The organism is Sphingobacterium sp. BN32, from assembly GCF_030503615.1.
Taxonomy (GTDB): domain Bacteria; phylum Bacteroidota; class Bacteroidia; order Sphingobacteriales; family Sphingobacteriaceae; genus Sphingobacterium.
Map to the genome: position 1 here is coordinate 1,326,447 of NZ_CP129963.1, position 461,373 is coordinate 1,787,819.

Below are 461,373 nucleotides of genomic sequence, written 5' to 3' on the forward strand. Positions count from 1 at the left end.
TCATACTTTTCTTTTACAGACTTAATATACTCTCCATTGTTCGTTTGCTTTTTCTCATCTCCTATTTGTGGAGGATTAAATGGAGGATTCCCGATGACCAATGAAAAATCATTAGGTGGATTATCCGTTATAAATTCAAAGAAGTCTTTAGTGATAATATTATCACTCATATCGGGGAACTTCAATTTTCCCCATGTAGGTGGATCTAAGTTAACTTCATCCAAAATGGCTAAAGCCAAACTAAAAACAGATAGTCGTATAGCATCTTGTTGAATGTCTATACCATGAATGCTTTTTAGTAATAAATCTTTTAGAACAGCAAGGGACGGTTTTTCTAACTTCCCTGTTTTTTGCCATTGTTCATAACGCCACCATTGGACAATTCGTTTGTATGCTTTGACTAAAAAAATACCCGAACCGCAACTTACATCAATCAGCTTAAAGTCTTTTTGAGGAACTTTAAGTGGCATACACTCATCTACTAGAGTAGAGACGATCATCTCAGGGGTATAGACAATATCTTTGCTGTCAGTTAGCAATTCTTCATATACAGAACTGATAACCTCTACAGGTAAATGCGAAAACGAATATAGTCTCCAAATAACAAGCTGACCATTATCATTATTTCCGTCCAAATAATCAGCTAACCTTTGTACTTCACCCTTTTGAATAGCTTCTCTCGCATCAGCTTCATCCTCTTTATCCCATTCAAATATTTTTCCGTTAAAATCTTCTGCTAATTTGTCTAACAAAAGAAGTAATTTCCCTTTGCGGATAACATCACAGAAATCAGTACATTGAAAATTATTCTTAAAGTATGTTCCTGCAAAATAGCCACTTTTAGAATCTTCATCACGCTCCTCCAAATATTTAATCAAAAGGCTCTGTACTAAAAGTTTTAAAGCGACATGTTTATTAAGTTTGGATTCTTTTTGAAATCCCTCATACACATTTTTAAGCCCTCGTATCAAATCTCGGGTAGCTGATTGCTCAAACTGGAAACGTTTTTTATTATTCTCCTCTTCCCAAAATAATCCATCATCAAAACTATGAGCATTGAATGATTTTATCGCATCACCTGTTTTTCTGATGATTTCCTCTGCATAGTGTTCTTTATCTTCTTTAGGCTTTTCCCTTGCGTCAAAAACACTAACAATCGATTTTTCAATAATAATGTACGCAGGAACCTGATAACCATTCCAGATATTTCTGTGAATACGGTTTCGGTCTTCTGTACTTAAAGACTTTTGTGTATAATCAAAAATATATAACTGCGGAACAGCAGCCCTCCCATCTTGGAAGTAACGAAAATAAACAGCATCCGCTTCAAACTTACATGCTGTTTCTAATGCAAATAGAATATCCGGACTGGCGATTGCCTCGTTAAGTTTTTCGTAGTTCGCAGTTAACAACACACCACTTGTCCCTCTATCAGAAATAAAGGAAAAGTTAAGCTCCTGAATATGTTTTTCAAAAACCGCTGTTGGCATATTGTAATATAAAAACGTTATTTGTTTACAGGGTAAAGATACAATTTATAAAAGTTCTATTTAAGCCACAATGAAATAATATCTACCTTTTTTATCAAATCAAATTTGATCCATCTGAAGATCTTTCGCCCTCTTGATTTATAGCTTGACCACGTCTAATTTGTTGAATTGTATCTTCCTTTTCTTGTACCTTATTTTCTAAATCCTTTATCTTGTTTTGTAATTGTTCAAAAGTTTTGGCTCCATCTTTCCTAAAAGAAGGTGTTTTCAGTTTTTTCACAACTGCAATAGCTTTTATCAATTCTGCTTCAAACGTTGGCTTATTTAAGTCGTGGTGACTAAACGGATTCATTACAGTCCCACGACAAGTCTCTACCTCGTTTATAAGGAGTTCATCTATAGTTGTCTGTAGTTTAATTGCATTCCAAAAATCATCACTTTTAAGCTCTTTAGATTTAATCTTATACTTGACAAATAAATTATTCTTGTCACAAAAATTATTAACTAGCTTTTCAAATTCGCTACGAACATATACTGCAGAAGCTTTATAATCCTTCTCATCTAAATAAAATTGAGCTTTCTCTATATAATCCGTATTCTGTTTAATAATAGGCATCTCAAAGTCGTCATCTGCTAATTTCTTCGAATATATGTCTATGTAATTCCATTTAGTTATACCAAAATAATTGTTAACTAACTCAAACCATATTTTATCATATGTAGTCATTATGATTTGATAATCGTCTTGAAAAAATTCTTTTAAAATATCCAATAATGGCAGACGGTTACTCATATCTAAACCAATGAGCAAATCATCTAATACCAAAATTTTCAAAACTCCTTCTGATGGGTTTGATTTAATAGTTGCCAAATACAAGCTAATAGCTAATGCCGATAATTTAGCTTCATTGAGAAAATGTTGATGTTTAGGGATAGGTTTTGAGAAAAAATCTATTTTAATGCCTACATTTTGATTATGAATATCTCTTCGTCCATAATATTCAACTCCATCAAAAGAAAGTTTGATCTTAATGCTATATCCAAATCTTTGGATAAAAGTATTAGTATCATCCTCGATTGACTGTATTTTTTCTTTAAGTCCCTTATTAAAATTTTCTATTTTCTCTTTTATAGATTTCACAACCCATTGACCTTGTTTCAATTCATGACTTTCATAAATGATTTCTTGCCATTCGTTACCTAAAGTTTTATTTGTAAACCGATTTTCTTGCTCAGATAGAATTTCTTCAATAAGTAACCGAAAGATATTTACGTCATCCGTATCAACTAAATGAGTTCTAAGCAGGCTTTTATAATCAAAAAATCCTTTTATTTTATTAGCATCGGCTATTAAAAGCTTGTCATTACCTGTAATGGTATTATTTACAACATCAACCTTAATTACCGTTTCAGAGGATGAACGTTCGTTTTGTTTGATTTTAAACTGAAGATATGCAGTGTCTTTTTGACTTTCAGGAATAAAAATATTCTCAAACCCTCGTATATCGACATTACGCATTGATGCTTCAAAAAAGGTTTTCAAAGCTAAGAAAAAGGAACTTTTACCACTGCCATTTTCCCCATATACCATAAGGTTTTTTCCGTCTTTACCTAAACTTATCGTATGCTTGCCATAGAAAGCTCTGAAATTATTAATTTCAATTTCTGTAATACGCATATACTATTGATTTATTCCCTCTATAAGGGCAATTTCTTTTATATTTTTCATAAAGAATAAATTATTCCGAACAGGATGCGTTTTATCGTTGAGGCGATTAAATACTGTCTCAACAACGTTCATTTTTTCTGATTCTTCTTTTAAATGAGTTAATGAAGGAAGTTCTCCAGCATGTTCAACAATTGTCCGTTGATGCTGTTGTAATAGCTCTGGAAAATAAAGTTCATAAACAATCCCATCTATAACTTGTTCAAAATAAGATATTTTTAGACTATGACCTAAATCTTCTTTTTCTAAAGAATTTAAAAACAATAAATATTCTACAATTTTTTGAATCAAACTTTGTGTGGCAAAATCGGACAAGGGAATAGGGATTTGTTTTACAGAGCGAGCTTGTATTTCAGAGAAAACTTTCTTTGTCGATTTATACCGAAGATTATAGTAATAATTAGCTAACTTAGAATTTAATATTCCGAGCAAATATTTAAGGTTAGTCTCCTTACTTTTGGCATTTAGCACTACTATAGTATTTAGGGCGAAATATTGTTGATTGTCGTATGTGAAAATCAATTTAGAAGATACACGTCGAAACATTAGTTTCTCATCACTTTCAAAAATATCTTTTGTTTTACAAGAATGTATTCGATCTAAATCATAATCCAAATAAACCCCATCCCAATCAATTCTATATTTCTTTATATTTCTACCATCTAATAACTTATAATAATTGCCCTCTGGATTAGAATCCTTAAGCGAAAGAGATTTATCTCCCTTTAAGGCTATTGCTTGGTTAACCAAGCAATAATCATCTATCTTTTGAAGGTGGCTATTCTCGATAATCTCAATAATATCGTTACTATTGAAATTAAATGAGTAATTTTTATTTTGCAGAAAATCTAAACTATTTTTTTTTGCAACTATCCTACGATCTTTCAGATCATCTTCAAATGAAACTATATCATAAGATTTTGCCTCGTTACTATTCTCAATTAGAAGGGTTACGTTTTCTACTACAGCATTCGCAAATGGCATATTAACGTAGTTGACAACCTGTTTGAGCGTATGTTTTTTTAAGATATGCTCACGTGTGTAAGAATAATAATCTTGAGTTAGAATTGTATTAGGAATTATATATGTCAATATCGCTTCTGAATTTAGAAGTGACAAACCTTTGTGAATAAAAAAGATAAATGTGTTAAGACGTCCACCCGAAGTTTTATACTCATTTTTCAGGTAATCTTTATACTCCTTTGTAATGTTTTCAGCTTTTGATAATTGTATATACGGAGGGTTTCCTATTATGACATCAAATTTTTCGACACCAAACATCCATTTAGGATCAAACCAATCCGATTTATCGTTATTGAATGGATTCCAGTTGCTAATCTTGTGATAGCGATTATTCTCTATTTCTCCAAATAGCCCTTGTTGGTCAAATAGTTGTTTTTGTGTGTCCTGAAATTTTTGTTTTAGTATTTTTTTATCTTCACCAAAACTCTGAATATATTCCTGTCGCAATTCATTCAACTCATGTTCTAATTCAGCAGATGATTTCTTGCCTCTTTTATTAAGTTCAGATTGTCCTTGTGTTTCAGGCAACCTCATTAAAGTATCGGCAGTAACAAATTTGAATTCCAAATTAGGTAAAGCCTCTATTCCACGATTTGGTTTATCTTCATCAATATTTTCATCTACTACAAGCGATAGAAAACACCGTAATTTGGATATCTCAGCAGCGATAGGTTGAATATCGACACCATACAATGATTTCTGAATAATTCCAAATTTTCTCGCGTATTCGGGGCTATCTGATAGTTTACTCCTTACAGCCTGTCTCGCACTTGGGTGTGTATTATAATTAACTTGCCTATTTATCCACCATATTGCTTCTGGATCTAATTTCTGTAATGCCTGCACTATTTTTTGTAATACCCCCATAGGGAATGCTCCCGAACCACAAGCAGGATCTAATATTTTGATTTTGTCAAGTGCATCTAAAATGTTGTCTTTTTCAGTTTCTGTAAATTCAGGGTCGGCAGTTTCCAACATTTTAAAAATCGAACGGAGTTTCTCTTGTTCAATGCCTGTTTGGTTATGTAGATATTGTACTAAACTTTCGGTAGCCATATAATCCACAATCTCCCGTGGCGTGTAAAAACTACCTGTTGCCTTTCGTGCCGTTTCTCCGCTGTTAGGGTCAATTTCTGCCAAGAGGTTTTCAAAAATACGCCCTAACATTTCGGGATCGACACTTACCTCGATTTCGGTAACCGAATTTTCGTCAATGGTAAAGTTGTACTTCTCCAATTCTCCAAAGAATCTCAAAAACCAATCGTTACTTATACCAAAATGGTTTTGATTGTTCCCTTGGCTATCTGGTTTATAATAATCTTCTATATTAGGTTCAAACAAACCACCGTTCAGAAAAGGAATTGTATCTGCACCTTCTGGTAAGTTGCTTAAGCGTTCGCCCATTGGCGTATTCAGCGTTTGGAAAAACAAGCGTTCTAAAATAGTGTGGTAATAATTGTTGTAGTGTTTTACGGCATCTGATGAAAGCAAATTTTCGGGTAACAATGCAATTTCATCATCCGATTTCTTCATTTTCAAAAACCAACAAAATACCGTTCTACCGATTAAACGAACAGCAAATTCCTGTCGAACATTACGGTCAGTATGGGGCAATTGTAAAATGCCATTCCCATATTCTGTAATTTTTTTGCCTTTGCCTATTTTTCCTCCGACCAGTTCATAGAAAAACGACTGAACAATCTTATAAAACTCTTCGTTCAGAGCCTCGACGCTAAAGGCGTTCAGCATATCTTGTAAGGATATGGTTTTACCTGTCAGCTTACTTAAGCGATCAGATGGCGTTCTTACTTTTTCGTCTTTACCTAATAGATAGGTATATCTCTTTGGTTCTGTAGCCTGTTTGATAATTTCACCCTCGTCGTTGAGTACTTTTATCTCCGAAATAAATGATAACCTCCACTTTTCATCCTGAACAAAAACAACGATAGCACCGTCTACATCATAATTGTAAACGTTCCTAAGCAATTCACGAAGACTAACTTTATTTCGTTCTAACCATACATCAGATTTAACGTTGATACGATATAAACCGATAATCCGATCGTCAGAAGTAGTAAAACTTCCCAATTCAAAAGCTTCTGTTGCACGCTCATTATTGGGTAGTAGAATAGGTTTGGGTTGTGCATACAATTGTCTTGCGCCAAAAACAGATTGTAGCACTTCTATCCAATTTTGGTGATTATATGCTTTTTCAAAAAGCTTATGTAAGGTTGCTCTATCCATTAGTCAATAAATGTTTCAGTGATTACTATTTCAGGAGTGATGTTCAAATCTATATCGTTGGTGGAAGATTGATCGTCTTCACCATCATTAAACACATCATATTTTTTTGCAAGGGCAATAATCAAATTATCGGCTTGTCCGTAAGATGTTTCCTTCTTATCTAATCTTCGTTTCAATTTTCTTATTTCATTAGGCAAGGGGGTAAATGTCCCTTTATCTATTAGATCAGCCAGTACTTCACAAGCTCTTTTAGTATCAGCTTTTCTTGTAATTGATTTAAAATCACGCAAAAATTTCTTTGCCTGTGCTGAAATAGCATCGGCTTTATCCGTTGTGGTAACTGTATCTGTTGTGGCTCCTAAGAAATCCTTATCAAATTCTTCTAATGCTGCCTGTACATTATCATAGTGACTTGCAGGAACACTGTAACCTTGTTCGTTTACTTTTGCCTCGAACCTTTCGGCAGCTTCCAAAAAGGTCAAAGGCGTTACCTCATTGTCTTTAGTAACCGCATAAAACTCCATTTTATAGGGCGATTTCAGGAAAATAAGGGTAGCATCTTTTGTTTCTTCTGCTATGGTACTTTCGTGTTTTCGGGCAGTACGTGCTTTTAGCGGAAAGTTTTTTATACGCTTAAATTCTCGTGGATTAGCGTCTTTAAACTCCCTGATAAATCTTAAATAAAGTAATCGTTTATCCTCTTCGTCCGGCATCCCTTCTTTGAAAAGTTCAAATTGTTCGACCAATTCTTCATGTGTAAACACCTGTGCATCCTCACCAAAAGCTGAATGAAATCCTTGTAACTTTAATAATGCATTTTTATACAACTTAATCTCCTCATCTCCTTGCTGTGACGGATAAAATATATAGTTATATACCACGCCAGCAACACTTCCAATTCGGTTAATCCTTCCGATTCGTTGCATCAATCTTGTTGCATTCCAAGGGGTGTCATAATTAACTAAAACATTCGCTCGATGTAAATTTACACCTTCTGCTAACACATCGGTTGTTATCAGAATCTGATATTCATCCTTTCTTTTGCCTATATAATTAGCGTCAAAATTCTCCTGAATGGTTTCAAATATTTTATTTCTGTTAGCCGAAGAAACCTTTAATACGCCTTTCCCGATACGCTTTTCTAATTTTTTCGCCAGATAATCTGCCGTGTCATTACTTTCTGTAAATAAAATAAGTTGTCTTGTCGGATTTCTATCTTTGTTTAATAACTCATTTTCAAGTGCTTGGAATAGTTCTTCAATCTTGGGATCTTCTTCTACTTTAGCCCATTCATTACTAAGCTCTTGTAATAAGATTTCGTCTTTTCTTAAGCCAGCTAATAATTCAGGTTCGAAATCTTCTGCTTTGAAAATGTTGTTTTTAGGTTTTTCTATACTCAATTCTACAATAAGACTTTCTATATCTTCCATAGAAAACCCTTTCTCAATCAATTCATTGATATTAAGATCGGGAGCAATCAAGACCTTATCGCTCTCAAACATTTTAATCATTCTTTGAGTAGATACTAAAAGATTGTTGAGCGTGATTTGGAATGCATGGAAACTACTTTCCAATCGCTTAACCATTAATGTTTTCATAATTCCAGCCAAGGATTTAGAAATCAAAACAGCTTGATCATAATAAGCATCCTGTAAATCTTCTCTCAAAAAACGAATAGCCTGATAGCGATAATAATTAATCTTATCATCATCAGTCAAATAGAATATCGTGTGATAAAAAAGTTTACTCAACTTAGCATTTAGGCTATAGCCCACAGTACGCAAAGGTGCTATTTCAGGAAAAACAATACCTTGTTCTTTTAAATCGTCAAGATATTTTGGGTAATTTGCTAAATCTCTTCTTGTTCTTCTAACCGTAATTTGAGAAATGACTTTTTCGCGAATTGTATTGTACAGCTCACGAATTTTTTCCACATTGGGCTCGTCCTCTCGCATCACGTCTTTATACTCCCGAATGATAGGACCAAAGAACGATTGGAGATTAGTAACGGGAAGCGTACTTCTTCTCGCATCTTGGAACAACAATAATTGGTAATAGAGATCCTGAGGTCTGTTGTTAAGCGGAGTAGCAGAAATTAATATAACCTTTTTATTCTTTCCTGTCACTAATCCTTCGCCATTTCGTGGAGCTTTGCAAATACGTTGCAAGAGTCCGAAAGCTTGCGAAGTATGATTTCTATATTTATGTGCCTCATCAACCAATATCAAATCATAGTCTTCTTTAGCCCAATAATTCATATCCTCTCCATTGACTATTTTCTCCAAACGTCCATTAGTAACGAATTTGGTATGTCTGTCAATTCCAAACATTCTAAATGTGGACTTCCAGTTTTTTTCTAATGCAGGAGGATAAACTACCAATATTTTGGTGTTTAAAGAACCGTTGGCAACCAGAAACCGCTTAGCAATCATAGAAGCAATTATGGTCTTTCCGAGACCAACAACATCAGCTAAAAAGAAACCATTATGATCCATTAACATCTGGAATCCCTGATTAACGGCATCTACCTGATAACTTAATTTTTTATAGCTCTTGGGCAAATCTCCTACAGTATCTGGATCATAAACAATGTTGTTCCCAAAATATTCGATTAATAATTTAAGATAAATTTCAAATGGAGTAAAGACTTGTCCGATATGGGTTTTCTTCTTATACTCCAAAATATCAGCTGGCAAAATAGTTGTTGATTGTTGCCAAAGTTTTTGAAACTCTATTTTGGTAAATTCAACATCATCAAAATCCTTTAGTGCGATATTCAATTCGTAATTCGGAGACTTTTTAATACCTAAACCTGCTTCTGTAAGATTAGAAGATCCCATAATCACCCAACCGTCTGAATGTTGGGAATGCAGTTCGGGTAAAAAAAGGTAAAATTTGGCATGAATTGCCTTTGAGTTGTGTGCTCGTACTTCTATTCTACCATCAATAATATCTTGGATAAACTGTAAAATACCTTCTTCTACTTCTTTGGAATATTTAGCTTCCTTCAAATCCTGTATAAACCAGTTTAAAAATTCTTCTTTCGTCTTTTGTTCATCTCCAAAGTATAACAGACCTTTTTTCTGAGCATCTGCAAACATTTGATCTACATTTATACCAACCAGTATTTTTATATCCTTGATATTATTTAAATAAGGCTGTAATGCAAAATACCCTGAAGAACGAAAATAACCTACCACAGCATGAAAGGCAAAGACATCTTTCATATTTTCAAGTATGCCTTTGAATTTATGGAAAACTGTATTTTCTTCTGTATTTGTGAAAAACTTTGTGCTCATCAATTAATTATTTTCGTCTTTAATTTCAATCAACAATTCTTTTACTGGGACATCCAATATTTTTGCAATGTCATATAGTACTTCTAAACGAGGTTGCTGTCTATTCTGTACATAGCCGTTAACAATGTTATAACTCTTTCCGAGTTGCTCTGCAAGCCACGTTTGTTTAATGCCCTTTTGTTCCAATATCTCTTTGATTCTATTCATACTTAAGTCATTATAAATAGTTTACATCTTTTTAGAATAAAAGTTGTAAAGGTTGCAATATACTGTATTTCGGTGTAATAAAGCACTGTTTTTTGTGCAAATTAACGCAAGTGATTTTACACAAAAAATTAACCATCCTAATTAACAACAAAACCCCTGACCCAATTAAGGATCAGGGGTGCGGGGGGCTGGTTCAGATTAGCCCGTTTGTAAAGGAATGGTAGAACGTTTCAAATGGTGCTTTGGGTTTATGGGTTCTGATACCTGCACGTATGCCGGACAATCTTTCAAAACGGTTTAATGAAAAACTACCGACCGGAATACGGTATCTCTTTTTGTTGCAATAAAATTCGCCATGTTCATCAACAAGACTAAACCTTGCACTCTTACCGATCTGCCACGTAGCCACTTTACAATCGGCTACACGGCCACTTATTCCCCCGTCAAATACCGTGTGTATTTTGGCATTGGTGAAAAGGGATTTTAGCCAAGTAAACTGCTCTTTGGTCGGCAACAACCCCAATGAAGCAAATGCACTCGGACGGTGTGGAATAATCCAATTGGGGTAATAATGGCAGAAGCACATTATATCACCAGCCGAATGACCGATAAAAAGGTCGGTGACCGATAAAGGCAAGGTGTCCGTCGCCAGCCAAGCACCTTTGCTTACCGGAATACGAACGCCGTTTTCGTTCCAACTTTCATGATCTACGATCTGATTTCCGAATTTATAAGGAAACATAATTTTATCTTCGACCATATCCATATAGGGAGCAAAGAAGTTCCGCACTTCGGCTTTTAATTGAAGAAATATCATTACCTCGCAACGGTACGGGTATAGCCCCTGTTCTCTTGCTTATCCTGAAGATTTTGCGCAAGGTCTTGAACGGTTTTCTCGTTCCCTTTTTCCCGTAGCTTTTTGTCGGCCATCATCAAGTCGGCCAACGCACGGTTATACCCCTCGCTGTATCCCTCATTTTGTGGTTCCAGCCTACCTCTTAGGTTATTGATACCACGGAATACCAAGTATGAGATACCGCCGTCCAATAGCACGGATAGGATAAGCCGTTTACTGTCTGAACGAATCCCCTTATTGTCCGTTGCCGAGTGCTGTATTTTCGTTCCGTCTTTGAGTTCCACCACTTCACCGTTACGGAAAGCCTCTTGTTGATTTTCGGAAAGTTCTTCACCATTTACTCTTATGGGGGGCTGCACTTCTTCGGGTTCATACGCCACAAACTCCCTTGTCAGGTCGTCGTATTCAATGATGACTTTTTTCTTTTTGTTTCCACCGATCTCCTGTTCTTTACTCACTACGTGTCTTTCTCCGGCAATCAATGCTTTTTCCTCGTCATCGCTCAATAGCGGGTGCCATTGCGGTTCACGATAAATCGGATGTATGTTAAGCTGGACGGTACCGTCCTCACCTCGGCTAAGGGATAGCTTTGCATCCAGTTGACGGATGGCAAATCCATCGATATTCAGATTGGCCATGCTCAACATATCGGTTCTTCTCCCTGCAAGCAGGGCATCGATATTCTCCGGGCTTATGCTAAATCCACCGTCTTTGTAAAGCCCTAATTTTTCAAGTTCGTTTAGGGGCATTTCATGTTCGTTGATAGGGTATTTCATGATGTAATTTTTTTTTGGGGTTTTAATAATTTTATCTTTTGATACCGTAGGCGGCGACAACTTCCATTTCCGTATGCGCCGGGCGGCTTAGGTCTTCACCCACCTTGACAGCTTTTGGATGCTGTTTGGCTTGGAGCAGGGAATTATATAGCCGGTCTGTCTTGGAGAGTGAAAATACATATCCGGTTGTCAGGTCTTCCACACGCATACGTCCACGTTTCAGATGGCCTTGCACTTTGTACACCGTATTGTTATAGGCGATTTCATCACCCATAGAAAGGGCAGCTTCTTTCGCCTTTTGTGGTTGTGTTACGGTGTGTTCTTCGACCGCCACATCGGCGGCGGCCTTGATTTCCCTTTTTTGTTCAAAAGCCAACAGGTAATTGAATATTTTTTCGGCATCAGCGGCGGCGGCGTGTATTTCAAAAGGTGTATCGCGCAATAGCTGAATCCAATTGTCCACGTAGGCAACGTGTTGGCCGGGATCGTGGCCAATGTGGAGTTCTTGACCTATGAGCATGGATGCAATTTCGGCGCGGAGTTCCTCGCGGGCATACCCCTCTGTTCCAAACTTGTTTATAAGGCTTCTGTCCAGACGGTTTTCGTGTCCTGTCCAATGGCCGAGCTCATGGAGCACGGTGGCATAGTATTTATCCGGTGCATCGAATTGTTCACGGAACGGCATGGTAATACTGTCACGGAGTGGGCTATAAAATGCTTTGTCGCCCGCTCTGTGGGTTATGCTAGCTCCCGAAGCCTGAATGAGATTTTCTGCCCTTTCGATAGGATTCCATTGGAATTGTTTTACATCGGGTTTAACCAAAGGTTCGATACCGTTGATCTGCTCCGCATTGAACACCCAAGCGGTCGTAATGATCGGTCTGTCCAACCTTACCTGAACTTTAACAGGTTTTCCTTTTTCGTCCAAAATCGGTTTGCCCTGCTCGTCTTTCTTGGGCACCAATTGGTGTAGTTTGACATACTGGATAAGGGAAGCCTTTTCACCTTTCCGCACTTGTAAGCCTTTTTCCGATGCTTGCTTAAAGGTCATCCATCGGGGATCGTCACGATCAGCCATCAAGAGGGAAAAAATATTTATCCCTTTATAGCGGTTTCCCGTTGTGGCATTGTATGGGATTTCAAAAGCCGGGCCGTTGTCATTCCACGGTTTTTGCCACGGTGCCGTACCCTCTTCGAGTTTCTTGATGATATTTGCGGCTACTATTTCATGCAGGGATTTTGAATTTTTACTGCTCATATTCATCCACCTCCGGGGATTCGTCATCCGGCCATTCGTCGGCGTATTCCACGCCATAAATGGCGGCTTCCTGTGGGGTTAGGCCAATATCCTCACCACTGGCCAGAATACTTAGTTTTTGTTGTAGTGATCTTAAATGATAGTCCATATTATTCGATGTTTAAAGGATTATTCGATTGTTCTCTAAGGCTGTGCAGGAATTTCAAAGGGTCAAGGTATTTCCCTTTGAATTTCACAGAGAAGTGCAAATGCTCGCCCGTCACCTTGCCCGTTGCTCCTGTAATGCCAATGGGTTGCCCCACCGTTACCGTATCACCGGGCGAAACGAGTATTCGGGAAAGATGTCCGTAAATGGTTTCCACGTCTCCGTGAAGTACCCGTACATATTTGCCAAGTGCTTTATGCTTTCCGGTTGCTTTGACCCGACCGTCAAGCACATTGAATACAGGGTCGGAACGGGCGGCAAAATCGGCACCGTTATGGTGCGATGCCTTACCTTTGATCGGGTGGATACGGTAGCCGAACGGTGATGTAACCTTTAGCTTGTCCAATGGCGGACTGTAATCGATGCCCTGCCCATAAAGCATAAAGGGTACAAGTAGCAACCACCCGAAAACAAGGCTGGGGATAGTTAATATGTTCCGCTGATAGGCAGAACGTTCTGTGTTGTTCATGATGTTTTGGTTTCGGTTGGAGTGGGAATTTAAGGTGTGTCCTGTGTCGGCATTAACTGCTCGACCATCTCCTGTACTTCGCTGTTGATACGGAAAAAATTATCCAATAGGATTTCTTCTTTTCGATCTCCGAAGTCGTAATAGGTCGGCAGTTCCCGGTAATTCGCTTCTTCCTTTTTTATGGCTTCCATGTCCAGATTGACACGGCAGTTAACCGCCGTAGTCTCGTATTTTCCCGTATAGGTTTCCATCGTATCACGGGCAACGATACCCACGATTTCACCCGCTTTTAACGATGCTATCTTTCCGGCAGGAATCAGCGGTTCGAGTTTTTCGTTCAAGGAAAGCGAGGTTCTTGTACGGTCGATGCTTAGGCTTTCACCCGTTTGCTTGACCTTACCAAATAGGCGTTCCAGCCACTCCAACGTTTCTTTGCTCCTGACGGCACCGGATAGTACATTACCCATAATGGACGTGATGGTTTCCGCTGTTTCCTTACCGTACTGTTGGCGTAACATAGGCAACTCCTGAAGCCCCAAAACCACGGCCGATAAATTGGATCTGGCCTGTGCCACCAATACGTCCACTCGATGAATATATAAGCTGGGGGCCTCATCCACTACTAAACCTATGGGTAGGTTAGCCTTAGTGTTAATGAGTTTCGTAACCCGATTAAGCACCACCGATAAACACGTGGAATTAATACTTTGCGTGCTTGGGTCGTTGGCGAGCACCAAAATACCGGGGTGCTTGGGGTTACTGATCTGGAGTTCGAAATCATCGGCACCGAAAACCCAAAACGTTTCTTTAGTGGCCATTCGGCTAATAAAGATTTTGAGGGTACCAACTTGCCCCTCCAATTGGTCAAATGCCTTTGCCTTGTAGGCAGACATGAACGGCGACAAAAGGGAAACAAGCTCCCTGTTACTGAACAGCACCGTAAAAATCTGTTCATACGAAAGATTTAGAAAGGCAAGTACGTGGGGCAGGCTGGAATAACGCCCATCTTCGTACCTACTGAAAAAGAAGATACAGGCAGCGAGGAAATTGACGGCGGACTGCGTAAAGAATTGGTCACTACCACTGGATTTATCACCTTTTTTCAAAGCTTCGACAAGTGCTTCGGCCGTTTCCGAAGCATCGGCAAGCGTACCCAGATACTCCCGTTTTAAAGGGTTGATCCGTCTGCTTCGCGCAGGGTCGTTGAGATTGATGACATGGAAACGGTAGTCTTTGCACCGACCGTCCTGTTTAGCCAGTAGGTAGTGATAATAGGCGACCTTGCCAAGATCGGGGTATTTCAAATCGTACAGGCACATGGTAAACGAATTGGCAATCATTTGGCGTATGATCGGCATAATGACCCCAAATGATTTCCCACTTCCGGGTACCCCGCAAATAAGACACCCCCTAAATAAATTTTCCAACGGTATAAATCCCTTGCGGACTTTACGCCTGTAATAAAATAATGTAGGGATATTCACCGAGTATGGGGTTATTACGGATTTGGTCGGCTGCATAAAGGATTCTTCTTCGATGTTCCAACGATCCTTTCCCAAATTGGAGCTGATGATCTTGGACACGTTGTCCATTGCAACGTGTATCAAAACTGCTCCCGCAAACGCACTCGTGACATAGGCCAGGTCATACCAATTCACTTGCCCCCATATCGGAACCGCTCCACGTCCTTGCAACCACAAGCCCGAAAAAAGAATGAGCACCCCCAATGCCAAAGGGTAACCGATCTGGGTCTTGGGATTGAGGTCTTTTTTCTTTCGGCTTAACGTTCCGATGGAGACCAGACAGATCAGTACGAGCGTAAGGAGTTTGCTGTTTATCAATTCGGCATAGAACGGCACCCTCGAAAGTCTCTCCGCAAAGAGTAGCAAACTGTTATTTGCTACCCCTGTCAAGAGGAATCTATCTACATAGAAAAACAAAAAGACTTCGAGGACAACGGATAAGTATATGCCAAATTGCAGGGAGCGGTAAAGCCCCTGTTGCTCTTTGGTTTCTTCCATAAATGTTTGTCTTTGTAAGGTTGGAAGTCTTCCGCCAATTGGCGGAGGTCTTCCATGATAATTGATTTTCAAAGGTTGGGTAAAGCCGATTTAAAAGGTGTCGGCTTTCAGAATATCTCCGTACTTTATCTTTAGGTTGACCGTACGGCCGGAAATCTGCTTTTCGGTGAGCGTTACCCGAAGTACCTTGCTGCCGGGAAAGGTAGCCTTTTTCAGTACGAACACATTGCGGTGTCTTTTCTTAAATTCCGTCAATGGTTGGTATTGCCACAGGGGTTTGATTTCCACGGTCTGCACGTTCGTTGCTTTGGTGATCTTTTTGTCCTCAATGAAAAACCGGAGTTCATCTACATTGTAGGAAAGGTTTGATGTGTTGGTAAACGACACATCAAGGAAAATATAATCACCTATCGTACTGATGCCATTCAATGCGATACCCACACCGTAATCCCTCGTATTTCGTACCGCACGGTAAACACTTTTTGTAAGCAGGCCAAGTGCAAGGTTTTTCATCTGGCTTCGGCTCAATCCGATTTCCGATATTTCCAACGGCCGGGTGTGTTCCGGTTTGATCTCCAGCATGGCCGGAATACTCGTATCGTTCATCCACAATGGAGCCGTCAGGCGGTATTGTGCCACGAAGTTATCACCAACAATGGTAACTGTTCCAAGTTCATAGTCGAGGTGTTCTATCTGCGTGGTATCTTCATTTAATTTGATACGCAATACGTTTTCAAGGGGCAGGTCACCCGATACATGGTGCGAAGCGATGTCAACGTACCTAATGGGTTCGGGTGAAAGGATATGCATCGTATGGCCACGGTGCAGGCTTAATTCGGGAAGTGTTCCCAACCGGGTTTCCGTAGCCTGTTGGCTGTGGGCGGAATAACCTACAAAACATAAAAGGAAAAGGATTAGAAAATGATGTTTCTTTTTCATGGTGAAATCTTAAAATGGTTTTACTGTTTGTAATTCTGTTGGCTTTGGCGGAGTGTCTGGGGATCGATGAGGTACACCATCGTGTTATATTTCAGTTTGGCCCTGTTCTTCCGTATATGCTTTGATACGGCGGTCGTTGTGGATTGGAACATCCGCTGAATGGCGCTCATGACCAACTGGCTATTGTTTTCCGCTTGTTGTTGCATGGTAATTCCCTGCGTGGTGTTACCGCCGAGCTCTCGGCTAAACTCCCTGAATGCCGAAGCGGGCACGTACAGTCCGGGGGAACCGTCATTGTCGTACACTTCCAACCGGACGGGCAGTATGTTGTTTCCGTGCATGATGGAAGTGACGGTAAGCAGCACACGCTGTCCCGAAAAACCGGAAATTTTTGCGAATACGTGGGTACCTTTCTTGACTATATTGTTGCCAACCAATAGGTCATCCATGAGCCGAATACGTAAACGTGAATCGGCATATCCTGTCATGTTTTCGTCGATAATAGCCTGTATGAACGTGTTGTCACTCTCGGCACGAATGGTGTTGAACGCTCCTTGATTTGTAGCGTATTTGGAAACGGATAAGAGGGGTTGGTTCTCGAGTTCCCATTTCGCTTCTTCGATACGTTTACGTTCCCTGCGGGCTGCCTGTTCGTCTGGATCGTTAGCCCTTGCCATACTGTCCGCATAGGCCATCTGCATACGGAAAAGTTCCATTGGGTCGATTTTCCCCGGTTCTTCCCTTATCGGTTCGGGTCTTCGCTGTAATGAGGAAAGGGCCTGTTGCAAGGCTTTGTCCGCGTCGTCATTTTCCGAATCTCCATTGTTGGAAAACGACCTTTGGTTTTTGAGCGCCCGCTCGATGGAATCAAGTCTGCGTTTTTCTTCTTCGTTGTACATTTCATCGAAACGGAATTGTTCGGCCCGTTCCTCCTGTAACTGGCCTATTGCCGTATAACCGTCTCCACGGCGGTACTGCTCACGGTAGGCGGCAAGTTTATCGGAAAGCGCACGGTTCTTCACGTCCTCCGATACATCGGCAATCTGCCCCTGCAAGGGATCGCCCTCTGGCCTAGGTGCTTCTTCCTTAGCAAAACCCATCTGGTACACATAAAAGAAAAGGCATAGAAAGGGCAACACTATTAGGGGCAGCACATAGCGTGGTTGTCTGAAATTGATTTTCATATTGTTGAATTGTATTAGGGTGAATTGTGGGGTTTGTTGGCTTCGGACAATCGCTTTTCGAGTATCTGAATCCTGTCGATGGCGTTCTCCATCAGTAGGCTATCGGAGCTGTCCAAACTGTCTTTTTCTATTAGGCCATCAAGAACGGTGCGAATTTCCAACAACTCCTTTAAGGTCGAAACGGTAGTGACGATACCGCCCATTCCATCCATTAAGGGTTGTTGTACGAAAAGATTTGGACTGTCTTTCTTGGATTTTTCCTTTGGGAGAAAAAGAAAACATCCAATGGAAACGAGGATGCTTAGTACCATTACGATAAATACCGTACGTGGCCGGGTTTCAAGGAACCGTTTGGTACCTGTGATACTCCCATCGATGTACTTGCCAAACTCCTTGTAAAAAGCTGCCCATACCGTAGTGTCGGGTGGTCGGTTAGAAGTGATTTTTTTGAACATAGGATATATCTTTGTTTTCGAGTGTTTTCCATCGCGTAATCAGTACACCGTGGCCATTGTTCTCCGTGCGCATTTCAAGGTCGCGGAGATACCCCTCCGTGACCAATGTGCGTACGACTGTCGAGCTGCGCCGATCTATGGTCTGTTTGCCGTAGTAGCGGAAATATTTGTTCACCGCATCGAGATGGATTGAATCCGTCTGGATGGTGAGCACGGAGCTGGACGATAGTACGGAGTTGAAAAACCCTTTTTCCCGTAGGTTATTGTACTGCAATGCACCGGATTCATCGATCAGGTACATGGCTTTTTTCATTTGGTATTCGATAAATTTATCGTCGGGTGCAAGGGTGAAAAACAGCGAATGGAATAGGTTGATATGTGTACGGTACTCGACTGGTCTGTTCACCTCCACGTCTGTCTGTCGTGCAGACATCGGTACATTGTTGGCATCGAGTATATATACCGATTTACGTGCATTGCCGACCTGTTTGTAGGCAAAAAAAGATACCGCCACTACTATGAGCAGGGCGGCGGTCAGGCTTGCCCCCGCAATAAAGGTGGCAAGCCTGATCTTGGTCTCGATATTTTTTATTATCATGAAAACAGATGCTTAAAAGGTTCTAAAATTTGGCGATCATCCTCCTTGCCATGCGGGTCGCATTGGTTGCGCCACGCCCCATTGTGCTTGCGGCCGAGGTGATACCGCTTGTCGATACGATCCATGTGCTTATGCTCGGTACGGTCAACATGGTCAGCCCTCCGATCAGGAACGTCACGATGACGATGCCGAAACTCAAAAGTCCGTTACCAGCAAATACAGCCATCTTCTCCATTGTGTCGCCCGTGCTATCAACGAGTTGCTGATACCTTGTGATCTCGGCCTCCATTGCATATTGTTGGAACAGGCTGGCTATGTGCATGACCAGATAGGCAATTCCCGAATACAGGTTTACGCTGACAAACCGGGCTATCCATGTACCAAAGGAATCCCTAAAGGCAGGTAGAATTGATACGGCGACACTAAACGGACCTAATATGATAAGGATGGTCGAATAGATGATCTGGATAATGAATATGATATAAACGCAGATGCGCAATACCCAGACGGCCAATGTTTCGAGTGTATAGGTCGCCAATAGCTGTAACCCGACTTGCATTCTGTTTTTAAGTTCAACTATCGGATTCCATACGGCGGTAAATCCCTCTTTTACGGTTGAGGTGACCGCATCCCACGCTCGACCGTACCATGTATCCGCTTCTTTTTCGGCGATCTCGGTTTCGGCCTGTATAGTGGTGAGCTGATCGGCAACGTCCACCATGAGTTTTGCCCGTTGCAATCGTAGGTTGTTTACCTCGATCTGTCCGCTGTCAAACAGGCTTTCCGTCTTGGCGGCTACGATGTCCGTGGGATATGCAAGTACGCGGGTAAACGTACCCCACCAGATAATTACCATTACCAGCCCGAACGGTCGTAACAAAGGCATAATTTCCATCTTCTTGTCGCCCGCCATCATTTCGTATGATTTGATGGCAAAGAATATGAGCATGAAGATGGCAGCGAGAGCCTGCGCATCGGTTATGAATGTGTCGAAGTGTGTCCATACCGTGTTTTTCATTCCTTTGAGAAAGTGCATGACACCCTCTTCATAGACACCGTTCCCCTGCAAAAAGTTGAACGTTTCCTTAAAGGAATCGGGCACGTTTACAGGGTTTCCCTGCAATAAAAAACGGGGCATTAACCCCGTCATGTTGATAAAGTCCATAAAGTAATCTGATTTTGGTTATTGCGTTCTTTTTAGGATGTCCTCCGCAATCTGTACGTCGGAGCGATTGCCCGAAAACTCCGGATGGTCTGGATTGTCACTACGTAGGCGGTCACGGTTCCCCGCCAATAAAAGGAATTTGGCGGCATAGTTCTTTTTGGCTTCCCATGCGGAGAGTAGTTTCCTGTGTTCTCCAAGTAAACGGTGATAGGCCATGATACGGCTGCCACGGTCAAGCGTGGTCGTTCGGGCCGCTTCCAACCGTTCACCCAGTTCTGCACGTTCTTCGCTGTACCATTCCAATAGACCTTTGCTCCTCAAATAATCCCCGACGTCCGGTGAAAGTCCGGCAAGTGGGTCGGTGTCCGTGTCGCCTGTCAGACTTCCAAATTCATTGCGGTAATACAGAAGCCACAAGGGGTCGGCATCCGTGACCAGACCGGAATAATTGAGGCCTTCCGTGACCGCTACCTTTCGGATGGTGTCCGTATGCTTTTTATAGGCTTCGTCCGTTTGTTGCATGGCCAGTACCATACCCATGCGCAAGGTTTGCGGGCCTGTACCGCTCAACGGTCGGCGGTCGGTCTTGGGGTAATTGGGGTGCCACGCCCAAGTGAGCCAATATTGATAGTTGAGACCGAGAAAGCCACTTGTCGGGGTAAACTTCTTGCGATCCCATTGCTTGTGAACCATACGTTCCTGTTGATGCACGATGTGTTTATCGGTCTGTCGCTTCACGTTCTGCGCCAGTGTTCCCGTGATGGAAAACAGGCACAACAGTAGTGCTGTGATGTATTTTGTTTTCATGTTCAGTCTTTAAGTAGATAATAGTTTCGTATGATCTCGTCCGCTTTGCGCTTGTCCATATTGATAAAGTTTCGGTATGGGTTCGCCGTTTTCAGTACGCCGTTGATCTTCGCCCAATACATAGACCTTTCCATGCTGAACACCAATGCCCGTATCACTTTCAGTTCAAGAATGATCTTGCGCATGAGGTGGTTTCTTTTTTCGTAATCCATGAGTACGTTTTTCCCTTCTTGGAGAACAAACTCTGAGACTTCGGCAGCAAGGTTTATTCCCCTGTCTTTGAGCTGACGGGCAACGTCCTCGGCAAAGAGCAGTAACCACGGTTCACCTTTGGCGGTTTCGAGCATTTTTGTGCTGTGGTTGGCTATGTCCTGAACAAGCCTTGAAATATGGAGTGCAGAACGGCCGGACTTCAATGCCCGATCCACTTCGGTCAGTGATCGGTGTATCATATTCTGCACCAGTACCACGGAAGAAAGGTTGACGTTAATATCGTCGATCCGTCCACGGATGTTACCAAGCATATTGTTGTGAGCTTGTTCGGAAACCAACCTGACCGCACCATTCTCGTTTACGATGGCAAGATGCTTGGCATCGTAGATAATCGTCACATAGCTTTGTCCGAAAACCCATGTTGAAAGACACATAAACAGTAGGGTTATGAGTTGTGTTTTCATGGTTTAAATTCCTCCAATTGCCTTAAAATATTATCGACTATGCGCTTGTCCTCGTTGATGTAGGCCGAAAACGGATTGAGGGAATCGAGCAGTTTTTTCCGTGTCGAATAGTACATGGTAACTGCAAGCCCCCTTGATGATCCGGCGATTGCCCGAAGCTCCTGCAGGACGTGTCCGTACAGTATTCTCCTGTCGCTCGCTTTCATCTGGTTGAGGTCGCCGATACTGATAAAAAGTCCGGTCAGGTAACGGGCCAACTGCACGGCTTTTTCTGCCATATCTTTTTCTGCATCGATAGCAAGCAACAGAAATTCGGGATGTGTGGAAACAATGCCTATAATCCTTTTCTGTTGGTTTATGATCTCGGTTACGATTGGCGCGGATTCCAACCCCATACTAAGCCCCTGCAAAGCCGTTCCCAAAACCTGAAAACGGCTATGCAGTTCTCGGTAACGGGTTTTGAGTTTTGAGGTTTCCTCTCGGTTCACTTCCTCGTTGGCCGAGGTAATGGTCTGTCTGTTTCTTGCGGTGATCTGGCGGTCGTATTCATCTTTGCTGTGTTCGACCAATTGGTGGAGCAGTTCCACATTGAGCTGTGCATTTGCTCTGGTCAAGGCGATGACCAAAAGCAATAGGGTTAGGATTACGTATCTCATCGTTTGAGCAATCTTGAATTACGGATAATGTCATCGGCAATCTGTTTGTCGATATTGATAAAACCAGCGTATGGGTTGAGGGAGTTAAGAATACCGCGTTGCTTTGCCCAGTACATACTTCGGTGCATCCCAAAGGCCACACCTCGCAAAATGGTCAACTCCGTTCTTATACGGCCCAGCAGTTTTGCCCGCTCTCCCGAATCCATTAGGTTGTCCTTTCCACCTTTTAGCACAAAAGCGCTAACCTCGGCAGACAGGTTGGTCGCCCGTGTCTTAAATTCCATTGCGCCCGCTTCGGCGAACAGTAGGAGTGCCGGATTTCCCTTTGCGATGTTCATTGCCTTTTCCACGTCGTTAACGATGTCAAGGGAAATATTGGCAATGTCCTTTACGGTGAGCAGGGAGCGAACAACGCCGGAAACTTCACTTAATCCTTTGTAAATTTTATCCTGCAAATCGTTCACGATAAGGAGCTGGCCGGTGACAGCAAGCTGTCCACGTTGGATTAGTGTTAGATTGTCGTTTACGTTGTTGAGCTGGCTGTTCATTACTCCGGCATGGACACCCGTTGCGGCCGCCACAGCGGGGTCGATATAGATCTGGCCTCTCGCATAAAATACGGCAAAGGACAGGATCGCTATTGCAATAAATCGTTTCATGTAAAATCTGGTTTAAAGTATTCTCTTGCTATTTCAATCGGTGCATTTGTCTGGTTTACCCGCCGAACAAAAGTGTCCAACGCAAGCCCACTTTTCCCCAAATCGGAAACAAATGCTTCCAATCCCGATTGGTAATTCCCAAAGTGTTTTGCATAGGTTTCCACGGCACTCTTTTCGGGCTTTTCGGTGGTAAATGCGAGATATTGGAAAATGCTTACTTCCACGCCGAACACTTCCCCGGTCGAGCCACGTCGGATATAAACCTCTTTGAACCGGGAACGGTCAGCGGTATTGTCCAATTTGCCGATTGTGAAGATTTTCTTCCGTTCCGTTTCGGTTATAGCAAGAAGTTTGGCGATTTCGGTATAGTTCTCCATAAACTTGCTCTGGTCAAGGAGACACACGGTATCGGAATTATTTAGGATACTGTCCTTGACCACGGCATTGCCGATGATGTCGCCTAGTTCCTGCGTGACCACGATGGCCTCACCCCAAAACTTCCGTACCGTTTTATAGAGATACAGGATATAGGAACCCATTAAAGGAGAAGCTATAGCTTTCCATGCTTCCTCGATAATCAACGCTTTCCTCTGATCTTTCCTGTGGCGCATCTTTTGGATGAAAACATCCATAATCACCAGTGTCACAATGGGGAATAATATTCGATTTTCCTTGACCGCATCGATTTCAAACACAATGAACCGTTCTGAAAAGAGTGACGAATCGGCGGCTTCGTTCAATATGGCATCAAACTCTCCACCGCGGTAGAATTTTTTCAGCACATAGCGGAACTCGTCGAGGTCGAACGGTATCCTTTCCTCACTTTTTATCTGCGGTATCTTGTGCAGGGCAAATTCATAGAACGAATTGAAATCCAGTTTATCGATATTGTTTGTTTTCTCGCCAAAACAGTCAGCATAATAGGCTGAAATAACATTGGAGATCACGTCACGTTCTACGGGTGAGACCGTTCCGTCCGCACCTTTCCAGAGCAGGCACACCAACGTGACCAAAAAATCCTTTTTCTCGATATTGTATTCGTCTTCTCCAATGGCAAAAGGGTTCATGGTGATCGGTTTTGTGTCCGACCAAGTAATGTACCTGCCCCCAAAGTAGGCACATAAGCCTGAATAGGAATGCCCCGTATCAACGATGACCACATCCATGTTGTACAGCATGTATTGCTGTACGAGGGCATTCATAAAAAAACTCTTGCCCGAACCGGATGGGCCCAATACAAACTTGTTCCGGTTATTGATACGGTTGGTACGCATCGGCAGGTCGGCAGGATCAATGCCTACGGGTATGCCCTGCCTGTCCGTGAACCGGATCAGAAAATCCGATTTTTCGTCACTTGGCAGTGTTTCCCTAAAAAAGAAACAAAGAGCGGCATCGGCGGTGGTCAGGAACCAATCGTATTTTTTCAGTTCCACGCCATTGCCCGGCAAAGCGCATCGGAACAGTTCCAATTGGTTGTAGGCATTGCGTGAGGGAATAATTCCCTGCTGGAAAAGTGCGGCTTCGATAAAATTGGCCGTTTTGTCGATCTTGTCCATATCGGCACATACGATCATGGAATAATGGGCATTTACCAATAGCTGGTTGTCACGGGCCACGTCCACCAATAAACGGTCGATGTCCTCCACGCACATGAGGTTTGCCGGATCGGGTACGCTCGAATGCCTTTTGCGCTTAACTTCAAGTTTTCCCAATGTGATCTGTTGGTTTGGAATTTCCAATAGCTGGTTATAGATAATGGTCTTATAACCGGGAACTTGGTGCAGGAAAAATAGGTTGTCCACCGGGAAATCCCGCATCCCACTCGTTTCTGTCCGGGAAGTAAATGCCCCGACCTTTTCTGGCAGGTCAACCGAATCGGTGTTGATGATACTGATACACCGGATTGCCCTTTCACCTATCAGCAACTCACGTTCTCCGCAGCGAAGATTGTCCAATGCGATATTAGGGTTCTCAAACTCCATTCCGAGCACCCTGTTTACAAAGCGGTTTATTTCGGCTTCCGTAAGGTATGAGGGCGAAAGTCCTGCACCCGTGAGCAGGTCGAACACTTTGGCCATGTTCTGTCCGAAATTCACAAGTACTCGTCTGTCGTATGTATAGAAAGCACCCTTTTTGATTTGGCGGGTGATGGTCAGGTAGGTTCTGATCTCGGTGTACTCCCGTCCGTCAAAGTGTTCCTGGTATTTCTGTTGCAGAAATTCGGATGCGGGTTCGGCCCTGTACTTTCGCCTGATAAATACATCCTGTTTTTGGATGATATGCCCCTCGCCAAGTATTTTGACGGCACCGAGCAATACCTGCTGGAAAACGGTGTAGGCTTCGGGATCGGCATCATACTGTAAGACGGGATTGGTCAGCCGCATAACGACTGAAAAATCACCACGGTCACCGTACAGTATGGGCACCCCCTGATAATGGTCTATGCCCACATAGGGCATTTCAAAGGCTGTCTTTCTCTCTGTTTTCATAGCTGATCGATAAATGGATAGGATGTATGAACACGCCACGGTGGCGGGTTTTGTCATGGAGACCGTTACCTTGTTTCATGAATGTGTAGGCAAGTCCTGCACCCATCAGGGCAAGGGTTGCGAAACCGCCCAGGAACAGGTTGGACAATGCACCGATAAGTCCACCGATGGCCAGACCACCGATAAGGGAGCCTATGCCCCAATAGATAAACTTGCCTTTGAAACCACGGTAGATAAGGGGCTTTTGCAGCCCCTTATAGATCGGATAACGCTCTTGTGTCATACGCCGAAAAAGGCTTTTATGACCACACTTACCAAGACAAGGAACAGGCAGGAACCTCCCCACGACATCAACTCCTTGTTGATGTCCTGATCTCCGCTGTTCCACTTGATGTACACCCGTATTCCCCCGATCAGCCCGACGACCGCGCCGATAGCCAGAATGAGCGTCGAAATGGGGTCTACGTAGCTGGTTAGTGAAGATGTGGCGGCATCGATACCTACGGTACCGCCCTGTGCGAATGTTGATTTGGCTCCGGAAAGGCAAAGCGCAGCCATTGCAAACAGTTTTTTAGTGTTTACTGTCATAGAGAAAATGGATAAAAAGTGAATGAAAAATGATTGGGTTGTTAGTGTACCCCGAAAAGCGCCTTTAGTGCGGCACCGACAAGCGACAGGAACAGGCAGGAAAAGAACCAACCCATGACCTGCGCATCAATATGGTGTTTGCCAGACTGCCAATTGCTGTACACCCGCAATCCACCGAGCAGCCCGCATACGGCACCGATGACAAGTGCAAGGTCGGAGAAACTGAAATAAAAGCGGTTGACTTCTCCACTGACCTTATAAAACTCGTCAAGGCCGGGCTGGGCGGTGGCGCAAAGGGCAAAAAAAATGACAGCAAAGAATACTGTCACAAAACGGATTGATCTCATGATGGATTTAGTAAGGAATGGCTTTGCTGTACTCGACCACGTCGTTTTGCATGAGCGATACGAGTTGCTTTAGGTTTATGCCTCCCGTGGATTGCAGTGGACCGGACGAGATAACGGCCTTTCCCTCTTTTGCCGTGGGTTCATGTTCTTTTTGGGTTGGCTTGGGAATGACCCTTTCGGGCGGCGAATCTTCATCAAATGTCAATTCGTTTCCTCCATCGGCTGCCTGTGGGGCGCGGCTGTGGATAAACAGGTCATACAGTACGTTTAGGGCATAATAAATGCCATAGATGGCGGCAACGCCGAGCAGGAATTGTGTCCAGTTCATAGATCAAGGGTTTTAATGTGTTCTTTGATGTATCGGGTAAGTTCGGGATGGCTTTTTAGGAACAGGTGCAGACTGTAAGATATGATCTTGTTCATGTCGATACCTTTGGCAACTTTTAGTTGTTTCAGCAGGAAAAGAGTCTTGTCGTCCAAACGGATCAGCAACTTTTCACGTCCGGTCAGTTCATGGTTTAGTACATTTTCAAACAGGCGTTCCAGCGTTTCCGTTTTTTTCTTTGGTGTGTCCTTTGTTTGCTCTGCAGGGGGAATTTCTTTTGCCTGTGGTGGTTTCCCTTTCCGCATGGAATCCCGAAGCTCGTCGGCAAGGCTTTTTATTCCGCTCATGATGGTTCCTCCTTAGCAATATATTGTTCATAGATCAGGTCTAAGAGTGGCAGGATAACGGGATATAATATGATCGGTGTCTGGAACGTATTTACCCGTTGGAAGTCGATGCGATCCGGTAGACCGGGTGCGACCGTACCGAAACCGCGAAGTACCCTTTCGACTTCTGTTCGGGTTTCGTACTTGACGGTATTCTTGATACGGTTCGGCACGAAAATCAGGGGCGCCCGCTTGTTGATCCTGCCGATGACCATTGCAAACAGCAATGTGGAATCCACGGAAAATTCGTCAAAGGCAAACGGACAGATTACCGTATCGGCAGCGGCAAATATGGGAATCAGCCCGTCGTCGTCCATCTTGCCGGGCAGGTCTATCAGTACGATTTCATTCCGTGATTTCCCTAACTTCCGTTGCATTGCCGGAAAATGGCTGAGGTCGGCAGGTACGATTTCGTAAAGCGGTTCATTTTCCAGAATCTTTCCTTTCTCCGCTTTGGCGGAAAGTGATTGCTGATAGTCCATATCGAGTACCGTAACCCGCCGTTCTTGTTGCTGGGTCAGGTAGTTGGCGAGCAGCAGGGTGAGTGTGCTTTTCCCTGCTCCGCCCTTTTGGTTTCCTATTAATATGAGCATAGTGCATTGGGTTTAATGGTGTTGTTGATAAAGGGGTGTCAACGGGTATTCGTCCGTGCCTTGCGCTTACGTCTCCGGTTACGCCCGTGGATGGCCTCGTCGTCGATGTCATCGGCAATGTCGATCTGGATATTTGGCATCCATTGCTCCGATGTTCCCTGTAGATGATCGGTATAGGTGGCGGTTTCTTCGTATAGCGGTTTCCGTTCTTTTTCGGTCGGTTCAGTTCTGTCCGCTTTGGCTGATATTTCGGGTGTGTCTTGCGATGGTGCGATAAATTCCACCAATGGCATGAGGTCTTTGCCTTTATAGACCATTTTCCTCGAATGGTCAATGAGCGTATAACCGTATGGCGGTTTTCCATCCTTGCCGTGGAATATGATCTGTACCCCGAATTTCTCCGAAAGCATCTGTGCCATTGACGACGTATAGCCGGATGGTGCGGACGGCCTACTACCGGGAAGTGGGGCAGGAACATGGATGACCGCCGGATCGTACTGGTTACGGTACTTGACAAAAACTGCCCGGAGCTGTGCTAACCGATCGATGTCTTTGTCAAAAGTGCCGATTTTGGCGTCCACCTGTTCCAAAGAGACCGTGCCTCGTCTTTTGCCATAACGGCTGATCTGATATACCCCATCGGACAGTTTAAGGGAATATCCTCGTGCTTCAAGGAGCATCATAAATTGGGCGCGTGTGGAGAAACCATATCTCAATGCTTTTTCGATATTCTTGTCGATTTCTTGTTTTTCGTCCACGCCGACGATACGGTTCACTACTTCATAGGCACGGATTTTCTCGAAGCTGTCGTTTATCTTTTTGCCGTCTCGGTCGACCCGTGTAGAAACGATATGGATATGGTTGTTCGCTGTGTCCTTATGGAATACCAAGAGGTAAGGTTGCTGACCGTAACCCATACCGTTCAACCATTGTTCGGCAATGGCTGTAAGTTCCTGCTTGCTATGGGAGCGCCCTTTGCAGGAAATGACCGCATGGAGCTGCGGGTACTTCGTCCTGCTGCTGGCTGCGGATTGGGCTTCGAGATAATTGACGTAATCCTTTGGGCGGAGATTTTGCAGGGCCTGCAAGGCACCGAAATTTGCCACTTTCATCAGTTCGCCCTTGTCTTTGTCCACTTTGTTCGTATTGTAACGCACCCCCTTGAACGTGGCGGACGGTTTCAGTATCTTGACGATCATGTCTGCCCCCTTATAAGTCTGATGAGCTGCCGGATAGACTGTTCCAACTTCCGTTGCAATCCGATGTATTCGGTAAGCAATGGGGTAAGGTCACGGATCAGGTTGGAGTGTAGCATTCCCTGTTGTTGCAAGGTATTGGCGTGCTTCGCCAATTGGTTGATATTGTTGCCCGACCGGCCGATCTCCGCACCGATACTGTCCAACAGTTTCATGATTTCGGTGGTATTGACCAGCATCTTTTTGGAATGTTGGAGCACACGGACACGCACGATGTCCGCACGGCTCAGGCCAAGTGCGTTTTCAAGATCAAGAAACTGCGCACGTTCCGCTTCGCTCAACCGGAGTTCAAAGCGTCGGGTACGCTGTTCATGAGCGACGGTTTTTAGATTTCCTTTTCTATTCTTCATGGTGCTTTATGGTTCAAGGTGACAGATTGTATTGCCCTAAAAATTTCAAGGGCAACCTGCGGAACGATGGCGTTGCCGTAGGCTTTTATGCTTTCGGCTCGCCACGTCGGAAAGGTAACTCCGTCCAGTCTTTCGGAAAGCCCATCATCTCTGCTACAAAACGGGGGTTCACTTGGCCATCCCGCCCATAGGGGAATATCGTTCCATCGATCTGCTCCGCTGTCGGCAGCACTTTCAGCAAACGTTTCTGTATTTCGTTGGGCATCCGCTCGGCTATTTCCTCGGTCGGTGTCCAGAGGGAGATCAGTGTATGGTACACCAGAAAATCCGTTAGGGAGACTTGGCCGCCGTTGCCCCGCTCGTTCTTCCTGTCCTTTAGGCGTCGCCTGTCCTGTGCCTGTTCCATCGTTGTTTTTATGTTGCTTATCTCGGTGGCGGTCGGTGTGGGCAACAAACCAAACCCGATCCCGTTGGTGTGGAGCGCCAACGGCAGCAGCCGGAATACACAGAATGACTGGTGTGCCGTCTTCGAGTTTCGGAAGTACATATCCTGCTGACCCAATTTCTGAAATGATGTTTCCGATGACCCGTCGCTGGAGTCGGATAATGGTACTTGTTGCAGGTTGTTCACCGTCCTGACAAAAAAGCTCAATCGCTTTGATTTCCATTTCAGAAAGACTATCGGGTTCGAGAATGGTGAACAGTCCAGTAACGTTTTCAAGAACGATCCACTCAGGCCGTGCTTCCTTAATAATTCGGATAGTCTCCGGGAAGAGGTAACGGTCATCTTTCGCCCCCTTTCTCCGTCCGGATTGGCTGAACGGCTGGCAGGGGAACCCGCCGCTGATGATGTCGATGTGTCCTCGAAAGTGAGTTGCCTGAAAGTTGTAGATGTCTTCATAGTGTGTTGTATTTGGCCAGTAATGTTTGAGGACGGTTCGGCAGAACGGGTCTTTCTTGCAGGAGAAAACGTTTTGCCATCCCATCCATGAGGCGGCGATGTCAAACCCGCCGATGCCACTGAATAGGCTACCGTGTCTTAACATGGTGATGTTTTTTAAGGGTTCATGGATGTTCCGCCTCTTCGTGGCGGCTATGGTTCGCTTTGCAGGAGAAAAAGGGAGTTGCGACCTTTTTCCTACCTGGATGCTTCCCGTTCCCGCAGGGATTGGGTGGCTTCCGGGCAAGTTCGGTTTTTGTGGGTACGGGGTCGAGGTACGAGAGCCGTACGTACAAAAACACAACTTGCACAATACAAAACAAAAAACAGGGGTTATACCGCAAGGGGCAAAAAAGTGGGTTTTGGGGATGTTTTTCACATATAGATTTGGGGATGGCCGATTGATAAACATCGTTTAGATCGGTCATATATCCATATATACAGCTATCGGGATAGCTATATATTTGGATAGCTGTATATCGGCATGTGCAGTTATCTGAATTCTATATATATGGATATGTGGATATACATATATCCATATCGCTACCTATCAGGATATACCTATATCGCGATATATGTATATCTATATGTATTGCTATCTGCATAGCTGTCTGTCGAAATATCGGGATATATGAATATCTGTATATCGGTATGGCTATATAGATAGCTATCGGTATATACCAATATCCAGTTATCTATATAGCTGAATAACCGATTTCGACCCCCTCAAAAAATTAACGCTTGGGGCCCGCCCGTTGGTCCTGTAATTCCTGCTCATTTAGGGCTGCCCTTAGCATATCGTTGTAATCCTTGTATCCCTGATAAACACCCGAACGGTCTTTGGCCTGTGGTACGGCTTCGATCAGTCTTTGGGTACAGCTGCGGCCGGGATCGTCATTGTCGAAATACACGTCCACAACGGGAATGCCCTTGACCCGTTCGATGGCATTCTTCAATTGGACAATGGAATTTAGGACAATGGCGGTAGGAGTAGGATCTGGACGGTTCACGTTAAGCCAGCTTAGGTAGTCCATATAACCCTCAAAGAGAACGGCCCGGTCTGGATTGCCAGGGATCACGGATATACCTTTCTTGCCGATACTGCTCTTGAAACCTTTGGCATTGGTAAACTCCCAATTGTCCTGATCGTTCTTCCAGCCAATGGCGTAGAAAATGCTTTTATTTTCGTTGTCAAGACGGTTTCTGTAATAGATTTCGTGCAGGTGTCCATGTGCAACGTCCAATATCCCACGTTCTTCAAGATATTTGGTCAGGACAAAATTTCTGCCGACTGGCTGTGTACGCACGAGTTCAAAGGTGTATCCTTTCTGCTCTTGTTCCGTTGGTGGTTTGACAGGTTTATAAGCGGGTATCGTGGAGACCTGCATATCGCAGGTCTCCTTTATCTTGTTCAGTACCTCGACAAAGGAAAATTGGGGCCAATATGCAAGGCCGAGCTGGACGATACTACCGCCCTGTATGCCCGTCGAGTTCGGGCCACCCCGGTCGATCCATTTTCCTCCCTCATCCCATACCGTGAGGGATGGCGTATCTTGCTTGGTTTCCCGTAGCATACTGTGGTAAAAGAGTTCCTTGCCGGATTTCCGCACCGGATGGTGGCCGAGCCGGGCCAGGAAGTCCGAGATCGGGATTTCCCGCAGATCGTCCACGTTTACATATTTTGACATAAGCAGGGGTTGGAAACTAAAGGGGTATAACTTCTGTGTTTGGTAGTTTTTGGGTGAATGCTTCCGTCGCCAATTGGTACCCGTCTCTCGTTTCATCGATATAGAGCAGTACCTTTTCAAAATGGCTGGCACGTTTCAGCGCGGCGGACACAAATTCGGGATGGTTCATTATCAGTACCGATGCGTAGTGCAGGTGTTGGTCGTTCCGTCTTTTCAGATAGTCCACATATTCGGGGAATATGGTAAGCGCGGTTTCACTTGCCGAAATAAAGGTCATTCCCTTTGTACCGATACAGCCCGTATAATTTTGGGCGCGTACTTCCCAACCGCCATTTTCGTTCATCCAACCTGCGGCACAAAAATCTTTGCGGTTGCCCTTTTGGTCGGTTACATAATAATAGACTTCTCGGATGTTCAGATCGGCAAGTTCCCAAAGGCCGCTTTCCATCAGAAAATCGGTAATCTCATTATTGTAGCCCAATGGGCCGGTACGGTCGACCTGATAATGGGGTATCTTGGTCGCTTTGCGCTTCCGCAGGGGTCTATCTTTTTTAGCTGATTGGTGTTGCATGCGCCGAAGTTTTTCTTCGATCTGTTCGGCGGATAGATCGGGCCAATAGGTACGGGCAAAGTCCATAAGGTTACCACCTTTGCCAAGTAGTCCAAGTGAGCTGTCAAACCAAGTATTCAATTGGTTATTGACCGTCAGGACTATTTTGTTGTTGGTTCTGTTTCCGAATACGCTTGCGCACTGAAATTCATCGTCACCCGTTGATACGGGTTCATGCCCTAATGCTTTGAGCAGGGTGACGATGGTCAACGGCTCATCGTGCGGTGTGTTGCTTTTGTAAGATGTCATGAGAAAAATGTTTTTGATGTGGTGGATAGGTTTTTACAGGTAGCGCATGGCTTCACGGGATTTGCTCACGGCTTCGATCTCCATGCGGTCGATGCGCCAAGCGGCGGAATAGTCGCCGTCCTTGCGCGGGGAAATCAGCCCCAGACCGATCCAATGCTCAACGTTCTTTCGTCCGTACCGCTTGAATGCTTCTGATTTTTTGAGGTATGGCCGGATGTGTCCGGTTTTGGACAGGGCCAGTTTTGCGCCCATTTCGGCGGCATAAGAAAGCAATGTCTGCAATTGCAGCGGTGTCAATAGTATGTGCATAGCTTCTTGGGGTTTGATGGTTTACTGATAAAGGGAGTTTGGAGTTACTCCATTGGAACCGACAACAGGTAACGAGCCTGTAATGATCCGCTCTTGTCGGCTGGTCGGTCTATCTGTCCGTTACGGGCAGGTAGGTAATTCGGTTGCTTGAACCCGAAACGGTTTCAAGTTCCGATCTGTCAAGGAAAGTCTGGGAGCTGTCATCTGTATGAGTGGAGATCAGCCCCTCCCGTAACCATCTGTCAACATTGCTTCGACCGTAAAGACGGTAAGCTGTGGCTTTGGTCAGTTTATCGGGGATAGGTTGTTCTTTTTTTATGGCATTATCAGCCCCCTCTTGGACTGCATTTTTTAACAGTGTCGCCAGTTCCTTGCTCGAAAGGTTGTTTGTCCGTGTTGGCATAATTTTATGGTACTGGTTTCTGAATGGTCGTTTGTAAAATAAGAGGGGACATTTTGCCCCCTCCGTATATTATATTTCTTGGTCAATGAATGTCTTTCATTTTGCTGTAAAGTCAATAACGTATCACTACGCGAGCGGACACTCGATATATTACTGCTGTTCGGGAATACTCACGTGGGTACCTACATACCCGCCGAAACCGGCTGCCTATGGTTCATCGGAGCGGTACTCCCTGCATACACGTATGCGGCGATAATACTGCCCGACTGCACAATAATTTCCGGTTCTTCACCGGAAATGCTTCTTCCCCCAATGTCAAAGAACTTGTCCTTACTGGGGTCAAAATTGGCGAGTGGGCAGACGGAGCTTTCCCAATATGGGCGCATTGGTATCGATTTTTTTCGGTGGGATTTTTTACGTTTTGTAAGGGGGATTTTAGGTAGGTAATTGGGGTTAGGACGGGGGATTATCTGTGGATTGGGGTATAAATAGCGTATTTTGTCCGCTATATGGATTTTATGGGGTTTTCGGGATGGCATGGGTCAAACCCTTTAACAAGATGGGTATATTGGTAAAGATTATTTTTTTCTTTGGATATAATGGATATTCGGTTGATCGCTCAATTTTTTGGGCGTCTTTTTTGGGGTTTGTATTTCAAGGATTCTTCGATATGTCTATGAATGGCACCGCGCATCTCATCGAGATATTTGGTGTGACTAATGGTCTTGCGGCGGGTTATATCGACAAACATACGGTAAGCCTGTGCCAAATCTTCGTTAAAACTTTCTTCCAACCATGCGATTATATCCGAAATATCGGCCTTTCCTCCATTGACACGTCGCGTAAAATAGATACCATAGGCAAATTCCACCAGCTCCATTTTGGTACCCGACCACCATCGTTTTCGGTCTTGCATTATTTCTCTCATGAATACATTATCGGGTTCTTGGTATAATAGCCGGATTCGCCCTATTAAAAAGTCTCGGAGCATCTCATATGCTCGGAACACGCCGAAAAGATGATCGAGATCGGTGGAAAATTCGGGGTTGTCGGGCAGGAGCTCCCGCCCTGGGGGAAATAACGATCTGTTACGGCGAAGAAAAAATTGTTTGTCTTTGCTGTGTTCGTCCGTAACATAGTATTGATAATGAAAAGCATGCAAACGAAAGAAGCGGTTCACTACGCCGATTTCCTCCATATAATAATCCCTTACCATCTGGTCGGTACCGACGGGAACCGAGCACAGGATCTTGTGCAACTCCACGACATAGGTTTGCCACGCGGAGAAACGGGGCTTGGTATATTTGAAAAAGTTGATTTCGTCCGTTTCATCCTCGAATGGGTGGCGCCTTATACGCTCCCTTAATTCGTTGATCGTGTCGGCGATACAGGAAAGTGATTCATTGAGGTTCTGTACGGATTCCCTGATCGATCCATTGATATATCCCAATTGCTCCAACATACCGGAATAAAGATTTTCGATTGACGCCTCTTTCATAACCACAAAGTCTATAATTCCACATAGTGCTATCCATCTAAAAATTTGTATAGTAGTACGAAAGTCGGGTGAAACAAAGGCTGTTACAAGGACGGATTATCCGTTCCTTTCCGTTCCCGTGGCTGTTTGGCTATTTTTAATCCGAATTTGGAGCAGGGATTAAGGCTTGGGTTGTTTAGGCTAATATTCTCTGATCCTCTGTATGATCCGTTCCAACGTTTCGATGGCGATCTGTCTGTCTCTTTCTTCGGGGTTATATGACTTGCTTCTCATTGCTTCATGAGAAATATCCTCTTTATAGGGGGTGGATAGATGTGGTGCTATGGTTCTGAAAACCTCGGTAAGTGATTTAGCGTGGATAATCCTTAGGTCATCCGTTGCTCGTAGTATCAACGCCATTTGATCGGTCGAAAGTACACAAAGGACTTTTTGTATTGGTGTCGTTCTGTTATTCGATGTCATGTGTGTATTACCCTGCAATGGTATCACGGTCAATCTCAACTTCTTTTCCAGATAAACTATCTCCTGCGAAAACCAGTTGTTGATTACCGTGTCCAAATCCCGATATTTAGGATTTAGTTTCGTGTCCGGTTTGCGGTGCAATTGGTTATAAGCCTTATAAAAGTACAATAGTTTATCCATTCTTTCTACAGGCTGTTCATAGCGATTGACTTCTTTTGCAAGACGGTCGGTAAGTATGTTCATGAATTTTTTGCTGTTGAAATTCATGTATATCAGTAATTGTTCCAATTGGGAAAAATCCTCTCTGTCATTGCGTATCCAGTCGATTTCTTCCAGTCCGTTTATTAGTTCACGCAAATACAATACAACTCTAAAAGTCAATTCATAAGGGTATGTGGATGCCGTTACAAAATGTGTCAACCTTTTGAGCAATAGTTTCGCAACCTGATTATCTTCTGCGTACTTCCACAACCTATCCACTTTAATTTTCAGCTCGTGCTTGGTTACGTCAAAATACGTAGCAGGCACCCGCTCGTCGAGACTGATATATTTTGAAAAACGTGTTTCCAAAAAGGAGAAAAGCTCGTCCAGATTTGCAAGGATTGCTTTGTTTAAATTCTGAATTAATTTTTTTTTATGTGCTGTTAGTCGCTGGTTCTTGATAGTCTGGTCAAGTAAAGCGATTAGAGAAGCATGGTATTGTTTTATGAGCAGGTCTATTTCGTTTTCTTTATTAATGGAAAACACTTGACCTTTTATAAGCGACTGCAAACGCAAGATTTCTTCCTTCAAATGGCTTTCGATATGCTCTGCCTGTTCTTGGGTTATGACAGAAACATCCGTATTTGACGGATTGAGGGTAACTGTTATTAATAAATCTAACCATTCTAATGGGTATTTGTTATATTCCATATAGATGCCCGTATTGAGAGGTGTATTTAATAAGAATTTCACCTCTTTTGTATTATCTAAATATTATAATAAGCCTAACGTGATGCAGTGGTAGCAAATCGTTAATGTATTGTGTATCGTTTTAACTTATACTTGCCATTAACCAATGAAAAAGTCAACAAGATTTGTTAACCTATCTCTAACTTTTGTAATCGTCGTGGCATTAGCTTAAAAATTAGTCGACAGGTTATTTTTTAAAAGGATACCCCTTGATTGACATTAAATATCGAACGCATCTTTTGTTCTGTTTCTTTGTTATCCTGTGATAGTAAAAATTTATTCCTTAAATCAAGGGGTAACACCAATGTCCATATTTGCCAAAAGTCCAGTCCGATATAGGTCATCATATTTTTGTCCGTTTCGTAATACTTGGATGAAATGTTAGCAAAAAGTATATCTTCTTTTTTTTGTATTTTCTTGTTAAAGTCTTTGAACTGCTTCGTCACTCTGACACTTCGCTTAAAATATGATTCCAGCACCTTATTTTTCAATATAAAATCCTTTCGACGATGAACCATTGTAATAAAAAGCTCTGCAAAACCTAAATTATTGGGCAAACTGTTCAAAATCTCTGTTTTCATCTGAAGGAAAAGATGTTCGATTACAATATCCAATATGCCTAATCTGTTCCCGAAATAATTATAGATATGACTTTTGGAATAACCCGTAACGTAGCTTACATTACTTAGTTTTAAATATTCCAGTCCATTGCTCTCTACAATCCGAATAGATGTTTCAATTATCTTTGCAATAAAATCTGATTTATCTGACGTTAGACTTTCCTTTGTTTTCATTTGCATATCTGGATGGTAAGCCTTCCAAGGGGAAATCCCATTTCCTTATTTCCGACCAATTTTTCCAATTCCTCAATATCTTTAAGAATAATTACGTCTTTTCCCTCGTTTTCTATCAGGATTGCCAATTGGTTTATTCTCTCCAAATCATTATCAACCAAGATAAACTTTGAATAATGCCATAATTTTATGTCATTGAATAGTCTTTCAGGTTTGTCATCCGACTGATTAACCAACATCAATACTGGTGTGTTAGATTGACTTTCCATTTTTAATTATTTGTATGTTTACAATGTTGCATGAGAATGACCAGCCATTACCTTTTGGATAAGGCTGGTCAATCAAAATAATTCTTACTGCCAGCCGCCGCCAACGGCACGGTACAATGCGGTAATCGCATTCAGCCGAAGTGTTTTGACGGTAGCCAAATCCAGTTCTGCCTGTAATTTGTTCGACTGCGCCAAAATAACATCGAGATAGGTCGCTTCGCCGAATTGATATAGTTTCAATGAATTAGTTACGACGACATCGGCCTTTTCTACCAATCCGATTGCTATTGTTTCTTGTTCTTCCAACTTATCAATTTGAACCAATGCATCCGAAACTTCGCCAAAAGCCAGCAATACAGATTGTTTGAAATTAAGCTCTGCTTGTTCCGATGCAATTTTTGCCTGTTCGTACCTTGTTTTTAACTGGCGACTTTGCAAGATTGGTTGAGCTATTGTTCCAGTAGCAAGGCCGAAAAGAGATCCCGGTACATTGAACCAATTTGTCGCTTTTAGAGCGTTCAAACCACCCTGTGCCGTTATGTTTAAAGCAGGGTACATACTGACTTTTGCTACGTGAATGCTTGCTATACTTTTCCGCAAGGCTAATTCCTGTTTTTTTACATCAGGTCGATAACTTAATATTTCGGCAGGTATTCCTGTTGAAATATTTTCAGGGGTAGATACATTATCCAAATTTGCTTGTCTTACAATTTTATCAGGAAGTGAACCGGCAAGAATGCTTAGTGCATTTTCCTGTACAGTGATAGACGCTTCAATCGGCGGAATATTCTTTAATATTTGCTCCCTTGCAATTTGTTGCTGTTCGACCGCAAGCGAGTTAATTATACCGAGTTCAAACTGTTTATTCAAAATAGTTAATGTACTATCAGCAAAAGCCAAGTTGCTTTTACTAATCGCTAACTGCTTATCAAGCATCAAAAGGTTATAGTAGCCTTGCACTACTTCGGCAATTAACCTTGTCTGAACGGCTTTAGCAGCTTCCTGTGTTTGCAGATAGTCAGCTAATGCTTCTTCTTTTGCACCTTTTATCTTGCCCCAAATATCTGCTTCCCAAGAAAGATTGATAGCGGTAGTATAATCCGTCAGATAATTCTGTCCAAGAAAATAACCCAATGACTGTCCGTTCATACTATTTTGAGACGGACGGTTGATATTGGCGCTTGCAGCCTGTGCATCAACCACTGGTGCATATCCCCATTTAGATTGTTTGTACCCTAATGATGCAAACTCTATCTGTTTCAAAGCCACCTGTAAATCATTGTTCTGTTCTAAGGATTTATCAATAAGATTTACCAATATCGGGTCTTTAAAGAAATCCCTGTAACCAATATGTGCAATGTTCAAAGTATCATCGGAAAGCTCTAATTCCGTCCTGTAAGTGTCAGGAAGCCTAAGCTCCGGTTGCTGGTACTTCTGCACAGAACAGGAAGTCACAGACACTGCAATAAACAGAGAACCGCCTAATAAATATGTTATGTTTTTTACTGAACCCATTTTAAAAAATTTTAAGATTAATATTCCCAATCTGCGTCTGTTACGGTTTTACCGCTTATTTTCTCGTGGAGATATTGGAAGACAACAAATAGAACAGGTGTGATAAACAGTCCTAAAATGGTTCCGAAAAGCATCCCTGAAATAGCAGCCCAGCCAATAGAGTGGTTACCCATTGCTGACGGACCGACAACGAACAGCAAAGGGATCAATCCCGTGATAAATGCCAGTGAAGTCATCAGGATAGGGCGCAGACGGGCCTTGGCACCTTCAATGGCAGATGCAAGCAGGCTTTTACCTGCCCGTCTGCGTTGAATGGCAAATTCCACGATCAGGATACCGTTCTTCGCCAACAGACCGATCAGCATCACCAGCGCAATCTGTACATAGATATTGTTGGATATACCGGCAAAGGTGATTCCGATAAATACCCCGCTTAGACCTATCGGAATAGCTAACAGCACCGATAAGGGCAGTACATAACTTTCGTATTGTGCTGCAAGCAGGAAGTAAACAAAGATGATACACAAGGCAAAAATCAAGGTCGATTGCGCACCTGACTTGCTTTCCTCGCGGCTCATTCCTTTATAGTCATAGGTATATCCCGGAGGCAATACCTGCTTGCTCACTTCTTCGATAGCCGTCATAGCCTGTCCCGTACTATATCCCCAGCCGGGCATCACCGTTAGGTTGGAAGAGTTGAAAAGATTGAACCTGTCCACGACTTCGGCGCCCGTTGTTCTTTTTAACGTAACCAACGTGTTTATAGGTACCATTTCTCCACTGCTATTTTTTACAAAAACACCGTTCAATGAGGCTTCGTCCTTACGTGTTTCGGGAGTTGCTTGTACCAATACTCTGTAATATTTACCAAAGCGGTTAAAGTCTGAAGATTGGATACTACCGTAATATCCCTGCATGACGCCCATAACTTCAGCAACAGTTACACCCAATTGGGCAGCTTTAGATTCATCCACGACCACTTCATATTGCGGATAGGAAACATCAAAAGTGGTATAGGCAACCATAATTTCCGGTCTTTGCATCAAAGCTCCCATCATTGCATAGGAAGCATTCCCAAGGTTGTGCAGCTCACCATTGGTCCTGTCCTGCAAGACCAATTCTATACCACTCGTGTTACCAAAACCATCCACCGTAGGCGTGTTCACAACAAGGAAGTTTGCCCTCTTATCCTGCGATAGGATGCCCGTCAATTGTCCGATTACTTCATCTATGTTATGTACATCCCCGCGTTCTTTAGGTTTTTTCAGCTTCACAAAGAAGGTCGCTGCATTAGAGGCATTGGCACCGCTGAATAGACCCAATCCCGTTACGGACATCACATTATCGGTCGCCGGATGGTGGACAAGAACATCTTCCGCTTTATTGACAACATCTGCTGTACGGTCAATGGAAGCTCCCGGAGGAAGATTTACCGTTGCAATAATAAAATTCTGATCTTCATCAGGAATAAATCCTGTTGGCGTTACCATCGACATCCACGCAAACAATCCACCAAATACTGCCATGATAGAAAATGCTACCCATTTTCTCTTGATAAGGAACAGGATTGATTTTCCATATCTGTTGGTCATTTTATTGAATGAGGCATTGAAACCTGCAAAGAAACGATCTTTAAAACCGAGCTTTTTATGTTCACCATCTTCCGTATGATGTTGCTTTAAAAACAACGCGCACAATGCAGGGCTTAATGTCAAGGCATTAATAGCCGAAATGACAATCGCTATGGCCAAGGTTAGGGCAAACTGCTGATAGAACAGCCCGGTCGAACCCTCCATAAAGGACACCGGAATAAACACGGCAGACATCACCAGTGTAATGGAAACAATCGCTCCCGATATTTCACTCATCGCAGAGACTGTAGCAGCCCTTGCATTGAGTTTTTTCTTCTCCATCTTGGCGTGTACGGCTTCGACCACCACAATCGCATCATCCACGACTATACCGATCGCCAGCACGAGTGCAAACAAAGTGAGTATATTTATCGAAAAGCCAAAGAGGTTCATAAAGAAAAAGGTACCTACAATGGAAACCGGCACTGCAATAGCAGGTATCAACGTAGAACGGAAATCCTGAAGGAAGATAAATACCACTAAAAATACCAGAACAAAAGCCTCAATCAAAGTCATTATAACCTGATCGATGGATTGGTCAAGCGAATCTTTGGTAGCAAAAGGTATCTGATAGATCATTTTATCTGGAAATGATCTGGACAGCTCTTTCATTTTTTCCATCACCTCTATCTGCACCTCGTTGGCATTGGAACCGGCCATCTGGAAAACAGCCATAGAAACGGACTGTTTCTTATCCGATTTGGAAGATATGGCATAATTATATGCCGCAAATTCTACGGTTGCCACATCTTTCAGCCGTAATACGGAACCATCGTTTAAAGCCCGTACTACAATATTTTCATATTGTTCGGGTTCTGTAAATTTACCTCTGTATCGCATGACATACTCCATCGCTTCATCCGTGCGCTCACCGAAACGACCGGGGGCGGCTTCGAGGTTTTGGGATTGGATAGCATTGGAAACCTCAAATGGCGTTAGATTATAAGCATTCAGCTTGGCGGGGTCTAACCACACACGCATAGAATAATCCTTGTTGCCCCATGCCATTGCATCACCCACACCCTTGATCCTTTTCAGCTCGGGTAGGATATTGATCTTGGCATAGTTCTCTATAAAAAGATCGTCCAACGAACCGTCTTCACTGGTCAAACTTATAATCGCTATCTGGCTGTTCTGTCTTTTTATCGTAGTAATACCGGTCTGTACGACTTCTACAGGCAATTGATTCGTGACCTGTGCCACACGGTTCTGTACATTGATAGCCGCTTGATCGGGGTCAGTTCCCAATTTGAAAATAACGGTAATCTGTAATGTTCCGTCATTACTGGCAACCGAACTGATATAATCCATATTTTCCACACCGTTGATTGCATTCTCCAATGGAGGTGCTACAGAACGGGAAATTGCTTCGGCATTGGCTCCGGGATAGGTTGCGATGACCATTACCGTAGGCGGGGCAATGTCAGGGAACTTGGTAATAGGAAGGCTGACCATCCCTACGATCCCCAATATCACCAATAGAACAGAAATAACTGTCGCCAATACGGGTTTTTTTATAATACTTTTTAGCATAATATCTCTGAAATGTATTTAATTAGTTATGGGAATTTTTATGTTCTTCAGGAACTGATTTTTGTTCTACCACTGCATCGCCGGACTGTAACCTTTCAAAGCCTGAAACAATGTATTTATCGCCGGGTTTGATTCCGTCCGTTACGATGAAATTTTGTCCTGATTTTCCTGAAACCTGAATGGGAAGTTGGACTACCTTGCTTTCTTGATCAACGGAATAAGCAAATATCCTGTCCTGAATGCTCATTGTGGAAGAAATCGGGAACAGTATAGCATTGTCATGGTTTTGCCCCAGTACAATTCTTCCTGTATTACCACTTCTGAGTAACAGTTTCGGATTGCTGAATTTTGCCCGCATCGTAATGGAACCTGTGGTTCTGCTGAATTGACCATCAATGGCATCTATTTTTCCCTGTAGCTCATATTTACTCCCGTTTGAAATCAACAGGTCAACGGCAGGTGCATTATTCAGTTTGCCGTCATATCTTTGCTGGAAATCCACGAAATCATTTTCGCTCATACTGAAATAGACATACACTTCCCGTATATCCGAAAGTACCGTGATCGATTCTACGTTTGTAGGAGAAAGCAAACTTCCCAGACGGTAATTCAATCTTCCGATATATCCGCTTACCGGTGCTTTAATAGTGCTGAAATTAACGTTAATCCGTGACGATTCTATTGCCGATTCGGCTTGTGCAACAGCTCCCTGCGCTCCATCATATGTTGCTTGCGCTTCCTGTATCTGAATATCGGTAACAACTTTACTGCTGACCAATTCCTTTTTTCTGTCCAAATTGATTTTTGCAGTTAAAAGGTTGGCTTTAGCAGTGGTAAGAGCCGCCTGTGCAGTCCGTAACTGTTCCTGATAGACACGGTCATCTATCTTAAATAACGGCTGACCTGCTTTGACGTACTCACCCTCATCTACATAGACTTTACTTAGATAGCCGGATACCTGAGGACGGATCTCCACATTAGCAATACCTTCTATACTTGCTGAATATTCTTTTTCAATGGCAACGTTTTGCTGTTGCACCACAGCGAATGGAAGTTCGGGAGCTCCCTGATTCCATCCACCTTCCTGATTATTCTGCCCGCAACCTGTCATTAAAAATATAGACAAGAGCAAGCCCGGCGAACCCATCTGAAAAAATCTGTTTTTAAGTGGTTTAACAGGATTGACAGGATCGTTTAATAAAATTGAACGAATTGATTTTGACATGATTATGATATATATATATTAGAAAACAATGCAAGTTGAAAAGGCCGGATACAGGAATTGTACCGACTAATGACATTTGATTTGACGGGACTATTTTAATAAAGTACGAACCAGAAGGCAACCAATGCGGCGACCTGCGGCAATGTTGGGGTTAAATTCATGATGTGCATCCGAAAAGTTCAGGTAGAAAGGTACTATCCGAAGAAGAAAGAGAATAGCAGTGAATAATGCTTACAGCAGACACCCGTAACGCTTTAAAACGTACGTTAATATCCCAATTATTGTTTACAGCATCTAAATTGTTATCCATATTATCCTTGTTCAGAAGTCGTTTTTTTGTCTAAACGACATGCAAATGTAGAATTTTTTTTGAAACAAACCAATCGTTCGGTATCTTTGAAAAAAATTTTTTTATGAGAGAGAGCAATCAATATACAAGAAAGAAAGAACCGGAATTGAACAGGCAATCAATTATAGATGCTGCTACAGATATTGGCTCTGAAACCGACTGGAGCCAAGTTACTTTTCAAGCCATTGCTGATCGTATTGGATTGAGTAAAGGGGGAATCATTCATCATTTCTGGAATAAGGAAGAGCTTTTGGACGAGTTGATGAGTGAAAGTTTAGCGGAACTGACAAACTGGATAGAGCGATATAAGAAAGAGCATCCTGATAAGGAAGGGGCAACGGCATATTTGGATTTTGTATTGAACGAAAGAAAAGATGAAAGTTATAAAAAAACAATGCGAATAGTTCTACAGGCTATTTTGGTAAATCCTAAATACAGAACAGAATGGAACAAATGGTACAATAAACATATTATACCTCCCGAAGGTGAAATGAGCGCCAAAAGTTTGGCTATTTATCTAATTGCAGATGGTATTTGGTATGGCGAAAATATGAATTCACATACCTATTCTGAAAAAGATAAAAAACGGATTATGAACTATGTCAAAACCCTATAAGTAATGAAATATTTGTATTTAGCATTAGCTATAATTTTTGAAGTTGTCGGTTCATCTTTTATAAAAGCGTCAGATGGATTTTCTAAATGGCTCCCTACTACCATTGTTGCCATAGCTTATATGATTTGTTTCTATTTTTTGGCACAAGCTTTAAGGTACATTCCATTGGGAGTTGCTTATGCTATTTGGGGCGGATTGGGAATTGTCCTAACAGCGACAATTTCAGTGTTGGTATTCAAGCAAAAGTTAGATATACCTGCCATCATAGGGATTGTGCTTATCGTATCAGGCGTATTTGTAATGAATTTTTTCTCGAAAAGTTTAAGTCACTAATATCAATTGAAACTAAAAAACAAATGGAAGAAACAGTTGTTCACACCAACAAAACATTTTCAGGTATTGATTATTCAGAAAAAAAATTAAGAAACAGAGAGTTCGTACAATGTGAATTTGTAAGTTGTGATTTTACCAAGAGCGATTTAAAGGGAAATGATTTTGAGGATTGCACATTTAGACAATGTAATTTTTCAATGGTTGACGTGGATGAAACCGGATTTAGAAATGCAAAGTTCATTGGCTGTAAAATGCTTGGTGTGGATTTTACAAGGTGTAGCAAGTTCGCATTTTCCTTTTCGTTTACCGACTGCCATTTAGATTACAGTAATTTCTTTGGAACAAAGTTGAAAAAGACCATCTTTAAAAATTGTACATTGAAAGACGTGGAGTTTACCGAAGCCGACCTGACTGCTTCAGAATTTTTGGCTTGCGATCTTACTTCTGCGAGGTTTTCCAATACCAATCTTGAAAAAGCAGATTTTAGAACAGCCATAAATTTTGCTATAGATCCTGATGATAACAAGCTTAAAAAGGCAAAATTCTCCGCATTAAATTTGGATGGTTTATTATACAAACACAATCTGGACATTGATTATAACAACTAATATTCAATCCTTTAGAATTACAATGCAAAATAGTAAATAGTTTTTAGGGTGAGAGTGGTTTATTATTTTGATATAGAGTAGCAAGAATAATGTTTTATACCATTTTTCTTAGCGTTATAGTTTATCTCTTGATATGGAGGGAACAATATCAAAACAGTATCACATTTCGAATCAAAAGTTATTATCGATTTGAAAACTAAAACAGTTTTTAAAATGGCTTTGTACTTCGTATTAAAACATTTTTCGGTCAATCTTACAATCGATACTATAACCTGACGAAAGGCTTTCTATTTCAAATTACCCGTCTAAACAATATCTTATCGAATTGCTTTCGGTCGCCATTTTCTTTTCCTCCTATGGCGGTTTAACCACTGATGATATTACCTTTCACTAAAACAGAGTTAATTATTATCTTTGCGTAAAGATATTCTTGAAGCGTTTTGCTTTGAGTCCGGCACTGAAACTTAGGAACTTTCAAAACAGCAGGACAACAAGTGTAAAACGCTCATGCTATGGCGTGGGCGCACTTATTGTTGTTGGGTTTCCTAAGACCTCAGTGCTGTAAGTTGTTGCCTACGCTTTTTTTTAAAGACGGCAGCATGATGATTTGAAATCAATTCTTTACAAAATGGCAGCCTCGATATACTTTCCAAATTTTGAATATTCCGCATCGGAAGTTTTAAAGTATATGTATATTCTTAAAGATTTCACCTTAATGCTGAATGATGGGGATATTGTAAAATTTACTCCTGATGACGAGGATGCTTTTAAAAAATGGTTGGATGATAATGGAGTACAGAATATCAGAGAGGAAAGTAATTGGGTGGTGAAATAGTAAACCATATCACCACCTATATATTAGCGTCTCCGTCTTCTCGGTTTTGTCGTTGTCCATATAAAAATCGCCCAGACACCAAAAGCCACCGCGTAACCCGGCCACGGGTTTTGCATACTCAAAGCTGCGAAATATCCGAATGTTGCAATGATGCAGGTTATGAAAAATAAAATTATAGTCCTCATTGTATTTCAAATTTACGTTTTTAAATCAAAAAGAATTACACGGGGTTAATCCCCATGTAATTCGGTTATGTTCATTAGGCAGCGATGTGCTCCTTTTTTTCTCTTTTTGTATTTTCTTCATCACCTTGATTTCAACTTTTCTAAGCTGCGCAATGACTTTCCGCTGTACGTCGTCCACAATCTTCCAATCTTTGGCGATATAGATGTCCGTAGTACGATTGCCTTCGTCAACGTGATTGAGTGCAAGAGCTACGTCGTCTTTGCTCATACGACAATCATTCCTTGCTGTGTTCGCAAATGTGTGTCTTGCCCAATACAAAGTAAGTTCGGGTATGCCAGTCAACTTTCGTAGTTGCTCCATGCCTTTACATAATGCCCAATTAAGGGCGTTGACACTTGAATAGCGCTCACGTAATTTCCCTAAATATTTTTCCAACAAAGGCTTGGCTTCATCGACAATCTTAATACTGATAAAGGCATTGTCCTTACGTTTTCCCTGTGTCTTGGAACGGTTATAGTCTAAACGTCCGTTTCTAACATCACGTTCCGTTATTTGATACAGGTCTACGGCATTTATGCCACAGAGGTAGAACGAAAGCATATAAAGTTCCTTTGCCAATTCCGCACGGCTTCCAGGGGTGGTTACACAATCCCGAATAGTCAATACTTGTTCAAGTGTATTGTTCCTTTTCTTGGTGAGGGGTGGGGAACCAACCTTGTATTTCTTGAATGGATAATGCTTGATGCGGTATATTCCGATGTCTTCGTTGTTATAATGTTCCCTTGCGGCATTGAACAAAGTACGCAGGTCACGCATCTGGTTGTGCAGACCGCTATCGGATAATCCTTTTTCTTTCGTGGTGACCTCATTTCCTAATTGATTTATCCGGGTCATTGTCCTTTCTGATCGCATGTAACGTTCGTATGTCATCAGCATATTGGAATTAATTTCCTTGATGGATACGGCCGATCGGTTGAAATAATCGACCAAACTGTTGCGGATTTTCCGGTGGTTGTTTGCGGTTCCGGTTCGGCCCTCTTTTCTTGTACGTTCGATGTATTGGTCACAAAACTTAATGAAGTCAATGTCCTCATCCTTATCACGTAGGTAATCACGTAGGGATTCAGCAGTAAAATAATCCAGTCGGTCGTCGAGTTCGCTGATCATCTTTCGATAATCCCTTAGCTGCTTCTCGATCTTTTCAGCGATAAACGGATCTTTGACTTTAAAGTCTTTGCTTAATTGTTTCCTGACAACGAAATGAGTCGTGTCAAGATACTTTCTCAATCTTTTGTGTTGCACACAAATTTTCACATTGTAGGTGCCATCGGCTTTTTTGTGATGCTCGAACACCTTTGCACTAACGGTTGCCATAGTTCTTTCGAAATTGGCACGTAAAAGGGCTGTAACACATTTGTAACACTTTTACGTGAAGTTCAACAAAAATCTATGCAAGTCACGCCGTTTCGGGGTATCCGATTCGGCGTAGGACAGATGTCCCTAAAGTGCCCTAAGAAACGAAAAAAGCCGTTTTCCGTGAAGGAAAACGACTTTTTCGATTTGTGCGCCCACCTGGGCTCGAACCAGGGACCAAAAGATTATGAGTCTTCTACTCTAACCGACTGAGCTATAGGCGCAGTTTTTGTTATCAAAAAAGAGAACGATAATTCCGGTTTTGACGATGCAATTATCGATATTTGAGACGAGAAAACAAAATTTTTGTATGCAAAATATTAAAAATGTTATCCTGGATTATGGGAATGTCATCTTCATGATTGACTTCAAAAAAGTAAGCGAATCCTTTAGTGCGCTGGGTATCACCAATGTGAACGACTTTTTCGGACATCGCGGACAAGACAGTCTATTCGACGAATTCGATAAAGGAGAAATCTCCGCTGCTAAGTTTAGGGAAGGGGTGAGGGAAAAAGCCAATCGCCCGGATTTAACAGATCAACAGATAGACGAGGCGTGGAATTCTTTATTGATTGGCGTTCCGGAGGGAAAACATGAGTTATTGACGGAGTTGAAGAAGAACAACCGCATGTTCCTTTTGAGTAATAATAACGAATTACACTATGCATACTGTATGCAGCATATTAAAGATCGCTACGGAGTAGACAGCAACGATCAGTTTTTTGAGAAAACCTACTATTCGCACTTAGCAGGGCTTAGAAAACCAGATATTGCCATCTTTGAACTCGTATTGAAAGAAAACAATCTAGACCCTGCAGAGACATTGTTCATCGACGATAGCCCACAACACTTAGAGGCTGCAAAATCTTTAGGTATTCAGACAGCTTTATGCACTGCTGAGCATCCATTAGAAGCAATTGTCGAGGAATACAAGCTGCTCGAAAATTAATTTGCGAAACCGACTTGTTTTGTTTACTTTTGCACACCAAGAATTTTACGACGAAAGGAGGTATATAAAAGCTATGATTATTGTAAATGTTAAAGAAGGTGAATCTTTAGATAGAGCATTAAAACGTTTCAAGAAGAAATTCGAGAAGACTGGTGTTTTAAGAGAACTTCGTTCTCGTCAGGCTTATGAGAAGAAATCTGTAGCTCGTCGTATCCAAGTTAAGAAAGCTATCTACAAGCAATCTTTAAACCAAGACAACGCGTAATTGAACGGCGCCTAAGAACGCCTTCTACAAGATATCAGCCCCATCACAGCATTGTGATGGGGCTTTTCTTTTATACCAAGTGATGAATGTCATAAAAAAACTGCCCAAACTTCTGTAATTTGCTATTGAAAAGAGTTAATTACTCCAATTCAAGGTTCCTAGCGGATTCAAATCAACAAGTTTTCGTAACTTATCAACTAATAAAATGAAAAAGGCAAGAAGACCTACGAAATCATCTTGTTAGCATACCTAATCTATCTGAAAAACTACATCAATGACCAATTATAATATACCGAAGCATCTTAAAGGGCTCTCGGAAGCAGAAGTAAATTCGTCGCGCGAAAAGTATGGCATTAATAAAATAGAACCGGAACGTAGCGGCGCTTGGGCGATACTATGGGAAATTCTCGAAGAGCCTATGCTGTTCTTGCTATTCGCTATTTCTATCATCTATGTTATCGTTGGAGACTACGGCGAGGCTTTATTTATGTTCGTTGCTATCGTCGCAGTGTCGGGAATATCCTTCTATCAAGATAATCGGAGCAAGAAAGCTTTAGAGGAACTTGAAAAACTGAATGAACCCTTGAGCACTGTTATCAGGAATTCGAAAGTCGAGAAGATTACAAGTCATGAAATCGTTGTTGGTGATTTGTGCATCACAGAGGAGGGGAAGATGATCAATGCCGATGGTCGTATTGTCCATAGCAATGATTACTCAGTCAACGAATCCTCTTTAACGGGCGAAAGCTTCTCGGTGTTCAAGAGTGCTGATTCGGAAGATAAGTATATCTATAGCGGAACAATTTCCGTATCCGGATTGGCGGTTTTTGAAGTCGAAGCGATCGGGAAAAATACAAAGATCGGTAAGATTGGGGAGTCCATTGCAAGCATTCAACAAGAAAGTTCACCATTGCAGATACAAATTCGTCAGTTCGTTAAATGGATGGCAATCGCTGGTATTTTTATTTTTTTACTAGTCTGGGCATACAGTTACCTACAATCTAAGAGTTTCGTTGATAGTTTATTAAATGGACTTACGATGGCGATGTCTGTCCTGCCGGAAGAGATTCCCGTGGCCTTCACGACCTTTATGGCTTTGGGAGCTTGGAAATTGATGCGAGAAGGTGTGATCATCAAAAGGAGCAGTGTCGTTGAAACCTTAGGGAGTACTACCGTAATCTGCACGGATAAGACCGGTACCATAACAGAGAACAGTATGCATCTTAGCAAGTTGTATGATTATCGATCGGACAAAATCTACGATGATACTGACTTCGAAGATCCTAAGCTTACAAAATTGATCGATTACGCGATGTGGAGCAGCGAGCCAGTGCCATTTGATCCCATGGAAAAGACATTGCACCAGATCTACGAAAAGACGACCAGAGACGATCAACGAAAGCAATACGAACTCTTCCATGAATACCCATTGGAAGGCAAGCCGCCTATGATGACGCATCTTTTTCGCAATGATGCGGGCAATCGTATCATAGCGGCAAAAGGAGCTCCAGAAGCGATCCTCGCAGTGTCCTCGCTCGATGAGGCCGAAAAAGAAAAGCTACGAGCATTATACAAGGCTTTCGGAAAAGAAGGCTTTCGAGTATTGGGCGTTGCAAAATCTGTTTTCCCGACGAATGACTTCCCTGAAAAACAACAGGACTTTGAATTTGATTTCCTAGGCTTTGTGGTGTTTTATGACCCGCCAAAGAAAGGCATCGAAAATGTGTTCAAGAAGATATACGACGCAGGCATCCAAGTCAAGGTGATTACGGGCGACAATGCAGACACTACCGCTAGTATTGCTGCCCAAGCAGGGATCGTCAATACAAGTGAGGGGTTGAATGGAAGCGACCTGGCCACCTATTCGGAAGATCAATTAATGTCGGTTGCAGAACGGACGGTGTTGTTTACCCGCATGTTTCCAGAAGCGAAACTCGCCGTCATCAATGCCCTCAAGAAAAAAGGGGAGGTGGTGGCTATGCTGGGCGACGGTGTCAACGATGGGCCGGCCCTAAAAGCCGCCCATATTGGTGTCGCCATGGGAAACAAAGGGACGGAGATTGCGAAGGCTGCAGCGGCTTTAGTGATTACCAATGATGATTTGGATAAGCTTGTGCTCGGAATTGCCGCAGGACGCCGCATTTATGCTAATATCAAGAAAGCAATACAATATATTATATCGATTCACATTCCCATCATATTGACCGTATCATTGCCCTTGTTTCTGGGCTGGCTCTATCCGCAAATCTTCAGTCCGGTGCATGTAATCTTTATGGAGTTGGTTATGGGGCCAACATGCTCTATTGTTTATGAGAGCGAACCTATGGAAAAGAATACCATGCAGAAGCCGCCAAGGTCTTTAGGGGATACATTTTTAAATATAAAAGAGCTTGCGATCAGTATTATACAAGGACTGGCAATTACCGCTGGCGTCTTATTCGCTTATCAATGGGCTGTTCAAAATGGAGGTTCCGAAGAGAATACTAGAACAATGGTCTTCACGACGCTTATTTTTGCTAATATCTTGTTAAGTTTGGTCAACCGCTCTTTCTATTACAGTGTAATCGAAAGCTTTAAATACAAGAATATATTATTCCCGATTGTAATTGGAGTGACGTTAATTCTACTCTTTTCTATTTTATATGTCCAACCCTTCGCCCGTTTCTTTGACGTTACGGCATTGGATGCTTCCGAATTAGGAATGTCTATCGCGATAGCTAGTGTTTCTGTACTGTGGTTTGAGTTGTATAAATTTGTTAAAAGAAAGACTTTAACGCGTAGAAAATAAAAAAGCTCATCGAAAGATGAGCTTTTTTCCAAGTACCTAGGGCGGGAATCGAACCCGCACTCCCTTAACGGGAACAGGATTTTAAGTCCTGCGTGTCTACCAGTTCCACCACCTAGGCAACTGAGCGAAAGACGAGATTCGAACTCGCGACCCCAACCTTGGCAAGGTTGTGCTCTACCAACTGAGCTACTTTCGCTTGACGTGCTGCAAATATAGAGAGAAAACAGAAACTGCAAAAATATTTCTTAGCCTTTTATCGCAACAGGCTTAAAATGTGCGTAATAATTTTATCACGAATAGGGAAATCGATGTTAAAACTCGTTTCTAGATGGAAAATTCGCTATTTTTGTCCATTATTATTGCCTTATGCGACTTAAAATAATTCCTATTCTTCTGTTCTGTTTGTTTGGATTGAACGCAAATGCAGAAACATATCCGGAGGTGGTGTTTGATAATAGCCTGGTAAAGGGCACATATGCCCGAAGCCTGGTAGATTATAGTGGGAAAAGCTGGGTTGAGAATGTAAATAAACATCTGCTCGTATCGGATACCCTTTTCTTTACACCTGGTAACGCACTATCATTACGCTATCTTTCCCATCCCCAAGGAGATTGGAATGTCACGATTCGCTACAGCCGTCAGAAATTCCATTATCGACTTTCGAACGACGATGTCCTTAGTTTCAAACTCTATGTAGGCTCTGCGAGTACCAAAGCTGAACATTTGCCGTCCATTTCCATCAAGCAGCGGAACAACCAATCGGTAAGTTTAGCAATTGGAAATTATATTCAGGGATTTAAAAAGGATGCCTGGCTGGATGTTCGCATACCTGTCAAAGAGTTTGCAGGATTAAACGTCGAGGAACATATCTCTGGGATTATCCTGAGACAGCTCAACGATTCTAAAAGCACGCATCAGCTCTTTCTCGATCAAATCGAATTCCTTCCGGCAAACTATTCTAAAGTTCCTTTGACATCTGCAGCGGTATTAGCGAAAGCTACAGCCTACGGCAACCATGTCGATTTGCAATGGCAAGTACCCTTGACACAGAGTATTCGCTATGTGAAGATCTACAGGTCGGAGAACAACAAAGATTTCGAACCGATTTCCATACGTCCTACCTACATGCAACGCTGCCTGGATTACGTTCCGGTATTGGATAAAAAGTATTACTACAAAATCGCTTGGCTCGACTTCAATTACAAAGAATCTCCATTATCCGCAGTGCAGGAAGTGTTGCCAAAAAATATTAGCGATGATGAACTATTTTCCCTTATTCAGATTGCCCATATCAATTACTTCGTGGAGAACTATGACATCAACACAGGCATGCACATGCCATTTAGAATGAAAGAAAAAGCGATCGTATCGGTAAAGGAAACAGGAGGGGCAATCCTTAGTTTAATGGTAGGGGTAGAAAAGAATTTCATTTCTCGCCCACTATTTATCAGCCGCGTTAAGCGTATCGTGAAGTTCTTAGCGACGGCGCAGAATAAACATGGTTTCTTTTCATCTTATTATGACGGACGCAAAGGCATACCCGAATATTTCGATCGTCGACCACAATATGATGTGGAATCATCTGCTGCCATCATGGAAGCATTGCTCGTTGTTCGACAATACCTGAAAGGTGATGATGAAGCGGAGAAAGAGATTAGAAGAGGGATCAGCGATATTTGGGAACGCATGGATTGGAAAGCCGTGACCATGCCATATGATCCGCAAACGTTACGCTCCAACTTAGATATGTTGGATGAATATCACGTTTCAGAGCCTATCGTCGGTATCAACCAAGGGCTTAATGCCTATATGTTAGCGATGGCATCCACACGCTCCAACATTCCTATCGCCTCCTTTGCCAATGCAATAGAAAGCAAATATGTTTCCCGAGCGGAAGTATCTTCAAGTTTACTTCCAGATACGACTTTTAGCGATTCAGTGCGACAAAATTATTTGTTTCCTGATGGTGTAGATCGCAGAGAGCAGGATTCATTATATCATATTTCGGCTTTGCAAGATACGACTATGTATGGCGTACAATTACCTTTCGGAGCACCAGAGGGCAACTTACTAGAGATGTATAGACCTTTCGTCACAATTAATCCCAAATTAGCGAAATTAAAGGATTATAATCTCGCAGAGGTTGTAGGTAGTTATGCACGAGTTGTAAAACGTAGAGATAACGAAATAGGAGTAGGGACGAGCAACTCCGATATCTGGGGCTTTCAACAGCGCAACGATAGCATCGGAACATTCCGAATAAATCCTGCAATTTCTGTCGCGAGTATCTTCTTAGACAATCAACGATCAATCAAATCATTAAATGCACTGTATCACGAGTTCGGAGCATTCCTGTTTTCCGAATACGGGTTCCGCTCCTGGGTTGACTTACGTAGCAATGATGTCTCCGACGAGTATGTTGCTAGCAATCAAGCCAACGTCGCCCTGCTATTAGAGAACGCAAAGACTGGATTTATCTGGAAACTGTATCAGCAGATTCCTGAGATTCAAGCGGTTGAACAAAGGCTTTTTAAGAAGTAAGATTATTAGGGATAAAATATTATATTTACAACAACAACAAAGCAACGATACACATGAAACGCATCAATTTAGTAGCACTAATTTTAATTTCAAGCATAACATTTTTTTCTTGTAAGCAGCAATCTATGGTTGTAAATCCTGGCGCGGTTGTTAGCAAGGACGGAACCGACGATGGTCTGAAAAATGTAAAACGCGAGTTTAGGGATGTAAAACAAACTGACGAAGGAATATTAGTATCCATTTCCTCAGACTTATTATTCCCAACGAATTCCTCTTACCTGTCAGACAACGCAAAACAAGAGCTAAGCAAATTGGTGAAAGTCTTAAAAGACCAAAAAGCAAAAGTACGCGTAGATGGACATACCGATGCGACCGGAACAGCAGAATATAACCAATGGTTATCCGATAAACGCGCAGCATCAGTGAAGAAATTCTTAGTGGATGCCGGAATCGCTGACGCAAGAATCTCAACAAAAGGCCTAGGTCAATCAAAACCGATAGCAGACAATAAAACGCCGGAAGGCCGCCAAAAAAATAGACGAGTAGAGGTGGTAATCCTCAAATAACTGGTCGTTTAAATAAAAAGAGCTGTCTTGAAAAAGACAGCTCTTTTTATTTAAACGACAGTATTTAGTATTTAGTAGTTAGTATTAAGACCTAGGGCTGTCTAGACATTAGATATTAGACATAAGACATCAGACCCGATCCTACTAACCCTAAAATCCTTTTTTTCAGACTAGATATTAGACAGTAGATTTTGTCTTGAACCAGGAAAGGAAGGATGCAGGGATTAACAGGATCCTGTCAATCTTCTCATCGTTCCTTTCCTGGTTCAAGACAAAACATCATATTATACTAGATGTAAGACAGTAGACATAAGACATCAGACCCGATCCTGCCCATCCTCTCATCCTTTTTTTCCTGGTTCAAAGACAATCGTCTTCCTTGCACCCTTCCTTTCTACTCCGAACGCCATACTCTAATATCTCACGTCTAATATCTTATATCTAACTTCTAATATCTTACATCTAACTTCTAATATCAAAAATCTAGACAGCCCTAGGTCTAAATACTAACTACTACCTACTAAATACTATCCAAACCCAATGTATAACCCTTTCATACCCCTTTCCAAACGGGTTTGAAAGGGCTTTGAAAGGGTTATGAAAGGGCTTTGAAAGGGTTGTGACTTATCGAAGTGTCCTGCTTGCTTCCTAATTCCTTAGTATTTATTGCGTTAACAATAATGATATTGATGTTACCTAGGCTATGGAGTATTATTGATTTTATTGAGTATTTTTGTTAGTTCAAGAGGGGATAAACTATGTATATAATTTTCGATACAGAAACGACGGGATTGCCGAAGAGATGGGATGCGCCGATAACAGATACGGATAACTGGCCGAGGTGTATTCAGATTGCTTGGCAGCTCCACGATGAGATGGGAAGGATGATCGAACATCAGGATTATCTAATCAAACCTGATGGGTTTAACATTCCTTATGATTCCGAAAAGATACACGGTATTTCAACAGCCTTAGCCGAAGAGCAAGGTATTCCATTGACCGATGTTTTAGTAAAATTTAATGAGGCATTAGCGAAAGCTAAGTTCGTTGTTGGGCAGAACATCGGCTTTGATATCAACGTGATGGGTTGTGAGTTCCATCGCTATTCGGTGGATAGTCCGATGGCGTCCATGCCGATATTGGATACCTGTACGGAGGTGACTGCAGAGCTGTTGAAACTTCCTGGCGGTCGTGGGGGAAGATTCAAACTCCCTAACCTGACCGAATTACATAGCTATTTATTCGGAGTACCCTTTGCGGAGGCGCACAATGCGACTGCCGACGTTGAAGCAACCACACGCTGTTTCTTCGAGCTTGTTCGAAGAAATGTGTTTAAAGCTGAAGAGCTACAAGTCGATACAGGCTATTTCGTAGAATTCAAACAACAGCACCCAACGCTAGTTGAATCTGTAGGATTAAAGCACGTCAATTTAAAAGCTGCCTCAGACGCTATTCGTGAGAAAACAGAGCCGGCACCGACAGTAGTAAAAATCGATGCGGATACGTTGGAAGCGCTGGCTAATGCCAATTTTGCGCATTTACATAATCATACGCAGTTTTCGGTATTGCAGTCTACAATCTCGATTGATAGTTTGGTGCAGGCCGCTGCCAAGCAGAAAATGCCAGCTGTCGCGATGACCGATCATGGTAACATGATGGGGGCATTCCACTTTGTGAATAAAGTATTGAGCTATAACAAAGATTTAGAAGCAAAGCAGAAGGAGGCTGAAGAGAAAGGCGAAGCCTTTGATGGCGTTCCAATCAAGCCTATTGTAGGTTGCGAATTCTATATCTGTGAAAATAGAAAAGACAAATCTAGAAAGGACAACGGTTATCAAGTTGTTTTTCTGGCAAAAAATAAAAACGGTTATCATAACCTCGCGAAGATGGCATCTGCCGCTTATACCGAGGGATTCTATTATGTACCCCGTATCGATAGAGAAATCGTTGAAAAGTATAAAGAGGATCTGATTGTCCTTTCCGGAAACCTACAGGGTGAGGTGCCGAGTAAATTACTGAACATTGGTGAGGTGCAGGCTGAAGAAGCGCTGTTATGGTGGAAGGAACGCTTTGGCGAAGACTTCTATATTGAAGTTATGCGCCATGGACAAGAAGATGAAGATCGGGTTAATGAAGCGATCATTCAATTAGCGCGCAAGCATGAAGTCAAACTCATTGCCACGAACAATACATACTACGTCAATAAAGTGGATGCCCATGCACACGATATTTTACTTTGTGTAAAGGATGGCGAGAAGCTATCGACGCCGAAAGGAAGAGGTAGGGGGTTCCGCTTCGGGTTGCCAAATCAGGAATACTATTTCAAGTCTGCTGAAGAGATGAAGAAAGTATTCGAAGATTTACCGGAAGCCATCATCAATATTGACGAAATCTTAAATAAGGTAGAAACTTACGTTCTTGCGCGTGAGGTCCTGCTTCCGAAGTTCGAGATTCCTGAAGAGTTTCAACACGAAGAAGATGAAGTCGATGGTGGCAAGCGAGGCGAGAATGCTTATCTGAAGGATCTAACTTACAAAGGAGCGGCGAAGCGATATCCTGAGATTACCGACGATATCCGCGAGCGCTTAGACTTTGAATTGGCAACGATCGAAAAAACCGGTTACCCAGGTTATTTCTTAATTGTACAAGACTTTATCGCTGAGGCAAGGAATATGGGGGTTTCGGTAGGTCCCGGGCGTGGTTCGGCAGCAGGTTCAGCCGTTGCCTATTGCCTTGGAATTACAAATATCGACCCCATCAAATACGACTTACTATTCGAGCGTTTCTTAAATCCCGACCGTGTATCCATGCCCGACATCGATATCGACTTTGATGACGAAGGGCGTGGACGCGTAATGCAATATGTAATTGATAAGTATGGTTCTTCTCAAGTTGCTCAAATTATCACCTATGGTACGATGGCTGCAAAGTCCTCCATCAAGGATACCGCACGTGTGCTGGATCTTCCTTTGGCGGATGCCAACGAGATTGCCAAGTTGATTCCAAACTTAAAACTGAGCAAGATCTTCAATATGGAAGATAAAGCACTAAAAGAAGTGCTTCGAAGTGAAGAATTAGAGGCGGTCAACCGATTGAAAGGCTTAGCGGATGGGGCAGGATTAGAGGCCGAAACCATTAAGCAGGCTAGAGTCCTGGAAGGCTCCATGCGGAATACAGGTATTCACGCCTGTGGGGTTATTATTACGCCGGATGATATTACCAACTTCGTTCCAGTTTCATTGGCGAAAGATTCCGATCTCTACGTCACCCAGTATGATAACTCGGTGGTAGAGAGTGCAGGTCTGTTAAAGATGGACTTCTTAGGCTTAAAGACCCTGACCTTGATCAAAGATACCGTGCAGAATGTCAAGTTGCGCCATGGTATCGATCTGGATCCGGAAGCTTTTGATATTGAAGACACGTTGACCTATGAGCTTTTCCAACGTGGTGAAACCATTGGTATCTTCCAATACGAGTCGCCGGGTATGCAGAAATACATGAAGGAACTGAAGCCCACCGTCTTTGCCGATTTAATCGCCATGAACGCATTATATCGTCCGGGACCGATGGAATATATTCCTTCCTTTATTAAGCGTAAGCATGGTATAGAGCCGATCACTTACGATGTGGATGCCTGCGAGGAATACTTAGCGGAAACCTATGGTATTACCGTATATCAAGAGCAGGTAATGCTTCTGTCGCAGAAATTAGCCGGTTTCTCGAAAGGTGATGCCGACGTTTTGCGTAAGGCGATGGGTAAGAAACAAAAGGCTGTCTTGGACAAGATGAAGCCTAAGTTCATCGATCAGGCAGCAGAAAAAGGACATAACCCGAAAGTGCTGGAGAAGATATGGACCGACTGGGAAGCCTTCGCCTCCTACGCCTTCAATAAATCGCACTCAACTTGTTATGCATGGATCGCCTATCAAACGGCCTTTTTAAAAGCGCATTATCCGGCTGAATATATGGCTGCAGTATTATCGAACAACATGAACGATATTAAGCAGGTCACTTTCTTTATGGAAGAATGTAGAAGAATGGGCTTAACGGTTTTAGGACCAGATGTCAATGAGTCGCACTATAAGTTTACAGTAAACGAAGAGGGAGCTATTCGCTTCGGGATGGGCGCAGTAAAAGGTGTTGGTGCAGGCGCCGTAGAGACGATTGTGCAGAGCAGACAGGGCGAGCCTTATAAGTCGATCTTTGATTTGGCGAAGCGTGTCGATTTGCGAATGATCAATAAGAAGGCCTTCGAAAGTCTGGCATACGGAGGAGGGTTTGACTCGTTCTCCGATACCCATCGTGCACAATACTTTTACTCCGACTCGGACAACCCTAGCGGTATAGAGAAGGCATTGAAATTTGCCCATAAATTCAGGGAGAATGAGAATTCGGCACAAGTAAGCCTGTTTGGAGCAGGAGGAGCGGTCGAATTACCGGAGCCTAGTCTAACGCCCTGTCCGCAATGGGGTTTGATTGAGAAATTGAAATACGAAAAGGATGTGATCGGTATTTATCTGACCAGTCATCCTTTAGATAATTATAAGTTTGAACTGAAGCATTTTTGTCCAAACAATGTGACCGACTTGCAGTTAATAAATAAGGTGAAAGCTTCCGAAGTGGATCAGGAGGTCCTGTTAGATTTCAACAGAATCAAGAATAAAGAGGTCGTTTTAGGAGGAATCATCGCGTTGGCAAATCATCGGGTTGCGAAATCCGGGAAGCCTTTCGGCTCGTTTATCATCGAGGACTACTGGGATTCCTATGAGATTATGGTTTTCGGTGAAGATTATGTGAAGTTCAAAGGCTATCTTCAGGAAGGATATTTCGTACAGATCCGTGGGCTTGTTCAAGAACGCTTTAAGCAAGTGGGTAACTGGGGCTTTGAGCTGAAGAATATTCAGCTACTGTCGGATCTTCGCGAAAAGATGGCGAAGAGCTTTACGATTCAATTTCCGCTTCATGTTTTGGACACGGAGTTTATGAGCACCTTAAATCAATTAATTTCCTGCACGCAGGTAGAAGGACAGGAGGCTAATTGTCAGTTAAAGTTCAAAATCATGGACGAACAGGATAAACTTTCAATTGAAATGCCGGTGAAAAAGCGTAAAATCTTTATCACAAATGAGTTTTTAGATGGCATTGAAGCGCTGGAAGGCGTGAATTATAGATTAAATTGATAGGCGATAGAAAAAATGTTAACACAGAACAAATAGCAATACAAGGGTATTCATTATCTTTGTTTATATTTAGAACTATAAAACATAAATTAATTAAATAAATATGGCATTAGAAATTACAGACAGCAACTTCGAAGAGGTTGTGTTAAAATCAGATAAACCAGTGCTTATCGATTTTTGGGCTGAATGGTGTGGTCCATGTCGTATGGTTGGTCCATTAGTGGACGAGATTGCTACTGAATACGAAGGAAAAGCAGTAGTAGGTAAAGTAAATGTGGATAATAACCCGGATATTTCCGTACGTTACGGAATCCGTAATATCCCTGCATTATTGTTCTTCAAGAACGGTGAGATTGTTGACAAACAAATCGGTGCAGTACCTAAATCAGTTCTAGCAGAGAAATTAGACAAACAATTATAATCATTATCATTGTTTTGATGCATAGAAAAGGGGATCCAAACGATCCCCTTTTTTATTACAGTTCCTAACGCTGAACCCATTGATATCTTAGTCCCAAATTGGCCCATCTCGTAGGCATAGGTACAGCCCCCACTTCAATGTACTTTTCATCAAAGATATTCTGTATATCTGCAAAAATTGAAATATTCTTCTTGGCGTATGCTAATCTCAAATCCGAAACAAAGTAGGAGTTTGACGAGCTGCGTTCAAGCCATCGATTTGCCGACGTAATAGACCAACCTCTGAAGGCGTAACTCAGCGTTGCCTGCACTTGATGCTTCAAGCTCTCAATTCCATATTTTATTATGGTATTCTTATAATCGTTGATGATGGATGGGTTTAAATAGGTGTATGCTAGGTTAAACATCATATGCTGATCTGTTGCAATTGCTGTTTTATAGCCTAGGTTGGAATAAATACCATGTGTTTTATTATTGCCTAAGTTCTGCGCTTGATAGGGTACATCGATACTCGCTCTTTGCCAGTCGATAAATCGGCTGATATCTCGATAGAAGTATCCTGTTTGAAATGTGAACTTATTGCGGCTGTATTGCAGACCAATCTCATTCTGCCAAGCGGACTCGCTTTTCAGATCAGCGTTTCCGATGTTTCCGGGACGCTGATTGAGATATAAATCCGTAAAGGTTGGAATTCGCTGGCTGGTTCCGCTGTTCACAGTTAGGCGCAGATTCTCCGTTGCTTGGAAGCCGATGTCAATACCCGGGAATACTTCCCAATTATAATCGCTATTGTAGTTTAAATAGGCGCCGACATTGATATCAAACCTATCGAATTTCGTTGTTCTAAATTCCGTAAAGAATCCATAATTCTCCCTGCTGTGCTTGCCGATATTGGAACTGCTGATATCTTCAAATCGCGCCTCAGCTCCGATTCCTAAATCGCCTAAAGATGTTTGGTAGCGCGCGTGCAATTCCGTACTTAAGGTCTGGGTATAATGCTTGCTGCGGCCTTTGCTCAGATCGTTGCGAAAATATCGGTAATCGTCTTCATTATAACGATGGCTGATCCGAGGACTTAGATACCATTTATTTAATTGATGATGTGATGAAATACTTGAGATCACAGTCTCTACCAGTTCCTCAGACTCCTTATCGCCGGGTGCTGCATAATATCCACTAGCACCAAATTCGTTATTGATATATCCGGCCATCATCTGAATCCGATGATCGGGGGCAATGTTGATCTGATTTTGATAGTACAGTTTTTCATTGTCGGCAGCACTGTTATAACGCTGCCCGTTGCTATGCTCTTTCCCAAAATAGAGTTGATGTTGATGTGCCTTTCTGACAATAGATCCGCCAACTTGGATGCCATTCGCGTAGTAGATACCATCTTTTCCAGCTTCCTCTTCAACTTTCTTGAAGGAACTGCCGCCATTGACCTGCACGAACACACTGTTGGCTTCGGCTTGTTTCGTTACGATATTAACTGCGCCTGTTAGTCCATTGATTCCGTAAATACGCGATACGGGGCCTCTCAATACTTCAATTCGCTGAATTTCGGATAGTGGAACCGGCAAGTTGAGCATATGGTGTCCGGTCTGTGGATCCGACAGTTTAACGCCATTAATTAATATTAGAGTTTGATCGAAGCTGCCTCCGTCGATTCCGATATCGGCCTGCGTGCCGAAGGGGCCCCGCTGGCGAATATCAACGCCCGCTGCATAGCGCAATACTTCGTTGATGCTTGTGCTAGGCAAGGCCTGGATTTCCTCCAGACTGATGATTTGGATATTTCTATTGCGTTGATCAAAAGGAATTAATAGTCTGTTCTCTTGAATAATGACTTCTTTTAATTGGGTTGTGTCATTCTGTTGGGCTAATAAGAAGTTTGGTGCAATACTAAAGAATAGTAAAAGTCTCTTCGATAACATAGAAAAAAAATTTCTCAAAGGTAAATAAAAACTGGGTATCGCAAAGCGTTAATGCCACTCTTCTCGGCCTTTCGGCATAAGTCGCTGATACGGAATGGGATCCTTGTTCTCTGGAACAAAGGCTTCCAGTTTGCTCAAGTTAGGCTGTCCCGCGTCAATCCATGCCGAATACCAGAGCGACGCGGTCGCATGTATCGCCTTACGTATTCTCCGCTCGACCATACCATTCATGGCTCGATGATACCGTTCGCAAAACTCATCACTATAGTTCAACATTAACCGATTATTCCTTAAGACATAGCTTGTCCGGTGCTGTAGAGGAATACTATTGCTCACTTTCCGCTCTAATTCAAAAACGGAATCTAACAGCGCATGACTTTCATGTACGGCATTCCAAGCGAATTCGACCACATTATCAATATAGATGGGTTTTCCAACATAAAGCTGATAGGAGTCCATAAAATGTTCTGGCAAACGTGTCTCCCAAAGGGCGTGTATTCCAACTTGCCCACTTAGTTGTCCATTATAATTGCTTGTGGTATGCAGCGGGACGTGTGCATCGGAGGCATAATGCCCCAAATCCGCCGCATGTCGAATAATAGCATGCGTATTTTTCTGATGGAAAGCTTTTAGAAGCTTTCTGTAAGTCAAATCGATTTGCCAGGGGATAATCCCTCGCTTTAGTAGATCGTGCTGTTGAAGCCGTTTATTTAGTTTGAACCAGGGTAACTCTAATGAGTCAGACAAATCTTCATACCGATCCAAGTCAATAAAGTGTCGGGTCGATTCTGCACTGTCTATATATACCCGCTTGTCGGCGTTGATGGATTTTTCAGTGATGGCATAGCGGTGTTTTTTGAAGAATGGCGCCAGGTCTGCGGGCAGAGAATACGTAGCATGCTTATTTATAGTACGATGCGCAAAAAAGCCCCAGGATTGCAAGGACGTCGCGAAAAGAATTAATAGAACTGCTGGAAATAGCATTTTCATTGTTCGAACATCTAGCTATCGAAATATAACGATGTTTAATAAAAGAATAATGAATTTAATGATAAGTTATTAATCGTTTTTCGTTACTTTGAGGTTCAATCAAGCTGTAGATGAAAATTTTGTATGCTGTACAGGGTACAGGAAATGGACATTTAACAAGGGCAATTGACGTTATTCCCTGCCTGCAAGCCCACGGACAAGTGGATGTCTTGGTAAGTGGTATCCAAGCGGATATTCAACTACCTTTCGAAGTCAAATATCGATACCATGGTTTAAGCTTTATCTTCGGTAAATCCGGGGGAGTCGATTTATGGAAGACTTTTATGGCGTCGACGGTTCGTAAATTTGTCAAAGAGGTCAATTCAGTTCCGGTTGAGGACTATGACTTGGTGATTAATGATTTCGAGCCGATTTCAGCTTGGAGCTGTTATTTCAAGGAAAAGCCCTGCATTGGACTTAGCCATCAAATTGGCGCATTCGATCCGGCAAGCCCGAAGCCCGAAGAAACCGATATGTTAGGAAAGTTCATTATGAAAAATTATGCGCCTTCTAGCCATTCCTACGGCTTTCATTTCAAATCCTATGCTAGCCATATCTTTACGCCGGTGATCCGACAATCGGTACGGCAATTGGATCCGGTCGATAATGGACATTATACCGTCTATTTGCCTTCTTACGATGATGCTCATTTGATCAAACAATTGACACGTTTTCCTGATATTAAGTGGGAAGTGTATTCTAAGCATAATAAAAGACCTTTCAAGCAAAAAAATGTTTCTATAAACCCCATCAATAGCGATGCTTTTGTGCAAAGTATGGCGAGTGCATCGGGTATTTTATGTGGTGCAGGCTTTGAAACCCCGGCCGAAGCCTTATATTTGGGTAAGAAATTATTGGTTATACCTATGAAGAACCAATATGAGCAGCATTTGAATGCCGCCTCATTAGAGGAAATCGGCGTTCCGGTCATCAAGTCTTTAAAGAAGAAATACGAGTATGATATGGAGGCATGGCTAAATGCCAAGTCTAGAGTTACTGTCGATTACCCAGACTGTACTGCTGATATTGTGGAGAAGATCATAAAAAAACACAGCTAAGAATGAGATTAATACTTGGATTTTTATCCATCTGTTTCGCACTAAACAGTTCCGCACAATCTTTAAAAACTGCAAATGATTCATTGAGCTATGCTTTGGGCTTGGATGTCGGCAGGAATTTAAAACAACTGGATTTCAATATCAATCAAGACGTGTTGGCAAAAGCGATAAAGCAAGCACTAGAAAAAAAGGATCAACGATTTACGGAGTCTCAAACAAATGATATTATACGATCTGGTCTTAATCGAATTGCTGAGGAAAAGATTGCTAAAACCAAAGCGGCTTCACAAGCATATTTAGATCAGAACAAAAAGAAGCCCGGCGTCATTACGACCGAGGAGGGCTTGCAATATCAGGTCATTCAAGAAGGAACCGGCTTACATCCCAAACCAAATGATATGGTTGTTGTTCATTATAAAGGGACACTTGTGGATGGTACTGTTTTCGATAATAGCTATGAACGCAAGGAACCCTTGGATATTGAGATTGGCAGAACGATACCCGGTTGGATTATCGGAATTCCAACGATGAAAGTAGGAGGGAAGACTCGTTTCGTCATTCCTTATGATTTGGGTTATGGTGAACGCAGTAGCGGACCTATTCCTGCTTACAGCACTTTAATATTCGAAGTTGAATTATTAAAAATTATAAGCGAGGAACCTCATGAATCAATCTAATCTTAGGCATACCGACATACAAATTCCGGAACTATCCTTAGGTGCTATGTCTTTGGATTTCAAAGACAAGAAATTGGCCAGTACTATATTGGATCAGGCACTCGAGCTTGGCATCAACTATATAGATACGGCGGACATGTATGACAAGGGCGAGAATGAGAAGTTGATTGGAGAGATTACCAAGAAGAACCGTTCCGCTTGGACTATTGCGTCGAAGGTCGGCAATAAATGGCGCGCGGATGGATCAGGTTGGGATTGGGCTCCTTCGAAATCGTATATATTGGGTGCTGTTGAAGTGAGCCTTCGCAATCTGCAGACAGATTACATTGATAACTACCAATTACATGGCGGGACCATTGACGATCCTTTTGACGAAATTGTTGAAGCTTTTGAGCTCTTGAAAGAACAAGGGAAGATTAAAGCCTACGGCATATCTTCCATACGCCCCAATGTATTTTTAAAATATGCGGAGGATACAAACATATCCTCGAACTTGATGCAGTATTCTTTGTTGGATAGACGTCCTGAGGAGTATTTAAATCGCTTAAATGAAGCGCAAGTTGCAGTTTTTGTGCGTGGTGCTTTGGCGCAAGGCCTGTTGATCGACAAACCAGTTAAGAAATATTTGGAGTTTACTGCAGCGGAGGTGAAAGCAGCACAAGATGGGGTAAATGCATTAGCAAAGGAATTAGCCGTGCCGGCATTAGCTATTGCACTTAAGTATCCATTGTTGCAAGAGGCGGTGAAGAGTGTCGTGGTAGGGATTCGTACCGAGGCACAGTTCTCAGAATTGAAAGAAGCAATACCTGCTATGGATAAGCTTACCCTTTCAAACTATGAGCGTCTTTTGAATTTATTGCCTACCATCCGATATACAGATCATAGGCAATAAGCTCTACACATTAAAATATTTTCTTTTTATAGCTTCTAAATCTTCCGGGGTATCAATCGCATCATTGACGTGGTGAGATATTGCCGTTTGGATTTTATATCCATTGTCTATCCAGCGGAGTTGTTCTAGTGATTCAATACGCTCAAGGTTTGATACTGGAAGCTTCGTAAGTTCTTTTAAAACATTTGCGCGATAGCCATAGATACCAATATGGTTGAAATATTCCGCGTCGCTCAGCCAGTTCTTTATCTCTTTCCCACGGAAATAGGGAATAGGCTGTCTGGAAAAGTAAATTGCTTCGTTTTTCTTGTTCAAAACAACCTTGGGTTTATTGACGTTTTCCAAATCAGCAAATTCTGTTATTTTTCGAATTAATGTGGCAATCTGAACATCCTGATCTGCAAAGCATGACACCAATAAGTCGATTTGCTGCGGGTCGATGAATGGCTCATCACCCTGAATGTTGATTACTGTGTCGAAACCTGAGATGTTTTGTATCACTTCGGCACAGCGGTCAGTTCCGGACTGATGATCCCTACTCGTCATGACGACATTACCTGCGAAGCTTTTCACATGGTCATATATACGCTGGTCATCTGTTGCGACCACCACTTCACTTAGACTGCCTGCATGATTAACTTGATTATAAACTCGTTCAATCATGGTCATTCCAGCAATATCCACTAATGGTTTCCCCGGGAATCGGGTGGAATCGTAGCGTGCTGGTATTACTCCAATAACTTTCATACCCAAAAATAGATATTAGATATTGTATTTTTAAAAACATACCCGGTTTTCTTTTTCAGAAAAAAAGCCAGAACGATGGTTCTGGCTTTTATGTTTATTTCTTAAGATGTAGTTAGGCGTTTTTGTTAAAACAGTCCAAACAATTCCGCTTCGATTTTTTGGATTATTTTACCTAGATCTTCCTGGTTATTGGCGAAGTCTAAGTTGTCTTTATCCAACACCAAAAGTTTTCCTTCTTTGTAGTTTCCGATCCACTTTTCGTATTTATCGTTCAGTTTCGATAGATAGTCAAGGCGGATGCCCGATTCGTAGTCTCTACCGCGTTTTTGGATATTGTTTACTAGGGTAGGGACAGAAGCTTTCAAATAAACCAACAAATCCGGTGGTTTGATGTAATGGATGATGGATTGGAAAATGTCGCTATAGTTTTCAAAGTCTCTAGCACTCATCAATCCCATATCGTATAAGTTCTCTGCGAAGATATACGCATCTTCATATATCGTTCTATCCTGGATCATGTTGATCTGGCGATTTTGAAGATCCACGATATGACGGAATCTGCTATTTAAGAAGAAGATCTGTAGGTTGAAGGCCCAGCGTTTCATGTCGCTGTAAAAGTCTTCCAGATAAGGGTTATTTTCTACCGCTTCGTATTGAGGTTCGAAGTTTAAGTGTTTGGCAAGTTTTTCTGTTAAAGTAGTTTTACCGGCACCAATATTTCCAACAATTGCTATATGCATAATTTCTATTAAAACAGTTTTTTAAGACCTATGATTTCACGAACTTCTTTGATGGTTTTTTGCGCACTTGCAGCTGCTTTTTCAGCACCTAGCTTAACCACTTTTTTAATGTACTCATCGTCCTGACCAATGCTTTCGATTCTTGAACGGACGTCTGCCGTTGCCAACACCATGTCTTCGGCTAATTGCTTTTTGAAGTCGCCGTAACGGATTTCGCATTTGTTGTACAATTCATCGAAATGCTCTACCGTGTCAGCTGTGGATACAACTTTCATTAGATCAAAGAGGTTTTGAACCGCTTCTGGTTTTGTTTGGTTCAACTCGGTAGGACCATTGTCCGTCACTGCGCGCATAATCTTTTTACGGATTGCTTGTTCCGTATCGGATAAATAGATACAGTCTGCATCGCCGTTTGATTTACCCATTTTCCCTTGACCCGATAAGCCCGGTACTTTGACCAACTTGTCGGTATAAGCAAAAGCAAAGGCTTCTTGGAAATAATCAACATTGTAAAGTCTGTTGAAACGATTACCAAAAGTTCTCGTCATTTCCAAGTGCTGCTCCTGGTCTTTTCCAACCGGAACTTTAACACCATGATGGATTAATATATCACAAGCCATCAACACTGGATAGGTCAATAAGCCAGCATTTACGTTATTTGGATTTGCGCGAACCTTGTCTTTGAAAGATGTCGCTCTTTCTAGCTCACCAAGGTAAGCGTTCATATTCATGTATAAATAAAGCTCTGCTACTTCAGGTACGTCTGATTGTACATAAATGGTAGATTTTTCAGGGTCTAACCCTGCAGCTAAATATTCAACCACTACGTTGCGGACCATGCTATTTAAGTCTTGTGGCGTAGGGTGAGTCGTCAAAGAGTGTAAGTCGGCAATAAAAAAGAAACAGTTATATTCATCCTGCATCTTCACAAAATTGCTCAGCGCTCCATAGTAATTTCCTAAGTGTAATTTTCCGGTACTTCTAATACCACTAACAACAGTTTCCATATGGGTGCAAAGTTACGGAAAAAAATGCTAGTTTTTCTTAGGCGTTATCGCAGAAAAAGCAGTGATATCAACTTTTATGTTCAGTTTTTCGCTATGGATTTAGCGCATTGATTAGTAGATGTGTGGGTTTTCCAGGAGATCACAAACATAACCTAGAACCTCCGCTTCCGAGGCCCCGTCTTCAAGCATCGAGAAGGTGAGGTAGGCGGCGTATATCTCCGGACTAAATACAATATGTTTGTCGGAGATAATAGTGTCAATAATCCCTTCGCGTACATCAATCCCTAGATGATCTAGTTCGTTGTGTAAGTTGGTGGAAATAGACTCGTGATCTTCACCCGATGCAAACCCTACGATGATGTGTAGAACGAGTTTGTCGAAGAGTTCGGGCTGCATATTTTTAAACTTATTCGCATAGAGCTCCGCGTCGAAACGACTTTTTGCACTTGAGACAATTTTGTCCCAAATTAGATATTCTGTTTTCGTTTGCATGGTTTGAAGTTTATAAATTGTTAAGGTAAATCTAATTAATATTCTGTTAATTTCCAACCATTAACGGTTGTATTTCTTACTAAATAATATAAAACAATACATGGTATTTGGGGGTTCTATTCTTAGTATTCAATGAAAAAACAAAACATGATGGAAGAGAAAAAGAATAAAAAGAATGTTGAAGGGGAGAACGCAGATTTCGAACCAAGGGATTTGGCGTATAACGAAGAAGATGCGAGCTATGAATTGGATGTAAACGACAAGGACCCGGATTGGGATCATCCGGCAAATTACGATACGCTAAGCGAGGGTGCTGAGAATGATGATTCGACTTACGATTCGTCCAACCCTTATGTTGGAGATGAATATGCAGATTTAGACGAGCTTCGGGAGGATAATCTGGAAGATAATAATATGCGGATCACGGATGCTTCGAATTTGCGGGTATCGAAAAAGGATGAGGAATTGGCGAGAGATGAAGAGGATAACCGAGATGATCTGGACGCCGAGGGATATCCGAAGAACGATATGGAATAATCTAATTTTCGTACTTCTTTATTGCAGGATTGGCTTTTTAAAGGCTATATTTATTGCAAAGAAGATTAATCAGGATGCATATAGATTTAAAAGGTAAGACGGCTTTGGTTGGCGGCGCTTCAGCTGGTATTGGAAAAGCCATTGCGCAGGAACTCGCGAAATGCGGAGCTACTGTTTTTATTATGGCTAGGAATGAAGAAAAGCTTAAGCGGGTCGTTGCTGAGCTGGATAAAAAGGAAGGACAAGCGCATGGCTATGTAGTTTCGGATTTTATGAACTACGAGCAGCATAAAATAACCATTGCTGGCTTTTTTAAATCACATCAGATTGATATTCTGGTTAATAATACAAACGGTCCGGCGGCAGGCACTGTACTGTCTAAAGAGGAGGAAGATTATCAGAGCGCTTTCGAGCTCTTGTTTCAAACCGCGGTTTATACCAGTAATCTTGCTTTACAGCACATGAAGCAGCAGGGATATGGAAGGATTATTAATGTTTCTTCCATGACGGTGAAAGAGCCACAAGATAGCTTGGTGCTGTCTAATACGATGCGCACAGCCTTGGTCAGTTGGAGCAAGTCTTTAGCGAATGCGGTAGGGAAGGATGGTATTACAGTGAATTCGGTATTGACGGGTTATTTTGCGACCGATAGGCTTTATAGCTTGATGGAAAAACAGGCCGAGCAAGAAGGGCTTGATATTGCGGTTATCGAGAAGCGCAGAAGGGATAGCATTCCTGTGAAGCGATTAGGGAAGCCCGAGGAGTATGGGTATTTGGTTGCATTCTTAGCTTCGCCCTATGCTTCTTTCCTAACGGGTGCTTCCATTCCACTAGATGGAGGTATTTCTAACTTAGTATTCTAAAACACAATTGGAAGCTTATTCGGCTTCCAATTGTTCTTTATATTTTCTTTTATGTTCTTCGACTTCAGGTTCCATCTCCGGATATTGTATATCCTGATAGGTCGATAAGACTTCATAAATAATCTGCGCGACAAGAAACCGGCTCACAGGTTTGCTGTCTGACGGGATGATATACCATGGCGCATCTTTTTTACTGGTGTTTCTGATCGCGTCTTCATAACATTCCATGTATTTGTCCCATAATTTTCTTTCCTCTAAGTCGCCGGGAGAAAACTTCCAATTCTTTTCTTCTTCTTCCAATCGGCTTAAGAGCCTGTCTTTCTGCTCATCCTTGCTCAGGTTGAGGAAGAACTTAAATACGATGGTCCCATTTTCTACAATGCGTTTCTCGAAGTTGTTGATCTGTTCGAATCGCATTTTCCAGAAGTCCTTTGGAAGATCTTTCGGATTGTTGATGTGGGGGATTCGTTCGTTTAATAGATATTCGGGATGCACTCTGGTGACCAGTACATTTTCATAGTGCGTTCTGTTGAACACCACGAATTTCCCTTTCTCCGGAAGCTTGATCTCGTGACGCCATAAATAGTCGTGTTCCAATTCTTGTGAATTCGGCGTCTTGAAACTCTCCACGACAACCCCACGAACGTTAAAGTCTTTAAAAACCTCCCTAATCAGCGAGTCTTTTCCTGAGGTATCCATTCCCTGCAAGCAAATCAGCACGCTGTATTTATCGTGGGCATACATTTTATCCTGTAACTCGGCTATTTTCTTGCGAAGTTTTTTTAGTTCCGCTTTAGCATCGTCAGGATTGATTTCATCACGAATATCGGTGGGGTGTTCTTTTATTTTGAAGCTGCTTTTCGCAGTCAATAGCTTCGAATAGTTCGTCATAGTTTATAGTTTAATCTTAGCAATTTACTAAATATTATGTTTCATTTACTTGCAGAGATAACGATTGTTAAGGAGGTTTTGTTTTGTATTTGACTCAATTTAGTCAAATATCAAATTATGACTTATTTTAATCATATTTTGAATTATGACTTATTTTAATCATATTTGAGATTATGACTTATATGAGTCATAATTTGATATTTGATTAAATTTGGTCATATGATGGATTTGCTTATCTTTAGGCAATTAAAGCCTTGATAGCATCTACCAGCGATAAACGAAATAATTATGAAATTTCATTTAGTAATTACTGGCGACATTATTCATTCTCGCAAATATGATAGTAGCGAATGGCTTCCGCAATTGGAAAAAGCCCTCAAACGCTATAGTACAGATTTTGATGTGTTCCGAGGCGACAGCTTCCAGGCGGAGCTTCCTCTGTCCAATCTGTTTTCGAGCATATTTTACCTAAAGTCTGTTATTCGACAGAAAGAGGGAATGGATGTTCGTATGGGAATCGGCGTAGGAGAGATCAGCTACCGTGATTCAAGCATCAAAAAGACTAGCGGCGAGGCTTTTGTGAATTCGGGCAAAGCGTTGGACTCATTGAACAAAGAAAGCCTAGCTTTTATCTCGCCATGGGATGATTTGAACGAACAAATGAATTTGATCTTAACCTTAAGTACGCGATTGGTAGATCAGTGGACTGCAAACATGGCGGAAGCCGTGCAGATGGTAATGGATCATCCTGATAAAAGTCAGTTGGAAATTACGCAGTTGCTGAAGCGAACGCATCAGAGCCAAGTGAGCCGAGAGCTCAATAAAGCAAATTACACAAAACTGGATCAAGTGATCCAATACTGCACCAAACAACTCGCAAGCTATGTTGACAAGTCTGCTTAAGATGTTTATTGCCCATCTGATTGGGGATTTTGTTTTGCAACCTAAGTCCTGGGTACAGAAGCGGAACGCGCATATACAATACTTATTTTATCATGTTGCGGTGCATGGCGCCCTGTTATTGCTGTTTTTTCTCAACGATTTAGCTAACAATTGGCAGAACATCGTGTTCCTATTAGCATCACATCTAGCGATTGACAGCATTAAAATTGGGATAGAAAACCGTTGGAAAGTAAATCCAATTCGACTGTTTGTCATCGATCAAATCCTCCATATCGCAAGTATTGTCGCTATCTACTTCTATTGGACGCCTTCTGCCTGGACAGAGCTAATGGAACAGATAAATTGGAATAAGTTGTGGCTATTGCTGATTGCCCTAATCCTAATTGTATTTGCTATTCCCATCGTTATCCGGGTGTTCTTTAGCAAATGGCAAAAGGAAGCTGATTTTAATAGTAAGCGCAGCGAGACCTTATTCGATGCCGGCACGGTTATCGGTGTCATGGAGCGATTAATGATCCTGGGCTTTGTATTGTTAGGATTGAATGAAGGTATTGGATTTCTACTGGCTGCAAAATCAATCTTCCGTTTTGGAGATCTAACGAACGCACGCGACACCAAGTTTACAGAATACGTGATGATCGGTACACTGCTTAGTTTCGGACTGGGAATGCTGGTTGCATTCGGGCTGAAGTACTGCCTCACACTCGTATAAATATAACCATACATGAAGAACATCTATCAAATTACAAAGAAAGTTGCCTTTGCCTGCGTAGGCTTAATTATCAGTAGCCAAGTCTTCGCACAATCTGCGGGCTTCGAACAAAAATTAAAAGACGTAGCGAATAAATATGAAGCCGTTGGATTAGCGGTCGTGGTCGTGAAAGACGGCAAATCGGTATACAACCATGCGCTGGGCTATAAGAATCTGGAGAATAAAGAGGCTTTGACGACAGACAACCTATTCCGTATCGCTTCTATCTCCAAGTCTTTCAGCGCCACAGCGATTATGCAATTAGTAGAACAAGGGCGTATCTCCTTGTCCGATGATTTTAGTGATTTGGTGGGCTTCAAAGTTAGAAATCCAAAATATCCAGACACAAAGATTACGTTGGAAATGGTCTTGTCGCACCGCTCCAGTATTAATGATAGCAACGGATATTTCGAACTCGATGTCATTAATCCGGATAAGAATCCCAACTGGGCGAAGTCTTACAATGATTATAAACCGGGAACAGATTACGAATACTGTAACTTGAATTTTAATATGGTAGGAGCGGTTCTCGAACGCCTGAGCAATGTTCGCTTTGATAATTACATCAAGCAACAGATCTTAAGTCCTTTGGGTTTGAATGCGGGCTATTGTATAGATTCATTGGATCGCTCAAGATTTGCGACACTATATGTTAAAGAGGATGGAGCTTTTAAAGCTCAGCCTTCTGCTTATAATCCAAGGTCCGAAGAGGTTCGGAATTACAGCATGGGAGTTTCTACGCCTGTATTTTCGCCAACCGGAGGGATGAAAATTTCTGCAAATGATCTAGCCAAGTATATGACGATGCATATGAATTACGGCCAAGCTGGCGGGGTAAAAATTATCAGCAAGAAAAGCTCGAAGCGTATGCAGAAGGGCTTATCTGCAAAAGAACATTATGGTCTGGCGCTTTTAGAAACCGATAAACTTATTCCAGGCGAACATATGATTGGGCATACAGGTTCTGCATATGGCTTATACAGCAATATGTTTTTTGAACCAAAGAAGAAATTTGGGTTTATTGTGATAACGAATGGCTGCATCCCTACGCAGGATAGAGATGAGGATATTATGTTGTCTAAAGACGTTATCCGTTTGTTATACAGTGAATTCGTGAAAAAATAAGTAAACTTGAAGCAGGTTTTCGCAACTAATCGCAAGGATATCCCTTTAACGATGTGCTTTAAAAAAGAAAGTAGAGGGATGTTTCCTTGAAAATTTAACTACTTTTGTAACTAATTATTCAACTTTGAAAGATTAAATAAAGATGATTATTCAACCAAGAACAAGAGGATTTATTTGTTTGACAGCGCATCCTGAAGGTGCTGCACAACATATTAAAAATCAAATCGAGTATGTAAAATCTAAAGGCAAGATTGCTGATGGTCCTAAAAAGGTATTAGTAATCGGTGCTTCTACGGGATTTGGTATTGCCTCTCGTATATCTGCTGCCTTTGGCTCTGATGCTGCAACCATTGGTGTATTTTTTGAAAAACCAGCATCTGAGGGTAAACTAGGTACTGCAGGTTGGTATAACTCCGCTGCTTTTGAAAAAGAAGCACATGCTGCCGGATTATACGCAAAGAGTATCAATGGTGATGCTTTCTCGGACGAGATCAAACAGCAAACTATTGAGTTAATTAAAAAGGATTTAGGACAAGTTGATCTTGTCGTTTACTCATTGGCATCTCCACGTCGTACGCATCCTAAAACAGGTGTGGCACATGCATCAGTATTGAAACCTATCGATCAGCCATTTACAGATAAAACAGTTGACTTCCATACGGGCGTCGTTTCTGATATTACGATCAATCCGGTTGAGAATCCAGAAGATATCGACAATACAGTCGCTGTGATGGGTGGTGAAGACTGGAAGTTCTGGATTGAAGAATTAAAGGCTGCAGGCGTTTTAGCAGAAGGCGTGAAGACTGTAGCATACTCGTACATCGGCCCTGAGATTACTTATCCGATTTATCGTAATGGTACAATCGGCCGCGCTAAAGATAATTTGGAAGCTACGGTTCCTGTTTTGAACGAGATTTTGAAAGACCTACATGGTGTTTCTTATGTTTCAGTAAACAAGGCCTTGGTAACTCAGTCAAGCTCTGCAATTCCTGTCGTTCCTTTGTATATTTCGTTATTATACAAAGTAATGAAGGAAAAAGGAATTCACGAAGGGACGATAGAACAAATGCAACGTTTGTTTGCGGAGCGTTTGTACAACGGTTCAGATTTGCAATTAGATGATAAAGGAAGAATTCGTGTAGACGATTTAGAGATGCGTGAAGATGTTCAAAAAGAGGTTGCGGCCTTATGGGGACAGGCGACTACAGAGAACTTAGAAGAGATTTCTGATATTGCTGGATACCGCAATGACTTCTTCCAATTATTTGGATTCAATTTCGATGAAATTGATTACGAAAAAGACACAAACGAAGTAGTTAATATTCCGAGCATCGGATAGGCTAGACTTTTTCACAAAATATAACAAAGCGTCAGTTTACATTTTAACTGACGCTTTGTTTTTTCTGAAACGTCTGGTATCAAACCATAGCGAACTCTCATCCCTGTTAATGATGATATAGAAGCGTGAAAGTTTTTACTTTTGCTCCAAGAAAACTCATTATCTTTACGACATTAAAATTAACTAACTAACCAATACACATGCTTAATTCTTCCTCTACTGATCAGCAGAAGCAGCTGGTTTCTGATGGTATCCAGAGCTTTGGGTATCTAATCGTCACAGATTTAGATTTGAATATCATTGCAGGTAGCGAGAATTGTTCTGATTGGTTGCGAAGAGATGTGGACACGCTCTTTGATCGTCCTTTTTCATTCTTGATCGATCATTATTTCTATGACTACCAGATTGATATTCAAGAAGCCGTTCGACAGATTATTGCCGAGGAGAATGACCGAAATCTATTGGAGATTAGACTGCTGGAGAGGGGCTGTTATTTAAGTGTTTATCGAAATGAACACTCCGTTTATTTTGAGTTTGAAATTAAAGTTGCGGATTTACAAGTCTACTTTCCAAAATTCGAATCCTTTGCTCAGATATTAATGGAAAACACCAAAGGTATTTGGCAGCACCTGAGCGATTATATGGGTAAAGTCTTGGGATATGACCGCATAACGGTGTATCAATTCATTGAGGGTGGTTATGGGAAGATCATAGCGGAAACAAGGAATAACGACAACTTAGAAAGCATTATCGGGCTATATCAATCGGACTTTGCAGTCTTGTCGCAGGCAAGAAAGGTTCACCTTAAGAATCTATGCCGGTTAACCCACGATATCTATGAAGAGCCCATCCGAATTGTTAGTAAAGATGGTCATCCTATTGATTTGCTGAACACTAACATTCGCACCTTAGCCAAGGTTCATAGCGATCATTTGAAGAAAGTTGGGATTGGTTGTAATCTAAGTTTTTCGATCCTGATCGATAATCAGATATGGGGCCTGATTTTCTGCCAAAATGTTCGCCCGACAAGGATTAACCTGATAAAACGCGAAGCTTTCGTCTACATGATTCAATGGGCATCGACACGCTTTGCAGATGAGCAATTTGTTCAAGAGAGAGAGTTCAACGAGCGTATTCGGAATTTTGAATTGCTACTGAAGGAAAAGTTGCTATTGAAAAAGGATATGCTCGATGTATTAGGGTCGATGAGCAAGCTTTTATGCCAGTTCGCCAATGCGGATGCGATGGTTATCGCTTATGGAGATCAGATATTTGCTCAGCAAATCCGTATAGGGCGTAAAAAATTGAAGCGGTTAAAGACGTTGATTCTCCGTGAGACGGATCAATACATTTACACAGATGAGGAATTCACGTGGAAGTTTGGCGAAGAATTAGATATCGAAATGAGTCGTTTTGCGGGAATTGCGAAAGTCGATATAGAATCGAATAGGGAATTCACGCTTTACTTTTTCAGAAAGGAGTCGATCGTCGAGCGAACCTATATGGATACCCCGACTCATCATTTGATGAACCCAAAGCCTAATGAGACATTTACAACCGCGCCACACAAACACTTCGACGTTTGGCATCATAAAATAGTAGGGACGTCAGCGCGCTGGACAGAACGCGATCTGTACTATTTCTCCAGATTAAGAAAACTGATTAAAACGAGTATGAATCAGATGGCATTGGAGCTAAGTACGTTGAACGCAGAGGTAGTGAGTCTGAATAGGGCATTAGATTCCTATGCTTATACCGTCAGCCATGACGTAAAGAATCCATTGTCCGCAATCAACTTGTCTGTTCAAATGTTGCTTCAGCGCCCGGACATGCCGATGGAACTTAGAGATCGAATGCTTCATAATATGAAGAGTGCTGTTGATATCATAGGGGAATTGCTTGTTGCGATACATTTATTTTCAAAAATCAAGTCTTTTAATTATCAAACCGAGCTGGTTGATGTCAACCATTCCATCGGCCAGATTACGACTTTTTGTAAAATGCGATATGATGCGGAGTCTACAGAAGTTAAAATAGGGGAGTTGCTACCGGTTTATGGACATAAGACGCTGGTGTACCAGCTGTTTCAGAATTTGATTGGGAATGCGATCAAGTATTCCGCTCGTGCCGACTGTCCTTTTGTTGAGGTCTACTCCGAGCAAAACAGCGAGTTCATCCGTTACGTCATCCGTGACAATGGGATTGGTATTGCTGATGAAGACTTGAAATCTATTTATGACACATTCAAGCGCCTTGATAATGCTGTTGATTTTGAAGGTACGGGCTTAGGTCTTACTATCGTAAAATCCATCGCCGACAAGTTGGATCTGCAAATTAAAGTAGATAGCAAGATTGGAATGGGAACGGAATTTCAAGTGCTATTTCCAATAGAGCAATAAGTTTTATTGGTGATATATCACTTTTCTAGCTGACAAGCATCAGCCCGAGGTGATTTCTTAGGATTTATCTTTGTTAAAGAGCGTAGCAGGCTGGAATTTTGCGCGCTCGGATTGAATGAAAGATAATGGAGAAATTGTTCAAAGTTTCCTATAAGCAATGGTTCTACGTTGCACTCATTAATTTCCTTATTGTAGGTCTCTATGGAGCCCTTATGCGCTATAAATTCCTATTCCCGCTATCGGGCTTAGACCAGAAGAATTTACTGCATGCGCATTCCCATTTCGCATTTACGGCATGGGTGTCCATGGCCCTGATGCTCTTTATGCCTATGTTTCTGCGGGGTCACAAGGCGCATGATCGAGTCGAGAAGCCTTATGCTGTACTGCTGTATTTCAATTTGATTACATCGGTCTGTATGCTGATTGCATTTACTGCCCAAGGATACGCGCTGTTGTCCATAATCTTCTCCACCTTATCTTTATTCGTCTCATTCGCGTTCATCGGGAAGTTCTGGCGGGACTTAAATTCAGCGAATCTAGCGAGTTCCATCAAGCATTGGTATTACGTTGCGATTAGCAGTAATGCTGTTTCAGCCTTAGGAACGTTTTATCTTATTTACCTCAAAGCAAGCCATCAGGAAAATCCTTTTGAACAGCAAGCATCGATTTATTTCTATCTGCATTTTCAATATAATGGATGGTTCTTTTTCGGATGCTTAGCCCTATTTTATCACTGGTTGATTCGTGAATCTGGAGCAATATTTTTTCCGAAGCATATGCAATATTTATTTTCGCTAAGCGTAATCCCGACTTATTTCCTTACCATCTTGTGGTGGAAAGGGATTCCAGCATATGTAGGCTATGTGGTGTTTGCGACGGTGTTGTTACAAGGGTTGTGTTGGCTATGGTTTCTGAGCGGCAGTCTAAAAACAATGAAGTTGATCGAAACCAAGTCAAATAGCATGTCATTGCTATGGATTATCGTGGCGCTTGGCGTTTCTGCAAAGCTGATTCTTCAGGGTTTCTCCATCATACCTTCCATGAGCGTATTGGTCTATGGTTTCAGACCGATTGCGATTGCCTACTTGCACCTAGTATTACTCGTTAATATATCCATGTTCCTTATTGGATTGGCGTTCAGTCAAGCGATGTTGAAGGCTTCCAGGTTTACTTTTTTCACAATTGTTTTCCTGATCGTTGGCATACTGTTTAACGAAATAGCGCTAGCTTTGCAAGGACTCGGCGGGATCTATCATTGGAATTTCACCTTTACGCATACCTCCTTGCTGTGGGCATCGATCATCATCGTCATGAGCCTTCTGTTGTTGCTTATCGCACAGCGTTTCAAAGATGTGCCTAACAATTAACTCGCTAGTTAGAATAATCGCCTAACTTTTAGGAGAAAACCTCGCTTAAAAAAATTATATTTGCGAATTAATTTGAAGGCATAATAACCTATATGAAGCATATACGCAATTTTTGTATTATCGCGCACATTGACCATGGCAAAAGTACCTTGGCAGACAGATTGTTAGAGTTTACCAATACCATTAGCCAACGCGAAGCGCAAGCGCAGTTGTTGGATAACATGGATTTGGAAAGAGAAAGAGGTATTACCATAAAAAGTCACGCCATCCAAATGGAATATGTGAGAGATGGACAAACCTATGTGTTAAACTTAATCGATACTCCCGGACACGTGGATTTCTCGTACGAGGTTTCCCGTTCTATCGCAGCATGCGAAGGAGCATTATTGATTGTAGATGCTTCTCAAGGTATTCAAGCTCAAACTATTTCCAATCTTTATTTAGCGCTAAAGCACGATTTAGAAATCATCCCGATCTTAAACAAGATGGATCTTCCGGGCGCTATGCCTGAGGAGGTTAAAGACCAAATCGTAGAACTTATCGGCGGTAATCGCGAAGATATTATCCCAGCTTCTGGAAAAACAGGACTAGGTATCCCTAATATCTTAGATGCCATTATCGACCGTATTCCAGCGCCGGTTGGAGACCCTACAGCGCCATTGCAGGCTTTGATTTTCGACTCTGTATTTAATTCATTCCGTGGTATCATGGCATATTTTAAAGTAGAGAATGGCGAGATCAGAAAAGGCGATCGTGTTAAGTTCGTGGCAACAGGGAAAGAATACTTCGCTGACGAGGTGGGTACCTTGAAGTTAAATCAAGTACCGAAAGAGGTTATCAAGACCGGAGACGTAGGCTATATTATCTCGGGTATTAAAGAAGCTCGTGAGGTGAAGGTAGGAGATACCATCACACATCGCGATCGTCCATGTGAAACAGCAATTCAAGGTTTCGAAGAGGTGAAGCCAATGGTATTTGCTGGTATATATCCCGTAGATACAGAGGATTACGAAGAGCTGAGAGAATCCATGCACCGTTTGCAATTGAATGATGCTTCCTTGGTTTTTGAGCCGGAATCATCGGCTGCATTAGGCTTTGGTTTCCGTTGTGGATTCTTAGGAATGTTGCACATGGAGATTATTCAGGAGCGTCTGGAACGCGAGTTCGATATGACAGTAATCACTACTGTTCCCAACGTATCCTACCGTGCTTATTTGACTAAAGGAAACGAAGAAGTTGTTGTTCACAACCCTTCCGATCTTCCGGATCCTAGTAAGTTAGACTCCATTGAAGAACCATATATTAAAGCGAATATCATTACGAAGGCCGAATTCGTTGGTCCAGTAATGTCGCTTTGTATTCAAAAACGTGGTACCATCGTGAACCAGTCATATCTGACATCTGATCGTGTAGAATTGGTGTTTGAGATGCCAATGGGTGAGATTGTATTCGATTTCTACGATAAATTAAAAACCATTTCTAAGGGATATGCTTCATTTGATTATCATCAAATTGGCTACCGCACTTCGGATCTGGTAAAATTAGATATACGCTTGAATGATGAGCCTGTTGATGCTTTATCATCATTGATTCACCGTAGCAATGCTTACGATTTCGGTAAGAAGATCTGTGAGAAGTTGAAAGAGTTATTACCACGTCAGCAATTCGAAATCCGTATCCAAGCGTCGATTGGTGCTAAGATCATCGCCCGCGAGACGATCTCTGCATTACGTAAAGACGTAACAGCGAAGTGTTACGGTGGTGATATTTCTCGTAAGCGTAAGCTCCTGGAGAAACAGAAAAAAGGTAAAAAACGTATGCGCCAGGTAGGTAATGTGGAGATTCCACAGTCTGCATTTATGGCCGTATTGAAGTTAGATTAATATTTACATCAACCTATTTATAACATGAAGTTACTTGACGGAAAAGAAGTTTCTGCAAAACTGAAAGAAGATATCAAAAGAGAAGCCGCTGAACTGACAGCTACCCTGGGTCGTAAGCCTCATTTAGTTGCTATTTTAGTAGGTAATGACGGTGGAAGTGAAACCTATGTTGCCAGCAAGATGAGAAACTGCGAGCAAGTGGGGTTTGATTCTACCAATCTTCATTACGAAGAGGATATCACGGAAGAAGCTTTGCTTTTAAAGATTGCGGAGATTAATCAAGATGAAAACATCGATGGTTTAATTGTTCAATTGCCATTACCGAAACATATCGATCCCGAGAAAGTAACAGAAGCTATAGATTATAAAAAAGATGTGGATGGTTTTCATCCGATCAATCTAGGTCGTATGCAAAGAAATCTGCCATGTTTTATTCCTGCTACACCTTATGGTATCATGTTGATGCTAGATCATTATGGTATCGAAACTGCGGGTAAGAAAGCGGTTGTCGTTGGACGCAGTAATATTGTTGGCTCGCCAATGAGTATTTTATTAGCGCGCAATAGTCAACCTGGAAACTGTACAGTGACATTGACCCATAGCCGTACAAAGAATCTTCAAGAAGAAGTTCTTCAAGCTGATATCGTCGTTGCAGCAATCGGTAAAAAGAATTTCGTTACTGCTGACATGGTTAAAGAAGGCGCTATCGTCATCGACGTGGGTATCAACCGTGAGACTTCGACCGAAACAAAATCAGGCTTTAAGTTATATGGTGATGTTGATTTTGAAGCTGTTGCTCCTAAAGCGTCTTGGATTACACCAGTACCGGGAGGAGTAGGCTTAATGACCATCATCGGCTTATTGAAAAACACTTTAGAAGCAGCAAAAGGTACGGTATATTCAAAGTAATGTTTTTGGTACAAATATTGTAGATTAGCATCATTGTAAAAATGTTAACCATAAACAAAAATTAAAACATGAAAAAAATTGCATTATTGGCAGCAGTTGCATGCGCGATTACTTTCTCAGCATGTAACAATACTTCATCAGTAGATAAAAATCATGATGGTGATACGACAGTAGGAGAGCACTTAGATCATTCATTAGAGACTGCTGACGAGCATGCTGGTCACCTTCATGCAGAAGCTGATCAAGCCTTAGCAGATGCTGAAGCTAAAGCAAAACAAGCACAAGCTGATCTTGACGCGGCTGTAAAAAGCGGAGACAAAAAAGCGCAAGAAGCTGCTCAAAAAGCTCTAGACGATGCTAACGCTGCTTGGGAAAAAACTAAAGCTGCAGCTAAAGAAGCAGGTCATGCTGTAGAAACAGGTGTTAACAACGCTGTAGATGCTACGAAAGACGCTGCTCATAAAACTGGTGAAGCAATCGACAAAGCTGCTGAAAAAACAGCAGATAAAGTGGAAGCAACTGGTAAAGAGGCAGAAAGAAAGCTTAACAACGTAAAAGAAGCTTTAAAGAACTAAACTAATTTAATTAATTATAATTAATTGGTTATTAGGTTTTTAATTGAAGCGCCAAATTTATTTGGCGCTTTCTTTATTATAATAAAATTAGTATTCAATAAATATGATCGATAAGAAGGAAATCGTTGAACTATGTTTAGAAAAGACACAAAAACGTGTCAATGAAATTCAAGTTGCTATCGATGCTGCCAATGATGCTATAGTCAATGATACGAAGAGCAGCATGGGCGATAAGTATGAAACTTCGCGCGAAATGGCACAACAAGAGTTATCACGCCTGCAAAGCCAGCTCAACCAAGCCAATCGAGATTTGGACATACTGATCAATCTGCCTGATTCAACGATTGCAATTGTTGGGATGGGGAGCTTAGTGATCACTAACCAATTTAATTACTTGCTTGCTACGTCCATAGGCCCGCTCAAGGTAGGCAGCGAGACAGTGATGGTCGTTTCAAAACAATCGCCAATAGGAGAGGCGCTGTTTGGAAAGAAAGTCCTTGATGAAGTACAGTTCAACGGTAAAACGTTTCAAATTCAGGACCTAGGCTAGCTGGGCATACAGCGTTCATTCATACAAGCCTCTTTCCCGAAAGTGGTGGTTTTCAAAAGGCAACCAAGATCCGTTATCCCTGCTTTTGCTTCTAATGGAAACAGATTATATTTATTGCGTCTCAATAATTGTTGTTACAATACCGCTGACGATATCCTTTCCAAATTATTCTCAAATCAGATTTATTTTTTAAAACATTTTCGAGATGTTTTTTGTTTAGATTTAGGTAGTATTAATTAACGTAAATATCTTATTTATGAATCTTAAAAAAATCTTATCTGTATTGGTAGTTGCCGTTACATTGTTAACTGGCACTATTGCTTGTAAATCGAAAATTTCGGATGCCGATTTAAAAGCCAAAGTTGAAACTGCGATTCAATCGAATCCAAATGTTCAGGTAGAAGTTAAGGATGGTGTAGTTACCTTAAACGGTACAGCAGCGTCTGATGATGAAAAAGCACAGATTGAGTCGGCAGCGAAAGGTGCTGATGCAAAAGGTGTGAAATCTGTCGTTAACAACATCGTTGTTAATTCAATTCCTGCTGGAACTATCGAAGTAAACAGCAATGATGCTGATCTTCAGGCGAAGGTAGCTGAATTTACTAAAGACTTCCCATCGGTGAAAACAGCCGTTGTGGATGGAGTGATCACAGTAACTGGAGAGTTGGAACAAGCACGCGTACAAGCTTTAAAAATGGGATTAGATGCTTTAAATCCTAAGAAAGTTGACATGTCAGGTTTAATCGTAAAATAGCAAATTATGAGTTTAGAAAGTAAATATAAAGTATTGATCGATACAGCAAATGCTTCGGGTATCGAAGGTTTACAAATCGCTGAGATGGACGGCGTATTACAGATTCGTGGTACTGCTCCAAATGCTGACGTAAAAAACAAATTATGGGATGTCTACAATCAAATCGATCCTAATTTCTTATCTGGCGATGTGGTTATGAACGTGGATGTTTCTACAGCGGTTACAGGACAGCAAGTTCGCGTAATCACTGAAAGCAGCAATTTGAATATTCGTAAAGGGCCAGGAACAGATCAGCCAATCGTTGGTAAAGCAGCGAAAGACGAGGTAATTACCTTAATCAGTCGCGCTAATGACCAATGGTGGTTAGTTCGTACGAAGGATGGGGAAGAAGGCTATTGCTATGCGCAATATCTGGAACCTATCTCTTAAAATAATATAATCAGTAAAAAAGGAGCTCATCGAGCTCCTTTTTTTTATTAAATGTTCTTTTCGTTCATTAAATCTTGAATCGCAACGGAAGCTAACGCGCCTCCAAACGCAGCCGGCAGATAAGACATGGTGCCATAGGCAGATTTCTTAAAGTTACTACCGTCTGTATATAGCAAAGACTCTTTATCCGGCAATTCCGTAGAGAATACCACCTTTACACCCTTTCGGATACCATGTTTCTTTAATTTCTTACGAATATGCTGCGCGAGCTTACAATTGTACGTTGTTCCAATATCCGCTATCCTTATTTTCGTGGGGTCAAGCTTGCCTCCGGCTCCCATGGAGCTTACAAAAGGTACTTTCGCCTCCAGAGCCAATCGTATAAAAAATAACTTCGGTGTAATACTATCGATCGCCTCAACACAGTAGTCTGGTTTTAGATCAAGGAGACCGGGGATGCTTTGTGGAAGGATAAAGTCTTGAATCACGTTAAGTTCTAATTCCGGATTAATTGCCAACAAGCGTTCGCGCATAATTTCCGCCTTTGCCTCGCCATGATTTGTTGCCAACGCCGGCAATTGCCTGTTCCTGTTACTAGGGTCTACTGTATCCCCATCGATAATGGTCATCTTTCCAACACCCGACCGACAGATAAACTCGGCTGCAAACGACCCCACACCACCAAGGCCCAAAACCATCACATGCGAATTAGCTAACTTTTCTAGTGCCTCTCGTCCCACCAACGCCTCGGTGCGAGAAAGCCAAGATAAATCCTTCATTAATTTTAACTTGATTTAAATACCCTGTTATAGTTTGCCAAAATCTGATCTTCTACTTGTTTTATAGACAATTTTCTGGCTCGGCAAAAATAAGCATAAATATCTGAGATTTTCGTTGGTTTATCGTCAGTTTCTAAGAAAATCCTGTCCAATGGGATCTGCTGTATAACATCGTCTAGCTTGCCTTTTAGGATAGCAGCGCCGAGCGAAAGGTAGTAGTTTCTGTTCTTTAATAATTGTTCCGCCAATGGCCAATTTCGCTCATATCCATGAAAAATGACCGGTACAGAAACCTGTTTCCTTAGCAAAGAAGTAAAAACCTCATGATAGGCTCGAACACAATGTATTATCAAAGGCTTTTTAAGCTCATTAGCGAGCGCAATTTGTTTTTCGAATGTATGTAACTGTCGATTCCATTCCGTGCTGCAGAGCTTATCTAATCCGCATTCTCCTATGGCAATCACCTGGGGCTTTTCAGCATACTTTACTAATGCTTCCCATTGAGCTTCCTCATTGAGATCCACATACCAGGGATGGATGCCTGCGGAACAGGCTTGATCATAAAGATAGTCTTTCGAAACAATGCAATTGGGCAGTACAAACTCATCGGGAGTTGAGGTACTTATGCTATGGGCGTGGATATTGATTAACAATGTTCGGGGCGTTTAATTCGTCGAAAGATACGGAATTAATCTACTAAATAGCAGGTCGCAAATTCCAATATGACTATTCCCGAGGTGGTATCGATCTTAAAGCGTCTGCGCGACTGATCGTTATCAAAGCTCTTTTCGATCTCCGGGACGACTTCGCTGATCTCCAAAATAACCGGATAACCCTCTTTAGGGATTTCAGAACGCGAATAGAAAGTCACATGCTCAAAGCGCAATTTCTTCTGATGAGCATGGATTGGTTCCGTAGCGTCCAATAACAACGTTACGTCCAAAGTTTGTGTTCTCGAATCCTCTTCGGTTTTGATGATCTCCGCATCAAGCAATGAATCAATATCTATAGTCATACTCTTCTTATTTAGTACTCTATAGCTAATAACAGCATATATTTAATTTCGTTTTAAATATTAATTTTTGCTGTACTCGAAGCGATTAGCTTTTAAATGTTCGAGAATTTCCTGAAGCATCAACTTGGGCTTATCAAGTAAACCCGTCTTTTTGATGTTTTTGATAAAAGGATGATTTCGTCCAGCGAAATTAGCTGAACCCGACCCCTGACGTTTCTTGCTAAACATATTCTCTCCTTCCTTTCAATTTGTTTACAAATGGTTATATAGCAGCGGATTGTGGAAGCCGCGATGCTTATTGTATTAAATCTATTTAAAAAAAACGAGATTAAAAAATATACGATATAACAATCTCGTTGCGAATAAGTGTACTCAAAAGGAGAAAGAAGCGCTATCCGCTTTTTCCACAAGGGTTTTTTATTGATTTCTGATTGGTTATATTCGTGACAAATTTGCACAATTGTTAAAAATAGCCCATCATAGCGCCTATATTTATCCCTTGCCCGCGACACATCGCTTTCCGATGATGAAGTATGAACTTATTCCAGAGCAATTGATTTACGAAGGGCTAGTGAATCAAAACAACTTTTTTGAACCCGACTTAGTCGATCGCGACATCATCTATTTAGCTCACGATAAAGCTTATGTTGATGAGCTTCTGGGGCTGACGTTAGATCCTAAGATGGTTCGTCGTATTGGATTCCCGATGACACAGGCTTTAGTGGACCGCGAACGCTATCTAATAGATGGTACAATCAAGGCATGTTTTGCGGCAATGGAAGCTGGAGTTTCTTTTAACACTGCCGGTGGAACACACCATGCCGGAAGAGATTTTGGTGAAGGCTTCTGCTTACTCAATGATCAGGCGGTTGCTGCCGCATACTTATACCATCAAAAACTAGCTAAAAAGATCCTGATCATAGACCTTGACGTGCATCAGGGAAATGGAACTGCTCATATCTTTGAAGGTCATCCCGATATCATCACATTTTCCATACATGGGGAGAAGAACTTCCCATTTAAAAAGGAAAAATCGCATATTGACATCGGATTGTCAGATGGTATTGAAGATGAAGCCTATTTATCGCTCCTGGCATCAGAGCTTAAAGCGGTATTTAATCAGGTTAATCCCGACTTTGTCTTTTATCAGGCTGGAGTCGACGTGCTAGCGACCGACAAACTTGGCAAGTTTAAACTAACGCAGGAAGGCTGTAGAAAAAGAGATGAGCTGGTATTCAAGGCCTGCAAAAGCAGAAAAGTACCCGTGGAAGTCAGCATGGGCGGCGGATATTCCCTGCACATCAAAGACATCGTCAATGCGCATGTCAATACCTACCGTTCTGCAATACATATTTACGATTTATAAAAAACAAGCATGTTATTTCATCAAGACGCAAACTTCGAAAACCTTATTATCCATCATGTTGGCAACAAGAGCCAGGACGAGTATTTTACCTTGTCGGACGTAGAAGTGGATGTTGCTTCAGATGAAGTCCTGACCGGACTGCTGATGCAATATTTCATGAAGCCTTTCGCGAAGCAATCGGAAGTCTACAGATTCTACCATCCCAATGATGATTTGGAATTTAATGAGGTTTACAGTTATTCTAAGCGCTTCTTTGAAGGGCAGCTGAACTTTATCGATTTCTCCAAATCGATCACTAAATATCTGTTTGATGTATCGGAGCATCCAAAGATCAAATCGGGTGAAGTGTATGTCGTCGCACTGGATAATGTGCAGCTGGAAGGAGAGGAGCATAAGGCCATAGGGATCTTTAAATCAGAAAATAAAGAAGCTTATCTTAAAGTATATCCTCAAGCAGATGGTTTAGGTGTAAATTATGAAGAACAAGCCATAAATATCAATAAACTGGATAAGGGCGTCGTTATCATCAATACCGAATCGGAAGAAGGCTTCAAGGTATTATGCCTTGATCAAACGAATGGATCGGAAGCCGTTTACTGGAAAGATGATTTCTTAAAACTGCGCGTGCGAAACGATAATTTCCAACAAACGGGAAATATCATGAAGGTGTACAAGAATTTCGTCAATGAGAAGCTAGATGAAGTGTTTGAAATGGATAAAGCGGATAAGATCGACCTCTTGAACCGCTCGATGAACTACTTTAAGTCAAAAGAAGAATTTGATGAAGAAGAATTCAATACCGAAGTGATTGCCAATCCGGATGCTGTTTCTTTATTTAAGGATTATAAATCTGCTTTTGAAGAGGAATTTGATACCCCATTTCAATCTAATTTTGATATTGCCGGAAATGCCGTAAAGAAAATGGCGTCCAGTTATAAGTCAGTCATCAAGCTCGATAAGAATTTCCATATATACGTGCATGGAAAGCGCGAATACCTCGAAAAAGGATATGACGAGGATAAGGGGATGAATTACTACAAGCTATACTTCGAAAACGAATCCGACTAAGAAGATGAGGTTCAACAAATCAACGAAATCGCTTTATATCTGGTTAGCTGTTTGTATAAGCTTAATCTTGCTATTGAATTGGTTTGTAACAGACTCTGAAAGGGTAGAGGCAGTTTACAGTCGCGCTTTCTATCCTTTTTACCAATACCTCCCAAAACTGATATTCGGACTGCTCCCTTTCAGCGTGGGAGATCTGCTTTATCTTGCGATCGTCTTGGTCCTGCTTTATCTCGTCGTTAAAACAATAGTTCTACTGTTCAAAAAGCAGTTTCACAACGCTTGGCGAGGAGTATTAATGTTAGTTGGCACGGCGCTATCGCTGTATATCTTCTTTCATTTGGCTTGGGCAATCAATTATTATCGCGTCCCGGTCAGTAAGCAACTTAACTTGTCTGTAGATACCATACTTCTGGAGGATCATCTAGGTGTATTGGCTGAGCAGATACAGCTGGCGAATAGCTTGCGCGCAAAAATAAATCTTGAAGGCAAAGTCCGAACCAGCGTCAATATGCAAATAGAAGAGCTGATGCGGGATGATCAAGAGTTCCCAATGCTCAGCAAAACCCAGATCCATATTAAGAAGCCATTGAGTTCTGTGATGATATCCTCCTTTGGAACATCGGGTTATCTGAATCCTTTCAGTAATGAAGCGCATGCCAATGCCGATATGCCAATCACATCCTATCCTTTCACGGTAACTCATGAGCTGGCACATCAGATGGGCATTGGATTTGAAGATGAATGTAATTTTATCGCTTATGTTAAGCTTCGGAATCATCAGGATCCCTGGTTTCAATATGCAGCCTATTACGAAAGCATACAATACCTTTTAAGGTCACTTTATCTAGTCGATGAGTCCATGTTTCAACAATATAAAGCGAAGCTCTCAGAGGGCATTAAAAGCGATTTAAAAAAAGATCAATCCTACTGGGAAAATTATACGGGCTGGTTGACCAATGTATCTGGCTTGTTCTATGATCAATATCTTAAACATAACAATCAGAGAGAGGGAATGGCACGCTATGGCTTAGTAAGTAGGCTAATTATCGCGTATGAAATAAATATGAGGAAAAGCGGGAGAGAAGCTGCTCGCTAATGTTAATTAGGAAAACTCAGACAGTATAAAAAATAAAATAGCGGGCAATCTAATTTGCCCGCTTAATTATTTTACACCGAAAAACTTTCGCCACAGGCGCAAGTTCTCGACGCATTAGGATTGTGGAATTCAAATCCCTTTCCATTCAATCCGTCGGAATAATCTAATTCTGTTCCTGCCAGATATAAGTAAGACTTAATATCTAAACAGATTTTGACACCATTGTCTTCAAAAAACTGATCGCCTTTTTTCTCTTCGTTATCAAAATTAAGCTTATAGGATAGCCCAGAACAACCACCACTTTCCACAGCAACGCGTACGAAATAATTGCTATCGTAGTTTTCTTGTTGCATGATTGTGCTGATACGTTCTTTTGCTTTATCTGTAATGGTCACCATGTTCTTCTTCCTCCATTTATTGTACAAAGATAATCAAAACAAGTTCCAAATATTGGATAAATCATCTGAGTTCTGTCAAATTAGACCCTCTTTATACATTTGCCAAATAGGTGAGGCGGCTCTAATTTGCGCTACAGCGCGCTTTATTTGTTGTATGGCAACATCAATATCTTCTTTCGTCGTGTATTTGCTGAAGCTGAAACGGCTGCTGCCATAAACGTCCTCATCCTCCATGCCCATTGCCTTCAGTACATGCGAAGGATCGCGCGAGCCCGAAACACAGGCAGAGCCGGACGATAATGCCATTTCGGGCAACTTGGTCATGAGTTCGGTCGATCGCACATGTTTAATCAAGACATTGCTGGTGTTTGGAATACGTGCGGCATCGCTTGCATGAATCTTTACTTCCTCCAGCTGCGTTTGCAGCTCAGCCTCAAAATAATCCCTTATCGCTCCAATGTTGCTGCTGAACTCAAAACGTTTTACAGCCTCACCCATGCCCACAATCTGCGGAACCGCATAAGTGCCGCCGCGTAAGCCATGTTCCTGATTCCCCCCGGTAATAAGGCTAGGGATTTGGATGGGCTTGCTTTTTCGACGTATGAACAAAGCACCGATGCCTTTCGGTCCGTGAAATTTATGTGCACTTAAGCATAAGATATCAATTGCTACTTGCTGTAAATCAAGGGGTAATTTGCCAATGTGCTGCGTAGCATCACAGAAAAATAAGACATCCTTCTCTTGACAGATTTTAGCGATCTTATCGATGGGATGTAACACGCCTGTTTCATTATTGGCGGACATTAGCGCAACTAATACAGTATCCGGACGAATGGCTTTCGTTAAATCGTCCAAATTGATGTTTCCCTGCGTATCGACATCGAGATAAGTTATCTCGCAACCCTGTTTGGCTAAACTTTCACAAGTCGCCAGAACAGCCTTATGTTCTGTTTTGCAGGTGACGATATGTTTTCCTTTTCGCAGGTAACTTTGCGCTATCCCCTTTAAGACGGTGCTTATACTTTCTGTAGCGCCTGAGGTGAAGTAGATTTCTTTTAGCATGCAGCCCAATCGTTCGGCGAGCTGAATTCGTGCCTGCTCTATAGCCGCATTCGCTGCGCGACCGAGTTTATGCTGAACACTGGAGGCATTCCCATACGACTCTTGTAGATAAGGAAGCATAGCCTGTAGAACCTCATCATCCATTTTGCTCGTCGCATTATTATCAAAATATAGAAAGCTCATATGTTAAAGATATTTAAAATAAGTACCATTCTACCGGCTTGCAAACAGTATTTTGTTATTTTTGTAAAAATTACACTAAGATATGAATTGGTTTTCTGTAGAAAGAAGTTTAGAACGACTAGTAGATTCGGTAGTAGTCGCACTGCCTAAAATTGCGGTAGGATTTTTTATACTGATTGTTGGGCGTTATGTCATCAAATTTGCGCTTAAATTTATCGATAACAGATTTGAAAAGCGCAATGTAGACCGATCTATTCGTTCATTTCTAAAAAACATCATCAAATTTACCTTATACGGCTTATTGTTGCTGACGGTAGCCAGTACAATGGGTATACAGACCACTTCCTTTATCGCGGCCTTATCGGCCTTCGGTTTAGCTGTCGGTATGGCGCTTCAGGGTAGTTTATCAAACTTTGCCGGAGGTGTATTGATCCTTTTATTCCGTCCTTTCGATGTTGGCGACTATATTTCCAGCGCGGCAGGCGCAACGGGAACCGTAGAACGTATCGACTTGTTGTACACCACGATGATTGACGATGATGGGATCCGCGTTTTCACACCGAATGGTCCGCTCGCTAACTCAGTAATCAAGAATTTTACGAAGATTGCTTCTCGCCGTATGCAGTTTACTTTGAACGTATCTTACGACACAAATATCAAAGTCGCGCGCGAGGCGGTTCTGTCTGTGTTGAAAGCGGATAAGCGTATTTTGGATAAACCTGTTCCCGAGGTAATTGTAGGGGATTTAAAGGAAACCGGGATTACTTTAATTGTACGTGCTTGGGCGAATCGAGAAGTATTCTGGGCAACGAAAAACGAAATTAGCGAGCAAGTCAAGAATGTGCTCGACGGCAAAAACGTGGTCTTCCCGCAAAATGTTGTCAAAGTTATTGGCGATCAACCCGATGCGGAGGAAACTCCAGTTGCTTAATCCAGCGATTCTTTTAAAACATAATATCGGTAAGCTACAACGGCCTGTTGTAGCTTACTTAGTTTAGCGGGGTCCAGTTTCGTATAGCTGGGCAATACCGCCTTATTTATTCTGTTCAGTAGTTTAAAAAATCCTTTCTTCATGCCTTCCTAATATATGCAGCTATAAAGCGCTACTGCAAGTAATGCTCCAATAATTGGGCCTAAAAATGGAACCCAGGCATAAGCAGCATCAAATCCAGCTTTATTTTTAATCGGTAATATAGCATGCACGATGCGAGGACCTAAATCTCTGGCGGGGTTAATCGCATAGCCTGTTGTACCGCCTAAGGACAAACCAATCACCCATACCAGAAAAGCAACAGGGATTGCACCGATGGAACCTAAGCCAATAACAGAGTCATCAGCCATCTTGGCATCGGTAAAGTGAAGAATAGTGAAGATTAGCACAAACGTACCGACCACCTCAGAGATTAAGTTAATCGGAGGATTGCGTAGGGCAGGCGCCGTGCAGAAAACAGCTTGTTTTGCGCCGGGATCTTCTGTTTGATCAAAATGATCTTTATACATCAGCCAGACAACGAATGCACCCGTCATGGCACCTAAAAATTGTGCGCCTATATAGCTTAAGGTAGTTGCTAGGTCTAATTTACCCAATGCTAAATTGGCAATAGTCACGGCACAGTTCAAGTGCGCGCCACTATAGGGGCCAGCAATCGTGACGCCAACAAAAACGGCGAGCGCCCAAGCTGTTGTGATGACAATCCAACCGCCGTTATTTCCTTTCGTGCCTTTTAGCACCACATTGGCAACCACGCCACCCCCAAGGAGGATCATCACTGCCGTTCCTAAGTATTCTGCTACAAATGGACTCATATAATAGGTTTAGTTTTGATTTCTGTTATTCTGGGTTTTCTGACCAATATTTTACCGCCTTCACTGCCCGGCTCCATTCTTTCAAATTGTTCGCCAGCTTAGATGATTTCGTCGGCGCAATCAATTTGTCCTCTTTCCAAAGTGCTTCAATCTCCTTCACATCTTTCCAAAAACCAACAGCAAGACCAGCAAGGAATGCGGCACCCATGGCAGTCGTTTCGGTTATTTGTGGACGCACGACCTGCGTTTTTAAAATGTCGGCTTGAAACTGCATCAAGAAGTTGTTTTGTGTTGCTCCACCGTCCACCCGCAGTTCTTTGATCTTCGCACCGGCATCTGATTCCATAGCTTTCAGAATGTCGTAGGTTTGATATGCAATACTCTCTAAAGCAGCGCGTGCGATATGCGCATCTGAAGTTCCTCTTGATATGCCAAACAAGGTTCCGCGTGCATTCGCATCCCAATGTGGTGCACCCAATCCAGCAAAAGCTGGAACCAGATAAACCCCCTCGGTGCTGTCTACGCTGGTCGCTAAAGCTTCCACATCGCTGGATTTCTTAATTATCTTCAACTCATCGCGTAGCCATTGAACAACAGCCCCTCCGATAAATACAGAGCCTTCCAAAGCATACACGACCTCGTTACCAATCTTCCATCCAATCGTCGTCACCAACTTATTCTTCGATTTAACAGGTTTATTCCCCACGTTCATCAGTAAGAAACAACCCGTTCCATAGGTATTCTTGGCCATCCCTTTCTTTAAACACATCTGTCCGAACAAAGCGGCTTGCTGATCGCCTGCGATTCCTGCAATAGGGATCTGCCGACTACCTAGTTCGCCCGAAGTTTCGCCATAGATTTCCGACGAGCTCTTAACTTCCGGAAGCATGCTCGCGGGGATGTCAAAAAGCTTCAATAGATCCTTGTCCCAGGACAAGCTGTTGATATTGTATAACATGCTGCGTGAAGCATTCGTCACGTCGGTGACATGTGTTTTGCCATTTGTAAGATTCCAGATTAGCCAGGCGTCAACTGTACCGAAGGCTAGTTCGCCTTTCTCGGCCAGTTTGCGTGCTCCTTTCACATGGTCCAAGATCCACTTAATCTTAGTTGCCGAAAAGTACGAATCAATCAATAGGCCCGTTTTTTCCTGCACTTCATCCAAATGCCCCTCTTTGATCAGTTGAGCACAATATTCCGCTGTTCTTCGGTCTTGCCATACTATGGCATTATAGATCGGCGCACCGGTACGCCGATTCCATACAATGGTAGTCTCGCGTTGATTAGTGATGCCTATCCCTTTGATGGAATCTAGTTTAGTCTTTGATTTTGCTAATACCTCCGTGAATACAGCAAGTTGGCTCGACCATATCTCCTGCGGATCATGCTCAACCCAGCCTGACTTCGGATAGATTTGTTGGAATTCCTTCTGTGAGATATTGACGATTTCGCCCTTTTTATTGAATAGTATTGCACGAGAACTGGTCGTGCCTTGGTCTAAAGCTATAATATATTCCTTCATCAATAATATATTTATAAGTGGTTGTTTTATAAAAGGTAATTGTTTGCTAGTTCATTGAAGAGTTTAATCTGATTGTCGCGCCAGTCTATTGATTTTCCCAATTCCTGAGCCATCAAGTCCGCCACGACAGGAGCCGCTCTTTTTGCAGCCTTCGCATCGAGTAGTAAGAGCCTACTACGACGTGCGAGAAAATCTTCGACTTGCCGAACCAGCTCATGACGACAGGCCCATACGACCTCCGCTTTCGTATAATCATATTCCGGAACTAGTAGCTCTTTTAAGCGCTCATCTTCTTGCATCAAAGCTTGAATATGATGATAGTCTATTCCATAATAGGTCCAATGTCCAGCTTGCACCTGATTAGTGGATCCATGAATAGGAAGGTTCATCGTTTTGCACGCAATATGCGGTAGTTCTCCAACTTTAATTGCAGCATCAACCGTATCCTGTGCCATCTTCCTGTAGGTGGTCCATTTCCCCCCGGTAATTGTAATGAGGTTCGACTCGCTAACCAATAGCTTGTGGTCGCGTGATATCTCTTTTGTACTGCCCGTATCGTTGTCCTTTGGCGCTGCTAATGGACGTAAACCCGCATAGATGCTTAAAATATCATTGCGCGTAGGGTAGGGATTCAAGTAAGACTTGGCGGTTGCCAGAATAAATTCGATCTCGTCCTCCATAGGTCGAGGCTCAATCTGATGTGTGTTGATAGGAATATCCGTAGTGCCTAAAAGCACCTTATCATGCCAAGGCACCCCAAAGAGCACCCGTCCATCACTTGTTTCCGGAATCATCAGCGCGTCATATCCATCTAGAAACTTCCTGTCAATCACAATATGCGAACCCTGACTAGGGCGAACCAAATTCTTATGCGTCGCGGTATCGAGTTTTAAAATATCGTCTACGAAAATTCCAGTGGCGTTGATAACTGTTTTAGAAACAACTTTATAGGTCGTTCCATCTTCTCTGTCGATAAAGGTAACGCCAGATACTTTACCATGTTGATCTTTATCGATTCCAACGGCGTCCATGTAGTTCAGCACCGTTGCACCATGGTTAATTGCGGTTTGCGCTAAATTGACTGCCAAACGCGCATCATCAAATTGACCATCGTAGTATAGAATTCCTCCTGTCAAACCATCTTGCTTGATATGAGGCAGTTTTTCGACAACTTCTTTTTTAGATAGCAAAACTGATTTGCCGATTCGTAAACTTCCCGCTAACCAATCGTATAGTTTCAAGCCAACCAGATATTTTAGTTTATCGAATGTGGAATAGAGTGGAATAACAAAGGATTGTGCCGAAGAAACATGGGGCGCATTCTTAAAAATAAGGCCTCTTTCTTTTAGGGCACCGATAACGAGTTTGATATCGCCGTTCGCCAGATAACGGACGCCACCGTGGACCAGCTTTGTACTCTTGCTGGAAGTCCCCTTAGCGAAGTCATATTTCTCGATTAGGAGAACCTTGAAGCCGCGACTTGCCGCATCAACTGCCGTACCAAGTCCGGTTGCTCCACCGCCAATGATGACGAGATCCCATAATGCTGTCTGTTTTATCTTTTCAAGTTGGTTCTTTCTTGCAGTTTCGAATTGCATGAGATTGATTTTTATCTAAATGTAAGCATTTTCAAAATGAAATACAGGACTCCTTACCAAATATGACCTACATAAATCCACTCATAACCCTTACTAACCCAAATCAAAGCCCTTTCATAACCCAATCAAACCCGCTCCAGAAGGGCTTTGATTTGGGAATGAATAGGGAATAGAAAAAGATCGATTTATCGAAGGTCTGAAGCTTAGGTTATCAAATGTTTAATGAATTGGTTTATTTATTCGTAATATTTTATTTACGCAACCGATTGTTTTATTAAATTTGTTTTCATCAACCTTAACGTGTCCTAAAATAATATTGTTTTGGCATGTTTGAATAAGTCAAAACTGAAAAGTTTTTATAATCTTGTAACTTAATCTATTTATAAAGTTTTTATGATTGGATGGCTATTAACCTAAATGATAAATCTACCTAATACACTTGTCTTTTTTAGGGAAATAGTGATTTAAGCTATGGAACCATAAACATTATGAAAGAAAACAATAATTCTTCTAGACGCGATTTTATCAAGAAATCGTTGATCGGGGCAGCTGCTTTCACCATCGTGCCGAGATTTGTACTTGGAAAAGGATATTTAGCCCCTAGTGACCATTTAACAAAGGGTGTTATTGGTGTTGGATCAATGGGGCGTGGACACTTCAATTATGCGGGTACTAAGACCGTTGCTATTTGTGATGTGGATACACGCCATTTAGCTATAGCGCAGAAGGCTCTTGGGGGCGGTGTGAAAGAGCACCATGATTTCAGAGATTTGATCAACAATCCGGAGGTGGATATTGTACATATTGCTACACCACCGCACTGGCATGGATTGATGGCTGTTGAAGCTGCGCGTTCTGGAAAGGATATCTGGTGTGAGAAGCCAATGACCAGAACAATCGGTGAAGGTAAAAAAGTAAAAGAGGCTGTTGCACAGCATGGTAATATTTTTAGGTTGAATACTTGGTTCCGTTTTGATGCGAACTTCTATGGAATGAATGTTCCGGTGAAGAAGATCAAAAAATTAGTGGATACAGGGATGTTGGGATGGCCGCTGAAAGTGACGATATCTAAGCATACGGGTTTTGATTGGAAGTTCTACTGGGTTGGCAAGGAGAACTTGCCTGTACAACAGGTGCCAAAAGAGTTAGACTACGAGATGTGGTTAGGTCCTGCACCGTATAAACCGTATAGTGCACACCGCACGCACTTGACTTTTAGGGGTTATTGGGATTATGATGGTGGTGGTCTTGGCGATATGGGGCAGCATTATCTAGATCCTGTACAATATTTCTTAGGCAAAGACCAGGAAAGTCCGGTTTCTATCGAGGTTGATGCTCCGCAACAGCATTCGGATGCTGTTGGTACTTGGCGTAAAATTACCTATACCTATGCGGACGGTTGCCAGATTATCTTAGATGGTGCCGGTACAGAGGTGGGTAAGGCTTATATCGAAGGACCGAACGGTAAGTTATTCCGTGGGTTTGTGTCGGATATTCCAGATTTGGAGCGCAAATTAGCGCAGTATCCTGAGCCTGCTCCACAGGTTACCGATTTTGTTGAAGCGGTTCGTACGCGTCAGAAATTTGCTTTGAACGAGCAAAATGGTTATTACTCATGTACGCTAGTGAACTTAGGTCTTGCGGCATTGCGTTTGAACAGAAACTTGAAATTCGATTCGGAAAAGCAAGAATTTGTGAACGACGATGCAGCAAACAGATTAATCAATCAACCAATGAGAGGTCCTTGGACATTTTAATTCCCTAGAAAAATCATGAAGAAAGTATTTAATACGATAACCGCTTTACTATTTATACAAGTTGCTGCTTATGCGCAACAACCTGCAAATAGAACATCAGCAACAAAGATTGCCGATGTTTTAGCCCAACAGCCTGCCGAGGAGCAGTCTAAGTTTATTTCAGCGATGAAAGAACTTGAGGGATTCACGGCTGAGGATGTTTCCAAATTATTATTAGGTTTAAAACCACAGGGTGGCAATAACGCTCCGATTGAATACGCGACCAATTCTTACGCATTCTATGTGATGCAGCCAGGATTTGAAAATCAACGTGCTACCTATGTACAGGGATTGTTATCGGCACTTGATAATCTGCAAGACGCCAATAACAAAGGCTATGTCTTAGAATTATTGAAGTTCTGTGCTAAGAATGACGCGATTGCTAAAGTAGCTCCCTATCTTTCTGACGAGTATTTGGCAGAGAAAGCGGCACGCGTTTTAAATGCGATCCGTACGCCAGAGGCTGCGGCAGCGTTGAATACAGCATTAGCATCATCTGCTACGGAAAAGACCGCTACAGCGATTATCGCTGCTTTAGGCGATCTAAAATCTAATGAAGCAGAAGCAAAGATCATCGAATTGATCGGTAAATATCCATCGGAGAATTTCCAATGGAACGGTTTAACGGCCTTGAGTAAAATCGGTGGTGCACAATCTTCAGCATTATTTTTGGATAAGGCAAAAGCATTGAACTACCAATACGATAAAACGAATGCGTCGAGCTTAGCGATTGACTACGCGAAGCAATTGGCGAAGAAGGATGAGGCTGCAGCGAGCAAGTTCGCGACTACCTTGTTCAATAATGCGGCTAAAGCGAAGGGCTCAGCGGTTCAGGTTGGCGCGTTAGAAGTGTTGACCGATATCGACCCTCAAAAACAGAAAAAAGAATTATTGAAGCTTGCTTCCAGTGACGATAAAGTATTGCGCAATGTTGCCCTAGGTTTATTAGCCGATAATGCCTCTGCTTCTGACCTGTTAAAGTTGGCTAGTTCGATGCGTAAGCTAGATCGAGATGCACAGGAAAGTGTGTTGAACTTTTTAGCGACAAAGGATGCAGCGGGTTCTGTAGGTTTGATTGAAAAAGGCTTTCCGAAGCTGAAAGACGAGGAAGCAAAAATCGCAGCTTACCATGCGCTTTCTGTTTTATCAAAAGGTTCAAACGTTCCATTCCTAATCAAACAAATCCCGAGTGCGTCTAAGAATGAGTTGAAGACCATTAAAACGATGTTGTTGTCAGCAAAAGATGCAGGGACTATTGATTTAGTGAATGCTGCGCTTCCAAGTGCAGACGAGAAGACGCAATTGCTTCTATTGGAAGTTTTAGCACAACGCATGAATTTGAATTCGGCTTCTGTGGTATTGCCATTAACAAAGTCTAGCGATAAAGCAGTTCGCGCGGCAGCGTTCAAAGCATTGCCAAATGTGGTCAACAATTCGGATTTCGAATCGGTCATCGCTTTGGTAAACGATGCAGAAGGAGCGGACTTAGTGAGCGCACAGCAAGCGGCTATCTTGGCTTTGCAAGCAAGTGCGGATAAGGATGCAAAGATTCAACGTTTAGCGGCGAATATTTCTCGTTCTTCGGCGCCTTCGGCAGCGAAATACTTCCCGATTTTCGCGGGAGTGGGTGGTGCTGACGCTTTGAAAGCTGTAGAAAACTACGTGAATAATCCAGGCTTGAAAGCTGCATCGATTGATGCATTATCAAAATGGAATAATGAAGAGGCACTTCCGGCCTTGATCAAATTGGCGAGAACAGAAAAAGACCCTGCCTTATTCAATACGATTTTTACTGGATTGATCAAGCAATTGAATGCAAGCAAACAATCCGCTGAGCAAAAGACATTGACTTTACGTGATGCATTTGCATTAGCGCAAACTGCAAAACAAAAGCAGTCTGCTTTGAGCAGCATGCAAGCTACCAATACTTACCAAGCGATGATGTTTGCTAGTCGTTATATGAACGATCCTGAATTGAAAGGAACGGCTTCTAACGTGGCGATGAACATTGCGATGGATAATAAAGAATATGTTGGTTCTGACGTTCGTGGCATTTTACAACAAGCAGCAGATAATCTTTCGGGTAGCGAGAGTTCGTATTTAAGAGAAGCAATCGTTCGCCATCTATCCGAAATGCCAGCAGAGCAAGGCTATGTTTCGATCTTTAACGGTAAGGACCTTACAGGATGGAAAGGCTTAGTGGAAAACCCAATTAAACGCGCGGCAATGTCGAAAGCAGAGTTGGAGAAAAAGCAAGCTGTTGCTGATCAGAAGATGCGTGAAAACTGGAAAGCCATTGATGGTGATTTAGTGTTCAGCGGACATGGTGATAACATCGCGACTGTAAAACAATACGGTGATTTTGAGATGTTAGTAGACTGGAAATTAGACCCTCAGGGTAAAGAGCCTGATGCAGGTGTTTACTTGAGAGGAACTCCACAGGTTCAGATTTGGGATATCTCGCGTACAAACGTAGGTGCTCAAGTAGGTTCCGGCGGTTTATATAACAATACGAAGAATCCGAAGAACCCATTGAAAGTTGCGGACAGCGCGCTAGGCGAATGGAATACCTTCAAGATCAAAATGGTCGGAGAGAAAGTTTCTGTTTGGTTGAACGGCGAGTTGGTGGTGGATAACGTAACGTTAGAAAACTACTGGGATCGCAATCAATCAATTTTCCCAACCGAGCAAATTGAGTTGCAAGCGCATGGATCACGCGTATGGTATCGCGATATCTACGTGAAAGAGATTCCTCGTTTGGAAGTATATAAATTGAGCGATGCGGAAAAGAAGGAAGGTTTCGAAATGTTGTTCGACGGAACAAACATGGATAAATGGACAAGCTCTGCTGCGTACGAAATTACGAAAGAAGGATATATCCGATCGAATCCGGTTGCGAAGTTCGGCAAGAACATCTATACGAAAGATCAATATGGTGACTTTGTTTACCGCTTTGAGTTTAAATTAACACCTGGAGCTAATAACGGTATTGGTATCCGCACGCCGATCGATGGTGATGCTGCTTATGCCGGTATGGAAATCCAAGTGCTGGATGACGGCGCTGAGGTTTACAAAGACTTGAAAGAATACCAATATCATGGATCTGTTTACGGCATTATTGCTGCGAAACGTGGTGCTTTGAAACCTGTTGGCGAATGGAATACCGAAGAAATCCGTATTCAAGGCAACAAAATTAAGGTTACTGTGAATGGTAAAGTCATTGTTGATGGCGACCTGAAGGAGGCAACTAAAAATGGTACTGCCGATAAGAAGAGCCATCCAGGGTTGGAAAATAAATTAGGACACATCGGCTTCTTAGGCCATGGCACTGAGGTATTCTTCCGAAATATTAGAGTAAAGAGATTGTAAGTAAATTAGGCTTTATTTACGAGAGAGGCGGTTGAGAGACCGCCTCTTTGTTTTTGTATAGGGTATTGGTTATATTTAGTTCGTAAAACCAATTATTTGTTATGAGTTACAATAAGATACAACTGCTGCTGATCTCTGTCTTCGCACTGTTGACATCAATCTATTTTTTTCTCGGAAATGAGGTCATCCATAAGATCATCGGCGCAATCTGCCTATTAATTTTATTGGGATTGAATGGTTACTATTATTTTAACTCTACAGGATGGCTGAATAGGAAAAAGTGAAATTAGATATTAGAGGTGAGATATTAGACATTAGAGCGTGGCGGTAGTCTTTGAATACCATGAAAAGAAGTATTAAAGGATTGACAGCTTTTTTTGTCTTTGAACCAAGAAAGGAAGGATTTAGGGATTATCAAGATCGGGCGTGTTGTCTTGAACCAGGAAAGGAAGGATATTAAGATATGCAGGATCCTGTTCATCTTTATATCCTTCCTTTCCTGGTTCAAGACTATTTTTGCGTTTCTACATCGAAAGGCATGTTCTAATATTTTACATTGAAAGCCATGCTCTAATATCTCAAATCTTATATCTAAAATCTATATTAAGCTACATCCCTCAAATCCACCGCTACTACTCTTGATACACCTTGCTCAACCATGGTTACACCGTAGATGATATCGGTGCTTGCGATCGTGCGTTTGTTGTGAGATACCACAATAAACTGCGATTGGTTGGAGAATTCGCGGATGATATTATTGAATTTATCAATGTTAGTATCATCTAACGGAGCGTCTACCTCATCGAAGATACAGAACGGTGCTGGCTTCAAAAGGTAAAGCGAAAACAATAGGGCAGTGGAGGTCAGTGTTTTTTCACCACCGGAGAGCTGATTGATCGACAATGGGCGTTTTCCTTTCGGTCTTGCGATAATATCGATATCAGACTCTAATGGGTTGTTAGGATCGCTTAATACGATATCACAGGAGTCTTCCTCATTAAATAGCGAACGGAATACTTTCACGAAGTTTTCTCGTACGGTCGTGAATGCGTACATGAATTTATCGTTTGCAGATTGGTCGATCTCCGAGATCGTGCTCAGTAAGGATGCTTTAGCATCCATGAGGTCGGTTTTCTCTTTGTCGATAAAGCCATGTCGTTCGAACATCTCATCATAGGCTTCTTTTGCCATCGGGTTGATCGTACCGTAATCGTCCAGTTGCTTTTTCAGTTTATTACATTTAGTATGCAGCTCTTCAAATGGAAGACGATCTTCCGGAACTTCCTGTTCCAATAAATCTTGCAACTCAATATTGAACTCTACAGATAGACGCTCTTTAAGCGCATTTAGCTCGATTTGAAGTGACGTTTTCTTGTCTTTATACTCGTTGATGATGGTGTCGGAAATGTCTTTGTTGCGGCGCAGCTGTCCGATACTTTCCTCCAGATCATTGATCTCTTGGCGACTCGCATAGAAATCATCTTCAATTTCCTTCAGACCTTTTTCATACAGTTCCTTTTGCTCATACATCGCAGCCAGATCAATCTCATCCTTTGTGCCCGTGTTGACAGATTCTATAATCTCTTTCTTTACTTGATCGAACTCCTGACTGTTCTTTTCAATACGTTCAAGCAAGCTGTCCTTTTGATGCTCACGGTATTCTAAGTCTTTCAGTAGCGTAGAAACTTTACTTTGCTGCTGATGGAATTTGATATTCGCATTGTTAAAAATCGCTGATCTCTCCGTCAGGATTTCAGAAATGTCTTGATATTGCTGTTGTAGGAGTACTAATTCATCTTGATTAGTTGAAGCCTTTAATTTGAAATCCTGCAGTTCAGGTTCTGCTTTCTCAAGCTCGACAAGAATAGATGCGATCTTGGTTTCAATATCCTGTTTTCTATTCTGGCTGTTATTGATGAACGTTTGGTATTGTTCCTGTTTCGTTTTGACAGATACCAGCTCATTTGTCAGGCGGTTTAGTTGCACACGTTGTTCTTCGATAAAGACACGTTGAGAACCTCCTTTCAAGCGGATAAGTTTCTCGTTTTCTACACGCAGGTTTTCTTGTAGCTCCAGAATACGCTGATTTAGCGTTTGGATCTCCTTGGCAAGGATTTCTAAATTCTTCGCACGTCCGATACGCTTACCTTCGAATAATCCTACAGAACCTCCAGAAAGGCCTAGCTTGGTTTTGGAGAACTTACCATCTTTATGAAGAATGGTGATATTGTCTGTCGGTAAATCGGATTCCAGAATGATGTCATCTTCTGATTTAAGAAGATAAACGCCGTCGAGCAGGATAGTACATAGGGTCTTGAACTTATCATCTACCGATATGACATCCATTGCAGATATTAAGCGACTGTCATGATTGTTAACCTGTTCTGCCGCAGGAAGCTGTTTTACGGCTTCTAGGATAAAGAAATTAGCTCGTCCGCGTGATGAGTCACTTAGGAGGTTAATTGCTTTTACAGCATCCTCTTTCAGGTCCACGACATAGTGGTTCATGATTGGCTCAAGGAAGTTCTCGATAGCCACACGGTAATCTTCTTTACAGAAGAGGATATCCGAAAATAGGGGATATTGCTTTTTCCAGCCGGCATTCTTACGTAAGAAGCGAATGGACTCAGGAAACCCTTCGAGATTATCGACAAGGGATTTCGTTAGGTTGTATTCGTTTTGTTTGGCATCGACAACGCGAGACTCTCTATTGAGTTCGCTGGTAAATTGACGGATATTATCTTCCGTTTCTTCAATTTGTTGCTGCAATTGCTCTTCTGTATGAAGCGCTGCGTCAAACTGCTCTTGTTGGATATTGACACGTTCTTCCAATTCGGCAACTACAAGACTGAATTGATTGAGTTCCGCCTCTTTTGCGATTGCGTCATTAGCCGTACGTAGGGATTCTTGCTCTAAGGCATCTTTTTGGATACCTAAAACGGCAATATCTTTTTCTAAACGGTATATGTTGTTCTGAAGTTCGGCGTTGTCCTTCGTAAAACTGTCAAGTTTTCCTTTTGCAGATTGTTGTTGTCCACGCAGTTCTTCGACCTCTAGTTTATTGTTTTCCAGGTCTTGCTTGATGTCATCGAGCTTGTTCTGCTCTTCGAATAACTCCTCGTTCAAGCGTTTTACGCTATATTCTATTTGAGTTAGCTGTTGCTTATCAGTTGCAATATCATTATTTAAACGAGTTTCCTTTTCTTGCAGATGGATCATCTTGGCATTCTTCAGCTTTTCATCTGATTCTAATGCGCGGATCTTGTTGATATACTCGTGAGTAACCTTTTGCTGTGTTGCTAGATTTTTCTCTTTGGCAAGGATGTCGTTCTTCTGGGTCTGTAAAACCGTTTCTTTGGATGCAATCTGTGCGACAGTTTCCTGTAGCTGCTCCTTCTGTTGGTTTTCTTGCTCTTGGATGCGCTCTAGATCAGTGTGGAAGTTCTCCAAACGATAGTAGGCTAATCCGATACTCGCTTCGCGATATTCTTCCTTTAGTGTAAAGTACTTGTCGGCTTTCTTCGCTTGGTTTTCTAAAGACTTCAGGTTCTTATTGATCTCGAACATCAAGTCATCGACACGTGAGAGGTCAGCTTCTGTATCCTTAAGCTTGGCTAAGGTCTGTTTTTTACGGACTTTATATTTTGATATACCCGAAGCTTCTTCGAAAAGGTTTCGGCGGGAATTATCTTTATTAGCGATGATTTCATCAATCATCTTCAATTCGATAATCGAGTAGGTGTCAGCACCAACACCGGTATCGAGGAATAGATCGGTAATATCTTTCAAACGACATTTAACATCGTTTAAGCGATATTCACTTTCTCCGGTGCGGAAAAGTTTTCTTGTAATGGTTACCGTCGTAAATTCCGTCGGCAAAATACTTTTAGTATTGTCGAAGGTTAAAGATACTTCGGCAAGATTCGCAGCCTTACGGTTCTTGGTGCCATTGAAGATAATATTCTCCATCTTCTCGGAACGCAATGTACGCGTACTTTGTTCACCTAACACCCAACGTATGGCATCAACAACATTAGATTTGCCACATCCATTTGGCCCTACAATGGCCGTTACGCCTTCATTGAAGTTGATTACAACCTTGTCACCAAAACTCTTAAATCCTTTGATTTCTAACTTCGTTAACTGCATCTAAAGTGTTTTCCGTATAAAAAAATATCCTGCGAAAATAGTGAATTTCGCTCATTGTTGAAAGTATCGCATATTCCTGATTCCTAAGTGGTCAGGATTTTTTCAAAATAAACAAAATGTGGCGAGCCATCAATCTGTATCTTGAAAATACCTTTGCCTCCGCGAAGATAAGCGGCGATTGCGGTAACCGCCCAGGCATCGGCCTCGGATGCTGGCCATTGTGCTTGGGTCAGCATGCCATAATTGAAAAAGTCACCGTAGTTTTTAATAACCTCAAGTTCCTCTCTCTCGGAGGGTGCTATTTCCGGATTATCCCAACGCCAGGTCCATAACCCATTATCCTCATTCAAAGCGCCTACCGCTTGATATGCTACTTTCAAGACTTCTATGCGATCTTTGATGAAACTAATGTTGGATTTGTCAGCGTCTAAACTGTATTGATCGTAAGCACCGAAGGAAAAGTCCTCCGTTAGGATCTCATGCTGATCGGTGACAAATTCATGTGCTTTTTTATGCAACACGCGGAAGGACTCGTCGACTTGTGGTTTAGATAGGTTCATGTTTTTTGTTTACAATAGCGTAAAAATAAGAAAAGCCCATAAAATATGGGCCTTCCAAATTATGGATGTATTGTAAAGCTGCCTTATTCTGCCGGTAAATACCCTATATAAAGTGGTTTTTCCGAGTCTCCTTTTGTTCCCATCAGGGCAAAGGTATAATATAAACCTTTTTTGAAAACGATGTCTTCTCGCTCTGCAACGATGTTTCCTTGCTCGTCTTTTGCAGTAACTTTAAAAGTCCCTGTATTGATTGGGCGGAATATCTGTGCTTCTGACACCGTGTTTTTATTTTCCTGTACGCGATCTTTAAATGCTGCTACCTCTTGATCTCCAATTTGGAATGTAACTTTTGCTACGCCATTTCCAAGTTGAACAAAGCGTGCTGCTGCTTTTTCGCCTAAGTTTTCAACTGGCGAATCAGTTGTTCTGATGAACTTTGGTTTTCCTACCGCACCATATACAAAACCTGTATAGAAAGTAGAATCTGCGTAGTTCATTGTGGTATCAATCAACATCTTATTTTCCAAACGGCTCATCACTTCCAATCGCTTGCTTCCGGGGAAGGCGCGAAATGACGTATAAGTCTTATATGGAAAGCTCACATTATTGATTATACGACCGTCCATTTGGTAATAGACATCTGATGCGTCTGGGTATGAGTTCAATAAGGTTACTATTGCCTGTGGCGTTGGTTGTGCATCATCTTTCAAACAGCTGCTCATTGTAAAGATGGCTAACACTATCACGATTAAAAAATGCGTCTTTTTCATGTTTTTCATATTATTCTCCTGTCAATCATTTTTTGAACGTTCAACAACAATACGGAAGCGTCAATCATTACGCTACAATGAAATGAAAAAAAAATTAAATAGCTTTTCTATCAACTAGTTGATAATTAGTTTTGATGGCTTGTAAAAAACGGTCTAATCCCATCTTTTGAATACTTACAATCTCGGATTGATAGATCGGGATTAACTGAACCAACTGAATGCCTTTGGACTTTTTGCTGTCGTAGATCAGACTATTGGCGTCAAGAAACTGAACTTCTGCGACAATAAAGGCATTCATATCAGAATCTGGGCTTATTTGCTGTCCAATCTTAATTATTTCACCTTTTCTGAAAGGGCAATCCGTCCTTAGTTGATTTGCAAGATAACCAACAATATGAACCCAGTTCATTTCATTCGATACAACCTGTAAGCACAGTTCCACTTGCTGTAATCGCTCGGGATGGCTTGCGAAGGAGACGCCATAGGAAAATGCGGTTATCAATCGTTCTTCGGGCTGAGGAAAGGCGAAAGTGTAAACAAAAGGCAACTTTTTTTTTGCACTCTTTTCCCGGTAAATCTGAGCTTTCGACTGCATTCGTTCTTCGATGGATTGTCTATAGCGCTCAATAGGAGATTTTAAAAAGTCGGGTTTCTTTAAAAGCATGCTCTTCAGTCTTGTTTACAAGCAAATTTAGGGTTTTATGTAATAATTGCAGTTTTAGCTGTCAAAATGACTTAAAAAACACAATGGAATGCCTATTGATGTGTACTAAGGGAGAATATTTTTAATAAAAAACGATAAATCATATATAGCATATGCAAGAAGAAAAAGGTACAATTTCCATCCATACCGAGAATATTTTTCCGGTAATCAAGAAGTTTTTATACTCGGACAATGAGATCTTTTTACGTGAGTTAGTATCGAATGCAGTCGATGCATCTCAAAAAATTAAACGCTTAGGTTCCTTAGGTCAGTTTGCGGGCGAGGTAGGGGATTTAACAGTCGATGTGAAGTTTGACGAGGCAGCAAAAACGATTACGATCTCAGACCATGGTATCGGGATGACTGCCGAGGAGATTAAAAAGTATATTAACCAGATTGCTTTTTCGGGAGCAACGGAATTTATGGAGAAATTTAAAGAGGCGAATGATGCAAATGAGATCATTGGTCGCTTTGGATTAGGATTCTACTCTGCATTTATGGTTGCAGACCGCGTGGAGATCGAATCGTTGTCTTACCAGGAAGGTGCTGAACCGGCACACTGGACTTGTGATGGTAGTACAACATATGAGATTTCAACAGGAAGCAGAACTACCCGCGGAACGGATGTTATCCTTCATATCAACGAGGATTCTACCGAGTTCTTAAATAAATCAAGAATCCAAGAGATCTTAGATAAGTATGCCAAGTTTTTACCGATTCCAATTCGTTTCGGCACAAAGTCTACACAAGAACCTGACGGTGAAGACGAAGAAGGAAAACCAAAATACAAGACGGTTGAAGTCGATAATATTATCAATAATACCAATCCTGCTTGGACGAAATCGCCATCGGAGTTAACTGATCAGGACTATTTAGACTTCTATCGTGAGTTATATCCATATGCAATGGACGAGCCATTGTTCTGGATTCATTTAAACGTAGACTATCCGTTCAACTTGACCGGTATCTTATACTTCCCTAAGATTAAGAACGACTTAGAGATCCAACGCAATAAGATCAAGTTATACTCAAGACAGGTGTTTATTACCGACGAGGTAAAAGATATTGTTCCAGAGTTCTTAATGCTATTACACGGAGTGATTGACTCTCCGGATATTCCATTGAACGTATCGCGCTCCTTCCTACAGGCGGATAGCAATGTGAAAAAGATCAATAACTACATCACTAAGAAAGTTGCCGACAAGCTGCAAGAGATCTTTAAATCTGATCGCAAAGGCTTCGAAGAAAAATGGAACGACATCGGTCTGTTCATTAAATACGGTGTGTTGAGCGATGAGAAGTTCGCAGAGAAAGCTATTGATTTCTGTTTATTACAGGATACACAGGCTGCTTCTTACACGATTAAAGAATTCTATGAGAAAGTAAAGGATATCCAAGTTGACAAAAACGGAAATATCGTTTATCTCTATACCAATGATAAAGCACAGCAAGATGGTTTCATTGCTCCAGCCTTGGCAAAGGGATATGATGTATTAAATCTGGATGGACCATTAGATACACACTTTGCAGGATTTCTTGAGCAAAAAGGAGGGGAGAAGGTACAGCTAAAACGTGTGGATGCCGATATCATCGATAAGTTGATTGAAAAAGACGAGAAGATTGAGCTGAGTCTTTCGGAAGAGCAAAGTAAGAAGGTAAGTGAGACGTTTGAGAAAGCGATTTCTAGAGCTGATATGAAGGTAGAAGTGGATGCTTTAAATGAAAATGATCTTCCAGTGTCTGTGACATTAGACGAGTTTATGCGTCGAATGAAAGATATGGCAAAAACAGGCGGTGGTATGGGATTCTATGGTAATCTACCGGATAACTATAAAGTTACTGTTAATGGAAACCACCCACTCGTAAAACGTATCGTTGAATCCTCAGAAGAGGACGGCGAAAAGTTAGCGAAACAGGCTTTTGATTTAGCATTATTGTCAAGAGGTTTATTGACAGGAGCAGACTTAACCGCTTTCGTTAAACGCAGTGTTGAGATGATCTAATCGAAAGATTAAGTTTATATAGAATAGCCGCCTGTTTATCACGGGCGGCTATTTTTTTTGTTGAAGTGCAAGTTTTAAAAGCCGTTTAGAGGTAAAATCATTAGCGAGCTTATTTATTTTTTCGATTCTGGATATTTAAGTACCAGTTTTCACTGATTTTTCGAATTAAAAGTAACAATCGAAGTTTAGGTTCTATTGTTTTGTTTGTTAGAATGTCGGAAAATCTTATAGCGCGCCACGCTGGATTGTTTGGCGATACGTATTTTTCTGTAGTGAGGAACATTATTTTTCCCTGAAGCGTGTCGTACGCACTTTTAAAACCTTCCTTTTTGAAGTATTGAAGACGATTTTGTAGTGCTTCCAGGCTGTCTAAGAATGCTTTCTCTGACTTTGCCCCCGAAGTAATGCTAAAGTTTCTTTGTCGGTAGTAGTAAAGCTCCAGGTTAAGGAACTTAATGCTTTTGCACCTGTGCAAAACTTCATGGATGACAAATTCATCTTCATGTATTTTGCCGTTTGGAAAACGCAGGTTAGACCAAATATGGGCTTTGTAGAGCTTATTCCAAGAAACGATGCTATGGGGGTAATGAAATGTGTCTAATGTATTTAGCATTTCATTGTTAGAAAGATTCATTACATCATATCTGGGTAGGTCAGATTTTATGTTGATTGCTGTTCCATCCTCAAATTTCTCATATAAGCAGAAAATATAATCTGCATCAGATATATTAGAAATCAAATGCTCAAAGAATCTTGGATGAAGGACATCATCGCTATCGACGAAGGCAATCAGTTCTCCAGAAGCAACATCTAGTCCAGCGTTCCTAGCACTCGACAAACCTCCGTTTGGTTTGTCTACAATCTGAATCCGATCATCTTGCTCCTTATACCGCTTACAAATTTTGATGCAATTATCCGTTGACCCATCATTCACGAGAATAATTTCAAGTTCTTTATACGTTTGCGTTATTATAGAATCAAGACACTCTTCTAAATATGCTTCCACATTGTATATTGGCACAATAACGCTAATTTTACTCATACTCTTAATTAATTATTTATTTACGGAATTTATTTTTGCTTTTACTAGGTTGATAGCTTTATTACGAGTGGCTTTGTCGAAACGAAGGCCAATAGCGATAGCCAAAAGAATCATACCCAATAGAATTGTATTTAATAGGAAGCGAAGCCAGGAGTCTATTTCGAACAAATGTAACATCTTCCATCCATAGGAAACGGCAAGTAAAATCACAAAACATAGCAATCCAAACAGTAACTTTTTATAGAAAAAGCCGAGATCTAAGTTTAGGTACTTGGCTGCATAAATTGGGGTGAAAGTAAGATGGTTCAATAAGCCCACGATAAATCCGGCGGCCGGAATAGAATAGATGCCGAGATCTGTATTTTTATAGAGGACAATCACAGTAGTAAAATTCAAAATAGAAATAAAAATCCCCCAGATGGAAAGTAACTTAAGCTTGTTCGTTACAACGAATACATGATACACGGTTTCAATGCACCCGTGTACAATCATTGGCGTTAAGGTAAGAATGGAAATAATATACAGCGCTTTAAAGTCTTGATCGGGTAGCCAAAGTTGATAAAACTCTGTTCCATAAATATAAAATATGGCCATAGGGATCATCAGGATCAGAAAAATAAGCTTAAAAGAAAAGTTTAGGATGTCGAGCAATTTTTCCTTCTCATTCTTAGCGTACGCTTTAATCATTTCGGGCAGAAAGACCGGAACAATAATTCCCAATAGCAATTGTAACGCATTAGGAGCTAATTTAGTCAGCGATAATAAACCCATCGCCGAAGCATCGAAGAGTTTATTAGCAATTAACAAATCGATCTGTGAGTTGACAACGTTCGATAGTGCGCCAACCGAATTCCAAACGCCAGAAGATAACATGACTACTAAAGCCGCAGTAGAGAAATCCTTGAAATTTATTCGTACTTCCGGCATAATTTTCTTGGAAAAACGATAATTGGCAAATCCGAAATAAAAGGAAGTAAAGACAGTTACGACCCCTAAAAAATATATTTTTGGCACGAAAAAATAAAACAACGCGATGATTCCAACGAGCCGAATCATGTTGATAATGATGTTGTTAATTGCGAGTTTATCTAATCTGTTCACTGCAAATGCTAATGCAGAGAATGCGGTTGTCGAAATATTTGTTATCAAACCGATGAACATAAAGGCAAAAAGCAGTTTTACATCGGTTACTAGCGGAATAGGGATGTCAAGTATCCTATCCAGAAAGAGGCAACATAAACCGCCAACAATAAAGAAGAATATTGAAATCAAAAAGTTTCCAACCAAAACCGAGTTGAAATATACATTGACCTGTTTTAAGTCTTTTTGCTCAAGACTGATGGTAATGAATCTTGCCGACATGGAGTTTAATGCCGTAGTCAAGATTCCTGCATACATGATAAAGTTATTGGATAAAGAGAAAAAACCATATGACTCTTTTCCCAAGGCGGAGACAATATATGGAGTTAGGAAAAACGTTATTCCAACGCCCGAAAGCGCACTCAAGAAATTAGAAATTAGATTTATAAGGAAACGTTTTTTATCCATTCTAAAATTGAAATATTTTCTGCCAACATTTATTTTGTTGAATCCATTTTTTAACTACTTAATCGAGCTATATAAAAAGATAGACCAAAACTCGGGAATACCGTCTTAATTTTGTTGGGCAAAGATATCAGTTACTAAATTCCTTCTGATTGTACATTTATGCTAATGTAGTTAATCGGTGACAGTTATTTTAGAAGAATGAATATTTTACGTATTGCTTTTCTAATTTTTACCATGACAAATTCTTTTAAGGGATATTTTGTTCTTAACACTTTTTAACGACTTCGCCTTTAAACTCTAACACCCATTTTTTACTCTTATCCATACAAAGACAATAAAAAGTGTACCTGCAGGTAGCAGATTTATTTTAACAGCTTTTAACAATTGTCGATTAAACTATTGAGTATAAAGAATATCAAAAGAATATAAGTTGAACAATTAAAGTATCGTTCCTATGAAAAAGTTATTAAGCATGGCAGTATTTATGGCTGGATTAACAGGTCTTACTTACGCACAAAGTACAAATACAGAAGTTGAAAATAAAGATCCAAAAACGAAAGAAGTTCGTCAAGAACGCAACGGTCGTATGCATATGAAGCGCCACGGCGATATGATGAATAAAACGCCAGAGCAAATTGCGCAGGCGAAAACGGATCGCTTAGATAAGGAGTTGAAATTCTCTGATAAGCAAAAGAAAGATGTTTATGCTTACCATTTATCGCAAGCACAAGAGTGGAAAGCGAAAGCTGAAGCTCGCAAAGCAGAGCGTCAGGCTCGTATGAATGAAATGAAAGCCGATCGTCAAGCATTTGAAAATCTATTGACACCGGAGCAAAAAGAAATTTATAAAAATAAGTTGGCCGAAAGAAAGCAACGTTTTGACAAGGCGCCGCGTAAAGAACAGCGTAAAGGTGGAAAAGGCAACTTTAAACCTGTTGAAACTACTGATCAGTCAACAGATAAAGTATAGTTCATAATTAAAACAGTAAGTTTTAAAGGTTATATATTAGTTAGTGGTTATATGTTTAATTGATGAAGGTCCCGCAGTGATGCGGGGCCTTTCATATTTATTTAATTTTTAATTGCTCGAATGTGATACGCGACTTCCTTTTTCATGATCTTTTATAATCGTTATTGAGCTCGGAATTCGTTCTTTCAATTCCTCGACATGTGAAATGATGCCCACTACGCGGTTCTCCTGATGTAAATACTGTAAAGTATCAAATACCGTATTGATGCTGTCGGCATCTTGCGTGCCGAAACCTTCATCGATAAAGAAGAAGTTGCGATCCGCTTTATTCAGCGATTGAATATTCTCCGCTAGTGCCAATGCCAGGCATAAGGAAGCTTGGAAAGACTGACCACCAGAAAGTGTCTTTACCGAACGACGATGCCCGTCATTAAGGTAGTCTACGACTTCAAATTCATTATTTTCATTCACCGTCAAACTCAATTGATTTCTCGTCAAACGATGGAAACGATGGTTTGCCATTTCGCACATTTGACGCAAGTGAATGCTGGAAATATAATTCACGAAGCCATTTCCTTTAAAGAGATTCTCCAGCGTTTTTAAGTTGCTTCCTCTGTTTGACAATTTGTCAAACTCTTCAAGCAATTTTTCTTTTTTGCCAAATTCAACCGTAATAAAGGAAAGTTCCTTTTCTAGAGCACCTGTTAAAGCCAATTGCAATTCTAATTCCTCTTTCTTCAGCGCAAAGAGATCAGCAGTTGTCTCCAGTTCTTCTTCGGTAAATGCTTTGTTCGACAAAAACTCGTTCAACGAAGCAATTTGCGATTCTAAGACCTCCAAACGAATATAAAACTGCTGTATTTCTTGTCTGTACTGCTCGACAGGAATCGACCGCCGAATAATCTGCTGTACTTCGGTGATGTCGTTAAATTGGAATTCCTTCAACAGTTTTGCCAATTGTTCTTGACGCGCTTTAATCTGTTGATTATAGATGCTCAACTGTTCTTTCGAGCTATTATACTGCCCCACAATCTCCGCCAGTTTTGTTTTAAACGTGTTGATTTTTTGCGTCAGTTGAAGATATGTGCTCTCGATATTAATAATCCGGTTATCCAGATTGAGCTTGTCGTGCTTGATTTCATCAATAGCAGTATCCTTGAAATCTTCCCATTGTATTTGCTGCAATAAGCCTTTGCTATGAATGCTCAATCCCTGTACTACAGCGATCTCGTTACGGAAACTATCCAATCCTTTTTCAAATTTGCTGATATTTGACTGTGTTTCCTGTAACTCTTCACGCTTTTGTTTAATCTGAAGCTCAAGATTGGCAGATTGTTCCTCATTAACCTTCAGCTTCTGCTTTTGTGCTTCAAATGCACTGCTATCTTCCGTTGAGTAACCCGTCCATCCAAACGTTGATATGTGCGAGTCTAGCGCGCCCTGCAACAGCTCAAGTGAAGCCAACAATTGCTTTTCAGAACTTCTTTTACCAATTAATGCGACATTGCATTTCGTCAATCTATCTTTTACCTGCAAGAACTCACGTTTGCTCTGCTCTAGCTCATTCTTAACGCGTTCATTTGCTTCTAATTCGTCATGAACATGAGCGGAATGCATGGGCTGTGGATGATCTAAAGCGCCACAGAGCGGGCAGGGCTGACCATGTTGTAAATCACTCGCAAACCCGGCCAGACGAGCCTGTACCTTTAACTGAGTTTCTTGATCACGCTGCTTCAGCATTTGTTGTTCGATCAAATTAAGCTCATTATTTAGCATTTGCTCCCAATTGCTTTCGAGATATCCTGCGGAACTGATGATTGAAAGCTCGTCAGCAATTTCAACTTGAGTCGCCTGAAGCTGCTCTAGCATTTGCTTTTCCTGTTGCTGCAAGCTTTCCTTACGCTGATACCATTTTTCCATATCGATAAGCTGCGTCGTATCAATCTTCTCAGCCTTCAATACTTCCAACTGTTTCTCTAGCTCAGCGAGCTTATTGGTAATAATGTCTTCGGTCGCCTTCGCTTTGATAACAAGAGGCTCGCCCTTTGCTATGCGATGCTGCAGCTCCTGTTCTTTCTTATCGTTCTCCTTTATCTGTAAAAGATGTTTGTAGTCCTCTGCTTTTGCTCTAAGCGTATTAATGCCTAGGTAATCCTTCTGTATATCCTGAATTTCCTTCTCTAATACATCGATTTCATACGATTGACGCTCTTTGCTTGCTTGAAAGTTTTCAATCTTATGGATAAGGGATTCCCGATCAACATTGAGCGACTGTATTTGATTTAATGGCTCCCGAAAAGCATTGGAAGTCTTCTCGTAACGATTAAGTTCCTGCTCTTGTTGTTTAACCTTCTCTTTCTTACTCGATAACTCCTGATACTGATTAGTCTTCGATTGTAGCTCGTTCTGTTTGTCCTTATATTCTTGTAGCGACTGAACCTTCTGCAACAATTCTTGATATCCCTGTTTGGTGATTTCCAGGCTTTCTTTTGCTTCCTCGACTTCTTTCTTTTTTAAGGCCAATGCTTCTGCAGAAATGCTCTCGAAGCCAGACAGCGCACCGCGCATATTCTCAAGCTTACGATTATTTTGCGCCTGCAGCATACCCACTTTCGGACCCAAATCAAACTTGTTCAGGTAAAAGATCTCTTTCATCATTTCTGAACGGTCTTTACCTTTAAGCTCTAAGAATTCTTTGAATTGCCCTTGCGGAATAATAATGGTTCTCCGGAAATTAGCATAGGAGAGGTTGGTCACCTTCGCGCCGTCAGCAGATTCCAAGGGCGTCCAGTTATTATCCTTCCACTCATAGGCGGTTCTTTCAATAGTCGTCGTGTCTTCAAAATTCTTACGACGCTTCCATTGTGCAACGAAACGATACTTCTTGTTTTCAAAATTGAGAAACTCAAATACAATCAGTGTTTGATTGGACTTCAGGTTCATCATATTATAAGCCCGCTTATCGGTTTTGTTCAGCCTTTCAGTGTCGCCAAACAAAGCGAAGCTTATCGCCTCCAAAATGGAAGACTTTCCAGACCCTACGGTTCCGAATATGCCAAAAAGGCCCGATTCGGTCAGTTGAGTAAAATCTATTTCTTGCTTTTCTTGATAGGAGTATAACCCTTCAATACTGAGATATAGTGGCAGCATACTTAATCTTCTTTTTCTAAGGTGTTTGTACTGACTTCGTCAAATAAATCCAAAAGCTCGGAATTTGGTTCTTGCCCATATTTTGACTTGAAATAATCTTTGAACAGATCTTTGATATCCTGATCGAGATTAATGCTTTGACTGCAAGTTGCAGTGTCCGCCTGCTTGGATACAACAGGGATAATATGGATGATGCCATCGTGGCTCTCATGTATCAGCTTTAAATCAATCGCAGAAATATAGGTTTCGCTTTCCAAGGTCAGTTCAACCAATGCATTTTGGTTATCATGCAACCAAACAATTGCTTCATCAATATCATCGAATCGCTTACGGAATAAGGGCTTTCCTTTTTCCAACGCTACGTTTCGATATTGCGCATTTCCTTTCGGCTCGATATCAACAATAACCACTTGTTTTTGCTGACCTGCTTCGGAAAAGGAATAGCAAAGGGGACTGCTCGGATAAATTACCGGAGCTGTGTCTTGCCCGATTTCATGGAATCGATGTAAGTGTCCTAATGCTGTGTATTGGATTTGCTTAGGGATAGCATCTGAGTATACCAGATCAGCATATCCTAGACGCAGCGGTTTTTCGCCCTCTGGTTCTTCGAGAATCTCACCTCCGCGTTTTAGCATATATAGATGACTTGTCAATATATTAACGCCATAGTCGTCGCAATAGCGCATAGCGAGATCTGTCCAGCTTTGTTTTAAAGATTCGTGCAACTGCGCGGCCTTGTCTTCGAAACCCAAGAACTGCTTCAGCCTAATCTCATTGGCGAAGGCGGTGCTTAAAATACGTATTGGATAATAATATTTTGGCAGCTTTATCTCAACGAATCCTTTGTCAGAACGGATGATCTCAAACCCATTTTCTACAGACAGCGGACGAGTTTCCTGGTTTGGATAACCAAAGAATAAAATACCGCATTCCCGGGCTAAAGGATCCGGCGAATCGATGCGATCCGGCGAATCATGATTGCCCGCGATCGCAATAACAGGACGCTTGCCGTTCTTGGATAACTGCTTTAAAGTTTTGTATAATAATTCTGTTGCTTCTACAGGCGGGTTGAAGGTGTCGAAAAGATCACCTGCCACGATAACTAAATCAACTCCTTCCTTGTCGGCTATCGCGCAAATCTCCGCTAATACCTCGCGTTGCTCTTCCAATCGCGAATAGAAATCCAGTCGTTTGCCTAAATGCCAATCTGCAGTGTGTAATATGCGCATCTAAAAGTATTTTGTAAAGGTGATGGCTAAAATTAACGAATTTTTAGGATGCAGATGGTTAATAAATGTGAAAGTATAGGAGGGGAGGTAGCGAGGAAAGCCTATTTGGAGTCGGAATGGCCTAAGAACTTTTCAGGGTTTACCTTATTGCGAACCAATTGTTTAAGTTCTTTAATTTCGGGGAATCTGCCTTCGCGCTTTCGGTCAAAGATTAGCTCATCATCGACGTAAATTGTGTAACGGCCGCTTATTTCGCTTGGTTGAAGCGTGATGCCATAAACATCATCTGTAAATGTGGTTAGCAGCTCTTGAGCCATATAAGCAGCTCGGAGCATCCAACCACATTTAGGGCAATATTCTATGCGAATTGTTGGTTTCAATACGTTTTATTTTCCTTGAATAACGGTATATGCTTCGGTTTTACCATTATGGCAGGTATTACAAGAGATGTTAGGAATAACGCCATCGTATTCATGTTTAAACCACTTCTTGTTGATTTTGTTGGTCATTTTGATCATCTCCCTTGCAATATGTTTCTCTTGCTTCGCATCGGATGCAAAATCTAAACCCTTTTCGCCATTCGCTTTCGGAGCATGACAATGATTACATTTTACACCAAGTGCCATATTGAAGGATTTCATCGTTTTGTCTAATTCTTCGTGGGAAATATTCTTCGGAAGCACCTTCAAATTGGTAGGGCGTGGTTCTTCTTGCTGATAGTTAAAAGCACTTAATGCAGCAATCAACCCGAGAAGGGTGCATAGGGTGATAATTTTGTTCTTCATGATATGTCGTTTTAGTACATCTAATATAGCAATAAAAACGAGAATTGTAATAGAAATGTCATGTAAATTATAATTTACTGAAAATCAGTTTCTAACAAACGTTATGTTTTGAAGATAGGAGATAAAGTTTTACTTTCGAGGCTGTTTTTTATCGATTTCATTTTGAAGCTGATAGAATTTCATCTACCGAGAAACAACTATGGAAAATAAAAACATCGTAAAATCAATCTTGTTAGCCACTACATTTGTGTTTTGTCTATGTTACTCGTCCTTTGCTCAGTTAAAGGCCTATAACGAGAAATCCGGATACTCCTACTGGGTTAGGATGCCTAAAGAGGTAGCTAAGAAAGAAAAAGTTCCAGTTATTATTTTCTTACACGGACGTAGTTTATCTGGTCACGATTTATCCCGAGTTAAGCGTTATGGCGTATTGCGCGCCATCGAAAGAGGGAAGGACCTCGACGCGATTGTCGTTGCTCCACAAACGGCAAATGGCTGGGATCCGGATAAAGTAATGGAAGTATTAGATAAGGTAGAAAAGGATTACCCTGTTGATAAAGAGCGTATTTATGTTTGCGGAATGAGCATGGGCGGATATGGCACAATGGATGTTGCCGGCAAGTATCCCGACCGTATAGCAGCTGCTGTCGCAATCTGCGGCGGCGGAACATTAAGCTACGCATGCAACCTAACGCAGGTCCCACTCTGGATACAACACGGTAGTGCCGATCGCGCAGTCCCCGCATCAGAATCCAAAAAAATCTACAATGCAATCAAAAAATGTGATAAGGATGCTGACGCTACGCTAACCATCATCCCGGGTGGCACGCATGGAAGTGTAGAAAGCCTCTTCCATGGAGAAAAGATTTATGACTTCATGTTCAGACATTCCAAAGGTTCATAACCGACTAAACCCAATAAATACCCAATTCAAAGCCATATCAGAGCCACTCAGAAAGCGCTATGATATGGCTTTGAATAGTATTTAGTATGTAGTAGTTAGTATCTAGACCTAGGGCGGGTATAGAGATTATACATTAGCTAATAAGAGTATGGTTTCTAGTTTTGAAGAAATGAAATATGAAATGATGGGCAGGCATGAAGGGGTTTGTCTTGAACCAGGAAAGGAAGGATTTAAGGATTGACAGGATGCTTTGTCTTGAACTAGGAAAGAAAGGATTTAAGGATTGACAGGATGCTTTGTCTTTGAACCAGGAAAGGAAGGATTTAAGGATTGACAGGATGCTTTGTCTTGAACCAGAAAAGGAAGGATTTAAGGATTGACAGGATGCCTTGTCTTGAACCAGGAAAGGAAGGATGAAAGGATGATCAGGATGCTTTGCCTTGAACCAGGAAAAAAAGGATGAAAGGATGATTAGGATGCTTTGCCTTGAACCAGGAAAGGAAGGATTTAAGGATTGACAGGACGCTTTGTCTTGAACCAGAAAAGAAATGATGAAAAGATTGACAGGATACTGCTTATCTTTTAATCCTTCCTTTCCTGGTTCAAGACAAACGTCTAAAATCTAATGCCTAAAATTTACCGCCCTAGGTCTAAATACTAAGTACTAACTACTAAATACTGCAAAATATTAAAAAGAGAGCTGCCCATTTTGGGCAGCTCTCTTTTTAATATTTTGTTTACATGTTTATCAATGCTCCCGAAACAGCTGCAATAACAGCACCGATAATTAGTAGGATATAGAGTGCTAAAATCACGACTACGAAAATTCCGATGAACTTATAGTGCTTTTTAAGGAACTGAAAGGATGTTTCTAAGATTTGATTGTTTTTGAAGTTTATTGCTTCACCTAATCGGGTAGAAAATTGGTATAACCACCAAATCGGGAGGATGTAAATAAGCATAATGATTACTCCGGGAATAAACATTAGTCCGGTAACTCCAGCCATTCCTCTAGATGAACTAGTGCCGTCAATTGCTAAAGGTGCCGCACTGAGTGTTACACCAAGAAAAATATAAGCTAGAACAGACAAGCCAACTCCGACTAGTCCGAGTATACTTAAAAATCTCGCCCATTTGGCTACCTCCCGCAAGTATTCAATACTTAAAGGGGTTAATGCAAATGTTGGACTCGGGTTAGATTCAAAATGGCCGGAAGACTGTTCTGGGTTTTGTTCGAAATTTTCCATAATTAAGTTTTTGATAAGGATATGTATAAATGTTAGGGTTAAGTGTAAATATAATATTTTTCTTGATACATATTCTAATGTTGCCTCGAACTAATAGGCGGTATTTCTGGTAAAAAACCAATGAAAATGTTAAATAACGCATCGCAAATATTGTCTTGGCTTATTTTTTGTATTTTACTATCTAAATAAACTGGGAGAATTATGATTAAAGTTTGTATTATGGCATTTGTACTATTCGTGACGAAGAGTGCTTATGCTCAGAAACTAGATTTGAATGTTGTTAGAGCGGATTTTAATAAGGGAGTAAAGGATGAGGAACTTTGTAAACGGCATTTGGAAACTTTAGAGTCAGAAGCGAATACCCCGGTGGAGCGCGGATATGCGGCGGCTTTTCATATGTTTATGGCGAAGCATACTTCCAATCCATTCAAGAAGATGAATTACTTTAAATCGGGTAAGAACAAATTGGAGAAGGAGATAAAGTCCAGTCCAAATAATGTAGAGCTTCGGTTTATCCGATTATGTATACAATATTACATTCCGAAGTATTTGGGCTATCACGATCAAGTGGAGTCCGACAAAGATTATGTGATGAATAATCTTTATAAAATGAACGACAAAGCAACAAAAGATAAAATTTACAAATATTTAAAGGGGGCAAATATGTATAATGCCTCGGAACTTGCGTTATTAGCTAGATAGATTAATATTTTATATGAAGAAGACAGTAGTTTTATTTTTTATGGCAATCGGCTTTTTGACACAGGCCGCCAATGCACAGATTAAACAACAAATCAACGCGATCAGCACCTTAGAAGTGACGGATAGAATATGGGTAACAGTGGTTCCCAGTGACCGTAATGAGTTGGAAATAACGGGAGAATTGGCTGATAAAGTGGAGGCTGTATTTTCAAACAACGAACTTCGATTAAAGATGAAAGCCGGGTATTACTTAAAAGGAAACCAGGCATCAGTCATCATTCACACGCCTACGGTTTCCAAAATAATTGCTAGAAAAGGGGCGGAGGTTAATTTCGAGGAAGAAGTATTAAAGAATGCGCGATTGGATATTTTTGCAAACGAAGGAGCAAAGATTCGTGCAAAGATTGAAGCGCAGCAGGTAGAAGTAGAGTCGAATACAGGATCGGTAATTGATTTATTGGGAACTACGGATGAATTGACCGTGAATAATACGGCAGGTGGATCTTTCTTCGGCAAAGATTTGAAAGCACAGCGCGCCCTGGTGCGTACGAACGCCGGCGGCAAAATTGAAGTATTTGCTAGCCAGGCAGCTGATGTGCAAACGCGAGCAGGCGGGGTGATTGATGTATATGGCGATCCTCAGCAACGCACGCATAAGCGTATTGCAGGTGGCAAGATTAATTTCATTAAAGGGAATCAAACCTTGTAAAAAGGTTTTTCTATGATATAAAAGCGACGGGATCTCTCGTCGCTTTTTTTGTAATTGTCTTTCCTAAAGTCAGCATACAGCGCTTTAATCCCACTTCTTCTTTCTGGAAAGCGTTAAATTTCCCTACTTCTAGCTGCGTGTTTATTAGCTACTTGAATGTATCAGTTAGCTGTTATTCTGTTTTATCTGATTATGATGAAATTGTTAAATTTCCTCCTGTAAAATCAATATTGAAATTGTAACTTTGCGGCATGTCAGAAAAAATAATCATTCTCGATTTTGGATCGCAATATACCCAGCTAATCGCGCGTCGCGTAAGGGAACTAAATGTTTATTGTGAAATCCATCCATACAACAATCTACCTGCTTTTGATGACTCAGTAAAGGGTGTGATCTTCTCTGGTAGTCCATATTCGGTACGTCAAGAGGAAGCTCCTCAAATTGATTTCAAGGCTATCCAAGACAAATTCCCACTTTTAGGAGTATGTTATGGGGCGCAATATATCGCGCAAAAGTCAGGCGGCGAAGTATTGCCATCGACTATCCGTGAGTATGGCCGTGCGAACTTGCAGTTTGTAGATCATGAGAATGAATTATTAAAAGGTATCCCTGTGCAGTCTCAAGTATGGATGTCGCACGGTGATACGATCAAAGAAGTGCCTGCAAACTTCAAGATTATCTCTAGTACCGACAAAGTTCGCGTTGCTGCCTACCAAGTAGAAGGAACAAGAACATACGGTATTCAATTCCACCCAGAGGTGACTCACAGTACTGATGGCCAGGTTTTATTAAAAAACTTTGTTATCGATATCTGTGGTTGCCAACAAGATTGGACTCCTGATGCTTTCGTGGATACGACAGTTGCCGAGTTGAAAGAGCAGTTAGCCGATGATCATGTGATCATGGCATTGTCAGGCGGTGTTGACTCAACGGTTGCTGCTGTATTATTGCACCATGCGATCGGCGATAGACTTCACTGTTTCTTCGTAGACCACGGCTTATTGCGTAAGGATGAATACGAGCAGGTATTGGAGTCTTACAAGCATATGGGTTTGAATATTAAAGGTGTAAATGCGAAAGATTTATTCTACTCGCGTTTAGCCGGTGTTTCAGAACCTGAACAAAAAAGAAAGATCATTGGTGCTTCTTTCATCGATGTATTCGATGAAGCATCAAAGCAAATACAAAGCGAACTTCCTGCAGGTGTAGAAGCGAAATGGTTAGGACAAGGAACTATTTATCCAGATATTATTGAATCGATTTCGGTAAAGGGTCCTTCGGCTACCATTAAATCTCACCATAATGTCGGAGGTTTACCTGATTACATGAAACTCAAAGTGATAGAGCCGCTTAAGACTTTATTTAAAGACGAAGTACGCCGCGTAGGGAAGACTTTAGATGTAGATCCTGCTATCTTGGGTAGACATCCATTCCCGGGCCCTGGCTTAGCAATTCGTATTTTAGGGGATATCACGGAAGAAAAGGTACGGATTTTGCAAGAAGCAGATGACATATACGTCCGTAACTTGAAAGAGTCCGGATGGTATGATAAGGTTTGGCAAGCAGGAACGATTTTCTTGCCTGTACAATCGGTCGGTGTAATGGGTGATGAGCGTACTTATGAACACGTGGTTGCTCTACGTGCGGTAGGTTCCTTAGACGGGATGACGGCAGATTGGATTCACTTACCTTATGATCTACTTGCGAAAATTTCAAACGAAATTATTAATCATGTTAAAGGAATCAATAGAGTCGTGTATGATATCAGTTCAAAACCACCAGCAACCATTGAGTGGGAATAAACTAAAACAAAACATTTTAAGAAATACAGCATTCGCGGCAGCACTAGGGATAGTGCTGTCCGTGAGTTCTTGTACCCCAAAAGTCGGTGTGCTTCGCTCACCGGATGTTTATGGGGGTGCAGTTGGCAGCGAGAAGGGAAAAGAAGAAAAGAAAGAAGAGACGAAAACTGCCGAAGAAAAGAAGGCTGCTAAATCTAGCAATAGCATAGCTTTATTGTTGCCTTTCCAACTGGATCGCGTCGCGGTCAATTCGATGAGTGAAGAAGACGTAAAACGCTCGGCTTTAGCGTTGGACTTCTATCAAGGATTTCAGTTGGGGATGAATGAGGCTGCAAAGAAAAGCGGTGACTATGCGTTGAAGGTGATGGATACGCAGGATAGCGAGATGCGTAATGTTTCGCTAGCGGCTTCTAAAGATGTTCAGGACGCGATGCTTATCGTGGGGCCGGTATACCCGAAGGAGATACGCTCATTCGGAAAGAGCCATACCAATAAGAAAGTGCTACAGGTAAACCCCTTAGCTGCAGCAATGCCTACGGAATTCAATCAATCGAATCTTGTTTCCATAACGCCTCCAATACGTATTCATATGCGTGCGGTTGCCAATGAGGTTGCATCGAGGTATAGCACTGGTGATGTCGTGTTGGTATTTGACGCGCGCGATAATGACCATAGACAGTTTATCGCTGGAATCGACGAGGAAATGAAGAAGGTGAATCCTGCCATCGTAGTGAAGCATGTGACAACGGTATCTCAACTGACGGCTGCAATGCCTGATTTGGAGACTGCTTTTGTAATTACAGGAACAACCGAGAAGAATCAATTACGTTCTTTGCTATCTGGCTTAGACGCGAAAGTAAGAGAAGGGTTTTCGATTAAGTTGTTCGGACACCCACTTTGGGATCGCTTCGACTTCGGACCTTATTCTAATTTTTACAGAATGGATCCAACGATTACGGGCGAAAGTCACTTAAAAGTGTGGAGCTCGGAAGTTCAAAACTTCCAACGTAATTACAAAAACCAGTTTAAAGTAGATCCTTCAGACTTTGCCTATAAGGGTTACGACGCTGGAAAATACTTCACCAGCTTGTTGAACAAGTATGGTGCTGATTATGCAGATAAATTACAAAACGAAGGATTTAACGGTATTTTTAGCAACTATAAATTTAAATATAATCCGCAATGGGGTTATGTAAATGAAGGCGTGCAGCTAAAGACATACCGTAACGGTTCTTTCCAATAAATAGATCTTGGAATACAATAGTAAAAGAGTTCATCAACAAGTTCGTAATTTCGAACGCACATTAGATGGGTATCATTTCCAAGAACCTTTCTCACGATATTTAACACAGTTTTATAAAAATAATAAGCAGATGGGTTCATCCGATAGAAGGATGAACTCCAGATACTGTTATAATGTATTCCGTTTGGGACGCGCTTTTGAAGAGCTAGCTTTAACGGAACGCTTAGCTGTAGCTGAGTTCCTTTGTGAAGGCGAAAGTGCTGTAGTACATGAATTTAAACCTGAGTGGATCAATAAAAACTTTACTAATCTAGGGGATAAGATTGACTTTATTAAGTCGCTGTATGGCGACTTCTTAGACAAAGTATTTCCATTAGCAGATCATTTATCTCCCGGCATCGTTAAAGAAGAGTTTATCAGTTCTCACTTTGTGCAACCTGATCTTTTCATCCGCCTGAAGCGTGGCAGCGAAGCTACTGTAAAACTGGAGCTGGAGCAACAAGGAATCGCTTTTGTTGAGGCTGGTCCGCAGACTCTGGCTTTGAGCAACGGTATTAATTTGCAAGCGCTCAAGAAAATACAAGGTTTATTTGAGGTGCAGGATTATTCATCGCAACAGAGCTTGAATGCCATTCAAACTAAAGCCAATGAAACCTGGTGGGACGCATGTGCGGCCTCCGGCGGTAAATCCTTGTTATTGTTGGATAAGTTTCCACATATCAACCTTCTGGTTTCGGATGTTCGCTCGAGTATTCTCAGAAACCTAGATGAACGATTCGATATCGCCGGAATTAAGAAGCCTTATCGCAAAAAGATATTAGACTTATATAATCCGGTCGATCATATCATGGCCAATGAGCGATTCGACGGGCTTATTATTGATGCGCCTTGTTCGGGTTCAGGTACCTGGGGTAGAACACCGGAAATGCTTTCAAAATTCTGTATGGAAGAGCTCGAAAAGTTTGCAAACTTGCAGAAACGCATTGTGAAGCATGCTGTGCCATATTTAAAGTCGGGAAAGAGCTTGATTTATATCACCTGTTCGGTGTATAAAGAGGAGAATGAGGAGGTCGTTTCTTATATAGAAAATGAACTTAACCTTAAACTGGAAAGCATGACGTCCATATTAGGATATGATCGTAAGGCCGATTCCATGTTTACGGCTAAGTTCATTAAACCTTAATCGCAATTCAAAGGAATCACTAATACCGGACAAGTTGCTTTGCGGATAATTGCTTCTGATACCGATCCGGATAGAAAATGATCGAAGCCAGTCCGTCCATTTGTACCGACGATAATTAAATCTGCGGTCCATTCCTTAGCTACTTGTAAAACTTCGTCACGAACATCTCCGATACGATTAAATGTAAAAGTTTCCGATGCAGCAGTGAATTCTGTTGCCAGGCTGTCTAGAAAGTTTTGTGCAGATTGCTGCTGAATTTCAGATACCTCCGGAACAATGATCGGTTGCTGACCTAATAAAGGATCAACGCCATAACTTGTTGGGGATGTAGGAGGGACTACCGTTACTAAAGCCAATGATGGTTTTAGGTCGGCTACTATTCCTTTTGCATAATTGACGGCGCGCTCCGAACAGGGGCTCTCATCAACTGCTAATAATATTCTGTTAAATTTTGTTGCGCTCATAATCTTAAGTGTTTGTATACCTAATATATTAAAAACCTTGTAGGCTATAAATAGTTTTAGTCATTTTTTCTGAGGAAGTCTGTTTTTTAACAATAAGTTAGAACACAAACCTTTACGCTATGTTCTTTTAAACAAGGTTTCATGGTTCAACTTGGACAAAAAATGTTAAGTCGGGAATAGCCAGTGGCGTAATTACACGCTGAACCTTTGGAGTAGGAAAGGCTAAGGAAATAAAAAAGGGGGTAAATTACCCCCTTTCCCTTGATTCGTATTTCTTATACATTAAAACGGAAGTGCATAATATCACCGTCTTCAACGATATATGTTTTTCCTTCGACAGAAAGCTTTCCAGCTTCCTTCACCGCCGCTTCTGAACCGTATTTAATAAAGTCTTCGTATTTGATAACTTCGGCACGGATAAATCCTTTTTCGAAGTCTGTATGGATGACACCTGCTGCTTGTGGTGCCGTATAGCCTTTCTCAATTGTCCAAGCGCGAACTTCTTGTACTCCTGCCGTAAAATAAGTAGCAAGATCCAGAAGTGAGTATGCCGCACGAATTAATTTGTTTACACCAGACTCTTCTAAACCTAGATCGTCTAGAAACATCTTGCGTTCTTCGTAATCCTCGAGTTGTGCAATCTCGGATTCAATTTGCGCGGAGATGACTAATACCTCAGCATTCTCATCCTTAACTGCTTCTTTTACACGCTCAACATATGCATTACCGGTGTTTACTGAAGCTTCATCTACGTTACATACATAAAGAACAGGTTTTACAGTTAACAAGGTAAGGTCGGCTATGAATTCAGCATCTTCTTCTGAAATAGGCGCTGTTCTTGCCGATTTACCAGCTTCCAAATGCTCTTTTACAACAGAAAGAATTTCGAAGGTTTTCTTAGCGTCTTTGTCACCGCCGGTCTTCGCCATCTTCTCTACCTTTTGAATACGTTTTACAACGGTATCCAAGTCCTTCAATTGAAGCTCAGTATCAATAATTTCTTTGTCGCGAATAGGGTCAACAGAGCCATCGACGTGTACGACATTGCCATCATCAAAACATCTTAGTACGTGGATAATCGCATTCGTTGTACGAATATTACCAAGGAATTGGTTACCCAAGCCTTCACCTTTCGATGCGCCTTTGACAAGACCGGCAATATCTACGATTTCTATGTTATTTGGAACGATACGTTGTGGATTTACTAACTCAGCTAATTTATTCAAACGTTCGTCTGGAACAGTGATTACACCTACGTTAGGCTCGATAGTACAGAAAGGAAAGTTTGCTGCCTGCGCCTTTGCATTCGATAAACAGTTAAAAAGGGTTGATTTGCCTACGTTCGGAAGGCCAACGATACCACATTGTAATGCCATATTGATTTTCTTAAAAATTCACGCAAAGATAATAAAAGGAGAGCATATTCGGGAGTATCGTTCAGGATAAATTAGATCTGCTCAAAATGCTCGTAATTTTAAATTAGCGTGACTTTAATATGAACTTTAAATTACTTAAAATGAATAGAGTAGCTTGATATTTACAAATTTTAACATTTTTCAATTAATCTTTCGGCATGGTTTTGATGTCATACCAGCAAAATTACATTAAAAAACGAACCCTAAATAAGGAGGTTAATATGAAAAAGTTATTCTACGTTGTTGTCTTTCTAAGTGCTTTTGCTTTCGCAAAGCCAGCTAACGCTCAAGTAAATGTTAGTATTAATATTGGTTCTCAACCTCTTTGGGGTCCGGGAGGATATGATTACGCAAGGTATTATTACATGCCGGAAATGGACGTTTATTATAATGTTTCCAGCCGCCATTACACTTACTATGATGGCGGACGCTGGGTATCGCATCGCAGTTTACCAAGTCGTTATGGACGTTATGACTTGCATAGAACCTATAAAGTAGTCTTAAACGATTCTAACCCGTGGAGAAATCACCGTCGCCATCGCAGCAATTACCATGGCTATTCAAGAAACTATAGTCAAGTGTCGATCCGCGACTACGGTAGAGGACATAAGCACCACGGCAAGAGCTACAAGAAAGCGCACAAAGAATACCGTAAGGCAGAAAAAAGACATGCAAAATACCACAAACAAAGAGAGTCTAGAAGAGATAGAGATTATAGAAACGTAAGAGGTATGTGGTAGAAAAAATATAAAGAAAAAAGGGAGCTTAACAGAAAGCTCCCTTTTTTGTAACCCTTTATAAATAGTTAATTATTCGTTACTTTTGTAAAAATTTTAATTGCGCATCGCGAAGCCATGTTGAAAAAGAAATTGCTCATTACCTTTTCCATCTCCCTATTTCTTGGAGCTCTTTACTCATGTAATCAAATTGTAGGATCGACTACAACGGCGAACGCCGGGGAACATCCTGACCAAAAAACAGAAATGGAGGAAGCTGGTCAGCAGGACACGCTATACTTAATGGATAAACTGGATTCATTGAACCGCAATTTAATCTTGTTCCCGCCGGTGGATTCTTTAAATAAGATAGATCCCAAGCAGGCAAAGCGTAATCTTCGTGATTCTATTTATCGCGAACTTAACAAGAAGGATAAGCATATTTATCTTACGTTTGACGACGGCCCGTTGATCGGCTCTCGAGCGATTGATTCAATCGCGACAGCCAAACATACCAAGCTAAGCGCTTTCTTGGTGGCAAAGCATGCGAATATGAGCAAACGTTTGAAAAATGACTTCGAGCGCTATTCAAAAAACCCTTTGGTTGAATGCTATAACCACAGTTATACCCATGCTAATAATAGATTCCATGCCTTCTATAGCAATCCTGAACTCGCAGTTGCCGATTTCGAGCGTTGTGAGGAAGCATTAGGATTGACACATAAGATTGTTCGTATGCCAGGCCGTAATATCTGGTTATTCGACGATGTTCGTCGTGTAGACCTAACGAGTGGCAGCCAAACTGCTGATTTGCTCGGAGCAAACGGCTACCGCATTTATGGCTGGGACGTAGAATGGAAAATACATGGATTGTCAGGAAACCCTGTGCAATCGGTAAATGAGATCTACACACGTATCCGAACAATGTTGGGCAATAAGTCGACTTTAAAACCGAATAATATTGTCTTGTTGATGCACGATGATATGTTTCAGAACAAAAAGGGACAAGCTTTGCTCAGTGGTCTGATAGACAGTTTGAAAAAACATAAAGACTATCATTTCGAATTTATTTCCACTTACCCGCATAAGTACTAAACTTCAAATTTCTTGAGAATATTGGTAACTTGACTAAACTTTTCAATGAAAAAGAAGTTTAGTCCATATGACCATATCTCAGTTATTTAAGAAAATTACACCTTTTACCAAACCCTATAAAAATCTAATTTTTTATACGCTGGTTTTAACGGTTATCGGATCATTTGCCGCACAGGTAAATGCGTTCATACTAAAGTACACCGTTGACTCCATATCTGAACTGCTCGTAAATAAAACACCGTTGCGGATGGGATTACATTTGCTCGGCATTATCTCGGCAGTATTATTAGGTAAAGAAATTATCTACTCCATCGTTCAGTTCGGTCAGAAATTCTACGGAGAAAAACTACGGATCATGATCGCACGCGATTTCTCGCAGGCAATTGTCGATAAGATACTGACCTATAAGATGGCGTTCTACACCTCGAGCATCAATGAGTCCGGAAAGCTGCAGACTCGTATCGACGCCGGTATCAGCTCCCTGACGCGTTTAGTGCAGAACTTCTTTATCGATATCCTCCCGCTATTTGCCAATGCTATTATCGCTTTGGTCTGTATGTTTATTGCCAATTTCTATGTTGGTTTGGTTGGGTTGATCATCATCCCGATTTATTTCTACGTATCGCAAATGCAGGCTCAAAGACTATCGGGATTTCGTAGGAACATGCGTAAGTATAGAGAAAACAAGAATAACCAGATTATCAATTTAATCGATTCCATAACCGTCATCAAGTCATTCGTTCGGGAGGACCTGGAGGCCGCTCGACATAAAGATATTCAATATGAGATGACGGAGAATCAGATGGCGACGCGCAAGACCAGCTTCATCTTTGACAGCATCAAAAGTTTCATAGAACAGATCGGCGTTGTAATCGTGATTATCCTGACGGCCTATTTCGTATTGAACGAGCAAATGTCGATTGGGGCGATTATGTTCCATATCATGTTGTTCAACAATGTTTCGGCACCCATACGCCAATTACACCGCATTTACGATGAGGTCAATGATGCGTTGATCTATTCCGAGAGCTTCTTTGAGATCCTAGAAGACGAAGGGCAGAAGGAGCCAAGCGGAAACTACAAACCAAACGCTATCAAGGGCTTGATTGAAATTAAGAACATCAATTTCACTTATCCTAACGGTCATCAGGCGATTACGGATGTAAGTATGACCATCTGCCCAAATCAAAATACCGCCTTAGTCGGATTATCCGGTGCAGGTAAAAGTACGATCATCAACTTGTTGGATAAGTTTTACGAACCGGATAGCGGGCAAATCTTATTGGATGGCGTAGACTTAAGAGAATATGATACTGACTTTCTCCGCGAGAATGTAGGATTGGTATTGCAGCGGAACCACATTTTTAAAGGTAGCATCGCCGATAATATCCGTTACGGAAAGACTGAGGCAAGCTTGGAAGATGTGATCGAAGCGGCGAAGAAAGCTTATATACATGAGCAAATTATGGAGCTCGCGAATGGATATGAATCGGAAGCGCATCTGTTGTCCGGTGGTCAGCAACAACGTATTGCTATTGCCCGTATGTTTTTGAAGAATCCGCCAATTATCTTCTTAGACGAGCCAACTGCTAATTTGGATGCCATTGCTACCGAACAGATTAAAAACAGCTTAGACGCCATAAAAGTGGGCCGCACGGTCATCATCGTATCCCATAGTATTTCACAGATTATCGACTCGGAACATATCATCGTGATGGAGAAAGGCAGGGTCGTGGAAGATGGAACACATGAGGAGCTCTTCGACAAACACGGTACCTACCACAAGATTTTCAGCGCTATGGCGAATAGCTTGAACATCCACAAAATAACAGAATCATTGAAAGAAGATTGATAAAACCAATTTCAGGCAAGTTTTTTGTGTTAAATTTACCGATTAAGAAATTTAGCACAAGAAAGAATATATGTTTTACCCGCTTCTTAGATCCTTTGTGAAATTCGGATTAAATTGGTATGTAACAGATTGGCAGCTGAAGAATATGGCAATTGCTAGCCTTCAACATCCAACAATCGTTGTTTCCAATCATCCAAATTCCTTTTTCGACGCGTTAGTCTTAGCAGTAAACAGCCCTAAGGAAACGCGTTTTTTGGTGCGTGGAGATATCTTTAAGAAGGAGTGGGCAAACTGGACCTTGCGAACATTATTTATGATTCCCATCTACAAGAAATCGGACGATCCTGATTTTGAGGTGATGAATGCTTTTACCTATGATGAATGTGCTAAATGGTTAAAATCTGCCGAGAATATCGTCATCTTTCCCGAAGGTGTTTCTCGCAACTCGCATTTGTTGCGCCCCTTTATGCCTACTGGTTTTACCTCACTGATCAAGCGTGCGATAAGCATGGATATCCCTGTTCAGATCCAACCTTTTGTCGTTGGTTATAGCTCTTTTGATTATATTCCCAAGTCTGTATCCTTGGAAGCGATGAGACCTATCGACAGTACCGACTACATCAACGATGGAGAGGTAGATACCACACGTATTCTGCAGCTCATGCGCGAGGAGATGGAAAGTTCTATGCCATCAGGTCCTGTAGAACCGAGCATCGATTACCTGAAGTCGAAAGAATGGATGAAGTTTCCGGCAAAGGCCGGATACTATACGCATAACTGGTTATATAAATTGGTCAAGCAACAGATTGAAAAGAAAACATCCGGAACTATTTTCTACGACTCCTTGATGTTCGGCGTGCTGCTCTTCGGCTATCCAATCTTAGTGTTCCTCTTAAGCCTAATTATCGGAAATATCATCGGCTTTTGGACGGGTCTGCTGTTTTTTGTGTTGATGCCCTTCCTTTCCTACTGCTGGGTACAATATCAACCGGTTAAGATTAATGGAGAGAAGGAAAGTTTTAAGGTGAATAGGCTTAATTAGAGATTAGACGTTAGATATAAGATGTTCGACATTAGAACTGCAGAAATGCAGTTTTTTGTTTTGAACCAAGAAAGGAAGGATGCGAGGATATACAGGATCTGACGTCATAGGTCTAACTACTAAGTACTAACTACTAAATACTATTTCTTGAAACATTCCCTTTTACTTTGCTCCAAAGTTTCTTTCCGTATTTGATAATTAAATAGAAAAATACGACAACGAGAATAATCGCTAGAATCGGTAGAAAGACTGCCAGAATACTCATTATCGTCGATCCGACAGTTTCCACAGTTGATATTACAGGGTTTCCTATCCCTCCGGTCGTTCCGCTGGACGCAGCTCGGGTTCCTGCCAAGGCGGAGCTGATTGTTGCCGCTGTTCCACCGCCAGCAATTAATGCTAAAGACCATTGCGTCCAGTCGTTTACCTCCGTAAATTGCGAAGCAAACAATATCGAACCCGCAACGGTTGCCAGAGGTACCGATATGGTATCCAGAAGATTGTCGACAAAAGGAATATAATAAGCAAGAATTTCTATCAAAGTCGCTGTCCCGGCACCAATTACCGCGGGCAAGGTTCCAATCCATGCGAAGCTATCATTCGCCGGAATCCATCCCATATAGGTTCCTAAGCTCAAAAAGAAAATTGGGAGAAAAACACGAAATCCCGTTGCAGCCGCTAGGCCAACGCCAACAAATAAGGAGAGCAAATATTCCATGTTAGATTTTAGATAATAGACATAAGATTTTAGACATTTCTATTTCGCAAAAAAGGAACGTCTAATATTTCTACAGCAAAAATAAGTCCAACAGATAATAGTAGTTAGTATTTAGTAGTTAGTATTAAGACCTATGGCGTCAGATCCTGTCAATCCTTAAATCTTCCTTTCAGATTAGATGTTAGCCAGTAGATTTTAGACATTAGACCCGATCCTGTCAATTCTTACATCCTTCCTTTCAGATTAGATGCTAGACAGCAGATTTGAGACATTAGATCCGATCCTGTCAATCCTTACATCCTTCCTTTCAGATTAGATGTTAGACAGCAGATTTGAGACATTAGACCCGATCCTGTCAATCCTTAAATCCTTCCTTTCAGATTAGATGTTAGACAGCAGATTTAAGACATTAGACCCGATCCTGTCAATCCTTAAATCCTTTCTTTCCTGGTTCAAGACAAATTTTACAAGGTTACAACGACAATTCAACAAACCTTCATCCACTCAAAGCCCTTTCAAACGCGATACAAACCCAATATAAACCCCATACTAACCCCATTCAAATCCAAATCAAACCCAATCTATAAGCCTATCATAGCCGCCTGGAAAGGGGTATGATAGGGTTCTTAATAGCCTGTGATTACTTAATGACTGGTTGTGGTCTAGATGCTCTTCCGTTAATCAGCTCGCAAGATCCTGCAAATCCTTACATCCTTCCTTTCAGATTAGATGTTAGACAGTAGATTTGAGACATTAGAACCCGATCCTGCCAATCCTTACACCCTTCCTTTCAGATTAGATGTTAGACAGTAGATTTGAGACATTAGACCCGATCCTGCCAATCCTTACATCCTTCCTTTCTTGGTTCAAGACACCCTTTCTAAACCAACGCTTCACACAAACCTTCCTTACTAAATATTTCTTCAGGCACAAAAAAAGCCTGCATTGCTGCAGGCTCTTAAATCAAAAGTCTAATATCTTACATCTAACATCTGACATCTAACTTCTAATATCTAATTTTACCCTTCCAATTCCATTATCTCTTCGGCTAGTTTTTCCCAATCGTTTTGGAATTGGTCGTATCTTGCTTTTTCGGAGTTGTAGTTTCTGGTTGTTTCCTGTAGTTTGACTGCGTCAGAATAGATTTCTTCTTTAGCGAGTTCGGCTTCCAGATTTTTGACAGCAATTTCCTGGTCGGCAATCTTTTGTTCCAAAGCTGCAAGCTCTTTGTTTTTCTTTTGCAAGGTTTTCTGCAGATCGTCGGTAAGTACCGGTTTTACCTTTTTAGGCTCTTCTTTGACCTTTTTAGGTTGTTTCTCTTCTGGTTTTACGACGCGTTTAGCATTCCATATCTCATACTCCTGATAGGTGCCTGGATATTCTTTGATTTTTTTGTCTTCGATATACCAAATCTTGTTGGCGACATTATCCAGGAAATAACGGTCGTGAGATACGACGATAAATGTTCCCTCGTATTGCTGTAAAGCTTGGATCAGGATATTTACCGATGCCATATCCAAGTGGTTGGTAGGCTCATCGAGTACAAGGAAGTTAGCATCTGCTGTCAATGCTTTTGCTAATGCTACTCTGGACTTCTCGCCCCCGGATAATACCTTGATTTTCTTAAATACATCGTCGCCCGTAAAAAGGAAGCATCCAAGAATAGAGCGAAGCTCTGTTTCCGTATGTTTAGGGGCGAAGGCAACGAGTTCCTGCAGTATAGAATTTTCGAGGTGTAAGGCCTCCAGTTGGTGCTGCGCGAAGAATGTTTGCGAAACATTATGACCTTTTGTGCTCGTACCGGTATACTCATTGTCGGCATCAGCGACAATACGCAATAAGGTCGATTTACCTTTACCGTTTGCTCCGATTAAAGCTATTTTATCACCCTTCTCGATCAATCCGTCTGTCTTTTCTAAAATCTGAAGATTAGGATACGATTTCGAGATCTGTTCGATCGTAACGACATGACGGCCCGAAGGTTTAGAAAACTTAAAGCTGAAGTTTACTTCCGGGTTATCATCATCGATATCATCAACCTTTTCCATACGGTCTAAGGCTTTGATTCTTGATTGCACCATCTTGGCCTTACTGGCTTTCGCACGGAAGCGTTCTATTAGCTTTTCTTCCTGCTTAATCTTCGCTTGTTGGTTCTTGAATTGATTACCCTGTATTTCCTCACGTAGGGACTTCTCTTCTAAATAGAAGGAGTAATTTCCAGCATATAATGTTAGCTTTCCTTTACGAGATTCAACCGTTTTATTGATGATTCTATCGAGGAAATAACGGTCGTGCGATACAATGACTATAGCACCTTCGAAGGCCTGCAGATAGTTTTCCAACCATTTGATAGAGGGTAAGTCTAAGTGGTTGGTAGGCTCATCGAGCAAGAGGATATCTGGTGTTTGCAATAAGATTCGCGCCAGCATCACACGCATACGCCATCCTCCGGAGAATGTCGCTAGTGGGCGCTGTTGTTCTTCTTCAGAAAAACCTAGACCGGCTAGGATTTCATGTGCACGGAATTCGATGCTGTAGCCGTCAAGGGCTTCAAATTCCATCTGCTTATCGCTTAGTTTATTTAGGATCTCGTCGGAGTAGTCGGTCTCTAATTTCTTAAGTAGAACTTCGATTTCACTATGCAATTGGTTTTGGCGTTCGAAAGCCTCCATAGCCACGTGCAGGATGCTTTTATCCGAGTGGTAGGATAGGAGGTCCTGATTTAAATAGCCAATCTTCAGGTCCTTTGCCATCGAAATGCTGCCGCCTGTAGGGCTATATTCTCCCACGATGATTTTTAGCAAAGTGGATTTTCCTGTACCGTTTGCACCGATCAATCCGACCTTATCTCCCGGCTTGATATGCCAGTTCGCCTCATCGTACAATGCGCGAGCGCCAATTTCAAAAGTTAAATTATTTATTGATATCATTTCGACGCAAAAGTAATGATTATTTCTGCTTCTTTGGCTACCTTTGCGGTATGTACAAATTAGTTAAACCACTATTTTTTCAGATGAACCCTGAGCAAGCACACCATAACGTGACTTCAGGACTGAAATTTTTCACTAAAATCTGGGGATCTGACGCGCTTTTAAAATCGTTATATACGGTTGAAGACCCGAGATTACAAACGACAGTTTTTGGTTTAACGTTCAAGAATCCGGTGGGATTGGCAGCGGGATTTGACAAGAATGCGGATTATATTGAGCAGATGTCAAAGCTGGGGTTTGGATTTATTGAAATTGGAACCGTAACGCCGAAACCGCAACCTGGAAATGATAAGCCGCGGATGTTTCGCTTACTGAATGATGAGGCGTTGATCAACCGTATGGGCTTTAACAATCAAGGCGCCGATGTGGCGGCAGGACGTTTAAAGCACCTCAAGGAGAAAAACGGAGTAATCATTGGAGGAAACATCGGTAAGAATAAAGTAACGCCGAATGAGGAGGCCGTGAATGATTATATCTATTGCTTCAATTCCTTGTTTGATTATGTTGATTATTTTGTGGTGAATGTAAGTTCGCCAAATACGCCGGGCTTACGCGATTTACAGGAGAAAGAGCCGTTGAAGAAAATTTTAAATACGCTTCAGGAGTTAAATCATACGAAAGCGAGTCCTAAACCGATCTTATTAAAGATTGCTCCAGACTTGACAGATTCGCAATTAGGTGATATTGTTGAGATTGTTCAGGACACGAAGATCGCGGGAGTAATCGCTACAAATACGACGATTTCTCGTGAAGGACTACATAGTGATCCTAACTTGGTGAAAGAAGCGGGAGGGGTATCCGGGAAACCCTTGACAAAACGCTCTACAGAAGTCATCAAGTATTTGTCGGATAAATCAAATAAAGCATTCCCGATTATAGGGGTCGGAGGGATTCATTCGGCAGCAGATGCTATAGAAAAATTGAATGCAGGTGCTAGCTTAATTCAAATATATACGGGCTTTATCTATGAAGGTCCGGGGCTAGTTGCTGAGATTTGTAAAGGAATATTAAAGGGGAAATAAAATTTCCCCTTTTTTTATGCTGATTAAAGCTCTTTTTTCAAGATATAATGGTCTTTTAACGGGCCGTCAATTGGCTTTCCATCCTGATCTAAAGAGAAAAGCTGATTCTCTCCAACTTTCAGTTTCATGTTGACTTCCTTGCCCATCAAATGTACCACACTGCCGTTATCATGCCACATGAATTTACCAGCGTCTTCAATCTTCGTGTTGCTTTCTTGATAGAGGCCAGTGTATTTAAACGTTAAGTCATTATTCAACACAACTGTTGTTTCGATTCCTGGACAGTCGGCACAAGGGATGACGCCTTTATATGTACCGGCCCAATCGACGGAGTTTTGTGAATTATGCGCATTATCTACGGTTTCAGTACTTGTGTTTTCTGACATTGCAGTCGTATCGGCTCCGGCACCTTGCTTATTTGCATTCGATTCACATGCAGCGAAGCTTAGTGCGCCAATACATAAGGATAGTGATAATAATTTCTTCATATCTTAACGATTTTGTTGATTAAAGTTAACCAAAAACCAGACCAATGGAAATATATTATTTATTTAGTTAATCGAAAGGCGTAAAAAAGTAAGCCTACTTGCTGGAAAAGTAGGCTTACAAAAAGATAATGAAGAACTTTAGTATTGGTCGATGAAATAGTTGAGTAGGTCAGTTGTCGTGACTATACCTACTAGTTCTTCGTTTTCAACGACTGGAATTGAATGAAAGGAATGCTTGGATAGTATTTCTGCAGCTTCTTTAACCGTGCTGCTCGGCAATATGCTTACGGGCGTTTTCGCCATAAGTTGCGTAACGGTATACGTATCGTATACTACGGATTCGATATCGTCTTCTTCAGTAACATCCACGTAGCTTATCTTTAACAAGTCGGAGTAACTAACTACGCCTACTAATTTCTTGTTTTCTACTACTGGTAAGTGACGAATATTATGTTTTTTGAATAGATTTTCAGCGTCGTAAAGGCTGTCTTTTTGTGTTAGAGTAATCAACTCTTTACTCATGATTTGCGATACTGGAACTCTCTGTTTCATAAACTTTTTTATTTGTCTATCGCTGCATTAGCGAATAGTCAAATATCTAATGAATATGCATGAAATACCACGACCTTCATTACATTTTAAAATGATTGTAGTCTTGTGATTTTAATAAACTATTTCTTACCTTAGTAGCTTGCCTTTATCGAATCCCAATAACCTTCCTCAAATCAGATAGCCCTGCTTATTGCGTAACAACGATCTATTTGTGCCTTGCTGCGTCATCTCGTAAAAAAATGATTAAGCGGGCCGTTTCCTTTGCCCAGGGAAATGCCTTTTGCCGCTAATATGCTTTGATGTACATAGTCCAACGCTTTCTTGCAGGCAATAGGCAAGGGGTCGCCTAGTGCGAGGTAAGATGCGATAGCCGAGGATAGGGTACATCCTGTTCCGCGCGTATTTTTGCTAGTGATCCTTTCGGACTCAAATATTTCGGGCTTTTTCCCTCTTATCTTTAATACGCTGCTTAGTTTTTCGCTATCCAAATGTCCGCCCTTAAGTAGCACGGCCGGCATCCCCATATTGATAAGCTTATCGATAGCCTGGTTCATTTCCTCGACATTGGACACTTTGCATCCGATCAACATACTTGCTTCATCAAGGTTAGGCGTGAAGAGGGTAGCCATCGGATAGAGAAGTTCGGTAGACAGCGTTATGGTTTCCTGATCGACGAGACTATGCCCGGAGGTAGAAACCATGACTGGATCAATAACAATGTTTCCATTATAATCTTCTAAGACGCGAGCGACAATTTCGACCTGTTTCGGATTTGGCAGCATTCCGATTTTGACGCTATCGGGATAGATGTCGTCGAAAATACAGTTCAGCTGGTCTTCCACTGCTTGATCAGGAATAGGATAGACGGAGCGAACGCCTAACGTGTTCTGTATAGGCAAGGCTGTAATTACATTCATCGCATAGCAGCCTAGCGCCGAGATTGTCTTGCTGTCGGCCTGTAAGCCAGCCCCACCGATACTATCAAATCCGGCTATGCTTAGAACTGTTTTTACGGTATCGTGATTTCCTTTGTCTATCATTTCTTATTGCGTATTCACAAAGATAGGGATGTTGGAGAATATGACGATAATACTTCGGTCTTTACAAATTGTTAATAGCTTGTTCATGCAATAAGTGATGTATTAGACTTCGGATAGCCTATCTTTCTATCCTGATAATAGGAGTAAATTGGAACTAAGTCGCGAGTATTTTAGTAATTTTATGAATAACCATTCTTTTGCATTCAAGACAGCTCATAAATGTCTTTGTTTTGCCATAGTAAGAAGAATATATTATCGCTGCCTCGCTGGATACTATTTTGGGGATATTAAAGTTAGCGCAAAGAACTGTTTGCTGGTAGATGGTAATCACCGTTATATTGCGTACCTTTTAGCAGGCGTAGAATTCGGAGTCACCGCATGGACCTGTTCAGATAGTGATATTCCATTATCATTTAGTGCGTTGAAAATAGACTATGATGATGATTGGGATAGCTATTCATATAACAGGTTATTTATTACAGATGGAACTTGGCTTGAAAGTTATAGACGAAATGCATTATGATTGTTTTGCTAGACATTGACGGAGTAATGGTTCATGCAAATCCGCAGAGACCCATTGAACTTGATACCGACGGTTTTTATAAGTTCAACGCCGTTGCAGTGCAAATTCTTCAGTCGACAATCTATTTTACAAAAGATCAAATCGTACTTTCTAGTTCCCATCGATTTAAGTATAGTGTTGCAGAATGGAGAAAGATATTCGTTCGACGTGGCTTAAATTTCAGGTTTTTAAGTATCCTAGATTTCTCGAGACGTCAAGCAAAGGTGCAAGATGCCGTTGATTTACATGATCGAATAAGCAGAAGGACTGAGATTTTCGAATGGATAACGGCAAACAAAGTTTCGGAACAAGATGTGATTATTATTGATGATGATAAATCTCTAAATGATTTGCCAAAAAAACTTAAGGAAAGATTAGTTTTAACCAATCCTTATGTTGGCTTAACCGACCAATCCACTCTAAATGCTGTTCTGAATAGAAAAGTGAAAAGAAGATTGTAGGGAACTCTTTTTTTCTCCTCCATTGTATTTAATATAACTTCTTAAATGATCAGTTTATGAATTCTCAATATAGTATCCCTATCTTTTTGTTTCTCTGCTTCGGATATCTGCTCCCAGGGTACTAAGGAAGGATGCAGTTTAAGGTCATCATTTCTAGTTGTCCCGAAATCCCATCCGTGAAGATAACGGTGCGCCATCCAGCGTTTATGCTCAATAATAGCAAGGTATTCGACTTGTTCAGGCGTAAATTGCAAGTCCTTAGGATTCGTAGCATTCAAGGGTTTTCCCGTTAGCAAAAGTTTAAAGGGTATATGGTCGGCCTGTGTTCTATTTGCATCTTTTGCATCCTCAGAAAGCGTATGCCAATCGGAGGTGTATCGACTGCTCTCCGACGCTTCACCGGAGGTAAGTTTCTGATAGTCGTCGTGTATTGCCTGCGCTATTTTGTCTTGTTTCTCACCGGTGATAAACTCTATGCTACAGCTTTCCTCGATGCCACCAAAGAAGTGAATCCTCTGGTTCTCGTTGCTGCCTTCCATCAATGCTCTTAATCCTCTGCCTTCAGCGTTGAGCGTATAAATAGCAAAGTCAGATTGCCTGCTTTTTTGTAGCAGTTCTAACGCGTTATTTAAGTTTATTTCATCATGATCGAAAGCATTGATCACGATTGCGCGCTTATTTAATTCCACTAAGTTTTGTTCATCTAGAATAGCTGTGAAAGATCCTTCGAACTCATGGAAGCTAATTTTTCCAATTTTATGGGCCATGGGATATCTTTCCTGAAACTGGGTCTGTGCTCTGTTGGCAGCTTCCGTATATATGGCGATGATCGGTTCCTTATTCGGGTGTAGATGCATAATCCGAAGCGCCTGCAACAGTATAGCTTTCGCAAAATCTCCAAAACCAATGAAAACGATTTTCTCCAGATCTTTAGAGTCTGCGGCTTCCAAATCTTGGACAAGCTTCGTAAAGAACTGCCGAGCGACCATCTTATGGATGTTAAAGAAATGCAGGTCTACACTGTTATTCGCGAATTGTAGATCTGCGTTTTTCACTAAGTCGATTAGTCGGGGATTTTTTAAGTGCACATAACAGCGGAGGGCATTATCGCTATTGCATTTCTTGTAGATTTGCTGCACCGATTCTACAATTTCAATAACCGTTTGTTCATTATCTAAAAATACGACAAGGTCTGAAGCCCGTTTGATACCGGCTTCCAATAGAGTGTTTTCGTCCTCCGCATTACCGATGATGACTTTATGGCCCTGTTTTTTTACAGCAGAAATATTGGCATGTTCCGTTTCCTTCTCTATTGCAATTCCTTGCTGATTTTTATCCTCTTTAAGACTTTGGAGTAGCTGACGCCCCTTTTTTGAGATACCGATGCTAATGAGGTGGTTTTGTTTGAAAGAAGCCATCAGGAGCGTGTATTGCTCGCTAAAAATCTTTTGTATAATCTTAAAAGCACCAAATAGGAGGATGAAGATGGTGAATATTTTTGCGACTATCAATTCCCAAGGAGTGTTTGCTTCTTCCAATGAAGTTGCAGAAGGATCGCTTCCGAATACGATCTTGATAATTCGGTAGATTCGATCGGGGAGATATCGGAAGGTATTGCTTTCAGGGTAGAGCTTGGAGAGCCCTATCCAGGAGAGTATGATCAATGCTACGATAAATATGATTCCAAATATTCCTTTTTGCCTTCTGTTGAGCTTCATGCGTGTTATTGTTTAAGTTTCTGTGCTGCCGTCTGCAGTATCTGTTGTACCTCTTTTTTCAAATTCTCGTTCCTAATCTTTGGGAGCTGAATCGTGGTCAGTTCATACATTCGTTGCCCGATGTATTTGGTCTCAGGTTTCGCGCCGAAATAGTCTGCGAGGATGGCTCGCGATAGGGGATGCTGTGCATAATTAACAGCAAGGAACTGCAGGTCAGCATCAGTTTTTATCGGATAATGCTTCTTGATGATTTCAACGATTCCTTCTTTCGAGTTTGGTGAAAGGGTTCTGACGTCTGGGTCCTGAAAATACCAGGTGTTGTATGTCTTTTTGTTATCATTAAATGCTAATATAGCGCCCGTTTCTTCGTCGTATTTCTTTCCATAGAACTTCTCTAAATCCTCAGCAAGCTGATCTTTGGAAGTCTCCACATTTCCCGGGATCTCCCATATGCTTATTGCTTTGCCTTCCATCAGGCCTTCGACCGTAAGTATCTTTTTCTCGCCTGGAAGGATATGGATGTAATCAAATTTCTTGTTGATGAAAGGCATGGTCAATACATTGCCATTTGATGCATCCACAAGCTTCGCTACATAACCAAAGCCCTCGGCATCGTCCTGTACAAAGATCTTAGAATCATCCTCCGAGAATTGAAAGAACTTGGAGTACTTGCTGATAATGATATTTTGCCCGAAGGACTTTTTAGTGTCCAGACTCCACAGACGCATATGGTTGGCATCCTCCGAAACAGCGACTACATTGCCTTTGTTGTTGAAGACCAAGAAAGGAAACTCGATGGTCGGGATCTCGAACATCGTCTTATAATCCTTGGTATTCAAGACGCTCGCTTTCCCATCGTTTCGCACAACGACAAGTGCTGTACCTTGCTTATTGAAGGTGCCACTATTCAAAGTACCTTTCTCTTCTTTAAGGACTTTCTTCGTCTTCACATCGATAATCTTCCAGGAGTTCTTATCTACTGCTAAGATTGTTTTCAGGTCGGGACTTGCGGTGAATCCGCCAAGGGGACCTTTCGTTTCATAGCTGATGAGTTGTTTTCCTGTTCGCAGATCCCAAATGCCGAAACCGTTATTTCCGGTTCTGGCTAACACTTGCGTTTGTTCCGCATTGAAAACATAGGTTTTAACCTGACTATTAAAGGCTTTGCCAATTTCTTTTCCTGTATTGGCATCAAAGGCATGTGTCAACCCGTTTTTATCCTTAGCGATAAAGATATTGGAGACAGGAAGAAAATGGATGAAGTTAATTTGATCCTTGATAGAGAAATATCCTTTTTTCGTTTCGCCGGTCTGCGTATTTAATAAGTCGATGCTGTTACTGTTTCTATTCAAAACATATAGATCGTTTTCATTTTTACCTGGAATTCCCGCTAGGAAAATATCGTCTGCATAATATTGAGCTAGTTTTAATGGGGTGTTCCTTATATTCTTAATGAAACTCAGCGGATTAGCATTTACAATTTCCTGTGTCCAATCCGGCGAATGGTAATCCATATCATTTGGATCTTGCGCCAATATCTTGGTTAAATTAGTGCTGAAGAACAAGTTTTTGGAAAGCTTGGTATATTTAATCCTTTCTCCATTTTCATTAAACAGATCCAAAATATCGTCGTTTCCAGCACTAATTGTCCCGTTCTTATTAATGCCTACGAAAGAATAAGGAAGTCCGGGAGGTTTTATTTCAAATTGCTTCTTTTGTTCGTAATCGACATAGTGAAGTCCTTGCTGGTTTGCAAATGCAATCTGCTTGCCCGACTCACTGAACATGGGTCGCTTGATACTGGATTCCAATATTTTTGTAAACACAGGCTTAGGCTCAGCGCGATGAAGGTCGAATACACGTAGCTCGGTCATATCATCTTTTAGCATCGTAACGACTAATGTTTGGTCGGACTGATCAAAATAGGCGTCATTGGGATTAACGGTGGGTATAGACATTAAAGCTTTTTCCTCCTTCTTAGCTACATCAAATAAGACCAGTTGATTCGATTGCTGAAAGACGAGATACTTCCCGGAGGGCGCAACGGCACGAATAATCAGGAAAACACTATCCGGATTCTCTCTGATAACTTCGACTTTGTCGTCTGCGATATTATATCTGATAATTTTATACTCGTCGAAAGCGGTATAGACTCGGTTTTTATTGTCGAAATGTGGTCTGGAAGCTTGGCGTGTGCTAATATCCGCCCGCTGTTTTACCATCTTTCTGTCTATCGCATTCCACACCTGGAGCACGCTATTATTCGCGCCTACATTGGCGAACGTCGCTATCCATTGGCCGTCTGGTGAATAGCTGGCATTTGAAGACATACTGTTTTGCATGACAGTGAGATCATCTTGTATGGCAAGCATGGAGTGCGCAAATAGCTTAGCACTCTCGTCGCCGCGGCGTGTTGCTTCCGTGATGTATGCAGCGCCGTCTCCATATTCGCTTTCCGTCAGTTTGTTGATGCCGGACGCATAGAGCGAACGAGCAAGATTTCGAAGTGCTGCATTCTTCTGATTCCACGCAACTATACCGGCGATTATAGCCAGAATGCCTAAAGCCGATATAGCGATTGCAATTCGCTGTATATTTTTATTCTTCTTTTTGATCTTCTCCAGTTGATAGGCTTGGTCGCGTTTGGTCAGCTCGCCGAGCGGAACACCTAGGATGCCTGCGATAATTTTCAGGAGGGCGAGGTCTAGGCGCTTCTTATATTCGTCTACCGCAACCTTAATTTCATGCGTAGATTTCCCTTCTTGCTGCAGCTGATGTCGGTAGGCTTCAGCGGAGGTATAGCCTTCTTTATCCGTATGAGGTATCCGGACATCTGCAGCGAGTACTTCTTCCGGCTGATCCTTTTGAATATTGCCATCCGCATCCACATTATAGCGTAGTTCGTCTGGGAAACATTGATTATCTGTTTCCTTGCCGCTATATTCTGGTTCTCCGGAAAGTATTAATGCAATAATCTGCTTGGACTTTCCAGTCTTTTTAAAATAGCGAATTTCGTCCCGCACATAGCTTGACTTTGCAGAGCGTGGAGAACTTAAGTAAATTAGGAATTCCGAGCGATCGAGCGCTTCGGTTAAGGAGCTGTTGAGGTTTGAGCTTGCAGATAGTTCTTTTTCATCTTGAAAGACAGGGTAGATTTGCCTCGGGATTTCTTGTCCCTGTGCATTCTTCTTCCCGATAAGGTCGTCGGGGATTTCGTAAGTCTCCAAAGCATGGTGTAACCAATCTGCCCATTTTCTCCCTTCTCCTTGGTTATTTCCATGACTATAGCTGATGAACGCTTTATATCGTTTTGGCGCATCTTTCCCTCCTTGTTCCATAATAGGTTATCTAGTAGTTGATTGACGGTCTCTTTTCGATAACATGCAGTACAAAAACCAAACCTTTTTTCTTTACTGTATTTTTTTTATCACAAAATAGGTGAGAACAATAGATTTTTCTACCTTTAGACACCTTTTTAAAACTTACGATATAACAGTTGCATAAAAGTAAAATATCGTAAAAATATGACTTACAAAAACAATAAGATGTTCTGGGCGCTCGCAATAGCGATGTGCATCGCGCAGGCATCAAAAGCGAAGGCTATGCAAACCGCTTCAGCATCTGTTATAAGTGCTACGGATAGCCTCTCTATTTTATCTGCGGAGCAGATAAATCCTACAACAATTGATCTTCTTTTATCCAATCAAAAGCGTATTAGCTTTGATTTCTATGGAGATAATATCTTTCGTGTATTTTTTGATCCTAATGGGGGAATCATTCGCGACCCGCAAGCGAAGCCAGAGGCAAAGATACTTGTCGATAATCCTAGAAAGGCAGTCAAGGGATTAAAGCTCTCGAATGCTAATGATAAGGTCCTAATTGAATCCGAAAGAATTCGTATTGAAATATCAAAAGGTAACACGCTGTTCCAAATCACTGATTTGAAATCAGGAAAGACGGTGCTTCAGAGTTTATCAGCTATTCAATTTGGAGATAAGAAGAGCAGTATCAATCTGAAAGAGCAGGAGGATGAGTATTTCTTCGGAGGAGGTGTTCAGAATGGTCGATTTACACATAAGGGAAAGGCCATCTTAATTGAGAACACCAATTCATGGACAGACGGTGGTGTGGCTTCGCCTACGCCTTTCTACTGGTCCAATAAAGGATATGCTGTTATGTTCTACACCTTTAAGAAGGGGCGATATGATTTCGGAGCGAAAGAAAAAGGTACCGTGATGTTATCCCATGACTCCGACTACTTCGATGCCTTCTTTATGGTCGACCCGGATGCTGTATCGCTTCTTAATGACTTCTATCAACTTACGGGAAATCCAGTGCTGTTACCGAAGTTCGGTTTCTATCAGGGGCATCTTAATGCCTACAACCGTGATTACTGGAAAGAAGATGAAAAAGGAATTCTCTTTGAAGATGGGAAGCGATATAAGGAAAGCCAAAAGGACAAGACGGGTATCCGAGAGTCATTGAATGGAGAATTAAATAATTACCAGTTTTCAGCAAGAGCGGTAATCGACCGCTATAAGAATCATGATATGCCATTAGGTTGGTTATTGCCAAATGATGGTTATGGCGCTGGTTATGGTCAGACCAAAACTTTAGATGGCAATATTGCGAATTTAAAAAGCTTGGGCGACTATGCTCGTGAAAAGGGTGTAGAGATTGGTCTTTGGACTCAATCTGACTTACGTCCGAAAGACAGTATCGACGCCTTATTGCAGCGTGATATCGTCAAAGAAGTGCGCGACGCTGGCGTGAGAGTGCTCAAGACGGATGTGGCATGGGTAGGTGCGGGCTATTCCTTCGGACTTAATGGCGTATCAGACGTGGGACATATTATGCCGTATTATGGGAAGGATGCACGTCCATTCATTATCTCATTAGATGGTTGGGCAGGGACGCAACGCTATGCGGGTATTTGGTCAGGAGATCAAACCGGTGGAGTATGGGAGTACATTCGCTTTCATATTCCTACATATATTGGTTCTGGTCTTTCAGGACAGCCCAATATCAGTTCTGATGTGGATGGTATCTTTGGAGGGCAAAACAAGATTGTCAATACCCGCGATTTCCAATGGAAGACTTTCTCGCCAATGCAATTGAACATGGATGGCTGGGGCAGCAATGAGAAGTATCCACATGCATTAGGCGAGCCAATCACTTCTATTAATCGTCATTATTTAAAGTGGAAGTCGCAGTTGATGCCTTATACCTACAGTATAGCGAAGGAGGCTGTATCCGGAATGCCAATGATACGGGCGATGTTCTTGGACGAGCCTAACGCTTATACCTTAAGTACCGCAACACAGTATCAATACCTATATGGGCCTTCTATTTTGGTTGCTCCAATCTATCAGGCAACAAAAGCAGATACGTTAGGAAACGACATCCGCAATCATATTTATTTACCTGAAGGGCAGTGGGTAGACTATTTTACAGGCGAGGAATACGCGGGAAATCAGGTAATCAACAATTTTAAAGCGCCACTTTGGAAACTGCCGGTTTTCATCAAACGCGGCGCTATCATACCGGTTGTCCAAGCCAATAACAATGTTTCAGAAATAGACAAAGGCCTTCGTATCATTGAGTTTTATCCTCATACATCGACTAGCTTCAAGCTTTACGATGATGATGGCACAACGGAAGCTTACCGCAGTGGAAAGTCGGTAGAGACCATGATCAAGTCCGCCACTTCGAAGAATGGAGAGGTGCTGTTAGAGATTGAAAAAACAACAGGTGGATTTGACGGCTTTCAGAAAAATCAAGCTACCGAACTTCGCGTAAACCTGACTCAAAAGCCTAAGAAATTGGTGTTGAAGATCAATGGTCGCAAGTATAAGCTGCAAGAAGTGGATAGTCAGAAGAAATTAGAATCCATGGATTACGGCTATTATTATGATGCTCGTCCGAATTTAAATCAGTTTGCTACTCCAGGCTCTGACTTCGCTAAGGTTGAGATCATAAAGAACCCACAATTAATTGTGAAAGTGAAGTCTTTAGACATTACAGAAAATGCGCTTGCTTTGGCTATTTCAGGATATCGCTATGAAACCGAGAACAGTTATTTAAAGCAAAGCGGAGCACTATCTGTTCCTGCGAATGCGCAAGTGAAAGATATCAATGCGAAAGCTTATACCCTAAGTCCGACATGGAATGCAGTTCCAAATGCAGATTACTACGAGATTGATTTCCAAAACATACATTATGGCCTGATCCAAGATACGACCCTACTGTTCGAAGGATTGAAAGCGGAAACTGATTATCAGTTTAAGATTCGTGCCGCAAATAAGGACGGTTTTTCCGATTGGGCGACCTTCGCAGCGAAGACAAAGGCTAATCCGCTATTGTATGGAATCCCGGGAATCGAAGGGACTACAACTGTTCCTAACCAAGCTGGTGAGGAAATAGCGAAGTTATTTGATTACGATGAAGGAAATATGTGGCATACGCAATGGGGAAAAGAGGCTGTGCCATTTGACATAGTTATGGATTTAAAATCCTTCAATCAATTGGATAAGTTTCAGTACCTACCGCGCTCCGGTCGTGGAAATGGCGTATTGCTGAAAGGTAAAGTCGCATATAGTTCTGATCAATCGCATTGGGAAGAGGCAGGAGATTTTGCATGGGCATACGACGATGAGGTAAAGACTTTCGTCTTTGATAAGCAACCTAACGCCCGTTTTATCAAGATTTCCGTGTCTGAAGCGGTTGGTGATTTCGGATCAGGGCGTGAACTCTATGTTTTCAAAGTTCCCGGAACAGAAAGCTACATCCCTGGCGATATCAACAATGACCGACTCATCAATAGAAATGATTATACCTCTTACATCAATTATACCGGACTGCGACAAGGAGACGCAGATTTTGAAGGTTATGTAAGCAATGGCGATGTCAATAAGAATGGCTTAATCGACGCTTATGATATCGCTGTAGTTGCTACACAATTAGATGGCAAAGTAAAACCGGAAAAAGAAGAGAATCTGAAGGGCAGCATTAAATTATCTACAGCAAAAACACGTTACGCTGCGGATGAGGTTGTATCCATTAAAGTAGAAGGGGTAGACCTAAATGGGGTTAATGCATTAAGCTTTGCATTGCCCTATAGTACACAGGATTATGAATATCTAGGGATTGATAATCTAGCCTTGAAGCAAATGGATAACTTAACCAACGACAGGCTTCATACCAATGGACTGAAGGCATTATACCCAACCTTTGTAAATGTGGGGAATAAGGAAACCGCCAAAGGAAGCAATGAATTGTTTGTTATCAAGCTGAAGGCAAAACGCAATGTTACATTTAACCTAAAAGCGATTGACGGAATACTAGTTGATAAAAACTTGAAATCGAAAGGCTTTTAACATAAGAGGATAGAAACAATAGAAAAGGCTGCCCGAAAAGGCAGCCTTTCTTTTTTGATATCTAGAATTCCCTAATCAAACCCTCCCTCAAGCACACTGCTGGATGATGTTAGAAAGAGTAACCAAAGCTAACGTATGGCCAATAAGGGATAAAATCTTTCTTTGTAATCACTGGTGCAAATCCCGCTCTAAATAGAAAGCCACCATCTAAGGGTTGTTTCCTATAACCAAACACCAAGTTTCCCATAACGGTCGTATTACTTTCCGAATCGATGAACAGGATTTCACCATCTTCTTCTTCTCCGGAAATCAATGTCGCACCTGCACCTAATTCGAAATAATGTCCATTCTTACCCAACAAATAGTTCAAACCTACAGGAAGGGTAAAGAGCTTGTCGCCATCTATTGCATAGTAACTTACACCAACACGAGCACCAAGCCCATCAGGTCTGTTCTGAAAGCGGGTATCGTAATTGAATGAATAGGTTAATCCGGTACCTAATATTTCAAAGAACACACCTTGTTTTCTTTTACTCTCCTCCTGATCTTGCCGGAAAGTTAAATATCCTGACTTATCGTTTTTCGTGGAAGACATGCTTTCCGCATTACTGTACATCAAAGTTGATTGTGCGCAAACGCCGCTTACGCATAAGGCGACGGTTAAAAAGGTTAGTAGATTTTTCTTCATATTTTCGTTATTGGTATAATAGTTTTTTCTAAGAAACGTAATGTTTTATGTAAACGCAACAAGTGAATTAGAAAATCTTTAAGCACTTAAAGAAAGACAGGCCCTAAAGCCTGCCTTTTCGACGAAAATAAAACTGGAAATAAATATCTTTTAATCTTTACGGTGTGCGTAATAGAAGATTATCGGAATAATGGAGAAGGAGAGGATCAAGCAAATAATAAGCCCGCCAACAATCATAATTGCCAATGGCTTCTGTATTTCCGATCCCATACCTGTCGATAAAGCAGCAGGCAATAGTCCAAAAGAACCCATCAAAGCAATCATTACGACTGGTCGAATTCTACTTTTAACACCCTGAATTATGGCCTCTTTTAGAGGGATACGATGCGCTACATTGTCTCGGATCACACCGATCAATACAATCCCGTCGATCGTGGCCACACCAAATAGAATAATAAAGCCTATACCTGCTGAGATGCCAAATACAGTCCCTGTCGCCCATAAGGAAAGGAAGCCGCCTATAAAGGCGAAAGCCAAAGTAATCGAACAGATTGCCGTATCCTTAATATTTCCAAAATTAAAATACAGCAACATCAATATCAGTACTAAGGATATTGGGACAACAAGTGCTAGCTGCTTGCTAGCGCGCTCCTTACTCTCAAATTCACCTGCCCATTCCATGTGTTTGCCTTTTGGCAATTTAATCTCCTTTGCAACGAGTTGCTTAGCCTCCGCAATGGTGCTCCCTAAATCGCGCCCCTCAATACTGAAACCAACCCCGATATAGCGACTATTTCCTTCGCGATAAATAAAGGCAGGACCTGTAATATAGCCTACGCTAGCAATTTCTTGCAGGGGAATATGTTGTCCATTGCTGCTAGGTATCATGATATTGCCTATTTTCTCGGGGCTGTTTCTGTATTCTTCTTGAAAACGGAGGACTACATCGAACTGACGATCGCCTTCGTAAAATCTTGTTGCTGCCTGTCCACCGATAGTCATCTCTATGACGGCCTGCACATCTGCTGTATTGATCCCATATTTTGCCATCTTATGATCGTGAAGCTGTATCCTTAGCTCCGGGAGACCGATGTTCTTATATACGTTGATATCTGTAATGCCGCTTACCTTCTGTATCGTGCCGGCCAATTGGTTTGCATAGCGCTCAAGCTCGTACAGGTCGTCTCCGAATATTTTAATCACCAAGGCACTCTTTACGCCGGCAACATATTCTTCAACATTATCTTGTATGGGCTGACTGAAGCCAAAGTTTATTCCTGGATAGTGATGCAGCTTCGTCCTGATCTCTTGTACGATATCTTCCTTGCTCATTTTCCTTTTCCATTCCGATGGATCTTTCAGCTGCACTAGAAATTCGATATTAAAGAATCCCGTAGGGTCTGTACCATCATTAGGCCGCCCAGTCTGCGTCAGGATGAAATCAATCTCCTCCGTACCTTTCTGCATGAGTTTCTTCATCTCCACGGTCAACTCCGTCGACTTCTCTAGATTCACGCTGTTCGGTAGGGTCGCACGGATGTAAATCGCGCCCTCATTGAGCTTTGGAAGGAACTCCGATCCATATTGGGAAAACAAGGCAATACAGATCGAGAGTATTCCGATAAAAATACCGATGCTGACTTTTTTGTACTTGAACGAGACTTCATAAAGTCCAAATATTGCTCGTTGAAAGAACTTGGTTATCCAGTTTTCACGTTCGTTCATTTCCTTTGTGAACAGTAGCTTGCACATCGCCGGAACATAGGTCAAACTGAGAATCAGTGAGCCTAATAGCGCGTAGCCTAAGGTAAAGGCGAGTGGGGTAAACATTTTACCCTCCACCTTTTGGAAGGAAAAGATCGGCAATAGCGCAACAATAAGAATGAGCAACGCAAAGAATATATAGGAAGCAACACTTCCCGTGCTCTTCTTTATGATGCCCATCTTGCTCATTTTCGCAAATCGCTCTGCGCCGACCTTATGCGACATTGTTGCCAAGGCGACAAATACCGTTTCAACAATCACCAACGTCCCTTCCAATAGCAGTCCAAAATCCAAGGAACCCATCGATATTAAATTAGCAGGCAATCCTTGAATCTTTAACATGATGATGGCAAACAGGAAGGATAGGGGGATCACGGACGCAACAATCAATGTTGACTTCCAATTATATAAAAAGATAAAAACAATCAGAGACACCAATAGAACGCCCTCTATCAGGTTTTTCGAAACTGTTTTGACTGTATTGTCAACAAGCGTTGTCCGATCGATGACAGGCTCTATCTGCACATTTTCAGGCAATATCCGCGTATTAAGCTCTTCGATCTTTATCTTTAAATCTTCAACGACTGAAGAGGGATTCTCGCCACGCAACATTACGACAATGCCCTCGATCAAATCGTTGTTATCATTATAGCCTACCTGGCCCAGCTTCGGTTTGTTTGATACCACAACCTCCGCGACATGTTTGACCAGAATAGGAGTGGTTCCATTTAATTGTATCGTTATATTTCCAATATCATCGATGCGGTCTAACAAGCCTACACCGCGAACAACATAGGCCTGATCGCCCTGTTGAATCATATCCCCGCCGACATTGATATTCGACTTCGATACCGCCTCATACACATCCAAGGGAGAGAGCTTGTAGTTCCTCAATTCCGTAGGATTAATCTTGATTTCATAAATCTTCTCTGCACCACCAAAGCTGATCACGTCGGCAACTCCCGAAACCGACAGCAGTTCCCGCTCGATAACCCAATCTTGAATGGCTGATATCTCAAGCGTCGGCAGATCCGATTTAATAACATAACGGAAGATCTCCCCGGTGGCTCCCGATGGAGGTTCTATACTCGCATCGGCTCCCTCTGGAAGATTGACCGCCGCCATCTTATTAGAAACATATTGCTGAGCAAAGAAATCATCAACGCCATCTTCAAATTGAACCGTAACGACCGAAAGGCCGAATAGAGAAATCGATCGAATGTTAGACTTCTTCGGAATGTTATTCATCAACTTGGAAACCGGAAGGGTGACCATCTTCTCCACTTCCTCCGCACTACGTCCCGGCCACTGCGTGATAATCCGAGCGCGCGTATTGGTCACATCCGGGAAAGCTTCAACTGCTGTATGTTTCAATGCATACAGTCCGCTGAACAATAGCAGGAAAGTCGCAAAGAGGATAAACGTACTGTTTCTCAGCGAAAAAGTAACTAGGGCCTGTACAAACTTCTTCATCGCATTAAGGAATTAACTGTTCGAAGAATAAAAGCGGATTTCTACTGATGATTTGCTGTCCATTAGCAAATTCTTCCTGCACATAAGTATAATCCTCATTGCTCGCAATGCCCTTAATCTCTTTTACCTGTAGGTCGCAATCAGAGTTGTAGAGAACAACGTATTCTTTGTTGTTATGGAATATCTTAGCTTTATTAGGTATCGCGAAAGCCTCGCCAGTATTCGTGCGCTTATTGACGATGATATCTGCACTGAGGCCGGGGAGGAGCTTAAGATCCTCATTTGACAAAACTACCCGCGCCTTCAACACATGTTCATCATCATCAAAGACATTGTATATCTTATCGATTCTTCCGCTATAGATTCGGTCTGGGTAAGCAAGCGTACGGATCTGAACCTCATCATTCAAATGGATGTAAGGCAGGTTGGTCGCATGAATGTTGATCAAAATCCAAACTTGCTTCAGGTTTGATATGGCAAACAATGGCAAATCATTATCCTCTGAACTAATGGATTGACCGGCACTAATATTCTTTTTGACGATCATACCATTTTTTGGTGCTACCAGCTGAAAGGTACCCTTGCTAGTCGCTTTGAACAACTGCAGTGCAGCATTTATTTTGTCGACTTCTATCTTCGCTGCCGCCAGTTCATATTCGCTTGTCAATAGTTCGGGCTTCGCGATTAAACCGTCTTTCAGCAATTCCTTTTTAATGCCGATTTGCTTTTCTATTAGCGCAATTTGGCTTTCCTGATAACGACGGTCTTGAAGAAGTTGCTGAATGTCAGAAGATCTTACAGTAGCCAATAATTGTCCTTTCTTCACTTCGTCGCCCAGTTCGAAGTTTACTTGTTCGACAATCCCTTGTATTAAACTTTTAAAGGAGACTAAGTCGTTTTCATTGTATTCAACTTTGCCACTAATGGTCAATTGCTCCTGAATGGGACGCTGACGTATCGTGTCTAAGCCAATCAAATTCTTTGATTCCTCCGAGATGCAATAGGCAGTGTCCTTCTCATTGGGGGCTTTTGTTTCTATACGGTCAATATTCTGACAGGCAGATTGTATTAAAAGCAAACAGGGAATAATTAACGATAATGTTTTAGTTTTCATAGATAGGGGTTTCTGGGCCAATAAGCAGTTTTAAATCTTCTAGCTGATGCTGATAGGTTTCTGTGAGCTCAATGAAGGCATGTCTGGCATCCTTAAACGACTCGATATAATCGATAAACTGAATTAAGGATACCTGACCTGACATCATATTTCGCTGATAGGTCTCTAAGAATGCTGATTGATCTTCTTGCAGGTTTTCCGACCAGAGTAGGAGGGTTTTCCGCGTTTCTGATAGCTGATTGTACAACTTTACAAGCTCTGCTTGAAGTTCAAAGTCAATTTGTTTGGCGTAAGCTTCCCGCTGCGTCAGTTCAATCCTGGCAGCCTTCATGTTGTGTTTATTTCTGTCGAAGAGTGGAATGTCGAAGGATAGACCAACACCAACGAAATTCCGCATGATGTTACCACCACGGTCGTTGTTGACTATCAATTGCAGGTTTGGAATCCTATTCGCATGTTCAAGACTCCAGTTCGCACGCGCTAACGCTATATTGTTTTCGGTTCGGAGCAACTGAATATTATTTTTCAGCTGCTGATCTATACTTGGAAAATAAATATTTTCATCGATGCGCTCCAATCCTTCCTGAAGATTTAAGGATCCAAGGGTAAGCTGTGGTATTTGGGTCAATACCGCAATCTGATGTACGATATCCAGTTGTTGATTATGTAAGGTTAAACTTTCGCGCTGTAGACTTAACAACGCGGCTTGAATTCTTAAATAATCAGCTTTTGAAACCAGCTGTTCAGCAGTATGCTTTTTATACTTCTCGGCTTGACTTTGATATAAGGCCTGGATTTGCTTGTTGACTTCTTCTTGCTGATATAGAGCTCGGGCAGAGTAAAATGCCTTGTAGAGCTGAGATTTAAGTTGAAATAATAATTCCAGGTACGCATATTCTGCATCTTTCTTTTCAAATTCTTTAATCTGTATGCGGGATTTACGTTTGCCGGCGGTTTCGATCAATTGCTGTAGTTCGATAGCATACTGTTGTCGAATACCTTCTTCAACTGTTGGATTTGTCCAAAGGTTAACTTCGCTCAACTCCAAGTTTGGATTGTTCCAAACCTTAGCCTGCATCTTGTACGCCTCGGCCTTACTGATATTAAACTTCTCGATAAAGAGACTTTGATTATTCAAAAGAAAGCTCTTCTCTAAGTCTACCAGAGTCAACTTCTGCGCAAATGAGAAGCCTGAGCAAAAGAGAATGAAAATACCGGAAAGAAATGCTTTTTGCCACATACTTTTATTTTTCACAAAAGTATAGTCAGCAAATTAGCAGCGCTTTTAAGTTAGATTAGAATTCGATTAGAATTCGGAAATTTCAAAATGACCACAGTTCCATAGGGTTTATTCTCCTCGAGCGACATTTCAATTTTATGTATACTGAAAATAATATGTGCCATCGATAAACCTATACCTTTCCCTTGATAATCTTTGCTGTTCTGACCACGGTAGAAGTTTAACTTGATCTTCTCCATATCTTCCTTTAATATTCCGATACCCTCGTCTTTGATACTTAGCGCCAATTGCTCGTTATCCTCAAACAATTCTATCTGTATAGGTCGGTTGTTGGAGTATTTGATGGCATTGCCGACTAAATTATTTAGGGCCAGCTCCAATAATTTACTATCCGCCTGAATCTCCATCAGGTCTACATCCTGAACGTTGATCTGTACATTGATCTTTGCCTCGTGATAAAGGATAGCATGCTCGACTACTTCCCAAACAATTTCATCCAGCCGTGTGGATATGAAGTCAAAGCTTTTCTTAGCACCCGAAAGTATCATCATCTGATCCAGTGCCTCATTTAAATCAAGACTATACTGTTTTAAATTATGAAGGACAGTACGATATTCCTCGGGCGAGCGATCCTTTGTTTCGGTTACTTCAAGAGTCCCTAATATAGCGGTTATAGGCGTCCTAAGCTCGTGGGAAACATAATCAATAAAGTTTTTTTGTATCTGAAAGTTTTGAGCGAGCCGATCGATAAAGCGATTATAGGTCGCAATCAGATCGTGGATCTCGGCATAGGATCGTTCTTCCTTTAGCGGCTCGTAAAAGCTGTCCCTATCTCTGGTTTTTATTTGATCGACGATGCGGTTGACCGGGTCATAGGCAATATTACCGAGGTATCTCGAAAATAGGTAGATCAAAACCAATCCAAGTAAAGAAACGATAATCAGTATCTTTAATAAGGAAAACATTTGTTCATTAAAAGCAGACTTCGACTCTCGCGTAATAACAACGAATTCGCCCTGATTATCGAGGTAATGCAAACCATGGTAAAAGAAATCTTTGTTTGAAAATCCCGCTGATGTTGCGTTTCTAACACGCTGTATAAAAGTTGTTGTAATATTCGAGTCGCTAAGCATATCACCTGTAAACCGCTGATTTTTGCTGTCAAATACCGCGATATTTCTTCGAGATATAGTTTTCAGGAGTTGATTCTTTGTTTTCTCATGCTCCGATTCAGTGACCTCATCTTGTTCGAGGTAGTATATGGCTGCAAGGACAGATTTGTTTGCTAGGTTCTGTCGCTCTTTGTTCTCCATCTGTTTATAGTAGGAGACAAAGATAATCCCCGATGCAATCAATATAATTACACTGAAGATGACGATGGAATACAATGAAAGTCTGTGTTTCAGTTTCACCCTTTAAAGTTTAAAAATGTACCCAACTCCTTTTACGGTGTAAATGAATTTGTTATCAGCGTTTTCAATTTTCGATCGCAAATAGGAGATGTAGACATCCACTACATTGGTTTGGTTATCAAAATTTAGCCCCCATACTGCATTCAGAATTTGAGTTCTGCTAACGGCACGATCTTTATTTTCTACTAAATAGATCAATAGCTTATACTCTCGTGGTGAGAGTTTGATATCCTGATTGTTGAGGGATACCCTAAATTGATCTAAATCGATTTGGAGATCATTGAAAGTACGAATATTGAAACGCTCTTCTACGGCATTGAGTTGGTTCCGGCGAGCAAGTGCATTGATTCTGGAAATGAGTTCATCAAAATGGAAAGGTTTCGTCAAGTAATCATCAGCACCGCTATCCAATGCTGCGACTTTATCCTGCGTTGTGTTCAGCGCACTCAACATGATGATTGGACAATTTAGCTTTTTATAGCGCAACGTTTGGACGAGCTGTATGCCGTCCATCTTTGGCAGCATAATGTCGCAAATGATGACGTCCCAGGGAAGGCTGGTATAGTTATCCAATACCTCTTCGGCAGACTTGCATAAGGTCAATAAATGCCCGCTCTCCTCCAGTCCCTTGACCAGAAAATCACTGATTCTTTTATCGTCCTCTACGACTAAAATCTGCATATTTTAATGAATAATTCACAAATTTACTTATTTGTTTAGAACAAAGCACCAATTTATTGAAACGTAATAAAAATATTATGATATGCAGGAGATTATCTCCCAAACTTAAAGGCTTCTGAAAGCTTATGTTTTTTTCCTTTCAACCAGTCGGAAACCATTTCCATACCGGTTACCGAGAAGGTAATTCCATTACCGCCGAATCCCAACACGAAATAGGAGTTCTTAAAATCTGGATGTGCACCGATGTAGGGTAGGGCATCTTTAGTTTCACCAAACGTACCTGCCCAGCTAAAGTCTAGTTGGAAATCATGAGCTGGAAACATTTTTTTGAAACTTTTCACTAGCTTTTGTTCCTTTTCGGCAAGCAATGCATCACGCTTTTCCGGGTTTCTGAAATCCTCGTCCTCACCGCCCACCAAAAAACGATAATCGTCGGATGTTCGCATATAAAGATAAGGCTCGGAGGTATTCCACATAAGAACGTCCTTATATTTCTGCCAAAGCTCTTTATCGACTTCGGAAATAATAGCATAGGTGCTCAATAGATTAACGAATTTTTCTTTAATCATGTTCGCACTTTCATAACCGACACAATAGATTATCTTTTTAGCCTTTATTGTAGCCGATGTGCTCAGCGTACATAAATTGAAACCTCGTTTATAAGCTACTTTCGTCAGTTCGGTTTTATCAAAGATCCTCAATCCTTTTTTCGCATTGAAGGCAAGCAGTTCATGCGCAAGCGTAAAAGCATCGACACTAGCGCCTTGATTGGACAAGATACCGCCATGATTCTTCTGTATATCATATCTCTTGGTTATTTCTTCATCGGATAACCATTCGACCTTGAAACCTGCCGCTTTGCGGGCTTCAAATTCCTTATAGAGCCATTTGGAATCCTTTTGGGTACTTGCAAAGTAAAGGGATTTTTTGCGCTCAAAACCAGCCGATGATTTTATGGACTTGGCAATTTTCTCCAGTCGGTCTATTGCATCCGAACAGGCTTGATAGCTTGCTAACGCGATCTCTTCACCGACGATGTCTTTTAACTCGTAAAGTGGTGCATCGATTTCGTATTGCAACATCGAAGTGGTGGCGGACGTACTGCCATTACAGACTTCGCGTTTATCGATCAGCACAGTGTCATAGCCATCCATCATACATTGATGCGCAATCAACGAGCCTGTAATACCCGAGCCCACGATAAGGACATCACATTCCGTATCCTCATGTAATGAAGGATAACTGTTCAAAATTCCATTCTTAATTAACCAGAAAGGTTCGTTCGATTTTAAATCCATATATCAATTTTATTGACTGCAACTTGTAATACGCCATGTATTCTCCTTGTCGTAAAACATTAAATTGCTGCTTTTGTTTAGTAAGGTTTCTTAAATAGCGTTTATCCATTTAGTGAAAGTGCAGTAGACGGGAGTATTTGGAGAAAAGCAAATCCCTCTGTCGAGAGGAGATTAGGCCTGCTAGCTAACATTGCCAATATACAAACTAATCAAAGCCCAATCAAACCCAATTCCAAGCGCTTATGAAAGGGCTTTACATTGGGTTTGAAAGGGCTTTGAATTGGGTTTATGTCGAAGGAGTTGTGATAAGAGGGCGATGAAGCCTTTTAGCCAAAGCGGTATAAAAATAAAGAAGCCGTCTCAAAAGACGGCTTCCATATTATATTTAATTGTTTAATTATGCTATTATAAACTGTAAATCAGCTTGGAATTTCACATCATCACTTACCATTACGCCGCCTGTTTCCAAGGTTGCATTCCAAGTCAAACCAAATTCACTGCGGTTGATTTTTCCGGTTACAGTATATCCAGCTTTTTGGTTACCCCAAGGATCTTTTCCGATACCGCCAAATTCCGCTTTGAAGGTTACAGGTTTCGTAACGTCTTTAATTGTTAAATCACCTGCGATTTTGTACTCATCATCGTCTTCCTTTGTAATACTAGTAGATACAAATTTGATTTCCGGGAATGAGGAAGCATCGAAGAAGTCACCACTTTTAAGGTGCTGGTCTCTTTGCTCGTTTTTGGTGTTGATCGATTCCGTTTTGATATCCACAACAACCTGACCGTTGTCTAACTTATCGGATGCAGTGTCTACAGTTACGCCAAAGTCCTGGAAACTTCCTTTTACTGTAGAGATCATCATGTGTTTTACTTTGAATTCGATTTCACTGTGTGCAGTGTCTAATGTCCATTGTGCCATAATATATGCTATTTATTTTTCTAGTTTTTGTACAACAAAGGTAGGGCCGTTTTGTGTGTCTCGCATTGATGTATGGTAAGAAATGATGTACTATTCTTCATGAATGAAAAATGGGCTGGATATTGTTTGCAAGGAAGAAGTTTACACAATCGCAGTATGTATGAATTCTTGCTATCGTTGTGCTAAATTTATAAAACCAATAAGTTAAATTAAAATATTTGAAGCTAATTACTTGATTTCTATATGAATTAACCGTTTTTAATGATGTAAAATGTATTCTTTTCCGTACTTTTGCATTAACTTGTTGTTAAACATATTCGATTCATTTAATCCCGTTGTTTTCTGGCGATTCTAAGCGAATCAAATTTAAGTCTGATTAATCTCCATAGATTAATATATTAGTTGTTTTGAAGCCTACTGCAGGATGCAGTAGGCTCTTTTCGTAAACATCGGTATCGTTTTTATGAAATCCCATTAATGCTTCCGCATGTTTGAGTTTTGTTGCCCTTTATTTAATTTATTATTGCTATTTTGTAATCCTTAAGTGATTTTGCGATTTTGGATGATAAACCTTGTCCAACTATGTGATTGATTATGAGAATTACCTTAAAAGACATTGCCAAGGCTTTGAATCTGTCTGCATCTACTGTTTCTAAAGCTTTGTCGGATAGTTACGAAATTAGTGCGGAGACCAAGAAGACGGTGAAGGAATATGCTGCGAAACATAACTTTCGTCCTAACAAAGTTGCGCAAAATCTGAAAACCGGAAAGACCCATACTGTGGGGGTAATTTTATGCAATATCAGCAATAACTTTGTCGGGCAGTTACTGGATGGGATACAGACTGCCTCTGAGGCAGCAAGTTACGACATTATTATTATGCAAAGCCGCAATAACGAACTGTTGGAAAAGCAGGCGATAGAGGTATTGCGCATGCGTGGTATTGATGGCCTGCTATTGACGCCAATGGCGTCTGATTCAAGTGAGAAGGAGTTACAAGAGCTGCAGGATGAGGGGATACCGGTCGTATTGATCGATCGTACTTTTCATAGCTTAGACACCCATAAAGTTGGTGCAAATCATTTTGATGGAGCTTATCAGGCGACGATGCATTTAGCGCAGCGCGGCAAAAAACGTATAATGCATATTACTGGTCGAGGTCTTGGGGTTAGTAAAGAGCGTTTTAAGGGATTTCTTGCTGGCTTGCGAGACTCTAACCTGGAATTTATTCCCTCATTGAATCTGGAGATCGACTATTCCGGTCAACCCATCGAAGAATTGATCAAAGAAAGCTTAATACCGATTTTAAAGTCTGAGAATCGTCCGGACGCCATTTTTTGTGCTACGGATGAGATCACTTCTCGGACATTAGGCGTCTTAGCCGATTTAGAAATTGCCGTTCCAAAGGATATTGCTGTCATTGGTTTTTCTAATACCCCCAATGCGAATGCATTAAATCCAGCCCTTTCTGCCGTGGTGCAACCCGCGAGGAAGATGGGGGAGCTTGGTTTTCAAAAACTAATGGAGATGATCAATTCCAAAAATAAAGAAGTCGCTTTCGAAACCATTGCATTGGATACCGAATTAGTTATACGAAAATCATCCTTATAATGATATTATCTAGGAAGAAGGGCGTTTCAACGATTGCTTTAACTTCCACAATTTGTCGCTAAAAAGAAGTATCAAGACAACATAAATGAGCATACTGATCAATTGTATGTTGCTTTTTATTTGTAGATTAAGGTTAGACTTTTCGACAAAATCGGCTATTAAATAATTGGATGCCATCCCGAAAAGGGAACCAACCGCAAAAAATATTAAAGCATACTTTTTTGAACTCTCCATGCGCGATCGCTGTTCTTCTGCCTCGGCAATCTTCTTCATGACGCTATCTTCAAAATCCTGAAAAGGGAGCTTGACCATTGAAGACTTCATCCATTCTTTTATTTGTTCTTCCTTAGCTTCCATAATTTAAATTTAATGTGAGACCTTTCATGACGGTACTTAGACTCTTTCGAGCACGGTGTAAAATCACCTTGCTATTGCTTTCGGTCCAGCCTGTGATTTCTACAATTTCCTTTACGCTTAATTCTTCCAAATAAAATAGTCTTAACAGGAGACTCTCGTTGGCAGGAATTTTCAGTAATGCTTCGTTAATAATTTGGCTCTGTTCTTTTTTGAGTAATTGCTGCTCGATATTTTCAAATGCAGATTGATCGTGCTTCTCAATTACAAATTCTACATCGCTGATCTTATTCTTCTGCCGATACTTATATGCCGTTCGTACGACGATTTTATAGAACCAGGTACTGAATTTTGCCTGTTTCTTAAAACTGCCGAGCGATAAGTAAGCTTCAACAAAAGAGTCTTGTACGACTTCTTCTGCAAAAAGCTCATTCTTTACCATAGAAATAGCAACGGAAAAGGCCATGTCCTTGTAGGTACTTATGAAATACCTAAAAGCATGGCGATCTCCGGATAATATTTTATCGAGGTAAATATTATCCATCAATTTCTTCCTCGTTCGTGTTGATACGATCTGCAATGAATAGGGAGGCACCAACACAGAAGGTTATCGTGCCGATAATAAAAAATCCTCTGCTGTCATTGTCTTGAATAACATTTAGATTCTGTAACATTCCTACAAGGAGTAATCCTATAGAAAATCCCAAAACAACGATACCTGTTTTCTTCCATGAAAACCTAGACTTCGGCGATCTTGGAATAGGCCCGCCCAGCGTTTTAATGGCGTCATAACGGAATTTAGTTACGAAATAAATACTTAATGTCACACAGGCGCACAATGCCGCTGGAACCAATATTCCTACTAATTCTTTCATAGTTTATTTGTTTTTCTTCATTAGTGTATGCCAATAAAGAAAAGGTTACAAGAATTTGAAAAATAATATTCAGAGATGTAAGAATAGGGGGGATCTTGCTGCGCTATTGCGAATCTGAGCCTCGGAGTATCTTCTCCATTTTTTTACCTTTGGCCAGTTCGTCGATAATCTTATCAAGATATCTCGCTTTTTGGGTCAGGGGGTTTTCAATTTCTTCCACCCGGTATCCACAGATAACACCGGTAATCAGATGCGCATTCGGATTTAGGTTGGCCTCTTTGAAGAATTCTTCAAATGTGACTTTTTGATCGATAAGTTCTTGAATTTTCTTTTTATCGAAGCCGGTTAGCCAAGTGATAACCTGATCGAGCTCTTCGATTGTTCTACCTTTCGCTTCTACCTTTTGTACATACATGGGATAGACCGAACCGAAGATCATCTTCGCGATACGTTCATTATGTTTATCTGTAGTCTTCATCGTTTAAGCTGCTTTTCATACAATTTTACAAATTGTTTGACAATGCGGCAATACCAACATAAAACTAGGCTGCGAAAGGAGGCTTCTTTGGATTCAATGAGTTTAGCTCAAATGGTAGCTTTGGTTCTTAAACTCCATGGACGCATAAACGGCATACTTGTCCTTATTTAGCGGATAGTCCCAGCAGCCCATTCTATGATATATTTGTCCACCAAATCCGGATTTGAAACGGTACAGTCCATACATAGGGTGTGCGGGGTCAGCCTGAGGTGAGATCCCAAAGAAATCATATTCTGTACAGCCTTTTTCCTTAGCAATCTGCATGGCTTTCCACTGCAGCGCATAGGTTGCCATATAATTGCGGTTTTCGGTTGCTGAGGCTCCATATAGATAGGTTCCTCTTGTACCTGTCACAACAAGAAACATAGCCGCTAATGGTTGCTCATCGACTTCAGCAATCAAGAGGTACACATCGGCTGGGGATTGGGTGTCATTGGCTCTTGCCGTTAGCACAATACGAAAGTAATTGATATCATGCAATACGAAGTTATTGCGTTGTGCCGTCTGCCGATAGAGCTCGTACCATATATCCAAGCTATCTAGACCAAGCGACTTGATCTTTACGCCCTTTCGAGCAGCAAGGTTAATGTTATAGCGTGTTTTCGGTTTCATACTGCCCAATAGCGTTTCTTCATCCTTTTTCAAATCCATAAAAATGGTATTGGAGGGCAAGATATCCGTATTGGCTTTTCGAAGGTTCCAGTGCTCGGTGCTATAGTTTAGTCGGATTTCTTGCAATCGCTTGTCCGGTGCTCCTAACCAGTTTCCATGCAGGTCATAACAATCATCATCTTTTGCCCATAGAGATTGCCAGGACAAGTCGTAACGAATCATGATGCAGGTAGGAGGTAGGAAGGTTCGTAATGCTTCCGACAATTGCTCTAAGAAGTATCCCTGCATATCTTCGGCAGGCTCTATTTCCGGGCCGTAAGGTACGTAGGCGATGCAATGTTCGGCATCCAGTTTCTGCAGAATAATCAGTAAGTCGCCTATAAAGAATGCGTCAGATTGATATTGTTCAATACCCAAGTCTGCAGGGTCAAGTTTAAAGTTGAATGCTGAGGTTTCTACCCCCTGCAACAACTTGACCTTCGACCAATATGCGGTTTGTTGAATAATCGACGTTCTGTAAATATCTTTGATTTCCTTTTCCTGTAAATCTGCAACCATGATTATATGCTACTTAAATCCTTGCCCTTCGGAACTACCGAACAGGCCAAAAGCGGCAAACATAGCCAATAAAAAGGAGAATAGTGTCTCCATTTGTCAGGACTTTGTTAAAACTGGCTAAATAACAGAATTAGGAGAATTTTTGGACAAATTAAAAGTCTTCTTCGATGATTTCGGCAACACGTCCCACAGAGCCATCGGTCAATCGTACTTTAATTCCACGGCTATGGTAGGGCGCAGAGGTGAGGATGTCTTTGACTTCGCCTTCGGTCAAATTACCGCTACGCTGATCTTTTTTCAGAATGATATTCACGATCATCCCGGGTTTAATATTCGCTCTCGTATTTCCTTCGCTCATGTTATTTGTTTTTTACAAAAATAAACGAAGCTTTACAAATTAGCGCCATTTATGGAATTCTTTCCTAAATTTAATCTTATCTATAATATGTTTATCAAGCTACAGACAGAAAGATTAGACATGCGTCCATTGGATGTATTTGATACAGCTTTTATTCATAAGTTGCTGAATACCCCTGGCTGGCTTCAGTTTATCGGTGATAAAGAGGTTCATGATCTCGAAGATTCACTACGTTATATTGAATGGATTTCTGAGAAGGACAAGTTTTTCTATCATGTCGTTAGGACGCAGGCAGACTATGAGCCGATTGGTGTTGTTACCCTTCTATATCGCGATAACCAAGAACATCCCGACATAGGTTTTGCATTTTTACCCGCATATTTTGGAAAAGGCTATGCGTTTGAAGCGGTGTGTGCTTTTATCAAGGAGTTATCGTTAAGAATACCTGATTTAGTTCTTCAAGCGATTGTCATGCCCGCGAACCATCGTTCGATCAGGTTGCTTGAGAAGCTTGGTTTTGTGTACTATGAGCGCTATCTCGAAGGCGCTGAAGAATTAGCTATCTATCGATTGAATGGAAGTCGCCGATAAGTAGTGTCAAATGTGTATCTTAAACACAGTTTTATGAAATTAATTTGTTTAGAAAGATTCTAAACAGCTATATTTGCCATTGAAATATAGGGACCTACTTCATTTCTACCGGTCCGAAAAACATTTATTGATTTAGACTCGCATTTTTGCAGATGAAATTTAATACCATTACGCTCGGAATAATCGGGACTTGCTTTAGTATTTTTTCTTCCTATCACCTAGCCGCTCAAGAGAGAAAAGCAAATCTTACCGGTACAGCCTACGAAACTGTCAATGGGCAATTACGCCCCTTGCGACAGGCTACAGTTAGTATTCAAAATATGGGCGTCAGTCTTTCGACAGACGGTTCCGGCCGATTTGAATTTAAGGATATTCCTTATGGGAGGGTAAGCTTGCAGGGGCAGTATGTGGGGAAAGTTTCTGTTGATACCGTTTTTACCTTATCTAGGAATCAAGATATTCAGTTGGTTTTTAAGGATAATTCCTTTCGTTTGGAAGAAGTTGGTGTTACGGCAGAGGCTTCAAAGAAGAACCTAGCCACCAGCTCAGTCATTGGGCGATCGGCAATTGAACATTTGCAGGCGAACAGCTTAGCGGATGTGATGAGCTTAATGCCTGGGGCAAGAGCTTCGAATCCGGATTTAACTAATGCTAAGCAAATACAGATTCGTAATTTCGAAAGTAATAATCGGAATCGAAATTCACAGGCTGCCAATGAATTTAATGCCTTCGGTACGTCCATTATCGTCAATGGCGCGCCTACATCGAATAACGCGAATCTGCAGGTGATGAACACTATTAACTCTGGCGGTTCGTCGTCTATGTCGGGTGGAGCAGCTCCTTCAGGGGGGATTGACGTGCGCAACATTCCGATTCAAAACATCGAGTCTATCGAAGTAATCCGCGGAATACCTTCCGTTGAATATGGTGATGTGGCATCAGGAGCAGTTATAGTTAATCAAAAAGCGGGTAAACAACCCCTTATTGTGGAAGCAAGAACTAATCCTAATCTGTATTCCATAACCATGAACCAGGGTATACAATTAGCAGAATCCAAAGGCGCAATAAATTTAGGCGCGGATTACAGCTATAATGTGACCAAGCCCGAGGAGGCTTATGTGTCGTATCAACGAGCAACCTTTAACACGCTATATAGTAATCAATTTTTCAAAAATAGACTTTCCACCAACAGCTCTTTCGCATTTAATTATGGAAAGAATAAGAGAGACCCTAATCCGGACGATATCCGTACCTTGACAGAATCATATGGAAAGGAAGTTGGCTTTACATTGAATACCAATGGAACGCTAAACTTTAACGAGAAATGGCTGAAGAATATCCGCTACACGCTGAACGGGAGCCATCAAAATAAAGATTCTTATCTTTCCGCACAACAAAACAATGCGACCGGCCCATATTCTATGACTTACACGGACGGTGCAGTCTTATCAAACAGACCGGGCGTGCCGGTTTATGATGTGGATGGCAATGAGATAACCCATATCCCAGCCGGCGAAGAAAACTTATATGCTTTATATCTCCCTTCAACTTATGTTGGTAAATACAATATTGACGGGCGTGAATTTTCTGGGTTTGCAAAGGCAATTGCTTCATTTTATAATAAAGTAGGAAGCACTGAACATAAGTGGTTCTTAGGAGCTGATTTTAAATTAGATAAGAACTTTGGCGATGGCAAGCAATTTATTGATTCCCTGCCGCCAGTGCGACCATCTCAAGTTCCAAATGCTACCTTCCGAAGACGCACATTTCGTGAGATTCCGGCGCTACAGCAGTTCGGATTATTTGCACAAGAAAATTTTACTGCCCATATGGGTGAACATAAGTTAAACATTGAAGCGGGCTTACGCTATGATTTGTTCAGCGAAGGCAAGTCAGCCTTGTCTCCACGTATCAATGCGACCATCGATGTTATACCACGCGTATTGAGCCTGCGCGGGGGCTACGGCTTGTTAGCGAAGGGACCAAGCTTAATGTATTTGTATCCAGAGCGCGCCTATTTTGAATATGTCAACCTGAATGAATTAACAAGCACGAGCATCCCTGAAGGAGAGCGTTTATTCTTGACAACCACACGAGTATTCAATACTCAGAATGCGGATCTTAAGATTGCAAAGAATGAGAAGGCAGAAGTTGGCTTCGACCTGAACATCGGGAAATCCTTATTACGCGTTACGGGCTTCCAAGAGGAGCTGATCGACGGATATAGTTTTAGCTATATGCCTAACTCTTTCCAACCGGTAGACTACGTAGAATACAAGCGTGCGAGCGCCAATTCCCCATCGTTGGTTGGGACCTCAAATCCGGTATTGGCAAAATATTCGATGCCAAACAATACAGGTCGTTTCCAAAAGAAAGGAGTTGAGATGGAATTGCATTTGAAACGAATTGACGCAATCCGTACAGAATTTAGTATCAATGGTATCTATTTATGGCGTAAATCATTTACGACGAATTATAATTATTATGATGAAGAAAGCGGTCTTGGTGCGACAAACAGGACGCATATCGGATTGTATGCAGCAGATATGGAAGTTGGTTACGACAAAGCATTGAATACCTCTATTCGTGCTACGCATAATATCCCTTCTATTGGATTAGTGGTTACTTTGACCGCCGAAGGAATATGGCAAGAATCGGATTGGACCGTTTATGGAAATGATTCGATTCCGACGAACTACATCAGCAAGTATGACGGTCAAGTTTATGACTTTGACGTAAATAAGAAAGACGAGGCTGAATTCAAATCTATTATGCGTAAAGTTACCAGGCCATACGAAGTGGTAGAGAGTCTTCCTAGCTTCTTTAACTTCAATATCAATATCACCAAAGAGATTAGAGACTTTATGCGTGTATCATTCTTCGCGAACAATATGTTCAGATCTTATCCGAATCACCGGTCTGATCGTATCAAGACGCAATACATCAGCAGAAATGCGAGCTATCCTTTCTTCTTTGGGTTGAATCTTGGTCTTACCATTAAATAATGCCTATCATGAACAGAAAATATACTTTATATGGATTATTGGCTGCAGCGAGCTTATTTAGTTCCTGTAGCCGAATAGATAATGGACTCGATACCGATGATATAGCCTTTATGACGTTGAATATTACGGCGAACCCTGTTGCTGAAGGAATCGAGCGTACCGAAGGCTTGAAAGTAGTTTTAGAAAATTTTACCGAGGGCTATCGAATCGAACAGGAAATGACAGATGGGGTTAATCGAATCGAAAAATTGATACCCGGGACCTATTCAATCAATATCACGGGCAATGTGGAGCAGGATGGAAAAACTTTTTATTTAATTGGGAGTAAGGTCAACTATCTCGTTGTAAAAGACGGAGAGTCACTGAGCATTGATGTCGATGGAGCCTCTGTGGGGCCGTTGGCATTTAGTGAGCTATTCTACGCAGGTACAGAACCCTTTTACTTCCGTAATCAATTTTACGAAATCATCAATAACTCCGATGAAACGGTCTATCTTGATGGTCTACATTTCGCTAACTTAGTACCGGGCGCTGCCACTGTAAACTTGCCGGTTTGGCCGGAGACTGATGCGGGAAAATATGCCTATGCAGAGCGCATCTGGAAGATACCGGGAAAAGGAAAGGATTATCCTTTAGCGCCCGGAGAATCCTTCAGTATAGCGCAGTTTGCAGCAAATCATCAGTTAGCACAATATAACCCGAAATCGCCGATCGACTGTTCGACTTCTGAATTCGAATTCAATATGAATAATGCAAATTTCCCAGATCAGCCTGCCGCGGATATGCAACATGTCTTCTACAACGGATTGGCAGGGAAAGGAAGCCTACCACAGTATTTGACCTCCGTAATGGGTGGAGCTTACGTTATCTTCCGCATACCGGAAGGAGATCGCTACGATCCGGTCAACAACAAATCATTGCAAACGAGAAACCTAGCGACAAGCTCTGCGAATCTCTATGCGAAAATACCGTTGACTTACATAATGGATGCTGTGGAATGTGGACAGAATGAAAATATGATTACTGCCAAGCGCGTACCATCTTTATTGGATGCGGGGATGACCTATGTTGGGGCAACGTATAATTCAAAAGGTGTGAGACGTAAGAAATCGGGCGTAGACAGTGCCGGTCGTCCGATATTGCAAGATACGAATAATAGTTCCGAAGACTTCGAACGGCTTGTAACACCGGAGTTTCGTCATTATGGTGCGGGCATCCCTAGTTGGTCAACTGCAAAATAAAAAGCTAAGCAAAACAACATGAGTTTACGATATCACAATTTATATAAAGCACTTTCCTTATCCGCTTTTTTCGCTTGGGCGCTGCCAAGCCTTGGGCAGGAGGGAAATCACTCCATTATCGAACAGGAGCAGGAAATAGAATATTTACAGTGGGAGCATAGTCTGAACGCAGCAGGTCTACAGCTTGATCAACCGAAGCAGCATTCCAGCCTAGCGGCGGGTTATAAAAGGACTTCGGGTAATTTTCGCCGTCCACAAGCTGGAGAAAGCATAGGGGATCTGCATCTTTATACCCGCGGGAATGTATATTTAAAGAAAGGCTATCTGCAGGGATATTTTGATTATTCCCGAAATAGCATTCGCAATGCGGAATATAATGCATCGCTGATCGATCCGTTCCGCGAAATGCCCTATGTGACAGCGGATACCAATGCATCAAACTGGCTGAACCAGCACTACAAGATCGGGTTTAAGGCGTCCAGTGCACCGATTGCCGAGAAGCTGCATTTAGGCTTAGGAGCCAACTTTATTGCCTCGTCGGGCGCAAAGCAGCGCGACATCCGTACCGTCAATCGCTATTACCAGCTTGATCTGCAACCTAGTTTAAGCTATAGCCTTAATGATCAACATCACTTGGGTGCTCACTTCTTGTATAAGAACTTTAAGGAAGAGGCAAATAACTCCAATGCTGTAGCACATATTTCGCAAGGATATTTTGCTTTGTTGGGCTTAGGGAATTCCATTAGCGCCCTAGGGGCGGGCCGTACGATGAACTATCAAGGAGATGCCTTTGGGGGAGGCTTACAATATCAGTATCAAGGGGCAATCAAGACCTTCTTGAGTGCAAACTATACGGTACAAGCCGAAGATGCGAACGTTACTTTCTCGAACCCAAGACCTGGTGGTTCAATATTATTGAAGAAATGGGATGCCAGCATACAACTTCAACATGACGGTGAAGTTTTTTTACAGGGTCTTAAGGCTGATCTGCTATATTCCAATATGAATGGTATTGAGTATATCAATGAGTTCATCAGTGGAACTGACAGTGAAGGTTTTTACACCAGATTTCAAAGCGTACGCTCAAAGTACGAACGTCAAGCAATTTCCGGACGTTATGAGCTTTTACGCAAATCGGGAGATGCCTATAATTGGAAGGCGGCCGCAAGTTTAGCATATAACAAGTTGGATGATCGCTATCTCATTCCTGCATCACAAATGTTTGCGGAGAATATGAGATATGGTCTGGAGGGGCATAAATTGTTTTCGCTGTCTGCCAATTTAAAATCGCAACTGTCCATCGGTCTCCGTATGCTATTGAGCAAAAATATGGATGCAGCTTATGAATATTCCGGGTCTGCTGCAGAGACGCTGCCGGTAATGGATTTAGAGCAACGTAATTTCCAATTTTATAAGGCGGATTATCAGCAATTTGAACTGCCGATTTATTATTCGCAGCAGTTGCGTTCGAACTCAAACGTACAGGTTTTTTTGAAGGGTAATCTCCAATGGGTCAAAACAAATAGTTATACATTCAAGGATAGAAAGCATTTTAATTTTAGCATAGGGGCAACGTTTTAATCTAAATAAGGCTTTATATTTGTAATTATAGCAAGGATTTATATTTAAAAAAAAGAATAAGATGAAAAGATTGATGAGTTTGATCGTGCTGTTCGCAGCGCTAGCGATCCATGCGCAAGCACAACAGACAAAAGAAGTTAAACCAAGAGCGGTATTGCCGGCGGAGGTACAGATTAAAATTGCGGAGCAAGCAGCGCCTGCAGAGTTTCGTGCCGGTTCTAAGGTATTAGGATATGATCAAGACGGGAAGTTTGTTACGCTTCGTGAGGGTTCTAACGGCTACATTTGTTTAGCTCCGGATTATAAAATGTCGGTTTATTACGCATACTGCTATCCAGAAAGCTTGGAGCCTTTTATGGCGAGAGGGCGTGAATTGACAGCAGAAGGCAAGCGCAAGCAGCGTGATGAGATCCGCGAAGCCGAATTTAAAGCTGGCAAATTAGCAATTCCACAAACGCCGAGTATGCTTTACGGTTACTGGGGCCCTGCCGATAAATTGAATCCTGAAACTGGTGAAATCGGAGAAGCGAAGCGCCGTTATGTTATCTATGTACCCTATGCTAAAGCTGCAGATTACGGTATGTCAAATAAGGGGAACAATATTGGAATGCCCTGGTTAATGGACGAAGGAACTTATAAAGCACATATTATGATTACGCCTCCCTTGGATCATAATCATTAATAGACTTAATGATAATAGAAAAAGCCGGTTTCGAAAGGAACCGGCTTTTTCTGTTATTATTAAATGCTAAATCTTATGCGAAGCAGCGCGAATTCTATTCTTGGTTTTTAACGCTTCTTTCTTCACGGCATCCGGAGCCTGTGAGCCTAATATAGCCTCACAACCCTCCACGATCGCATCGCGTTGATAGGAGAGGGTGAACCATCCTAATGCTTCTAAAGCGGTCGTACGTACTATATCGGAATTTTTATTGTCCTTAGCGACTTCTATAACCGCAGGAACTACGCTATGATGTCTGTACAATCTCAAACTCGTCAGCTCGCTTAGCTTTTCTTTTTCTGATAATTCAGGGTTTTGAATCGCTTTCAAAAGATTATCAGATTTCGTTTTATAGTAATCTAAATCTTTGTCTAATTTGTTTGCTAAGACATCAGCTCCAGCTACTGCCGGATTATTGCGGATCAAAGCGTCAACATGTTGTTTTGCGAGATCAGGATTGATAAACTGCAGCGCCCAGCGCGCGCGATAGGCGATACGCTCGGAATGTGGATCATTGATGTAGAATTCGATTAAATCTTTCGTGAAATCGTCTGAACCGAAATCCGTTAAGTCGTATATGGCGCGGCGGCGGATGTATTCGTATGAATCGCCTTTTGCTGCGTGCAATACATCTTGATAGTCTTTGTTTTCAAATCGGCGCAGCAATTGAAATGCCTGCATACGCGTAGGCTCAAATGCCGAATTGAAATAATAGTCCTTCAAAATCGGTGATACCTCTTTTTCTGGAAGTATGTTTGTCAATTTGTTTAAAGCTAAGGACTGCAAATCAGCATTATTCTCGTTTAATACTTTTTTCCAATAGCTTGCTGATTGATTTAATACGGTAGCTTCATTTAATTCCTTTGCTTTATCTGACGCAAAATGGAAAGTGGGATCGCCAAGGATGTGAGTTTCCAAGTAGGCAATATGTTTTAACCAATTACCAACGCGGTAACCATCTTTCAATAGTCCCATCATCTCGGTGGGCCATAAATCTTGCAGTACACCTACGGAATTGGCTATGGCGGCGATATTCTCGTTTTTGGAGAAAGGGTAGTAGCCCGCAATATAATTGTCCAAATGAAATGAACCGGTCAGACAGCTGTTTAGGTAGGCTAATTTTGCTTTGATGCCAGCATCTTTTAGGTCATCAATCTGCACGTCCAGGTTGATGTTATAAATAGAGTCTGCTTCAATTGATTTCGGATCGAAAACATCGGCAAACCATTTATCCGATACCCCCAAAGAATTCTTGAAGCCCTCTATCGTTTTTTCGACGTCGCGATCGTCATCCTTCGCATTGCGAACTTTAGAACGTAAATATCTTGCGACATTCTCCATGGAAGGTTGCGGACTAGAAACATAAGGATAACCATTGATCAGTTGTAGGGTAGATGTTCCGTGGCCTGTCATATATGCGAAATCGATCTGATCGCGTTTCAATTCCGACAGGAGGTTGAACTTCATGAAATCTGCGTTTCGAAAGTTCAAGAATTTGATTGATCCTCCCGGTTTAAAAAGCTGAGGCATCTGCGCTTTCAAAGCGATAGCCTCGCCCGTGATGGAGTTTACTGCATTTGAATTATAGCCATGCCCATAAGATGCAATCATATCGTCCAAAGGGTATTCCTTACTACGCAATGTTACCAAGCGTGTCAGGTATTCTTTAATCTTCTGAACTCGATCTTCGCCTTCGACAACGGGCGGCTTAATGCGCGCGGAATAAATATCCATCTCCAAAAACTGCGGAGATTCCGCTTTGAGCGAATAATAGTGCAGTAATTTTCTTGATGCTGCTGTATCTTGTTTAAGATAATCAAACTCCAGATCGAAATCGTCATAAAACCTGTCTGAGGGTACCGATGATTTATCCCATCTGATTTTCTGATTGATTTTCAATGCTGAAGTCATAAACTGCGCATCGCGAATCATTGGGATTGGAATTTCTCCGACAAATACTGTCCCCTCCAATGGAGCTTTTTTATTTTGATACAATCCTTTTAGAATCTCTCTGATTTTGTCAGGAGACTCCCAATTCGCATGTATAATATATGTTCCAAGTCCGTCCTTTTCTACAAGTTTCTTATATGCAGCAATTTCTTCCTTTACTGCCTGATATGTTTTGCTATCCACGACGATAGCGAAGCTTGTTTTCGACGAGATGTTTGGTTTTTCAATTTCTTGTCCTGTTGCTGCTAGCGCTGAGATTGCCAGGGCAAAGGTTAGGGTAGATTTAATTTTTTTTAAGAACATTGTTAATCATTTCGTTTGCACATTACAAAAATGCAATAAAAACCTAATGAAATGATAATATATGTGTAAAGATTTGGATAGTATTTAGTAGTTAGTATTTAATACTTAGACCGTCTCTGCCAATCGCCGAATGCTTTTGTTTTGAACTTTTCGTTTAAAAAGGATAAGGAAATTATCATAAACCAGCAAAGGATTTAAGTATTTGCGGGATTGGGTTATGACGCATAAGTGCGTCCATAAGTCTTAATATTAAGTACTAACTACTAACTATTTACGTCTCAAATCTAATGTCTAATGTCTAATGTCTGATGTCTATTAAAACCTATATATCAAGTTTTCCGCGTTGTCGGTCATCGAGTTCGCTGTTGCCGGCTGGATTGTCTCGGTAATCATCGTCGTCAAACATATCGTCTTCTTCCTCTTCCTCTTCTTCTTGTTCGAAAAGGTCTTGTTGATTTCTACGCTCGTTTCTGTCGTTATTGAAATCGCGATCATCGAATGTTTTTGGTTTTGCTGATGATTCGGGATTAGTCCCGCTATATTCTTCCTCCTCCTCCTCATCTTCTTCTTCTTCTTCTTCTGCATACTCCTCGTCGGGATATTGTGTTATTTCTTCCTCTTCAATTTGTTCTACACTTTCAGCGGGCATATCCATGTCACGGGGACTCACCGGTGGATTATTTTCGTCGATTTCTGGCTGGTCTTCGTCGCGGTTCTCGGGTTGTGGTCGTTTGTCTGCTTCTGGAATAATGTCATTCGGAAGTTTATCATTTTCTTCTTCGCTTCCTCGATTGGGTCTATTTGGATTATGATTATCCGCAAGGGCTGCAAATGCAAGTATTAAACCTAGTTTAGTACTTGCGTCATTTTTAATCTTTCTCATCGAACTTTGTTTTTAAAGGGAACAGCCAGCGAATGAAATAGTTAAGGGAATTTAATACCTATGTTATTTCGAAAAATACCTAGGTATAAAGCGGTTTTAACGGTGAAGCTGAAATAAATACGGGAATTCATAATGATTTCAACGAATTAAACTGCGAGGTTTCCAATAACTGTACAAGTTAACAAGAGTAGGTAATATTTAAAATGAGAAAAGTATGGAAGATTTAACGAACAATCCCGGGTTAAAAGAAGGTGAGATGACTAAAAAGATTGAAAGCCAAACCGCAAAACTCCCTTCGAAGTTTTATCTGTGTTTAGGCGTTTCAGCAATGTTGGGCGCGGCTGTATTGAAATGCTGCAAAAGAAATCACGATGCTTTATTTGTGGGACAATGGGTGGCACCTTTTTTATTATTTGGAATTTATAACAAAATCGTGAAAACAGAGGGGCATGACTAGGGATGTGCATGCGATTTTGAATTTGAATGAACTATTTCCTACAGGAAGTGTTCAATTCGTAAATTGATAAAAGTTATGGCTACGAAGAATGAAAGTGAAAAAGTAGGGATAGTGGATAAGGATAGGCATCCTAAGAAGCAGAAGACATTAACTTCGGTGGTGGAAAAACGTGAGAAGAATCGGGAAGCAGATGGGGAGGCTGGAGTAGATCCGCAGCTTGATCAGCTGAATACGATGCCTGATCCAGAGGTGTATCCCAAGGAGCCTAAAAAACCAAATAAAAAATTATAGATAGGAGTATTAATGAGCTTAATTAAAAGAAATGGTTTGCTGATGCTCGGATTGGGGCTCGGAATGCTGAGTATCCTTTCATGTAACAATCCAGCGAATGATAATCATAGGCAAGTAGACCCTGTTAATCCGGATACGATGTTAGATGAGCGTGATACGTCCATGCGTGATAGCGCTCTTACTGACAGCAATGGCTTGGCAGATTCAATTATTATCAGTCCAGCAAACCCGCCTATGTAAATTTGATAGAATATCCATTTTCTATATTTGTGTGTAGTTTTCTATGAATGATTGTTCATAGTAAATAATAAGACAGGATGCTAGGCAGTAGCATCCTGTTCTGTTTTTTTTGATGGCTTTCCTGTTTTTAGAAAAGGTTGAAATTGACAAACCCACCAATGTTGTGGTCGCGTGTTTTTTGCGGCCCGTAGTAATCCAAATTTCCGCCGACGCCGAAGGTAACATCTTTAATGGTTAGACCAGCTCTTAGCATGATATAGCTTCGGGCATGGTAATCGTCTGGTAAATTTTGTGTATAAAGTGCCTGTACCCGAGTATATAGCTTTAGTTTTTCGTTTAATTGCGGCTTATATTCCGCTAAAGCTAATATCTCACCGTTAGTTTTCTTGTGCAGGTCTACACGAGGATTTGCGACCAGTAGCCATTCTCTGTTCGCATAGGTATACATAATTCCTGCAGATGGGCGAATTCCCTGAAAGGGAACCCAAATAAAACCTGAAGAAATATCTAAGCCCTTGATTAGATTAAACGTAAGATTTCCCTGAATCATATAATCATTCATTTGTGATGATTTCCAATCTGTTTGAAAATTCATTACGGAGAATACGCCTAATCTTGGGACACTTTGAAATTTCTTATTGATGATGGCCTGGTAGGAAAGGCCTCTATCCCCTACAAGCATTTCCATGTTCACGGGCGGATTTGGGATTAGATTTGTGGGCGCCTGTTGCGCAAATGATGTCGAGCTCAACAGACATGTTAAGCTGATCATAAGTAAATAGTATTTCATGCTCTCTAATTTTAAAACACCGCAAAATTAGTGACGAGCATCACGTTTTAATACGATAAATGGCGCGGTAATTAGTATAAATCAATCATTTTCCGATAACTCGATGGGCTTGAACCAGTATGACGATGAAAAAACTTGCCGAAATGGGCAGTATCATAATAGCCCAGTTGTCCCGCAATTTGGGAAATATTCAGGTCGGTTTGTAGGAGTAGCACCTTCGCTTCCTGTACGATGATTTCGTTCAAGATTTGTGAGGCGGTCATCTGCATATTCGACTTCACCGTTTTGTTAAGATGGTTTGCTGTAACGGAGAGTTTATCGGCGTATTTTGTTAGGGGCCATGCTTCCATATAATGTTTTCTGGCCAGATGCAGAAAGGCTTGTGTCAGTTTTGTTTTCTTATCAACGATATCTCTATTTGTTCTTTTTCCGATTTGATAAATCTCTGCCAGAATGGTTTGCAAGTAAAATGGAATAAGCTTGAATCGGTCGGGTTGACCAACTGGTTGTTGGTAAAGTTCATGCATTATATGGAACAGTGTTTCTAATCTAACCTGTTCTGGCGCGGTTAGATTAAGCTTTAATGGAAAAGTCGGGTCTAGGAACATGTCCAAAAGAAAGGGAGCATGCTCTAGGAAATCATCTGCAAAATGGCAGTAATAACCGTCTAAATCATCTGACATGTCGATCGTGCTGGTAATCGTTTCTTTAGCGACTAAGAGGAATTCACCCGCTCGAAGTACATGTTTTTGGATTCCGGAAAGTCGGGTTGTACTACCTTTCGTGATGAGCATGAGATCCGATACTGTCTTTTTATGAACCGGCAATGGCAGTCGCAGATTGACTTTCGTTTTTTGAAATGAATGTATAAAAAAACGGTCGACCTGCTCGCGGAAAATTGATGGTTCTTCAGACTCATCGATGAAGACCAATCTGAAATCTAAGGGGTGATAAGTAGAGATTCTTGTCTTTTTGTTCATGTGCTCACTAATGTAGCAATGTATACATTTTTTTGATATTACAGGGGTAACAAAAAGCTATTGTTTATTTAATACTTACAGCATGACAAATTGTTAATTATTAATTAAGTTTGATTGTATTCAATTTTTTGAAATTGAAAGTTGTTGATATTCAATTTTTTAAATTTAAAATAATAGTATATGAAGAGCTTGCTACTTCAGACGAAAATTTCGGTTGAAAAGGTGTTGACATTATTGACTGATCATATCGAATCACAAAGAAGGCCTGAAGGGTCGGGTTTTGACACTAGCGAAAAAAAGCGAGATGACCGAGATAGAGTCATTCTTTATGATGCTCACGATGTTCGCAGGATTTTGCGAATAGAGCGCAGTACCTACTATCGATGGGTAAAAAGCGGTCTGCTTAAACCTATTCAGATCATGGGCAAGCATTATTATACCTCACGCTTTATTGAAGATGTGCAAAGAGCGAAAGGAAAGTAGTTGCGGGATATATGAAGAGAGCCCCTCATAGAAGGATGAAGGGCTCTTGATACTTTTTCAATTTTTTTGACTTTTATGAGTCAAGGCGTTGAATTATTTTTCAATTTCTTTTAGGCTCGCCATTTTCTTGTACTCCAAGAATCCTTTAATATCTTCAAAATGTTCTCTCACCCTTTTGTTGCCAAACTCGAATACCTTTGTTGCCAAACCATCCAAGAAATCACGGTCGTGAGAAACTAGGATTAGGGTGCCGTCGAAATCCTGTAGCGCATCTTTGATGATGTCCTTGGTTTTCATGTCGAGGTGGTTGGTCGGCTCATCCAGAATCAAGACGTTGACCGGCTCTAACAATAATTTGATCATTGCTAAACGTGTTTTTTCACCACCTGATAATACCTTTACTTTCTTGGTCGTATCATCACCACTGAACATGAAGGCGCCCAACAGATCTTTGATCTTCACTCTTACATCGCCAACGGCAATTTGATCGATCGTTTCGAAAACGGTCAATTCTTCGTCTAATAATGCTGCTTGGTTCTGCGCGAAATATCCTATTTTGGCATTATGCCCTACTTTTAAAGTTCCTTCCACATCAATTTCGCCCATAATCGCTTTGATCATCGTCGATTTACCCTCTCCATTTTTTCCAACAAAGGCAACCTTTTGTCCGCGCTCGATTACCATATTGGCATCTTTGAATACCAAGTGGTCGCCATAGGATTTGCACAAGTCCTCCACAATGACCGGATAAGTTCCGGATCGAGGGGAAGGAGGGAATTTAAGGCGTAAAGCCGAGGTATCGACCTCATCGATTTGAATGATTTCCAACTTCTCCAACATCTTTACGCGCGACTGTACTTGCAATGTTTTTGAATAGGTGCCTTTAAAACGGTCAATAAACTCCTGATTATCGGCAATAAAGCGTTGTTGCTCTTCGTAGGCTTTTTGCTGGTGCATCCTACGTTCCTTACGCAATTCCAAGTAATGGCTATATTTTGCTTTGTAGTCGTAGATTTTACCCATTGTCACTTCAATTGTGCGGTTGGTAATATTATCCACAAATGCACGGTCGTGAGAGATGACAATTACGGCTTTGGCTTGGGTTACTAAGAAATCCTCTAACCATTGAATACTCTCGATATCCATATGGTTGGTAGGCTCATCGAGTAGAATTAGATCTGGTTTTTTTAACAGGATCTTTGCTAACTCGATACGCATACGCCATCCACCGGAAAACTCAGATGTTTGTCGCGTAAAATCGGTACGTTCAAAGCCTAAGCCTTTTAAAACTTTTTCTACCTCAGCATCGTAGTTTGTCTCTTCGATGGAATAGAATTTCTCGCTTAACTCTGAGACGCGTTCGATCAGCTTCATGTAATCATCAGATTCGTAGTCGGTACGAACATTCAACTGCTCGTTTAACTCCTCCAACTCGTCACGCATTTTATATACCTCGTCGAAAGCCTTTGATGTTTCTTCAAAAACTGTCAAGTTATCTTTGGTCAACAAGTGCTGTGGCAGGTAGGCAATTACCGCATCCTTAGGGCCGGTTACTGATCCTGTTGTTGGTTTTCCAACGCCTGCGATAATTTTTAACAAGGTTGATTTTCCAGCACCATTTTTACCCATTAATGCGATTTTGTCATTTTCGTTGATCGCGAAAGATACATCGCTGAAAAGAGTTGTTCCACCAAAGGAAACGGAGATATTATTTACGTTGATCACTATAGCTTTTTTTAAATCAGCTGCAAAGATAATTATTAGACATCAGATTTAAGCCATCAGATATTAGAGCGTGGTGAGTCAGTAATTCGAAGATTAGATAGCGTTTTGTATATCTGGACGATCTGTATCTTCTCCGCGCGCCCCTGTCACCCTATAAGTTTGATGAGCTGCTAACTCGCCTGTATAAGGTCTCATGAGCTGTTGGATCTCATCTTTGCTATTCGCGTATAACCATGCATCTCTATCATCCGGTGAAATAATTAAAGGCATTCGTTTTTTCTCATTATGTATTTCTTCGAGTAGGGGATTTGCCGGCGTAGTGATGATAGAAAAAGTAGGGTAGTGCTCTCCAGTTTCTTGGTCGGTGAAGTCGGAGAATACGATGCCAAGCGTAAAGATTTCTTTATTGGGTTTATAAATAAAGTAGTTCTCGGATTCTTTCTGACCTTTGACTTTATGCGGCTCATAGAAGCCATTGACATAGAGTAGACCTCGATTTTTATTGATATAGTTTTTATAAGATGCCTTTTCAAATATGGATTCGGACTCTGCATTGAGTGTATTCGCGTATTTCGCGGCCTCCGCTTCTGTCTTCACCCAAAAAGGGATGAGTTTCCATCTGGCTTCTGTAATGCTGTCGTAGTTGCTATTTAGCGTGACGGGGAGGTTCGGCCTTGCGAATCCGGACACATGGTAAATCTCTTTTCCGCGATAATTGATTTTTTTATCTGGGAATTGCTGCTTTAGTTGCTGATTACTGGGGGTGGCAGAATGATAACACATAAAGCAATTTAAGTACAATTTATAAAAGCTAAAAATATTTATGCTTCCATTGAAATAAAGAAGGGATTCAAATCAAATTGCAATAGAAAAAAAGAGCCGTTATTACAACGGCTCTTCGATGTTAATTATCATAGGAATACGATATTATGTAGGGTCTTATAGCCTGCTTTTTACGCATCTTATTGGGAATCGACTATCGCGACGTGGTTTAACGTCATCATTAACCAATTTTGTATGTACATATCTGAAGGATAGGAAATTGAAACGACGGTCGTTATTTTCATTCAGCGTGACGAAGGTGGGAGGCGCGTAGAGATAACCCTTAAACTGCGCATCAACTCCGTTGTCACTCGTTCCTGGGTCGGGATCTTGTGCATCAGAGGCATGATAAATGACGTCAAAATTTCGAAAGGTGGATATGTCAGGCTCCGACAGCGGAACGTTATTGACCACAGCGCCGCGCAATCCCCCACCTGGAAAGAATTTCAATTTCACTTGTTGTCCTGATTGGCTGTCTGTTCCATAAAAATAGATGTATCCAGCAGGATCTTTGGTACCTGTACTTGAGGATCCCAACCCATTAGGCTGTTGTCCGGTTAATTCGGTGTTCTCTACCCCGCTTTGGTTCACTACTGTTAGTGCCCCCAGGCTCTTGAAATCTGCAAGTGTTGGCATGCGCCATAAACCACCGTCGATTAATTTGCAGGGATCATTAAGGGGTAGCTGAATTTCTGGTGTTTCTGCTTGATAGGTCGTATTCATTGCTGGCCTTAGAATTTCCTCAGGCGACGCATAGTTCCAGTAGTCTGTCAATTTATAGTCATAACCTGTTTCTTCGGGATTAATTCGGTTGTAGTATATACCATTGTCGTAAGTCAGGTTCCCTTTTGCCCATATCAGATCGCCGACGATGATTTCAGAGGTTATGAACGTAATTTTTAGATTATATTGCCATCCTGGTTTCAACGTAAAACTGCCAATCAATTCGTTTACTTTGCGCTTTCCTCCTGCAGTGATGGTGAGATATATAGGAAAGGTATCAGAGCTACCGTTGTAATAGTTTAAGGGATTGCTGATTACCCTAACTTGGCCAATTGCCGGGAAATTAAAATTCCTCGATTGAGCTGTGCCTGAAGTCGTGAAAGTGCCGTCATTTAACTTAACACTTGTCAATGAGCTGTAGTTGCCGCCTATTCTTCCGCTCAGCTCAGTGATCGTACCGATGGCGGAGGCGTCTACCGTAGCGGTAATTTGACTGAGTAGATTTTTCATCACCAAACTAATATTGTTTTGCCCACTGGTAGGTGTGATGGTTTTTTTTAGATAGAGCCAGCTATTGTTATAGGTGTCCGTAAGGGATATATTGGGTAAAACCGGATTTGTAGAGAGTGCTGCATTTGGTGCTGCCCCAGGGTCTACATTCTTTCCATAGGAATAAGCGATAAATATATAGGGTGTATTTCCATCAAGAAGGAAACTTCCTGCGGAAGCCTCGGCCCCTACAGTAAATAATTTTTGATCTATATACGATCCATTTGAGGTGTAGACCACAACGCGGTAAAGGGTTCCTGCAGGAAGTGGAGATTGGGTTGCTACGCGGTTATTCTTTCCCGACATTAATTCTGCGCGCAAGATTTTACCTTCAGACCATGGGATCTCAACGACTTGCCGATTTGCATTGATATCCGTCGGCATTGCTCTGCCTTCGCCTTTTTCTTCGTCGTATTGCATACTAACATTAACGCTTACTTGCGCGTCGCCTACGGATTCATTGAACTCTCTTTTTGCGCAGGAGATAAAAAAGCTGTTTAGCAGTAGTGTACAGCTTATTCCAATTAAGCTGTAGATCCTTTTTGCTGTGATTCGATTCATTATTGATTGGGTGTAAATTATATTCATACTTTCCTTCGAAAAGAAGCTAAAACCTTGTAGTTAATAGCCTTATCCAACACTAAGGTGTGCTTGTTTTGGTTAATAATAAATGATTCTAATCACTACATTTAATTATTAAAATTATAATAAACCATTCGGTAATAATATAAACCTTTAATGAAGATTTTTGATTGTTTAGCTGTATGTTTATGTCATTTAGGTCTATTCTTTGCTAAAATGTCTCATATTGTTCCATTTCCAAAATGTTTTTTCGATGGTTGTTATGTTTGCTCTCGATATCAATAACAAAAGTCGGTCAGCATGCGGACCATTTAGTTTTAATTAAAAAAAAAGAAAACATGGCAAGAATTTTAAGTGGAATTTTAGGTGGCTTTGAAGGAAAAGTCGGAAATGTAGTTGGAAGTCGATGGAGAAGTATCTCGTACATTCGCTCGTTGCCTCGTCGGTCGAGAAAAGAACCAAGCGAAAAACAATTGGCTACGAGGCTGAAATTTAGTTTAGCATCGGCGTTTGTTTATCCTATTCGTTCAATCATAGATGTAGGATTTACGGATTCCAACATCACGGATTCAACCGCTACAGCTAATTTTATTGGTCAGATCATAAATAACGCAATAGTTGGTTCTTATCCCGACTTAAAGATCGACTACAGTAAGGTTATCATTAGCAAGGGAGGGATTTCTCCACTTAAGGATTTACAAATTACGATAAACAGCCCGTCTGATATTATCATAAGTTGGTCTTTTACTGATGGACATTTTAGTGGCAAGGGATCCGACAAGGTATTGGCTGTGCTGTATGATGATCTTAAGAAAGAGTATCAGATTTTGGAGGACGCAACTCGACTTTCAAAACAAGTGAAATTAAATATTACGGACCAGACAACGAGTGCCAGTTTACATGTTTGGCTGTTTTGTATCGAGGAAAAAAGAAATAAGGTGTCGGAAAGCCAATATTTGCTGATAAAACGATCTTAGTTTATCTCGGTGCAGCGTAGCATCAAACGGCGTTAAACATTTACATTAATTAATCGAATGGCAATATTCCATTCTAAACAAAGAATAATATGAAACAAACATTAGAGCATATACGATTCGTCGTGAAAATGATATTGAAATCATCATCCAAATTTCCAGAAAAATTGATTCGGATAGGAACGTATTTGGATTTCAGTATGAGCGTCCTTCTTCAGTTGTTGGAAATAATCGAAAAGGACAAGAGAAATAAAGGCCCAAAAAGCAGAGGTTTTGGACTGGTATAAAACGGTGTCCCTTTGGACGCTTGGCGGTACAGCCTGTTCGTTTTGTTTTAGTTTATCCCTAAATGACATATTCAGCAGTGTTGTTCTGACCATCATCGGTTCCTTAATCAGCTTTTTATTAAGCGTTTTGTTGAGCAGTAGAGTGAAAAAGTAAGAAAAAAGGCACCCACGGGTGCCTTTTGATATCTAGCCATTTCAATGGAGCAACTTGATCTTGCTTTTCGATTTCAATATCGTTTTGAGGGATGCTATTTTTTCTTGGGCATCAGTGATGTCTGATTGCGAAAGTGAATCTCCGGCGATATCACGAAGACTATGCATGCTGATATCTGCTGGCGCCAATGCGGCGGCAAGGGGTAAATCGCCCCAATTGATGATGCTTGGAATATGTATAGCTTGACTGTAAAAGCTATCTAATTTTGCTTGGCGAACGAGGTAACTGATGGGAGTTTCGTAAGTTTCTACATGGTTGATTTGCTCATTCAAGGTAGCAGCCAAAATAGAAGCAACTCCTAATTCCTTCTCAGCATGGATTTCGATATTTTGGGGATTAAAATTCTGTTTGATAAAGCTTGCGAGGTGCGCAATTTGTTCGGTCCATATCCCCATCATACTTCGTCCCAACCAGTGCTGTGAGCGGGAGAGGGTGTGAAGTTTAGGTAATCCATTGTCGAAATTACGCCCTACAGAGCTGCTGTTGTTTCCTAAGCCTGTCAGGTCGGACAATAAAACAGCAAATCCTTGGTCTCGATACTTTCGAACTGTATCATTAAGCTGTTTTTTAGGCAGGTCAGTTGTGAAAATGAGCTTGAATTTTTTTGCTTTTGAGGGGTTAGCGATTAGTGCAAGTAATTCAGTGCCGTTTGGTAATTTGATGTCATATCTGTCCCATGTTTCATTGATGGAGGTCTTTGTGTTCCGGTATTTTGGAGGAGTTGCGAAATCAATCTGGAGGTGCTTTTGTAATTGCAAAAGCTGTCGATCTCGATTTATTTTTTTAGGATCGAATTTGGACATTAAATCTGCTGCTGTTTGTTGGCAGTAGGCTTGTGTACTTAAAACTTCTTGCGGCCGCATTCCTTGATCGAATACCTGTAGAGTTGATTGGCTAAGCGTTGGAAGTGTTGCATAGTTGCTGCTTTGGGGCGCTTTTTTCTGGATTAAATTTTCGTTGAACCAGGAAATCATCGCGTGACGTTGTTCAGCCCAATATCCATGTGTGGTATTGAAGAGTTGGTAAGAGAAGTTTGTTTCTGCATGGTGCAATTTGTAGATCTGATTTGCAATTCGATGTGATCGAAACATTTCGCTTGGGAAGAATGCCTTATTGCTGTCGTGAAGGGCATTGAAAAGGCTAAGCTTTCTGGGTGCTATTAAGCCGAGTATTTCAGATTCTTCGACAAAAGTCAATCCATCGGGAAGCAATTCGCAAATACAGTTTGCATTCATGACATAGGACTCAAAGGTGCCTACAGAAACGACAGGTAGGGCGGCTTTAATCCGCTCGTCGACAGCTGCAATCCACATGGTTTGGTTACCACCACCGCTTGCGCCAGTTGCAGCGATAAGGTTTTTATCGACGTAGGCCAAGGATTCTAACAAATCGACAGCGCGCAGGTTATCGGTAATTTGCATGCCCATTAAGGTCTCGCCAATGTCAATCAGATGGCCTCCCATGTGGGAACCGTGGTATTCAAAGTTAAGATGCTCGGTCGTGCGTTCGCCGGCGCCCCAAGGATCGACAAGCAATGCGACATAGCCATTCTTGGCAAGGTCTTGACCTACAAGCTGGTAGTTGTCATAGAACTTTCCATTTCTGGAATGCCCCATCATGACTAATACCGCGGGGAATGGTCCGTTGCCTTCCGGTTTATAGAGGTTCGCCGTTGTAAGGGTTTTAGGACGCGTTTGGAAAGTGATGTTCTTGAGCTCGAAGCCTTCTAGTTTATTGATCTTGTGCTCGGTGTATTTTAATGGCAAATTGTGAAATCGCTTGTAGTTTGTTTTTTCCTGTATAAATTGGTGGATCGCATTTTTACGAGTTTGCCATTGTTGTAAGTTTTGCGGGGCAATGAACTTTTTAAATTGTCTGGCAGCTTCGAGTTTTAAGCCGTTCGCCAAAAGATCCACATCAGAATCATTGACGATTGTCGGGATGCTGTCGTTGTTCTTTGACATATTGATTTTACCCGAGGGAGAGGGGATTGTTGAGTGTGCTGTAAAAAGCAGCGAGGCGATTACAGCGCTTATTGTTTGTAGTTTGGATTTCATAAGCTATTGGTTAGTGGTTGAGTAATAGCGAGTTCACTATTACAAAATAGCTAAATTAAAACACTAACTGAAATAAAAATGCCGAGAGCGCTGTCGGTGAAAACAAAGAAGCAAATCAATTGGATTGATTTTCCATGCTGCGCTGAAGTAGGGTGTTCAGGTTTCTTTTCAAGTCATCCGGTTCAATAATCTTTACGAAATCGGCAAACATCATTAGCCACCTCGGGAATTCATTGACGATATCTCTGCTTTGGAAGATCATTTCTATAGAATCCCCCACCTGTTTTTCAGAAACAAAGCCGTAGTGCTTTCTTTCCCATTTCAAATGATTAGCGAGTTTGTGCTCAACGAGGAGTCTAATATGTGTTGTGGAGTGATTCGTTTGGCGATGCTTTTCGATATATTCAGCAATGGAGATATGCTTCTTGCTGAAATTTGTATCTGTTAAAGTCGCTTCTTGAATTCGATCGCTTCTAAACTGCCGAAAATCATTTCGATAGAGACAGTAAGCAACAATGTACCAAAAGCCACCATCGTGGTAGATCCCTATTGGCTCTATCGCCCTCTGACGAGCTTCATCATCCTGTATTCCCTGATATTTGACAATGAGTTTTTTTTGATGTGAAATACTTTCTAACGTACTGCTTAAGGCATGAGGTACATGCTCAAGAAATGCTGGCATGGACTGTTCTCGCATAATAATTTGATTCTCGACTGTTGAAAGCAAATCCTTATCATGGTTTTTAAGAATTGACTTAATTTTTAGCATAGCGGAACCATATTGCTTTGCACTCTCTTTGTCGAGGAACTTTTGTGTAAGTTTTTCTGTCGCAACGAATGATAGGGCTTCTTCTTTGCTAAAGCTGACAGGAGGGAGCTTGTAGCCGTCCATGATCGAGTAGCCAGCACCGGCTTCTCCGATAATAGGGACACCCGCTTGTTCTAAGCTTTTTATATCTCGGTAGATTGTTCGTAAGCTAACTTCAAAACGGTCTGCGAGCTCCTGTGCTCGAACTACTCGTTTTGATTGTAACTGAATAAGTATTTCTACGATGCGATCGAAACGTTTTTTAAGGTCTACAGACATTGATTATATGAAGCTTTTAAGCGATGTCCGATAATTTGAAAGTATCTTTAAGACGGATCCCTTTCTCTGTATGTTGGAGCGTGCAACATTCGTGTTCAGCATCATGCTCAAGAATAAGGATGTATTCATTATCTACAATTTCTTGCCAATACGACTTTCGTTCGTCCATGGTTACCAAGGGTCTTACATCATAGCTCATCACGTAAGCTAGTGGGATATGGCCAACGGAAGGAAGGAGATCCGCCATGTAGAGCAACGTTTTGCCTTTGTAGTCGATCTGTGGAAGCATCATCGCTTCTGTATGTCCGTAGGCATAACGCATTTTAATGTTGCTATCATAATGCGGTTGATCTTCAGATATAAAATTAAGTTGACCGGATTCTTGGATAGGCAGAATATTTTCTTTTAAGAAGGATGCTCTTTCTCGAGGATTCGGTTCAATAGTAGCCCAATTCCAATGCTTCTCGTTTGACCAAAAGCGAGCATTCTTAAATGCTGGCACCAATTTTTCACCTTGGCGTATGATTGCACCACCACAATGGTCAAAATGTAGGTGTGTTAATATGACATCTGTTATATCATCCCGGTGGAAGCCATGTCTGGCTAGAGAGTTGTCTAATGTGTCATCTCCGTGGAGGAAATAGTGTCCGAAGAACTTTGCATCTTGTTTATCGCCTAATGCAGTATCAACTAGGGTAAGGCGTTTTCCATCCTCAATTAAGAGGAGGCGTGTAGCCCAAGTACAAAGATTATTACTATCAGCGGGATTTGTTTTCTGCCAAATCGACTTCGGAACAACGCCAAACATCGCTCCACCATCAAGCTTAAAAAATCCCGTATCAATTGTATATAGTTTCATACCGCATTACTTTTACTGATTAAGGTATAAAATTGCTGTTTTCGTTTTTGTAAAGCAAACTACGTGCGAATGTTTTTTTGACTTTGTTAAGAATCACTAAGTATTTTATATGAAGTAGAAGAGTAGTTCGTTTTCACATTTATTCAAAATACGCATTTTTATAAACAGAAGAGGCTGTCCAAAACGGACAGCCTCTTGATTGTTTTTTTATATTCTCTTAGTGAATGAACAATAGTTCTCTTAACTTTGGAAGAGGCCATTTAGCGTCATCTACTAGCTTTTCTAGCTTATTTACATGATAACGGATTTCATCAAAAAATGGTTTAACCACCTCATCATATGCAATTGCTTTCTCACGAACGTCGTCAATTGTATTTGCTTTTTTACGTGCTTGGCGCATTTCTTCAGCTTTTTCTAAGATTGTGTTGACATGTTTAGAGATGCGCTCCAAGTAATTTAGCTGTGAGCTATAAGACTCTTTTGGTAAGCCAAGATCTTTTAAACCCTTAACATTTTGGATTAATTCATTTTGATAAGTCAAGCATGCCGGAGCAATTTGACTTGTGACAACCTCACCAATTACACGAGCTTCAATTTGTAGTTTTTTGAAGAAGTTTTCCAACAATATCTCATGTCTAGCTTCAGATTCACGTTTAGTATATATCCCTAATGCCTCGAATAATTCCAAAGATTCAGGAGTTACATAGACGTCCAAAGACTTAGGCGTAGATTTGATATTCGACAAACCACGAGCTGCAGCTTCGATTTCCCATTCTTCGCTGTATCCATTTCCTTCAAAACGAATAGCCTTCGAATCTTTAATGTATTTACGTACTACGTTTAAGATTGCTAAATCTTTCTTGGTCCCTTTTTTAATTTGTTTATCAACCTCAGTTTTGAACTCTATTAATTGAGTCGCAACAATTGCATTTAACACGGTCATTGGCAATGCCGAGTTAGCTGAAGAACCAACAGCGCGGAATTCGAATTTATTTCCTGTAAATGCGAAAGGAGAAGTACGGTTTCTGTCGGTATTATCTAATTTCAAATCTGGAATCTTAGGAATACCATGCCATAAGTTTGCCTCAGATTTCACTTTTTTAGCAACACGAGCCGATTCAACCTCTTCTAAGATCTCATCTAACTGAGAGCCCAAAAAGATTGAGATAATAGCTGGAGGGGCTTCATTAGCACCCAATCGGTGATCGTTTGAGTGGCTAGCGATAGAAGCGCGTAGTAAATCTGCATGTTCGAAAACAGCTTTGATCGTATTTACGAAGAATGTCAAGAACATTAAGTTGTTCTTTGGAGTTTTGCCTGGTGAAAGTAAATTGACACCTGTATTCGTAATTAATGACCAGTTGTTATGTTTTCCCGAACCGTTAACACCACTGTACGGTTTTTCATGTAACAACACTTTGAAGTTATGACGCAGTGCAACTTGCTCCATCACGTTCATCAACAATTGGTTATGATCGATCGCCAAGTTAATCTCTTCGAACATCGGTGCACACTCAAATTGCGATGGAGCAACTTCATTGTGACGAGTTTTCAAAGGGATACCTAATTTCAAAGCTTCGTTCTCAAGATCGACCATATAAGCAAGTACACGTTCCGGGATAGCTCCGAAATAGTGATCTTCTAACTGTTGTCCTTTTGCAGACATGTGGCCAAATAACGTACGACCAGTGAGTTGAAGATCAGGACGAGCATTATATAGCGCTAAATCGACTAAGAAGTACTCTTGTTCGATACCCAGCGACGCATTTACCTTCGTTACTGACTTATCGAAATATTGAGCTACTTCGGTCGCTGCTTTATCAATAGACGCAATTGCTTTTAATAAAGGTGCTTTGTAATCTAAAGATTCTCCCGTATAAGAAACAAATACAGTAGGAATACATAAAGTCTTACCAGCTGATGTTTCAAAAATGAAAGCTGGAGAGGATGGATCCCAAGCAGTGTAGCCTCTTGCCTCAAACGTATTACGGATTCCTCCATTCGGAAAAGAGGAAGCATCAGGCTCTTGTTGTACAAGTGCATCCGCTGTGAACTTTTCGATAGCACTTCCGTCTGAATCTGGTTCAAAGAATGAATCATGTTTTTCTGCAGTAGACCCTGTAAGCGGTTGGAACCAGTGTGTGTAGTGCGTCGTGCCGTTCTCAATTGCCCAAGCTTTCATCGCCTGTGCTATATATTCCGCCATATCACGTGTAATCTGTTTTCCTTCATCAATAACAGTGGTAAGCTCTTTGTAAATAGTCTTTGGTAAGTATTCTCTCATCTTTAAGATGGTGAATACATTTTTTCCATAGATGTTTACTGCTCTCTCTGCTGTGACGTTTGTTTTTGAAGCGAAAATATGTTTCGTTGCCTCTTCAACTGCTTTAAATCTGCTGTTTGACATGATTGTAGAATTATCTATTCTTTGTTTATGTTGATTGTTCCGTGTTTTTGTAAAAACTTTTTCAAAAATATGTCAAAAACATATAAATCCGATAATTTTTTTGAAAAAAATAAGAAAAATGACAATTCGAAACCCATAAAAAATAAAAAAGGGCGAAAAAACTAGTTTTGTTCGCCCTTTTTTATTGTGGATTTACAAATTAATCGACTTCAAGTCCCCAATCTATTCCTTTTTCAGTTGCTTTGACACCTTTTTTAATCCAATTAGCTGCCGGTGCACCCTTTAAAAAGTGATCAAAGAATTGCGCTTCGCGTATTTGTATATCTTTTCTATTCTGACGTTGCATTAAATTATGTCCATCTCCATTATAATTTAATAACCAAACGGGCTTATTCAAACGTCTAAGCGCAGTGAAAAATTCGATACCCTGATACCATGGCACAGCTCCGTCATTATCATTATGCATGATCGCGACAGGTGTATTGACACGATCCATAAAGAACAGCGGAGAATTCTCTATATATAGGTCACGAGCTTCCCACAAGGGCTTTCCGATACGACTTTGTGTATTCTCGTATTGGAATTGGCGGGAGATACCAGTACCCCAACGAATTCCGCCATAGGCCGAAGTCATATTTACTACAGGTGCTCCCGACCATGCCGCCGCGTACATGTCAGTGCGTGTAATTAAATGTGCGACTTGATATCCGCCCCAGCTCTGTCCTTGAATTCCCATCTTTGTTGAATCCACCCAGCTATTATTGCGAGCCAAATAATGCATGCCCGAATTGATATACTCTTCAGCTGATCTTCCAGGATAGCCTGTTTCATAGCGAATATCAGGCGTAAATACTAAATATCCGTTACTCACAAAGTAGGGGATATTTAAGCGCGATGGAGTAGGAGCAGGCGCTTGATAGGTATATAGACCATCCGTCAACTTCTCATAGAAATAAGCGATGATAGGATATTTCTTATTTGGATCAAAATCTTCGGGTTTATATAAGATACCTTCCGCTTGATGTCCATTTGGAGTAGTCCATGATACAATTTCTGCAGTCATCCAATTGTAGTCTGCTTGTTGAGGATTTATGTCCGTCAATCGCTGTTCTTGTTTGAAAGCAGTCAGTACATAAACATCAGGGCTCGCTTTCGTATCTTCTTTGGTGTAAATTATATTGTTTATCTTTTGATCCGCAGCAATCATTTTATAAGTATATGGCCCCGTCCAAAGTTGCTCAATATTCTTTTTCCCTAATTGATATAAGCCGGCATACTTGTTTTTAGTATTGAACCCTGACAAGTAAATCGGTTGGGTCTCATCGATATAAGATGTTCTAACTCTAGGATCTTCGATTGCTGTTAACCGTTGAATTCTATAAGTTATCTTTTGCTCTCTGCCTTTGCCATGGGTAAATTCGCGCTTTACTTTGCCATCTAAACTGAATTTCCAAACATCGTAACGGTCATTGATGAACACATTCTTGGCGTCATTGCTCCATCCTACAATTCCGTAAGCACCCGGTAGAGCCGGAACGTCATTCTCCTCATCAACAAAACTAACCGAGATACCTTCGTTAAGTTGTTTTACAGTTTCCGATTCGATATGAAAGCTATACCAATTCGCATTTTCTTTATTAAAATATACGACATAATCACCTTTTGGAGCTAAATGTGCCGAACCGGAGAGATTCTTAGCAACCAATTTATTTTTTCCGTTAATTAATGAAATGACATAAACATCCGATCTCGTCTCGCCATCCCATTGTGATGAGATACGATAGCCGAGGTCACTGCTCGCTAATGCCCATTCATTATCCGCATCGTCTGTAAAACTAATTCTATTATAGGTGTCGTCTGATATGGGGGTTACTTTTCCGCCTTTCTTCGGTAGAATCATGGCTGTAAAACTTCGCATTTGGTCACGGCGGGTATTCAGCAATTGCGTAGGTTGCAAATAATCATCTTGCCAATGCCAGATATCCACTTTCGCATTCTCAAAATCTACCAATGTCGTATCTTTCACTCGCGGAACTGGGGCAAGGCCAAAGAACAAGCGATTTCCAGATTTACTAAAATTTAAAGAAGCATCGCCAGATATATACCACTTATCAGGAACGCCTGCTGACCGTTGATCTGCTAGAATACTCGCCGTATCCTGGTTTGCCGTATAATAATATAGTTTGAAATCTTTCAATAAGGCCTTCTCAGGACTTTTATCTGCAAGAAATGTAAATTGCTTGCCAGCGTCGTCGAAAGTAAATTGCTTATAGATCCCTTTGCCATTACTGATCTTCTTTAACTTTTTAGAAGCGATCTCGTATAGATACAAACCCGCCTCATTCAATGAATCCTTATCTGCACCTTTCTTTGTGAATATGAAATATTGCTCGTCATTGCTGATTTGGAAGTTCTCTGCTTTAATAAAGTTGGTAGTATCGCCAGACTGCAGATGCAACAAATGCACTACCGGAGTAGGTTTTTCCTTTTTAGCATTCGACGATTTACTTGCTGTACTGTCCTTTTCTACCTTCTTACCGGGTATGACCGTTTCGCTAGCAATGGCTATATACTTACTGCCTTTGCGGGGCAAATGGTAGCTTTTAAAATTTGGATATCGACTCGCTGAATTCTTGGACAGATTGTATACTAACAAGGTGTCTTTCGGCATATCATCCGGCTTCTTCTTTTTGATACGAGCTTCCCTCGTTTCCTTAAAGAATGGTTTTACCGTACTGATTAAGAATTGTTCGTCCTCGGTCAATCGCACGTCTGTCCCTCTAGGAATACTTAAAAGAAGTTGATTCCTACTGTTTTTAACCTCCGTTAGATTATCGCCTTCCTGCGGACTGATCGTATAGTGGATAATGTTTCCAGACTTGCTAATCTCTGCCCGGCTAATGGATTTCCAATTATCATAAACTGAGTGATCAAGTGGTTTCTTTTGTGCATAAATACCTGAAACCAGTGAGAAACTCAATAATAAAAGACTGTATTTTTGTTTCATAAATTGATAGAAATAGGTAGCCCCAATATTAATCAAAAAATGCTAACTTAGGTTATCGCACTCTATAACATTTTTAATATAAAACGGATTTAGCTTATGAAAAATGCAGGAATTATTATTAGCGCTGTCGCTGCAATAGCAATAATCGCCTTTGCCGCCATCTTGGGAAATGCTTATAAGTATAAGTATAAAAACTCCAATACAATCAATGTTACAGGCGGTGCTAAGACAGACTTTGCATCCGATATCGTGAAATGGTCCGCGTCCTATAGCAGGAAATCCATGGATTTAAGTGAGGCTTCCGAGCAACTTAAGCGTGATAGGGATCTGGTTCGCAATTTCTTAGTCCAAAAAGGTATCAACGAAAAGGAGATCTTGTTTAATGCAGTTAATATCAATAGAGAATTCAACTATTATACCGATGCAAATGGACATTCTTCGAATACATTCACCGGGTATAATCTGATGCAAACCGTAAGCGTAGAATCGAAAGATCTGAATAAGGTGGATGATGCATCTCGGGAAATTTCTACGCTAATTTCTCAGGGAATAGAACTTAGTTCCAACACCCCGAGCTATTATTTCTCTGGTCTAGAAGATCTTAAATTGAAGCTGATCTCTCAAGCATCTCAAAATGCACGCCTGAGAGCGGAAAATATTGCTAAAGAAGCGGGTTCTTCTCTAGGCGAATTAGTAAAGGCTGACTTAGGTATTTTCCAAATCACAGGACAAAATGATAATGAAGAGTTCTCCTATGGTGGAGCCTTCAATACGACCTCAAGAAACAAGACAGCTAATATTACCGTGAAAGCAAGCTATTTGTCAAATTAAGTACCTATAGATGAAGAAAAGAAAAGGCGAGATTAAAACCTCGCCTTTTTTTGTGCCTTATTAATTAGGAAATTTCCTTTAATTACGGGTCGATTCTCACGAATTTTCCGTCCTTGTCGAAAACAAGATCTAAACCATTCGTTAATTCAACATCGTATCCATAGTTTTCTTTCTCTATGCTGTTGATACCACTGTTAGGGTAGTTTGTTTTTACATAGGTCAAGATCGCTGCTGGAATCAAATTGTCCGGTAATACGGATGAGTCGTTTACTGCATCGATATCCAACCAATTACCGTTTTTATCAAACTTTATCTCAATACCGTTATCTAACAAGACCTCATATTCTTTGCCAGAAAGTCCTTCTTTTTCTTCAACAACCGAAAGGATTTTCACCCCATTGAAGTTGCTATTAATAAATTGAGACGCTGTAGTCGGTAGATCTTTTTCGGTAACCACTGTTTCCTTGTCGCATGACATGGTCAATACGGCAATGGATAAAACGAGACTGATGCTTAATAATAATTTTTTCATGTGCTTATATATTGAGTAATTTGTTTCTTAATCTTGTTTAGTCGTCAACTCTGATAAACTCTCCCTTTGAATTGAATTTAAGATCAATCCCGCTTGTCAGCTCCACTTCAATTTCCCGGCTGTCTTTGGAAATCTGTACGATTTCATTATTTGGGAAGCTTTTTTTGACATACTCTCTGATGGATGCCGGAATGATACTGTGAGGAACAGCGTTTTTCTTCGCATCGACCTCTGTCCAATTTCCATTTTTATCGAATTCTACTTTCGTACCGTTCGCCAAAACAACTTGATATTCAATCGGCGACAAGAGTTCTTTCTCAGATTTTACCAAAGACACCTTCTCTTGCTTGTAATGTGAAGCGATAAATGATTGTGCAGTTTTTGGCAAAGCATTCAACTGTATAATTTTTTCTTGTCCGATCGCTTGAAAAGATGATCCGGCGATTAAGGTAATCAGGGCTGCTTTAACTATATTTTTCATGTTCTATCAATTATTATACTACAATAATCGATAGCAAAACTGTAAACAATTGGGAATTTTAAACAGATTCTGAAAAAAAGATAAGTTTTTTCTATTTTTCTGCATTAACGGCGGCTATCTACTGCAACATCCAATAATTAATAATGCTGTTAATCTTGTTTTTTCAGCACAAAATGTTGAAGCGATCCTTCATAACGATAGGCGAGTTTGATATGTTTATGCTGTTCTAAAATAGATTGTACAATAGAAAGTCCCAATCCATTGGATTGATTATCCTGAGTACCTTTATGAAAACGCTCGAAAATATAGGTCGGATTTAGGGCGCCTGTGTTGCTACTATTCGCAATATCAATCGTGGAATCTGTAACTTCAATTCGTATTTTTCCTGGGGAAGTATTGTACTTTATGGCGTTGCGGATTAAATTGGATAACATGATTTGCGCTAGATCCGTATTGAACTGCGTCGTGAAATTTCCCTGCTCCCTAAACTCAACTTCAATTCCTTTGTATTCGATGATATCCTCCATGTCATGCAATAGGTTCTTCAGCACATCGTTGAAACTCACCTGTTCCATCTCATTGTACTGATTGTTATCGATGCGAGAAAGCATAAGCAAAGACTTATTTAATGCGACCATGCGATGTAGCGACTGTTTGGCTTCCGATACGCGAACGAGCTGACTTTCATCCAATGTTCCTTCTTGCATCAACAGTTCCAACTTGCTAATCGTAATGGCTAATGGGGTTTGTAACTCATGTGATGCATTCTCGAGAAAACGCTTTTGGCCAGCAAAAACTTCCTCGTTGCGACTGATCATATTTACAATCTGCCCATTCAATTCCTCAAATTCTTTCACCTTCGTCGGGATGGGCTCGAAGCTTTTCGAATGTCCAAAGCGATATCGGCTCAGGTTATTCAGTATCTCTCGAAATGGCTTCCAGGCTCTGCTCATCACAAAGTAGTTCACGACCAGAATGCTTAATACGATCAGTAAGTAGAGAACCGTCAAAGCAATAGCCAAATTGATGGAATAATCGTCCTCCTCAACGGTGGAAGTTCTAATCTCTAGACTGTAAGGCAATCCATCTTTGCTGTAGAAACCGGTTTTAAGCACTCTATAAGGTTCATCTTCCTCGTCATAAGGCATATACATGAACTCTCTGCTAAAATGATTCTTATCCAGTCCCTCGCGGTCTTCAGTCGGTAAGATCCGAAACTGGTTAATTCCGTAATTCTGATTCTCCTCAAGAATGCTCGGATTTTTGAAGGCCTCGCGGATAATCTCGATTTTTTGATTCTTAAGTCCGTCATCCACATTATCATACACCTCATCCATCATGAAAGCATAAAACAATAATGCCCATACTGCGATAATAATCCAGATAGCGATTACGAGGAATCGATTGGTATAATATTTTATGGATACTGCCATCTAAACAAGTTTATAGCCCACACCGTAAACAGCCTGAAGATCCATCGCTGCCTGAGCTTCCTTTAGTTTTTTGCGAATATTCTTTATTTGTGAATAGATAAAATCCAGACTGTCCGCCTGATCTGAACTATCGCCCCAGACAGATTCGATGAGGCTCGTCTTCTCCATTAACTTATTCGGTCTCAGCATGAAATAATAGAAAAGATCATATTCCTTTCGGTTCAAGACCATTTCCTTGCCATCTACCAATACCTGACGATTATCGGGGTCTACCGTCACATTTTTATATTGAAGCAGCTTCTCGCCATCTCTGGCATTCCTACGGATAATAGATTTCACTCTAGCCAATAGTTCCGCTAAATGGAAGGGTTTCGCCAGGTAATCATCCGCACCGATCTCTAAACCTAAGACCTTATCCTCGACGGAATCCTTCGCCGACAAAATCAAAACCGGTTGCTTTTTATGCTGCTCTTTTAGCGCCATTAAAATTTCTAAGCCGGAACCACCTGGAAGCATGATGTCCAATAAAATACAGTCATAATCATAGGTCATCGCTTTTTCTAATCCAGCATGAAAATCATGTGCCGTTTCTGTAAGAAAGTTTTCACCTTTTAAAAATTCCTCAACGGTCTGTGATAAAGCGAGTTCGTCTTCTATAATTAGTATCTTCATGTGCAATAAAAATACAATTAAGTTAAAAGATTCTGAAAAGAATCTGGAATGTTCTGTTTTTAAATTTTAATCCTAGCCTATTTTTCTAATTTAGCTTTGAAAAGCCGAGATGCCCTATGCAGAACCGTATGTTAATAATCGATGATGAAGATAAACTTCGTCAGTTGCTAGCCCGAATAATCGAACTTGAATGGGAAGACTTAGAAATTCAGCAAGCTGCCAGTTTAAAAGCAGGTTTGCAGCAGCTTAAACAGCGGGAATTCGATGTTGTTATCTCCGATGTCAAACTTCCGGATGGCAATGGCGTAGACTTTGTCCTCGAGATCAAGAAACAGCAACCTTTAGCCGAAGTCATCCTGATGACGGCCTATGGGCAGATAAGCGATGGTGTACAGGCGATAAAGAATGGTGCTTTTGATTACATGACAAAGGGCGATGATAACAATAAGATCATTCCTTTACTTTACAAAGCATTTGAGAAGGTAAAGATGGCAAAGCGAATCGCGAAGCTGGAAGCACAAGTAGGAAAGAAGTATGCATTCGACCAAATCATCGGCCAGTCAAAGGAACTCAAAAATGCAATCAACTTAGCCGAAAGAGTCGCCCCAACAGATAGTACCGTACTTTTATTAGGGGAAACAGGAACAGGAAAAGAAGTATTTGCACAGGCAATCCATTATGCCAGCAAAAGAAACAACAAATCTTTCGTCGCAATCAACTGCTCTGCATTCAGCAAGGATCTGTTAGAGAGCGAGCTTTTTGGGCATATAGCCGGCTCATTTACTGGGGCGATGAAAAATAAGGCCGGCATATTCGAAGAGGCGAATCAAGGAACGATATTTTTAGATGAAATAGGAGAGATGCCACTCGAGCTGCAGGCGAAGATATTGCGGGTTTTGGAGACAGGCGAGTTTATTAAAGTCGGCGAAAGCAGGCCTACAAAGGTGGACGTTCGGGTTATTGCTGCCACCAATCGTAATTTAGAGAAGGAAGCCGAAGATGGCCATTTCCGTGCCGATTTATTCTACAGACTTTCCGTCTTTAACATCAGCTTGCCGGCGCTGAAAGATCGCCCTTCCGATATACCCCAACTTATTGTGTTCTTCGTAGGGATCTGCGCTAGCAAAATGAATATGAAAATTCCCGCAATTGATGCCGACTACATGGAGGCAATGGAGAACCACCACTGGAAAGGTAATATCCGCGAGTTGAAGAACGTTGTTGAGCGCAGTCTTATCTTGATGGACGGTGATAGCCTTGGGCTCAATAGCCTCCCATATGATATTCAGATAAAAAAGTCCAAAAGTCATTCCTCCAGTTCCTTTGCTTTATATGATGTAGAAAAAGAGCATATACAACGCGTTCTTCATCATACGCAAAAAAATAAAGCAGAAGCAGCACGCTTACTAGGAATTGGAATAGCCACATTGTACCGAAAAATCGAAGAGTATAAACTCTAAAAGCCTTTCATATTGAGAACGAGCCTATCATTTTGATAGGCTTTTTTTATGCCCTATTCTTTGTGATGTTTCTTAAAGCGCTGTCAACTAGTGTTTTAAACGGTCACCAGCTCTGCTGGTATCTGTTTTGGCATTCTGCATAAAAACAAGAGGAATGAAAACACTTTGCAACATGAGAATAAGCATCAACGCTTTTCAAAAACATCAACCCTTTAACGAACTGTTATGGTAACTATAATTTTAATCATAGTCTGTGTGCTATGCTTTCTAGTATTCTACAAATCGATCAATTTTTTCGACAAAATCTAAGGCCATGAAAAATAAAATCATTAGCAGTATCCATGAGTGGTTTCCGGAATGCGTTCCAGCGGAACAAAATGTTTCCGAATATACGGTCCTTCAGAATGTAGCAGATTATTGTATTCGTTGCTTAAACGGAAACAACGAGGAGCAAGGACTTGCTAAAGACGCAATCAATATTATCGGAATCTTATACTACAATGGTTCTTTGCACGAGAAGAACGCGATAGAAAACGAATTTCTCGAGCGGATATCACATTGTGAATCGCCCGCAAGCCTACGTCTACACATCGATGTGTTACCCAAGGAACTTCGGCCTGTATATATGAAAACCATCTTAGAAAACTAACATGATCAGTTTATTAATTATATCAATTATGGTGTTTCTGTACATCGTCTATGTACTGATTTATCCAGAGAAATTTTAAAAATAATTATGATGAACACAGAAATTATCGCTGTCATCTTCATGTTCCTATTAACGGTATTCTTAGGAATTCCTTTAGGACGGTACATAGCGAAAGTATATCTTTCAGAACGCACTTTTTTAGATCCAATCTTTGCTCCAATAGAGCGAATGATCTATCGATTTTCCGGAATTGATCCGAATAGGGAAATGACCTGGAAAGAGAACCTTGGAGCCCTTTTAATGATCAATCTGTTTTGGTTGTTTTTAACGATGGGCATCTTGATGTTTCAGCATCTATTGCCGCTGAATCCTGATAGTAATCCCGGCATGCGTGCCGACCTAGCCTTCAACACGGCGATATCTTTTGTCGTGAACTGTAATTTACAACATTACTCCGGCGAGACCGGCGTCAGCTACCTGTCTCAGGGCATGCTGATGTTCCTACAGTTTGTAAGTGCCGGAGTGGGCATGGCGGCCGCAGCGATGCTTTTTAAAGCCTTTCGGGAAAAGCGGACGAATACGTTGGGCAACTTTTACCAACTATTTGTAAAATCCTGCACTCGTATTTTATTACCGATCTCTTTAGTGGTTGCCGCAATCCTTGTATTCGAAGGCACGCCTATGACCTATCAGGGAAAGGATCAGATGGTCGGGCTCACTGGAGATAGCATTGCAGTATCGACCGGTCCTGTAGCTGCATTCGTCGCCATTAAGCACGTCGGCACAAATGGAGGAGGTTTCTTTGGCGCCAATTCGAACCATCCTTTAGAGAACCCCAGCTTTTTAAGCAATATGACCGAGATGGTCGCCCAATTTATTATTCCTATTGCCATGATCTTTGCTTTCGGCTACTATATCCGAAGAAAAAAGTTCGCGTGGGTAATCTTTGCTGTAATGACTTTCGGCTTCTTGTGTTTAGTTGTTCCGAATATCCAAATGGAACAGGCCGGTAATCCCGCCATTGCGGCGATGGGCATCAATATGGACAGCGGAGCCATGGAAGGAAAGGATGTACGAATTGGTTCTGCAGCAGCAGGCTTTTGGTCGATCGTTACCACAGTAATTTCTACCGGATCGATCAACTCCATGCATGATAGTAGTATGGCCCTATCGGGTATGAACGAACTCCTCGCTATGATGATCAATGCCTTTTATGGTGGTTGTGGGGTGGGTATATTGAATTTTTTCGTTTTCATTATCCTCGCCGTCTTTATCAGCGGACTGATGGTCGGGCGATCTCCCGAATTTATGGGTAAAAAAGTGGAGGCCAGGGAAATGAAAATTGCCATGATTATTGCGCTTCTTCATTCCTTCTTAATACTTGTGGGAGCCGCATTGGCGAGTTCTTTCCCTGATCTTGGCGCTGCCACAACGAATAATCCAGGCTTCCATGGGTTCTCAGAAATCCTCTATGAATACACGTCGGCAGCAGCCAACAATGGTAGTGGTTTTGAAGGACTTGCTGATAACACCTATTGGTGGAATATTAGCACAGGGATAGTTTTATTGTTCGGACGCTTTATTCCAATCATCGGGCCAGTCGCAATTGCCGGTTTACTCGCCTCAAAACGACATATTCCAGAAAGCTCCGGTACTTTAAAGACAGACAGCTTTACTTTCGGATTTATGATTCTCGCAGTCATTGTTATCGTTGCTGCACTTTCATTCTTCCCTGCATTAACCCTCGGCCCAATTGCTGAATATTTCACTTTAAAATAATTGATCTGATATGAAAACTAAAAATTCATTTTTTGATCCTCGACTGATAAAAGAATCGCTATTGCAAGCCTTGGTCAAGCTTGACCCACGCAGCATGATCAGAAACCCTGTAATGTTTACTGTAGAAATTGCTACAGCCATTATGGCGGTTGTTTGCCTACTCATCCTTTTTGGAAATCAAGAGCAGGGAAGTTTTGTGTATAACTTCTCTGTGTTCCTGATCCTACTACTGACTTTATTGTTTGCCAACTTTGCCGAGTCGCTAGCGGAAGCGCGAGGAAAGGCACAGGCAGATAGTTTGCGCAAAACTAGGGAAGAAACACCCGCTAAACTTGTAGACGGAAGAATCATTAATTCATCGGCTTTAAAAAAAGGCGATCATTTCATCTGCGTTGCTGGAGATATTATCCCGACGGATGGCGAAATCACGAAAGGCTTAGCGACGATTGACGAGAGCGCAATTACGGGCGAGTCCGCCCCGGTAATACGAGAGGCAGGTGGCGACCGTAGCTCCGTGACGGGAGGAACGAAGGTGCTTTCGGATGAAATTGTAGTCAGCGTAACGGCTGAAGCAGGAGAGAGCTTCCTCGACAAAATGATTGCCCTGGTAGAAGGCGCAAAACGACAAAAGACACCAAATGAAATAGCGCTGACTATACTATTGGCAGGATTTACCTTAGTGTTTATTCTAGTGGTCGTAACGTTGAGCCCCTTTGCCCAGTACGCCAATGTAGGAATCAGCATCGCCGCTTTTATTTCTTTGTTTATCTGTTTGGTGCCAACAACGATTGGTGGCTTGCTGTCAGCGATAGGCATAGCGGGCATGGATAGAGCATTACGCGCAAATGTACTGACCAAATCAGGAAAGGCTGTAGAAACGGCGGGAGATATCGATGTCCTTTTATTAGATAAGACAGGTACCATCACCATCGGTAATAGAAGGGCAACCCGATTTCAGGAAACCGACGGTATTGCAAAGGAACGACTCGTAAAAGCTGCTGCCTTAAGTTCCAAATTTGATGAAACGCCCGAAGGTAAATCCATTGTGGAATTGGCGGGTATTAATCTATCAAGCCCATGCAATCAGCAGGAAACAGCCATCCGGTTTACGGCAGAAACACGATGCTCCGGAATAGATTTTGGAAGCACTCGTATTCGCAAAGGGGCAACCGATGCGATCAAAAAAATCGTTGAAGATGCCGGAAACACCTTCCCTCAGGATATTCTAGAGGCTGTAAAAACAATTGCAGCGAATGGCGGTACGCCGCTAGTGGTTATCGAGAATGAACAGGTATTGGGTGTGGTTGAGCTGCAAGATATCATCAAGCCAGGAATTCAGGAGCGCTTTGCAAGATTGCGCAAAATGGGCATCAAAACGGTGATGGTGACCGGGGATAACCCACTAACTGCCGCATTCATCGCAAAAACAGCAGGCGTGGATGATTTTATTGCTGAAGCTAAACCGGAGGATAAAATGAACTATATCCGAAAGGAACAGCAAGAAGGTAAATTGGTGGCAATGATGGGCGATGGTACCAACGACGCGCCAGCTTTAGCGCAAGCAGATGTAGGTGTTGCCATGAACAGCGGAACGCAAGCTGCAAAAGAAGCGGGTAATATGGTCGATTTGGACAATGACCCCACCAAATTGATTGAAATCGTAGAAATAGGAAAGCAATTACTGATGACCCGTGGCACATTGACCACCTTCAGTATTGCGAATGACGTTGCTAAGTATTTTGCTATTATTCCAGCACTATTTATCCTGGCAATTCCTGCGCTCGAACCTCTCAACGTGATGCAGCTAAAGAGCCCAGAGTCGGCGATTCTTTCGGCTGTTATTTTTAACGCGATCCTGATCCCCTTGTTAATTCCATTAGCCTTGAGAGGAGTGCCTTATAAACCCATCGGTGCTTCTGCACTATTAAGACGTAACATCATTATTTATGGTTTCGGAGGACTTATCGCACCATTTATTGGTATCAAACTAATTGATATGCTCTTATCCTTTATTATTTAATTCAAGTACTATGAAAACCAACATAACAATAGCAATTAGACTTAGCATCATATGTCTATTTATCTTCGCTGTGCTTTATCCATTTGCGATATGGGCACTGGCACAGACCCAAGCTTACAAAGGGAAAGGTAAGATGATTGAGGCAGCGGGCAAGTCTTATTATTATCACATTGGACAAGCCTTTGAGGGCGATCAATATTTTCAATCGCGCCCGTCTGCTGTGGGTTACAATGCGGCAGGCTCTGGAGCTAGCAATAAGGGGCCATCAAACGAAGTCTATTTGAAAGAAGTGGCAGCACGCATCGATACATTTCTTATTAACAACCCTACAGTTAAGCGCGAACAAGTTCCTGTTGATCTGGTTACCGCAAGTGGTAGTGGGTTAGATCCACATTGCTCGCTGCAGGCGGCCTATGTGCAGGCAGCCCGTATCGCAGAATTGCGAGGTTTATCTGTGCAGCAAGTGAATAATCTGATCGCGGATAATAAAGAACCGGCGCTATGGGGATTATTCGGCCCTGAGAAGATTCATGTTCTAAAGCTTAATCTAGCTTTAGATGATTTGGCTAATCAGTTAGGAGGGAAGCATGGAAATTAAGGGTTTACTTGCTGGGCTTTGTTGCTTTAGTACCGCATGCCTGTATGCACAAGAGGATAAGGACAGTTTGAAAAGCAAGCTAACATTTAGCGGATACTTGGAAACATACTATAGCTACGATCCACAAAAGCCGTCAAACCATGAAAAGGCAGCATTCATTTATTCCCATCATCGAAGCAATGAAGTTGCTGTCAACATTGCGCTGCTGCGGGCGAATTATCAGAGCGAGCGGATCCGAAGCCAAGTAGCGTTTGCAGCAGGATCTTATATGAATGCCAATTATTCCGCAGAGCAAGGACTGTATAAACTTATTTATGAGGTCAATGTGGGATATAAGTTAAGCCGGAAGTCTAATTTATGGATCGATGCTGGTATTATGCCTTCGCACATTGGCCCGGAAAGCGCCATTGGTATAGACAATATCACCTTAACGCGCAGTATAGCCGCCGAGAACTCTCCGTATTTTGAAACGGGAGCAAGATTAAGTTATCAATGCCCGAATGGAAAGTGGAACATGAGTGTTTTGGCACTGAATGGTTGGCAAAAAATACAGTTGCCTGAATCAAGCACGGGTTTATCCTTTGGCCATCAAGTACAATATAAACCTTCCGACAGAGTATTGTTGAATAGCAGCTCCTATATAGGAAAGGAAGGACCAGACAGCTTACGCATTTTTCATGACTTCTTTGTGCAAGTGGATCCAACAGATCGCCTCCGTCTTTTAGGGCTATTTGATTACGCAATACAGCGACGATCTTTAGAAAAGGGTCTTGCGAAGTATTGGACAGCAGGCTTGCAAGCTCGCTATAAAATATCTGATAAATATAGCTTAAATGCTCGTTTGGAGTATTTTAACGATGCAGATGCCGTTCTTTTTGGACATGTAGCAGGCAACCCATCCGAAATTCTTGGCGCTTCCACGGGTTTCGACGTATGCCTGTTCGATGGCTTATACTGGCGAACTGAATTTCGATATCTTCATAGCAACTCCGACATATTCAGAAGCGAAGCAGATCAATATGATCCCAAAAATAGAAGCTTGACAACAGCATTGACTTGGCGCTTTTAGTATTTAAATAGGATGGAAGAACAACGCAAATCTGCCGAATATTTCCTGGACTTGCTAAAACAAGCCAGGCGGGGAAAGTTTAAGATCTACCTGGGCATGAGTGCCGGTGTGGGGAAGTCCTATCGTATGTTACAAGAGGCTCATAATTTATTGCGCAATGGCATCTCTGTTAAAATTGGCTATATCGAAACGCATGGTCGTGCGGAAACCGAAGCTTTGATAGGGGGACTTCCCATTCTTCCGCGCAGGAAGCTTTATTATAAAGGCAACGAGCTGGAAGAAATGGATGTGGATCTGATTTTAAAGCTCAGGCCGGAGGTCGTCGTCGTTGATGAATTAGCGCATAGCAATATACCAGGAAGCAAAAATGAGAAACGTTGGCAAGACGTCGTCGAACTTTTGGAAGCTGGAATCAATGTTATATCCGCCATTAATATCCAACATATCGAAAGTTTACAAGTGGAGCTCTCTGCCTATCTCAAAATGGAGGTGAAGGAACGGGTACCCGATAAGGTTTTTGATATGGCAGATGAGTTGCTGTTGATCGATATCAGTGTAGAAGATCTGATCGTTCGCTTAAAAGAAGGCAAGATTTATCACGAGGACAAGATTCAAACCGCATTAAGCAATTTCTTTCGGGAAGAGCATTTGGAACTACTTCGGGAATTGGCGGTAAAGGAGGTTGCGAGCCATACAATTAAAAAGCATGAACGTGTTCATATCGATACAAAAAAGAGACGTTTGGAACGCTTTATGGTCTGTATCGGTACGGATGAGAAGCGGGCTAGGAATCTGATCCGCAAGACGTCGCGACTGGCAAGTTATTACCATGCGGAATGGTTCGTTCTATACGTACAGACAGCAAGGGAAAGCAGCAATAAAATCGCGTTGGACAAACAACGTTTTCTAATTAATAATTTTAAATTGGCAACGGAATTGGGCGGGCAAGTCATACAAACAGGCGGAAGGGACGTTCCTAGCAAAATAGTCGAACAAGTATTGCAGATGCAGATTACTACATTGTGTATTGGCAGGCCGCATTGGCCATTTTTTAGAATTTTATGGGCAATGGGTTTATTCCGGAAACTACTCAAGAAATTAGAACCTATTGAAGTCGATTTAATTATACTTTCATGAAAATCAAAACTAAATTAAATATAGGTATTGGATTAATGTTTCTAATGATCCTGTTGCTTGCTTTTGCGAGCACCTGGTATGTCAGCTCTCTCAAGAAGGAGGCCGATAATATTTTAGCGGCTAATTATCTATCGGTGGAATATGCGAGGAATATGATTGCTGCGGCAGATCAATATAGTTCGGGCGATACAACATCGCTTAGCGTCTTACGGGCTAATTTAGCCAAACAGCAGAAAAATGTTACCGAACTGAGCGAGAAAGAAATCACCGCAAATTTAGAACTGAAGCTGAACAGGCTTTTAGCAGATCCCGGCGAGAATAAACATGGGATGGAATTCAGGGAAGAACTCGTTAACCTCATGAACGTGAACATGGCGGCCATCGTTAAAAAGAACGATCATACAAAATTACTGGCTAACGAGGCTTTTTTACTGATATCCGTTTTAGGTGCCATAAGTTTTTTGATCGCTTTTGTGTTGTGGGTCAATTTGCCTAGCAATATTGCTGACCCCATCAAAAAACTAACCAACAGTATCCGCGAGATTGCTAACCAAAATTATGCACAGCGTCTTTACTTTAAGGGCGACTCCGAATTTGTCGACCTGGCAAATTCATTCAATAGTATGGCGGAGCGCCTACAAGAATATTCCAACAGTAAGTTAGATCATATTTTACAAGAAAAGAAGCGAGTTGAGGCACTGGTAAATAGTATGCACGATCCGGTTATTGGATTAAATGATAAAAACGAAATCCTATTTATCAACGATGAAGCCTTACAAATGATCGGCTTAAGCAGAGAAGAGGTCAAGGCGAAGTCCCTTCAAGAACTCGCTAATGCGAGCGATCTGATCAAAAAGATTGTTGAAATCCCGATAGGGCAGGATATTGCATCAAATCATACAGTAGAAAAAAATACCCTCCATATTTTTACCGACAATAAAGAGAGCTATTTTGAAAAGCAGGTATATCCTATCGAAATTGTTCCGACCGGAGAGCAGGAATTGCAGCATGTTGGAGAGGTGATTATACTTAAGAATATTACCAGTTTTAAAGAGCGGGATGTTGCTAAAACAAATTTCATAGCAACCGTGTCACATGAATTGAAGACGCCAATAGCATCGATTCAGATGGGGCTAGAGTTGCTGAATCATCCAAAGACTGGCGAGCTGAGCGAAAATCAACGAAAATTAATGGAGGGGATTAAAGACGATAGCGAGCGGTTGCTGCGAATTACTTCAGAATTGCTGAATATGTCGCAAGTAGAAACCGGAAACATAAAGTTATTTGCAACGTGGTGCAATCCTATGCCCGTCATCACTTACGCACTTCAGGCAACACGATTGCAGGCCGAGCAGAAGCATATTGAGCTCGTAACAGAGTTGGATGAAGATCTCCCGGAGGTATATATTGATGAGGAAAAAACAGCTTGGGTACTTACGAATTTTATTACAAACGCAATTCGATATTCCGCAGAGCACAGTCAGATCATTGTTTCACTGCTGAAAAAGGATGCTAAATTGGTATTTTCCGTACAAGACCATGGTAAAGGGATTGATAGCAGCTATAAGGATCGCATTTTCGATCGCTATTTTCAAATACCAGGTTCGATGCGCTCGGGCACAGGTTTGGGACTTTCCATAGCAAAAGACTTTATCGAGAATCAAGGCGGAACCATCGCGGTAGAAAGCAGCGTTGGGGTTGGAAGTACCTTCTCTTTTAGTATTCCGACCAATAAAAGCCGGCATTATTCAAAATCGTAAGTCTCGAAATGTGTAACAAACTCTTCGAATTCTAACAGATATTTTTTGTCTTCGGGATAATAACGTGCGCGCTGAAAATGCTCTCCGGCAAACTCTTGAATGCTACTGGTGGATTCCCATTCCGTCACCGTCATAAAATGACAGATATCATGATCAATGCGTCGCAGCACCTTCGCAGAGAGGTTTCCTTTCGTGCTGCGATAGTCTTTCATGCCGGTGCTGGTTAGGTAATTCAGGTAGATGTCCGCATCCTCTTTCCGCGTTATACCATGCCATATTCTTGTGATTGTCTTCATCTCGTTTATTGTTGGTATAGCCTAATTTACGGAATATGCATTAAAAAACTTTTCTTTCTCTGGTTGATTCAAAGGTTTGGACGGGAATGCATCTGAACAGACTTATTTATAAACCATTATCGACCCAATGTTCAACCGCTCCGGATCGGGTTTGAAAGGGTTGATCATTGGGTTTGAAAGGGCTTTGTAATGGTTTTGTCTCGAACTTGTCCCTTACAATTCTGGTTGCGTGTGGCTAGTAATCGCAATTCGATTCCAGACATTGATGGTCGCGATCGCTAAGATAATTTGGGCGATATATTTGTCGCTAAAAAGTGATTTTGCAGATTGATAGGTCTCTTCGGTTAAACCCGCTTCATGTATCTTGGTTACTTCCTCTGTCATGGCTAGGATCGTGCGTTCCTCAGGGGTAAAGACATTCGTTTCGCGCCATGCATTTAGTAAGAAGATGCGTTGAGCTGTTTCTCCCTGTGCCATGGCATCCTTCGTGTGCATATTGATACAGAAAGCACAGCCATTGATCTGCGATGCTCGAATTTTGATAAGTTCTAGATGTGTTTTGTCTAGATCAGATGCCTGTAGATAGTTTTCTAAGTTTATAACGCGTTTGTAGCCGTTAGGTTCCAGCTCGCCGATGTTCATTCTTGCTTTCATATTGTTCTTGTTTTTGATATAGCAAAGTTGCAAAGGAAAGAACAAGAAAATCTTAAGCTAGTTTAAGAAATCATTTTTTTTCGAATTTCGCTAAGGTACTCTGGCGTTAAACCTAAATAGGAGGCAATAAGGTATTGCGGTACGCGCTGTACGAACTCAGGGAAATTACTGTTGAATTGGATGAAGATCTCCTCCTTGGAGTAGAGTTTAAATAATTTGTTTCGGAACTGTGCTGCTGCGAACGCCTTTTGATACATTTCTAGAATATAAATTTGTATAAATGGCTGTTCTTTAATTAGTAATTGTTCTTTATCTCTACTAATCCTTATTATTATGCTGTTTTCTACCGCCTGTATATAACAATCTGTTTCAGATTTTCCTAGATATGCTTTTTGGTCACAGAGCCACCAGGATTCCAGCGCAAATTCGGTCGTGATTTCCTGACCTTTTTCATGTAAGGTGTACATCCGGAGGCAACCTTCAAGTATAAAATAATTATAAAGCTGTGCCTGTCCCGCTTCTTGAATGTTCTCTTTCTTTTTGAGGGAATGGACTTCAAAATAAGGTTTTATCGCGTCGAATTGCTCATCGCTGATTTTCTGATATCTTTCAATATGTTGGCGAAAAGAACTTAGCATTTATCATGGATGATTAGTGCGTTTACATCATGATTTTGATTCCACCGTAAAAGTTCCTTTCTGCTGCAGCATTATAAAAACGATTACCCATGGCATTGATATCGTTTCCTAAGCTGTATTTTTCATTAAGCAGGTTGTCCACGCCGGCAAATAACTGGAGTTGATATTTGTTCATAAATCCGGTAGTCCACGCTAATTTTGCTTGTACCAGGTGATATTTCTTTGCATAGAAGCTGTTGGCATCATTTAAAGGAATGGAAGAGGTATGGTTATGGAATATGTTGATTTCAAATTTCTTAGGCAGTTCTAGTGCCAAGGTGTTTACCCAGATCCACTTAGGGATAGACGTAACGGAATTGCCCGAGTAATCCTTATCGTCTACTTTATAATTTTTGAATTTATAATCTTGGAAAGTGAGATTGGAAGAGAAAATCAAACTGCGTACAACCAGGTTTTGATCCGGGCGGATGATTTGAGTTAAAACGCTAGCTTCTATTCCTTTCTGCGTTATCTCTCCGGCGTTCGTGAAAAATTCAGCACCATCTTCATTCAATTGCCGAATGATTCCATTTTTCATATTGAATTGATAAGCTGCTAAATCAGCTATAAAGCGGCGGTTTTTTGTTTCGTAGCGAAATCCAGCTTCATAATTTACGCCGTCTTCGGGGTTAAGATTCTGGTTGATTTGATTGTCGGAAGATCGAACCTCGGATATGGTTGGCGTGGAATAGCCTTTCGAGATGGAAGCACGCATTGCAAATTCCGGAAGAATTAAATAGGAGAGTCCTAAGCGTGGCATCCAGCTGTTTTTGAAATCTTTCGAACCTTTCATCGCAGATGCATTGAGCGCCTGTTGTTCGAAATCAATATTATTTACATTCAAGCCGATGGAACCTTCGGCGATAAAACGTTGAGCAATTTTTGCTTTCAGGCGGTAGAAATAGAAATGCTGAAAATTCTCTAAATGATCGTCATAGTTTAAGTCACCTTTATTGCCAAAATTGTTTTCATAGTTCTTGATGTCGTACCATCCCTTTTGTCCTTCCGCTCCTAACTGCATTTCCCATTGAAAGTTTTCCATCTCCATGTTCTCGTATGAAAAGTAGGTTCGAGCGCCAAGATTCTTTTCGCTACGGGTTTCATAGTTCGTTACGAAAGAATTTTTGAAATCGGTGTAGCTTCCAAATACGGAAATCACGTGGCGTAGATAATCATTGAATTGGTAGCTATGGGTGATTCCTCCGATTGTCGTCTTATTGTATATGGCGGCTTTTTGATCAACAGCACTTGGGAATGGGCCTCCGGCAGGTCTAGCCTGAGTCGGATCGGCTAGAAACTGTGCTTCTGTTAATCCGCCTGGAGTTTCGTAGCCAAGGTCGGCATAAAGACCTAAAAACTTAAGCTGACCTTTTTCATTATAGTTCCATTGATGTGCCGTTTGGAAGAACTTCTTATTCACCCCGCTTTGGGTTCTATAGCCATCAGAGCGTGTAAATGCCTGGCTGAAAGCAAAGCTGTATTTTTCGTTGACCTGTTGTTCGATATTTAATTGTTGCTGAAATAGTCCATAAGAACCAGCGCTAAGCAGCAACGACTTTTCATTAGACCTCTGGCTCGTCAGACCATTGGGTATAATCCGTAGTACACCGCCAGTATTTGGGCCGTATAAGGATCCGTCAGGTCCCTTAATAATCTGAATATGATTAATGCCTACCGGATCGATAATGTTGAGGTAGGTATTTCCGCTGGCATCCGTAAAGGGGATTTCGTCGAGATATATTTTGGTGTTTCGCACACCGAAAGGGGAGCGAATCATGCTGCCTCGTAGTGCTAGGCGATAGCTTCCTGGAGACCGCTCTTCCATGCGTACTCCTGTTGTGCTGTTCACTGCGCTTAGGATCGTATTGGTATTTTGTGATTCAAGAAGGCGTTTGCTGACCACCCGCGCCGAGCTGGTTAGATCTAGCATCGCTTGGGAATTGAAGTGCGCCTTAATCTCAATGGGTGCTATTTCGGATAAACTGGTGTCGGGCCTCGTCGTTTGCGCAAGACCATGAAAAGCAATTAGCGTAAAGGCAAGAATAGATAAGTAGTATTTCTTCGGATATACAAGCATGATTTCAAGGCTGATTTGCTCGCAAAATACCGAAAATAACTGAAGATTTGGAAACAGAATGCGATTAAAACAGGGATTTGTACAGGTTAAAATGCATCATTCAAGCCCAAGAATAGCCCTCGTTGTCCGAATTTTCCGAAGGCATAGTCTATACATAAGTTCGTTCGGGTTGCTTTATTGAATAAGACGCGAAGACCTGCACCTGCCGCTGGCTGCCATTGTTGAAAGAGCTTAGTGCCCATCTGATCGTTCGTGCTTTGTACGTTGGCAAAAACAACACCACTCAAGAATTGGTTGCGTAGAATCGGATATCTATATTCAACTTCAGAATAGAAGTAGGAGAGTCCCTTGAAATATCCCATGGTATATCCGCGTCCACTTCTTGCATAAGGGTCTTTACTGGTTCCTGGAAGATCTACATAAGGGAGTTTTCCACCTAGCTTATACGATCCGAAATTCCAAAAGGCTAAAACATGGTTACTTCTGCTGGATGACAATTGCCAGTACTTACGGAAATCTGTCTGCAATTGGTAGGCATTGTGCTCACTGCCCATCCATTCCTGGTTCATGCGTAAAACTACGTCGACATACATGCCTTTATGCGCACTATTGGGATTATCGCGTGTGGTGTATTGCATATTGACCATTAATCCGTTGTTATTGATATCGACAGGGTTAATGTTGTTCCATCGACTATATATTTGAGTAGGCGACATGTTTTCAGCACTACCAAAGGTCTCCAAGCCTCTCTTGAGTTCGAAGAAGACACCTGCACCTACAAATGCACCTGGGAAAAGTTGTTTATATATACGCTCATTGATGGTATATGCGGTGAATTTGTTGACAAAACGCTGTCTTTCGGGATTATTAATGATCAGCTCTTCTTCAGTCGGGTTGTCTATCGGCGTTCCCATGCCCAGACCATAATCTAGTCCTACGGCTTTAGCCACCATGACATTCCCCTTAATATTCCACTTGTTGGAAGGCGTGTAAATATCATGAATCAGATAGCCCACAATAATTCCTCGGGTGGTATAGCTTAATGCTGCCGCAGCAATGGACATCTGCGTATTCGGTTGGTTGCCTAACACTTTTCCGCCTACTGCTTTGACACCGATCTGTGCACCAATGGAGGGGTTATAGTTAATGTTGGGCAAGTAAGAAATGGGCGATCTTTTCTTTGGTTTCTGATCTTTAGGCTTTTTTGACGGGATAATATCTTTGAACAGATCAACAATATCGTAAAGTTCCTCCGTATTACGGAGCGTATCCTTTTGTTGCTTGTTGCTTATGGTGTCTTGTATTTCGATCTGTTGCGCGTTTGTTGTCAAGGCAAGCAAGAAGATGGAACAGGTGGTTAGGATTGCGCGCATAGCAGATTTTAATAATTTATAGCTTTGTTCATCAGCAGCTTTCAAGATAACAGTTTCCTTATTCATTGTTTTCTATAGCGTGCTCACAGGCGCTAAATTATCGAATTTTTCATACATTCCTAGAAATCCAGTCAGTCCGCCGGTATGTATTGCTAATATTTTACCTCCGGCTTGTATTTTTCCTGTTTTGATTTGATCAAACAGCGCATACATCATCTTTCCGGTATAAGTGGGTTCGATCATAATTCCGGTAGTACTTACGAAGTCTTTCACGAATTGTAAGAGCTCGGGTTTCGTTTTCGCATATCCTCCGAAGTGGTATTCGCTATGTAATTTTAAGTTTTCTGTATCGATTCCCCATTTGCTAATATCATTTTTTATAAAATCTCCAGCTTTCAATACCGGTACGCAGTGCAATGTTGTACTGAGCGCCTTTTTGTTGATCGCTTGAAGGATGCCCGCTGCCGTTGTTCCGGTACCTGCTGCGACAAAGATATCTGTATAAGTATCAGCTAACTCTTCTATGATGCTCTCGCAACCTTCTACGCCCTCATCGCTTCGACCGCCTTCATCGATAAACAAGGCTTCGGTTTCCGTATAGTTTGCATTAAAAAGGGCTAGCTTGTCCTTATAAGAACTGCGTTCTACAAAATGTAGCGTCATGCCAAACAGCTTGCACAGGGCGAGTACGGGGTTGCTTATTTCCTCGCCGCGGACAAATGCGTGAGTTTTGATCTGAAACTGTGCCCCCGCTGCCGCAGTTGCCAAAAGGTGGTTCGACCAGGCACCACCAAAGGTAACAACAGTATTGATTTTTAGGGATTTTAATTTTGCTATATGAAGTTTTAGTTTTCGCCACTTATTGCCGGAAATAAACGGATGTATCATGTCGTCCCTTTTTATAAAGACTTCCACTTCATGTGCAGCAAAGAATGGATGTATGATTTGTTGAACTGGACTGTATATTGGAAAATTTAGCGGCATCCTGTAAAGTTAAGGATTAATCTATTTGAAGGATAAGTTAAGCTTAAAATTATGTAGCTTATGTACATCAGGTGAAAAATATTACTTTTGTGGCTATGACGGAAGATTTAGATTTAGAACAGGACGAACAAGAACTCTTCGAGCATTTACGCATCGTGGCCGACAAAGGGCAAGCGCCATTGCGTTTAGATAAATTCTTGATGAATCGGGTGGAGAATACTTCACGAAATCGTATTCAAAACGCGATCGATTCGGGTTCTGTTTTGGTGAATGAGAAGGTTGTCAAAGCGAGTTATAAGGTAAAGCCTTTGGATTTGATTACGGTCGTGCTTCCTGATCCACCCCGAGATACGGAAGTTTATCCGGAAGATATCCCATTGGACATTATTTATGAAGATGATGATGTGCTACTGGTTAATAAAGAGGCCGGTATGGTTGTGCATCCTGGCTTTAATAATTATTCAGGGACGCTGGTGAATGCGTTGACTTTTCATTTGAATCAGTTGCCGACTTTGCCCGGCAACACCGGTCGTCCGGGTCTGGTACATCGCATCGATAAAGACACTTCCGGTTTATTAGTTATTGCCAAAAATGAGTGGGCGATGACCTATTTGGCGAAGCAATTTTTTGATCACTCTATTGCTCGCAAATACGTGGCTTTAGTATGGGGCGATTTGAAGGAGGATGGTACTGTGTCAGGCTACATTGGTCGGAATATGAAAGACCGTCGCATTATGGATATGTATGATGACCCTGAAAAAGGAAAATGGTCGGTGACACATTACAAAGTTCTGAAGCGTTTGGGTTATGTTACTTTAATTGAATGCCAATTGGAGACCGGACGTACGCATCAAATTCGTGCGCATATGAAGTCCATCGGGCATCCTTTATTCAACGATGAATCGTATGGTGGGCATAAGATATTGAAGGGTACTACGTTCACTAAATATAAGCAATTTGTAGAAAATTGCTTTGCATTGCTGCCGAGGCAAGCGCTACACGCCAAGAGTTTAGGATTTGAACATCCAAAATCAAAACAATTTTTACATTTTGAGGTACCAATACCTGAGGATTTCCGTTTAGCATTAGAGAAATGGGAGAGTTATAGTACAAACACACAAGACTAGATAAAATAGATAGAATAGAAGATTTATGCCAATACAATATATAAACTTTAATGGCAGTTTGGTGCCGGAGGATATGGCTGTATTAAGCGTTGATAACCGCGCTTTTCGATACGGTGATGGTTTGTTTGAGACGATGTTATGGAAGGATGGAGATATACGTTTTCTGGATTTCCACATCGAGCGTCTACAGGATGGTTTATCCTTGCTGCAATTTGAAGATACTGGTGTATTTGATACCTTTTTTGTACGCAACAAGGTTGAGGAATTAATCCGCAAGAACAATATGATGGGGCAGGTGCTTCGCGTTCGTCTAATTGTTTTCCGGATGGGGGCAGGAACCTATGGTCCGGAGTCGAATAAGGCTGGCTATGTTTTGCAAGTTGAACGGAAACAGGACAGTCTGCGCGATAAGAAATTAGGCTTAATCGTTGATTTATATACCGATTTTAAAAAGCCTTATAGTGAGCTGTCAAAATTGAAATCCAACAATGCTTTGGTTTATGTAATGGCGGGTAACTTTCGGAAAAAGCATGCATTTGATGAGGTTTTTATCTTGAATCAGGCGGGCAATCTTTGTGAAGCGCTGACATCGAATATCTTCATTTATTACAATAAGGTTTTATATACTCCAGCGCTGACAGAGGGCTGCATTGCGGGTGTTATGCGTCGCGTCGTTATGGATATTGCTTTGTCTGAAGGGATTGAAGTCGTGGAAGCTGAGATTAAGCCAGACATCATGAAGGTAGCGGATGAAATATTTTGTACGAATGCAACTCAAGGAATACAATGGGTTATGGGCTACAAGCAGAAGCGATACTTTAATAAGATATCTAGAGTTTTTCAGGATCGCCTAGCGACTTGGACTTATGATGTCGAAGAATAATTTATAAAAAAAGAGGCTATCCATTTTCAATGGTAGCCTCTAATTTTTGCATAATGGAGATTAGTGTGGAATTCCATTATAAAGTAGCGTTGGACTACTTTTAATTATATGTACACTTAGTTCTTTACTAATTCTGTGTTTACAATGATTTTCACGTCAGATGCGACAGCTTGTACGCCTGAAGGTAATTTATCATTGTATTTTATATTATAATCCATGCGGTTTATTGTTGTTGTCGCAGTGAAACCAACACGTGTTTTACCCCATGGATCGGTGATGATTCCGTTATTTTGCGTTACTTGAAATTCAACAGGTTTCGTTACGTCACGAATAGTTAAATCTCCCTTTAATACGAATTTTCCTTTTTTCCCCTTTGTCAACACACCGTTCGTCAATGACATTTTCGGAAATTGAGCAGCATTGAAAAAGTCGTCGCTTTTGAGGTGTTCATCTCTAGCATCTACGCGTGTGTCGATACTATTTACATCAATTTCGAATGCAATTTTCGCTTGGTTGAAATTGCTGCCATCGGTCGTTTCTACGGCTCCGGAAAGTGTATTGAATGATCCATCGACGAATGAGATGCCTAGGTGGCTTACTTCAAATCTCGCGTTTGTGTGTGCTGGGTCTACTGACCATTTTACTTGTGCAAATGCCGCATTTGTAATGAAAAATAATGTGGCAACGAATGTTAAAATTGTTTTCATAAATCTATTTATTAATATTACTTATCTAAATGATATTGCAAATATTTCATTTATTAAGATACTATACATTGACCTATGTTAATAAATCACAAAATCGGGAGCTTGTTTGTCATGAAATTATCAGAACGTTGATGTTTTTTGACTAGGAAACAATCCTTCCTTCTTATTAGTCTTTATTTAATCTTTAATAAAAAGCCTAATATGAATACTTCTGTTTTTAAAATAGTAAATATACATTATTTATTATTTTAATTGAGATTGTTAAGATATGATAATATTTAACTAATTACTAATTGTTTTTAAAGTTATTCTGCCATGTTTTCCCTGATATAGTTTTGTTTTAATGCTAAAGTGTTCATAATGAGGGTTGCTAGGGTATGTTTAGGATGATTCTGTATTTTTTTAAGAGATTATAACAAAATAGATACGATTGCAGTTTCAACTTAAAAAATAGCTTTTTTTTATTTTTCCTATGATGTGTTCATTCATTTCAATTGCAAATAGATTTTGACAAGAAAACAAGTTAGGAATAGAATTTGTCCTATAGATATTTAGTAACTTGATAAAAATTGAAGTTCAATGCAATTTAACGGTTTTCAAAAGATCAAAAGAGTAGGGCGGATTTTGAAGATTTTGTCAAAACATGGTTTTGACGAAATTATATCGAGGTCTAATTTAGATCGTATTCTTCCGGACAGTTTTCTTTTTTGGAATAATCATGCTCGCAAAATCTTCGAAGACGATTTTAATACGCGTATTCGTGCGGCTATTGAAGAGTTGGGGCCCACTTTTATTAAGTTGGGGCAGCTCCTGAGCAATAGACCTGATATTATCCCTCAAGATTTGCAGGAAGAACTGGTAAAGTTACAGGATGACGTGATGTTGAGTGAGATTGACTTGCGCGCTGTGCTGAAGGAAGAGTTGGAAATTGATGTAGACTCGCATTTTGCTGAGTTGGATTTAGTCCCAATTGCATCTGCTTCGATTGCTCAAGTTTACAAAGCTCGCCTTACTAATGGGCAGGAAGTGGTACTGAAGGTTAAGCGGGCGGGCATCGACGAGATTATTCGTGCCGACTTAGATTTTATCAAAGATTTAGTGCAGCTCCTGCAGCGGAAGTATGAGGTGGTCTATAAGATGAATCTCTATCAGATTGTACTTTCTTTTGAGAGCTCCTTACTCAATGAATTGTCCTTTACGAATGAACTTAATAACATCGAACGATTCCGGAGGAACTTCGCGGGAAATAAGGACGTTTATGTTCCGAAAGTTTATCGGAAATATAGTACCGACCGTATTCTATGTCTAGAGTTCATCGATGGGGTGAAAGTGAATGATCTTGAAGGTTTCCAGTCCTATGGTCTTTATACGAAATCGGTTTTACAGAATGTGTTGGATTTGTATTTAGAGCAGGTCTTGATGCATGGTTTTTTTCATGCGGATCCCCATCCTGGAAATGTCCTCATCAACCGTCGGGGGCAAGTCGTATTTCTGGATTTCGGAGCGATGGGATTTATGATTCCCGAGGACCGAAACATCATCGAAGCGATGGTGCTTGATTTTCTGGCAAACGACGCAAAGAGCTTAATTAAGAACATTAAGAAACTAGCGGTTGTGCACCACATAGAGAACGAAAGGCGTCTCGAGCGGGATGCCTACGAGATATTCGAAATGATCAAGCAAAATGCATTAGATGATATTGATATCTCTGTGATGTTGCAAAAGCTGAATATTGTATTACAGAGCAACCATATATTGCTTCCTGATTTTGTTTACATTTTATTGCGTGGCGTCTCGATATTGGAGGGTACGGGGCGGCAACTCGATGCAGATTTGAACGTTCCGGAGAGTATTGAGCCGTTTGCGAAAAAGATAGCGCAGGAAAAGCTGTCTGCTGACTATCTCATACAACAGCTGAAGGAGAAGGCTAAGTTTGCGAAGGATGTGTTGACGGAAGTTCCCTTGGATCTTTTGGAGTTGTTGGAGAAGGTAAAAAATGATAAGGTGACCTTAAATCATAAGATGCAGGATTTCGATAATCTTCAGCTGATCCTCCATCGTATGGGGAACAAGTTTTTGCTATCCATTCTGGCCATGACTTTTGGAGTTGGCGCCAGTATTTTGGCACATGGACGCGTGGGGTATCTGCTTTGGGGAATCCCGGTTTTATCATGGATCGGCTTCATCGCCAGCTTTGTGATCTGCTTTGCCTTATTAAATCATCTGTATAAGAGTAAATAAGTATTGAAAAAGGAGGGAGTTGTGTGTTCGTCCGTTGCGGGCGTGTGGCAGCTGTACAGACTCTTAATTTTCCTGTTGAAACTCGCGAAATGTGCTCCTGAATCTTGAATGACAACACTTTTGTATAAAATATTTTTCTAATTAAATAATGTTTGTATATTTATTGTAATTTATAGGATATTTACAACCACCAAAGTATAATATTTTCATGCATATTTTAAATTAGATCAATATGGATTTTACCACTTAAATCAGTTTTAGATCGTGCGCGAGACAATCGCTAACCAAATTGAATATTGCTTTTCTTATGTTGAATGGCCGATTTCCCTAATCTGTCGGTTGTTTGCTACAAATATATTTTTGCTCAGTCTTTCACTAAATATAGGCTGATTGAAAGCTTATTTTTGTATCACTTATGGGAAATATTATCTCAGCAATAATTGAAAAAGAATTTTCTTAGAATTTTAGTGCCGTCTTTTTTCCAGGAGTTCGCTCGAAATCTGAAGTCTTCAACACGGTTTTTGAGATGATTTAAAAATTAAATAGATTATTTTGGAGTTATTGGTTGTTTTCATTCCTTTCTTATTGGCCATCATGATAAATCGGGCGTTCATACCCTTTATCATGTTGGTAACTTACAAGAAACGACTGTTTGATCCCATCGATTCTCGTAAAATTCACCATCGCATCATCCCTCGCTTAGGAGGTGTTTCATTCGCTCCGGTTCAATGCCTGCTGATGGTCATCACCATGACCTTGGTTTTCAAAACGAATTTAGTAAGCTTCGATGTTCAATCCTGGGCATTTTTGTCGCATTTTATGATGTTGATTTGTGGATTGGTGATTCTATCGATGGTCGGAATAGGGGATGATTTGATTGGAATCGACTATAAATGGAAATTTATTACGCAAATATTAGTAGCTTCCTTACTGCCTTTGTCAGGTTTATGGATAAATGATTTATATGGGGTGGGTTTGATCGTGAAGCTTCCTTTTTGGATCGGTATGCCATTGACAATATTTGTGATTGTGTTAATTATCAATGCGATCAATCTAATCGACGGTCTTGACGGACTTTGTTCAGGCTTAGTAGGTGTCAGCTGTCTGGTTCTCGGAACTTTATTTATCTATTATGGCGCTTGGGTACATGCTTTATTTGCATTTATTACCTTAGGTGTATTGATACCGTTTTTCTACTACAACGTTTTTGGAACGAAAAAGCGTCGTCGTCAGATATTTATGGGAGATACCGGGAGTATGACTTTAGGATTTTCTGTTGCATTTTTGGCGATTAGTTTTGCAATGAACAACGAATACATCAAACCATTTTCGGAGGGGGCTATTGTTGTAGCTTTTTCTACGCTTATCATACCTGTTTTTGACGTGGCGAGGGTAATGTTGGTGCGTTGGAGATTGGGACATCCTATCTTTAAACCTGATCGGAACCACTTGCACCATAAATTCTTGCGTGCGGGAATGAACCATCGCAGTGCAATGATTTCTATTATAGCTTTGGCCTTATTTTTTAGTGTTTTCAATATCGTTATGGTTGAGTATATCAGCAATAATGTCGTTATCCTATTGGATATCGTTTTATGGATTGGATTTCACTTGTTATTTAATCGTCTCGAGCGCAGGAAAGTAATTGAGAAGGCACAGTTGTATATCAATTTATTATAGAAAAAATGAACATAGCCATTATTGGTGGGTCGGGATTCGTGGGGACACAGTTGATTTCGTTGCTCCAAGCCAAACCAGATCTTCATATTAAAAATATTGATAAGCAGGATAGTAAAATCCACCATCAGATTACAAGCATTGCCAATGTTTTGGATACAGCATCTTTAAAACGTGAGCTTGCGGGATTCGATGTCGTGATTCTACTGGCGGCCGAGCATCGCGATGATGTGACGCCGACATCGTTATATTATGATGTCAATGTACAGGGAATGCGGAATACCTTGGAAGCGATGGAGCATAATGGCATTAAGCGCATTATTTTTACGAGTTCTGTTGCTGTCTATGGTTTAGATAAGCCGAATCCGACAGAAGACTCTCCAAAGGATCCATTTAATCATTATGGGATTAGTAAATGGGAAGCAGAGCAAGTGCTGGATGAGTGGAGCAAAGGGCATCAGGATTGGAACATCAATATTGTTCGTCCGACAGTGATATTTGGTGAAGGTAATCGCGGCAATGTTTTTAATTTGCTAAGCCAGATTGCGAATGGTAAATTTATGATGATCGGCAAGGGCAATAACCAAAAGTCTATGTCCTATGTCGGCAATATTATTGCATTCATCGAATTTATGCTTCTAAAAATGACAACTGGATATAACATCTATAATTATGTTGATAAACCTGATTTTACGACTAATGACTTAGTATATCATACCGGCGAAATTCTTGGTAAACAAATACCGACCACTCATATACCTTACTGGTTAGGCATGATGGGGGGATATGGTTTCGATGTACTCGCGTTTTTGACGAGGAAGAAGCTGAATATTAGTTCGGTTAGGGTGAAGAAGTTTTGTGCTGTAACAAAATACGATTCGACGAAAGCAATGGGATCGGGATTTGTTCCGCCCTATTCGTTGGAAGAAGGGTTACGAAGGATGTTGAAGGCAGAGTTTGGGAAGTAGCGAGTTTGTAAATTTCCATGGAACGTCATAGATATAAGGTAAGTGTTACTATCCCGATTTACAACGTTGAGCGTTATCTCGAGAAGTGCGTTTTAAGTTTGTTAAACCAAACCTTAAACGACATTGAGCTTATTTTTATTGATGATTGTAGTAGCGATGAAAGTTTTGCGACATTGAAATCGCTAATAGAGCAACATCACTTAAACGAAAATATTCATGTAAAGTTGCTTCAAAACACTGAAAATAAAGGTGTCGCTTCCACGAGAAATGTCGGATTAAATGCGTCCGAAGGGAAATATCTCGCAGCGGTAGATCCCGATGATTACGTCAGCACGGATATGTTCAAATTACTTTATGAAAAAGCGGAAGCAGACGGTTCTGATATCGTTTGGTGCGACTATATACATGTCTATGATGATAAGCAAGAGGTTGTCAATCAGCGATTTTCCGAAGATCCAATTGCCTGTGTTGAGGGCTTAGTTAGCGGGGCACTATTTGGCGGGATGTCGAATAAATTAATAGCGAGGGATCTTTTCTTAGCAAATAACATCAAGTTTCCAGATGGATTGAACATGTCCGAGGATCTACGAGTTTGTGTTCAATTATTTTATTTCGCTAAAAAAGTAAGTTATCTAAATTCCAGTTTGTATTACTATATTCAATATAGAAACTTAGCAATAAGCCAAGTAAATATTAAGACTTTTAAAGTGAATAAGGAATGGTTCGAAAATATCAAAGGAATTGAATCTTTCCTCAAAAAAATGAATCTCGAGAATCTACTTCCATGGGTTATGAGGTTGAAACTGATTAGTAAGACTAATTTGTTAGTGAAAGGAAAATCAGTAGAAAACTTCAAAACTTGGCGTGATTTTTTCCCAGAGAGCAATGAATATATTCAAGATACCGACTTGCCCTGGCATTATAAGTTTATTGCAGGACAAATTGTGAGTGATAAGTGGTTATTCCCGAGACTTTGGATTCGCTTAAAGGAACTTCTTAAAAAATAATGCTATGAGTTCAAAGAATGTAGTTCCAATAGTATTCAGTTTCGATGATAATTTGGTTATGCAGGCGGGCGTTTGTATGACTTCCTTACTACATCACGCGAAACCGGAGACGTTTTACGATATTTTTATCTTACATGATTCTGAGGCAAAGTTTCCATCATCGGGAATCTTAGAGAAGCTGTTTCTACAGTTTTCCGAGTTTTCGATCCAGTATGTTAATGTGGGAAGTGATTTTAGGGATGCTTTTCAGATTCGTGGTATTACGCAAGCCACCTATTATCGTCTTCTAATTCCAGACTTGATTCCGCAGTATGATAAGATTATGTATCATGATGTCGATGTTATCTTTAGGGACGATTTATCGAGCATCTATTTTGATACGGATTTGACGGGATACTATGTTGCAGGCGTTTCTACTCCCTACTCGGATATTGAACAATATTTTAACGAGAAAATACAGACTACTTCCTCTAAATACATTGCTGCTGGGGATATTATTTTCAATTCAAAAGCGATACGCGACGATAATTTGGTTGCGAAGTTCCGTGAACTGGCAAAATTGAATTGGAAATACCAGGATATGGATGTGATCAACGTGGCTTGCAAGGGGAAGATAAAATACCTTAGTCCGGGCTTTTGCGTGGTTGGAACGACCTCGGAAATCCTCAAAGATCGCGATCAACAATACTATACACAGGAGGATGTTGAATATGCCCTAAAGTATGGAATTATTCATTACAACGGTCCAAAGCCTTGGAATACTTGGTGCTTGAACTTCGATATCTGGTGGGAATATTATCGGAAATCGGTTTATTTTGACCCGGAATTCTATTACAGTTTTTACAATAATAAGCTTGATGAATATGATCGGTTGCCTTTAATAAAGAGGATTAAAATTTTGCTTAGATATTTCAAAACGATGAAATAAAAATATGAGTTATCTGTTGAGCATCATTATACCTGTTTTTAAGGCTGAATCATTTATTAAGAAATGTGCACATTCCTTGATGCAACAGTCCTTGAGAGACTTGCAATTTATCTTTGTCGATGATAAGGGCAATGATGAAAGCATTTCTATACTTAAGGAAGTAATTTCGGAATATCCAGCACGAGCAAATGATGTCTTAATTTTGGAGAACTCTGAGAATTTGGGAGCCTCAGAATCGAGAAACCTGGGTCTGCAATATGCTGAAGGTAACTATGTTACTTTTTGCGATGCAGATGACTGGATTGATACCGACGCGACAGAAACACTTATAAAGCATATATTGGCTCTTAATGTCGACATATTGTGGACTGATTTTTTCCTTTCTCATCGCTCGACCGAATCTGTTCAAACTCAGCGCTGTGTCGAGACCCCGGAGCAATGCGTTAAAGCCTTATTGGAGGAACGACTGCATGGGGCACTATGGAATAAAATCTATAGAAAGGAATTATTTGATTCCAACAATATCAGATTTCCTTCAGGAAGAGATGTATGGGAAGATTTATATACGAATGTTCGACTCTTTTACTTCGCGCAGAAAGTCGCTTATCTTCCTCGGGCATTTTATCACTACGTACAATACAACAGCGCATCGTTAGCTACAATACGAAATGAAAAGCAGCTCGCTGATATTATTGCCAATACGCAATCAACAATCGATTTCCTCCATGATGTGGGTGCGGAAGAGCCGTTTAAAGATCAAATCCAAATCCTTAAACTTGCCTCCAAGCAGACTTTATTGTTCTCGACAGATAGGAAATCATTTCGGAAGTGGAGGGAGCTATATCCAGAATCGAATGATGATATTTTGCGTTTTAAACAATTGCCATTGCATCTGCGTTTTTTAGGCAAAGCAGCATCGATGAAGTTGTGGCCGTTAATCGATGCTTGGATATTCATGAAGCGAGCTAAGAATATTTTTAGTAAGTCTGGAAACATTGCGGGTTAAGGCTTCAAAAAAACAGAGTAAAACATTAGAAGAAATAATACGAATAATTAGATGAAAAACGTAGCGGTATTAATGACTGTATTTAATAGGATTGAAAAGACATTATTATGCTTGGAAAGTCTATTTAGTGCAGCGCCAGTAGAAGGCTTAAGCTTCAAAGTTTTTATCACCGATGACGGAAGTTCCGACGGAACAAAAGAAAAAATCGCTGAGCGTTTTCCAGATCATCATATCGAGATTTTACAAGGAGATGGAAATTTATACTGGAATGGTGGGATGAATTTTTCATGGAGACATGCAATTGCCGAAGGCGGCTTTGATGGATATCTGTGGCTTAACAATGATTCTGTCGTATTCGATAATTTATGGACGGAGTTAGCTGAAGCAGATACTTATTCCAAGACGAAGTTCGGAAAAGGAGGGGTCTATATTGGCTCGACCTTAGACAGTGAATCCCAAGAATTTACTTATGGAGGTTTCGATTTTGTTAATAAGTGGACTTTACTCGATCAATTTAAAATACCTAATGGGAGCTTTCAAAACTGTGAGGCGGGCCATGGGAACATTACGTATGTTTCTGCGAATGTCGTTGAATCGGAGGGCGTTTTTTGCGATCAATATCGTCATGGCGGTGGAGATCATGATTATACATATTTAGCTTTCAAACATGGTTTTCCAGTTTTTGTGTTAAGGAATTACGTTGGATCATGCGAGAACGACCATACGCAGGTAAATGGTTCCGACTTTAAAGATTTATCACTTAAAGAACGCTTCAAGTACTTATATTCACCACTGGGATATAATTTACACAACACTTTGTTGTTTCAAAAGCGTTGTTTTCCCTATAGATACTTTCCCGTATTGGTGATGGGATATGCGAAGGCGTTATTTCCTACGCCATTTTTTGCAATTTACAAATGGTTGAGGAAGTTTTAAAATATCAATCAGTTACGAACAAACTTAGAAATGAAAACAGCATTAATTACAGGAATTACTGGTCAGGATGGTTCTTATTTAGCAGAGTTATTACTTGAAAAAGGCTATCAGGTACATGGTGTAAAAAGAAGGGCATCGTCTTTCAATACACAGCGTATCGATCATCTGTATATGGATCGACATGAGGAAAATGTTAATTTTAAGCTACATTACGGCGATCTTACGGATTCTACGAATATTATAAGGATTATTCAAGAAGTTCAACCCGATGAAATATACAATCTAGGGGCAATGTCTCATGTGAAAGTATCTTTCGATTCACCAGAGTACGTTGCGAATGTTGATGGAATTGGGACTTTGCGGATACTAGAGGCTGTAAGGATTTTAGGTTTGGAGAAGAAAACCAGAATTTATCAAGCTTCCACTTCAGAGTTGTATGGGCTTGTACAGCAAGTACCGCAGGATGAAAATACACCGTTTTACCCAAGGTCTCCCTACGGTGTAGCGAAGATTTACGGTTTTTGGATTACCAAGAATTATAGGGAAGCCTATAATTTATTTGCTTGCAACGGGATTCTTTTTAATCACGAATCACCTAGGCGAGGAGAAACTTTTGTTACTAGAAAGATTACCATGGCTGTAGCAGCCATTGCTCTGGGAAAGCAGGATTGTTTATATCTAGGTAACTTGAATGCTCAAAGGGACTGGGGCCATGCTAAAGATTACGTGGAAGCGATGTGGCGAATATTACAGCAAGATATAGCAGAAGACTATGTAATTGCTACGGGCAAAACCAATTGTGTAAGGGATTTTGTTAGGATGGCATTCGCTGAATGCGGAATTTCATTAGAATTCCAGGGGACAAATGATGAAGAGGTTGCAATTATTTCAGCATGCGATGACGCTAGATATCAATTGCCAATTGGAAAAGTGGTGGTGAAAGTAGATCCTCAATATTATCGCCCGACAGAAGTTGATCTGTTGATCGGCAATCCTGCTAAGGCTAACAATCAACTTAAATGGAAACCGAAATATGACTTAGCGGCTTTAGTTCGAGAAATGGTATCCTCCGATCTTTCACTCATAGAAGCAAAGTAATAAAAGTAGGTTCTTATGGGGTTCGATGTTTCTGTAATTATTCCAATTTTTAAAGTTGAAGCCTTTATTGAGCGCTGTGCGGTAAATTTACTCGAACAAACATTGACAGATGTTGAATTAATTTTCGTGGATGATTGCTCGCCTGATGCTAGCATGGACATTTTACACGCCGTTTTGCTGCGATATCCAGAGAAGAAAGATCATGTAAAAGTTATTAGACATGAACGCAATTTAGGTCTTCCTTCTGCAAGAAATTCAGGTTTGGCAGTCGCAACAGGAGAATATATATTCCATTGCGATAGCGATGACTGGTTAGAGAAAAACGGCTTAGAATTGCTTTATAATCATGCAGTCTCTAACGACGCTGACATCGTTTGGTGTGACTGGTTTTTATCCTTTAGTGGAAATGAGCGCTATATGAGTCAAAAGCCGACATCTGCAAATATCAATAGACTAGAAGTCATAAAAGCTATTCTTGCCGGGGCACTAAAATATAATGTTTGGAATAAGTTGGTGAGAAGGACTATCTATACAGAAAATAAAATCACTTTTCCTGACGGATTTGGGATGGGGGAAGATATGACGATGATTAAACTGTTTGTTTTTGCGAACAAAATTAGTTATTTGAATCAAGCCGTTTATCATTACGTACAATTGAATCAAGAAGCTTTTACAAAGAAAACGACAGAAGTGCATCTGGATCAAATAAAACATAATGTTGATGATACTATACGTTATCTAGAGTCCCGGATGAAGGATATACCATCGCAATATTTCCACTTTTTTAAGTTAAATGTTAAGCTACCATTTTTAATTTCTGCAGATACAAAATCCTATGAGCGATGGTTGCTTTGGTTTCCCGAGTCGAATGAATATATTGACAAAAACCCTTTATTTAATTTAAGAACGAAAATAATCCAAAAAGCAGCGATAAAAAGACAATTTTGGATTGTAAAATTATACTATCATCTTGTAATTCGATTCGTTTATGGGATAATTTACAATTAATCATTGAGCAATGAAGATTTTTGCATACATATTAGTCGCTATTATTACGAGTTGTTATTTTTTTCCTTTTGAATTTACCTTCTTAAGTGGAGTTAATACAAAACTAATTCTTGCTGCTGTTGGTCTTCCCTTCTTATTTTTCAATATGCTTCAAATGAAGGGAATCATTCTATCTAAAGAGCTAACTTTCGCATCCTTGATAGCAGTACTCTTTTCTTTGATTGGATTCTATTCAACGGACTATAATAACACAACTGACTATGCCTATGCGACATATATAATTTCAATGTGGGTTTGGTTTTCAGCGGCTTATTTTACCTGTACGCTCATTGCACTTACGCATGGATACATTTCTGTGAAATTAATTGTAAATTATTTAGCAATAATATGTGTCTTTCAGTGTGTGATTGCATTAATGATTAACTTCAATAGTACAGTTAAATTTTTTGTGGATTCTTATTTTGTATCCGGAGACGTTAAGTTTATGGATGAAGCAGAAAGACTATACGGAATTGGTGCCCTATTGGATGTAGCGGGCGGACGGTTTTCAGTCGTTCTGATGTTTATTGCGGTTCTTATCTCGACAGATAGAGATATTCGCAATAACCCTTGGACTCTTAGTTTTTATATCCTTTCATTTTTTTTAATTTCCGTAATTGGAAATATGATTGCAAGAACGACTTCGTTAGGGATGCTATTGGGAATTATCTACATTCTTTTAAAATCGCAATTAATTTCTTTAAATATCAGGTCTTCAAGTATGCGCTTGTGGAAGGTGCTTTTAGGATGGGCATTATTGCTATTGACCTTTACTACATTTTTATATAATAGCAATTTAGATGCTCGCGAATTAATGAGATTTGCGTTCGAAGGATTTTTTAATTGGGTTGAAACCGGAAAATGGGAAACACATTCCACAGACGTGCTAAAGGATATGTGGATATTCCCTGATAACTTAAAAACTTGGATTATTGGTGATGGATACTTTAATAATCCAATTAGCGGCGGATTTTATATGTCCACTGACGTTGGCTATTTAAGATTTATCTTTTATTGTGGTTTAATTGGCTTAATCGTATTCTGCTTTTATTTTATCTACCTATCTTTTTCAATGGCATCGAGGTTTCCGTATTTTCGGGATGCATTTTTTATGTTATTGATCATTGTATTTGCTATTTGGGCAAAGGTCTCAACAGACATGTTCTTAGTCTATGCGCTATTCCTTTCGATAAGTACCCCATATTTTCTTGAACATTATTATAAGAATGATATCAACTTAGAATGAAGATAGTATACTGTATTTTGGGGATCTTTAATTCTGGCGGAATGGAACGTGTTTTGGCCAATAAGGTTAACTATTTGGTCGATAGGGGATATGACGTATCGATTATCACAACTGATCAGAAAGGACGACCGGGATATTTTAATTTGGATAGCCGCATTTTGCATATTGATCTTGCAGTCAATTATACAGATGCGTTGGAAGCGAATATTATCAGCAAAAGCTTAATTTTCTCAAAAAAGAAGCGTCTACATAAGCAACTCTTAGCAGAACAATTGATGAAGCTTAAACCTGATATTACTATCTCGATGTTTGATTATGAAGCATCGTTCCTAACCGATATAAAAGATGGTAGTGCTAAAGTTTTAGAAATTCACTTTTCGCGATTTAAGCGCATACAATATGGGAGGAAGGGTGTTTTAGGATTGATTGACCGGTATCTCAGTCTGAGAGACAAACAAATAGCAAAAAAGTATAAGCGTTTTGTCGTGTTGACTCATGAAGACAAGGGATATTGGGGCAAAATGAGCAATATTGAGGTGATACCGAATGCGAACAGTTTCGAGCCAAATGATATCTCGAATCTTTCGTCAAAGCGAGTTATTGCAGTTGGAAGACTTAATTACCAAAAAAGATTTGAAGATTTAATAGCGCTATGGAGGACGGTCCATTTAGAAGCGCCGGATTGGAAGCTGGAAATTTTTGGAAATGGTCCTCAAAAGAAAGAATTGCAAGCTCTAATTGATACTTATGGACTTTCAAATTCGGCAATTATACGGGAACCGGTCAAAGATATCATGAACGAATATTTGACGAGTTCCATGGTCGCCATGACATCCAGATATGAGGGGTTGCCTATGGCTCTTTTAGAAGGACAAGTCTGCGGTTTACCAATGGTTTCCTACTGCTGTAAATGTGGTCCAAAAGATATCATTATTGACGGAAAAAATGGGTTTTTAATTGATGAGGGTGATTTGGCGAACTTTTCTTCAAAGATTGTACAATTGATCAAAGATGTAGCTTTACGGAAAGAGATGGGATTACATTCGAGCCAGCTTTCGAAGAGATTTTCTGAAGAGGAGGTCATGAGTAAGTGGATTTCCTTATTTAATTCAGTCGTTTGATGCTTATGAGAAAAACAATAGTTATTTCTGCTGTCAATTTAATCCAAGCCGGAACGCTCGCAATTCTACGAGATTGTTTGTCGTTTTTATCAAAATATGCGGAAGAGCAAAATATTGAAGTAATTGCTATAGTATATGACAAAGCCCTCGTTCCTTTTGGCAACATTCGATATATTGAGAATAAGTGGCCTAAAAAACGATGGATAAATCGGCTTTGGTTTGAATATGTTACCCTCAATAAAATCTCAAAGGAACTCGGTCCGGTCGATTTATGGTTTTCTTTACATGATACCACGCCGACGGTTAAAGCTGCGCGCAGAGCTGTATATTGTCACAATTCATTTTCATTTTACAAATGGAAACTGAATGATTTAATATTTGCTCCGAAAATCGCCTTATTTGCAATATTTACTCGCTTTATCTATAGGCCGAACATAACAAAGAATAATTATTTAGTCGTTCAGCAAAACTGGTTTCGTGATGGTTTGAGCAAAATGTTTTCCATCAATCCGCGTAAAATAATTGTTTTCCCTCCCAACATCGAGCATACAAAAAGTTCTTCGCTAGAGAAAACAGCATTAACAAAACCCTACAAATTTATTTTTGCAGCTTCCCCAAATAGCCATAAGAATTTCGAAGTAATTTGTAAAGCGGTAGAGATTTTGAAACGAAAGAAGATTGATGGGTTTCAAGTTACAATCACGTTAAAAGGGACTGAAAATAGCTATGCAGAATGGCTTTACAAACAATGGGGCGATATTCCTGAGATTGATTTTAAAGGCTTTGTAAGTCCGCAGATATTAAATGATTTATATGAAGAAAGTCATTGTTTGATTTATCCCTCGAAGATAGAGTCATGGGGATTGCCCATATCAGAATTCAAGAACTTCAATCGACCCATTCTATTAGCAGACCTGCCATATGCGCATGAAACAGCTTCAGGAGCACTAAAAACATACTATTTTAGTCCTGACGATCCAGCAGATTTGGCTTCTGCAATGGAAAAACTCATCAGCAATGACGAGTCTTTTCTTGTTCCAAGCCCACAAATTTGCTATGAAGATCCAAAAGCATCTAATTGGCGGGAGCTGTTTGATATTTTGCTTAGTTAATAAATCCGTTGTTCCTTAAATAAATATGAAAATACTGCAAGTTGGTAAGTTTTATCCCATCAGGGGAGGTGTCGAAAAGGTGATGTATGATCTAACTCTAGGACTTTCTCAAAGAGAAATCCCATGTGATATGCTATGTGCAACAACGGAAGATCACCCAGGAGGAACAATAGCATTAAATACGTTTGCAAAATTATTCGTAATTCCGACAAAACTCAGTTTGGCAGCAACAAAGCTAGCGCCGGAAATGATAAGCCGATTGAGGAAAATAGCGAAAGATTACGATATCATTCATATCCACCATCCCGATCCGATGGCGTCTCTGGCGCTATTCCTTTCAGGGTATAAAGGAAAGGTAGTTCTGCATTGGCATAGCGATATTTTAAAGCAGAAGACGCTTTTAAAACTTTATAGCCCCTTGCAATCTTGGCTCATTAAACGCGCCAATGTGATTGTCGGAACTACTCCTGTATATGTGGAGCAATCTCCATTCTTAAAGAACTATCAAGACAAGATCGACTATATCCCCATTGGTATTCCTCCGGTATATGCGAACAGCGAAAATGTCAAACTGATTAAAGAGCATTATGCAGGAAAGAAAATAGTGTTCTCTTTGGGTAGACTGGTAGAATATAAGGGCTTCGAATATTTAATAAAAGCAGCGAATTATTTGACTGACGAATATGTCGTTTTAATTGGCGGGAAAGGACCGTTGCATGATGCCCTCAATCTTCTTATCGATGAGCATAGCCTGGAAGGAAAAGTGAAACTGCTTGGCTTTTTAGCAGACGAAGAAGTTCCAGATTATTTCGCAGCAGCTGATTTATTTGTCATGAGTTCAATATTAAAAACGGAGGCATTTGGGATCGTTCAGCTGGAAGCCATGGCTAGTGCAAAACCAATTGTTTCTACCACGATTCCTAGTTCGGGCGTAAGTTGGGTCAACCAAAACAAAATCTCAGGGCTAACTGTCCCGATTGAGGATGCGTCTGCAATCGCCAAAGCGATTCAATTGATACTTGCTAATGACGAATATTATGAAAAATTATCTCGAGGAAGTTTAAACAGATATCAATCATATTTCACATTAGATAACATGGTAGATAAAAGTTTACAAATATATAATCAGATTTTATCGAATTACAAGGTATAAGTAAGTTTGTTGTTCGAAATTATTCGTTTTGTCTATTCATCTACTGAAACGCTGTCTTAGGTCTGTTTTGAGCTAAACAGTTCTTGAGAAACTGCAAAGTCCAAGTTAAAACGTTTGTTCGTTAATTTCTAATATAATATGTAATTTACATGAAGTTAAGAGAAGATTTAAAGGTAAGAAACATTGGAGGGGAACACATTATTGTCGATCCAGGACAAGAGATGGTTGATCTTTCCAAAGTCTTTACTTTAAATGAAACCGCGGTTTTTTTATGGGAAAATCTAGAAGGTAAGGAATTTTCAATAGACTTCATTATTGATCTATTATTGGAGACTTTTGACTGTGATGCAGAGGTTGCCCGCAACGACGCACAACAGTTTTTAGATGACTTAAAAAAAGGCGGTTTGATCGTTGAGTAATATTGGATAAATGATCGAAGGCAAAATCTTATACGCTTTTTTTGAGTTATTGCGTAGTGGGTTATGGAATTCTCCTATAAACTATTCTGATAACTTCCCACTCTCCAAACAGGAGTGGAATACTCTTTATTTGCTTTCTATAAATCATACCGTGGACGGAATTGTTTTCGACGGTATACAGAAGCTTGATCACGAATTACAACCTCCAAAAGACATTCTAATAAACTGGTTGGTAAGAACCGAAAAAATTGAACAAAGGAACGATTGGATGAATAATATTTTGCTCGATCAAGTCGATTTCTTTAAGTCCCAAGGCCTCACACCCATACTTCTAAAAGGACAGGGTTTGGCTGATTTTTATATCAACGCTAAACGTCGTAGCTCAGGCGACATAGATTGGTATTTTGGTGATGATGCCGCCTACTTAAGTGCGAAGAATAGTTTACAAAAAAATAATTTCAAAATACAGGAGACCCCGGGCTTTAGCGCCAGCTTTTTTTGGGAAAATTGTGAAACGGAGATTCACCAAAGAATGTTTGATATTCATAACCCGTTAATACGCCATTATTTCAAGAAAATAGAGGAATCAGAGTCAGAAAATAAGTCCAGCTTTGTAATAAACAATAAAAAGGTATTCAGACCTTCGCCCATATCAAATTTGGTACAGATAAATCTCCACATCTTGAAGCATTTACTGTCGTTTGGTATTGGGATGCGGCAGCTATGCGATTCCGCGAGAGCGTATGTAAGTTTAGATAAAAAGTATGATAAGAAGCTTCTACACTCCCTTTATAGAAAAATCGGCGTGTTGAAATGGATAAATCTATTACATCTAATTCTGGTTGATAAGTTCGGTCTACCTGAAGAAATGCTTCCATTTGAACTAAATAGGCGTGCTGAATATAGTTGGATGTTGAATGATATTCTCCATGCAGGTAACTTCGGTTTTCACAATGAGGAATATAAGCTCGCTGAAAATAAAACAGGGAAACGTGCAGAAAGCAAAACTAGGATATTTTCGAATTTATTGAAATACATTAAGGTAGCTCCGCAAGAAGCGATCTCATTCCCGATTGTACATTTTTATTCCCGATTTAGCTCGTAGACAGATGCAAGCGAGTTTAAAACAGCAAATAAAATGGGCCTGGCGATTAGCCGAGGGATATAAAGGAAGGTTGTTCCTTTACTTCATCTTGGAGCTGATTGTAATCGCCTCTTCCTTGTATTTTATTCTGTTATCGAAGCAAGCCATTGATTTGGCGGTTGCCGGTGATCGCGATCAAGTGAAGACCGTTATCATTGTAGCAATTTCTGCCGTTTTGATTGGTTTGATATTAAAGAGCTATTCGAATTGGTTAAATGAGAAAACAAGGGTGGAAATGCTTATTTCTCTACAAAATAGGCTAATAAACTCGCAAATGCTGTCTACCTGGAAGTTTATCAAGAAATGGCACTCCGGCGATATCCAGCTCAGAATTAATGCAGATAGCAACGAAGTTGTTCAAATGATAGGCAATACTTTCATTGTATTCATTTTGACCTTTATACGCCTGTTGGCTTCGTTTTTTGTCCTATGGTCAATGGATCCAATGCTTGCCTTTATTATTCTTGCTATCTCGCCACTTTTAGTGTTCTCGAAGCTATATTTCAAGCGACTTCGATCGATGAATGCTAATTTGAAAAAGTTGGAAAGCTATTTCTCTCAGGTTGTTCAAGAAAACTTAAGATTTAGAATGTCCATCAGGGCACTTGGTATGCAGGCAACACGATGGAATAAGGTGGTCGATGCGCAAAAAGATATTTACGACTTAAGATCAAGCTTGCTCAATTTTTCCATTGTATCACAAGGAATCTTAAAAGCTTCAGTGAATTTTGGATTCTTATTAACTTTTGTTTGGGGAATTTATAAGCTGCTTGAGAATGAGATATCCTTCGGTATGATGACTGCCTTTCTTCAGTTAGTCGGAAGGATACAAAGTCCGGTGTTAGGAATGATGAGTTTTGTTCCCCAGTTTATTAAGTTCAGAACAGCCGTGGATCGTATTGACGAGCTCTTATTAACCGATTTGGAGGAAGAAGAACAGCCTGAAGTGCTAACTTCACTAGACTCCATTGCTATCGAATCCTTATCCTTTCGTTACGAAGACAATTTGATCGTTGATGACTTCAGTATGGAGGTTAAATCGGGTGTCCCTACAGCAATCATTGGTTCAAGCGGAAAGGGAAAAACAACACTGATACGACTTTTGCTATCATTAGTAAAACCCGATAGCGGCTCGATATCGCTTTACGCAGATGGTGTGCAAAGCCCTTTATCTAGTCGACACCGGATTAATATTGCCTATGTACCTCAAGGAGACAAGCTTTTTTCTGGTACGATTAGGGAAAATCTAATGATTCATCATGACACGTCAGCGCAGCGACTAGAGGAAGCCATCTATCTAAGTTGTGCGGAATTCGTTTATGACTTACCGGAGGGTTTGGATACCTATGTTGGCGAGTCAGGTTATGGGCTTTCCGAGGGGCAGGCGCAACGTATTGCTTTAGCCCGCAGCTTGACACGCGATTGTAAGATATGGTTATTTGATGAGGTGACATCCGCACTGGATACCGAGACCACTTCGAGACTATTAGATCGATTGATGAAAGCAGGAAAAGATAAAATAGTTATTTATGTTACACACGACTTAGCTTTGGCTAACCGATGTGAGCACGTTATTTATATGAAATAAATAATGGCGGTTTTTGAAGAAAACATTGAATGCAAATTTGATAAAATGAAAGAGTTAAAATTTGTTGTCGCGGATATTGGCATCTCGATTCGTTATCGTGGCGACCTTTCATTGGAGAGTGAACTGTACAGTTTTAAAAATTTCATAACTGCAGAGTTTGATGATAATCTGCCTATAATCTATTTTGAGCTAATCGAACAAGATTTTAAAGAAAGTAAAGACGACTATAAATTGTTAAGTGATATATCCATTGTTTGGGGAGATAACTTCAAATTTTTGGAATCTGAAGACTCATATCTAACAATTATTGATGAAGTTGAGATTAAGAATGGGAAAGTGTGGAAGATGGTAAGTGAGAAGACATTTATTCATAACAAAATTTATTTTAATCGAAACAGTCTCGTTAGTTCTTCCGCACTTAGTTGGCTGGTTATGGTGGCATTTGGACAAGCGTCACTTCGCTTCAATACCGTATTGATACATTCTTCCGTTGTTTATAATAATGAAGAAGCCGTCGCTTTTCTAGGAAAGAGTGGAACTGGAAAGAGTACGCATAGTCGACTTTGGCTAAAGCATATTGATGGCTTTAAGCTATTAAATGATGATAATCCTGCTGTTAAAATAACAGAAGAGGGAGAAGCCTACATATTTGGCACGCCGTGGAGTGGAAAGACCGTATGTTATGTAAATCAAAGTGCTAGGTTAAAGGCGATTGTTCGGCTTCAACAAGCACCATTCAACAGATTCAGTAAAAGAAAGGGCAAAGACGCCTTGATGACCTTATTGCCCAGCTTCACCGCATTACGATGGAATAAGGATATTTTTTCCAAAATGATCAGTCTGATTGAAAACATAATTACAAACGTAAATGTTGGACATCTAGAATGCTTGCCGGATGAAGATGCGGCAAAAATTAATTATGAAAGTATAACTAAATATTAATGCTATAGAAATGAATAAGAATTTATTGTTTATTGCAATTGTTTTAACCGTCTTGTTTACAGGTTGTTCTGTTGGCCAAAAGGTTATATACGTTAAGGATATGCCTGAAGCTACAGAAATACCGATAAGTTCGCAACCAGCCTTAACCGTTCAAAAAAATGATAGGTTGAGCATCATTGTGAGTGCCAAGAATCCTGAGTTAGCCGCACCGTTTAACGACGAAATGGTAGGATATTCGGTAGGTAGAGGAGGAGAGGTCTTTTCCAAAGGGACCACGACAAATAGAACGGGCGGTTATCTAGTCGACCAACAGGGGAACATTGAATTCCCAATTCTGGGGACAATTGCCGTGGAAGGAAAATCAGTTGAACAGATTAAGGATTTGATCAAGAGGCGCTTGGTCGAAGAAAAATATATCAACGATCCCATCGTCAAGGTAGAATTGACCAATATCCGAATCAGTATGGCCGGAGAAATCAATTCTAGAGGTGTTATCGAGGTGCCAGATGGTAGAATAACCCTAATTGAAGCTATTAGTAAAGCTGGTGGATTAAGCCGGAACGCTGCCTCCGATCGCATTACTGTAATTCGGGAGGAAAACGGCATGCGCAAAAAAATTATTGTAGATATCGAAAAACAAGCAATTTTCGACTCTCCAGCCTATTATTTAAAGCAAAATGATGTCGTGTTTATCGAACCTAAAGACGACGAGTCAACACCAAAAGAGGAGAGAACTTGGCGCTTAATCTCCTTCGGTTTAGGATTAGTGACAGTAGTATTAACTGTATTAAATTTCGTAAGATAGCCATCCATAATGAATACAAACAACAAGAATTTCGTCTCAAATAGCGATTCAAAATCAGTAAACATCGTTGATGTGCTCAATTACCTTTTACATTATTGGAAATGGTATTTGTTATCCATATTGGTTTTTTCAGCGTTCTTTTATTATCAGTATAGTATATCACCTTTTGTTTTCAAGAGAAGTGAGACGGTAATGATCAAAACTCCTGAAAATACACCAGCATCAAGTAGAGTTACTCGATCCTCTATGTATTATAACACAGTTAGTGTGGCGACCGAGATATTGCAGCTGAAATCGAAAGAATTGATGAGACAGACGGTAGCCGAATTGGATGCCAACATTAGTTACGTCGAAAGAAGAGGCTTACGCGATGTCGAACTATACAAGGATTCTCCAATCTTGGTTAAATTTAAAAACAGTCGCCAAAACGATGCTTATTCATTCTATGTAACTGGAATTGACAAAAATACAGTAGAACTATCGGGATTTGATCGTACATCCAAAAAAATTAATGTAAAGTTCAATACAGAGGTCGAAACTCCTGTTGGTAGATTAACCCTCTTCGCGAATGAAAACTACACAGAATATTATTTCGGCACTCAAATTAAGATTACTAAAAATAGTGTCAATGCAACAGCCGGTTACTTCCTGGGCAACCTTAGTATTAACCAAATGCAAGACGATGCTTCGTTGTTAGAAATCAGTATTCAAGATGGTTCTCCTAAAAGAGCGGATGACGTAATTACAAAACTGATCGAGGTGTATAATGCCATCACAATCGAAGATAAGAATCAAATTGCACGAAACACAGCTGATTTTATTCAAAGACGATTGACCATCATTGAAAAAGATCTGGATTCTGTTGAGTCCAATATTGAGCGACTTAAGACAAATAATCAAGGACTGGATGTAGCAACTTCAGGTGACATGTACCTTAGCGAAAGTCGTCAGTTTCAAAATGAAAAACAAAAAATTGAGACCGATATCAAGTTAGCTCAAATGATGCGCGATTACATGCGTACGTCGGAGAGAGAAAAGGATTTGATCCCAAACAATACAGGCTTAGTTGATGCCAATATTGAAACACAGATTAATGAATACAATAGTCTTCTCCTCAAGAAGAACAGATTAGAGGAGGGCAGTAGCACTGAGAACCCTATTGTTATCGAATTGAATAGGGAGTTAAACTCTATGCGATCAAACATTAATCGCGCAGTTGATAATGCAACAGAAGGGCTGAGAATAAAGCTAGGGAATGTGAATAGAGAGTACACTCGTTTAACAGGGAAAGTGATGGAGACTCCACAGAAGGAGAGAACAATGTTGTCCGTTGAACGTCAGCAAAAGGTTAAAGAGGAGTTGTACCTATTCTTATTGAATAAGCGTGAGGAAAATGCGCTTAACAAAGCGATGACGGAAAATAACATCCGTATAATAGACCCGGCAGCAGGTTCGGATGCGCCTATAGCACCGAGCAAGTTTAGGAAGTTAGCTGTGGGCATGGGGATAGGACTATTGCTACCCACGTTTATTTTACTGATGATGTTGATGCTAGATTCCAAAGTGCGCAGCAGGGCAGATTTAGAAAACAACCTTACTATTCCATTCTTAGCGGAAATACCTTTGATGCTTGACAAAAGATCGAAAACCGATGTCAAAGTTCAAGAAAACGGCAGAGACCCATTGACGGAAGCATTCCGAATCCTGAGAACCAATATCAGCTTCATGAGTCCGGACGAAGAAAACAATAAAGTGATTATGTTTTCATCTTCAAGAATCGGTGCTGGTAAGACCTTCTCGGCGTTGAATCTTTCTGCAACGCTGGCATTCTTAAACAAGAAAGTAGCAATCTTGGATTTGGATATTCGTAAAGGTACATTGAGCTCCAAGTTCAACCTGCCAGTAACAAAAGGAGTTACGCATTTTCTCGCAAACAGTGTTGTAACCTTAGATGAAATCACCTATAAAACGAATTTGGTTGACGGTTTTGATATCGATTTAATTCCAATCGGCGTACCTGCGCCAAATCCCGTGGAATTGTTATTGACGAAGAGATTGGATTCCTTGGTGGAGCAACTGAAAGAGAAATACGACTATGTCGTTATAGATAGCGTGCCTATTGAAATCGTCGCGGATGCTTATATTTCGAATCGCGTAGCCGACATGACGGTTTTCGTTATCCGTTCGGGTAATTTAGATAGACGGCAGTTGCCAAACATCGAAAAAGTATATGAGAACAAAAAGCTCAAAAACATGGCAGTCGTGCTTAACGGCGTGAAGGAAGACCCTAGATCTTACGGCTATGGATACGGTTATGGTTATGGATACGGCTACGGCTATGGCTATGACGTTAAGAAAAAAACTAGTTTCTTCGATAAACTATTTAAAAAAGCGTAAACTTTCTTTTTTTCAATAAAATCAAAGAGCTGTCCTTTTGGACAGCTCTTTGATTTTAATAATCTATTAATTTAGCAGTAAACCAATTCTAAGGTCTAAAATTTTGTGTCCGACAGCTTAGGTCTAAAACCTACAACCTCGCTATCTCTAAATAATAACTACTAGATATCAAATTCTAGTCAGTCCTCTTTCAAAGCCCTTTCAAACCCAATGTAAACCCAATACAAACCCGTATCAAAGCCCTTGTGGATTGGGGATGATTTGGGTTTGATAGGTTTTATCAAAGTCTTTTATTGCACTTAGGTCAGGCGCTGTTCATTCGGACAATGGCTAAGATTCACTACCTGCGTTTTTGCGAGTTCCGCTTCATCAATGAAGATGATGCTCGGGTTAATTTTATGTGATTTGTATTTTAAAATTAGCATTAATAGCAATAAAAAAATTACCTTTGAGTTGTTGATGATTAACTTTTGAGATTTATTTGTGTGTATATCATTGGTTTTTTAAAATTGATTTTCAAATGAGCTCCGACCTCGAATTTAACCGTAAAATGCCTTTCTCTACAAAAATAATAACTTACCGATCCCTTTTCTACATGAAAAAGTACTTCGTATCCCTACTTCTAATTTGTCTTTGTCTTCCATTGCATTCAAAAGCGATCAACGATCCAAGCGATCCCCCAAGCAAATCAACGCACAGAAATATTCGATTTAGCAATACTCAGGATTTTTGGTTCGTTGGTGCAAGCACTGGAATCGGAATCTATCTTGGTGATCACGACAAACAACTTGCGTATGAAGATCGTATCTGCCCAAAGTTTGAAATCTTTGCTGCAAAATGGTTCAATAATAGTTTTGGAGCTCGATTGAATATCGGCGGGATGGAATATAAGGGGTTGACTCAAACGAAGAGCCTTTCCACAGGAAAAATCTTTGACCCCGGGCAAAGGCTACTGCACCAAACCCTAAAGTACATTAGTGTCAATGCGGATCTCTTGATCAATATCTCGAATGATTTACTAGGTTATCAATTTGATCGAACCTATAGCTTTATTCCATATGCGACCGTAGGCGGCATCGTCGGCTTGAACCATAGCAACGAAATTAGACTTAGCCCCGGCTTTGGACTACTGCAAACCTTCCGGATAAATGATCTTATCGATATTAATCTTGACCTACGCGGAAATATACATGGCGATGGATTTGACGGAGAGTACGGGGGTAGAGATTTTGATGGAAGCTTCGCCGCGACGATGGGCATAAGCTTTAAAATCTGGTAGGGAACAAAAATAATTATTCGTCTACATTTCGATAATTCAAACGTCTTGGTACTCTTTTTGGAATAAGACTATTTTTATCTTTACCATAATTCAAACACTAAAGAAAGAATTGATTTCGTCCAAATATGAAGATCCCAAAAACTAAACTATTATTCAGCGCTGTATTCGTTGTTACTGTTTTGTTGTCCTGCAATCAGGGAAAGAAAACTGCTCCTACAGCAAATCCCAATGTCAATACATCAACGGAATACCATCCTCCTCAACCAGGCGCCAATTTAACGAGCAAAGAGGAACAGCTTAATTATTTGTTTAGTCATTATTGGGATAACTTCAATTTCAGCGATACGGCGAAGATTATCGACTCGGAATACGCGGAGCAAGCTTTTGTGAATTACCTTTCCATATTTCCCGCAGTATCTGCTGAGCAGCTGAAGGAGGGAATTACAGACTTTTTAGATCAAGCGAAGCAGGAACAAAAAGGATTCGACTATTTCAAAAAGAAATTAGATAGCTACCTTTATGATCCGAATTCGCCGATGCGTAGCGACTCGTTTTACGAGCCTGTACTCGAATATTATACCAGCTCTGATAAGATCGCTCAGGACGAAAAAGCGCGCTATAGGATACTGTTGGACCTTGTTCGTAAGAATAAAGTTGGTTCTACGGCGACTGACTTTGTTTATCAGACAAAAGGTAAAACATTTAATAAACTTCATGAGCTACAAGCTCCATTAATACTACTCATGTTTTATGAGCCCGGATGTAGCAATTGCGAGCAGGTGATAAAGGTCTTAAAAGAACAAGAATCCATCAATCAAATGATTGCCAATAAACAGATGCAGATTTTAGCCATATACCCTGAGGGAAATCTAGAGATATGGAATGACTATGCTGACAATATTCCTTCGAATTGGATTAATGCTGTGGATGAAAAGCAAGAGGTATTAAACAAAGGACTTTATGACCTTAAGGCTTCTCCAACAATTTATCTTTTAGACAAGGATAAAAAAGTGATCCTGAAAGATACTGATCTGAATGCTTTAGGAAATTATTTAGCGTCCCAGGGTTTATAGGCTTCACATATTTTTTCCTCTATTTTAGAACCGTCGATAAACGTAATATCTAAAATAGAGGAATGATTCAAAATACGATTCGAGGTATCAGTAAATATTAGACAATTACTTCGGTGTCCTTTTGCAATTTCTCTTGACTGATTAAGTGATGCAGCACCTCGGTCGACAGACCATGTAGCACGAGACGGAAACCTGCGCCATAGGTTGGCAAAGGTATCATCGGGTGTTTGTTATTTAACGCCACCAGTTTCTCCGGGCATCGCATGATCGTCGCCGCATACACGCCAATAACTTCATCTAACTGCAATGAATTGGAAGCTCGCCAAAAGTCATTATCCGTTAAAAAGAACTGATAGACAGGCGTGAAGATCTCAATTGCAGAGGATAAATCCAATATATTGGTCCATCCATCCCTAAATTCCTCAAATGGAATAGGTTGGCTACCTATCGCCGAAAAATCCGGATGCTCCACCGGATGAATTGTTAACCCCTGTTCTTGTATCGCCTTGTTTAAATTGATGATGAAATTATAAAGGTTCAGATCGTGTTCTAAAAACAAATTATCTTTCACCGCCTCGATAGAAAGCGGTTTTAATGGGTTCATTGGAATGTTTTCTGCGCCTTCAACATTATCTTTAATGAAGCGTAGGACTTCCGATCCTAAATAAAAATGCCGTAAAATCAGGAAGTTTGCCTCGGGCGAAACCCAGTATTTCATGCCCCAATACAAAAATCGATGCAGCGTCTTTGGCGCATTGATGAGGTTGGGAGCAACTGCTTTAAAAATTTGTAATATAATGATGGTCAGGCGTCCGAAAACGCGTAGAAAGGGGAGTAGAAACTGTTTACTCTTTCTAGTTGAATCAAATAAAAACGCCGCTTTAGCGTCCTTGTTGAATGGGACGCTATTATCAAGAAACAATGCATGCCAATGACTCGGGTCACGCGGATTGTGTTCTAATCGCTCAAAATAAGAACTGTTGTGTATCATATCTTCTTAATAATTTCCTAATTCTGCTAATTGCATTTGGTAAAGGCGCGCAACGACCTTGGCTGTTTTAGCCACGCGATTTGCCATATCTTCCGTTAGTAGTTCCGAATTTAGGGCTTTCTCAAAACGTTCAAAATGGTTTTCATTGCTGTCGCTTGTTTCATGATAGGTGAAGAATGAAACCTGATCATCCGTCAGATCTAGCTGATGCTGTATTGCGCGACCCCACTTTCCGGCTAGTCGATTTCCTAATCCCTCGATGATAAACATGCCACCTAATAGATCGAAGGGATTCGGTTGGCTAGCTTTATGAAACATATAGGCACTTAAAGCTTCGCTTCCAATATTTTTTTGTCCGTTGTACAGGTCCTCTCTCTTCCCGCCGCAATTTATGTAGTTCTTCTCCAAGATTTGATAATCTTTATGTTCATCGCGCGAATGCGAAATAAAAGAAGAGCGGATGTCGAAATAATCCATGCTGACATTTGAGGCTGCCCTGGCTATCCATTGAGAACCGTCGATTACCTGTTGGCGAAGATTCAGCAATAATAAACGATAATCTTCCAAGCTGATCGTTCCATTATATATTCGTTCGATAATCTCGGTGTTTCGCAACGAAAGCTCAAAGTCTACCCACGTATCCGTAAGCGATCGCACAAGTTTTTCTTGTATGGGCTTATTGGCGACATGAACTTCGGGCGCCAGAATCTCGTCGGATTTAGAGATGCTAGGCGTTTTTTTCGGTTTTTTGGAAACTATGACTTTCAACTTGACAAAACTCGTTATAAAGCGGCCACTTTCAGGCACCATACAGAGCACATGGTCTCCTTCCTTCAATTTATTACCATTAAAGAGCTCTTCCAGCATGATGTAGATGGATGCAGCGCCCGTATTCCCTTTATCATGAAGATTCGTAAACCATTTTTTCTCGTCGATAACAACGCCTCCCTTCGCTAATAAATCAACAATAGGCTGCTTAAAATACTCCGAAGAATAATGGCAAACCAACCAGTCGATATCATTAACTGCTAATTTTCCTTCTTCAATCAGCTGGAAAAAGTGTTGGACGCCCAAGTTGACAGTTTCATTGACGATTTTGATATCCTGCTTCAAGTTGATTGCAGCATCGGCATCGGCATCCGAAAAAGAAGGATAGTCGAGCCAGCTTTCCTTTATTTTGCCATCTTTAGATTTGTTAGCGCCGGCATACATGCAGGGTTCGAAATTATTGGCGTAGGACTTCAGCTCAATCCATTCAACCTCAAAGGAAATTCCATGGGTATTTGGCTGTTCGGAAAGGTAGATTGCGCCGGCCCCATCGGATAGCATCCATCGTAAAAAGTCGGTGTCCAGAGGTAGTCCTTTCTCCTGAATCTGGGCTTGCTTATCGAAACGAGAGGCTTTGAACATGCGGCTAGGCATATCCGCGGCGCAGCTAATTGCATTTTCATGCTCGCCCGCCTGAATATGAAGGAAAGCACTCTTTAATGCCATTATCCCAGCAGAACAGACGCTCTGATGCGATGTAATATCGCACACAGGTAGTTTGGACGCGCCATGTACCATACTTGCAAATCCTGGTACTGGTAGGTCCGATTGGGTAGTTGCTGCCGCAATAAATGCTACTTCTGACTTTGCGAACTTTCCATTAGCTAAACAGGCATCGATAGCCTTTGCTGCCATACCCGCAACAGAATCAGTAGATTGTTGTTCTTTATCTAACGCGTAATACCTCGTCTTGATGCCGTTCTGCTGCAGCATTCGCTGCTTCGTGCGCGAGCTTTTGCCTGCAATCAAACCCAGATAGTCTTCCATCTCATCATTTGAAATCGGTTTGTTTGGTAGGTGTATTCCAATGGAATTGATATATACAGGCTTTAATTCTTTCTTCATTATGTATTGTTTTTTGGTAGTTGTGTTCCGAATAGTTGATCAATCCATGGCAACATGAAACCGAAGTTCCCTTTGCCATATTTATGATGCATACTATGCCTAAAAGTATATTTTGAAAATGAGCTTGGATCTGACTCATCGCTCAATTCATGATTGCAGTGACCTAAAAGGTTCACAAGCAAGCTCATCAAAGGGAGGCTTAAAAGTGAATAGATCTGGAAATTATGAACGAATAGGGGGAAAAAGATGACTGTACCGAGCATAAAGGCTTCGACCCAATGGAAACTATAGATGGAATAGGCTGTCGGTTCTACAGACCAATGATGGACTCTGTGTACATTTCTTATCATCCATTTGCGGTGTAGTAGCCAATGCATGCAATAGAAGTGTACTTCATTCCAAAGAAACAGCACTGGAATCTCCCACAGGCAATTCCAGGGCTGGTCGAAACCGACTTGGAAGATGCCCATTGCAAACAGTTGCTGAAACAAGATGGCCTGTATGCTGAACACTAGAATGGAGATTAACGAATTTCTGATTTCTTTTGCTCGTTGTCCCTTTTTCGAGGCATTCACTATCTTCTTCAAATCTGGTTCTTTTCGCTTGACCAAGTAATCTGTAATCGCAGCACCGAGAAAATAGAGCAATGAAAAGAATACAAAAAAGAAGAAGCTGGTCCAATACCACTTCGACAAGACGAATTGAAAACTTTGTTCTAAGAAATCTGTCATCCAATTTTTAGGTTCTAAATTGTTTGTTTGTCCTTAAGCTTCTTTTGTTAGTGTTATTATAAATATATGATAAAATATGCAATTGGCTCTCTCTTGTTATTATTAACGTGGAATTTAATAGCATCGATATCCGGATTTATTTAATTCCATAGCGAAATTTGGATAAGCGTTGAAAAACAAGTTGTTAAGGCTCTGTTTTGTAGCGTTCTAGCTTCCTCAGCTTTAGCGATTAAACGTCATTTCTATGAGCTGCCAAAGACTCCTGAAAATCTAAACCTGTTTTCTTAATCGAAGCATACGCTTTGGGAGATTGTAATACTAAGGTCTGAATTATAGAGAACGGGATTTAAAGGCATCGTATTAATTCGTTTAATTCAATTTATCTGCTACATTTGTCGACGTCGCACTTAGTTTATTATTTCTTGCAGGAGAAATTTGAGTTAAAGGAAGAAAAATGTTCAAAACAACTACCGCTTACGATCCGAATAAGACTTCTTATCCTATTTTGATTGCCATTTGCTTGGCACACTTATCAAACGATTTAATTCAAGCTGTTATCCCGGCTTCTTATCCTTTATTAAAGGATAATTTTCATTTGAACTTTGCTCAAATTGGGATTATAACGTTCTGTTTTCAACTGGCTTCTTCTTTGTTGCAGCCAATCGTGGGGATGTATACCGATAAGCATCCGAAGCCATACTCCCAAATTATTGCGATGATGTTTTCATTCGTAGGGATTATTGCTTTATCCTTTGCGAATAGTTATTATGCGGTGCTGTTTGCTGTGACAATGGTTGGGATAGGCTCATCTATCTTTCATCCGGAATCGTCACGTGTAGCCTACTTATCCTCAGGCGGTAAGCGTAGTTTAGCTCAATCCATATTTCAGATCGGCGGAAATACCGGAACGGCCTTAGCACCCTTGCTATTGGCATGGTTCGTTATCCCGGCGGGACAGCGGAATATATTATGGTTTATCGTCGTCGTATTGATTGCCCAGTTAATTCTAAGCTATATTGCTAGATGGTATGTTAAAGTTTTAGAATATGCTCGCACGCAAGCGAAGAAGCAGATTAAACTGCCAGATCTATCACAGACTCGCATAGTGATGTCAATCACTGTTTTGCTCATTTTGATCTTTTCAAAGTATGTATATGTGGCAAGTATAACGAGCTATTTGCAATTCTACATGATGGATAAGTTTGCCATTTCCGAAGTTGCTGCTCAGGTGTACCTGTTCTATTTCCTTATCGCTATTGCGGTCGGTACGCTATTCGGTGGCTTCTTAGGAGACCTAATTGGTCGTAAATATATTATTTGGTTGTCGGTCTTGGGATGTGCGCCTTTTACCTTAATGCTGCCTTATGCTAATGAAATGTGGACCGGTATCCTGGTTTCGGTCATCGGGCTAATTATGGCGTCAGCATTTCCATCGATCTTAGTCTATGCACAAGAATTACTGCCGAAGAAGATAGGGATGGTTTCGGGATTGTTTTACGGCTTCGCATTCGGAATGGGCGGACTCGGTGCCGCTATTTTGGGATGGTTTGCGGATAAAACTTCCTTAGAGAGTATTTATTTAGTTTGTTCCTATTTACCTCTTTTGGGCATCGTAGCCTATTTTCTTCCAGATATGAAGAAAATAAAATACAAAGACGCTTAATCTTCGTTTCGCTGGCATAACCATACAGTAGCGCCGCCACAATCAGGATCTTCAACTACATGCTGAATGACCATAAAGCCTTGCTGTTGGAGTAAGGATTTATATTCTTCTTTGCTTAGTGATGAGTGGTAAAGGTTTTGACCATTATTCATTCCCCAAGCTTCACCTTCCTCCGGGCCACTGCTGAATAATAATATGCCATTTGCTTTAAGATGTTTTTTGAATAGTGGAAACATCTCGCGTTGTTCCTGCGGCGCCAGATGAAAAAAGCTGTGCCAAGCGATGATCGCCTCAAACTTCTCGCCGAGATTAAGTTCTCGCATATCTTGGAGCAAGAACTCACCTTCAGGGAAATTTTTATTAGCAATTTCAAGCATAGCACGGCTTGCATCCACTCCACAGACGGACAAGCCTTTATATTGAAGATAACGATATATGGGGTCTCCAGTTCCGCAGCCTAGGTCTAAAATGCGTGAACCAGCAGGGATGTGATCAATTAAACGATCTAGATAAGGTTTTTCCATTAAATCCTTGCTTCGGCTTTTGGAAAACCAGTCAGCAATTATATCGTAGTTCTTGAAGACATCCCGTTTCATAAGTCTCAAAAATTTATCTATAGCTTACTGAAAACCAATGCTATACTTTTTGTATCCTAAACCCTCCATTAAAGGCTTGAAGATATCGACTGCATTTTTCTTTGTCTGATCAAGGATATCCGATTTCTTTACTTGTTTTGTAATCTCATTTTCTGCGGCCTTGAAGGCATCATCTACCATATTCGCTTCCCTGAAAAATGCCATCTTCGTATCATATACTTTCGATGCATTATGGTCGATCTTTACGTAGCATATTTCTGGATTGGGCAATGTAATATGAACGGAATCTTCCAATACTTCTACATCCTCTGCCTTGAGCTTGCTTAGATCCACACAACCCACAGCATCTGCTTTGATAATGAGAAGGACACTGGCGTCTGGAAGAAACTGAGAAATTACCTTATGTTCGACCACATCCGATAGTCGATATTTTACCAATTCTAATTTGCCCATGGATTCAATGCGTTCCAATAGGATCTGATGGTTGCTTACGGTGTTCGTTTTAGGTTTGCTGATTTGCCAAATAAACCAGCCTAAACCACACACAACCAATAACAAGATTATAACCTTTAATAGTTTTGTCATCATACTTTGTTTAAGTCAAATAATAGACCATAATCTATCATTACCGTTATTAGACTGTAAAGACGATGTTAAGATTAGGTTGGTAACTAAGTATTTACAGATATCTAAGCAGAACTGACAGAATAGCAGTATCCTATAAACTTTGAAAAATCCTTATAACTTAAATGAAAATTACCTTTATTATGATTAGTTTTAATAAAGATATTTAATCTTCTATGCTATCTATTAGAATCCAAAAGCTAGTACTATTTAGTTTTCTGATACTTTCGTTTTACTGGCCAGTTGTCTCTTCAGCACAATTTGTTTCGGGACCCGATGAATTTCAAGAAACGCGGCAAATTTCGCCTGAGCGTTTTACGGTGGAAAGTCTTCCTAGTCCGAAGAAACAGGGGCAAGACTATTATGTGACGAATCCGAACGGTATTTTGTCGGCTCAAACTGTTTCGGAACTGGACCAGATGTCGAAGCGAATCGATTCGCTGACGGGCGCTGAATTTGCCATTGCTGTAGTGAATGATTACGAAGGGGATAGTGACTTTCAGTTTGCACTAGACTTATTCAATAAATGGGGTATAGGAAAGAAAGATGCCGACAATGGTCTGCTGTTGTTTCTTGCCATCGATCGTCGAGAGTACCGTTTTATAAGCGGTTATGGGATGGAATCCGTGATGCCGGATGCTTATTTAAAACGTATTGGAGAGAAATATCTGGTACCTAATTTTCAAGTGGGCGACTATGATCAGGGCGTGTTAGACGCTGCAACTTTTATAAATGAGGTGCTTATGTCGCCTGATATCAGAGCAGAGCTCGAAGCTCGCTTGCCGGAGGCAACTCCGTTTTGGAGCATGCGGAATATCTATTTTAAGAACACTCTTTTGGTCTTAGGGATCTTCGCTTTCTTCTATTTAATAGTACATGTAGTCTCCTCCAGGCTCATAAAGAGTCCCAATAAGAAATATCCCTTTGTACCGATATTTGCAGGAATGGGCTGTATGGGCATCCTGATGTTTCTTACGGTTTTTCTATTTGCGTTTGTGCTGAATAACCTGGAGTTCATCTATCAAAAAAAACACTTGCCATATTTTGCGTTTGTACTTGGCGGGATCATTCTTGCAATGAAAATTACGTATTCCCGCACGAGCATTAGTAAGAGCTATACCGATACGGAGGAAAGGGCAAAAGCGATCAATACGTTTTTAGCATTTACTTTTATTCCCATGATCTTATCTCCGCTTGCCTGGTATGATTTGATTGGAATTATTTCGAGGAAGGCGAAGGATCGTAATCGCTTTGTCCCGCCGGATAATTCTGGGGATTGGCAACGTGTTAATCGGGATCAATCGGCGAAAGAAATCAAGACTTACCTAAGTAAGGGTAATTTGAAGGAGGAAAGTATCAAATCTCGAAGCTATGAGATTTGGGAGAATCTTCGGACGAAGAAGATTGCGCTTATTCCTTGGGATATTAAATCTAGTTATAAAGAATGTCCGCACTGCCATTTTTTTACGCTTCAAAAAGGCAAGAGGCATACCATTATTGCAGCAACCTATAGTTCGGCTGGGAAAGGTGAGAAAGTTGATGATTGTGAAAATTGCAGCTATCGTGTAGTCATCGATACTTATACGATTCCCAAGAAGGTGAGGAGCAGTAGTAGTTCTTCAGGAGGTCGTTCATCGGGAGGATCTTCCGGAGGCGGAAGCTCCTCTAGTGGAAGTTTTGGTGGAGGCTCATCGGGAGGTGGTGGTGCCGGTGGTCGATGGTAATAGATTAGATGGATGAAAAATTATAAAATAAATATCCCTATAGCCGTGCTATTTGTTCTGCTATTCATCGCGTATATGAATAAAAAGAAGGAGAAAGAGCCGACTGAGATTCAACAGGCAATACAAACAGTAGACTCCGTTAATACGGACAAAGTTGTTTATGAGAATGACACGTTATCCTTGTCTATCATAGATTCTATCGAATTTTTTAAGGCGAAGGCGCTATCTAGAACTCCGAGCAAGAAAGACACGATTCCCTACATCAGCGATTTTACTACCGTGAGAGAAATGCTAAGAGGTGAGGTAACTTTTGGCGGCTGGAATGACAATTTTAAGGTGGACTCGAATATCATAGGTGAATCTATCGCCTTTATTCGCTTCAACAACGGAGATACAATCAACCCGAACTACCTAAAATATAGTTGGGACGCTGGTTTCGTTCGTTATTACCCGTCGGAGCGTATTTTGTTGATGGAAGGGGGGCATACATCCGATTTCTCCATTGATTTGGAGAATCGTTTATCCGATGTGGAATTGGTCGGTAATCCTGCGTATATTGTTGGGTCGCCGTCTGGACAGTATCGACTCAATGGTTGGTTTCCAGGTCAGGAATGCTCAGAATATTTTATTCAGAAAAAGGATGGTAAGCGATATGTGCTACTTGCTACATTGCCATTAAGCATCTCTGACTATGGCTTTGATCTTTGCACCTTAATCGATGTGTTTTGGAAAACCGATAAAGAACTGTATTTCAGAAATCATTTTTTTGGGGATGTCGAGGACGAGCGATTACATTTTTTTAAACTGCTGATCAAATAGTTTCCTTCGAGAAGACAAAAAGTAATGAGGCGATTTTTTAAAATGCCTCATTACTGAATAATCGCTATGAATGTTGTCGTTTAGTTGATCAAGCTCTTGTCGTAAAGCTTCTCATTAATTGCTCTAAGTTCTGCCGCAGGAATCTTGATGACCTTTCGATCATAAGTCATTAGTCCATTCGTTTCAACTTCTACATCCGTAGTTTGTGTGTAAACCGCTGCAGAAAGCCCTAGCTTTAACAATTTACTCAAATCTGTAATCAACTCCGAATAGCGTTTCTTCAATTCTGCAACGCTTTTAAAAGACTGATATCCCCAGTTATCTTTCGCTTGCCAGGTATGTCCTTCAATAGGCAATCCTAGCCCGCCAAACTCTCCATTCGCTAGGATAAAGTCCTTACCGAATCTCACAGGATCAGGCATGGCTGGTTCTGGATAGTTATGTAGATCTAATATATCGCCAGGAGCAAGGTAATTTCCGCCGCTGGCTCCATTAACAAGGCGAGAAGGATCTTTTTGCTTGGTCCATTCTACGATCTCTTTTGTTTTGAATTGCCCCCAAGCCTCATTGAACGGCACCCAGACCACTATACTCGGGAAGTTGTGCAATTGTGTCATGATGCTGTTCCATTCTTTTCTGAAAATAGCTTCCGACTCTGGCGTACGGTCCTTATCCTGCTTTCCAGCGCGGAATTTACCAGGATGCATATCCCATATGTTGCCCCCGAGGTCGCCACTTGGCATATCCTGCCAAACTAATATTCCTATACTGTCGCAATGCCTATACCATCGTGCAGGCTCAACTTTGATATGCTTACGGATCATGTTGAAGCCCATTTCCTTGGTCTTTTCGATATCGAACTTAAGAGCATCGTCGGTGGGCGCAGTGTGTAAGCCATCTGGCCACCAACCCTGATCTAATGGACCATATTGGAAAAGAAATTCATCATTGAGATACATTCGTTCTATACCTTTCTGATCTGTCTTTTTCGAAATCTTACGCATCGCAAAGTAGCTCTTTGCTTGATCAACAACCTTTCCTTTTCGCATCAGCTTCAACTCTAGATCGTAGAGCTTTGGATTGGAGGGACTCCATAAACTGATATTACCTAGTTTTAGCTGTTGGGTCGCTGCGGGAGTATTCGATGATTCCGCAATCTTCTTTCCATTATCATAGGCGATGATATGGAGCAGATCGCCATCTTGTGCAGCTTCGATATCTGCCGAGACTGTTAAACTTGATTGATCAACTTGAGGAGTCTGATGTGTACTTTTGATATAGGTTTTAGGCACAGATTCTAACCAAACGGTTTGCCATATGCCCGAAACAGGCGTATACCAAATGGAATGAGGATTATTTATTTGTTTTCCACGAGGTTGAGGACCATCACTTGTTGGATCCCAGACACGAAGTGCTATCTGCTGTTTATTTCCTTTTTTTAATGCCTGGCTAATATCTACACTAAAGGAGTTAAAACCACCTTCATGCTTAGCAACCGACTGTTCATTCACAAATACTTCGCATTGCCAATCCACTGCGCCAAAATGAAGAATTGTTTTATCGTTTTTTAATTTTTTGGAAAGAACGATTTCTGTTTGATACCAAAGGGCTTGATCTTTATTCAAACTCTTTCCAACACCCGATAGCGCCGACTCGATCGCGTAAGGAACGAGTATATTTCCATCCCAATTCGTCGGTAGTTGAGATACAGACTTGTCAGTAACTGCGTATTTCCAAAGGCCGTTTAGATTCTGCCAATTATTTGATCGAACCAATTGAGGTCTTGGATATTCCGGATGAGGTTGTTTGGGGTTTACTTGAGTTGCCCATTCTGTCAGAATCTTATCGCCAGCGGGTTTCCATTCTTGCGAATGTCCGTAGGGTAAGGTCATTGCTAGTAAACAGGTGAGGATAACTGATTTTCTAATCATAGGTTATTTTTTTAGGTATATGCTTGATTGATGTAGGTTTCTAACCGCAATATAACTAAAATAACCAGATTAGTTTAAATAGCTATCCTGTGCTGTAGGGCAAATGGTACAGGCTTTAATCGATCTTTTTCTCTGCTACACCTGAGCCACGTTCGTATCCCTTGTGCGGGTTTTTAAAGAAGAATCCTCCTATGATAACTAACAGGATGCTCAACGCAGCAACCAGTCCGACCGTCTTTAAAGTTCTTGATACGTCTTCCGATGCAAACAGATCAATTCCCCAAACTAAACTAAATAGATAGGTGAAAATGAAAAGGATGACGGCGATGACGATTATTCCAATAATATACTTCATAATTCTTCCTATAAGGTCTTTAATAATTTAGCTTTTAGCAGGTCAAACTCTTCTTGCGTAATGATTTTTTCTGTCAAAAGCACATTGAGTTTCTTGAGCTTTTCAAAGGCGTCTTGTCCGTTATTTTCAATTCCTGACAGCAAGCCGTTTTTTTCCTGATTAAACGCTTTCCCGATTTCCATTCCGACACCCATCTGCGCACCAACACCCGCCAAGCCGCCTTCATTACGCGCTGCATCACGCAAAGCGCGAAGCTTCTCGAGTGCAACGTAATCTAACCCAGCTTCTTCTGCGGCTTTTTGATCTATCGTCACGTCTGCAACACGCCCAATACGGTTGACCGTGTTCTCATCAAATTGGGTTCCGATGATCTTGAAATCTAATAATGCCAACCCTAATCGATTAAATTCTGCCGATAATTCTTCCTTTAGCGCATTGCTGATCTGATGAACATTGGCGTCAACTTCTAGGTAAGAATATTTCCGTTCCGCCAAATAATGACTTAAATACTGCGGTATTCGATCACTTACAATCTCACGAAGGTCTTCAGTCGAATAGCGGTCTTTACTACCAATAATCGATTGAAATAGAAAATTTACATCACTGATTCTATAGCTGTAGTTACCATTAATGCCTAATTCCACAGGGATCTTATAAGTAGGGTCGAGATACTTAATCGGAGTAGGAGTTCCCCAAAACTGATTGAGGATATCGGCCTTTCTATAAAAATAGATTAGAAGCTTATGTTCGCTCTCAAAATTCTGACGGAGATTGACTAAGGTCGTGATGAAAGGATGGTTATCCGTTCGTAGATTGTAAGTTCCTGCTACTTCGATATGATTCACAAGTTTGCCCTCATAGACTAATATCGCTCCTTGTCCAGGCCCAACAATCAATTTACTGCCATCTTTGATTTCATCCAACTTGGATGGGTATTTATACCATAGCTGATTTTCTTGTTGGTTTTCCCACTGAATAACCTGACCGAGTTGATTTTTGAATATATTGAATATGCTCATGATCTATTAGTTTAGCGTTAGGGTAATAGGAATCGAAGGTTTCTGTACTTGTGTTTTGGCATCTGTAGAAATAAATATGGGTTTATTGTCCGACAGCAGTACATATCCATCATCCAGAATTATCATATCTTCGATGCGTCCTAAATCCTGTAGCGTCCATTTTATTTCTGCAGTGTTTGCATCTAAGCATTGCAGGATAAGTTTATCATTTGGATTCGCTGTAGGGCGGAACCTAATAATAACTTCTTCATCATTAAAAACTACAACGGAGGGTGAGAAATAATTCCTCCCTGGCGTAAAATCTTCTATAGACGTAATTTTTCCACGCTGTTTAGCATAGTCGGTTATCAATCTTTTCTTATACGGCGACCGCTCTGTGAAAATACCTGAACGTCCATAGTCTTTCCTCCAGCTAAAAACATGTTTATCTCTGGGATAACCCTTCCTATGTTGAAACTTATACTTGATAAGTTGAATCTTTTCCTTTGGAAATTCAGATGATTCCCTGCTGAAACTATATTCCGTCGTTGACACGTCTTCTGCGTAGTGTTTTGCTGTGATGTCCCACATCTTTTCCGGATCATATACGCGTTTTGCCATCGGGAAATAGAGGTGTTTCCCGCCATCATTTGCAAGCACCTTGAACGCCGCGCCATCAAATTCGGGATCCGCTAACTCAACCTGAGCGATTCCGTCCTTGAACTCTGGAACTTCCGTCTCTAATTGCTTTCTTAAATTATTGAAACGTAAGCTCTGCTTATTAAAACGATAAATCTGTGATTTATCTATAGTCAAGTAGAGGTTGTCGTCCTCATAGCGTTGAAACTTCATCGTTGGGTAGCTATCGCTCGAGCTACCGTCAAAACGATCGAATAGTAACTGACTACCTGTCTTTACGTCATATACGCCGAAAAACAAACTGTCTTTTCGATCTATAGCGTCCTCGACCGGATCCAGTTTCCCTATCACGATATAAATTGGCGTATTCTTATCGTCTTTAAAAACCGTTACTTTTTCAGACTCCCATTCGTAGCTCTTGGAAGGCTCCTTGGGCGTTTCTTCTGTTTCAGCAACTGTTGGAGCGACATAGCTTCTATCGTTGGAAGGGCTGTTTCCAAATTGGAAAATAAAGATCATGATGATGATGAAGGCCAAAAATCCAATAACGATTATTTTGTTCTTCTGTGTAAAGATATTCGTTCCGGATGCTGTATAGTGCTTATGATGGATCGTGATGTCATCGGAATCAAGAAAGAAGGGTGTCCCGCAGCTATCACAGCGATAATAATCCGCTCTTAATTCAGTCGCTTTTGTGCCTCCACACGATGGGCATTTTATTGCTTTTATCCTCTTCGCCATTTAATATTTATAATCTTGAGATTAGTCTCCTTGAAAATATAAATAAAGTACGAAAAGTTACATTAAGTTTCAATTAAATTAGTTTTTTAATTCTTTTAAGCGCGTCAATCCCTCAAGAAAATAATAATCAGCGTAGGTGAGAACCATTACCATAGGAGCAATACATCACAAAACCAATATCATGATGTTGGTCTAAATCTTTAGCTTTCGCCAGTGCTTCCGTCCCTTTAATTGCTTCTGCTTTAGTATGCTCATGTGCCGATTGATGGTATAAATACCATAAAGAGCTTTGTTGAGGCTTCTGTTTTTTATTTAATACTGAAACGATAAATTCCTTTCTTGCTTTTTGATTTCGCTTTCAAACTTAAGCGGTAAATCCGATCGCCCCATACTTTGCTTAATCGGACATCATCCTGCTCAATAACATCCACAGAGGCATCAAATAGCTTCTTGTCAAAATGTAAGCTGTACGCTCCATTATTCAATTCCACTGCTCCGTTTTTAAGGATTGGTTCTTTCGCCAATAGAAAGTGAATTACATTCTCGTTCTGCGGATTGTCCAGATCGAATTGATCTGTAATCAACAAGGCATTATGATCGATTTTATATCTGCGTATCCAGGAGTTGATCTGCGCTTCTTTCGGATAAGCACCGGCGATATCGAGCGTAAATTCTTGAGCTTTAGCGTCGAACCTATTGTTATGCGATTTATACTGCGGACCAAAGCGTTGCTGATAACCATTAATTTGAGGAAGATTGTGATAATCGCTTTGCATCGTCCATATATCGTAACGTTCCTTCGAAAAAGTCTTCTTGTTGTAGGTACCAACGCCAGCGTCGATAAAGACAGGTTCTTGGTCAAGGAATAGCATAAAGCTGCCCACATCGTTGTGATTATGACTCTCCTTATTGAATCCGCCCTTGGCTGCGAAAAATACATTTTGATTTCGAATATAAAGAAACTCTGTTTCCGGATACCAGTTATGCGTATTCGTCGGAGTTGCCGCAGTCTCCTGCAAAATATCTTGTAAAGTTCCTAAATCCTCTAAACTGCGAAAAGCGTCGCGGGCGAAGTTGAATTTTGAGCTGGCTCTATCGTGTAAATATTTGGCAAATTGCTGCATCTCTTTGCTATTTACCGAACGCCCATAACGATAGATCAACAATGGATCAGCAGTGCTTTTCGCCGAAGCATCAGCGAAATTAACAACCCACGAATTGCCGCCAATGTACGACTGGGCAATATATTCGCCCATATCCTTAATCATTTGCTGATCGAATAGATTTACTTTGTTATTAGTCGCCAGAGCGAGGATTTTAAGATAATCGTATAGTTTTCCCGCTGCATGCCCCCAATAGGATGGACCTTCTTCACAAGCGCCATCGTGTTTGATATAATTGATGAATTTATCAACCGAACGCATTGTTTTATAAATCCCCGCGACTTTTCGCTGTTCATTATCTTCGATTAAAAGCAAGCAGGTCAACACATTGAAGTTGCACCAGGGATTCCAATTGTTAACGACTTGTTCAGGCTTTATCTCGAAACCCTGCCACCACATATCATTCCGCGTTAAATATGGCTGTATGACTCGCGACTGGATATTCATTTTTAAGCGAGAAGCAATCTCTGGATTTACCTTATCCATCTCATTTTTAAAAAAGTAGTGGATCCAAGAGAGCATAGATCCCATATCGCCAGCAAGCAGGTCGACAACCTGAGTATCTGATTGTGGCAAGCTTCGCTTAGAAGATTGATATCCCGAAACGTGGGCAGATAATGACCAGGTGCTCATTTCTGTGAAATACCAAACCCCATTAATGATTTGATCCAGAAAGCGTCCTTTACCCTCGGCAAGTTCCGCTAAAAACAACTTGCTAAGAGTCTTTGCATTTTCGTTCATGGGTTTTTCCATGATTACGCGCGAGCCACTACGTTCGAATTCAAGATAGTCTGTCGCTTTCACAACCTGCCATTGATAGGCTAGAGAAGCTTCACCTTCTTTAATCAAGGTTTTATAAACCGATTGCGTTAATGATTTCCAGGCATCACGATTATTGTAAGTTGGATAGGGAACCCATTGTTTGCTACTTAATAGGCTTTTCTGTAAATCTTGTTCTGTGAAATTTTTCGTGAGTAGATTCAGGTCGACCAAAGCGTTCAAATCAGCTTTCGTGGATAGCGATAGAATTAGAAGCAGAAGGATACAAAAGAAACGGCTCATATTAATTGGTTACAAAGGTTATGGTATTTAGCTATTTCTAAAATAATGAATTGCATCGCAAAACGCACTAAAAATCACGAAAACGATTTCATAAAATCGCTAACCAGGAAATGTTATTTAAGAAAATGTTTTTCCAGAAGCTTTCTTTTTTGTTAGTTAGAATAATTCTTATTTGGCATCCCAGAAGTAAGCATAGAGATCGGGGATTTCGCTATCCTTGATGGCATTTCTGACCGACCATTTATTATAGTCTAGCTGTATGATCTCAGGTATTATGCGGTCTTCATTGATGTCAAGAATCAGGTAGGAAGCATCTCTCGTGGATTCTTTGGACCGACCTACAGATCCGCAATTGATTGCCCATTTGTTCTCGATTTCTTTGACGAAGGAGTAATGGGTATGGCCCATGATCAAGGCATCGACCTGTTCTCGATCTAATAGAAAAGCAAAGGTTTCATCGGGCTCTTGTTCATAAAGATGCTTGTTATTGCTATCGGGGTGTGCATGGACAAGCAAGATCTGCCAGCGTTTGGCCGCGATTTTATAATCGAGTCGAATCTGAAAAGGAAGGTCTTTAAGGAAGGCTTTATTGTCTAACGTAATTGTTGCTTTGCTATGATTTATGGCAAGCTCTCTATCGCGGGCCTCTTCTGCAGAGTGGTTCGCTAATGCGACGATTTTGCTGTCTTCAGCAATCCATTGGTCGTGATTCCCTTGTAGACAGGGGATGTTCAGCGTCTTGATTAGTTCTATGCATTCGTTTGGCCATGGGGCAAAGTCTGCCAAATCACCTAAACAATAAATTTGTCTTATTTCTCGAGCCTGAATATCGTCAAGAACATGAATCAATGCAGGTAGGTTTCCATGTATGTCCGAAATAACCGCTATTTTCATTTTTACCAAATATTGTTAGTTGAATTTCGGTAAATATGCTTTAAAATAAGTAATTACCGCTATCGATTATAGGTAAGGATAAGCTTTATTTACTGTATATCAATACGTTAACATTTTTTTTCCTTTCAGAGAAATCGACAGTTTGTAATTATTATTTATAGATTTAATTATGGAGAATGGCAGACTTTTGCATCTCCTAATTATAAGTTAACTAAAACCGATTTTAAGGGTTTTAAAAAATGAGTTAAGTAAAAACAATAAATTGTATATTAGGAATACTTATGGCAGCAACCTTTTTAATCGACGAACAAACCTTAAAAGACATACAGCTAAGAGATTATAGTGGACGAACAATCTATGACTTTTTCGATCAAGCCATTACCGAAGGTGGGCAGGATTATTTTCGTGATGTCTTTTATACGCCTTTATTGAACATAGAGGGTATCAAGGAGAGACAGAAGAAAATTCGTCGTTTAGAGCCCGTTGCTGAGGTGGATTTCCCTTTTTATCGGGTCATTGTGAAAGACTTGGAAAAGTATATACATGCTTCCCATTCGGGCGCCAGGCATGGTATCAGTTTCTTGGATTTCCTAGGCGTTCGCTCGCCAATCTATTACTATAGAAAGCGATCTATATTAGAAGCGTCGGAATTTTTAATCTCTTCGATGAAGTTTTATCGGGAAGTCAATAAACATCAGGTCTATGAAGACATGACTGAAGTGATTGAGCTAACGAATGACTGCCTTAACCAGATATACAAGGGGAAGAAGCATGTAACCGATAAACTTAAAGTCAATATATTTAATATTGAGTCGCTCGATCGCTTGATTCGGTATGAGTTGGCCCCGAAACTGAAGAAGCTGATTCGTTTCTTTTTCGAAGTGGATGCCTACCTCGCCGTAGCCAAGATATCTAAGAGCTTAGGGTTTTGCTATCCGGAGGTCTATCCCAAGAATGAAACTGGCGAAATTAAGATGCAAGGGGTTTACCACATCTTTCATAAAGCGCCCGTGAAGAATGATGTTTCTTTAAAGCAGGAAAAAAAGATTTGGTTTCTGACCGGCGCAAATATGGCGGGGAAATCTTCCATTATCAAATCCATTGCTTCCGCACTCTACTTAACGCATATTGGCTTCCCGGTGCCTGTTGATGCACTACAAACTGATTTGATCGACGGGGTATTTACGAGTATCAATTTACAAGATAATCTGGAGTTGGGTTATAGCCATTTTTATGTGGAAGCAATTCGCTTAAAAGAGATTGTCGACCAGTTGCCTGTGGATTCCAATGCACTTATTATCCTCGATGAACTTTTTAAAGGCACCAATCACAGCGACGCGTCAAATGCGATTCTCGATGTCATGACAAGCCTGGCAGAAGTTGATGGACCCTATGTCATCGTATCGTCGCATATTACGGAGCTCTCCAAACAGCTCCAAGACGTGCCTTCCATTGATTTTATGCGAATGAAAATCGAAGGCGATGAAAATGGATTGCCCGTATTTACGTATAAGATTGCGCCCGGCATTGCGGAAGAAAAGTTGGGGATGTGGCTTTTAAAACAAAGCGGCGTATTTACTTCCATAGATCGGCTGAAGGGGGGTAGCTAAGGGAAGAATGACCATCTATCCCCATGTAAAGATGCTAAACATATCAAAACGCAGATTTAGAGATCTAAAAATAGTGTCAATCCTGATATTGGTCATTGGGAATGTTGTGAATTATGATGATATCAATTTTTATTTAACTGGTATTTAGTTAGTTATAATATTTCTAATTCGGTATATATTGAATTGTAATTATCAATTCGGTATAAAATATGTCTTTTTCTGATTAGCGTTTCGTTTACTTTTATGGTATTAGCCTTGCGATGGTAACAATGCCAACGCTGTAAAACCAAAAAATCTATGAAGAAAAACTTTTTTATTCCAAAAATCGCTCTTGCGTTATGTGCTGTTTGTATCACTGCCGCTAGCTATGCGCAAAATAGTCTGCCGAAGCAAGCGAAAATTAAACCTGAAGTATTAAAAGACAAACTTAAAGGCGGTTGGGCTGGTCAAGTGATTGGTGTAACCTTTGGAGGTCCTACGGAATTTAAATACAACGGCACTTATATTCCAGATAATAAGGTGATTCCGTGGTATGATGGATATATCAAGAAAACCATGATCGAATGGCCCGGGCTTTACGATGATGTGTACATGGATCTTACCTTTGTGGATGTGATAGAGAAGAAGGGGGTTGACGCTCCGGCAGCAGACTTTGCGAATGCTTTTGCCAATGCAGACTATGTTCTTTGGCATGCAAACCAAGCAGCGCGCTACAATATATTGAATGGCGTGATGCCGCCTGAGTCGGGACATTGGCTGAATAACCCCCATGCTGATGATATTGACTATCAAATCGAAGCAGACTTTGCCGGACTGATGAATCCGGGAATGCCGAATTCTGCATCTGATATATCGGATAAGGTCGGTCATATTATGAATTACGGTGATGGCTGGTATGGTGGTGTTTATGTCGGCGCATTGTATACGATTGCTTATATCTCTGATGATGTCAATTTTGTGGTCAAGGAAGCTTTAAAGACGGTCCCTGCACAAAGTGATTTTTATAAATGTATTGCCGACGTGATCAAATGGCATGCTCAATATCCAAAAGACTGGAAGCAAACGTGGTTCGAGCTCCAGAAGAAATGGTCGGAAGCACATGGATGTCCGGATGGAGCATTCGGCCCATTCAATATCGACGCAAAAATCAATGCTGCCTATATCGTACTCGGCCTATTGTACGGGGAAGGTGACTTCACAAAAACCTTAGAGATATCGACCCGAGCAGGTCATGACTCTGATTGTAATCCGTCGAATGCAGGAGGCGTCTTGGGGACTATATTAGGTTATGATAAGATTCCGGCGTATTGGAAAATGGGACTAAAAGAGGCGGAAGATATCAATTTCAAGTATACCGATATTTCACTGAACAAGGTGTACGAGATCGGCTATAAACATGCTATTCAAATGATTAAGAAGAATGGTGGTAAAGTAGGTGCAAATGAGATTGTTATCAATGTGCAGCAGCCGAAAGCTGTTCGCTATGAAAAAGCGTTCGAAGGAACTTATCCAATTGAACGTATGAATTTGGGCAGTAGAAAATTGACCTCAGAACATGCCTTTGATTTCACCGGAACGGGTATCGTAATCAAAGGAAATGCTGCTAAGGATGCAAATATCAAGGAGGAATACACGCTTGAATTAACAGTTTACATCGATGGTAAAGAAGTAGAGCGAACAAAAATGCCGACGGATTACAAAACAAGAAAGCACGAGATCTTCTGGAAGTATCAGTTGCCAAAGGGAAAACATAATGTAAAAGTGGTCGTAACGAATCCGAAAAAAGGATATCATATCCGTATGACCGATGCGATAATTTATTCTGATGCACCTATTGACGGTATACATTTTCATGAGGGAAAACATGATTAAATAATGTCATCCAAACAACTCAAAAGACTAAAAAGAGAATTCGATTAGTCATCGTCAAGTTAAAGGGCTTTCATACGCTATACATAGCCCAATGAAAGCCCTTTCCAATTGGGTTTGATTGGGGTTATCATTGGGTCACCATTGGGTTTGATTGGGGTTATCATTGGGTTATCATTGGGTTTGAAAGGGCTTTAAAAGGGTAGTGCCTCGAACTAGGGCCGGCCTATATTTGATGAAGAACTATACAAGAAAAGCCAAGTCTCCTGACCTGGCTTTTCAATCGAGTTATTTATAGGGGTTTTTATTATTAAAAGGTAATTACGATTTTACCTCTGGTGTGACCTTCTAATATCTTGCTGTAGGCTTCAGCTGCTTTTTCAAACGGAAATGTACTGTCGATTTCCCATGCGAATTTTCCAGCTTCGATGCCATCGACTACATGCTGTAGGTTTTGTGGATTTCTTTTTACCCAAAACGGCACCACGCGTTTGGACGAAGTCGGTTTTCCTGCTTTGCAGGTAATTCCCCATCCGTACCGAAATTCTTGTTGACAGTTTTGGGTAAATTTCCTTTTCAAGTTTGTTATAATAACCTTGTAGGATTCTCTTACTTAATTTTTCCTCTTCAGATAACTTACCCGTATTTGTGTGCAAGACATTTCGGAGTTTAGCCAATTCCGCTTTTTGGAACTCCTTTGATGTAACAAACCAGGGTGGAAACATCTTTTCAAATCTATCTTTCCACTTCTGTACATCATCCCAGCATTTGAAAATTCTGTTTGTCATACCGAATCATTTTAGGGGTGTACTACTGCACACCCTGTGATTTCTTGTTTTTACCTTGCTTTGGTGCCCTTTTAATCAGCTTATCTGATTGCTTTGGGTCAGTGGTCAATTCCTCTTTTTTTTTATGTGGGATGAATTGTTTCACTAAATTTTCATCATAGATATTTATTCGTCAGTTAAAAAGATAATTATAATGGGTTAAATCGGCTTAAAATTTGAAGTTATTATATTTATCTTTACATTGGTCAGTCTATATCACCTGCAATGGATAATATTAAAGAAGTATTTGAGAACAAGTTGAAAATTGATTCTAAAACAGTGTCAATTGATTCTTTATTTAATAACGAAGATAAACTTAGAAACACAAACTATAAACCATCATACCAGAGAAATTATGTTTGGGATGATGAAAAAGCTACCTATTTTATTGAGAGCATTCTGTTAGGAACTGAAATTCCACCACTAATTTATTTTCGGAATATATCTAAAGTTGAGGTAATCGACGGAAGACAAAGGTATCAAACTATTTTACGGTTTATTAATAATGAATTTAAGCTTAAAAAAAGTGGTTTGAAAAAACTATCTACAAAAGATTTTATTTCAAAAAACTTCGATTCATTAGAAAAGAAGTATCGTGATTTAATATATGATACAAAACTAAGAATAATTGAGTTTAGCTTCAATACAAAAATAGGTATCACTGATGCAATTGAAGATAGTGTTAAGAAGGAGATTTTTAAAAGGTATAATTCTGGAATTACCCCCCTTAAAACAAGTGAAATAGATAAGGCGGATTTTTTATTTGATAATGTTAATGATTACTTTAAAAAGGAAGTCATTAGTGACAAACGTTTTTTTGACACCTTGAAGAGTTTGTTCCATTTTGAAAAATTTAATGAAGAGATCCTTCTAAAGAAAATTCGGGAGTTACTTGTTATTGATAATATTCCAATCAAATATTATTCTGTAAAAAAGAGTAACATAATTAATCAATTTTATGAATTTTTATTTGAAGATTTTGAAAGTGTTGATATAAAAGAACTCCACAACACGTTTACTGCCAAAATCAATATTTTGGAGAGAGTAAAAAATCGAATTTCTAAATCAGAGGATTACAATAGATTAATTTCAGAATGTTTGTTTTGGGCATTGTCTATTTATCAAAAAGAAAAGGGAAATCTTAATATTAGTAATTCAGAGATTGAAAAAATTGCAAGCTATATTGACGATAATATTGAGCAGTATATAATGGACAGAAGCTCCTTTGCTATTCATATAAAGAATCGGTATGAGAATGTTTCGAAGATTTTCAAAAAACTATTTAATATTAATTTTAATGTTTATTTAAAAGATTCTGAAGTTTTTAATAGCCAACTAAAATTTATTAATAATACAATTGATAGTTCAGAGGTAATTAGTTTCGAATCTCTTCGAATCAATAAACCAGAACCTTCGTCGTTGTCCATAGACGATATTAGACGATCAATGAAAAAACTTAAATTTATCATACGACCTCAATATCAAAGGAATGAGGTTATTGATAAAAAGAAAGCTTCTGCGATTATTGAAAGTATACTTTTGGGTATTAAAATTCCGCCAATTTTTGTTTATAAAAATCTTGATGGTATATCAGAAGTTATTGATGGTCAGCAAAGAATATTGTCCATTTTGGGATTTCTTGGGGAGGATTTTATTAATACGGATAATGAATTTGAATCTACCAAGAAGGATGATTATTCCTTAAATTTAAAGAATAGTTTATTATCGGATTTAACCTCCAAAAAGTTTAAGGATCTTTCTCCTGAATACCAAGAAAAAATAAATAATTATGATTTATGGGTTGTTGAAATTGATAAAAAATACAACGATAGCTTCGATCCAGTAGATCTTTTTATAAGGTTGAATTATAAGCCTTACCCGATAAAAATTGATTCCTTTGAAATGTGGAATTCTTATATTTCTAGGGATCTAATTGATAGCATTAAAGGTGTTTTCGATAATAATAAAGAGTGGTTTTACTTTAGGAAGAGTACAACGAGGATGGAGAATGAGAATATATTGACAGCGTTAATATATCTTCAGTTTCAATATAATTTTTCTAAAGAAAGTGATAAAGATTATTCAGCCCTTGATTATTATAAGGTGGGCAATAGAATTAACTTCAGATTACGGTCTAAGCCCGATCTAACAAAGACGTTGGAAAATGAACCGGAAAGATTTATTTATGTGTGTAATGTTTTTGAGGCAGATTTTCTTTACAAATTACGACTATTAATTTCATCAACAACTCAAAAGACTTTGGCTTTAAGTCTTGATTATTTACTTTGTGTTGATAACGGAAGGAGAAGTCAACAATCACTATATGCTCTTTGGTATTTTTTAAATGAAATTGATATTGAACAAACAAAAGAGAATAGCAGAGAAATAATAAAAGATATTCGGAGTTTATTTACTCAGATGAATAATGTCAGCAATTTAGAAGCCTTTAATTCATCTGTTAGAAGATTTAAGGAGCGTCATTCTAATAGTCCGAAAAAGAACGCTATTGTCAAAATTAGATTAGAGAATGTAATTAAGATTTCAAAAGGAGTTGATAAGGACTATATTAGTAAAAGCAATAAAAAAGAATCTAATTCAGAATTAATAGATTTTTACGGCGTTTTTAGTGTGGCAAATGATAAGAGTTACATTATTATAAATGCTCCAGAAGATACAAAAAAAGCTTTGAGATATACATTTTCCCAAAGTAGAATTTATTTGAATAGTAGTAATTCGATAAATAATTTTAATGTTTATCTGGATAACGAAAAGGATTCATATGTTGATAATAGTAATTGGGTAATTACTTTAAAAAGGCCAGGATTTTTACTTGAATATCTTTATCTAATTTTTTCATCGAGAGAATTTTTCCACTCGAGTGTCAATGATCATGTAAAACTTGGAAGGACAAAAATAGGAAATTTTCAAATTCCAATTTTAACTGAAGAGGATCAGTCAGTATTTAAAGATCTTTATTTTATTATACAAAATGAAGTTAATAAGGTTATAAAAGTTTATTTTATAAACCTAGTAAATCAGATTTTGAGGTTTATGTTGAACAGTGAAACATTTAATCTTGAAAATACAAATCTTTTAGATGTTATTCATAATCTTCGGAAGGATATAGATGCAAGTCAAAATGATTCAGATTTACTTTATAAATCTTTATCAAATAGTAACTCTTTCATTTCTAGTTTCATTTTAAGAATGAATTACCTTATTCATAATGTCTAAGCGAATAACTAATATAAAAATAAGAAATTGCGGGGCCTATTTTGATGAATATTCTATTCCGTTGCACTCTGGTCAAAACTTGCTTATTTATGGCGAAAATGGATCTGGAAAATCTTCATTATATAAAGCATTAAATTCATTTTTTCGCAATTCTGTTTCCACACAAGAATTTACTAAGAATTTATTTAATAGTAATAATGATGGCATTGTCGAAGTAGAATTTTCAAATTTTTTGGAAAGTGATGATCCTAATTCTGAAAGATATTGTTTCTCAGAGAGTGCTTCAAATAATGAAGTAGCATTTATTAAGGAAGCATCGCTTTTAAACGGTTTTTTGGATTATACTGATTTATTAAAAATTTATCTAAAATCAGATCCTAATCCAAATTTATTTGAGCTCATCATTCTTAATTTATTAAGGGAATTTATTCCGGTTTCCTCCGCTTCTTCTATTAGTATAGGTGATCAATATGACGCTTTAATAAACGATCTTATCACAAATACCAGGAATACTAGGAGTCGATCCCATAAGAGTGGATTATTGAGGATAGACGAATTCGATTTAAGTTTGCGGACGTTGCTTGATAAAATTTTTATTCTAGTCAATGTTTATATTAAAGATTATTTTTTCTTAAGTGATATTGCCATTGAATACCATCTTGAGAAATTAGAATTTTTCTATCCATCAAAACAAAAATCTACTTGGTTTTTAAAAACTGATTTGCGTCTTAAGATTTTAAAAAATGGCACTGAGTTGGGAGAAGAATATAAGAATTTCCTCAATGAAGCAAGACTTTCGTCAGTAGCTATTTGTTTATACTTGGCTTCATTAAAGCTTTTTCCTAATGAAGTTGACCTTAAACTTATTTATTTGGATGATATTTTTATCGGTTTGGACACTTCAAACCGAATTCCAATTTTGAATATTTTAAATGAACAATTTTCTAACTATCAGATTGTCATATCTACTTATGATAGAGGCTTTTTTGAAGCCTGCATTAGAAAGTTAGGCAAAACTGGTCAATGGGATTGGAAACCTATTGAATTATATGTTGGTGAAACGGATCACAACAATGCAAAAATCGAAGTTCCCATTCTGATTTCTAGCGATTCTGATTTAGAAAAAGCACGTTATTTTTTATATAATAATCAAAAACCTGATTATCCTGCTGCTGCTAATTATTTTAGAAAATATTTAGAACATAGGTTATTAGAAGTTTTTCCTGATGAAATTTTTAGAGAAGATAATCTTCAAATTATTGACGCCTACAAATTATCTAAGACATTTAAAGCTTGCAAAAAACTATTACAGCAGAATGGTATAGCAATCAGTGAATTTGAAAATTTGCAATCATACCTTTTTCTCTTGTTGCATCCTTTATCTCATCATAATACATCATCAAACACTTATAAGAGAGATTTAAAGGAAATTGATAATTATATATTTAATTTACTTGAAAGTCATAGGAAGCTAGGGTTTATTAAGAACTTAAGACATTTTGCAAAGGATACAACGATTAGAATTGAGTTTTTTATAAACCAGTATAACATTTGGTATTATGAGTTTTATGTTAAGGATTGTTTATTTTTCAATGTAGAAACCGGCTTATTTTCGGAAGTTGAATTGACTTGCACAAAATTTTATTCAATAAAAAATAAAGTGAAACAAAAGGTCACTACTTTAAATAGAGGTACTTCAAATATAAACTATCGGTCGATTAAAGAAGCATTTGAAGAAATTGGTAAGATCATTTCAGCTCGTTATAGGTTTTATAAATTTAATCTTGATTACGATAGGTACGTTAGTATTTATGATGGAACTAATTGGATACTTTTCGACGATACTTTAAAAGCATCCAGATTAACTCAGAATGTTAAACCTATGCCAGTTGTCGAACCTTTACAAGTTAAGAAAGCAGAAGTATTAAAAAGTAGCTAATGAAACTACTTCTTTTGATTGCCATATTTCATTTGTATTTATTTCCATAATTGTTAGCTTACCATTTTGTCCTGCGCCTGTATCTAGATTTGTAATTTCAAATGCTTGCATTGGGGAAATTGTGTTCCACCTTTTTGTGGCCGTATGTCCAATAACATTTGATTAAAATTTGTCAATTGCCCAGAAACATATTCTTGATTCTTTAGTTTTAATGCATCCATCCATAAACTCCTATCAAAATAGTAATTTTCTTCATTTTGGACATAGAATGGATTTAATAAATCAAATCCAGCATGAACAAAACATCTATTTTCATCATCAACATGGTATAAAGTCTGTCTTTTAAAAAAGGCTTTATGACTTTCAGGAATATGCTGGGCATTCAGAGAAGTCTTGTAGCCATTGGCACTCTTAATAATTTTACTATTAGGTTGGCAATGTTTTAAATAAGATTCAAGGGTTGTCAGTCCCCCATAATTCAATGATAGTGGATGATAGTCAGTTTCTAAAAATTGATGGAACCATGCATCATGATTTCCCCTGATAGCGATCAAATTCTTAATTTTTAACAGTTCTTCTACGCACTCAAAGACGTCATTATTACGATCAACTACATCAACCAATTGGATTAATGTATCATTCTCATAATTAAACATGGAGCCTTCTAAACATTGAATTAATGCCCGATACGCTCCATGGATATCTCCCATAACAGATATTCTATTTTCCTGCTTTTCCATCTTTTATTTGGCTAGAGAATAACTAAAATTTACCGTTCCTGTTGAGCAAAATGTATTAAAGGGAACAATATTAGAGTTAGGACCTCGTGCTTTGTTTGCAGTTTGTTGATTTGGTGATAGGATCTTCATTGTTGTATTCAAATTTAAAACTGGTCGTATATGTTCGTTGAAATTTTTCTGCAGACGTTTAACGCTTACTCTACAATATCTTTGGGTTGTTCTTATTGATCTGCGTCCAAGCATTTTTCCTACGTCTTCTAACGGCATTCCAAGATTTAGCATTATATTTGCGAATGTGTGCCGAGCTAGATGAGTCGTCAAATTCCTTTTTATGCCGCATATTTCCGCGATCTCTTTAAGATAGCCCTTGTACCTGGTATTTGAGTTTATAGGCATTAATACGCCTCTTACAACACATTTTGGATGCTCTTTATACCTCTCTATTAATTGTTCAATTAGTGGGAGCATAGGTACAATTTCATACACATCTGTTTTTCCCCTATGCTTAGCTAACCACTTTTCATTATTCTGCCCTACCAATATAATATTTTCAGGTGTCAAATTGTAAATATCCTGAAATGCAAACCCTGTAAAGGTTTGGAAAATAAAGGCATCCCTTACTTCATTTAATCTATCAATACCAAAATCTTTATAAAATATTCTTAGTACCTGGTCGTATTCTAGAGGTGGAATTTCTTTTTGATCTCCACCACATACAAAATCCTCAATGGGATTTGTGATATTGATTTGTTTCTTTACACCGATTTTAATTACACGTTTAATCTTCTTTATGTGTTTTTTGGCAGTAGCTTCGCTTAAAGGTTTTGGCACCTCTAAAGTCAGGTAATCATATATTTCATCTCCGAATTCTGGGGAAATCTCCTTGAAATCTATATCATCCTTCTTGTATCTTAATTGTAAGAATTTCAGTAATTTCTTTTTTATCGTTTTTAACTGAGTTTTGGTAAAGGGAGAACGGTCACCCTTTTCTATCATTTTTTGAAACTTCTCAATGAATTCATCAAAAACTTCAAGAAAGGTAGGAGCAAGATCAATTTTAACTTCAGGAATAACAGCCTCCTCTACTGGAGATTTTTTAGAATATACCCTTTTAATCATTTCTGGGGTAACTATTTCATGCTCGAAAAATAGTTTATCGTAAATTCGATTTAGATCAACCATCATTCCTGCAATTTTTTTATTAATTGTTCGGAAATCAGGTTCACCTTTCCCTACCGTTTTTGTTTCAACATCCCAGTTGGTTGGTAAAATTGTTTTGGATACAGGTACTTCTTTGGGCTTTTGATCTTTTAGGGTAATTCGAATATTAAGGGGAGCTTTTCCTGTAGTCTTTCTAGACTTGGTTCTTAAAATAATGGGAAGTAAATCCAGTTCATGTTTGATTTTTTCCATTTATACACAATTAGAATTAACAATAAAATTGCTAAGCCTTATCAGCCATTCTCACGTAAAATCAAATCCGTGGTGGTCAAATGTAGATCTTATAGATGACCACCACAATGACCACCATATGAAACTGGTTAAGATGAACTTAAATAACCTAAAAATTAGTATTTTGAAGGGAAGAAGATATAGATTAAACTAAAAAAAGGCACACCTAAGTGTGCCTTTGTGATCCCGCTGGGATTCGAACCCAGGACCCATACATTAAAAGTGTATTGCTCTACCAGCTGAGCTACGGAATCTTGTACTTGTTATTTTGTAGTACCCTTCGTTGTTTGAAGTGATGCAAAGGTAGCGCTTTTGCCCTTAATTGCAAATTCTGAATAGCTTTTTTTTATAAAAAAATCGAAACTCCCTCATTTTAAAAGGAATAAATTTTCATGCTTTAAAGCTGCTGTGAACAACATTCTTCAGCAGTCCCCAAAAAAAATATGCGGCGCATGTTGCATAATTTATAAAGAATATTTGATATATTAGTGATATCAAATTAATATCAATTTAATCTAACAAGATGGAAAGAATCATCAAACCCGCATCAGGCTATTTAGCACTGTTAATCTTATTGTTAACAGTTGCAGGAGGAGCGTATTCCTTATATATTGCCGCCACGACAGATAACAAGATCGTCGGACTTGTTCTTGTGTTTATCGCATTTGTCGTATTCCTAATAATCGTTAAAGGGCTGTTGATCGTAAATCCCAATCACTCAAGGGTATTGAACTTATTCGGTAAGTATCAGGGAACGATCAAGGACAATGGGCTGTTTTTTATTAATCCTTTCTTTACGGCTCAACGTATTAGCTTAAGATCGGAGAACCTGCAGGGACACACGTTAAAGGTGAATGATAAAATGGGTAATCCGATTGAGATTGCGGCTGTAATCGTTTGGAAGGTAGGAGATACCTTCAAGGCGGCATACGATGTGCAAAGCTATAACGATTATGTGCGCGTGCAGAGTGAGGCGGCGGTGCGCCACTTGGCAGTAAGCTTTGCCTATGATAATTTCGAAGACGAGAATGCCGAGATCACCTTACGCGAGGGCGGAGATGCAGTGAATGCGATCTTAGAGAAAGAACTGACGGACCGTTTGGCGAAGGCCGGCGTAATTGTAGAGGAAGCTAGAATTACACACCTGGCATATGCCGCGGAGATCGCTGGTGCGATGTTGCAGAGGCAGCAGGCAACCGCGATTGTTGCCGCTCGTGCGAAGATTGTTGAGGGGGCAGTAGGCATGGTCGATATGGCTTTGAAAAAGCTGTCCGCAGAAAATATTGTGGAGTTGGACGATGAGAGAAAAGCAGCTATGGTAAGCAACCTAATGGTTGTATTATGTGGAGAGAAGGCAGCGCAGCCCGTAGTGAATGCGGGAACACTGTATAATTAGATGGTCGGCGGGAGCAGGCAACGATTTAAAAAAATGATATCATGAAGAAAAGTTTTGTAATCCGTGTTGATGACGAACTATATAAACAATTGGAAAAGTGGGCGCACGATGAATTCAGAAGTGTCAATGGTCAAGTCGAATACCTTATCCATTCCAGCCTACAGAAAGCGGGAAGGCTAAAGAAAACTAGCGCTAAACCCAAAAAAGAAAGCGATCAGGATAATTCCTGATCGCTTTTTGTATATTTAATCCAGTAAGACTTAATCCCGACGGATATATTCTCTGTCTTCATCACTCAAACCATCATCATTCCCTAAGAACTCCGGATCCGATTGCGTCGGAGAATAGGGGTTCGTTACGCCGTACTCTTTTGGATGCTTATTTTTTTTCCGGAAGAGCATGCCACCAACTACCACGCCCATGAGGAAAAATACCCCTAGGATCAAAAGCTTCGACGTTCTAATCTCCCCGAATAACCAAAAACTGGCTTCTTCTTTATTATTAAATAAGATAACTAGCAGTAAGGCTAACACGATGGCGACTATGATGGTTTTCGGTTTCATAAGCTTTGATTTCAAGCAAATCTATAAAAAATCATTGTAATGAGAAACATAGCCAAAGCCAAGAACATTTGTAACGAATTGATTGTTATTAAAGCTGCAGAGGATGTTTTCTGAAATAATATCAGGTAAAACACGTTTATTTATAGAGAATCAAATTTAAACTTAACAAGCATTTTGATAGAAAAACGAATTGGCAATACACCTTTGAGACGATGTGGGCACTTATCTGAAAAGTTTAGCGCCAATATCTATATTAAAGATGAAAGCTGCAATCCTGGAAAGTCGTCTAAGGATAGAGCTGCTTATTTTATGTTGGAGGAGGCCATCAAGGGCAACAAGATTCAACCGGGCGGCACAATTGTAGAAGCTAGCAGTGGGAATACGGGAATCAGTATTGCGTTAATGGCGCAAGAGATGGGCTGCCGCGCGAAGATCTTCGTTTCTAAATCTTGTTCGGAAGAGAAGAGAGCATTGTTGGAAGCTTATGGTGCCAGTATTGAAATCTGCGATAATTCATTTGGATTACACGTGTTCAATTCTACACAGTACCAAGCGCAGGCATATGCTGCCAATCATGAAAACGCTTATTTTACAAATCAATATTACAATTCAGCCAATATTAAAGCACATTATAAAACGACTGGACCTGAGATTTGGGAGCAGACCCATCATCAAGTTACCCATGTTGTCGCAGGAATAGGTACCGGGGGAACTATTTCGGGAATCGGTAGGTTCTTAAAAGAGCAAAAGAAGGACATTAAGGTATGGGGCGTAGAACCAACGAACTCAGTTTATCAATTTTTCTTAGAACAGGGAAAGATCGAAAACAATGGTATTGTTCATGATCCCATTGAGGGAATTGGCCGTACGTTTATCCCAGGTACTTTCGACGCACAGGTTGTTGATCAGATTTTTCAAGTCGATGCTCAATCCGCTAAGCGTGCTGCGCAAGAATATCGAGCAGCTACCGATCAATTAATTGGGTTCTCTAGCGCCGCCGTGTTGGCCGCTGTCGAGGAGAACCTGAGCAAGCTAAACTTTAAGGAGGGAGATCATGTTGTTTTATATTTTCCAGATCACGGTGACCGTTATTTACAGAAATTATATAACAGCAATCATCAAGAAACCACAAAAACATTCGACATACGATGATGCATACCTATCAAGATATCGCTATTCCCATCGCTTGGCCAGATCAGACGGCTCGAGGCGATGAGTTGTGGTTTAAAATATTGAAGGGTTTAGGTATTGTGAAAAACTTGAACTTCAGAATTGGTCATGCTGCAATCTTATTGATCGAAAAACAGTCTGGACAGATTAAGTATTTTGATTTTGGTCGTTATATCTGTCCTCGTGGTTATGGTCGCGCGCGCTCTGCAGCATTCGATCCAAGACTAAAAGTAGAGACAGTTGCTCAATTTTCGAATACTAAGCAACTGATCAACTTGGCGGAAATTCTTTCGGAACTTTCGATTATGGAAGAAGCAACGCATGGTGGAGGGAGGTTGCTGTGCTCCGTTTCGCAAGACATTAGCTTTCAGAAAGCCGCTGCCTATGCAGAAGCATTAGTTAATAAAGGTCCTGTGCTTTACGGCGCATTAGCCGCCAATAATAACAGTTGCTCACGTTATGTAGCGCAGATTCTTGTAGAGGGCATGATGAAAGATGATAAACGAATTTCCAAAATATTATATCCGGAGTCACTTAAAGCGAGCCCTACCAGCAATGTGGTCAATGCCAACACGGAAGGCACGCTGTATTGTTATGCGAATCAACAAGTAGAGCAGTGGAAAATGAGCCGTAAGGAATCGTTGAAGTTCCAGATCAAGCAGTTATCAGATAATTTTTCGAACAAGAGGTCGAAGGACCTTCCAGGAGATACAAAACTGGGCTTATTGGACGAGCCTATGCGTCCTATGCATATCCCATCTCATGCTACTTGGTTGGGTGGAATGGGAGAGGGCTGTTGGTATGCACTATCGGCCGAGGCTGATCAGTACGAAATTACAAAGTATAATTACAAAGGTGCTGTGGATTATATAGTTGCTGTGGATCCCATTGGGAAATTCGACCATTCAGCAAACTTTGAATTCACCTATGATATACATTATAGGCAACATGTCATTAAACAAATTAACCAGAACATTTCGTTTCTGACGAAGGAAATGCACAATAAACAAATTAAACAATCAATTTAAAAGAATACAATTTATCCATGGAAGTTATCCTATTAAAAGCAAAGATTCATACAGTTAAAGTAACAGAAGCAAATGTTACATACAATGGTTCTATCACCATTGACGCTGATTTATTAGATGCCGCCGGCATCTTAAAATACGAGCAAGTTTATATTAATAATGCCGTTAATGGAAGTCGAATCATGACGTATGTTTTACCTGGCAAGCGCGGTTCGGGTGAGGTTTGTATGAATGGCGGAGCCGCCCTACATGCTAAAGTAGGAGATACCGTGCATATCCTTTCATTTATCAATTTAAGTCCCGAAGAAGCAGAATCATATCAGCCAACTTTAGTCTTCACCGAGGGAAATAACCAGATTAAATCGGTTGAGAAATACGAGTATTAGCAGACACAGATCGATCGACACGAAGCAATCTCCTGTTAACTCATAATAAGTGATTTAATGGGATGTTCCTAACGTTATACATTAAGGGCCGGGAGAGCGAACTCTCCCGGTTTTTTCTAAATCTGCCGGTTTTCAATGGCAGTTGAAGACTTTCATCTCTGACGGTCTGGCAACAGAAAACGACTTTTTATTTAATCACATGTTTGTGTAATTGTTCATTCCTGTTGACTGGTTATAATTTGATAAAACATCGTTTTCTTCGCCTATAAGGGCAAGTAGCGGTGCTAAAATCTCCCTGTCGTATTCTTCCGCTTCTCTTTCAGAAGCTTTATTGGCGAAGAAAGACGGACTAATTGTATAGCTTTTCAAAAACTGTTTCTTTTTGATACCCAAAGTATAGTGCCATTCGCCGATTTCTGAGCTCTGAAAAATTGTGGCTTCCTCAAAATTCATAATTTTCCTCTTTCCAAAAATGGAGTTTTCTTTATATACAGCGTGGCTGGCTTTATCAAAAATATATCGCACGTTTAGGCGAAAGGTAATATCTATAATTCCAAAAATGATAACATAAGCAATTATGGCAAAACACACTAGACGTCCGCCGACCCCGATTTGTTGCCAAAATACGGTTGCTGCGACTAATGCAACAAAACCAGTTATGGCAGACCAATAAAGGTTATTTTTGATGCCTCTGTTTGGTTGTAAAGAGATGGAATCAATTTGCTTTTCGAAATTTACTTTATCCCTGATGCTCATTGCCTAATATTTCCTCAATTTCGTTCAAAATATTTTGAATTTTTTTCTTCGAAAGCGCCTGTACAAGTTGTGTTTCGCGGTACTTACCTTTCTGATTGACGAATCGTGCTATCAGGCTTACATTCGTCGTGATAAAACCCACTTGTTTTATCTCATGCACCGTCAATCCCACGAGATTGTCTAAGAGAATCGTGTGGCCGATTCCGAACAGCCCGTTCCGAACCTTGATGTGTTTCTGATTGAGGTCAATAATAAAGCATCTTCTGAGAAAAGAAATAATCAGGAAGATGGTCATCCCCAATAGCCAGCAATACAAAGAAGAATCCGGTGCTTTGGTGAAACTTAGGATGGTTAATAGTGCGAAAAAACCAACGATCGTGCTGTAAATTCCCCACTGTGGTTTCATCTTGTACTCATTTCCGTTTTTTACGAAATATTTCATTATAGTTATTATTTAAATGGAGATGGCATCTCCGGGTTTTATATTCAATGTTCAGTGGAGTATTTATAAGGATGGTCGTATGGTCTCCATTAAGGGGCTAGTATTGCCTGCATATGTATTTATACTTTATATTCAACCTAAAAACTAAAACAGGTTTTATAAATTCCATGGTAAATCTAAACTGTTGGTGATAACACCAATTGGTTTGTTTTAAACAATAATTTATTGTTATCGGATAAAAGTATCAAATTAATTAAAACAAAATTATTGCGTCATCCTCTGTTTTAGATATAGTAGGGTTTCGGCTACATGGCGTTCGGATACTGAAAAAAAATGTAGTAGACTTACTACATACCGATGGTTTATTTAGCTAATCGGGTAAAAATATCGCATTTCTCTATTTAGATTATATAAATATGTCAACTATGAGAGATTTAATTCACAATTTTATGGCTAAGTTTAAAAATTCACTGAAAACAGTGATTTATACATTATTTAAATGTTTGTACTTTCGTTTTGATTGAAATTCTATGAAAAAATTACTAGTCGGATTATTATTATTTGTTTCATGCTTTAGCCTCAGTTCTTGTTTTGACATCGTCGAAGAAATTGATATGAAAGCAAACGGTTCGGGAACCATAAAAGGAACCTTGAACCTGAGCAAAAGCAAAACTAAAGCCGCTTCGTTGATGAAGTTGGACAAAATAGATGGCTTTAAAATCCCGTCGGAGTCAGAAATCCGAAAAGAGATGAATACCATGGTCAATCTACTGAAGAACACAAAAGGTATTTCAAACGTGAATTATCGTTTGGACTTCACTAATTATATCGCTAGCATATCCTGCGATTTTCAGAATGTGCAAGCGTTGAACGCCTATACCAAAACCTTAGGTGCTCATTTTAAATCTCGTTTTAACGAGAATACAAGTTATGCTTATGATACGAAAACTAAAACCTTTATTCGAAGCTATAAGCATAGTGCAGAAGCAAAAAAAGAGTTCGCAAAACTTCAAACAGAAAATCGAAAGTCATTCGACCAAGCATTTTATACCAGTATTTACCGCTTTGATGCATCGGTGGCAAAGCAAGCAAGCAATGTTGCTAAAGTATCGCCAAATAAGAGAGCTGTTATGCTAAAAACAAGCATTCCTAGCCTTATCTCTGGACAGGTAAATTTGGCAAACAGCATCGTATTACAATAATAGTAGATAAAATTTAACAAGAATTACATATGAATAAATTAAAGATGGCATTGATTGCTGGGGCAATTGGTTTGGCAAGCCCAGTTTTTTCTCAAGATTTGATCGATAAAGTTCCTGGAGAATCAAACTTCGTTCTCGCAATCAATGGTAAAGCATTCTTTAAACACGTCGATGCCGAACAAGTTAACCGCATATTGACACGCACAGGATTCTTCAAGAATGTGATGGGTAAAAACAATCCGTTAAGTACGAAAGATATCCAGGAGATGGGCATTGATATTCGCGCCAATGCCTATATCAATTCGATTACGACCGATAGTGTACAATATTTGGGTGCTTTGTTCCCGCTATCTGATAAAGCTAAATTTGAAGCGCTGCTGCCAAAAGAGAAAGAAATAGTACAGGTTAATGGTTTACCAACTATCTATAGCTCGGACAAAACGCTACGTATCAGTTGGGATAACCATACCATCTATATCCTAGGAGGTGTTGCTATGGATAATTATTTCAATAGAGATGATATTAAGCAGCGCTATGGTTTATTGGAACAGGAAGCGGATGCCGTCGCTGAGCCATTTGAAATACCGGGGCCGCCAGCAATTCCTGCAGACACAACTGAAGTAGAGTGGGAGGCTTGGGATCCTGAAGAGGAAGAATCTGCTGCCGAAGCGGCTGAGGAAGCTGCTGAAGAAGTCGAAGTTATGCTGGCACCACCAGCAAACGCAGAAACTGAAGAAGATGAATATGCTTATGTTGATTCCGTTTTGGAACGCGACGAGTATCAGGATGATTATTATTTAGAATATCGTAAGATTGAAAATCATAATGATTCGATCAAAAACGTATTGGTTAGCGGTTGGGTTGATTCAAAACTAAACGACATTGTCGCTGGCAAGATTGAACGCCATGCGTCGAAGAACTTGCGTAACATCAAGGATAATGAGTTGATCCGTTTTGAAATGGACCATATAACAGACTTTTATAAGTATTACTATCCGACAGATATACTCTACAGCACTTTAGGAATGCGCCCTGCCTTCGACTACGGTTATAAGTCTGTGAGCGGTGCGGCTGTTATTGAAGGTAATAAGTTGAGCTTTAAAGGCGACTTGACCTTCGATAAGACGATGGCCAAGTATTATAAAGAAATCTACCAAAACAAGTTCAATCCTAAGTTCTATAAGTACTTAGATAAAAATGCTTTAGGATTTCTTACTTTAAATCTTAATACAGAAGCATATTTAAAGCACCTTCCAAAAATTGCAACACGTGTGTTTGGCGAAGAAAACGACAATCGCTATTCGGAAATCGTTGATGTATTCGCAACTTCCTTCGAGATTCTTGTGGATGAGAAAGCTATTGCGAAAGTATTTAAAGGAGATAATCTGATTGTTTTAAACGGCGTGACAAACAAGGAGATTACCTATACCGACTATGAATACGATGAGGATTATAACTATACCGAGGTTGAACGTACTAAGACCGAAGCAGTGCCTGATTTTCTATGGATGTTCTCTTCTGATGACGTGAGCATCTTTGAAAAAATTATTAAAATCGGATTGCGCGAAGAAGGATTGATCGATCATGATGGAATATATGAGTTCAAAGTAGGTTCTCGTGAAACGATAAAACCTTATCTATTAATCGACAAAGGTATCGTGTTTATGGGCAATGACCTAACGAAGTTACAAGCTATTAAAGATGGTTCTTTCAGAGCAACGGGTGATAAGGATTTCATCAATTTGGCAAAGAAAAACCCAGTCGTAGCTTTATTTAACACGCCGAAGTTACCAGCGATGTTAACCGACCTTGATATTCCGGTACACCGTTCGATGCAGAAATCCGTAGACGAACTGTCCAAATATGGAAATATCTATATGGTTGGTTCGAAAGTCAAAGGCAATTCTATGCAGGGGGAGCTTGCGATCGAGTTTCCTGAAGGACAGAAAAACGCATTATCATTTTTAGTAAATTTAATCGAAAATTGGACTTTAGATTTGGAAGAATAAGCAAATGAAGTGGATAAAAAAGACGTTCATCATATTAACTGGACTTATAGCTGTACTAGCTATAAGTCTTTTTATCTATAAAGAGATTCGTGCTTCAAAGGCAAAGGATATCCTGATACCATCGAACACCAAAGCTTTGATACAGATAAATGTTGATGGCTTGGTATCAGAACTAATGGGCAATGCAATCAGTAACCCGAATTCTTATTTCTTTGGTAAGCGTGATAGCTTAGGCGTTAAGAAGCCGAAGGCTTGGGAGACAGGTCTCGCCATCCCATCTACCTTATTTCTATTTTCGGATAAGGAAGAATATGATCTTTATTACACGGTTCAACGAATAAGCGATGTGCGGCGGTTTAAGCGATTTTTAAAATCGAACATGCAGATTGATTTAGATTTAGTTTCGACCGCTGTAGAGGGTGGATTCTCCTATTTTCAAAAGAAAAACTTCGCCTTACTGATGAACGATCAGCGAATAGTGTTTTCTATCGGTAGAGACAGTACTGATCAGGCGCCTAAGCTGAGAGTTTTACTACAAGATAGCCAAAGCACTTGGGTAAATGCACTAAACTGGTCAAAGGAACATAGCGAAGATCGAAAGGGTGATATTCTTTGGTCAAATGCGGAGAAAAACTGGTTTACCTTTGACTTCCTAAATGGCAGTGTTCATGTGGATGGCTTGCTGAAATCTGATAAATGGCGTTTATCGGAAGCTCCAAAACAACTAAAACCTTTACCCAACGCGGTTGTGAGTGCTTATCTAGATGCCGACTTAAGCGAATGGATAAAAGCGCAGGATAGTTTATTGCATCGCTTGAATGTGCCTGTGGATAGCATTTATCAATATTATGGAGGATATGTAGATTTACAATGGCTCGCTCAAGATGTTAAGCAGCAGGAGAGCATTGTTTCCTACGAATATGATGATAATTTCGAGATGAAAGAAGTGGTACAGCTTCAGGAGATAGATGCTCCGAATCTGTTGTTACGCTTAAAAGCATCTCCACATCTGCTTGGATATCTGCCTGAGAAACTTTTTTATAAATTCAATAAATCGAACCAGGCTGATTTGATCAGTTTGTTCACTGGAAAGGAAAGCTCTACAGATGCTAGTTTCGATAAAGCAAAACTCGTTTTTAATCTCAACTATTCAAAAGCGCCTTCGGTGAGCAGACATTTTAGCTGGCTACCATTCTTTGATCGCTGGCAAAAGGTAAAGTTGGAAGGGCGCGCAATGGATAAGCAAACAATGCAGTTGCACGGCTACTTGATTTTACCAAAAGAGAAAATTCATGCTTTATATCAATTGCTAGAAGATTAATCCTTTTCGCGGTTAGGATGTCTATTAAAATAAGAATCTACCGAATACTTGCAATAAATGGCAGAATATTTGGTAACATCAAATAGATTAATAGAACATATGCTTATGAAACGGATAATTGGATTAATAATGGTGGTTATGTTAGCTCTAACGGCAGCGTCTTGTTACAGCCACAGACATCACCCACACGGAATGCCTCCAGGGCAAGCAAAAAAGATTTACGGTAAAAAATCTGCAAGACAGTTTGCTCCAGGACAACAGAAGAAATATAAAGGCAAGAAGGGACATAACGGCAATCGCGGCAATAACGGAAGACATCACCACACGAGTGTACATTGGTACAATTAATGGTTTTGAGAGATATATAAAAAGAGGTTATCTATTACAGGTAACCTCTTTTTCTTTTAGGGTAGTGCTGAAAAAAAATAAACAAAGAATTTCAGCAATTCCCATCTACTCTCAAATCAAAATAAACAATCCTTAATAAGACGCCCTAGGTCTTAATACTAAATTCTTACTACTAAATACTAGTTCCCTTTTAAGCCAATTTGAAACCCAATACAAAAGGAGAAGCCTGAACAGTTCCCATGTTACAGTCGATGATTTATTACGGAATTTTTTTTGTTAACAAAAGAATGGAAAGATGAGGTTTCGACTGTCTTTAGGGGAAATAAAATGTCATTATGAAAATTTGATATTACTAATAAGTAAAAATTAATATTTTTATTGTATCACATTCGAATAAAGTTATCTAATTTCACATATGTAACCAATCTATAATAGTTATGAGAAAAATTATTAACAAAAGAGCAGTTGTTGTTTTGATTCTAATTTCAATGTTGCCGAATAAGTCAAAAACGCAAATCATTCCATGTCCTCCGAATTCGATTTTTATGCTTTGTATCCCTTATAAAGAGGGTGGGTGTTATACAGGTTGTACTTGCAAGCCTGGTTTTATGGTTGGCATAGATAAGGAATGCGAAGAAATAAAAGTAATGCAAAGAAAGGCAAAAACGGTCTATGCATTTATTAAACCACCAACTACTCAAAAGAGAATAGTCTTTCTTAGCGGTCAAACCTTGAAGGTCGGTGTGTTTAATAATAACATTTTACCTGTTCATCTGTCGATAAAAAGTATCCCTTTCAAAAAGGAAAAGATGGGTAAAGATAGAATTATAGCTCCGTTAAGTAAAAGAGAATTTTTAGATTCTAAATTCGGCCATGCCCCAATAGGTTATGGGTATCATGTTGTGTCGATTTCCCCAGTTGCAAATGTTACTATTAAAAAACTTTAGCATGAAAAATATTAAGAACATAATTTATGTGCCATTAATCTTGGTTTTAATGGCATGTCAAACTTCCGAACCTGAGCAACAAGATTTAGCGTTGTTGGCGAAAAGCAATCAATATATTGAGGTCGATATGAAATATTTTAACGATATCGACTATGCGACGGGAATCAAAACAATTCCTGATGAAGCAATGCGCAATATTAAAGCGGTAATTTATCGAATCTATTCGAATGTCGATATTGTCGATAATCAATATGTCTTAAGAATTTCCTCGGGCAAGGACATACATATATCCGATACGCTGTTTAATATTTATTATAAACATCTAAAGAAAGCGAATGATTACTTTACGACTCCTATTACTGCAAGCAGTGCGATGGAGGAAGATGCAGATATGAAAAAGGAACATAAAGGGAAATATCCTGTTGCCAGTCCGATAGGAGAAGAATATCTGAATTCCTTGCTGCGATAAAGATTGAGTTTTCCGCTACGCAGTTATTCTAATGTGCAAAAAAAAGCATCGGTAGAGAACCGGTGCTTTTTCATTTATTATACTTGTTGAAAATAGTTTCGAATGGCGTCTTCGTCTTTCTTGATCTGATCTTTCATCAGATCTAAGCTTTCAAACCATTGGTCATGACGAATAAACGATAAGAATTTTACGCGTAGGCTCTTGCTGTATAGATCATCGTTAAAGTCTAACAGGTTAACTTCAATCTTTCTATTCATGCCATCAACGGTTGGTCTTGTGCCGATATAGCACATTCCTTTCGCAATACGTTCGGGTTCCGGCTGATAATACTCGCCTGTACCGATATCCGCCGCTCTAGGGTATACTTCCACTTCCACGGCATAAATACCGTATGCAGGGATGAGCTTATGGCTTTCATGGATATGCAAGTTCGCAGTAGGGAAACCTATTTCTCTACCTATTTGATCGCCACGGATAACAGTTCCTGTTAATTCGAAAGGATAGCCTAAATATTTATTCGCTGTGTCGATATCACCTTTGATCAGGGACTCGCGAATTCTCGTTGATGATACTGCTACATCCTCGATATCCTGTTCTGGAATCTCCTCTACCGTATAATCAAAGATGCTCGCATAGTGGATCAACTCCTTAATGGTTCCTTTACGATCTTTTCCAAAGTGATGGTCATATCCAATAACGATCTTTTTACAGCCGATTTTATTGACCAATACATTGGAGATATATTCCTCCGGAGTCTGATTAGAGAAGTCTCGTGTGAACGGCGTAATAATAAGGTGATCGATTCCTGCTAAAGCTAACTGTTCTACCTTCTCTTCAATATCGTTGATCAGACGTAAAGAATCGTCGTCAGGATTGATGATTAAACGGGGGTGAGGGTAGAAGGTCAATAGGACCGTTTCGCCGGTGTTATGCTTCGCTAACTCCGTTATTTTGTTTAGAATCTTTTGGTGGCCGACGTGAACTCCATCGAATGTGCCAATGGTGACAATGGCAAAATCCAATGGTTCGAATTCGTCCAGATTTCTATATATTTTCATGTTATGATATATGCTTCTTATTTGTGTAATTCTAAGCTTTTGTTTTTCTGAATGATCGCTATCAATTCGGTCAGCTCCCATGCATTATTAACGTCGAAGTCTCCACTTTTTGTTCTTCGCAGACTGGATAGATGAGCTCCTACGCCCAATTTCTCTCCAAAGTCATTGGCAATGGATCGGATGTATGTGCCCTTGCTACATCTTATCCTAAAATGTACGATGGGAAGCACTACATTGACAACTTCAAATGCGGAGATACTTACCTTTCTAGCCTTCAGTTCAACTTCTTCGCCACGACGAGCTTTCTCATAAACGCGTTCTCCACCTATCTTAATTGCGGAGTGTGCCGGCGGATACTGTTCCTGTTCGCCAAGAAAAGTCGCCGCAACTTCATGAACTTGCTGTTCGCTTATGTGGCTGATATCTGAAGTGTTTTCGATTTCGGTTTCAAGGTCATACGACGGTGTGGTCGCTCCAATAGTAAAGGTACCGATATATTCCTTATCCTCGGCTTGAAAAGTGTCAATTTGTTTGGTCATTTTCCCGGTACAAACAATCAACAAACCTGTGGCTAAGGGGTCGAGTGTTCCGGCATGGCCAACTTTCAATTTTAATGGTTTCAAGCTGTTTCTTAATTTTCCGACAACGTCGAAGCTTGTCCAGGTGAGGGGTTTGTCGATCAACAACAATTCTCCTTGTGCAAAATTAAAATCCGTATGCTCGTTTAACTTACTCGTGTTCTCCATTCCGTTTATTGATGAGCTTCCTGACTATCTTATTGTTTGTTGTCGTATTTGGATATTCGTATAATGACAATTTTCGTTTAGGAAACTTTAAATTTTCTGCAAAAATAAGAATATTATTCGGATGTATTTGATTTAATTGTGGCTTGTATGTCAGGATCGGTGATTGTTAGGGTAGAAATTCAGATTTGCTCAGCATTTCAAGCTTGGGAAGCACTTATACAGACCTATACAGACCAAAACAACAATAGCCGCTATTTAGCGGCTATCCTGTATATTTTAATTGTTAAATTTTATTGTTGGTTCCAAAAGAATACCAATAGAAAAATACCAATGATGATTCTATACCATCCCCAGAATTTAAAACCGTATTTGGTCAATACGCTGATAAATGTTTTTACGGCAATCATCGCTACAACGAAGGCGACTACATTTCCAATAATGAATACGATGATATTCTCATTGCTTGCCATAATCATTTCATAGCCTTTTTGCGCTTGCGCAGTTCCCTCACCCCATGTTTTTACAAAGATGGAGTAAACCGTCACGGCGAGCATGGTCGGTACAGCAAGGAAGAAAGAGAACTCTGCTGCTGCTTTACGATCTAAGCCCTGCGTAAGACCACCAATGATGGATGCTGCAGAACGTGATGTGCCGGGCATCATGGCTAAACATTGCCAAAAACCAATGATTAATGCTTTTTTGATAGGGATTTGCTTTTCATCTGTAATTGTCGGGTTCTTGAACCATTTGTCAACGAATAATAATATTACACCGCCTAATACTAATACCGCGGATATAGCAACCTGATTGCCTAATACAGCTTCGATTTTATCATCGAATAGCTTGCCTAATACTAATGCTGGTATCACGGCGATTGCTAGCTTTAGGTATAAATTTAGATTCTTCAGGTCGAAAAACTTCCTCCAGTATAACACGACAATGGAAAGAATGGCCCCAAACTGTATAGACACTTGGAACATCTTTAAGTATTCGCTTTCTTCCATCCCCATGAGGGCGGCAGTAAAGCCCATATGGGCGGTTGACGAAATAGGTAAGTATTCGGTTAATCCTTCAACGATAGCAAGGATAATGGCTTCAAAATAATTCATCCTTTTTAGTTTGCTTTGTTGTTTTTAGGTTTATAAAGAATAGCTACAAATCCTAAAGCAAAACCCAATACAACCACAAGTGGAGCAAGTGTAATTTTGGTAAAGCTATAGATATCTTCGGTACCCATCATTAAAATAAAACCTATTGCTACTACAACAATAGCAAGGATAAATAATTGATAGTTTATTTTCTGGAATACAAACTGCCCTTTAGCAGTTTCTGTGTTGTTTACTTTTTTCTTAACTGTTTGGCTCATTATATGAAGATTAACAATTGATATTATCGGTATAGACTAGCTGATTTTGCACGTAAGTACTTCGTAACAGCAAAATAAGTGCTCGCTGCGGCAATTAGAATTCCTAATGCAATAACGAATACGAAGATAACAGCAAACTCATACCAGTTGCGTAGGATTACTAATTCTGGGATTTGCTTTTGCGCAAAATGCAGGGTGATCACTAAAAGAAGAATCGCGATTAAAGAACCGATCAGTCCATGCGCAATTCCATACATGATGTAAGGACGACGGATGAAATTCTTAGTTGCACCAATAAGCTGCATACTCTTAATCAAGAAGCGCTGCGAGTAAATCGCTAATCGGATGGTGTTATTTATCAATGCCACTGCGATAATCAAAAGAATAGCGGTAAAAGCTAGAATAACGATACTGATGATACGGATGTTCTTGTTCACCATGTCGATCAAGGATTCTTGGTAGACAACCTCTTTAATACGACTGTTTTTACCTACTTTATCAATAAAGGTTTGAATGCTGTCGCTATTCGCGTACTGTTCCTTTAAGTAGATATCAACCGATGGAAGGAGTGGGTTGTGCCCCAGGTATTCAACGAAGTCTTCGCCTAGGTCTTCTTTCAAATTCTTTGCCGCAAGTTCCTTGCTCACATACTCCGAGCGAAGTACATAAGGGTCTTTTTCTAAATCTTTCTGTAGCGTCAATACATCACCCTCGCTTACATTATCATTCACGATAACATTTAATACGATGTTTTCTTTAACGTAACGGGAGAGGTTTTTGGCATGGACGAGTATTAATCCTAAAAGACCAGTCATCAATAGCACGAGTGCAATACTGATTACTGTAGAAACATATACCGATTTTGTTTTTTTTCTTGGTGAACCCTGTTCGATCACTGACATATAGTAGTTTTAATTTACTGATGCGAAAGTACATAATTCATGGCATACCTAGAATAGTTAATGTAATAAAAGCATTAAGCATTCCCTGATACGAATAATTTCCCTTCACTTAAATTCTAACAACGAATATCAGAATTTATTGTATAGAATAAAAAACTTTTGTGCTTTATTAGGCTAAAATCGCTATTTTCGCATCTCTTATATATTTCTTACATACAATCATGGAGTATAATCATCAATCTATTGAGCAAAAGTGGCAAAAGTATTGGGCAGACCATCAAACCTTTAAAACAGAGGAGTCTACAGAAAAGCCTAAATATTATGTTCTTGACATGTTTCCTTATCCTTCCGGAGCGGGATTGCACGTAGGGCACCCACTTGGCTACATTGCTTCAGATATTTTTTCACGTTATAAACGCCTTAAAGGTTTCAATGTGCTGCACCCGATGGGGTATGATTCCTTCGGTTTGCCTGCTGAACAATATGCGATTCAGACTGGTCAACATCCAGCGATTACCACAGAAACAAATATCCAACGCTATCGTGAGCAATTAGATAATATTGGTTTCTCTTTTGATTGGAGCCGCGAGGTCCGCACTTCCAATCCAGACTATTACCGTTGGACACAATGGATTTTTATGCAAGCTTTCGATGCTTGGTACAATAAAACAAGCGACAAAGCGGAGTCTATCGCTTCGTTGAAGGAACATTTTCAAACTAAGGGTTCTGAAGGCATATTTGCGGAGTCCGATGAGGATGTATTATCTTTTACAGCAGAGGAATGGAATGCATTTTCTGAAGAGGAGCAACAGACGGAATTATTGAAATACCGTTTAGCTTACTTGCGTGAAAGTACCGTGAACTGGTGTCCGGCTTTAGGAACGGTGTTGGCGAACGATGAGGTAATTAATGGAGTTTCCGAGCGTGGAGGGTTTCCTGTAGAGCAGAAGAAAATGATGCAATGGTCTATGCGCATTACTGCGTATGCAGACCGTTTGTTGAGAGGATTGGATACCATCGATTGGCCGGAACCATTGGTGGAAATGCAACGTAACTGGATCGGTAAATCCGTAGGGGCAAGTGTTAAATTCCCAGTGCCTCAGCTAAATGAGAATATCGAAGTGTTCACGACACGTGTTGACACCATTTTTGGTGTTAGCTTCGTTGTTTTAGCTCCCGAGCATGAGTTAGTTTCCTCTTTAACTACAGATGAACAACGTTCTGAAGTTGAATCATATATAGATAAGACTTCGAAGAAATCGGAGCTAGATCGTATGGCTGATGCGAAAACCGTATCTGGCGCATTTACGGGTTCTTATGCGAAGCATCCAATCACCGGTGAGGATGTACAAATATGGATTGCTGACTATGTATTAGCAAGTTATGGTACGGGCGCTGTTATGGCTGTTCCATCGGGCGATCAACGTGATTACCTATTTGCGAAGCATTTCAACTTGCCTATCATCCCTATTTCTGATTCACAAGATATTTCAGAAGCAGCGGATCCGAATAAGGATGGAAAATACATCAATTCTGATTTTATCAATGGCATGACGTATCAAGAGGCAGTACCTGCCTTGATCGAACGCTTAGAGTCCTTAAAATTGGGAAAAGCGAAAATAAACTTCCGTATGCGTGATGCGATTTTTGGTCGTCAGCGTTATTGGGGGGAACCGGTTCCGGTATATTTCAAAAACAATCTTCCTTATTTGATCAAAGAAGAGGAACTTCCATTATTGCTTCCTGAGGTAGATAAGTATTTGCCTACGGAGACTGGAGAGCCTCCTTTAGGTCGCGCCGAGGGCTGGAAGTATCAGGATGAATACGAGTACGAATTGAGTACGATGCCAGGCTGGGCGGGTTCTTCATGGTACTGGTTCCGTTACATGGATCCTAAAAATGAGCATGAGTTTGCTTCGCCGGACGCCGTAGAATATTGGAAAGCTGTTGACTTATATATTGGTGGTTCTGAGCATGCTACGGGTCACTTATTGTACTCACGCTTCTGGAATAAGTTCTTGAAAGACATGGGCTATCACAATGAGGAGGAGCCCTTCAAGAAATTAATCAACCAAGGCATGATTCAAGGACGTTCGAACTTCGTATATCGCTTATTAGATGATGAAGGTCGCGGAACGAATATATTTGTGTCTTTAGGTTTAAAAGATCAGTATAACACGGTACCATTGCATGTGGATGTAAATATTGTTCACAACGATGTACTTGATTTAGAAAAGTTCAAAGAATTTAGACCTGACTTTGCTAAGGCTGAGTTTATCTTAGAAAACGGCAAGTACATTTGCGGTACTGAAGTAGAAAAGATGTCGAAATCAAAATTCAACGTAGTCAATCCAGATGATATCATTAGTCAATATGGTGCGGATACGCTGCGTTTGTATGAGATGTTTTTAGGTCCTTTGGAGCAAGCTAAACCATGGAATACCAATGGGATAGAAGGGGTATATAAATTTTTACGTAAGGTATGGCGCTTGTTCCATGATGCAGAAGGTAACTTCCAGGTTTCGGATGAGGAGCCTAGCAAAGCGGAATATAAAGCATTACATAAGATCATCAAAAAGGTAGAGGAAGATATTGAGCGTTTTTCTTTTAATACCTCAGTATCTGCATTCATGATCTGTGTGAATGAGTTAACGGATTTAAAATGTAATAAGCGTAAAATTCTTCAAGACTTGATTATTGTTTTGGAATCCTATGCACCACATATTACCGAGGAACTTTGGAGCTTATTAGGAAACGCGCCTGGAACAATCTCATATGCGGAATATCCTAAATTCAACCCAGAGTACCTAGTAGAGAGTGAATTCGCTTATCCTGTCTCGATCAATGGCAAAATGAAGATGAATCTTCCACTTGCATTAGATCTTGACCAATCTGCAGTTGAGGCTATCCTTAAGGAGAATGCCGATGTACAGAAGTATATCGACGGAAAGCCTGTTAAGAAGATTATCTTCGTGAAAGGTAAGATTATTAATATTGTGGTTTAGATATTAGACATTAGATATCAGATATAAGAGCGTTGCGGAAGTAGCGCTCTTTTTTGGTTTTAGAGGTTAGGTTTTAGATTCAAGAGTGTTGTTTGGGACTTTGGTTTAGGAAGGAAAAATTTGTTTTGAACCTTTGGTTTAAACAACGATCCTAATAATCTTTGTATCCTTCCTTTCCTGGTTCAGACGAACGTTAAAGAGAAAATGATAATCGTGCTTGTTCCTGCTTATCTTTAAATCCTTCCTTTTCTGGTTCAAAGACATCTATAGTGTCTAATATCCCACCAAAATCTAATGTCTTATATCTAAAATCTAAAATAACTACTACTTTAAACCTAACGAATTGCTAAAAGTCAAACGATAAAATAATCTATTATTCAATTCTATATTATGAAGTTTCAAATCGTTTTTTGCGCCAGTTTAGCGTTTATTCTGCTGGGTTCTTGTTCTGCTTATCAATTTTCGGTAATGAATAATGAAAAGATGAAGAGGCTTGATCTAGGCATGAGCAAATCTGAAGTTTCCGGCATTTTAGGGCAGGAGTACACCATTTCTAAAAAAGGGGTTGTCGATCAAGATACCTTGGAAGTTATCTCTTATCGGAACTTTCCTTATGACGACGAATTCTATCTATTTCAATTTCGGAACAATAGATTGGAAAAATGGGAGCGGGAGTTTCAAATAAGACCGGTAGTAGAGAAAAGTAAGGATTAGATGAAATTGAAAATATAAAAAGGACTTTCCGTTTTGGAAAGTCCTTTCTTTAGTGCCCGCGGCGAGATTCGAACCCACATCGTCAGAACCGGAATCTGATATTCTATCCATTGAACTACGCAGGCGGCAAGCCAAAAATAATATAATTTTTGAGTTTTACACAACAATAGGCTGCCGAATTCGGCAACCTATTGATTTTTAATTGCCTTAATTAAGCTTAATGACCATGCCCGCTGTGGTCATCTGCTACTAGATGCGTTTCAAACTTCACATCAATATCATTTGCACCGCCGAATTTAGCGAAATCTATATTTTGAATGTCTTTCTCGACATCTATACTTTCTTTCACTTTAGGGTTTAAATGACGCATGATATAACGCCAGTTGAACGACTCGCTTGCTTTCAACACGGTGATATAGCCTACAGTTCCAACTTTTACTTTTGTTTTATCTTCTTTCTTATCGGCGTAGATAATTTTTAATGCGTCTGCAGGCGCTCCAATCCAGAATGCGAAGTGTTGGTCGTCACGATCGATGAATGTTTTTTGGCTTTGACGGCCCGCAAAATCAAAAACTCTTAATTCAAAACGGTAAGTTTTGCCTACTTCAAGGTGCATGTGTGCTCCAACTGGAGGAAGGAATTGCTCGCCCTCGAAGACGATACTATCTTTTTCTTGTCCGGCGAAGTCGTTGTAATGAAAATGATCTCCGTGTGCTTCTACTTCCACTTCTGTAAAAACTAATCTTGCTGATCCTACTTCTTCTTGGTCAACCACAGGGATCGGATCATCTTTGGAACAAGAATTTAAAGTTATTAAAGCGATAATAGCAGATGCGATATATTTACTGATTTTCATGGTATTAAGTTTTATTTTTAAAATTTATAACTAATTGATAATTTGATATTTCTTCCTGGACGATGCGCATAATAGCGGAATCGATCCATATAGTCTTTGTATTCGGTATTTAATAAGTTTTCTACAGCTAACGAGCTTGTTAATTTGTTATTTTGTATTTGAAAAGTTCTGCTGGCATGCAAGTGGAATAGGTGATATGCTGCTGGTGGAGCAATAAAGTCAGCTCCTTCAGCATAGCGATTCTGCTTAGCGATGAATTCATGTGTTAGCTTCAAATAGGTTGTACTTTCTGTGTCGATAGTCCATTGAAAAGCATGTGAAAGCCTATCGGATGGAATATAAGGGAGGTAAGTATCCAAACTTGTATTTTTCGCTCTAACCAAACTGCCTTGCAGCTGATAATCGAAAAGTTGGTTTATTTTCCAGTTCGCATTGACATCGACTCCATAAAAAAGGCTGTTGTGCTGTTCGTAGCTAAACACCGGAAATGTTCCACGAATGGTTTGGCGAACAGAGTCCGGGTTTGGCGTTGCGTAGATATAGTTCGAAATGTATTGTACAAATCCATCGATGTCTATATTCCAGTTGTCCGCGCGTCTACTGATAGAATTGACCCATTTATAGCCTTGCTCTGCTTTAAGATTCAAGTTTCCTATTTCATAGATCCCTGCGCCATGATGCACTCCGTCGCTATATAGTTCATTTGCTGTTGGAGCACGCCAAGCTAACCCGATATTGGATTTGAAAGTCCACTGTTGATTAATGGCATAGCGAAGACCTAAGGAACCCGATACATTGTGGAAATCGCGAACGTCCTCCATCAGATATTGTTGAGGCGTACTTCCGGTTTGTTCCGTGTACTGATAACGATATCCAGCAGCATCAAAGTGCTTGAAATCATAACGCCAGCCTGCTTCTAGGTTGATTTTATTGAAAGCAAATTCGTGAATACCAAAAACTCCAAATCCGTAGCTATCATAATTTGGAATAATTGGCGTCGTACCTGTTCCTTCTACATTGTTGTTTACTTGGCTAACAGCAGATATACCAAATGAATGCTGCTTGCGTTTCATAAGTATTTCGAGCTGTTGGGTCGACAATAACATATCCGACATTGGTACATCATCTGCAACTGCTCGACGCATATCGAATTCCTTACGATGATTTCTCTGCCAGGAATACTGTGCATCCAGCTTCCATTCGTTCTGAAATTGGTATTGGTATTTTAGTCTTGCAAGCTGATGATCTACCTTTTGTTTAGGTGCTGCGATATCATATGTAAATCCGTAATCCTCTAAAGGTTTTCCATGCTCTATTCTTGCAAAAATATCATCGATTGTTCCAATATGGGCGCCATAGAAAATACCTATTTGAGTCGCAAATCGCGAATAGAAAACATCCCATTTGTGATTGTTTTTTTGGTACTGCAATACAGTGCTCCAATTTAATTCCTCTGCGCCGGTATTTCCTAAATAATAGTTTGCGGTTTTGCTGTTTCCGAGTTTCTTACCGGATGTTTGCAAACGCCAGGCAAGATTGGGGATTGCAGCGATTCCGCCTTCAATTTCCGCATTAAGCGAACCGCCTCTGCCGTTACTCTGTCCGATTAGATCTATACGCCCTTGCGGATGTTCGGGGTTGATAGGTTCGGATTTAGCAATCAGTACACCGCCTAATGCATCTGCACCGTATCTTACGGCCTGTGCACCCTTAATAACCTCGAATTGATCGGCTGAGAAAGCATCCAATTCCGGAGCATGTTCGGCACCCCATTGTTGACTTTCCAGTTTTACCCCTTGATTCAATAATAGGATTCTATTGCTGTGTAAACCATTGATGATTGGTTTGGCGATTGTCTGTCCGGTTTTTAATAAAGTGACCCCCGCAAGATTTGAAAATACTTCTGCGGCAAGTTTGCCTTTGCTTTCTTCAATTTGTTTTTGATTAAGCTTATGCTGTACGGCAGAAACTTGTTCTTGTTGACTTGCTTGAACGGTCACACTATCCAATTCAGTTGTTTTCTGAACCAGGTGAATATGCAGAACACTATCTTTCGAAAGATTGATCCGTTGGGTATAGTCATGAAAGCCTAATGCACTTATTTTAAGTCTATAGGTTTTCTTCGGATCTAAACCTCCGATAAAAAAAGAGCCTTCATGATTAGATTTTGTCTGTCTGTCGGCGTCCGTAAGACTTACTGTTGCATTAGATAGTGGTTGATGATTCTCATCAGCGACCAGGCCACGTAAGATGGCCGATGTATTTGTCTGTGCTCCGCCTGATATAGAAATCAGGATGGCAAACACAGTCAAAAGGTATTTTGACATGTAAGATTACATTAAACTTTAATGGATTTTGTGATTACTCGTTAGCTATTTTCCGAAGCAGGGGGTGCTCTTAAGCCTTTTGAGAAATACCGTTTAATAATTACCTGTGACGGCAAGTCTGTCGATAAACTTACCTTTTTCTCGAATTCTCCAGGATTACTTTCCCATGAATACGTAGGAGATTGCGAGATGAGTTGATGATAATATAGAAAACAGTATGTACAATCATCATGCTGATGGTCTGCATGCTCATCTGATGGAGAATGATGATGGCAATGCTCGGCATGTTCATGTGAATGCTCATGTTGATGAGCAAGCATAAAACCAAAAGACATAGACAGAACGAGCAACCAGAGGCTGGCTATCGATGTTCGGAAATGTCTAATGATGTTTATCACGCTGCAAATATACAGCAAATGCAATCTAGTTGCAAATTAAAATATACAAAGTTGCATTAAGAGCGAGGATGGTATTGGGTTATGACGCTTTGAAGATAGTCTTTATCGATATGTGTATAGATTTCCGTAGTGGTAATACTTTCATGTCCCAACATATCTTGCACGGCGCGTAAATCAGCTCCTCCTTCTACCAAATGAGAAGCAAAGCTATGACGGAAGGTATGCGGACTAATTTCTTTCTGCAGATTGATTTTTGCGGCGAGATCTTTAATGATGATGTAGATCATTACTCGGGATAGGGCGGCACCTCGTCGGTTTAAGAATACGTAATCCTCATGGCCTGCTTTGACGGGAGAATGTACTCTGACCTCATTTAAGTATATTTTCAGATATTGGATTGCCTGTTGTCCAATTGGAATCAGACGCTCCTTATTACCTTTTCCCTCTACCTTAATAAACTCTACATCTAAGAAAAGGTTAGAACGCTTGAGGTTGCATAGTTCAGAAACGCGTAAGCCACAACCATAAAGGACCTCGAGGATCGCCTTATTCCGCATTCCCTCGGGACTAGATAAATCAATAGCGGCAATTAATCGATCGATTTCTTCGATTGAAAGCACCGAAGGTAGCTTGCGTGTTATGCGTGGTGCTTCGATAAGCTCAGCGGGATTAGTTTGGTAATCATACTCGATTTGCAAGAATTTGAAAAAGGTTTTAATTCCGGAGAGTATGCGCGCTTGTGAGTAGGTTGAAATGGAAAATTCGTTAATCCACAGTAAAAAGTTTTGTAACTCTTTTGTTGTAATGTGAGGGATTGTTATTTCGTGTAATTCGCAATAATGCTGGAGTTTCAGAACGTCGTTCTGGTAAGCTTCTATGCTGTTTTCAGCTAAACCGCGTTCTAAGAGTAAGTAGCGTTTAAAGTCTCTATTTACGGTATCCCAATTCATGTGTTAAATATATGTAATTTATTCTGAATGATATTAATGTTGTTTTAATACTAAATAAATTGTCGTAGATTGGTCTCGGTAAAAATCAGTAACCATTCAGATAAATTATTTTTATGAAAATTTTAAAACCATTGGCTCTGGCCTTTTTGTTGCCTTTTACTGCGGAAGTTGCAACGGCTTATGAGTCAAGTCCCTTAATCACAGAGGCGAAAGTCATACTTCAAAAAGACTCCCTGAAATGGGATACTAAGCTTCCTTTCGACAATGAGGTTAAAACTGGAACATTGAAAAATGGTTTTCAGTATTATATACGTAAAAACGTCGAGCCGGAGAAACGCGTGACGATGTATTTAGCGGTCAAGGTCGGTTCTATCGTAGAAACTGAGAAAGAGTTAGGACTAGCACATTTCTTGGAACACATGAACTTTAACGGACTAAAGCATTTTCCAAAAAATGAATTAGTTGATTATTTGCAAAAAGCAGGCGTTCGCTTTGGATCAGATTTAAATGCATACACCGGATTTGATGAAACAGTTTACCAACTCCCAATTCCATCGGATGATCCTGAATTGTTGAAGAATGGTCTTCAAGTAATGCGCGACTGGGCCCAGGATGCGATGTTAGAAGATAGCGAAATCAATAAAGAACGTGGTATCATCATGGAAGAGATGCGTGGTGGCCGTGGCGCTATGCAGCGCATGCGCGATCAGTTCTTGAAAGTGTTAGTAAATGGTTCTCGCTATGCCGACCGCTTACCGATCGGTACAGAAGAAGTCGTGATGAACTTTGATCCTAAAGTAATTCGTCAGTTTCACCAAGATTGGTATCGTCCGGATTTACAGTCGATTATCGTAGTTGGTGATGTTGATCCTGTTTATATTGAAAGTGAAATCAAGCGTTTGTTTTCAGACATGCGCGTAAATTCGAAATCGAAAGAGCGCACGAAATATAAGATTGATTTGCTTAATCAAAATCAATTCATCAAAGTGACGGATCCTGAAATGACCTACACGATCGGACAGATTCTTATTAAACATCCGGAAGATAAAGTGAATACAGTAGGAGACTACCGTCGTTCATTGATGAAGGCAGTATATAACCAGATGATTAATTCTCGTTTAGGCGAGTTGAGTCAATCTGCGAATCCTCCATTTATCCAAGGGGGAATTGATATTGGTGAATTTATGGGAGGTTTAGATAACCTTTCGGCATTTTTCGTTTCCAAGCCTGGACAGTTTGAAGAGGGCTTTAAATCTTTGGTTCGTGAGCTAGACCGCGTGGACAAGTTTGGATTTACAGCTACTGAGTTTCAGCGTGCTATTACAGCATTGAATAAAAACAACGAAACAGCCTATACTGAGCGCAGCAAAAAGAAGTCTGATAGTTATGTAAATACCTATCTTGATCATTTCTTGAACAATGGTCCCGCTTTAAGTAACGAAGATAAATATCAAATTACTAAGCAATTATTGCCGAGCTTAACTTTGAAAGGGGTTGAAGCAATTGGTCAAAAATACTATGTTGACACGAACCGTGATGTTGTAATCTTAGCACCAGATGCAGAGAAAGATAAATTGCCTGACGAGCAAACTGTAAACTCTTGGTTTGGTGATGTTGATAACGAACAATTGACGGCTTATGATGATAAAGTTTCTGATTTACCTATGCTTTCTAAAGAGCCGGTGAAAGGAAGCATCAAGTCGGAAAAATCTATCGATAAAATTAATACGAAGGAGTTTGTTTTGAGCAATGGGGTTAAAGTTGTTCTTAAACCAACGACGTTCAAGAACGATGAGATTCTAATTAATGCATTTAGTCCAGGTGGTACTTCACTTTATTCGGATGCTGAATACATGTCTGCATCATTTGCCGGTAATCTAATCAATTCAAGTGGTATTGGACAGTTGAATACGTTCGAATTGCAAAAGTACTTAACAGGCAAGGATGTAAACATTAGCCCGTATATCAATGAGCGTTCGGAAGGTATCTCTGGAAGCACAGATAAGGAAGGCCTGAAAACGGCATTCGAAATGATCTATGGTTATTTTACGGAACCTAGAATTGAAAGCGATGTATTCCAAGGTATCATTAGCAAGCAATTGAACATGCTAGCGAATAGAGACAATGATCCTAACTTTGTTTACTCAAAGGCTACGATGAATGCCTTATACGGTAATAACATTCGTCGTACGCCATATGGCAAAGAAGAGTTAGAGAAGGTATATCAAGAGCGTGCCTTGGAAATCTACAAAGATAGATTTGCAGACGCTTCGGACTTTACTTTCGTCATCGTTGGTTCAGTAACAGAGGACGAAATCAAACCGTACTTGGAGAACTATCTTGCTGCACTACCTACAACCTCGCGCAAAGAATCGGCTAAAGATTTAGGAATTTACGAGCCTGCAAAAGGTAAAGACGTTGTTGTAAATAAAGGGAAAGAGGCAAAAGCAAATGTTCGTCTATCGATCTATGGCGACTATACATACAATGACATGGAGAATGTTAATATGGATGCGCTAGAGAAAGTATTGTCGACTCGTTTGTTGGAGCGCTTGCGCGAAGAGGAGAGTGGAGTTTATGGTACTGGTGCGCGCGCAGGATACTCTAAAAACCCTAAGCCTCGCTATAGTATTCATGTTTCCTTCGGAACGAGCGTTGATAAATACCAATCATTAATTGCTTCAGCTTTAGATGAATTTAAGAAGATTAAAGCTAATGGACCATCGCAAGTTGATTTAGATAAATTCAAGATTGAGGAGAAACGTCAATTGGAATTGAGTCTTAAAGAAAACGGATTCTGGATGAGTCAATTACTTTCGGCTTACCAACTGAACGAAGATCCAACGTATATAACTCGTTATTTAAATGATCTTGACAAGGTCACTGTTAAATCTGTTAAAGATGTGGCGAACAAATATCTGAAAGAAGATCGCTTGTTTAAGTTTATCTTATTGCCAGATGCTCCTGCAAAATAGCAACAATTAAAATTGACCGATTAATCGGGTATAATAAGGGCTGTCAAACGACAGCCCTTTTTTTATTCTTTCATTTTCACAAATGTTTGATTAAAGCAATCATAGCATTGTTCATTCATGAGAAGTAAACTGTCTTTTCTATAAATGGATGTTTTATGCTCTCCGTTATGGATCAACCATTCCATTTTTTGCGATTCTATAACTTTACCTAATTGGAGGTTGTAGGGAATTGCTCTTTGCAGCTCACCATCTGTATATGTGAATATGCTGTCTTTTGTTATCTGAAGATGAATTTGTTTGCCGGTCGATTCCGGAGTGGTTGTTGTTCCAGCAAATCCTCCAGTAGTTATTGTCCAACGCCAGTTACCTTCAATTTTAGGTTTCTTAGGACCATTTGAAGAGGTGCCACAGGCGAGGATTGTGCTCAGGAGAAATAATGGTATCATGTATTTCATATCATATCCTTTCGTTGATGATATGGATAAAAGTCTAAAACCGCCTATTTTGTTTGAAGGCAGGGTCGTTTAATCGGAGATTAATTGATTGTAATAAGCGGACCAAAAAAAGCCCCACAATTTGTGAGGCTTTATAATTACCTTGATTCGGAAACTTTACTTTACAGCAGCCGTTCTGCGCAGTATTTATGCAAACCAAGCAAGGACTTCGTCCTTCGTTGGCATAGTTATATCTAATTTCATTTTTTTACGCATTCCGCCCAGGTCATTGAAAACCTTGTTTGGATTGGCGTCTTTTAATGCTTCGATGGTATTGAAACCCATTTTTTGAAGTACCGGTACCCATCCTTCTGGAATTCCTAAAGCAACGTAGTCTGCTACCGACGCAACCTTAGCTACTTTTTCAGGACGCATTTGAGGGAAGAACAATACTTCTTGAATCGAAGGGTTATTCGTCAAGAACATGATTAGTCTGTCCATTCCGATTCCTAATCCTGAGGTAGGAGGCATTCCATATTCCAAAGCGCGTAGGAAATCCTGATCGATGAACATCGCTTCATCATCTCCTTTTTCTGAAAGTTTTAGTTGGTCTTCGAATCTTTCGCGTTGATCGATTGGGTCGTTCAGCTCAGAGTATGCATTTGCAATTTCCTTACCACATACCATGAGTTCGAAACGCTCTGTCAATTCTGGATTGTCGCGGTGTTTTTTCGTCAATGGCGACATTTCGATAGGGTAGTCTGTGATGAACGTTGGCTGGATGAAGTTTCCTTCACACTTTTCGCCAAAGATCTCATCGATCAATTTACCTTTACCCATTGTTTCATTTACCGCGATTCCCAAGCCTTTCGCAGCTTCACGAATCTCGTCTTCCGACTTGCCGGTAATATCAAAACCTGTGAATTGTTTGATTGCCTCAGTCATGCTAATACGAGGATATGGCGCTTTGAAGTCTACCTTATGTTCGTTGAATGTTGCTTGCGTCGTTCCGTTTACTGCTAATGCACAGTGCTCAAGAAGATTCTCGGTGAAATCCATCATCCAGTTGTAGTCTTTGTAAGCAACATAGATCTCCATGGCTGTAAACTCCGGATTATGCGTACGGTCCATTCCTTCGTTACGGAAGTTTTTAGAAAACTCGTAAACACCATCAAAGCCACCAACGATTAATCTCTTTAGGTAGAGTTCGTTTGCAATTCTCAGATACAATGGAATATCTAGCGCATTATGGTGTGTAATGAACGGACGTGCAGCAGCACCACCAGGAATCGATTGAAGGATAGGGGTTTCAACCTCCATATATCCTGCGTTGTTGAAATATTCGCGCATTGCATTATAGAGCTTCGTACGTTTTACAAAAATCTCTCTATTCTGTGCATTTACGATTAAATCCACATAACGCATGCGGTATCTTTGTTCTGGATCTGTAAAGGCATCAAATGTTTTACCATCCGCTTCTTTTACGATTGGAAGAGGGCGTAAAGACTTCGTCAATACTTTCAACTCTTCGACGTGTATACTGATCTCGCCCGTTTGCGTCGTGAATACATATCCTCTAATACCGACAATATCACCGATATCAAGAAGTTTTTTGAATACTGTATTGTAAAGGGTTTTATCTTCGGTAGGGCAGATGTCATCACGCTTTACATAAGCCTGGATACGCCCTGTGGAGTCTTGTAATTCAATGAAAGAAGCACTCCCCATTACACGACGACTCATGATACGCCCTGCAAATTGAATGTTCTTATAGTTGAGTTTATCTCTTTCGTAGTTTTCTAATATGTCTTCTGCCGTTGCATTAACGACAAATTCTTCGGCAGGAAAAGGGTTGATTCCTAGGTCGATCATCCCTTGTAGGTTTAGCCTGCGTTGTTGTTCTTGTTCTGATAATACGATACTCATTTTTTCTGAAATGTGTCTGTTTTTAAAGGCCAATAAGAAAATTTAATCTTCTTGGAATTTCGAAGGAAAACATGCAAGTTGTTTTTCGAACTTAAATTGACTGCAAAAGTAGGAAATTAGAACTACTTAATTGATATGGGAAGGCAAAAAAAGGAGATTTATATGCTATTTCGCTTGCGAAATCCAAAGCAATTTGCAATTTTTGCACGTTGAGTGCTCAGCGATAGAAAAGCAAAGGAATTTTATTAACACGATGTGGAATGAAATTTTATGGTTTTTTGTATTTGATGAAAAAATAAATTATCTTTGCACCTCAATTGTTGAATATATAGTAATCATAAGATAAAATGAAAAAAGATTTGCATCCATCGAACTACAGATTAGTTGTTTTCAAAGACATGTCTAACGACTACGCTTTCATCACTAAATCTTGTGTTGACACAAAAGAGACCATTACTTGGGAGGATGGTACTGAATATCCATTAGTGAAATTAGAGATTTCTCACACTTCACACCCTTTCTACACTGGTAAAATGAAATTAGTTGATACAGCAGGACGTATTGATAAATTCCGTAGCCGTTACAACAAGAAATAAGTTTTATTTCCTAAAAGAAATTAAAGAAGATCCCGATAACATTAGCTTATCGGGTTTTTTTATGTAATTTTATTTTAATTTATGTCTTATTCTATCGTATTATATGACAATGCCGAATGGCGTAGGCAATTGTTGCCTTTTTGTGCTGTACGGCCGGTTGGAAATCTGCGTGTCGGTATCTGTACGATAGATGAAAAGTGGCGCAGGATCTTCCAAAGTGAGGTTAGCTACTTGACTATAGATTATTTACAAGCCGCATTTCCGCTAGTTACTTCCGATACTTCATATAAGCTGGTTATAAAAGCGACAATTCTACCGTCAGATCATCTGCTGGAAGCGATTGATAGAATTTCTGTCGGAGAATATCTGCACCATCAAGGAGCGTGGGTCGCTGCAAAAACCGAAACACTTCCCAGCAGTTCTGATTTTAATTTTTCAGATCTTAAACCGGTGGCAGTAGATTTTGCCTTAGATGAACTTCAGTATCCGGAGGACATCTATCTGCACAATAAAAAACAATTGCTTTTTGATTTTAATCTGCTGACGAAAGGAAGAAGTTCAGCAAAACCGAGCGGTAATAATATGGTCTTTGGTGATTGGATTTTTGTCGAAGAAGGTGCTCAGGTTGAGGGCGTCAGTTTAAATAGCCTAAATGGGCCAATTTACATTGGAAGGGATGCCAACTTAGAGGAGGGCAGTTTTCTACGAGGTTATGTAGGAATTGGAGATAGAGCTCGAGTGAAAATGGGAGCTCGACTGTATGAGAATGTGTCTATAGGTCCTCGAAGCACTATCGGAGGTGAGGTGAATAATGCTGTTCTATGGGGGAACAGCGCGAAAGGTCATGACGGCTATCTCGGCTGTTCGGTAATTGGCGAAGGCTGCAATTTAGGAGCGGGTACAAGTAATTCGAACTTGAAGAATACCTGGAGCACAGTCAAATTATATGACTATTTTAGCGGTGAGATGCGAGATAGCAAGCAACTAAAATGTGGTCTGATGATGGGTGATTATGCGATGTCCGCTATCAATTCATCGTTTAATACTGGAACGGTGATTGGCGTTGGTGCTCAAATAGCATTGTCGAAATTTATTCCCAAATTTGTTCCAGATTTTAGTTGGTTAACTGACAAGACGTACAGCGACTACCAGTTGGATCGGTTTTTCAACATGTTGCAACGAAAGCAGGATGTTGGAGCTGGAAACCATTTATTAGATCAAGAAATTATAAAACGTGTTTACAAGGACACAGAAACTTTAAGAGTGCAATTAATCAACCATTAATATATAATTTATGCGTAAGAACATCGTAGCAGGAAACTGGAAAATGAACATGGACTATGAGCAAGGTGTGAGCCTTTTCTCAGAAATTGTGAACATGGTTAAAGATGAGGTAAGAGGAAATCAAGAAGTTGTAGTATGTAGTCCTTTTATTCATTTGCCGGCGTTAGCTAAATTAAGCGCTCCTGTAGCCAATGTGGCAATAGGTGCACAGAATATTCATCAAGCGGAATCAGGTGCTTTTACAGGCGAGATATCAGCTTCTCAAGTAAAATCTACTGGCGCGATTTATGTTATCTTAGGACACTCAGAACGCAGAGCTTATTTCGGCGAAACTGATGAGTTATTAGCTGAAAAAGTAGATGCAGCATTGAAACATGATTTGAAACCTATATTCTGTATTGGCGAAACAAAGGAAGAGCGCGAGTCTGGTTCTTTCTTCGATATCATCAACACGCAGCTAAGCAAAGGTTTATTTCATTTAAGCCCAGAGCAGTTTAAGTCTGTTGTTTTAGCCTACGAGCCAGTTTGGGCAATTGGAACAGGATTAACGGCTAGCCCAGAGCAAGCACAAGAGGTGCATGCTTTTATCCGCAAAACAGTTGCTGAAAAGTATGGTGATGCTATTGCTGATGACACAACTATCCTTTATGGTGGAAGTGCTAATCCATCCAATGCTCAAAGTTTATTCTCACAACCGGATATTGACGGTGGTCTAATTGGCGGTGCATCTTTGAAATCTCGCGATTTCTTACAAATTATTAGTGTATTTAACGCATAATATATGAAATACTCAGCAGTTACTTTTACATCTTCAACTATTGAAGACTGGCAAAAGGATTTGCTAATTTCTGTATTAGCAGAAATTGGTTTTGATACTTTCGAAGATATTGATGGAGGTTTTGAAGCCTATATCCCTTCTGCTAATTTAGATATACAAGCTTTGGAATCTGTACTACTAAGTGAGGTTGATGGATTTGACTTAGACTATCAGGTAAAGGAAATTGAAGAGAAAAATTGGAATCAACTATGGGAAAGTAATTTCAATCCGATTCTTGTAGACAATAAATGCTATGTCCGTGCGACATTTCACGAAGATCGTCCGGAGTTCCCTTATCAGATTATCATAGATCCGAAAATGTCCTTTGGTACGGGGCATCACCAAACGACTTCCATGATGCTTTCTTTTATTTTAGAAAATGATTTCAATGCTAAAGAGGTATTGGACATGGGCTGTGGTACAGGAATTTTAGCCATTCTTGCTTCGAAAAGAGGAGCAAAGCAATTGCTTGCTGTGGATTACGACCCGATTTGTGTAGACAGCGTCATTGAGAACATCCAATTAAATGATGTTGACAATATAGCCGCTAAATTGGGATCCAAGGAAGCTATCGAAGGTTTGACTTTTGATACTATATTTGCTAATATTAACAGGAATATTTTGCTAGATCAACTAGAAACATATTCTACCTGTTTAGCAAATGGAGGGGAACTGTATCTGTCTGGATTCTATGATGGTGAAGACTTGGAAATTCTCAAACAAAAGGCCGATTCAGTTGGTTTCCAATATGTGGAAAATAAAGTTCTCGATAATTGGTGTGCAGCCAAGTTTACTAAAGCTAATTAAATGCGTATTCATTTTATTGCCATTGGCGGAAGCATAATGCATAATTTGGCTATTAACTTAGCCGAGCAAGGCCATCAAGTAAGTGGTTCTGACGATCAAATTGTCGAGCCATCTAAATCTCATTTACTTGAAGCTGGACTGCTTCCTAAAGAACTAGGGTGGTTTCCCGACAAAGTTACTGAGGATATCGACGCGGTCATTCTTGGGATGCATGCCGAGGAAGAAAATCCGGAGTTGAAAAAGGCACAGGAATTAGGACTTAAAATTTACTCATTTCCTGAATTCGTTTATGAGCAAAGCGCCGATAAAATACGGGTGGTAATTGCAGGAACTTACGGTAAGACGACAATCACAAGCATGATTATGCATGTGTTAAAGAAGCTCGGAAAGCCGTTTGACTACTTGGTTGGTGCTCAGTTGGAAGGATTTGACGATTTATTACAACTAAACCCTGACCACAACTTGATCATCATCGAGGGCGATGAATATTTTGCATCCTCTGTCGATAAGCATTCTAAGTTTTTAGAATACAAACCTAATATTGCTTTGATTTCTGGTGTTGAGTGGGATCACTTTAAAACGGTCATTGGCGAAGAAGCTTACTACAAGCAATTTGAGGACTTTATAAGAACGATTGTTCCGAAAGGCACCCTAATCTATAATAAAGACGATGAGCGCACTAGAACGATTGTAGAGCGCACGATGGATATCAAAATAAACCGTCATGGATACAAGCTCCCGGAGTATTCGATAAATAAAGGAGTAACCTATCTAAACCACGGTGAAGATCGTATTCCTTTAAAGATTTTTGGAAAACATAATCTCTCCAATGTAGCAGGAGCTTTTACCGTTTGTGAATGGTTAGGCGTCAAGCGGGATGAGTTCTATCATGCGATCCAAGATTTTAAGAGTTCTATTCGCTATCTAGAATTTGTCGCAAGTCAGAATGGCAGTGTCGTTTATCAGGACTTCGCCCATACGCCGTCGAAATTACGATCGAGTATACATGCGGTCAAAGAGCAATTCCCGAATCAAGCGCTCGTGACGGTAATTGAGTTGAATGCATACGATAGCCTCGATAGTCATGTGATTCAAGAGTACACCAACAGCATGAATGAGTCTGATTTTGCAGCCGTTTTTGTGAATATTTCTCTTTTAAAGGAAAAAAATATAGTATTGGATAATGCAATTGAAAATTTAACTCAAGCTTTCAATCATCCATCATTCCAAGTGATAACACAAATAGCTGATTTAGAGCGTTTTTTAGAGGGTTTTAAGTCAACAGGCTACAATTTGCTATTTATGAGTTCAAACAATTACAATGGGGTAAATATGTCAAGCTTTGCGGACAAATTTTTAAGAAATTTTTAAGATACTTATAAAAATTTTCTAAAATTTTAATATTGGCATTTTGAAATATACTTTATTTGTTTAAATTTGATAATTACTTAATAAATAAATATTTTACATTTTACCCATGAATGCATTAGGAAAAAAAATTAGATTACTTAGACACCAGAAGGGCTGGAGTCAGGAGGATGTAGCCAAGCGATTGGATATCTCGATTCCTGCGTTTTCAAAGATTGAAACAGGGATTACAGATGTTAATCTTTCAAGGTTAAACCAAATTTCAAAGTTATTTGGACTGTCATTAGTACAGCTTTTATCTACTTCAGATCCTGAAGAAGATAAACAAATCCAAAATGAAGTTAATGAATTACAGAAGAGATTACAGGCTCGTGAAGCTGAAGTAATTGATTTACAGAAAAAAGTAATTGATCTATACGAACAATTGCACAAGAAATAATTTTTCTTTTATCAAGATTAAAGAGTTGCCTTTGCTAGTAGTGAAGGCAATTTTTTTGTACCTGTAGCAATATAAATTGGATAAAAAAAAAGCGCAATTTTTAAATTGCGCTTCACTTATGCTTTCAATAAAATTTCTATCCTAAATACGATTTAAGAATCTTGCTTCTAGAAGTGTGGCGTAGTCGCTGTAAAGCTTTATCTTTAATTTGACGAACGCGCTCTCTAGTTAAGCTAAATTTTTCGCCGATTTCTTCAAGTGACAATTGATGATTAGATCCTAATCCAAAGAACAGAACGATAATTTCGCGTTCTCTTTCCGTTAGTGTTGCTAACGAACGTTTAATCTCTTCAGATAATGACTCATCAATTAATGAACTATCTGTATCAGGGTCGCTATTTTCTAAAACGTCAAGTAATGTGTTTTCTTCTCCTTGCACGAATGGAGCATCCATCGATACGTGGCGACCAGAATTACTTAATGTATCAGAAACCTTATCAACGGTTGTTTCAAGGATATCTGCTAACTCTTCTGGTGATGGCTCACGTTCGTATTCTTGCTCTAATTTCGAGAAGGCCTTACTAATTTTGCTTAATGATCCTACTTGGTTTAAAGGTAGACGAACGATACGAGATTGCTCTGCAATTGCTTGAAGAATAGATTGACGAATCCACCAAACCGCATAGGAGATAAACTTAAATCCTTTAGTTTCGTCGAAGCGTTTTGCTGCCTTAATTAAGCCTAAATTGCCCTCATTGATCAAGTCACCTAATGTTAGACCTTGATTCTGGTATTGTTTTGCAACTGAAACGACAAAGCGAAGATTGGTTTTTGTTAATTTCTCTAATGCTACTTGATCACCTTCGCGGATTCTTTGTGCTAGAATAACTTCTTCTTCTGCTGAAATTAAATCTACTTTTCCAATTTCATGTAAGTATTTATCTAACGATTGGGACTCACGATTGGTGATGGATTGCGTAATTTTGAGCTGTCTCATTTAATAATATAAACCTTTCTATTCTGAAATGTTCGCAAACATAGCGAAATTTCTTCATTAAATTCTAATATAATTGTAAATTATAAACTCATAATGAGTTACTTAGCGGTGGTGAGTTGAGGTAAAACTATTCACAAAAATCATTCCAAATATTGTAGTCTCCCGAATACCGCAATTATAATATTACATTCCTTACTATCTAAACTTTACTTCTCACCATTTATTATCTAGTAACTAAAACATTTTCAGTAACATTTTGTTTTGAATTTGAAACTGAAATAAATATAAACAGTATGCCGATTATGATTCACTTGGACCAGATGATGTCTAAAAAGAAAATGTCACTCAATGAATTGAGTGACAAAGTGGGAATAACCTTATCAAATCTATCCATCATAAAAAATCAGAAAGCGAAAGCTATTCGATTGAGTACCTTGGATGCTATTTGCAGGGCATTAGAATGTCAGCCTGGCGATATCTTGGAGTTTAAGGAACTATAATGGTTTCTCCGGATTTATACCCTCTAAGAAAATCTGCGACGTCCATCCGCTTCTTTCCCTCAATCTGAATTTCTCTTAGTTTAATAAATCCGTCAAGGGTTGCAACTTTCAGGTAAGTCTTACCATCGCTGATGAAACTACCTGCTTCGTAACTGTGCGGAACAAGTTCTTTTTCCGTTTTATATACCTTCAGAACTTTATTATCCAAGTGCGTAAAGGCTGTTGGATAAGGGCTCAAACCACGGATAAAATTGTAAATGGTGCTATTATCCCTATCCCAATCAATTTGACAATCTTCTTTAAAAATCTTTGGCGCATGTTTAATCTCAGACTCTTTAATTAGTCCACTTTGGGGGATTGGACTTACTGTTCCCTGCTTAATAGCTGCGACTGTTTTAACGATTAGTGCAGCACCAAGGTTCATTAGTTTATCATGCACCGTACCAGCATCATCCGTTTCTTTAATTTCAACCTCGTCTGCCAAAAGAATATTTCCAGTGTCAATTTCATGCTGAAGCAAAAAAGTCGTTACGCCGGTTTTCTTCTCTCCATTAATGACGGCATGATTAATAGGGGCAGCACCACGATAATTTGGCAACAATGATCCATGAACATTCACCGTTCCATTTTTCGGCATATCCCATACGATTTCAGGCAACATCCTAAAAGCTACGACAACTTGCAAATCTGCCTGATAGGAGCGAAGTTCCTCGATAAATTCTGGAGATCTCAGTTTTTCAGGCTGTAGAACGGGCAGGTTGTTTTCGACAGCAAACTGCTTAACAGCAGATTGATGAAGCTTTTGACCTCTCCCTGCCGGCTTATCAGGAGCCGTTACGACGGCAACTACGTTTTCACCTGCATCTATTAAAGCTTTTAACGAGGCAACTGCAAAATCGGGGGTGCCCATGAAAATTATACGCATACTAGAATCTTGATAATGTAAATTATTCGCTTGTGAAACGAATTTTTATAACTTTGCGAAGTTACAAATTTAATTTAAGCTTGAATTTTCCATTTTTCTTAGCCAAACGAATTACACTATCTGGAAATCGTACTTTCTCGAAACTTATCGTGCGAGTGACGATAGGAGCTTTGACGCTTGCTATTTTGGCGATAATTATGGCTGTAGCCATATTGCGAGGATTCAAAGGTGAAATCACCGATAAGCAACGCGGCTTCTTTGGAGATGTCATCATCTTAAAAAATGATCGTAACGACTCTTATGTGAATACGCCAATTTCGCTTACAAAAAGTCAAATTCAAACGCTAGAGGCAGACAGCAATGTAATCAATGTTTATCCTTTCGCCACTAAGGCGGGAATTATGAATGTTAAGGGGGAAGTCGAAGGTGTCCTTCTGAAAGGCATTGATCAGAATTATGATCAAGAATTCCTCTCCAAAACGATCATTGAAGGCGAGCCAATTGATTTCAAAGCCGAGAATGCCGAAAATCAATTGCTGATTTCCACGCTGATCGCCAACAGACTAAATCTTAAAGTCGGAGATGATTTTATCATGTATTTCATCCAAGAACCAGTCAGGAAACGAAAATTCACAATTCGCGGGATTTATACAACAAACTCGGAAGAACTGGATAAAATCTATGTAATCGGTTCTTTATCACTGATTCGAAAGCTGAACACTCTTGCTGAAAATGAAGCGGGCGGTTATGAAGTTCGCGTAAAAGATTTTAATCGACTTGCGAAGACAACGCAAGATGTCAATGACCAGCTGCCTATCGAGTTATATGCGACCAATGTCGTAGAACAAATGCCAGATATTTTCAACTGGTTGAATATGCTTGATATGAACGATAATATCATTTTCGTGCTGATGGTTGTGGTTGCAGTGATTAACATGATATCAGCCTTGTTGATCAGTATTCTTGAGCGATCCCCGATGATTGGTATCCTGAAATCTTTGGGTATGCAGAATCGAAAAATCCGAACGGTATTCCTTTATAATTCGCTCTATCTAATTGGATATGGCTTATTGTTGGGGAATTTTCTTGCTATTGCACTTTATTTTTTCCAACGCAGTACACATTTTTTCAAGCTCGATCCGTCAGTTTACTACGTATCCTTTGTCCCGATGGATATCTCCTGGCTAACAGTTATTTGGCTAAACCTGGCGTTGATCTTGATTGCGTTGATTACCCTATTTATACCTTCCATGCTGATTAGCAGAATATCGCCGATAAAGACCATACAGTTTAAATAGTTCAACTGCAGAAGGCCTATTTTTTCGTCAAAATTAGAATTTTCACTATCTTTCGCTAGAAAAACAATTCCGACTATTAATAGTTGTACCATAAACAAGCGAAATTATATGAACAAAGTTTTTGACCACTTAGCCCATGCTTTTGAAGCGCCATTAACCAATCCCGTCCTAATATTTTCTCTTGTCTTATTTATCATTCTCTTATCACCTATCTTATTACGACCAATTAAAGTACCGGGTATTATCGGATTGATTATCTCCGGAATGATCATTGGTCCACATGGTTTAAATTGGCTAGAGAAAAACTCAGCGGTCGATTTGTTCTCAACGATCGGCTTGCTCTACATCATGTTTATTGCAGGTTTAGAGCTGGATATGAACGAGTTTAAAAAAACCAAACACAAGAGTTTAATGTTCGGTTTCTTTACATTCATCATTCCGATTTCTATAGGCTTTCCAGTCTGTTATTATATTCTGGATTATAGCTTGCTTACGAGTATCCTCATCGCGAGTATGTTCGCAACGCATACCTTAGTTTCTTACCCGATTGTTAACCGCTACGGTATTTCAAAAAATGAAGCGGTCGCTATCACTATTGGCGGTACTATTTTAACCGATACTGCCGTGCTTATCATCTTAGCGGTAATCAAAGGAGCCTCCCAAGGCGATATCAATAATGAATTTTGGGTAACATTAGGTGTGTCCTTTGCCATCTTCCTGTTTATTATGTTCGGCATCATCCCGAAGATTGCCAAATGGTTTTTCGAAAAGATTGAAGGCGAAAAAACAGTGCATTACATATTTGTTCTGACCGTTGTATTTTTTGCGGCATTCCTTGCTGAGATGGCCAATTTAGAGCCGATCATCGGAGCATTCGTCGCAGGGTTAGCCTTGAACAAATTGATTCCTCATTCTTCCGCTTTAATGAACAGAGTGGAGTTTATTGGTAATGCCATATTTATTCCGTTCTTCCTAATTTCTGTGGGGATGATCGTTGATATTGGCGTGTTTACAAAAGCGGAAGGGCTGACTGTATTTTATGTTGCTGGAGTTCTAACGCTCGTGGGAGTGGTTGGGAAATTCCTGGCAGCCACCGCTACGCAGTGGGTGTTTAAATACAACAACAATGAAAGGAACCTGATATTCGGTCTTAGTAATGCTCATGCTGCTGCGACGCTTGCTATCATTATGGTGGGGTATAACAATAATATTATTGATGAAAACGTCTTGAACGGAACAATTGTCTTAATATTAGTGAGTTGTATTATTGCATCTATTGTCACAGAGAACGCATCCAAGAAAATTGTTATGGCGGGTCATCAAGATCAGGAACATATGGAACATGTGGAAGAGCATGAGGAGCAGATCTTGATCCCTATTGCAAACCTCAACAATATGGAAGCTATCTTGGATTTCGCAACACTGATTAAATCTAAGAAATCGCCTCACCCATTAAATATTTTAAGCGTCGTTCCGAACGACGAACAGGCGGAACGCAATGTGAACCTCGCTAGGCAGAATCTAGATAAAATGGCAAAATATGCCTCTGGATCTGAAACGGATGTTGAATTGATTACAGCAATTGACTTTAACATTGCCAATGGTATCGGTCGTGCATCTCGTGAAGCCTTCGCAGACTGTCTTATCCTTGGCTGGCCGTCAGCAACTTCATTTGTCGAAAAAATCGTTGGGGAAAAAACAGAGAGTATATTGAACCGAACAGATGCAAGTTTGTTTATGTGCCGCTTGGACAAACCATTTATCACAAACAAATCCATTACTATTTTTGTTCCCCCATTAGCTGAATCGGAAGTTGGATTTGGTTATTGGATGGAGAAGATGAGCAAATTCGCGCAAGAGCTTTCACTGCCTATCAGATTTGTGTGTAATTTCAGAACGAAGCAGGCTATAGAAGTGATGCTAGATACCCTGAAATCAAGCATCCCAGTAAGTTATGATCTATATGAAGATTGGGATAATATCTATGGACTTGCCACATTCTCTAACGCAGATTCCCTGTTGGTCTTTGTCTCCTCACGTTATGGTGAAGTATCCTATAGAGATTCACTTGATGGTTTGGCAAAGCGCGTAGGGAAGTATTATAAGAATCAAAATCTAATCTTAATCTTTCCATCACGTGTTGCAGACATGCATATCGATGAGTACGAAGATGTTCAAACTGCACCAATTTTCCGCAAAATCAGCCGCGAAATTGGCAACATGTTTGGAAAAGATAAAAACTAAAACATAATGAACGATAGAATAACAATTGACGGTTCGGGAAAATTGAATGTCCCAGAGCAAGTCAGCATACCCTTCATCATCGGAGACGGTATTGGACCTGACATCTGGCATGCCTCTGTCCGCGTCTTCGACGCTGCTGTCGCGAAGGCATACAACAATCAAAGGAAGATCAACTGGTTGGAAGTACTAGCTGGCGAAAAGGCATTCAACGAAACAGGAAACTGGTTACCAGATGCAACACTCGATACATTCAAAGAATATCTGGTGGGTATCAAAGGACCATTAACGACACCTATCGGTGGAGGGATTCGCTCATTGAACGTTGCTTTGCGCAAGGAATTGGATCTTTATGTTTGTCAACGACCTACGAAATGGTACGAAGGTGTGCCATCTCCCGTGAAGCATCCTGAGAAGGTGGATATGGTCGTATTTCGTGAAAATACTGAAGATATTTATGCAGGGATTGAGTTCGCTGCAGGCACGGCCGAAGCCAGACGCATTCAAGATTTCCTTAAAGACGATTTAAGCGTAGATTATAACTTCACAAATACAACAGGGGTTGGATTAAAGTTCGTTTCAGAGGAAGGCTCCAAACGCCTGATAAGAGCAGCGATTGAGTTTGCAATTGCGGAAGGAAGAAAATCCATTACCATTGTACACAAGGGCAACATCATGAAATATACGGAGGGTGCCTTTAAAAATTGGGGTTATCAACTTGCAGAGTCGGAATTCGGAGAAAAGTTATACACTTGGAATCAATGGGAAAAGACCAAGGAAGCCAGTGGTGCCGACGCAGCTAATGCGGAACAGAAAGCAGCAGAGGCTGCAGGGAAGATTATCGTAAAGGATATCATTGCGGATAACTTCTTACAACAAATTTTACTCGCTCCTCAAGATTATGACGTCGTTGCCACTTTAAATCTAAATGGCGATTATATTTCAGATGCTTTAGCGGCCATGGTTGGCGGGATTGGTATTGCCCCTGGCGCAAATATCAATTATAAAACCGGACATGCTATATTCGAAGCTACCCATGGAACAGCGCCACGATTTGCCAATACTGATAGTATGAACCCATGTTCGGTTATTTTGAGTGGGGTAATGATGTTGGATTACATGGGCTGGAATGAAGCGGCCGACACCATCGTGAAAGCTGTTGCCCAGACTATCAAGGAAAAGACGGTTACTGTTGATTTCTATAATTTAATGGGAGATGCAACACTGCTTAAAACCAGTGAGTTTGCTAATAAAGTGATTGAAAAACTATAAAACATTATATTATTATTCGAAAAAAGCTGAACTTTAATTGGTTCAGCTTTTTTATGTTTTTGGAAGCCAAGAAGAAAGTAAACTAATATCATGATCGAAATACCAAATTTTGTAACAGTCTCGAATATCTTTTCTGAAGAAGAAATTAATAAGTTGAAAAGCATCGATCAACTTCCTGCAGAGACGGAAATAGACGCATATCAATATCAACCCGAAATCCAAGAGCTTCTGAATGCTTTTATCGGTGATGAATCAACCCGCATAACCCACCAACTTTTAAAGGCTAAGGAATTAATACAACGTAATGAACTCCTGAATGCCTGGAAAATCATCCTCCTATAGCTTAGTTCAAATTTCGACGGCTATAGTAAAATTCCATAATTATCCTTAATTTGGATACTCACTGCCTATAGTATTAAATATAAATCTAACCATATAGAACAAGCGCAGCTCGATATGTATTTACAAATTGATGAGGAGAGTTTTAGAGCCGTATTTACAAAATATTACGACCGCATATATTCTGGGTTTTATAAAAAAACAGGATCTTATGAAGTTGCGCAAGACCTGACCCAACAGACCTTCATCAAATTTTGGCGATATCGTGATTCCTATACACCTGAACTTACTGTAGAAATACAATTATTCAGAAAAGGAAAACTTGTATTTATAGATTGGCTCAGAAAAGAGTCAAAGGAACGGCAAATGATCGATAGCCTCAAACAGCAGGAGAGAATTCCTATCGACGAACTCTCTACCGACCTAAAAGACTCTTTACAAAATGCCATTAATGGCCTCTCGCCAGTTCGTAAAGAAGTTTTTAATATGGCTTATATCGAAGGATACAGTCATAAAGAGATCGCCGAAAAGTTAAATGTTTCCATACGTACGGTCGAAACCCATATCTATAAATCCGTCCAACAACTTCGAAAGATACTTGCTCTCATCTACATTATGCTGCACCTTTAAAAATATTTTTTTCATGGAGTACGTAGTTTTAGTTTTTTGAGCGTATATACCTATAAAGACGCCTAAATTGTAAACCGTGAAAAAGGAGATCTTAGAAAAGTTTCTGTCAAACCAATGTTCTTATAACGAATGTAAGGACATGGCTTCCTTTTTGGAAAGTAATGACGACGAACTCGACAAGATCGAACTCTTTGAAAATCTAGCAGATCACGAAATCATCCATGTTAATCAAGCTGAAAAGGAAACTTTATGCGACGCTATTTTAGTAAAGCCAAAACAAGGATTGCTTGTCAAGCGCCTGTTAATAGCGGCGGCTGTACTACTATTCGTTGCATTTTCCTTTTACAAGTTAGGAAAGCATGATCATCCTTCTCATTTAGCGTCGCCATTATTGGTAGAGATTGTGAATAATACGGAATCTGTAGAATGGTACATCTTGCCGGATAGCAGTAGGGTAAAATTAAGCCCAGCCGCTAAGCTGACTTACAAAACAAACTTTGCGAACGATAGGGAGTTAAATCAACTGGCCGGCGAAGTCACCTATTTCGTAAAAGCTAATAAAGAAGTTCCGTTCCGGGTAATCAATCAAGGCGTTCAAACGAGAGCCGTGGGAACAGCTTTCTCTATAGACGATTATAATAGTGCAAATCTGATCATCAAGTTGTTGGAAGGAAAAATAGTTGTAGAAGATCCTAGCAATAGTACAGATAGTCAAATAAAACTGAATAACCCAACCTCAATCGTAGTCAATAAAATTGATTTTACTTACAACCATGTTGAGAACAATAAGGAGGGACATAAGAAGGCTTGGGATAAGGAGCGTAAGCAGGTACGCAACAATAATTTAAAGAGCACGATTGCTTGGTCCAATCAGGTAGTCAACTTCAGTGGCGTATCAAATGCCGACCTATTCAGCATTATGGAAAGACTTTACGGAGTCTCTATCGATGTTGAAAACCCCAAAATTACCAACGGCAATTTTACGGGCGAATTATACCAGAACGATAACCTAGAAAATTTACTTACAATTTTCTGTCAAATAAATGGATGCAACTTTACTATAGAAGATAAGATTATTAGAATAAGATAAACATTTTTTAGTAACCAATAACCATTATAAACAATTTATGACTATGAAAAGTAAAGTAATTTACCCATTGCTAATCTATGGGCTATTATCACTTTTCCAAGACGCTTTAGCACAGACCAACCTACGTGCTAATGGAAAGGTGATAAGTATTGACGGCGCAGCAATACCGGGAGCAACAATTGAGGTCTTAAATGTGAAGACAAATAAGAAGGAAACGCTGGGTTCGAACGACCAAGGTCTTTTCACACTTAATAACCTTAGCGTAGATGGTTTGTACAACATTTATGTTCACCACGTCGGTTTCCAGCGGGATTCCATTACCAACTTCGTTGCTAAAACCAACCAGACCAACAGCATTCTCATTCGCCTAAAACCGGACGACAATGAGCTCGATGAGGTCGTCGTAATCGGTTATGGAACAGTTCAGAAGAAAGATTTAACAGGTGCCATCTCATCCGTAGATGGAAAGGATATCGCAGTGCGCAAAACAACCCAGCTTTCTCAGGCCCTTCAAGGGGCTGTTCCGGGGGTTATGGCTACTAGAAATAACAATGCTCCAGGTGCTGCTGCAACGATCCGTGTTCGAGGCATTACTACCATCACAGACGGCGGTCTAAACCCATTGGTGATTCTAGATGGGGTGCCCATTAGTGGATTAGATCAAGTCAATCCAAATGATATTGAAAATGTAACAGTGTTGAAGGACGCAGCATCTGCATCAATTTATGGGTCCAGGGCTGCCGCCGGCGTAATATTGATTACATCGAAGCGTGGGAAAGAGGGTGTACTGTCATTAGAGTATAATACCGATATCGGTTGGGAGTCGCCCACAGAACTTCCAGAATATGTAGGAGCACAACGCTATCTACAACTCGTGAACGAACTTCGTTGGAATGATAATAACAACAATCAAAACGAATATCCAATCTATGCGAAAGATTTAGTGGATAATTACCTCAACCTAAACAAGGAGAACCCGAATCTATATCCAATTACCGATTGGCAAAACATTCTTTTGAAAGACAGAGCTGGACGCCAAGCACACCAATTATCGGTTTCAGGATCTGGAAAAAATCTAAGAACTAGATTCTCGTTAGGTTATGACGACACGGATGCCCTTTACGTCATGCGTAACTACGAACGATTAACGTCGCGGATTAACAACAATATTGATGTTACCGACTACTTATCGGCGGTAGTAGATTTGAACTTTAAGCGTACAACAGATAACAGACCTTCGGTCGATCCTATGTATAGAATGGGGATCACTGCACCAATTTATGCAGGCATGTGGGACGATGGAAGAGTGGCTTCGGGAAAGGACGGTGATAACATATATGGGATGCTGACTCAAGGGGGGCAAACCAAATATCAATACACGCAATTCGGGGGGAAAGTGGGAATCGATTTGAAACCGATTGAGGGGCTTACGTTGACCGGTGTGATTGCTCCAATTTTCAACTTCGACAGAACCAAAGCCTTTCGAACCAAAGTTCCGTACACCGCTTGGAACAACCCTGAGCAACGATTAGGATATATCAATGGCTATGAAACAACAAAACTTACCGAAAGTAGGGTGGAGAGTTACCAATATACAACCCAGTTTTTAGGGAACTATATGAAGAGCCTTGGCAAACATAATCTAAACTTGTTGGCAGGATACGAATTCTTCTATTATTACAACGAAGACCTATCAGCATCTCGCGATCAGTATTTGCTTAGTGGCTACCCTTATCTCGATTTGGGTCCACTGGAATTTAGAGATAACTCAGGCTCAGCGTACGAAAATGCCTATCGTTCGTATTTCGGTCGGGCGATGTATAATTATGCCAATAAATACTTTATCCAAGCAAATATTCGATACGATGGCTCATCGAGATTCGCTAAAGAATACCGATGGGGCGTTTTCCCATCTGTTTCCGCAGGATGGTCAATCTCTGAAGAAAACTTTATGAAAGATGTCTCTTGGCTTAATTTCTTAAAACTGAGAGCATCTTATGGAACGCTTGGTAATGAGCGTATTGGTAATTACCCGTATCAGTCTTTAATTCAGTTTTCTAATACGGCATTGTTTTATACAGGAAATCAAGTTACATCACAACAATCAGCTTCTCAATGGCAATATGCTATCCGCGATATCACCTGGGAGAAAACAGAATCATATGATGTAGGTTTAGATTTTGTCGGATTAAACAATAGGCTGAATGCCACATTCGACGTTTATAATAAAATAACAAGCGACATGCTTCTTGCTCTTCAGATTCCAGTTTTTATTGGTTTCGAAAATCCTAATCAGAACACTGGAAAAATGAATACCAAAGGCTGGGAATTGGCAGTAGGTTGGAAAGATAACATCAACAAACTTCGATATGGTCTTTCTTTTAATATTTCAAATTTCAAATCGGTTATGGGAGATCTAGGCGGTACGGAGTTTCTGGGCAATCAAGTTAAGATGGAAGGTAGTGAATTCAACGAATGGTATGGCTATTTGTCAGATGGATTGTTTCAAACTGCAGAAGAGGTCGCGGGTTCACCAGTTTTAAATGCCAATGTAAAGCCAGGAGACGTTAAATACAAAGATGTATCTGGACCTGACGGTGTTCCTGATGGAATAATTTCGCCTGAATATGATAGAGTATTTCTTGGCGGATCATTACCACAGTATTTGTATGGAGGACAGCTTAACTTAGGTTATGGTGGATTGTCGTTAAATATTGTAGTTCAAGGTGTTGGTAAGCAAAACGTTCGGCAGACAACAGATATGATACAACCCTATCAACAGAATTGGGGTAATTTCCTTTCGATTCTCGATGGTAATACCTGGAGTAAGTATAATACTGACGCTCAAAATCTATCAGCTAAATATCCAAGATATTCCAATACCTCGGCAACAAATAATTATGCGATGTCGGACTTCTGGATGATTAACGGAAAATATTTTCGTCTAAAATCAGTAAATGTTTCTTATCAAATTCCTGAAACCTTCTTAGCGAAATATCATGTCAAAGGCTTAGGCCTATCATTTACAGCGAATGATATTTTCACGATAAATAAGTTTCCTAAAGGATGGGACCCGGAGATGACGTCATTTACATATCCCATAACATCTTCTTTCTTGTTCGGTATAAATGTAAAATTTTAAATATAAGGTCATGAAAAGTAAAATTATATATATCGCTTTGTCATTGTTTCTGTTTTCATGCCAAAAGCTTGACTTAAATCCTTTGTCTCAAGGTTCCAGTGAAACTTGGAACTCCGATGCTGATGAACTTATCATGTCTCTCAATGATTTATACAGAGAAGCGCTATGGATTAAAGACGTAGACGATTGGACAGACGATTGGATTTATCGCGACGGGTTGACAGACATTACAAATGCAACGATAAACGGGCAATCAGCGTTCGTTACTAGTGGATGGCAAAATACGTATAAAGCAATTGCTAGAGCCAACACCGTGTTAGAGGGTATGGATCGAGCAGCAAATATTCTCCCTGAATCACAGATAAATGGATACAAAGCGGAAGCAAGATTCGTTCGCGCGGCGATGTATTCATTTTTATTAAGCCACTATAGAAATGTTGTCTACGTGGATAAAACTTTAAGTATTGAAGAAGCAGAAACGATAGGTCAGATGAATCCGGATGAATTATTAAAGAAAATTTATGAGGATTTCGATTTTGCAATTGCAAATTTAAAAAGCTCGTATAGTTCATCTGAGGTTAAACGTGCTACAAAGGGAGCAGCTATGGCACTTAAGGCGCGTATTGCACTATACGAGGGGGATTTTGCAACTGCGAAAGAGGCAGCATCTGCATGTATTGCCTTGGGATTATACAGTTTGCATACAGATTACTCAACCTTGTTTCTTTCAAAAACCAAGCAATCACCCGAATCAATATTCCTTTTACCGCGCTCGATTACATTAGGTGTAGCTTTAGGTGATCGCCAAAACTATATTCCGCGTAATAATGGTGGTTGGGCAGCGAAGGATCCTTCTTGGGATTTGTTTTTCTCTTATTACTGTACTGACGGTTTACCAGTAGATGAGTCTCCGCTATTTAATCCTAAGAATCCTTTTGAAAATCGAGATCCTCGCTGTGCTGCTACAATTGTTCCATTTGACCAGCCTTTCCTGGATATAGTCTATACGCCGCATCCTTTGGCTCTAAAGACGAAAAGGGTTTCGACAGGGCAAGAGATTACAAACAATGACAATAGGGCTGTAGCACAATATGCTTCTTTCAATGGATTGGTCTGGCGAAAAGGTGTTGATGCAGATTGGCTTCTAAACTCTTGGCGGATTGAACCAGATAATGTAATAATTCGCTACGCGGACGTACTTTTAATCTATGCAGAAGCAAAAATTGAACTAAACGAGATTGACCCAACGGTACTGGATGCGATTAATCAAGTGAGGGCTAGAGCTTATAAAGTTGATAAATCGTCTACGAATTATCCTAAAGTTACTACAACTGCACAATCAGAACTTCGTAAAATTCTTCGTAATGAACGAAGAATGGAATTTGCCTTAGAGGGACTTCGCTATATGGATATTATCAGATGGCGAATTGCAGAGAAGGTTTTAAATAGACCAAATTTCGGTTTACTTGATCCTGCAGATTTAGTTGCCAAAGTTGTTAATCCTGGAAAATGGTTTTTACCTACAGCGCCATCCATTGATGAAGATGGCTCACCAGACTTTGCCAATTTCTACAGTCAGGGTCTAATTAAGCAAATAGCAATCAGAAAATTTGACGCGAAGAAACAATATCTCTGGCCAATCCCTTCAACAGAAGTACTAACAAGCGGGTTAAAACAAAATCCAAATTATTAGCATGATGATAAAAGAAAATATTAAGAGTTTATTTCTAGGAATAACGTTTTTAAGCAGTAACCTATTGTTTGCCCAAGAACGAAGCTTTAGTGGCATTTACCCAAATCTAGCTATGTATAATGATGAAGGTGAATGTGGAACTGGCGCGGTGGTTCCTTGGAACGAGAAGTTGTATGTAATTACCTATGGACCTCATCTACCAATCGGATCATCTGATAAATTGTACATCATTGACAAGTCCAAAACGCAACATGTCTTCGAAGGAAGCGTTGGTGGTACACCCGCAAATCGCATGATTCATAAGGAGACTAACAATCTTTTTATTGGGCCTTACATTGTTGATAGAAATAGTAATATCACAACTATTTCCCCAATGGATATGCCCGGGCGTCACACAGGCCTAGCGAGGCATTTAACAGATCCTCAGAAGAAGATTTATTTTGCGACAATGGAGGAAGGTTTTTATGAGTATGATATCAATTCAAAAAAAATCACCGAGCTGTACACTGATGTCAATTTAAAAAATGAAAGCTATTTAAAAAAGCTTCCAAAATACCAAAACAAGAAGCAAAATTATGCTGATTTGCTTGGTGCTCATGGGAAGGGCGTTTATAGCGGACAAGGTGTTCTTGTTTATTCGAATAACGGTGAGTCAGGCGAAAAGGCATTAAAGCAATATGATATACCGGCAGGTTCATTATCCGAGTGGGATGGTAAAAACTGGAAGTTAGTTCGTAGGAATCAGTTTGTAGAAGTTACAGGGCCTGGCGGCATCTATGGTAATAATGCAGACAGCGATGCTATTTGGGCGACAGGATGGGATCACAAATCAGTTTTGCTTGCCGTGAGAGACGCAAAAAAAGGCTGGTCTTTTTATAGACTTCCGAAAACCAGTAGAAGCTATGACGGTGCTCACGGCTGGAATACTGAATGGCCACGAATCCGCGAAATTGGAGATTCCAATGGAGATTGTTTGATGACGATGCACGGAATGTTTTGGAAATTCCCTAAAACATTTACTTCATCGAACGCAAGTGGTATTAGACCCCGTTCATCATACCTAAAGGTTATTGGGGATTTCGCGAAATGGAATAATCAGTTAGTATTTGGTTGCGATGATTCTGCTCAGAAAGAATTTTTAAATAAGAGAAAGATTAAAGGTGATTTAGAAGGTGCGGGTCAATCCAATTCTAATCTATGGTTTGTAGATGAAGCTCAATTGGATCACTTGGGCTCAACAACAGCTGAAGGTGCCGTTTGGATAAATGACTTCTTGACAGAAAACCTAGTTTCAGAGCCATTTCTTTTAGCAGGATGGAAAAAACGGAATATTTGGCTAAAAAACCATAATGATAAGTCTGCCAAATTTGATCTAGAAATTGATGTTGTAGGGAATGGAAAGTGGACTCCCTACAAATCGATTGAGGTAGCAGCAAGTCATTCAATCAGCGAAGTGATACCTACCGATTTAAAAGGCGAATGGATAAGGATTAAAGTTAATGCTTCTGGAAAATACTCGGCCATGTTTTCGTATAGAGGAGAAAATCTAGCGAAAAAGGAGCTCGATTTATTTAGCAACTTGCCGAAAATAGGTGATATTGACTATTTGGGGGGCTATCTATACGCGCTAGGAAATAATCAGAGAAAATTGGGGGTACTTTCAGGAAAAATTCAGGATGGAAACTTTGATGCAACAGGTTACTATGAGCTTAATGGTAATATGGAACTGAAACCTGTTGTGAACTCCGCAAATGTGGAAATCATTAAAAAGAGCTTTGAAATTCCGAAAGATCTGGTTAATGTCGAGGAAAGTTCGGTTTTGGTAGTTGATGATCTGGGAAGGAGATGGAGATTTCCCAAATCGAAAGCCGCTTTTGACAACTTAACAAAAAACGGTCTTACAAGATTAGCAAGAGAAGTGGTGACAGAGAGGGATTTGATGAATCTACATGGTACCTTTTATGAACTTCCCGCAGAAAATGCCGACGGATTTGCTAAAGTAAGACCTATTGCTAGCCATGATATGGCAACCCATGATTTTGCTTCTTATCGCGGTTTATTAATACTATCGGGCGTAAACTCGAACGGGAATCAGGATAATATTATTAGATCTGAGGATGGAAAAGCAGCAGTATGGGTCGGTGCAATTGATGATCTCTGGAAACTAGGAAAACCTACTGGAAAAGGTGGGCCATTGAGTAATACGAACGTCAAGGCAAATGAAGTTAGTGATCCCTATCTTTTTGGATTTTATGACAAACGTAGAATAGAATTATCACACAACCTAAAAGAAGCGGTAGACTTTAAAATACAGTTGGACCCTTCAGGAAATGGAGAATGGTTCGACTATAAAACCCTGACGATTTCAAATAATAAGACTGAAAATTTTGTTTTCCCATCGAATATCGAAGCTCGTTGGATTAGAGTCATAGTAACTAAATCATGTAAGGCAAGTGCTATTTTGACATATGAATAGAATATTATTAATTGTTGCAATTGTGGGTTGTAATCTCTTAAATGTCACGGCCCAATCTTGGACTGCCCTCACGAAAGAGCAAGAACCCGTATTGACTCACACAGTTAATGATACGCTCAGTTTCCCTGTGTTTGTAGTTGAAGACCCGAGCACTAAAACTTTATATTACGGTACTCAACTACAAACCAATGTCTGTAACGATCAGATTTGTCTACCGATTGTGGTAAACCTATTCTGGGATCTATTGGGCAATTATCATCACTTCAGTAAAGAAGAAGATTTCCATTTCACCAAGTTCGATCACCAGTACTTCGACCAAAAGGATTACGAACGCTTGCAGAGTATTCTAATCGACAGTTTATCGCCCTTGCGCGACTACGACGTCGAAGATTTGCTGGATAAAGATGGAAAGAAATATTCCTTAGAAATCGACGCCGTGACGCGACCTACTTCACCTTTATTTTCCAATGTGACCGTACCGGGCGCTTTATACACTGTCTATACACTGTGGCATATCGTAAATGGGCCAATTAAGCAGGAGCTGCATACATTAGCGAATCAACAATATCAGAAGCGCCAGTGGCAGCGTTATTTTGCTAAGTCGGAAGTGCCGGTCTATCAGGAATATTTCTTAAAGCACTTGGAACCGACGGAAGAGAAGAAGTATAAACAAGAGGTTATCAACCTGCTATTTGCGAAAGATGATTTTACGCCACATTACGCTATCGACGTTTTGGAAACCGAAGTGCTAAAAGATCCCAATCAATACAATCCTATCTTGAAACAATTAGATAGGATGAAACCACATGTAATTACTGAAATTATAAACTCTATTTCTGCAGCCAACGAGCAGACGAAAAGCATTTTAACAGCTTTTAGCGCACAAGAAAAGGCATCTCCAAAGCAGAAAGAACTAATCGCAAAAATTTTAAATTATGAAAAACAATAGAAGAGACTTTTTAAAAGCCATAGGGATTGGCTCTGGAGCATTACTGGTGGATCCGGTAATTGCGAAAACACTCACCGACAAGCAAATAATGGAAAGTGAGCTGAAAGGACCAGAATCTGTATTTGCTATCCGTAATTTAGAAACCGACTATCTAGTGGCTGGCGGAGGGATGGCAGGTTTCTGTGCCGCGCTTGCTGCCGCTCGAAATGGGTTGAAAGTAATCTTAATTCAAAATCGTTCGAGATTGGGTGGAAATGCCAGTTCCGAAATACGCATGCATATTTGTGGCTCCACAGCCTTAGGACAGGTGTGGCGAGAAACGGGGCTGCTCGAAGAGGTAATGTTGACCGAGTCGTATATTAACCCGCAGCGTTGCTGGGAAATGTTGGACTATGTGATGTATGATAAAATTGTCTCAAATCCGAATATCACTCTGTTGTTTGACAGCATGCTTTATAATGTGAAAACAAAAGGGAAGAAGATCGACGAAATACAAGCCTACTGTTCACAAACGGAAGAAATATACAATGTAAAGGCAAAATACTTCGCTGATTGTACGGGTGATGGAACTTTGGCCGCATTAGCAGGTGCCGAATTTATGCGCGGTCGTGAGGCAAAATCGGAATACAATGAGGCGTTGGGGCTTGAAGTTCGCGACGATATCACCATGGGAAACAGCCTTCTGTTCCAATCCCAAAAACATGATAAACCGATGCCATTTAAAGCGCCTAGCTGGGCCCGAAAATATGAGTTCTCCGACTTTAAGCATCGTAGAATCCATTCTTGGGAGTACGGTTATTGGTGGATTGAATTGGGAGGACTTGAGAATATCGTACATGATGGACAAAAGATCCGCCATGATCTCATGGCAGTTGTATTTGGTGTTTGGGATTACATCAAGAATTCTGGAAATCATCCTGAATCCGCAAACTGGGCATTATCATGGTTTGGTTCCATTCCTGGCAAAAGGGAGAGCCGACGCATTACCGGAGATTACGTTATGACGCAAAACGATATTTTGAAACAAGAGAACTTTGAAGATCGCGTAGCTTACGGTGGTTGGCCATTGGATGACCACTTGCCGGCGGGGATGGATGACACTTCGCTCAGCCCATTCCGATCGATCGCTTTAAAGGGGCCTTATTCTATACCATTACGCAGCCTGTATAGCAAAACTTTTGATAATTTACTAATGGCAGGGCGGAACGTCTCGGTGTCTCATATTGCACTTTCTACAACCCGCGTGATGGCGACTTGTGCAACCATGGGACAAGCCATTGGCACCGCTGCAGCTTTCTGCGTCAAAGAAAATCTGACGCCGCGAAAACTCTATGAAAACAAAACGAAACTAAAAGAATATCAGCAGGTTTTACTACGTCAAGATCAAGCGATTCTGAAAGTGAAAAACGAAGATAACCTCGATTTGGCAAAGCAAGCTAAGGTAACTGCCTCTGCAGAACTTGCCGGCTTCGAAGCCAAAAAAGTGATCGACGGTTATAACCGCGACGTGCAAGACGGAGATAGCCATCAGTGGCGAGCGAGTCTAGCTTCGGGCGAACAGTATATCGAGCTTAGCTGGAACAAGCCCCATAATTTGAAATTTGTAGAATTCACATTCGATTCAGGACTCAATCGTCATTTACGTTTATCCGGTGAAGCGAGTGTGATGAAAAATCAGAAAAGAGGAAGACAGCCTGAAATGCTAATGGACTATAACTTAGAATTATATAAGGGCAGTACGCTGGTGAAGAAGGAAGAGGTGACAGAGAATATTCTGCGAAAAGTTGTACATAGCTTCGAAGGTATCTCGGCAGACCGCGTCCGTTTAGTTGCTAAAAAAGCACAGGAAGACGAAAATGCACGCGTTTTTGAAATTAGATGTTATGCATAACGATTAATTCTGCTTAAATTTAGACCACGATGGAGAGCTTTACCTAAACCGTTTGCTCTCCATTTTTGTAACTGAATTACCAAAAAGAAAAATTATGATCGACTTAAATGGGATCAATGCGCTGACATTGATCTTTGCCTCGCTGCTTATTTTTGCTATTGCCTATCGATTCTATGGAATCTTCCTTGCCAATAAGGTGCTCCGATTAAATGCTAAAATTACGACGCCGGCCGTAGAATTTGCCGATGGACAAGACTATGTAAAAACTGATAAAAAAGTGCTTTTCGGGCATCACTTTGCTGCAATCGCCGCTGCAGGACCGCTTGTAGGGCCTGTTTTAGCCGCTCAGTTCGGTTATCTGCCGGGTGCCTTATGGATATTAATTGGCTGTGTATTGGGCGGAGGTGTGCACGATATGGTTGTTCTTTTTGCGTCGGTGAGACATAAGGGGGAAAGCTTAGCGACTATCGCATCCAAAGAAATCTCAAAACCCATTGGTACAATAGCTGGGCTCGCAGTATTATTTATCCTCATATTAACTCTTGCAGGATTATCACTAGCCTGTATCTCAGCCATGCACGAAGCGCCATGGTCGTTATTTACCATTATCTTAACCATGCCCATTGCGATCATTATGGGACTAATCATGCGCTATAGAGAAGGTTCGGTAACATTTGCTAGTATCTTAGGCGGTGTATTGTTAATCGTCGGTATTATTTCAGGACATAACCTGATGGAGATGCCTGCCATTGCGAACCTATTCAATTGGAGCATTGGCACCATATCCATCGCCATAGCCGTTTATGGTTTCTTTGCTTCGGTATTGCCAATCTGGTTGCTTTTGGTACCACGCGATTATTTGTCGACTTACCTCAAAATTGGAACGATATTGATGTTGACCATCGGAATTATCTTTGTCGCTCCAACTATTCAAATGCCTGCCTTCACTAGCTTCATCCATGGTGGTGGCCCCGTTATTGGTGGCCCGGTACTACCATTTATTTTCATTGTAATTGCTTGCGGTGCTATCTCAGGTTTTCATGCCATCATTGCGACCGGTACAACGCCGAAGATGCTCGGCAATGAGCGCGAAATTCTTTTTGTTGGCTATGGTGCGATGCTGGTAGAAGGCTTTGTCGCACTCATGGCATTAATCGCAGCATGTACGTTGATGCCTGGTGATTATTTTGCGATTAACACACCTGTCGCTGCTTATGACCAATTCCTTGCTACGCATCCGGAATTGCACGCCGTAGATCTGCAGCATTTTATTGACCGTATTGGCATCGATTTGCACGGCAGAACAGGAGGAGCCGTTTCGCTTGCTGTGGGGATGGCGCATATTTTCGATAAGGTTCCGTTTATGGACAACGTCATGGCGTATTGGTACAACTTTGCGATTATGTTTGAAGCCGTATTTATCCTAACAGCCATTGACGCCGGAACACGCGTCGGACGTTTCTTCCTTCAGGAAATGTTGGGATCGGTAATTCCGGCCTTTAAAGATAAGAACTGGTGGCCTGGGGTTATTTTATGTAGTGCTATCTTCACCTTTTCATGGGGCTACTTAGTTTATACAGGGAATGTCAGCAGCATATGGCCATTATTTGGAATATCGAATCAATTGCTTGCTGCCTGTGGTCTGATTGTGTGTACAACCATGTTGATTCGTATGAACAGAAAGAAATACGCACTCTGCGCCGCTATCCCCGGTATATTTATGGCAATCATCACATTTTGGGCGGGTTATGTACAAGTGAAAGACATATATTTGCCAAACGAACAATACCTATTGGCAAGTCTAGCAGGGATAGCCATGTTGTTGATGGGGATTGTTTTCATTGGAACCTTTATTCGCTGGTCGCAATTGTTTAAAGTGAAAGAGCTGAAAGTCGACATGTATGGTGAAGAGGTAAAGGAACTGGTGGAAAGATAATCACACAAACTATATGTTCACAATCCAACAAATTGATGATGCCCATGCGAAAGTAAAAACGGGTGCTGACTTTCCTAAGTACATTCAGGAAATCAAAGAACTAGGAGTTACAGCCTTTGATTTCCTGGTAAGCAATGGGTCAGAGGTCTACTACGGCGAAGAACCTTTTAAAGCACATTCGCCCGCAAAATATGATCCGCTAAATATCAATGAAAACCTGAACGCCCAACAGTTCGCCAAAGAATTAAAAGAGCACCAAGAAGGAAAAACAGATTTCCCATACTTTGTGAAAATGTGTGCTGTCAATGGAATTGCTTCCTGGAAAGTGGACTTGAATGAATACACCTGTACTTACTTTGATCTAAAAGGGGAGAAAGTGTTGAAGGAAGAAATTCCAGGGAAGTAATTTAGTGATTATTTTAGGGACTTATCGGATGCTAGGTTCGATGGAATAGTCTATTTTTGATGTACCTTTACAGCAATGGGAAATAAAAAGAAAAAGACAGAAGATTACCGTCAGGGCAATCACGCAAATAAAAGACTATCGGATCCTAATAAAGCTTTTCTTAACCACGTTCAAACCCAGGCCAATAAGATGGCCGAACTAATGGGTGAAAAACACGGTGAGCAGTACATTAAAGATGCAATTAAAGAATGGCCTCACTTGATAAAAAGCGAGTTGGAAATCTTCGGCAAAAGGAAATCCTAAACTAGATAGGCAGTGACCTGAACCAATTAGGTAGAAAAAAAGCTGTACCATCTTTCGATAGTACAGCCCATACTAATTACAAAAAAATATATTATGAATTATATGAAAAGCTACTTTTTGATATCAAAGCGGTCAGCGTTCATCACTTTGTGCCATGCAGCGACGAAATCTTTTACAAACTTTTCGTTAGCATCCGCTGAAGCATAAACCTCTGCAACTGCTCTTAATTCCGAATTCGATCCGAACAAGAGGTCATTACGCGTTCCTGTCCATTTTACAGCACCAGTTTTGCGGTCTCTACCTTGATAAAGTTCTTTATCTGGACCAACTGCTTCCCAAGCAGTATTCATGTCTAATAAATTCACAAGGAAATCATTTGTTAACTGACCTGGTCTGTCGGTGAATACACCATGTTTAGAACCATCGTAATTGGTTTCTAATACGCGCATACCTGCCAACAATACGACTAACTCAGGCGCTGTTAGAGTCAACAATTGAGCTTTATCAATCAATAGCTCTTCTGTGGATACGGTATATCTTGCTTTCTTATAGTTACGGAAACCGTCGGCAATAGGCTCTAAGTAACTTACTGATTCGATATCTGTTTGTTCTTGACTGGCATCCATACGGCCTGGTGTAAATGGAACAGTAATCTTTACGCCAGCTTTTTTAGCGGCTTCAACAATACCGGTAGCACCTGCAAGGACAATCAAATCGGCTAAGGATACTTTCTTACCATCGGCTTGTCCATTGTTGAAAGCAGTTTGAATTCCTTCTAGGGTATTCAATACTTTCTGCAATTGAGCAGGATTGTTTACTTCCCAATCTTTCTGAGGTGCTAAACGAATACGTGCGCCATTGGCTCCACCGCGCTTGTCAGAACCGCGGAAGGTCGATGCTGATGCCCAAGCTGTCGATACCATCTCGGCAATGGTTAATCCTGAATTCAGGATGTTCGCTTTCAATGCTGCGACGTCATCTGCATTCACTAATGGGTGATTTACTGCCGGGATTGGATCTTGCCAAATCAACTCTTCGTTAGGAACTTCAGGTCCTAAGTATCGAGACGATGGTCCCATATCGCGGTGCGTCAGTTTGAACCATGCGCGTGCAAATGCATCGGCAAACAGGTCTGGGTTTTCATAAAACCGTCTCGAAATCTTTTCGAATTCAGGATCTACACGTAGGGTAATATCCGTTGTCAACATCGTTGGACGTTGTTTCTTATTCGGATCGAAAGCATGTGGGATTGTATCTTCCGCATCCTTTGCTACCCATTGGTGAGCGCCCGCAGGGCTCTTCGTTAATTCCCACTCATATCTGAATAAGTTTTCAAAGAAGTTATTGCTCCATTGTGTCGGCGTAGTTGTCCATGTTACTTCCAGGCCACTCGTGATAGCATCGGCACCAACGCCAGAGCGGAAGCTACTTTTCCAGCCTAGACCTTGCATTTCCATATCAGCTGCTTCTGGCTCTTTGCCCACATTGTCTGCAGGACCTGCGCCATGTGTTTTACCAAAAGTGTGACCACCGGCAATTAACGCTACAGTCTCCTCATCATTCATCGCCATACGGCCAAAGGTGTCGCGGATATCTTTGGCAGCGGCAAGTGGATCCGGGTTACCGTCTGGTCCCTCAGGGTTTACATAGATAAGCCCCATCTGTACTGCGGCTAATGGATTCTCCAAGTCTCTAGAGTGTATTTTGCCATCGGCATCATCGTCTGCAGAAAGGACACCGTGTGCTTCTTCTACGCCTTCAGATCCATGTGCATAGCGGACGTCGCCACCCAACCATGTTTTCTCTGATCCCCAGTATACATCTAACTCCGGTTCGAATACATCCTCACGACCGCCGGCATATCCAAAGGTTTTGAAACCCATCGATTCTAATGCGACGTTACCAGTAAGGATCAATAAATCGGCCCAAGAGATTTTCTTGCCATATTTTTGTTTGATAGGCCATAATAGACGACGTGCTTTATCTAAGCTCACGTTATCTGGCCAACTATTCAAAGGTGCAAAACGTTGCTGTCCGGCTCCTGCACCTCCACGACCATCGCCAACACGATAAGTCCCGGCACTATGCCATGCCATGCGAATAAATAGGGGACCGTAATGTCCGAAATCCGCAGGCCACCAGTCCTGAGAGTCGGTCATTAATTCATGAAGGTCTTTTTTTACTGCTGCTAAATCTAAACTTTCAAATTCTTTCGCATAATTAAAGTCAGCATCCATTGGATTAGACACATTTGAGTTTTGGCGAAGAAGTTCGATTTTTAGTCTATTGGGCCACCATTCCTGGTTGGAAGTGCCATCACCTGCAACCTTAATTTTGTTCATACTGCCATTATGAAATGGGCATTTGCTGATGTCGTTTGATCCGTTTTCCATTTGTGTAAGTTTCTATTGAATGTTTTTAATTATTTTTTCATTATTGGGTCATTACAAGCGAGTTAACTGTGGTTCCGCAACCCTTTTGTAATCGCTTGATTAAAATTACCAAAAAGAACCCAAAGAATAATTATAGATTAAGCTTAAAGTATAGAATTTACCTATTGAATCTTTAGATATTGAATAGAGGTTATCTATATGCCTGGTTAATTAATAGTCGACACTAAAGTCGGCTATCAGCTAAAATATAGAGGAGGCAATATATTTATTGATTAGGCTTTGACTAACTCGATGTTTGGATGTTCGGCAATAATTTCTGAGATGATGTCCATATAAGTCTGACCCTTTCCATTCGCTAATTGATCGAGCAAGGTTTGAATATTTTCGGTATCAAACACTTCCGGATGCATTAATTTCTCTTTATAATAATTTGCGGTAAATTCTAATCCGAATAGTTCGCTATTCGCTTCAAAGTTTTTCCAAACTAACCGAATGGGCTCATTTCCTTTGATTGTTCCGACTCCGCCGTATAGGATATCATTGATCGCATCTAAGCTTTCGCCAATTTCCCAATCCTCTTCGCTCATGAACGCACGGTTGATCTCCTCGAACAACGATTTCTTGTTATGGATGGCAAAGCCATCGATAATAATCTCCTTTTTCATGGAATAAAATTTACAAAAAATTGCTGATTATGCGTACGAGTCAGTATACATTTTCCCTCATATCGATACAAAAAGGAACACAAGCTGAGATAGATTTACAACAAAGCGAACAGGATTTGGATAATCGTCTCTCTTACTTTTCCCGTTTATAATTTTGCCGAAGGGCTTGGGTTCTCGAGCTCATTTCTGAAATTGAAGTAAACGGGAAAGACGATATGATATACAGTTTGAATTCAATGTTGCTACGCCTTTCATTGTTCTCCAAAGGTTATCAAGTTGGAATCTGGATCGAGGATAGAGAATTCCTTGCCCCAGGGCTTTTGCTGGAAATGTGCACTGGGGTGGCTATCTCTAATTTACTTGGTTCCAAAAAGAGCTTTTTTAAGGCCGAGCGCTGCTAATTCTGTTGCGAATTTTACGGCAGGGATATGATCTAGTGGGTTTAGCAGTCCAAAATCATGAATGAAACCATTAAACGTTTGTATTACTGTTGGCACGCCTGCTTCATCCAATTTGCGCGCATAATCCAATCCTTCATCACAAAGGATATCGTTTTCTGCTAATTGAACCAGAGCAGGAGGTAAGCCTTTTAATTTATCCAAGGGTGCGTTGAAAGGCGTTGCATAATATTCTTTCCTTTTTTCTTTCTCAGGCAAGTAATTATCCCACATCCATTTCATCATGTTAGCGGTTAGGAAGCGTCCTTCTGCATATTCTTTAAAGGACGCGCGACTGAAATCTGCATCAGTAACTGGCCATAATAGCAATTGGAATTTGATGTCCGGTCCGCCTTTATCTTTAGCCATTAAGCAGGTTACCGCAGTCATATTACCACCAACACTATTGCCGGCAACAGCGAGATTCTTGCCATCAACGCCAATCTCATCGCCATGCTCGGCTACCCATTCCGTTACAGCGTAAATTTCATTGATCGCCGTCGGATACTTGGCCTCTGGGGATCTGGAGTAATCGACGAACACAGCTGCAGCACCAGAATGCAATACAAGGTCACGAACTAAACGTTTATGCGTAGGGTAGTCTCCTAAAACCCAACCACCACCGTGGATAAAAATAAATACAGGTAATTTTTCATCCTTTGTAGCTGTTGGTTTTACCACTATTGCTTTGATGGTTAGCCCATCTTTACTGATCTCTAGCTCCTTTTCGGTAATACCAGAGACATCTACTTTCACGGATTTCTGTGCATCTTCGAGAACTTTACGCGCTTCATTAGGAGTCATTTCTTCCATCGGCTTTCCACCAGCACTGTTCAGCTCTTTTAAAAATGCTCTGATGTCTTTACTGATTTTCGGGTCGTTTTCTGCTTTAATTGCCATAGTTTATTGGTATTTAATTAAAAAGGCTTGCTATTGATGATCATCGCTCATTCAAAGCCTCGATACTAATGATATAACACAAGGGGTGCATTATTGTTAGGGACTTTTTAATTTTTAAAAAATTTCAAATCGCCATCGAGGGGTTTGATTCGTAATAATGATGCCGAAAGATATCTCAGAAAATAAGATAAACAGCGATTCAATTTGCTATAGTTTCGTATCTTGATCTCTGAAAAACAGGTTTTTGTATCCACACTGAAGTATTGATGAAGAATAAACTCTCAAACTTACTGATCTTGCCATGTTGCCTTGTAATGGCATTGAGTTCTTGCGCGCCTTCCAAAACCCTGCAAACCGGGAATACCAATGCAGAAAGGTTCTCCATTGTCGAGAATCCTGCTAGCCAACGTATTGATATTCTTTTAGACGGAAAACGTTATACTTCATACCTCTACGCTGATAGTCTGAAAAAGCCAATACTGTTCCCCCTGATGACAAGAAGTGGAAATAACATTACCAGAGGATGGCCGATTGAACCTCGCGCAAACGAAAGGACAGACCATCCTCATCAAATGGGGCTTTGGTTTAATTATGGAGATGTCAATGGTTTAGATTTTTGGAATAACTCAACGGCTCGATCAGTAGAGGAGAGAATGAAATACGGGGCAATTGTTCATCAGAATGTTGATAGCATCAAAGTGATCAACGATGCCGCTTCGCTGCAAGTTTCGAAGCTTTGGCTTTCTCCAAGGTCAGAACCACTATTGAGTGAGCAGTGTATTTATAAATTCAATATATCGAAGGAAGGGCAAATTATAATTACTATTGGAGTAAGATTACAAGCTTTACGTGATCTTTCTTTTGATGATAATAAGGAGGGATTATTGGCCATTCGCGTGGCAAGAGAATTGGAGCAGCCTTATCTGCAAAAAACCACCTTTACCAATGCTAATGGCATTGAAGATCCTGAGCCTCGAGTAGATAATCAGGGTGTCACCGGCCTGTATTACAGTAGCGAAGGGAAAATGGGAGATGATGTATTTGGCACTCGCGGGCGTTGGGCAATGTTGAACGCCGTTATCAATCAAGAAGAGGTGAGTCTGATTATATTAGATCACCCTCAAAATATCGGCTATCCAACGTATTGGTTCGCTCGAGGATACGGTTTGTTCGCGGCTAATCCATTAGGACAAAATGTATTTAGTAAAGGAAAGGAAACATTGAATTTTAAACTCGGAAAAGGTGAGTCGACGCTGTTTAAGTATCAAGTTATTATTCATTCAGGGAGCCATCTCGACTCCGCAACTGTTAATCAGCTTTCTAAAGATTTTGCATCACAGTAAATTTTAATCCTTCTTTCTCGCCATCCAGCCCATGTAGACTGTACTTTGAAAGAACTTGGTTGGTTCTTCGAATCCAGCTTCAATAAATAACTCGATGATTCTTTCTTCCGAAACATGCTGCAGCTCATGATAAATACGATCCATGCGTTTAGAAATCTCATCCTGCCCCATATCTTCGGGTAAGAGTTTCCTCAGTATCTCTAAATTCTTTTTAATTTCTTTCTCATTCCCTGTAATATCGAGCATAATCAACAAGGCTTTCGGTTCTAGTCGAATGGAAATATCGCGAAGAAGATCGAGCTTCTCTCCATCGTCTTTGAGGAAATGAAGTATCAATATCAAAGTTGCCGCATTAAACTGATGATCTATGGTCAGTTGAGAAACCAAGACTTCTTTAAGGACGATATCCGAATACTCTTTCAACTTATCCGTCGCTTGCGCTATCATTTCCGGCGAAGGGTCGATGCCCATGATAGAACCCGAATAACCGTTCTTTTTTAGTACCAGAATCTCATTTCCTGTTCCACAACCGACAGCTAAAAGCTTATCATTCCTGGTATCGTTGAAAAGATGGGGGAGCATATTTAAAAAAGTACCGTAATTTGGAATCCAATTCTTGACGAAACTATCATATGCTGTTGCTCGTTCATTTTCGAATAATTCAAACTTCTCCATACGTGCTAAACTTAATTTATTGTAAATACAATGTAATTATAGTTAAAATAATGAAACACTTATTGCCTTGTGGAAAACAATATCGTAAATGTTTGAAAATGAAAGATTGGTATAGAATTATATCCTAGCTATTGGGTTTAAGCGTCCAAATTAAAGCTTTCTCTATGGTGGCTCTAAAAATTTCGCGTGGGATACTTCAGGTTAGTCTACATATTGCCATTGAATATTCGGATCTTTGGGAGCGGTTGGAGCCGAATTAAAGAAAATACTATCGCTTTATCATTTTTGTATACATCAAAATTTTCAGGGAGACTTAGGTTATGCATTTGCAATATTTTCCAATATTTTTATATATCTCATTTGTATTTCTTTCGTTGATCGCATGCGTCGATAAACACGGGCGTCAAAATAAAGAGAAACGATATATCTCTATAGATGATAGAGATACAACCCGAATAAGAATCGAACCCCGGCCAGCCCAAGGTCCGAACCCTCACTAGGCAAAAAAGCTCCAATCTCACGATTCAAGCTTTTTGTGCGGAGAGTGAGGGATTGGTTCAGCCCCACATTCCCCAAACACAGCCCTGAACCTTCCAGAATCGAACCCCGGCCAGCCCAAGGTCCGAACCCTCACTACGCAAAAAAGCTCCAATCTTACGATTGAAGCTTTTTGTGCGGAGAGTGAGGGATTGGTTCAGCCCCACATTCCCCAAACACAGCCCTGAACCTTCCAGAACCGAACCCCGGCCAATCCAAGTTTCGAACCCTCACTACGCAAAAAAGCTCCAATCTTACGATTGAAGCTTTTTGTGCGGAGAGTAAGGGATTGGTTCAGCCCCACATTCCCCAAACACAGCCCTGAACCTTCCAGAATCGAACCCCGGCCAGCCCAAGGTTCGAACCCTCACTACGCAAAAAAGCTCCAATCTCACGATTGAAGCTTTTTGTGCGGAGAGTGAGGGATTCGAACCCCCGAACCTGTGACAGTTAACGGTTTTCAAGACCGCCGCATTCGACCACTCTGCCAACTCTCCGCGACAAAAGTAGAAATTTTTAATCTCTCTCCAAAACTTATTTGATACTATACTGAAAATGAGCCTGATTAATTTTTAAGCCTATTTATTTTATGCATTTTTCCTCTCTTTTTTCATAATTCAAGGTATTTCGAATGAGATTTTTATCGCATTTGATGTGCAATTTCACCAAATCAACCTGTCGCTATTAGAAAATCTCTTCGATCTCTTAATAATCTCCAGTTACAAAATAGCTACACCATAGTGCTGATTTCTTTATGATTATCGAAAACAATGTGGTAAATTCCTGAAAATAGGGCGCTTATACATTTTAAATTAATGAATTCATATAAAAGGCACCGCTTTTGCTTATCTTAGAAATAATAAGAAATTAATATATCAAGTTATGATCAAACGTATAAGTATACCATTAGTGTTGTTAAGCGTCTTATTTATATCATCTTGCGGGGTAAGTAAGAAAACGCACCAAGCATTAGAGCAGCAGCACAGAGATCTTGCTGAGCTATACCAAAAGAGTCAAGTAGATCTAGCCGAAAGTCGTTCAAGAGTAAAAAGCCTAGAAGATCAGCTAGAGCAGGAGCGCAAGAACAATGCTTCGCTAAAAGAAGCGTTAGCAAGATTGCAAGCGACTTTAGATAACAGTATCAGCAATACTTCCCAGGGAAATGCGAATATCTCGAAACTCGTAGACGAGATCAACGCATCAAATAAATACATCCAACATTTAGTGAATACCAAAGCAAAAAGCGACTCGCTTAATATGGTATTGACGAACAACTTAACGCGTTCATTGAGCCGCGAAGAGATGAAGGATGTTGATGTTCAGGTATTAAAAGGTGTTGTTTACATCTCGTTATCGGATAATATGCTTTATAAATCCGGTAGCTATGAAATCTCTGATAAAGCGGGAGAGACGCTGTCGAAGATTGCCAAGATTATCCAAGATTACAAAGACTACGATGTGCTAATCGAGGGTAACACGGACTCTGATCCGATCAATAAAGCAAATATCCGTAACAATTGGGACTTAAGTACATTGCGTGCGTCGTCTGTTGTACAAGCGTTACAAAACAACTATGGTGTGGATCCTAAGCGCTTAACTGCAGGTGGTCGTGGTGAATATAACCCAATCGCGAGCAACAGCACAGCCGAAGGTAAAGCTAGAAACCGTAGAACACAAATTATTATTACGCCGAAATTAGACCAATTCATGGAGCTGATTGATAAGGCACCGGAAACAAATGATGTCCCGGTAACAGAATAAATAAACAAAAAAGTCGTTCTTTTCGAACGGCTTTTTTGTTAGTACTTAGTACTTAGTAGTTAGTATCTAGACCTAGGGCGGCTATAGATGTGAGATATTAGACATTAGACACAAGATCCTGAATATCCTTTTTTCCTTCCTTTCCTGGTTCAGACAAAGAACATTCTGCCTATCCTTAAATCCTTCCTTTCCTGGTTCAGACAAAGAACATTCTGCCTATCCTTAAATCCTTCCTTTATTGGTTCAGACAAAGAATATCCTGACCATATTCTCATCCATCCTACTTTTTTCTTTTTTCAAATCAACATGCAATACAGATTGATCGAAGGCGTATCTACCTTTCGTCTACTCAAAGCCCTTTCAAACCCAATGTAAACCCAATGTATAACCCAATCAGAGCCGCTCGGAAAGGGGTTTGATATGGGAGACAAATGGTTATAGTAAATGTGAAATAGCATTCAGTCTTAAGCCAAGATCCTGCCTACCTAGAAATCCTTCCTTTCTAGGTTCAAAACAAAAGCAATCCAATAGATTCTCAGACAGATCTCTAATGTCTAAATTCTATACCCGCCATAGGTCTAAATACTAACTACTAACTACTAACTACTAACAAAATGGCCGACAAAACTACCAAGCTTAGGATCACGATTTTAAATTCGCGTTCTGGTAATATTTTGACGAGTTTAATGCCTAAAAACCACCTAAGAGGATGAAAGGAATTGCTAAAAGATTGAGGATAAATCCGTCCCAAGAGAGATTTTTCCAGACGAATAATTGGAGAGGAATTTTTGAGAAGTTTAGGATCATAATGAACCAGGCACCTGTTGCAACTAGCGTAAATTTATCTAATTTCTTTGAGAGGAGGTAAACCGTTAAGGTAGGGCCTGCGGCATTGCCTATCATCGTTGAAAATCCTGTTATGAGACCGAAAAGAGGGGAGTACCACCATTTCTTGGTGAATTCCGTACTTTGGTTTATTCTATCTTGCCGATTGCCCCAAAGCATAATTCCTACGCCAAGGATAATACAGGCGCCCATTAAGATTTTAAAAATTCGGTCATCGATATAATCGCCAACAATTAACCCGATGATTAAACCGATAACTGCAAAGGGTAGCAGCTTTTTAACTTCCGACCAGTTGAATTGTTTTCTATAGTAGATGACGGCGACTAAATCAGCAATACAAAGCAGAATTAGCACAATGCCGGTCGAGTATTTTGCTCCGAATAATAAAGCAAATAGTGGGACGGCTAGCGTCCCGACGTTTTGGATTCCGGTTTTTGATGTACCGATAAGCATGGCACAAAAAAAATACAGTACCCAGCCCATCGGTGTTGGTATTAATGCTAAGGCATTATCCCACATAAGACTGGATCATGTTAAGTACCTGTTTAGCATCGATATGCTTATAATTCGGGATATAGCTTGTACACACGGGCAGTTCTTCTTGCTTATGCGAACTCAATACACCTACAACCTGCATACCTGCGTTTAATCCGGCCGTAATCCCCGAAAAGGAGTCCTCGAAAACCATACAATGCTTTGGTTCTACGCCTAAATTAGCAGCCGATTTCAGATAGACCTCCGGATGTGGTTTATGTAGGCTTACGTTCTCACTGCCCAAAGTGGACTGAAAAAATGGACGTATGGCAAGTGCATCTAAAATAAGATCCATATTGGCACGTGGTGCTGAAGTAGCCACCCCGAGTTTAAATTCGTGTGCTTGGAGGTCTGTAAGGAACTCTTGTAAATAGGGAAGGGATTTCGCTTCTGATTTATAGATCTCACGGAACAGGCCTTCTTTTTCATCTTCTAAGGTCAACAATTCCTCACCGAAGATCTTACGTCCGAAAAAATGCGTAAAGATATAGCTGTTATGCTTGCCATACATATGCTGTTCAAACTGCTGTTGGTTGTAAGAAATCTTGTGACGATCAAAAAATACTTCAAAGGCTTTGGCATGATAGGGATTGGTGTGGGCTATAACACCATCCATATCGAAGATTGCTGCAAAATTTTTCATTGCAACAAAGGTATAAAACTTTCATTACACTACTGAAGGACGAGGCTAACCCTATTGAATACGAGAGCCTAGCATCTGATACGCCTGGTCGATAAAATTATAGAAAGAGGATTGCGGATTGGTACGACCGATTTTATCTATTGCATGACCTAAGCGAACGATAATCAGTTCGTCTTGCGGCACCACAATAACGTATTGCCCTAAATGTCCATCCATATAGAAGTAAGGCTTATCTTTATATTCGCCCATCCACCAGCCATAGCCATATTGTGGTGATTCAGGATATCTAGGTTGGATGGAGTTTGCGACATATGCTGAATCTAGTAGTTGCTGTCCATTCCATCGGCCGTGGTTTAAATAGAGCTTTCCAAATCTGGCAAAGTCCTTCGCATTACTTGCGATACAACAGTAGGCTTTTTCAATTCCGTTTTTCTCGCTATCAACCTGCCAGATTGCGCTATGTTCGGCACCCATCGGCTTCCAGAAATAGCTGGACATCAGTTCACTCAAAGATGATTTTGTAGCTCTTTGCAGCGCAATTCCCAGCATCTGTGTGTCACCACTTTGATAGATAAAGTTTTGTCCAGGTTTCTTGTCGACTGGAAGGGCAGGAATAGCGCCCTGTATATCTTTATCAAAATACAGACGTGTTGTAATCGAGAATGGATTATAATAACTTTCGTCCCAAGTGATGCCCGAACTCATCGATACCAAATCTTCCATGGTCAGTGCTTCTGCGAATTGACCGGTAAGCTCAGGTATAAAATCTCTCACTTTTTGTTGCAAGCCGCTTACTTTTCCTTCTTCCAAAGCTTTTCCTAGTATCGCAGCGGTTATGCTTTTCGCCATCGAAAAAGAATTGGATTTTGAGCTGTCTGAATATCCTCCATAGTATTCCTCGAACCAAACGCTATCCTGATGGATGATGACATAGGCTACTGAACCCCATCGCTCGTGAATACGTTTCAAGGAATCGGTAATCGGAACGGTATTGTAAGCTGTAGATTTTGGCCAGGGTTGTGGACTCCCCGCCTCGATCTTATGGTTGTCGAAATAGCGATAATCATCCAAGTAGGCGGTTTGATGCCCCTGCATATAGATGACATAAACGCCCTTTAGTATATAATCGACGCCAAAGGCATACATAGCAATAAGCAAAACAAATATAAGGCTAACGAGAGAAATCGATAACCATTTAAGAAACTTTAAGAAGTATGTCATGTTGGGAAACCTTGGTACGCTTAAAGATATTAAAAAGAATGCGTAATAAGATATTATTTTACGCTTTTGGCTTCATTCCAATACACATCCATTTCCTCCAAGCTCATGTCTCTCAATTCCCTGCCATTTTCCTTTGCTTTCTCCTCAAGATAACTGAAACGGAAGATAAATTTCTTGTTCGTTTTTTCCAATGCATTTTCTGGATTGATGCCGATATGGCGGGCATAGTTTATCAGCGAGAACAACAAATCACCAAACTCCGCCTCGGCACGTTCCTTATCTATCGCATCCTGATTGATGTCAAATTCGGCTTTAAACTCTGCAAGTTCCTCTTCCACCTTTGCCCAAACCTCTTTTTTATCCTCCCAATCAAATCCAACACCTCGAACCTTGTCTTGGATGCGATAAGCTTTCACCAATGCAGGTAGACTCTTTGGAACACCAGATAGAACCGACTTATTCCCTTCTTTGAGCTTTAAACTTTCCCAATTCTGTTTAACGTCGTCCTCATTCTCTACGATTGTATCGCTATAAATATGCGGATGTCTAGAAATCAATTTATCACAGATCGCATTTAGAACATCGACAATATTAAATTGCTCTTCTTCTTCAGCGATGCGCGCATAGAAAACCAAGTGCATCAATATATCGCCTAGCTCTTTTTTGATTTCGGGCATATCATTTTCCAAAATAGCATCCGCCAATTCGTACATCTCCTCGATAGTCAAATGACGAAGACTTTCCATCGTCTGTTTCTTATCCCACGGACATTCAACGCGCAGGGTATAAAGGACTTCTAATAGACGTTCGAAAGCTTCAGCGGGTGTGTCTTTAGCTGTAGGAGGGATGATAGCCATGAATATTGTGGTTTCTTTAATAAAACAATAAGCAAAGTTAGCTGTTTTTAATTAAAAGAAGATTAATACCATGGAGAAATCAACTTACAAGTACGCTTCAGCATCGGAAGCATTAAAACATCTTACAGACTCAGGCTATACCGTAGATTTTAATATTGAGTTTGACGAGCTGTCTGTAGAAGCGGCAGACTATGAGATCGACTATCTATATCGTTATGAAGGTATGACCGACCCCGCCGACGAATCCAGTGTTTACGGAATTAGAAATATTCATAACGGGAAAAAAGGCGTTTTTGTCGCTGGTGATCTTTCCCTCATTGAAGGAAAGAAAAGAGACATTATTCTAGATTTAGAGTTGCGCTATAGAAATAAACAATAGTCAATTCTGATAAATATTTAAGTGAGCTTAGGCATAGCAACGATTTGCTATGCCTTTGTTGTTAAATAACCAATCCAGCTTTTCGGAAACTAGAATTTCGATTCTTATTGCAATTCCTATTGATAGATTAAAGTTATTTAATTGTCTTATTTAAACGCGTCAGTAGCATTTGCGTAAATCGCTTCGTACATTTGTATAGTTAAAATTTATAACATGACCCTTGTTCAATTAGAATATATTATAGCGGTAGATACCTACCGCAGTTTTGTAGCCGCTGCGGAGAAATGTTTTGTGACGCAGCCTACGCTGAGTATGCAGATCCAAAAACTAGAGGAATCCTTAGGGGTAAAGATTTTTGATCGAAGCAGGCAACCTGTCGTCACGACTGAGATTGGCGAGAAAATTATTGAACAGGCGCGTACCGTGCTGACCGAAAGTAAAAAGATCGCTGAACTATTGCAAGCGGAGCGCGGAGAATTAACAGGTGATCTTCGTATTGGTGTGATTCCTACTGTTGCACCCTATTTACTGCCCAATGTGATTTCCAACTTCTTGAAGAAATACACCAAGCTGAAACTACATATTTGGGAATATACCACCGAACAGATTATTCAGGAATTAAAACTCGGAACGCTTGATTGTGGGATACTATCAACTCCTTTACATGAGCCTTCGATTCAAGAAACGCCATTATTTTATGAGACTTTCGTCGCATATGTCTCAGAACGCAGTGGTCTGTTTGGCAAGAAAGCGGTTGGTCCAGATGAGCTGTCGGAAGATAAACTATGGTTATTGAATGAAGGGCACTGCATGCGTGGACAGGTGCTCAGTATTTGCAACTATAAGCATAACCACTCCTTAGAAGGTACTTTCGACTATAATACCGGAAGTGTGGAAACCTTGAAGCGCATGGTTGATTTGAATGGTGGGATAACGATACTGCCTGAAATGAGCATTGTTAGTTATAATGATGAACAGATGCAGCATATTCGCTATTTCAAATCTCCGGAACCTGTTAGAGAAATTAGTTTAGTGACCCCACAGAACTACGTGAAAAAACATGCGATCAACACGCTCAAGAACGAGATTCTCAATATAGTTCCAGAACGATTTAAGTCTAGAAAGAAGAAAGAGGTAGTGGGGTTTTCGCTGTAATTGAGGGAGAATACTATAAAAAATAGAGCCGTTTCATTAAACGGCTCCTCGACTGTTTTCTAAATTCAAAAATGCTTTTTTAGATTTCCCGCGTCAAATGTTCGATTAAGAGAGTAGAAACTCAACCGATTATTGTCGTGCGTGATTCCAATATTACCCTCGTAGCTCCATAATTCGAGTAACATATTTCCCGATTATATCAAATTCCAGGTTTACCGTTTGACCGACTTGTAGATCTTTCATGTTCGTATGTTCCAATGTAAAGGGAATAATTGCTACAGAAAAACTATTTCTTTCCGAGTTTACCACTGTCAAACTAATACCATTAACTGTGATAGATCCCTTTTCAACGGTTATATTTTTATGGCCGGGTTCATACTCAAAAGTAAATAGCACACTTCCATCTTGCGGATCTGCAGCAACGCAGATTGCGGTTTGGTCTACATGGCCCTGAACGATATGCCCATCTAATCGGCCGCCAATTTGTGTACAGCGTTCTAGATTGACCGCATCACCTTCTTTCAGCATGCCCAGATTACTTTTCTCCAGCGTCTCTTTAATCGCAGTAACCTTATGTACGCCAGGCTCCAATTGGACAACCGTTAAACAAACGCCATTATGCGATACGCTTTGATCCACTTTTAATTCATCACTGATAGCGGATTCTATATAGAAATGAAGGTTTGATAATTCTGACTCAATCTTTTGAACGGTTCCAATGGTTTCGATGATTCCTGTGAACATATAATTCCTTTTTGTTTAATTACAAATATACGGTATTGCTTTCTAATAGGCTAGGAGGGGGATTCTTAAAATATTTTAAAAAATATTTGCAAAAGTGTAGAATGTACACTATCTTTGTGTCATCATAATTTAGGTTTATAATTGGTTATTAAAGGTTTTCATTCTCCCCGTTTGAAAACCTTTATCTTTTAAAATTAATATCCTGATTTCCAACTGGTTAATGTTTTTGCATTAAAGTACAGCCTTTAATTACACAAATATATTTGCGATTTTCAAAATAATTTATCTACCTTTGTCTTAGGTTTAGGTTGATTACCTCGATAAGAGGTTTTATTTAAAGCTTGAGCGGTCGCCCGATTGTCTCAAGCTTTATTTTTTTATTACAGTTTCCAACCGAAATATTCGTATTTTTTCATGAGTTTCTGCAAATCCGCTGTTCAGACATATAGTAAGGGTTAAAATGATCTGAGGCAAACGTTCTACTATCAATTGATTTCTCGTATATGAAATTTAACATATTAATAATCACTCTTTGGATATTTACAATTGGATTGTTGCTCTTGCTAGGGTTATTATTGTCCCGTATCCCATCATTCTCTTTTCCTTCGCAAATCGGTGCTGTAGTAATACTGGTTACACTTTTTATTGGTTCTGCTGCTATTGCAAAACTGTTTTCGGAAATATTCGATAATTTAAAATTCACAATCACGTTCGCTGTTATTTTATCATTAGCGTCAATTATTCTATCATATAAGGTTTATACACCCAAACTAACGATTACAGTTCCTAAAGGATTTACAGGTCGGATAACTTTGATACGATCTAACCTATCTAAAAACGTATTAAATGTAGATAGTAACGGAATTGGATACATTCGAAACCGTAACTTTAAACGGTTTGACATGAACCCAGTAGTTCTGGAGGTAGATGGTACTGATATAAGTAGTCGAACTGTAGGGTATATCCCTAGTGAATTCTGGGTAGACACTGTTATTCGTGCCCATCCCGAACTTAATAATCAAAGGATGTTAAAAGTCTCCTATGTGCATTTTGAGGCTGTTCCTATAGGTCAGGAGGGGAAGCGTAAAAACTATGGCAGAGATTTGTCTGGATTAATAGATACAGCGAAGCTGTATAGAGGGGATTGATATCATTTCATCAATGCATAAAGGCTGCCTTTGGAGGCAGCCTCATGCAATTGACTTTCACACTACAATATTGTTCTATCAATCTTAATTACCCGACATCAGGCGAAGCGCTGAAACGTAGAAGAATCCTGTACCATTATTATTATTCTCGCCTGCAGTGATAGTAATGGTTATTTTACCATTAGCGTCCGGTTGCACCCCTTTTGCAATTGCAATTTTGCTGGAATTGCTCGACGTATTAAGTGCCACTGAAACTTCATTTGCGCCCTTGCAGATGTACTTCGTTTCACGATTGTCACTGACCCCGCCGCGTGCGCCGAAAAACGAAAGATTATACTTTAGAGTCTTATCCAGTCCAGTAAGCTCGACTTTGGACTGCACAACACGCATACCACCGAAGTCTCCTTTCGTGTTTCCGAAGTAAGCATATTTAGAGACGTTTGCAGGCATATTTAATGGAGTCGTGGTTGTTGTCGGTCCGTCGGCATTTACACCGTTAAAACGCTCCGTAATGGTTGCTTTAATACCGGTATAAGATCCCAAACTATCTTTCAGACTTGCCGAGGTTCCCGCTAAAAACGAGCTCAGCTGATTCCAGCGATCCGATGCAGCATTATTGCCGAAGTCAATCAATACTGCGCTCGTTAAAGGACCACCAGCACCGCCTTGGAAATCCGTCATCTGTGTCACTTCAAACGGTTTTAATACAGCGAAATGTGCAGCATTTTGTGCAATGGAGCTTTCGAAAGTGGAGAGTCCTGCTGGTTTGTAGGCCATGCCAACTGCTGACTTTTTAAACAAGGTCTCAAACCAGGTACAAGCAGCGATATAACGACCAAAAGGAATGGTTAGGTGATATCCATCTCGAGTAAAGTTGTCACCGACGAGCGAAGTGCGTGCATTTTGTATGGCTGTTCCTGCGGGTATAATGATATTGATCGGAACAATATCTTTCACTTGTTTAGAAACATCAGCGATCGCTTGATACATCTTCATCTGATTTTTGTCGTAGTTGGCAAAACCCTCATGTGTAGAGTTTTGCTGATATGCCCATGTCTGATGATAAACGTACTGAACATTCGGATTTAAGGCTTTTTCTTTAACCATATTAAATACAGTCGGGAGTGCATCTTTTATCGTCTGGATTTGCCCGGAATTTTGACTGACCTGTTGGAAGGAGATATAATCCCAATGTTCATCAAGTAAAGCCGTCTCGATGGAGATTTTCGGAAACACTTTCCTCAGACCATCAGCACCTATCTTTCTATACTCATAGGCAGCTCCGCTGTTTTCTATATTTCTTTTGTGAAGTTCTAAAGAAGCTCCACCGATATAAAGGTTTCCAACGATTACGGTTTTACCGCTCTCCTTTGCCAATTCATAAAGATGGGATTCTATCGCATCTTCCGAAAAACTGTTCCCGATAGCGAGGATCCGGATATAGCCATCCGTAGGAGCAACCTGGGAAGAGGATATATCTGCATCTGGCAATTTATTGGGGTTCCCGTCTTTTTTACAGGAGAAAGCCAGGGTCATCAGCAGGATGACCATGAAGCTCTGTGATATTTTAGAGAATAATTTATTCATGTCTTTCAAATTGATTGGTTCGAATAGGACTAGTATCCCGGATTTTGCGTTAATACGCCTTTGGTTAAGTCGATCTGCGTTTGCGGAATCGGCAATAAAACATCGCGCGAGTTTTGGAAGTTAGTTTTGCCGGCAGCATGTAAAGCAGTTTGAGCTATTCCCCAACGTACTAAATCGAAGAAGCGGTCGTGCTCCATTGCCAATTCGATTCTTCGCTCATGACGTATTTTATTGCGTAAAGAGGCTTGATCGGTGTCAGTGACATCAGGTAGTACACCGGAAGCAGCTCCGCGACGCGCGCGCTCGCGCACTGAATTGAGTAAAGTACGTGCTTCCTCGCTCTTTCCAAGCTCATTAGCGGATTCCGCTAGCATTAACACTACGTCGGCATAACGAAGAATGCGAACATTCATCCACCAGGAACCGCGACTTATACTATTTCTCATAGCAGGATCGCTTAACACTTTATGGTTATACATCGGGTTCGGTACGTCCGCTGGATAAACCGGCATAGGCTCGTTGTACATGGATACATTGGTCTTCCCCGCAACGCTAGCGTAAAGAATAGTCCTGGCTTTTCTTGGGTCTCCTGGCTCGTAAGCCGCTTCGAGCGCAGCGCTTGGAGTATTCCATCCCCATCCTAAATTCCAATTTCCAGATCCCCGTACGCCCTGCAGATTCGCATACTGAATACCGTTTTTAGTGGTTTCATCCGCCGATGCAGTACCCTGAATTTCGAAAATTGATTCTCTTCCATTTTCACCTTTTTCAGAAAATATATCGGCATAATTCTGAGATAGGTCATATAAACCGGAACCCTTCACCATATTGGCAGCATCATACGCTTGTTGCCATTTTTGCTGTGTAATATAGACTTTGGCTAAGATTCCATTTGCCGCTCCTTTCGTAGCTCGGCCCACAAATTTGCTATCCCAGTTATCCGGAAGGTTTTGTGCTGCGAATTTCAGGTCTTCTTCGACAAATGTATAGATTTCTGCGGCACTGCTCTGCGGTATATTATTTTGCTTTGCAGGATCGGAAGACCAGGTTTCAAACTTGGGTACTCTGCCAAACAAGCGTACAAGCATAAAGTAGGCATATCCGCGCAGGAACCTTGCTTCAGCGGTAGCCTGAATTTTTAATTGCTCATCTTGCCCAGCTTTTGAGATACTATCAATCTGAAACATCGCGCGGTTGGTTTGGTTCACCAAACCAAAATAACCTAACCAAAGTGCGTTTGCACGTCCGCTAGTGGCCAATACAGGAAAGTTATCCATAGAGATGACGTCTGCACCACCATCGGAAGCCGTACTACCTTTGTCAGCGTCGTCGCTACGGATACTTGTTGCATTTACAAATCCATCGACATGGACATTATAACCCCGAAGATCATTATAAGCCGCAAAGATAAAGCGATCGTAGGGTGTACCGCCCTCCGGATAAGGATACGTATCTTCGGTATATTTCCCTTGAGGGGCAGTGTCTAAAAACTTCTCACAACTACTGAAGAGAATGATTGAACATCCTATACTCAGTGCAATTTTTATATATTTTGACATCTTCAATTTTCTTAAAAGGTTAAAACGATAGGTTAACACCAAAGGAGTAAGTCGTTGGGATCGGGTAAGTTGCATTATCTGTACCACCTGCAATTAAACTTCCAATTGCTGCTTCCGGTGTATAGCCTGTGACCTTGCTCCAGGTTTTTAAGTTCTGTACATTGACAAATAATCTCGCCTTTCTAATGAAGGTTCTTGCTAATAAATCATCATTGAAGCTATAGCCTAACTGTACCGTACGGATACGGAAGAAATCTCCAGGCTCCAAAAAGTAGGAACTAAACTTGTAGTTATTACCACGGCTATTATCTAGAATCGGCTCCACATTGCTGCTACCCGGTCCTGTCCAAGCATCAAGACGGTTGACCTCGTAATTCAAGTCAGCAAAGTTTCGCGTTCTCCTTTGTGCATAAATTTTGTTTCCTGCAACTCCATTTCCTTCCAATTGAAAATCAAACCCCTTGTAGCCCAGCGTGAAGTTAATTCCGAAATTATGAGGAGGGAAAGGTGTGCCTAGGTAGGTTCTGTCCTTTTCGGTGATTGCACCATCGCCATCCATGTCAGCAAATGCAATATCTCCGGGAGCCGATCCTGGTTGGATAGCCATATTTTCAATGTCATCAATCGTTTGGTATATGCCTATCTGTTTGTAGCCATAAAAGTAACCAATGGATTGCCCCGTTTCGGTCACATTCGCCCCGTCATTTCCTAAGATTTTGAAATTAACGTTATCACCGATCGAATTAACGAAGTTTTTGTTATAAGAATAGTTCGCATTGATACCGTAGCGCAAGTCATCTATCTGATTGTTCCATCCCATCGATACTTCTATACCGCGGTTAGTGATTTCACCTAAGTTGGTGAAATAGCGGTCGTCCGTTGCCGGCAGTGTCAATATGGTTAAGATATCTTTGGTTGTACGGTCATACAAGTTGATTTCTGCATTAAATTTATTGTTGAATGCTTTTACATCTAAACCCAAATCCATCCCTTGCACGACTTCCCAGTGTAAATTAGGGTCTGGGATGTAATCTGCCTTGACAGAAGTGTAGATATTGTCTCCAAATATGGCGGTATTTGCGTTAACCAACCCAGGTAAGTAGGCATTATCAGGGACGCCATTTTGATTTCCGAGTTTACCCCAAGCAAAACGCAGTTTCATGAAATTGATTTTCTCGATGTTTTGAAAGAATGCTTCTTCGGAAAGCACCCATCCCAAACCTACGGAGCCGAATGTACCCCAACGGTTTTTCGGAGCAAACTTGGAAGATCCATCGCGGCGCACGGTTGCATTCAATAAGTATCGATTTTTGTAAGCATAGCTTGCACGAGCGAAAGCTCCTACGACGGTGTTCTTAGAACCTCTACCCGAATAATTACCTTTTGGATTAGAGTCTTGATTGATGATATCTAAATACCAGAAGTCTGAATTAGGGGGAACATTGGTTGATGTATCGCGTCTTGAGCCTTCTAGTGCAGTGTTATCGTTGAATACTGTCGTAAATCCACCAACTGCCGTTAAGCGGTGATCTTCGTTAAACGACTTATCCCAAGTAAGCGTATGATCCTGTTGGAATCTTCTAAACTCTTCACTTTTCTGGCTTACCGAAGTGAACACGCGGTCATCTTGAAAGAAGGTGTCTTCGCCAGCATTTTCACCTAGATAGATAAATCTTGCAGCGAGCGGCGAGTAGCCGCGGCTGTTATTGAAACCAAGGTCGGTGTAAACAGTAGACTTCCATTTCAAACCTTCCATGATTTTAACTTCGGCAAACAAACTTCCTACAAAGCGATAGCCACGAGGTAAAGATGTACCATCCAATCGATTCAGCGTTGACATCACGTTTCCAACTTGCGCGCGCTGAAACGAAGGCATACCATAGAAGGTATTCTCGTCATATTGTACTCCAACAATTGGAGCCGACCATAACGCATTTGTAAGGGTTACATTTGTTGGATTCATATTCCAGTATGATCCGGAAATGTCTCCACCGATTTTAACACGTTCTGATACTTTCAGCTCTTGATTTAAACGTGCCGTAAAGCGCTCATAATCACCGTTTCTAATAACACCTTCCTGTTTGTTATATCCTAAACTGAAGTGGGTAGATGATTTCTCAGTAGAGTTTGAAATGCTTAAATTATTGTTAGTGGTCATGGCGGTTCTTAAGATCAAGTCTTGCCAATCGGTGTTTGCCGTATATTTTGTATAGTCAAATGGTGCTTTTCCAAGGTTGACCAATTGCATATCATACAATCTTTTGAATCCCTCAGCATCAACCACCTCAATACGATCATGGACTTGATCGAACCCTACAGAACCTGAAAAGTTGATTGCCGTTCTTCCTTGGGCTGCCTTCTTCAAAGTAACGGCAATAACGCCGTTCGCACCTCGTAAGCCATATATTGCGATGGAAGAAGGATCCCTCAAAACATCTAATGACTCAATATCTTGTGGCGAAATAAAGTCTATATTATCATGTAAGACTCCATCGACCACATATAATGGATTGGAGTTATTGGTACTGTTTACACCACGGATACGCACTGTCGGCGAACCGCCAGGAGTTCCGGAGTTTGATATCGTTAAACCGGCAACTTTGCCCTGTAAGGAGCTAATCGGATTCGCATTCGGCATATTTGCAATAGCTTCCCCCTTTACCTGAGCGATAGATCCCGTCAAATCCACCTTTCTCTGCGTTCCATATCCTACGACAACAACTTCCTCTAATGTCTCATCTGCACTTTGCAGTGAAATATTAAAAAAGGTCTGATCACCTACAGGCATTGTTCTCGTTAGATATCCAATAAACGTGAAAGTGATTGAATCAGTAGGGGAGGCTTCCAACGTAAATTTACCTGCCTCATCCGTTTGGGTCGATACAGGTTTTCCTTTGAGCGCAACAGTAACTCCCGGAATAACTGTCGAGCTTTGTCCGTCCTTTACTGTTCCCGAAATTGTCGTTTGGGCATACGACATTTGTACCCCAAAAACAATACATAGGAACATAAATAGATGCTTCATATGATTTGGCTTTATAGATTTATAAAAAGGTAAACAAGCAATAGTATTATTATAACAAAGGTTGTGATGTATATGTTTGATTACAAATTATTGATTAACACATTTCTACATCAGCATGAGTCCTATTGCTCATGCGCAATATCTGTATATTGTAACGTTTTGATAGTATGTGATTTACCTTGAAACAACACCTCTCAAAATGTTCTTCATAGTGTGTGATTTACACTTAATATGTCGTGTGGTAATGATGTAGTAAAACTAGCTAAAAAGTGGACATTTCTTACACCAAATGTGGGCTGCATCACACAATTGTTTTTTCCTTTTGAAATGTGGATGTCAGCATCTAACCACAAACTAAATAAGTTTGCGATGCGGCAAGTCGCGTTAGCTAAAAATATAACAGATAATAACGTATTTAGTGTCCCTCATTTTTGAAAAACTATCACACTGCTTATATGATGCATACGTTGCTACCTTTTGTTTTGATGCTAATATTGTTGACCGTATTTTTAACGATTTGGGCCAACAAAATGAAGATCGCATATCCGATTCTATTGGTCATTGCTGGTTTAGCAATCAGTTTCATTCCTGGTTTGCCAATAATCAAGATTGACCCAGACTTGATATTTTTTATTTTTCTGCCTCCTTTGCTGTTTGAAGCAGCTTGGGGAGTGTCATTTAAAGAAATGAAGAAATGGTGGCGTATTATCGGGAGCTTTGCTTTTTTGGTCGTATTTTTCACGGCGCTCCTTGTTGCTATTGTTACCAATCAGGTAATCCCAGGTTTTAGCATTGCTTTAGGTTTTGTTCTCGGAGGCATTGTATCCCCTCCAGACGCTGTGAGCACAGGTGCTATTACCAAATTTGTGAAGATTCCCAAATCCACGCAGGCCGTACTTGAGGGCGAGAGTTTACTTAACGATGCCTCATCGCTTATTATTTTTCGATTTGCATTAGTAGCGGTTGGCACCGGTCAATTCATCTGGCAAGATGCGGCTCTGGATTTTCTTTGGATGCTATTCGGAGGAGTGGGAATTGGGTTGTTAATAGCATTGATTTTCATGTGGATACATAAGCGCTTATCAACTGATGCTCCATCTGATATCGCGCTTACCTTGATAGAACCTTATTTTATGTATTGGATTGCTGAGCAGGTACATTGCTCCGGTGTTCTAGCTGTCGTTGCCGGTGGGCTATTTCTTTCTTCGAAACGCCTTAGCTATTTATCGAGTAGCAGTCGGATCAAGGGATACAGTGTCTGGGAGAGCTTTGTATTTCTATTGAACGGTATGGTATTTTTGCTTATCGGGCTTGAGCTTCCAGAAATCGTGGCCGGGATGCGATCTAATGGATTGCCGCTATCCACAGCTATTGGATATGGTATACTAGTGACGCTGGTATTGATTATTGCTAGAATATTGTCGGCCTATGCTGCGATGTTCGCAACTATTATTTTTCGTCCGCAAGTTGCCCATCAACAACAATTCTCAAAAAGACGCTGGACAACACCGTTATTAATGGGTTGGACTGGTATGAGGGGCGTGGTGTCGCTTGCGGCAGCCCTTGCTATTCCGCTGACCCTTCCAAACGGCGCTGCGTTTCCCTATCGAAATTTGATTCTCTTTATTACCTTTGTCGCTATTCTTTTAACGCTTGTAATTCAAGGTCTAACATTGCCTTACCTAATTGAAAAGACTAAGCTTTTTGTAGGGTTAGAAAATGATGAAGACCAAGAAAGGAATACACGCTTAAAGATGAAAACTGGTCTTAAGCAGCATGTGTATTCTTTTGTAAAGGAAAAATATGAACAGCAATATCTTGGCCACGCCGGAATGGAAAGGATTTTAAAACATTGGGAGGATCAATCGAAGGTGCAAGATAGTTCTTGGATGGATGATACAAGCCGGGAGATTCTCTTAGATATCTTTGCCGAACAACGTTCATATTTGTCCACATTAAATAAAGAAGCCGAATATGATGAAGACATTATAAGACAGCAGATTTATCAGATTGATTTGGAAGAGGAACGGTTGAAGTATGTGTAGAGCAGATGTTAGACCTGAGATGTGAGATAATAGAGTATGGCGCCGATTGGCGCCATTTTTATTGTTAAGTTTGTTGCGCGATGACTAATAGCTAAAGTTTCGTCAACTAACAGCTTGATGGAGAGCTTATTTAAGACCTCAATAAGTGATAGTTTATTGATTACTTTTTCATAACCCTTACTTACCCCTATCATAGCCCTTTGGAAGCGGCTTTGATTGGGTTATACAATGGGTTTGAAAGGGCTTTATAAGGGGTTTAAGCAGAAGGAAAGTTGTGGAAGTTATTATTTAGTTTCGAACAAGGATATTTGTCTCGTTTCGGGTCAGGATATTTGTCTTGAACCAGAAAAGGAAGGATTTAAGGATTGACAGGATCAGGTATTGTGGCATCATAGGTCTTAATACTAACTACTAAGTACTAAATGCTATTTCTGAACCAGGAAAAAAAGGATTTAAGGATTGACAGGATCCTGCTAATCTTTTTATCCTTCCTTTCCTGGTTCAAAACAAAAAACTTGCATGGCAAATTCTAATAACTAATGTCTGATGTCTAAAATCTAATCTAAATCACCCTACCTTCTCAAACCTACCATGAAGTTTCCAAAAGCAGCCCATATTTTCTACAGAGAAACTTTGTTTTTTCCAATCGTTAAGAACTAAATCTATCTGTTTGCTCTTAGCGTTATAGGTACCGAAGAAGTAGTCACTGTCTTTTAAATAAAAACCGTAGTGTTTGTCCAGGGTGTGTAGAATATCCAATTGGAGTTTTTCGAAAAATAAGATGCTGTTTTCTTCGAATGGAAATACTGAAGGATGATGAATCAGGCCGTTGTGTTCAATGGCAATAACTTGATTTTTGGTTGTGATAGGGAAGTAGAATGTGGGCAACTCGTCGATGCTGATCGTATTGTCATCAGCTTGTTGTATGATTTCACGGTTTAAAAAATGGATTGGATCCATGTTTTTTATAGCAAGCTGCGCAGAATCTTCCGTAAAATGGTCTTCAAAATTTAGAATTTCATTTACCGTAAGTTTTTTTTCAAGGAGATGGGCCACAGGTATGCTAAAATATTTTGCAATTTGCAGGATGACCGAAATTTTAGGTTCTGCACGAAATTCTTCGTAGGAAGAAATATTACCTCTAGTAAGATTAAATAGCTCTCCGAAGGCCTGCTGGCTTAAACCTTTAACACTACGTAATTTTTTAATATTCGTTCCGATTTGGGTCATTATCAAAAATATTAAATTTTTATTGCAAAATTATTTTGCATTATTTATCTTTATGCAAACATTATTAGCAAATATATAAAAATATTAGCCAATGCCATTTAACAAAGTTGAAAAATACTTATTAGACCTAGGGTTTACCGTAACATCAAAGAATAGAGAGGAGGGATTTTTCGTCGTGGAAAGTGAAGGGGAGGGCATCAAGAATTTGATTATTGGAGTAACTGCACCAATCATCATTTTCGAGCAGTATTTGTTTTCGTTGAAGCGGGATAACCTTGATGTCTTCAAAGCCTTACTCAAGAAGAATAGGGATATCATTCATGGCGCTTTCGCATTGACGGAAGACGGAAGACGAGTGATCTTTAGGTATACTTTGCAGGCGCACAACCTTGACCAGAATGAGTTTGATGCAGCGATTAATTCGCTATCGTTATTAATGAGTGAGTATTATGCACAATTGATTGAGTTTTCAAAACAGTAGTGAAGATGAACATATTTAAGAGATTACTAAAAATAGGGCAGTCAGAAATACATTCTTTGGTTGAAAAGATGGAAGATCCTATTGCGCTGACACAAGAAGTTATCAACGACATGAAGGGGCAGCTTCTAGAAACCGAAGAGCTATATCTTTCGGCGCGAGCCGTCGTTATCCGCTTAGAACATGCGATTGATGATAGAAAAGCAGAAGCCTTAATCTATGAGGAGAAAGCCGAAAAAGTACTTTTAATGGCTCAGAACAGAGAACTGAGTAGAGAAAAGGCGGAAAGTTTGGCCATTGAAGCACTTCGTTTGCAAAAGCAGCTTTTGGATGAATCCGAGGAGTTCAAAGAACAGGCTTTAATGCATAACAAGAAGGTCGAGGAAATTGAGGATAAAATCGATGTACTTAAATTTAATATTGGAAAATGGAAAAAAGAATTAGATTCGCTTATTGCTAAGAAGCAAATTAATAGCGCCACTGAATTTGCTAACCGTCAGATGGCCAATATCGATAATAACAGTACCGTTGACATGTTGAAAAAGCTTCGTTCCACTGATAAAGAAGATGAGGCTTATGCAGAGGCGATCAATGAGCTTGCTAAGCAAAAGATGGATCAAGACATTGATTATGCGTTGGAATCGGGAGATTCTGTTAAAAAAGATCTAGAGAGGCTTAAAAAGAAATTAGGATTATAAGAATATGAAAAGATTCGAATACAAAACACTTAAGATTGAACCAAAAGGGTTCTGGGGTTCCAAGCTAGACTCGACAGAAATCGATAAGATTCTAAACGAGTTGGGACAGCAAGGTTGGGAACTTGTTTCCATGCAAGATTTATCCGTCAGTGGAAGTTCCTGGAGTTTTCATTACACATTTAAAAGAGAGCATTAATCGTTCATTATGACAGAGATCTGGAACATATTATTTAATCCGCTACCCAATGCAATCATGACTTTGTTGACAGGGATGTCTCTTGTTTACTGGTTATTCGCTATGCTGCTTGGGGATGGCTTTGAGATGGGAACGGACGCCGACATTCAATTTGAAGGCGCCGACGTACAAGATGTCGATATGGATGCGGATACGCAGGCTGATATGGAGACTGAACAACATGTTGAACCCTCATTTTTTTCGAAAGCTATGGATTTTATATATGTAGGTAAAGCGCCTATGATGGTCCTCGTCACACTCTTCAAATTTATTAGTTGGGTCGTAACGATTGCTTCATCGCTCGTTTTGAACTTAGCAGCTTTCGGGTGGAAGTCTGTACTGATTTTGATACCCGTATTTATTCTGAGTTTCTTCCTTCTTCATTATGTTGCTATCCCATTCGTTAAACTTTATAAGAATGTTGGCTATGCCGGTGAAGAGTCTCATGAGTTTATCGGTCGATTGGGCAAGATGCGATCAACAATTCAAGGCGATCAAATAGGTGCAATTGAAGTAGTCATCAAACTGGATGTTATCCGTCTGAATGTCAAGAGCGAAGACGGTTCTGTATTAAGTTATGGTGACGATGTAATCGTGACGAACCAAGATCCGAATAGGAAGTTTTATTTTGTGCAGAAAGATATCAATTTAAACAATATTTAACCAAATCAATACTTTATTATATGAGCAACACACTGTTATTTCTGGAAGGTATCACCGGCGTCGTGCTTATCGCTGTAGGTGCTATCGTATTTATCATCTTTGCGTTCTTTGTAGTTCTAAGCATGTTCTACAAGAAAATTCCGCAGGGCAAAGCAATTGTACGTTCAGGCGTTGGTGGGACAAAAGTAGCGTTTAACAAGGGGATGTATGTAATTCCAGTTTTCCATAAAATGGAGATTATGGATATCTCGGTTAAGAAAATTGAAATTAATCGTATGCAGGGCGATGGTTTGATCTGTAAGGACAATATCCGTGCAGACATTAAAGTCGCATTCTTCGTACGCGTAAATAAGTCTGTTGATGACGTAATCAACGTGGCTCAGAATTTAGGTTGTGACCGCGCTTCTGATCCTGAAACCTTAAAGAGTATTTTCGAGGCAAAGTTTTCTGAAGCCTTGAAGACTGTAGGTAAGAAATTCGATTTCACCGAGTTGTATGAAGCGCGTCGTGAATTCCGCGATGAAATCCTAAACATCATCGGAACAGATTTGAACGGTTATATTTTAGATGACTGTGCGATCGACTACCTAGAGCAGACGGAACTTAAGTTCCTTAGCACCGAGAATATCTTGGATTCGGAGGGTATCAAAAAGATCACGGAACTGACGGCGAAGCAAAATATGAATGCTAACCTCATTCGTCGTGAAGAAGAGAAGGTAATTAAAAAGCAGAACGTGGAAGCTCGGGAGGCCATATTGGAGCTGGAGCGACAATTGGCGGAGAAGGAGGAAAGACAGCGCCGTGAAGTCGATAATATTAAAGCGCGCGAAGAGGCTGAGATTGTAAAAGTCCGTGAGGAAGAACGCTTAAAATCTGAAACTGTTCGTATCTCAACGGAAGAATCATTAGCAATTCAGGAGGAAAATAAGCTTCGTCAGATTATTATCGCTGAGAAGAGCAAACTTCGCACGGACGCTGTAGAAACCGAACGTGTAGAAAAAGATAGAGCATTAGAAGCAACGGAGCGCGAGCGAATTGTCGCTTTAGCACAGATAGATAAACAACGTTCTATCGAATCGGAGCAAAAAAGTATTCAGGGCGTAATCAAAGAGCGCGTTCAATTAGAAAAAGGAGTTATTGAAGAGCAACAGGCTGTTCGTGATATTGAAGTATTCCGTGAGGTTGAGCGTAAGAAGCAGGCTGGCGTAATTGCTGCGTCTCAAGAAGCAGAAGAGCGATTAATTGCTACGGTGAAAGCGGCGGAAGCGGCAAAGATTGCTGCAGAACAAGAGGCGGAGAAGAAAGTTATCGATGCGGAAGCGGCTCGCAAGATTGCTGAAAAGAAAGCGCAGGAGTTGTTGATTGAAGCCGAGGCGAAGAAAGAAGCATCGGCGAAAGAGGCGGAGGCTCGCAAGATTATTGCGGAGGCTCAGGCGAAAGAAGAAGCGGCCATTGGTCTATCGGAAGCGGAAGTAATGGTTGCGAAGGCAGAAGCGCAAGAGATTCAAGGTAGCAAGGAAGCGGCAGTCATTGAGAAAAAAGCTGAAGCTATGCGTAAAGAAGGTCTCGCAGAAGCAGAGGTTGTTCGTGAGAAAGCATTAGCAGAGGCTAAGGGTATCGAAGAAAAAGCGGCAGCCATGAAGCAATTAGATGGCGTTGGAAAAGAGCATGAGGAGTTCAAATTGCAGTTGCAGAAAGAGCGCGATATCGATTTGGCGCATATCAATATACAAAAGGATATTGCTACGGCTCAATCTGCTGTGTTGTCTGAGGCATTGAAATCTGCGAAGATTGATATCGTGGGCGGCGAGACGATGTTCTTTGAGAATATTGTCCGTCAGGTGTCTAACAGTAAAGGATTTGACCATTTAATCAATAATTCTACGCATGCAACGGCTATCAAGGATGCCTTATTAGGAGGTGATGGGAATGGCGATTTAGCGGCAAAGGTGAGAAGCCTGGCTGACAAATACGGTATTTCTTCAAACGATATCAAAAATTTAACGGTTTCTGCGGCATTGATTAAACTACAGCAGGCCGCAACGGCTTCCGATGATGAAGAGGATACAGGATTTATCAATTCATTAATCGGTATGGCTAAAAACTTAGGATTGTCGAACAAGAAATTAGGATAGTATTTGTTTAAGAAGGAAAACGAATAAGGATGACAGAAAATAAAGAGTCTTTAGACGCTGCAGCATACGATATCATTCAGAAGCGATTACAGGCGCAAAAAGATGACTTAACGAAGCGTTTGCAAGAATTAAATACCGCCCGCAAGGAGGTATTTAATTCTACAAACTTCGTACTGAAAGCGAATCAGCGTATTACAACGGAGAATAGCTGTGTCGCTCGCGGAATTATTGCGTTGGATAATGTCTGCATATTTGGGTATAATGTGCATATCGGGCTCCGTACGGAGATCAAATTAGAAGACGTATTTAGTATTTTCTTATACGAAGAGGGGCAATTCATTCCCCAGTCTTTGGATTTGATTAAAGACCCGAACTTCATTACGGATTATCAGAATCTTTATAAATATTACCGCGATTCTATCTTTTCGAAATTCCGTAGAACGGAGACTTACTTGTATATGATCTTTCAAACAAGTAAGAATCCGGACGATTTGAAAGCCTTTAAATGGTTGATCAAAGATGGGAAGCTACATTATGAAAACGACAGGAGCATTCATGAGGTAAAAACGCCTGCCCAATTTGAATTTGAATGGACTAAAACAGGACTTGAGGATAGACGCTTAGGGAAATTTCCGCATATCTCAATCTTAGACAAAGTGTTTATTGAGGCCCTACATGGCGATATTACTTTTAAGATTGAGAATAACACAGATTCTGGGCAAGGTATCTATTCAGAAAAAGTTGCCAATACGGATCAGCAACTGGATGATGCTGAATATTACTACGCCGATTTGGGGAACTTAATTGCCATACGGATAAAACCGTATCAGGAGGAGTTTAGGGCATATATCTTCAATCAACGAACGAAGGAAGTTGTTAATCTGAAGTCCTTGAATGAATCGGCGGTCCTTCTTCCAGACAATCAGGGTGTTATTTTCTCAAACGGATATTACCTCCAGAATGGAACTTCGAAGATATTTGACAATGCGCTTTCCAATGTAACGTTTCTGAAGAAATTGCAGTCACCAAATGGCGAAGACTACCTTTATGTCTATACGCATGCAGCTTCGAATACCTATATCCTGATGTCTTATAACATCATTCAGCAGACGGTTGAAACGCCTATCATTTGTAATGGCTTTACGATATTTAAGAATGGTAATCTCATATATTTCAGAACGGAGGCAGAGGCGACGCGCCATCACCAAGTCCAGATTTGGGATACGCCTTATATGGCTGTTTTGAAGGAAAATGAGGAACGAAAGGATGACCCGCTGTTTAAGGTCGGGAATAAGCAGATTGTGCAGGCGATGGCTGAAGCACAGGAAATTATACAATTGATAGGGAAGGAGGATAGCTACGAAGGGCTATATGAGGATATTCTCCAAAAATCTAGAGCCTTACAGGACAGCTACTTCTGGATCAATGATACCTCGTTAAAAGCATTAGGCGCGCCACTGTCCCAGATTGAACAGATCGCCAATACAGCGATAGATGAGTTCGTAAAAGTTCAGGCGCAGCGAAAGCATGCTGTCGAGTTGTTAGAAGCGAGCCGAAAGCATCTCACGGAACTTGAATTTAGCATAAACAGTACAGTTGTAGAACATCTGGACCAACTAGTTCATCAATTATCGGACACGCGAAGACTACAAGGTGAGCTAATTGACATTAAGAATGTTCGATACATCGATATTGAACAAGTCGATAATTTGCTTCTAAAAATTGAGGAGATCAATAAGGATCTGTCTGAGAAAACAGTAAATTATTTACTTCAAGATGATGCCCTTAAAGTATATGAAGAGAAGGTTGTCGACCAAAAAAATCATGTTGAAGCGATCGAGAAGGTTTTCGATGCCAAACCGATCGAAGAGAAAATTGTAGAGATATCTTCAGAGCTTGAGCTTTTGATTGATATATTGAATAGCTTAAAAATTAGTGATGCGACTCAGACGACGAAGATCGTTGAGAAAATATCGTTGATATTTGCTTCGTTGAATGAGATCAGAGCACAATTGACTCGTAAAATATCCTCACTGAAAAGCACAGAGGCGGTTGCAGAGTTCTCTGCGCAGTTGACTCTTCTGGAACAGTCTGTTGCTAATTATTTAGAACTCTCGACAACTGAGCTTAAAGTTGATGAGTATTATACGAAAATAATCGTACAACTCGAAGAGCTAGAAAGTAAGTTTTCTGAGTTCGATGAGTTTGTGCTGAAGATCGCTGATAAGCGTGACGAGGTAATCAAGGCTTTCAATTCTCGTCGAGAACAGCTAGTTGAGCAGGTTAACAAACGCAGTTCCTCGTTAGAACAGATCGGACTTCGGGTTTTAAAGAATATCGAGAATAAGTCCAAGACATTTAACTCGCGAGAGGATATACAAAGCTTTTATGCTTCTGATTTAATGATCGACAAGATTCGGCAGCTCGTTGCTGAGTTGAAGGATCTTTCAGACGTTTCCAAAGCAGAGAATCTGGAGAATCTCTTGAAGAAATCGCAAGAGGACGCGCTAAGAATCCTGCGAGATAAATCGGAACTTTATGTTGATGGCGACAATATTATTGCTCTAGGTAAGCATAAGTTTACGGTGAATAAGCAACCGCTGAGTCTTACACTTATTCGCCGAAATAATGAGTTATACTATCATCTGACGGGTACTAGTTTCTTTCAGAAAGTTAAGAATTCGGAGATATTAGCATATCAGGACATTTGGGAACAAGAACTGGTATCTGAAAATAATGAGGTTTATCGCGCCGAATATTTGGCGTATCAAACCTTACTAGCCTCTCGTGGACAGTCGAATTTCCATGCAGAACACTTTATTAATCAGCGCGTAGAGCAGAATTACAGCGAAAATTATATTAAGGGAGTTCACAACGTTGATGCATTAGCGATTTATAATGCGCTTGCAGCGATTGACAACAAGCTTGATTTGTTGCGATTTGATTCCCAGACGAGGGCGATTGCGCAGTTGTTTTGGCATGAATTGGATGACGACACGCGGGATAAGTTAGCAGCTTTAATTCAGGCAACGGCTGCTGTCATGCGTACATTCCCGAATTCCAAAAGGAGCGAGGAAGTCACGAAGCAAATAAGCAAAACCTTTCTTCAATGGCCTTTGTCATTGCATCTTGAAGGAATATCAGCAAAAAATATTGCCGACTATATCTTCCAAACCTTTGCGAAGTATAAGCGATTTACGCTGAGTGAAACTGCCGATCATTTTCGTCAGGAGTTCTTAAGATTACTTGAGCATAAGAAAGTTTTGAAAGAGTATGAACAGGATATCAATCAGGAACGTTTTAAAAATGAAGATCGTTATTTATTGATAACGAATTGGTTATATGGCTTCATAGAGCAAGAGGATAAAGCAGAAGATTATGGCAGACATATCGAAGAAACAGCTGCAGCATTACTTTTTCCGAAGGATGAGTATGAGTTGATTTTCGCAAATGATCGACTCGTAGTTGACGACTTAAAAGGTAACCACCCCAGTATTTCTGCGGGGCACATCGATATACAATATCATTCTTTTATTGCGAAGTTATCAGATTTTACGGAGAATAAAATTCCTCGTTTCCAGGCCTTTAGTAGACTAAAAGAAGAACTTAACAAAAACTACGCAAAAGAGTTAAAAATCAATGAATTAGAACCTAAAGTATTGACTTCTTTTGTTAGAAATAAGTTGATCAATGAAGTTTATTTTCCGTTGATTGGCAATAATTTAGCAAAACAGATAGGGGAGGCCGGAGATAACAAGAGGACGGCACGAATGGGGATGTTGTTGTTGATTTCTCCTCCAGGATATGGGAAGACAACCTTGATGGAATACTTGGCAAAAACCATTGGATTCCACTTTGTCAAAATCAACGGTCCAACTATTGGTCATTCGATTACATCAATAGATCCATCGGAAGCTAAAACTTCTGGAGAACGCGAAGAATTGAAAAAGATCAACCTGGCATTTGAAATGTCAGATAATGTGATGCTTTATCTAGATGATATACAGCATTTGAATGCTGAATTCTTGCAAAAGTTTATTTCTTTGGCAGATGGTCAGCGGAAAATAGACGGTATATTTGATGGCGAAAGTAAAACATATGATCTTAGAGGAAAGCGTTTCTGTGTAATTATGGCGGGAAATCCATATACGGAAAGCGGTTCTAAATTTAAGATCCCGGACATGTTAACCAATCGAGCTGATGTCTATAATCTAGGGGATGTGATAGGAGATACTGAACATCTTTTCAACCTGAGCTTGATCGAGAATGCGGCTATAGAAAATGTACATCTGGAGAAGATTGCGAGCAAATCATTCAATGACTTCTATGCGCTGATTGACTATGTAACAACCGGAACCGATCAACTGCCAACGCTTGAAGGGAATTATCAAAAGCAAGAAATCGACGACTGTATTGCAGTATTAAAGCACATTCTTAAGATTAGAAACATCGTCGTAAAGGTTAATGAGAATTACATACAGAGTGCTGCTATACAGGATAATTATCGTACAGAGCCTGCATTTAAACTTCAAGGTTCATATCGAAATATGAACAAGCTTGTTGCGCAAGTTGTACCGATGATGAACGAAAAAGAAATCCAACAGCTGATTTTATTGCATTATGAGAATGAGTCTCAAACTTTGACAGCTGATACCGAAAGTAATATGCTGAAGCTAAAGGAACTCGCAGGATTAATGTCTGATCAAGAGAAAGCACGTTGGGAGGAAATTAAGACAATATTCAGAAAGAATAACAAACATAACGGCTTAGCGAAAGATGATATGATGTTTGCACAGCTGTTAGAATTCAATGAAAACCTTGAAGGAATAATCAAAGCTATTCGTGGGAATTGATTATTAAGAACATCTGGGCAGTACGTTAAAATTGTGCTGCCTAGATTTCATAATTTGTTAAAATGTATTCTAATTTAATCTGCTTAAGAACACGTAAGTTTATAGTGTAAAACGACAATATAAACCTGCATATCGCTAAATAGCCTGTTTGGATTTTTTATTTATTATTGTATCATAATTTATATTATGTTAAATAATGCTATGCAAGGAACCTTTCTGTAAAGCCCCCTGCTATATTTATGCAGATTGTATTATTGCTGCAGCAACAGTGATATTAGTTCTTGGATCGATTATAATCGCTCGAGCATTCTCCGGAAAATCTTCTTGTCTATCAAATACAATATCCTCGGCAGATCTTATCTGCACTCGTCCGATATCGTTCAAACGAATTGACTCATTATAAATCTGATCTTGCGTATGCACGTCGTATTTAAATAAAATCTCCGGAATTTTAATTTTAGTCACTTTTGCGTGGGTTTGCAACAAATAAACCTGATTGGTATCCAGCTCTTTGTTTTCAAACCATGAGATATTTGCTTCCACGTTTCTCTCTGTTAAAGATGGATTAGACGCACTGACAATCATATCACCACGGGAAATATCAACGTCATCGGTTAGATGAATGATTACTGAAGCACCATTTTGCGCTTCATCAAGCTTTTCCTCGTTAAATTCGATTGCAGCGACTCTAGAGCGACTCCCACTGGGCAGAATAATCACCTCCTCTCCTGTTTTCAGCCCCTCTCCTAAGACTCTGCCGGCATACCCCCTATAGTCATGTAAATCAGCACTTTGTGGACGAACTACCCACTGTACTGGGAATCTCCAACCTTTACTTTCTTGAGTCTCTATATTAACTTCTTCTAGATATTCAAGTAATGAAGGTCCTGTATACCAGTTCATTCTAGTCGAACGATTTACGATATTATCACCTTTCAACGCGGATACCGGGATAAAGTCAACATCGTCTAATTTCAATTTCGCTGCGAGTTGCAAATAATCATTCTTGATATTTTCATAGACTGCGAGCTCATAATCCATCATGTCCATCTTATTCACACAAACGAGAACTTTCTTTAAGCCCAGTAGCTTCGCTAAGAAGGAATGTCTTTTTGTTTGCTCGATTACTCCTTTTCTAGCGTCAATAAGAATGATGATGAGATCCGAATTACTAGCGCCGGTAACCATATTTCGTGTATACTGTATATGTCCAGGAGCATCGGCGATAATGAACTTACGCTTCTCTGTTTGGAAGTATTTATAGGCGACATCGATCGTGATACCTTGTTCGCGTTCTGCTTTTAGGCCATCTGTTAGGATTGCCAAATCGACCGTTCCGTCGTCGTTTTTGCGATTTGCTTTCTGTATTGCCTCCAACTGATCGTCTAAAATTGAATTGGTATCATATAATAGCCGGCCGATTAGCGTGCTTTTTCCGTCGTCTACAGAGCCTGCGGTAATAAATTTTATTATGTTCATCTGTTGTTTCCCGTTTAATTGATTAAAAATAGCCTTGTTTCTTGCGTTCCTCCATTGCTGCTTCCGATACCTTATCATCCATACGAGCACCGCGCTCGCTGACCGTTGAAGCCTTAATCTCCGCAATAATATCGTCTAGTTCCACTGCGATAGAATCTACTGCAGCAGTACAAGTCATATCTCCTACCGTTCTAAATCTCACTGACTTATGCTCGACGATATCTTGGTCATCAATCTGCAGAACAGGGTCTGCGGCCATCCATTGTCCATTCCGGAGAACGACGTCACGCTCATGGCTAAAGTAAATTGATGGCAAGGCAATCTGCTCGCGTTTGATGTAATTCCAAACGTCTAGTTCAGTCCAATTGGAAATTGGGAATACCCGGACATTCTCACCGCGTTGAATCTTGCCGTTAAAAATGTTCCAAAGCTCAGGGCGCTGCCTTTTTGGATCCCATTGTCCGAACTCATCCCGCACCGAAAAAATACGCTCCTTTGCTCTTGCTTTTTCTTCGTCGCGACGCGCTCCTCCAATACAAGCATCAAAACCATATTGTTCAATTGTATCTAATAATGTCACGGTCTGCAATGCATTACGGCTCGCGTTCTTACCACGTTGCTCAACAACCTTTCCAGCATCAATACTATCCTGAACATGTCCTACGATTAGTTTTTCTCCGATTTGTTCCACCAACCAATCTCTAAACTCGATGGTTTCCGGAAAATTATGGCCGGTATCAATATGTACTAGTGGAAAAGGAAATTTCCCCGGTCTAAATGCTTTCTTAGCTAGGTGAACCAGCGTTATTGAGTCTTTCCCACCTGAGAATAACAATGCCGGTTTTTCAAACTGTCCAGCAACCTCACGCAATATATAAATGGCTTCCGCCTCCAAATGATCTAGGTAATCCATATGTTAATCTATTATTTACTTGTAACATGTAATCCACACTCTTTCTTGCTTTTATCTTCCCACCACCAACGTCCCGCTCGGAAGTCTTCTCCTGCTGCAATCGCCCTGGTGCAAGGCTGACAACCAATGCTTGGGAAGCCTTTATCATGCAAAGGGTTATAAGGAACGAAATTGACCTTTAAAAAGGTCTCGACCATAGCTAAGGTCCAGTTGAACAATGGATGAATCTTGATGATTTGATTACCCTCATCCCATTCGATAAATTCCATGAGATCCCGGTTTTCCGACTGTTCTGCGCGAATACCGGTAATCCAAATCTTATAGCCCTTAATCGCTCGCTTAAGCGGCTCAATCTTCCGTATAAAGCAACATTCTTTACGATTCTCCGTCGATTCATAAAAGCTAGAAGGCCCTTTCGTGCTGATCAAATCTTCTACAGCATCGGTCTTCGGATAGTAAGCCTTTATGGGAAGCTTGTAGATATCCAACGTTCTATTCCAGACATAATAGGTTTCGGGAAATAAACGACCTGTGTCGAGGGTAAAAACACGTGTTTTAGCATTTATCTCTGATAATAAGTGCGTAATAACCTGATCCTCTATCCCAAACGATGTCGAGAAGATAGCCTCTTCTCCGAAATGCGCATTGATATAGGTCAGAATTTCCTGAGCATCCAATCCCCTTAATTCGTTCTTTAATTGTTCTATCATGATCCTGCTCTTCTTAACAATGCTTCCGTATGCGCGTTTAATACAGTGACCTTTCGTTGAAAATCGCCCTTAAGGCTATGTCTATAAGAAGCCATGAGATTCAATGTCTCATCTATTTCTTCCGGTAAAAGATCATTTAGAAACTCTTTTAAACGCTTCGCTATTGTCGGTGACTTGCCGTTGGTCGAAATGCCAATCTTCAGGTTTCCTTTCTGTACGACTGAACCCAGATAGAAGTCACATAAATCAGGCTTGTCAGCCACGTTTACCAATAAATTTCTTGTCTTAGCGAGCTGTTTGACCTCCTCATTAAAAACAGGATTGTTCGTTGCCATAATCAGTAAATCAATGCCTACTAAATCTTGCTCTTCAAAATCGCGTATTTCTAAGGACAAGAACTCATTTGAATTCACAAGAACAGCAATCTCATCAATCACATCACGTGCAACAATCTTTACTTTCGCGTTCGGAGAATTGCTAAGCAGGGCTTGCAGCTTTTCCAAACCAACAGCTCCGCCTCCAATCAGCAACGTATTGATTTGATCCAACTTAACGTATATGGGAAATAAAGTATTCATCGGATTATGCGTTTTGAATGCCTGCTAACTCTTGTTTCACTACCTCAAACTCCTGATGTTTGGCAACCACTTCGCCCAACACGATAATCGCCGGAACACCAACCAAACTGCGTTCCGCATCTTGGATAATACTGTCGATTCGACCTAATACAACCCGTTCATTAGGTAGAGACCCGTTCTGAATCAATGCGATTGGCAAATCCCCTTTACCTTCAGACTGATACAGCGCTACGATCTCGCGTAGCTTCGAAAAACCCATTAATACAACAACCGTCGCGTTAGTCTGTACGGCAGAATACAAATCGCTAGATAGACGGCCATCGCTTGTAGAACCTGTAATTACCCAAAAGGACTCCGATATTCCACGATAAGTCAATGGGATTTGCTGAAGGCCGGTTAATCCAACCGACGACGAAATACCTGGCACCACTGCAGTTTCGATATCGTATTGGCGAACAAAGTCCAGTTCTTCACCGCCACGCCCGAAGACAAAAGGATCACCTCCTTTTAGCCGAACGACATGGCCATGAGTCAGTGCATAATCAACTAACAACTGATTAATATGGTCCTGCGAAGTCGATAAGCGCTCGGCGCGCTTTCCGACATATATTTTTGTGCAATCCTCGCCGGCATATTCCAGCAAGCTTTCGTTGACCAATGCGTCATATAAAATAACATCGGCAGAGGCGATTGCACGTATTCCTTTTAAAGTGATAAGGTCTGGATCTCCGGGGCCTGCACCTACTAAAGTTACTTTCGGTTTAATTTCTTTCATTCTTCCTTCCATTTTTATTGACTAACCGCCTTTAATTCTTCCCTACGTTCCGCTCCTTCTAATCCGAAAGCGGTGGCCTGCAACAGATATGTTTCCGCAAATTCCTTAGAGGGCTCATACTTATTAATTTGTAAAACACGCTCGCTGAAACTTGTTGGGAAACTAAATAATCCTTCGTTCACATAGTGCGTATCAAACTCCTGAATAACTGCTGATTGTGTTGATGCATTAACACCTTTGTCTAACAATAAAGCTTTTGCCGTCCATACAAATGAACTGTAAGCATGGTAGATCGCATCTGCATATTGCCCGTTCTCTAAAGCGAGTCTGGAGAGATCCAATTTCTCTTCAGCTTCCAATAACAAGGTAGCAACCAAGTCAATGACAACTCCGGCACATTCTCCAACGCCAATTGCTGTCGCAAAGGTCTCTTCATGTCCCCAATCGATGTGTTCATCAGGGGTCAAGGTTGTTAAGTCGGCAAGCGGCTTCAGCAATCGATAGAAATAGTCTTTCGTTTGCTGATCATAATAATCATGGAAATTTTGCTCTGCTGATTTGTTTGTCTTAAAGTCCGTGAGCAAGATATCCACAACTTGCAATACACGCTTCGTTGGAACTTTGATAACACGCTCTGCAACACGACCTTTACCATCGCCAATTGTACCTCCAGCTAACATCACTTGTGCAGCAGGAATAACGGCGCCGCCAGCCTTTACCGAACTTCCATGAAAGCCAATATGAGCAAGGCCATGTTGGCCGCAAGAATTCATACAGCCTGAGATCTTGATCTTTAATTGCTGTTCAAAAACAAAGTCGGTATGAAACTCATGTATATAGTTTTCTAAAACTCGAGCCATCTCCGTTGAGTTGGAAATCCCGAGGTTACACGTATCGGTGCCTGGACAGGTTGTTATATCGGCCGTGCTGTTATGCCCTGGTTTAGCAAAGCCTAAGCTTGCCAATAAATTATAAATATGCGGCAAAGATTCTTCACGAACATATTTGAAAAGTAGGTTCTGATCCTGAGTAATACGGATATCATCCGCAATATGCCCACGCAGTCCAGCAACTAATACACGTGCCTTTTCAGTTGGAATATCGCCCGTTTGAATATTCGCATAAACGCCATAATATCCCTTTTGCTTCTGCTCGAAAACATTGGTCTGTTTCCAAATTTCAAAACCAATCTGATCGAACGCCTGTTCTTCGACCACTTCTCCGGTCGGGGCTGCAGGTTGCTGAATCAGATTTCGATCAACCTTTACCTTTTTGTTTTTGATCGCCGTCTTTTCTTCTTCTATAAGTGCTAATACCCTTTCTAAACCTAGCTTTTGTATCAGGTATTTAAAACGAGCCTTATTACGGTTATTGCGTTCTCCATGTCGGTCGAATACACGCAACGTCGCTTCTATATAAGGGATGAAATCATCCTCGGCCAAGAAATCGAAGATTTCATAGGCAAGAATCGGTTGAGCTCCTAAGCCCCCACCGAGCATCACTTTAAATCCGCGTTGCTCCTCGCCATCTACAACCTTCACTTTCGGAATAAAGCCGAAATCATGTATATAAGAAAATGCTGAATCCTTATCAGACGATGAAAACGACATCTTGATTTTACGTCCCATTTCCGCACAAACGGGGTTTCTTAAGAAATATTCGAACGTTTTTTGTGCATACGGTGACACATCAAACAGTTCTTCAGGATCAATGCCAGCAGTTGCTGAAGCAGTCACATTACGGACTGTGTTTCCGCACGCCTCACGTAGCGTAATATCATCTTTCGCTAGCTTTGCCCATAATTCTGGAGTTTTGTCCAAACTAACAAAGTGTATCTGTATATCCTGGCGGGTCGTTAAATGCAGATTCTTGCTCGCATACTCATCAGAGATATCAGTAATCTTCAACAATTGCTTGAATGTAACCTTGCCAAAGGGTAGCTTAATCCGCACCATCTGGACCCCCGGCTGACGTTGTCCATACACTCCCCTCGCTAATCTTAAGGAGCGGAATTTCTCATCTGGGATCTCCCCTTTCCGAAAACTCCTGATCTTTCTCTCCAGCTCGATTATCTCTTGCTCAACGACTGGATTCTCTAATTCCGTACGAAAACTCTGCATGTTTAACCTAGTTAGTATTATTAATAATTCAACAACATCAACCTTATATTATAGTATTGTTAAGGTTCGATGGACAAATGTATAAATTTTCTGTAAAAATAATATATAATATCTAGTGATTTAGTATATATTTGTAGAAATAATTACGAAACACACTTTTAAGCAAGTCTATGAAGCTTCACAAATCATTGTCCATCAGCATTTTATCAGCACTTCTGTTGAGCAGTTGCGCGCCGAAGGTTTCTGAGGGCTATGATTCGGAGCGTGGATATGTTGGTAATATTTCTATATCCGGAGCCTTTGCACTCTACCCTTTAGCGGTACTATGGAGCGAAGATTTCAAGAAGGAAAATCCGGACGTTCGCTTTAATATTTCCGCTGGCGGTGCAGGTAAAGGCATAGCAGATGTCTTAACGAATATGGTTGATATCGGTTTAGTTTCTCGCGATCTACATGCGCAGGAATTAGAGAAAGGTGCTTATCCTGTCCTCGTTGCAAACGATGCTGTTATTGGAACGATCAATACTGAGCATCCGAATTATCAGCTTATTAAAGAGCGCGGACTTACTCAGGAAGAATTGAAACACATCTTTTTGGGAGGACATTATAAGTTATGGTCGGATATCGACCCGCGTTTTGTTGCTGAACCTCTGCAAGTATATGTGCGTTCGGATGCTGCAGGAGCGGCGGAAACATGGGCGAAATTCTTTAAAGCCAATCAAGAAGATTTAAAAGGAATAGGAATCTTTGGCGACCCTGGACTTGCCCAAGCTATTAAAGACAATAAGCTAGCCATTGGGTTCAATAACATCAATTATGTATACGACTTAAAATCGAAGAAAACCAGCGCACAGATTGCCGCCTTGCCTATTGACCTGAACAAAAATGGCAAAATCGATCAGGATGAGAACTTCTACGATAATATCGACGAACTGACGAGCGCTGTTGCTCAGCAAAAATATCCGTCGCCCCCCGCACGCGAGCTCATGTTCGTCGTTCGTAATGATCAGCAAACAAGGCTTCTGAAAGCATTTATCGAGTTCGTACTGCAGGAAAAACAGCAGGCTTACCTGTTAGAAAATGGTTATGTGCCGCTGGAAAAAGACATAATAGCACAACAATTACAAAAATTAAGCATTGGTGATAAACAGATTAGTAAAAGATAGGATAGCGCAGCGGCTATCCGCAGGATTATTGGGGATCACCAGCTTAGTCATCGTACTTATCGTCGTTGGCTTAGTATGGAAGGCAACTCCACTTTTAACAGAATTCTCGTTATGGGGGGTTGTGACCGAGAGTGTTTGGGCACCACTAAAAGGTGAATTCGGTTTTCTTTCTTTTATACTAGGCACGATTTGGGTGACACTATTATCCTTACTAATCGCTGTTCCGCTATGTATACTCGCCTCGGTCTATCTAGTAGAATATGCATCAGATCGCTTGCGAAATATGGTATTGCCTTTGGTCAATGTGCTGGCGGCTATTCCACCGGTACTCTATGGTGTTTGGGGCGTATTATTTGTAGTTCCTTTATTGGGCAATTATATAGCGCCCATATTTGGTGTTAGCACGACGGGCTATTCGGTTTTTGCGGGCGGTATTGTTCTGGCGGTGATGATCTTTCCAATCATGGTCAGCATCATGGTGGAGGTTTTGAACACGATTCCGTATGAGCTACGTGCCGTTTCTTTAAGTCTTGGTGCGACGCGCTGGGAAACGATCAAACATGTCGTACTAAAAAAAGCAAAACCTGGAATTTTTGCAGCAGTGGTCTTGGCCATCTCCCGCGCATTTGGCGAAACGGTCGCCGTATTGATGGTCTGCGGAAATATCCCGCAAATTCCTAAATCAATCTTCGACGCCGGATATCCCATTCCCGCTCTGATAGCAAATAATTTCGGCGAAATGATGTCCATTCCGCTATATGACTCGGCTTTGATGTTTGCAGCACTATTGCTATTTGTCATCATCTTTGGCTTTAATCTGATTTCGAGATTGATATTAAATAAACTGGAGGCAAAATATTAACATGAGGAATGTAAAATCTAGACTGTTTCAAGAGAAGCTTGCCAAAGTGTTTATGCAGCTTTCCGGTATCATCATCACCGGCTCTTTATTTTTCATCGTAGGCACTATACTCTACAAAGGTTTGCCCTATTTATCCTGGGACATGATTAGCAAGGTGCCGCAAGGTGGATTTTATATTGGAAAGGAAGGTGGAATTCTAAATGCAATCTTGGGATCACTTTACCTGGCTAGTGCCTCAACTTTGCTCGCGACACTGATCGGAATACCTATTGCGCTCTACCTGAATATCTATGTTAAGAAAGGTTCTTCCCTCGCGCGTAGCGCTAAACTATTGTTTGACGTGTTGTTCGGCATCCCTTCCATTGTCTATGGAGCGATAGCCTTCAGTATTATGGTATTCTTAGGGATTAGAGCGTCCTTGCTCGGGGGTATTATCACCATTACTTTGCTTACTATTCCTATCGTTGTGAGGACCTTAGATGAGCTTATCTCGACAATACCTCAAGATTTAAAACATGTTACGGCCTCTCTTGGGGCAACTCGTTTGGAAACAGCCCGTGTCATGATTAAATATATAAAACCAGGGCTTTTTACAGCGGTGCTATTGGCATTTGGACGTGCTATTGGCGATGTTGCCGGTGTTCTGTTAACCACGGGTTTCAGCGATAATTTACCAAAATATATCGACGAGCCGACCGCGACACTGCCGCTAGCGATATTCTTCCAGCTGAGCAGCCCTATCCCGGAAGTGCAAGGCCGCGCGTATGCCTCCGCATTAGTATTAACTATCATTATCTTAATCATCGTTTTATGCTCACATATCCTAGCGTCGAAGCAGAAAAAGCACAAGATCTAAGCCGTATCGTCCTTCCAAAGATTCAGATCAAGGATTTGAACGTTACGGTAGAGGGAAAACAGATTCTGAAGAATATCAGTCTTGATATCCCAAATAATTCGATTACCTCGATTATAGGTCCGTCTGGCTGCGGAAAAACGACGCTATTGAAAACTTTGAACCGACTGCTAGACGATCAGAAAGACGTGGAAGTAACAGGCTCTGTTTTGGTTAATAATGAGGATATCTATGCGCCTGGTGCAGAAGTGACTCACATCCGTAAAAAAATGGGATTGCTTTCCCAAAAGCCATTTCCATTACCGATGTCCATATTTGATAACATAGCTTACGGACCAAAAATCCACGGTATTCGAGATAAAAAGACTTTAAAAGCGATTGTTGAACAGCAATTGGTTAACGTAGGTTTATGGGATGAGGTAAAAGATCGTTTGGATGCTTCTGCGACACGTTTATCTATCGGACAGCAACAACGGCTATGCTTGGCACGCGGACTTGCTGTGGAGCCTGAAATCATCTTAGGCGACGAGTCTACCTCCGCCTTAGATCCCATTTCAACACAAACAATTGAAAATTTACTGATTCAACTTAAAGAAGATTATACCATTGTCTTAGTAACCCATATCCTACGCCAGGCCCGTAGAGTGTCTGACTATATCCTTTTCTTATATAACGGTGAAATCATCGAGTTCGGAAAAACAGAGGATGTTTTACTCAATCCACAAAACGAAATAACCAAACAATACGTGAAGGGTTATATTTCTTAATTTGGCAATTAATAATTCATATATTCAAAACGAAGGGGATGCTCGCTTGAACATTCCCTCTCTATTTAAGATCTTGTTTCGTTTTCAGGTCCTTCTTCGATAACCTCTGCGATTTCCTTGATTCCGTCTTCGTCAGAATCCACACGGAAAGGCGCTGCTTCGTCAAATTCACCTTCCCATTTCGCTACCACAACCGTCGCTAAACAGTTACCAATAACGTTCACCGATGTTCTAGCCATATCCATCAACTCATCAATACCTAAGATCGCTGCGATCACGAATACCGGCAATCCAAACTGATCCGCCGTAGCAATCAGTACGATTAAAGATGCTCTAGGAACAGCGGCAACACCTTTAGAAGTAATCATTAAGGTAAAGGCAATCGCCAATTGCTGTCCAAAAGACAAATCAATACCGGCTGCTTGCGCAACGAAAATCGATGCTAAGGACAAGTAAAGCGAAGTTCCATCGAGGTTAAAGCTATATCCCGTCGGGATAACGAAAGAAACAATTCGACGCGGAACCCCAAATTTCTCCATTGCGCTCATCGCTTTCGGAAGCGCAGCATCCGAGCTAGTCGTCGCAAAGGCAATAGAAACAGGTTCTTTTATCGCATTAACAAATTGTTTTACAGGTACTTTTAAATACAATGCCACCGGTAGCAAAACCACCAGTAAGAACATGATTAAGGCTAGGTAAAGGGTTGCCAAAAGCATGAATAGGTTTTTAAGGATATCGACCCCTAGGTGTCCAACCGTATAAGCCATCGCTGCACCCACACCAATTGGCGCGAAAAGCATCACCAAATTGGTGAATTTGAACATGGCTTCCGATAAACTCTCCGTGAAATCGACGAGCGGCTTTCGCTTTTTCTCTTCGACCATCGCTAAGCCGATACCAAAGATTACCGCAAAAACTACAATCTGTAATACTTTATTCTCATAAATAGACTTCACGATATTCTCAGGGAATGTGTCTCTAAAGAATGTCGTGAACTTAAATAACCAATGTGCACTTTCGTCGATATGCTCTAAAGCCACCTTATCGGCTTCCGAAACGGCCGAAGTTGTTGGAAGCTCTTCATGTGGCATGTGTTCAATATCAATACCGACACCCGCCTGTGTTAGGTTGATTGCCGCCAAACCGATGAAGATCGCACAAGTTGTCGCTAAGAAAAAGTATAGCATGGATTTCCAAGCCATACGCCCTACCTGCTTCAAATCGGAGTGTCCAGCAATACCAAATACCAAAGTCGAGAAGAGAATTGGCCCAACAATAGTTTTCACGAGCTTGATAAAGCCTTGACTTAAAGGTTGTAATGCACGTGCAGCATTCGGTAAATCAAGACCGATAAAGATACCAAGGATCATACAAGTCAAAATCCATGTGGTAAGATTTCGACGAACCAAGGCATTCATAACCAATACGGCAGCAGTAACCCAACGTACCACAACCATAACCGTAGCCGGAACAGCAACAATGTTAAATTCGTATAGTAAGGTGATAATAGAGGCTATCGCAATGGTTATTAATAGAATATATCCCGTTGTTTTTTTAGACATGTAGTTAATTTAGGGGTTATGTTATTCGTTATTTTCAATTTTCCGCCTGACAAAAATAAAAAAATAGCACTGTAAAGCAAATAATTTAGGGAAATGGACAGCCCTGCCTGAGAGAATAGGTTTGGTAAGTAGTTGAGGTCTAGTTTGTTTTAAGCCTTTGTCTAAACAGGATGGGAAAGTCGGTTTTGAGCGGTTGGTAAGTGTTTTGTCTTGAACCAGGAAAGGAAGGATGTAGGGATTGGCAGGATCATGCGGAAAGGAAAAATTGTCTTGAACCAGGAAAGAAAGGATATAAGGATTTACAGGATCATGCGGAAAGGAAAAATTGTCTTGAACCAGGAAAGAAAGGATATAAGGATTTACAGGATCCTGGTTATCTTTAATTCCTTCCTTTCTTGGTTCAAAACTAAGGAAACAATAAGACTGCCGTATAGTTCATCATCAACTCCTTAGCAAATCACTACCATTTCACTCCCCTATCATAGCCCTTTCGAAGCGGCTTTGATTGGGTTATACATTGGGTTTACATTGGGTTTGAAAGGGCTTTAAGCAGAACCAGTGTTCAGCAATGGCTATTTAATAGTTAGGCCAGATCCTACCAAGCCTTATAGAATAGTATTTAGTAGTTAGTACTTAGTAGTTAGACCTATGACGCCAGACCCTACTAGTCCCCCCTAATTTAGCACAAAAATGAAGCGCCTAATCGGCGCCGTCTAATATCGTATATCTAATTTCTAATGTCTAAAACTACTCCCGCCCAAGGTCTAACTACTGAGTACTAACTACTAACTACTAAAAAACAAAAAGCCTGTCGTTCGACAGGCTTTTTGTTTTTTTTATTTAGATGCTTATTCAGCGTGTAACCAAGCTTTCTTAGCTAGTAATTCGTCGTTAGTTTCGCGAACATCTTCGTCATCCACACAACAATCTACCGGACACACTGCAGCACATTGCGGTTCATCATGGAATCCGACACACTCTGTACATTTATCAGATACGATATAGTAGACCTCGTTAGAGATTGCTTCTTGCGATTCATTTGCGTCTAATGTAACGCCGTCGCCGAAATCAATAACACCATCCAAAGCAGTACCATCCGAAAACTTCCACGTTACTCCAGCATCATAAATTGCGTTGTTTGGGCATTCGGGTTCGCAAGCCCCACAATTTATACATTCGTCAGTAATTTTAATTGCCATTTATGTCCTTACAATAAAATAATAAACTAATTTTGCACTTGTCAAAGTTAACATTAAATATATACTCGATAAAAATAAAGTATATCAATTTAATAGTAATTGACTTTTATGTGGCAAATATAAGACAAAATTAATAGAGAATAATTCTAAATAGTAAGTTTTGGTACGAGAACAACGCATTCAAGCATTCAGTCATTTAGGTTCCTTTTTAGCATCAGATGATGCGGAAATTCAAGCAGTTTTAGATCGCGTTGAGCGCTTAAATCCTTGGTACACCTCGCGGTATGTAGCACAACAATTTAAGGCCTTGGGCGCACAGCTGACGGAAGCAAATTTAAATGCTTGGTTAGCTGATTTTCCGGATCAGGAAACCGATAAGGTAGTCGGCTTGGTGCTTGCTGGAAACCTCCCGCTTGTAGGCTTTCACGATATTCTATGTGTTCTGATTACGGGCTTTAAAGCACAGATTAAGGCTTCTTCAGATGACGCTGGTTTAACCAAGTTTGTTTTGGATAAGTTGGTCGAGACTGAGCCGGCATTCGCTGATCGTTTTGCTATCGTCGACATTCTTAAAGATTTTGATTTAGTAATTGCAACCGGAAGCAACAATTCCGCTCGTTATTTTGAGCACTATTTTGGTAAAAAACCACACATTATCCGTAAGAACAGAAACTCTATAGCAGTATTATCCGGCGAGGAAACGGAAGAGCAGTTAAAATCCCTTGGCCACGATATCTTTGATTTCTTTGGCTTGGGCTGCCGGTCGGTTTCCAAAGTTTTTATTCCGGAAAATTATGATGTGGCGAAGTTCTTTGAGGCTGTGGAATCATTCAACTGGATCAAAGATCATTTCAAGTACAATAATAATTACGATTTTAATAAATCAATCTACCTGATTAATAAGAATCAACATTTCGATAATGGGTTCTTGTTGTTGAAAGAGGATGAAAGCATGGCTTCTCCCCTCGCTGTTGTTCACTATGAGCGTTATAGCTCGCTCGCGCAAGTTGAAGAGTACATCAATAGCCATGCATCGGATATTCAGTGCGTTACATCGGCGATTGATTTGAAGGTAGATTCTCCGGTATTTCCGTTAGGGTCTAGCCAATCTCCGGCGCTAGATGATTATGCCGATGGAGTGAATACGTTGGAATTCTTGCGTGCGAACCAATAAAAGGTAAATTGTGGCGTTAATATAACTGTGTATTAATAAAAAATTATAATTTTGTTTACATGTATGTTATCAAAGTAAAGGGTGTTGCGAAGATTCCGGATTATGTTCAATTGCGTGATGATGCATTTACCCTATTAGCATACTTTCGAGTAGATCGACCTGATAAATCCCTTGATAAAATTGGCCTTGGTGATAAATTGGATTATATCATGGATGTAGTTCGCGAATTGCCATTTGGTCAGATAAAAAAAATTGACTTATAGAAAGATATGAGAGAAAATACGGTTATAAAACTTAAGAACGTCGATATATACCAACAGAAGCACTTGGTTTTATCTAATGTAAATTTAGATATTGCTCAGGGCGAATTTCTTTACTTAATCGGTCAGTCTGGTTCTGGAAAGAGTAGTTTATTGAAGATTATCTACGGTGATCTTTATATCGCTAATGGCGAAGGCATGGTCGCTGGATTTGATTTGAAGAAGCTTCATGAAAACGATGTTCCCTTCTTGCGCAGAAAGTTAGGGATTGTATTTCAGGATTTTCACTTATTGAATGACCGTACAATTGAGAAGAACTTAGAGTTTGCGCTTCGTGCAACTGGCTGGAAGGAAAAAGGCTTAATTGAGAACCGCATGCTTGATGTATTGGAGAAAGTAGGTCTGCGTTCGAAATTGAAGAAAATGCCGCATGAGCTTTCGGGTGGTGAGCAGCAGCGCGTTGTTATTGCCCGAGCTTTATTGAATAACCCTGAGATTATTTTGGCCGATGAGCCTACGGGTAACTTGGATCCGGCGACTTCCGAGGAGATCGTATTATTATTGCGTGATATTGCTTCTTCAGGTACAGCGGTATTAATGGCTACCCACGATTATCAAATTATTAAGAATATGCCTGCACGCATTATCCGTACTTCGGATGGTGGTTTGCATGACAATGTCAGCATCTAAAAACTGACATTCATCTGAATAATCCGACATTTTGCAAGTGTAAACATATAAAACACTGACAGGCTGTCGGATTTTTTTTATTGGCAAAAGAATTGATTGAAACAGATTTAAGAATATAATTTAAAGGTGATGATGAACGAAAACGAAAATATTCAAGACGAGCATTTAAATTCAGAAGAGACAGATTCGACGACAAACGTTGAGAACCCTGAAGTTGACGAAGTAGAAAGCCTAAGCAACAAATTGGCAGAGTCTAATGACAGATATACACGTTTAGTTGCGGAGTTTGACAACTATAAAAAACGCACATCCAAAGAGAAACTTGATTTAATGCAATCAGCGGGAAAAGAGGTGTTAGTGAAATTATTACCTGTATTAGATGATTTCGATCGTGCGATGTCTTTTATGAAAGATATTCCTAACGACGACAGCGTAAAACAGGGCGTTGACCTAGTGAATACGAAGTTCCGCAAAACAATGGAGCAATTAGGACTCAAAGAAATGGATGTGATCGGGCAACCATTTGATCCGGAGTACCAGGAAGCTATTACTTCTATCCCTGCACCTAGCGACGATTTAAAGAATAAAGTAATTGATGTGATTGAGAAAGGCTATTTCTTAAATGACAGCGTATTACGTTTTGCAAAAGTTGTAGTAGGTCAATAAGAAAAATAAAATGTCAAAGAGAGATTATTACGATGTCCTAGGTGTTTCCCGCACTGCCGAAGTGACGGAGATTAAGAGTGCCTATCGTAAATTAGCTATTAAGTATCACCCAGATAAAAATCCGGGCGATAAGGAAGCGGAAGATAAATTTAAAGAAGCTGCTGAAGCTTACGAGATATTAAGCAATTCGGAGAAGCGTGCGCGTTATGATCAGTTTGGTCATGCGGGTAATTCTGCTGCTGGCGGTTATGGTGGCGGCGGTATGAATATGGAAGATATCTTTAGTCAGTTTGGCGATATCTTCGGCGGTGGTAATCCGTTTGAGAGTTTCTTTGGTGGTGGTGGCGGAGGCCGTGGTGGCCGTCGTGTGCAACGCGGAAGTAACTTACGTATAAAAGTGAAATTGACCTTAGAGGAGATTGCGAAAGGCGTTGAGAAAAAGGTTAAAGTAAATAAGCAAGTAGTTTGCCATACCTGTAGCGGTACTGGCGCTAAAGATAAGAGTTCTTACCATACCTGTAACACGTGTGGTGGTAGCGGTTCTGTTCGTCGCGTGACGAATACCATCTTAGGTCAGATGCAAACAACAAGCACCTGCCCTACTTGTAATGGTGAAGGCGTTGAGATTACTGCGAAATGTACAACCTGTAAGGGTGAAGGATTAGAGCGTGGTGAAGAAACAATCTCTATCAACATTCCTGCAGGTGTAAGCGAAGGTATGCAATTGTCGATGAGTGGCAAAGGTAATGCTGCCCCTCGTGGAGGTATCCCTGGAGATTTAATTATCTTGGTTGAAGAAATTCCGCATGAGACCTTAAAGCGTGATGGCATCAACGTAATTTATGATCTTTATATCAACTTTGCAGATGCAGCGTTAGGCACAAGCGTAGAAATTCCGACTATCGACGGTAAAGCAAAGATTAAGATCGACCCAGGAACTCAAGGCGGTAAAATCTTACGCTTAAAAGGAAAAGGATTGCCGGAAGTGAATTCTTACCACAAAGGCGACCAATTGGTCTACGTGAATGTATGGACACCAAAGACTGTTTCGAAAGAAGAGAAAGAACTTTTGGAGAAATTGAAAGGATCCGCAAACTTTAAACCTCAACCAGGTAAGAGTGAGAAGTCCTTCTTCGAACGTATCAAAGAGTATTTTGAGTAGAGATTTTAGATGTTAGACATTAGATATTAGACATTGAAAAGGCGCCGACTAGGCGCCTTTTTTTTGATTTTGGAGGGTATTGTCTTTGAACCAGAAAAGGAAGGATGAAAGGATTGTCAGGATGGTGCTGTCTTTGTACCAGGAAAAGAAAGATGGAAGGATTGGCAGGATGCTCTTGTCTTGAACCAGGAAAGGAAGGATTTAGGGATTTACAGGATCCTGCTCATCTTTTTCATCCTTCCTTTCTTGGTTCAAAACAATGAACAATCATTATCCGCAAAAGGTCTTAATACTAGGTACTAACTACTAACTACTAAAAAAAATCTAATATCTAGACTAAACAACCGCCTGTCTTACGCGGATCAATTTCTCCATTAATCCTTCTAAAAGGTCTAGGTGCAGCATATTTGCGCCGTCGGATTTTGCGTTTGCAGGATCTGGGTGAGTTTCGATAAATAGTCCATCGGCACCAACAGCGATTGCTGCTTTGGCAATTGTCTCGATTAGTTCTGGTTTACCGCCGGTTACTCCGGACGATTGATTCGGTTGTTGCAGAGAGTGTGTACAGTCCATTACCGTTGGGACGTTGAAGTCGCGCATGGTTGGAATTCCGCGAAAATCGACGATTAAGTCCTGGTATCCGAAAGTATTACCGCGGTCGGTTAAGAATACTTTGTCGTTTCCAGAATCTTTAACCTTATCTACAGCGAACTTCATGGATTCTGCTGCTAGGAACTGTCCTTTTTTAATGTTTACGACCTTTCCAGTTTGCGCTGCAGCGACCAATAGCTCCGTTTGACGACATAAGAATGCTGGAATCTGTAGCACATCTACGTAGGCAGCAGCCATTGCTGCTTCATGGCTTTCGTGGATATCTGTTACCGTAGGGACACCGAAGGTCTTCCCTACTTTTTCGAGAATCTTTAAAGCTTTTTCATCGCCAATTCCGGTAAAAGAATCTACTCTTGAGCGATTTGCTTTGCGGTATGAGCCTTTGAAGATATAGGGGATATTGAATTTATCTGTAATCGTAACGATACGTTCAGCGATACGAAGCGCGATATCCTCGCCTTCGATTGCACATGGGCCTGCCATTAAGAAGAATGCATCAGAATCTGCATTCTTGATATTTGGCAAATAAGTATTGATCATATTCTATTATTAATTTCCTAGTTCTGATATAAATTTGATGCGCATAAGCTGAATGTCTTCGAAAGAATAGTCCTCCTCTCCTAGTTCATTCAATGCACTATCGATGCTATCATTCTCCGCAGATTTGAAGTAATCATAAACCTCATCCTGACGATCCGGATCGATCATCTCATCGACAAAGTATCCGATGTCCAGCTTCGTACCTGAGTTGACGATAGATTCAACCTCTTTCAGCATATCCTCGTAGCTGATTCCCTTAGACGATGCAATATCTTCCAAGCTGATCTTTCTGTCGATATTCTGAATGATGGAAACCTTCAATGCAGATTTGTTTGCCGTGCTTTTGATCACCAAATCCTGCGGTCTGTCGATATCGTTGTCTTCAACGTATTTCTTAATCAACTCAACGAAAGGTGCACCAAACTTCATTGCTTTCCCAGATCCTACGCCCTGAATTTTCTTGAGCTCTTCCGTAGAAATAGGATAATGAGTACACATCTCGTCTAACGACGGGTCTTGAAAGATCACAAATGGTGGAAGTGACTTCTGCTTGGCAATCTTCTTGCGAAGATCTTTCAGCATTTTCAATAGTTCGGCATCCAAGGTACTGCTGTGTCCCGCTGCACCATCGGAGCTATCTCCGCGCGCCTTTTCCATCGGGCGGTTGATGATGTATTTAATCGGGTAAGGGTTGCTGATATATTTTTTGCCGGTCTCCGTCAATTGTAGGAGTCCGTAATGGTCTATATCTTTCTTGATAAAATCGGAGAATTCCGCTTGGCGGATCAGTGAATTCCAATAATTCACTCCCAATTCTTTACCTGAGCCAAATAAAGGGTGAGTGTCGTGCTTATAGGATGATATTGGTTGGTTGTTCTGACCAATCATTACATTGATAATATGTTGGTCATCAAACTTATCACCTTGCTCTTTAATGAAGTTCAATACCTGCAATAGGGATTCTTCGGCGTCGAAATAACTTTTTTGCGAACGGCAGTTATCACACATATTGTTACAGCCTGTTTCGTCGAATTTCTCTCCGAAATAGTACAATATCTGCTTTCTGCGACACACTGCAGATTCTGAATAGTCGATAACTTCTTTTAAGATCTGAGTGCCAATTTCCTTCTCAGAAACCGGTTTATCCTTCATGAACTTAGTCAGTTTCTCTACGTCTTTTTCCGAGTAGAATGCTAAACAAAAGCCATCACCGCCATCGCGTCCTGCACGTCCTGTCTCCTGGTAATACCCTTCCATAGATTTTGGAATATCATGGTGGATAACATAACGAACGTCTGGTTTGTCGATTCCCATACCGAAAGCTATCGTCGCAACAATGACTTCGATATCTTCCATCAGGAACTTGTCCTGCGTTTCAGCACGCGTTTTGGCGTCCAGCCCCGCATGGTATGGTAAAGCTTTGATACCGTTGATATTCAGCACCTCAGCAATCTCTTCTACCTTCTTACGGCTAAGACAATAGACTATACCGGCCTTACCGGTATTATTTTTTATAAAGCGAACAATCTCCTTAATAACGTCTTGCTTAGGGCGAACCTCGTAATAAAGATTCGTCCGGTTAAACGAAGACTTAAATAAATGAGCATCATTCATCTGTAAGTTCTTGCGAATATCAGATTGTACCTTTGGTGTCGCAGTGGCCGTCAGCGCGATAATAGGGATGTTATCTCCTACTTCATTGATGACTTGTCGGATTTTACGATACTCCGGGCGGAAGTCATGTCCCCACTCCGAAATACAATGCGCTTCATCGACAGCGACGAAGGACACGGTAATACTCCGTAGAAATGCCACATTGTCCTCCTTGGCCAGGGATTCCGGTGCAACATATAACAATTTGGTTTTACCCTCTGTTACATCCTGTTTTACACGTAGAATCTCATTCTTAGTCAATGAGGAGTTCAAAAAGTGTGCAATGCTGTCTCGACCACCGAAGGCTCTCAGTTGGTCTACTTGATTTTTCATAAGCGCAATTAACGGCGAGATCACAATAGCTGTTCCTTCGCTCATTAACGCAGGTAGTTGATAGCAGATGGACTTGCCACCGCCCGTCGGCATAATAACAAAGGTATCTTTCTTGTTTAGCACATTTGTGATAATGGCTTCCTGATCTCCTTTGAAATTATCAAACCCAAAAAAATCCTGTAAATTGTCAAATAGTGATTTTTCTATTTCCATTCACCTAGCGATGTTAAATTAGATGACTTTACAACATTAGGAATACGCCCCAAATAGTGTATTTTTGTGATGTAAATTGAAGAATAAAAATAAGTAAATTTTACGTGAAAAACAATACAGATATCAAAAAGGTTGCCGTGAACACCTTTGAGTTAGAGGCGAAAAACATCCTTGCATTATCAGAAAGAATTGATGATGATTTTGTTAAGGTTGTTGAATCAATACTTAGTTTAAATGGCCGAGTTATCATTACGGGAATCGGCAAGAGCGCGATTATTGCGCAGAAGATTGTCGCAACGTTAAATTCTACAGGTACACCGTCAATTTTCATGCACGCAGCAGACGCGATACATGGCGATTTAGGAATCATTCAGCAAGAGGATTTGATTATTGCCATCTCCAAAAGTGGTAATACACCAGAGATTAAAGTGCTAGTACCCTTCCTAAAACAAACCAACAATAAGCTTGTGGCAATTGTTGGAAACCGAAACTCCTTCCTTGCCGAACAAGCTGATTATATCTTGGATACGACGATCACGCGCGAGGCTTGCCCCAATAACCTAGCCCCTACGACAAGTACGACCGTTCAGCTTGCTATGGGAGATGCGATCGCTGTAGCTTTACAAACGGAAAGACAATTCTCCGATCGTGATTTCGCGAAATACCATCCAGGTGGCGCCTTAGGAAAGCAGCTTTACTTACGCGTGGGCGACTTGTCAGACAATAATGGTCTTCCAATCGTCGAACCTACTATGGACATTCGAAATGTGATTATATCAATTACGAAGTTTCGTTTGGGAGCGACGGTGGTATTAGAGTATGATAAAATCCTCGGAATTATTACGGACGGGGATATTCGACGTATGCTTGAAAAACATGAGGATATCTCCCGTTTGAGCGCCAAGGACATCATGAGTCTTAACCCGAAGACTATTGACAGGAATGAATTGGCTGTGAATGCTTTACATACCATGCGTCAGTTCAGCATTTCTCAATTGGTCGTAACGGATGAGGGGAAATATGCAGGAATTATTCATATTCAGGATATTCTGAAAGAAGGAATCATTTAAAGTTTTTGTAATATTATTGTTGATTTAGGCAAATCTGTATGCTATAGGCTGGTTTTTTATAAAATTGGTCTTAGATTTGAGTATTACAAGTAAATAAAAAACAACTAAACAAATTGAAGCAATGAAAAAAATTACAAGTATATGTGCGGTGGTAATTGCGTTTATTAGTTTAACAGCAATGACAATGTTGGCGGCAGAATTTAAGTTCGAAAAAGAAACGCATGACTTTGGAAGAATTCCAGCAGGCAAACCAGTTTCTTTCGAATATAAGTTCAACAATGCTGGCGATGAACCAATCATAATTGCTGACGTTCAACCTACTTGTGGATGTTCAGTAGCAGAGTTTACAAAAAGCCCAGTAAAACCAGGTGAAGCAGGAACCATTAAAGTAACGTTCAATGCGGAAACCAAAGGGCCTTTTACGAAGTCTTTCATCGTAAAATCAAATACAAAGACTCCTGTTAAAACTTTGACGATAAAAGGTATAGTAGAATAAAACAATATCTAGAATATTATTTAGCGAAGCCATTCTATAAACAGAATGGCTTCGTTATTTATAACCTTTCCTTCGAAGATTATTCGTAAATTTGATGCAGTCAAAACGAAAACAAATTATAATGCCAACAATCTCTCAAAAGGGCATACAAATGCCTGCGTCACCCATTAGAAAGCTTACACCATTTGCCGATCAGGCTAAAAGAGATGGAAAAAAGATCTATCATCTAAATATTGGTCAGCCAGATATCGAGACTCCTGAAGTCATGTTAAACGCTTTGAAGAATATTGATTTCAAAGTATGGGCATATACTGCTTCGGAAGGGACTCTATCGTATCGTACGAAGTTGGCTGAGTATTATAACAAACTTAACTATAACATTACGCCAAGTGATATCCTAGTAACCAACGGAGGTTCTGAAGCAATCACAATTGCTATGCAGGCTTGTTTAAACCCAGGTGAAGAGGTTATCATCCCGGAGCCGTTCTATGCCAATTATAATGGATTTGCCTGCTCTGCAGATATTATTGTAAAGCCTATTATGTCTTATATAGACAATGGCTTTGCTTTGCCGTCTATCGCGGAGTTCGAAAAGGTAATCACGGAAAAAACGAAAGCTATTGCAATCTGTAATCCAAATAACCCAACGGGATACCTTTACTCACGTGAAGAACTTGAGGCCTTGCGCGAGCTATGCTTGAAATATGATCTTTACTTATTCTCAGACGAAGCTTATCGTGAGTTCTGTTATGACGGGCGTGAGTTCTTGTCACCAATGCACTTGGAAGGTTTAGAGCAACACGTTGTTGTATTTGACACCGTTTCTAAACGTTACTCTGCATGTGGTGCTCGTATCGGTTGTATCATCACCAAAAACAAAGAGCTGTATCAAACCTGCTTAAAGTTTGCTCAAGCACGCTTAAGTCCATCCTTGGAGGGACAAATTGCGGGCGAGGCCGCTGTCGATACTCCGGATAGCTATTTTGAAGCGGTATCTAAAGAGTATACAGCAAGAAGAGATGTCTTAGTAAAGGGACTAAACAACATTGATGGTGTGTTCTGTCCTAATCCAGGCGGTGCCTTTTACGTAGTTGCTAAGCTTCCGATTGACAATGCAGATAAATTCTGCCAATGGATGTTAGAGAAGTTTGATTACAACAATGAAACGGTGATGATGGCACCTGCTACAGGTTTCTACTCTACTCCAGGCGCTGGCCAGAATGAAGTTCGTCTTGCCTATGTGTTAAATCAAGATGATCTAAAAAAGGCACTAGTTTGTCTGGAAGAAGGCTTGAAAGCATACAATAAGTAGCTATAAGACTTTAGATATAAGACTTAAGACCCTGTATAGGGTCTTTTTTTTTGCGCTAATATGAATTTGTGATTTCTATGTTCATTAAGTAATTAATTATAAACATAGGCACAGATAACTCGATTGGCTAGAGGGTTACAAAGAATACTTAAAAAACGTTAAAACCAAAGATCTTAAAACAAAATCGCGGTTGCCACGTTTATATATTATAAACTAATGAAGTAGAATTTATGGATAAATTGAAGAAATTTGACTTAATGGAGAAAATATCCAGGGAATTGGAAGACATTAGAAATAGTCAACAAGCAGTTTTAGAAAAGATTGCGAAAGTAGAAGTCGACAATATCGAATTGGGCGATAAGACTATTGAGAAAAAAATCCCTGAAATTTATCAGCGTACTGCTGATAACTCCGAGGCTATCCGAGAGATATTGGAAGCATTTCAAACTAAGACCGATGATTTTGGTGAGAAAAACAATATTGACAAGCTTCGTGAACAAAACGAAATTGACAATATGAAATAGGAAAAAAGCTGGCTTATGAATAAGCCAGCTTTTTTTATGCGGTTTGCATTCTTTTGTTGACCAGGTCAACAACAAACGCTAATTGTTCTTCTTGATTTAATTCGCTATTATCTAATACGACGGCATCATCTGCCTGTCTTAATGGGCTTTCCTCTCTGGTGCTATCAATATGATCACGGTGGGACAGATTATCTTTAACCTCTTCCATGGTGATGACCTCTCCTTTTGCAGTAAGCTCTGCAAATCTTCTTTCCGCACGAACTTGAGGACTAGCTGTCATGAAAACTTTCAAATCAGCATTTGGAAATACGGTTGTTCCGATATCGCGACCGTCCATCACGATGTTACGCTTTGCCCCTAAGGCTTGCTGCTGCTTTACCATTGCATGGCGAACAGCTTTAATTGCACTAACCTCACTCACATATTCCGACACTTCCATCGTTCGGATTGCATCAGATACATCTTCACCATTTAAGAGTACCTGCGTTTTATCCGCGAGAGGAACTAAATCGATATGGATGTTTTCAATAGCCGATTTAATCGCAGCGTCATCACTCAGGCTAATATTATTACGTTGGAAATATAGCGTTACGGCGCGATACATCGCCCCGCTATCTACAAACACAAAGTTCAATTTCTTGGCTAAAGCTTTTGCCACGGTACTTTTACCACAAGATGAGAATCCATCTATTGCAATCACGAAGTTGCCATTTTTCATTAGTTTGTTCCTCCGATCATTACGCCGGGCTTATTGACCAATGGAATCTTGATCAGATTCTCATCAACAATACTGTCTGGCAGGAAAATATACTTTTTATCATAGATTACACCATCGATATAGTAGCTTAACCAATATTCATTGGTTAAACCAAACACTTGAATATCAATAGCTTCAATCTTTTGCGATGAATGAGCGTCCATATCACCGATAAAGTGGCGTAAGGTTGTCGTAATCACTTTGCGACCATCTTTCTCACCATACCCTTTGGAAGATACCAACACATTCTGGATCGCCTTATCCTTCTCGTTGATCAGATACACATTCCAAACCTTCGCCCCGGGTGCCTCAGACTCTAATACGACCGCAATCGAGATGTCTTCAACGATGTTTAAAGGTAAGTCTTTTTTCATAGCTTACTTCTTTTTTGCTTTCGCTGCTGGCTTAGCTGCCTTCGCCGTTTTAGTGGTTTTAGTAGTTCTCGTCGCTTTCTTTGCAGAACCACCTTTGCTATCCTCTTCAGCCCATTTCAACACGTCCTCGTAGGTAATCTTTTCCACTTCCGTTCCTTTCGGAATCTTTAAGTTTTGCTTTCCAAAACGTACGAAAGGTCCCCATCTACCGTTTTCAATCTTTGCTTCAGGATTTTCATCAAAAACTCTGATAATCTTATCTTTATCCTTCTGGCGTTTTTCTTTAATAATCTCTACAGCTTGCTCCTCAGTTACGTCCAAAGGATCCACTCCTTTAGGTAAAGAATAGAAGCTGCTGTTGTGGCGAATATAAGGTCCGAAACGACCGATTGCAACCGTCATTTCTTTCTCTTCAAATTCCCCAACCTTCTTAGGCAAGTTGAATAAATCCATCGCCTCTTCAAAGGTTATCGTTTCGATCATCTGGCCCTTGCGCAAAGAAGCGAAGCGAGGCTTCTCTTCATCGTCAGCAGACCCTATCTGTACAAGTGGTCCGAATCGACCTACACGAACCGACACTGGTTTTCCGGACGCAGGATCAACACCTAACTCGCGTTCATGCGTTGCTCTGTCTGCATTTTCAAGCGTGTCCTGCACTTCCGTATGGAACGGGCCATAGAAATTCGAGAGCATGTCTGTCCATTCTTTATATCCCTGTGCAATTTCGTCAAACTCCTTCTCTACCGTAGCAGTGAAATTGTAATCGACAATATCATTAAAGTGTTGAACTAGAAAATCATTTACCAGCACACCGATATCGGTTGGGAATAATTTACTGCGTTCAGCACCGGTAATCTCCGTTTTCTTTGTACTGGAAACTTGTCCGTTCTCTAAACTGATCACTTCATATACACGTTCTTTACCGTCGCGATCCTCCTTTACCACATATCCTCTATTCTGGATAGTCGAAATAGTCGGCGCATAGGTAGAAGGACGTCCGATTCCAAGTTCTTCCAATTTCTTTACCAAAGAAGCCTCCGTAAAGCGAGCGGAAGGACGTGAGAAACGCTCTGTAGCGTTCATATTCTTCAACTGCAAGTCCTGGCCGGTCGTCAATGGAGGTAATAGCTTGTTTTCAGAATCGCCATCATCCAACCCATCCTGATCATCGTCGGTCGATTCCATATATACTTTCAAGAAGCCATCAAATTTCAATACTTCTCCGGTGGCAACAAAGTCTTCTTTACGTGTAGACACATCAATTTTTGCCGTCGTTTTCTCGAACTCAGCTTCGCTCATTTGTGATGCGATTGATCTTTTCCAAATCAACTCATAAAGGCGTCGCTCTGAATTGTCACCATCGATAGAGTGCTCGTTGAAATATGTTGGACGAATCGCCTCGTGTGCCTCTTGGGCTCCTGCGCTCTTCGTACGGTATTGTCTTTGTTTATGGTATTGATCCCCGTAGGCACTTACAATCTCTGCTCTAGCAGCCTGTAAAGCTGTATCAGAAAGATTCACCGAGTCGGTACGCATATAGGTAATGCGTCCGGCCTCATACAAACGCTGTGCAACCTGCATCGTCCTAGCTACCGAAAAGCCTAGCTTTCTACTGGCTTCCTGTTGCAAAGTCGAGGTTGTAAAAGGGGCTGCAGGCGTTCTTTTCGAAGGTTTAGTTTCTAGGCTCCCCACTGTGAAGCTAGCTTCAACACAGTCTTTTAAAAACTTCTCCGCTTCCACAGAGGTTTGGAAACGCTGTGGTAATTCGGCTTTGAATTGTTCACGAGCTTTTCCTGTATTAAATATCGCAACTACTTTATAAGATGCTTCTGCTTCAAATCTATTAATCTCACGCTCGCGCTCTACAATTAAACGTACAGCAACAGACTGAACCCGACCTGCGGAAAGAGAGGGCTTAACTTTCCTCCACAATACAGGTGATAATTCAAAACCCACTAATCTATCTAATACACGGCGTGCTTGTTGTGCATTTACTAAATTGAAATCTATTTTTCTAGGCGTCTCTATCGCTTTTAAAATGGCTGGCTTGGTGATCTCATGAAAGACGATACGTTTTGTATTCTCATCCTTCAGACCCAAAGTTTCATATAAGTGCCATGAAATAGCCTCTCCCTCGCGGTCCTCATCGGATGCTAGCCATACTGTCTCTGCAGTTTTTGCCAACTTTTTCAATTCACTGACAATCGCTTTCTTATCGGCAGGTACTTCATACTTCTGCTTAAAGTTGTTTTCCGTATCAATTGCATCATCAGTCTTTACCAAATCTCTGATATGACCATAGCTGGACTTCACAAGAAAATCCTTCCCTAAATACCCTTCAATTGTTTTTGCTTTTGCCGGAGACTCGACTATCAATAGATTTTTCGCCATTTATTTTTAATAGATTTCATGCAAAGAAAATGATTTCAAAATGGAATGCAAATTAAATTTTATGTGCATTTGCTAAAAAGTGAGCAATATCATGCCTTATATAAAGGCGATATCCAGTAGGTAAAAGACCATAAAAACCACTGAGGCAATACCATTAGTGGTCATAAAGGCACGGTCGACTTTACTTAAATCTGTGGGGCTCACAATTCGATGTTGGTAGATTAATAAACTTCCGTAAAAAAGTAATCCTATATAATAGAACCAACCTGTAGGCATAAAGAATACAGGTAGACTAACAAATATAAAAGACAATACATGTAAGACTTCGGAAATACGTAGCGCTTTCGGTCCGCCGAAATTCGCAGGAATCGAATTCAAGCCATTTGCACGATCGAACTCTTCATCTTGTAACGCATAGATGATGTCGAAGCCACTAACCCAAGTTAATACAGCCAAGCCGTAAAAGATGGGAACAATTGCGAAAGCCCCGGTTACTGCTAAATAGGCTCCGACAGGTGCCAAGCCTAACCCTAAACCCAATACCAAATGGCATAATGGAGATATGCGCTTCATATAGGAATAGAATAGCACCACAAACAAGGCCACCGGTGCCAATACCAGGCACATCTCGTTGATGAAGTAGCAGGCAACCATAAATATCACACAGTTTATTATGGTGAAAGTCAATGCTTGCTTTGGCGATATTCTACCCGCGGGGATATCACGAACCGCTGTACGTGGATTTAACGCATCAATATCCCGATCCAGATACCTATTAAAGGCCATCGCCGCATTCCTAGCGGTGACCATACAGACCAGCATTAAAACAAATAACTTCCAATCGAATTGGAAGCTTGTTGTATTTATTGCTAAGAAAAATCCGATAATAGCAAATGGTAGTGCGAAAATACTATGTGCAAAAAGCACCAACGACATATATTTCTTCATGGATTACTCGATCGGCGACTCAAATTGTTGGTTAATAGCATCAATATTCTCTAATACCAATTCACAACCTAATTTCGTTTCAGACGAAGTCAGGAAATGAGTCGGTATCTCCTCAAACCACTTTTTCATGGCTCTACGGAATTTTGCGATATTCTGATCCGACTTAACGCCCGATTGCTTATCAGCTTTGGTAAAGATCATCTGGAAGGGTATTCCCTGCTCCCCTAACCAAAACACAAAATCTAAGTCAATCTTCTGTGGCTCTAATCTACTATCAATCAGCACATATACGCATTGTAAATTAACTCGATTGATTAAGTAAGCACGAATGAATTTTTCCCAGGTCGCTCTATTCTTTTTTGATGTCTGCGCAAAACCATAACCCGGTAAATCCACCAAATACCAGGTTTTATTAATCAGGAAATGATTGATCAACTGTGTTTTACCCGGCTTTTGAGAAGTTTTAGCTAAGCCCTTTCTACCGGTCATCGCGTTAATTAGCGAGGACTTTCCGACGTTTGAACGACCAATAAAGGCATATTCCGGTAGATTGGCAATAGGTAACTTATCAATTTCCGTATTGCTGCAAATAAATTCTGCGTCTTTTACGATCATGGCACAAAGGTACGATTTATAAAAACTTTTCCATCTTTTCTCAATTTTTAAGATTTAGTTTCATGTTAACGGCATTTTAATTAATTTAACCACAAAAACCCAACTTATGCTAGATATACGTAACATCGTGAAGCAGTATGCCAATCATCGCGCTTTAGACGATGTGTCCATGTTTATTCCTAAAGGCAAGATATTCGGGCTGTTAGGTCCGAATGGTGCTGGAAAAACATCCCTAATCCGCATTATCAATCAAATTACCGCGCCCGATGCTGGCGAGATATATTTCGATGGCGAATTGCTATCACCAAAACATGTCGAACGAATTGGCTATCTCCCCGAAGAAAGAGGCCTATATAAGAAGATGCAGATTGGCGATCAAATGATCTATCTAGCTCAATTAAAAGGTTTATCAAAAAATGAAGCCAAGCAACGCCTTAAATACTGGTTTGAGAAGTTACAGATTGAATCCTGGTGGGATAAAAAGGTCGAAGACCTCAGTAAAGGAATGCAGCAGAAAGTACAGTTTGTAGCTACGGTACTCCACGAACCAGACTTGATCATCTTAGATGAGCCATTCTCTGGATTCGACCCGGTTAATGCCCAGATTATTCAAGACGAAATATTGGAGTTAAATAAAAAGGGGGCTACAATCATATATTCGACTCACCGCATGGAATCGGTCGAAGCTTTATGTGATAATATTGCCCTTATCCATAAATCGAGAAAGATATTGGATGGATCGGTTCGAGAAATCAAGAACGAATATAGAAATCAAACCTACACTATTTCCTACGCATCAAATGGCACGGACCCTATACATCAGGATGAGCTTTATCAGCTGATTAAACATGAACAGCATGAGGAAGAGCAAAAACTTACCATTCGGATTTCCGATAACCGCAGTCTGAATGATGTTTTAACTTTCCTGATCCCAAAGGTTGAGATACATCAAATCTTTGAAATCATTCCATCCATGAATGATATTTTTATCACACGTGTTACTCAACATAACTAACATAGAACGCTATATATGAACAAGATATTATTAATAGTACAAAGGGAATATTTAAGTCGCGTCAAGAAGAAATCCTTCTTACTTACCACTTTCTTAGTTCCCCTATTCTTCATAGGCCTCTATGTCGGTACGTTCTTATTGACGCAAAAAAGTTTTGAAGACTCGAAGGCGTTGGTCTATGTGTTGGATCAAACTGATTCGGTACATCAGCAATTGAAAACAAACGAGCGTATTACCTATGCAAAATCCAATACCGAGCTGCAGGAACAGTTAAAAGAGGTTAAGGAACAAGGCGACAAAACCAGCTTATTGATTATTCCAAAGGATTTCTTCCAAACGCGGAAAATAGAATTCCTTTCCTCGGGAAAGCCGAACATCAAAATCCAAGCAGAAATCGAGAGTGAATTGGAGAAAGTTTTGTTAGCGCATGCTTACAAAGAACTGCATATCGATGCGGATAAGATCAAAAACATTAACACACAGGTTTCCACTTCGGCCAAAGAGATTACCGAATCGGGCGACACGAAAGATAGCGATACGCGCATTGCTATGGGTATAGCTATGGGATTATCGATTCTGATCTACCTGTCATTATTCCTTTACGGCGCACAAGTGATGCGCGGAATTATCGAAGAGAAATCCAGCCGTATTGTGGAAGTCATCATCTCTTCGGTGAAGCCATTTCAATTGATGATGGGTAAGATTATCGGTATTGGACTCGTCGGCATTACCCAGTTTGTGCTGTGGATTGTCCTATCATTTACCCTTTTCACTGTAGCGACAAACACCTTGATCAATAAGGAAGACCTTCAGAACCAAATGCTCCAACAGGCAAATGTAGATAAGACAGAACTCTCAGACACTAGTGCTATTGCGCTCGACATACAAACCGCCCTAGATGGCGTCAATGTCACGGAGCTTCTGATCTGCTTTTTCCTGTTTTTCCTCTTAGGCTATATGCTCTACAGCGCTTTATTTGCCGCGGTAGGCTCTGCTGTGGATTCGGAAACCGAAGCGAATCAGTTCACCATGCCAATTACGATGCCCTTGCTCCTCGCCTATTTGTTATCTTTTGGTGTCTTGATCAATGATCCTCATGGTAGCATAGCGACCTGGCTGAGCTTTATTCCCCTCACATCACCGATTGCGATGCTAGTCAGAATTCCTTTTGGTGTGCCGACCTGGCAAATCATTGTATCCTTCCTGCTCTTAGTAGGCGGATTTCTTGTTACTACTTGGGCGGCGGCTCGTATCTATCGTGTCGGTATCTTGATGTACGGTAAAAAAGCAAGCTTTAAAGAACTTATCAAATGGTTCAACTATAAAGATTAAATTAAATCAAGACATTAAGGTTGGGCCGATAAATCGCATTAAAATGAGCAGTTTAACGGCCTAACTTCATTCTGGACCGCATATTTACGACAGGTTTGTTACCCGATTCCTGTCGGTTTTTACCCAGCAATCACTTTCTTTTTCATATATTTACCCCTTTATTTTTCACATTCCATACGAACTATTATTCAAAAAATAATGGCAAATCTGATTAATCTAACCGTTTTCAAAAGGTTCCTTTCGTCGAACTATGCAGGAGGAATTCTCCTATTTTCATGTGTTATCATTTCCTTAATTATTGCGAATTCCCCTTTTGCCGAAGGATTTAATCAGTTTTTTCAACAGGTCATTGGTTACGAAAGCGAAAGCATTCAGTTAAAATACTCGGTTAAACTATGGATTGACGACGGTTTAATGGCTATCTTCTTTCTTTTGGTGGGTCTTGAAATTAAACGTGAACTTGTCGAAGGCGAACTTTCATCGCCTAAGAAAGCCGCCCTTCCTATTGTGGCTGCAATCGGCGGTGCCCTGGTACCTGCTGGAATCTACATCGCGCTGAATTTTAGCGAACCTACACATCATGGTTGGGGTATCCCAATGGCGACTGATATTGCCTTCGCATTGGCTATCATTACGCTGCTCGGCAAGAAGGTACCTGCAAGCTTAAAAATATTCTTAGCGGCATTAGCCATCGTAGATGATTTATTGGCAATCTTAGTAATCGCCATCTTTTACTCTTCCGACATGCACCTCACCTATCTGATGTATGCCGGCGGAATCATGTTGCTTCTTATTGCTTTTAACCGCTTCGGCGTTAAAAATATCTGGGCTTACCTAATCCCGGGTGTTTTCATTTGGTATTTTGTTCACCATTCCGGGATTCACGCGACCATCGCAGGTGTACTGGTGGCCATGACTCTTCCCACAACACCGGACGCAACAGAATCGCCGCTAGAGAAACTGGAGCATGCCCTAGTAAATCCGGTAAACTTTTTTATTATCCCTTTATTCGCCTTAGCAAACACCAATATCACGCTTCACGAAGAAATGATCAGCGGACTGACCTCTCCACTCGGATTAGGTATTATCTTAGGTCTATTCCTCGGAAAAACCATCGGAATTTTCCTAACCTCCTATATCTGCGTTAAGACAAAGCTTGCTAACCTCCCTGAAGAAGCCGGCTGGAAACATATGATTGGTGTCGGTATGCTCGGTGGTATCGGATTTACCATGTCAATTTTCATTTCTATGCTCTCCTTCAAGGATCCCTTATTTATCGAAGAAGCTAAATTTGCTGTCCTGATCGGGTCATTGATTTCCGGCTTATGCGGATATTTCTTCCTGAGTTCCTTGGCGAAGAAGGCTGTTTAGATTTTAGATTTTAGACATAAGAATTAGATATAAGATTTTAGACATAAGATATTAGAATATGGCGGCTAGAGATGGTCGCCATATTTTTTGATAGTGAAGCTTGTTTTTTTTGATGGAGCTTGTTTTGAACCAGGAAAAAAAGGGTTTAAGGATTGGCAGGATCCTGTTTATCCTTGCATCCTTCCTTTCCTGGTTAAGAAATAGTAGTTAGTATTTAGTACTTAGTATAAAGACCTATAGCGTAATACCCCGTCAATCCTTGAATACTTCCTTTCCTGGTTCAGAAATAGTAGTTAGTATTTAGTACTTAGTATAAAGACCTATAGCGTAATACCCTGTCAATCCTTGCATCCTTCCTTTCCTGGTTCAGAAATAGTAGTTAGTATTTAGTACTTAGTACTTAGTATAAAGACCTATAGCGTAATATCCTGTCAATCCTTGAATCCTTCCTTCCATTGTTCGCGCCATACTCTAATGTCTCATATCTCATATCTCAAATCTAATACATAAAATTCCCTGTACAGCTATTGTATACTCCTTTAATCGCTGTCACTTCCGTATTGAAGTTTTTGATTGCGATTTTTTCTCCTTCACAGGTGTAACCTTCGGCTGGTGCTAAAGTACTGCAGTTTGGACACATGGTCATTGGAAAAAAGATTTCCTTACCCTGATATAGTCCTCGATAAAGATTAACCTCCATTTGCCCCTTCTTTGAGCAGCCTAACTGCTTGTCGTATCGCTGCTTCATTTGGATATAGCACTCTGGTGCATTGGGATCGTCTTGCTGTTTGTCGCACGCACTTAAGAAAATAAGGCTGCTGAATAGGATTGTGATCAATCTTTTCATATGGAATATTATTGGTTATTCATAGTACGTAAAGTATTCCGTAAATGCTACATAGAATAGTAGTTAGTATTTAGTACTTAGTATAAAGACCTATGGCCGCCAACATGGTCATACTAATACGGCACAGCAAATATCTTATCTCTATTATCTAAAACTTTACCCACCCTAGGTCTGAACACTAACTATTAAATACCAAATACTACCCCAATCAAACCCGCTTTGGAGCGGGTTTGATTGGGGTTATCAATGGGTTTACAAGGGTTCTATAAGGGTTGTAACTTGAAGCAGTCTCCTACTTGGTTGGTTTTGCACTTTATTTAATTGAAATCTTCGCTTTTTTAAGACTGAAGCTTGTTTCATGATATTAGATAACAATTTATTGCAAATAAGTTAATAATCAAAAGTTATTATTGCTGATATGGGGCCATATCTATTACTTGTAACAGGACAGATTGTGGTTTTTAGCTTTTTCTTTTCGAAGACTTTGAAACGAAAGGAGAATAAAGACCAGATTCTCTTTATTATTTTATTTTGCTGCAGCTTAGGCTTGATTTCCAAACTGATTATTCAGTTTTCAAATTCGGCAGTCAATTTCGAATACGGCATTTCGTCGACCATTGGTTTTTCAACTTTTGCCTTTCTCTATAGCAAACATATTTTCTCCCAGAAGCCTATTCGAAGGGTTGAACTCATCTGCTTCTCTCTACCGTTCTTTAGCACCGCAATTATTTTTATGATCGAACTGCTCTTTAATAAAGGAATTGCTCATTATCAAGGACTGGCGAAGGCGATTGATTTTTATGTATTTAATTTTCGGCGATTTATCCTTGCCATTTGTTTCCTTGGCAACATCTATTTGCTAGTTAAATATTGGGATAGCGTTAAAAAACGTGCTCGGACGAACGAAATAGGATTAGCATTAAGTTTCATTTGCTACAATTTTTTCCTCTGTTTCCTTATCTCGAGCTCTTTGTTGTTCAAGCCCTTTGATTATCAATTCATTCTTTATTTGGGACTGGCGAGTTCATCGATTATCGTCCTATTGATCGTGTATTTCAGATTTGTTAATCCGTATAGGGACAGTTTGGGTCTATCTGTACAAACGGCGAGTAGATTAAGTGGGGATATGAGGAAGACGAATGAGGAAAAGTATCAGAAGAACAGTGCGAAGATTGAGGGATTAAGACCACTCGTTGCTCAGATCGATGAACTGATGATTAAAGAACAGCCTTTTCTCAATCCTGAGTTTGCGCATTCTGACCTTGCCAAGAGTTTATCGATCAGCAATCATGATCTTTCCATTATCCTCAATAATTTAATGGACTCCAATTTTTATCAATACATCAACTCAAAACGAGTATCCTATTTCATTGCTCATGCGCATCGAATTGTTCAGGAAGATCAGAATATTTTAAATCTGGCATACGAATCGGGCTTTCAGTCCAAGAGTACATTCAATAAGTATTTCAAGATGGAGACCGGACAATCGCCTACGGAGTTTCTTAAAGAAAAGGTATCGAAGATTTCCTAATAATTTGTTAAACGAAACTTAACAACACATAAAACGCTTATCATCAATCACTTATACAGTAAAAAAACACAGCTAAAGTTCCTCCCAATTGGCGCGGTCGATATCGTTTGAGATTTCCTCTCTCTTTGTGGCAACAAATCAACATAAGATGAAAAGAATTTTTTACTTCGTATTTTTTCTGCTATTCCTAAGCTGGCAGGCTGCATTTTCGCAGCAGCAATACAGCATTACGGGAAGGATTATTGATGGGAAAACAGCACTTCCCGGCGTTACTATTAAAACAAAAGACAATAGCATCGCTACACAAACCAATCTGGACGGAACTTTCCGAATTACGGGAATCAAACAAGGTAGCTATGAGCTGGTCTTCAGCTATCTGGGTTATGAGTCGATTGAGAAGACAGTTAATGTTTTGGAGAAACCTTTTAATGTTTATCTAGGCGATTTATCCTTCACGGGAAATGATGCTCAGGATATCGATGAAGTTGTTGTGCAGGGCATTATGGCTAACACGCAGGCCAAAGCCTTGAGCATACAGAAAAGTAGTCCAGCGATTATGAATGTTATCGCGTCGGATTTAATTGGTAAGTTGCCCGATCGAAATGCTGCAGAGGCGGTTCAGCGTATTCAGGGTATTGCTATTGAACGCGATCATGGCGAGGGGCGCTATGCGAGTGTACGCGGAACGCCCATGCAATGGAATTCTACCTTGGTAAACGGCAATCGGATGCCGACTTCTGAAGGTACGTCCAACAATACGACGGGGAGTAGAACTTCTCCCTTAGATATCTTCCCTTCCGAAATGATCGAATTTGTTCAAGTGTCAAAAGCGATTACGCCGGATATGGAAGGCGACGCGATCGGAGGTTCCATTAACTTCGTCACCCGTACGGCGCCGGTGAGCAAAACATTAAAAGCATCCCTAGGGACTGGCTATAACGGACAAGCGCAAAAGGGTATTTACAGCGGTAGTTTTATGTATGGGGATCATTTTTATAAGAAGAAGCTCAACTTGATTATCGGCGGCTCCTATTGGAAGCGAAATTGGGCTACCGATAATACCGAAGCGATGTACAATCCAGATGACTTTGCGATGGAGAGTTTTGAACTCCGCGATTATAAAGGAGTACGTACGACCATGGGATTAAACGCTGGGTTATCCTACAATTTCAGTCCAAGCCATACCCTATTCTTTCGGGGCATCTTAACAGACTTCCAGGATCAGGAGACAGCTTTAGAGCATACTTTTTCCTACACCGACAAGACTTTGACCCAGCGTCGTCGAGAAGGCGTCATGGGAATTGGACTGTTAGGTGCTGAAGTCGGCGGTATTCATAATACTTTGGGTGAAAAGTTGAATATACAATGGAAGTTGAGCAACTACGAAACCAACATGGAGACCAGAAAACCGTCGCATGCCGATAATCCGAAGAAAACCTACCGCATGAGCATGTTTGCCAGCAAGGTGGATTACGCGAACCTTGCTTCTGACGGCAAAATGTATCTGGATCTGGATGCGCCTGCTGGATTTCAAAGTTCAAATTATCAGTCGTTCGTACCGATGTTAAAGTCGGCAGTAAAGTCTTCCGATTTGATGCTAAACATATTATTGGACCTTCAGTTACAGAGTTTTGAGCGCGATAGAATCGCAGAGTTAGATTTTAAATATCAACTGAACAATAATATTTATTTTAAAGCTGGCGGTAAATTCAAGGGTAAATACCTTCGTCGTGGTAGCCCGGTGGATATCTATGCCAATACCGGAGCTAAAATTACTGTTGCAAGTTTAGCGACGGAGGGTTATGATTTCAATGGTGGTTTTTTGAAAGAGACCGGTGCTGATTACCATTCAATTTTGTTGGATGGAATTACCTTGACGCAGTTAGACCAGCTCTTGATGGATAGCTATATCACGGAGAACAAACTGATGCATATCTCTAGAGGTGAATCCAGTCCAGATGCCGCTTCTGCGTTTTACAGGGGCAATGAGGATGTCTATGCGGGCTATGGTATGTTCGATATAAAGCTTTCGGATAAACTACAACTGATTGCAGGGGCGCGTTACGAACACACTGCTTTAACTTACTACGGCAATGAAGTAATCCGCAAAAACGTCGATGGGAAGCCGACCGCAGAAATCAATAAGGTCGAGAACAGCAATAAATTTGGTTCGCTATTGCCGATGGCACATTTAAAGTACCAACCGATCGAAGCGATGAATATCCGTTTAGCCTATACGAGAACATTCGCCAGAGCTAATTTTTCAGATCTTAACCCAACGGAGAATATTAACATGATTTATATCCCTCCGGTTATCTCTCGTGGTAATATTGCTTTAAAGCCTACTTTCGCGCACAATTTTGATTTCATGTCTTCTTATTATTTTGACGATATCGGTGTTGCGAGTTTTGGGGTTTTCTACAAGCAATTGAGCAATGTAATTTACTCGTCTCAATCATTTCAACAGATTGATGGCACGATTTATCGTGTTACCCAACCTGAGAATTCCGAGAGTGGTTGGCTAGCCGGATTTGAGGCAGGGATATCGAAACGTTTGTCATTCCTACCTGGCTTTTGGAATGGATTTGGAGTTGAAGCGAACTACACAATGACGACTTCTGAGATGGAGGTTCCACGCTTTAGCTTGGACGATCAGGGGCAGGTTACAAAGACTATTGCCAAGGAAGTACTACCAAATCAATCAAAACATCTTTTTAATGCGGCAATTTTCTACGAAAAAGGTAAGTTTATGGCACGCATTGCCGGCAACTACAAAGGATCGGCATTATCCATTGTACAAGGCAACCCGGAGAATTATCGTTGGTATGGTGAAAACTTCACTATGGATTTTTCAGCGAACTATAGAGTTAACAGGAAAGTTTCTGTCTTTGCTGAGCTAAATAATCTAACGAATGCAGCCTTGCGCTATTACCATGGCGATTCTCGTCGCGTAGAACAGTTAGAGTATTACTCCTTAAGAGGATTAGTGGGAATCAATTATCAGATATTTTAATCAGAGGGTTATGAATTTCAAAAAATATATCGCATTTACATACATTCTTATGCTTGTATCATTAAATATCATCGCGCAGACTCCGAAGGTCACTAGAACATTGGAGGAAGGTTTTCGAACAGATCGCATAAATAGTACATCTTATCGCATTTATGCGGAACACAATTTCCAAGGTAATTATTTTATCGGCAAGTCGGTAGAAACAATCGACTATAGCAAACCTTTCAGCTTGACGAAGGATAGCATTGTCGCTGTGGAGGAGAACGATCGCCTATACTTTGCATCTATTCTGGCTGGAGATACGATTGTTATCACTGAACGTTTAATTCCTTTAGTGGGGCCTAGTAACTTCCGCGATATTGGCGGTATTAAAACAAAGGACGGGAAACAAGTGAAATGGGGTCAGTTTTATCGCGCTGATGCATTAGGGAGTATTCAGGAAGCTGAGTTTCCATATATTGAGAGCCTAAAGATCAGTAAGGTGTATGACCTGAGAAGTGATGAGGAAATTGCCACATCGAAAGACAACTTGCCTTCTAGCATCCGCTGGATTCATCACCCGATCTTTAGTGGCGATAATACCGCAGAAATGAATGCGGTTATGCAGAAGCTTAAAACCGGTGATATGACTGCTCAAGACTCTAAAAACTTGTTGATTACAGCAAACAAGGCGTTTATCAATTCGAATTTAAGAGAATTCAAAGTTTTGGTTCGTGAGCTCCTGGACAATCAAGCACCCTCATTGTTCCACTGTACAGCCGGTAAAGATCGTACCGGGTTAACCTCTGCCCTATTGTTATCAGTTTTGGGAGTCGACAAGGAAACAGTTATTAACGAGTATTTAATGACAAACTATTACACACTGCCAAAAATGGCACAAAAGAAAGACGCGAAAACAGCAGCTGCATTTGCGAAGGTCGATCCACAAGTGATGTTGCCATTGTTGACGGTAGATCGCAGCTATCTAGAAGCAGCATTTACAGAGATTGAAAAGAGTTATGGCGATATGGATAGGTTTATCAGAGAAGGATTGGAAATATCAGATGTCGAGCGAAAAGGATATCAAATGAAGTACACGTATTAAATGTTGGACTAAATTTCGGAATTTGCATTGCTGGAATCTATATAGTTTTAGCCTGTATGTCGGAGCCCTTTAGTGAAAGGGCTCTACGCATTGGCGTCAAATAAAGCGACTATACATTTCAATCAAACAGTATAGGTATTAGCGGATTGTCTCTTTGCTAAATCTTTATAGCAACTATTATAATGAAAGTTTAATTTGCCAAAAACGAAGATAATTTCTATTTTGTTTTCAATTCAATCTAACACATAAACCTTTCATTAACCTGTCTCTTTATGATAAGATACTTGTTTACTTCGATCCTAATATTTTTCCTGACTACGGCAAAGGCCGATATCGTACTATTTGTTTCTCCGACGGGGAATGATCAAAATATCGGTTCGTTGGAGCAGCCCTTGCATTCCTTAAATTATGCGCTCGCGAAAGCCAAAGAGATGAAACAAAAACAACCAAAGGAGGCAGTAAAGATTTATCTACGGGCGGGCGAATATGCGTTTAATAAGGCTGCACGAGTTGATCGTGCTTTGTCCGGAACCGCAGGGCAACCGACCATTATTGCTGCCTATCAAAATGAAGAGGTTGTTTTTACAGGAGCCATCAAAATTAACGGGTCGGATTTCGCACCTGTAAAGGATCGGAAAGAACGTAGTTTCTTACATAAGGATGCCGCAAATAAGATTTTAGTAGCCGATGTCAATGCTTCAGGGATTGCTGTAGACGAGGGGCTTTTTCCTCATGGATTCGGGTATAGCATTGAGGAGCTTGTACCGTCGAGCAGCATGTTGTTTGTTGACAATGAAGCCTATGATTTAGGTCGTTGGCCAAATGCAGGCGAACCTATTGTTAAGATCGCTGAGGTGCTAAATAAAGGGTCGATTGCGCGTTACGGCAAGGTGGATAATCCGTATGGCGCTCAGTTTAAATATATTGGCGACGTCAAGAACTGGAAACAAAAAGATAATATCTGGATTTATGGATACTTTGCCTACGGGTATGCGGATGATAATGTGATGATTCACGCTATAGATACGAAGAAGAAGACCATTAGCACAACACATCCTCATATATACGGTTTCCATTCCAGCGCAGATACCTCCGATTGGGGCTTAAAGCATTCTCATAAGATTCGAGGCTTTCATTTTTATAATATTTTAGAAGAGGTTGATCAGCCGGGAGAATATTATTTCGATCGTGATGCCAATAGACTGTTTATTTATCCAAGCAGTTCAATTGCTAGTGGAACGGATGTTCGCTTGACACAGTTTGCTGAGCCTTTTCTGATCGTCGAAGGCGTAAATTATTTGAATATCGAGAATATCGATTTTAAGTATGCGCGCGGATTGGGTATTTATTTGGGTTATGTAAGCCATGTAACTATTCGGGACTGTCGTTTTGAGAACCTCGGTGGGCGGGCTATTTCAATGGGCGACACCTACCCCACCGATTTGAAGACAGAAATCGATAATCAGAATCAGAATAGCTTTGTACGCATTGAGAATTGTTATATCAACAATATGGGATCCGGAGGAATTTATATCAATGGTGGTGACAATAGGACGCTGACGCCAGGAAATAACCTAGTTCAAAACTGTGAAATATCAAACTTCAATCTTTTCAATAAGACTTATGCTCCGGCGATACGCGTTACTGGCGTTGGACATACGGTAAGACATTGCTACGTACATTCGGCTCCGCATATGGCGATAGGTTTTCAGGGGAACAACTTGCTTTTTGAATACAATAAGATTGCCAATGTCTGTCAAAATGCTTCTGATATGGGTGCCATGTACACCGGTAGAAACCAAGCCGAGCAGAACAATACGATCCGTTACAACTATTTCGAAAATGTTTATAAGGATGACGAGAACCGCGTTTGTGCAGTTTATCTGGATGATGGCACGGTTGGCCATTATGTTTATGGCAATATTTTCAATCGCTGCGGTAACCCAACGGATAAGGGATCATTTGGCGCTGTGCATGTGAATGGCGGTTATAACAACTATTTCACGAACAACATCTTTATCAACTGCAAACAAGCGTTAGGCAATAGCCCCTGGACCATTGAAAAATGGAAAACTGACCTCATGGCCGCTGACCTTCAGAATAAACTGACGGAACGCGTAGACATTCGATCTAACGTTTACAAAGACGCTTACCCTCAATTGCATACCATTCTAGATACAGCCGTTGTACCGATGCGGTACAACTTTTCGGATAATAACATCGCGTTCTTATGCGGCAACTTCGCTTCCGGAAACTACGTCAATTCTAATATGCTGTTCCTGAAAGATAGCGAGAAAAGCGATCCTTTTGTAGATTACAAGAACAAGAACTTTAACCTCAAGGACAGCATCAGGATAAAAGAGGTATTACCGAAGTTTCAGGCGATTCCTTATAATAGGATTGGATTAATTGAATAGTATTTAGTAGTTAGTAGTTAGTATAAAGACCTACGACGCCAGGTCCTTATTATCCAAAAATCGCTCTTTTCCTGGTCCAACGACATCTTAATATTAAAAACCGCCAAGGGTCTTAATACTAACTACTAAGTACTAACTACTAATCAAAAATTTGGCGGTTTAAATTACATTCCAATTTAATGGGGATTTTCGTATTTTCCCGGCATCAAGCAATATCTATGATCAAGTTACTACGTTCCTTTAATCTCCATTATGGAGAGGAGTCTCGAGAGGTTGTGTTGGAGAATGTGAAATCGAATATTTCCTTCAAGGGCGCTAATCTATGGATTTTAGCCTGTGCTATTGTTGTTGCCTCGGTGGGTTTGAATGTCAATTCTACCGCGGTAATCATCGGTGCCATGTTGATTTCCCCTTTGATGGGACCTATCGTTGGGGCTGGATTTGCGTTGGGGACTTACGATTTCGATTTGTTGAAGAAGTCTGCGAAGAACTTAGGCATTGCGACCTTGGTAAGTTTATTTGTATCGTTTTTATACTTTTTGTTAAGTCCTTTCAAAGAGGCGCAGTCGGAATTGTTAGCCCGGACTGCTCCTAATATTTATGATGTTTTGATTGCTTTCTTTGGCGGTTTGGTTGGCGGAATTGCGATTACGCGCAAAGAAAAAGGAAATCCAATCCCTGGAGTCGCGATTGCAACGGCCCTGATGCCTCCACTTTGTACAGCGGGATATGGATTGGCTATCGGTAATTTCGCATATTTCTCCGGAGCAATCTATTTATACACAATTAACTGTTTCTTCATCTGTATCTCTACTCTTTTCATCGTGAAGCTGTTGAAATACCCTAGGGTTAAGTTTGTGGATGCTCAACGTGAGAAACGGATAACTAGGACCATCACCGTCCTCTTGATTATTATGTTAGTGCCTAGTTTCTATTTGGCATACAGTTTATTGCAGGAGAGAAAGTTCACCCAAAATGTGTCTACTTTTATCCAAAACGAGTTTGCTGCCAAAGGATATACGGTGATCTATGAGCGTACGCAATTTAATAGCAGAGAGAAAAGAATTGAATTGGCCTTTCTTGCAAAGCGTTTCTCGGATAGTGAGCTTAAAGATTTGAATAATCGATTGGATAATTACGATTTACAAAACACGAAGTTATTGATCCGTCAAGACAGCGTGGATCTTAAGAAAGACATCCTTGCGGAAATTAACAAGCAATCGCAGCACGTCTCCGAAAAAGATATTACAATACAGAACCTGCGGAACGAACTTGCCGCTTATACCTTTACTGATAAGGCGCTCATTGAGGAAATTACGACCTTATTTCCTCAATTGTCGCCATTTTCTATAGGGAAACAAAATGTTTATGTTAATAAGGATAGTTCTTACCTGCAAACGGTTTTAATGATTGATGGGAAGGATAAGCTAAATGAAGCGGACCTTAATCGATTGGAAAGCTGGCTTAAGGTGAAGCTGAAAAGCGACGCCGTTTCCGTTATCACTCGATAAATCGAAGATAAAAATTCGCTTTTCTCGTTCAAAATGCTTATATTATAGGAAAGGAATGCTTCCAAGGCGTTCCATTAAAACCGTGTTTATATTAACTTTTTGTCCTATGAGAAAGTCTATTTTAGTCCCCATCGATTTTTCGAATAATGCTCAAATTGCTTCGCAATACGCGCTCGCTTTTGCTGAGAAGTACGGGTATGATGTACATTTTGTTCATGTCTATCAAGCATTTAAATCCGCCTTTCAAAGTCATTCCAGTAATGAAAAAGATAGCGAACAAGCACATAACAGTTCGCAGGCGAAATTGGAAGCCTTCAAATCAAACTTAGGGCTGACATCGTCGGATGTAACATTTCAATGTGTCGAAGGCGCATTTTTGACTAGTATTCAAAAGTACATTGACGAACATCAAATATCGTTAGTGATTATGGGAACACATGGAGAAACTGGCGCGAGGAAAAATGTTTTGGGCAGTAATACCTACGATCTGGCAAAGAATATGGAGTGCTCTTTATTGATTGTCCCTGAGCGACCGAATGAGTTTCATCTGTCGCACGCCGTGTTGTTTACCGATTATCAAAAAGGCGATGAGAACACGCTGAGATCCTTTATGGATGTTGTTGCGGGCGAGCAATTGAAGTATAGTATAGTCCATATGCATCCGGAAGTTAAGGATCCTACAGTTTATGAAGAGCTGGAATTAGAGGAACACCGCTATCATTTGCAGAAGGATTTGGGAATAGACGATCTTCAAATGCAGTTGATTCGTAGTAAAGAGAGCACAAGTTTGGTGAAGGAAGTTGTGGAGGAAATGCAGGCCGACATCCTTTTGCTCACTTGGAACAGCGATAAGAACTTTTTCGCAAAACTATTTAGTAAAAGTTTAGCAAAAGCAATTATTATGAATCCAATGGTTCCTGTGTTTTTGGGCAGTAAATAACTAAACGTAGTAGATTAATAAATCAAGTTTATTGACGCTTCAACAACTCGATTATATTCTCAGTTGGTCTACCAATTCGTGCAGTACCGTTCTTTACTACGATTGGGCGTTCGATCAAGATTGGGTATCGTGTCATTACATCAATCCATTGATCGTCATTTAATTCGATATCCGCAAAATTCTGCTTAAAAACATCTTCGTTCTTACGGATGAGATCCAGCGGTTTGATACCTAGCATGTTTATCAGCCCCTCAAGCTCTTTTTTGGTAGGAACTTGATCGAGATATTCTTTCACGATAAACTCTTCGCCACTTTCCTCTAAAAGGCTTAATGCCGCACGACTTTTACTGCAGGAATGATTATGATATATTTTGATCATGTTGATGGCGTTGAATCTAAGCTACGCGAAGATACAAATTTCGATATCTTTCCAAATCATTTAGCATGATGAACGACTCCCAACATGCGAGCGATCGAATGCGTTTCTGCGACTCAACAGATAGATTTGACCACTTAAAATCGTATATCTCCGGTTGCCATCAATTCGATAAGCAATTTTGAGAATGCCATGTTAAAGCGTACCTGAATAGTCTCACTTTCCGCATTAAGAAGGTTCGCTCGTGAAATGTTCAGATCGTAAATGCTGATTTTCCCTGCGTCAAAGCTCTTTTGACTGATATCAAACGCCAATCGGGTATTATCTAGTGCTTCATTGCTTAAAACGAGTTGCTTCTCGTAGTTTTTATAATCCAAGAGATAGCCTTGCATTTCTTGGGAGAATTGCTGCTTGCCTAATGCTAATTGTTCCGCATTCTGTTGGATTAATATCTTATTCCTTTGAAGATTATACTTCACGCTGTTTCGATTATAAATAGGGACGTTCAAGGAAAGTGTTACTTGTTGCGAGAAATTATTTTGAATCTGTTCCATGTAAGGGAGTTTTCCAAAACCCTGAGTAAGATTGTTGAAGTAAAAACTACCCACATTCACACTCAAATCAATACTTGGATAAAGGCTAGAACGGATGATCTTATTTTCGGCTATAATCGATTCATTCAAGTATTGATATTTCTTGATCAATGGATGATCAATCCACATCATGTTTGAATATGAACGATGCTTATCATCGGTTTTTAAGAGTTCTTCGATCAAGGATATCTTTTCATCGACTTGAATTTCTTGATCTTCTTCCATGTTCATCGCATACTTGAGTGCCAACAATGCTTTATCAATTTGCTGTACAGCGGCCGCTTTTTTCTGTACATCTCGACTATAATTCGCTTTCGCTTCATATAAGACCGATAAAGCAGTCACACCTAAATCGGTTGATTTTTGGATCTTTTGCAATTGTAAATTCGAGAATATAGCACTAGAATCGATCAAACGGGCCATTTCTTTCTGTAGCAGCACCTGTAAATAGGCTTGCAGCACCTGCACGCGGGTATTTCGCTGTACGAGTTCTACATCCTCTTTTGAAGCGTTGACTAAGGCTTCCGCTTTGATTACATTGTTCTTGATGCGACCAAAGTTGAGGAGCGAAACAGAACTTGATAATCCCAGACTATTACTAAAATTGTCGTTCCTTGCGTTGTTTCCAAAGATATCTTGCGACTGTCCGAAATTGCTGGAAATATTACTAAAGCCATTTAGGGTTGGCAGTCTCTCGCGCTTCGCGGTCTCTATATCAATTGATTTATTTTCTACATCCAACTTCGAGAGGGCGAGGTTCTCATTTCGTTGAACAGCATAATCCATACATTCTTGTAAAGACCATTGTTTCTGAGCAAAAACACCGTTCACTAAAGACAACATAAATAATGCGATGAGTATAACTAATTGCTTTCCTGCCATAGCTAGTCGTTGTTCTGATATTTTAACACACTTCTTAACTGGTCTAGAATTCTTTGAGCAAGTGTTAGTTCTTCTGTTACGATGTCTGCGCTACCCGTAAGTTCCTGATCAAAGTTTAATTGCTTATCGTAAGAGGTTTTAAGACCATTGGGCAGTGCCACTTCGACATAATATTTTCCATCTTTATCGGGGGTTAGCGAGAGTGATTGGATACGGCCCGTAACGATGCCAAACTCTTGATATTTGTAATTATCAAGCTTGATCAATACGCGTTGATCCTTCTGTATTTTTCCCTGGTTCTGTGCGGCAATCAGCATCTGACCAATGATGACATCGCGACGTTCCGGAAGAATGCTCAGCAAATTAGAACCAGCTTTCACAAATTGATTTTCCCCTAAAAATTGTAGATAGCTTACTTTTCCGTCTATAGATGCTCGAATAAGGAAGTTTCTCTCCCACTGTATGATTGATTTTCGAAGTCGCTCTAACATTAAAATACTGCCTGTAGCGTAGTTCGATTCATCCTTGGTCTTATTGATCTGAACTCCTGCTTGAATCTTCCTGAAGTTTAATACGCTTTCCTCCAACTGCGCGAGCGATAATTGCGTATTCTTAAAGTTCTTACGTTGCTCTAGCAGTCTTATTTTCTCATTTTCCAAGTCTAGGGCCGAGATCACCCCCTGCTGCTGAAGCTGTTCCGAACGTTGGTAGTTCTTTTCCGTAAGTTCCATTTTAGCCTCTTCGATCGTGTATTGCTGCTTCATGTTAGCAATTCGATTCTCATAGTCATTGATGTTCTTGCCCGCTGTCAGACCTTCTGTGTCGTATGGTTTCAATTTGGCAAAAAGCAACTCGTCCTGTACGGCTTTGGCAAAGGCCGTATAATCTTCCTGCACTTCACCTAATCTAAATGTCGATGTCAATGCAATTGGAAATTGAGCTAAGGAACTTAATTCTACGCTATCTAGAAGACCCTTTAGGCGAATCATATCTTCATAGTTGGCATTCGACTGTAAGACTAAAATAGGTTCACCCTTCTTCACAGATTTTTGATCGGCAACAAATATCTTTTCAATCCTCGAATTGACGGTCGCTTCAATCTTTTCCGGTGGGTTCTGCGAACTGATAACGATCGTCCCTTGAATAAACTCGGGATATTTAATGATACAGGCGAGCGTAAAAAATAAAACAATCAGTAAACAGATCACTGTACTTCCCCAACGAATCAGCCAATGCGGTGGATTCTCCAAGACATCATTCACCTGCTCTGAACGAAGGTGTATATTATCTAATGTATTTCTATTAGTTTCCAAGTTCTAACTGATTTTTAACTAAACGATAGTATTCTCCTCTCCTAGCAACTAATTCCGCATGGCTCCCCTCTTCAACGATCCGGCCATGATCCAACACCACAATTTTATCTGCATTTTTCACGGTAGATAAGCGGTGAGCTATGATCACCGCCGTTTTACCTTTCAAAAAGTGGTTTAAATTGTCTGTAATAATTTTTTCGGTGTTGGCATCCAAGGCACTTGTTGCCTCATCGAAAAACACAAATTTTGGCTCTTTATAAACCGCTCTGGCGATGAGCATACGTTGTGTTTGTCCGCCGCTAAGTCCTAATCCTTCGTACCCTATTTTTGTATTGTAGCTCAGGGGCAAGCTTTCGATAAAGTCTTTAATATTTGCGACTTCCACCGCTTGGCCCAATTTCGCTTTATCGACACTATCATCCCCTAAAGCAATATTATGGGCGATACTCTCATTGAAAATATATCCATCTTGCATAACAATTCCGCAGTTTGCTCGCCAAGTATGGACAGAGATATTCTTCAGCTCTGTTGGTCCGATCTTTACTGTTCCCAAATCGGCATCATAAAACTTTGCCAATATCTTCATCAAGGTTGTTTTGCCACTTCCGCTAGCACCGACAATTGCGGTCGTTTTTTCGAACGGAATGGTTAGGTTGAGCCCTTCGAATACCGATGTTTCTGAGCCTGTATAACGGAAAGAGACATTTTGCAATTGGATATCGCCATCCGGTAGGTCTGTAAGTTTCGCTTGATCCAGCTGCTCCTCATCGTCTTTTTCATGTATCTCATTCAGACGCTCCAACGCGATTTTTGCATCCTGAAATTGACGGATAAAGCTGACTAGCTGAATCAACGGCGTATTTAGCTGTCCGATAATGTATTGTACAGATAACATCATCCCCAGCGTTAATTTCCCTTCAACAACCAGACTCGCAGCAATAAAGCTGATCAAGACGTCTTTTAATTGGCTAATAATGTTACCGCCGATTGTTTGCACTTGCTCCAATTTCAGAGCTTTGATCTTTATTCGGAATACTTTGATCTGAGTCCCCTCCCATTGCCAGCGTTTATAGTTCTCGGCATTGTTCATCTTGATTTCCTGCATACCATTGATCAGTTCCATCACCTGGCCCTGTTCTTCCGATAGCTGGGAAAACTGCTTATAATCCAATTCTCGACGCTTTTTTAAGAAAAAAGTAATCCATAGCACATAGGCTAAAGCGCCAATGAAGAAAACAAGGAATAGCTTATAGTTGTAAATTAGGAGCACTATTCCGAAAATGAGGAAGTTGATGAGTGAGAAAAGTGTCTGCAGTGAACTATTCGTCAACAGCTGCTCGATCCTGGAGTGGTCTCCAATTCGTTGCATAATATCCGCTGTTACGCGCGTATCAAAGAATTTAATAGGCAAACGCATTAGCTTGATAAAGAAGTCCGACACAATGGAAATGTTGATTCTCGACGATAAGTGCAGCAGTATCCAGGCTCGAATCATCTCAATACTCATCTGTCCTAAATACAGCATGATCTGCGCGAAAAGCACTAAGTAAATGAAATTCAGATCCTGATTCTGAATACCGATATCGACGATACTCTGTGTCAGAAATGGAAGTACGAGCGCGAGCAAACTTCCGCCAATTAGCCCGATGGCTAACTGAACAATATATTTTCTATATTTTGAAAGGTAGTGTTTAAGGTATTTATAGATTGAAAATTTCTTATCCGTATTCTCTTCAACCTCGTCAAAACGCGGCGTTGTCTCCAGTACCAGCGCAATACCCTCTTCTGTCGTTTCATTGGCGCCTTTACCAATCCAAGCTTCCAGAAATTCTTCTTTCTTGTAGGTTATTAAGCCATAGCTCGGGTCGGAAATATAGACTTTATAATCATTTCCGGTCTTCTCCACTTTATAAACGACCACAAAATGTTGCTTTCTCCAAAAGACAACACATGGCATTGGTACATCTTCAAAAAGTGTATTAAAGTCAATCTTTACCGCTAATGTCTTGAATCCGATCGCTTCCGCTGCACGGCTAAGTCCCATTAGACTGGAGCCTTCTCGCGTGGTTTCTGAAAGATCACGCAACATTTGTAATGAAAGCGATTTACCGTAATGCTTGCTGATAATTCGCAAACAAGTCGGGCCACAGTCCTTCGCATCAGGTTGCTTATAAAACGGAAACTTTGCCATCTTACCCTTTATCGATTAAATCTTCCATTTGATAGTAAGCGACAGCATGTTGTTTCAAGGGATTCTGCGACCAATCTTCCCAGGAATTTTGATAAGGATCATAGCCACATTTCAGCGGTTTCGATCTGTCGCGACCATCTTGATCGATATGTGTTCGTTCTGTGAAAGCTCTACAATCCGTGCAGATATGACGAAATTCGCAATCTTTGCAAACCTCAATACTGTCTTTATTGATAAACCAATCCTTCCTAAAGCTTGGATTAGCAAGAATGTCTGCTAAAGATGTGCTTAAGAAATGGCCATAATTTTCTTTCATGGATGGACAGTTCTTTATAAAGCCATCTTTGTCTATTGCTAATTTTCTATTTAGGCAAGTATTGTGGAGCTGACTCTCGGAAAACAGCTCTATGCTGGTGCTGAAATACGAAGGCTGAATGACCCCACATTGCAGGTTTGAGTGCAAACTGCTTTCACTGAAGACGATTGAAGCAGAGTCTCTGAACAACTTTATCTGCTTTGTTTTCGGTGCTCCATGAAGTACTACGGTATTGAGCCTGTAATCTGTCTCCATCAAATCTTTAATCCGCTTTTCTGTGTATTCGTTTGCCCAGGCACTAATCAATTTGATAGACAATACCTTGCTATACTTAAATAAGGCAAGTAACTCAACTGTTTCTGAAAAAGGTATCGGTTCGTAGCTTCTCAACTCGACCGCTGATAAATTCAACGCCAGTAAATCCTGAATAAAAGCGACATCATATGCCGTTCCAGGCTTAATCTCTAGAATAACATTTGTGATTTCGGAGAAGGCGTCCCATTCCAAAGACAAGGGTACCAGTTCTCTGATGATATTGTCGTCTAGAAAGCCCATATCCATTTTCAATACAAAATTGATATAAGACTGTATTGTTGCTTTGTTTTCTGCACCGAAGTTTTCTATCGTTTCTTCTACCGAATGGTCGCCTAGAAATAGCAGCACTTCGGCCATGTCGTTCGGAATTTGATAGTATTTTCTAAGTTGCAAATCGCAGAGCAGCGACATGCTCGCTCCTTTGACCAGTTTGCAATTTGCGAAGATATTGAGATAGCCCATAACTAGAGTTTTGAAACTGGTTTGTAATAACTAATCACTCGATAGCCTTTGGAATTAATGTCTTTGGCTTCTTCTAATTTATATGGGCTCTTGTCCAAATCCATTTGATCTCTTTCCAGAAAATAGATTGAAAGCGGAAGACCATCCATTTTTTTTAGTTTTTTAATAAATCTATGCTTCATGGGAAATCTTCTTTTTAAATATTAATGCCATTTCTCGTTCTAAAAAGTAGTTGCAAGGATGAGAAACCATGCCAAATTGCCCCTCCGGATTGATCTCTAGGAAGACGTAATCACCTTCCGGCGTAAGGATCAGGTCGATAGAGCCTGTATTGAATCCTAAACCTTTCATCAGGGTATCCAGCTTGCGCTCTATGCCTTGTGGTAATTGATAAGGAACGGTTCTATTTGGGCGTTGATGGTCGTAGTTACGGAAATCGGTTTTTGTGTTCTTATTATTTTGCGAATAGATGGCCATAGAATAGAATTTGCCATAAAGGTAGAATACCCTGATTTCCATCTTCTTTTCGATCGCTTGCTGCACTAACGATGGAAAGAATTGCTGAGGAACATATTTCAACGTCTTCTCATCAATTACCTTCGACAACATGTTATAGTGCGCATCACCCTCATCCTGTAAGTAAATCACTTCACTAAGCGGTTTTAGAATAAGTTTTTTATAGGTAGCAAGAAATGCCTCAAGAGCAAGCTTGCTGGTCATGACCTCTGTCTTTGGAATTAAAAGACCTTTTTCTTCGGCAGCCTGCAATACATGTAGCTTATTAATCCTGTTGAATACAAAAGGATCGCTCACCCATTTATCCAGTTCGATCTTCTCAAGGATATAGAAGAATAAGGCTTTAAATTCTGAGTTTAGGAAGTCACGAAGTGTTCTCTCATTCTCAAAATGAGGGGTTCGGAAACTGTATTCGAGATTCGGAAACTTATGAATGCGACGTCTATACCATACCAATGCATAGTCATCATTTTGCGGCAATTCGGACAAACTGTTTATAACAAACAGATCCTCTCCATTTAAACGTTTGTATGGAGTGGCATAATACCCCAACCACTTACAAAGGTAATCTGTAGAGGTTTCAAAACTGGCCTGGCTTATGATTAATACTTTGCTCATTCTTCCTTCATTAGTATGATCACCTTCAGATATTTCTGCAGGAATCACTTTACTGTGTGAAAATAGAATAATAGCAATTCAAAAAAACGCGGGTTAAATAAGATGCTAACTGTCAATCAATATTCGTAGGCTTTGAAAGTATATTCGTAATACGGATTAGTAGTTAGTATCTAGATATAAGACATTAGATTTTAGACATTAGAGTATTTTCTGAACCGTTGGTTTTGAAAGGGAATTTTGTGTTGTCTTTGAACCAAGAAAGGAAGGATGAAAGGATTACCAAGATCCTGTCAATCTTTGCATCCTTTTTTTCCTGGTTCAGACAAGCGCTCATACTTTTATATCTTACATCTATGTTCTAATATCTTATCCCCCCTTAGGTCTTTATACTAAATACTAACTACTAAATACTAGTAAAAAGATAAAGGAGCTGCCCATAATGGACAGCTCCCTTAAACTAGCTGATTGCAAATTATTACTTTGTATCAGGAGCATGGTCACAAGTATAGTGCTCTGCTAAGCGACCTTTTGTAGGTCTGTGCTCTGTTGTTGGAACTGAACCTCCGTCTACTACATCTACTGAGAAATCAACGAAGATGCCTGCGCCGCCCTTAACTTGCTCAGTATTTGCAAGTTTGTTTGCATTTAATTTTTCTAACTTTTTCATAGAAAATAAATTTTATAAGTGTAAGTATTTTGTTTATTCGTTTTAATTATGGTCTTGTGCAACCGTCGTCGATATGGTCAGCAACTGATGAATCTCCGAAAAGTTCATTTGAACTACTTCTTGTCGGAAGAACGCCATTGTCGATACCATTTGATAAGCCGCGTCCGCCAAGAATGCCACCTTTAACTTGGTTCGTGTTAACCAATTTGCTTTGTTTCAATTTTTCTAATTTTTTCATGGTTTTGTTAGTATTAGTGTGTGTGTGTGTGTGTGTGTGTGTGTGTTTGTGTGTGTGTGTTTGTGTACTACTGTTATAAATCGACATAGTCTCTCCAGTTGTCAGCCACTACATAGCCCGTGCTTTTATTGCATGTCGGATCAACGCCACCAGTGACAATACCTGTATCATTACTAAAGCTTGATTGGAGTCCAATCGATCCACCTTTGATATTGGCTGTCGCTAATATTTTTTTGGTCTCAATTTTCTCTAATTTTTTCATCTCTGACTTGTTTGTTGATTTAAATATCAAGGAATATTTTAAAGATTTTCGTGCGATTAAAGATTGGTGCCTATATAAATCAATAAGCGTTGAGTTTTGGAAAATATTCGATTTTCGAAAGATGTAGGATCAGAATAAAAGGTCCATAAAACACAAAAAACGCACTGGAAAGTGCGTTTAAACAACTAAAAATTAAAATCAACAGTACTAGGTAAGTCTTTCGATAAACTGCATGATGGCTTCTCGCTTTCGGTTAGAAACCGGAATTTTCTTTCCATCTCGCATTTCCAATTGTCCGTCCTTATAGTATTTATGGATAAAATGAGAGTTAATTAGATACGATTGATGACAGCGAATAAATTGTTCTGGAGGTAACATGGCTTCAAAGTGCTTGATTACCTTAGAAACCATTAGACTGACACCATCTTTGAGGTTAAACGTTGTATAGCCCTTATCACTATAACAATACAGTATGTCTTCCACATTTACGATTTGAGTAAACTCAAAAGTTCTTAAGGCAATCTTTTTAGGGATAGAGGGATGCTTCAGATGATTTTCAGCAATCTTAAGTTGCAGTTGGTTGAACTTAAATTCTGACGTTTTCTTATAGCACTGCTCAATCTTCTCAACTAGGAGATTCGGGTCTATTGGTTTTGTTAGGTAGCCAATGGCGCCGAGGTTTAAGGCTTCCATTGCGTATTGATTGAATGCGGTGATAAAGATAATGTGGGTATCCAGATTAAGGTTTGCAAGCAACTCTAGACTAATTCCATCTTTGAGTTGAATATCGGAAAGAATAAGATCAGGAGATTCTTTGGGAATTTCTATTTGCGCCTTCTTTACAGAAGCTGCGGAACCCAGCACAGTGACATAAGGAATTTCATCGAGGATGGTACGGATGTATCGGAGTATGTTTTCCTCATCTTCAAGTATATAGATCTTCAGCATATTTTAATCAAAAAATAAGGTTAATGGTATATATATTTCAACTTTATATCCAGAGCCATCGGTTCTGAAATTTGGAAAAGTCTTTAAGCCAGCAGTCTTGATATCCTTACCATAAAGCAATTCAATACGTTCCTGCGTGATAATATGGGATAGAGATTCCTTTTCAAAATTTTTGACGGATTCTTCTGTCGCCCCTTTTCCATTGTCGGTGATTTCGATATGTAAGGTCCGGTCATCCTGATAGAACTTCACTTGTAAACAGCCTTGACGATCGAGGTTCATTAAACCGTGTTCAATAGCATTTTCAACAAATGGCTGAATTAGCATGGGCGGAATTAGGATATTATCTATATCCAAATCAGTAGAATCTACTTTGAAATCGAAAGAATGACTAAATCGCATCTGTTGTAAATTGACGTAGTTCTGCAAACTTTTGATTTCTTTTTCTAAAGGGATGAAGTCTTTTCGATTCAGCTCGAGCATATCTCTGATTACTCTTGTCAAGGTGATCAGATATTGGTTGGCTTCTTGCTTTTGGTTGGTACTGATGAGGCCTTGTAGGTTTGCGATGGAATTATAGATGAAATGAGGGTTCAACTGATTTTGCCTATTTTTTTGCTCTAAGAGAAGCTGTTTATTTTCTAGCAGCAATTTATCATGCCGCGCTTTAAAGAGCTTCTGCTTGTAGAAATTGAACAGAAAGAAGCCTAGCAGAGCGAGTAAAGCAATTGATATACTGAAGGTCCAACGTTGCTGTAAGATCAATTTGTCGTTTAATTCATTATTGGTCTGCAGCGATTGGATAGCTTCGTCTTTCCTTTCGGCATCATAGCGCGCTGTCAGTTCCGCAATTTCAGTCTTCTGAATAAGTTCAGTCGCTTCTTTAAAAGCTTCATTTTCCTTTTTGCTGTAATCGAAAGCTCGTTTGAAATCACCTTTCATGGCATATGATGCACTATATACGAGGTAAGTTCCTGCCAAATCCTTGGTGTTATTTTTTTGAATCGAATCCAATTTAACACCTTGGTTCAGATAGAAAATTGCGGAATCCGGCTGACCGTTGGCGAGAAATAATTCTGCAAAGTTAAGATAGCGTTTTATCGCATTGTACCTTTTCGTCTCATTGGCAAATTGAAAGTAAACCCTCGCCTTCTCTATTGCTTCTTGCGTCCTGCCCGTCCGTTTAAGCCATTGCGCTTCGAAGTCGTAGGATCGCATCAGCGCAAGTGTATCATTTAATGCGATGGCTAAGGATTGACAGCTATCTAAAAACTCCTTCGTTTTGACCTTGTCGTTGTAATTTAATGAGAGCATGAAACGTATATCGTAATACATTTGCCTAAATCTGGGATGATGCGGATAAGGATAATTCCGCTTCAGCAATTCTACATGTTTCAATGAATTTTCTGTATCCCCATTGACATAATAGGACATTGCTAAAAGGTTGTCTAGCTCATATATAAATATGGAATTAAGCTTTTCGGCTTCTGAACGCGCTTCAATCAATTGTTTTAATACGGCCGATGGGTTGAGATCTCGATCGTTGGATTTACTTTTCAACAATATCAACTGTTGAAGAACCCATTCTTCAGGCTTTGATTTAGGGATATCGATAGCTTCTACAATTTTGACGAGTGTATCATTTTTAAAACCATAGTTTAATTTCCCGACTTTCGTAATCCAATAATATATGTTATCTCTATAACCTTCTGTTCGCTCATAGGCTTTCAGCAGGGTGTCTGCGTCCGCTTCTCTGGATTCGATTGAAAGGGTAAAATATTTTAGGAACTCTCGCTTGGCGACGCTATCCAATCGTTGTTGCTCGTTCATTGATACACCATTGCTTTGATCGGTATGACAGGCATTGATCATCAACGAGACGGTCGAGATCACTGCGATCCATAGTACCATTGGGCGTATGAGAAAGGTGCGAACGGTCGGATTTTGGTTCATAAACATAAAAATGATTTATTAAAACATACTAAACGGAGTTAATTCGATATTCGACAGTCCTCAGTCCATATTCGACGATACAGCAGCCATATTTCAGAGAATAAGTTACTCAAGTACGATGCTTGTAAATTGCGATAGCTACTAGAAGTGCTAGTTTCAGGTTGGCCCCGTTAGTGTGTGGGCTCAAATATATTGAAAATTACTAAATTTAGTTTCATAGAAATTCCTCGTCCAGGGCTTCGCTCAGCGGATTGGATAACCGAGAACCGCGATATTTTAATTAACTTTGTCGCTACACATTCATTTAAAAAATCAACAGTGTCTTTAGATAAATTAAAACTTAGCAAGCGTCTTTACTCAAACATGAACGAATTAGGTTATTTTACTGCGAAGGAATTCCAGATAAAAACCCTTTCTAGAATTGTTGGAGGTCATAGTTTAATTGGTATTGCTCCTGAAGGTGCCGGAAAAACGACTACTTATATTTTAGGTGTCTTGATGCGCTTAAAATATACGGATGATGAAGCGCCTAAGGTTTTGGTTTTAGCGCCTAATGAAGAGCGTATCGAGGAGATAGTGGAAGCGTTCTATAGCATTAGCAAAAACAAGAACCTCGCTATTATGGGGTTAAAATCTTCGGGAAGCATGGAGGAGGAAATTGAAGATCTAGTTCGTGGTGTCGATATTGTCGTTGCTACTCCTACTCGCGCAAGAGCCGTTTATCTGAAATTAGGATTGAACCTGAATCGTATTCAGACCTTCATTGTTGATGATGCGGAAGAGATTGTAAAACAAGGGATGTCAAATACGGTGCGAGAGCTCGCTCAAAGCTGTGGAAAGGTTCAGTACCTCGCATTTAGCACAGTGGAGCATGAGAAGCTTCACGCGATGATTGATGTTTTCATGCCGTTTGCTACGTTGATTGAGGTTGAAGATCTGGGCGATTTTACCCACGACACACATGAACTTTTATTATATCAGGTTCCAAACTTTACTACGAAAATCAATTTGTTGAATGATTTGATGCGCGACGAAGAGGTTTTCGATAAGGTTTTGGTATTTGTCAATACCGTGCATACGGCACGTAAATTATTGGAAAGACTACATGTTAAGAAAGGGGTTGCAGCGTTATATCAGGGTATCAATCCACAAGACTATAACATAGATGATGTCAACATCTTCAAGCAATTGCCGGAGTGCAGAATATTATTGGTTGCGAATGAGAATACGTCTGATGTTGATCTGAGCGGCATTCCATTTATTTTCCATTTCGAAATTCCGGAAGAGATTGAGCGCTTTGTAAAACATGTTTTAAAAACGTCTGATGAGGATGCTATCGCGATCAGCTTTGCGACAGACATCGAATTACCGGAAGTAAAAAAGATTGAGCAATCTTTGGGCAAGAAAATCCCGGTTGAACCATTGCCGGAAGATTTGTTGATCTATACCCCTTCTGATGCCCCAAAAGAGAAGGTCGTTATTGACGAAAGTCAAGGCGGCGCTTTCCATAAGAAGAAAGAAAGCAATAGCAAGACCTACAATTATGGAGGTGGTGCGAAAGCGAAAATGACGATGAAGAAAAAGAGAAGGTAGGATGTGCTGACAGGGTTTAGATTCTTTGGATAAAAAACCTTAGAAAATCAGTCTTTCCTCAAAAAAAAAATGTGGCAGAAGATTTCCATCTTCGCCACATTTTAATAACATACTTACAAGTTTGTTATGCGATACGCACGTTTGTAGCGCTTAATCCTTTCGGAGTTTTTTCTACGTCGAAAGTTACAGTATCATTTTCTCTGATATTGTCTCTAAGTCCTGTTGTGTGTACAAAGATATCTGCACTACCATCATTAGGTGTAATAAATCCGAATCCTTTGGTGTTGTTAAAGAATTTTACTTTTCCTTCTTGCATTGTTTTATGTGTTTAATGAAATATTCTGTTCTGGCAAAAGCCTTTCTGCTATCGCCCTAATGCGACAAATAATCTGTTGTTAGCTAGCAATGATGTGTCTTAGAAGAATTTGAAGGAATACAAATTCGAATAGTTTCTGCACCGTTGATTGGAGAACAAATAAGCAACTGAAATAGCGAAACTAAAATGGATGAGTAAACTGATCTGTTTCAGAGAAGCAAAGGCAGAGCCTGATTATCATACCAAAGATAGGATAATTAATCGTTAATAAATTTTTAAAATTCGTTAAATATTAAGAATATGCGATTAAGTCCATTAGACGCATATTTTATATGTTCCAGAGATCAAGATAACGGATTATAAACGTAACAATACGACAAGAAGATCCCAGTGAACTACGTTTTGGGTACAAGCCAGCATATACGTTTGATACTCATTTTTCGTTTGAGGTGCCGAAGGTGAATAGTACGGCTATTGAATTAAGTGATGGAGCATTGAAGGCTATACAAGGGACTGTACGCTATCCGGAAGCCTTCGGTATATATTAAACTTTTCGTTATATTCGCACTATGACACTAGCAGAACTTAGAGCCGCATTATTAGGCAAATCATTTCCAGAATCTGTACAGATTAATTCATCTTCCACGGTGACAGAATCAGGGAAGTTTTTAGCAATTCAGTTTGCTGATTGCGAGCGCTGGACAAGGGAATTAGAGAAGTGCCCAGCTTACATTCGTTTGGTACAGTTCTATGAAGCTACGAAGTAAGTTGATGATCGTGTTACCATCCTATCCCCTCACTCTTTCTAATTCTTCATCCGAGAAGTGCAGCATATCTGTTAATACCAATACACCGGTATCTTCTTCATCAATCTCTTCAAGATAATACCAAAGATCCCCTTTCACTTTTACGGGGCCGCCGCGTTGCAATACGTGATACCCTTGTTCGATTAAATCTTTTACTTCATTTCGTTTCATAACTGTAAAACGTATAGTTTTTAAAATAGTTTTTCGACCTGGCGGATATATAGAAAAACAGAAGCTAGATCTCGATCTAGCTTCTGGAAATTTATTAATGCAATTGAGTTTTACAATGTTATTTACAGCGCACCGTTCTACGTCCATAGCCTCGACCGATAATAACTGTTTTTCCTGCAACCGTTTGTGAAACATCCACCGTATTGCTTCCCGTGCTGTTCCAAGTTACTTTATTAAAAGTTCTATTTCCTTTTAATCGTAAAGGGAATAGTGGTCCGTTATTTACTTTGCTACCGAACAATTGGACTTCGCCGGTTTTGCTGATTACGATTCTAATGATCGGATTAACACTCGTTCCTTTTAACATGTAAATCATGTCGACTTGATCGCCGTATTGAGAACCATCTTGAAACTCGATATTAACCGCCTGTCCTTCAGCTGTCCCGAATTCTTCGAATTGTATTTGATTTGTGGATGTTGTGCCGTATATGAATGTACCGTTTACTTTCATATTGAAAGCATTGTCTAGCTCTGTGATGTCAAACTGGAATCCATAATTCGCTTCCGGAGCCGTAAAGGTATTCACGATCGTCTCTCCACTTTCATAGTACTTATTTTCATCTGTTTTATATATTCCATACAATGTTCGTCCGCCCAATCGCCAACTCGTTTCCGGATAATTCCAGTTCAACGGTGCCGACGTCACTTCTTCTAGACATGAACGGATCTTGATATTCATGTTATAGCGATGTCCCGGAGTTATTTTAATATTTAGAATACTGATATTGGTTTTTGTTTCCGAATCAATAACCATGGAGGCGATTGTTAGATTAGATGAAACCGTTGTTGGACTAATAATAAATGTTGGGTCGCTCGTAATTGTTCGACCTCCAAATGCCGACGTTGGATAGGCAATATTTGCTGACGCATCTTCAGAAGGAAACTCCAGTGTTCCATCATCGAAGTTTATCGAACCTGATACTTTTGTTGGATTAAAGGCCGCATTGCTAATTGATTCGATTACACCAGTCATCGTGTTGTCCATTTCGAAACTGGTCGTGATTTGACTAAACTGATGTTGAAGAACAGCATCAAGATTATTCATTCCTAACTGTATTTCCATCGTTCTTTTGAAAAACATGAGATCCGCACTAATGTTACTCAATTTTGCCGTGCTTAAATTCTCTCTTCCTTCTATATCCGGAATGGATTCCGTGCTATTGATTGAATAAACAATAAATGTATAAGTTGCTCCTGCCTGGACAGCGATGGAGGTGCTAGGTGGCGTAATACCATATTGATAATCCTGGCTGCTGACATAATTACCGGATGCATCATACACCGCTACACGATACATTGTACCATAAGCCAACGCTCTTAAAATACTACTGCCGGACGCCTTCGGCGAACCTTTAACGCTAATACCGGAATTGCTAGAGCTAATCGTTGTACCTTGTTCGGTAACTGCAACCTCAAGCGTCATCCCACCGTCCAAATAAACATTTGATCGTTGAATGTTCTGAACAGCTTTTTGAGTTGAACGATTTCCTGCAAAAGTTACTTTCTCTTCCGTAGGGTCGCCAACCGATAAATTAATCATCACGGATGCATTTGCATTCGCCGCGGGCTCATCTTTCGATTTTTGGCAGGCAGCAAGCACAGAAAGGCAGGCTATCGCAATAAATGTTAATATGTTGTTCGTTTTGAGTTTCATAATTTTCATAAACATGTTTCTTTCTCTTTGTCTATTGGTCATGCTAAAAGTTCCAATCAAATTCTTTGTTCTGATCTTCCTCTTTATGCCATTCTTCACTAATGGTATTTGTTTCATCTTGAGGTCGCGTGTCCGATGAGGTTGCCGCGATGCCCTCCTCCATCTGTATTTCTTCCATCCAGATTGTTGGTTTTAAATATTGTTTTTTCATTTGCTCTTGTTGATGTTTTACCCAAGTTTTCTACTAGAATTTGCAATTCGCAAAATCGAAATGGATCGATTGAACAAAATTATCTAGTTAATATATTTTCTTATTAGTGCTATTAGGTAAGGTGTGTTTTTTGGATTTATTTGTAGAATTGACTCTACAGGGCTAACCGATATGAATAATTGACAATTTACGTATATCAAGGAATCAGATAATTAACTTATGCGATATATTATATTGTAAATAGTTGAATTATAAATACATGCGAATTTTGACTAATTCAAGAAATTAGTCATGATCTGGAAATGAAAGAAACTTCGGAATTATTTTTAGTATTTATACACTCATTATAAGGCGATTAACTAAGAAATTGAAGAATTTAGTAAGCTTTGGTAAGTTGTCGCGAGTAGGATTTTTGAGATTCTTCTTAAGATTGTTGAAATGGGGGAATGATTTTGAAGACCTTATAATTTTAAGGCATTTTCAAACCTAATTCCGATACGAATAAGATAAGCTCTGAAAAATCAATTGAGGATATGCCAACAAACACTGAAAGACTGACGTTAAGTGTATGTTCATCCACTTTCTTCTATTATCTTTATAAGAACCAAATTATAAAGAGAATGAAAAGATTAATCTATTCATAGTCGCACTAGGCTCTTGTTAAATCTCAAATACTAGGAGAATGGGATTTAATGTACGCTGCGCCCATTTTACTTTTGAAGAAGAAGTCATTCAATTTTGGAAAATCAGATCTAGCGATTACGGGGATAAGATTGGACGGGAAATGGGGTCAATCTATTGCAGGCTGGGATGATGAGGCTACAGTAGAATTTAAGTATTCATTAACTGATCAGAACAGAACATTGACGATTATATATGAAGATGATGTTATTTTGGATTTTGATATTTTAAAGTTAGATGAGAAAACATTGATGATTCAATCAAGATTTGGAGAACAAGAACCTTATCTCCTTCATTTTATGAGACCTATATAACCTACCAACAGGCCACCGACCGGAATAAAGAAAGTACTGTAGCGTTGATTAATGGAATATAGTATATTTGGGTATGGGAAGAAAAAATTTTGCTAAATACATTACCTTCACCAAAGAAGAAAAGAAATCATTTAGTAGAAACTATTCTAGATATTTTATAATTCTTGGAATTATTTTTTTATTGGGTTTGGTAATTGCACATGGCTTTAATTATGATCGTTGGCCAATAAAATTCTTTTTCTACCTGGTTTTATTTCCTTTGCTGATGGCATTTTTTAAGAAAGTTGAAAAAACTAACCCCTAAACTTGCAATTCGGCCTTCCAAACTCTAGTCAACTGCCGATCAAAATAAAAACAAGAGATTTGGTGAGAAGTGTGTGCAGTTTTTTTAATCCTAGTTCATATGCCTATTTCCCCTATCAAACCAAAAGGCTAGTTTATGTGCAAAAACAAGATTCACAGCTACGATTGTAACACCAATAACACTCCATAATAATATTTCTTTTATTTGAAATAAATTGTTCTTAATGAAGTAGTTCAAAGAAAAAACGCAGTATATCAGAGAAATAAATGTGGTATAAATAGCTGGAATGTATCTTTTCAACAGGATGAATTGTATTAGATGGGTGAATAAATGAAGGAAGAGCCCCATAAAAACTCCTAGCCACAATAAATATGTCTCAAAAAGTACAGATACTATTGTGATCACACTCAACAATACAAATTCTTCTGCAACAGCAACGGTAAAAGCAGAAGTTGATAACCCGTCGAATTGTGAAAAAAATCGCTTCGAAAATTTAGGATATTTCTCAGTTAAAAATGTTTTGTTCTTAATAATCCAATCTTTAAAAAATATTATCTCCTCAAATTCATGAAGCATGAAAACGATAGGAAACAGCCAGACTATAAACAATAAATCTAATTCCATATTTTGTATGTTATATTAAACAACGACTTATAATAAAATATAGATTACTCCCCTACTTCCCGATACAATAACTATTAAGTAGCTAAATTACAGTTGATTAATAATCATAAAGGTGTAGCAAAAGAACAGTGATTTTATAGAAAAATAAGTTTTCAACATCGGCAGTAATTTCGCCTGTTATTTCACCCATTGTCACATTTAATTTAGAAAATTATAGAGACTTCTGGAAAGTTGAAAATCTACTGACTACGTGACTACATGACTACAAATACATCAATAATAATTACAAACAATTGACTTAGAGACACATATAACAACAAGTTAAAGTTTTGCTTTTTCAAATTTACTGACTACAAACAGCATTTTTTAGTCGGTAAACCTTAAAAAACTACCAATTTAACTCATAATTGGTGCTTCTGCCACCCGAATCTGCCTTTATTAGAATACCTTTATTCACTAAATCTGTAATGTCTCGTAATGCAGTATCTGCGGATACTTTTGTCATCTTTGCCCACTTTGACGAAGTCAGATTTCCTTCAAAATTATCCATTAATTTATTCAGTATTAATCGTTGCCTATCATTACTAATATTAACATTATTATGCATCCAAAATTGATGTTTTCTAACAACTTTATCTATTATCCTATTCGAAGCAATAATAGCTTCTTTGAGGCAGTTTAAAAACCAAACCACCCAATCGGTAATATCCGAATCTCCTTTTTGCGTTTTCTCTAGAATCGAATAATATTCCTTGCGTTCATGTTTAATTTGCGAAGACATACTATAGAAACGTTGATTGATTCCATCTGCTTTCGACAATTGCATATCTGTTAACGCACGAGCAATACGTCCGTTTCCATCATCAAATGGATGTATAGTTACAAACCATAAATGTACAACAGCAGCTTTTAAGACTGGATCGATAAGAAAATACGTATTAAACCAACCGATGAATCTCTCCATTTCTTCTTCGAGCCGTTCAGCTTTAGGTGCTTCAAAGTGTACTACTTCTTTTCCCATTCCTCCAGATACAACCTGCATATCACCACTTCTCCATTGTGCTACATCAATCTTGTACAAGCCACTTCTACCGATTGGAAATAAAGCACCATGCCAACCAAATAATCTTTCTTTACTTATAGTCTTGTCTGTATTCTGTGTAGCGTCTAGCATCATTTCTACTACACCATCGATGTGACGATCAGAATTTACAAGACCTGAATTGTCCAACCCTAATCGAGTTGCTATCGATGAGCGGACTTGTTCTGGATTTAAAACCTCGCCCTCTATTTCTGATGATTGAACAATATCTTGGATAAGTGTTTCCAAATTTGCTTCGTCTTTTAACTCAAATCCTAGCAACTCTACTTTTCCAATAAGCTTTCCTTGTAGATGCCGAACTTCACTTAATAGATTAAGTATCTTCTCATCTTCCCATTGAAAATCTGTCCAATTATGTCGTACGTGTATATAGATTGCCATGACCTCAAAATTATATGCGGTAAATATAAGCAATATTTACCGCAAAAAATGCGGAGAATAACAATGTAATTCTCCGCATAGAAATTTTATTAAAAGCTCTTCAAAATATTGATCCTAAATTTCACCAAAATATTCAAAAAAGTTAATTTTTAAAATATCATATATATATATATAACTAATTAAATAAACCTCTAATTAGTTCTGGCCAATTAACTCTATGTTCGAATCTTTGCCTATAAAGATCCTCAGCAATTAATTCCGCTTTTGATAATTGGGAAAGCTCCTCCCAGTTATTACCCAAAACATAGGTTGCATTATTATGAAAAATACTCTCTAGGACAAAAAATTCTCTTTCTGGAAAGCCAAAAATAACATATCCATTAAAACCCGCTCGACCAATAGCAACAAAATTTGGATTATTTGAAGTTATAATTTGAAAACGTTGTCTAATAATTGGTTGATAATTAGCTTTAACTCTATCTATTAAAGCATCTATGTTTCCTCTTAATCTTTCCCAGGGGTATTCTCCATGAGGCAATACTGTCCAGTTAAGCCGACGTAAAGGTGCATTAAAATCAATTACAACGTTATTATCATTACTTACCGTATCACATTCCCCAAATAATTCAAGGAATAAGTTAACTATATGCAAAATATCTTTATAATTAGCTGGATCATTAACAAGATCATCAGAAACAATTAATAGTTCATTTTGAGTATTTTCCATTACAGTCAACTCAACACTTGGTGGAGGAATTAAGGTTCTTGGATATCTAAAATAACCAATATCCACAGTATGATAATTTCCATGCCAATCTTGGATAACACTTTCTCGATAAACTCTTTCTTTCTCTCTATCACGGTGTATAATAAATCCTCCTTCAGCGTTAAATTTGCTTTTAGGCCCTACAATATTCGGAAGAATTTGGATACCAGATTCTAACTCATTAAATCCAGCATGATTTACTTTCCTCTCAAAATCTCCTAAATTCAATAAAGCAATTCTAAAAATATCACCCTCTCTCAAATCAGAAAGGTACTTTTCTATATTACGAACTCGTTTTCCTTGTATTTTCATTTTAAACTCTTTTTTTTATACATATTTTTTTGCCGATCATTAAGCATAGTCGACTGGGATATACGAAAACACTTCGGCTATACCATATGCAAAAATGCAACCATGAAATCAATCAGGAAAAGAGGAAATAGGAGTATATTTTTATGAATGCAAAATAAATTATACCTTTGCACCGTTTTAAACATAGTATAATATAATTTATCCTCTTTTCAATCCTAGCTGATTGATTTGACGATAATGTAAAACTATAAAAGACTCGGGTTGGGTAGGATCTTCCTGAGTTTTTTGTTTTTTATCGTCACTTAAACTTTCTTCTAACTTCTCATGTTATACAAATTTTTATCATCCTCAAATAATCTCATCTGAACATTCAAGTTGTATTTCTGTCCATACTTCAATCTGAACTCATACCAAGTTGAACACTCATTCATACATTCTATTGCTTCATAAATGAACTGGTCTAATAATATCTTTCCCTCATCACTTAAAAATTGAAAATGTTTATATGTTCTCATAAACATTTTTGCATATGGATTCAGATATTGAAGTTTAAACAGCCCATCGCTTGTAAACCGCATATAAATTATTTCATTGGTAAATCTTCCAACTATATATTTTCTTATTGTCTTATTTTTAGGAATTGGCCATTTATTCAATCTATAAATTTCATCATAAAAAAGTTGTGGAAATCGCTTTTCGTACACGGAAGCCTCGGCAATAAAATATGAATCAAGATTTTTTCTTATCTCAGATAAATCTATTATTTTACCGCTCGTAAGAAGTATTTTTTCATTTTCCCGATCAAGACTTTCATCAGTAGTTTTTTCTTGAATTATTGCCTCAGTTGAGTCAAATAAAAACTGTTGCAATGCATCTTTATCCAGATCTGTTTTCGGTGTATCTAGCCCCTTTTTATTTCCAATATGGTTGTTGTAAATTTTCTTTGCCATAATTAATTGTAAATATTCTTATTTCTGCTTACATATTGGTTTATACTATCAATATCACTCCAATTCGAATTTAAATCCCCTAAACTTTCCAAAACATTAACATTATATTTTTGGGCTTTTATCCAATTACCTGGCTTATTCCCTGTATCATAAGCTTCGAATAAATAGATCATACTAGGGTGTACGTCATTAAATTTTGCAAATTTAACTACCTCTAAATGATTATTTAAATGCCTTTTAACTAATGAGGACTTCTCCTTAGAAAAAAGATATTTTCTCGCAAAATTATCTGCTTCGCCCTCCTTTTGTGCTAGGACAGCATCATCCGAATTATCAATACTTAAATGATAATTACCTTGAGAAATTTCATCCCAATCAAATAATACATGATACAATTCATGAATTAAAGCAAACCATAATGTTGCATAAAACCCCTTATAATCGGTTAATATAACAGCTGGCTTTCCTTCGCATGGTATTGTCGCTCCCCTAACATGTAAATTGGGAAAAGATGGCATAAACACAATGCTAATACCGCATTTATATAACAAGGAAATAACATTTTTTAATCCTAAACTTACATCTGTTGAGTACCATCTGATTTTAGGAAAAATCTCAATAAGTTTATTCCTATCATAATGATATGGATTGTTTAATTCCTTAAGTAACCCCTCAGCTTTAGTTAACCAAGTACTCTGACTAAAACTATTTTTCTTTTTTATTTTTCCAGCACTAAAAGCAGGAATTTTATCAGAAGGCTTATAGTCTAATATATTCTTCAAGTGAAATAATCGGCATAAACTAATTTTAATTTCATTATAATCAGTTATATCTTCAATAAAACCAACTTTTTTCAATGTCGCTAAATCAAAATTTCTTTTTATGAAATCTATTTCTTCTTGTGTAGCGTTGGAAGAGTATTGGTCTCTAAATGTATTCATAAAAAGATCTAATACGTCCTTTTGAGGCAATTGTAAAAAAGCAGATAATTTATCAAGTGTTGAGAAATCAATTCGCTTTAACGTGCCATTTAAAATTCCTACCAAACCACGGTGTTGAATTCCCATAATTTCAGCTGCGGAAGTTTGATTAATATTTAGTTCAATCAACCTTTGTTCAAAAATGGAAGATAATGATTCAGAAGTTTGATTCCCCATCTCGGACATTATCTTTCCTAACAAATCATCTACGTTAAAATTTTCCATATTCTTTTCTAATACATTACAAATGTAGTAAAAAAAACATTAACACATATTATCTTGTTAAAAAAATGTATTAGTACATTTTTTTTAGCAAGATAAATTCAATTCTCAATTACCACTACTGTAATTGCTCTTTATTTATTTAAATTCTGGATGTTTTCTTAACCCTCTAGCTACTAATTTAGCTCTCAAATGAAACTTAAAATCTTGTTCATTGGCCACTGCTTATTATTGTGACATTATCTCCTTACGAATAACTTCGACAACAGTTAATAAATTATGCTTAAAATACCACAATTTCAATACGGGAAACAGTAATAAACACCAATAAAGAAAGAAAAGGAAAAACAGCTAGTAAAAAGAAAAAACCTAGCAGCGCTGGGTGACCACAATATAATTTAATGATTTTTTAAAACAAGTTTTATATCTCTTTAAATTTAGCTATGTTCTTGCAATACCTTCTAAGTCGTTTATTCATCGATTTTTTTACAAAACTCTGGATTCCTCGAACATTCTGCACATAGCAAAATACTTTTCTTGCCTTTTTTGAAGTACAGTCCATCTCTAAACCATTTTCAGGAAATTCTTATCTTCCGTTGTTCATTTCTATTTTATTATGCTAAACAAGTATACAAAATTGATCAATGTTCATTTTCATCTTGAAAGTGGACATTACTATACATACATCAAATAGAATGATAATTTTTCGATCTGGAATTTTTAGATCTCGATGCTTGCTGTGTATATCAGAAATAGCGATAACTTGCATATCCAAATTTATGGATTATATGCACTAAGACAACAAAAAGACAGTCATTATGTCCGCAAATCCGTATATTTATACCATTAATTTATTGAACGAAACAGCGTAAGCTATCGTATTGGTTAGACTGAAATTGCGACCTTCATTTGACAGCCACATTCGATAGACTTACGCCCGTGCCTTATATGGGCGTGGGCTAAGTCTTTCTGGTTGTCAGGCCGTCGCAAGCCTCAGTCTTGGATCGATCTTAGTTTCACGCCTTTTTTATTTCTCGAAATAAACCTAAAGTATGGCACAGGAAAACTTTTATTACCCGTATAATAGCATTGCGCTAAAATACATTGATCAGCAAATCGTTAAACAAATTATCAAAGCATATGAAAGAGGTGATCAGATTGGAAAAATAAAAACAGATTTTCCAGATGCTCCAATTACCAATAGTCTATATGTTAATCTTCCATATGAGCTAACCGATGAAAAATGCATCTGTGGTCTCTATATCTACCGAAAGGTTTCAGGGAGAACGTCCTACAAAGAGAATTTTGGTATCTGTCCAAATTGTTGGCACGATGCTCAACAAAAACTCTGCGAATGCCAATACTGCTCAGAAAAGCGTCTGACTGCTGAGAAAAAAGAAAATAGTGAGTTTTTGGAGCGGTGGTTATCATACTGTGAGTCACTTTCTCAATTCAAAAGAAAGATTAGCGATTTTGATTTAAATGATATTCTTGACCTGATAGTCATACTTAACCATGATAATTTAATCAATTACAACGCCAACCAAATCAGCTTTGATCTTGTTCACAAATCACATGATGGTCATAGTGAATTATTATATGTTAGAAGTTTTAATTCTGAACTGATTAAATCACTGCAATCCCTTATAGACCGTCATCTACTAGTTCCTGTCGAGGCGCTGACTCCCAGAAGAATTAACACCTTAAAGACATATGATGACCTTTCAAAAATCCCCTTTTACCTCGCTAAGTGGAAATTTAACATTGTAGACGATAAAAATTTATTCAATACAGATATTAAAACGTGGATTTCGCAACGACTTTATAATGAAAATGAGCTCAATTTCTTTTGGCTAGAGTTATACCATACTGAACTATCTCAGTACCTACAAGATCAAGCAAAAGAAAACCTCAGTCTAGTATTGACAGATCTTGAAATCCATTCGATATCAGAATACTTGGCAGAACTATATCCGCTTTCCAAAGCATTCAATCTGATTTATTTCTCGGTTAGCTCCGCATTACGTTTTCAAGTACAGAAAAAGCCGAAAGAAAAAGTCTTGAGAGACTATCTAGTCAATAAGATCTTAGATATGGCTGAGCAAAAGAAAGACAATCAGCATATCATCAAAGATTTTAACCGACCTTCCCAGACACCTGTTTCTATTAAGGCGCAAATCATCAGAAAAAACATCTTCAAGCTCGATTTAGACCATTTTACGTTGATAAAAGCAAATGCAATAGCTACTGTCACTAAACTATAAAAGAAAAATAATATTATAAAACCCCATTTAACATGAACAAATTCAATCAATTACTAATTATTGCAACAATCCTATTATTCAGTGCTTGTGGAAAGGATAATCCTGAAGTTGAGGATCAAAAGTCCGTCAAGAAAGTCGTAGAAGTAAAAATTTCCTTTGGATCCAATTACGCTAGTTATGGTGTTAATTTGGGGTTACAGGTAGCGAGTGCTGATGGAGGTCTGAATAGTAATTTTAAATTTGAAGGTATCATTTCAACACCATCCATCGTTCATGAAGCATCGATAATCCATCAGGTTGAAATGTCACCAATCAGTAGTTCCAGCCAATGTATCAAGACATCAATGCCTGTGAGTACTTTTTCCATTGCCACGACAGCAACGAATCTGACTGAAAATACCACCCCGCTAACAGCAAAGTATGAGTTCTACATCGATGGTAAAAAGACAGTGGAAAAATCGCTTTCATTCCAACCAAACGATTATGCTGCTAAAGTTCTGATTTTGGATGTATCGAATCCCTCTAAAGTCATTGAAAACTAGACAATATATCTCTTATTATAACATTGTAGCATTATACAATTGTATAATACTACAATGTTATAATGTTGCAATGTTATAATTGTATAATGATAGCTTTATATAATTATATACTGTTTAACGCCTGAGTTTTCTTCTTCTTCGCTTTTCATCTTCATCTATCTCGTCACCGCCAAAACTACTAAGTAAGCCACTAAGACTGCTAATAACGGTACTTGTACCAGTAGATAATTGATTAGAAACTGCTTCTTCAAACTCTTGTTCTGTTTCTTCATTTCGGCCAGCTCGTTCAGAATTGGAGTATGATCTACCTTTGTATCCATTTTGGACATCGTATTCATCTTTTGATCTAATATGGCTTGGTTTTTCGTTACCGTTATTTGGAGTTCGGATACTTTTTCGATCCTGATTTTCAGCTCCTCGACTTGATTTTTCAAGTAAATCTTTAAATCTTGCTCTTGTTCGATTGTTTGTCTCGCCAATTGTCTGACGGTCTCGGCTTTGTTCATAATTGAGTTGTTTTAATAAATTTGACCATTTATATTGATTACCTAATTTTTGCCCCTTTGCGATAAACCCTTCACTTGAAATGTAAGTGATTCCTGAAACTCGTCCAGTACTTTCTGATTGATTAAAGATGAGATAGACTCCATCCTCTTTGCATCCGTTTATAAAGTCCCTAACACTATCTGCTTTCGAAAGAGCACCTTTAACTCGTTCCTGCATAAGCATTCGATCAGAAAGCTTTCCAGTACGTTGAATCATCTCTAATTCATCTTTACTGGGGGCTCGGTCTATTGCTTCTTTTGACGATTTCACAGCTTGTAAGCCATACTTTTGTTCGAGTTTGCGACAAAGGTTCTCACTTCTCTGATAATTATTTGAATCTGAAACTACTGAACCATCATACTTGATTCTCGAGGCCAAAACATGAATGTGTAAATGATCAGCATCGAAATGTTGCCAGATAGCATAAGCATTATCATTAAACCCCATGCCTGTTAAATATTCCCTACCAATTTCAGACAACTGTTCGTTACTTAATTTATCTGTTGATGCAAAATTTAGTGACACGTGATACGCATCTCTTGTCAGCTTTGGTCGTAATTGTTGTAAAAAGCTTATTTCTTGCATAATACTTTGTCGATCATATTTGAAAAAATTATGATCTAACAATTCCGCACGATCCCTCGGACTTTTGAGATCCATCTTTTGATGATTGTAATCAAATGCGGCAACAAAACCGTGTATTTTCTGCTTAGCAATCATTGTGTCAACATTTTTTCATGGATACGATCGAGTAAATCTTTAATCTCTTGAAAAATCTCAAGTTCAATTTTGCTAAGCCGTGTTTCATGGACAGCCCTAACGTATTGATTAAAATTATTCGAAATACGCCGCGTCAATAGATGTGTAGAAACATCTATTTTACTGATGCGATTGACCTTCAAAGAAGCGTTAATAATCAGCTCACGAATGACAACGCTAGCGTTATCTTCTCTCATCAAAATCAGTTTATCCAGTTTATTCTTTTCGTATTTATTTAATGCGACCATTACATTAAATATGCGCAGGTCATCTATATTTTTTCGTGGTCTTGCCATATTATTCAAAGGAATGAAGTGAATTTGTTTGCTATTTGAGCAAGCGTTATCCCTTAGGGGCAACATGGCTTGCTCACTCAACAGAAATTAATAATCAATAGTTCCCCAGTAAATAATCGTTTAGATCTTTTCCTTGAAAAGTCGTCCTGTAATCATAGAATTTACTTTTTTGATTTAAAGCTTCTGCCTTTAGTAAACTAGTCGCTCGATCTCCAGCGTTATCACGGTCAAAAAATGCAATCGACGATTGCTTCAATGGATGTACTTCCAAAGTCTTTTTTAAATTGTTAACCGAGTTCAGTATGCAATAATCATTACGGCTTTCCTGATCTGGATAAATCATTAAAAAGCTGAAGAAATCGAGAATGCCTTCAAAGTAGATTCGGCTTTGTACATTAGAATTCGTAAATAAAGTAACACCTTGTTGTGTTGCACACTTAAAACCTTTCGAAAACAGATTGTATCCACCAAGGTGGTTTCTTATTCCAAGATTCCAATATATTTTGCCATTAGCACTATATTGATAGGCTTTTAAATAGCGCATAGCAATCTTTATATCAATACCTCGTTCTGCAACTAGATATTGACATAACGACTCGTGATTAATAATTATGTCTTCTTTCAAAATAGTAAAAGGATCTGAAGCCCTCTCTTCGCAGTTATTTGAAGCCGTTGTTAGCTGGTGAAAAGAAAAAACACCTTGATTGAAATTTCTAACAATATCCGAAACGCTAAGTCCTGGATAAATTAGCAAAATCAAATCAATCAATGTACCTCCACGGTTATTATCAGAATAATCTACCCATAGATTATTTGAAGATATTTTAAGGCTTCCTGTTTGTTGCTGTGGATTAATAAATGATTTATATAGCCAATATCCATTGTGTTTTCGCTCTGGAAAGTATCCTATAGATGACAAAAAATCTATAATTGATAGTTTATTTATGTCGCTTGTATTCATTTTTCTTTTCAATAGCTGAGTGATTTTATTGTAGTCACGTAGTCAGTAAAATTATTTTAGTGACTACAACAAAAAACACGGTTTAAACTAGTTATAATACACTTTTATTGTTATGTAGTCATGTAGTCAGTAGATTCTTTAATAAATAGACTCTGCGTGAATCAGCAATCACTTCTCCATCTGTATTGACATGATTTCTACGGTTAACAGGTTGATAACCTAATGATCGCAATGCCTGTCCAATTTTTTTATCGTTAAACTTCAAATAAGTCTTTATTTGGAGATCGTTAAGGATTTCTGACGACATCATAGCCACATCGTAGTCATCTTCGGCACCAATAGCGTAGTATTTTTGAATCATTTCATATTCGATAGTATGAACCTTGTACTTGTTATTGGATTTCTCATTAGATGCTATTTCATCCTTAGAGATCTCGCAATTAAATTTATTCAAATACAGATCATAAGCTTGTCCCCATACAAGATCAATATCTACTTGAGATGAATATTTCCAATCGATATCCATCACGTCAAAACAAATCCAACGCACATTGGCATCCCCAGTCAGAAACTCGTAGGTATCAGTAGTGCCAATAAACGAGACTCTGCGTGGTGTCATTTTAGCCTTTTTCTCAAAAGGATGACGAAGATTAACATGTAATCTAGACATATAGGATTTGTAATCTTCAAGATCTGATTTTTGCATATTACCCAAATCATCGAGTAGACATAAGAAGTTGGAGGACATCGCAATCTCACCATCTTTGGTGAGTTTAGGATTTTCAATGTAATAGCTGGCCAACTCATCAGGTAATAAGAATCTGGTCAATGTAGATTTACCTAGGTTTTGAACCCCAGACGAAACTAATACGATTGCTTGCTTGTTAAAATAGCGATTATCAATGGCGCATTTCACCGTGCGGACAAACCACTTAGTCACCTGAACAATAAACCTGTAGCGATCTTCTGTAATAATGTAATCCAAGAAATCTTGAATATAATTCCCATCAACTTTCCGCTGTTTGTATTTTTCATGGCATTTAAGAAAATATGCCAGCAGAGGGTCATAGCTTTGTATTCGTGAAGATAAAAGGAATGTAATTACGTCATTTGCCGATGCTGAGATACCTTTATGATGTAAATCTATAACGAGGTCATGCTCATTTACCTCTTGGAATTGTAATTGCTCTTTAGCTGAGTACTCTAATGTATTCTTAACGATGTTTTTTCGGAAAGTATACGACTTCTCTAGCGCATCAATGACACGCAAAAGCTTTAATTTGTTATCACTCATAATTGGAAATTCAGTATTTGTAAAAATTGATTAACCACTGAATTTCTTATATTTGCACTGTCAGGTACTTTAATAAGAAATTCAAAGGATGGGTTAGGTAGCAATACCTATCCCTTCTTTTTTGAAATCAGTTTTGAGTTATGAGTAAAAGCTTGTCGTTGTATTTCAGTAGTAGATTTATGGTGACTTCCCATCAACCATGCGTCAATAGCTTTCCTACTAAAGAACAATTTAGCACCTCCCGCTTCCGATTTGGAATAAGGAATTTTGGATTCGTGCACAAGTTTGTAAATGTATGCAGCCTTATAACCTGTATAAAAAGCAAGGTCTTCGACATTTAAAATGTCTTTAAATCCGATTAGATACTTTTCTAATCGATCTAATTTTTCTAAGATTAATTCATTTTTCTCCATGATTTACTTTGTTTGTTAAGTCAAGCGAAGTAAACTGAAGTAAAAAGCTAAAAGGTTGAAAAATAGGGTTTCCAACCTTTTAATAGTTTTATTCCAACCTTTTCAAAATTAATTAACAAAAATTAATTCAATCAAATTTCGGTTTTTAATATTTTCAGGAACACATTTTCTATACGATTCCGTAATAGAATCAACAGTAGCTTTAGTGTTTTTATTTTTAACTATTTTCATAAAACCTGTCAGCGACAAATCCTTGGTTTCTTTTGCTAAAGATTCAAACAAAACATACGTTTGAAGATTGTCCATCTTTAGTTGAAATAGCGGTTCTGAAGGAAAATTACCAGTTGTAAAAATCTCTACGAAACGATTACGTATCTCACTTTGTTCGTTCAAATCTTCAAACCATAGGAAATCATATCTAATTAAACCGTCAAAAATCTGACGCATTTTTTCAACGCTGGCATAAGAAGTGAAATCACTGGTATAGTTTCGTACAAGCTTTTGAACTTTTGACAAATACAGCCTTTCAAATGATCTACTTAAAGTCTTAAGCAAAAGCAAGAAAATTATGGCAAACAATGAGATTAGTACTACACACAAAAAAATATCAAAAATGGAATTATCAATTCTTTCAGTCAGTACTACATTGCTATTAAAATTGTTAAACGAATAAAATATAATAAATAGGGTTGGTAAGAAAATTGAAAAAATAAAAATTCTTGGTCGATCTACTTTTGCTTGAAAGGTACTTTTATCGGTCATCATGTAGGAAGCATACCATTTGAAACATTTCCTAAAAAACAAAAAAGTAACAGCTATTAATAATAATATCATTATTGGCTTTACAACCAACAAAAAGCTGTTAAAAGAATAGAAAAAAATACCAAAAGAGGTAGCAACTGCAATAAAAATTAGTGTCAGGATTATGATAGATGCATCTTTCTTCATCGCTTAAAAATTAAGTTCTGGAATAATGTAGGCAGATTCACGCATCTTTGCATCCGCGATCTTGGCGTAGATAGCGGTTGTTTTTATCACCTTGTGACCTAAGCGCTTTTGAACGGTGTATAAATCCGCTCCATTCTCTAACAACAATACCGCATTAGTGTGACGTCCTGAATGGAATGTTATATGACGCATAATACCCGAATTTAGCACCCATTTGGCTAATTCATTATTATAAGTCATACCATACTTCAGCCCTTTAAAAACTCGCTCTTTAGGTTTGCCTCGTTCTCCTAGAAGATCTATTGTCTGTTTCGATACATAGAGGTATTCAACACCATCGGTTTTCTGTTGTCTAAAATTTATACGATAAACACCATTCCCTTCATCACGTACCTCAGACCAGATTAACTTATTGCAATCGGACCACCTCAGACCAGAAAGGCATGAAAACAGAAATGCGTTCTTTAGAACAGGATATTTGCAGTCAGTAACTATTAGCTTTTGGAGTTCTTCAAAGGTTAAATATTCTCTTTGGGATTCCCCTTGCTCAAAGCTCTTTAGTTTTTGGGCAATATTTACTGTTAGGTAGCCGTCATTAAAGGCGCTTTTCAAGCAAGCTTTAAATTTATTGAAGTAAGTATATTTTGAATTTGTAGAAAGAGGTAGATTACTTTTGGTTCGAGCTTCACGTTCAAAATAGCTTCGCACCATTTTGCAAAAATCTTCTGTTACCTCATCAAAAATTAGATTAGGACTTATGATCTTGACCAAGTGAGACTGTACCGATGTCCATACGCCATAATTCTTATCCGAATTAATGTGAGCATTGGCCTGCTCTTTAAAATAATCTAGGAAGGGTCTTTTTGCCTTAATATTATTTTTAAGCCCATATTTTCCTTGAACATAATCTGCCTTCCGGATAGCCAAGATACTTTCAGCAAGTTCAAAGTTCTCTTTGTTATTTTTCTTTTCACTGGCAGACTTTGGATTTTCAAATTGATAAAGCTTGAGGTACTCAAAATCTCTAATATGTGTCCGTTTACCATTTTCTCCCAAAGCTGTGCCTTTATAAAATTCAATATAAAGACTAATCATACCGCTCTTTAGCTTCTTCTCCTTTAGTGTTATTTTCATGAGACTATATTCAAGGTGTACAATGCTACATCTCCAAACTTTCGAGATGTAGCAAATAGACAACGAATATAGTAATAAAGTAATTTAAAGAAAAACGAAGCGACTCATAAAGAACTGACAGTCAGATAAAAGAACGCAAAGTAAACTAAAGAAAAACAGATTTACTTCCCGATACAAAACTTACTAAATATATTCTCCAGCAAATCATCCGTAGTAACTGTCCCGGTAATCTCACCCAAATGGTGAAGCGCTTGTCTAATATCCATCGCCAGGAAATCCGAGGTAATTGGATTATCAATTCCAAACAACACCTTCTCCAGAGCCTCTCGAGTATGTTGCAGAGCTTCCAAGTGACGAATATTCGTCACTATCGTATCATCCGTATTAATTTGCGAAAGATTAACCTGATTCAGCAGCTCATCTTTCAGCTCTTCAATACCCTGCTGTTGTTTTGCGGAAATATAGATTGGGTTTAGCACTGCATATTCAGCGCGTTGATCTTCGGAGAGAAGATCACTCTTATTAATAATCGTCACAAATGGAATTTGGAGTACTTCCACTTCTTTAATTTGCTGCTGCACGGCGGCAATATGATCTTGCGTAGGGTCGAAAAGATAGATAATCAAGCGTGCCTGCTTCATTTTCTCCATCGTCCGCTCCACTCCTTTCGCTTCGATTACATCTTCCGTCTGGCGAATACCGGCGGTATCTATAAAACGAAAAGTAACGCCATGTATATTGATCTCATCTTCAATTGTATCGCGTGTTGTACCGGCAATATCCGATACTATCGCACGTTCATCATTCAATAAGGCATTCAACAGCGTCGATTTCCCTACATTAGGCTTTCCGGCAATAACCACCGGCACACCATTCTTCAAGACATTACCCTGCTCGAACGATTGGATCAAACGCCCGATCACCTGATAGATCTTCTCGATCAGAATTCGTAACTGATCGCGATTAGCAAATTCCACATCCTCTTCCGCGAAATCCAGTTCCAACTCGATTAAAGATGCAAAGTGTACTAGATCCTCACGCAACTGCTTTAGCTGATTCGAGAAACCACCACGCATCTGCTGCATAGCAATCTGATGCGACGCTGCAGAATTCGAAGCAATCAGATCGGCCACGGCTTCCGCCTGCGACAAATCCAATCCGCCATTTAAAAATGCACGAAGAGTAAACTCCCCAGCCTTCGCTGCCCTCGCCCCTTTCTTCATCAACAACGTCAAAATACGCTCAATGATGTACTTCGAGTTATGCGTAGAAATCTCCACAACATTTTCTTTCGTATACGAGTGCGGCGCAATAAACAAAGATACAAGTACCTCATCAATCACCTGATCACCATCACGGATAGTACCGAAGTGAATCGTATGCGAAGCCTGTTTGCTCAAATCCTTCCCCCTAAAAACAGAGTCCGTAATAGCCACAGCCTCCGGACCCGACAAACGAATCACAGCAATAGCACCATTAACCCCTGGAGAAGTCGCCAACGCGACAATTGTATCTTGAGAATGCGTAAATGACATGGAGGCAAAGATAGTAATTTAGATTTTAGATATAAGATTCGAGACATTAGAGTATTGGGATTAGCAAGAGCATTGGTATTAGCCGTAAGATGCTCATACCTTACCAGCGCCATCACCTTACGTTACGCTCCTTAATCCTTGAAAGAAATCATGAATTAAATAAATATCTATACAAATAATCTTCCTTCTCTCTTTCAAGAAATTGCCAGCCAATGCTCTAATGTCTAAAATCTGATGTCTAATATCTGAACACAATTTCATTAACAACCTCTATCTCATCCGCCACTATCGTATGCGGCATTCCCGGATAAATCTTCTCAGTTACTTGGGCGCCCATCTCTTCCAGTAACCTTGTGCTTTCCTGCACGCGGCTTACGGGTACATGGAAGTCCGGATCGCTGGTACCGATAAAAATTGGCGTTCCGGCGAAATCACCTTGGTAGTTCTCCTTGTAAATCTCATCGCCGATTAGGCCTCCTGTGAAGGCTACGGCTCCGCCGTAGCGTTGGGCATGTCTTGCTACATACTCTAGCGTCAAGCAGGCTCCTTGCGAGAAGCCTAGGAAATAGATATTCTCCGCTTCTATACCCTGGGACAACGCTTCTTTTACCGTCTCGGATACTAACGCTAGAGCCGAATCCAGGTAAGGCTGATTTGAAGCAACCTCCGCCATAAAAGAATGCGGATACCAGGTATGATTTGTCGCCTGTGGCGCTAGCAGCAGGTAATCCTTGACGTTTAGATGCTCGGCAAGGGATAAAATATCCTGTGCCGAACCTCCTCGTCCATGTAGCATAATCAAAGCCTTCTTTGCATTGCTGGTATTCCCTGCCTGTAATATATTTTTCTGATGCATGTTGTTCTCCTTTTCTAATTATCCTTCCAACTGTGGCAATACTTTCTCGATCTCCGCGCGGCTGCCTTCATATTGTTTTGGCAATTTCAAAGCAGATCCTAAAGAATCTAATGGCTCATCCACATCAAAGCCAGGGTTGTCGGTCGCAATTTCGAATAATACACCACCTGGTTCGCGAAAATAAAGCGAATGGAAGTAATCACGATCAATCTGTGGCGTAATCTGCAATCCTGCGCTCATAATAATTTCACGCAGCTCCAATTGGTCTTCATCATTTTTTACGCGGAATGCAATGTGGTGATTAGTCCCCGCTGTGTTAATTGCACGACCGGCGTTTGGATCAACCAAAATATCAATGATATTTGCCGAATCCACCGTGTCGGTAGCAAAACGATAGCGATTACCTTCCTCCGCAACTTGCTGATAGCCCAATAAATCTATCAACACCTTTGCAGTGGGATCCAATTCGCGCAATGTCAAAGTCGTGTTATGAAAGCCCTTGCTTGCTACATCCTGCGTCACTTCCTTCGTGGTCCAGCCGGTTCTAGCATCGCCGGCTTTCGGAACCACTAAGGATAAATTCAATCCATCAGGATCCAAGAATGGATAGTATAGTTCACCAAAACGCTCCACAACCTCTCCCGTCAAAACATTGTTTTCTCCGAAACGCTCGGTCCAGAAATCCAAACTACCCTCAGGAACTGAGTAGGCAATCTCGGTCGCCATACCCACACCGTTGCGGCCGCGACCAATGCCCTCCCAAGGAAAGAAAGTCAATATAGTCCCTGCCGAACCTTTCTCGTCCCCATAATAGAAATGATAGGTTCCAGGATCATCAAAATTCACCGTCTTTTTCACCATTCTTAAACCCAATACTTTGCTGTAAAAATCATAGTTGCGCTGAGCAAGATTTGCTATCGCTGTGATGTGGTGTAATCCTAATACTTTATTTGTCATGATATCTCCTTTTCTATTTAACCAGCTTTGAAAGCTATTGTTGTTATTTATTAATACAAATGTGCAGAGAATCGCACTTCTATTAATTGATGTATGATAAGAAGTATTCGAAGCAAATTTGCTGCAAATTCCTCCACCCCACCTACTACTTAGCTACTACATCAGAACGCCGTCTATAATATCATTAATAAAATTAACTCCTAATTAACTATATTTGATTAACCCTGAAACACACCTATCGGGGTTGGAGCCAATTATTGATAACCCAAAGAAATGACACAGCAAGTTCTCTTTACACAGCTGGGCTCCGATTTTATCCTGAATTCTATGCAGGTTGCCGCCCACACAAATGATATAGCTCTCACTAGAAGGATATATCCAATATCACACAGCAAAGATTCCATCAGAAGGGAAGATCCCTTAAATAATCTATACCGTAATCCATTCATCATATCCCCATGATTCCTTTCCAATTCAAGAAAATCCTGATCATTATAATGCTGTTTCTTTGTAAACATCTCGCTGCACAGACCGAATACATCGAGGGCTATGTCCTTTCCGAAGGGAAGCCAATAGCCTCCGTCTACATTCGTCTCACCCTCGGTACGGAGTTGCTGGCATCTAGCAGCACTGATCATTTCGGCTATTTCATGATCAAGATCCCCGATAAGAGAAACTTAAAGGAGGCCCACTTGGAATCAAGCCATTTAGCCTTTAAATCGGCTAAAATCGCATTGATCGAAGGAAAGACGACCTACCGATTTATTCTCGAACCAAAATCTACAGCAATCGATTCGCTAGTGATCAAAGGTTCACAAAGACTGCGCGTTAAAGGAAACACTCTGACATTCAAAGCTGATTCATTTTCAAGAGCAGAAGATAGAAGCATTGAAGATGTTTTGTCGCGTGTTCCGGGGATGCTCATAGATGAGACTGGAAAAATAAGCTTTAATGGGAAGGAAATTACAGCGCTTTACATCGATGGCAGCAACCTCTTGGATGAAAAATATGAATTCGGCAGCAAAACCATCCCGAACAAGATTATTGAAAACATCGAAGTGCTTCAACGACATGTACACCACAAAGTGCTGCAAGACAATACGCTGAGCGACGACCTAGCACTCAATTTAGTAACAAAGGATGATGCAGCGCTAAAAGTCAATGGTCGCTCGACCTTGGGATTGGGCATCCCCGAGCAATACGATTTGGAATTATCTGCCATGCTCTTAAACAAGAAAATTAAAACTTTAAATACGTTACATGGAAACAACTTAGGGAAAGATTTATCGAGCATGTTCATAGGCCACACAGATTTTAAGCGAAATAGCCGCATTGTAGATCCGCTACCTAAAAATCTGCTTCGACAAGAGACCATCAGCTCAACAACTGGACATCCCTATGTCAACAATACGGCGAGGAGTCAATTTCTCGCTTCAAACAACTATTTTCAAATAAGCGAAAACGGATCTTTACGGCTCATAGCACAGCAACATTTGGGGCGAAGAGAACCCCTCATATTTTCCTATAATGATAACTTTGCAAGCCTAGACAGCATCCGATTTATAGAGGACCCAAACAACAATCCGCTACTCAGAGGAACCGTATTGGCTGCTCAATTCGAAATCAACAACCCCAATTACTTCCTCAGTAATAATGCATATATGGAGATTGATCGCCGGAAGGAAAGCTCAGAACTGCTAGGAAACTCCGTGAAACTGAACCATCCCTATCGACATAAGCTCTTACAATGGAGCAATCATTTCCAATATAGCCCAAAACTGAAAAACGGCGACATCGTCGACTTTCAATGGACAATAGAACACAAAAATTCCAAAGAGCGTCTACTGGTCGAGCAACTTGCCGGAGATCCACACATCACGAGCAACAAGGAAGAAATCACGCGGCAACGCTTAGAACTCCCCATATTTGCCAATCTTATTAGAGCGTCCTACAAGTTTAACAAAGGCACTATAAAACACACATATCTTGTAGGACTTTTGAACGAACGCCAAAAGTTTAACAGCGAACTAATTTTAGCGGGTACAGAGTATCAGTTTTCCGAACTCGGACTTCGTGCGCAATTAAACGACCTGGACTGGCACAACAATGAGTTCTACTTTGTGCCCATGCTGGAAACAAAAGTAAAGAAATGGGAATTTTCGGTCGCATTGCCATTCATCGCCCAACATATACACTATTTAGATCCCACGAATAATTTAGATAAAAGCAGAGATAAGGTCTATTTTAACCCCTTGTTGAACAGCAAATTCTTCCTGAATGCGCAAGACTATTTGCAGCTACGCTTTCATCATCAGCGATCCATAGGGAACATGGCTAACGTTTTCTGCAAGCCTATCCTAAAAACTTACCGTAGTTTGGCAAATAACACGATCGACCTGCGCGAGAAAAAGAAAAATGAACTCACTCTGAAATACAATGTGCAACGGCCATTACAGCTATTCTTTGGAAATATAACCGCTAAATATACGTCCGTTAGATATCCCGATTTGCTAGCCACTCTCGTCACCGACAATTTGCTCTCCAAAATCGTGGTTCCCGGTGCTCACAAATCGCAAGAATATGGATTAATTTTATCGGCGACGCAGTATATTAACGCCCTTCGTGGTCCATTGCAACTCCACGCAAGCTGGACAAACCTGAAAGACGATATGGCGGTCCAAAGACAGGCAACAAGGCTGGATCAATCAGCGCTATTAATCAACCCATCATTTGACCTACAAGTACATAAAAATTTCAGTGTAAACTATGGAGTCCATTATTCTTGGTTTAAAAGTGAGATTGTTGCCACACATGTGCCCAGCGACCGAATTACGAGTAGTAACTTAACTAATTCCTTCAAATTAGCTTACACCCCAATCAAACCGCTATTCGTTGAATATAGTTTCAACCATCAGCACAATAAACAAGGAATTTTTACCCACAATCACCTCTTTATGGATCTATTTTCCCGTATCAGCTTACCGAAGAGAAAAGTCGATCTCGAAGTGGAACTCAAAAATATCGCAAACATCAAAAACTACCACCATCAGGTATTAACTTCCGACGAACTCTATAGCACGGTTTACCGTCTAAGAGGACGCATGCTCAACGCCCGATGTATTTTTAATTTTTAAAACATAAAACGGATAGTAGCAGTAGTAGCAAATTACTAACTAAACAAAAAAACAAACAGGGCGCCCCAAAGGCGCCCATGCAAATCTTATAGCTAATGTCTAAAATCTACGCTCTAACAAAATGCCGCAATCATCATATGCGGACTCAATGCAAGCAAATGCTCATCATTTTCCGTAATCTCGGTAATCAAGTCCAGATTCTTCCGCTTCTTAGTATTCAGCATACTTTCAAAATAGTGCTTGTCAAGCCAGGTAATACCTTCCACGGCAAACAATTTATCAAACCTCAACCCCGCCGCCGCAAATTCTGCCTTTAGTTGCGCGGGCTTATGGTAGAAAGATTCCGCCATCACCCAAGGCAAATCCGACGGCGCATTATGAATACCTGTTGTCAGCTCCGATTTGCACATATCCAAAAAAGAGGGACCATGAATCAAACCATTCAACAAACCTACAATAGTCGAGGCCGTATAGTTGATTGCAAATCCCAATACCACCCCACCAGGCTTAAGCACACGTTTCGCCTCCGAAATAGCACGCAGCCTCGCCTCCTCACTTTGCAGATGATACAACGGACCATGCATAATCACCACATCCGCATATCCGTCTTTAAAATCCAGACGCTGGGCTTCCCCTTTAATCACCTTAAAAGACTTCTTAGCCTTCTCCGAACGTTTTTGAGCGATCTTGAGATGCTTATCCAAAGGTTCCACCATATGAACATCATGCCCTTCCTTAGCTAGCCACTCCGCATACTTGCCGGTACCACCACCAACATCAATAACCACCCCCAACTTCGGCAGATACCTAGAAATTAATGCTTTGATCCTTTCAAATTCAAATATCCCCAACCCCTTGCTGAGTCTATCTTCTTCCGAAGCCTGATTGTAGAAATCCTCAATCTTCGCGCTAACCAATTTCTTGCTGTTCATACGACAAATATAATGCTTTGGAAGAATTCGGAAGCAGATTTTAGACATCAGACATTAGATATTAGACCCGATTCTGCCAATCCTTGCATCCTTCCTTTCCTGGTTCAAAACAAAGCATCCTGCACAACAAAACCCCAACTAAAGTTCAAATCAGCAACCCTATCAAACATAACCACAATTGAAATTCCAAACAAAGATACTGGCCCATAAGAAAGGCGCCTAATCGGCGCCCTACTCTAATGTCTAAAATCTAATATCTCATATCTATGATCCCATATCTAATCTCAATCTTTCATTGCACTGATATCTCCCTTTGGTTTTGGAAGATTCAACGCTTTAATTTCTGCTTTACATTTATCGACCATGGCTTGCGTCATACGGTAATCATACTTTCCGTAATCATCCATTTCGAATTCGCCAACATAGAAGAAACCATACTGATCGAAGAAATCCGTTAAATCCTCTTTTGCTACTTCACAAGCGGTTTTCACGAAGTTAAGCTGATGAACCGCAGGGTTTCTGTCCCGATTCCAAGGATTCTCTTTCGCTTCTTGCTGACGGAAAGTTTCAAACAAGTTCGGGTAGAAATCTGCCTTTTTACCAGGCCCAGCATAGTAAAGTTGCAATTGCCAGAATGGTACCAGGCGGTTAAACACGTCGGGATCCTGCAGGTACGAAATTTTCTTATCGATGATGGAAGCGCGCGCTTTAGCGTAGTTTCCTTGCTCAGAAATTCTAGATTTATTGCCGAAAGAAGTCGTCACATAAAGCGAGTAAATATTATTACTCACCTCACCTAATCCGCCCCAGCTTAACTTCGGTCTTGTTTGGTGCACATGACCTACTTCATGGCTGAATCCCCAACAAGGGTCGCCACTGATTACCCGGGCTGGATCCAATACCATCGCCATGGCATAACCACTTTTACCCCCCATATAGGCAACTCCATCACCATCTCTGAACATGTAATAATTATAATTAACGCGCGATAAGATCTTATTCTCCGGTACACGATTGTATTTGATCAATCCCATAATGCGGTGTTGACGGTGTACTAAGGAGTCGTAGTTGTTTATCAATTCTACCCCTTTCCCTCCGGCATATTTCTTTAAATCGGCAACTGGGTAAGCCGTTTGAATGTACTTCCCTTTCGCATCGACAACGCCATAGACAGCTTTATCCAATAAGTTATCCCAATCGGCATTGTTTTGTTTCTGGCTATCGAAGTAACCATTTACCTGCCCTGTCAAAAAGTGAACACGGATAGGCTTTTCCTCTTGCGGATTTTCAGAGAAATAATAGATATATGCTAAACTACCGAAATCCTTTAGATCGATAATATTGACGCCATTTTGAAGTTCAAACACTTCCTTTTCAATTCCCCATCCCTTTGGATCCTTCGTCGGTTCCTTCGGATCAGGAGCCTGTCTCAACCAATTCGGAACAATCAGTTTTATTTCCTTGCCACGCTCGATACCTTCTGCAAGCACGATATGCTTACCAACGGGCAAATAAACACCTGTTATATTCTGATATTTGCTGTAGCCATCCCCAATGCTTAGCTGATGGCCCAACATCGAAGGCGACAAAATCGCATGATAATCCGCTAATTTATAATCAGACTTATAATTGCCCGCCAACACATTTAAAGCATGCTTGCGGATATGCTCATCCGCTATTTTGTTGATGATTTTCTTGGAAGTCCCTTTCTTCAGCGTCAATGCCAGAGGATCTTCAAAAATAGATAACTGCTCATAAGTCTGTTTAACTTCCTTAGCGCTCTGAGCATAGCCCATCGACGCCATCAAACATGCTACAGCAAAGGTTAAAATGGTTCTTTTCATATTATATTTGAGTCGTAATAATTCTCGAAAATACAGGAATCCAGCATTTAAAAAAGTTCCGGAAATCAACTATAGCCCTCAATTCGCTTGAAATGCAATCGCAAACGTTTGAGTAATTTTTTTAAGAGAGAAAACAATTTGTCTTGAAGCAAGAAAGGAAGGATGCAAGGATTGGGATTTTGTCTCGAACCAAGAAAGGAAGGATGCAAGGATTGACAGGATCCTGGTCATCTCAAAATCCTTCCTTTCTTGGTTTAAAACAGTACAATAAATTAAGTCAAGCATAATACAGCATTAGCTCATTAACCATTCACTCCCACTTCAATCCCCTTTCATAACCCTTTCGAAGCGGCTTTGATTGGGTTATGAAAGGGCTTTGAAAGGGTTATATAATGGTTGTAAGTGAATGTAGAGTTGAAGTTGCATAATGCTAGTGTCCCCCCCGATCCTGCCAATCCTTACATCCTTCCTTTCCTGGTTCAGAGATAGTATTTAGTACTTAGTAGTTAGAGCTATGGCACAAAATCCTGCCTTTCTCTACATCCTTCTTCTCCACAATAAAAAAGGCGCCTAATTGGCGCCAATATTCTATTATCTAATATCTTATATCTAAAATCTAATCCCAGCCATAGGTCTAAATACTAACTACTAACTACTAAATACTACTTTACCCATTAATCTTAATATCCCCTAATTCAGGAACTTGTTTCAGGTCGTATGGAGTTTCTTGGTAGACATAGTAGTTCAGCCAGTTGTTGAACAGCAGATTAGCGTGACCTGCCCAGCGCACTACAGGGCCAAGCTCAGGCTTGTCATCCTGATAATAATTTACAGGAACGTCGATCTCAAGCCCTTTTTCGATATCGCGGGTATATTCTTCGTGCAGTGTAAGCGGGGCGTATTCCGAATGTCCCGTTAAATAAAGCTCACGGCCACCACGGGTCGATAAGATTGCTAATCCGGCTTCTTTAGAGGCTGAAAGCACCGTGATATCCTTCTTGGCTTCCACATCCTCCGCGAGGATCGTTGTATGGCGACTATGAGGAATATAGAATTCATCATCAAAACCGCGGAATAGTGGATCCTTCTTGTCCCAGGCAGTATGTTTGAATACACCAAACAGCTTGCTGTCTAGCGGTTTCTTTTCAACACCATAGAAATGGTAAAGAGCAGCTTGGGAAGCCCAACAGATATATAGGGTAGAGAACACATGTTTCCTTGCCCAGTCGAAGATTTTGGTTACTTCTGGCCAATAGGTGACTTGCTCGAAAGGCATCATCTCAACCGGTGCCCCGGTGATGATCATACCATCGTAGGTATTCTCTTTAATATCTTCAAAGTTTTTATAGAACAGCTCTAGATGCTCTTCAGGCGTATTCTTAGGATTATGTGTCGCTAGGCGCAAGAAATCCAGCTCCACCTGTAAAGGATTATTCGATAACAGGCGGATAAAATCAGTTTCTGTAGAAATCTTTAGAGGCATTAAGTTCAGCACAAGTAATTTCATCGGTCGGATGTCTTGAGTATCCGCGCGTAAATCACTCATCACAAAGATATTCTCCTTTTTAAGGAGTTCTATCGCAGGTAAATTATCTGGTATCTTAACTGGCATAAAAATTCTCTTCTTTTCAATCTAAGTTGACAAATGTACAAATTGAAAAACTAATTCCTCAATTAGAATACGATTTTGACGAACGTAAAACATGAAAACAATTTTTGTATAAAATTGGCTTTTAATATTAATTTTCGCTAATATTGCGATACATTAAATAAAATATCACTAATAAATGTCCCTAAACCTTAAGAATTTTATCAAGAACGTTGAGCTGCGTAATCCGAACGAGCCGGAATTCCTACAGGCGGTAACCGAGGTAATTGAAGATTTAATCCCTTACATCAATGAGCATAGACCAGACTTTGCGGATTTGCGAATCCTAGAGCGTATGGTTGAGCCTGAGCGTGCACTCTCCTTTCGTGTCGCTTGGATGGATGACAAGAATCAAATCCAGGTTAATAGAGGGTATCGCGTGCAGATGAACTCGGCGATTGGCCCTTACAAAGGTGGTTTGCGCTTTGCGCCGGATGTGAACTTGAGCATATTAAAATTCTTAGCATTTGAACAGGTATTTAAAAACAGTTTGACGAGCCTGCCAATCGGCGGTGGCAAAGGTGGATCAGACTTCGACCCAAAAGGCAAGTCGGACAATGAAATCATGCGCTTTTGCCAAAGCTTTATGACCGAACTATACCGTCATATCGGTGCAGAAACGGATGTTCCTGCTGGCGATATCGGTGTTGGAACGAGAGAAGTCGGCTATCTATTTGGACAGTATAAACGTATTCAAAATAATTTTACCGGTGTTTTAACTGGTAAAGGCCCCCAATGGGGCGGTTCCTACATCCGTCCGGAAGCGACAGGTTATGGTCTACTCTACTTCGTTCAATGTGTATTAGATTACAATAACGAATCTATCGAAGGAAAAGTGATTTCTATCTCTGGAGCGGGAAATGTGGCCTATTATGCTGCAGAAAAAGGCATTCAGCTAGGCGCTAAAGTGATTACACTATCCAATAGCACTGGAACGCTGTATGATAAAGAGGGGTTGACCTTGGAGAAATTAGCCTACATCGCAACATTAGGACGCGACTTAGCGAAATTCACAAAGAAATATCCATCTGCAACCTTCCATGCAAAAGAAAATCCTTGGCAGTTTAAATGTGATATTGCATTACCATGTGCAACGCAGAATGAGATCAACGAAGCGGATGCAAAGAAGTTGGTTAAAAACGGCTGTACCATTGTCGCTGAAGGTGCAAATATGCCATCAACTGCTGGTGCTATCAAGGTTTATGATGCTGCGAAAATACATTTTGGACCGGGCAAAGCTGCGAACGCCGGTGGAGTGGCGGTATCTGGATTGGAAATGTCGCAAAATGCTATCGGACAGCAATGGAACCATGAGAAAGTGGATCATCGCTTAAAACTGATTATGCAAAACATCCATAAAACATGTGTGCGATATGGCAAGGAGCCGAACGGATATGTTAATTACCTGAAGGGCGCAAATATCGGTGGCTTTATCAAAGTTGCCGAAGCCATGAAGGCTCAAGGAGTGGTTTAAACCTAATTTATTTATATCTATATTTGTAAGGTTCCGGCATCTGTCGGAACTTTTTTATTTCTGACTTAATTCTATTTAGCATGCGCGTATTAGCCGAATTACCACATCCGGATTGTAAAATTACAATCTTCGGAATGAACCAAAAGTTTATCATCAAGTTTGAACAAGGGACCTTGGAACAGTCTTATAAGTTAGCTGAAGCCGATGTAGTCGGTGGTGTTAATGGAGTCTTTGAAATGCTTGATGAACAGTTTATACAACAGGTTATTGGGCTGTTTGCGGAGATGAGAAAGGCAATAATAGGAACTTACAATAAGTATCAATAATCCATTTAGTTGATTTCATTATGTAACTGATAAATAGCGTCTTAAAAATATAAAACCTCTAATACAGAATTATATTCCGTATTAGAGGTTTTTTTTTGATATCAAGCTTTTCTTTAATGTAAATATTAAATTTACTATAATTACACAAATAATCTGATTATTAGCATCTTATATAGTCACTCAAAATATTATTTGGCTAGTATTTCTGCCAAATAAGTGACACCTTTGCTCGCTGACTCCGCGATTTTATGAACCTGTGCAGGAATGGCTACTTGTTTCGCATTTGGGTCGATCAGTATGATTTTACAGCCGGGCTTACAATCGAATAATAAGTTTGCAGCGGGATATACCTGCAAGGATGTTCCGATGATAATAAACACGTCGGCATCTCGAACAAGGCGGGATGCTTCTACCATATTCGGCACCGCCTCCCCGAACCATACCACATGCGGGCGCAAGGGCGAACCCAACTCGCGAGTGGCGTCCATCGCAATCTCATCGCCTTCGATATCGTATATTAATTTTGGATTCATTGAGGATTGCGATTTCCGAATCTGCCCGTGCAGATGCAGCACTTTGCTGCTTCCCGCTCGCTCATGCAGGTCGTCAATATTCTGGGTGATAATCTGTACATCGAAGTCTTTTTCCATTTCTGCTAAATAGCGATGGGCGGCATTCGGCTCTACACGGATACAATCCTTTCGACGCATATTATAAAACCGTTGTACCATTTCGGGATTGCGCTGCCATGCCTCCGGGGTGGCAACTTCTTCAATTCGATGCCCTTCCCACAATCCATCGGCACCGCGAAATGTAGGCAGCCCACTTTCTACAGAAATACCGGCGCCGGTAAATACGACTATCTTTTTCATTAAATACAGTTGAAATTTTAAAAACCTTCATGTTTCCATTGAAATACAAACAAGGATGAATCCCGTGCTGACCATTGAAAACAAACACTATAGCAAACATAAGAAAAGGCATCTAATGTTTTAGATGCCTTGACTTTGGTTGTAATTAAATCGTTCTATTTTACGAAATAGCGATGTTCAATAACGGTTGCCTCTGGCTCTTTAGACTCTACAGAGTCTTTGATGGGGCAATATCCTGTAACACCACGATAAATCAGCGCACCACCGAGCGTAATGCCCGAGAAAGCTGTCATCGGATGTTTTACAATAGATTTAATTCCTCGTCCTAACAAGAATCCGCCAGCGACTACAGACAATATACGTTCCGATGTCCCTACATTCCCATCATGACAACTCGCATCGAGTTTGTTCTTTAGCGCATCAAAGGCATAGTTTAATATTCCGCTCATGTTGTTCAAATTTATAATCCTATCTATTAAACGAATAATTTCGATTTTTGTTTCTGATTAGGTATAAATTTTGATTGCCTTTGCTATTATTCGTATTTTCATCCACATTTAAACTATTAACTATGCTGGTAAAGAAGTATTCGGGCGAACTGGTCCCCTTTGATGAATCAAGCTTGAGAAGATCATTGATGCGCTCGGGCGCTTCGGATGGGGAAGTTCAGATGGTATATGCCTCTATCAAAAATAAATTATACGATGGCATTAGCACGCGAGAGCTCTATGAAATGGCTTTCGACGCCTTAAAATCAAAGAAAAACTCCTATGCGGCTCGTTATAGCTTAAAGCGCGCTCTTCGCGAATTAGGACCCGAGGGTTTCTATTTTGAAAAATGGGTAGCGCGACTTTTTCAGGAAGATGGCTTCGAAGCGATTACCGGACAGACCGTGCAAGGACATGCTGTAACGCATGAGATTGATGTTGTTGCTGCAAAAGGCGATGTGATGCTTGCAGTGGAATGTAAATTCCGCAATGATGAGGACGCAAAAATTTCTGTGACAACACCAATGTACTTTAAATCTAGAGTGACGGACGTGACGGGAATTGAATATCCCTTTTTCAATGCACACCGTCAGTTTACCGATGGCTGGTTAGTAACCAATGCCTACCTCACTACAGACTCGATTAAGTTTGGAGAGTATTATAAGATGAATTTATTGTCCTGGGATTACCCGAACGGACAGAGCATTAAAGCGCGTGTAGACAATACCGGCGAATATCCGATAACTTGCTTAACTAACTTAACCTCACAGGATAAAGCGATGTTATTAAAGAATCAATGCATCTGCGTAAAGGATCTTTTAAAGGATCCGAAGGTGCTTAGCCATATACAGATTCCTGCAGACAAGCAAAAGCAAATTATGCAGGAAGCCGAGGAATTAATAAATAGCCCAATAGAACATGAGTAATAAATTTGTCAGAGAAGAGATAAGTTTCCTCAAAGGTGCCCGTGGGCGTTGGAACGAGCTCAAATATGTAATCGGTGTTTTCTTTCAATTCATGAAAGGGTTTAGGACCTTGCACTTCGTGGGCCCCTGCGTAACGGTTTTTGGATCTGCACGATTTGGCGAAGACCATGTTTACTACAAACAAGCACGCCAGGTATCGGCAAAGCTCGCCGAGCAAGGCTTTACCATCATGACGGGTGGAGGTCCAGGTATAATGGAGGCCGCGAACCGCGGGGCTAAGGATGTTGGCGGCGCTTCGGTGGGTTGTAATATCGTATTGCCGCATGAACAGAAACATAATCCTTACATGGACAAATTCGTCAATATTGAGTACTTCTTCGTTCGTAAAGAACTCCTGCGAAAATATTCATTCGCTTTCATTATTATGCCGGGAGGATTCGGAACGCTGGACGAGTTTTTCGAAACCCTTACACTGATTCAGACGAAGAAACTATCGCAGTTCCCAATCGTTGTGATGGGCTTGGAATACCATAAAGGTATTATCGAGCATGTGAATGAAATGATTGAAGCAAAGACAATTAGCCCGGAAGATCAAGACTTACTCCTATTTACGGATGATATAGATGAAGCTGTAGAACATATTAGGCAATATGCAGACACCAACCGAATAGTTAAGCTGCAGGAACAAAACCCAAATTGGATATTGGGCGAGAAGAAAGCAGTTTAACTAGATATTAGACCTTAGATATTAGATTTTAGATGCTGATATGCGGGATAATTAATGTTGATTTCGTTCGTGTAAGGTTGGAAGAGAGATTGCGTGATGGCATAACTGCAGTGTAATTAAGAAAATTTGAATTATAACATTCGATTAATACCATGTTAAAGTTTGCGAATGCTAAGATAAATATAGGTTTGCACATTACAGAGCGTCGTTCGGACGGCTATCATAATTTGGAGACTATTTTTTATCCGGTTAAAATATACGATGCTGTGGAGACACAGCTATCTGATAAGGTGGAGCTCGAAATTCACGGTGCTGATTTGAAGGCTGATGAGGATAACTTATGTTTGAAAGCATACCGCCTATTGGCGGCTGATTACGATCTTCCTCCTGTGAAAATTCATTTATTGAAACGCATCCCTATCGGTGCTGGCTTGGGTGGCGGTTCTTCGGATGCGAGTGCGACCTTGCAATTATTAAATGAACAGTTTGATTTAGGCATCTCCGATAAAGCGTTAGAAAGCTATGCTGCGCAATTGGGCGCCGACTGCCCTTTCTTTATTCAAAACAAAGCTACCTATGCTGAAGATATCGGTACCAAGCTTTCTGAAATTGAATTAGACCTATCGGACTATTATATTGTGATATTAAAGCCTAATATCCATATCTCCACCGCGGAGGCTTACAAGAACGTCACCCCTTTGACTCCACAAATAGATTTAAGGCGCGCTGTACAACTGCCTATACAAGAGTGGAAGCTTCATATTAAAAATGACTTTGAAGCCGGCTTATTCGAACTGTATCCGCAAATCGGAGAGATAAAACGAAGATTCTACGAACTCGGCGCAGTCTACTCTTCCATGACAGGCTCGGGATCTGCCGTATTCGGCATCTTCGAACAAGTAACAGACGTCTCCGAAATGGCTAAGCTGGGAGAAATATTCCTTCCAATGGATCTTTAAACTAGAAAATATCAGGGGCAGATTTATAGCTGCCCCTCTATGTTTTTATTGCGCTCCACCCCAAAAAGCTTTGACGAGCTCTGCTCCTTCAAACACCTCACAACTAACACCCTATTAATAACAAACATACTCGACATTCCACTCTAATTGTCTAAAATCTCACATCTAATATCTAATCCCTAAATAGTATATTTGTTCTATGCCCTGGAGGACTATAATATTTTTTGTTGCTTGTATTTTCACGATCAGTTTAGCCTTTGGACAAAATATCCCTAGGGTTGGATCGCCTTATGTTAAGCAGTACAATAAGTCTACCTATCAGGCAGGAAATCAGAACTGGAGCATTGCGGTCAGCAAGGAAGGCTTTATCTATGTAGCCAATACCGAGGGTCTTTTAAGCTTCGATGGGCAAGAATGGCGTCTTCACAAAGCAAAGAATCAACGTAGTCTGCGAAGTGTGAATATCGCTAAGGATGGCCGTATCCTCGTTGGGGGTTCTGGTGAATTTGGCATCTGGGAGCGTGGGAAGTTCGGAAAGATGGACTATCGCAGTCTCTCGAGCCTAGTGAAAGATCAGGCTGGGTTGAAGAATGATGAAATCTGGCGTATCAACACCCAAGGCGATAGAATTTTCTTCCATAGCTTCTCAAAGTGCTATATCTATGAAAATAACGAGATCAAAACACTTACGGCAGATGGCGAGCCTTTCCTCTTCAGTCATCAAGTAAATAACCGCCTTTTCTTTGAACAACTTCCTTCCGGTTTATTCGAACTGGTCAACAATAGCTTGGTACAGGTGAAGGATGCAGCGGTCTTGCACGGTATGAATATCCTCAGTATGTTGCCTTTTGATCAGGATAAAATATTGATTGCTACATCGAACCATGGTCTATTTATCATGGATAAGGGAGGCAACATTTCTCCTTGGCAAAATCAAGTGCAGCAACAGCTTATCCGATATCAGGTAAACAATGGCGTTAAGCTATATGGCGATCAATTTGCATTTGGGACTATACAAAATGGTGTGTATATCCTGAATCGTAAGGGCGAACTCGTTCAGCAGATCAACAAGAACAACGGGCTACAAAATAACACAGTCCTGAGCATGACGGTCGATAAGCAAGCGAACCTCTGGGTGGGCTTGGATAATGGTGTAGACCGCATTGACATCAATAGTCCGCTTTATTATTATGCTGATTTAACCGGAAAGATCGGAACAGTCTATGCCGCTATCATCTTTCAGAATAAGGTTTACTTAGGAACTAACCAAGGGCTATTCGTAAGCGATTGGAATGGTATAAATAATTTTCAAAATCTAGACTTCAGCATTGTTCCCAACTCACATGGTCAAGTTTGGCAGTTGGTGAATATGAATGGGCAGCTCGTTTGTGGACATAATAACGGAACTTATTTAGTGGAAGGCCGTAGTATGCGTAAGATTTCTTCCGTTACGGGTGCTTGGAACTTCGCAGAGATTAGTGGCGGAAATAAGTGGTTGCAGGGTAATTACACCGGAATCGGTGTGATGCAAAGTGGCACTAGCACTAACTTCATTAAACAATTCCAACAGATCAAAGAGCCTATCCGCAGTATCCTTCAGCGTAGCGATTCGGAGTTCTGGGCAACAAACCAGCAGAATGTCTATAACTTGAAACTTAATGCTACGAAGGACGATGCACAGTCCATCAGCGCGGTAAAAGCAGGCCTTCCAAACAACACTACACTGCATGGCGTCTATAACCTGGCAAACAATATTGTCTTTGCTACGGACTCTGGTTTCTACCAATACGATAATATTGTAGGATCATTTAAACCCTACGTTGAACTTAACGAACAATTGAAATCTTTCTATACTGCTAACAAGATTATTCCGATTAAACAGAACGAATATTGGTTTGTAAAGAAATCGCATATAGCAAAAATAGAACTGTTACCTGAAGGAAAGGTTAAGATCGATTCATCTTCATGGAATTCACTTCGCGGGAAGATGATGAACGATTATGAGCAGATATTTAACTTGAATGATCAAACATCCATCATCGGAATGGACAATGGTTTTGCGATATATTTTAATCAGCTGAGCACAAAAGTTAATCTCCCCAAACCGTACATCACACAGGTATGGAATACCAGCAATGGCACTACTCCCCTCTATGACGATTTGTCGATAGCCTATGGCGAGAACAACCTGCGGATTGCTTATGCGAGTCCCTGGTATTCTTCATCGAACCTGAAGTACTCTTATTGGCTGGAGGGATATACAGATAATTGGTCGGAATGGGAAGATGTCTCTTTTAAAGACTTCACCAATCTTCCCGACGGCAACTATACGTTTCATGTGCGTTCTATGGCGGCGAACGGTACGCAGTCAGAAATTACCAGCTTGGACATAACAATCCGTCCGCCTTGGTATAGACATTGGCTTGCCATCGTTAGCTATCTGATTATTCTTACGGCGCTTTTCTTTGTCGGTAAGCGTTATTATGAGCAGCATCTGAAGGAAGAACAGCGAAAGCTAAAGGCAAAAATGCTGGCCGATCAAGAGGCTAGATTAGCCAAAGAGGCAGAACTCAACGAGCGTAAGTTGATGGCATTGAAGAATCGTCAATTAGAGCAGGAACTGGAGATCAAGAACCGTGAACTCGCGAATGCAGCCATGAATATTGTTTACAAAAATGAGATGCTCAATAATCTGCATCATGAGCTAACGAATCTTAATGACTCTAATGGTAATAAACTGAGCTCCGATCAGTTGCGAAAGGTAAGCAAACTAATTGATGAGGCACATTCAGACGATCGCGATTGGGATCTCTTCGAAAAGAGCTTCAATGAAGCACACGAGAACTTCTTCAAAAAGCTAAAGTCAGATTATCCTGCCCTCGTTCCAAACGACTTAAAGCTCTGTGCATATCTTCGCTTAAACATGTCAAGCAAGGAAATTGCATCTTTATTGAACATCAGTACACGTGGGGTGGAAATTCGACGCTACAGGCTGCGTAAGAAGCTTAACCTCCCTACTGAAAAGAATCTGACAGAGTTCTTACTAGAGCTTTAACCTTCTAATCTCTTAAGAAGGCAGTACATCATCCCCTCACAGGACTCAATGTGTAGATGTTACACCGTGATGTTATTTTGTTGTAGCCACACAAGTCAATAAATAACAGATTACCAACTCAATAAGTATTAACATCTCCATGTTTGAGCAGGTATTATTATGCTGTAGTAGTAATGAGAACGACGAAAATTTCCTTTTCAAACTAATAGAAGACATCTTTGTTTATTGTTAATCTGCATGACATGCAGAATTACCGATTATGGGATTCCTCCGGATCAGAGGAGGCTTTATATCTACAAATAACATATGACAATAAAAGCATTTACCTTTTCTGGCATCTTACTAATGGCATTGAACTTTGAGTCCTGCCAGATTAAGAACAACAATCACGAACAGGATAGCAATGTCCGTAAAGACAGTCTGACATCTATGAACGACTCATTGCTGACGAAGATTCAAAGCCAGACTTTCCAATATTTCTGGGAGGGCGCCGAGCCCATTACAGGACTCGCTCGCGAGCGCATCCATATCGACGGTGAATACCCACAGAATGACCGCAATGTGATCACCATAGGCGGTAGTGGATTCGGCTTGATGAGTTTGGTTGTCGGTATGAAGCGGGGCTTTATCAGTAAGAGCGAAGGAGAAGAACGCCTCCACCGAATTATGGATTATCTGACTCGTATCCCGAGATTTCAAGGCGCATGGGCACACTGGTACCATGGCAATGTCGGCGAAGTGAAAGCCTTTAGTGAAAAGGACAATGGTGGCGACATCGTAGAAACGGCCTTCCTCGCTCAGGGGCTTCTTGTTGTGCGCGAATATTTCAACGAGGGAACTGAAACACAGCGAGAAATTGCCAAGAAAGCAGATAACCTTTGGAGAGGAATCAATTGGAAGCATTATACAAACGGCAAGAACGTGCTGTTCTGGCACTGGAGCCCAGTCCATGAGTTTGGAATGAACCATGCGATCGAAGGTTATGATGAGTGTTTGATAAGCTATGTCTTGGCGGCATCCTCACCCACCCATGCGATAGATTCTTCGGTCTATTATCAAGGATGGGCAAGGAACGGTAAGATCAAATCCGATATCAAGAAGTTCGACATCCCAACCGTAGTAAAACATAACTCGCGCCCTGGTGAAGTAGGTCCATTATTTTGGGCGCAGTATTCCTTCTTAGGCTTAGATCCGCGAGGACTCTCTGATAAATACGTGTCCTATGAAGATGCTGTAGTGAATCATGCAAAGATCAATATTGCATATGCAGAAGCAAATCCAAAGAAATATGTGGGATATGGAGCGGATAAAGCTTGGGGATGGACAGCTAGCTATTCTATCAATGGATATGATGCTCATCACCCGGATAATGATAAGTCGGTGGTAACTCCTACTGCGGCTCTAGCGTCCATGCCGTATACGCCGAAGGAAAGTATAGCATTCGCAAAGTATCTTTTCAATAATCTTGGCGATAAGGTTTGGGGCAAATATGGCTTCTATGATGCCTTCAGCGAGACTAACAATTGGTATCCACAGCGCTATTTAGCGATTGACCAGGGTCCGATTGTCGTGATGATTGAAAATTATAGAACGGGTCTTATTTGGGACTTATTTATGAATGCTCCAGAAGTGAGAATAGGATTAAGAAAATTAGGATTCAAAAGTCCACACCTAAAGTAAAACATCAATGAACATCCGTAAAAGCATATTATCCTGTAGTTTAATCGCTTTTTCACTGATTGCAAATGCACAGGATAACAATAAGATGAATCAGTTTATCGATGGGCTAATGTCCAAGATGACTATCGAGGAAAAGATCGGCCAGCTTAACCTAGTGACGGGTGGCGAAGCCACTACCGGCTCCGTCGTTTCAACAGATGTCGAAAGTAAAATCAAAGCAGGTCATATTGGAGGGATATTCTCCATGAGCTCACCTGCAAAAATTCGAAAAGCGCAGGAGCTCGCCGTTAAACAATCTCGATTAGGAATTCCTATCATCTTCGGAATGGATGTAATTCATGGTTATAAAACTGCATTTCCGATACCATTAGGTCTTGCCGCAACTTGGGACATGGCCTTGATTCGCAAGACAGCACGTATCTCGGCTGTCGAAGCGACTGCCGACGGTATCAACTGGACCTTCTCTCCTATGGTCGATATCTCCAGAGATCCGCGCTGGGGAAGAATATCAGAAGGTAGTGGCGAAGATACCTACCTAACATCCCGTATTGCAAGAGAGATGGTTTTAGGCTATCAGGGCGACGATCTTAGTAAAAACAACACATTGCTCGCCTGCGTTAAACATTTTGCACTGTATGGCGCCGGAGAGGCCGGCAGAGATTATCATACGACGGATATGAGTCTGCATCGAATGTATAATGAGTATCTACCTCCCTATAAAGCTGCGCTAGATGCTGGTGCGATGTCAGTCATGACTTCCTTCAATGATATCAATGGCATGCCGGCAACAGCCAACCGTTGGCTACTGACGGACTTACTCCGCAACGAATGGGGATTTAAAGGTCTTGTCGTAACCGATTATACAGCTGTAAATGAGCTGATAGACCATGGTTTAGGTGATTTACAACAAGTATCTGCCCTTTCATTGCAAGCCGGTGTAGATATGGATATGGTCGGCGAAGGTTTTCTGACGACCTTGAAAAAGTCTCTGGACGATAAGCGAGTGAGCGAAGCTGATATCAACCGGGCCGTACGATATGTATTGGAAGCGAAATACCGATTAGGGCTATTTGATGACCCCTATCGCTATTGCGATGAGCAACGCGCTAAGAAAGAAATCTTTAAAAAAGAACATCTGATCTTTGCTAGAGAAGCCGCGGCGAAGTCCTTTGTCTTGTTAAAGAATGAGCAAACACTACCGCTTAAAAAGACTGGAACTGTTGCTGTCATTGGCCCGCTCGCAAACACTGGAGCAAATATGCCGGGTACCTGGAGTGTCAGTGCAGACCATGCCAATACGCAAAGTCTTGTTGAAGGAATGCGTGAAGCTTTAGGCAGTAAAGTAAAGATTACAACGCATTCAGGTTCTAATCTAACCGATGATAAAGCGCTTCAAGAACGCGCGACCATGTTCGGTCGAACAATACCTAGAGATGAGCGAGATCCGGCGCTCATCATCGCCGATGCCTTGAAGTTTGCCGAAAGTGCCGATGTTATTGTTGCTGCACTGGGAGAAAGCTCGGAGATGTCGGGAGAAAGCTCAAGCCGTAC

General features: G+C 40.3%; 397 protein-coding genes and 6 tRNA genes (2 of these 403 running past the window's edge). 186 read left to right on the forward strand and 217 right to left on the reverse strand.

Going from position 1 to position 461,373, the window contains the following annotated elements; translation table 11 throughout:
• The 42 genes from QYC40_RS05435 to QYC40_RS05640 form a co-directional block, all read right to left on the reverse strand.
• On the reverse strand, positions 1–1,490 hold the 5' portion of the coding sequence (locus QYC40_RS05435; protein ID WP_301992850.1) for a class I SAM-dependent DNA methyltransferase. Its footprint begins 1,453 nt before the window's first position; only the first 1,490 of its 2,943 coding nucleotides appear in the window; the start codon lies at positions 1,488–1,490; its stop codon lies off the left edge, out of view.
• 94 nt (positions 1,491–1,584) lie between these two features.
• On the reverse strand, positions 1,585–3,168 hold the full coding sequence (locus QYC40_RS05440; protein ID WP_301992851.1) for an AAA family ATPase: 1,584 nt from the start codon (positions 3,166–3,168) through the stop codon (positions 1,585–1,587).
• Positions 3,169–3,171: 3 nt separating this feature from the next.
• A complete protein-coding gene (locus QYC40_RS05445; protein ID WP_301992852.1) occupies positions 3,172–6,483 on the reverse strand; it encodes a TaqI-like C-terminal specificity domain-containing protein in 3,312 nt (1,103 codons plus the stop codon).
• Complete coding sequence (locus tag QYC40_RS05450) at positions 6,483–9,782, reverse strand: helicase-related protein (protein WP_301992853.1); 3,300 nt, start codon at positions 9,780–9,782, stop codon at positions 6,483–6,485. Before QYC40_RS05450 ends, QYC40_RS05445 begins: the two co-directional genes overlap by 1 nt.
• 3 nt (positions 9,783–9,785) lie before the next feature.
• Positions 9,786–9,989: a helix-turn-helix domain-containing protein gene (locus QYC40_RS05455; protein ID WP_301992854.1), complete on the reverse strand. Its 204-nt coding sequence runs from the start codon at positions 9,987–9,989 to the stop codon at positions 9,786–9,788.
• A 193-nt stretch (positions 9,990–10,182) separates the two neighbouring features.
• On the reverse strand, positions 10,183–10,806 hold the full coding sequence (locus QYC40_RS05460; protein ID WP_301992855.1) for a hypothetical protein: 624 nt from the start codon (positions 10,804–10,806) through the stop codon (positions 10,183–10,185).
• Positions 10,806–11,621, reverse strand: coding sequence for a DUF4099 domain-containing protein (locus tag QYC40_RS05465; protein WP_301992856.1), 816 nt, complete (start codon positions 11,619–11,621; stop codon positions 10,806–10,808). Before QYC40_RS05465 ends, QYC40_RS05460 begins: the two co-directional genes overlap by 1 nt.
• A gap of 31 nt (positions 11,622–11,652) precedes the next feature.
• Complete coding sequence (locus QYC40_RS05470; RefSeq protein WP_301992857.1) at positions 11,653–12,879, reverse strand: ArdC family protein; 1,227 nt, start codon at positions 12,877–12,879, stop codon at positions 11,653–11,655.
• Positions 12,869–13,027 (reverse strand): hypothetical protein, encoded by a 159-nt coding sequence (locus QYC40_RS05475; protein ID WP_301992859.1) that lies wholly within the window; start codon positions 13,025–13,027, stop codon positions 12,869–12,871. The genes QYC40_RS05470 and QYC40_RS05475 overlap by 11 nt, the downstream gene beginning before the upstream one ends.
• Position 13,028: 1 nt before the next feature.
• Positions 13,029–13,553 carry a M23 family metallopeptidase gene (locus tag QYC40_RS05480; RefSeq protein ID WP_301992860.1) on the reverse strand — a complete coding sequence of 175 codons (525 nt, stop codon included), beginning with the start codon at positions 13,551–13,553 and terminating at the stop codon, positions 13,029–13,031.
• A 29-nt stretch (positions 13,554–13,582) separates the two neighbouring features.
• Complete coding sequence (locus QYC40_RS05485; protein WP_301992861.1) at positions 13,583–15,574, reverse strand: type IV secretory system conjugative DNA transfer family protein; 1,992 nt, start codon at positions 15,572–15,574, stop codon at positions 13,583–13,585.
• 90 nt (positions 15,575–15,664) lie between these two features.
• Positions 15,665–16,513 carry a conjugative transposon protein TraN gene (gene traN / locus QYC40_RS05490; protein WP_301992862.1) on the reverse strand — a complete coding sequence of 283 codons (849 nt, stop codon included), beginning with the start codon at positions 16,511–16,513 and terminating at the stop codon, positions 15,665–15,667.
• Between the two features lie 20 nt (positions 16,514–16,533).
• On the reverse strand, positions 16,534–17,697 hold the full coding sequence (gene traM, locus QYC40_RS05495) for a conjugative transposon protein TraM (protein ID WP_301992863.1): 1,164 nt from the start codon (positions 17,695–17,697) through the stop codon (positions 16,534–16,536).
• Positions 17,698–17,711: 14 nt separating this feature from the next.
• The gene (locus tag QYC40_RS05500; RefSeq protein ID WP_301992864.1) at positions 17,712–18,152 is read right to left on the reverse strand and encodes a hypothetical protein; all 441 of its coding nucleotides are present in this window, start codon (positions 18,150–18,152) and stop codon (positions 17,712–17,714) included.
• On the reverse strand, positions 18,130–18,750 hold the full coding sequence (gene traK / locus QYC40_RS05505) for a conjugative transposon protein TraK (protein WP_301992865.1): 621 nt from the start codon (positions 18,748–18,750) through the stop codon (positions 18,130–18,132). The genes QYC40_RS05500 and traK overlap by 23 nt, the downstream gene beginning before the upstream one ends.
• 22 nt (positions 18,751–18,772) lie before the next feature.
• Positions 18,773–19,915: a plasmid transfer protein gene (locus QYC40_RS05510; RefSeq protein WP_301992866.1), complete on the reverse strand. Its 1,143-nt coding sequence runs from the start codon at positions 19,913–19,915 to the stop codon at positions 18,773–18,775.
• 18 nt (positions 19,916–19,933) lie between these two features.
• The gene (locus QYC40_RS05515; RefSeq protein WP_301992867.1) at positions 19,934–20,722 is read right to left on the reverse strand and encodes a hypothetical protein; all 789 of its coding nucleotides are present in this window, start codon (positions 20,720–20,722) and stop codon (positions 19,934–19,936) included.
• Between the two features lie 2 nt (positions 20,723–20,724).
• On the reverse strand, positions 20,725–21,399 hold the full coding sequence (locus tag QYC40_RS05520; RefSeq protein ID WP_301992868.1) for a hypothetical protein: 675 nt from the start codon (positions 21,397–21,399) through the stop codon (positions 20,725–20,727).
• Positions 21,396–22,055, reverse strand: a complete 660-nt coding sequence (locus QYC40_RS05525) for a hypothetical protein (RefSeq protein WP_301992870.1) — start codon at positions 22,053–22,055, stop codon at positions 21,396–21,398. Before QYC40_RS05525 ends, QYC40_RS05520 begins: the two co-directional genes overlap by 4 nt.
• Positions 22,052–22,636, reverse strand: a complete 585-nt coding sequence (locus tag QYC40_RS05530) for a hypothetical protein (protein ID WP_301992871.1) — start codon at positions 22,634–22,636, stop codon at positions 22,052–22,054. Before QYC40_RS05530 ends, QYC40_RS05525 begins: the two co-directional genes overlap by 4 nt.
• A 74-nt stretch (positions 22,637–22,710) precedes the next feature.
• A complete protein-coding gene (locus QYC40_RS05535) occupies positions 22,711–25,203 on the reverse strand; it encodes a TraG family conjugative transposon ATPase (protein WP_301992872.1) in 2,493 nt (830 codons plus the stop codon).
• Positions 25,175–25,486 carry a DUF4133 domain-containing protein gene (locus QYC40_RS05540; RefSeq protein WP_301992874.1) on the reverse strand — a complete coding sequence of 104 codons (312 nt, stop codon included), beginning with the start codon at positions 25,484–25,486 and terminating at the stop codon, positions 25,175–25,177. The genes QYC40_RS05535 and QYC40_RS05540 overlap by 29 nt, the downstream gene beginning before the upstream one ends.
• Complete coding sequence (locus QYC40_RS05545; protein ID WP_301992875.1) at positions 25,483–25,791, reverse strand: DUF4134 domain-containing protein; 309 nt, start codon at positions 25,789–25,791, stop codon at positions 25,483–25,485. The genes QYC40_RS05540 and QYC40_RS05545 overlap by 4 nt, the downstream gene beginning before the upstream one ends.
• A 41-nt stretch (positions 25,792–25,832) precedes the next feature.
• Positions 25,833–26,138 carry a DUF4134 family protein gene (locus tag QYC40_RS05550; protein ID WP_301992877.1) on the reverse strand — a complete coding sequence of 102 codons (306 nt, stop codon included), beginning with the start codon at positions 26,136–26,138 and terminating at the stop codon, positions 25,833–25,835.
• 7 nt (positions 26,139–26,145) lie between these two features.
• A complete protein-coding gene (locus QYC40_RS05555; RefSeq protein WP_260042810.1) occupies positions 26,146–26,466 on the reverse strand; it encodes a hypothetical protein in 321 nt (106 codons plus the stop codon).
• Positions 26,463–26,810, reverse strand: a complete 348-nt coding sequence (locus QYC40_RS05560) for a hypothetical protein (RefSeq protein WP_301992878.1) — start codon at positions 26,808–26,810, stop codon at positions 26,463–26,465. The genes QYC40_RS05555 and QYC40_RS05560 overlap by 4 nt, the downstream gene beginning before the upstream one ends.
• Entirely contained in the window at positions 26,807–27,442 is a 636-nt protein-coding gene (locus QYC40_RS05565; protein ID WP_301992879.1) for a ParA family protein, read from the reverse strand. The genes QYC40_RS05560 and QYC40_RS05565 overlap by 4 nt, the downstream gene beginning before the upstream one ends.
• Before the next feature lie 38 nt (positions 27,443–27,480).
• A complete protein-coding gene (locus QYC40_RS05570; RefSeq protein WP_301992881.1) occupies positions 27,481–28,641 on the reverse strand; it encodes a relaxase/mobilization nuclease domain-containing protein in 1,161 nt (386 codons plus the stop codon).
• Positions 28,638–29,048 (reverse strand): plasmid mobilization relaxosome protein MobC, encoded by a 411-nt coding sequence (mobC, locus tag QYC40_RS05575; RefSeq protein WP_301992882.1) that lies wholly within the window; start codon positions 29,046–29,048, stop codon positions 28,638–28,640. Before mobC ends, QYC40_RS05570 begins: the two co-directional genes overlap by 4 nt.
• Complete coding sequence (locus tag QYC40_RS05580) at positions 29,045–30,094, reverse strand: DNA cytosine methyltransferase (protein ID WP_301992883.1); 1,050 nt, start codon at positions 30,092–30,094, stop codon at positions 29,045–29,047. Before QYC40_RS05580 ends, mobC begins: the two co-directional genes overlap by 4 nt.
• A 628-nt stretch (positions 30,095–30,722) precedes the next feature.
• Positions 30,723–31,376 (reverse strand): toprim domain-containing protein, encoded by a 654-nt coding sequence (locus tag QYC40_RS05585; protein ID WP_301992884.1) that lies wholly within the window; start codon positions 31,374–31,376, stop codon positions 30,723–30,725.
• Between the two features lie 316 nt (positions 31,377–31,692).
• A complete protein-coding gene (locus QYC40_RS05590; protein ID WP_301992885.1) occupies positions 31,693–32,247 on the reverse strand; it encodes a hypothetical protein in 555 nt (184 codons plus the stop codon).
• Positions 32,248–32,568: 321 nt separating this feature from the next.
• Positions 32,569–32,844 carry a hypothetical protein gene (locus tag QYC40_RS05595; protein WP_301992886.1) on the reverse strand — a complete coding sequence of 92 codons (276 nt, stop codon included), beginning with the start codon at positions 32,842–32,844 and terminating at the stop codon, positions 32,569–32,571.
• 109 nt (positions 32,845–32,953) lie between these two features.
• Positions 32,954–33,247, reverse strand: coding sequence for a hypothetical protein (locus tag QYC40_RS05600; RefSeq protein ID WP_301992887.1), 294 nt, complete (start codon positions 33,245–33,247; stop codon positions 32,954–32,956).
• A gap of 182 nt (positions 33,248–33,429) precedes the next feature.
• Positions 33,430–33,633: a hypothetical protein gene (locus QYC40_RS05605; RefSeq protein WP_301992888.1), complete on the reverse strand. Its 204-nt coding sequence runs from the start codon at positions 33,631–33,633 to the stop codon at positions 33,430–33,432.
• A gap of 233 nt (positions 33,634–33,866) precedes the next feature.
• On the reverse strand, positions 33,867–34,745 hold the full coding sequence (locus QYC40_RS05610; protein ID WP_301992889.1) for an RteC domain-containing protein: 879 nt from the start codon (positions 34,743–34,745) through the stop codon (positions 33,867–33,869).
• 180 nt (positions 34,746–34,925) lie between these two features.
• Complete coding sequence (locus QYC40_RS05615; protein WP_301992891.1) at positions 34,926–36,119, reverse strand: hypothetical protein; 1,194 nt, start codon at positions 36,117–36,119, stop codon at positions 34,926–34,928.
• A gap of 233 nt (positions 36,120–36,352) precedes the next feature.
• A complete protein-coding gene (locus tag QYC40_RS05620; protein WP_301992892.1) occupies positions 36,353–36,958 on the reverse strand; it encodes a TetR/AcrR family transcriptional regulator in 606 nt (201 codons plus the stop codon).
• Complete coding sequence (locus QYC40_RS05625) at positions 36,949–37,221, reverse strand: hypothetical protein (protein ID WP_301992895.1); 273 nt, start codon at positions 37,219–37,221, stop codon at positions 36,949–36,951. Before QYC40_RS05625 ends, QYC40_RS05620 begins: the two co-directional genes overlap by 10 nt.
• Positions 37,222–37,305: 84 nt before the next feature.
• On the reverse strand, positions 37,306–38,736 hold the full coding sequence (locus QYC40_RS05630) for an efflux transporter outer membrane subunit (protein WP_301992897.1): 1,431 nt from the start codon (positions 38,734–38,736) through the stop codon (positions 37,306–37,308).
• 17 nt (positions 38,737–38,753) lie between these two features.
• Positions 38,754–41,900: an efflux RND transporter permease subunit gene (locus QYC40_RS05635; protein ID WP_301992898.1), complete on the reverse strand. Its 3,147-nt coding sequence runs from the start codon at positions 41,898–41,900 to the stop codon at positions 38,754–38,756.
• A gap of 22 nt (positions 41,901–41,922) precedes the next feature.
• Positions 41,923–43,125 carry an efflux RND transporter periplasmic adaptor subunit gene (locus tag QYC40_RS05640; protein ID WP_301992899.1) on the reverse strand — a complete coding sequence of 401 codons (1,203 nt, stop codon included), beginning with the start codon at positions 43,123–43,125 and terminating at the stop codon, positions 41,923–41,925.
• 413 nt (positions 43,126–43,538) lie between these two features.
• On the opposite strand from QYC40_RS05640, the gene QYC40_RS05645 reads away from it, so the two are divergent.
• From QYC40_RS05645 to QYC40_RS05660, 4 genes are all read left to right on the forward strand, one after another.
• Positions 43,539–44,090, forward strand: a complete 552-nt coding sequence (locus QYC40_RS05645; RefSeq protein WP_301992900.1) for a TetR/AcrR family transcriptional regulator — start codon at positions 43,539–43,541, stop codon at positions 44,088–44,090.
• Positions 44,091–44,093: 3 nt separating this feature from the next.
• On the forward strand, positions 44,094–44,423 hold the full coding sequence (locus tag QYC40_RS05650) for a multidrug efflux SMR transporter (protein WP_227692991.1): 330 nt from the start codon (positions 44,094–44,096) through the stop codon (positions 44,421–44,423).
• A 23-nt stretch (positions 44,424–44,446) separates the two neighbouring features.
• On the forward strand, positions 44,447–45,031 hold the full coding sequence (locus QYC40_RS05655; RefSeq protein ID WP_301992901.1) for a pentapeptide repeat-containing protein: 585 nt from the start codon (positions 44,447–44,449) through the stop codon (positions 45,029–45,031).
• A gap of 628 nt (positions 45,032–45,659) precedes the next feature.
• Positions 45,660–45,866 carry a hypothetical protein gene (locus tag QYC40_RS05660; RefSeq protein WP_301992902.1) on the forward strand — a complete coding sequence of 69 codons (207 nt, stop codon included), beginning with the start codon at positions 45,660–45,662 and terminating at the stop codon, positions 45,864–45,866.
• A 210-nt stretch (positions 45,867–46,076) separates the two neighbouring features.
• On the opposite strand, the gene QYC40_RS05665 is transcribed toward QYC40_RS05660, so the two are convergent.
• Both QYC40_RS05665 and QYC40_RS05670 read right to left on the reverse strand, forming a co-directional pair.
• Positions 46,077–47,426 carry a site-specific integrase gene (locus QYC40_RS05665; RefSeq protein WP_301992903.1) on the reverse strand — a complete coding sequence of 450 codons (1,350 nt, stop codon included), beginning with the start codon at positions 47,424–47,426 and terminating at the stop codon, positions 46,077–46,079.
• Positions 47,427–47,615: 189 nt separating this feature from the next.
• Positions 47,616–47,689: transfer RNA gene (locus QYC40_RS05670), tRNA-Ile, on the reverse strand.
• A gap of 86 nt (positions 47,690–47,775) precedes the next feature.
• Between QYC40_RS05670 and QYC40_RS05675 the strand changes: the two genes are divergently transcribed.
• From QYC40_RS05675 to QYC40_RS05685, 3 genes are all read left to right on the forward strand, one after another.
• Positions 47,776–48,414 (forward strand): HAD family phosphatase, encoded by a 639-nt coding sequence (locus QYC40_RS05675; RefSeq protein ID WP_301992904.1) that lies wholly within the window; start codon positions 47,776–47,778, stop codon positions 48,412–48,414.
• 73 nt (positions 48,415–48,487) lie between these two features.
• On the forward strand, positions 48,488–48,679 hold the full coding sequence (gene rpsU, locus QYC40_RS05680; RefSeq protein WP_093097788.1) for a 30S ribosomal protein S21: 192 nt from the start codon (positions 48,488–48,490) through the stop codon (positions 48,677–48,679).
• Between the two features lie 274 nt (positions 48,680–48,953).
• Positions 48,954–51,467: a cation-translocating P-type ATPase gene (locus QYC40_RS05685; RefSeq protein WP_301992906.1), complete on the forward strand. Its 2,514-nt coding sequence runs from the start codon at positions 48,954–48,956 to the stop codon at positions 51,465–51,467.
• Between the two features lie 33 nt (positions 51,468–51,500).
• On the opposite strand, the gene QYC40_RS05690 is transcribed toward QYC40_RS05685, so the two are convergent.
• Both QYC40_RS05690 and QYC40_RS05695 read right to left on the reverse strand, forming a co-directional pair.
• Positions 51,501–51,585: transfer RNA gene (locus QYC40_RS05690), tRNA-Leu, on the reverse strand.
• A 5-nt stretch (positions 51,586–51,590) separates the two neighbouring features.
• Positions 51,591–51,663: transfer RNA gene (locus QYC40_RS05695), tRNA-Gly, on the reverse strand.
• 170 nt (positions 51,664–51,833) lie between these two features.
• Between QYC40_RS05695 and QYC40_RS05700 the strand changes: the two genes are divergently transcribed.
• The 4 genes from QYC40_RS05700 to trxA all read left to right on the forward strand — a co-directional run bounded on the left by QYC40_RS05700 (position 51,834) and on the right by trxA (position 60,175).
• The gene (locus QYC40_RS05700; RefSeq protein WP_301992907.1) at positions 51,834–54,008 is read left to right on the forward strand and encodes a glucoamylase family protein; all 2,175 of its coding nucleotides are present in this window, start codon (positions 51,834–51,836) and stop codon (positions 54,006–54,008) included.
• Positions 54,009–54,133: 125 nt separating this feature from the next.
• Positions 54,134–54,574, forward strand: a complete 441-nt coding sequence (locus QYC40_RS05705; protein WP_301992908.1) for an OmpA family protein — start codon at positions 54,134–54,136, stop codon at positions 54,572–54,574.
• Between the two features lie 758 nt (positions 54,575–55,332).
• The gene (gene dnaE, locus QYC40_RS05710) at positions 55,333–59,754 is read left to right on the forward strand and encodes a DNA polymerase III subunit alpha (RefSeq protein WP_301992909.1); all 4,422 of its coding nucleotides are present in this window, start codon (positions 55,333–55,335) and stop codon (positions 59,752–59,754) included.
• A gap of 103 nt (positions 59,755–59,857) precedes the next feature.
• Positions 59,858–60,175: a thioredoxin gene (gene trxA, locus QYC40_RS05715; RefSeq protein ID WP_149526244.1), complete on the forward strand. Its 318-nt coding sequence runs from the start codon at positions 59,858–59,860 to the stop codon at positions 60,173–60,175.
• A gap of 64 nt (positions 60,176–60,239) precedes the next feature.
• Here trxA and QYC40_RS05720 read toward each other — a convergent pair whose 3' ends face one another.
• Both QYC40_RS05720 and QYC40_RS05725 read right to left on the reverse strand, forming a co-directional pair.
• A complete protein-coding gene (locus QYC40_RS05720) occupies positions 60,240–62,108 on the reverse strand; it encodes a TonB-dependent siderophore receptor (RefSeq protein ID WP_301992910.1) in 1,869 nt (622 codons plus the stop codon).
• 48 nt (positions 62,109–62,156) lie between these two features.
• Positions 62,157–63,098 (reverse strand): zinc dependent phospholipase C family protein, encoded by a 942-nt coding sequence (locus QYC40_RS05725; protein ID WP_301992911.1) that lies wholly within the window; start codon positions 63,096–63,098, stop codon positions 62,157–62,159.
• A gap of 110 nt (positions 63,099–63,208) precedes the next feature.
• Between QYC40_RS05725 and QYC40_RS05730 the strand changes: the two genes are divergently transcribed.
• From QYC40_RS05730 to QYC40_RS05740, 3 genes are read left to right on the forward strand one after another with little or no spacing between them, the layout of a single operon-like run.
• Positions 63,209–64,195 carry a glycosyltransferase family protein gene (locus QYC40_RS05730; protein WP_301992912.1) on the forward strand — a complete coding sequence of 329 codons (987 nt, stop codon included), beginning with the start codon at positions 63,209–63,211 and terminating at the stop codon, positions 64,193–64,195.
• A gap of 2 nt (positions 64,196–64,197) precedes the next feature.
• Positions 64,198–64,872: an FKBP-type peptidyl-prolyl cis-trans isomerase gene (locus QYC40_RS05735; RefSeq protein ID WP_301992913.1), complete on the forward strand. Its 675-nt coding sequence runs from the start codon at positions 64,198–64,200 to the stop codon at positions 64,870–64,872.
• Positions 64,859–65,764: an aldo/keto reductase gene (locus QYC40_RS05740; protein ID WP_301992915.1), complete on the forward strand. Its 906-nt coding sequence runs from the start codon at positions 64,859–64,861 to the stop codon at positions 65,762–65,764. The genes QYC40_RS05735 and QYC40_RS05740 overlap by 14 nt, the downstream gene beginning before the upstream one ends.
• Before the next feature lie 3 nt (positions 65,765–65,767).
• On the opposite strand, the gene kdsB is transcribed toward QYC40_RS05740, so the two are convergent.
• The 4 genes from kdsB to QYC40_RS05760 all read right to left on the reverse strand — a co-directional run bounded on the left by kdsB (position 65,768) and on the right by QYC40_RS05760 (position 68,750).
• The gene (gene kdsB / locus QYC40_RS05745; protein WP_301992916.1) at positions 65,768–66,511 is read right to left on the reverse strand and encodes a 3-deoxy-manno-octulosonate cytidylyltransferase; all 744 of its coding nucleotides are present in this window, start codon (positions 66,509–66,511) and stop codon (positions 65,768–65,770) included.
• A gap of 125 nt (positions 66,512–66,636) precedes the next feature.
• Positions 66,637–67,251 (reverse strand): deoxynucleoside kinase, encoded by a 615-nt coding sequence (locus QYC40_RS05750; RefSeq protein WP_149526237.1) that lies wholly within the window; start codon positions 67,249–67,251, stop codon positions 66,637–66,639.
• Positions 67,252–67,259: 8 nt separating this feature from the next.
• The gene (trpS, locus tag QYC40_RS05755) at positions 67,260–68,258 is read right to left on the reverse strand and encodes a tryptophan--tRNA ligase (protein WP_301992917.1); all 999 of its coding nucleotides are present in this window, start codon (positions 68,256–68,258) and stop codon (positions 67,260–67,262) included.
• A 111-nt stretch (positions 68,259–68,369) separates the two neighbouring features.
• On the reverse strand, positions 68,370–68,750 hold the full coding sequence (locus tag QYC40_RS05760) for a hypothetical protein (RefSeq protein WP_149526235.1): 381 nt from the start codon (positions 68,748–68,750) through the stop codon (positions 68,370–68,372).
• 132 nt (positions 68,751–68,882) lie between these two features.
• Between QYC40_RS05760 and QYC40_RS05765 the strand changes: the two genes are divergently transcribed.
• Together QYC40_RS05765 and QYC40_RS05770 are read left to right on the forward strand one after the other, a co-directional pair.
• Positions 68,883–69,287 (forward strand): hypothetical protein, encoded by a 405-nt coding sequence (locus tag QYC40_RS05765; protein WP_301992918.1) that lies wholly within the window; start codon positions 68,883–68,885, stop codon positions 69,285–69,287.
• A gap of 74 nt (positions 69,288–69,361) precedes the next feature.
• Entirely contained in the window at positions 69,362–70,150 is a 789-nt protein-coding gene (locus QYC40_RS05770; protein WP_301992919.1) for an SDR family oxidoreductase, read from the forward strand.
• A gap of 15 nt (positions 70,151–70,165) precedes the next feature.
• Here the strand turns inward: QYC40_RS05770 and QYC40_RS05775 are convergent, their stop codons facing one another.
• Positions 70,166–71,041, reverse strand: coding sequence for a PPK2 family polyphosphate kinase (locus tag QYC40_RS05775; RefSeq protein WP_301992920.1), 876 nt, complete (start codon positions 71,039–71,041; stop codon positions 70,166–70,168).
• A gap of 288 nt (positions 71,042–71,329) precedes the next feature.
• On the opposite strand from QYC40_RS05775, the gene QYC40_RS05780 reads away from it, so the two are divergent.
• The 12 genes from QYC40_RS05780 (at position 71,330) to QYC40_RS05835 (ending at position 84,025) form a co-directional block, all read left to right on the forward strand.
• A complete protein-coding gene (locus QYC40_RS05780) occupies positions 71,330–71,944 on the forward strand; it encodes a hypothetical protein (protein WP_301992922.1) in 615 nt (204 codons plus the stop codon).
• Positions 71,925–72,656, forward strand: a complete 732-nt coding sequence (locus tag QYC40_RS05785) for a DUF3307 domain-containing protein (protein ID WP_301992923.1) — start codon at positions 71,925–71,927, stop codon at positions 72,654–72,656. Before QYC40_RS05780 ends, QYC40_RS05785 begins: the two co-directional genes overlap by 20 nt.
• Before the next feature lie 12 nt (positions 72,657–72,668).
• A complete protein-coding gene (locus QYC40_RS05790; protein WP_301992924.1) occupies positions 72,669–73,820 on the forward strand; it encodes a serine hydrolase in 1,152 nt (383 codons plus the stop codon).
• 142 nt (positions 73,821–73,962) lie between these two features.
• Entirely contained in the window at positions 73,963–75,159 is a 1,197-nt protein-coding gene (gene fabV / locus QYC40_RS05795; protein WP_301992926.1) for an enoyl-ACP reductase FabV, read from the forward strand.
• Positions 75,160–75,359: 200 nt separating this feature from the next.
• On the forward strand, positions 75,360–77,558 hold the full coding sequence (locus QYC40_RS05800) for an ATP-binding protein (protein ID WP_301992927.1): 2,199 nt from the start codon (positions 75,360–75,362) through the stop codon (positions 77,556–77,558).
• 125 nt (positions 77,559–77,683) lie between these two features.
• A complete protein-coding gene (locus QYC40_RS05805) occupies positions 77,684–78,925 on the forward strand; it encodes a hypothetical protein (RefSeq protein ID WP_301992928.1) in 1,242 nt (413 codons plus the stop codon).
• A 92-nt stretch (positions 78,926–79,017) separates the two neighbouring features.
• Positions 79,018–80,808, forward strand: coding sequence for a translation elongation factor 4 (lepA, locus tag QYC40_RS05810; protein ID WP_301992929.1), 1,791 nt, complete (start codon positions 79,018–79,020; stop codon positions 80,806–80,808).
• Between the two features lie 24 nt (positions 80,809–80,832).
• Positions 80,833–81,717 carry a bifunctional 5,10-methylenetetrahydrofolate dehydrogenase/5,10-methenyltetrahydrofolate cyclohydrolase gene (locus QYC40_RS05815; protein ID WP_301992930.1) on the forward strand — a complete coding sequence of 295 codons (885 nt, stop codon included), beginning with the start codon at positions 80,833–80,835 and terminating at the stop codon, positions 81,715–81,717.
• Between the two features lie 68 nt (positions 81,718–81,785).
• Complete coding sequence (locus QYC40_RS05820; protein ID WP_301992931.1) at positions 81,786–82,292, forward strand: hypothetical protein; 507 nt, start codon at positions 81,786–81,788, stop codon at positions 82,290–82,292.
• 103 nt (positions 82,293–82,395) lie between these two features.
• Positions 82,396–82,842 (forward strand): hypothetical protein, encoded by a 447-nt coding sequence (locus tag QYC40_RS05825; RefSeq protein ID WP_301992932.1) that lies wholly within the window; start codon positions 82,396–82,398, stop codon positions 82,840–82,842.
• 256 nt (positions 82,843–83,098) lie between these two features.
• Positions 83,099–83,596 (forward strand): BON domain-containing protein, encoded by a 498-nt coding sequence (locus QYC40_RS05830; protein WP_301992933.1) that lies wholly within the window; start codon positions 83,099–83,101, stop codon positions 83,594–83,596.
• Between the two features lie 6 nt (positions 83,597–83,602).
• Positions 83,603–84,025 carry an SH3 domain-containing protein gene (locus QYC40_RS05835; RefSeq protein WP_301992934.1) on the forward strand — a complete coding sequence of 141 codons (423 nt, stop codon included), beginning with the start codon at positions 83,603–83,605 and terminating at the stop codon, positions 84,023–84,025.
• A gap of 47 nt (positions 84,026–84,072) precedes the next feature.
• Here the strand turns inward: QYC40_RS05835 and QYC40_RS05840 are convergent, their stop codons facing one another.
• The 3 genes from QYC40_RS05840 to QYC40_RS05850 are packed head-to-tail and all read right to left on the reverse strand — an operon-like array spanning position 84,073 to position 85,819.
• Positions 84,073–84,804: a tRNA threonylcarbamoyladenosine dehydratase gene (locus QYC40_RS05840; RefSeq protein WP_301992935.1), complete on the reverse strand. Its 732-nt coding sequence runs from the start codon at positions 84,802–84,804 to the stop codon at positions 84,073–84,075.
• A 5-nt stretch (positions 84,805–84,809) separates the two neighbouring features.
• Positions 84,810–85,457, reverse strand: a complete 648-nt coding sequence (locus QYC40_RS05845) for a TatD family hydrolase (RefSeq protein WP_301992936.1) — start codon at positions 85,455–85,457, stop codon at positions 84,810–84,812.
• 35 nt (positions 85,458–85,492) lie between these two features.
• Complete coding sequence (locus QYC40_RS05850) at positions 85,493–85,819, reverse strand: hypothetical protein (RefSeq protein ID WP_301992937.1); 327 nt, start codon at positions 85,817–85,819, stop codon at positions 85,493–85,495.
• Between the two features lie 523 nt (positions 85,820–86,342).
• On the opposite strand from QYC40_RS05850, the gene QYC40_RS05855 reads away from it, so the two are divergent.
• The 3 genes from QYC40_RS05855 to QYC40_RS05865 are packed head-to-tail and all read left to right on the forward strand — an operon-like array spanning position 86,343 to position 89,349.
• Positions 86,343–87,185: a histone deacetylase gene (locus QYC40_RS05855; protein WP_301992938.1), complete on the forward strand. Its 843-nt coding sequence runs from the start codon at positions 86,343–86,345 to the stop codon at positions 87,183–87,185.
• Between the two features lie 9 nt (positions 87,186–87,194).
• Entirely contained in the window at positions 87,195–88,253 is a 1,059-nt protein-coding gene (locus QYC40_RS05860; protein ID WP_301992939.1) for a nucleoid-associated protein, read from the forward strand.
• 4 nt (positions 88,254–88,257) lie between these two features.
• Complete coding sequence (locus QYC40_RS05865; protein WP_301992941.1) at positions 88,258–89,349, forward strand: DUF3810 domain-containing protein; 1,092 nt, start codon at positions 88,258–88,260, stop codon at positions 89,347–89,349.
• Between the two features lie 71 nt (positions 89,350–89,420).
• Here QYC40_RS05865 and QYC40_RS05870 read toward each other — a convergent pair whose 3' ends face one another.
• Positions 89,421–89,747, reverse strand: a complete 327-nt coding sequence (locus tag QYC40_RS05870) for an iron-sulfur cluster assembly accessory protein (protein WP_149526214.1) — start codon at positions 89,745–89,747, stop codon at positions 89,421–89,423.
• Between the two features lie 75 nt (positions 89,748–89,822).
• Positions 89,823–90,992 carry a cysteine desulfurase family protein gene (locus QYC40_RS05875; protein WP_301992942.1) on the reverse strand — a complete coding sequence of 390 codons (1,170 nt, stop codon included), beginning with the start codon at positions 90,990–90,992 and terminating at the stop codon, positions 89,823–89,825.
• An 82-nt stretch (positions 90,993–91,074) separates the two neighbouring features.
• Here QYC40_RS05875 and QYC40_RS05880 point away from each other — a divergent pair, with 82 nt between their 5' ends.
• Positions 91,075–91,923, forward strand: a complete 849-nt coding sequence (locus tag QYC40_RS05880; protein WP_301992944.1) for a mechanosensitive ion channel family protein — start codon at positions 91,075–91,077, stop codon at positions 91,921–91,923.
• Positions 91,924–92,072: 149 nt separating this feature from the next.
• Here the strand turns inward: QYC40_RS05880 and QYC40_RS05885 are convergent, their stop codons facing one another.
• From QYC40_RS05885 to QYC40_RS05895, 3 genes are read right to left on the reverse strand one after another with little or no spacing between them, the layout of a single operon-like run.
• The gene (locus tag QYC40_RS05885; RefSeq protein ID WP_301992945.1) at positions 92,073–92,798 is read right to left on the reverse strand and encodes an MIP/aquaporin family protein; all 726 of its coding nucleotides are present in this window, start codon (positions 92,796–92,798) and stop codon (positions 92,073–92,075) included.
• Positions 92,799–92,823: 25 nt separating this feature from the next.
• Entirely contained in the window at positions 92,824–94,320 is a 1,497-nt protein-coding gene (glpK, locus tag QYC40_RS05890; protein WP_301992947.1) for a glycerol kinase GlpK, read from the reverse strand.
• Positions 94,321–94,346: 26 nt separating this feature from the next.
• Positions 94,347–95,918 carry a glycerol-3-phosphate dehydrogenase/oxidase gene (locus tag QYC40_RS05895; protein ID WP_301992949.1) on the reverse strand — a complete coding sequence of 524 codons (1,572 nt, stop codon included), beginning with the start codon at positions 95,916–95,918 and terminating at the stop codon, positions 94,347–94,349.
• Between the two features lie 488 nt (positions 95,919–96,406).
• Between QYC40_RS05895 and QYC40_RS05900 the strand changes: the two genes are divergently transcribed.
• From QYC40_RS05900 to QYC40_RS05910, 3 genes are all read left to right on the forward strand, one after another.
• Positions 96,407–97,675 (forward strand): Gfo/Idh/MocA family oxidoreductase, encoded by a 1,269-nt coding sequence (locus QYC40_RS05900; protein WP_301992950.1) that lies wholly within the window; start codon positions 96,407–96,409, stop codon positions 97,673–97,675.
• 15 nt (positions 97,676–97,690) lie between these two features.
• A complete protein-coding gene (locus tag QYC40_RS05905; protein WP_301992951.1) occupies positions 97,691–101,083 on the forward strand; it encodes a DUF1080 domain-containing protein in 3,393 nt (1,130 codons plus the stop codon).
• Positions 101,084–101,184: 101 nt separating this feature from the next.
• Positions 101,185–101,367, forward strand: coding sequence for a hypothetical protein (locus tag QYC40_RS05910; protein WP_301992952.1), 183 nt, complete (start codon positions 101,185–101,187; stop codon positions 101,365–101,367).
• 319 nt (positions 101,368–101,686) lie between these two features.
• Here QYC40_RS05910 and smc read toward each other — a convergent pair whose 3' ends face one another.
• The 4 genes from smc to QYC40_RS05930 all read right to left on the reverse strand — a co-directional run bounded on the left by smc (position 101,687) and on the right by QYC40_RS05930 (position 107,226).
• Positions 101,687–105,232: a chromosome segregation protein SMC gene (gene smc, locus QYC40_RS05915; RefSeq protein ID WP_301992953.1), complete on the reverse strand. Its 3,546-nt coding sequence runs from the start codon at positions 105,230–105,232 to the stop codon at positions 101,687–101,689.
• Between the two features lie 83 nt (positions 105,233–105,315).
• Positions 105,316–105,792 carry a DUF6882 domain-containing protein gene (locus tag QYC40_RS05920; RefSeq protein WP_301992954.1) on the reverse strand — a complete coding sequence of 159 codons (477 nt, stop codon included), beginning with the start codon at positions 105,790–105,792 and terminating at the stop codon, positions 105,316–105,318.
• 83 nt (positions 105,793–105,875) lie between these two features.
• Positions 105,876–106,562: a hypothetical protein gene (locus QYC40_RS05925; protein ID WP_301992955.1), complete on the reverse strand. Its 687-nt coding sequence runs from the start codon at positions 106,560–106,562 to the stop codon at positions 105,876–105,878.
• Positions 106,563–106,656: 94 nt separating this feature from the next.
• On the reverse strand, positions 106,657–107,226 hold the full coding sequence (locus QYC40_RS05930; RefSeq protein ID WP_301992956.1) for a suppressor of fused domain protein: 570 nt from the start codon (positions 107,224–107,226) through the stop codon (positions 106,657–106,659).
• 152 nt (positions 107,227–107,378) lie between these two features.
• Here QYC40_RS05930 and htpG point away from each other — a divergent pair, with 152 nt between their 5' ends.
• Entirely contained in the window at positions 107,379–109,268 is a 1,890-nt protein-coding gene (gene htpG / locus QYC40_RS05935; protein WP_301992957.1) for a molecular chaperone HtpG, read from the forward strand.
• 109 nt (positions 109,269–109,377) lie between these two features.
• Here the strand turns inward: htpG and QYC40_RS05940 are convergent, their stop codons facing one another.
• Positions 109,378–110,310, reverse strand: coding sequence for a glycosyltransferase (locus tag QYC40_RS05940; RefSeq protein ID WP_301992958.1), 933 nt, complete (start codon positions 110,308–110,310; stop codon positions 109,378–109,380).
• Positions 110,311–110,322: 12 nt separating this feature from the next.
• Entirely contained in the window at positions 110,323–111,858 is a 1,536-nt protein-coding gene (locus tag QYC40_RS05945) for a lipopolysaccharide biosynthesis protein (RefSeq protein ID WP_301992959.1), read from the reverse strand.
• A 454-nt stretch (positions 111,859–112,312) separates the two neighbouring features.
• Between QYC40_RS05945 and QYC40_RS05950 the strand changes: the two genes are divergently transcribed.
• The gene (locus QYC40_RS05950) at positions 112,313–112,828 is read left to right on the forward strand and encodes a hypothetical protein (protein WP_301992960.1); all 516 of its coding nucleotides are present in this window, start codon (positions 112,313–112,315) and stop codon (positions 112,826–112,828) included.
• Positions 112,829–112,936: 108 nt separating this feature from the next.
• On the opposite strand, the gene QYC40_RS05955 is transcribed toward QYC40_RS05950, so the two are convergent.
• From QYC40_RS05955 to QYC40_RS05970, 4 genes are all read right to left on the reverse strand, one after another.
• The gene (locus tag QYC40_RS05955) at positions 112,937–115,978 is read right to left on the reverse strand and encodes an SMC family ATPase (RefSeq protein WP_301992963.1); all 3,042 of its coding nucleotides are present in this window, start codon (positions 115,976–115,978) and stop codon (positions 112,937–112,939) included.
• Between the two features lie 2 nt (positions 115,979–115,980).
• A complete protein-coding gene (locus QYC40_RS05960) occupies positions 115,981–117,207 on the reverse strand; it encodes an exonuclease subunit SbcD (RefSeq protein WP_301992965.1) in 1,227 nt (408 codons plus the stop codon).
• 101 nt (positions 117,208–117,308) lie between these two features.
• The gene (locus tag QYC40_RS05965) at positions 117,309–117,587 is read right to left on the reverse strand and encodes a SelT/SelW/SelH family protein (protein WP_301992967.1); all 279 of its coding nucleotides are present in this window, start codon (positions 117,585–117,587) and stop codon (positions 117,309–117,311) included.
• A 6-nt stretch (positions 117,588–117,593) separates the two neighbouring features.
• The gene (locus QYC40_RS05970) at positions 117,594–117,992 is read right to left on the reverse strand and encodes a c-type cytochrome (RefSeq protein ID WP_301992968.1); all 399 of its coding nucleotides are present in this window, start codon (positions 117,990–117,992) and stop codon (positions 117,594–117,596) included.
• A 199-nt stretch (positions 117,993–118,191) separates the two neighbouring features.
• Between QYC40_RS05970 and QYC40_RS05975 the strand changes: the two genes are divergently transcribed.
• Positions 118,192–118,896 (forward strand): prolyl oligopeptidase family serine peptidase, encoded by a 705-nt coding sequence (locus QYC40_RS05975; RefSeq protein ID WP_301992969.1) that lies wholly within the window; start codon positions 118,192–118,194, stop codon positions 118,894–118,896.
• Positions 118,897–119,633: 737 nt separating this feature from the next.
• On the opposite strand, the gene QYC40_RS05980 is transcribed toward QYC40_RS05975, so the two are convergent.
• Entirely contained in the window at positions 119,634–120,143 is a 510-nt protein-coding gene (locus QYC40_RS05980; protein ID WP_301992971.1) for a DUF5362 family protein, read from the reverse strand.
• A gap of 219 nt (positions 120,144–120,362) precedes the next feature.
• On the opposite strand from QYC40_RS05980, the gene QYC40_RS05985 reads away from it, so the two are divergent.
• The 5 genes from QYC40_RS05985 (at position 120,363) to QYC40_RS06005 (ending at position 125,782) form a co-directional block, all read left to right on the forward strand.
• A complete protein-coding gene (locus tag QYC40_RS05985) occupies positions 120,363–120,845 on the forward strand; it encodes a hypothetical protein (RefSeq protein WP_301992972.1) in 483 nt (160 codons plus the stop codon).
• Between the two features lie 13 nt (positions 120,846–120,858).
• A complete protein-coding gene (locus QYC40_RS05990) occupies positions 120,859–121,554 on the forward strand; it encodes a head GIN domain-containing protein (protein WP_301992973.1) in 696 nt (231 codons plus the stop codon).
• Positions 121,555–121,805: 251 nt separating this feature from the next.
• Entirely contained in the window at positions 121,806–123,356 is a 1,551-nt protein-coding gene (guaA, locus tag QYC40_RS05995) for a glutamine-hydrolyzing GMP synthase (protein ID WP_301992974.1), read from the forward strand.
• Positions 123,313–124,599, forward strand: coding sequence for an ABC transporter substrate-binding protein (locus QYC40_RS06000; protein WP_301992975.1), 1,287 nt, complete (start codon positions 123,313–123,315; stop codon positions 124,597–124,599). Before guaA ends, QYC40_RS06000 begins: the two co-directional genes overlap by 44 nt.
• A gap of 7 nt (positions 124,600–124,606) precedes the next feature.
• Positions 124,607–125,782 (forward strand): RsmB/NOP family class I SAM-dependent RNA methyltransferase, encoded by a 1,176-nt coding sequence (locus QYC40_RS06005; RefSeq protein WP_301992976.1) that lies wholly within the window; start codon positions 124,607–124,609, stop codon positions 125,780–125,782.
• Here the strand turns inward: QYC40_RS06005 and QYC40_RS06010 are convergent.
• Positions 125,779–126,246 carry a universal stress protein gene (locus tag QYC40_RS06010; protein ID WP_301992977.1) on the reverse strand — a complete coding sequence of 156 codons (468 nt, stop codon included), beginning with the start codon at positions 126,244–126,246 and terminating at the stop codon, positions 125,779–125,781. The genes QYC40_RS06005 and QYC40_RS06010 overlap by 4 nt on opposite strands.
• A gap of 275 nt (positions 126,247–126,521) precedes the next feature.
• Positions 126,522–127,622, reverse strand: coding sequence for a redox-regulated ATPase YchF (gene ychF, locus QYC40_RS06015; RefSeq protein WP_149526187.1), 1,101 nt, complete (start codon positions 127,620–127,622; stop codon positions 126,522–126,524).
• Between the two features lie 260 nt (positions 127,623–127,882).
• Here ychF and QYC40_RS06020 point away from each other — a divergent pair, with 260 nt between their 5' ends.
• The 4 genes from QYC40_RS06020 (at position 127,883) to QYC40_RS06035 (ending at position 132,366) form a co-directional block, all read left to right on the forward strand.
• The gene (locus QYC40_RS06020; protein ID WP_301992980.1) at positions 127,883–128,401 is read left to right on the forward strand and encodes a hypothetical protein; all 519 of its coding nucleotides are present in this window, start codon (positions 127,883–127,885) and stop codon (positions 128,399–128,401) included.
• 114 nt (positions 128,402–128,515) lie between these two features.
• On the forward strand, positions 128,516–129,472 hold the full coding sequence (locus tag QYC40_RS06025) for a polysaccharide deacetylase family protein (RefSeq protein ID WP_301992981.1): 957 nt from the start codon (positions 128,516–128,518) through the stop codon (positions 129,470–129,472).
• A 67-nt stretch (positions 129,473–129,539) separates the two neighbouring features.
• Positions 129,540–131,324: an ABC transporter ATP-binding protein gene (locus QYC40_RS06030; RefSeq protein ID WP_301992983.1), complete on the forward strand. Its 1,785-nt coding sequence runs from the start codon at positions 129,540–129,542 to the stop codon at positions 131,322–131,324.
• A 70-nt stretch (positions 131,325–131,394) separates the two neighbouring features.
• Entirely contained in the window at positions 131,395–132,366 is a 972-nt protein-coding gene (locus QYC40_RS06035) for a 1-acyl-sn-glycerol-3-phosphate acyltransferase (protein WP_301992984.1), read from the forward strand.
• 133 nt (positions 132,367–132,499) lie between these two features.
• Here QYC40_RS06035 and QYC40_RS06040 read toward each other — a convergent pair whose 3' ends face one another.
• Positions 132,500–133,084 (reverse strand): DUF4126 domain-containing protein, encoded by a 585-nt coding sequence (locus QYC40_RS06040; protein ID WP_301992985.1) that lies wholly within the window; start codon positions 133,082–133,084, stop codon positions 132,500–132,502.
• 1,019 nt (positions 133,085–134,103) lie between these two features.
• The gene (locus QYC40_RS06045) at positions 134,104–136,014 is read right to left on the reverse strand and encodes an ABC-F family ATP-binding cassette domain-containing protein (protein WP_301992986.1); all 1,911 of its coding nucleotides are present in this window, start codon (positions 136,012–136,014) and stop codon (positions 134,104–134,106) included.
• Positions 136,015–136,064: 50 nt separating this feature from the next.
• Between QYC40_RS06045 and QYC40_RS06050 the strand changes: the two genes are divergently transcribed.
• Entirely contained in the window at positions 136,065–137,096 is a 1,032-nt protein-coding gene (locus tag QYC40_RS06050) for a quinone-dependent dihydroorotate dehydrogenase (protein ID WP_301992987.1), read from the forward strand.
• 23 nt (positions 137,097–137,119) lie between these two features.
• On the opposite strand, the gene QYC40_RS06055 is transcribed toward QYC40_RS06050, so the two are convergent.
• The 3 genes from QYC40_RS06055 to thiD form a co-directional block, all read right to left on the reverse strand.
• Positions 137,120–137,584: a copper resistance protein NlpE gene (locus QYC40_RS06055; RefSeq protein ID WP_301992989.1), complete on the reverse strand. Its 465-nt coding sequence runs from the start codon at positions 137,582–137,584 to the stop codon at positions 137,120–137,122.
• 138 nt (positions 137,585–137,722) lie between these two features.
• Positions 137,723–138,136, reverse strand: coding sequence for a CBS domain-containing protein (locus tag QYC40_RS06060; protein WP_301992990.1), 414 nt, complete (start codon positions 138,134–138,136; stop codon positions 137,723–137,725).
• Positions 138,137–138,360: 224 nt separating this feature from the next.
• The gene (gene thiD, locus QYC40_RS06065) at positions 138,361–139,176 is read right to left on the reverse strand and encodes a bifunctional hydroxymethylpyrimidine kinase/phosphomethylpyrimidine kinase (protein WP_301992991.1); all 816 of its coding nucleotides are present in this window, start codon (positions 139,174–139,176) and stop codon (positions 138,361–138,363) included.
• A 519-nt stretch (positions 139,177–139,695) separates the two neighbouring features.
• On the opposite strand from thiD, the gene QYC40_RS06070 reads away from it, so the two are divergent.
• Positions 139,696–140,199, forward strand: coding sequence for an HAD domain-containing protein (locus QYC40_RS06070; RefSeq protein WP_301992992.1), 504 nt, complete (start codon positions 139,696–139,698; stop codon positions 140,197–140,199).
• A gap of 41 nt (positions 140,200–140,240) precedes the next feature.
• Here QYC40_RS06070 and QYC40_RS06075 read toward each other — a convergent pair whose 3' ends face one another.
• Both QYC40_RS06075 and QYC40_RS06080 read right to left on the reverse strand, forming a co-directional pair.
• A complete protein-coding gene (locus QYC40_RS06075) occupies positions 140,241–141,917 on the reverse strand; it encodes an NAD-binding protein (RefSeq protein WP_301992993.1) in 1,677 nt (558 codons plus the stop codon).
• Between the two features lie 5 nt (positions 141,918–141,922).
• Positions 141,923–145,255: a toll/interleukin-1 receptor domain-containing protein gene (locus QYC40_RS06080; RefSeq protein ID WP_301992994.1), complete on the reverse strand. Its 3,333-nt coding sequence runs from the start codon at positions 145,253–145,255 to the stop codon at positions 141,923–141,925.
• A gap of 186 nt (positions 145,256–145,441) precedes the next feature.
• On the opposite strand from QYC40_RS06080, the gene QYC40_RS06085 reads away from it, so the two are divergent.
• Positions 145,442–149,293, forward strand: coding sequence for a TIM-barrel domain-containing protein (locus QYC40_RS06085; RefSeq protein ID WP_301992996.1), 3,852 nt, complete (start codon positions 145,442–145,444; stop codon positions 149,291–149,293).
• Positions 149,294–149,402: 109 nt separating this feature from the next.
• On the opposite strand, the gene QYC40_RS06090 is transcribed toward QYC40_RS06085, so the two are convergent.
• The 8 genes from QYC40_RS06090 to QYC40_RS06125 form a co-directional block, all read right to left on the reverse strand.
• Complete coding sequence (locus tag QYC40_RS06090) at positions 149,403–149,981, reverse strand: hypothetical protein (RefSeq protein ID WP_301992997.1); 579 nt, start codon at positions 149,979–149,981, stop codon at positions 149,403–149,405.
• 150 nt (positions 149,982–150,131) lie between these two features.
• The gene (locus tag QYC40_RS06095; RefSeq protein WP_301992998.1) at positions 150,132–153,218 is read right to left on the reverse strand and encodes an efflux RND transporter permease subunit; all 3,087 of its coding nucleotides are present in this window, start codon (positions 153,216–153,218) and stop codon (positions 150,132–150,134) included.
• Positions 153,219–153,222: 4 nt separating this feature from the next.
• Complete coding sequence (locus tag QYC40_RS06100) at positions 153,223–154,332, reverse strand: efflux RND transporter periplasmic adaptor subunit (protein WP_301992999.1); 1,110 nt, start codon at positions 154,330–154,332, stop codon at positions 153,223–153,225.
• Positions 154,322–155,572 (reverse strand): TolC family protein, encoded by a 1,251-nt coding sequence (locus QYC40_RS06105; protein ID WP_301993000.1) that lies wholly within the window; start codon positions 155,570–155,572, stop codon positions 154,322–154,324. The genes QYC40_RS06100 and QYC40_RS06105 overlap by 11 nt, the downstream gene beginning before the upstream one ends.
• A 50-nt stretch (positions 155,573–155,622) precedes the next feature.
• On the reverse strand, positions 155,623–156,984 hold the full coding sequence (locus QYC40_RS06110) for a HAMP domain-containing sensor histidine kinase (RefSeq protein ID WP_301993002.1): 1,362 nt from the start codon (positions 156,982–156,984) through the stop codon (positions 155,623–155,625).
• A 3-nt stretch (positions 156,985–156,987) separates the two neighbouring features.
• Positions 156,988–157,665, reverse strand: a complete 678-nt coding sequence (locus QYC40_RS06115) for a response regulator transcription factor (RefSeq protein ID WP_301993003.1) — start codon at positions 157,663–157,665, stop codon at positions 156,988–156,990.
• A gap of 92 nt (positions 157,666–157,757) precedes the next feature.
• Complete coding sequence (locus QYC40_RS06120; protein ID WP_301993004.1) at positions 157,758–158,963, reverse strand: FAD-binding oxidoreductase; 1,206 nt, start codon at positions 158,961–158,963, stop codon at positions 157,758–157,760.
• Positions 158,964–159,360: 397 nt separating this feature from the next.
• The gene (locus QYC40_RS06125) at positions 159,361–159,885 is read right to left on the reverse strand and encodes a YceI family protein (RefSeq protein ID WP_301993005.1); all 525 of its coding nucleotides are present in this window, start codon (positions 159,883–159,885) and stop codon (positions 159,361–159,363) included.
• 594 nt (positions 159,886–160,479) lie between these two features.
• On the opposite strand from QYC40_RS06125, the gene QYC40_RS06130 reads away from it, so the two are divergent.
• Positions 160,480–161,496, forward strand: a complete 1,017-nt coding sequence (locus tag QYC40_RS06130; RefSeq protein ID WP_301993006.1) for a LacI family DNA-binding transcriptional regulator — start codon at positions 160,480–160,482, stop codon at positions 161,494–161,496.
• A gap of 9 nt (positions 161,497–161,505) precedes the next feature.
• On the opposite strand, the gene QYC40_RS06135 is transcribed toward QYC40_RS06130, so the two are convergent.
• From QYC40_RS06135 to QYC40_RS06160, 6 genes are all read right to left on the reverse strand, one after another.
• Complete coding sequence (locus QYC40_RS06135; RefSeq protein WP_301993007.1) at positions 161,506–161,853, reverse strand: hypothetical protein; 348 nt, start codon at positions 161,851–161,853, stop codon at positions 161,506–161,508.
• The gene (locus QYC40_RS06140) at positions 161,843–162,394 is read right to left on the reverse strand and encodes an RNA polymerase sigma factor (protein WP_301993008.1); all 552 of its coding nucleotides are present in this window, start codon (positions 162,392–162,394) and stop codon (positions 161,843–161,845) included. Before QYC40_RS06140 ends, QYC40_RS06135 begins: the two co-directional genes overlap by 11 nt.
• Positions 162,387–162,725: a hypothetical protein gene (locus tag QYC40_RS06145; RefSeq protein ID WP_301993010.1), complete on the reverse strand. Its 339-nt coding sequence runs from the start codon at positions 162,723–162,725 to the stop codon at positions 162,387–162,389. Before QYC40_RS06145 ends, QYC40_RS06140 begins: the two co-directional genes overlap by 8 nt.
• A gap of 103 nt (positions 162,726–162,828) precedes the next feature.
• Positions 162,829–163,203 (reverse strand): DUF2200 domain-containing protein, encoded by a 375-nt coding sequence (locus tag QYC40_RS06150; RefSeq protein ID WP_301993011.1) that lies wholly within the window; start codon positions 163,201–163,203, stop codon positions 162,829–162,831.
• A 102-nt stretch (positions 163,204–163,305) separates the two neighbouring features.
• Complete coding sequence (locus tag QYC40_RS06155; RefSeq protein ID WP_301993012.1) at positions 163,306–164,433, reverse strand: peptidoglycan bridge formation glycyltransferase FemA/FemB family protein; 1,128 nt, start codon at positions 164,431–164,433, stop codon at positions 163,306–163,308.
• A gap of 151 nt (positions 164,434–164,584) precedes the next feature.
• Complete coding sequence (locus QYC40_RS06160; RefSeq protein WP_301993013.1) at positions 164,585–164,791, reverse strand: YwbE family protein; 207 nt, start codon at positions 164,789–164,791, stop codon at positions 164,585–164,587.
• Positions 164,792–164,878: 87 nt separating this feature from the next.
• On the opposite strand from QYC40_RS06160, the gene QYC40_RS06165 reads away from it, so the two are divergent.
• From QYC40_RS06165 to QYC40_RS06185, 5 genes are all read left to right on the forward strand, one after another.
• Positions 164,879–165,382: a GNAT family N-acetyltransferase gene (locus tag QYC40_RS06165; protein ID WP_301993015.1), complete on the forward strand. Its 504-nt coding sequence runs from the start codon at positions 164,879–164,881 to the stop codon at positions 165,380–165,382.
• Between the two features lie 152 nt (positions 165,383–165,534).
• Entirely contained in the window at positions 165,535–168,387 is a 2,853-nt protein-coding gene (locus QYC40_RS06170) for a TonB-dependent receptor (RefSeq protein ID WP_301993016.1), read from the forward strand.
• Positions 168,388–168,395: 8 nt separating this feature from the next.
• On the forward strand, positions 168,396–169,628 hold the full coding sequence (locus QYC40_RS06175; protein ID WP_301993017.1) for a DUF4876 domain-containing protein: 1,233 nt from the start codon (positions 168,396–168,398) through the stop codon (positions 169,626–169,628).
• Between the two features lie 18 nt (positions 169,629–169,646).
• Complete coding sequence (locus tag QYC40_RS06180) at positions 169,647–171,209, forward strand: DUF6850 family outer membrane beta-barrel protein (RefSeq protein ID WP_301993018.1); 1,563 nt, start codon at positions 169,647–169,649, stop codon at positions 171,207–171,209.
• Positions 171,210–171,270: 61 nt separating this feature from the next.
• Positions 171,271–171,891: a hypothetical protein gene (locus QYC40_RS06185; protein ID WP_301993019.1), complete on the forward strand. Its 621-nt coding sequence runs from the start codon at positions 171,271–171,273 to the stop codon at positions 171,889–171,891.
• A 66-nt stretch (positions 171,892–171,957) separates the two neighbouring features.
• Here the strand turns inward: QYC40_RS06185 and QYC40_RS06190 are convergent, their stop codons facing one another.
• Positions 171,958–174,183, reverse strand: a complete 2,226-nt coding sequence (locus QYC40_RS06190) for a HEAT repeat domain-containing protein (protein ID WP_301993020.1) — start codon at positions 174,181–174,183, stop codon at positions 171,958–171,960.
• Between the two features lie 322 nt (positions 174,184–174,505).
• Complete coding sequence (locus tag QYC40_RS06195; protein WP_301993021.1) at positions 174,506–175,066, reverse strand: hypothetical protein; 561 nt, start codon at positions 175,064–175,066, stop codon at positions 174,506–174,508.
• Positions 175,067–175,280: 214 nt separating this feature from the next.
• Here QYC40_RS06195 and QYC40_RS06200 point away from each other — a divergent pair, with 214 nt between their 5' ends.
• The 3 genes from QYC40_RS06200 (at position 175,281) to QYC40_RS06210 (ending at position 176,054) form a co-directional block, all read left to right on the forward strand.
• Positions 175,281–175,523 carry a hypothetical protein gene (locus QYC40_RS06200; protein ID WP_301993022.1) on the forward strand — a complete coding sequence of 81 codons (243 nt, stop codon included), beginning with the start codon at positions 175,281–175,283 and terminating at the stop codon, positions 175,521–175,523.
• Positions 175,524–175,598: 75 nt separating this feature from the next.
• Complete coding sequence (locus QYC40_RS06205; protein ID WP_301993023.1) at positions 175,599–175,814, forward strand: hypothetical protein; 216 nt, start codon at positions 175,599–175,601, stop codon at positions 175,812–175,814.
• A 12-nt stretch (positions 175,815–175,826) separates the two neighbouring features.
• The gene (locus tag QYC40_RS06210; protein WP_301993025.1) at positions 175,827–176,054 is read left to right on the forward strand and encodes a hypothetical protein; all 228 of its coding nucleotides are present in this window, start codon (positions 175,827–175,829) and stop codon (positions 176,052–176,054) included.
• Between the two features lie 127 nt (positions 176,055–176,181).
• On the opposite strand, the gene QYC40_RS06215 is transcribed toward QYC40_RS06210, so the two are convergent.
• Positions 176,182–176,844, reverse strand: a complete 663-nt coding sequence (locus tag QYC40_RS06215) for a hypothetical protein (RefSeq protein WP_301993026.1) — start codon at positions 176,842–176,844, stop codon at positions 176,182–176,184.
• A 71-nt stretch (positions 176,845–176,915) separates the two neighbouring features.
• A complete protein-coding gene (locus QYC40_RS06220; RefSeq protein ID WP_301993027.1) occupies positions 176,916–177,824 on the reverse strand; it encodes an AraC family transcriptional regulator in 909 nt (302 codons plus the stop codon).
• Positions 177,825–178,004: 180 nt separating this feature from the next.
• On the opposite strand from QYC40_RS06220, the gene QYC40_RS06225 reads away from it, so the two are divergent.
• Positions 178,005–178,307, forward strand: coding sequence for a helix-turn-helix domain-containing protein (locus QYC40_RS06225; protein WP_301993028.1), 303 nt, complete (start codon positions 178,005–178,007; stop codon positions 178,305–178,307).
• Between the two features lie 93 nt (positions 178,308–178,400).
• On the opposite strand, the gene QYC40_RS06230 is transcribed toward QYC40_RS06225, so the two are convergent.
• The 3 genes from QYC40_RS06230 to QYC40_RS06240 all read right to left on the reverse strand — a co-directional run bounded on the left by QYC40_RS06230 (position 178,401) and on the right by QYC40_RS06240 (position 182,687).
• Positions 178,401–180,032, reverse strand: a complete 1,632-nt coding sequence (locus QYC40_RS06230; protein WP_301993029.1) for an ABC-F family ATP-binding cassette domain-containing protein — start codon at positions 180,030–180,032, stop codon at positions 178,401–178,403.
• 93 nt (positions 180,033–180,125) lie between these two features.
• Entirely contained in the window at positions 180,126–180,815 is a 690-nt protein-coding gene (locus tag QYC40_RS06235) for an SOS response-associated peptidase (protein WP_301993030.1), read from the reverse strand.
• 156 nt (positions 180,816–180,971) lie between these two features.
• Complete coding sequence (locus QYC40_RS06240; protein WP_301993031.1) at positions 180,972–182,687, reverse strand: fimbrillin family protein; 1,716 nt, start codon at positions 182,685–182,687, stop codon at positions 180,972–180,974.
• A 359-nt stretch (positions 182,688–183,046) separates the two neighbouring features.
• On the opposite strand from QYC40_RS06240, the gene QYC40_RS06245 reads away from it, so the two are divergent.
• Together QYC40_RS06245 and QYC40_RS06250 are read left to right on the forward strand one after the other, a co-directional pair.
• Complete coding sequence (locus QYC40_RS06245) at positions 183,047–183,685, forward strand: DUF6266 family protein (RefSeq protein ID WP_301993032.1); 639 nt, start codon at positions 183,047–183,049, stop codon at positions 183,683–183,685.
• A gap of 89 nt (positions 183,686–183,774) precedes the next feature.
• The gene (locus tag QYC40_RS06250) at positions 183,775–183,969 is read left to right on the forward strand and encodes a hypothetical protein (protein ID WP_301993033.1); all 195 of its coding nucleotides are present in this window, start codon (positions 183,775–183,777) and stop codon (positions 183,967–183,969) included.
• Between the two features lie 195 nt (positions 183,970–184,164).
• Here the strand turns inward: QYC40_RS06250 and QYC40_RS06255 are convergent, their stop codons facing one another.
• The 5 genes from QYC40_RS06255 to QYC40_RS06275 form a co-directional block, all read right to left on the reverse strand.
• The gene (locus tag QYC40_RS06255; protein ID WP_301993034.1) at positions 184,165–186,240 is read right to left on the reverse strand and encodes a S9 family peptidase; all 2,076 of its coding nucleotides are present in this window, start codon (positions 186,238–186,240) and stop codon (positions 184,165–184,167) included.
• A 115-nt stretch (positions 186,241–186,355) separates the two neighbouring features.
• Complete coding sequence (locus QYC40_RS06260) at positions 186,356–187,327, reverse strand: YafY family protein (RefSeq protein ID WP_301993035.1); 972 nt, start codon at positions 187,325–187,327, stop codon at positions 186,356–186,358.
• A gap of 16 nt (positions 187,328–187,343) precedes the next feature.
• Entirely contained in the window at positions 187,344–188,186 is an 843-nt protein-coding gene (locus QYC40_RS06265; protein WP_301993037.1) for an MBL fold metallo-hydrolase, read from the reverse strand.
• A gap of 217 nt (positions 188,187–188,403) precedes the next feature.
• A complete protein-coding gene (locus tag QYC40_RS06270) occupies positions 188,404–190,593 on the reverse strand; it encodes a glutamine synthetase III (RefSeq protein ID WP_301993038.1) in 2,190 nt (729 codons plus the stop codon).
• Positions 190,594–190,792: 199 nt separating this feature from the next.
• Positions 190,793–193,600, reverse strand: coding sequence for a S9 family peptidase (locus QYC40_RS06275; protein WP_301993039.1), 2,808 nt, complete (start codon positions 193,598–193,600; stop codon positions 190,793–190,795).
• Positions 193,601–193,696: 96 nt separating this feature from the next.
• Between QYC40_RS06275 and QYC40_RS06280 the strand changes: the two genes are divergently transcribed.
• Positions 193,697–194,431, forward strand: a complete 735-nt coding sequence (locus QYC40_RS06280) for an SIMPL domain-containing protein (protein WP_301993041.1) — start codon at positions 193,697–193,699, stop codon at positions 194,429–194,431.
• Between the two features lie 82 nt (positions 194,432–194,513).
• On the opposite strand, the gene QYC40_RS06285 is transcribed toward QYC40_RS06280, so the two are convergent.
• The 4 genes from QYC40_RS06285 to QYC40_RS06300 form a co-directional block, all read right to left on the reverse strand.
• Complete coding sequence (locus QYC40_RS06285) at positions 194,514–194,963, reverse strand: PepSY-like domain-containing protein (protein WP_301993043.1); 450 nt, start codon at positions 194,961–194,963, stop codon at positions 194,514–194,516.
• A gap of 37 nt (positions 194,964–195,000) precedes the next feature.
• Positions 195,001–195,444 carry a PepSY-like domain-containing protein gene (locus QYC40_RS06290; protein ID WP_301993044.1) on the reverse strand — a complete coding sequence of 148 codons (444 nt, stop codon included), beginning with the start codon at positions 195,442–195,444 and terminating at the stop codon, positions 195,001–195,003.
• 149 nt (positions 195,445–195,593) lie between these two features.
• Positions 195,594–196,877: a HAMP domain-containing sensor histidine kinase gene (locus tag QYC40_RS06295; protein WP_301993045.1), complete on the reverse strand. Its 1,284-nt coding sequence runs from the start codon at positions 196,875–196,877 to the stop codon at positions 195,594–195,596.
• Positions 196,878–197,549: a response regulator transcription factor gene (locus QYC40_RS06300; RefSeq protein WP_301993046.1), complete on the reverse strand. Its 672-nt coding sequence runs from the start codon at positions 197,547–197,549 to the stop codon at positions 196,878–196,880.
• A gap of 116 nt (positions 197,550–197,665) precedes the next feature.
• On the opposite strand from QYC40_RS06300, the gene QYC40_RS06305 reads away from it, so the two are divergent.
• From QYC40_RS06305 to QYC40_RS06340, 9 genes are all read left to right on the forward strand, one after another.
• Positions 197,666–199,009 carry a sigma-54 dependent transcriptional regulator gene (locus QYC40_RS06305; protein WP_301993047.1) on the forward strand — a complete coding sequence of 448 codons (1,344 nt, stop codon included), beginning with the start codon at positions 197,666–197,668 and terminating at the stop codon, positions 199,007–199,009.
• 313 nt (positions 199,010–199,322) lie between these two features.
• A complete protein-coding gene (locus QYC40_RS06310; RefSeq protein WP_301993048.1) occupies positions 199,323–199,658 on the forward strand; it encodes a hypothetical protein in 336 nt (111 codons plus the stop codon).
• Position 199,659: 1 nt separating this feature from the next.
• A complete protein-coding gene (locus tag QYC40_RS18565) occupies positions 199,660–199,737 on the forward strand; it encodes a potassium-transporting ATPase subunit F (protein WP_149527705.1) in 78 nt (25 codons plus the stop codon).
• Positions 199,738–199,748: 11 nt separating this feature from the next.
• Positions 199,749–201,437, forward strand: a complete 1,689-nt coding sequence (gene kdpA, locus QYC40_RS06315) for a potassium-transporting ATPase subunit KdpA (protein ID WP_301993692.1) — start codon at positions 199,749–199,751, stop codon at positions 201,435–201,437.
• Positions 201,438–201,447: 10 nt separating this feature from the next.
• Complete coding sequence (gene kdpB / locus QYC40_RS06320) at positions 201,448–203,457, forward strand: potassium-transporting ATPase subunit KdpB (RefSeq protein ID WP_301993049.1); 2,010 nt, start codon at positions 201,448–201,450, stop codon at positions 203,455–203,457.
• A 10-nt stretch (positions 203,458–203,467) separates the two neighbouring features.
• On the forward strand, positions 203,468–204,055 hold the full coding sequence (locus tag QYC40_RS06325; RefSeq protein ID WP_301993050.1) for a potassium-transporting ATPase subunit C: 588 nt from the start codon (positions 203,468–203,470) through the stop codon (positions 204,053–204,055).
• The gene (locus tag QYC40_RS06330; protein WP_301993052.1) at positions 204,045–205,124 is read left to right on the forward strand and encodes a porin; all 1,080 of its coding nucleotides are present in this window, start codon (positions 204,045–204,047) and stop codon (positions 205,122–205,124) included. Before QYC40_RS06325 ends, QYC40_RS06330 begins: the two co-directional genes overlap by 11 nt.
• A 12-nt stretch (positions 205,125–205,136) precedes the next feature.
• Positions 205,137–206,261: a sensor protein KdpD gene (locus QYC40_RS06335; RefSeq protein ID WP_301993053.1), complete on the forward strand. Its 1,125-nt coding sequence runs from the start codon at positions 205,137–205,139 to the stop codon at positions 206,259–206,261.
• Positions 206,258–208,021, forward strand: a complete 1,764-nt coding sequence (locus tag QYC40_RS06340) for an ATP-binding protein (RefSeq protein ID WP_301993054.1) — start codon at positions 206,258–206,260, stop codon at positions 208,019–208,021. The genes QYC40_RS06335 and QYC40_RS06340 overlap by 4 nt, the downstream gene beginning before the upstream one ends.
• Here QYC40_RS06340 and QYC40_RS06345 read toward each other — a convergent pair.
• From QYC40_RS06345 to QYC40_RS06370, 6 genes are all read right to left on the reverse strand, one after another.
• Positions 208,006–208,317: an antibiotic biosynthesis monooxygenase gene (locus QYC40_RS06345; RefSeq protein ID WP_149526107.1), complete on the reverse strand. Its 312-nt coding sequence runs from the start codon at positions 208,315–208,317 to the stop codon at positions 208,006–208,008. The genes QYC40_RS06340 and QYC40_RS06345 overlap by 16 nt on opposite strands.
• A 213-nt stretch (positions 208,318–208,530) precedes the next feature.
• Positions 208,531–208,971 carry a carboxymuconolactone decarboxylase family protein gene (locus QYC40_RS06350; RefSeq protein ID WP_301993057.1) on the reverse strand — a complete coding sequence of 147 codons (441 nt, stop codon included), beginning with the start codon at positions 208,969–208,971 and terminating at the stop codon, positions 208,531–208,533.
• Positions 208,972–209,033: 62 nt separating this feature from the next.
• Positions 209,034–209,609 (reverse strand): Crp/Fnr family transcriptional regulator, encoded by a 576-nt coding sequence (locus tag QYC40_RS06355; RefSeq protein WP_301993058.1) that lies wholly within the window; start codon positions 209,607–209,609, stop codon positions 209,034–209,036.
• 22 nt (positions 209,610–209,631) lie between these two features.
• Positions 209,632–211,725, reverse strand: a complete 2,094-nt coding sequence (locus QYC40_RS06360) for a TonB-dependent receptor (protein WP_301993059.1) — start codon at positions 211,723–211,725, stop codon at positions 209,632–209,634.
• An 86-nt stretch (positions 211,726–211,811) separates the two neighbouring features.
• Complete coding sequence (locus QYC40_RS06365; RefSeq protein WP_301993061.1) at positions 211,812–213,164, reverse strand: BamA/TamA family outer membrane protein; 1,353 nt, start codon at positions 213,162–213,164, stop codon at positions 211,812–211,814.
• Between the two features lie 6 nt (positions 213,165–213,170).
• Complete coding sequence (locus QYC40_RS06370; RefSeq protein ID WP_301993062.1) at positions 213,171–214,082, reverse strand: 1-aminocyclopropane-1-carboxylate deaminase/D-cysteine desulfhydrase; 912 nt, start codon at positions 214,080–214,082, stop codon at positions 213,171–213,173.
• Between the two features lie 95 nt (positions 214,083–214,177).
• Between QYC40_RS06370 and QYC40_RS06375 the strand changes: the two genes are divergently transcribed.
• Both QYC40_RS06375 and QYC40_RS06380 read left to right on the forward strand, forming a co-directional pair.
• Positions 214,178–215,209: an RluA family pseudouridine synthase gene (locus tag QYC40_RS06375; protein WP_301993063.1), complete on the forward strand. Its 1,032-nt coding sequence runs from the start codon at positions 214,178–214,180 to the stop codon at positions 215,207–215,209.
• A 25-nt stretch (positions 215,210–215,234) separates the two neighbouring features.
• Complete coding sequence (locus QYC40_RS06380; RefSeq protein ID WP_301993064.1) at positions 215,235–216,092, forward strand: aminotransferase class IV; 858 nt, start codon at positions 215,235–215,237, stop codon at positions 216,090–216,092.
• Positions 216,093–216,208: 116 nt separating this feature from the next.
• Here the strand turns inward: QYC40_RS06380 and QYC40_RS06385 are convergent, their stop codons facing one another.
• Positions 216,209–216,799: a YceI family protein gene (locus QYC40_RS06385; RefSeq protein WP_301993066.1), complete on the reverse strand. Its 591-nt coding sequence runs from the start codon at positions 216,797–216,799 to the stop codon at positions 216,209–216,211.
• A gap of 579 nt (positions 216,800–217,378) precedes the next feature.
• On the opposite strand from QYC40_RS06385, the gene QYC40_RS06390 reads away from it, so the two are divergent.
• The 21 genes from QYC40_RS06390 to QYC40_RS06490 all read left to right on the forward strand — a co-directional run bounded on the left by QYC40_RS06390 (position 217,379) and on the right by QYC40_RS06490 (position 241,986).
• Positions 217,379–219,040, forward strand: coding sequence for an AarF/ABC1/UbiB kinase family protein (locus QYC40_RS06390; RefSeq protein ID WP_301993067.1), 1,662 nt, complete (start codon positions 217,379–217,381; stop codon positions 219,038–219,040).
• Between the two features lie 624 nt (positions 219,041–219,664).
• A complete protein-coding gene (locus tag QYC40_RS06395) occupies positions 219,665–220,720 on the forward strand; it encodes an MraY family glycosyltransferase (protein WP_301993068.1) in 1,056 nt (351 codons plus the stop codon).
• 5 nt (positions 220,721–220,725) lie between these two features.
• Positions 220,726–221,685 (forward strand): NAD-dependent epimerase/dehydratase family protein, encoded by a 960-nt coding sequence (locus QYC40_RS06400; RefSeq protein ID WP_301993069.1) that lies wholly within the window; start codon positions 220,726–220,728, stop codon positions 221,683–221,685.
• Between the two features lie 17 nt (positions 221,686–221,702).
• Positions 221,703–222,692 carry a glycosyltransferase gene (locus QYC40_RS06405; RefSeq protein WP_301993070.1) on the forward strand — a complete coding sequence of 330 codons (990 nt, stop codon included), beginning with the start codon at positions 221,703–221,705 and terminating at the stop codon, positions 222,690–222,692.
• A gap of 4 nt (positions 222,693–222,696) precedes the next feature.
• A complete protein-coding gene (locus QYC40_RS06410) occupies positions 222,697–223,620 on the forward strand; it encodes a glycosyltransferase family 8 protein (RefSeq protein WP_301993071.1) in 924 nt (307 codons plus the stop codon).
• A 4-nt stretch (positions 223,621–223,624) separates the two neighbouring features.
• On the forward strand, positions 223,625–224,626 hold the full coding sequence (locus QYC40_RS06415; RefSeq protein ID WP_301993073.1) for a glycosyltransferase: 1,002 nt from the start codon (positions 223,625–223,627) through the stop codon (positions 224,624–224,626).
• A gap of 51 nt (positions 224,627–224,677) precedes the next feature.
• The gene (locus tag QYC40_RS06420; RefSeq protein WP_301993075.1) at positions 224,678–225,562 is read left to right on the forward strand and encodes a glycosyltransferase family 2 protein; all 885 of its coding nucleotides are present in this window, start codon (positions 224,678–224,680) and stop codon (positions 225,560–225,562) included.
• A 30-nt stretch (positions 225,563–225,592) separates the two neighbouring features.
• Positions 225,593–226,660, forward strand: coding sequence for a GDP-mannose 4,6-dehydratase (gmd, locus tag QYC40_RS06425; RefSeq protein ID WP_301993076.1), 1,068 nt, complete (start codon positions 225,593–225,595; stop codon positions 226,658–226,660).
• Positions 226,661–226,675: 15 nt separating this feature from the next.
• On the forward strand, positions 226,676–227,668 hold the full coding sequence (locus QYC40_RS06430; protein WP_301993077.1) for a glycosyltransferase family 2 protein: 993 nt from the start codon (positions 226,676–226,678) through the stop codon (positions 227,666–227,668).
• 10 nt (positions 227,669–227,678) lie between these two features.
• Entirely contained in the window at positions 227,679–228,953 is a 1,275-nt protein-coding gene (locus QYC40_RS06435; RefSeq protein WP_301993078.1) for a hypothetical protein, read from the forward strand.
• Positions 228,950–230,074, forward strand: coding sequence for a glycosyltransferase family 4 protein (locus tag QYC40_RS06440; protein ID WP_301993079.1), 1,125 nt, complete (start codon positions 228,950–228,952; stop codon positions 230,072–230,074). Before QYC40_RS06435 ends, QYC40_RS06440 begins: the two co-directional genes overlap by 4 nt.
• Positions 230,074–231,186 carry a glycosyltransferase family 1 protein gene (locus QYC40_RS06445; RefSeq protein ID WP_301993080.1) on the forward strand — a complete coding sequence of 371 codons (1,113 nt, stop codon included), beginning with the start codon at positions 230,074–230,076 and terminating at the stop codon, positions 231,184–231,186. Before QYC40_RS06440 ends, QYC40_RS06445 begins: the two co-directional genes overlap by 1 nt.
• Before the next feature lie 25 nt (positions 231,187–231,211).
• The gene (locus QYC40_RS06450; protein WP_301993081.1) at positions 231,212–232,339 is read left to right on the forward strand and encodes a glycosyltransferase; all 1,128 of its coding nucleotides are present in this window, start codon (positions 231,212–231,214) and stop codon (positions 232,337–232,339) included.
• A gap of 149 nt (positions 232,340–232,488) precedes the next feature.
• Positions 232,489–232,758: a PqqD family protein gene (locus QYC40_RS06455; RefSeq protein ID WP_301993082.1), complete on the forward strand. Its 270-nt coding sequence runs from the start codon at positions 232,489–232,491 to the stop codon at positions 232,756–232,758.
• A 10-nt stretch (positions 232,759–232,768) separates the two neighbouring features.
• Positions 232,769–233,863 (forward strand): nucleotidyltransferase family protein, encoded by a 1,095-nt coding sequence (locus QYC40_RS06460; protein ID WP_301993083.1) that lies wholly within the window; start codon positions 232,769–232,771, stop codon positions 233,861–233,863.
• A 4-nt stretch (positions 233,864–233,867) separates the two neighbouring features.
• Positions 233,868–235,490: an ABC transporter ATP-binding protein gene (locus QYC40_RS06465; protein ID WP_301993084.1), complete on the forward strand. Its 1,623-nt coding sequence runs from the start codon at positions 233,868–233,870 to the stop codon at positions 235,488–235,490.
• A 3-nt stretch (positions 235,491–235,493) separates the two neighbouring features.
• Positions 235,494–236,432 (forward strand): hypothetical protein, encoded by a 939-nt coding sequence (locus tag QYC40_RS06470; protein ID WP_301993085.1) that lies wholly within the window; start codon positions 235,494–235,496, stop codon positions 236,430–236,432.
• Between the two features lie 10 nt (positions 236,433–236,442).
• The gene (locus QYC40_RS06475; protein WP_301993086.1) at positions 236,443–237,237 is read left to right on the forward strand and encodes a polysaccharide biosynthesis/export family protein; all 795 of its coding nucleotides are present in this window, start codon (positions 236,443–236,445) and stop codon (positions 237,235–237,237) included.
• Between the two features lie 9 nt (positions 237,238–237,246).
• The gene (locus tag QYC40_RS06480) at positions 237,247–239,634 is read left to right on the forward strand and encodes a tyrosine-protein kinase family protein (protein ID WP_301993087.1); all 2,388 of its coding nucleotides are present in this window, start codon (positions 237,247–237,249) and stop codon (positions 239,632–239,634) included.
• A gap of 595 nt (positions 239,635–240,229) precedes the next feature.
• The gene (locus tag QYC40_RS06485) at positions 240,230–240,913 is read left to right on the forward strand and encodes a hypothetical protein (protein WP_301993088.1); all 684 of its coding nucleotides are present in this window, start codon (positions 240,230–240,232) and stop codon (positions 240,911–240,913) included.
• Between the two features lie 125 nt (positions 240,914–241,038).
• The gene (locus tag QYC40_RS06490; RefSeq protein ID WP_301993089.1) at positions 241,039–241,986 is read left to right on the forward strand and encodes a DUF5106 domain-containing protein; all 948 of its coding nucleotides are present in this window, start codon (positions 241,039–241,041) and stop codon (positions 241,984–241,986) included.
• A 97-nt stretch (positions 241,987–242,083) separates the two neighbouring features.
• On the opposite strand, the gene QYC40_RS06495 is transcribed toward QYC40_RS06490, so the two are convergent.
• The 3 genes from QYC40_RS06495 to QYC40_RS06505 are packed head-to-tail and all read right to left on the reverse strand — an operon-like array spanning position 242,084 to position 245,601.
• Positions 242,084–242,977: a hypothetical protein gene (locus QYC40_RS06495; RefSeq protein WP_301993091.1), complete on the reverse strand. Its 894-nt coding sequence runs from the start codon at positions 242,975–242,977 to the stop codon at positions 242,084–242,086.
• Between the two features lie 6 nt (positions 242,978–242,983).
• Positions 242,984–244,870, reverse strand: coding sequence for a beta-ketoacyl-ACP synthase III (locus QYC40_RS06500; protein WP_301993092.1), 1,887 nt, complete (start codon positions 244,868–244,870; stop codon positions 242,984–242,986).
• Positions 244,870–245,601 (reverse strand): sterol desaturase family protein, encoded by a 732-nt coding sequence (locus tag QYC40_RS06505; protein ID WP_301993094.1) that lies wholly within the window; start codon positions 245,599–245,601, stop codon positions 244,870–244,872. The genes QYC40_RS06500 and QYC40_RS06505 overlap by 1 nt, the downstream gene beginning before the upstream one ends.
• Positions 245,602–246,055: 454 nt before the next feature.
• Here QYC40_RS06505 and QYC40_RS06510 point away from each other — a divergent pair, with 454 nt between their 5' ends.
• On the forward strand, positions 246,056–247,264 hold the full coding sequence (locus tag QYC40_RS06510; RefSeq protein WP_301993095.1) for an MFS transporter: 1,209 nt from the start codon (positions 246,056–246,058) through the stop codon (positions 247,262–247,264).
• On the opposite strand, the gene QYC40_RS06515 is transcribed toward QYC40_RS06510, so the two are convergent.
• Both QYC40_RS06515 and QYC40_RS06520 read right to left on the reverse strand, forming a co-directional pair.
• The gene (locus QYC40_RS06515) at positions 247,261–247,860 is read right to left on the reverse strand and encodes a trans-aconitate 2-methyltransferase (protein WP_301993097.1); all 600 of its coding nucleotides are present in this window, start codon (positions 247,858–247,860) and stop codon (positions 247,261–247,263) included. The two genes, QYC40_RS06510 and QYC40_RS06515, sit on opposite strands and share 4 nt — an antisense overlap.
• A 24-nt stretch (positions 247,861–247,884) precedes the next feature.
• Positions 247,885–248,448, reverse strand: coding sequence for a DUF4230 domain-containing protein (locus QYC40_RS06520; protein WP_301993098.1), 564 nt, complete (start codon positions 248,446–248,448; stop codon positions 247,885–247,887).
• A gap of 212 nt (positions 248,449–248,660) precedes the next feature.
• Between QYC40_RS06520 and QYC40_RS06525 the strand changes: the two genes are divergently transcribed.
• Both QYC40_RS06525 and QYC40_RS06530 read left to right on the forward strand, forming a co-directional pair.
• On the forward strand, positions 248,661–250,208 hold the full coding sequence (locus QYC40_RS06525) for a TPM domain-containing protein (protein WP_301993100.1): 1,548 nt from the start codon (positions 248,661–248,663) through the stop codon (positions 250,206–250,208).
• Between the two features lie 75 nt (positions 250,209–250,283).
• Entirely contained in the window at positions 250,284–251,027 is a 744-nt protein-coding gene (locus QYC40_RS06530) for a hypothetical protein (RefSeq protein ID WP_301993101.1), read from the forward strand.
• Positions 251,028–251,107: 80 nt separating this feature from the next.
• On the opposite strand, the gene QYC40_RS06535 is transcribed toward QYC40_RS06530, so the two are convergent.
• From QYC40_RS06535 to QYC40_RS06560, 6 genes are all read right to left on the reverse strand, one after another.
• A complete protein-coding gene (locus QYC40_RS06535; protein WP_301993102.1) occupies positions 251,108–252,958 on the reverse strand; it encodes a glycoside hydrolase family 2 protein in 1,851 nt (616 codons plus the stop codon).
• Between the two features lie 115 nt (positions 252,959–253,073).
• Positions 253,074–253,313, reverse strand: coding sequence for a hypothetical protein (locus QYC40_RS06540; RefSeq protein ID WP_301993104.1), 240 nt, complete (start codon positions 253,311–253,313; stop codon positions 253,074–253,076).
• Between the two features lie 8 nt (positions 253,314–253,321).
• Positions 253,322–254,332: an SPFH domain-containing protein gene (locus tag QYC40_RS06545; protein ID WP_301993105.1), complete on the reverse strand. Its 1,011-nt coding sequence runs from the start codon at positions 254,330–254,332 to the stop codon at positions 253,322–253,324.
• A gap of 6 nt (positions 254,333–254,338) precedes the next feature.
• Entirely contained in the window at positions 254,339–255,691 is a 1,353-nt protein-coding gene (locus tag QYC40_RS06550) for a hypothetical protein (protein ID WP_301993106.1), read from the reverse strand.
• Positions 255,692–255,999: 308 nt separating this feature from the next.
• Complete coding sequence (locus QYC40_RS06555; RefSeq protein ID WP_301993107.1) at positions 256,000–257,916, reverse strand: heparinase II/III family protein; 1,917 nt, start codon at positions 257,914–257,916, stop codon at positions 256,000–256,002.
• Between the two features lie 168 nt (positions 257,917–258,084).
• Positions 258,085–258,810, reverse strand: coding sequence for a metallophosphoesterase (locus tag QYC40_RS06560; RefSeq protein WP_301993109.1), 726 nt, complete (start codon positions 258,808–258,810; stop codon positions 258,085–258,087).
• A 281-nt stretch (positions 258,811–259,091) separates the two neighbouring features.
• Here QYC40_RS06560 and QYC40_RS06565 point away from each other — a divergent pair, with 281 nt between their 5' ends.
• Together QYC40_RS06565 and QYC40_RS06570 are read left to right on the forward strand one after the other, a co-directional pair.
• Positions 259,092–260,420, forward strand: coding sequence for a hypothetical protein (locus tag QYC40_RS06565; RefSeq protein WP_301993111.1), 1,329 nt, complete (start codon positions 259,092–259,094; stop codon positions 260,418–260,420).
• A 297-nt stretch (positions 260,421–260,717) separates the two neighbouring features.
• A complete protein-coding gene (locus tag QYC40_RS06570) occupies positions 260,718–262,292 on the forward strand; it encodes an ADP-ribosylglycohydrolase family protein (RefSeq protein ID WP_301993112.1) in 1,575 nt (524 codons plus the stop codon).
• A gap of 307 nt (positions 262,293–262,599) precedes the next feature.
• On the opposite strand, the gene QYC40_RS06575 is transcribed toward QYC40_RS06570, so the two are convergent.
• A complete protein-coding gene (locus tag QYC40_RS06575; protein WP_301993113.1) occupies positions 262,600–262,869 on the reverse strand; it encodes a zinc-binding dehydrogenase in 270 nt (89 codons plus the stop codon).
• 472 nt (positions 262,870–263,341) lie between these two features.
• Here QYC40_RS06575 and QYC40_RS06580 point away from each other — a divergent pair, with 472 nt between their 5' ends.
• Positions 263,342–266,350 (forward strand): DUF262 domain-containing protein, encoded by a 3,009-nt coding sequence (locus tag QYC40_RS06580; RefSeq protein ID WP_301993114.1) that lies wholly within the window; start codon positions 263,342–263,344, stop codon positions 266,348–266,350.
• On the forward strand, positions 266,343–268,289 hold the full coding sequence (locus tag QYC40_RS06585; RefSeq protein ID WP_301993115.1) for an AAA family ATPase: 1,947 nt from the start codon (positions 266,343–266,345) through the stop codon (positions 268,287–268,289). The genes QYC40_RS06580 and QYC40_RS06585 overlap by 8 nt, the downstream gene beginning before the upstream one ends.
• A gap of 83 nt (positions 268,290–268,372) precedes the next feature.
• Here QYC40_RS06585 and QYC40_RS06590 read toward each other — a convergent pair whose 3' ends face one another.
• From QYC40_RS06590 to QYC40_RS06600, 3 genes are all read right to left on the reverse strand, one after another.
• Entirely contained in the window at positions 268,373–269,029 is a 657-nt protein-coding gene (locus QYC40_RS06590; protein WP_301993116.1) for a metallophosphoesterase, read from the reverse strand.
• 3 nt (positions 269,030–269,032) lie between these two features.
• Positions 269,033–270,442, reverse strand: coding sequence for a site-specific integrase (locus QYC40_RS06595; RefSeq protein ID WP_301993119.1), 1,410 nt, complete (start codon positions 270,440–270,442; stop codon positions 269,033–269,035).
• A 220-nt stretch (positions 270,443–270,662) separates the two neighbouring features.
• Positions 270,663–270,735: transfer RNA gene (locus QYC40_RS06600), tRNA-Lys, on the reverse strand.
• A gap of 269 nt (positions 270,736–271,004) precedes the next feature.
• Between QYC40_RS06600 and QYC40_RS06605 the strand changes: the two genes are divergently transcribed.
• Together QYC40_RS06605 and QYC40_RS06610 are read left to right on the forward strand one after the other, a co-directional pair.
• Complete coding sequence (locus tag QYC40_RS06605; RefSeq protein ID WP_301993120.1) at positions 271,005–271,877, forward strand: SPFH domain-containing protein; 873 nt, start codon at positions 271,005–271,007, stop codon at positions 271,875–271,877.
• Positions 271,878–271,918: 41 nt separating this feature from the next.
• Positions 271,919–272,107 carry an Arc family DNA-binding protein gene (locus QYC40_RS06610; RefSeq protein WP_301993121.1) on the forward strand — a complete coding sequence of 63 codons (189 nt, stop codon included), beginning with the start codon at positions 271,919–271,921 and terminating at the stop codon, positions 272,105–272,107.
• Positions 272,108–272,137: 30 nt separating this feature from the next.
• On the opposite strand, the gene QYC40_RS06615 is transcribed toward QYC40_RS06610, so the two are convergent.
• The gene (locus QYC40_RS06615; protein WP_301993122.1) at positions 272,138–272,440 is read right to left on the reverse strand and encodes a hypothetical protein; all 303 of its coding nucleotides are present in this window, start codon (positions 272,438–272,440) and stop codon (positions 272,138–272,140) included.
• Between the two features lie 174 nt (positions 272,441–272,614).
• On the opposite strand from QYC40_RS06615, the gene QYC40_RS06620 reads away from it, so the two are divergent.
• The 3 genes from QYC40_RS06620 to panD are packed head-to-tail and all read left to right on the forward strand — an operon-like array spanning position 272,615 to position 275,024.
• Positions 272,615–273,592, forward strand: a complete 978-nt coding sequence (locus QYC40_RS06620) for a PLP-dependent cysteine synthase family protein (RefSeq protein ID WP_301993123.1) — start codon at positions 272,615–272,617, stop codon at positions 273,590–273,592.
• The gene (locus QYC40_RS06625; protein ID WP_301993124.1) at positions 273,589–274,638 is read left to right on the forward strand and encodes a DUF6695 family protein; all 1,050 of its coding nucleotides are present in this window, start codon (positions 273,589–273,591) and stop codon (positions 274,636–274,638) included. Before QYC40_RS06620 ends, QYC40_RS06625 begins: the two co-directional genes overlap by 4 nt.
• 17 nt (positions 274,639–274,655) lie before the next feature.
• Positions 274,656–275,024, forward strand: coding sequence for an aspartate 1-decarboxylase (gene panD, locus QYC40_RS06630; protein WP_301993126.1), 369 nt, complete (start codon positions 274,656–274,658; stop codon positions 275,022–275,024).
• A 195-nt stretch (positions 275,025–275,219) separates the two neighbouring features.
• Here panD and QYC40_RS06635 read toward each other — a convergent pair whose 3' ends face one another.
• Together QYC40_RS06635 and QYC40_RS06640 are read right to left on the reverse strand one after the other, a co-directional pair.
• Positions 275,220–275,780, reverse strand: a complete 561-nt coding sequence (locus QYC40_RS06635; RefSeq protein ID WP_301993127.1) for a hypothetical protein — start codon at positions 275,778–275,780, stop codon at positions 275,220–275,222.
• Positions 275,764–276,222 carry a hypothetical protein gene (locus tag QYC40_RS06640; RefSeq protein ID WP_301993128.1) on the reverse strand — a complete coding sequence of 153 codons (459 nt, stop codon included), beginning with the start codon at positions 276,220–276,222 and terminating at the stop codon, positions 275,764–275,766. The genes QYC40_RS06635 and QYC40_RS06640 overlap by 17 nt, the downstream gene beginning before the upstream one ends.
• 530 nt (positions 276,223–276,752) lie before the next feature.
• On the opposite strand from QYC40_RS06640, the gene QYC40_RS06645 reads away from it, so the two are divergent.
• From QYC40_RS06645 to QYC40_RS06670, 6 genes are all read left to right on the forward strand, one after another.
• Complete coding sequence (locus QYC40_RS06645) at positions 276,753–277,424, forward strand: hypothetical protein (protein ID WP_301993129.1); 672 nt, start codon at positions 276,753–276,755, stop codon at positions 277,422–277,424.
• 29 nt (positions 277,425–277,453) lie between these two features.
• A complete protein-coding gene (locus QYC40_RS06650; protein ID WP_301993131.1) occupies positions 277,454–279,433 on the forward strand; it encodes a hypothetical protein in 1,980 nt (659 codons plus the stop codon).
• Between the two features lie 4 nt (positions 279,434–279,437).
• Positions 279,438–280,754 (forward strand): hypothetical protein, encoded by a 1,317-nt coding sequence (locus QYC40_RS06655; protein ID WP_301993133.1) that lies wholly within the window; start codon positions 279,438–279,440, stop codon positions 280,752–280,754.
• A gap of 105 nt (positions 280,755–280,859) precedes the next feature.
• Positions 280,860–281,102, forward strand: a complete 243-nt coding sequence (locus QYC40_RS06660) for a quinol oxidase subunit 4 (RefSeq protein ID WP_301993134.1) — start codon at positions 280,860–280,862, stop codon at positions 281,100–281,102.
• A 437-nt stretch (positions 281,103–281,539) separates the two neighbouring features.
• Positions 281,540–282,049, forward strand: coding sequence for a hypothetical protein (locus tag QYC40_RS06665; protein WP_301993136.1), 510 nt, complete (start codon positions 281,540–281,542; stop codon positions 282,047–282,049).
• 1 nt (position 282,050) lies between these two features.
• A complete protein-coding gene (locus QYC40_RS06670; protein ID WP_301993138.1) occupies positions 282,051–282,518 on the forward strand; it encodes a hypothetical protein in 468 nt (155 codons plus the stop codon).
• 77 nt (positions 282,519–282,595) lie between these two features.
• Here QYC40_RS06670 and QYC40_RS06675 read toward each other — a convergent pair whose 3' ends face one another.
• The 5 genes from QYC40_RS06675 to QYC40_RS06695 all read right to left on the reverse strand — a co-directional run bounded on the left by QYC40_RS06675 (position 282,596) and on the right by QYC40_RS06695 (position 286,590).
• Positions 282,596–283,576: a bifunctional riboflavin kinase/FAD synthetase gene (locus QYC40_RS06675; RefSeq protein ID WP_301993139.1), complete on the reverse strand. Its 981-nt coding sequence runs from the start codon at positions 283,574–283,576 to the stop codon at positions 282,596–282,598.
• A 17-nt stretch (positions 283,577–283,593) separates the two neighbouring features.
• Complete coding sequence (truB, locus tag QYC40_RS06680; RefSeq protein WP_301993140.1) at positions 283,594–284,322, reverse strand: tRNA pseudouridine(55) synthase TruB; 729 nt, start codon at positions 284,320–284,322, stop codon at positions 283,594–283,596.
• A gap of 290 nt (positions 284,323–284,612) precedes the next feature.
• Positions 284,613–285,431, reverse strand: a complete 819-nt coding sequence (locus QYC40_RS06685; protein ID WP_149526032.1) for an undecaprenyl-diphosphate phosphatase — start codon at positions 285,429–285,431, stop codon at positions 284,613–284,615.
• A 5-nt stretch (positions 285,432–285,436) separates the two neighbouring features.
• Entirely contained in the window at positions 285,437–285,688 is a 252-nt protein-coding gene (locus QYC40_RS06690) for a DUF3098 domain-containing protein (RefSeq protein ID WP_301993142.1), read from the reverse strand.
• Positions 285,689–285,711: 23 nt separating this feature from the next.
• A complete protein-coding gene (locus QYC40_RS06695; protein WP_260045287.1) occupies positions 285,712–286,590 on the reverse strand; it encodes an ABC transporter permease in 879 nt (292 codons plus the stop codon).
• Positions 286,591–286,811: 221 nt separating this feature from the next.
• Here QYC40_RS06695 and leuS point away from each other — a divergent pair, with 221 nt between their 5' ends.
• A complete protein-coding gene (gene leuS, locus QYC40_RS06700; protein ID WP_301993143.1) occupies positions 286,812–289,595 on the forward strand; it encodes a leucine--tRNA ligase in 2,784 nt (927 codons plus the stop codon).
• A gap of 390 nt (positions 289,596–289,985) precedes the next feature.
• Positions 289,986–290,309 carry a hypothetical protein gene (locus QYC40_RS06705; protein WP_301993144.1) on the forward strand — a complete coding sequence of 108 codons (324 nt, stop codon included), beginning with the start codon at positions 289,986–289,988 and terminating at the stop codon, positions 290,307–290,309.
• Between the two features lie 53 nt (positions 290,310–290,362).
• Here QYC40_RS06705 and QYC40_RS06710 read toward each other — a convergent pair.
• The 5 genes from QYC40_RS06710 to xerD all read right to left on the reverse strand — a co-directional run bounded on the left by QYC40_RS06710 (position 290,363) and on the right by xerD (position 294,840).
• Positions 290,363–290,434, reverse strand: a tRNA-Arg gene (locus QYC40_RS06710).
• Positions 290,435–290,526: 92 nt separating this feature from the next.
• Entirely contained in the window at positions 290,527–291,165 is a 639-nt protein-coding gene (locus QYC40_RS06715) for a hypothetical protein (protein WP_301993145.1), read from the reverse strand.
• Between the two features lie 17 nt (positions 291,166–291,182).
• Positions 291,183–293,492 carry a TonB-dependent receptor gene (locus QYC40_RS06720; RefSeq protein ID WP_301993146.1) on the reverse strand — a complete coding sequence of 770 codons (2,310 nt, stop codon included), beginning with the start codon at positions 293,490–293,492 and terminating at the stop codon, positions 291,183–291,185.
• A 41-nt stretch (positions 293,493–293,533) separates the two neighbouring features.
• Positions 293,534–293,827: a DUF2946 family protein gene (locus QYC40_RS18570; RefSeq protein WP_367652324.1), complete on the reverse strand. Its 294-nt coding sequence runs from the start codon at positions 293,825–293,827 to the stop codon at positions 293,534–293,536.
• Between the two features lie 119 nt (positions 293,828–293,946).
• On the reverse strand, positions 293,947–294,840 hold the full coding sequence (gene xerD, locus QYC40_RS06725) for a site-specific tyrosine recombinase XerD (protein WP_301993147.1): 894 nt from the start codon (positions 294,838–294,840) through the stop codon (positions 293,947–293,949).
• A 113-nt stretch (positions 294,841–294,953) separates the two neighbouring features.
• Here xerD and QYC40_RS06730 point away from each other — a divergent pair, with 113 nt between their 5' ends.
• The gene (locus tag QYC40_RS06730) at positions 294,954–297,815 is read left to right on the forward strand and encodes a pitrilysin family protein (protein WP_301993149.1); all 2,862 of its coding nucleotides are present in this window, start codon (positions 294,954–294,956) and stop codon (positions 297,813–297,815) included.
• A gap of 62 nt (positions 297,816–297,877) precedes the next feature.
• Here QYC40_RS06730 and QYC40_RS06735 read toward each other — a convergent pair whose 3' ends face one another.
• The gene (locus QYC40_RS06735; RefSeq protein WP_301993150.1) at positions 297,878–298,270 is read right to left on the reverse strand and encodes a hypothetical protein; all 393 of its coding nucleotides are present in this window, start codon (positions 298,268–298,270) and stop codon (positions 297,878–297,880) included.
• Positions 298,271–298,456: 186 nt separating this feature from the next.
• On the reverse strand, positions 298,457–300,175 hold the full coding sequence (lysS, locus tag QYC40_RS06740) for a lysine--tRNA ligase (RefSeq protein WP_301993151.1): 1,719 nt from the start codon (positions 300,173–300,175) through the stop codon (positions 298,457–298,459).
• Between the two features lie 347 nt (positions 300,176–300,522).
• Here lysS and QYC40_RS06745 point away from each other — a divergent pair, with 347 nt between their 5' ends.
• From QYC40_RS06745 to QYC40_RS06770, 6 genes are all read left to right on the forward strand, one after another.
• Positions 300,523–300,771: a type B 50S ribosomal protein L31 gene (locus tag QYC40_RS06745; RefSeq protein WP_094256557.1), complete on the forward strand. Its 249-nt coding sequence runs from the start codon at positions 300,523–300,525 to the stop codon at positions 300,769–300,771.
• 81 nt (positions 300,772–300,852) lie between these two features.
• On the forward strand, positions 300,853–302,055 hold the full coding sequence (locus QYC40_RS06750; RefSeq protein WP_301993152.1) for a putative sugar nucleotidyl transferase: 1,203 nt from the start codon (positions 300,853–300,855) through the stop codon (positions 302,053–302,055).
• A 10-nt stretch (positions 302,056–302,065) separates the two neighbouring features.
• Positions 302,066–302,833, forward strand: coding sequence for a triose-phosphate isomerase (tpiA, locus tag QYC40_RS06755; protein ID WP_301993153.1), 768 nt, complete (start codon positions 302,066–302,068; stop codon positions 302,831–302,833).
• A 3-nt stretch (positions 302,834–302,836) separates the two neighbouring features.
• Positions 302,837–303,679 (forward strand): 50S ribosomal protein L11 methyltransferase, encoded by an 843-nt coding sequence (prmA, locus tag QYC40_RS06760; protein WP_301993154.1) that lies wholly within the window; start codon positions 302,837–302,839, stop codon positions 303,677–303,679.
• A complete protein-coding gene (locus QYC40_RS06765; protein ID WP_301993155.1) occupies positions 303,680–305,050 on the forward strand; it encodes a UDP-N-acetylmuramate--L-alanine ligase in 1,371 nt (456 codons plus the stop codon).
• A 106-nt stretch (positions 305,051–305,156) separates the two neighbouring features.
• Positions 305,157–305,486, forward strand: a complete 330-nt coding sequence (locus QYC40_RS06770; protein ID WP_149526016.1) for a helix-turn-helix domain-containing protein — start codon at positions 305,157–305,159, stop codon at positions 305,484–305,486.
• A 136-nt stretch (positions 305,487–305,622) separates the two neighbouring features.
• On the opposite strand, the gene QYC40_RS06775 is transcribed toward QYC40_RS06770, so the two are convergent.
• Complete coding sequence (locus QYC40_RS06775; protein WP_093096797.1) at positions 305,623–306,483, reverse strand: RNA polymerase sigma factor RpoD/SigA; 861 nt, start codon at positions 306,481–306,483, stop codon at positions 305,623–305,625.
• 293 nt (positions 306,484–306,776) lie between these two features.
• Here QYC40_RS06775 and QYC40_RS06780 point away from each other — a divergent pair, with 293 nt between their 5' ends.
• On the forward strand, positions 306,777–306,983 hold the full coding sequence (locus QYC40_RS06780; protein ID WP_301993158.1) for a helix-turn-helix transcriptional regulator: 207 nt from the start codon (positions 306,777–306,779) through the stop codon (positions 306,981–306,983).
• Here QYC40_RS06780 and fmt read toward each other — a convergent pair.
• A complete protein-coding gene (fmt, locus tag QYC40_RS06785) occupies positions 306,970–307,908 on the reverse strand; it encodes a methionyl-tRNA formyltransferase (protein WP_301993159.1) in 939 nt (312 codons plus the stop codon). The genes QYC40_RS06780 and fmt overlap by 14 nt on opposite strands.
• 80 nt (positions 307,909–307,988) lie before the next feature.
• Here fmt and QYC40_RS06790 point away from each other — a divergent pair, with 80 nt between their 5' ends.
• The 14 genes from QYC40_RS06790 (at position 307,989) to QYC40_RS06855 (ending at position 327,574) form a co-directional block, all read left to right on the forward strand.
• Complete coding sequence (locus QYC40_RS06790; RefSeq protein ID WP_301993160.1) at positions 307,989–309,206, forward strand: FtsX-like permease family protein; 1,218 nt, start codon at positions 307,989–307,991, stop codon at positions 309,204–309,206.
• Positions 309,207–309,314: 108 nt separating this feature from the next.
• Positions 309,315–311,450 (forward strand): cation:proton antiporter, encoded by a 2,136-nt coding sequence (locus QYC40_RS06795; RefSeq protein WP_301993161.1) that lies wholly within the window; start codon positions 309,315–309,317, stop codon positions 311,448–311,450.
• 6 nt (positions 311,451–311,456) lie between these two features.
• The gene (icd, locus tag QYC40_RS06800) at positions 311,457–312,719 is read left to right on the forward strand and encodes an NADP-dependent isocitrate dehydrogenase (protein WP_301993162.1); all 1,263 of its coding nucleotides are present in this window, start codon (positions 311,457–311,459) and stop codon (positions 312,717–312,719) included.
• Positions 312,720–312,809: 90 nt separating this feature from the next.
• On the forward strand, positions 312,810–313,061 hold the full coding sequence (locus tag QYC40_RS06805) for a hypothetical protein (RefSeq protein ID WP_301993163.1): 252 nt from the start codon (positions 312,810–312,812) through the stop codon (positions 313,059–313,061).
• A gap of 114 nt (positions 313,062–313,175) precedes the next feature.
• The gene (locus QYC40_RS06810) at positions 313,176–313,688 is read left to right on the forward strand and encodes an RNA polymerase sigma factor (protein ID WP_301993164.1); all 513 of its coding nucleotides are present in this window, start codon (positions 313,176–313,178) and stop codon (positions 313,686–313,688) included.
• A gap of 76 nt (positions 313,689–313,764) precedes the next feature.
• Entirely contained in the window at positions 313,765–314,778 is a 1,014-nt protein-coding gene (locus tag QYC40_RS06815; RefSeq protein ID WP_301993165.1) for a FecR family protein, read from the forward strand.
• Positions 314,779–314,821: 43 nt separating this feature from the next.
• Positions 314,822–317,920 (forward strand): TonB-dependent receptor, encoded by a 3,099-nt coding sequence (locus QYC40_RS06820; RefSeq protein WP_301993166.1) that lies wholly within the window; start codon positions 314,822–314,824, stop codon positions 317,918–317,920.
• Between the two features lie 10 nt (positions 317,921–317,930).
• Complete coding sequence (locus QYC40_RS06825; RefSeq protein WP_301993169.1) at positions 317,931–319,613, forward strand: RagB/SusD family nutrient uptake outer membrane protein; 1,683 nt, start codon at positions 317,931–317,933, stop codon at positions 319,611–319,613.
• A 4-nt stretch (positions 319,614–319,617) separates the two neighbouring features.
• Positions 319,618–322,089 (forward strand): hypothetical protein, encoded by a 2,472-nt coding sequence (locus QYC40_RS06830; RefSeq protein ID WP_301993170.1) that lies wholly within the window; start codon positions 319,618–319,620, stop codon positions 322,087–322,089.
• Positions 322,082–323,038: a hypothetical protein gene (locus QYC40_RS06835; RefSeq protein WP_301993171.1), complete on the forward strand. Its 957-nt coding sequence runs from the start codon at positions 322,082–322,084 to the stop codon at positions 323,036–323,038. Before QYC40_RS06830 ends, QYC40_RS06835 begins: the two co-directional genes overlap by 8 nt.
• Complete coding sequence (locus QYC40_RS06840; protein WP_301993172.1) at positions 323,025–324,929, forward strand: FAD-dependent oxidoreductase; 1,905 nt, start codon at positions 323,025–323,027, stop codon at positions 324,927–324,929. The genes QYC40_RS06835 and QYC40_RS06840 overlap by 14 nt, the downstream gene beginning before the upstream one ends.
• A gap of 94 nt (positions 324,930–325,023) precedes the next feature.
• Positions 325,024–326,865 (forward strand): carbon starvation protein A, encoded by a 1,842-nt coding sequence (locus QYC40_RS06845; protein ID WP_301993173.1) that lies wholly within the window; start codon positions 325,024–325,026, stop codon positions 326,863–326,865.
• 13 nt (positions 326,866–326,878) lie between these two features.
• The gene (locus tag QYC40_RS06850; RefSeq protein WP_301993174.1) at positions 326,879–327,271 is read left to right on the forward strand and encodes a DUF1398 domain-containing protein; all 393 of its coding nucleotides are present in this window, start codon (positions 326,879–326,881) and stop codon (positions 327,269–327,271) included.
• A gap of 75 nt (positions 327,272–327,346) precedes the next feature.
• A complete protein-coding gene (locus QYC40_RS06855; protein WP_301993175.1) occupies positions 327,347–327,574 on the forward strand; it encodes a hypothetical protein in 228 nt (75 codons plus the stop codon).
• A gap of 110 nt (positions 327,575–327,684) precedes the next feature.
• Here QYC40_RS06855 and katG read toward each other — a convergent pair whose 3' ends face one another.
• The 3 genes from katG to QYC40_RS06870 form a co-directional block, all read right to left on the reverse strand.
• Positions 327,685–329,967: a catalase/peroxidase HPI gene (katG, locus tag QYC40_RS06860; protein WP_301993176.1), complete on the reverse strand. Its 2,283-nt coding sequence runs from the start codon at positions 329,965–329,967 to the stop codon at positions 327,685–327,687.
• Between the two features lie 272 nt (positions 329,968–330,239).
• Positions 330,240–330,632 (reverse strand): ribonuclease inhibitor, encoded by a 393-nt coding sequence (locus tag QYC40_RS06865; RefSeq protein WP_301993177.1) that lies wholly within the window; start codon positions 330,630–330,632, stop codon positions 330,240–330,242.
• Positions 330,633–330,988: 356 nt separating this feature from the next.
• Positions 330,989–331,969 carry an alpha/beta hydrolase gene (locus QYC40_RS06870; RefSeq protein ID WP_301993179.1) on the reverse strand — a complete coding sequence of 327 codons (981 nt, stop codon included), beginning with the start codon at positions 331,967–331,969 and terminating at the stop codon, positions 330,989–330,991.
• Positions 331,970–332,235: 266 nt separating this feature from the next.
• On the opposite strand from QYC40_RS06870, the gene QYC40_RS06875 reads away from it, so the two are divergent.
• Positions 332,236–333,312, forward strand: coding sequence for a PmoA family protein (locus QYC40_RS06875; protein ID WP_301993181.1), 1,077 nt, complete (start codon positions 332,236–332,238; stop codon positions 333,310–333,312).
• A gap of 3 nt (positions 333,313–333,315) precedes the next feature.
• On the opposite strand, the gene QYC40_RS06880 is transcribed toward QYC40_RS06875, so the two are convergent.
• Positions 333,316–333,987 (reverse strand): trans-aconitate 2-methyltransferase, encoded by a 672-nt coding sequence (locus QYC40_RS06880; RefSeq protein ID WP_301993182.1) that lies wholly within the window; start codon positions 333,985–333,987, stop codon positions 333,316–333,318.
• A gap of 949 nt (positions 333,988–334,936) precedes the next feature.
• Positions 334,937–335,021, reverse strand: a tRNA-Ser gene (locus QYC40_RS06885).
• 385 nt (positions 335,022–335,406) lie between these two features.
• Here QYC40_RS06885 and QYC40_RS06890 point away from each other — a divergent pair.
• On the forward strand, positions 335,407–336,285 hold the full coding sequence (locus QYC40_RS06890) for an OmpA family protein (protein ID WP_301993183.1): 879 nt from the start codon (positions 335,407–335,409) through the stop codon (positions 336,283–336,285).
• 690 nt (positions 336,286–336,975) lie between these two features.
• Here QYC40_RS06890 and QYC40_RS06895 read toward each other — a convergent pair.
• From QYC40_RS06895 to mazG, 4 genes are read right to left on the reverse strand one after another with little or no spacing between them, the layout of a single operon-like run.
• Positions 336,976–337,650: a sulfite exporter TauE/SafE family protein gene (locus tag QYC40_RS06895; protein WP_301993184.1), complete on the reverse strand. Its 675-nt coding sequence runs from the start codon at positions 337,648–337,650 to the stop codon at positions 336,976–336,978.
• A complete protein-coding gene (locus QYC40_RS06900) occupies positions 337,640–338,308 on the reverse strand; it encodes an HAD family phosphatase (protein WP_301993186.1) in 669 nt (222 codons plus the stop codon). Before QYC40_RS06900 ends, QYC40_RS06895 begins: the two co-directional genes overlap by 11 nt.
• 51 nt (positions 338,309–338,359) lie before the next feature.
• On the reverse strand, positions 338,360–339,529 hold the full coding sequence (locus QYC40_RS06905; protein ID WP_301993189.1) for a serine hydrolase: 1,170 nt from the start codon (positions 339,527–339,529) through the stop codon (positions 338,360–338,362).
• Positions 339,530–339,582: 53 nt separating this feature from the next.
• Positions 339,583–340,386 carry a nucleoside triphosphate pyrophosphohydrolase gene (gene mazG / locus QYC40_RS06910; protein ID WP_301993190.1) on the reverse strand — a complete coding sequence of 268 codons (804 nt, stop codon included), beginning with the start codon at positions 340,384–340,386 and terminating at the stop codon, positions 339,583–339,585.
• A 70-nt stretch (positions 340,387–340,456) separates the two neighbouring features.
• Between mazG and QYC40_RS06915 the strand changes: the two genes are divergently transcribed.
• Both QYC40_RS06915 and QYC40_RS06920 read left to right on the forward strand, forming a co-directional pair.
• Complete coding sequence (locus QYC40_RS06915) at positions 340,457–340,765, forward strand: hypothetical protein (protein WP_301993191.1); 309 nt, start codon at positions 340,457–340,459, stop codon at positions 340,763–340,765.
• A gap of 213 nt (positions 340,766–340,978) precedes the next feature.
• Complete coding sequence (locus QYC40_RS06920) at positions 340,979–341,920, forward strand: hydrogen peroxide-inducible genes activator (protein ID WP_301993192.1); 942 nt, start codon at positions 340,979–340,981, stop codon at positions 341,918–341,920.
• 153 nt (positions 341,921–342,073) lie between these two features.
• Here QYC40_RS06920 and QYC40_RS06925 read toward each other — a convergent pair whose 3' ends face one another.
• Positions 342,074–342,664: a riboflavin synthase gene (locus QYC40_RS06925; protein ID WP_301993193.1), complete on the reverse strand. Its 591-nt coding sequence runs from the start codon at positions 342,662–342,664 to the stop codon at positions 342,074–342,076.
• Between the two features lie 902 nt (positions 342,665–343,566).
• Here QYC40_RS06925 and QYC40_RS06930 point away from each other — a divergent pair.
• The gene (locus tag QYC40_RS06930; RefSeq protein WP_301993194.1) at positions 343,567–343,812 is read left to right on the forward strand and encodes a hypothetical protein; all 246 of its coding nucleotides are present in this window, start codon (positions 343,567–343,569) and stop codon (positions 343,810–343,812) included.
• A gap of 84 nt (positions 343,813–343,896) precedes the next feature.
• Here the strand turns inward: QYC40_RS06930 and QYC40_RS06935 are convergent, their stop codons facing one another.
• Genes QYC40_RS06935 through QYC40_RS06945 form a run of 3 tightly spaced genes read right to left on the reverse strand, consistent with a single transcriptional unit; the run spans position 343,897 to position 349,983 of the window.
• On the reverse strand, positions 343,897–345,399 hold the full coding sequence (locus QYC40_RS06935; RefSeq protein WP_301993195.1) for a DUF4886 domain-containing protein: 1,503 nt from the start codon (positions 345,397–345,399) through the stop codon (positions 343,897–343,899).
• Positions 345,400–345,428: 29 nt separating this feature from the next.
• A complete protein-coding gene (locus QYC40_RS06940; RefSeq protein ID WP_301993196.1) occupies positions 345,429–346,958 on the reverse strand; it encodes a RagB/SusD family nutrient uptake outer membrane protein in 1,530 nt (509 codons plus the stop codon).
• Between the two features lie 19 nt (positions 346,959–346,977).
• Positions 346,978–349,983 (reverse strand): TonB-dependent receptor, encoded by a 3,006-nt coding sequence (locus QYC40_RS06945; protein WP_301993197.1) that lies wholly within the window; start codon positions 349,981–349,983, stop codon positions 346,978–346,980.
• A 455-nt stretch (positions 349,984–350,438) separates the two neighbouring features.
• On the opposite strand from QYC40_RS06945, the gene QYC40_RS06950 reads away from it, so the two are divergent.
• Positions 350,439–352,028, forward strand: a complete 1,590-nt coding sequence (locus QYC40_RS06950) for a Na+/H+ antiporter (RefSeq protein WP_367652321.1) — start codon at positions 350,439–350,441, stop codon at positions 352,026–352,028.
• A gap of 8 nt (positions 352,029–352,036) precedes the next feature.
• Here the strand turns inward: QYC40_RS06950 and QYC40_RS06955 are convergent, their stop codons facing one another.
• A complete protein-coding gene (locus QYC40_RS06955) occupies positions 352,037–352,222 on the reverse strand; it encodes a hypothetical protein (RefSeq protein WP_301993198.1) in 186 nt (61 codons plus the stop codon).
• A 373-nt stretch (positions 352,223–352,595) separates the two neighbouring features.
• Positions 352,596–353,258 (reverse strand): helix-turn-helix domain-containing protein, encoded by a 663-nt coding sequence (locus tag QYC40_RS06960; RefSeq protein ID WP_301993200.1) that lies wholly within the window; start codon positions 353,256–353,258, stop codon positions 352,596–352,598.
• 91 nt (positions 353,259–353,349) lie between these two features.
• Between QYC40_RS06960 and QYC40_RS06965 the strand changes: the two genes are divergently transcribed.
• From QYC40_RS06965 to QYC40_RS06990, 6 genes are read left to right on the forward strand one after another with little or no spacing between them, the layout of a single operon-like run.
• Positions 353,350–353,739: a YbjN domain-containing protein gene (locus QYC40_RS06965; RefSeq protein WP_301993201.1), complete on the forward strand. Its 390-nt coding sequence runs from the start codon at positions 353,350–353,352 to the stop codon at positions 353,737–353,739.
• A 5-nt stretch (positions 353,740–353,744) separates the two neighbouring features.
• Complete coding sequence (locus tag QYC40_RS06970; RefSeq protein ID WP_301993202.1) at positions 353,745–354,434, forward strand: PspA/IM30 family protein; 690 nt, start codon at positions 353,745–353,747, stop codon at positions 354,432–354,434.
• A gap of 4 nt (positions 354,435–354,438) precedes the next feature.
• The gene (locus tag QYC40_RS06975; RefSeq protein WP_301993204.1) at positions 354,439–354,630 is read left to right on the forward strand and encodes a DUF4177 domain-containing protein; all 192 of its coding nucleotides are present in this window, start codon (positions 354,439–354,441) and stop codon (positions 354,628–354,630) included.
• A 9-nt stretch (positions 354,631–354,639) separates the two neighbouring features.
• Entirely contained in the window at positions 354,640–355,332 is a 693-nt protein-coding gene (locus QYC40_RS06980) for an OB-fold-containig protein (RefSeq protein ID WP_301993205.1), read from the forward strand.
• Between the two features lie 20 nt (positions 355,333–355,352).
• Entirely contained in the window at positions 355,353–357,467 is a 2,115-nt protein-coding gene (locus QYC40_RS06985) for a flotillin family protein (RefSeq protein ID WP_301993207.1), read from the forward strand.
• 29 nt (positions 357,468–357,496) lie between these two features.
• Positions 357,497–362,320 carry a DNA repair ATPase gene (locus tag QYC40_RS06990; protein ID WP_301993208.1) on the forward strand — a complete coding sequence of 1,608 codons (4,824 nt, stop codon included), beginning with the start codon at positions 357,497–357,499 and terminating at the stop codon, positions 362,318–362,320.
• A 237-nt stretch (positions 362,321–362,557) separates the two neighbouring features.
• Here QYC40_RS06990 and QYC40_RS06995 read toward each other — a convergent pair whose 3' ends face one another.
• The 6 genes from QYC40_RS06995 to QYC40_RS07020 are packed head-to-tail and all read right to left on the reverse strand — an operon-like array spanning position 362,558 to position 368,895.
• Entirely contained in the window at positions 362,558–363,799 is a 1,242-nt protein-coding gene (locus tag QYC40_RS06995; RefSeq protein ID WP_301993209.1) for a sulfate adenylyltransferase subunit 1, read from the reverse strand.
• A 22-nt stretch (positions 363,800–363,821) separates the two neighbouring features.
• On the reverse strand, positions 363,822–364,712 hold the full coding sequence (gene cysD, locus QYC40_RS07000; RefSeq protein WP_301993210.1) for a sulfate adenylyltransferase subunit CysD: 891 nt from the start codon (positions 364,710–364,712) through the stop codon (positions 363,822–363,824).
• 11 nt (positions 364,713–364,723) lie between these two features.
• Positions 364,724–365,422, reverse strand: a complete 699-nt coding sequence (locus QYC40_RS07005) for a phosphoadenylyl-sulfate reductase (protein WP_301993211.1) — start codon at positions 365,420–365,422, stop codon at positions 364,724–364,726.
• Positions 365,419–366,000, reverse strand: coding sequence for a bifunctional precorrin-2 dehydrogenase/sirohydrochlorin ferrochelatase (locus QYC40_RS07010; protein WP_301993212.1), 582 nt, complete (start codon positions 365,998–366,000; stop codon positions 365,419–365,421). The genes QYC40_RS07005 and QYC40_RS07010 overlap by 4 nt, the downstream gene beginning before the upstream one ends.
• 4 nt (positions 366,001–366,004) lie before the next feature.
• The gene (cobA, locus tag QYC40_RS07015; RefSeq protein ID WP_301993213.1) at positions 366,005–366,775 is read right to left on the reverse strand and encodes a uroporphyrinogen-III C-methyltransferase; all 771 of its coding nucleotides are present in this window, start codon (positions 366,773–366,775) and stop codon (positions 366,005–366,007) included.
• A gap of 14 nt (positions 366,776–366,789) precedes the next feature.
• Positions 366,790–368,895: a HEPN domain-containing protein gene (locus tag QYC40_RS07020; protein ID WP_301993214.1), complete on the reverse strand. Its 2,106-nt coding sequence runs from the start codon at positions 368,893–368,895 to the stop codon at positions 366,790–366,792.
• A 170-nt stretch (positions 368,896–369,065) separates the two neighbouring features.
• Here QYC40_RS07020 and QYC40_RS07025 point away from each other — a divergent pair, with 170 nt between their 5' ends.
• From QYC40_RS07025 to QYC40_RS07040, 4 genes are read left to right on the forward strand one after another with little or no spacing between them, the layout of a single operon-like run.
• Complete coding sequence (locus QYC40_RS07025; protein ID WP_301993215.1) at positions 369,066–370,061, forward strand: PstS family phosphate ABC transporter substrate-binding protein; 996 nt, start codon at positions 369,066–369,068, stop codon at positions 370,059–370,061.
• The gene (pstC, locus tag QYC40_RS07030; protein WP_301993216.1) at positions 370,036–370,923 is read left to right on the forward strand and encodes a phosphate ABC transporter permease subunit PstC; all 888 of its coding nucleotides are present in this window, start codon (positions 370,036–370,038) and stop codon (positions 370,921–370,923) included. Before QYC40_RS07025 ends, pstC begins: the two co-directional genes overlap by 26 nt.
• 1 nt (position 370,924) lies before the next feature.
• On the forward strand, positions 370,925–371,779 hold the full coding sequence (locus tag QYC40_RS07035) for a PstA family ABC transporter permease (protein ID WP_301993218.1): 855 nt from the start codon (positions 370,925–370,927) through the stop codon (positions 371,777–371,779).
• Positions 371,734–372,543 carry a phosphate ABC transporter ATP-binding protein gene (locus tag QYC40_RS07040; protein ID WP_301993219.1) on the forward strand — a complete coding sequence of 270 codons (810 nt, stop codon included), beginning with the start codon at positions 371,734–371,736 and terminating at the stop codon, positions 372,541–372,543. Before QYC40_RS07035 ends, QYC40_RS07040 begins: the two co-directional genes overlap by 46 nt.
• 65 nt (positions 372,544–372,608) lie before the next feature.
• Here QYC40_RS07040 and QYC40_RS07045 read toward each other — a convergent pair whose 3' ends face one another.
• Positions 372,609–374,105, reverse strand: a complete 1,497-nt coding sequence (locus QYC40_RS07045; protein WP_301993221.1) for a dicarboxylate/amino acid:cation symporter — start codon at positions 374,103–374,105, stop codon at positions 372,609–372,611.
• Positions 374,106–374,953: 848 nt separating this feature from the next.
• The gene (locus QYC40_RS07050) at positions 374,954–375,304 is read right to left on the reverse strand and encodes a 4Fe-4S dicluster domain-containing protein (protein WP_301993222.1); all 351 of its coding nucleotides are present in this window, start codon (positions 375,302–375,304) and stop codon (positions 374,954–374,956) included.
• Positions 375,305–375,464: 160 nt separating this feature from the next.
• Here QYC40_RS07050 and QYC40_RS07055 point away from each other — a divergent pair, with 160 nt between their 5' ends.
• The 5 genes from QYC40_RS07055 to dnaJ all read left to right on the forward strand — a co-directional run bounded on the left by QYC40_RS07055 (position 375,465) and on the right by dnaJ (position 379,256).
• Positions 375,465–376,478: an acyl-CoA reductase gene (locus QYC40_RS07055; RefSeq protein WP_301993223.1), complete on the forward strand. Its 1,014-nt coding sequence runs from the start codon at positions 375,465–375,467 to the stop codon at positions 376,476–376,478.
• Positions 376,479–376,537: 59 nt separating this feature from the next.
• Complete coding sequence (locus QYC40_RS07060; RefSeq protein WP_149525955.1) at positions 376,538–376,741, forward strand: fructose-6-phosphate aldolase; 204 nt, start codon at positions 376,538–376,540, stop codon at positions 376,739–376,741.
• Between the two features lie 6 nt (positions 376,742–376,747).
• Positions 376,748–377,428, forward strand: a complete 681-nt coding sequence (locus tag QYC40_RS07065) for a cell division ATP-binding protein FtsE (RefSeq protein ID WP_149525954.1) — start codon at positions 376,748–376,750, stop codon at positions 377,426–377,428.
• A gap of 129 nt (positions 377,429–377,557) precedes the next feature.
• Positions 377,558–378,094 (forward strand): nucleotide exchange factor GrpE, encoded by a 537-nt coding sequence (locus QYC40_RS07070; RefSeq protein WP_301993224.1) that lies wholly within the window; start codon positions 377,558–377,560, stop codon positions 378,092–378,094.
• Positions 378,095–378,104: 10 nt separating this feature from the next.
• Positions 378,105–379,256: a molecular chaperone DnaJ gene (dnaJ, locus tag QYC40_RS07075; protein ID WP_301993225.1), complete on the forward strand. Its 1,152-nt coding sequence runs from the start codon at positions 378,105–378,107 to the stop codon at positions 379,254–379,256.
• A 336-nt stretch (positions 379,257–379,592) separates the two neighbouring features.
• Here the strand turns inward: dnaJ and kdsA are convergent, their stop codons facing one another.
• Positions 379,593–380,408, reverse strand: coding sequence for a 3-deoxy-8-phosphooctulonate synthase (gene kdsA / locus QYC40_RS07080; protein ID WP_301993226.1), 816 nt, complete (start codon positions 380,406–380,408; stop codon positions 379,593–379,595).
• 9 nt (positions 380,409–380,417) lie between these two features.
• Positions 380,418–382,607, reverse strand: coding sequence for a DNA helicase RecQ (recQ, locus tag QYC40_RS07085; protein WP_301993227.1), 2,190 nt, complete (start codon positions 382,605–382,607; stop codon positions 380,418–380,420).
• 104 nt (positions 382,608–382,711) lie between these two features.
• Between recQ and QYC40_RS07090 the strand changes: the two genes are divergently transcribed.
• The 4 genes from QYC40_RS07090 (at position 382,712) to QYC40_RS07105 (ending at position 386,009) form a co-directional block, all read left to right on the forward strand.
• On the forward strand, positions 382,712–383,677 hold the full coding sequence (locus QYC40_RS07090; protein WP_301993228.1) for an SIS domain-containing protein: 966 nt from the start codon (positions 382,712–382,714) through the stop codon (positions 383,675–383,677).
• Positions 383,678–383,798: 121 nt separating this feature from the next.
• Complete coding sequence (locus QYC40_RS07095) at positions 383,799–384,173, forward strand: DUF1573 domain-containing protein (protein ID WP_301993229.1); 375 nt, start codon at positions 383,799–383,801, stop codon at positions 384,171–384,173.
• Between the two features lie 121 nt (positions 384,174–384,294).
• The gene (locus QYC40_RS07100; protein WP_301993230.1) at positions 384,295–385,485 is read left to right on the forward strand and encodes a pyridoxal phosphate-dependent aminotransferase; all 1,191 of its coding nucleotides are present in this window, start codon (positions 384,295–384,297) and stop codon (positions 385,483–385,485) included.
• Positions 385,486–385,715: 230 nt separating this feature from the next.
• Positions 385,716–386,009, forward strand: a complete 294-nt coding sequence (locus QYC40_RS07105; RefSeq protein ID WP_301993231.1) for a hypothetical protein — start codon at positions 385,716–385,718, stop codon at positions 386,007–386,009.
• Positions 386,010–386,043: 34 nt separating this feature from the next.
• Here the strand turns inward: QYC40_RS07105 and cmk are convergent, their stop codons facing one another.
• The 5 genes from cmk to yihA form a co-directional block, all read right to left on the reverse strand.
• Positions 386,044–386,727, reverse strand: a complete 684-nt coding sequence (gene cmk / locus QYC40_RS07110; protein WP_301993232.1) for a (d)CMP kinase — start codon at positions 386,725–386,727, stop codon at positions 386,044–386,046.
• Positions 386,727–387,140 (reverse strand): hypothetical protein, encoded by a 414-nt coding sequence (locus tag QYC40_RS07115; RefSeq protein WP_301993234.1) that lies wholly within the window; start codon positions 387,138–387,140, stop codon positions 386,727–386,729. The genes cmk and QYC40_RS07115 overlap by 1 nt, the downstream gene beginning before the upstream one ends.
• Before the next feature lie 3 nt (positions 387,141–387,143).
• A complete protein-coding gene (topA, locus tag QYC40_RS07120; RefSeq protein ID WP_301993235.1) occupies positions 387,144–389,531 on the reverse strand; it encodes a type I DNA topoisomerase in 2,388 nt (795 codons plus the stop codon).
• Positions 389,532–389,627: 96 nt separating this feature from the next.
• On the reverse strand, positions 389,628–390,479 hold the full coding sequence (locus QYC40_RS07125) for a UbiA-like polyprenyltransferase (protein ID WP_301993237.1): 852 nt from the start codon (positions 390,477–390,479) through the stop codon (positions 389,628–389,630).
• Positions 390,480–390,482: 3 nt separating this feature from the next.
• Complete coding sequence (gene yihA, locus QYC40_RS07130) at positions 390,483–391,094, reverse strand: ribosome biogenesis GTP-binding protein YihA/YsxC (protein ID WP_301993238.1); 612 nt, start codon at positions 391,092–391,094, stop codon at positions 390,483–390,485.
• 106 nt (positions 391,095–391,200) lie between these two features.
• Between yihA and QYC40_RS07135 the strand changes: the two genes are divergently transcribed.
• From QYC40_RS07135 to nhaA, 3 genes are all read left to right on the forward strand, one after another.
• A complete protein-coding gene (locus tag QYC40_RS07135) occupies positions 391,201–392,109 on the forward strand; it encodes an ABC transporter ATP-binding protein (RefSeq protein ID WP_301993239.1) in 909 nt (302 codons plus the stop codon).
• Positions 392,110–392,124: 15 nt separating this feature from the next.
• A complete protein-coding gene (locus QYC40_RS07140; protein WP_301993240.1) occupies positions 392,125–393,441 on the forward strand; it encodes an ABC transporter permease in 1,317 nt (438 codons plus the stop codon).
• 198 nt (positions 393,442–393,639) lie between these two features.
• Complete coding sequence (nhaA, locus tag QYC40_RS07145) at positions 393,640–394,812, forward strand: Na+/H+ antiporter NhaA (RefSeq protein ID WP_301993241.1); 1,173 nt, start codon at positions 393,640–393,642, stop codon at positions 394,810–394,812.
• Positions 394,813–395,311: 499 nt separating this feature from the next.
• Here the strand turns inward: nhaA and QYC40_RS07150 are convergent, their stop codons facing one another.
• Positions 395,312–395,659: a hypothetical protein gene (locus QYC40_RS07150; RefSeq protein ID WP_301993242.1), complete on the reverse strand. Its 348-nt coding sequence runs from the start codon at positions 395,657–395,659 to the stop codon at positions 395,312–395,314.
• A 418-nt stretch (positions 395,660–396,077) separates the two neighbouring features.
• Here QYC40_RS07150 and QYC40_RS07155 point away from each other — a divergent pair, with 418 nt between their 5' ends.
• The 6 genes from QYC40_RS07155 (at position 396,078) to QYC40_RS07180 (ending at position 406,155) form a co-directional block, all read left to right on the forward strand.
• A complete protein-coding gene (locus tag QYC40_RS07155) occupies positions 396,078–397,190 on the forward strand; it encodes an AraC family transcriptional regulator (RefSeq protein ID WP_301993243.1) in 1,113 nt (370 codons plus the stop codon).
• 148 nt (positions 397,191–397,338) lie between these two features.
• On the forward strand, positions 397,339–400,203 hold the full coding sequence (locus QYC40_RS07160; protein ID WP_301993244.1) for a TonB-dependent receptor: 2,865 nt from the start codon (positions 397,339–397,341) through the stop codon (positions 400,201–400,203).
• Between the two features lie 49 nt (positions 400,204–400,252).
• The gene (locus QYC40_RS07165) at positions 400,253–401,287 is read left to right on the forward strand and encodes a tyrosine-protein phosphatase (RefSeq protein ID WP_301993245.1); all 1,035 of its coding nucleotides are present in this window, start codon (positions 400,253–400,255) and stop codon (positions 401,285–401,287) included.
• Positions 401,288–401,559: 272 nt separating this feature from the next.
• Positions 401,560–403,704: a right-handed parallel beta-helix repeat-containing protein gene (locus QYC40_RS07170; protein ID WP_301993246.1), complete on the forward strand. Its 2,145-nt coding sequence runs from the start codon at positions 401,560–401,562 to the stop codon at positions 403,702–403,704.
• A gap of 218 nt (positions 403,705–403,922) precedes the next feature.
• On the forward strand, positions 403,923–405,215 hold the full coding sequence (locus QYC40_RS07175; RefSeq protein ID WP_301993247.1) for a DUF389 domain-containing protein: 1,293 nt from the start codon (positions 403,923–403,925) through the stop codon (positions 405,213–405,215).
• 106 nt (positions 405,216–405,321) lie between these two features.
• The gene (locus QYC40_RS07180; protein ID WP_301993248.1) at positions 405,322–406,155 is read left to right on the forward strand and encodes a universal stress protein; all 834 of its coding nucleotides are present in this window, start codon (positions 405,322–405,324) and stop codon (positions 406,153–406,155) included.
• Between the two features lie 28 nt (positions 406,156–406,183).
• Here QYC40_RS07180 and arsC read toward each other — a convergent pair whose 3' ends face one another.
• The 12 genes from arsC to QYC40_RS07240 form a co-directional block, all read right to left on the reverse strand.
• A complete protein-coding gene (arsC, locus tag QYC40_RS07185) occupies positions 406,184–406,534 on the reverse strand; it encodes an arsenate reductase (glutaredoxin) (protein WP_301993249.1) in 351 nt (116 codons plus the stop codon).
• Between the two features lie 134 nt (positions 406,535–406,668).
• Positions 406,669–408,006, reverse strand: a complete 1,338-nt coding sequence (locus tag QYC40_RS07190; protein WP_301993250.1) for a TolC family protein — start codon at positions 408,004–408,006, stop codon at positions 406,669–406,671.
• A 2-nt stretch (positions 408,007–408,008) separates the two neighbouring features.
• Positions 408,009–409,319: an HlyD family efflux transporter periplasmic adaptor subunit gene (locus QYC40_RS07195; protein ID WP_301993251.1), complete on the reverse strand. Its 1,311-nt coding sequence runs from the start codon at positions 409,317–409,319 to the stop codon at positions 408,009–408,011.
• Positions 409,309–411,510, reverse strand: coding sequence for a peptidase domain-containing ABC transporter (locus QYC40_RS07200; RefSeq protein WP_301993253.1), 2,202 nt, complete (start codon positions 411,508–411,510; stop codon positions 409,309–409,311). Before QYC40_RS07200 ends, QYC40_RS07195 begins: the two co-directional genes overlap by 11 nt.
• 1 nt (position 411,511) lies before the next feature.
• Positions 411,512–412,603, reverse strand: coding sequence for a grasp-with-spasm system SPASM domain peptide maturase (gwsS, locus tag QYC40_RS07205; protein ID WP_301993254.1), 1,092 nt, complete (start codon positions 412,601–412,603; stop codon positions 411,512–411,514).
• Between the two features lie 2 nt (positions 412,604–412,605).
• The gene (locus tag QYC40_RS07210) at positions 412,606–412,785 is read right to left on the reverse strand and encodes a hypothetical protein (RefSeq protein ID WP_301993256.1); all 180 of its coding nucleotides are present in this window, start codon (positions 412,783–412,785) and stop codon (positions 412,606–412,608) included.
• Positions 412,775–413,737, reverse strand: coding sequence for a grasp-with-spasm system ATP-grasp peptide maturase (gene gwsG / locus QYC40_RS07215; protein ID WP_301993257.1), 963 nt, complete (start codon positions 413,735–413,737; stop codon positions 412,775–412,777). Before gwsG ends, QYC40_RS07210 begins: the two co-directional genes overlap by 11 nt.
• Positions 413,738–414,212: 475 nt before the next feature.
• Positions 414,213–414,404, reverse strand: coding sequence for a hypothetical protein (locus tag QYC40_RS07220; protein WP_301993258.1), 192 nt, complete (start codon positions 414,402–414,404; stop codon positions 414,213–414,215).
• A 46-nt stretch (positions 414,405–414,450) separates the two neighbouring features.
• Entirely contained in the window at positions 414,451–414,642 is a 192-nt protein-coding gene (locus QYC40_RS07225) for a hypothetical protein (RefSeq protein ID WP_301993259.1), read from the reverse strand.
• 73 nt (positions 414,643–414,715) lie between these two features.
• On the reverse strand, positions 414,716–414,904 hold the full coding sequence (locus QYC40_RS07230; RefSeq protein ID WP_301993261.1) for a hypothetical protein: 189 nt from the start codon (positions 414,902–414,904) through the stop codon (positions 414,716–414,718).
• A gap of 207 nt (positions 414,905–415,111) precedes the next feature.
• Entirely contained in the window at positions 415,112–415,852 is a 741-nt protein-coding gene (locus tag QYC40_RS07235; RefSeq protein WP_301993262.1) for a LytTR family DNA-binding domain-containing protein, read from the reverse strand.
• A 3-nt stretch (positions 415,853–415,855) separates the two neighbouring features.
• On the reverse strand, positions 415,856–417,811 hold the full coding sequence (locus tag QYC40_RS07240; RefSeq protein WP_301993264.1) for a histidine kinase: 1,956 nt from the start codon (positions 417,809–417,811) through the stop codon (positions 415,856–415,858).
• 186 nt (positions 417,812–417,997) lie between these two features.
• Between QYC40_RS07240 and QYC40_RS07245 the strand changes: the two genes are divergently transcribed.
• A complete protein-coding gene (locus QYC40_RS07245) occupies positions 417,998–419,398 on the forward strand; it encodes a DEAD/DEAH box helicase (RefSeq protein ID WP_301993265.1) in 1,401 nt (466 codons plus the stop codon).
• A gap of 124 nt (positions 419,399–419,522) precedes the next feature.
• Here QYC40_RS07245 and QYC40_RS07250 read toward each other — a convergent pair whose 3' ends face one another.
• Positions 419,523–419,714, reverse strand: a complete 192-nt coding sequence (locus QYC40_RS07250) for a cold-shock protein (protein WP_149525902.1) — start codon at positions 419,712–419,714, stop codon at positions 419,523–419,525.
• 569 nt (positions 419,715–420,283) lie between these two features.
• On the opposite strand from QYC40_RS07250, the gene QYC40_RS07255 reads away from it, so the two are divergent.
• Positions 420,284–420,481, forward strand: coding sequence for a hypothetical protein (locus QYC40_RS07255; protein WP_301993267.1), 198 nt, complete (start codon positions 420,284–420,286; stop codon positions 420,479–420,481).
• A gap of 21 nt (positions 420,482–420,502) precedes the next feature.
• Here the strand turns inward: QYC40_RS07255 and QYC40_RS07260 are convergent, their stop codons facing one another.
• The 3 genes from QYC40_RS07260 to QYC40_RS07270 all read right to left on the reverse strand — a co-directional run bounded on the left by QYC40_RS07260 (position 420,503) and on the right by QYC40_RS07270 (position 422,616).
• Complete coding sequence (locus QYC40_RS07260; protein WP_301993268.1) at positions 420,503–420,691, reverse strand: hypothetical protein; 189 nt, start codon at positions 420,689–420,691, stop codon at positions 420,503–420,505.
• Positions 420,692–420,809: 118 nt separating this feature from the next.
• Positions 420,810–422,414: a fimbrillin family protein gene (locus QYC40_RS07265; protein ID WP_301993270.1), complete on the reverse strand. Its 1,605-nt coding sequence runs from the start codon at positions 422,412–422,414 to the stop codon at positions 420,810–420,812.
• A gap of 34 nt (positions 422,415–422,448) precedes the next feature.
• Positions 422,449–422,616 (reverse strand): hypothetical protein, encoded by a 168-nt coding sequence (locus tag QYC40_RS07270; RefSeq protein ID WP_301993271.1) that lies wholly within the window; start codon positions 422,614–422,616, stop codon positions 422,449–422,451.
• A 716-nt stretch (positions 422,617–423,332) separates the two neighbouring features.
• Between QYC40_RS07270 and QYC40_RS07275 the strand changes: the two genes are divergently transcribed.
• Positions 423,333–423,611, forward strand: coding sequence for a hypothetical protein (locus QYC40_RS07275; protein ID WP_301993272.1), 279 nt, complete (start codon positions 423,333–423,335; stop codon positions 423,609–423,611).
• A gap of 73 nt (positions 423,612–423,684) precedes the next feature.
• Positions 423,685–423,915, forward strand: a complete 231-nt coding sequence (locus QYC40_RS07280; RefSeq protein WP_301993273.1) for a hypothetical protein — start codon at positions 423,685–423,687, stop codon at positions 423,913–423,915.
• 90 nt (positions 423,916–424,005) lie between these two features.
• On the opposite strand, the gene QYC40_RS07285 is transcribed toward QYC40_RS07280, so the two are convergent.
• The 5 genes from QYC40_RS07285 to QYC40_RS07305 form a co-directional block, all read right to left on the reverse strand.
• Positions 424,006–424,539 carry an HXXEE domain-containing protein gene (locus tag QYC40_RS07285; protein ID WP_301993274.1) on the reverse strand — a complete coding sequence of 178 codons (534 nt, stop codon included), beginning with the start codon at positions 424,537–424,539 and terminating at the stop codon, positions 424,006–424,008.
• Between the two features lie 388 nt (positions 424,540–424,927).
• Complete coding sequence (locus tag QYC40_RS07290) at positions 424,928–426,022, reverse strand: Fic family protein (RefSeq protein ID WP_301993275.1); 1,095 nt, start codon at positions 426,020–426,022, stop codon at positions 424,928–424,930.
• A gap of 175 nt (positions 426,023–426,197) precedes the next feature.
• The gene (locus QYC40_RS07295) at positions 426,198–427,100 is read right to left on the reverse strand and encodes a hypothetical protein (protein WP_301993276.1); all 903 of its coding nucleotides are present in this window, start codon (positions 427,098–427,100) and stop codon (positions 426,198–426,200) included.
• 314 nt (positions 427,101–427,414) lie between these two features.
• A complete protein-coding gene (locus QYC40_RS07300) occupies positions 427,415–428,050 on the reverse strand; it encodes a P63C domain-containing protein (protein WP_301993277.1) in 636 nt (211 codons plus the stop codon).
• A 2-nt stretch (positions 428,051–428,052) separates the two neighbouring features.
• Positions 428,053–429,255, reverse strand: coding sequence for a helix-turn-helix transcriptional regulator (locus QYC40_RS07305; protein ID WP_301993278.1), 1,203 nt, complete (start codon positions 429,253–429,255; stop codon positions 428,053–428,055).
• Between the two features lie 1,049 nt (positions 429,256–430,304).
• On the opposite strand from QYC40_RS07305, the gene QYC40_RS07310 reads away from it, so the two are divergent.
• Entirely contained in the window at positions 430,305–431,516 is a 1,212-nt protein-coding gene (locus QYC40_RS07310) for a hypothetical protein (RefSeq protein WP_301993279.1), read from the forward strand.
• A 32-nt stretch (positions 431,517–431,548) separates the two neighbouring features.
• A complete protein-coding gene (locus QYC40_RS07315; RefSeq protein ID WP_301993280.1) occupies positions 431,549–432,058 on the forward strand; it encodes a hypothetical protein in 510 nt (169 codons plus the stop codon).
• A 114-nt stretch (positions 432,059–432,172) separates the two neighbouring features.
• On the opposite strand, the gene QYC40_RS07320 is transcribed toward QYC40_RS07315, so the two are convergent.
• The 10 genes from QYC40_RS07320 to QYC40_RS07365 all read right to left on the reverse strand — a co-directional run bounded on the left by QYC40_RS07320 (position 432,173) and on the right by QYC40_RS07365 (position 441,757).
• Positions 432,173–433,324, reverse strand: coding sequence for a relaxase/mobilization nuclease domain-containing protein (locus QYC40_RS07320; RefSeq protein WP_301993281.1), 1,152 nt, complete (start codon positions 433,322–433,324; stop codon positions 432,173–432,175).
• Entirely contained in the window at positions 433,321–433,740 is a 420-nt protein-coding gene (locus tag QYC40_RS07325; RefSeq protein ID WP_301993282.1) for a hypothetical protein, read from the reverse strand. Before QYC40_RS07325 ends, QYC40_RS07320 begins: the two co-directional genes overlap by 4 nt.
• A gap of 13 nt (positions 433,741–433,753) precedes the next feature.
• On the reverse strand, positions 433,754–434,632 hold the full coding sequence (locus tag QYC40_RS07330) for a toprim domain-containing protein (protein WP_301993283.1): 879 nt from the start codon (positions 434,630–434,632) through the stop codon (positions 433,754–433,756).
• A gap of 106 nt (positions 434,633–434,738) precedes the next feature.
• Entirely contained in the window at positions 434,739–435,890 is a 1,152-nt protein-coding gene (locus tag QYC40_RS07335) for a VapE domain-containing protein (RefSeq protein ID WP_301993284.1), read from the reverse strand.
• Between the two features lie 131 nt (positions 435,891–436,021).
• Positions 436,022–436,327 (reverse strand): AlpA family transcriptional regulator, encoded by a 306-nt coding sequence (locus QYC40_RS07340; RefSeq protein ID WP_301993285.1) that lies wholly within the window; start codon positions 436,325–436,327, stop codon positions 436,022–436,024.
• 108 nt (positions 436,328–436,435) lie between these two features.
• A complete protein-coding gene (locus QYC40_RS07345; RefSeq protein WP_301993286.1) occupies positions 436,436–437,275 on the reverse strand; it encodes a hypothetical protein in 840 nt (279 codons plus the stop codon).
• 3 nt (positions 437,276–437,278) lie between these two features.
• Positions 437,279–438,409, reverse strand: a complete 1,131-nt coding sequence (locus tag QYC40_RS07350) for a site-specific integrase (RefSeq protein WP_301993287.1) — start codon at positions 438,407–438,409, stop codon at positions 437,279–437,281.
• 161 nt (positions 438,410–438,570) lie between these two features.
• Positions 438,571–439,944: a tRNA uridine-5-carboxymethylaminomethyl(34) synthesis GTPase MnmE gene (gene mnmE, locus QYC40_RS07355; RefSeq protein WP_301993288.1), complete on the reverse strand. Its 1,374-nt coding sequence runs from the start codon at positions 439,942–439,944 to the stop codon at positions 438,571–438,573.
• A 238-nt stretch (positions 439,945–440,182) separates the two neighbouring features.
• The gene (locus QYC40_RS07360; protein ID WP_301993290.1) at positions 440,183–440,800 is read right to left on the reverse strand and encodes an alpha/beta hydrolase; all 618 of its coding nucleotides are present in this window, start codon (positions 440,798–440,800) and stop codon (positions 440,183–440,185) included.
• An 18-nt stretch (positions 440,801–440,818) separates the two neighbouring features.
• The gene (locus QYC40_RS07365; RefSeq protein WP_301993291.1) at positions 440,819–441,757 is read right to left on the reverse strand and encodes a ring-cleaving dioxygenase; all 939 of its coding nucleotides are present in this window, start codon (positions 441,755–441,757) and stop codon (positions 440,819–440,821) included.
• A gap of 497 nt (positions 441,758–442,254) precedes the next feature.
• On the opposite strand from QYC40_RS07365, the gene QYC40_RS07370 reads away from it, so the two are divergent.
• The gene (locus QYC40_RS07370; protein WP_301993292.1) at positions 442,255–444,891 is read left to right on the forward strand and encodes a hypothetical protein; all 2,637 of its coding nucleotides are present in this window, start codon (positions 442,255–442,257) and stop codon (positions 444,889–444,891) included.
• Positions 444,892–445,004: 113 nt separating this feature from the next.
• Here QYC40_RS07370 and QYC40_RS07375 read toward each other — a convergent pair whose 3' ends face one another.
• From QYC40_RS07375 to metA, 3 genes are all read right to left on the reverse strand, one after another.
• Positions 445,005–445,823, reverse strand: coding sequence for a bifunctional 2-polyprenyl-6-hydroxyphenol methylase/3-demethylubiquinol 3-O-methyltransferase UbiG (locus QYC40_RS07375; RefSeq protein ID WP_301993293.1), 819 nt, complete (start codon positions 445,821–445,823; stop codon positions 445,005–445,007).
• A gap of 284 nt (positions 445,824–446,107) precedes the next feature.
• Entirely contained in the window at positions 446,108–447,667 is a 1,560-nt protein-coding gene (locus QYC40_RS07380; RefSeq protein ID WP_301993294.1) for a M60 family metallopeptidase, read from the reverse strand.
• Between the two features lie 667 nt (positions 447,668–448,334).
• Positions 448,335–449,279, reverse strand: coding sequence for a homoserine O-succinyltransferase (gene metA, locus QYC40_RS07385; RefSeq protein WP_149525886.1), 945 nt, complete (start codon positions 449,277–449,279; stop codon positions 448,335–448,337).
• Between the two features lie 175 nt (positions 449,280–449,454).
• Here metA and gdhA point away from each other — a divergent pair, with 175 nt between their 5' ends.
• Together gdhA and QYC40_RS07395 are read left to right on the forward strand one after the other, a co-directional pair.
• On the forward strand, positions 449,455–450,789 hold the full coding sequence (gdhA, locus tag QYC40_RS07390; RefSeq protein ID WP_301993295.1) for an NADP-specific glutamate dehydrogenase: 1,335 nt from the start codon (positions 449,455–449,457) through the stop codon (positions 450,787–450,789).
• Positions 450,790–450,869: 80 nt separating this feature from the next.
• Positions 450,870–451,115, forward strand: a complete 246-nt coding sequence (locus tag QYC40_RS07395; RefSeq protein WP_301993296.1) for a hypothetical protein — start codon at positions 450,870–450,872, stop codon at positions 451,113–451,115.
• 188 nt (positions 451,116–451,303) lie between these two features.
• Here QYC40_RS07395 and QYC40_RS07400 read toward each other — a convergent pair whose 3' ends face one another.
• Positions 451,304–451,987, reverse strand: a complete 684-nt coding sequence (locus tag QYC40_RS07400; protein ID WP_301993297.1) for an NAD-dependent deacylase — start codon at positions 451,985–451,987, stop codon at positions 451,304–451,306.
• 155 nt (positions 451,988–452,142) lie between these two features.
• Positions 452,143–452,436 carry a DUF2892 domain-containing protein gene (locus QYC40_RS07405; protein WP_149525882.1) on the reverse strand — a complete coding sequence of 98 codons (294 nt, stop codon included), beginning with the start codon at positions 452,434–452,436 and terminating at the stop codon, positions 452,143–452,145.
• A 122-nt stretch (positions 452,437–452,558) separates the two neighbouring features.
• Here QYC40_RS07405 and QYC40_RS07410 point away from each other — a divergent pair, with 122 nt between their 5' ends.
• From QYC40_RS07410 to bglX, 6 genes are all read left to right on the forward strand, one after another.
• Entirely contained in the window at positions 452,559–453,401 is an 843-nt protein-coding gene (locus QYC40_RS07410; protein WP_301993298.1) for an ATP cone domain-containing protein, read from the forward strand.
• Positions 453,394–454,128: a TIGR00730 family Rossman fold protein gene (locus QYC40_RS07415; RefSeq protein WP_301993299.1), complete on the forward strand. Its 735-nt coding sequence runs from the start codon at positions 453,394–453,396 to the stop codon at positions 454,126–454,128. The genes QYC40_RS07410 and QYC40_RS07415 overlap by 8 nt, the downstream gene beginning before the upstream one ends.
• A 152-nt stretch (positions 454,129–454,280) precedes the next feature.
• Entirely contained in the window at positions 454,281–455,087 is an 807-nt protein-coding gene (ispE, locus tag QYC40_RS07420) for a 4-(cytidine 5'-diphospho)-2-C-methyl-D-erythritol kinase (RefSeq protein ID WP_301993301.1), read from the forward strand.
• A 199-nt stretch (positions 455,088–455,286) separates the two neighbouring features.
• Positions 455,287–458,142 carry a triple tyrosine motif-containing protein gene (locus QYC40_RS07425; RefSeq protein WP_301993302.1) on the forward strand — a complete coding sequence of 952 codons (2,856 nt, stop codon included), beginning with the start codon at positions 455,287–455,289 and terminating at the stop codon, positions 458,140–458,142.
• 306 nt (positions 458,143–458,448) lie between these two features.
• Positions 458,449–459,822: a glucoamylase family protein gene (locus QYC40_RS07430; RefSeq protein WP_301993303.1), complete on the forward strand. Its 1,374-nt coding sequence runs from the start codon at positions 458,449–458,451 to the stop codon at positions 459,820–459,822.
• A 7-nt stretch (positions 459,823–459,829) separates the two neighbouring features.
• Positions 459,830–461,373: the 5' portion of a beta-glucosidase BglX gene (gene bglX / locus QYC40_RS07435; protein ID WP_301993304.1), read on the forward strand. The gene runs 736 nt beyond the window's last position; 1,544 of the gene's 2,280 nt are visible here — the first part of the coding sequence; its start codon is at positions 459,830–459,832; its stop codon lies beyond the right edge, outside the window.

Bases quoted from the DNA above. Each gene is read 5' to 3' on its own strand.
- QYC40_RS07025 (WP_301993215.1), top strand. From the start codon at position 369,066: ATGAAGCTTCACAAATCATTGTCCATCAGCATTTTATCAGCACTTCTG.
- QYC40_RS06925 (WP_301993193.1), bottom strand. From the start codon at position 342,664: ATGTTCACAGGAATCATCGAAACCATTGGAACCGTTCAAAAGATTGAG.
- QYC40_RS06895 (WP_301993184.1), bottom strand. From the start codon at position 337,650: ATGTGGGATAATGCCTTAGCATTAATACCAACACCGATGGGCTGGGTA.
- xerD (WP_301993147.1), bottom strand. From the start codon at position 294,840: ATGAATTGGGATACCGTAAATAGAGACTTTAAACGCTACTTACTCTTA.
- QYC40_RS06985 (WP_301993207.1), top strand. From the start codon at position 355,353: ATGAGCAACACACTGTTATTTCTGGAAGGTATCACCGGCGTCGTGCTT.
- QYC40_RS05955 (WP_301992963.1), bottom strand. From the start codon at position 115,978: ATGCTGCCACTATATCTCAGTATTGAAGGGTTATACTCCTATCAAGAA.
- QYC40_RS06190 (WP_301993020.1), bottom strand. From the start codon at position 174,183: ATGTTCTTAAAAAAAATTAAATCTACCCTAACCTTTGCCCTGGCAATC.
- QYC40_RS06695 (WP_260045287.1), bottom strand. From the start codon at position 286,590: ATGTCAGTGATCGAACAGGGTTCACCAAGAAAAAAAACAAAATCGGTA.
- QYC40_RS06035 (WP_301992984.1), top strand. From the start codon at position 131,395: ATGTTTTACCCGCTTCTTAGATCCTTTGTGAAATTCGGATTAAATTGG.
- QYC40_RS06850 (WP_301993174.1), top strand. From the start codon at position 326,879: ATGTTCACAATCCAACAAATTGATGATGCCCATGCGAAAGTAAAAACG.
- QYC40_RS06275 (WP_301993039.1), bottom strand. From the start codon at position 193,600: ATGAAACAAAAATACAGTCTTTTATTATTGAGTTTCTCACTGGTTTCA.
- QYC40_RS07010 (WP_301993212.1), bottom strand. From the start codon at position 366,000: ATGAATACTTTATTTCCCATATACGTTAAGTTGGATCAAATCAATACG.
- QYC40_RS07290 (WP_301993275.1), bottom strand. From the start codon at position 426,022: ATGGCAATCTATATACACGTACGACATAATTGGACAGATTTTCAATGG.
- QYC40_RS05905 (WP_301992951.1), top strand. From the start codon at position 97,691: ATGAAGAAAGTATTTAATACGATAACCGCTTTACTATTTATACAAGTT.
- QYC40_RS06030 (WP_301992983.1), top strand. From the start codon at position 129,540: ATGACCATATCTCAGTTATTTAAGAAAATTACACCTTTTACCAAACCC.
- QYC40_RS06200 (WP_301993022.1), top strand. From the start codon at position 175,281: ATGGAAGATTTAACGAACAATCCCGGGTTAAAAGAAGGTGAGATGACT.
- QYC40_RS06900 (WP_301993186.1), bottom strand. From the start codon at position 338,308: ATGAAAAATTTTGCAGCAATCTTCGATATGGATGGTGTTATAGCCCAC.
- QYC40_RS05990 (WP_301992973.1), top strand. From the start codon at position 120,859: ATGAAGAAGACAGTAGTTTTATTTTTTATGGCAATCGGCTTTTTGACA.
- QYC40_RS07210 (WP_301993256.1), bottom strand. From the start codon at position 412,785: ATGAAGCATAGATTTATTAAAAAACTAAAAAAAATGGATGGTCTTCCG.
- QYC40_RS07165 (WP_301993245.1), top strand. From the start codon at position 400,253: ATGCTTGTATCATTAAATATCATCGCGCAGACTCCGAAGGTCACTAGA.
- QYC40_RS06515 (WP_301993097.1), bottom strand. From the start codon at position 247,860: ATGAAACGGGATGTCTTCAAGAACTACGATATAATTGCTGACTGGTTT.
- QYC40_RS05535 (WP_301992872.1), bottom strand. From the start codon at position 25,203: ATGAAAACAGAGAGAAAGACAGCCTTTGAAATGCCCTATGTGGGCATA.
- QYC40_RS05985 (WP_301992972.1), top strand. From the start codon at position 120,363: ATGGCATTTGTACTATTCGTGACGAAGAGTGCTTATGCTCAGAAACTA.
- cysD (WP_301993210.1), bottom strand. From the start codon at position 364,712: ATGGATTACCTAGATCATTTGGAGGCGGAAGCCATTTATATATTGCGT.
- QYC40_RS06735 (WP_301993150.1), bottom strand. From the start codon at position 298,270: ATGAAATACATGATACCATTATTTCTCCTGAGCACAATCCTCGCCTGT.
- QYC40_RS06635 (WP_301993127.1), bottom strand. From the start codon at position 275,780: ATGAGCATCAGGGATAAAGTAAATTTCGAAAAGCAAATTGATTCCATC.
- QYC40_RS07230 (WP_301993261.1), bottom strand. From the start codon at position 414,904: ATGAAAAAATTAGAGAAAATTGAGACCAAAAAAATATTAGCGACAGCC.
- QYC40_RS06475 (WP_301993086.1), top strand. From the start codon at position 236,443: ATGAATAAGAATTTATTGTTTATTGCAATTGTTTTAACCGTCTTGTTT.
- QYC40_RS06020 (WP_301992980.1), top strand. From the start codon at position 127,883: ATGAAAAAGTTATTCTACGTTGTTGTCTTTCTAAGTGCTTTTGCTTTC.
- QYC40_RS05725 (WP_301992911.1), bottom strand. From the start codon at position 63,098: ATGAAAATGCTATTTCCAGCAGTTCTATTAATTCTTTTCGCGACGTCC.
- QYC40_RS05445 (WP_301992852.1), bottom strand. From the start codon at position 6,483: ATGGATAGAGCAACCTTACATAAGCTTTTTGAAAAAGCATATAATCAC.
- QYC40_RS05665 (WP_301992903.1), bottom strand. From the start codon at position 47,426: ATGGCAACCGTTAGTGCAAAGGTGTTCGAGCATCACAAAAAAGCCGAT.
- QYC40_RS06940 (WP_301993196.1), bottom strand. From the start codon at position 346,958: ATGTCAAAATATATAAAAATTGCACTGAGTATAGGATGTTCAATCATT.
- QYC40_RS05460 (WP_301992855.1), bottom strand. From the start codon at position 10,806: ATGATATTTCTTCAATTAAAAGCCGAAGTGCGGAACTTCTTTGCTCCC.
- QYC40_RS05870 (WP_149526214.1), bottom strand. From the start codon at position 89,747: ATGGTGACCATTACAGATAAAGCAAAAGAACGTATCAGCACAATCATG.
- QYC40_RS18565 (WP_149527705.1), top strand. From the start codon at position 199,660: ATGATCAGTTTATTAATTATATCAATTATGGTGTTTCTGTACATCGTC.
- QYC40_RS06580 (WP_301993114.1), top strand. From the start codon at position 263,342: ATGGATAATATTAAAGAAGTATTTGAGAACAAGTTGAAAATTGATTCT.
- smc (WP_301992953.1), bottom strand. From the start codon at position 105,232: ATGCAGTTAACGAAGTTAGAAATCAAAGGATTTAAGAGTTTTGGTGAC.
- QYC40_RS06525 (WP_301993100.1), top strand. From the start codon at position 248,661: ATGCTATCTATTAGAATCCAAAAGCTAGTACTATTTAGTTTTCTGATA.
- QYC40_RS06060 (WP_301992990.1), bottom strand. From the start codon at position 138,136: ATGAAACAGAGAGTTCCAGTATCGCAAATCATGAGTAAAGAGTTGATT.
- QYC40_RS06350 (WP_301993057.1), bottom strand. From the start codon at position 208,971: ATGAAAGCAAGAATGAACATCGGCGAGCTGGAACCTAACGGCTACAAA.
- QYC40_RS05475 (WP_301992859.1), bottom strand. From the start codon at position 13,027: ATGGACTATCATTTAAGATCACTACAACAAAAACTAAGTATTCTGGCC.
- QYC40_RS06845 (WP_301993173.1), top strand. From the start codon at position 325,024: ATGATCGACTTAAATGGGATCAATGCGCTGACATTGATCTTTGCCTCG.
- arsC (WP_301993249.1), bottom strand. From the start codon at position 406,534: ATGATCAAAATATATCATAATCATTCCTGCAGTAAAAGTCGTGCGGCA.
- QYC40_RS06485 (WP_301993088.1), top strand. From the start codon at position 240,230: ATGAAAAAGTACTTCGTATCCCTACTTCTAATTTGTCTTTGTCTTCCA.
- QYC40_RS05645 (WP_301992900.1), top strand. From the start codon at position 43,539: ATGAGAGAGAGCAATCAATATACAAGAAAGAAAGAACCGGAATTGAAC.
- QYC40_RS05580 (WP_301992883.1), bottom strand. From the start codon at position 30,094: ATGTTAAGACACGGTAGCCTATTCAGTGGCATCGGCGGGTTTGACATC.
- QYC40_RS07280 (WP_301993273.1), top strand. From the start codon at position 423,685: ATGGGAAGAAAAAATTTTGCTAAATACATTACCTTCACCAAAGAAGAA.
- ychF (WP_149526187.1), bottom strand. From the start codon at position 127,622: ATGGCATTACAATGTGGTATCGTTGGCCTTCCGAACGTAGGCAAATCA.
- QYC40_RS06745 (WP_094256557.1), top strand. From the start codon at position 300,523: ATGAAAAAAGATTTGCATCCATCGAACTACAGATTAGTTGTTTTCAAA.
- QYC40_RS05560 (WP_301992878.1), bottom strand. From the start codon at position 26,810: ATGAGCGGAATAAAAAGCCTTGCCGACGAGCTTCGGGATTCCATGCGG.
- QYC40_RS06955 (WP_301993198.1), bottom strand. From the start codon at position 352,222: ATGATAGGGGTAAGTAAGGGTTATGAAAAAGTAATCAATAAACTATCA.
- QYC40_RS05785 (WP_301992923.1), top strand. From the start codon at position 71,925: ATGTTGACAAGTCTGCTTAAGATGTTTATTGCCCATCTGATTGGGGAT.
- ispE (WP_301993301.1), top strand. From the start codon at position 454,281: ATGTTAAAGTTTGCGAATGCTAAGATAAATATAGGTTTGCACATTACA.
- QYC40_RS06345 (WP_149526107.1), bottom strand. From the start codon at position 208,317: ATGAAGACAATCACAAGAATATGGCATGGTATAACGCGGAAAGAGGAT.
- QYC40_RS06185 (WP_301993019.1), top strand. From the start codon at position 171,271: ATGAAAAGATTGATGAGTTTGATCGTGCTGTTCGCAGCGCTAGCGATC.
- QYC40_RS06155 (WP_301993012.1), bottom strand. From the start codon at position 164,433: ATGGTTGCAGATTTACAGGAAAAGGAAATCAAAGATATTTACAGAACG.
- QYC40_RS06160 (WP_301993013.1), bottom strand. From the start codon at position 164,791: ATGAGCGAAGGAAATACGAGAGCGAATATTAAACCCGGGATGATCGTG.
- QYC40_RS05630 (WP_301992897.1), bottom strand. From the start codon at position 38,736: ATGGGTTCAGTAAAAAACATAACATATTTATTAGGCGGTTCTCTGTTT.
- QYC40_RS05440 (WP_301992851.1), bottom strand. From the start codon at position 3,168: ATGCGTATTACAGAAATTGAAATTAATAATTTCAGAGCTTTCTATGGC.
- QYC40_RS06135 (WP_301993007.1), bottom strand. From the start codon at position 161,853: ATGGAAGCTAAGGAAGAACAAATAAAAGAATGGATGAAGTCTTCAATG.
- QYC40_RS05570 (WP_301992881.1), bottom strand. From the start codon at position 28,641: ATGATCGTCAAGATACTGAAACCGTCCGCCACGTTCAAGGGGGTGCGT.
- QYC40_RS06970 (WP_301993202.1), top strand. From the start codon at position 353,745: ATGAACATATTTAAGAGATTACTAAAAATAGGGCAGTCAGAAATACAT.
- QYC40_RS06510 (WP_301993095.1), top strand. From the start codon at position 246,056: ATGTTCAAAACAACTACCGCTTACGATCCGAATAAGACTTCTTATCCT.
- QYC40_RS06245 (WP_301993032.1), top strand. From the start codon at position 183,047: ATGGCAAGAATTTTAAGTGGAATTTTAGGTGGCTTTGAAGGAAAAGTC.
- QYC40_RS06715 (WP_301993145.1), bottom strand. From the start codon at position 291,165: ATGAAAATCAGTAAATATATCGCATCTGCTATTATCGCTTTAATAACT.
- panD (WP_301993126.1), top strand. From the start codon at position 274,656: ATGGAAGTTATCCTATTAAAAGCAAAGATTCATACAGTTAAAGTAACA.
- QYC40_RS05640 (WP_301992899.1), bottom strand. From the start codon at position 43,125: ATGTCAAAATCAATTCGTTCAATTTTATTAAACGATCCTGTCAATCCT.
- QYC40_RS06250 (WP_301993033.1), top strand. From the start codon at position 183,775: ATGAAACAAACATTAGAGCATATACGATTCGTCGTGAAAATGATATTG.
- QYC40_RS05500 (WP_301992864.1), bottom strand. From the start codon at position 18,152: ATGTTCAAAAAAATCACTTCTAACCGACCACCCGACACTACGGTATGG.
- QYC40_RS06130 (WP_301993006.1), top strand. From the start codon at position 160,480: ATGAGAATTACCTTAAAAGACATTGCCAAGGCTTTGAATCTGTCTGCA.
- QYC40_RS07310 (WP_301993279.1), top strand. From the start codon at position 430,305: ATGGCACAGGAAAACTTTTATTACCCGTATAATAGCATTGCGCTAAAA.
- QYC40_RS07220 (WP_301993258.1), bottom strand. From the start codon at position 414,404: ATGAAAAAGTTAGAAAAATTAAATGCAAACAAACTTGCAAATACTGAG.
- kdsB (WP_301992916.1), bottom strand. From the start codon at position 66,511: ATGAAAGTTATTGGAGTAATACCAGCACGCTACGATTCCACCCGATTC.
- QYC40_RS06150 (WP_301993011.1), bottom strand. From the start codon at position 163,203: ATGAAGACTACAGATAAACATAATGAACGTATCGCGAAGATGATCTTC.
- QYC40_RS05720 (WP_301992910.1), bottom strand. From the start codon at position 62,108: ATGTTATCGAAGAGACTTTTACTATTCTTTAGTATTGCACCAAACTTC.
- QYC40_RS07240 (WP_301993264.1), bottom strand. From the start codon at position 417,811: ATGTTTATGAACCAAAATCCGACCGTTCGCACCTTTCTCATACGCCCA.
- QYC40_RS06235 (WP_301993030.1), bottom strand. From the start codon at position 180,815: ATGTGTTATCATTCTGCCACCCCCAGTAATCAGCAACTAAAGCAGCAA.
- trxA (WP_149526244.1), top strand. From the start codon at position 59,858: ATGGCATTAGAAATTACAGACAGCAACTTCGAAGAGGTTGTGTTAAAA.
- QYC40_RS06570 (WP_301993112.1), top strand. From the start codon at position 260,718: ATGAAGAAAAACTTTTTTATTCCAAAAATCGCTCTTGCGTTATGTGCT.
- QYC40_RS07045 (WP_301993221.1), bottom strand. From the start codon at position 374,105: ATGTCTAAAAAAACAACGGGATATATTCTATTAATAACCATTGCGATA.
- QYC40_RS05700 (WP_301992907.1), top strand. From the start codon at position 51,834: ATGCGACTTAAAATAATTCCTATTCTTCTGTTCTGTTTGTTTGGATTG.
- QYC40_RS05615 (WP_301992891.1), bottom strand. From the start codon at position 36,119: ATGGAATATAACAAATACCCATTAGAATGGTTAGATTTATTAATAACA.
- QYC40_RS06585 (WP_301993115.1), top strand. From the start codon at position 266,343: ATGTCTAAGCGAATAACTAATATAAAAATAAGAAATTGCGGGGCCTAT.
- QYC40_RS05880 (WP_301992944.1), top strand. From the start codon at position 91,075: ATGAATTGGTTTTCTGTAGAAAGAAGTTTAGAACGACTAGTAGATTCG.
- QYC40_RS06930 (WP_301993194.1), top strand. From the start codon at position 343,567: ATGAACCCAGTAGTTCTGGAGGTAGATGGTACTGATATAAGTAGTCGA.
- QYC40_RS07005 (WP_301993211.1), bottom strand. From the start codon at position 365,422: ATGATAGAACAATTAAAGAACGAATTAAGGGGATTGGATGCTCAGGAA.
- QYC40_RS06720 (WP_301993146.1), bottom strand. From the start codon at position 293,492: ATGTCAAAATACCTTTTGACTGTGTTTGCCATCCTGATTTCTATATCA.
- QYC40_RS07375 (WP_301993293.1), bottom strand. From the start codon at position 445,823: ATGAACAGCAAGAAATTGGTTAGCGCGAAGATTGAGGATTTCTACAAT.
- QYC40_RS06055 (WP_301992989.1), bottom strand. From the start codon at position 137,584: ATGAAGAAATTATTATCACTATCCTTATGTATTGGCGCACTAAGCTTC.
- QYC40_RS06650 (WP_301993131.1), top strand. From the start codon at position 277,454: ATGAATAAATTAAAGATGGCATTGATTGCTGGGGCAATTGGTTTGGCA.
- QYC40_RS07125 (WP_301993237.1), bottom strand. From the start codon at position 390,479: ATGAAGAAATATATGTCGTTGGTGCTTTTTGCACATAGTATTTTCGCA.
- QYC40_RS05800 (WP_301992927.1), top strand. From the start codon at position 75,360: ATGCTTAATTCTTCCTCTACTGATCAGCAGAAGCAGCTGGTTTCTGAT.
- QYC40_RS07190 (WP_301993250.1), bottom strand. From the start codon at position 408,006: ATGGCAGGAAAGCAATTAGTTATACTCATCGCATTATTTATGTTGTCT.
- QYC40_RS06780 (WP_301993158.1), top strand. From the start codon at position 306,777: ATGCCGATTATGATTCACTTGGACCAGATGATGTCTAAAAAGAAAATG.
- QYC40_RS07315 (WP_301993280.1), top strand. From the start codon at position 431,549: ATGAACAAATTCAATCAATTACTAATTATTGCAACAATCCTATTATTC.
- QYC40_RS06795 (WP_301993161.1), top strand. From the start codon at position 309,315: ATGAACAAAGTTTTTGACCACTTAGCCCATGCTTTTGAAGCGCCATTA.
- QYC40_RS05920 (WP_301992954.1), bottom strand. From the start codon at position 105,792: ATGAACCTATCTAAACCACAAGTCGACGAGTCCTTCCGCGTGTTGCAT.
- QYC40_RS06085 (WP_301992996.1), top strand. From the start codon at position 145,442: ATGACTTACAAAAACAATAAGATGTTCTGGGCGCTCGCAATAGCGATG.
- QYC40_RS05525 (WP_301992870.1), bottom strand. From the start codon at position 22,055: ATGAGATACGTAATCCTAACCCTATTGCTTTTGGTCATCGCCTTGACC.
- QYC40_RS05655 (WP_301992901.1), top strand. From the start codon at position 44,447: ATGGAAGAAACAGTTGTTCACACCAACAAAACATTTTCAGGTATTGAT.
- QYC40_RS06450 (WP_301993081.1), top strand. From the start codon at position 231,212: ATGAAAATACTGCAAGTTGGTAAGTTTTATCCCATCAGGGGAGGTGTC.
- thiD (WP_301992991.1), bottom strand. From the start codon at position 139,176: ATGATAGACAAAGGAAATCACGATACCGTAAAAACAGTTCTAAGCATA.
- QYC40_RS18570 (WP_367652324.1), bottom strand. From the start codon at position 293,827: ATGTCTTTTGGTTTTATGCTTGCTCATCAACATGAGCATTCACATGAA.
- QYC40_RS06870 (WP_301993179.1), bottom strand. From the start codon at position 331,969: ATGGCAATTAAAGCAGAAAACGACCCGAAAATCAGTAAAGACATCAGA.
- QYC40_RS06440 (WP_301993079.1), top strand. From the start codon at position 228,950: ATGAAGATAGTATACTGTATTTTGGGGATCTTTAATTCTGGCGGAATG.
- QYC40_RS07065 (WP_149525954.1), top strand. From the start codon at position 376,748: ATGAGAGAAAATACGGTTATAAAACTTAAGAACGTCGATATATACCAA.
- QYC40_RS07430 (WP_301993303.1), top strand. From the start codon at position 458,449: ATGACAATAAAAGCATTTACCTTTTCTGGCATCTTACTAATGGCATTG.
- QYC40_RS06980 (WP_301993205.1), top strand. From the start codon at position 354,640: ATGACAGAGATCTGGAACATATTATTTAATCCGCTACCCAATGCAATC.
- QYC40_RS07115 (WP_301993234.1), bottom strand. From the start codon at position 387,140: ATGAAAAAAGACTTACCTTTAAACATCGTTGAAGACATCTCGATTGCG.
- QYC40_RS06645 (WP_301993129.1), top strand. From the start codon at position 276,753: ATGAAAAAATTACTAGTCGGATTATTATTATTTGTTTCATGCTTTAGC.
- QYC40_RS05925 (WP_301992955.1), bottom strand. From the start codon at position 106,562: ATGAAAAAGACGCATTTTTTAATCGTGATAGTGTTAGCCATCTTTACA.
- lysS (WP_301993151.1), bottom strand. From the start codon at position 300,175: ATGAGTATCGTATTATCAGAACAAGAACAACAACGCAGGCTAAACCTA.
- QYC40_RS06165 (WP_301993015.1), top strand. From the start codon at position 164,879: ATGTTTATCAAGCTACAGACAGAAAGATTAGACATGCGTCCATTGGAT.
- QYC40_RS06540 (WP_301993104.1), bottom strand. From the start codon at position 253,313: ATGAAGTATATTATTGGAATAATCGTCATCGCCGTCATCCTTTTCATT.
- QYC40_RS07040 (WP_301993219.1), top strand. From the start codon at position 371,734: ATGCTCACATATCCTAGCGTCGAAGCAGAAAAAGCACAAGATCTAAGC.
- QYC40_RS05465 (WP_301992856.1), bottom strand. From the start codon at position 11,621: ATGAAATACCCTATCAACGAACATGAAATGCCCCTAAACGAACTTGAA.
- QYC40_RS06080 (WP_301992994.1), bottom strand. From the start codon at position 145,255: ATGGAACAAGGAGGGAAAGATGCGCCAAAACGATATAAAGCGTTCATC.
- QYC40_RS05730 (WP_301992912.1), top strand. From the start codon at position 63,209: ATGAAAATTTTGTATGCTGTACAGGGTACAGGAAATGGACATTTAACA.
- QYC40_RS06810 (WP_301993164.1), top strand. From the start codon at position 313,176: ATGTATTTACAAATTGATGAGGAGAGTTTTAGAGCCGTATTTACAAAA.
- QYC40_RS07400 (WP_301993297.1), bottom strand. From the start codon at position 451,987: ATGAAAAAGATAGTCGTATTTACCGGCGCCGGTATTTCTGTAGAAAGT.
- QYC40_RS05770 (WP_301992919.1), top strand. From the start codon at position 69,362: ATGCATATAGATTTAAAAGGTAAGACGGCTTTGGTTGGCGGCGCTTCA.
- QYC40_RS06280 (WP_301993041.1), top strand. From the start codon at position 193,697: ATGAAAAATGCAGGAATTATTATTAGCGCTGTCGCTGCAATAGCAATA.
- QYC40_RS06990 (WP_301993208.1), top strand. From the start codon at position 357,497: ATGACAGAAAATAAAGAGTCTTTAGACGCTGCAGCATACGATATCATT.
- mazG (WP_301993190.1), bottom strand. From the start codon at position 340,386: ATGGCTATCATCCCTCCTACAGCTAAAGACACACCCGCTGAAGCTTTC.
- QYC40_RS06765 (WP_301993155.1), top strand. From the start codon at position 303,680: ATGCGTATTCATTTTATTGCCATTGGCGGAAGCATAATGCATAATTTG.
- QYC40_RS05850 (WP_301992937.1), bottom strand. From the start codon at position 85,819: ATGACTATAGATATTGATTCATTGCTTGATGCGGAGATCATCAAAACC.
- QYC40_RS06040 (WP_301992985.1), bottom strand. From the start codon at position 133,084: ATGGAATATTTGCTCTCCTTATTTGTTGGCGTTGGCCTAGCGGCTGCA.
- QYC40_RS05885 (WP_301992945.1), bottom strand. From the start codon at position 92,798: ATGAGTCCATTTGTAGCAGAATACTTAGGAACGGCAGTGATGATCCTC.
- QYC40_RS05765 (WP_301992918.1), top strand. From the start codon at position 68,883: ATGAAAAAACAAAACATGATGGAAGAGAAAAAGAATAAAAAGAATGTT.
- QYC40_RS06435 (WP_301993078.1), top strand. From the start codon at position 227,679: ATGAAGATTTTTGCATACATATTAGTCGCTATTATTACGAGTTGTTAT.
- kdsA (WP_301993226.1), bottom strand. From the start codon at position 380,408: ATGATCAATACTTATTTGCCAAATATCAAGAATGCAGATTCTGATGCA.
- QYC40_RS06775 (WP_093096797.1), bottom strand. From the start codon at position 306,483: ATGAGACAGCTCAAAATTACGCAATCCATCACCAATCGTGAGTCCCAA.
- QYC40_RS07260 (WP_301993268.1), bottom strand. From the start codon at position 420,691: ATGAAACGAAATGAAGTAAAAGATTTAATCGAACAAGGGTATCACGTA.
- QYC40_RS07295 (WP_301993276.1), bottom strand. From the start codon at position 427,100: ATGAAAATACAAGGAAAACGAGTTCGTAATATAGAAAAGTACCTTTCT.
- traN (WP_301992862.1), bottom strand. From the start codon at position 16,513: ATGAAAAAGAAACATCATTTTCTAATCCTTTTCCTTTTATGTTTTGTA.
- QYC40_RS05470 (WP_301992857.1), bottom strand. From the start codon at position 12,879: ATGAGCAGTAAAAATTCAAAATCCCTGCATGAAATAGTAGCCGCAAAT.
- QYC40_RS06545 (WP_301993105.1), bottom strand. From the start codon at position 254,332: ATGAGCATATTCAATATATTCAAAAATCAACTCGGTCAGGTTATTCAG.
- QYC40_RS07285 (WP_301993274.1), bottom strand. From the start codon at position 424,539: ATGGAATTAGATTTATTGTTTATAGTCTGGCTGTTTCCTATCGTTTTC.
- QYC40_RS06355 (WP_301993058.1), bottom strand. From the start codon at position 209,609: ATGCTAAGTTCTTTTCGCCAACATATTGAAAGATATCAGAAAATCAGC.
- QYC40_RS07405 (WP_149525882.1), bottom strand. From the start codon at position 452,436: ATGAGCGGAATATTAAACTATGCCTTTGATGCGCTAAAGAACAAACTC.
- QYC40_RS05960 (WP_301992965.1), bottom strand. From the start codon at position 117,207: ATGCGCATATTACACACTGCAGATTGGCATTTAGGCAAACGACTGGAT.
- QYC40_RS06805 (WP_301993163.1), top strand. From the start codon at position 312,810: ATGATCGAAATACCAAATTTTGTAACAGTCTCGAATATCTTTTCTGAA.
- QYC40_RS05830 (WP_301992933.1), top strand. From the start codon at position 83,099: ATGAATCTTAAAAAAATCTTATCTGTATTGGTAGTTGCCGTTACATTG.
- QYC40_RS07155 (WP_301993243.1), top strand. From the start codon at position 396,078: ATGGGGCCATATCTATTACTTGTAACAGGACAGATTGTGGTTTTTAGC.
- QYC40_RS06595 (WP_301993119.1), bottom strand. From the start codon at position 270,442: ATGGAAAAAATCAAACATGAACTGGATTTACTTCCCATTATTTTAAGA.
- QYC40_RS06140 (WP_301993008.1), bottom strand. From the start codon at position 162,394: ATGGATAATATTTACCTCGATAAAATATTATCCGGAGATCGCCATGCT.
- QYC40_RS06455 (WP_301993082.1), top strand. From the start codon at position 232,489: ATGAAGTTAAGAGAAGATTTAAAGGTAAGAAACATTGGAGGGGAACAC.
- dnaJ (WP_301993225.1), top strand. From the start codon at position 378,105: ATGTCAAAGAGAGATTATTACGATGTCCTAGGTGTTTCCCGCACTGCC.
- QYC40_RS07370 (WP_301993292.1), top strand. From the start codon at position 442,255: ATGCTGTTTCTTTGTAAACATCTCGCTGCACAGACCGAATACATCGAG.
- QYC40_RS06470 (WP_301993085.1), top strand. From the start codon at position 235,494: ATGGCGGTTTTTGAAGAAAACATTGAATGCAAATTTGATAAAATGAAA.
- mobC (WP_301992882.1), bottom strand. From the start codon at position 29,048: ATGAAGAATAGAAAAGGAAATCTAAAAACCGTCGCTCATGAACAGCGT.
- QYC40_RS06210 (WP_301993025.1), top strand. From the start codon at position 175,827: ATGAGCTTAATTAAAAGAAATGGTTTGCTGATGCTCGGATTGGGGCTC.
- gmd (WP_301993076.1), top strand. From the start codon at position 225,593: ATGAAAACAGCATTAATTACAGGAATTACTGGTCAGGATGGTTCTTAT.
- QYC40_RS05590 (WP_301992885.1), bottom strand. From the start codon at position 32,247: ATGCAACACCAATCAGCTAAAAAAGATAGACCCCTGCGGAAGCGCAAA.
- QYC40_RS06730 (WP_301993149.1), top strand. From the start codon at position 294,954: ATGAAAATTTTAAAACCATTGGCTCTGGCCTTTTTGTTGCCTTTTACT.
- QYC40_RS05740 (WP_301992915.1), top strand. From the start codon at position 64,859: ATGAATCAATCTAATCTTAGGCATACCGACATACAAATTCCGGAACTA.
- QYC40_RS06670 (WP_301993138.1), top strand. From the start codon at position 282,051: ATGAAAAATATTAAGAACATAATTTATGTGCCATTAATCTTGGTTTTA.
- QYC40_RS07320 (WP_301993281.1), bottom strand. From the start codon at position 433,324: ATGATTGCTAAGCAGAAAATACACGGTTTTGTTGCCGCATTTGATTAC.
- yihA (WP_301993238.1), bottom strand. From the start codon at position 391,094: ATGATCGTAAAAGACGCAGAATTTATTTGCAGCAATACGGAAATTGAT.
- QYC40_RS05775 (WP_301992920.1), bottom strand. From the start codon at position 71,041: ATGACGAACTATTCGAAGCTATTGACTGCGAAAAGCAGCTTCAAAATA.
- QYC40_RS06655 (WP_301993133.1), top strand. From the start codon at position 279,438: ATGAAGTGGATAAAAAAGACGTTCATCATATTAACTGGACTTATAGCT.
- QYC40_RS06070 (WP_301992992.1), top strand. From the start codon at position 139,696: ATGATTGTTTTGCTAGACATTGACGGAGTAATGGTTCATGCAAATCCG.
- QYC40_RS07265 (WP_301993270.1), bottom strand. From the start codon at position 422,414: ATGAAAATTATGAAACTCAAAACGAACAACATATTAACATTTATTGCG.
- QYC40_RS06520 (WP_301993098.1), bottom strand. From the start codon at position 248,448: ATGATGACAAAACTATTAAAGGTTATAATCTTGTTATTGGTTGTGTGT.
- QYC40_RS07180 (WP_301993248.1), top strand. From the start codon at position 405,322: ATGAGAAAGTCTATTTTAGTCCCCATCGATTTTTCGAATAATGCTCAA.
- QYC40_RS05485 (WP_301992861.1), bottom strand. From the start codon at position 15,574: ATGGAAGAAACCAAAGAGCAACAGGGGCTTTACCGCTCCCTGCAATTT.
- QYC40_RS05855 (WP_301992938.1), top strand. From the start codon at position 86,343: ATGATGAAGTATGAACTTATTCCAGAGCAATTGATTTACGAAGGGCTA.
- nhaA (WP_301993241.1), top strand. From the start codon at position 393,640: ATGGCAAATCTGATTAATCTAACCGTTTTCAAAAGGTTCCTTTCGTCG.
- rpsU (WP_093097788.1), top strand. From the start codon at position 48,488: ATGATTATTGTAAATGTTAAAGAAGGTGAATCTTTAGATAGAGCATTA.
- QYC40_RS07305 (WP_301993278.1), bottom strand. From the start codon at position 429,255: ATGGAAAATTTTAACGTAGATGATTTGTTAGGAAAGATAATGTCCGAG.
- katG (WP_301993176.1), bottom strand. From the start codon at position 329,967: ATGGAAAACGGATCAAACGACATCAGCAAATGCCCATTTCATAATGGC.
- QYC40_RS05940 (WP_301992958.1), bottom strand. From the start codon at position 110,310: ATGAGTAAAATTAGCGTTATTGTGCCAATATACAATGTGGAAGCATAT.
- QYC40_RS05510 (WP_301992866.1), bottom strand. From the start codon at position 19,915: ATGGACTTTATCAACATGACGGGGTTAATGCCCCGTTTTTTATTGCAG.
- QYC40_RS06750 (WP_301993152.1), top strand. From the start codon at position 300,853: ATGTCTTATTCTATCGTATTATATGACAATGCCGAATGGCGTAGGCAA.
- QYC40_RS06840 (WP_301993172.1), top strand. From the start codon at position 323,025: ATGAAAAACAATAGAAGAGACTTTTTAAAAGCCATAGGGATTGGCTCT.
- QYC40_RS05545 (WP_301992875.1), bottom strand. From the start codon at position 25,791: ATGACAGTAAACACTAAAAAACTGTTTGCAATGGCTGCGCTTTGCCTT.
- QYC40_RS05515 (WP_301992867.1), bottom strand. From the start codon at position 20,722: ATGAAAACAAAATACATCACAGCACTACTGTTGTGCCTGTTTTCCATC.
- QYC40_RS06865 (WP_301993177.1), bottom strand. From the start codon at position 330,632: ATGAAAAAGGAGATTATTATCGATGGCTTTGCCATCCATAACAAGAAA.
- QYC40_RS06690 (WP_301993142.1), bottom strand. From the start codon at position 285,688: ATGAGCCAAACAGTTAAGAAAAAAGTAAACAACACAGAAACTGCTAAA.
- QYC40_RS05875 (WP_301992942.1), bottom strand. From the start codon at position 90,992: ATGAGCTTTCTATATTTTGATAATAATGCGACGAGCAAAATGGATGAT.
- QYC40_RS06400 (WP_301993069.1), top strand. From the start codon at position 220,726: ATGAACATAGCCATTATTGGTGGGTCGGGATTCGTGGGGACACAGTTG.
- gwsS (WP_301993254.1), bottom strand. From the start codon at position 412,603: ATGGGCTATCTCAATATCTTCGCAAATTGCAAACTGGTCAAAGGAGCG.
- QYC40_RS05790 (WP_301992924.1), top strand. From the start codon at position 72,669: ATGAAGAACATCTATCAAATTACAAAGAAAGTTGCCTTTGCCTGCGTA.
- QYC40_RS06590 (WP_301993116.1), bottom strand. From the start codon at position 269,029: ATGGAAAAGCAGGAAAATAGAATATCTGTTATGGGAGATATCCATGGA.
- QYC40_RS06285 (WP_301993043.1), bottom strand. From the start codon at position 194,963: ATGAAAAAATTATTATTAAGCATCAGTCTCGTTTTATCCATTGCCGTA.
- QYC40_RS06310 (WP_301993048.1), top strand. From the start codon at position 199,323: ATGAAAAATAAAATCATTAGCAGTATCCATGAGTGGTTTCCGGAATGC.
- QYC40_RS06405 (WP_301993070.1), top strand. From the start codon at position 221,703: ATGGAACGTCATAGATATAAGGTAAGTGTTACTATCCCGATTTACAAC.
- QYC40_RS06660 (WP_301993134.1), top strand. From the start codon at position 280,860: ATGAAACGGATAATTGGATTAATAATGGTGGTTATGTTAGCTCTAACG.
- QYC40_RS06830 (WP_301993170.1), top strand. From the start codon at position 319,618: ATGATAAAAGAAAATATTAAGAGTTTATTTCTAGGAATAACGTTTTTA.
- QYC40_RS05520 (WP_301992868.1), bottom strand. From the start codon at position 21,399: ATGAAAACACAACTCATAACCCTACTGTTTATGTGTCTTTCAACATGG.
- QYC40_RS05565 (WP_301992879.1), bottom strand. From the start codon at position 27,442: ATGCTCATATTAATAGGAAACCAAAAGGGCGGAGCAGGGAAAAGCACA.
- QYC40_RS06380 (WP_301993064.1), top strand. From the start codon at position 215,235: ATGCCAATACAATATATAAACTTTAATGGCAGTTTGGTGCCGGAGGAT.
- QYC40_RS06385 (WP_301993066.1), bottom strand. From the start codon at position 216,799: ATGAAAACAATTTTAACATTCGTTGCCACATTATTTTTCATTACAAAT.
- QYC40_RS05945 (WP_301992959.1), bottom strand. From the start codon at position 111,858: ATGGATAAAAAACGTTTCCTTATAAATCTAATTTCTAATTTCTTGAGT.
- QYC40_RS06365 (WP_301993061.1), bottom strand. From the start codon at position 213,164: ATGAATAAGGAAACTGTTATCTTGAAAGCTGCTGATGAACAAAGCTAT.
- topA (WP_301993235.1), bottom strand. From the start codon at position 389,531: ATGGCGAAAAATCTATTGATAGTCGAGTCTCCGGCAAAAGCAAAAACA.
- QYC40_RS06050 (WP_301992987.1), top strand. From the start codon at position 136,065: ATGTACAAATTAGTTAAACCACTATTTTTTCAGATGAACCCTGAGCAA.
- QYC40_RS07135 (WP_301993239.1), top strand. From the start codon at position 391,201: ATGCTAGATATACGTAACATCGTGAAGCAGTATGCCAATCATCGCGCT.
- QYC40_RS05620 (WP_301992892.1), bottom strand. From the start codon at position 36,958: ATGCAAATGAAAACAAAGGAAAGTCTAACGTCAGATAAATCAGATTTT.
- QYC40_RS06480 (WP_301993087.1), top strand. From the start codon at position 237,247: ATGAATACAAACAACAAGAATTTCGTCTCAAATAGCGATTCAAAATCA.
- QYC40_RS06300 (WP_301993046.1), bottom strand. From the start codon at position 197,549: ATGAAGATACTAATTATAGAAGACGAACTCGCTTTATCACAGACCGTT.
- leuS (WP_301993143.1), top strand. From the start codon at position 286,812: ATGGAGTATAATCATCAATCTATTGAGCAAAAGTGGCAAAAGTATTGG.
- QYC40_RS06175 (WP_301993017.1), top strand. From the start codon at position 168,396: ATGAACAGAAAATATACTTTATATGGATTATTGGCTGCAGCGAGCTTA.
- QYC40_RS07200 (WP_301993253.1), bottom strand. From the start codon at position 411,510: ATGGCAAAGTTTCCGTTTTATAAGCAACCTGATGCGAAGGACTGTGGC.
- QYC40_RS07225 (WP_301993259.1), bottom strand. From the start codon at position 414,642: ATGAAAAAATTAGAAAAATTGAAACAAAGCAAATTGGTTAACACGAAC.
- QYC40_RS07020 (WP_301993214.1), bottom strand. From the start codon at position 368,895: ATGCAGAGTTTTCGTACGGAATTAGAGAATCCAGTCGTTGAGCAAGAG.
- QYC40_RS07060 (WP_149525955.1), top strand. From the start codon at position 376,538: ATGTATGTTATCAAAGTAAAGGGTGTTGCGAAGATTCCGGATTATGTT.
- QYC40_RS07410 (WP_301993298.1), top strand. From the start codon at position 452,559: ATGCTGGTAAAGAAGTATTCGGGCGAACTGGTCCCCTTTGATGAATCA.
- QYC40_RS07105 (WP_301993231.1), top strand. From the start codon at position 385,716: ATGGATAAATTGAAGAAATTTGACTTAATGGAGAAAATATCCAGGGAA.
- QYC40_RS05605 (WP_301992888.1), bottom strand. From the start codon at position 33,633: ATGCGCCCATATTGGGAAAGCTCCGTCTGCCCACTCGCCAATTTTGAC.
- QYC40_RS07100 (WP_301993230.1), top strand. From the start codon at position 384,295: ATGCCAACAATCTCTCAAAAGGGCATACAAATGCCTGCGTCACCCATT.
- QYC40_RS06120 (WP_301993004.1), bottom strand. From the start codon at position 158,963: ATGGATTTAAAATCGAACGAACCTTTCTGGTTAATTAAGAATGGAATT.
- QYC40_RS05625 (WP_301992895.1), bottom strand. From the start codon at position 37,221: ATGGAAAGTCAATCTAACACACCAGTATTGATGTTGGTTAATCAGTCG.
- mnmE (WP_301993288.1), bottom strand. From the start codon at position 439,944: ATGTCATTTACGCATTCTCAAGATACAATTGTCGCGTTGGCGACTTCT.
- QYC40_RS06390 (WP_301993067.1), top strand. From the start codon at position 217,379: ATGCAATTTAACGGTTTTCAAAAGATCAAAAGAGTAGGGCGGATTTTG.
- QYC40_RS05635 (WP_301992898.1), bottom strand. From the start codon at position 41,900: ATGCTAAAAAGTATTATAAAAAAACCCGTATTGGCGACAGTTATTTCT.
- QYC40_RS05735 (WP_301992913.1), top strand. From the start codon at position 64,198: ATGAGATTAATACTTGGATTTTTATCCATCTGTTTCGCACTAAACAGT.
- QYC40_RS06305 (WP_301993047.1), top strand. From the start codon at position 197,666: ATGCAGAACCGTATGTTAATAATCGATGATGAAGATAAACTTCGTCAG.
- QYC40_RS06975 (WP_301993204.1), top strand. From the start codon at position 354,439: ATGAAAAGATTCGAATACAAAACACTTAAGATTGAACCAAAAGGGTTC.
- QYC40_RS06950 (WP_367652321.1), top strand. From the start codon at position 350,439: ATGATGCATACGTTGCTACCTTTTGTTTTGATGCTAATATTGTTGACC.
- QYC40_RS07150 (WP_301993242.1), bottom strand. From the start codon at position 395,659: ATGAAAAGATTGATCACAATCCTATTCAGCAGCCTTATTTTCTTAAGT.
- QYC40_RS07175 (WP_301993247.1), top strand. From the start codon at position 403,923: ATGATCAAGTTACTACGTTCCTTTAATCTCCATTATGGAGAGGAGTCT.
- QYC40_RS07250 (WP_149525902.1), bottom strand. From the start codon at position 419,714: ATGCAAGAAGGAAAAGTAAAATTCTTTAACAACACCAAAGGATTCGGA.
- QYC40_RS06370 (WP_301993062.1), bottom strand. From the start codon at position 214,082: ATGCCGCTAAATTTTCCAATATACAGTCCAGTTCAACAAATCATACAT.
- QYC40_RS06935 (WP_301993195.1), bottom strand. From the start codon at position 345,399: ATGAATAAATTATTCTCTAAAATATCACAGAGCTTCATGGTCATCCTG.
- traM (WP_301992863.1), bottom strand. From the start codon at position 17,697: ATGAAAATCAATTTCAGACAACCACGCTATGTGCTGCCCCTAATAGTG.
- QYC40_RS06825 (WP_301993169.1), top strand. From the start codon at position 317,931: ATGAAAAGTAAAATTATATATATCGCTTTGTCATTGTTTCTGTTTTCA.
- QYC40_RS06965 (WP_301993201.1), top strand. From the start codon at position 353,350: ATGCCATTTAACAAAGTTGAAAAATACTTATTAGACCTAGGGTTTACC.
- QYC40_RS06555 (WP_301993107.1), bottom strand. From the start codon at position 257,916: ATGAGCCGTTTCTTTTGTATCCTTCTGCTTCTAATTCTATCGCTATCC.
- QYC40_RS06100 (WP_301992999.1), bottom strand. From the start codon at position 154,332: ATGAAAACTAAAACATTATCGTTAATTATTCCCTGTTTGCTTTTAATA.
- QYC40_RS07425 (WP_301993302.1), top strand. From the start codon at position 455,287: ATGCCCTGGAGGACTATAATATTTTTTGTTGCTTGTATTTTCACGATC.
- QYC40_RS06270 (WP_301993038.1), bottom strand. From the start codon at position 190,593: ATGTCAAACAGCAGATTTAAAGCAGTTGAAGAGGCAACGAAACATATT.
- glpK (WP_301992947.1), bottom strand. From the start codon at position 94,320: ATGAAGGAATATATTATAGCTTTAGACCAAGGCACGACCAGTTCTCGT.
- QYC40_RS06505 (WP_301993094.1), bottom strand. From the start codon at position 245,601: ATGACAGATTTCTTAGAACAAAGTTTTCAATTCGTCTTGTCGAAGTGG.
- QYC40_RS05815 (WP_301992930.1), top strand. From the start codon at position 80,833: ATGAAGTTACTTGACGGAAAAGAAGTTTCTGCAAAACTGAAAGAAGAT.
- QYC40_RS06340 (WP_301993054.1), top strand. From the start codon at position 206,258: ATGAAAATCAAAACTAAATTAAATATAGGTATTGGATTAATGTTTCTA.
- QYC40_RS07395 (WP_301993296.1), top strand. From the start codon at position 450,870: ATGCGCGTATTAGCCGAATTACCACATCCGGATTGTAAAATTACAATC.
- QYC40_RS07140 (WP_301993240.1), top strand. From the start codon at position 392,125: ATGAACAAGATATTATTAATAGTACAAAGGGAATATTTAAGTCGCGTC.
- QYC40_RS06410 (WP_301993071.1), top strand. From the start codon at position 222,697: ATGAGTTCAAAGAATGTAGTTCCAATAGTATTCAGTTTCGATGATAAT.
- htpG (WP_301992957.1), top strand. From the start codon at position 107,379: ATGCAAGAAGAAAAAGGTACAATTTCCATCCATACCGAGAATATTTTT.
- QYC40_RS07170 (WP_301993246.1), top strand. From the start codon at position 401,560: ATGATAAGATACTTGTTTACTTCGATCCTAATATTTTTCCTGACTACG.
- QYC40_RS07095 (WP_301993229.1), top strand. From the start codon at position 383,799: ATGAAAAAAATTACAAGTATATGTGCGGTGGTAATTGCGTTTATTAGT.
- QYC40_RS05950 (WP_301992960.1), top strand. From the start codon at position 112,313: ATGAAAAAGTTATTAAGCATGGCAGTATTTATGGCTGGATTAACAGGT.
- QYC40_RS05595 (WP_301992886.1), bottom strand. From the start codon at position 32,844: ATGCACATACTATTGACACCGCTGCAATTGCAGACATTGCTTTCTTAT.
- fmt (WP_301993159.1), bottom strand. From the start codon at position 307,908: ATGCGTATAATTTTCATGGGCACCCCCGATTTTGCAGTTGCCTCGTTA.
- QYC40_RS06490 (WP_301993089.1), top strand. From the start codon at position 241,039: ATGAAGATCCCAAAAACTAAACTATTATTCAGCGCTGTATTCGTTGTT.
- trpS (WP_301992917.1), bottom strand. From the start codon at position 68,258: ATGGAAACTGTTGTTAGTGGTATTAGAAGTACCGGAAAATTACACTTA.
- QYC40_RS05675 (WP_301992904.1), top strand. From the start codon at position 47,776: ATGCAAAATATTAAAAATGTTATCCTGGATTATGGGAATGTCATCTTC.
- QYC40_RS06685 (WP_149526032.1), bottom strand. From the start codon at position 285,431: ATGAATTATTTTGAAGCCATTATCCTTGCTATCGTTGAAGGATTAACC.
- QYC40_RS05825 (WP_301992932.1), top strand. From the start codon at position 82,396: ATGATCGATAAGAAGGAAATCGTTGAACTATGTTTAGAAAAGACACAA.
- QYC40_RS07255 (WP_301993267.1), top strand. From the start codon at position 420,284: ATGACACTAGCAGAACTTAGAGCCGCATTATTAGGCAAATCATTTCCA.
- QYC40_RS06890 (WP_301993183.1), top strand. From the start codon at position 335,407: ATGATCAAACGTATAAGTATACCATTAGTGTTGTTAAGCGTCTTATTT.
- QYC40_RS05865 (WP_301992941.1), top strand. From the start codon at position 88,258: ATGAGGTTCAACAAATCAACGAAATCGCTTTATATCTGGTTAGCTGTT.
- metA (WP_149525886.1), bottom strand. From the start codon at position 449,279: ATGCCAGTTAAGATACCAGATAATTTACCTGCGATAGAACTCCTTAAA.
- QYC40_RS06420 (WP_301993075.1), top strand. From the start codon at position 224,678: ATGAAAAACGTAGCGGTATTAATGACTGTATTTAATAGGATTGAAAAG.
- QYC40_RS06770 (WP_149526016.1), top strand. From the start codon at position 305,157: ATGAATGCATTAGGAAAAAAAATTAGATTACTTAGACACCAGAAGGGC.
- QYC40_RS05750 (WP_149526237.1), bottom strand. From the start codon at position 67,251: ATGCATATAGCAATTGTTGGAAATATTGGTGCCGGTAAAACTACTTTA.
- QYC40_RS05835 (WP_301992934.1), top strand. From the start codon at position 83,603: ATGAGTTTAGAAAGTAAATATAAAGTATTGATCGATACAGCAAATGCT.
- QYC40_RS07050 (WP_301993222.1), bottom strand. From the start codon at position 375,304: ATGGCAATTAAAATTACTGACGAATGTATAAATTGTGGGGCTTGCGAA.
- QYC40_RS05550 (WP_301992877.1), bottom strand. From the start codon at position 26,138: ATGAGATCAATCCGTTTTGTGACAGTATTCTTTGCTGTCATTTTTTTT.
- QYC40_RS06835 (WP_301993171.1), top strand. From the start codon at position 322,082: ATGAATAGAATATTATTAATTGTTGCAATTGTGGGTTGTAATCTCTTA.
- QYC40_RS05840 (WP_301992935.1), bottom strand. From the start codon at position 84,804: ATGAAGGATTTATCTTGGCTTTCTCGCACCGAGGCGTTGGTGGGACGA.
- QYC40_RS06240 (WP_301993031.1), bottom strand. From the start codon at position 182,687: ATGAATCGAATCACAGCAAAAAGGATCTACAGCTTAATTGGAATAAGC.
- QYC40_RS06105 (WP_301993000.1), bottom strand. From the start codon at position 155,572: ATGTGGCAAAAAGCATTTCTTTCCGGTATTTTCATTCTCTTTTGCTCA.
- QYC40_RS06995 (WP_301993209.1), bottom strand. From the start codon at position 363,799: ATGAACATAATAAAATTTATTACCGCAGGCTCTGTAGACGACGGAAAA.
- QYC40_RS05450 (WP_301992853.1), bottom strand. From the start codon at position 9,782: ATGAGCACAAAGTTTTTCACAAATACAGAAGAAAATACAGTTTTCCAT.
- QYC40_RS06075 (WP_301992993.1), bottom strand. From the start codon at position 141,917: ATGAAGCTCAACAGAAGGCAAAAAGGAATATTTGGAATCATATTTATC.
- QYC40_RS06360 (WP_301993059.1), bottom strand. From the start codon at position 211,725: ATGCTTGTATATCCGAAGAAATACTACTTATCTATTCTTGCCTTTACG.
- QYC40_RS06625 (WP_301993124.1), top strand. From the start codon at position 273,589: ATGATGCATACCTATCAAGATATCGCTATTCCCATCGCTTGGCCAGAT.
- QYC40_RS07350 (WP_301993287.1), bottom strand. From the start codon at position 438,409: ATGAAAATAACACTAAAGGAGAAGAAGCTAAAGAGCGGTATGATTAGT.
- QYC40_RS06095 (WP_301992998.1), bottom strand. From the start codon at position 153,218: ATGAAGAAGTTTGTACAGGCCCTAGTTACTTTTTCGCTGAGAAACAGT.
- QYC40_RS06125 (WP_301993005.1), bottom strand. From the start codon at position 159,885: ATGGCACAATGGACATTAGACACTGCACACAGTGAAATCGAATTCAAA.
- QYC40_RS06615 (WP_301993122.1), bottom strand. From the start codon at position 272,440: ATGAAACCGAAAACCATCATAGTCGCCATCGTGTTAGCCTTACTGCTA.
- QYC40_RS06295 (WP_301993045.1), bottom strand. From the start codon at position 196,877: ATGGCAGTATCCATAAAATATTATACCAATCGATTCCTCGTAATCGCT.
- QYC40_RS05860 (WP_301992939.1), top strand. From the start codon at position 87,195: ATGTTATTTCATCAAGACGCAAACTTCGAAAACCTTATTATCCATCAT.
- QYC40_RS06025 (WP_301992981.1), top strand. From the start codon at position 128,516: ATGTTGAAAAAGAAATTGCTCATTACCTTTTCCATCTCCCTATTTCTT.
- prmA (WP_301993154.1), top strand. From the start codon at position 302,837: ATGAAATACTCAGCAGTTACTTTTACATCTTCAACTATTGAAGACTGG.
- QYC40_RS06675 (WP_301993139.1), bottom strand. From the start codon at position 283,576: ATGAAAATATATAGAAATCTGGACGAATTCGAACCATTGGATTTTGCC.
- QYC40_RS05820 (WP_301992931.1), top strand. From the start codon at position 81,786: ATGAAAAAAATTGCATTATTGGCAGCAGTTGCATGCGCGATTACTTTC.
- QYC40_RS07070 (WP_301993224.1), top strand. From the start codon at position 377,558: ATGATGAACGAAAACGAAAATATTCAAGACGAGCATTTAAATTCAGAA.
- QYC40_RS06920 (WP_301993192.1), top strand. From the start codon at position 340,979: ATGACCCTTGTTCAATTAGAATATATTATAGCGGTAGATACCTACCGC.
- traK (WP_301992865.1), bottom strand. From the start codon at position 18,750: ATGATAATAAAAAATATCGAGACCAAGATCAGGCTTGCCACCTTTATT.
- QYC40_RS05540 (WP_301992874.1), bottom strand. From the start codon at position 25,486: ATGACACAAGAGCGTTATCCGATCTATAAGGGGCTGCAAAAGCCCCTT.
- QYC40_RS06565 (WP_301993111.1), top strand. From the start codon at position 259,092: ATGGCAGCAACCTTTTTAATCGACGAACAAACCTTAAAAGACATACAG.
- QYC40_RS06180 (WP_301993018.1), top strand. From the start codon at position 169,647: ATGAGTTTACGATATCACAATTTATATAAAGCACTTTCCTTATCCGCT.
- QYC40_RS05685 (WP_301992906.1), top strand. From the start codon at position 48,954: ATGACCAATTATAATATACCGAAGCATCTTAAAGGGCTCTCGGAAGCA.
- QYC40_RS05650 (WP_227692991.1), top strand. From the start codon at position 44,094: ATGAAATATTTGTATTTAGCATTAGCTATAATTTTTGAAGTTGTCGGT.
- QYC40_RS06905 (WP_301993189.1), bottom strand. From the start codon at position 339,529: ATGACATACTTCTTAAAGTTTCTTAAATGGTTATCGATTTCTCTCGTT.
- QYC40_RS06465 (WP_301993084.1), top strand. From the start codon at position 233,868: ATGCAAGCGAGTTTAAAACAGCAAATAAAATGGGCCTGGCGATTAGCC.
- dnaE (WP_301992909.1), top strand. From the start codon at position 55,333: ATGTATATAATTTTCGATACAGAAACGACGGGATTGCCGAAGAGATGG.
- QYC40_RS06260 (WP_301993035.1), bottom strand. From the start codon at position 187,327: ATGTCTGTAGACCTTAAAAAACGTTTCGATCGCATCGTAGAAATACTT.
- QYC40_RS06375 (WP_301993063.1), top strand. From the start codon at position 214,178: ATGACGGAAGATTTAGATTTAGAACAGGACGAACAAGAACTCTTCGAG.
- QYC40_RS05585 (WP_301992884.1), bottom strand. From the start codon at position 31,376: ATGCAGGTCTCCACGATACCCGCTTATAAACCTGTCAAACCACCAACG.
- QYC40_RS06330 (WP_301993052.1), top strand. From the start codon at position 204,045: ATGGAAATTAAGGGTTTACTTGCTGGGCTTTGTTGCTTTAGTACCGCA.
- QYC40_RS06265 (WP_301993037.1), bottom strand. From the start codon at position 188,186: ATGAAACTATATACAATTGATACGGGATTTTTTAAGCTTGATGGTGGA.
- QYC40_RS06705 (WP_301993144.1), top strand. From the start codon at position 289,986: ATGAAGTTTCAAATCGTTTTTTGCGCCAGTTTAGCGTTTATTCTGCTG.
- kdpA (WP_301993692.1), top strand. From the start codon at position 199,749: ATGAACACAGAAATTATCGCTGTCATCTTCATGTTCCTATTAACGGTA.
- QYC40_RS06115 (WP_301993003.1), bottom strand. From the start codon at position 157,665: ATGCAGATTTTAGTCGTAGAGGACGATAAAAGAATCAGTGATTTTCTG.
- QYC40_RS05895 (WP_301992949.1), bottom strand. From the start codon at position 95,918: ATGCAATTCGAAACTGCAAGAAAGAACCAACTTGAAAAGATAAAACAG.
- QYC40_RS05455 (WP_301992854.1), bottom strand. From the start codon at position 9,989: ATGAATAGAATCAAAGAGATATTGGAACAAAAGGGCATTAAACAAACG.
- QYC40_RS07360 (WP_301993290.1), bottom strand. From the start codon at position 440,800: ATGCATCAGAAAAATATATTACAGGCAGGGAATACCAGCAATGCAAAG.
- QYC40_RS07380 (WP_301993294.1), bottom strand. From the start codon at position 447,667: ATGAAAAGAACCATTTTAACCTTTGCTGTAGCATGTTTGATGGCGTCG.
- gdhA (WP_301993295.1), top strand. From the start codon at position 449,455: ATGTCCCTAAACCTTAAGAATTTTATCAAGAACGTTGAGCTGCGTAAT.
- QYC40_RS06535 (WP_301993102.1), bottom strand. From the start codon at position 252,958: ATGATTAGAAAATCAGTTATCCTCACCTGTTTACTAGCAATGACCTTA.
- QYC40_RS06225 (WP_301993028.1), top strand. From the start codon at position 178,005: ATGAAGAGCTTGCTACTTCAGACGAAAATTTCGGTTGAAAAGGTGTTG.
- QYC40_RS06415 (WP_301993073.1), top strand. From the start codon at position 223,625: ATGAGTTATCTGTTGAGCATCATTATACCTGTTTTTAAGGCTGAATCA.
- QYC40_RS05600 (WP_301992887.1), bottom strand. From the start codon at position 33,247: ATGCCAACACGGACAAACAACCTTTCGAGCAAGGAACTGGCGACACTG.
- QYC40_RS06915 (WP_301993191.1), top strand. From the start codon at position 340,457: ATGGAGAAATCAACTTACAAGTACGCTTCAGCATCGGAAGCATTAAAA.
- QYC40_RS06560 (WP_301993109.1), bottom strand. From the start codon at position 258,810: ATGAAAATAGCGGTTATTTCGGACATACATGGAAACCTACCTGCATTG.
- QYC40_RS07300 (WP_301993277.1), bottom strand. From the start codon at position 428,050: ATGGCAAAGAAAATTTACAACAACCATATTGGAAATAAAAAGGGGCTA.
- QYC40_RS06880 (WP_301993182.1), bottom strand. From the start codon at position 333,987: ATGGAGAAGTTTGAATTATTCGAAAATGAACGAGCAACAGCATATGAT.
- gwsG (WP_301993257.1), bottom strand. From the start codon at position 413,737: ATGAGCAAAGTATTAATCATAAGCCAGGCCAGTTTTGAAACCTCTACA.
- fabV (WP_301992926.1), top strand. From the start codon at position 73,963: ATGATTATTCAACCAAGAACAAGAGGATTTATTTGTTTGACAGCGCAT.
- QYC40_RS05930 (WP_301992956.1), bottom strand. From the start codon at position 107,226: ATGCTTTTAAAGAAACCCGACTTTTTAAAATCTCCTATTGAGCGCTAT.
- guaA (WP_301992974.1), top strand. From the start codon at position 121,806: ATGTCAGAAAAAATAATCATTCTCGATTTTGGATCGCAATATACCCAG.
- QYC40_RS07160 (WP_301993244.1), top strand. From the start codon at position 397,339: ATGAAAAGAATTTTTTACTTCGTATTTTTTCTGCTATTCCTAAGCTGG.
- QYC40_RS06495 (WP_301993091.1), bottom strand. From the start codon at position 242,977: ATGATACACAACAGTTCTTATTTTGAGCGATTAGAACACAATCCGCGT.
- QYC40_RS05555 (WP_260042810.1), bottom strand. From the start codon at position 26,466: ATGAACTGGACACAATTCCTGCTCGGCGTTGCCGCCATCTATGGCATT.
- QYC40_RS06460 (WP_301993083.1), top strand. From the start codon at position 232,769: ATGATCGAAGGCAAAATCTTATACGCTTTTTTTGAGTTATTGCGTAGT.
- QYC40_RS06325 (WP_301993050.1), top strand. From the start codon at position 203,468: ATGAAAACCAACATAACAATAGCAATTAGACTTAGCATCATATGTCTA.
- QYC40_RS06605 (WP_301993120.1), top strand. From the start codon at position 271,005: ATGGAAAGAATCATCAAACCCGCATCAGGCTATTTAGCACTGTTAATC.
- QYC40_RS06090 (WP_301992997.1), bottom strand. From the start codon at position 149,981: ATGAAGAAAAATCTACTAACCTTTTTAACCGTCGCCTTATGCGTAAGC.
- QYC40_RS06875 (WP_301993181.1), top strand. From the start codon at position 332,236: ATGAAGAATAAACTCTCAAACTTACTGATCTTGCCATGTTGCCTTGTA.
- tpiA (WP_301993153.1), top strand. From the start codon at position 302,066: ATGCGTAAGAACATCGTAGCAGGAAACTGGAAAATGAACATGGACTAT.
- cobA (WP_301993213.1), bottom strand. From the start codon at position 366,775: ATGAAAGAAATTAAACCGAAAGTAACTTTAGTAGGTGCAGGCCCCGGA.
- QYC40_RS06010 (WP_301992977.1), bottom strand. From the start codon at position 126,246: ATGAGCGCAACAAAATTTAACAGAATATTATTAGCAGTTGATGAGAGC.
- QYC40_RS06395 (WP_301993068.1), top strand. From the start codon at position 219,665: ATGTTGGTAACTTACAAGAAACGACTGTTTGATCCCATCGATTCTCGT.
- QYC40_RS05705 (WP_301992908.1), top strand. From the start codon at position 54,134: ATGGTTGTAAATCCTGGCGCGGTTGTTAGCAAGGACGGAACCGACGAT.
- QYC40_RS05975 (WP_301992969.1), top strand. From the start codon at position 118,192: ATGGAAAATAAAAACATCGTAAAATCAATCTTGTTAGCCACTACATTT.
- QYC40_RS06550 (WP_301993106.1), bottom strand. From the start codon at position 255,691: ATGGCGAAGAGGATAAAAGCAATAAAATGCCCATCGTGTGGAGGCACA.
- icd (WP_301993162.1), top strand. From the start codon at position 311,457: ATGAACGATAGAATAACAATTGACGGTTCGGGAAAATTGAATGTCCCA.
- QYC40_RS07340 (WP_301993285.1), bottom strand. From the start codon at position 436,327: ATGGAGAAAAATGAATTAATCTTAGAAAAATTAGATCGATTAGAAAAG.
- QYC40_RS06610 (WP_301993121.1), top strand. From the start codon at position 271,919: ATGAAGAAAAGTTTTGTAATCCGTGTTGATGACGAACTATATAAACAA.
- QYC40_RS06335 (WP_301993053.1), top strand. From the start codon at position 205,137: ATGGAAGAACAACGCAAATCTGCCGAATATTTCCTGGACTTGCTAAAA.
- QYC40_RS06945 (WP_301993197.1), bottom strand. From the start codon at position 349,983: ATGAAGCATCTATTTATGTTCCTATGTATTGTTTTTGGGGTACAAATG.
- QYC40_RS06855 (WP_301993175.1), top strand. From the start codon at position 327,347: ATGGGAAATAAAAAGAAAAAGACAGAAGATTACCGTCAGGGCAATCAC.
- truB (WP_301993140.1), bottom strand. From the start codon at position 284,322: ATGGAGAACACGAGTAAGTTAAACGAGCATACGGATTTTAATTTTGCA.
- QYC40_RS05910 (WP_301992952.1), top strand. From the start codon at position 101,185: ATGAGTTACAATAAGATACAACTGCTGCTGATCTCTGTCTTCGCACTG.
- QYC40_RS06255 (WP_301993034.1), bottom strand. From the start codon at position 186,240: ATGAAATCCAAACTACAAACAATAAGCGCTGTAATCGCCTCGCTGCTT.
- QYC40_RS06145 (WP_301993010.1), bottom strand. From the start codon at position 162,725: ATGAAAGAATTAGTAGGAATATTGGTTCCAGCGGCATTGTGCGCCTGT.
- QYC40_RS05805 (WP_301992928.1), top strand. From the start codon at position 77,684: ATGGAGAAATTGTTCAAAGTTTCCTATAAGCAATGGTTCTACGTTGCA.
- QYC40_RS05760 (WP_149526235.1), bottom strand. From the start codon at position 68,750: ATGCAAACGAAAACAGAATATCTAATTTGGGACAAAATTGTCTCAAGT.
- QYC40_RS07270 (WP_301993271.1), bottom strand. From the start codon at position 422,616: ATGAAAAAACAATATTTAAAACCAACAATCTGGATGGAAGAAATACAG.
- QYC40_RS06220 (WP_301993027.1), bottom strand. From the start codon at position 177,824: ATGAACAAAAAGACAAGAATCTCTACTTATCACCCCTTAGATTTCAGA.
- QYC40_RS06290 (WP_301993044.1), bottom strand. From the start codon at position 195,444: ATGAAAAATATAGTTAAAGCAGCCCTGATTACCTTAATCGCCGGATCA.
- QYC40_RS06170 (WP_301993016.1), top strand. From the start codon at position 165,535: ATGAAATTTAATACCATTACGCTCGGAATAATCGGGACTTGCTTTAGT.
- QYC40_RS05900 (WP_301992950.1), top strand. From the start codon at position 96,407: ATGAAAGAAAACAATAATTCTTCTAGACGCGATTTTATCAAGAAATCG.
- QYC40_RS07035 (WP_301993218.1), top strand. From the start codon at position 370,925: ATGAGGAATGTAAAATCTAGACTGTTTCAAGAGAAGCTTGCCAAAGTG.
- QYC40_RS07345 (WP_301993286.1), bottom strand. From the start codon at position 437,275: ATGAAGAAAGATGCATCTATCATAATCCTGACACTAATTTTTATTGCA.
- QYC40_RS06820 (WP_301993166.1), top strand. From the start codon at position 314,822: ATGAAAAGTAAAGTAATTTACCCATTGCTAATCTATGGGCTATTATCA.
- QYC40_RS06205 (WP_301993023.1), top strand. From the start codon at position 175,599: ATGGCTACGAAGAATGAAAGTGAAAAAGTAGGGATAGTGGATAAGGAT.
- QYC40_RS06665 (WP_301993136.1), top strand. From the start codon at position 281,540: ATGAGAAAAATTATTAACAAAAGAGCAGTTGTTGTTTTGATTCTAATT.
- QYC40_RS07365 (WP_301993291.1), bottom strand. From the start codon at position 441,757: ATGACAAATAAAGTATTAGGATTACACCACATCACAGCGATAGCAAAT.
- QYC40_RS06500 (WP_301993092.1), bottom strand. From the start codon at position 244,870: ATGAAGAAAGAATTAAAGCCTGTATATATCAATTCCATTGGAATACAC.
- QYC40_RS07415 (WP_301993299.1), top strand. From the start codon at position 453,394: ATGAGTAATAAATTTGTCAGAGAAGAGATAAGTTTCCTCAAAGGTGCC.
- QYC40_RS05660 (WP_301992902.1), top strand. From the start codon at position 45,660: ATGGCAGCCTCGATATACTTTCCAAATTTTGAATATTCCGCATCGGAA.
- QYC40_RS06000 (WP_301992975.1), top strand. From the start codon at position 123,313: ATGATATCAGTTCAAAACCACCAGCAACCATTGAGTGGGAATAAACTA.
- QYC40_RS06960 (WP_301993200.1), bottom strand. From the start codon at position 353,258: ATGACCCAAATCGGAACGAATATTAAAAAATTACGTAGTGTTAAAGGT.
- cmk (WP_301993232.1), bottom strand. From the start codon at position 386,727: ATGAAAAATGGCAACTTCGTGATTGCAATAGATGGATTCTCATCTTGT.
- QYC40_RS07235 (WP_301993262.1), bottom strand. From the start codon at position 415,852: ATGCTGAAGATCTATATACTTGAAGATGAGGAAAACATACTCCGATAC.
- QYC40_RS06195 (WP_301993021.1), bottom strand. From the start codon at position 175,066: ATGAGAAAGATTAAAAATGACGCAAGTACTAAACTAGGTTTAATACTT.
- QYC40_RS05480 (WP_301992860.1), bottom strand. From the start codon at position 13,553: ATGAACAACACAGAACGTTCTGCCTATCAGCGGAACATATTAACTATC.
- QYC40_RS05970 (WP_301992968.1), bottom strand. From the start codon at position 117,992: ATGAAGAACAAAATTATCACCCTATGCACCCTTCTCGGGTTGATTGCT.
- lepA (WP_301992929.1), top strand. From the start codon at position 79,018: ATGAAGCATATACGCAATTTTTGTATTATCGCGCACATTGACCATGGC.
- recQ (WP_301993227.1), bottom strand. From the start codon at position 382,607: ATGGAAATAGAAAAATCACTATTTGACAATTTACAGGATTTTTTTGGG.
- QYC40_RS06445 (WP_301993080.1), top strand. From the start codon at position 230,074: ATGCTTATGAGAAAAACAATAGTTATTTCTGCTGTCAATTTAATCCAA.
- QYC40_RS06640 (WP_301993128.1), bottom strand. From the start codon at position 276,222: ATGAAATATTTCGTAAAAAACGGAAATGAGTACAAGATGAAACCACAG.
- QYC40_RS05780 (WP_301992922.1), top strand. From the start codon at position 71,330: ATGAAATTTCATTTAGTAATTACTGGCGACATTATTCATTCTCGCAAA.
- QYC40_RS06530 (WP_301993101.1), top strand. From the start codon at position 250,284: ATGAATAAAAAGAAGGAGAAAGAGCCGACTGAGATTCAACAGGCAATA.
- QYC40_RS05610 (WP_301992889.1), bottom strand. From the start codon at position 34,745: ATGAAAGAGGCGTCAATCGAAAATCTTTATTCCGGTATGTTGGAGCAA.
- QYC40_RS06215 (WP_301993026.1), bottom strand. From the start codon at position 176,844: ATGAAATACTATTTACTTATGATCAGCTTAACATGTCTGTTGAGCTCG.
- QYC40_RS05980 (WP_301992971.1), bottom strand. From the start codon at position 120,143: ATGGAAAATTTCGAACAAAACCCAGAACAGTCTTCCGGCCATTTTGAA.
- kdpB (WP_301993049.1), top strand. From the start codon at position 201,448: ATGAAAACTAAAAATTCATTTTTTGATCCTCGACTGATAAAAGAATCG.
- QYC40_RS06430 (WP_301993077.1), top strand. From the start codon at position 226,676: ATGGGGTTCGATGTTTCTGTAATTATTCCAATTTTTAAAGTTGAAGCC.
- QYC40_RS06045 (WP_301992986.1), bottom strand. From the start codon at position 136,014: ATGATATCAATAAATAATTTAACTTTTGAAATTGGCGCTCGCGCATTG.